The following is a 461,373-nucleotide window of genomic DNA, read 5'->3' on the forward strand; positions in this document are numbered from 1 at the left end:
TGAAGGTAATCCGCCCAATTAATTTTACTTACCTGGCGGTATAAGTCGCGTTCGTCGCGGGCTTTAAAGGTGCGGAATGGTTTTAAAATTCGAATGGCCGTGCGGCACCAGAGATTAGCCCGGTACAATAAGCTTTTATCACCCGCAAATTCAACTGCCCGGTTGCCCAGGTATATGTTCTGCGCACCTAAATCTGCCAACTCCTGCGCCAATATTTCCTCTAAACCAAATAAAGTAGTAGCAATGTAATTAGAAAAGTCTGGTGGCGGAGTAGTTGAAGCAGTCATTTAATTCCTTATAAAGTTTATCAAAAAGCAAATATACTTCTTTCTTGGGGGAACCGGAGCATTCATCCCGCCCATCAACTTATCGTTCCATTATTCTTATTTCTAAACAAACGAGCGTACGGCTCGAACGAAAACGAAGTAAGAATGAAAAGAACAACTAAAAAGAGTTACCAGTTTACTGAGTAAAAATAAAATAATGAATGCGTAAGGCCATCACGAGTATTCAACTACTAATTGCAGTGCAGTCAACTAATTATTTGATTTTTAAAATTTTAAATTATTCTGTTTAAAAATTCATTATGCCTTTTAACAGTTTGCTATTAAAATTAGCACCCAGTTTTATAAATCTTTGTCATACGCTTCTACGGCGAATACGTACTTTTGCGGTAAATTTATACTATGGAATTACAACGCGACATTTCGCTGCGGGCTTATAACACTTTTGGGATGGATGTAAAAGCCCGATTCTTTGCAACTTTCTCCAATGTAGGTGAACTGCAGGATTTGCTTCGGTTACCAGAACTGCAAAATTTACCGCACCTAATATTAGGGGGAGGCAGCAATATTTTATTTACCCAAGATTTTGAAGGCGTAGTGCTGAAGAACAATATTCTGGGAATTGAGACCACGGAACTAGATGCTGATTATTATTTGGTGAAAGCAAGTAGCGGTGTAGCCTGGCACGACCTAGTAGTGTATACTTTGGAGCAAGAACTTGGTGGATTAGAAAATTTATCTTTGATTCCGGGTACAGTAGGTGCCGCTCCTTTACAAAATATTGGCGCGTATGGCGTAGAATTAAAAGATGTCTTTGAAAGCCTAGAAGCCGTACACCTAGCATCGGGCGAATTACAAACCTTTAACGCTGAGCAATGTAAATTTGGTTACCGCGAAAGCATTTTTAAACATGAATTAAAAGGCCAGTACATCGTGGTTTCGGTTACTTTACGATTACGTAAAAAGCCTGTTTTTAACACTTCTTACGGAGCCATAACGCAAACTTTGGTTAGTATGCAAGTAGTGGAAATAAATGCCCGGGCCATTAGCGAAGCAGTTTGCCAGATTCGTCGGAGCAAGCTCCCCGACCCTACGCAAATAGGCAATGCGGGTAGTTTTTTTAAAAATCCAGAAATTTCTATCACACAATTTCAGGCTTTACAGCAAGATTACCCTACCATACCGAGTTATCCCACCGCTACGGGTCAGGTGAAAGTTCCGGCGGGTTGGTTAATTGAACAAGCCGGCTGGAAAGGCCGCCGCTTTGAGGCTTATGGCGTACATAAAGACCAGGCATTGGTGTTAGTGAATTATGGCGGGGCGCAAGGCAACCAGGTAAAAGATTTGGCTCACCAGATTATAGCTTCGGTGCAAGAAAAGTTTGGCATTCAACTTCAACCAGAAGTTAATATCATTTAATTCATCTTACTGATAAACAATATTTAAACATAAATATAGCAGCCTAAATTTTTAAAAATTCAACCAACATACTGGTATTAAAAAGCTTCTTCCAAATTACCGGAAGAAGCTTTTTTGTTCAATTTAAAAAAGGCGGTTCTTACTTCAACACCACTAAACTTACCCCATCGCCGCCACGCTCAATGTGCTCATCGCTGATGCTGGCTACTTCGCGCTGCGAACGCAGATAATCCCGGATGATTTGTTTTAATATGCCGTTACCCCGTCCGTGAATAATTCTAATCTCCGGAATTCCCAACATTACCGCATCATCCACAAAGCTCATGACCCGGGTTAAAGCGTCTTCGGCCCGTTCGCCGCGCACATCCAGCGACGTACTAAAGTCCGACATACGTTGGGTAAGATCCAGGCCGCGGGCAAAACCAGGAACCGCTACTTCTTTTTCTTTTTTCGTTTTTTTAACTGCTCCCTCTACCCGCTCCAGGTTGGCAACTTTTACAATGGTTTTTAAATCACCGAACATTACTTCGGCGGTATTGCCTTTCACCGAAACAATTTCTCCCTCGGATTCCTGGCCCACTAAAGCTACCTTATCGCCGGGGTTTAAGGTTTTGGTGCCCGCCGCGGTCCGCAGTAAACTTCTGGATTCGAGTTTCAGTTCTTTTTCTACAAATTGTTCCAGTTCCTGCCGAGCTTGCTTCGTGGGCTCTTTGTCGGCGTTCGCATCCCGGATTTGCTTAATCGTGGATTCAATTTGCTTGTTGGTATCTTTTAATAAAACTTTAGCTTTTAATTTGGCTTCCCGCAGAATGTCATTTTTGTTTTCTTCGATAAGCTTTTTTAACTCGGTGTATTCTTTGGCCGCCGCCCGTAGTTTACGCTCTTGCGTTTCCATTTCCAGGTTGCGCTTCTCGAAGGTATTTTTCTCTACCTCTAATTCTTCGAGTAAACGGTCGTACCGGATCTTATCTTTACCGACCAGCTTGCTCGCTTTCTGCACGATCTCTTTGGGTAAACCAATTTTACGGGCAATCTCGATGGCAAACGACGAACCCGGTTTACCAATATCCAGTTGGTAGAGTGGTTGCAATTCTTTCGGATCGTAGCGCATAGCGCCGTTCACAATGCCTGCTGTGTGCTCGGCGTAGTTTTTTAAATTGGTGTAGTGGGTCGTAATTACCCCGTAAGCCTGGTTCTGGTTTAATTTTTCCAACACCGCTTCGGCAATGGCACCGCCCAATTGGGGCTCGGTACCGGTACCAAATTCATCAATTAACACCAAGCTTTTTTTATCGGCAAACAACACAAATTGCTTCATGTTTTGCAGGTGCGAGCTATAGGTACTTAAATCATTCTCGATGGATTGCTCATCGCCAATGTCAATAAACAAATTTTCAAAAATACCGGCTTCCGATCCTTCCGCAACCGGAATCAGCAAACCGCATTGCACCATGTACTGCAAAGTGCCCACGGTCTTTAAAGCCACCGATTTACCACCGGCGTTCGGACCCGAAATTACTAATATCCGCTGCTCGGGGTTTAACGAAATAGTAAGCGGCACTACCCGGCGTTGCTGCGCCGATAAAGATAAAAACAAAAGTGGGTGCCGAGCTTCTTTAAAACTTGCCCGGGGCTGTTTGTGTAAACCTGGTAAGGTAGATTCGGTACGATTGGCAAAAATCGCCTTCGCCCGGATAAAATCCAGTAAGCCTAAATACTGATAAGCCTTTCGTAAATCCGGAATATAACTGCGTAGCAAAGTAGTTAACTCGGTTAAAATCCGGATTAATTCGCGGTTATAAGCATTCTCCAGTTCCTTAATGTCGTTGTTTAAGCCAAACACTACATCTGGCTCAATATAAACCGTTTGTCCCGTGGTAGACTCATCGTGAATCAAGCCTTTTACTTTGCGTTTATACTCCGCTATAACCGGAATAACAATGCGCCCGCTACGAATCGTGGGTTCGGCGTCGCCGGGCGTCCAGCCTTCGTTTTTGGCGTGTCGCAAAATACTTTGGATCTGCTTGCGTAAAATTCCTTGCTGGGCAATTAACTCGCCTTTTAAACGGCTTAAAGCGGGCGAAGCCGAATCTTTCACTGTCCCGTTATCGTCTACTACTTTATCCAGGCTGATCGTTAATTTTTTGTCTATTTCAATGTTAGCGCCCAAACTTTTCAGGTACGGGTACAACCCTTCTTCCGACTCGTAGAAAAAACCCAAAGCTTGCCGGACCGTGCGGAGCGACATTTTTATTTGAAAAAAAGCCGAAACATCTAAAAAGCTGCCTTCAATGGCGGCGCGGTTTAAGGCTTCTGTAACATCAAAGTAATACTGCGTCGGAAACTCAGCTCCCGCGGCCAGTAAACTTTTAAATTCATGGGTTTGCTCCAGCAATTTATGAATGAGGTCGTGCCGCGTTAAAAATTGCATCCGGGCCACAAACTGACGGCCTAAAGGGCTTAAGCAAGCCTCAGCCAATATTTCCCGGATCTGGGTGAAACCTATTTTCTGCTCAAAATTCTGAGGATAAATCAAAGCTATTTTAAATTTTTGTTTAGTAACCTTATGTAACGTTTGTAGTTGGGTATTATGTTCCGGCTGAGGCTTGCTTTTCTGGTAAATTCCTGCAAATATGCCGAAACAATCCTGGTTCCGGTAACAATTTTTAAGGACCTTCTACTTTTTTAAATTTTTATGATTTTCGACCATTTAGATAATGCGGCCCGTTACGCTGCTTTGCACCCCGACTTTGCGGTGGCATTTGATTTTTTAAAAGATAATCAAGTAGACCAACTACCCACGGGTAAACATAATATTCGGGGTGAGAGTATTTTTGCGATTATCTCGGATGATTTTGGTTTTGGCGGCCAAGAACAAGCTAGGTTAGAGGCACACCAAAAATACCTGGACATACAGGTAGTGCTGGCGGGTACCGATGTCATGGGTTGGCAACAACTAGGCGCCTGCCCGCAAATTCAGGAACCTTATTCTCCGGAGCGTGACGTGGTTTTTTACAGCGATCAACCCTTGGTTTGGTTTAAAGTACCGGCTCAGCATTTTGTTATTTTCTATCCCGAAGATACCCACGCACCTTTAGCCACCGCCGAAAAGATCCGGAAAATAGTCTTTAAGATTTTGCTTAAGCCGTAAAATTTTAAAAATATAAGGGATTCATCATCAGCAAAATGCTTCTGTTCATCTTTACTATTTATTTATAAATAACGCAGGCGTTTTTATGGTTACCAACTATTGGTCAGCATTCCCGATTATAGTTTTTTTAAATTATTTAGGTTAATAATTTTCACCAACTCGTACTATCTTCAGTAAGTAAGTTCTATTTAAAGTTTATGAATTACTTAGGCAAAATAGAAAAAAAACCTTTTTAATTTTATGTAGCTGCTAACTGATTATTTGTAGGTCATCGAACAGCTACCTACATCAAACTGCTTTGTTTTTACTATTTACCGGAAGTAAATGATTTAAACCTGATAAAAATTAATAAATTTAAAAGGTTAAAACGTAAATCTGATTTTTGTTTCGGATGCGTTACTAAAAATTACATTCAAAGAATTCAACTACATGCCCAAAATACTCATAATTGATGACGAACGTAGTATTCGTAGTACCCTTAAAGAAATTCTGGAATATGAAAATTATACCGTTGACGAGGCTCCGGATGGCGAGGTAGGGCTGGATCAATTACGTAAAAACAAGTACGATGTAGTGCTTTGCGATATTAAGATGCCGAAAATGGACGGATTGGAAGTGTTGCAGCGCGCCCGTATTCTAGTGCCGGATGTACCGTTTATCATGATTTCGGCCCATGGCACCATTGATACCGCGGTTGATGCTACTAAAAAAGGAGCCTACGACTTCTTGCAGAAGCCACCGGATTTAAATCGTTTATTAGTTACCGTTCGTAATGCTCTCGACAAAGCAAATTTGGTAACGGAGACTAAAGTTTTAAAGAAAAAAATTTCCAAAAACTACGAAATGGTGGGCAGTTCGCCGGCTTTGGAAAAAGTACGCCGGGCCGTTGATAAAGTAGCCCAAACCGATGCCCGTGTTTTAATTACGGGCCCGAACGGAGCCGGTAAAGAAATGGTGGCCCGCCAACTGCACGAGAAAAGTAACCGTTCCGAAGGCCCGATGGTAGAAGTGAACTGCGCGGCTATTCCCAGCGAACTAATCGAAAGCGAATTGTTTGGCCACGAAAAAGGCTCGTTTACCTCGGCGGTAAAGCAACGGATCGGTAAATTTGAACAAGCTAACGGTGGTACTTTATTTCTGGACGAAATCGGGGATATGAGTTTATCGGCGCAAGCCAAAGTACTGCGGGCTTTACAGGAAAATAAAATTACCCGGGTGGGCGGCGAAAAAGAAATTTCCGTGGACGTTCGGGTAGTAGCCGCTACCAACAAAGATTTGCTCCGGGAAATTGAGGAACGTAATTTCCGCGAAGACCTTTACCACCGCTTGGGTGTAATTCTGATTCATGTACCGCCTTTAAACGAACGCCGCGAAGATATACCGGACCTGGTGCAAAAGTTTTTAGCTGATATTGCCCGCGATTACGGTTCTAAACCCAAGCGCATCACCCCCGCGGCCCTCGCTTTTTTACAACAACTCGACTGGCGCGGCAATATCCGGGAACTCCGCAATGTAGTAGAGCGGCTAATTATTATGAGCGACGAAGAAATATCAGAAGAAGATGCCCGTTCTTTCGCCCGCCCGGCGGTTTCTTAAATATAGTTGTTCGTTGCTGGTTGTTAGTTGTTGTTCATACTAATTTTTTAAATTTTCAAACTTTAAGGAGGATTAATAAGCTTAAAAGCAAATTGATCCTCCATTTTTTTTGACAATTTTGTCTTACCTGAAGCTATGAAATACAATAGACTTCTTTCAAAAGTAATTAGATATTAAGTAAATAGCAGAACTTTGCGGTATGGTGACAAAATACGAACAAATCCGCTTTTTAAGCGAAGCTCTTTTCCGGCGCTTAACAGGGGTGCATAAAGCCACCTTTGAGCACATGAAAGCAGTTTTAAGCGAACAAATAGCCAAAAACAAGAAAGTTCTCGGTCGTCCTAGTCGCTTGTCGGAGGCCGATCAAGTATTGATGATGTTAGAATATAATCGGGAATACCGGACCTATTTTCACATCGCTCAGAGCTACCAAGTGAGTGAAGCCACGGCCTTCCGCTTGATTACACGAGCGGAAAATCTTTTACTCCAATCCGGGGAATTTAGCTTACCTGGCAAAAAAGCCCTTCTCCAAAGTTCCATCAGTTACCAAGTAGTACTGGTAGATGCTACGGAGACAAGAATCGAACGTCCCCAAAAAAACAAAGACGCTACTACTCGGCTAAAAGAAACAACATCATCTGAAAACACAAATGATAGTGGATAAGAAGAGCGGAAAAATCATTTGTACGCATTTTGCCAAAGGAGCAGTGCATGATTTCCAACTTTTTAAATGCAGCCAGCTTAAACTCCCAACTCCTATCCTGCTATTAGCGGATTCGGGTTATCAAGGAATCAAAAAGTTGATCCCGCAAGCCCATACCCCGAAGAAGGCCTCCAAACATTATCCTTTAACGCGGCAAGACCAGCAACAAAACCGAGCGTTGTCTTCCCAGCGAATCAAGATTGAAAACGTGTTTGGTTTTCTTAAACGATTCAAAATTTTTGCTACCAAGTATAGAAATCGTCGAAAGCGCTTTGGCTTACGCTTTAACCTCTTTGCTGCCATTGCTAATTACGACACTATCTAAGTACTTTTGAAAGAAGTCTAATAAATCAGTACAGCTTTAGTATACGATTGCCCGAATTTAAAAGTCACGGATGTAAATCTGCGCCATAGTTACAGTGCTTCCTAGTTTTTACAGTTATCCATCTACTAACAACTAACAACGACTTTGTTGCAACGGGACTCTTTTCTACTAGCTCGCTTATAGCGAGCAGTAGCTAAGCTACTAGGTAGGCCAGAGGCATTCCCTGGTGGCGATAGATGTTTAAGATTTTACATTTTAGTTCTACTTCTGTTTTCTGATTTTCTATTTTCCGGGTCCTCATCTGGGCGGAGAAAGTAGTTTTGTAGCGAAACATAGCTACCTCATTTAAACTTCGGCGATGATAGCCAGCTTGGATTTTCCAGGCTTTTCGATCGTGCTCTTGCCTATATTCGACTGCCTCATTGCGCTGCCGTAGGTATTCTGGTACCGGCTTCTTCTGGGTACCTTTATGTACCACTGCATCTTTGGACGGGGGTATAATTTGCTTAATGCCCCCTGCTAGGAGCTCTCGCAACTTAAAGTCATCATAAGCGCCATCCCCTATAAAACTACTCAGCTGAGCAGTCTTGCCTTGCAGCAACTTGCCCGCGACCACCGCATCATCTTCCCCATTCGTAGTCAACGCCACAAAAACGATCTCTTGGGTATCAACAGCAATACCGATGTGCAATTTGCGCCAAGTTCTATGCTTGGAAGCCCCGTGTTTTCTTACTTTCCACTCGCCTTCCCCGTATACTTTTAAACCGGTAGAATCGAGCGCAATAGCTAGCTTTCGGTTGCGGGCTAATGCTTTACTTACTTCTACTGGCAGGCAGCTTTGTCGGCGGCAAAGAGTAGTATAATCTGGTACGGCATAATCTTTATAGCCTAACATCGCCAGCAAACTAGAAACAAAGCCGGTCGTCTGCCGCAGCGGCTGATGATACACCTGGCCTAACAACAAACAGCATTGGATTACACAATCAGCATATAAGCATTCCCCTACTACTTTCTGGCTCGGATCAATCTCGCGCCACGCTCTTAACACGGAATCTTCCAGCCATAAAGTCAAACTACCTCTTTGAACTAAACTGCTAGTATAGGCTTTCCAATTTTTAACTTTATACCTATCTTTAGCCGGGATTGTAGGCGATGGTAACATCTCTTCTTTATGGTTTCGTCACTACAAAGATAGACTGCAATCCCTTTTTTACCTATCCCATTCTCAACGTTGCAACAAAGTCACTAACAACTAATAACCACTACTAACCGACCAGCAAATTACAACCCCGGATATCCGAATTATCAAAACGGCCCAGCACTTCAAAAGAACCATCCGGATGTATTTTGCCAATATCTTTGGTTTCGATAAAAGCGCAGGAGTCTACATTGGCCAGATCAATAATATTAATGCCGCCGGTTTTTAAATCCGGATTTAGGTCAAAAGGATCATTCATATCGCGCAATAAAATGCGCATGATGCTTGGTTTTTTAAAAATTCCTTGCTCTTGCGAATAAGCCTGCGACAGCAACTCCGTCATCCCGTACTCCGAATGAATAGTGGTTACCCCAAAAGCTTCCTGCAATTGGGCATGAAGTTCCGGACGAATCATTTCCCGACGCCGGCCTTTCATGCCGCCGGTTTCCATGATTATGACGTTGCGGAATAAACCGGCTAAATTATGGGCACTAACGTAATCTGCCAGATCCAGCAAAGCATAAGTAACACCAAACAAAAAAATATTTTTGTTGCTCGTTTGGGGCCGTTCCAGGATTCGAACCAGATCTTGCAGGTTGTATAGGAAAAAGCCCGGCTCATCCTGACCGGATTTTTGCATAAAATAACTGACCATTGCAACCAAAGACGAATTTCCTTGCTCTATATAGGAAGGAAGCAAAGCCAGAAAAGTATAATCCGCAAGAGGTCCGTATTGGCTCTCGAACAACAACTGGGTATTTTGCAGGTAAAATTGCAGATTGGGCAAAAAATGTTGGCTTCGTTCGGTTTGAGTAGTGCCGCTGCTTAAAAAAATGGTTTCTGCTGCATAATCATCCGTTTTAACCATTTGCGTTTTAAAAAACTCGATGGGTAAAAAAGGGATTTCGGACAATTGACTTACAGCGGCGGGCTTTACCTTTAATTGTTTTACATACGCCTGATACACCGTGTTATGGCGTACCTGGTAACGGAATAATTGCAATGCCCGCTGTTCAAAATCCTGATTGGTTTCAGGCACCTGACTATGAAGCTTTTGTTTAAATTCTTGTTTAAAATTCATCGGCGATGGACATAACATTTACCCTTTCTAATCGTTAAAATTTTAGTAAATTTAGATTTCCAGAAATAAAATCTTTGAATAAAGGTAAGCCTGTTTTTTCGGCTAAATTTAAAAAACAGATAATCTTAATAAACTTGCCAGCTATCCTATAAAACGTATTACCTATAAAATGAAAAACACCTATATCATTTTTTCTTTTCTACTCTTGCTTACTGGTTTGCTCGGGGCGTGCCATAATCCTCCTGAATTCCCCATCGAACCTAAAATTAGTTATAAAAATGTGGTACCTTATCATTTAACCGGCAGCAGAGGGGTTAGAGATTCCTTAGTAGTTATTGTTCGGTTTGAAGATGGCGACGGCGATTTAGGCTTAACCGACGCCGACAAAGATCCCCCATTTAATCCCCCGGGGCCCCAAGTACCTAATGGACCTAGTCTGCCACAAGGCGAGTTTTTTTATAATTACTTTATTAAAATGTTTGTAAAACGGAACGGGCAATTTGAAGAATATCAGTTCCCGAACGTAGGCGGTTTAAATGGGCGGTTTTTCCCGTTAGCGCCGGATGGCCGCACGGGCCCTTTGGAAGGTGATTTAAACTACAGTATTGTTATCCAGCCCCGGAGTGATTTCGCCCCTGGGGATGTGGTTAAATTTGAAGTGTACATTGTGGATAAAAAACTACACGTAAGTAACCGAATTACTACCGATGAAGTAACTCTTTTTAAGTAAACAAATACTAGCTATTTTTAAAAAACCGCTTCTACCGAGCGGTTTTTTTTTGACCGAGCTGCGACAATTTAAATTACGGCCGTGAAGTATGTAAAAATCAGGATTTTTAAAATTTTTTAATTTTCCGGCGAAAAGCAGTAGTTTCCAAAATCTGTAAAATACGGAAAAGTACTAGTTATAAAATACCGATTTTAGGAAATGAAGCAATGCTTTGTAGCCTGATAATAAAGTTTTTAGTTATTCCTAAAGATTTTGCCAGCCCGAGTAAACCTAAAAAAATCTTAAATTGATTTAGAAATTACTCTAAATAATTCGGCAGAGCTTCATCATCTTCTACAAACCATTTAGTTTTTATTACGTTTTAGGCTAATAATTCGATATACTAGATTATCAATATAGGCGTACAATATTGATAATTTTTACATTATTTTCCCCAATTTTTAAATAAATGCTCGGTAAAGCTATTTGGTTACGTTGCTTTCTTAATTTTGCCGCTACAAAATATCTATAAATTCTTCATGCGGATTAAGGTGCCCGAAGGAAGTTGTACCCGGATTAAAATTCAATACCATGATTACTTAATTTTGCTCACACTCTTTTACTTTTAAGCTTATTATACTACCTACCAAAAAACTATGAAGAAGAAAGTATTAATTACGGGCGGTGCTGGTTTTATCGGGTCGCACCTGGCCGATGAATTACTAAATTACGGTTACGATGTACGCGCCCTGGATAACCTCTCGGAACAGGTTCACGGGAAAGAATGCCAGCGTCCGGATTATTTAAACCCGCACGTAGAACTTATCGTGGGCGACGTACGGGATAAAAAAGTAGTATTAGAAGCGTTAGAAGGAGTAAGTGCGGTGTTCCATTTTGCCGCCATGGTGGGCGTAGGCCAAAGCATGTACGAAATCCGGGAATATACCGATGTTAATAATACTGGTACGGCGGTTTTATTGGAATGCCTGTCGCAAAAACCCGTGGAAAAGTTGGTGGTGGCCTCCAGCATGAGTATTTACGGCGAAGGCTTGTATAAAAATACGCAAGGCGAAGTAGTAATTGGCACCGAGCGGCCTTTAGAGCAACTAAAAGCGGGTAAATGGGAGGTATTGGATGAAAACGGCCAAGAGCTCACTCCTATTCCAACCTCTGAATCCAAAACACCTTGTTTATCATCGGTTTACGCTTTATCTAAGTTCGACCAGGAACGTATGAGTTTGCTGGTGGGCCGGGCATATAATATACCCACGGTAGCCATGCGCTTTTTTAACGTATACGGCACCCGGCAGGCTTTATCTAATCCGTATACCGGGGTATTAGCCATTTTTGCTTCTCGGTTCCTGAACGATAACCCCCCCATGATTTTTGAAGACGGTCAACAACAACGCGATTTCGTGCACGTACGCGATGTGGCCTTAGCATGCCGGTTAGCTTTAGAAGCTCCGGAAGCCAATGGCCAGGTATTTAACGTGGGCAGCGGAAATAATTATACTATTTCGGAGATAGCCGAACGGTTAGCGCAGGTACTAGGCAAAGATCAATTAAAAGCTCAGATTACGGGTAAATACCGGGTCGGTGATATTCGTCATTGTTATTCAGATATCTCTTTGGCACAGGAAGTACTAGGATTCCATCCGCAGGTAGATTTTAACAGTGGCCTACTAGAATTAGCGGAGTGGCTGGAAGGTCAGATTGCCTACGATCGGGTAAATGAAGCCAGCGCAGAATTAGCTGCTCGCGGCTTAACGGTATAAAACCGGTTACTTCTATCTCTGTTATTTAAATCTGAACAATTAATGTTAATGGATATACAATCTAATAATAATTTGGGAAATAAGAACCAGTCAGTGGTGGGGATGGTAGAATGGTTTCGGCCAGGAGAACACGAACGGGTAGAACAGGCTATGACGGCCTTAAAAGAACTTAAAATTACCGAATTGCGTACCGGAGTTTCCTGGGCCGAATACATTACGCCGGCCGGAAAAAACTGGTACAATTGGCTTATCCCGCGTTTAGCCGAGGAAGTAAACGTATTACCTTGTTTTCAGCAAACCCCTCCGACCTTGGGAGTGGTGCCGCGTACTTCTTCCCCCCTTAACAATCCGCCGGATTTTGCTGATTTTATAAAAGTTATTCTCACCGATTTAGGTCAGCATTTCGAATGGGTTGAATTATGGAATGCGCCAAATAATAAATCAGGCTACGATTACACCCGCGATAACAACTGGCACCGGTTTACCGAAATGATTACGGCCGGCGCAAAACAGGCCCACGAACAAGGTAAAAAAGTAGTTCTGGGAGGTATGAACCCCGTAGACCCAAACTGGCTGCAATTACTGTTCGACCGGGGAGTAATGACCTATATAGATGCCGTCGGCATTCAGGGCTTTCCGGAAGTATCTGATTCTGCCTGGGAAGGTTGGGAAGAAACTATTGCTCCCATAAACATAATTTTAAAAAAACAGCATTCCCCGGCGCAAATCTGGATTACCGCCGCCGGTTTTTCTACGTGGCAGCACGACGAATACCAACAGCTCCAGGAATTCCGGAATGTTTTGCAAGCGGATGTTTCCAGGGTTTACTGGAATAGCTTGCTGGATCAAAACCCAGACGCCGAACAAAATAATACGTACCTGGTAGATGAGCGGCAATTAAATTATGGTTTAATACGGCCGGATAATAGCCCCAAATTGTTATACCGGTTACTAGCCGAAAACGGGTTGGATGGCTTACAAAAACTAACCTGCATTAAAAGAGAAATCAATTTTAACTCCACCGATAAATACGCAGTAATTACCGGCGGAGCTGGTTTTGTGGGTACCAACTTAGCTAAACGTTTATTGCAGGAGGGTAAACACGTTTTAATTCTGGATAACCTGTCACGGCCCGGGGTGGAGCGTAACTTGCAATGGCTGCACGATAATTACGACCAACGCTTGCACATTTACGTAGGCGATGTCCGAAATTTAGCCACGGTTAAAAAAGTAATGCAAGGTGCCGAACAGGTATTTCATTTTGCTGCCCAGGTAGCCGTTACCACTTCGCTCGATTTCCCGATTAACGATTTTGAAATTAATGCCCGCGGCATCATTAACGTTTTAGAAGCCATCCGGGCCCAGGATAATCCGCCCCCGTTGGTGTTTACTTCTACCAACAAAGTATATGGTGGCCTGGAAGATCTACTATTTATAGCCGATGGTTCGCGTTATAATCCTTCTGATAAAACGATATTAAAGCACGGCATTGGCGAAAACCGGTCTTTAGATTTCCATAGCCCGTACGGCTGCTCCAAAGGTGCCGCCGACCAGTACGTAATTGATTACGCCCGTACCTATGGTATTCCGGCCGTTGTTTTTAGGATGAGCTGCATCTACGGCCCGCACCAGTACGGCAACGAAGACCAAGGCTGGGTAGCACATTTTGCCATCCGGGCCATCGAAAACAAAGCCATCAGTATTTACGGCGACGGCAAACAAGTACGCGACGTGTTGTTTGTTGAAGATTTAGTAGATGCTTTTCTTCTGGCTCAGGAACACATGACGGAAATTTCCGGACAAGCCTTTAACATTGGTGGCGGCCCCGAAAATACCACCAGCTTATTAGAACTGCTCGAATTAATCGGCGAATTTCAAGGTCAGAAAATTCCGTTGCAGTTTGGTAACTGGCGGCCCGGCGATCAGCATTATTACGTTTCGGATATCCGAAAATTTAAAAAAGCGACGGGTTGGTATCCTAAAAACTCGGTACCGGAAGGTGTGGCCAAGTTGTACCGCTGGTTATGCGAAACCCGGGGTATTGCGGTACCCGCTGCGTTTGCTCAGCCGGAAAAAAATAAAGTTACAAAAGTTGCTGTTGCTTCATGAATCCAGAATTAATTGCCTTACCTGAATTACGAAAAGAAAAAATAACGATGATGCGGGCAGCCGTTATCCAAAGCCCGCAAAATTTAAAAATAAAGCAAGTTGATCTGCCGGAACCTGGCCCTAACCAGGTTCGGATTAAGATGGAAGGCTGCGGGCTTTGCGCTTCTAATATTCCCGTTTGGCAAGGCCGGGAATGGTTTACCTATCCCATTGCGGCCGGCAATCCCGGCCACGAAGGCTGGGGCTTGGTTGATGCGGTGGGCGAAAATGTAACCCAGGTAAAGGTAGGCGACCGGGTGGCGGCTATCACCTACCATGCGTACGCCGAGTTTGATTTAGCCGAAGCGGATTCTTTGGTAAAATTACCCGTTACCTTTAATAACCTTCCGTTTCCGGGGGAACCCTTAGGTTGTGCCATAAATATCTTTAAACGTGCCGATATTCAGCCTGGGCAAACGGTAGCCATTTTGGGCATTGGTTTTTTAGGAGCTTTGTTAATTCAGTTAGTGAAACACGCCGGAGCCCGGGTAATTGCGCTTTCACAACGCGATTATTCTTTGAAAGTGGCCGAGGAATGCGGTGCCGATGCGGTTATTAAACTAGATGACCATTACCAAATAATCGAAAAAGTTAAAAATTTAACCAATAGTGCTTTTTGCCCGCGGGTAATTGAATGCACCGGCAAAGAATGGCCTTTGAACCTGGCGGGTGAACTTACGGCCGAAAGAGGAAAACTGATTATTGCGGGCTACCACCAAGATGGCATGCGGTCGGTGAATGTGCAGTTGTGGAATTGGCGCGGTTTAGATGTAATTAATGCCCACGAACGCGATCCGAAGATTTACCTGCAAGGCATGCTGGAAGCCGTAGAAGCGGTACTAAGCGGCCGGATCAATCCGCAACCTTTGTACACGCACACGTATCCTTTTGAAGAAATAGCCGAAGCTTTTCAAGTTCTGGAGAGCCGCCCCGATGGATTTATGAAAGCACTTATTCAGTTCTAGATTTTAGGCGCTAGATACGCGACGTTTAAGGAAAAAATTTAAATTTTTCAGCTTACAAATGCCTTTTTACCTGTAGTTTTTAGCGACCTGCTGTAGTGGAAATATTGGGGAGCCGTCATTTACTACTGCTAACTGTTTTCAGGACCGAAGTCTTTTTGCTCCGGTGTGATAAGGCGAAGCTTTTGTAAGGAATTATACGAAAACATGCAACCAGATTCTATTAGAGATAAAAGCTTAAAACCAGATGAACCGGTTACTAATCAACTTCCAAAATTAGGTTTTCTGGGAGTAGGTTGGATTGGCCGGAACCGCCTGGAAGCAATAGCGAAACACCAGGCGGGCGAAGTAGTTTACTTGTCTGATCCGGCGGCTAATAATGTGGCCGATGCTTTAAAAATGGCTACCCAAGCCCAAACAGCAGCTTCTCTGCCCGAAATGTTAGCCTCCGGAGTAGACGGGATTGTAATTGCTACACCCAGCGCTTTACACGCAGAACAAGCTATAGCGGCTTTAAACGCCGGCAAAGCCGTTTTCTGCCAAAAACCACTCGGCCGGAATCAAACCGAAACCAAAGCAGTAGTGGAAGCTGCCCGCTCGGCGGATAAACTACTGGGAGTCGATTTATCTTACCGGTATATTCTGGCCATGCAGGAAGTGTATCGGGTTATTCAATCCGGCGAGCTAGGTACTATTTACGGCGTAGAATTAATATTTCACAATGCCTACGGCCCGGATAAACCTTGGTTTTACGACCCTGCCTTATCCGGCGGAGGTTGCGTGATTGATCTGGGCGTGCACCTCGTGGATTTAGCTTTATGGTGTTTACAATTTCCAGAAGTAGAAACGGTTACCAGTAGTTTGTTTAGTAAAGGCCAGCCCTTAACCGCTACCCCAAACCAGGTAGAAGACTACGCTACCGCCAGCATTCAATTACAAACCGGTACGCACCTACAGCTTACCTGTTCCTGGAATTTACCCGCTGGTCAGGAGGCCATTATCAGTGCTGTATTTTACGGAACCAACGGCGGTGTAGCCTTTAAAAATACGAGCGGTTCTTTTTATAATTTTACAGCCGAACGGTATTACGGCACCCGTACCGAAACACTTTTTTCTTCTCCAGACGATTGGTCGGGCCGGGCGGGAGTAGTTTGGGCGAACCGGGTAGCTGCCGGCGAAAAATTTAATCCGGAAGCCGAGGAATATGTAAAAGTAGCGGCGGCGCTGGATAAAATTTACAAAAGATAATTCATGACGGAAGCCAGCAAACCGCTTAAAATTCTGCTAACTGCCGATACTTTGGGGGGAGTCTGGACGTACGCCATTGATCTCATTAAAGCACTGGCACCCTACGGCACACAAGTGGCACTGGCAACCATGGGGGCATTATTAACACCGCTGCAACACCAACAAGTAAAAGCCCTTCCTCACGTAAAGCTCTACGAAAGTAATTACAAACTCGAGTGGATGGAAAGTCCTTGGGAAGAAGTAGATGCGGCTGGCAATTGGCTGCTGCAAGTAAACCAAGATTTCGCCCCCGATCTAATTCATTTAAACAACCTGGTACACGGGAACCTGGCCTGGGGAAAACCGGTAGTGCTGGTAGTGCATTCTTGTGTGCAATCGTGGTGGCAGGGCGTTAAAAAAGAAGCCGCCCCCAACAATTGGCAAGAATACCGAAACCGGGTAACCCAAAGTTTAAGAGCCGCCCAGGTAGTAGTGGCTCCTACTCTGGCCATGCTGGAAGAAGCCGAAACCTTGTACGGTCCTTTTTACAATCACTTGGTTATTCATAATGGCCGCGATTTAAGTTCGTTCCATTATGCCTCGAAAGAACCCTTTATCTTTAGCATGGGCCGGTTATGGGACGAGGCCAAAAATGTACAACTACTCGCCGAAGTTGCCGCCGATTTAAGCTGGCCGGTATTAATTGCCGGTAATGCCCAGCACCCGGTTACCGCCGAAATTTTAAATTTTAAAAATGTTCAGTTTCTGGGGCATCTTGATCCTTTAGAAATTTCAAATTATTTGAGCCGGGCTTCCATTTTTGCCCTACCGGTCAAGTACGAGCCTTTTGGCTTGTCGGCTTTGGAAGCTGGTCTATCGGGTTGTGCTTTAGTCCTAGGCAGTATCCCCAGTCAAAAAGAAATCTGGCAACATACCGCCACTTACGTGAATCCAACGGATGCCGAACAATTAAAAACTACCCTAACGAAACTAATCAACGATGAGTTTATCCGAAATATCTTTAGCTACCGGGCATTAAACGTAGCGCAGCAATACAGCGCCGAACAAATGGCCTTGGAGTACGCGGACTTGTATCAGCAACTATTACCGGATTTTAATCTTATTTAGCGCCTTAATTAACCTAATAATGAAAATAGTTCTTTTTTATCATTCGCTTCTCTCCGACTGGAACCACGGCAATGCGCATTTTTTAAGGGGCATTGTGCAGGAACTGAAAGTAAGAAATCATGAAGTACATGTTTTTGAACCCGAAAACGCCTGGAGTTTACAAAACTTGATTAGTGAATACGGACCGGAAAAGGTAAAAGAGTTACAACAATACTATCCAGGGCTGCAAACAAACTTTTATAACCTAAGCTCACTAAATCTGGATACTGTTCTGCAGGGCGCTGATCTGGTTTTAGTGCACGAATGGAACGATCATGAATTAGTAAAACGCCTGGGCGAACATCGCTTACAAAATAACTACAAACTGCTTTTCCACGATACGCATCACCGCGCCGTAACCGAAAAAAGCAGCATGGCCACTTATGATTTAGCGCACTACGATGGCGTATTAGCCTTTGGGGAAGTGATTAAAAATATCTACCTGCAGGAAAAATGGACCCAAAAAGCCTGGACCTGGCACGAAGCCGCCGATGATTCGGTATTTTACCCGCGTACCAAAACCGAAATTGCCGGCGACTTGGTGTGGATCGGTAATTGGGGCGACGAGGAACGGACCGCGGAACTGCACGAATTTTTAATAAATCCGGTAAAAGAACTAGGTTTAAAAGCTAAAATTTACGGCGTCCGATACCCGGAGCACGCTTTAAAATCTTTGGCGGACGCTGGTATTGAATACGGCGGTTGGTTGCCCAATTACAAAGCCCCGGAAGAATTTGCTAAATACAAGGTTACCGTACACGTGCCGCGCCGGCCTTACGTGGTAGCCTTACCCGGTATACCTACCATTCGGCCTTTTGAAGCGCTCAGTTGCGGCATTCCTTTAATTACCGCCCCCTGGGAAGATGCCGAAAATTTATTTACGCCGGGTCAGGATTTTCTGGTTGCGAAAAACGGTGCCGAAATGAAGATGCATTTACAAACAGTACTTAGTAACCAAAGCAAAGTAGATGAATTAGCTGCCCATGGTTTAAAAACCATCAATCAACGGCATACCTGCGCCCACCGGGTTACGGAGTTAGAAAATATCTGCGGGGAGTTGGGCATTAATCCGGCAAAAATTTACAGGAACAAAAAAGAACAAAACTTACATGCAAAATAAAAAAAATTTAAAAATAGCGTTTTTTGGATCGAGCTTAGTATCGGCTTATTGGAACGGAGCGGCCACGTATTACCGTGGTATTGTCCGGGCGTTACACCAGCGCGGCCACCAGGTTACTTTTTATGAGCCAGATGCTTACCAACGCCAGGAAAACCGCGACATGGCCGATCCCGACTGGGCCAAAGTAGTCGTTTACCCTGCTGCCGAAGAAGCCGTTCATCAAGTACTTTTGGATGCCACCCACGCGGATATTGTGGTAAAAGCCAGTGGCGTTGGGGTTTTTGATGAACTATTGGAAGCCGAAGTTTTGAAACTGCAAACGCCCGACCGCACCATTATTTTCTGGGACGTAGATGCGCCCGCTACCCTGGATCGCGTCCAACACAATCCAGAAGATCCTTTCCGGGCGCACATTCCGCAGTACGATATGATTTTAACCTACGGCGGCGGCGAACCGGTGATCCAAGCTTACGCGGCATTGGGGGCAAAGCAGTGCGTACCCATTTATAATGCACTGGATACGGCCACGCATTTCCCGGTGGAGCCCAACCCCAAGTTTGCCTGCGATTTAGCTTTCCTGGGTAATCGTTTGCCCGACCGGGAAGCCCGGGTGGAACAATTCTTTTTAAACGTAGCCGCTAAATGTCCGGAACAAAGCTTTATGATTGGCGGCAGTGGTTGGGGCGATAAACCGATGAGTTCGAATGTAAAATACATTGGCCACGTTTTTACCCAGGACCATAACGCTTTTAACTGCACGCCCAAAGCGGTTTTAAATATTAGCCGCGAAAGTATGGCTCGTTACGGCTTCTCTCCCGCTACCCGGGTTTTTGAAGCGGCCGGAGCCGCGGCTTGCATTATTACGGATTATTGGGAAGGCATTGATTTTTTCTTTGAACCAGATACCGAAATATTAGTAGCCCAGGATGGGGACGAAGTGGCGCAAATAATGGCCGGCTTAACTCCCGAAAAAGCTCAAGTCATTGGCGAAGCTGCCTTTAAAAAAGTATTAGCGGCGCACACCTACGACCATCGGGCCGACCAGTTAGAACAGTTGCTTTTCAGCAAAATTTTAAAAAACGCCGGGGAGTTGGTATGAAGCGGGAATCGTTGAACATCGTTATTCTGGGTTTATCTATTACGTCATCGTGGGGCAACGGTCACGCCACCACTTTTCGGGGATTGGTGCGAGAATTAGCTAACCGCGGACATCAGGTATTGTTTTTAGAACGGGATGTGCCGTGGTACGCCACCAGTCGCGATTTACCTAATCCGGGCTACTGCGATACGCAATTGTATACTTCTTTATCGGATTTACAAACCCAATTTACGGAGCAGGTGCGCGAGGCTGACTTTGTAATGGTGGGCTCTTACGTTCCGGAAGGCGTAGCGGTAGGACAATGGGTAATTAAAACCGCTCAGGGCATAAAAGCTTTTTACGACATTGATACACCCGTAACTTTGGCTAAACTGGAGCGGGAAGATTACGAATACCTGCATCCCAATCTGATTCCGCAATACGATTTATACCTGTCGTTTACGGGTGGACCAACCTTAGACTTACTCGAACAAAAATACGGATCACCGAAAGCCCGGCCGTTGTATTGTTCTTTCGATCCGGAACTGTATTATCCGGAGCAACAAGAATTGAAATGGGATTTAGGCTATTTAGGAACTTACAGCGACGATCGCCAACCACCTCTCGAAAAACTCATGCTGGATGCGGCCCGCCAATGGCCGCAGGGTAAATTTGTAGTAGCCGGTCCGCAATATCCCGAATCTATTCAATGGCCCAACAACACACAGTATATTCATCATTTACCACCGGCCGAGCACCGGCAATTTTATAACAGCCAGCGGTTTACACAAAATATCACCCGCTTGGATATGATCAAAGCAGGTTATTCGCCTAGCGTTCGCTTGTTCGAAGCCGCCGCTTGCGGTACGCCTATTATCAGCGATTTTTGGGATGGTCTGGATTCTATTTTTACATTCGACTCGGAGATTTTAGTGGCTTACTCGGCTACCGATACGTTGCGGTTCTTGCAAGAAATTTCCGAAACAGAAAGACAAGCCATCAGCGAAAAAGCGCGGCAAAAAGTTTTGGTGCAACACACCGCCGCTCACCGGGCGTTGGAAGTAGAGCAATACATCCGCGAGTATAAAATTTTAGTTTAAGCAAGTAGGGGCCGGTTCGGTTTTTTTAAATTTTATTTACTTTGCCGGCTTTTAAAAATTACAATTTAGGATAATGACTGGCAAATTGTCTTGTACATGCCCGCATGTTCCTGAAAAAGCTAAAATTTAAAATTAAGGCCGTTAAGCTATTTCTAAAGTGTCAATCCATAAACTTGATTTTTACATCTTATAAATAGCGTTAGAGTCACAACATAATTTAGCGCCAGTTGGTATACCAAGGCAGAAAATTTACAATTTTATATTCATGAGCACCTTACAGCAGGAAATTGAACAACTAAGACCCTGGTTTCATAATATCCATTTACCCGATGGAACGCAAACGGCTCCCCATCATTCCCTAGGCGATTTTCCGGCTTTTAAGTGGCGCGATATAGCTCCGTCTATTCCCGAAGATTTGAGCGGTTGGAAGGTGCTGGATGTAGGTTGTAACGCTGGTTATTATACTATTGAATTAGCAAAGCGCGGTGCCCAGGTATTGGCCATTGATATTGATCCGCATTATTTAAGACAAGCCGCTTGGGTGGCCCAACAATTTAATCTGAGTCAGCAAATAGAATTCCGGCAAATGCAGGTGTATGATGTGGCTCAGTTAAATCAAAGTTTTGATTTAATCTGGTACATGGGCGTTTTGTACCATTTACGTTATCCTTTGCTTTCTCTGGATATTCTTTCCCAAAAATTAAAAAAGTTAATGATTTTTCAAACCTTAACCATGCCAGGCGAAGAAGTAGCCGAAGTACCTTTTGATTTAGATTTTAACGACCGCGAAAAAATGCAGCAAGATGGCTGGCCCAAAATGGCTTTCATCGAAAACCGGCTGGCGGGCGATGTTACGAATTGGTGGGCGCCTAACCACACCGGAATAGAAGCCATGCTGCGCTCTTGTGGTTTAAAAGTAACCCAACGACCAGCCCACGAAATTTACCTCTGCGAACCGGACACATCTAACCCTAAAAATGTTCATTCCTGGAACAGCTCCGAGTATTTATCCGCCACGGGGCAAAACTGGTCAGAAGCGGTAAAAGTAAAAATAACGCATAAAAACCGGACCCTGACCTCTTAAAAGTAAAATCCCTTTTTTTAAATTTTCAACCACTTTCCGGTTACCGAAACGGCATTTTGCCTTTCTCCGACCAGTGTATAGCGCCATAATATTTTCTAAAAAGATCAGGTAACCAGTTACCAGTTCCTGGCAATCAGATAAGCTGGTGGACTCTATTTTTACCATGTTAGATTATCAAGTAAAACGTAGCACCACAGAAAATCTGGCGACGCTACCCTGGATTCAAGTGGCTTCCGAGGCACCCTATTTTATTACGGAAGAAGGCGAAAGCTGGACCCCGATCGGTCAGAACGATGCAGTTACCTGGCCGGAGTTTGCGGGTTTGTTCCGGCGGAAAGATTATACTGGGGTGGAAAAACATCTGGCTTACCTCGTAGAAAATGGAGTAACCTGCCTCCGGTTTATGCTGGAATATGCGCAAACCGAAAACCGGTACATCGAAAAACCAGCCGGTAAATTTCAGCCCAACATGATTAAACTATGGGACGATTTATTTGCGCTCTGCGAGCAGTATGGCCTTCGTATATTGCTAACTCCTTATGATACTTTCTGGATGTGGATCCGGTGGAAACATCATCCTTATAACCGGGTAAACGGCGGACCCTGTGCCAAACGTTCCCGGTGGCTGTTGTGCCCGGATACATTACAAGCTATTAAAAACCGCTTAACCTTTGCCACCGAAAGGTGGGGCCACAGCGGTGCCCTTTTCGCCTGGGATTTGTGGAACGAAATTCATCCGGCGCACGCCGAAAATAACCCCGAAGTTTTTCATCAGTTTGTGGGCGAAATAAGCAGCCACTTGCGCGAGGTAGAAATGCGATTGTACGGCCGTACCCACCTGCAAACGGTATCTTTGTTTGGTCCGGTTTTATACGAGCACCCGGTGGTAGCCGATGTTATATTTCGCCACCCGGAACTCGATTTTGCTACTACGCATTTTTACGATGCCAAAACTATTAATCACCCGAAAGACACGGTAAATCCGGCCATTTGCACGGGTACTTTAGTGCGGGAAGCCTTGGAACATTTGCAACCGCCCAAGCCTTTTTTCGATAGTGAGCACGGTCCTATTCACAGTTTTAAAGATTTGCGTAAAACCTTACCCGATGAATTTGACGATGAATACTTCCGGCATATTCAATGGGCGCACCTAGCCTCGGGAGCCGCGGGCGGTGGCATGCGTTGGCCCAACCGGCACCCCCATGTACTCACGCCCGGTATGCGATTGGCTCAAGCCAGTTTAGCTAATTTTGTTCAAATCTTAGATTGGTCTCAATTTCAACGCATAAACCTGAACCAGGAATTAAAAATATCTTCCCCGGCTTTCGCGGGCTTTTGTTGTGCCGACGATAAACAAGCCATTGTTTGGTTATTGCGCCAGGATAAACGCGATAAAAAGAAGTTAGTAGACAAACTGGCTCCGGCTATAACCCCAACCATTATAATACCGGGCTTACAAGCGGGCCCATATCAGGTGTATTTCTGGAAAACGCTGGCAGGAGAATTATTAACTCAAAAAACGTTGCAATCCTCTTGCAATAATCAACTGCAGATAGCAGTACCGCCTATCGTGACGGATATAGCTATAGCTATTAGGAAGATAACTTAAATATCTTCTTCATAGCTAGCAAATGCAAAAAATTAAAAAAATAGGAAAGGACGTAAAAGCTTGATTGCTTTTTTAATAAATAGCCGGGTAAGTTTCCGGATCGGCTTCATGCATGATTTCGTACACGGCATCAAAAATATCTTCTACGTTGGGCTTAGAAAAATAATCCCCGTCCGAAGAGTAAGAAGGCCGGTGTTCCTGGGCCGAAATGGCCCTTGGTTGCGCATCCAGCCATTGGTAGGCGCCTTGCTCATCAATTACTTTTTGCATCATAAAAGCAGTACCTCCACCCGGAACATCTTCATCCGCAAAAATAATTTTATTGGTTTTTTTCACCGAATCCAGAATCATACTTGGAATATCGAAGGGCAGTAAAGTCTGCACATCAATCACTTCTACCGAAATATTAAACTCGGCTAACTGTTGCGCAGCTTCCATCACCAACCGGCACATAGAGCCATAAGTAACAACGGTAACGTGCTCCCCAGAACGTAAAATCTCCGGAACTCCTAAGGGAACGGTAATATCCCCAATATTAGTTGGCATTCGTTCTTTTAAACGGTAACCGTTTAAACTTTCAATAATCAGGGCAGGGTCGTCGGATTTTAATAAGGTATTATAAAAACCAGCGGCTTGGGTCATGTTGCGCGGAACCAATACGTGCATACCACGCAAAGTACTTAATACCATGCCGATGGGCGAGCCAGAATGCCATACCCCTTCCAGGCGATGACCGCGCGTCCGGATGATAACCGGGGCTTTCTGACCACCCTTGGTGCGGTAATGCAAACAAGCTAAATCGTCGGATAAAGTTTGAATGGCGTAAATCAGATAATCCAAATACTGAATTTCGGCAATTGGTCGTAGTCCCCGAAGAGCAGCTCCTATACCCTGCCCCACTATGGTACATTCCCGGATACCGGTATCGGTTACGCGCAGTTCCCCAAATTTATCTTGTAAACCCGCAAAGGCCTGATTAACATCCCCAATTTTCCCGACATCTTCGCCAATAGCAAACAAACGGGGGTCGCGGGCTAAAGCGGCCGCAAAGCAAGCCCGTAATACCTCCCGGCCATCGACTAAGGGGCTATTCTCATCAAAAATCGGCTTCACTTCTTCAACCAATAAGGGTGATTCTCTGGACTGGCTAATTAAATAAGTATTATAACGCTCCGCATTTTCGCCAATAACCCGTTCCAGCCAGCCTAATAGTTCCCGTTTACTTATAGATTTTTCGTTTCTAACGTAACGTAAAGCTCTTTTAACGCCTTTTATGGCATCATACCGATTAGGTATAGTATTTTTGCGCAGTTCTTCCGCAATGCTAGAGATTTGATTAGCGTGATCATTACCTGTTTCCAAGGCTAACCGCTCTAGCAGTTGCTGCGCTTCATTGTGGTCGGCTTTTACGCCGCCAATGTAATCATTCCAAGCCGCTAAACGCGCTTGCCGCACGGTTTCCCGACCTTCCGCTTCTAAATGGTCCAGCATTTCGGAAGTAGCGTATTCGTTCGCTAGAATCCACTCGCGCATGCATTTTAAGCAATCATGCTCTTCTTCCCAGGTTAAACGTTCTTTAGATTTATACCGCTCATGGGAGCCAGAGGTAGAATGCCCCTGCGGCTGGGTCATTTCCTGCACGTGAATTAAAACGGGCACGTGTTGCTCCCGGCACAACTCTACCGCGTAAGCATACAGATTACATAAAGCTTCGTAGTCCCAACCGTTTACCGTAAATATTTCGTAACCCGGCTCATCCGGGCTTTCCCGTTGGAAACCCGCTAATACTTTAGATATATTCCCTTTGGTAGTTTGGTATTCGTTAGGTACCGAGATGCCGTAACCATCGTCCCACACCGAAATAAGCATGGGCACTTGCAAAACGCCGGCGGCATTAAAAGCTTCGAAGAACATGCCCTCCGACGTAGAGGCATTGCCAATGGTGCCAAAGGCTACTTCGTTGCCATTTACCGAGAAGTTAGTAAACTCCTGAAGATCAGGGTTGAGCCGGTACAATTTAGAAGCGTAAGCCAACCCTAGCAACCGGGGCATTTGCGCCGCCGTGGGCGAGATATCGGCACTGGAATTTTTAATTTCCATTAAGTTTTTCCAATTTCCATCTTCATCCAGGGAGCGGGTACTAAAATGGCCGTTCATACAACGACCAGCCGTTGCTGGTTCTGCTTCAGCATCGGCGTGTGCGTAAAGTTGGGCAAAATACTGTTTTAAGGTTAACTCGCCAACAGCAAACATAAACGTTTGGTCGCGGTAATAACCCGAACGAAAATCGCCGTTCCGGAAATACTTTGCCATCGCTAACTGCGCTACTTCTTTGCCATCGCCAAAAATGCCGAATTTAGCTTTGCCCATAAAAACCTCCTTTCGGCCGGTAAGACTGGCCTGTCGGCTCTCGTAAGCCAGGCGGTAATCACGAAGGATTTCCTCTCTGCCGAGAGCTTGTTTTTGTACGAGTGCCACAGTTTGCATCATCATTTATTTTTAGAGGCAAATTTTAAATAACATCCAAAATTACAGAAAATTTACCCGTAATTCAAATGAGTTAACTGGCTCCAAAGCCAGAAGGTTCTGGTTTGACTCTAAAATGAGTAGTTCTACTTTTTAGGTAATAATGCTATATTTGTGATTATTCTTTTATTTATAAACGGTACTAAAGCGCTATAATCATGAAATTGATATACTTACTACTTCTAGGGTTTTGCTTTATATTGATATTACCGTCGGTTCGGGCGCAAGGTATTTTAAAATTTGAGACGGAAACGCACGATTTTGGTAACCTTCTCGAAGGACAACCAGCGGTTTACGAATTTAAATTTAAAAATACCGGTGATCAACCCGTTATTATCTCTAATGTGCAGCCTTCCTGCGGCTGCACTACCCCCGACTGGTCCAAAGAACCTATTTCACCGGGTAAAAACGGAATGGTAAAAGCGGTTTATAACAGCGTGGGCCGGCCCGGCGCCTTTCACAAAAGTATAACCGTAACTAGCAATGCCGCTACCACTACCCAGGCTTTGTTCATTAAAGGCACTGTTTTAGACAAAGCAAGTGTAGCAAAAACGTATTCTCCCGCGCAAAAAGCAAATTCGCCCCGGTTAACCTTAAATAAAACAAATCATGATTTTGGTAAACTAGAAGTTGGGCAGAAAGCAGTGGCTCACTTTAAAGTAAAAAATACGGGAAAACAGCCGCTTATCATTCAAGGATTAAAAGCACCTTGTAACTGTATTAATTATAGAATTGCTACAACAAAAATTGCTCCTGGAAAAGAAGAAAATTTGGAACTAACTTATACCCAGCGGGTGTTAGGAGAACAAATAGAACAAGTAAGTTTCATTTCTAACGATATTGTATCCTCCGAAGCTTCTTTGGTTTTAAAGGCAAAAGTGGTGGAGAGTTTAAATACAACCAGCATCTTAAAAGAGAACAGCTCCGCTGTTCCGTTTAAATAGTTTTTTCATAGTTTTATTTTGACTAATGGCAGTGATTTTATCACTGCCTTTTTTATTTAACACTGTCGAGGTTCGTAAAACAGTAAACGGGTACTTAAATTTAAAAAAAGAACCAATTAGCGTTTTAGGAGCTTAATTAATTAAACTGTAAACGAGTTATACGCTTCCCCGTTAAGTTTTATTAACTTTGGAACTGTATTTGAGTACTATCCTGATTGTTAAAATCTACCTACTGAAACCATGATAATAGGCGTTCCGAAAGAAATTAAAAATAACGAAAACCGGGTGGCTCTTACACCAGCCGGCGTTGCTGAGTTAAAAAAATACCAACATACTATTTACGTACAAAGTACCGCAGGCAGTGGTAGTGGTTTCACCGATGGCGAATACGAGAAAGCCGGCGCGCAGATATTGGCTTCTATCGAAGAAGTTTACGCTATTGCCGATATGATTATTAAGGTAAAAGAGCCTATTACCCGGGAATATAATTTAATTAAGGAAGGACAATTAATTTTCACTTATTTTCACTTTGCTTCCTCCGAAGAATTAACCCACGCCATGATTGCCCGAAAGGCTATTTGTTTGGCTTACGAAACGGTAGAACGCAAAGATCGCTCCTTACCTTTATTAATTCCGATGAGTGAAGTAGCCGGCAGAATGGCCCCCCAGGAAGGTGCTAAATATTTAGAAAAACCTTTAAAAGGCCGGGGTATTTTACTAGGAGGCGTACCCGGCGTAAAGCCGGCTCATGTGTTAGTATTGGGTGGTGGTGTAGTAGGTACGCAGGCAGCAAAGATTGCCGCTGGTTTGGGAGCCCAGGTAACCATTATGGATATTAACCTGACCCGTTTACGCGAGCTTTCCGATTTTATGCCGGCCAACGTGATTACCCAATACTCGAATGAATATAACATTCGCGAAGCCATTAAAACGGCCGATTTAATTATTGGCGCAGTATTAATTCCGGGCGCTAAAGCGCCGCATTTAATTACCCGCGATATGTTAAAGGAAATGAAACCGGGCACCGTACTCGTGGACGTAGCCGTGGACCAAGGTGGTTGCATTGAAACCTGCCAGCCCACTACCCACGAAAATCCCACTTATATTATTGATGATGTGGTGCATTACTGTGTGGCGAACATGCCGGGAGCCGTGCCTTATACTTCAACCCTGGCGTTAACCAATGCTACCTTGCCTTACGCCGTGCAATTAGCGAATAAAGGCTGGCAAAAAGCCTGCGCCGATAACGAAGAATTGCGATTAGGTTTAAATGTAGTTAACGGCAAAGTAGTTTATAAAGGAGTAGCTGATGCCTGGAATTTAAAATTAACCAACCCGACCGCTATTCTGGAATTAGTGCATTAAAATTTTTAAATTTTATTTATTGCGAAAGCCTTTCCAGCTCCGTTGGAAAGGCTTTATTTTGCACGCTAGTTTACTTTAAATGTTCGATCTTTTTTTAAAAATACTATTCAAACGGCTTGCCTTGTTGCTGATTATGTATCAGTTGCTGCGGTTGGCTTTTTTGCTGGCTAATTTACCCACCTTCAACCAAATACCTAATGAGGAATTGTTACTGGCCTTTTACCACGGCCTACGCTTCGATTTCTCCGCCATTTTGCTGATTAATATTCCTTTTATTTTCTTTTCGCTTGCTCCGGCCAGTATTCTTCATCAGGACAAATACCAACGATTTTTAAAAATTTTATACTTCGCGGTGAATGTACCGTTCATTTTATTAAACTTAGTGGATACCGAATATTTCAAGTTTATTGGTCGGCGTTCTACCAACGAAGTAACCACTATTACGCAGGATATCGTGGCGCAGGCGGGTCAGTTAATGCAACATTACTGGTATCTCTGGCTCATTTTAATAATCTTAATATTTGCCTTATACACGCTTTACCCCACTAAATTTCCGTACCAGCCGCAGCGTGGCCGTCGTAAATTCTGGCAAGTGGTAGTATTGGCATTGGCCACGGTTATTTTAATCCGGGGAGGCATTCAGTACAAGCCGATTCGGGTGAGCAGCGCTTTTAACTACGAACCGCCGGTAATTGGCAACCTGGTCCTGAATAGTACTTTTACTTTTATGCGCAGCCTGAATAAAAGAACCATCGATCGGGCCCGCTATTTTAAATCCCGGCAAGAACTGCTGCAAACCATACACTTTGATCCGCTAAAATCAACTAAAGCAGATAGCTTACCGGTGCGGGACAATGTAGTAATCATTATTCTGGAAAGTTTTGGTTCGGAGTACACGGGGGTGGAGAATCAGGGTAAAGGATATACGCCTTTTTTTGATTCGCTGGCCACACAAGGATTGTTTTTCCGGAACAATTACGCGAATGGCCGCCGTTCTATCGAAGCTTTGCCTTCTATTCTGTCGGGTTTGCCATCGCTGATGGATAATCCTTTTATGGCATCGGCTTACCAAGGCAATGAAATTTACGGTATTGGCACTGTATTGCAGACTCAAGGTTACTATACGTCTTTTTATCACGGCGGCGCTAATGGTACCATGAGTTTTAATGCCTTTGCCAAGCTGGCCGGTTTTGCGCATTACTACGGGTTAGATGAATATCCAGCCAATCGATTAGAAGCGGATTTTGACGGTAATTGGGGCATTTTTGATGAACCTTATTTACAATACGTCGCTCAACAATTAACCCAACAGCCGCAACCCTTTCTCACCGGGGTATTTACCTTAAGCGCGCACCATCCGTACACGCTGCCGGCTAAATACCGAAGTACTTTTCCGAAAGGCCCCTTAAAAATTCACAAAACCATTGCTTATACTGATTTTGCACTGAAACAATTTTTTAAAAAAATTGCGCAAGAACCTTGGTACTCAAACACCTTATTTGTACTTACCGCCGACCATACGCAACAAGTTTACCGCAAAGATTATAAAAACCGTTTAGGCTATCATAAAGTACCACTGCTGTTTTTTAAACCGGGTAAGCCGTTAGGGAACATTCATAATAATAAAGTTACCCAGCACGCCGATATAATGCCCACTCTGGTGGATTATTTAAAAATACCCACCAATAAATTATTACCCTTTGGCCGGTCTGTTTTAAATGCGGATAACAAAGGACAAGCTTTAATTTACAGCGACGGCATTTACACCTTGGTGCGCCCGGATTATATTACTGAGCTTCACCCAAATGGTAAAACTCAATTGCTCCGTTACAAATTACACGGGTATCGTAAATTGAAAAATGAGCCTGAAATTATTAAAAAACAATATTCCCGTGAACTGGAGGCGTATGTGCAATATTTCCGGAATGCGATGCTGGATAATAATCTTTATTTCTGGCTCCATCCGGGTAAACCAGCCATTGCTCCGTAGGAGGTGTAAAGTTAGCAGCTTGGAAAGTTAAATTTATACTGGAGAAAGGTGCTTGTTGCGAGAAGTTCTCCTGCTTAACTTCTCTTATTTTTAAAATTATAATTGCGGGTATTTGGGAATGTCGGTTAACGGAATGGTAGTTAAATTTGCAAAATCTACCTGCCAGCAAAAGTGTTCCAAACCGTTGGTAAGCACAACAAACGGAGCTTTAATTTTCTGGTTATAAGTGGTTGCTTGCTGCACCGTGTCGGCCGAAATTTTCACGGAAGATGCCTTACATTCCACGAGGAGCTGCACTTTCCCAGCAGTGTTATACACGCAAATATCGGTGCGCTTCGCCAAAGTATTATACGTGGTACCGCGTTCCGGGGCAATCAAACCTTTCGGATAGTGTAAATGCTGAATGAGGTAATTAAGGAAATGCTGCCTTACCCATTCTTCGGGAGTTAACACGAGGTATTTTTTCCGGATAGCATCAAAAATCCAGGTTTTGCCTTCCGTTTTTTTAATTTTATAGCCAAAAGCCGGTAAGTTCAACGCCTCCATTATTCCTTTACCATTTTCCATTTACCAATTCCAAGCCACCAATCTACCACTTCCACAATAATCTTCCAACCTATTAATTTTCAACTTTCCAACTTTCTAACCTTCCAACTTTTAAACTTCACAACCTTTTAACTTCTCAACGAGAATAACCTGTAACTTGCAACCTGCAACCTGCAACTAAACATATGAAATCGAAAGAAGACATTGTGCGCAACTGGCTCCCACGCTACACCGGGATGGCGCTCGACGAATTTGGCGAATATATTCTTTTAACCAACTTTATTAATTACGTATCCATGTTCTCGGAGCGGTTTAACTGCGAAATCCGGGGCATGAATAAACCCATGCAAACGGCTACCGCGCACAACATCACCATTATTAACTTCGGAATGGGCAGTCCCATGGCTGCCACTGTGATGGATTTATTATCGGCGGTTAAACCCAAAGCAGCTTTGTTTTTAGGTAAATGCGGCGGCATAAAAGAAAAAGTAAAACTAGGCGATTTAATTTTACCAATTGCCGCTATCCGCGGTGAAGGTACCTCGGATGATTATTTACCGCCCGAAATTCCGGCCCTTCCCTCTTTTCGCTTGCAACGTTCGGTATCCTCGATGATTAAAAAGCACGAAATGGATTACTGGACCGGCACGGTGTATACCACCAACCGCCGGGTATGGGAACACGACGAAGACTTTAAAGAATACCTGCGTTCGGTGCGCGTCATGGGCATTGACATGGAAACGGCCACTATTTTTGTGGTTGGCTTTATGAATGATATTCCGCATGGGGCCCTCTTGCTGGTGTCGGATAATCCCATGACTCCCGAAGGTGTGAAAACGGCGGAAAGCGATTTAAAAGTAACGACTAATTTTGTGGAAAAACACTTAAGCATCGGCATCGATGCCATGATCGAACTGCGCGACTCGGGCGAATCCGTGAAACATTTGCGTTATGAATAAGCGGTATATTGCTACTTGCCGGCAGATCTTTTTTGCGCTGATTTTTTTAAATTTTTCCGTTGCTTGTCAGTCTAAAACAGCGGTTGACCTTATCGTATATAATGCTACCGTTTATACCGTAAACAGCAAGTTTGAGAAAGCCGAAGCAATAGCGGTAAAAGCCGGCAAGTTGGTAGCGGTGGGCTCCACTAACGACATCCGCAGCCAGTATGCCGCCCAACAGGAAATGGATGCGCAGGCGCAGCCTATTTATCCGGGTTTTATTGACGCGCACGCGCATTTTTACGGCTACGCGCAAAATTTGCAACAAGCCGATTTAACCGGCACTAATTCGTTTGCCCAGATAATTTTAAAATTAGTAAAACACCGGCAAAAACATCCGCAGGCCGCCTGGTTATTAGGCCGGGGCTGGGACCAGAATGATTGGCTTGATAAAAACTTTCCCACGCAGGACACCCTGAATAAGTTGTTCCCGGACGTGCCGGTTTTTTTAGAACGGGTAGATGGCCATGCGGCATTGGTTAACCAAAAAGCTTTAGAATTAGCCGGAGTTACTACGCAAACACCCGTAACTGGCGGTTTAATAGAACAAAAAAACGGTAAACTAACCGGCATTTTAGTAGATAATGCCGTAGAATTAGTAAGTGCGAAAATTCCAGAATTAACGAACCCGGAAAAGCAGGCGGCATTATTGCAAGCGCAACAAAATTGTTTTGCCGTGGGTTTAACCACGCTCGCCGATGCAGGCTTAGAAAAATCAGTCATTGATTTATACGATAGCCTGCAGCAGCAAGGTAAACTAAAGATGCGGTTGTACGCCATGCTCAATCCATCGGCAGCGAATCAGCAGTATTATTTTAAAAACGGGCCTTACCAAACCGACCGGCTGCATGTCTGCAGCTTTAAAGTATACGCCGACGGTGCCCTGGGTTCACGCGGCGCTTGCTTACTCCAACCATACCGTGACCGCCCGCAGCAAACCGGCTTTTTACTGCGCAAACCCACTGATTACCGCCAATTGGCCGCCGCTATTTACCATAGCGGGTTTCAAATGAATACGCACGCTATTGGCGACTCGGCTAATCGTTTAATAGCTACAATATACAGCGAAGTACTCCAGAATAAAAACAACCGCCGCTGGCGCATCGAGCACGCCCAAGTAGTAAACCCAACCGACATCACCAAATTTGGCCGGTACAGCATTATTCCTTCGGTGCAACCCACGCACGCTACTTCGGATATGTACTGGGCCGGCGAGCGTTTAGGTACCGACCGTTTGCCGCACGCCTACGCGTACAAAGATTTACTAAAGCAAAACGGGACGATTGCTTTGGGCAGCGATTTTCCGGTGGAACATATCAATCCTTTGTATGGCTTTCACGCGGCCGTAGCCCGACAGGACGCTAAGAACTACCCGGCCGGTGGTTTTCAAATAAACAATGCTTTAACCCGGGAGCAAGCTTTACGCGGAACTACTATATGGGCCGCCTACGCCAATTTTGAAGAGAAAAGCCGGGGCAGCCTGGAACCCGGGAAATTCGCCGATTTTGTCATTCTGAATCAAGACATCATGACCATTCCTGTATTCGAAATTCGGAAAACGCAGGTGATGTACACTTTTTTAAATGGGGAACAGGTTTACAAGCGTTAGTAGAATTCAGCAGTTCTTCCTATTTTTTAAAAATCTCGGGAACTAAGCAACTACTGACTTTATCTGACTGCGCTTGCCTTTAATGGTAATTAAAAAAACCAGCCCTACAAAAAAGAAACCCATTAACGCCAGTACACTCGTGCGCATGGTGCCGGTAGCCTGGGCAATCGCGCCGTAAGCCAAGGTGCCAATCACGATAGCTACTTTGTCGGTAACATCATAAAACGAAAAAAAAGAAGTAGTATCCTTGGTAGTTGTGGGTATCAATTTACTATACGTGGACCGGGACAAGGATTGAATCCCCCCCATCACAATGCCCACGCAAGTAGCCAGCAGGTAAAACTGCATTTCGGTGTAGGTAAAATAAGCCCCAATACAAATGCCTACCCAAATAATTACCGCAATGATTAAAGCCATAAAATTGCCGTAAGCACGGGATAAGCGGGCAAATCCATAAGCCCCCGGGATGGCCACTAATTGTAAAATAAGCACCGTTAAAATCAACTTACTGGACTCAAGTTTCAATTCTTTGTCCCCGAAAACTGCCGCTACATACATAACCGTTTGTACGCCCATGTTAAAGAAAAAGAAAGCCAGCAAAAAACGCTTGAGTAAGTACAGATTTTTTACTTGCTGCCATACTTTTTTCAATTCTTTAAATCCGTTAAACAACCAGGAGCCTTCGCGGTTACCTTGGTGCATGCGTTTCGGTAATTTCCAGAAAGTATACTGCGCAAAGCCAAACCACCACAAACCGGTGAGTAGAAAAGAAATTCGGGGCGGCAAACTGGTATTCTGTGGGTTAATTCCGAACCAAGCCGGTTGCAATACTAAGGCTAAATTAAAAATCAGCAACAGCACACTACCAATATAACCCAAGGAAAAACCGCGGGCGCTTAATTTATCAAACTGGTCTTCGGTGGCAATATCGGGTAAATACGAATTGTAAAACACAATGCTGCCATTATAACCCATAGCGGCCAATACAAACAGAATTACCGAAATAGTAAACGTTTCCTTGGTAAAAAAGAACAACAACGCGCAGGATATCGAGCCTAGATAACAAAACAACTGCATAAACATTTTTTTGCGCCCGCTGTAATCCGCAATAGCCGTTAATATGGGGCTGGTACAAGCCACCAGTAAATACGAAAAGGAAATGCAATACGAAAACAGCACCGAAGAATCCAGTTCCCAGCTTAAAAACTGAACCAAGCTGCTACCATTATTATTTTTGGCAACTGCCCCATAATATATCGGGAAGATGGTAGAGATGATAACTAAGGAGTAAACAGAATTAGCCCAGTCGTACATACACCAGGCCCGGGTTACCGTAGGGTTATTTTTTTCCATAAGGACGTTGCAGCAAAAGCATTTTTTGGGAAGTAATATATAACAAATACTGGCAGCTCAAATTAACTCTGCCCAAAATAATATCTAATTGTATTATTCCTTACCGAGTAATTCTTTACCTTAACTCTCCCTAACCATATAAATCTTTACCATACCAATGAAAACAGATTATCCCGAAAGCCATTTTTTTAAATATGCACGTTTTTCAATGGCTGGTTTAATCTGTTTTTTTCTTTTTTACATTCCGGTGAATGCGCAACTCTTTCGCAAAAACAAACTTCGTTCGCTCCTGCATAAACATCCTGAATTTTTTAAAAATATTACGGCTAACCCGGCACCGTACCGGGTACAGATTATTTATACCCAAATAAACCGCGATGCGCAGAACAAGCCCCATTTTAAAACTTTTACTTATTGTTTAAACCCGAACAGCTATTTTTATCCGGCCAGCACCGTTAAACTACCTGCTGCCTTACTGGCGTTGGAGAAACTCAATAATTTAAAAATTTTAAATTTAAACAAAGATACCCCGCTCCGGATAGATAGTGCGTACGCCGGACAAACAGCGGTAACCATAGATTCTACGGCCCCGAACAATTTGCCCACCCTTGCGCATTACATTAAAAAAATATTTCTGGTAAGCGATAACGATGCTTATAACCGGCTCTACGAATTTTTGGGTCAGGAACAGTTAAATATTGGTTTGCAGCAGAAAGGCTACTCCCACGTACGCTTGTTGCACCGGTTAGCGGTGGGCGATGCCAGAGAAGCTACTCGTTATACCAATCCAATAACCTTTTATCAGAACCAGCAAATTATTTACCAGCAGCCGCTCGTTTACAATCCGAAAACTTACCCTAATAAATTAAAAAATACGCATTTGGGTGTGGGTTACTATAATAATCAAAATCAGTTGGTTAACCAACCGATGGATTTTGCGGACCGCAATTACATTAGCCTGGAAACGCTGCACCAAATATTAAAATCTGTTATTTTTCCGGAAGCCGTGCCCGCTCACCAGCGCTTTAACTTAACGCCCGCTGATTATGATTTTGTATTGAAATACATGTCGATGAAACCTCGGGAAAGCCGTTATCCCCAGTATGACACCACTACTTATTACGATACTTACGCTAAGTTTTTAATGTTCGGCGATCAACATAAAACCATGCCGTCTGCTGTTCGCGTATTTAACAAAGTAGGCAATGCTTACGGCTTTGTGCTGGATAATGCCTACATCGTAGATTTTGAAAATAAAGTAGAGTTTATGGTAAGCGCGGTGGTGTTGGGCAACGAAGACGGCATTTTTAACGATGATAAATACGAGTACGATACCGTTTGTTTTCCCTTTCTAACAGACCTGGGCCAGGTAATCTATCAGTACGAACGAAAACGTTTTAAAAAACATCTACCCGATTTATCGCGTTTTAAGTTTAATTACCAAGATTTTTAATGGCAATTACATGAAAATTCATCAGATAATCTTTTTGTTCGCGTTGGTTGTGTTGGCTATTCACCTGGGCTTAGCTATTAATCAGTTTACTTCCATGGGTTATGTAACTACGGCTACTCTGGTTAGTTTTATTACGTTATTGGGCTTGCTTATATTCTTTCAAAAATACTACGCTAAGAAATAATGATGCACCGGGGCGGCACTTTACGGTTACTTTCTTTTTGTATTTATCTTTTTAGCTCGTTCCTTTTTTCAACCGCACTGGTAAAAGCCCAGGAAACTGCTCCCAACAAGTACGGCCTTACCGTAATAAGCAATCCGGCAGTTTATAAAAAGCAAGTAGCCGCCGATCCGAGCCAGGCCTTAGTGGACTTAGCTACTTATATCCCGGGTATTCAGTTAGATATCCGCTATGCTACTGCCAATAACTTTTTGGGTGAACCGGTTTACACCTTAGCTAAAGCCTATTTGCGGCAACCCGTGGCACAAGCTTTAAAAAACGTACAATCTGCCTTACATCAGCAAGGTTTAGGATTAAAAATATACGATGCTTACCGGCCATACCGCGCTACGGTTTACTTCTTCGATAAATTGCGCGATACCGTTTATCTGGCCGTTCCCTGGCAAGGTTCCCGTCATAACCGGGGTTGCACCGTTGATTTAACCTTAGTAGATTTAAAAACCGGGAAAGAATTGCGTATGCCTACGCCGTACGACGATTTTACAAAAAAAGCCCACGTAAACTATACCGATTTACCAGCTGCTATTATTAAAAATCGGGAATTACTGAAAGAAGTTATGACGCGGCAAGGCTTTCAGGTATATGCCGAAGAATGGTGGCATTTCGATTATTACCATTTTAAAAAATTTGATTTACTCGATATTGCTTTTGAAGATTTACCCTGATTGATACTTCCCGAAGATTTTAAAGGTTTTACAAAGTATATAACTAATTAAAAACTGTAAATGAGGTTCTTAAAGAGTAAAACTGCTCTGGTGAACAGACCTAAAATTCTGTTCCAAAAAAAATATTTAAAAAAAATTAGATCGGAATATAATTGTTTTTAAAACAATTATTTAAAGAAGTGTTAATAACAGCACCACAGGGCAATATTTTTTATAAAATTGATTAAGGCTTAGGTACTTATAGCCAAAATATTACTCGTTGTAACTCGTAAAAGAAACAATCCGGAAATACAATTTTGAATTCTTTTCGTATATTACCTATAAAAATTATTTGAAATAATATATTAAGTATTAAATGTATGAACAGAAAGATTTACGGGACTATTTTAGGGTTACTTTTACTCCACTTATCTGCTTGCATGAATTACTATGATCATAAAGTAGAATCAGATTATAGTTATTCTGGAAATTTTAAAAAATACCGGACTTTTAATTTTATCGGAGTAAAAAATTCGGAGAACGACTCCAGCAAATTCAACCCTTTCGTTGAAAATGCCATTAAATCCCGCATGGAAGTACAAGGTTACCGGTTTAATCAAAATAGACCCGATTTACTGGTTTCTTACAAATTATTTTACGAAGATTTGCTTTTAAAAGGCTACAACCAAGCCGATATCACCGAGTTTATTGAGACCGGACGTATTTTTGACGAAAACGAAGAATACGACCCGAACATCGAAAAAAGAGAGTATGACCCGGTTAAATACAACTTAAAAAAAGGTACTTTATTTATTGTTTTAATTGATAAAAAGAAAAACCGGGCCGTTTGGCAAGGTTATGCTTCGGGCGTACTGGAGAATACCGTGAAAAACGAAGCTTATTTGAAAAGTGCTGTTCGTTCCATCTTCGATCGGTATAAAGTATTTACCGAAGGTTACCTGCAAGCTAGCCAACAAAATTAAATCTTTATTTTTCGAGTGAATCCTTAATCTGGCAGCAAGGCTCTTTCTACCGGGTTAAGGATTCGTTTTTTTCTGAACTTTCAATAGTTTCTTCAATCTTTATAAGGGTCGTATTCCTCTGCCCCAGCCATAGCTACTCCCAAGGGTTTCAGGCGGTGCAAAATCCGGATGGTGCCTGCGTGGTACGATAATACTTCTTCTAGTTTTTTATACACTTCCGGAGCTTCATCGGCGGCCCCTCCCCGTAACTCCACCCCCTGTTTTTTTAAATTTTGGCGCACTTTATCAAAATCAACCAAGCCCGGCGACACAGTTTCCTGGAAACGACGACCATCTTTGCCTTTTACCCAACGCCGCTTGCCCGCCGCCTGCCGCCGCGAAAGTACCCGCCCGGCACCATGCACCGTTGAATATAAGCCTTGCTGTGCTTTTTCGGTTTGCACCCCTTCGATAATCACAGACACATCGCCCATATTGGAACCAATAAAACCTAACTGCCCCGGAAAAGCCGGTGTACAGCCTTTGCGCACTACCCAGTATTTAGAACCTTGGTGTTCTTCGAACCAGGCAAAGTTGTGATGGTTGTGTACCTCAAAAGTTACCGTAGCTCCTAAAACTTCTAAAACTTTATTTACTACCGTATCGCGGCCAGCGTAGGCGTATTCGCCCGCTAAACTCATGGCAGCAATGTAATCTTGGCCAATTGCGGAACTAATGTCAAATAAAATGGGAGGGCCATCCAGAGGGCCTTCTTTGGCTTTATCTTCGAACGTAAAGCCTTGCGATAGGGCAATAAAGCCAGTTGCCGTTTTATGACCAAAACCCCGGGAGCCAAAATGCACGCCAATCCAAAGCCAGCCTTCTTCATCGGCAAATAAATCAATATAATGATTTCCACCGCCTACCGTACCTAATTGTTCCTGGGCTAGTTTCCGCAATTTGCGTTGCGGTTTAAATTCAGCTTTTGCAATTTGGTCAAAAACCGGGTGCTGAATGGGTTTGGGATTAGGACGGCCCACTCCAAAACCAATGCTCTGCACTATTTCATCCATGATGCGCGCTACTGGCACCTGGTTGGCCCGAATATTTGTTTTTACGGCCTTGTTGCCGCAGGCAATATCAAACCCTACGCCCGATAACGATATTTTGTCTTTATAAGCCACGGCTCCCCCAATAGGGTGCCCATAACCGTAGTGTGCATCCGCGGTAAGTACGCCAATATCTTCTGCCGCAATACAATTCTTGATTTGCCGGATAGCCCCTTCATCAATAATCTCTTGGCCAAAAATGGTTAAGTTTTCCATAATCGTTCTTCTTGGTATAAAGCATACCCCGGGAACCTCCTACGTAAAATTGCCGGGGCAGTAATAAAACGTTTCATTAATCTTTCCAAAATCTTCTTTTTAACCCATTGTTTTACTCTTAAAACCGTTGAGAATTTAAAAAATTTAAAAAACCTGGCTTTACTTACCCCAAATACTAACTTATTTACAGAATTTTCATTTTAATCTGATCAAAGCCGATCTTAAACTCGTAAACTTTTAATAATCAGAATTATTTACTACATTCAATACATTATAATACATTCTGCATCCACACAGCAAAGGTAGGACGGCTCTATATGCAGCAAGGTTATCCGCAATCTGGTTTTATCTTTCAGCTACTGAATTTCAGGCGGCCTAACTTTAAATTTCTCGCTTTATTTGCTAGCCTTTTCATATTATTACTACCCAATGTTCTAGCGCAGGGAGCATTTACACTGCAGCCACCTTACAAACGCAGCAGCATTCCCTTTGAAATGCACCGTAATCTGATTGTGGTGCCGGTATATATTAATCAAAAAGGTCCGTTTAATTTTATTTTGGATACGGGAGTGGGCGTTACGCTGATCACGGATCCTGCTTTAAAAGACAGTTTACAACTAAAAAACGGGGTTAATATTTCCGTAGCCGGCATGGGTTCGGAAGCTGATTTAAAAGCTTTTATTGCTTCGGGTATTAGCATGAAACTTGGCCAAACCACCGCAAATTTATTGCAGGTAGCTGTATTATCGGAAGATGTATTTAATTTATCGAGCTACGTCGGCGTGCCGATTTACGGGATATTAGGATACCAGTTTTTTAGCAGCTTTGTAGTACAAATTAAATACTCGGAGATGCGGATTTTAGCGCAGAACTTCGCTGATTTTAAATATCGCCGGAATTACGGCCCCTCCCTACCTATTACTATAGAAGGCCAAAAACCGTATTTAACGACGGTGGCGCAAATGCAAGATGATCGTAAAGTACAGGTAAAGCTAATTATTGATACTGGCGCCGGTCATGCGCTCTCTTTAGAGCAGGAATCCAATGCGGCTATTAAAGTGCCATCTCCTTCCATAACCGCCCAATTGGGTAAAGGCTTAAGCGGCACCATTAATGGCCAGTTAGGCCGAATTAAATCTTTTTCGCTGCATCATTATAGTTTACAAAATGTGCTTACTTCTTATCCGAATTATCAGGATGTAGGTGCTAAAGTATTCTTGGTGCCGCGTAACGGCAATATTGGTAACGAATTACTGAAGCGTTTTGATGTTGTATTTGACTACAAGCGGCGAACCATGTATATGAAGCCTAACCGCAATTTTCGGGATCCTTTTGAGCATGACATGTGTGGCTTGGATGTAATAGCCAGCGGTAAAGACTATCAGCGTTACATTGTAAACTTTGTAGAACCTGATTCTCCAGCCGAAGAAGCTGGTATTATGCCCGGGGATGAATTAGTAAGTGTTAACATGAACGAAGCCTCCGCAATGACTATTACTAAACTCGACCGCCTTTTTCATTTAAAACCAGGATATAATATTTTACTCGGTCTTAAGCGCGGCGATCAACGAATTTATACCGTTATCACCCTCAAAAGGAAAATATAGCCTGATTAAACTTATTTAATTTAAGTAGTAAGATTGTTGCTAGATTGTGCAATATACTGCTTTATCGGTTCTTGTAACTAATAGCATTAAGGCTCATATTTATAAAATTTTTAATATCTCACTTGTACTTTCCTATCTAAATTACAAATTCTTAAACGATACGATCATCTAATTCTCCATTCTTATAATACAATTTAATTACTGTTTATTGAACAATATAAATTTAGCTTTATAACAATGCTTATAATTTAAGCTCAAACCCGTGCTTACAAAAGCCTTAGAATAGTATACTGTTAAAATAATTATATATTTAAAATATTAAAACAAGTAAACTAACCTGTAAAATACTTGGTTATCAGCTAAAATATACGACATATTTGTGCATACAATCACGAGATACTTTCAACTTCATTAAAGCATAAATTATATTATAGAATAACTTTAAAATAAGAAACATATTAAAAAACTTAAACTATGAAAAGAAGCCTAACTCCTTATTTTTGCATCATATCCTTATCGTTATCAAAATCCATTACTTCAACCAAGAGAAAAACTTTATATAAAGTGGCTATTTGTTTAAACTAATCAGCCGAATAAAATTAATATTTCTGGAGGGATCCTATGTGTTGTTGGAATAAACAGCTTAGCTTTAGCCTGTATCTTATTCTGTTAAATTTTTTATTTCTTACCCGTTTAATGGCGCAGGACTGCCCCATTAAACCCGATGCTAGTTTAAAGGATATAAAAACATCAGGTCAGCCTTTTGTAAATTGTACCAATTCATCTACGGCTGGCTACACTTTACAGGTGGAGAATACCTCGCTGACTAAAACAAAAAATACTTTATACACCATTGATTGGGGCGATGGATCACCTATAGAAAACTTAGGGGATTTTAGTGCCAGAAAAGCGCATACGTATGTGCTGCGGGGAACTTACAATCTGAAGTACATTGTGGGTATAAATGGTTGCATCTCCGAAAAAATCTATACGGTATTTCATGGCAGTGTGCCGGACGTGGGTTTAAGCTATAGGAATACCGATGAGTGCGCACCCGCAAATTTTACGTTTGATGTAACGCAAACCGAATTTAATGAACCTTCTACCCGGTACACTCTAGATTTTGGCGATGGTACCAGTGTTACTTTTGACCAGGATGACTCGAAAAGATTTTACCATACTTACAATATTCCTTCTAAAGGCAAAAGCCTTGGTTATACGATTAAGGTAACTGCTTCTAACGCTTGCAAAACATCCGAGCGAACAGGTAGTGGTATTTATGTATCAAGCGGGCCTACCCCAGATTTTCGATTAGAGCCGGGGCCCGTTAGTTGTATGAACAGTCCGGTTACTTTAACCGATATCTCTGATTATGGCTATAATGCTACCGACCCAGACCAAAAGCAATTTGAACGGAAGTGGGCCATTGAACCAGCAGAAGGCTGGTCCTTTGCTCCAGGTTACGATGAAAGATCTGAAAAGCCTATCATTAACTTTACCAAAGTTGGTAATTACGCAGTTTCTATTAACCTGTCACCGCTGGAGGGTACAGATCCTAAATGTAAAGGCGGCACAATCACCAAAAATTTAAAAATTATATCTGCTCCTACCGCATCGTTTAATACTTTATTGAATCCTCCTGTCGGTTGTGCCGCAACGGTTAGTACCAGCAATACTTCGGAAGGAGAAGAGGTTTCTTATCTATGGACAGTTACTCCATCTACTGGTGTTACCGTTACAAGCGGCAACTTTACTTCTAAAGAACCAATTTTCCAGTTTGCGAATGCGGGTAATTATACCCTTAATTTAAAAATAACTAATTTTTGTGGTTCTTCTACCGCTACGCCCAGAACGGTATCGATTAAAAACATTCCAACGGTTACTTTACCGGCTGCCAGAACCTATTGTGGGCCGCAAACAATTGCTTTTACTCCCGCTAACGCGAACCATAAACCAACCTATAATTTTAATAACACCTCTCAAATAACTTATGCCTGGTTGGTTAATGGACCCGCTGGTGGTTTTAATTTTACAACTTCCGATGGTAGTTCCTTGGCAAACCCAAATATTCAGTTTATCCAGCCGGGAATTTATACAGTATCTGTTAAGGTAACTAATGAGTGCGGCACATCCACCCAAGCAAATCAATCTATAACCATTAATGCCATACCAACGGCGCCGGAGGCAGATGATGTTTCTATTTGTATCAACTCCGCTGCTACTCTAACTACCAGCACCCCCGGAACAATTGAATGGTTTTCTGCAGCTACTGGGGGTACCCGGTTACCTACTTCACCTAGTAAATCTTACACCACACCGGTACTGAATACAGCCGGTACTTTTACTTATTATGTGCAAACCACGGTAAATGGTTGTGTTAGCCCACGGCAAGCAGTAACAGTTACCGTTAATCCGGCCATTGACCCTAAAGTAATTTCGGGCACCTCAAGTATCTGCGAAAACAATGTTCCTGTCTTAATAACTGGAACTGGGGCTACAGGAGGTGGTGCCCCCATTAGCTATTTATGGGAAAGCAGTACTACTAGCCCTTCCGCTAATGATTTTACAGCGACTACGGGTTTAAACAATGGTCCCAATAACCAAATTAATTTTCAACCGGGAGTTTTAACCAGAACTACTTATTTTCGCCGGAAAGCAATTTCCTCGCTTTGCGCAACCGCAAGCAGCAATGTAGTTACCATTACGGTTAATCCTATTCCACCCATGCCTATTGTGCCACCGGTAAATCCGGTATGCGTGGGGAATTCCAGTACCCTTACTGCCAATGCCGTTGCCGGTTTAACCTACACCTGGTACGATGAACACAATAATGTTTTGCCTAGTAACGCCGCTACTAGCAATAGTTTCAACACCGCGTCTTTTGCCCGCGAAGGTACCTATACTTTTTACGTTACCAGCAAAAGCGCGCAGAATTGTATCAGTGCGAAAACATCGGTAACCGTTCAGGTTTTACCGGCTATTACTAACAACCGGATTGTTAGTGAACAACCCGCCATTTGTGCTGGAGAAATTCCGGGTTTGATTAGCAGTGCCATCCAACCTGCTGGAGGAAATGGGTACAACAACTTTACTTACTTGTGGCAAAGTAAAACCGACCGTGATCCGGAGTGGAAAACGGCAGCCTCCGGAAATGATGCTAATTACAGCAATAATCGGGAAAATTATCAATCAACGGCGATAACCCGCACCACGGCCTTCCGTCGGATGATTATTTCTGGTTTTTGCGCAGATCCCAATTATAGCAACGAAGTTATTATTGAAGTAATTCCGTCATCGCTGGCACCGGAAGTTGCCGATGTAACATCTATTTGCACCGGTGCATCTACTCAATTACGGGTTACTTCTTCCGGGGGTATTTACGAATGGTTTACTTCGTCAACTGCGGTCACTAGTGTATTTACGGGTTCGGTGTTTCAAACACCTGTCTTAAACGGTACTACTACTTACTATGTACATAACCGAACAACTAATTGTGTCAGCCCGCGCACGGCAGTAGTAGTTACCGTGGATCCCGTAATTTCTAATAACACGATTACGCCAGTTGCCACCATCTGCTTTGATGGAAAACCAAATACATTAATTGGTTCCACTCCACAAGGCGGTGCTGGTGCAGGTACTTACAGTTACCGCTGGGAAAGTCGGACGGAGTTTACTTCATTCAGTCCGGTGGATGGCGATTTAACGTATTCTAACGCTAAAAAAGACTATGCTCCGGATATATTAAACAAAACTACCTGGTTTCGGAGAATTATAAAATCAGGAACTTGCGAAGATATTTCCACAGAAATAAAAGTAGAAGTACTCGAAAGCTTACAGGGTAATGTTATTGTAGCTAATAACGGTTTAGAATTTTGCGAAGGAAATGTTACTACTACTCTATCGGGATTGAGCAATATGAGTGGTGGTACGGGTGAGTTTACTTATGTTTGGGAAAGTAGTACCGATGAGTTCCGTTCTATAAAAAATACGGTAGCACAAGGTCAGGGGACACCGTTTGTTTCTTATTCTCCGCAGAATTTAACTCAAACCACCTGGTTCAGGCGCATAGTTACTTCTGGACCTTGTTTAGCCAGTACCAGCAATCACATCAAAATAACTATCCATCCAAAACCAGCCGCACCGTTTGTTGCGCCGATAGCGGCAATTTGCACGGGTAACTCAGCCAACATTATAATTAATTTGGTAGCAGGAATCAACTATATGGTAACGGACGAAAATGGAAGATTGATCCCCAGTAACTCCCCCGCCGGTAACCAATTTACGACTCCGGTACTCCAGGAAGCTAAAAATCATATTTACTATGTAACTGCTTCAAATAATTTTGATTGTAAAAGCATTGAAACACAAATAATTGTCCCGGTTTTATCTCCTTTAGCAAAATTTAATATCACGCAACCTGTGGCTGTTTGTAAGGGAGAAAGCCCTTCCGAAATAACCGGTATAGAATATCCAACCGGGGGTAATAATGTTTATACCTATAGCTGGGAAAGTAAAGCCATTGACGAGCCAGCATTTAAAATAATAACTAGTGCCAATGGCAACCCAACTTTTAAACCAGGGCCATTAACAAAAACTACTTACTTCCGGCGACAAATTAGTTCTGGTTCGTGCACGGCCTACAGCAATGTAGTAGAAGTTAAAGTTAACGAGATAATTGTTAACGACTTAATTATTACCAATCAAGAAGTGTGTGCCGATGTGCGTCCGGCCAGAATACTGGGTCACCCGGCAACCGGAGGAGATGGGGCTAACTATACTTATCTTTGGCAAACTAGTTTCGACAACATACAATACGCAACGGCTATTTCAGTAGCCGGCGAAGTAAATACCGGCATTAACTATCAACCACCTATATTAATACCAGGTAACTGGTGGTTTCGCCGCAAAGTAATTTCTGGTACTTGCGTTTCTTACAGCCAACCCGTGCTGGTTAAAGTAAATTATGCTATTACCGAAAATACCATCCAACTAACCGGCAATGCGGCTATTTGCGTAAATACAAAGCCTGCTCCTATCCAGGGTTCTTTGCCTAGCGGGGGAAACAATACCCCAACATATACGTGGCAAATAAGTGCAGATGGAAGAACATTTATAAATGCGCCAAAACCAAATAATTTAAAAGATTTTAATCCGGGCAACCTGGCCCAAACTACCTGGTTTCGCCGCATAGTAGATGCTGCTGCTTGCTTACCCAGCATAAGCAATGTAGTAAAAATAGACGTATACCCACCTGTTACCAATAATACGATCCTGACACGCGATCAAGAAATTTGTTTAGGGAATGAAGCAACTATGCTGGAAGGTTCTACCCCCGAAAAAGGGAATGGCCAATTTGTTTATCGATGGGAAAGCCGACGCGATAACCAGACTTTTATGCTGGCTGCCGCTATTGGTGCCAGCGATCCTACAGCAAAAAACTACGTTCCCGGGACATTATCCAAAGGTATTTGGTACTTTCGGCGTTGGGTTGCCTCCGGCCCGTGTCAGGAAATAGTGAGTCAGTTCGTAAAAATTACGGTAAATGAACCTCTTTCGGGACATTTTATCACCGCCAACCAAACCATAAGAGTAGGCGATAAACCCGCCTCTTTAACAGGTTCCAAACCAAAAGGCGGGGGAAGCACCATCACCTACCGCTGGGAAAGTAAAACGGAAGAAACAGGTAGCTTCCAACCAATTGCGGGCAATACCAATTTAACTAGTTATGCTCCACCGGTTTTGAGCAAAACCACTTGGTTCCGGCGAATTGCGGTATCGGGGGGCTGTGAGTCGATTAGTAACGAAATTGAAATTACCGTGGCCCAGGCTATCGCCAATAATGTAATATCAGCTAATCAAACGATATGCTATGGTGCCGAACCTAATTTATTAATGGGATCTGCTCCTTCAGGTGGGGATGGACATTTTACTTATATCTGGGAATACAGCACCACGGGTTTAGCGGCTGATTTTGTAACCGCTCCTAATCCCTCCTTCGACCAAGATTACCCGACCGGACGATTAAAAGAAACTACCTGGTTCCGGCGCAAAGTAAGCTCAGCTGGTAATACGCACCTCTCCAATATCGTAAAGATCACGGTGGCGGCTCCTATTTCTGAAAATTCCGTAACCGGTTCCCAAACTATCTGCTACAACTCCACTCCTACTATGTTGTCCGGATCCGTAGTAGCTAGCAGCAACAGTCAACCAGATTATCTGTGGGAGAGTAGTACCGATGGCATTCACTTTTTAACGGCTCCCGGTACTAGCCATCTAGCTTCGTATACTCCTGGTGCTCTTACCCGAAGTACTTGGTACAGAAGAAATGTAAGCATTGGTGGCTGTACCAATCTGGCTAGTAACGCCGTGCTGGTTACAGTAATAGCTTTACCCACCCTGGAACCCGTTCAACCAGTAACTATTTGCCCGGGCACCAGCGCTACTTTAACTGTAAACGCCCATAATAATCAGGTGGAGTGGTTTGAAACCGTTATTAGTAATACTCCCATTCATACAGGAACCAGTTTTACTACTCCTGTTTTACGTAGCGAGCGCACTTACTATACGCAGGCAGTTACCCAAGGTTGTGCTGCCGGCGAACGCATAGCCATTCAGGTATTGCTTGAAGCTCCAGTGGCTAATGCCGGACAAGATGTTGTAATCGAAGCAGGTAAATCAGTAGAGTTAAAAGGTACCGGCGGAGTAGCTTACCAATGGTCACCGGCGGAAGGTTTAAATGACCCGAACATAGCCAATCCGATAGCCAGACCGAATGAAACAACCCGTTATACTCTTAGCATTACAACTGCCCAAGGCTGTACGGCTACTGATGAAGTGGTAGTAGCATTGTTACCGGGAATATCTGTACCAAATGGATTTACCCCGAACAACGATGGCCAGAATGATGTGTGGGAAATTGCCAATATAGAGCAATACCCTACTTGTGAAATCAAAATTTTTAACCGTTGGGGCACTCTGTTGTATTCTTCTGCCGGGTATAAACAACCTTGGAATGGCACTTATAACCAGCAAACATTACCAGTTGCTACCTATTACTATTCCATTATTTTAAAACAAGGCGAAAAACCAATTTCAGGTAGCGTAACTATTATTAAATAAAGCACTTATGAAAAAATTCTACACTTTCTGGTTGCTTCTATTACTTACCGGCAGCCTGCAGGCGCAGCAACGACCCCACTTTAGCCAGTACATGATTAATAATTATATTTTAAATCCTGCTATTTCCGGTATTGAAGATTATACCGACGTAAAATTTGGCTTTCGTCGGCAATGGATGGGAGTAGAAGGAGCACCCTCTACGTACTATACCAGTGCCCATACCCCTCTGAATAAAACAGATATCACCGTTTCTGCCATACGTAATAAAGACCGACGCATTAAAAGAATTGGTCTGCACCAAAAGGCACGCCCCCACCATGGAGTTGGTTTCATGGCTCAGGTTGATAAAACAGGCCCTTTAAAAAGTACCTCGTTTAATGGTAGCTACGCGTATCACATTCCGTTTTCCAACAAAATAAAATTATCGGCTGGTATTGCGGGTGGCATACTGAAATACCGATTGAATACTGCTGAAGTTTATTTAGCTGACCAGAACGATCCTACTTTATACGATAACGATATCAGTAGATTAAAATTTAATTTAAGTGTAGGGCTCTGGCTATATTCGCAACGTTTTTACGTAGGCTTGGCCGGAAATCAGTTACTACGGAACAATCAGGATTTTAAAAGTAATGCGAATTACAATGGCCCTGGTTTATTACAAAAACACTACATCTTTACTAGTGGCGTAAGACTAGAAGTAAATCCGGAGATTAGTCTGGTACCTTCCGTACAAATAAATATGGCCCTGCCCAGCCCTCCTTCTTACGATTTCAATTTAAAAGTTATGTACAGCGACCGCTTTTGGGTAGGAGGTTCTTACCGGCACGGCGATGCTTTAGCTGGCTTAGCCGGCGTAAACATTAGTTCTGTGTTGGATTTAGGGTATTCTTATGATGTAACCACGTCTGGTTTAAGCGGTAGCAATGCCGGAAGCCACGAAATTGTACTGGGATTTAAATTACAAAATCGAGGCAAAGTTATCTGCCCGATCTGGATGTGGTAAGTATGCCGAAAAAACTATTTCGGTTAATTACATGCATTCGGCCAGTTCCTTAAATTAATACCTATCCAAAGATAGTAAAACAGTATCTCTCACAAGTAGCAAATCCAATGGTAATCTTACCACGAAAACAGGTAATTATCTGGTTGTTTTAAGTTCGCAACCATTTTTATTGAATTTTAAAAGACTTATTAAAAGAAGTTTTAAGTAAGGTAGCAAAAGCATTTGCTGCCTTTTTTTCTAAAAAATTATTTTAAAAAAAACGTTTATTTTTTAAATTTTACCGTAGACTTGCTGCCATTCCGGTTGAATGATCCTGTAAAATCACCAAAAAGTAGATTAGAAATACACCAAAACCAGATGCAACGAAACATGCGGCATATAACCACTCTGGTGGTTTTAATCCTGTTACTTTGTGGCCATAAAGGCTTGTTGGCTCAAAAAAAACTTAAAACTGAAAACATAATTTTAATAACCCTAGATGGCTTCCGATGGCGGGAACTGTTTACCGGAGCGGATAAAGATTTAATCTCTGAAAAAGATTTCGTTAAAGATGAAGAAGCCTTAAAAAGCTTGTTTTGGCACGACGATCCCCTGGTACGGCGGCAAAAATTGTTACCTTTTATCTGGACCACCTTAGTACAGGAAGGCCAGATTTACGGCAACCGCCAACTAAATAATAAAGTAAACCTTCACAATAAACACCGTTTCTCTTATCCAGGATACAACGAAATTTTAACTGGCTTTACCGACGATCGCCGGGTAGATAGTAACGATAAAAAAGACAACCCGAATAAAACCGTGCTGGAGTTTATTAACGAGCAAAAGGGCTTTCGGAAAAAGGTAGCGGCTTTTGGGTCGTGGGATGTTTTTCCGTATATCCTGAACAAGAACCGCTCTGGTTTACTCATAAACGCCGGCTTTGATACCGCCAGTACGCCGCACCTGACTAATCACGAAAAATTTTTAAATAAAATGCAGGCCCAGGTTCCCAGCCCTTGGTTGAATGTGCGCTTAGATGCTTTTACCCATTATTTTGCGATGGAACATCTCAAGAAAGCTTCGCCCAGGGTGCTGTACGTGGCCTACGGCGAAACCGACGATTTTGCGCACGATGGTAACTACGAAGCATACTTAAAATCGGCGCACCAAACTGATGCTTTTATTAAAAATCTTTGGACTTGGGTGCAACACTCGCCCAAATACCGTAACAAAACTACCTTCATCATTACCACCGATCATGGCCGGGGAAACACCAAAAAATCCTGGCAAGACCATGGTTCTAATGTGGGGGAAGCCGATGAAACCTGGTTTATAGTAGCTGGTCCGGATACGGAAGCCTTAGGCGAATTAAAAGAGCCGGCTCAGTATCATACTGATCAGGTAGCTCAAACCATAACCACCTTACTGGGCCTTAAATATACCCCCGAAAAGGCAGCGGGTGAAGCCATTAAAACGGCCTTGCCGAATTTACCAAACAAAAATTCGGCTAAATAACCGGTTGCAATAATCAACTTTACATTGCGCGTTGTTTTTACCAGAACCATAAATTTTTTAAAATTTAAGTCCTTTTTCAAGGGAAAACCAACGGAAAACTGACCGATCTAATTGTAATAAAATCACATACTTAAATCTGCGGAGCTGCGTTAGCTTTGCATAAGAAATAATTGGGTGGGGGGATGAATGCTCCCGCTCCGTTTAAACCTTATGGCTGATTTGGAGTAAAAGGACAAAAAAGTAATATAAAGTAAATATGGCGTTATTCCTTTTGTGGAGTATTCCTTTCATTGGCTTATTAATTTTTCTTTATTTAGCAGCTTATTACAGTATCTATCTGCGCAAGGCTTATAAGAAAAAACACCTGCGCAAAAAGGCTTTTAAAAAGACCGAAGAGCCGCTGGATGCGACCTCCTACCAAGTTTCCGACCAGAATACCCAGCCCAGCTAAATTCCTGCGGATTGTGGTTGAGCATACTCATTTTAATTAGTGTATCTTTAAAATTTTTCTACCCTGCCCCTTAAGCCACAACGTTGTGTTACCAACCGCCGCTTCAAAAATTAAAGGTTGCTTTTTAGTTACTGCAGATAGTTATTGTCCGCTATTTTAAGCTATTATAAAAAGTATTAATCTGTTTGAAATCAGCAGTGTGTTCCTGTTTTTTTAAATTTACCCGAACAAGGTGTTGGTAAACCGAAGCTTAATACCCGCCTGAAAATCCTTAATGGTTTTAAAGATTTCGATGATGGTTACCTGTTCAATTTTGGTGAGGCTGCGGATATCCATGTAATTTTCGGGTTCGGTTTTATCCCGCAATATTTGGCTGGCTTGTTTTTTTAAGCGCACACTCATCAGGTAGTAATACGACTGGATCAATTCCAGGTACTGCGTCTCCGAGAACACTTTTTTTTCTTTTAAGGCGGCCAGGCGCTCACCGGTATTGGTTGCGAAAATCCGGTTTTGCAAAGCGTAAATGCGCACAATATCCACAATAGGCGTCATGGCTTTTTTAATATTAAATACTTCCTGGCTGCCTACGGTGAAGGTTTTAATGTTCCGGAAAAATGTAAGCGGGGGTTCGTATTGCAAAGCGTTGTTGGCCATGAGGTAAAACAGCCTTTGCATGGGATGCTGAAGCTCTTGGTCTAAGAAAGTCTGCAACTCGTCCATGATGGCTTTTTCGCCGTAAAGGTACCGGCAATCGAAGAAAGTAGAAACCTTCATCACGGTTTCGGGCACAATTTCCTGCATCCAGCTTTCGTAATTCCGTTTCCAGTGTGACAAAGAATGCGTCCACTTCGGATTTTTGGCCATAAAGCCGCCGGAGCAAAAACTAAAGCCAATCTGATTCAGCCGTTCCGATACCATATCGGCAAATTTTAAAAAATAGGCCCGCACCAGTTCGCGCTGTTCATTGGCTTTGTCTTCGTAAATAATGGCGTTGTCCTGGTCGGTTTTTAAAGTTTGTTCTTTGCGCCCTTCACTACCCAATACCATAAATACAAACTTGGCCGGTGGCGTACCCAATTCGTCCAGCACGCTGTTAATTACTTTTAAGGCAATGGAATCGGCGACCGTGGTAATAACCTGGTTCACAATTTCGGCGTTTACCCCCCGGCTTAATAGCTGCGCCACAATTTCGGGTACTTTTTGCCACTTGCTTTTTAATTCTTCCAGCGATAAGGCAAGTTTCACCGATTGAATAAACATAAACGGCGATTGCGCTTGCTCACTTAACAAGCGGTTACGGCTTAAATACCCTTTATAGTGGCCGTTTTCTTCCACCAGCAAATAACGGCTACTGGTTTGAAACATCAGCAGAATGGCTTCATAGATGTAGGCCTGCGAACTGATAACAACAATAGGGTTATCCTGGATGGTTATTACTGGTTGGCTAGCCTCGGCATTTTTGGCCACCACTTTGTCGCGTAATGTAATATCGGTTACGTACCCCGTAATTTGGCTCGGGGCCTCTTCCACAAAGGCACAGCTTACCTTTTGTTCGGCCATTAGGTTAGCTACCTGGTAAATGGGCGTATCGGCGGGGCACGACACTACTTCCCGGTATTCCATACTTTCTATTTTGCGGGAATACAGTTGTTCCGAAGCAATATAACTTTCTTCGAATGAGGCTGGTTGTTTAGCGAAATGCGCAAATTCATCGTTGAGCATACGCCGACCGTAATCGGTAGTAAAAAAATGAAAAAAGGCTTCGTAAGCTTGGCACAAGGCCCGGAAATCGCGCCGATGCAGAAAATACACCACGGTTCCTTTTTTGGCAATTACAGTCCGCAGCGATTTGCGGCGATTTAGCAATACCGAAATGCCTCCGTAACAATAACCGGTGCGGTGGTACTCTACTAAGCGCTTGTTTTGGGTACTATCGTAAAAAAAAGACTCGTATTCGCCCGCCGCAATAATATCCACTCCGCGCAGTTTGCTTCCCTCCTGATGATACACCGTGGTTTCTTTGGTATACTTTACTTCTTCCAACAAATCCGCTACGCCCCGTAGTACTTCGTCGGGTAGCAGGTTAAAGGGTACGGCGGTTTTCAGAAATTGAAATCGATCTATCATAGCCAATAATACAGTAAAAGGGTAAACAAAAACAGAATGAAAGCAATAACACCGTATTTTATTCTTTTGGGCGGATTTTTAATTTTTAAGATGGCCGGGGAGGGTTTTTGTTTGATTTCCTGCTGCAAAATGTGCTGCAAATTAATGTCGTGCCTTTTTACTAGTTCAAAAAAACATTCGGCGGTAGCCCGGGCATCTACTAAAGCGTTATGTTGCTGTTTTAAAGTAGTTTTAAACAGAATGGCATATAAATCGCCGAGCCGAAGATATTTTACCCGGGGGTTGCGCACATAAGCAGTGGTGGCCTCCATGGTGCAAAAGGTTGGTAATAAGGCAAGCGGGTTCTCCCATCCCATCCGGTAGTAATCTGCTCCCAGCACTAAAGCATCAAATTTCATGAAATGGCCTACTACCACGGGTTGGAATTGCGCTAAATCATTGGCTAAAAAGGTGAGTACTTTTGTACGGCTTTCGCCGTGCTGTTTTAAATATTCGGAGGTAATGCCGTGCACTTTAAAAGCCGAAGGGGTAATTTGGATATCTGCCTCGTGTATGTAGTGGTTTTCCAATTTAATCAGTTGCCCCTCCGGCGAGTAAATAATCCAGGATACCTGCACGGCGTGCGGCCAGTTTCCAGCCAACGAAAAAGGAGCATTCCAGTTTTTGGGAAGTCCGGTAGCCTCGGTATCAATAAACAATAAGTATTCTCTCACGCCGGATTATTAAACTAGACTCTCCTGATTCTTGTTTCAATATAATTTTATTAAGTCTGGTACTTGGGGAGGCTCTTAAGGGTTAAGGTAATTCTCGTTGCAAGAGTAAGGTTTCGGCAATGCATTACTAACAATTTCTTCGCTCTAAGAAAACAACGATAAAATTTTTAAAATTTACAGGTACTTGCTGATTTTACTATTATTTTTTGAGGTTGGTTCCCGCAGGCAGGCGCGGTGCTATTTACCTGACCATTGCCCGGAATGCCTCGTGGCTGCCCTCCGGTTGCACTTTGGTCCTGTTGGTTTGGTTGCTAATTGTTTGTGTTGGGATTTAAAACGGAATAATCTACTGCCTATAATTTTAAAAAAGTGGACCTTTCAGTCCACTTTTTTAAAATTTTTTGTTTTTCTATTACCAGAAACGCACGTACAACGCGGAAATTAATAACAGGGTAATTACAATTAGCGCCAAGGTAGGTTTAGAAACCCGGAACATGGTGGAATCGAGTACAAAGGCTTTGGGATTTATTTTGGGACCTGCTAAGCTTAAAGCAATCATCACGATCATGGTGAACAGGAAAGCCAGACCCATGCAAATCTGGAAGGGAATTTCGTAACCGCCTTTACCGTTGGGATAAGCCGTATACAGAAAAGTTTCGTTACCAAACCAGGCCGGAGCATAGTTATTAAAAATTACTGATAAAATAAAACCGGTTAACAAACCCGCTACGGCTGCGGTACCCGTGGTCCGTTTCCAGAACATTCCGAGTAAGAACATGGCAAATACACCCGGACTGATAAAGCCCGTATATTTTTGAATAAAAGTAAATCCTCCTTCACCGCCAATGCCCAGTAAATCGTCCCAGGTCAGGAAAATAGAAAACAAGGTGGCCACTACAATGGTGATTTTACCAATGCGGATTAAGTTTTTTTCATCGGATTTAGGATTGATATACTTCTTGTAAATATCCAGCGTAAAGATGGTGGAAATACTGTTGGCTTTACCCGCCAGTGAAGCCACAATAGCCGCCGTAAGCGCGGCCAGGGATAAGCCTTTCATACCGGTTGGCAAAAAGCCCAGAATAGCCGAATACGCGTTGTCCGCGTTAAAAGTACCACCGGGCGCCATTTCTTGCTGCAAGGAACCATTTTTGTACAATACGTAGGCTGCAATACCGGGCAACATTACAATAATGGGCATCATTAACTTAAGCAAACCCGCGAATAAAATGCCGGTCCGGGCAGTTTCGAGGTTGGCTCCTAAAGCCCGTTGCGTAATGTATTGGTTACAACCCCAGTAGTTCAGGTTAACAATCCAGATACCGGCAAAATACATGGCAATACCCGGAAGCATCAGGTATTTATTAATTTCGGCTTGCGGCGCGTTGGGTCCCGGTCGGTCAATAATCATCCGGAAGTGGTCCGGCGAATCGCGGAGCAAAGCATTAAAACCGGCAATTACATCGCTGCCTAACCCAAACTTTTCGCTCACCAAAGTTAAAGCGGTATAAGTAGTCGCCAAACCGCCCAATATAAGCACGGTAACCTGAATTACATCGGTATAGCCAATAACATTCATGCCGCCCAAAGTTATAATGATGGCGAAAATAGCTAAAGCAATTACAATCAGGTGAAAGTTAGCGCCACCCGCCAGGTTATTTATGGCCAGGGCACCCAAATACAAGATGGAAGTTAAATTAACAAACACGTACAAGAAAAGCCAGAAAATAGCCATTATAAGGGCAACGGTGTTGTTATACCGGTTCTGTAAAAACTGCGGCATGGTAAAAATTCGGTTTTTTAAATAAACGGGTATAAACCAAACAGCCACAATAATTAAAGCAATGGCGGCAATCCATTCATAAGCCGCTACCGCAATACCCACCACAAACCCGTTACCGCTCATGCCAATGAACTGCTCCGCCGAAATGTTAGAAGCAATCAGGGAAGCTCCAATGGCCCACCAGGTGAGGGTTCCTTCGGCCAGGAAGTAATCTTTACTGTCTGCGTTTACGTTGCGGTCGCGCCGGTAAACCCAATAACCATAACCGGAAACTACAATAAAGTAGACGATAAAAATAACGTAATCAATGGTAGCGAATTTGCTCATGCCGGATTATTTAGAATGGTAAGACAATACTTATTTTTCATTTGGTCAGCTATAACTGGTGCCTAACTAGTAGAAGTAAATTTCTAAAATTTTAAAAATTACCTCAGAAATGGATATTTCCTTCTCAAACAATTTTATAAGAGGTGAAAAAAGCCTAAAATGGTTAAGCTTTTAACCACTGCTTAAAAGCTTAATCAAACTAAATTAAAATTTCTTATTTACCTGGTAGTACACTTCGCTCCAGCGCAGTTCGTTGCGTAGCTGATTTAGTTTGGTATCTTTATCAATCAATACGCACTCAATACCGGCCATTTCGGCAAAGTCCTGCAGAATTTCGGCGCTTAAGTTCTGGCTGTAACACGTATGATGTGCGCCGCCCGCTAAAATCCAGGCAGCGCAACCGGTTTTCATGTCGGGGTAGGGTTTCCACAGAACCCGAGCCACCGGCAATTGGGGCAAATCGTATTGGGGGGCTACCGCTTCTACTTCATTTACAATTAACCGAAAACGATTACCCATATCAATTACCGAAGCATTTAAAGCAGAACCGCCCGCCACGTTAAACACCAAACGCACGGGGTCGGCTTTGCCGCCTATTCCGAGCGGATGCACTTGGCAGGAAGGTTTGCCGGCCGCAATCGATTCGTCTATCTCCAACATGTGCGAACCTAAAACCAAAGCATTATCCGGATTAAAGTGGTAGGTATAGTCTTCCATAAAGGCGTTGCCGCCCGGTAAACCGCTGCCCATTACTTTCATAGCCCGCACTAAAGCGGCCGTTTTCCAGTCGCCTTCACCCGCAAAACCATAACCTTCGGCCATTAACCGCTGGGCCGCAATACCCGGTAGTTGACCCATGCCGTGCAAATCCTCGAATGTATCGGAAAAGCCTTTGTAGTGGCCTTCCTGTAAAAAGGTACGCAAACCGATTTCAATTTTAGCCGCTTCTTGCAACGACGTATGCTGGGCGCTACCCTGACGTAAAGATTCGGCCAAGGTATAGCGCTCCTCGTATTCCTGAATTAACTGGCTAACTGCCGAGTCGCTTACCGCGTTTATAACTTTTACCAAATCACCGATGCCGTGGGTATTTACCGAAAAACCAAATTGCATCTCGGCTTCTACTTTATCCCCATCGGTTACGGCTACGTAGCGCATGTTATCGCCAAAACGCACGAATTTAGCCCCTTGCCAATCGTACCAACCGGCCGCCGCCCGGCTCCAGCCATTTATTTGCTCCAAAACCTCGGGGTCTTGCCAATAACCTACTACCACTTTGCGGTTAATGCGCATCCGCGACACCATAAAGCCAAATTCCCGGTCGCCATGGGCGCTTTGGTTCAGGTTCATGAAATCCATATCAATAGAGTTCCACGGAATATCGCGGTTGAATTGGGTATGCAGGTGCAGCAACGGTTTTTGTAAAATCTTTAAGCCGGTAATCCACATTTTAGCCGGCGAAAAGGTGTGCATCCAGGTAATAATTCCAACGCATTTATCGGCTACATTGGCTTCCTGGCAAATGCGATATATTTCTTCGGTGGTTTTTACGGTGGGTTTAAAAACCACCCGCACCGGGATTTGCGCGGCCTGATCTAAAGCTTGGGCTATTTGCTGGGAATGTTCTGCTACCTGGTTTAAGGTTTCTTCACCGTATAAATGCTGGCTACCCGTTATAAACCAGACTTCCAATTCTTTTAAATTTATCATTCTTATTTTCTATGGAATTTTAGTTGATGGTCCAAGGACGAAAGTCTAGGGAGGATATCAATTTTTTAATTGAATATTTTTTTTTAATAATTATCGTTTACAGTTTGTAAGGTTTGATACTAAGAACATTGCCAATCTACTCCATTGGCCAAACCAAATAGTTCAGATTGGGCTAAAGCTTTTAAACCTGTTTGCTGAATAGGCCTGATGAATTGCTGTTCCTTCTGTTCAGTAATTTTCTAAAAACTCGCTAAACCTTTCAGCTAGGTCTGTATCTTCTAATTCGAGAATTACTTCTGCTAAATCAATTTGTCTTTTTGAAGCTGCTATTGCGGACAACGCACAACTAGTGTAAGTTCTATCCCAATTGGCATTTACTTTAGCTAAATCGTCTACTTTACTTAACCATTCGAAATATTCTTTTTTATATTCTGAAGGTAATTCAGGGTTTTTATCAGAATGACGGGCGATTTCGATTGTTGAAATAAGTCCAAGAACTCTCCAAGTACCTATCTTTTTATGAATACCTATTCTAACTAAATGAGAAACCGATAAGTAAGAAGCAACGCCTACGTCTCCTTGATGGTATAATTCTTCGAATAGCTCGTCTAGAATATTTTCTTGTTCTTGCGCATTAGAACTTTGTTCCAGGCGAAGTAAAGGAACAGAAGCATCGTAAGGAATTTTGTATCCTCCTTCCAAATCCTTCCATTTTTCATCATTTAAATCTAGCATATCTCTAAATAATAATTATCCTGCCATTATCCGTAAACCATTATATTGTTAATCTTCGAATTAAACCTTATTATCTATCTTTTATAAACTATTAACCCTGGAGTACAGGCAAAATCATTGTCCATAATAGGAAAGCGGACCGTGTTTGCGTTCAAAATGTTTTTTAATCAAGGAGTTTTGCAAACGGGGAACATCCGGCCGGATCTGCTCGGTTAAGAAAGCCATACGCGCTATTTCTTCTACCACCGCGCTGTTATAAACCGCTTTATCTGCCGTTTTGCCCCAGGTAAACGGGGCATGATTTCCTACTAATATCATTTCTACTTCTTCGTAGCTCATATCTTTTGCCCGCAAATAATCCATTATTTGAAAGCCAGTCTGGTATTCGTAATCGCCCTGAATCATTTCGTCGCTCATAGGTGGCGCACAGGGAATATCTACGGTATTATGATCGGCGTGCGTGGTGCCATATATCGGAATATCGCGTTGCGCCTGGGCCCAAGCGGTGGCGTAAGTAGAATGCGTATGCACGATACCACCAATTTTATCCCAGTGTTTGTAAAGCACGGCGTGCGTTTTGGTATCGGAAGAAGGGCGCAGGTTGCCGGCAACGGTGTTCCCCTCAAAATCCACGATTACCATTTTCTCCGGCGTCAAATCTGCGTAGGGTATCCCGCTGGGCTTAATGGCAAAAACGCCCTGGCTCCGGTCGGCGGCACTTACGTTACCAAAGGTAAACAACACTAAACCCAGTTTGGGTAATTGCATATTGGCCCGGTAAGCCTCTTCCTGAAGGTGTGCGTAAGTACTCATTTTTTAAATTTTTGACTGGTTTAGGCTGTTTCCAGAGCGTCTTCTTTTTGTTTTTCATCGTTAGTGTGCGGCTCTTGCGCTTTGGTGCCGGTTTCGGGTAAATCAGACATTTGCGGCGATTGCGTCGCGTAAATCTGGCTTTCAATGAATCCACCTAATTCGGTGTATTTCACATACCGTTTCGCGTATACTTCCGCCCGTCCGGCATCCGGGGAATATTCGGTATCAAACCCTTGCCCCATGGCAGCCATGGCATCTTCCACTTTAGCATAAATACCAGCGGCGGTGGCGGCAAACATGGCGGCCCCAATGGCGCAGGTTTGTTCGGATTTATGAATCCGGATCGGCATATTCATTACGTCGGCCATCATCTGCATAATAAACGGCGATTTTTTAGCTACTCCTCCTAACCCTATCAAACCTTTCACCGGCACGCCTTGTTCGTTAAAGCGGTCTACAATCTTTTTCGCACCGAAACACGTTGCTTCTACCAAGGCCCGGAAGATGCGCGGCGCATCGCTGCCTAGTCCCAACCCCGAGATAGCGCCTTTTAACAGTTGGTTGGCATCGGGAGTACGCCGGCCATTGAGCCAATCGATGGCAAATTCTAAATTTTCCGTTATTGGTATTTTAGCTGCTTCCACGCTAAGCTCCGGAATTATCCGGGCAGAAATCTCCGCCAGCAAATTATCAGCGGTTTCGGCATTTATTAACTGAGATTGAGCAAGTAAATGCTGAAGTGGCCACAGTAAAACCTTTTTAAACCAGGCGTAGGTATCACCGAACGCCGACTGACCAGCTTCCATCCCCATCATGCCCGAAATGACTGAACCCGGCACCTGGCCGCAAATGCCATTTACCAGTTTATCTTTTACTTCGTTTAAAGGAGCTACCAGCATGTCGCAGGTGGAAGTGCCCATTACTTTGCTCAGGTGGTACGGTTCTACCTGACCACCTACGGCCCCCATGTGCGCATCAAAAGCTCCCACACCTACCACTACATCCGGAGACAAACCTAAACGTGCGGCCCATTCGGGACTTAAATTACCGGCCGGTTGGTCTGAAGGATAGGCATCCGAAAATAAGCGGGACCGGAAATCAGCCAGCAGCGGGTCCAACGAAGCAAAAAACTCTTCCGGAGGCAGCCCGTTAAATTCTGCTGCCCATAAGGATTTGTGGCCAGCAGCGCACACGCTTCGTTTCATTTGCTGCACTTCGGTGCCGCCGGTAAGCAGAAAAGGAATCCAATCGCAATGTTCTACCCAGGAATAAGCGGCCTTACGCACTGGTTCGTCGACGCGTAAAGTCCGGAGCAATTTGGCCCAGAACCACTCCGAAGAGTAAATACCGCCTACGTACTGCAAATAATTTATAGCAAAGTTTTTAGCGTGTTCGTTAATCTCCGCGGCCTCATTTACCGCGGTATGATCTTTCCAGAGCACAAACATGGCGTGCGGGTTTTCTTCAAAACCGGGTAACAAAGCCAGTGGAGTACCGGATTGATCTACTGCCACCGGCGTGGAACCAGTCGTGTCGACCGAAATGCCTTTCACTGCGGCTGCCACACTGGGGCCAGCCTGCGCCAAACAAGCTTTTACGGTATGCTCTAATCCTTCGATATAATCTAAAGGATGTTGCCGGAACTGATTTTCGGTAGGAATACAGTATAAACCTTTTTGCCACCGCGGATAGGGGTACACGGCAGCGGCTACCTCCTGCCCGGTAAGTGCATTTACTATAACCGACCGAACCGAATCAGTGCCGTAATCTATTCCAATAACGTATAATTCTTTTTCCATAATGAATTAAAATGTCAAATTAACGTTTATTCGTTTCAGAAAAAAGTTTTCCTTCTTTTTCACCAAATTTTAAAAAATAATTTTGCGGGGAATTATACTATTGGGTACTATCCGGCTGGGCACTTTGAGTTGAATCAACGGTATTTTCGGAAGCGTTAGGAGTACCGTATTCTGAATTTACCGGATTAGTAGTACTGGAATCCGGATTGGCAGTGGTGTTGGATTCGGTTGTGGTATTTTCGGTATTCGAATTTTTACCGGAACAACTCCACAGCCATACGCTTCCGATAACCCCCATAGTTAATAACATTTTCTTCATGGCTTTAATTTTGGTCTGTTAGATACGGTAGTTACAATTTTTATATTTTACTGCAGAAGTATCCACCGGTACTATTCCTTTAAATTTCCGGGTTGATTCTAAAATCTTAATCTAAGCGAAACGCCGATTGGATGAGAATCTTTCCTAGATCAAGAGATTAAATTTAAAAAAATTAATTGTCAACACAACACTTAAACTTGAAATTTAAAATTTATACCAGAAATTTATCCGGATTGGGAATAAACTTGAGAAAGGCCTGGAAGTTCTCGGAGTATTTTCTTTTGTCGAGTTTGTAGTAAAAAGCGCCTTTGCGGGAGCCTTCTTTATCTTTTTCGTTTTGCTTCACCAGTAATCCAGTAGAAAGAATTTTCCGGCTGAAGTTTCTTTTATCGAACTCGGTCTCGTATAAGCCTTCGTACAAGGCTTGGAGTTGCGGTATGGTAAATTTGTCGGGCAATAACTCAAATAATACGGGGTGCAGAGCTGCTTTATACCGCAAGCGCTTTTTAGCCAGCTCCACCATTTCCTGGTGGTCGAAAATAAGTTGGGGCATATCCTTTAATAAAAACCATTCGGCGTGGTATTCGTGGCTGATTTGCTTTTCGTACTTATGGATATCGATTAAAGCAAAATAAGCGACCGCAATGGTTCTTTCTACCGGGTCTCGGTCGGGACCGCTAAAGGATTGCAATTGCTCCAGGTAAACATCTTTTAAACCAGTTAATTGCATTAATACCCGATTAGCCGCTACCTCCAGCGTTTCTTCCGGTTGAATAAAACCGCCCATCAGACTCCACTTTTTCTTCTCCGGAGCAAAGCCGCGTTGAATGAGTAATAATTTAAAATCAAAACCATCAAACCCAAATATAATGCAATCCACCGCTACTAATATCCGGGTTTGCCCAATGTATTTAATCATTTAGCTTAAACTGTAAGGAAGTATGTACAAATTATCTCCCAACCAAAGTATTTTTAAATTTGTATACATCCGGCGCAGGATGATAAGATCTAAGGTAAACTGCGGACTAAACTTTCCTGCCCATTTTGTTAGAAATTTTTAAAGAGAATAGAATTATTATCCTGGTCCGGAATATGGTCAGATTGCATTAATTATTTTACCAACTTTTCGTTACCGGCGTACCGTTCGGGTAATTGCTTTGGCCATTGTTTTAATCAGCATTAAATCAAAGTAACCACCCTGATTAACTAGCTGTTTAAACACGAAACATTCTTAAATTTTAAAAATATCCCGTGTTTAAACAACCAAGATTACTGCTTTACCGAAAATTTATAAACCGAAGCAGTTTTATAAGTTTGTCCCGGGTTTAACACCGTGGAAGGAAAATTAGGCTGGTTAGGCGAATCGGGAAAATGTTGTGTTTCCAGGCAAAAGGCCGAGCGGTATTCGTCTTGCTTGCCGCCTTTTATTTGATTTTTACCCGCCAAAAAGTTACCACTGTAAAACTGCAGGCCTGGTTCCTGGGTAGAAACTTCCATGTAAATACCGCTTTTATCGCCCAGAACGGTGGCGGCGGGTTTTAGGGTGGCGCTTTTTTGGGTAGCTAACACGTAGTTATGATCGTATCCTTTCCCAAATTTTAATTGCTGGTGGGCATCGTTGATCCGGGCACCTATGGCGGTTGCATTTTTAAAATCGAGTGGGGTGCCAGCCAAAGCTTCTAATTTACCCGTAGGAATCAAGGTAGAATCAACAGGAGTAAACCGGTCGGCGTTTATCTGTAATTGATGGTCCAGAATAGTACCACTGCCGGCGCCGTTTAAATTAAAATAAGCGTGGTTGGTTAAGTTTAATACGGTCTTTTTATCAGTAGTAGCTTCGTAATCTATTCGGAGTTCGTTTGCACTGCTGAGGCGGTACGTAACTTTAGCCGTTAAAGTACCCGGGTAACCTTCTTCCCCATCTTTCGAAACGTAAGTTAATACCAAGGTGCTGTCATTGTTTTGCTTAGCATCCCAAATTACCCGGGAATACCCAACTTTTCCGCCGTGCAAATGGTTAGGTCCGTCGTTGGTGGCTAAGGTGTAGGTTTTACCATCTAAGGAAAATTTGCCTTTGGCAATCCGGTTACCATATCGGCCAATTAAAGCTCCAAAATAAGTGTCTCCTCCTTCGGTAAAAGGCTTTATTTGATCAAAACCCACAATAACGTCGGTTAGTTTACCTGACTTATCGGGCACCAGCAAACTTACTAACCGGCCGCCGTAGTTGGTAATAGCCGCTTGCACTTGGTTTTTATTTTTAAGTACATACAAATCTGTTTGCTTACCTGCCACAGTGCTCTGAAAATCTGCTTTAGCTGGAATGCTTGCTTCCGGCGAAGCAGTTGCGCTCGAATCCGCAGTTTGGGCCGTAGTGCTTTCACCCGCTTGATTTTGGCTATTTTTATTACAAGCACTTAACGATAATAAAAAGACTCCCAGAATGGATAAAGGTAATTTTAGGCGAAGATTCATTTCCTAGTTTTATGTATGAAAGTTGAAAATTAAATACTTGAATTAATAAACTGATGCTATTTAAAAAAAATCACATAATTCATTTACCACCGGCTTTGTTCAAAACTACGGGCCAGCCTTGTATATCCCAGGTTAAAGGTTCTATGCGCAACTTTGATTTGCCGTTGTCGGCGGCATCGTACGCGTGGAATATTAAATAATCTTTGTTGTCAAAGGTATACGTTGCACTGTGCCCTACTCCGTACCATTTAGAATCTCCTGCCAGTACCAAGCTACCACCTCCTTGCGTCATGGGCTTACCGGCTTTATCCATATAAGGACCTTGTACGTCTTTGGCGCGCCCCACCATAATTTTATAAGTACTGTTTACGCCTTTACAACAGTAATCAAAGGAAGCAAAAAGGTAATAATAATTATTTTTTTTAAAAATAAAGGGTGCTTCAATGGCATTTTCACCGGCGTTTACCGGATTGTTAGCGGCTGCGGGCATATTACCCGTGGTAGCCATACTTTTACGACTGGCAATAGTAGGTAAATTTTGCGTAGGTTGCACCGGGCTTTTCCGATCGGCAGATAATTTAATTAATTTTAATCCTTCCCAAAAAGAACCGAACGTTAAATACGGGTTGCCGGCACTATCGGTAATTACATTCGGATCAATGGCATTCCAATTAGTTTGGCCCGGTATGGATTGAATTACTTTACCATGATCTACCCATTTATAATCTTTATCGCTGGGGTTCAAGGTTTTATTGGTAACCAAGCCAATAGCCGAAGTATTTTTACCAAATGCCGATACGGAATAGTACAGGTAATACACCCCTTGGTAAAAACTAATATCGGGTGCCCAGATGTGGTTTTTAAATCCCGGTATGGCTTGTATAGCCCAGTCCGGCGCATTTTCAAAAACCGGTTTTTCGCGTTGCCATTGCTGCATGTCCTTCGACGACCACATAGCGATGCCGCGACCAGTACAAAACAGATAATACGTATCGCCCTGCTTTATCATTACTGGGTCGTGCACCGAAATATTTCTTTGTAATTGCTGGTCCTGCATGACCGAGGTGGAGGAAGGTACAACAGGAGCATCACCGAACCAAAGTCCAAGACTTAGAAAAAAACCTAGACTCATTGCGGTTAAATACATAATCAAACGTATCTAAAGATTTTCTAAAAATAAACTTTGAAATCGTAAAAACGAGATAATGCCGTTTTTTTAAATTTTTATGCCACGAAACCACCCGGTCCTACTTATTTAACCTTAGCTTTTGGGTACCGATTAAATTAGATATTGTATCGATTTAGTAAAGCACTTTCTATTTCTGAACGTGATCTTTCTTATAAAGTAGTCTTGCTTACGATACATTCCCCTTTACCCACAACCATTTTCAACCAAGTAACCATTAGCGGAGTATTTCTTACTTATTAGTGTAATTAAGGCTTTTAGCTGGTACTTTAATCAATTTCTTAGTAATTGTAAACTCATCCCTGTAATCGGGTAATGATCTACTTTTAAGAAAAAACGCTTCTCAAATTTAAAAAATAGCTTTCACGAAAATTTAAGCTTGATCAGGTTTACGGAATAAGGCTGGAGCCCTACCTTAACCGATTTCCCTTTCACATTAATGTCTTTAACAACCGGACTGATTGCCGTGGGATTTTCGAAAGAATTAACCTGGTCAAGCTTGTCGCTGCGGAGTACGGTTATAGTGCCTTTAGCCCCAACCTTGCTTAATCCATCAATTACAAAATCTGCATCCTGCATTTTATCCGAAGCATTTACCACTTTTAAGATTAACTCTTTTTTATTTTTATCCAGTACGGCCGAGGCATAATAACCTGCTTGTCCCGTTACAGACGCGTTATTGCGTAATATGGGAACCACATTCGTGCCTTTGTTCGTAGAAAATAATTTTTGCACCTGATAATTCGGTGTTCCGTAGGCTTTTAAGTTATCAACCCAAATCAGGTCGGGCGTCCATTGCCAACCTTCGGCGTGCGCAAATAAAGGAGCGTACGAAGCCATCGCTACCACATCGGCGTTGCGTTCCAACCCAGTCATGAAAGCTGCTTCCGATAAAGCACATTGCCAATTATTTTTATTATCGGGACTGGCAATGGCTACGCTTTGAGCAGCGTATTCCCCGGCGAATATTTTAGGTCCTTGGCGGTCGTAGTTGTCGTAACGTTGGGCATTGTCCAGGAACCATTGCGGTGCCCGGTAATAATGTTCATCAATAATATCCGCATTCATTTTCCGGAGCTCGCCATTGAGGTAATCAAAACGTTCCCCATTAGGATCGGTGCCGGAACTGTTCACCAACTGTATAGCGGGGTATTTAGCTTTAATGGCCTGTGTAAAAATCTTTAAACGATCAATGTATTGCGCGCCCCAATTTTCATTTCCTACGCCTAACATTTTTAAATTAAACGGAGCCGGGTGCCCCATTTCAACTCTTTTTTTGCCCCATTTACTATCCGCGGACCCATTGGCAAATTCAATTAAATCCAAGGCATCCTGCACGTAAGGGTCTAAACTTTCCAGAGGTACTACCTCGGCAGTGTTAAACTGGCAAGCCATGCCGCAATTTAAAATAGGAAGCGGTTCTGCCCCAATATCTTCGGCCAACTGAAAATACTCGTAAAAACCTAAACCAAAAGATTGGTAGTAATCGGTGGTAAGCCGGTGTTTAAATTCGGTGTTCCAACGGTTAATCAAAAAGCCCCGGTCCTCAATCGGACCAATGGTTTTTTTCCATTGAAAACGTTCCTCCAAGGTTCTGCCCTCTACAATGCATCCGCCCGGAAAGCGTAAAAAACCGGGTTTCATATCGGCCAGAAGTTGCACTAAATCGGCGCGCATGCCATTGGGCCGGTTTTTCCAAGTATCCTGCGGGAACAACGAAATCATATCCAGATCTACAACGCCCGGTCCTTTGATCGAGATATTTAAAATGGCTTTAGGTTCTGTAGCTGTAGCGGTAAAGCTGGCATTGTATTTTTTCCAGGGTTTACCTCCCGGTGTAACAATGGTTGATCCTAACTTATCGCCCTTGCCGTTAGTTAATTCAATTACGAGCGAAACATTGCCACTAAGTTGACTAGCCAGAACAAAGAAGTTGTATTGTTGGCCTTTTTTAATGCCCATGCCCCGGAAACCTTCGTTCGAAAAACCAAAATTACCGGTAGAGGTTTTAGATGTTACCCGGATGAACCGGGACTTAGCCCCGTTTAATTCGCCCCGGTTATGTACCAATAAACTGCCCGATTCTTCTCCTTTTTGTAGTAACTGCCAACCCATCAGAGGAGTATCAAACTCAAAAGATCGGTTCTTTACCAGTTCGGCGTAAATACCTCCATCGGCCCCCAAATTAATATCTTCAAAAAAATCCCCCATAAAGTAGACGGCACCTCGGCTTTGATTGCATTGGCTTTAACGGTAAACGTTTCTGTTTGGGCAGTACTATATTGAGTACTGGTTAATAAGCCAATGCCTATGGCCCAACTTAGCAGATTTTTTTGCATCATCGATCTGGTTAAATTTAAAAAACCTCTTTTGAACTCCACTTCTCCTTATTTCACTTCCAACACCACCACGGCGAATGGCGGTACTTTCACCAGTAATTTACCCGCATTTAATTTAGCATCTTTAAAAGCGGCGGGCTGAATTTTTTTAGGACTTTCGAACGAGTTGTAGTCTTGTAATTTACCGGAAGCTAAAACGCGCCCGGACACGCTTGCATTTTTGGATGTTGGCAAGTCAATGCTTATTTCCTGAGCATTTTTGCTGTCGATATTTACCAACGAAATATGCGTAAGTCCTTTGGCGTCAACGGAGGCAGAACCAGAAACCGCTGGTAATTTTTGATTACCCATTACATAATCTTTGCTTTTTAACTCCAGTGGCAGTAAGGTAGCATCCTGATGCACATTGTACATTTCCATTACGTGGTAAGTTGGTGTGAGAATCATTTTCTCCTCTTTAGTCAGAATGACCGCTTGCAGCACATTAATGGCTTGGGCCAGATTGGCCATCCGTACACGATCGCTGTGGTTATTAAAAATGTTTAAGGTAACGCCCGCAATCATGGCATCGCGCATGGTATTTTGCTGGTATAAAAATCCGGGATTGGTGCCGGGCTCCACCTCGTACCAGCCGCCCCACTCATCTACTACCAAAGCAATTTTCTTTTGCGGATCGTACTTATCCATAATGGCGGAATGTTTAGTTACCAGTTCCTCCATTTGCAAAGCCCGTTGCATGGTTGTAAAATATTGCTGCTCGTTAAAATCCGTGGAAGGGCCTTTTTTATTCCAGTCGATTACAGAATAATGGTGCAAGGCTACGCCTTCCAATAAACTACCCGGAATATTTTTCATGAGGGTTTCGGTCCAGTTATAGTCACCTGAATTAGCTCCCGAAGCAATCCGGAACAAGTCGCCGGATTTGTTCCAGTCCGATACAAAAGTGGCGTATTTGCGGTATTCGTTGGCGTAATAATCAGCCGTCATGTTGCCGCCGCAACCCCAGGCTTCGTTACCAATGCCCCAGAATTTTACTTTCCAGGGTTTATCCCGGCCGTTTTCCCGGCGCACCTTCGACATAGGGCTTTCGCCGCTAAAATTTACGTATTGCACCCAGTCAGCAAGTTCCTGCACAGTGCCGCTGCCAATGTTACCCGCCAGGTAAGGTTCGGTGCCCAGGAGTTCGCACATATTTAAAAAATCGTGGGTACCAAAGCTATTATTTTCGGTAACGCCGCCCCACCAGGTATTCACTATGGAAGGTCGTTTTTCTTTGGGTCCAATACCGTCTTTCCAGTGGTAAGTATCGGCAAAGCAACCACCCGGCCAACGCAGATTGGGAATTTTTAAATTTTTAAGCGCGGCTACTACATCGTTTCGGACGCCATTGGTATTGGGTATTTTAGAATTTTCGCCTACATAAAACCCTCCGTAGATGCAGGCACCTAAATGCTCGGCAAAATGGCCATAAATGTGTTTGCTGATCTTGACCTCGGCGCTGGCCTTTCCTGGCGGGTCTATTTTAATCGAATTCTGGGCATTAGCTGAAAAGTAGCTGAGAAGTAACAAAATACTTAATTTTAATTTATTCATTTAAATGTAGTTTAAGTGAAGTATACTGGTTTCAATGTTTTGTTTTCTAAATGCTGCTTTTAAGTGTAGTTATTACATTTATTTATATTGCCAAATGTAATCGTTGCCATGCAGCTTTGCAATACCATTTCTTAAGATCTTAATAGATATTATAATAATAGCATTAAATAGGTTTATTCAACTTTTAATAATTGAAAAATTGAGCAAAATTGGAATCTTATACTCGGATAAAGCCTATAATTTTAAAAAATCACAAATAAATCTTTTCATTTATATTAAATACCAGGGTATCCTAAAGGCGTTGTTGCTCCTAAAAATTTAGCATCTTGATCTACTTTCGGGATTATAAATAGGAGATTATGCAAAGAAGAAGTTTTGTAAAATCGGTGATGTTAGGTGCCACTGGTATTTCTCTAAATTTAAATTTTGGCGTAACTCCTGCTCCTAGATCATTAGGTGTTCAACTCTGGAACATTCGGGAATACCTGAAAAAAGATTTAACCGGCTCTTTAACTAAGCTTGCATATTTAGGCTATAATCCATTAGAGTTATTTGGCTACGATGGCACTTACTGGGGCAAAACGCCAAAGGAATTTAGCAAAACTTGTACAGATCTGGGATTTACCATTGTTAGCGCGCATTTTGAAACGGGTCGCATTGATAAAGCTAAAGGCACTTTATGGTACGGCTGAGATAAGGCGGTGGAAGATACAGCTCTGATGAACATTCCGTATATGGTTTGTGCCTGGCTGTTTAAAGAAGAGCGCACTAGCCTGGATTTATGTAAAGAACTCGCGGATAAACTAAATAAAGCGGGTGAGGCTTGTCGTCGAGCTAAAATTTAATTGGGTTATCATAGCCATAATTTTGAATTTCCACCAATCGAGGACATTGTTCCCTACGATCTTTTATTGGAGCGCACGGATAAAGAACTTTTAAAAATGGAAGCTGATCTTTTCTGGATAACAAAAGCAGGCGTTGATCCGGTAGCTTATTTCCAAAAACATCCTGGTCGTTTTCCGCTGTGGCACGTAAAGGATATGGAAAAAGGTTCTGAGCAGTTTGCCGAAGTAGGTCACGGCATAATCACTTTTGACCGGATATTCGCGGCCCGTCAATTGGCCGGATTAAAGCATTGGTTCGTAGAACAAGATCAAACCAGCCGGGAACCCTTTGAAAGTTTAGCGATGAGCCGGGATTATATATTAAAAAAGAATTACTGATTAACCAGCTAAAGCGTAGAGTAAAGCCAGCTACAGGTATGCTCTCGGCCAAATAAAATAAGCAAAGATTTAGAGTTGTATTTCTCATTAAAAACGCTGCATCAGTAATAACACAAAATAACCTAGCAAATAAGCTTAATCAAAAATAACCACTTACCAACTTTACTATGTTGCGGGCTAGCAACCCTGCTACGGTGTAGTTTTATACATTGGATACTGGATCTAATAATAATTACTTTCTTCTTCATCGTATAAATCTATATCTAAGTCTTTTGCATCCAGAATAATATTCAGATATAAAAAGGCCACCGTACCGCATAAGGCAAGGGTAATTATCAGAGCTGTTTTTTTATTCATAATCTTTCCTATATACTCCCAATATACTTCAAAAAGCAAAGCTATTCAATTTTATAATGAATTAGATTTCGCTCTATTCAGATGCCAGCAGGCGCCATACACTATGCGTTGTTCTTATAAACAAGAGTTATCTCGCTTCCAAAAATGTGATGTGTTAATAAAACATTAAGCGAATAAGTAGAATTAAATCAACGTGCATTTTCTTGCCTAATAGTAAAACAAAGCGGGAATGGCACGAGCGTATCTTGCTTATTTACGAACCTAGAATTTATCTCTAAATTCTGTGGTTGGCCCCCAAAATTATATTAAACACAAACACCTATTTTACCCATTCTTATATCACTTTTTGAATCTAAATCCACAAGCATTCTTCTTAAAGAAGTACGAACAATCTATTCTTATAAAATATTTAGTACAACTTACTCTTTTCTTTTAATCTAAAAAATACATTTATAATCTAATGTACAAATATAACTTTTACAAGATAAAAAACTTATAATTAAATTTGATAACTTTTAAGAATGATAGTTACAAAAATTATATTTTTCTTTGTATCATCAATTTAAGACAAACAAAAACAAACTTATTATAGCTTTATTTAAGTAAATTATTCAAAAAATTTCTAGTTCTAATAATTAAGTTAAAAGTTAAAAAATTAAAAATTGATGATTAGACAAGAATTTACACTATTAAAAATATAATTTTCTTAAAAATAGCTTAATACCTAATATTCAAAAATTATATACATTTTTTAAAACTGTTACTTAGAATAATATAATTTAAAATAAACAACAACAATACAAGGCTTAAAATTCAGATTAGCACTTTTACCCAATAAAACAACAGAATACCTTTCCTGAACTACACCAAGAACTACACTTTAAAATCTTTTGAAAAACTTTAATATGAAAAAAATTTTTACTCGCGCTTCTCTTATCTTTTTAGTTTCTTTCCATTTTGCCGGAAGCAGCTTTGCTCAAGAAAGCTTCTCTAAAGTTTGGGATAAAACTTACGGTGGAAGTAAAGCCGATATCCTGCAAGTGCATCAACCAACCAAAGATGGCGGCTATATTTTAGGAGGTAGCTCTGATTCTCCGGTTAGTGGCACTAAAACAGTTGATATTAAAGGAAAACAAGATTTTTGGATTATAAAAATAGATGCTGCTGGTAATAAACAATGGGACAAAACTTTTGGGGGAAGTGGCTCTGATTACTTACAAGCCATCCAGCAAACCAGTGATGGCGGCTTTATCGTGGGTGGAAGTTCCGATTCTCCCGTAAGTGGCGACAGAACCGCCGCCACCGCTGGAAAACAAGATTACTGGGTACTAAAGTTAGATGCTTCTGGCAACAAGACCTGGGATAAAGCTTATGGCAGCACGTCAAACGACTTTTTGAAATCTTTGGCGCAAACTAAAGATGGTGGTTACATTTTAGGTGGTACTTCGGATTCACCTGTTGGCGGCAAAATCGGATTTAATAAAACAGCCGCCTCCAAAGGAGAGCATGATTACTGGTTAGTTAAAATAGATGCCTTAGGAGCAAAGAAATGGGATAAGACCTTTGGGGGCAGCAGTTTCGATTATTTACAAGCAGTGCAGCAAACCACTGACGGTGGCTACATGTTAGGTGGTCATTCGTATTCTCCTGTAAGCGGTAACAAATCAACTGCTTCTAAAGGATACGGAGATTTTTGGGTACTAAAAACCGACACTGACGGAAATTTAGAATGGGATAAAACCTTAGGTGGCAACTTAGATGAAATTTTTACTGCGATGGTACCTACCAAAGATGGTGGTTACCTGGTGGGCGGAATTTCAAAATCGGCAGTGAGCGGTGATAAAACCGAAGCATCCAGAGGCTTCGGAGATTATTGGTTAGTTAAATTAGATGCTTCCGGTACTAAAAAGTGGGATAAAACAATAGGTGGCAAAAACAACGATTATTTACAAAATCTAATTGCGACTACAGATGGTGGCTTTATGCTGGGCGGAACCTCCAGCTCACCAATTAGTGGTGATAAAACCTCAGCTTCTAATGGCAATGCTGATTTTTGGATTGTTCAAACTAATGCTAATGGCGTTAAAATATGGGACAAAACACTTGGAGGCTCTGGCTACGATAATCTACAATCTTTGCAACAAACAGCTGCCGGAACTTACGTTTTAGCCGGAACTTCTAATTCTGCTACCGGAACGGACAAAACAGCTGCTTCCAAAGGAGAAACTGATTTTTGGTTAATGAACATTTCCTCTGAAGAACCAAAAGGGCCCACAATAATCAATCAAAAAGTTGAAAGTTTCACGCTGGTAAATGCCGACACGGAGCTGGATATACTTACTATCACCGATGGTATGACGCTGAATCTGGCTACTTTGCCTACCCGTAACTTAAATATTCGGACGAATACCTCCACCAATACGGTAGATAGCGTTTCGTTTCGTTTAAGTGGTCCTGAAACCAGAAATTATGCCGAAGCGGTTGCTCCTTTCGTTTTATTTGGTACAGTTGGTAAAAACTACAATGCCTGGGTACCAACCTTAGGAAATTACCAATTGGAAAGTCAAATTTATTCTGCTGCTACGGATTCGGATACGGTAGGTACTCCTTTAGCCATATCTTTCTCCGTAATTGATCAAAAAGATACTACTCAAACCCAACTGCCAGTTGCTTCGGCTGGCTCCGATATTACGATCACCCTTCCTTCTAACACGGTATCTTTAAACGGATCTGCCATTGATACCGATGGCACTATTGCGAGCTACTCCTGGTCTCAGGTAAGCGGCCCAACTACAGCCAGTTTTAACAGTAAAGTAATAGCAAAGCCAATAGTGGGCAGCTTAGTTACCGGAACTTATGTATTTAGCCTGGTAGCCATTGATGATAAAAATAACACCAGCGCCGCTGACCAAGTAACGGTTACCGTGAATGCCAATGTAGCAGGACCTATTGCGTCGGCGGGTGATGATCAAACCATTACGCTGCCTTCCAGCACGGTAAGCTTAAACGGATCAGGAACGGATGCTGCCGGTAATACGATCTCCTTGTATACCTGGAGCCAGGTAAGCGGACCATCTACTGCCAGCTTTAATAGTAAAATAATTGCTAAACCAATAGTAGGTAGTTTAATAGCCGGTACTTACGTTTTTAGCTTAGTAGTTACTAATAATCAAAGTGTAGTTAGTAAAGCTGACCAGGTAACCATTAAAGTAAATAACAGCGTTGTTACTCCTTCTTCTTTAGTATTTACTTTGGTGAATGCCGATACCGACAAAGACATCATAACGATAAAAGAAGGAACTATAGTAAACTTAGCTACTTTACCTACAAAAAATTTAAATATTCGGATTGATGCTTACCCAATGACCGTTAAAAGCATCAAACTAGCTTTATCTGGCAGATGGACCGTAAATAAGACAGAAGCTGCTCCGTACACTTTGTTCGGTGATGAAAAAAACAGTGATGGCAGCACTAACTTTGCCGGAGTAGTGTTTCCTTTAGGCGATTATACTTTAAAAGCGACTCCTTACGCTGGTACAAACGCTAGTGGTACAATGGGCACCCCACTCACTATTAACTTTAAAGTAATCAATCAAGCAACCAGCACGGTGTCTACGTTACCCACCAGTGCCACAGCCACTAATTCAAATTCTTCCGTAACCGCAAACACGGTTAGTCTAAGCAGTTATCCCAATCCATTTCAGGCTCAAACAACTATCCAGTTTACTTTTGCTCAGGAAGAAGAGTATAAGCTTGAAGTTTACGATTTAAGTGGAAATTTAGTAAGCCGCCTAAAAGCAGCTAAAGCCATTGCCGGTGAAAATGTTCAGGTAACCTGGGATGCCAGCCAAAACAAAGAAGGCATTTACGTGATACGGTTAACTACTAAAAATGCCGTTCAGCATTTACGAGTGGTGCGGGGCAAATAAAATTTAAAAATCTTTACAACAGAAAAGCCTTGGCATTAAACCAAGGCTTTTCTGTTGTAACCGGAAATTATGCTTCCTCTAAACACTACAAAGCCCGATCTAAGTGCACATACCCGCCATCTACGTGAATGAGTTGCCCCGTGGTATGGCTTGATTTGGGAGACAGCAAAAAAACTACCATGTTAGCAATCTCTTCGGCAGTAGTCATGCGTTTTTCCAAGGGAATTTTATCTGTAATTGCTTTTAATTTTTCTTCTGGGTTTGGAAATGTTTTAATCCACTCTTCGTACAGCGGTGTATAGGCTTCCGCAACAACTAATGCATTCACCCGAATACTGAAAGGTAATAGTTCCACGGCCCACTCCCGGGTTAAGGCATTTCGGCCGCCATTTGCCGCCGCATAAGCAGAGGTATTGCCCTGTCCTGTCTCCGCTGTTTTAGAACTAATATTTACAATAGCACCCTTACTTTTTTTTAAGGCCGGGAGTGCATAATGGGCCATTAGATAATAATGGACAACATTCCGGTGCAGCGATAGCATAAATTTCTCGTAGTTGCCATGTTCTAAACCAACACTATCGTTTACCCCCGCATTGTTTACTAGACCATCAATTTGTTGGTAACGCGTTATAATCGTTTCTATGGCTAATCTGCTAGCTTCCGGATCAGTTAATTCCGCTACTATTTGATCGGCTTTGCCCCCGGCATTTCTTATTTCTTGAACCATGGCCAAATTATCCGATTCATTTCTGCCAATAATAATGGGCATGGCGCCTTCCTTAGCAAGTACCTGCGCAATAGCCGCTCCAATACCTTTAGCTCCCCCGGTAACTACTATAATTCTATCTTTTAATTCCAGATTCATGCTTTTTCATTTGGGAGTAAATTAATCAGTAATAATTTATAAGTACAAAACGCTAGGGTATTTCCTGTTAATAAAATAAAATTTACTAAATGGAATTCCATAAAGGGTTGGGGTAAATTTTTTGAGCTAACAAGGCACCTAATTGCTGTTTTACAACAGCTTTATCTTCGGGGTACGTAACACCCATCCATTGCTCTGCAGCGGTAAGCACTTTTACAGTTGCCAAATTTTCAATTAGCATTTGATTAACGGCCTCAGATAAATAAAACTCGGCTTTTTCAGAGTGCCTTTGTTCTTTCAAAAACTGCTGCAAGTAACTATCCAATAGCGGAAAAATAGCCGGCGTAAAACCCCAGAAATTCATAGAAACTTTTTCCTGGCCCGTTAAGAGCAAATCATTGTCCGCCGATACGTGCGCTACAATCTGGTCATTATTTTTAAAAATTTCTTTTAATTCCCTTATTGCTTGTAGCAAATTGTTTTCATCTACTTGGCAAATAGCTCGGGAAACACTGCCGTTTACAGAGAGCGTATTCTCTAAGGGATAACCCGCTAAGCACCATGCTGGTTTGGACCCGGTAAAATGGTAAGAATTTTTTAAAAAATCGGCCATTTGCTGGAAAGACGTAAAGCCATAAAAATCATCGGCATTAATAACGGCAAACGGTTCCTGTACCTGGCTCGCCACTGACCATAAAGCATGGCCCGTTCCCCAGGGCTTTTGCCGGGTTTCCGGTACGGGTAGATTCCCAGGCACTTTACTTAATTCCTGAAATGCCAATTCTACCGGAATCTTATCCGGTATCCGGGAAAGTACGGTTGCGGTAAAATCTTTTTCCAGACTTTTTCTTATAACAAACACCATTTTGCCGAAACCAGCTTTAACGGCATCGTAAATAGAATAATCAATAATTGTTTCACCGTGGGGCCCAAAACCTTCCAGTTGCTTCAGGCTTCCAAAACGACTGCCCAGACCGGCGGCCAGTATTACTAAACTAGGTGCTGCATTCATGCATTCTATTTTTAGGTAAGAAAAAGATGTAAAGTTTTACCGGATTGCCCGGATGGATGAGATTTACTTTGCAAATGAATGGTTTATAATTTAAAAAGGTGCGGTGCTTGTAAATTAAAATTTAATTTTATACCTGCTTTCTGAAAGACATTTGCAATAATTTACCAATTTGGCAAGCCGTTCGATTTAAATTTACCGTAGTTTGTGCTAAAGCTTCTGCTAATGTTACCGGCCCGGTTCCGATCGGGAAAACAGCATCGAAATACGTAAATCGGTTTAAATCTATAGCAGCTGGAATTTGCCCGGCTAAAACAATAACCGGAATTTTTAAATTTTTAGCAAGCTTAGCCACGCCATAAGGTCCTTTGCCGGCCAGCGTTTGTTCATCCAGGCCACCTTCGGCTGTTATTAGCAAGCCAGCCTTTTGTAGTAATTCCTTAAAATGAGTCTTTTTTAAAATGTATTCGGTACCGGCTACTAATTTTGCGTTTAAGAAGGCGGCCAAGCTGGCGGCAGTTCCGCCGGCAGCTCCGCCATGCGGCAATGCTGCTATATTTTTGCTTAGTTGCAGCTGGGTCACAGCGGCCAGTTGAGCCAGTCCCGCTTCTAATATTTCTACCATAGCCGCATCCGCACCTTTCTGCGGACCAAAAACCCGGGCAGCGCCGTATTCGCCAAGCAAGGGATTGTCCACGTCGCACACTACGGTTATATTTCCGGAAATTAATTGGGGGTCTAAATCCGTTAAATCTACGCGGGCTAATTGGGCTAAAGGTGCTGCACCAACTGGCATTAATTGATCATTTTTATCGTAGAACCGGGCACCTAGAGCTTGCAGCAAACCTGTTCCGCCATCTACGGTAGCACTGTTACCCAAACCTATTAAAAATTGGGTTGCCCCACCAGCTAAGGCCGCTTTTATCACTTGCCCGGTGCCGTAAGTGGAAGCTTTTAATGGGTTCCGTTCGGTATGGGTTACATGCTTCAGGCCAGAAGCTTGAGCCAGTTCAATAATAGCGGTTTTACCTTGATTCACTAATCCAAACATTGCTTCTATGGGTCTACCCAGTGGGTCCTGTACCCAAACTGTTTGGTAAGTACCTTGCCAATAGTTTACCAGTATTTCCATCATGCCTTCTCCCCCATCGGCAATCGGAAAGAGACTATAAGTAGCTTGTAATCCGCTTTCTTCCAACCCCGTTTTAATAGCCCTTGCAACGGCCATGCCGGACAAACTGTGTTTAAATGCATTGGGTGCAATTACAATATGCATTTTTTAAATTTGTTACTTGTTTGACTAGTGTAAAGCGATAAGATAAGAAGTTTGAAGAAATTATATCTATAATCAATCTTAGCACAACACATTTGGCTGATGGAGTTAAATAAATAATGGAAGCATTAGTTACATTGTTGTAGAAAGCCTTTATGTGCTTTCAATATTATTATTTTTCCCGCTGTGAAGGCAGCAAACCCATAACCTGCTTCAAAATTTAAAAAAGTAAATACTCAAGTTTCCAAAAATACTTGGATGTTCTGAATTACTTTGTTCATTAGTAATAGGCGTGCTTCGCGGCTGGCCCAGGCTATGTGGGGCGTTAGTACCACTTTAGCAGGATTGTTCAGGTGTAATAACGGATTATCGGGTTTTACGGGCTCGGCGGAAAACACATCTAAACCTGCTCCGGCAATCAGATTTTCGTTTAAGGCTCGCGCCAAATCGGCTTCTTCTATTATGCCGCCCCGGCCAACGTTAAGCAACAAGGCCGAGGGTTTCATGTTTTGCAATTCCGGATAAGCAATCAGGTTGCGTGTTTGGTAAGTTAATGGCGCATGAATTGAAATAATGTCACAGGTGGCCAAAAATTCATTTAGTTCCAGGCGTTGGTAATCCGGGTTGTTGTTTTTACCCGACGTAGAATAGTAAACCACCCTGGCACCAAAAGCAGCAGCAATCCGGGCAACCTGCCGGCCAATAGTTCCGAAACCAATAACACCAAACTGTTTTCCGCCTAATTCCTCATAACTAGGTCCCAGGTGCGTAAAAATATCAGATTGGGAATATGCACCTGATTTAACATAATTATCAAAATAAGTAACATTGTTTATTAATTGCAGCAATATGGCAAAGGTAAGTTGCGCAACACTGCTGGTAGAGTAATCAACGGCGTTTTTAACTTGAATTTTTAAATCCTGAGCCGCGCTTAAATCAATATTATTCATGCCGGTAGCGGCCACACATATTAGTTTCAGATGCGGACATTTTTCCAGAGTGGCCTTATCCAGCACTACTTTATTTGTGATGACTATGTCCCGGTCTTGCACCCGGCTTAAAGTTTCGGATGGTAATGTCGTAGAATAATACTGTACCTCCCCAAAGTCTTGCAATTTTTCCAGGTTAGGAACATCGCCCAGTGTTTTGGTATCTAAAAAAGCAATTTTCATCTATTAAATTTTTAATATTTTGAGAGAACTGCCGCCGCAGCTAGCCACACTTAAAAAGCTGTAAGTTACTTAGCTATACTTAGTTGTTGTAACCAAGTAGCAACGGACGAAATATAGGAATTATAAGTATCTCCGATGAATTACCCTGTAAACAATTCTGTACCATGCTTTACAGATTAACTAAATAACCGGATTGCTAGGTCTGAAAAAATTAAAAAATGTACTGACAGCAGGCGTTAAGCTTGTTGAATGATTTCTTGCACTAATTGTTCATCGGAATATTCTGCGAGCCAACTTTTTGGTAATTGCAACCGAACGGTCTGGGCTCCTCCGCGGGGGGTGCAAACAACCGGCACTTCTCCTGCGGCATTTTCACTAATAACGGTTGCTTTTTCTGCTGCTTCGCTATTAACTGCGGCGTAAGCTTGTACACAGGTCCAGGTGGTATTTTGGTTATCGGTAACTTCTCTTTGCTTCATCATAAATTTAAAATTTCCTTAGAAATTAAGCATACTCCTTCAGCTGGTTTAAGTTTTGGTGCTTACGCTTAAAACAAAAAAGCAAAAACTCTTTTAAATAAATAGCCACTTTGCCCCAACTTTCTTGGAATTTTATGCTAAAATACGGCTTACGGATTCTTTGCCTGGCGGCTGTTTTTTTAAATTTTCGATGTAGCGAATAGTTCTATCAACGCGCAATTGTGGGTTTTTAACCGCAGTTATGGAATACATGAGCGTACGTTGCTTGCCGGGCGTTAATTGTTCAAAGCGAATTTTACCAACTTCGTCTTGTTCTAATAAGGCGGCAAGTTCCTCGGGCATTTCCATACCATAAGGGCTTAAATCTGGTTTTAGATTAACCGTAACTTCCTGATTAAGCTTTAATGCAGCTTCCTTCAGGCGTTTGGCGCTTAATAGTATATAGGCACAGCCATTACCCAGTGCAACCAGGCCGCACGGAAAAGTAATAATTTGATTTACCTGGCAAATCAATCGCGCTCCGGGTTTCGCGTTTAGCTGCGCCATTATAGCCGGAGTAACCTCCAAGTAATGACCACCCAAGTGCGGCAAACGATTAATGGTACTGGTATAAGAAACTGCTATTTCCGGGTTCATTCCAAAATTAGATCAATGGTTAGGAAATGTGATTTTACGACCATTACCCCGAAACAACCAGCGCTTGTGCTTGTTTTCTGTAGCAACCGGTAAATTCTGTTTTATATAAGATCTATTTTTTCTGTTTTTTAAAATAACAAGGTTATTTATGTGTCGTATGTAAATATAATTCGTAATCGGTTTTAGGAACATCTAACTAAATAAGAAAGATGGTTTTTTAATTTATCTATTTATATGACTAATAACGATAATATAACAAAAGAAAATCCGGATGTAATATTAATCGGGGCCGGAATCATGAGTGCCACCTTGGGCATGATGATTAAGGTATTGGAACCCGATGTTACCGTAGAAATTTTTGAACGCTTAGACGTAGCTGCCGCCGAGAGTTCAGATGCCTGGAATAACGCGGGCACGGGCCACTCCGCTTTCTGCGAATTAAATTACACTCCCGAAAAACCAGATGGTTCCATTGATACTTCCAAAGCCGTAGGCATAGCCGAGTCTTTTGAAATATCTAAACAATTTTGGGCTTTCCTGATTCAGAACAATTTAATAAACTTACCGGAGTCTTTTATCCGGCGTATTCCGCACATGAGCTTTGTATGGGGCGAAAAAAATGTGGAATATTTAAAAAAACGCCACGCCGCGCTTACCAAATGCCCTTTGTTTAAAGGCATGCAGTACTCCGATGAGGTGGCGCAGCTCCGCGCGTGGATGCCCGTAATTATGGAAGGCCGCGATCCGGCGCAAAAAGTAGCGGCCACCCGTATGGAAATTGGTACCGACGTAAACTTTGGGGCGCTTACCCGGTGCATGTTTGATTATCTAAAAGAACAAGACGGCGTTAAAATCCACTTTCATCACGAGGTTCGCAAACTAAAGAAAACCGAAGATGGCCGGTGGCAGATTAAAGTAAAAGATTTAGCCACCGAAGAAAAAAGAAAATTAAACGCCCGCTTTGTATTTATTGGGGCCGGTGGCGGTTCTTTGCCTTTGCTCGAAAAATCCGAAATTCCGGAAGGAAAAGGTTTTGGCGGTTTCCCGGTTAGTGGCCAGTGGTTAGTGTGTACTAACCCCGAAGTCATTAACCGGCACCAAGCCAAAGTTTACGGAAAAGCCGCGGTTGGTTCGCCGCCCATGTCGGTACCGCACCTGGATACCCGCATTATTAACGGCGAAAAAGCGTTGTTATTCGGCCCTTATGCCGGCTTTAGTACTAAATTTTTAAAACAAGGCTCTTACTTTGATTTGCCCTTATCCATTAAGGCCAATAACCTCCGCCCCATGATCATTGCGGGTTTTAAAAACATTCCGTTAACCCGCTACCTGATAAACCAGGTGCGCCAATCGCCGGAAGATCGCTTAGCTTCTTTACGGGAATTTGTGCCTCAGGCGCGCAAAGAAGACTGGAAACTCGAAACGGCCGGGCAACGGGTACAGGTAATTAAAAAAGACGCGAAACAAGGGGGCGTTCTGGAATTTGGTACCGAAGTAGTAAGTGCCGCTGATGGCTCTATAGCGGCTTTATTGGGTGCTTCGCCGGGAGCGTCAACTGCGGTCTCTATTATGTTAAGCTTATTGCAACGGTGTTTTCCGGAACGGTTTAATACCGAAAAAGCGCAAACGAAAATCAAGCAAATGATTCCTTCTTATGGCGAATCGCTGGACAAAGATGCCGCTTTATTGCAGGAAGTGCGTAACATGACCAGTGAAGTACTCGGCATTAAAGAAACCGAACCCGTACAAATCTAGATCGCGGATTTTCGCGGATGAAAAGAATGAAGAGGATTAACACGATTGGGCAGGTATTTCAAAAAAGATTAACAATGCCTAGTAATTAAAGAGTACAGAGCATATCTAAAAAAAGAAAGGCTAACTGATTAAGGTTAGCTTTTCTTTTTTTAAATACGCTTTAACTTCACCATAACCTCTATTTAAATTATAATCAGCGTAAACCGTGAAAATCCGCGATCAGTAATGAACCGGCAGCAACTTTTGGTAAGCATTTAAATCCATATGGTCGAGTTTTTCGAATGGCTTGTCGGTGGGAGTAATTTTTAAAATCCGGGAAACTTTGAAGTCGCGGTATTCTTGCCGCCAGTGGCACCAGGCAATAAGGTGCCAGCTGAAGGCGTAAAAAATTAAGCCAATGGGTTCGATGTTCCGTTTACTCACTTCGCTCTTGTTGTTTTTATAATCAACCTGTACCATTACTTTAGACGATATGGCATTTTGCAGCACCGATAAATACTCATAATCGTTTTGAATGCAAGGCGGAAATTGGAACCGGATGTTGTTATTCAGCATTTCGAGCTTTTCCTTCTGCGGCCCCCGAAGTACCGACTTAACTTTATTTAGGGCGTTGGAATAATGCGTTTGAATTGACTTATCGGCAAATCCCGCTACCAAACTTTCCATGAGCAGCAAAGCATTGGCCTCTTCGCAGGAAAAAGAAACCGGAGGCAAAAAGTACCCCAGCACAATAAAATAACCTTTGTTTTGTTCAAAGCTTACCGGAATCCCCTGTTCTCCTAAAGCTTTCACATCGCGGTAAACCGTGCGAATACTAATCCCGAACTTATCGGCTATTTTCTCGGCGGTTACATACTTTTTAGATTGCAACAATGTTAAAATTCCGAATAAGCGATCGATGCGGTTCATTGGCTGAGTTTATAGTTCCAGAAACATCCTTATCCCCGTTTTTACCACTAGTAAAAACTACCTCCGAACGGCTAGATTACAGCTCTTTTTAAGGCACGGTTCCGGAATAAATATAAAGCTTTTACCTTAACCTGTTTGCTTCCGGCTTTTAAAAATTCAACAGTTTACAAAACATTTTACTTTATTCATCAGAAACCCGGCTGCTACAAAACCCGGGTAAAACCACGCTGTAACGGGCCTCTCCCTTAGTAATATTTAAAAATAGGCAGCAGTATTTTTCTAGGCTTTAAAAATGAGCAGACCAGTGGTTTTTTAAATTTATATTTAGAAACCCGCTGATCCGCTCGTTTTTACGCGAAAGTAGTTTTGATTTTATAGTGTTCCGGAGTTTATACGGGATAACTGTTTTAATCCGCGAGTTTGCAGAACAGCCATTAACGCTACCCACAAGGCCACGCCAGTTATTAGAATATAGCCCAGGGTAGTAAAACTAAATAATTGCGGAATAAGAATAATCGCACTTTCTACTACCCACAACACATCCAGAGCAATAATAAATTTAACCCAAACTTTCTGGACAGCGGGTTTTCGGCTTTGGTTAAAAACCAGCCCGGCAAATAACAATAAAAATATCCCCACGGCTATAAACGGTACTGGGGTAGTACTACCGAAAAGGTTGGCAATGGTTCCTGGAAATACAAGCAGTAACAAGGCAGTGGCTCCGGAACTTAACGCATTAATCAGCAAAACTGGTTTTAAGGTTGTTATTGTTTTCATAATTATATTTTTTTAGTATATTCAAAACTAGCAGAAAGCGGCGGGCCTAAATTGATATATTGCGACAAAATGAAAATAGCTGCCTTGCATGTACAGCCCTTTTTGGAATACGCGCAAATACGGGGAGTATGGCTACCCCCGGAGCTTAAACCAGTATTGAAAATCACCCCCACCGACGTTTTACTAATATCGGAGCCGGAATTTTATGGTGCCTTAAAATGGATACAGCAAGAGCTGCCAGATGATTTGTGGGGCATAAAGACCGGAAATTTTGTGGCTTTAAAACTACTGGGATTGATTTATCGGATTTCGTTGCAGGTAACTACCCTCGCCGAAGCGTTCCATTATCTGCAATCCTACTTGCAAAGTACCTTGCCTCTGGTAACTACCACTACCCGCATAACTGAAGAACAGATTACCATTTCCGTGGATATTGCCAACAAGGAGAAAACAATAAACCGAATTATCCTGGAAAATGTATTAACCATTATCTCCCGCGAAATAGGAATGATGGCCACGCAGGAAGTAGCCTTTGCTTTAACCTCGCCGTTCTGGCACGCAGGGTATCCGAAAGGGTGGGAAAACGGCGAAAATTTTAGCATTGCTTTTGAACTCATCCTTTTAAAGGCCGCCATCAAACAACGCCCTGCCGAAAAGCTGGAAATCCTGGTTCCGGAATACATTAAGTTGATTGAAAAAATAAAAGCCGCGGAGGACAGTTTTGCAAACCAGGTAAAGATATTAATCTTGTCGATGTCGGACCCGCACTTACCGGATATTACGGCGGTGTCGGACGCCTTGTATTTAACGCCCCGTTCCTTGCAGCGCCGCCTGGAACGCGAAAACAGCAGTTTCCGACTGCTCCAGTTGGATTTAAAAAAACAAATCTGTTCTTTTTTATTGCAACACCAAGCGTATTCTGTAGCCAGCATGGCTTACCTCTTAGGGTACGCCGAACCCGCCGCGTTTATTCATTCTTTTAAAAAATGGTTCGGCGATTCGCCTGCCAGAATCCGGAAGAGCTACTCCAATATAAATGCATGAAACAACAGCAGACATTTGCCTAAAGCAAATGGACAAGGAAAGATACCGCCTATATGGCGCTGATTTATTTATGCTCCTACCGTCTGAAAAAGGACAATGTAGTTGTTATTTAAAAATTGCAGTTGTGTTAGACTCAGAAATAAATTCCTGCTGTCGAGAGAAGCTAATTATTGAATATACTTATTATTTTTGCTTTGAATTAGAAAGTCTGTTAGATAATTAGCTGTTTCTTCAAGGTTGCAATGAATCAATGTATTTGGAATTCTTAAAGTTAGAAATCCTTTCAGGAAAGAATAATAAGTTCTTTTTAAATCGGCAAGGGCCTGCCTTTGGTCGTAGATATGATGACCACCATCTACTTCAATATTAACTTTTGCATCTGTAACTGCAATATCAATTGTTTTATAACCATCAAATTTTTCTAATTCAGCTGGAACACCTCTTTGCTTTAAAGCAAAATATAAATCAATGGTTTCATTTGTAGTTTGACTTGACTTTGATCTTATCCAATCTTGATGATTTCGGCACAAAGGAACGCCAAAGTTCGATGTTGAGTAATTTAATACGCTAAAATGAAGTGCGCTTCCGCATTCAATGCAGTTATGAACCATTATTTCTGTTAAATATAGATTGATTAGATTTTTACGATCAAATCAATCCAAATATTTAGCCAATATATTTATAACTTGAGAGTTTATTCCGGAGCTACCATCGCCAGCATCGGGCAATACGCGTACTGGTTTACTTCCGAGGCAGGGTCGTTTTGAATAAATTCTTTGATCTGACTCTCAGCCGAAACCGCCATAATGGCCACCCCGTAAGTTGCGGCCGAGTCCAGCACGGGCCCGAATACAACTATTTGCCCATTTGTAAGGTATTGCTGACAATACTGCACGTGCTTTTGCATGATGTTTTTTTCATTATCCGTCATGGTTTGTGCAAAGTCATTTCGGCTGGGTATAAGTTTCAGAAGAAAATATTTCTTATTTATGGATTAAATAGAGACCAAGATTTATAAAAATTTAAAAAAATACCTTTACCAAGAATAAACGGACGGCGGTAAAAAGTAACCAATACTTACCATTCCAAAAAATATTTTAAGAAGGATTCAGGTTTGTAACTAATTGCCGCAAAGTTGCCACCGTGGTTTGATAGTCAGACTCCGTAATATGCTGCATACTTTGTTTCCGAAAAGCAATTTGCCGGCTTAAACAAGCTTGATGCATTTCTTTCCCGGCCCTTGTTAATCGAATTGAAAAGTCTTCTTCTGTAATACCCTTTTGATGAAACTGGAGTAATATAGCTTCTACGGTGTTGTTATCCGCGAAAGGCAGCATCAGTTTAGTTAAATCCGGTTTAGAAAGACCTGGGTTTTCGTTTATAGCGTTTAGAATCTGCCAATCAGTTCTGGAAAAATTAAACGCTGCCTGAATTTTATCAATCCCTTGCGTAAGTAAGCAATCTACTTGCTTAATCCAGTAACCAATCGGCAAATCTTTTGACTTCATCGAGAATGCTTATTTATCCTTAAATTATTTAATTTTTTAGATAGTCGGTGTTCCGACTTTTTGCTCCGGCATGTTCAGGCTTTATCTAAAATTATAAAATAACGATTTTTTTAAAGCAGTAAAGCCAGCTCAGTGCTTTTAACCGCAACGCGCTAATTTACGATTTTTTCCAAACTTTAGGAGCCACGTAAGCTTTGGCCACATCATCCAGAATTAATACCCAATCGTTATCGCGGCCCTGGCTGGGAGGAGTAAAGCTTTGCGCTCCCGAATTTTTAAATTTTCCGAAGGGAGTGGAGACGCCCGTACGTGGATCGAACCAGTGTGCGTTTACTTCGGTACCCGTAATTTTGCCCATATTTACCGTAAATGGTTTCCCGGAAGTAGAATAAACAAAAACATAATCTTTTCCGCGGGTAGCTTGTACGCGATCACCTCCTTCTAAAGCAGATGTAATTAAACTTTGGTCGGGCACCCGGTCCAGGATAGGCCTAGATTCTATCAGGGCACGAACATGGCTCATGTGGCTACTGCCGGGCAAATTTATTGCTTCAGACCAGGGCCCCAAAGGTCCGTTTATGTTTTTGCCCATTGCATCGTTCATTTGCCAGATGGCATGGCACCCGTAAGTATGGCCAAAAGCACCGGCGAATAAATCTAAATAAGCCGCTCTTCTTACATCGTAAGCTTTGGAGTAGCCATTTTCTTTCGTGTTAAAACAAACCGGATGATCTTCGTATATCGGCTCGCCGTCCATAGTTGGTTTGGTATTAGCCAGGTTGTAATCATAACTGATGTGCTCGTACACGTCCGAGAAACGGCAGTGCCCCGTTTGGAACATGTTAAAGTCAAGCCAGGCATCGTTGTGAAACCAGGTAGAAGAGCCGCCTTTTTCTTTGGGCTGCGGATGAAAGGTCATCAGGACTTTATCTTGGTTATTATTGCCGGCTCCGGCTACAATACCCTTGGCCATGGCTCGCCAAATAACAATATCCTGCTCGTTTCGAGGGTTCCGGTCGCCACCTAATATCCAGATGACCGGTTTATTTTTGTACCGGCTTCCTAAATATTTGCCGTAAGCTTCGGCATTTTGCGGATTAAATATTTCCGGTCCCTCGCCCCATTTATCTTTAAAAATTTTATCGCCCCAAGTAGGCAACATCCCAATGTATAAACCTAAAGATCCGGCCTTGTTTACAATATAATCAACGTGCTTAAAATATTCTTCGTTGGGTTTCGTAGGATCGTTGTTTACCAGCGGTAATTGCCCGTACGGATTCGGATCCCGGAGGCCATCCAGTTCGGCCAATACTACGGCTTGTATTACGGTAAAGCCTTTATCGGCGCGGTCTTGCAGGTATTTATCGGCATTTTCCCGGTCGAGACGGTGAAATAATTCCCAGGCCGTGTCGCCGAGGTAAAAAAACGGCTGATTGTTTTCTTTTAAAATAAACCGTTTGTTAGGACTTACTTTTAATTGATACTGCGCTTTTGCAGCAGGAACCTGGGTTACCAACAAAAATGCGGTAAGGGCCACGATCCAGAGCAAAGGCCGACTGGTAAATAAACGTAAGGAAAAGATTAGCGTCATTTATTTAAAATTGTTAATTAAGTAAAAGGACAAATTAAAAGATACATTCCAATATTGAAAATACAAGGTTAAATCACTGATATTTAATTTACTGTATTTTATTATGTCTTGATACTGGTGTCTTACTACTTGTGTCCATTTACTTAGAGGTCGTTACTGCTACCGGAATCATTTAATTATGGTAAATAAATCAGCCGTAATAAACACTCAAAATAATTAAATAAATAACAATATAGGTGGGTTTAACCGGAAATTTCAGGTTAATAAATGTTTAACTTTTACTTTAGAATGCTGTAAAACAAGGCAAAAATTTAAAAAATAAGGTTACAAGAGCAAACTCCGGCTAAAATTTGACAGCCTTCCTGAATACAAGATGGGGTAAAAAGTAGAAACAGCCCCGGTAATGCCCCTCAGGCACGTTCCTGAAGAAGGCCTTATGACACCACCGCAAAGCTGTTTCGTATTGTGCCGGTAATTATAAAGTAGCCGGTGTACGTGTTATTAGTTGGTTGCGTGTTTTAATCTCTTTAGGCTTATTTCTTTTATTTTTAAATTTTACTTGTTAAATGAACCGTTAAATGAATAAACAACGGCTGCTCCCAGGGTTGTCTGGTTCTTTTTTAATTTGCTTTCGCCGGAAGTAAAAAAAGGATCTTTGGTTGTATCAAACCGGATTTCTGGTTTGATATTAAAATTACCATCTGCCAGTTTTATGTTACCAGTTAGCGTAAACTCCGTAGCCTGGATTTTATCAAAATACCGTACGCCCTCTTTATCATTGAAATGCTCGGCCCGCAAACCAAGACCAAATTTATCCGACACGGTGTAGTTTAAGTACAAGGCGGCACCTCCCCAGTTAGCATCGTTCATCCAGCGGGTGCCGGGAACTTCCTGGGCCGCACCGGTTTTAAATGAACCATAAGCGGCGTTTACCCCAATTTTAAAAGCATCCGTTACCTGAAAAGCGGTGGTTAAATCGAACAAGCTGGTATAAGAACCTCTGTCGTTACCAAAGGCCGAATTGCCGTTGTATTCATCACCGCCGATCCAGTTGGCATACACGTGGAAACCTTCTACGGGCACCAAATGCACCTGAGCCGTCAGGGTTTTACCTTTATTAAAATCCTGCAAAGCATCCCAGCCATTTACTACGCCAAACATTAAACTAAACTTATCCGAAGCAACGTAGTCCAGTTTCGCTCCGGTATGGTAAAACGGGCCGTTGCCGAATAAGTAAGATAAGCTGTAATTATAGTTAAGCGGAGCATCAATCAGTTCGTATCCAATGTGGGTACCGTACTGCCCTACGGTTAAAGCTAGTTTATCGGTAAAGTTGTAAGTACCGTAAGCTTGTTTAATGGCAAAAGAAGTAGACGTTATATCCTCCCGGTTGGTGTTTAAGGAACGGTAATTTCCAAAATTACCTAAGTCAGCGTTCGGGCCATAAGTTAAATCGGCCACTACTTTCAGTTTCCCTTTGGTATAAGTTAAAGCGGTTTGTACTAAACCCAACGAAAAATTATTGTGCAGTAAGTCAAAGATCCGGCCTTGGTTTACACCGCTCGCTGGATTGTTGGTGTTGTACAAATAATAAGCATCCACGTACCCACTAATACTAAGGGAACCTGCTTCGGTAGCGGCAGTCGGGGTAGCAGTTGCAGTAGAATCTGACTGGGCATTGGCCGCAAAAGCTCCGCTAAATAAAGCAGCTATTAAGAGTAGAGCTGTTTTTTTCATAATTGCTAAATGTTTAAAGGGTTGGTGATATTTTAATGGTCTTTTACAGTAATTCGATGTAAATATAACAACCAACTCTAAATTTTAAAGCTTTTTTTAAAAAATTATACATTTATTTTTATTTACCCCCTAAATTTTAACTCTAAATAGCTATTTAATTTAAAGTTTATCCTTTATAACGATTATTTTAATGGGCTTTTCTAAATTAGTTATTTTATTAAATTTTAATGCATGTTAAAAAACATAATTTCTCTAAAAATCATGAATAAATTACAGGATACTGTATTATTTTCACCTGTTACCATCTGTATTTTTAATTATTGAAGCGATATCAGCAACAAATTTCATAGGGCTCATTATAATTAATATGTAATACACCAATTACAACCTTTATATAGAATCCATTTCTTACCTCTTCCATTATCTGTTACTATCTAAATATTCGGCCTCCAGGCATTATATTCCAGCTTGATTTCATTTTTATACATTTTTACCTAATTTCGCTTTTAAAGAAATCCTCACGTTCCATCGTTACACTATAATAAAACAGCATGTCTGATTCAGCAGAATTAATTTTAGAAGGCAAATCCTACGCTCTGCCTATAGTTGTTGGTACCGAAAATGAAAAAGCCATTGATATAAATGCCCTTCGGGCACAAACCGGGCATATCACGATCGACTCTGGTTATAAAAACACGGGTGCTACGCAAAGTGCCATTACTTACTTAGATGGGGAGTTGGGAGTGCTGCATTACCGGGGTTATTCTATAGAACAGTTAGCGGCTAAGTCGAACTTTATAGAAGTAGCTTATTTATTAATCTACGGCGAATTGCCCACGCAGCACGAGCTTACGCATTTTAACGAGCAAATTTCGAAACGCACTTTAATCCACGAAAACTTTCGCACCTTATTAAGTGCTTACCCCGCTGATGCGCACCCCATGGCTATTTTGGCTTCTATGATTTGTTCTTTAACCGCTTTTCACCCGGATAGCCTGGACCCTAACTTAACCGAGGAACAAATTGATTTAAACATTACCCGCCTGTTAGGCAAAATTACCACCATTGCGGCTTGGTCGTATAAACACGCGGTGGGTAAGCCTTTTGTTTACCCCAAAAAAAGCTTAGATTATTGCTCTAACTTTTTACAAATGATGTTTTCTAACCCCACGGAAAATTATCACGTGAACCCGGTAGTAGTGGACGCCCTAAATAAATTGTTGATTCTGCACGCCGATCACGAGCAAAACTGCTCTACCTCCACAGTACGTTTAGTGGGTTCTTCTAACGCCAGCTTATTTGGTTCTATTTCGGCGGGTGTTAATGCTTTATGGGGACCTTTGCACGGTGGCGCGAACCAGGAAGTAATTGAAATGCTGGAAGCGATTAAAGCCGATGGCGGCGATTCAAAGAAATGGATCGATAAAGCGAAAGATAAAAACGATCCGTTCCGTTTAATGGGTTTTGGTCATCGGGTATACAAAAATTTCGATCCGCGCGCTAAAATTATCAAAGCGGCGTGCGATAACATCTTGTATAATCTGGGCGTGAAAGATCCGATTCTGGAAATTGCGAAGCAGTTAGAAGAAGCTGCTTTAACCGATCCGTATTTTGTAGAGCGCAAATTATACCCGAACGTGGATTTTTATTCCGGTATTATTTACAAAGCGATTGGTTTGCCGAAAGAAATGTTTACGGTAATGTTTGCGATTGGCCGTTTACCCGGCTGGATTGCCCAATGGAAAGAAATGCGGGAAAATAAAGAGCCTATTGGCCGGCCCCGCCAGATTTATACAGGTCAAACGGCCCGCGAATACGTGGATATTAAGAACAGATAGTACACAAAAGAAAAAGCCCGCAAGATGCGGGCTTTTTCTTTATACATTTAAACAATTAATCAATCCGAGTATATATACGCTGAGGTTAGTTGTTTTGTTTTACCTTTTTAAAAAAAACTTTAATTTTCTTTTACTTTTCTTTACCCCTATAAAGTAACCTATTCATACACAATAGAATAGTTTATCTTACAACCAGTAAAAAATTTTAAAATTTCTTCCGGCTCAAGAAATTTTTTAAATTTTAAAGTACCCGGAGTTCAATGCGGCGGTTCAATTGGCGATTCTCGTCGGAGGTGTTGGGCTGCAAGGGCTTGGTTTCGCCGTAACCTACCGATAGAATGCGTTCTTTTTTTACGCCCTGCGCCAACAAATAATCATACACCGACCGCGCCCTTTTATCGGATAGTTGTTGATTAGCCGTATCGTTACCTACATCATCGGTATGGCCGGAAATTTCAATTTTTACCTGGGTGTTAGTAGCTAAAAAACTAATAATTTTGTTTAACTCTGTTTTTGATTTTTTCTCGAGTTGGTATTTACCCGTGGCAAAAAATAAATTGTTGAGCACCATCGAGGCACCTTTGGCAACCGGGTCCAGGTAGATATCCAGCGTTAAGGGGTTAAAATCTTTCTTAGAGCTATAATCAAAACTAATACTCCTCAGCAGGTATTTGTCGGCGCTTACGTACATGCCGTATTGCTTGCCTTCGTTTAAAACTACCGTATAGGTCCCGATTTCCTGATCCGATATTACTTGCTGCACCCGTTCATCGGTGTTTAAATCGTATAATTGCACGTAGGCCCCGAGCGGCTTTTTGGTTTGAGCATCAAATACCCGACCTTGGGTATAGGTACTCGTTTCTTTGCTTTTCCAGACGGCGGGCACCTCAAATTCAAACAAGCTAGCCGTTTTTTTACTTTGTTCCAGTTCTAAGCGCGAATAGTAGCCTTTGGTATTATCCGGTGTAATAAAAAACGACGCTTCGTTGGAAGCGGTATTTAATGGATAACCTAAATTTTCCGGTTCGGTCCAAGCGGTGCCCGTTAAGGTAGTTTTAAATATATCGGCACCTCCCATACCCGTATGGCCATTACTCGAAAAATATAACGTGCTGCCGCTCGCGTGTAAAAAAGGGGCGGTTTCCGAACCACTGGTATTTACGGGTTCCCCTAGGTTTTCGGGCACTGACCAAGCACCATCTTCTTGTTGGCGGCTCATCCAAATATCTTCTCTGCCTTTACTGCCCTGGCCGCGGTCCGAGGAAAAATACAAGGTTCGGCCGTCGGCAGATAAACACGGCTGCGAATCCCAGGCCGCCGAGTTCACCTGCCGGCCTAAGTTTACCGGTTTGCTCCAGGTATTGCCGTTGCGGGTGGATATATACAAATCACAATCTCCTAAAGAATTAGGCCGGTTGCACGACGAAAAAACCAAAGTTTTACCATCGCCCGAAATGCTGGCGGTTCCTTCGTTAAATTCTGAATTTATGTTGCTGGCAATAGAAACAGGCTCCGACCAGACATTATTCTGGAATACAGAAACGTATAAATTTTCGTCGGCTTGCGGCGTATCGTTGTTGCGGGCCGTAAAAACCAAATGAGTTTTAGTGGCCGTTAAAGCCGGAAAGTATTGTAATTGAAATTTATTAATCGGCGCTGGCATGCGTACCGGTTTAAAAGCCACCGGATTTTTCTGGGCCAGCACCGCAAAATCAATGTTTTTTAATTGTTGCTGTGCGTATTTAAGCGCTTTCGTATTTTTGGGATTTGATTGAATGAACAATTCGTAGTACTGTTTACCCAAAGCATAATCGCCCCTGTTTAAGGCCATGTCGGCAAAGTTGTAGTATTCGGTAGCTAAACCGGCTTGCACCGGAATCAAAGACAAGCCTTTTTTGTAGGCCTCAAAAGTAGCCGGTAAATTACCCGTCATACGGTATAAACCAGCCGCTTTCAGGTATGCTTCGCCAAAGTTAGGATCTTTCTTTACCGCTTCGTTTAAAGCCGTAAGCGCTTTATCAAAATCACGGGCCATCATGTACTTTTGTGCTTTCGTATATAAATCGGCCGCTTTGCTGGATTTGGTGGAAAGATTACTCTGCTGTGCTTCCGCAGAAAAGGTTAATAAGCAGGAGCTGGCAATTAAAAACACTAATCTTTTAATCATAACGCGGTATTACGGAATGTTCAGGTATTTGTGCGTTTGCAGCGACACCTGCCATTTCGGATTATTTTTAACGTAATCTACAATGTCGGGTACTATTTGTTGGGCTTTGCTCCACTCGGGTTGCAAGTACAAGCGGGTATGCGGTGCTACCTGTCCAGCATGTTCTTCGGCCCACGCAAAATCACTTTTATTAAATACAATAACTTTTAATTCATCGGCTTTGGCTAAGACCGAAGGCAATGGTTTTTTAAATTTTTTAGGCGAAACGCAAACCCAATCCCAGGAACCCGAAAGCGGGTAAGCCCCGGAAGTTTCCAGAAAAGTAAGAATACCGGCTTGCTGCAAAGTAAGGGTGAGTAAATCTAAATTATAAATTAATGGTTCGCCTCCAGTAACCACTACGGCTTTACCCGGGTACTGCTGCGCCTGGGCTACAATGCTGGCAACGCTGGTTAAAGGGTGGGCAGCAGCATCCCACGATTCTTTTACATCGCACCAATGGCAACCAATGTCGCAGCCGCCTAACCGAATAAAGTAAGCCGCTTTACCGGTATTATAGCCTTCTCCCTGAATGGTGTAAAAGGCTTCCATTAAGGGCAGCTCCCTCCCACTAGCGGGTACCGATAACACCGCTGGTTGTTTTATTTCTTTAGTAAGGTTCAATGGATTAAAATCAAAAATTAATACAAATAACAGTTATGGTAAATATAGTAAATTCACAATTTACTTATATTGTATTTAATCAACAAATAACAACACCCAGTGTTTTTTGATTCCGTAGATATTGCTACTACCGAAACTACTACTCCGATTAGGGTTATAAAAAAAGAGCGTAGAGGTTTACTCTACGCTTTATAAAATTTTAAAATTTAAAATTATGTCTAACTATAAACTTCTTTTTTCGCCGCTCTTAAAGTATTCATTAATAAAGAAGCAATAGTCATGGGCCCTACGCCACCGGGTACCGGTGTGATATAGCTGCATTTAGAAGCTACTTCATCGAACTTTACGTCCCCTTTTAGTTCAAAACCGGATTTTTTGGTTAAGCTTATTACCCGGGTGGTACCCACATCAATGACAACGGCACCCGGTTTTACCATATCGGCCGTTACAAACTCCGGAATGCCAATGGCCGCAATAATAATATCAGCGGTGCGGGTTATTTCGGGTAAGTTTACGGTGCGGCTGTGACATAAAGTTACCGTACAATTGCCGGGCTTCGCATTTTTAGCCATCATAATGCTCATGGGCGAACCCACGATATGACTCCGGCCAATGACTACGCAATGTTTGCCGGCGGTTTCAATATCGTAGCGCTTCAATAGTTCTAGTATTCCATTGGGCGTAGCGGGTAAATATGCGGGTAAGTTTAACACCATCCGGCCTACGTTTACCGGGTGAAACCCATCTACATCCTTCTGGGGCAGTAAAATTTCGTTTACTTTTTCGGCGGAAATATGCTTAGGCAACGGTAATTGCACAATAAAGCCATCAATATCCGCGTCGTTATTTAACTCCTGTACTTTCGCCAGCAGTTCTTCTTCGGTTACGGTTTCTTCCAGCCGGATTAAAGTAGATTGAAAACCCACTTTTTCGCAAGCCAATACTTTATTGTTCACGTAAGTAACGCTGCCCCCGTCGTTGCCGACCAGAATAGCCGCTAAATGGGGGATTTTACCGCCTTGTTCTTTGATCTGCGCCACTTCGACCGCAATTTCCTCTTTAATCGTTTCCGACGTTTTTTTACCGTCTATTAATATTACTTCCAAGTAAATTTAGTTTAAAAGTTAAAAGGTTGGAAAGTTGAATGGTTTATTTTAAGAAGATAAAACTAGGATTTTCTCTCGCTCTACTTCAATGTAAAAGGAAATAAACTTTTGATAAATATCTATCAAAAAAAGTATATGGGTATTTATAATGGTAATTATTTCGGTGGTTGAAAGATTACCCAAACAGATACGAATCAACTTTTTAGGCGAATTCTTGATGTAATAACTGTTCCTAAAATCAATATCTTTTGTAATAACAACCAAGTCATTTTTGTCAGCATATTCAGAAATCACCTTATCCGTTGTGAAATATTTATCAGGTAAATTATTAACATGCTCCGCATGTACCCCTTGTTTGTTAAAATAAGTTACAAGCCTTAAAGGAATATGCACATCACAAATTACTTTCATCCAGCTAACTCTTGGATGGATCTTCCGGAAAGAAGCAATTTTGCAAAATTGATACTGGCAATTAAATCTTCTTTTTCCAACTCAGGATGATCCGTCAGAATTTCTTCTTTCGTCATGTCAGAACTTAATAAGTCCAATACAACTTCTACTGGCCAGCGCATACCTCTAATACACGGCTTTCCATGGCAAATTTCGGGGTTTATCGTAATTCGTTCTAGAAAGTTCATAAATTGGATGACCAGTATCTAAATTTTCTTTTTATCAATTACTATTTGGTAAAAGTTAAAGTAAATTCATGAATCAATATTCAAATCTCTGGAGCATGGACCATCATCCAGGGACTAGATCTAATCCAGCTTTAATACCGCCAAAAATGCTTCCTGCGGAATTTCTACGTTACCTACCTGGCGCATGCGTTTTTTACCTTTTTTCTGCTTTTCGAGCAGTTTCCGCTTCCGGCTAATATCGCCCCCATAACACTTGGCCAATACGTTTTTTCGGAGGGCTTTTACGGTTTCACGCGAAATGATTTTCTGGCCAATGGCCGCTTGAATAGCAATTTCGAACATTTGCCGCGGCAATAACTCGCGTAGTTTTTCGCAGAGCCGTTTGCCCCAATCGTAAGCTTTTTCACGGTGCACAATAGCGCTTAAGGCATCTACTTTTTCGCCGTTCAGCATAATATCCAGCTTCACCATGTTCGATTCCCGGTAACCAATCAGTTCATAATCCAGGGAAGCATAACCGCGCGAAATAGTTTTTAATTTATCAAAAAAGTCGAATACAATTTCGGCTAAGGGCATTTCAAAATTTAATTCTACCCGATCGCTGGTTAAATAAGTTTGACTTTTTAAAATTCCGCGTTTATCCATGCAAAGCGAAATAATAGGTCCGATAAATTCCGATTTCGAAATAATCTGCGCTTTAATAAACGGTTCTTCAATGCGATCGATGTAATTAGGTTCCGGCATCTCGGACGGCGCGTTTACCGTAACCTCGCCGTCTTTGGTAGTAAAGGCTTTAAATTGCACACTGGGCACGGTAGTTATTACCGTCATATCGAACTCGCGCTCCAACCGTTCCTGCACAATTTCCATGTGGAGCATCCCCAAAAAGCCGCACCGGAAACCAAAGCCTAATGCCGCCGAAGTTTCGGGTTCCCAAACCAGGGAAGCATCATTTAGTTGCAATTTCTCCATCGAAGAACGTAATTCCTCAAATTCGCTGGTTTCTACGGGGTAAATACCGGCAAATACCATGGGTTTAACTTCTTCAAAACCTTCAATCCCGACTGTTGTCGGATTTTCGATGGTGGTAATGGTATCGCCTACTTTTACTTCTTTGGCGTTTTTAATGCCGGATATTAAATATCCTACATTACCGGCACCCATCACAGTACGCGGTTCCTGGTTGAGTTTTAATACGCCAATTTCATCAGCGTTATACACTTTACCCGTATTTAAAAATTTTACCCGTTCGCCTTTCCGCAGGGTACCGTTCATAATCCGAAAATACACCTCAATACCGCGGTACGAATTAAAAACCGAATCAAAAATCAAGGCTTGCAAAGGTGCATTCGAGTCGCCGGTTGGAGCCGGAATCCGGTCGCAAATGGCATTCAAAATAGCTTCAATGCCGATACCTTCTTTGCCCGAAGCATGAATAATATCTTCGCGGTCGCAACCAATTAAATCAATAATCTGGTCACTTACTTCCTCCGGCATGGCGTGCGGCAAGTCAATTTTATTTAAAACCGGAATAATTTCCAGGTCGTTGCCAATGGCTAAATACAAGTTAGAAATGGTTTGCGCTTCAATGCCCTGCGAGGCATCCACGATGAGCAAAGCGCCTTCGCAGGCGGCGATGGAACGCGAAACTTCGTAGGAAAAATCGACGTGGCCCGGCGTATCGATTAAATTTAATACGTATTCTTCGCCTTTATACTGGTACACCATCTGAATGGCATGGCTTTTAATGGTAATGCCCCGCTCCCGCTCTAAATCCATGTTATCGAGCAATTGGTCTTGCATTTCCCGCTCGGCTACCGTGGAAGTAAACTCCAATAATCGGTCGGCCAGGGTGCTTTTACCATGATCAATGTGGGCGATAATACAAAAATTACGGATGTTCTTCATAAATCAAATACAGAAAGGCAAAGGTAAGCATTTTTGGAGATTTAACCCGTTCTCGAAAGACCAAAACTACCCAATACTACTTGTTTCTCGCTAAAATAATGGTTCGCTTTAAAATACCATTTTAAGGAAAGTTATCTGGGCCGCTACTAGCACATGCTAATTATTACGGATGGAACCTGGAATGAAGCTCGATTTAAAATTAAAATTTTAAATTTTTGCATGGTTTACTTTTCCGACAGTAACTTCAGCAATACCCCATTGGTCCAGCCGAAACCGTCTTGTAACGGGTATTCGCCGCCACCCGCTTCCAGGTGCGTAGCTTCTACGTTATACTTTTCCACTAATTTACCGGTGCTTTTATAAACTTTGGTATTTATTTCTACCCAGTTATGTTTAACCTGCTTGGCTAATTTGTTCTGGTGATAATTGCGAAGCCCCACGATACTCATCCATTGCAAAGGGGCCCAGGCGTTGGGCGCATCCCATTGTTCGCCCGTATGGTTAGGTGTAGAGATTAACCCACCCGGTTGTAATAAATCTGATTTAATTTTTTTGGCTATCCCTTTGGCTTGTTTCCGGGTAGTCATTTTAAAAAATAACGGGTAAGCGGCGGCTAGAGATGGTACAACAGTTACTTGGCCGGCTTTAAAATCATAATCAAATAAAAACTTTTCGGCAGGGTTCCAGCAGTATTTTAACAGCGCTTTCTTTCTTTTTTCGGCTTGTTGCCGGTAATAGTGTTCTTGGGCGTTGTCGTGGTTCAAGATGGCTACTTCGGCCAGGGTCAATTCTAAATGGTACAATAAAGCATTTAAATCTACCGGAATAATATCGGTAGTATGGATGGTTTTTAAAGTTTTCCCATCGGCAAACCACCGGCTGCTGAAATCCCAACCCGACTCGGCCGCAGCCCGCAAGTGGCGGTAAACTTCTTCGGGATTGCGGCCGGTTTCCTGCGCCAGTTTTACGTCTTCTTTGTAAGCTTCGGGGCGAGGTGCCGGAAAATCATCGTAGTAGCGGTTTAAAATGCTGTTATCGGGTAAGCGCACCACGCGGCGATAAGCCGGGTTACTCCCGGACAAGTTGCCTGCGCCATCCATCCAGAATTCATACTCTTTTTGTAAGGCTGGCCCGTAATTTTTTAAAATCCGTTGGCCTTTGGCATCGCGTAATACTTTAACCATTAAAGCGTAAAAAGGTGGTTGCGAGCGGCCCGTGTAATAGCTCCGGTTGCCGTTGGGTATAAAACCTACTTTATCAATTAAAAAAGTAAAATTATCCACCATGTTCTGAATCAGCTGGGTTTGGCCGGCAGCTTGTAAACCCAACATGGTAAAATAACTATCCCAGTAATAAATCTCCCGGAAACGGCCACCCGGCACTATATACGCATGCGGCAACGGAATAAGCGAGGAAACTTCCGGTACAGGCTGCCGGGTTAAAACAGGCCAGAGCGTATTAATATGGGCTTGTACTGGTTGCGTGGTATCGGATTTAAAATTGGTAGCAGGTGCGGGTGGCAACTTAAAATGCTGCAACACAAAAGCTTTTAAATTAAAATCAGCTGTATTCTTTTCCGTTTGGTAAGCCTGCATAATAGCTTCGGGCGTATGCAGCGGAATACAATCCGGAAAAGTTTTAGAATCGGGAAAAACAGCTTGCAACTGCACTTCCTTAAATAAATCGCCAAACGCTACCTCGGGCCTTACCTGGGCATACCCGGCTAATTGGCTGAACAGCAGACAACCCGCCAGAACAATGCTGCGGCCATTAAAATACAAGCGGCCCTTTTTAAAAATAATGAATAAGAACAAATAAACAAAAATAGGCATAATTGTAAGGGGTTTGTAGCTGAATCAATCCATTGATAATAACTCGTTACCCTATATTACCGGAATTTGCCCGATACGTTTTTGTTTTTTTAAATTTTTGGTAGTCTGCCCTTCTAACAGTCCTTAGTACAACCGCTTTGTTAAAAATAGATCGTGCATTTTTTCTCTATCTTCGTATTTCAATTAATATTCATTCATGTATTACTGGTATGCTGGCAGCCTCTGTAGAAGTTTATAAACCCGTTAATCACCTCCGCATTGTAACCGCTGCTTCTTTGTTCGACGGGCACGATGCCGCCATTAATATCATGCGCCGTATTCTGCAATCCTCCGGCGCTGAAGTGATTCATTTGGGACATAATCGGTCGGTGCAGGAAATTGTGGATTGCGCCGTGCAGGAAGATGCCCAGGCCATTGCTATAACCTCGTACCAAGGCGGCCATGTCGAATATTTTAAATACATGTATGATTTATTGCGGGAACGGGGTTGTGGTCACATTAAAATTTTTGGCGGCGGCGGCGGCGTGATATTGCCCCAGGAAATAGAAGTATTACACGCTTACGGCATTACCCGTATTTACTCCCCCGACGATGGCCGGGCGATGGGTTTGCAAGGCATGATTAACGATTTATTACAACGCTGCGATTTCCCGACGGGCCAAAACCTGAACGGCGAAATAAAGCATTTGCCCGAAAAAAATGCCAAAGCCATTGCCCGCTTAATCTCCGCCGCCGAAAATTATCCCGAAGAGTTTAAAAAAGTAAAAGCGCAGTTAATCCATTCGGAAGAAAACCGAACAACGAACAACGAACAACGAACAACGCCAGTTTTGGGCATTACCGGTACGGGCGGTGCCGGAAAATCCAGTTTAGTAGATGAGTTGATGCGGCGCTTTCTCACGGATTTTCCGGAGGATAACGTAGCCATTATTTCCGTGGACCCGAGTAAACGCAAAACCGGTGGCGCCCTGCTCGGCGACCGCATCCGGATGAATGCCATTAGCAACGAGCGGGTGTACATGCGCTCCTTGGCTACCCGGCAAAGTAATTTGGCCTTGAGCAAATACGTGCAGGATGCGGTTGATATTGTAAAAGCGGCTCACTTTGATTTGATCATCCTGGAAACTTCCGGCATTGGCCAGTCCGATACCGAAATTGTGGAACATTCGGATGTTAGTTTGTACGTAATGACGCCGGAGTACGGGGCCGCTACCCAGCTAGAGAAAATTGACATGCTGGATTTTGCCGATATTATTGCCCTGAACAAATTTGATAAACGGGGTGCCCAGGATGCGTTACGCGACGTTAAAAAACAATACAAACGCAACCACCAACTTTGGGATATAAGTGATGATGAAATTCCGGTTTTTGGTACCATTGCCTCGCAGTTTAACGACCCCGGCATGAACCGGCTGTACCGGGCCGTGATGCAGAAAATAGCCGACGAAACCGGTTTAGCTTTTAACTCCCAAATAGCCGATACTCCGGAGCCATCCGAGAAAGTGTACATCATACCGCCGAGCCGCACCCGCTACTTATCCGAAATATCCGAAACCAACCGGCAGTATGATAAGTGGGTTAAGTCGCAGGCCGAAATTGCGCAGCAACTGTTTGGTTTAAAAAAATCCCTTACTGCGGTACAGGATTTGGCTCTGGAAAATAAAGAAAATTTAAAAAAACAACTAGAAACGGCTTACGCCGAATTGGAACTGCATCTGGATGGTCCAAACCGGAAATTACTGGAGAACTGGGAAACTCGTAAAAAAACCTATCGGGACGAGTACTTTGTGTTTAAAGTCCGCGATAAAGAAATTAAAATAAAAACCCATACCACCAGTTTATCGGGCCTCGAAATAGCCAAAATAGCCTTGCCGCGCTACGAAGCCTGGGGCGACTTACTGCACTGGAATTTGCAGGAAAATGTGCCCGGCGAATTTCCGTACACGGCCGGCGTGTTTCCGTTTAAACGCGAGGGCGAAGATCCTACCCGCATGTTTGCCGGCGAAGGGGGCCCGGAACGCACGAACCGCCGTTTTCATTACGTGAGTTTGGGTTTACCGGCCAAACGTTTATCTACCGCCTTTGATTCGGTTACATTATACGGCGAAGACCCGGCCCCTCGCCCCGATATATACGGCAAAATTGGCAACTCCGGCGTCAGCATCTGCTGCCTCGACGATGCTAAAAAACTATATTCCGGCTTTAACCTGGCGGATCCGCTCACTTCCGTTTCCATGACCATCAACGGCCCGGCGGCTATTTTAACGGCATTTTTCATGAATGCAGCCATCGACCAGCAATGCGAATTGTATATCCAACAAAATGGATTGGAAGAAGAAGTTAATCAAAAAATAAGCGAAATTTTCAAAAATAATGGCCAAAGCCGCCCCTACTACCAGGGCGATTTACCAACCGGCAACAATGGCTTGGGCTTACTGCTGTTAGGCGTAACCGGCGACCAGGTTCTACCGGCAGCAGTTTACCAGCAAATCAAAGCACAAACTTTATCCGCCGTGCGGGGTACGGTTCAAGCGGATATTTTAAAAGAAGACCAAGCCCAGAATACCTGCATTTTCAGCACGGAGTTTTCGTTGCGTTTAATGGGCGATGTACAGGAGTATTTTATTCAAAACCAGGTACGTAACTTTTACTCGGTATCTATTTCGGGTTACCACATTGCTGAAGCGGGGGCTAACCCTATTTCGCAGCTGGCTTTTACCCTGGCCAATGGTTTTACCTATGTGGAATATTACGCTAGCCGGGGTATGGATATTAACGCCTTTGCCCCTAATCTCAGCTTTTTCTTTTCTAACGGCATCGATCCGGAATACGCTGTTATTGGTCGGGTGGCCCGCCGCATTTGGGCCAAAGCCATGAAATTAAAATACGGGGCCAACGCCCGTTCGCAAATGCTCAAATACCACATTCAAACTTCGGGACGCTCGTTACACGCCCAGGAAATTGATTTTAACGATATCCGCACTACCCTGCAAGCGCTTTATGCCATTTACGATAACTGCAACTCGCTGCATACCAACGCCTACGACGAGGCCATCACCACCCCGACCGAGGACAGTGTGCGGCGCGCTATGGCCATTCAATTAATTATTAATCGCGAACTAGGTTTAGCAAAAAACGAAAATCCGTTGCAAGGTTCTTTCATTATTGAGGAGCTTACCGATTTGGTAGAAGAAGCGGTGTTGCTGGAGTTTGACCGGATTACCGAACGCGGCGGCGTTTTGGGTGCCATGGAAACCATGTACCAACGCGGCAAAATACAAGAAGAAAGCTTGTATTACGAAACCTTGAAACACACCGGCGAATACCCGATTATCGGCGTGAATACTTTCTTGAGCAGCAAAGGGTCCCCCACCATTATTCCATCGGAGGTCATTCGGGCTACCGAAGAAGAAAAACAATACCAGATTAATATGTTGCACTTGCTGCACCAACGCCATGCTGCCATGGCACCCGAAAAATTAAAAAAAGTACAAGACATTGCCGTGCAGCAAGAAAATATATTCGCGGAATTAATGGAAACGGTGAAGTATTGTTCTTTGGGCCAGATTACAAATGCTTTGTTTGCGGTAGGTGGGCAATACCGGCGCAATATGTAATATTAAACCTCCGTAATATTTTAGAAATTTTAAAAATTTAAGACCATAAGCAGCCGAATACTTGTTAATAATTTAATAACAAAGCGGTAAAACTAAACAAGTAACAAATACGTTAATAGATTAAGAAATATTAATGTATTCGTAAAATGAGAACGTTTGCCTTTTCCTCTTTGTTGATTATTGGAACTTTAAGTCTGTTTTTAAAATCCTGGATGGACACCGAAGAAATCCAAATTAATTTAACCGAAGAAGATATTCATCTGTATTTGTAAAATCATTTTAAATAAAAAAAGCACCTTCTTCGGAAGGAAGGATTTTGTGTCTCTTCTATTTTAAATTCTTGCTGGTATTACCAAATTATAAATAAATGTTTGAAGCCTTAAAAACAAAAAACCTCCGTTAAGGAGGTTTTTTGTTTTAGGAGAAAATGATTTACTAATCTAACTTTCTTTGGGTTCGCCGCGATTGCTTATCGGCTTTCCGTTGGGCTCTCTCGGCTTTTTTAGCGGCTCTTTCCGATTTTTTAGCAGCTCTGGCTTCTTTCTTAATCGCTTTTTCGCGCTGTTTGGCTAATTTCTCTTCCTTACGGGCCGCTTTTTCTCTTTTTTTAGCGGCTTTCGCGTCTTTCTTAGCTTGTTTGGATACCGCGGAAGCATCATCGGAATACCGGTCGGCTTCTTTGGCCTGACCTTTAGTAGCGGTACTGTAATCGCGGCTATCTCTTAAACGGTCAGAGTTTAATTGCTGAACGGCTCTTAAAGAATCTTGCGTACCTAATACCCGGCGCAAGGAATCTTCCCGGGAAACAGTTTGGGCCACAGTGGGTAAGTTTAAACCCAAGAAGGTGGCACAAAAAACGGCTATAATTATCTTAAATTTCATATACTTCATTTTATTTCTAAACCTATAACGGATTTCAAACACTTTCGGCTAACAAATCTTTTACTATTTATGCTTGAGCAAGTATTTGCCACTGTATAATCTTATTTACCGGCTTTATTATGAAGCGGTAAGAACGGTACGTTTGCATCCCGCTCCTTAACAAATTTTTCTTGTTTATATAGGTAATATTTAACACCAATTAGTATAAACTCTTCCGTAGCAGAGTAATTATTTGTAGTTTTTAGCCTTGCAAAGGCTTCAGAGGAGGAATTTTACTAATAATCAGTTAGTCTGCTTTGGAAACTACTAACTACAATTGGGTATTTTTAGTTATAATGCAGATAAATTTAACATTGTACAATTTTTAAAAATAAAAAATCGGCAGCCAGAATACCTGATTGCCGCTTTTTTTAAAAATAACACGTTAAGCTTGCCAGGCTAACATCCCACCCAATAAGTTCCGGACATTAGGGTAACCTTGCTGCAACAAATAAGCTTTGGCATTACCCGAACGGGCGCCGGAACGGCAATGCAGAATAATTTCTTCGTTCTTGTGGCTTTCTAATTCATCCAAACGCTGAGGTAAACTGCCTAGAGGTATATTGAGAGCGCCAATGTTAAACTCGTCGTATTCGTGGGGTTCCCGTACATCTACTATAAATGGTTTTTCGCCGTTGGCTAAACGCTCTTTTAATTCGTTGGTGGTAATATCTTCCATGCTCTTAATGGGTTATGCTTATTTTTTTAATAACAATACCTTTCTTGGTGTAGCAATGTATGAAATATAGGCCATTGCCTGCAAACGACAAGTCTAATTCATTTATCTCACTGCGCTGGGCTTCTTCTTTTTGGATAATCTTACCGGTAACGTCGGTTACTATCCAGTTCGTTATCGCTCCCCGGAGCTTTACTTTACCGGTGCTCGGGTTTGGGAAAGCGTTTACTAAAGATTGATTTGGAATAATATCTTTGGCTCCCGTTACTTTCGCCATGATGGGGCGTAAAAGTAGAGCACCCTGCTGCCCGGTAAAGCTAGTCCAACCGGTACCGTTGCTGTATTTAATTTTACTTGTTGCATTTTCATTCAGGTCATAGCCAATATTCACAAAATCAGCCACGTTGTTGCTCAAAGCCCATCCAATAAAGAAAGAGTTTTCCACGGGTACCGGAGCCGGAAATAAAACATCAAAGAACCGGTTGAGGGTATCTATTTTAGGAATTGCAAAACCTTGCTGCGCTTTGGCATTTACCGCGGGATTATCTTGCTCGCCCACGTCCCACACCCGAAAAGAAATAAGAAGGCCAGCCACATTGGTTTTGGTTAAATACACGCTTATTCCTTTAACCAGGTCCGGTACATTTAAATCGAAACGATAGGCACCTTGTCGGGTTCCGGATTTATCTAAACTAAAATTGGTTTCGGCGGTACCATCATCGTAGGCAAAGTAGTCGGTAAAATCCGTTACACGGGTAATGGTATCGTTCTGGCGGGTACGGGCAAATGTTTCGCGGGAATTTAAAAAAACCACACTTTTTACCGAAAAATTATTTCCCAAGCTAGCCGTATTACTAAGCGCTGGTTTACCTACTATTTGAAATTGCCTGGCCAAAGGCTCGATAGCCGCATTTCCTCGTAAAAAAGTATCGGCAGGTTGGGTTGTATTAATTACCTGGTGGTAGCCGCGCCAGGTAATAGGGGCGAAACGGTTATTTAGGTTATTAATATGGGTAAAGGCCGAATCGTTTAGTTCGGCGGTAGAGTTAGCTAAAAATTGCCAGGCCGGCATGGCGGTATACCGGTTTAGCAAAGAATTTAAACGGGTACTTACAGTTACATCTTCGAGTAAAGTTTTGGCCGGATTTATTTTTTTGTTCAGGTAAATGTAATCCAGGTGCCAGGCATCGCCAGTGCCTTTTAATTCTCCCGAATTCCGGAACCGGAACTGAAAGCCTTTGTAGAAGAAAACCGGATCAGCTACGGCAATATTCTCGCGTTTAAATTCGGTAAATTGATTTTGACCTTCCTGCCGCCACACTTCGCGCCAAACGCCGCCCGGTTCTTTAAATTCCAAAGCCAGAAATACGGGTCGGGCTGTGGAATTTAGATCCGGGGAGCCGGCCAAGCCACCCGCCTGCCAGAAAAAACTTAAGTAAACTGAATCAGTCGCCGGATTAAAGTTTTGTAAGTTTAAAGGTTTAGAAGTAAGCGTATCGGCGTAACCGTAAGCCGTTAAGTTATTATAAGGAAAACCATCTGCCCGAATACCTTCCAGAGTAGCTATGCCGAACGAGGGTGGATGAATGCCGAATTGATTGTTAATAAACGCCCCGCCGCCCACTTGCCAGTTTAGCAGGTTAGCCTCTCCATTAAATTGACTTGAAAAATCGTCGAAGAAAGGTAGATTCAGGGTATCGCCAACGGCGCTTATACGAGCTGCCTGGAGTCGCTTAGCTGGAGTTGGCACGGGATACGATTCTAGCGGCGTAATAAACTGCGCGTACCCGGATAAGAAGCTAAAACAGAAAAACAACCCGGCTAGTAAATATTTCATCATGTGGTATCTATCGCTATTCCGGTTAAATAATAAAAACTGCCGGTATAACGCTACTGGTTTCGCATTATTTTAAAAAATGAAGCCGCTTAGCCCGTCTAAAATTTATAAAAATGTTTATTCTACAGGTTGTACCGGTTCCGGACCTGCTACCCATAAATCTACCATTTCGCCCACCCGAATCCGGGCTTCAGAACCAGCATTTGGCCGTTGTCGTAACACGGTGCCATCCGCTTCGCCGTTGGTTGCGGCCTGGTAAATAATACTACCTACCTGTAAATTCTGCCCCACCAAAAGCACGGTGGCTTCATCCACGGGCATCCCTACTACGCGGGGCACCTCAAACTCATCGTTTCCTAAGCCATTACCCACCACCAGATCAATTACCGCTCCTTTAGTAATGAGCGCCCCTGGAGCTATCTCTTTGCCCTGGTACAACTGTTTCAACACGGCATTTTGCTCTAAATCGGGTACAAAGCGCACTTCTCCCACCTGCAAATCGTAACTTTTTAAAATGGTTTGCACATTCTTCACCGCCAAACCGGTAAGCTTCGGCATTTTAATCTGCGGCGGCGTTTTCATGTTGTAGGAAATATAGATTTTCCGGTCTTCTTTAACTTTCGAGCCGGGAACCGGATCCTGGGTTAATACTTCAAACGGTTTCTTACTGGTGCTATAACTGGAGTCATTCACAAAATAACGCAGGTTATTGTCCGCCAGGTAATCTTCTAATTGATCCAGACGCATGCCGGTGATCTTAGGTACCGTAATGGTTTGCCCGTGGTTAGTAGTAGCGGGCAGATACACGAAAAAGAAAATAAAAAGCATTAGGGCCACAATCAGCACAATTAATATTAGATGCTTTAATACGCCTAATGGCGAGTTCACGCGAAATAGATTACTCATGTAAAAAATTTATTTTCTTAAAAATGAAGGCCAACCCAATATTATCTTACCGGAATTTACCTCTATCAAATGCCTTTTAAACCGCAGCAGTTTGTTTCTCGTTGCGTTCCATGCCATAGGTTAAAATCCGGTCGATAAAGTCGTAAGGCTTGTAGCCATTTAAAGCTGTTTGGTGGAAAATACACGTGGCCGGCGTCATGCCGGGCAACGAATTTACCTCGATGACAATGGTTTCTACTTCGGTATTTTCTTTGATGCGTACAAAAGCATCAATGCGGGCATAACCTTCGATATTCAAAACTTTGGCTACTTTTTTTAAATCGGCCTTTACCTTATCCGAAATTTTTTGCCGTTGCTGCGGATCGGGGGCGTAACGGGCGGGCGTTATATTCTGGCCTTCGCCGGCCAAAAACTTTTCTTCCAGCGATAATACTTCGCCTACCGCTAATGCTTCCGAGGCTTCGAACACTTCGTAAGCCACCTCGCCATTAGGTAAATAGCGGGTTAACAAACCACCGGTTACTTCCAGGAAGTGCGTTCCATCTTCTTTGGAAATTAAAGTCTCCACTAAAAACGCTTCTTTCTGCGGAAATTCTTCTTTAAACCCTAATGATAATACAGCGACCGGTTCCGTCATTAAATCTTCCGTTTCCCGGAAAATAAGCTTGGAAAAAGCCGCCAATTCCCGCCTATTTTTAATTTTTTTCACTGCTGACGAACAGCCATCATCGGCTGGTTTGGCAATAATCGGGTAGTTAAAAGCCTTTTCGATATTTTGGAAAAAAGCTTCTTTACTGGTGAGCCAATCTTTTTTGTATGCCATCAAATGGTCGGCCACTTTTATATTATTTTGCCGCAAAATCTCGTTGGTCTCATATTTATTAATCGTAATCCGCGACGATTGTATGCCCGAACCATTGTACGGAATGCGGTAATTTTCTAACTCGGCTTGCAAGGCGCCATCTTCACCCGGCCGGCCGTGCAGCGCAATAAACACCGCATCTACTAAATTTTTTAAATTTTCATAGGTAATCAGTTGCGGTTCGCGTACCATTTTACCGGCATATTTCTCGGTAATAAATCCCGCTTCTTCGCGAATTTGCTCTAATACCGGGTGATGTAAATGGCCCGCCTCAGCTTGCGCAATTTTTTCTTTAATGTCGTCGGCGTTATCTTTTAACATGATATTTATCGGCATCACGTATAAGCGGTGTTCCGCTGCGGAACCCGTCAGAAAAATAGGAATAGGTTGATATTTTACCGACGAAGCTAATTTCTCGTAAATATTGCGGCCGCTTTCCACGGAGATATGCCGCTCCGAAGAATAACCGCCCATAATTACCCCTACTCTTATTTTTTCCTGGTTAGCTGTTTTTTCGTTCTGAATAGCCGCATCTAACTGGTGCAATTGTTTTAGTAAATGCGCCGTATCTTTACCTGATTTTAACCTTTCTACCAGCGAGGTGCGGATGATATACGTTAAAAACTGCGACGGATTTAAACCAATCTCGGCCGCCTGGTGAAAGAAGAACGAGGAAGGCAACATGCCCGAAGTTGTATTCGGGTCGTTTAGGAAAACCTGGCCTTCTTCCGTAATAAAGCCATCCAGGCGGGCGTACACGTTAAAGCCGCAAGCCACAAACAAGCGGCTGCACTCCTGCCGGATGTGTTGAATTTGCTCGTGCGGTAGATTAATCGGCGTAATTTTACGGCTTAAGCCGGGCAAATATTTGCTGCGGTAATCAAATACTTCGCCTCCTTTAATAATTTCAGTGGGCGGCAAGGCCAAAGGGTTGCCATTCGGGTCCTGAATAACAATACACGAAAATTCCTTGCCCTGAATAAACGACTCCAGCAACACATAAGGCTCGCTTTCTATATTTGTGAGCGTAATGGCTTCGCGCGGATCGTTCCGAAAAACCCCGTTTAGTACTTCTAATAATTGCTCCGGATGATGAATGATTACGCCATTATCGCTACGCACCGGTAAACCAATGCCTTCCCGAATGTCGGTAAGTTGTTTAACCAGGCTTAACTTTTCTTCGGGTGAATAATTTTCCCAGGCTTCCCGGTAAATGGTTTTAGCGAAAAAGCTACGCGCCATGGCTTCTTCAAAAACCTTGAAGTCTGCTGTTTTAATAATGGATACGCCAATGGAAGAACCCTGGTGCGGCGCTTTCAGGACCAGCGGCAAACCTAAATCACGGGTAAGCTGCTCGAATAATATGGGTTGTTGGCTCGTATTGGCCCATTCGGCAGCGGGCACAATGCGGTACCGGGGCACCGCAAAACCATGCTGGTGCATGTAATCTTTTTGCAAAATTTTGTCGATGCCAATGGCCGAAGGTAAAATACCCGACCCGGAATACGGCATGCGGTACCACTCCAGCAATCCCTGAATGCTGCCGTCTTCGCCGTAAGGGCCATGCAAGGCCAGAAATGCAAAATCAAAATATGCCTTAAACTGGTGGGGCAGAATACGCTTACCTACCCGGTTGATTATACTGTCCTGCTCCGCTGTGCTCAACTCCCCCAACGATTCAATGTAAATCTGGAGTTGATGTACCGATTGTGGCAACGACTCAATGGGTGGATAAAAATCGCGGATAGTGCCTTTATAAATGTAATGCCAATCGAGCAAAATAAAATTACCCAAGCTATCCACAAAAACCGGTATGGCCTCGAACAGCGATTTATCTAAATTATCGTAAACCGTACGACCGCCGGCAAAGGAAATCTCCCGTTCGCGCGAAGGTCCGCCAAATATGATTCCTATTTTCATCTCTGCAAAGATATTCTAAAATGTGGAAATTGAAGAACCACCTTTTTTTAAAATTAAGCGACTACTACGCCTGTCTGATACTAAAATTACAACGCCGGTAGTTGGCAAATCGTTTATTTTACTTGCTTATGTAAAATTACCTGCCTGGCTTAGCAACTTTAGCAGTTGGGTACTTTGGTTTTTTCGGAGCTCTTTTCTTATTCCTAAATTCATTTAACTTTACCCGGCTAATTGGTTGCAGGTTGTAAGGTAGAGGTTGCAGGTAGATTCAAATTTAAAATGGCGCAGTTTTGTAAAGTTTTAAATATTAACCATTAATCTACTCAACCATTCAACTCTCTAACAGTATAACAGCCCAACAATCCAACTCCTAAACCATTTAACAATAACACCTTTGTCTATCGACCGGGGACTATCGACTATCGACTAAATAAAATAAACTATGAAAACAGTAGATGATTATAATTTTGCCGGCAAAAAAGCGCTGGTTCGGGTAGATTTTAACGTTCCATTGAACGAAGCATTTCAAATTACCGATGATACCCGCATCCGGGCGGCGGTACCTACCATTCAAAAGATTTTAAAAGACGGTGGCTCGGCTATTTTAATGTCGCACCTGGGCCGGCCCAAAGGCGGACCTTCCGACAAGTATTCGCTCCGTCACATTGTGGACGATCTGGCGAAAGCTTTTAACACAGAAGTAAAATTTGCTCCCGATTGTATTGGTGCGGAGGCTACTGAGCTCGCCCAGAATCTGCAACCCGGTGAAATTCTTCTGCTGGAAAACTTACGTTTTTACCCCGAAGAAGAAAAAGGGGACGCGGGTTTTGCCGAAAAACTAAGTAAACTGGGCGATGTGTACGTAAATGATGCCTTTGGAACGGCGCACCGGGCTCACGCCTCTACGGCTATTATTGCCCAATATTTTCCGGGGGAGGCCAAAATGACCGGCTACGTAATGCAGGCCGAGTTGGAAAACGCGAAGAAAGTGCTCGAAAACCCGGAACGGCCATTTACCGCTATTATGGGCGGCGCTAAAATCTCTGATAAAATTTTAATCATTGAGCGGCTGCTCGACAAAGTAGATAATCTGATTATTGGCGGTGGCATGAGTTATACCTTTGCCAAAGCCCAAGGCGGCACCGTTGGTGACTCATTATTAGAAGCTGATAAACTAGATTTAGTATTGAGCTTAATGGAGAAAGCCAAGGAAAAGGGTGTAAAGTTGTATTTACCTTCCGATACTATTATTGCCGACCAATTTGCCAATGATGCGCAATCCGACACGGTAAGCAGCGGTAGCATTCCGGATAGGTGGATGGGCCTGGATATTGGCCCCGAAACCCGAGCTACTTTTGGCGAAGTAGTCCGTAATTCCCGTACCATTCTATGGAACGGCCCCATGGGTGTTTTTGAAATGCCGAACTTTGCACAAGGCACTTCTTTCATTGCCGAAGCGGTTGTAGCCGCTACCCGCAACGGCGCTTTTTCGCTCATTGGCGGGGGTGATTCCGCAGCGGCCATTAACCAGGCCGGTTACGGGAACGATGTGTCGTATGTTTCTACCGGAGGTGGCGCGTTGTTGGAGTACATGGAAGGAAAAACCTTACCCGGCGTAGCTGCTTTAGAAGCGTAATTACCTGTATTTTTAAAAAAAACACCCCGGTTGCCAGCAACTGGGGTGTTTTTATTTTAGGAGGTTTACTTTTTCCTGGTTGAAAACAAGAACCTAATCCAGGCAGAAATTATCAGAAATTACATGGCTAGTTATAATACCTTTAATATTGACCGAATGATTCAGGATTTGGAGGAGCAAGTTGTTTTTGAAAACATCCACAACGGGGAAGTAACGATGGTTTTAACCGGATTACCCGCGTTTAAACAACAAGCCGAACAAGCAAAAACGTATTTTTCCGCCAGAACCCCAACGATCAAATCTGTCAAGCATTGGGGTGAGACAACCGAGGTGGAAATTGATTATAAGGCTAATTTAAGTCAGCATTTACCGAATGGATTGAAAAAAGGACAAGAATTGCTTTTAACCGGTAAAACTGCGTTTCAATTTTCGGGAAATAGGTTAATTAAAATAACCGATATTAGTTAACTTAAGCTGCAGCTGACTACCAGCCGTTTGTATTTTATAAAAGCCCAAGTATTAGTAAATGCCTAAATTAAAATAAATACCATGAAGTATTTCTTATTATCCTGGGTCTTCTTTTTAATAAAATTGGGATGCTGCCAAGCCCAAAGTGTAGATGGCATTACCCTGAAAGATTTAGATGTGGAATATGTAGAAATTGTGGGCAAAGACAAAGTTTTATCGAACCAACAAACAATAGGGTTAGATTACGGTCAGGTAAAATCTACTTCCAGCCTTAATCCTTATCGCGATACCAAAATTAAAGACGCCAATGGCAATGAAATTAAGTTTAAGTACATGATTGAAGCGCTAAACTTTATGACAAAAAATGGTTTTGAGTTTGTTCCGGCTTACACGTCTGTAGAAGAAGATAGAAGTATCTACCATTATTTATTGAAGAAGAAAAACTAAATAAGTAATGTGTAAACTGATAGGTAAGCATATATAAGTAAATGGACACAAGTAGTAAGACACAAGTATCAAGATAAAATAAAATACAATTATTTAAATATCAGTAATTTAACCTTGTATTTTTATTGTTGGAATGCATCTTTCAATTGGTCCTTTTACTTAATAGGCCCTTGTAGCTTTAAATTTAAAAAAAACAGGTTACATCAATCTGGAAAGCATTTCGGATAGGGTTTACCTACTCGGGTTAAGTATCCACGTATATGCTACTTATTCATTAAAAAAACTTCAACTAACGTCAAAAAGCCTATTATGTCCTTTCAAGCGTACATCGACAACATTAAGACAAAAACGGGTAAAAGTCCGGAAGATTTTAAAAAGCTAGCCGAAGAAAAAGGCTTTCTTCAAAACGGGCAACTGGTAAAATCAGCAAAAGCTACCGAAATCACCAACTGGTTGAAAGAAGATTTTGATTTGGGACACGGGCATGCGATGGCCATTTATGCTACTTTTAAAGGTAAAACCGAATAAGGTAACACAAAGTTTTTAGCAAAGTCTTAACCCGGAAGCGGCGGGTTTCCTGCGCTAAATAGTTATAAATACCTTATCTATACAGTAAGTGGGTTACGTCCGGATTGTTTAACACTTAAACCTATTTTTAAAAAATAATAACTAATCTACCGGAAAGAACCCGCAAACTCCTTAACATGAAGCAGCTCTTTTTACTTCTGGTAATATATACCTTGGTTTCCGGTAAATTGCAGGAAGATCTGAACCGAACCCGGTACTTTCCTAAAGTTGCGGTGTTGGTTAAAGCATTGCCCAAAAAAGAAAATACCTGGGTTTTTATTCTGGCCGGTCAATCCAATATGGCGGGTCGCGGGCAAGTAGAACCACAAGATACTGTTCCTGATTCCAGAATACTAACCATTAATAAACAGAATCAGGTAATTTTGGCGAAAGAGCCGCTGCACTTCTACGAACCTCCCTTAACCGGATTAGATTGTGGGCTAGCTTTTGGTAAAACCTTAATCAAGCAAGTTCCCGCTAACGTAACCATTTTGTTAGTGCCCACGGCCGTGGGGGGCAGTTCTATCAGCCAGTGGCTCGGCGATTCCACGCACCGCCAGGTTCCTTTACTAACTAACTTTAAAGAAAAAGTGGCCGCAGCGCAGAAGCTCGGTACCATTCAGGGAATTTTGTGGCACCAAGGCGAAAGCGACGCCAACGCCCCGGGCATTCCGCTTTACCAAAACCGATTAAACCAGCTGTTTACGCAACTAAGGATAATTACTCAAAACAAAAACTTACCGATAGTGGCGGGCGCGTTAGGTTCTTTCTCGCGGGATCCAAAGAACTGGCAAAAAATCAACGAGCAAATTTTAAATTACACCAAAAAAGATACATATTTTCGCGTGGTTCCTACCGCCGATTTACATCATAAAGGAGATAGCATCCACTTTGATTCTGAAGGACAAAGAGCACTGGGCGAAAGATTGGCGCAAGCCTACCTGAAATTTAAAAAAACAGGTTCGGCTAAATAGCTTTGCTTTGAACCAAATCTAAAAACACTAACCATCACCAAGTAGAAACTACCTATCGGTAAGCCAAAAAGAAGCGAAGTCAGTTTAAATCAATTAGAAAAACAAAAAATAATTGCCTTGGAAAACAGCAACCATGAGGTGGAAACCAAATTAAACAATACCTGCTTAGAGAATTTGTGCCAAGAGTATTTATAAAGCTTTATACCGTATTCCCTAAAATTTTACCTAATCTAGATATCCGTTATGCGCCTTAATTTTTTAAATTTTTGTATTTGTTTGTGCTGCTTTGTTGTACTTACCCAACCATCATTCGCGCAAGCCGTCCATTCTACTACTCCTCACAAAGTGGGTAGTTATTTTACTTCTTTTGATGGCACCCAGATATATTACGAAGTACAAGGAGAAGGACAACCGGTTATTTTGTTACACGGTTTCCGGAATACTCTGGAAAACTGGAAAACCAAGCTTTTGTACCAGGATCTGATAAAAAACAATTTTAAAGTAGTGGTCTTGGATTTACGCGGCAATGGTAAATCGGATAAACCCCCAACCGTAGCGGGTTACGAAAAGGATGCAGAAGCCCGTGATGTTATGGGTTTAGCGACAGCCTTAAAATTTAAAAATTACCAGGTAGCGGGTTACTCCCGGGGCGCTATTATTACGGCCAAACTATTAACGCTGGATAAACGAATTAGTGCCGCCGTGCTGGGTGGTATGGGCGAAGCATTTACCAACCCGAACTGGCCCCGTCGGTTAGCCTTTGTGCATGCTTTAAGCGGCAAAGAAACTAGCCCGGATTTGGAAGAATTTAAAAAATCGGCCCGGGAGCAAGGCCTCGATCTGCAAACATTACTTTTTCAGCAACAAGCGCAGCCCAGCACTTCCCCAGCAGAGTTAGCTCAATTGCAAATTCCCGTGCTGGTAATTGCCGGTCAGGAAGATAACGATAACGGGTCGGCGGAAAAGTTAGGTAAATTATTTAAAACCGCCACCGTAAAGCGTGTACCGGGCGTGCATAACAACGCTTGGCAAAATGAGCAATTTGCCCAGGCGGTTTTAACTTTTTTGCAGCAAAATAAATAAGCGACGTACCTCAAGCATCTTCCCAAAAGGAACCATTACTAATATAAAGTAAATACGCCAGTGAAGTATTAAACTTACCAGAGTTATCAATAATGTAAAGACTTCTATTATAGGAGCACCAGCAAATAAAAAAGTAAAAAGCCAGCATGTAGCTGGCTTTTTACTTATCAATAGCTATTTATTTTTTAAAATCGTGTGCCCCAATTTGTCGCGTTTGGTGGCAAGGTAGCGTTGGTTGTGCTGGTTAGGTTCTATTTCGATGGGAACGTTCTCCACTACTTCTAAACCGTAACCAATTAAACCGGTGCGCTTCTTCGGGTTGTTGGTAATTAAACGCATTTTGGTAACGCCTAAATCGCGCAGGATCTGGGCCCCCACGCCGTAATCGCGCTCGTCCATGGCAAAACCTAATTCCAAGTTAGCCTCTACGGTATCCCGGCCTTGCTCCTGCAATTTGTACGCGCGTAGTTTATTCAGCAAGCCAATGCCCCGGCCTTCCTGGTTCATGTACACAATTACCCCCTGGCCGGCCTTTTCAATTATTTGCATGGCTTTGTGCAACTGCGGACCGCAATCGCAACGGCAAGAACCAAATATATCACCGGTTACGCACGACGAATGCACCCGAACCAGCACGGGCTCATCTTCAGCCCAGGTGCCTTTTACCAAAGCCAGGTGTTGAGCACCGTTGCTGCGTTGCGTAAAGGCGTACAAGTCAAATTTGCCGTATTCGGTAGGCATTTCTACGGCAATCTCCCGGGTAATCAGGCTTTCCTGTTTCAGGCGATATTTAATTAAATCTTTTATCGAGATAAGTTTTAAATTAAACCGCAAAGCTACTTTTTCTAAATCCGGGAGGCGGGCCATGGAGCCATCTTCATTCATGATTTCTACCAAAACTCCGGCAGGCTCAAAACCGGCTAAACGGGCCAAATCTACGGCCGCTTCGGTATGGCCGGCTCGCCGGATCACGCCCTCCTGCTTAGCCCGCAGCGGGAAAATATGCCCCGGTTTTCCTAAGGATTCCGGATCGGTTTTCGGGTCTACCAGGGCCAGAATGGTTTTGGCCCGGTCACTGGCGGAGATACCGGTGGTACAGCCATGGCCAATTAAATCAACCGAAACAGTAAAAGGAGTGGCGTGCAGCGCCGTGTTGCGCCCTACCATGAGTTGTAAGCCTAACGCATCGCACCGTTCTTCGGTGAGCGGTACACATATCAGGCCCCGGCCGTGGGTAGCCATAAAGTTCACAATTTCGGGGGTAATCGCGCGGGCGGCGCAGATAAAATCGCCTTCGTTTTCGCGGTCTTCATCGTCCACTACAATCACGATTTTACCTGCTTTTATATCCGCAACAGCTTCTTCAATGGTATGAAACATAGTTGAGTCCTCGTTAATAATCCGGAAATGCTCCGTATTATAAGAACAAAGTTACTCAAGAATGTTCTACGTTTTCGTATTCCGGATCAAATACTTGTTCCAGAGGGGCTACGGCTTTGCTCCAGGAATAATTTTCGTGCACAAAGTCCAAGGCTCTTTTGGTTAGCTGCTCTTTTAACGCTGGGTTAGATAGTAAGGTGCCAATGTGCCGGGCAAACTCTGCCGGAGTATTGGCAACCAGCAAATGGCAGTTGTTGGCGGCTCCCACCCCATTATTTACCAGTTGGGTGGTTACACAGGGCACTTTCATGGCCATGGCTTCCAGAACTTTGTTTTGTACGCCCGAACCAATAAACAAAGGCGCAGCAAACACGTGGGCGCTGGAATACGCTTCCCGGATATCGGGCATCCAGCCGCTCACGGTTACGTGCGCCGATTCCAGGGTTTGTACCTGGTAACTGGGATTAGCACCGGCCAATAAAATTTTAATTGCCGGAAATTGCTCTTTCACCAAGGGCAGTACTTTTTTAACCAGAAAAATTGCGGCCTCAATGTTGGGCGCATAGTTCATGTTGCCCGTAAAAACAACATCGTACTGTTTAGGTAAATCAAGCGGATGAAAATAGCTGGTTTGAATGCCGTTGGGCACAATGGTAATATCTTTATGGCGCGAATGGGCAATAAAATCCCGGTCCTGGCGCGAGATAATGGTTTTGTAGCGAAAATCCGGGAATACCGCCGCTTCGTACTTTTTTAAGCGCAAGGCTTCCAGGGCAAAAACCGGTTTTAAATAAAAAGGGGCAATTTCGGAACGGCGCTGCATGCCTTTCGAAAAAGCATCCATGTAATCCAATGTTTTCGGAATATTTTTGATGTGCCGCACGTATTCAGCCATTCGAATAAGCTGGCAATAAATATGATCAGGCTGGTGCTCGGCAATTAGTTGATTAATCTGTTTTTGCGCTTTGGCATCGTAAAAGTAATTTACCTGGATCGGCTTTTTGTTTTGGAAGGCGCCCGCCAGGTTCCGGAAAATACTGGCTTTAGGTCGGGGAAATAAGTACACCTGCCGGCAGTATTTCTGCAATTCTAAAGTTGCTTCTTCCAGCAAATCGGTTTCTTCGGCTAGGGCAAATAAAGTAATCTCGTGTTTTTCCGATAGTTTCTGTAGTTGATAGAAAGCCCGCAACTTATCTCCTTTATCCAGAAGGTAAGGTACACGCGATAACAACATCAGTATTTTCATTAATCAGTTTTGTGCTTAGTTAAATTGCATTTAATTAGGTCACTACAACTAGTTATCCTAACGAACATTATTGTAATCGGTTACCCATGCTATTGCAAATAGAACAAAATAGAGTTTAGAACTAAAACGCTGTTAGTAAAAGTTAATTGCTTTAAAGAGCCCGCCTGATTATATATAAAGGCCAATATAAAGAATTTTTTTTAAATTATGGTTGATTTTATAGTACTATATAGAGTCATGTACTTTTCTATAACTAATTTGTTATCGTATTCTTCCTGAATTAAGCTAGCCGCATGGTGCGCAATTTGCAGCACGGGCAACTTACCGGTTAAGTATTGGTGTAACATTTTCTGCCATTCGGTCGCTGTTTCGGCCATTAAAATATTTTTCCCGGGTGTAACCTGAATCCCTTCTGCGCCTACCGGAGTCGTTAAAATGCATTTTCCTAAACCCATGCCTTCTACAATTTTTACGCGCATGCCGCCGCCCGATAGTAGGGGTACCAGCATGAGTTCGTACTGCTGCATAAAAGCCGCCGCGTCGGGTACAAAGCCGTGTACCGTAACGCGGGGTATTTTTAAATTTAATAAGGATTCTGGGGGCGAAGAACCAGCAATGTGTAACTCTACTTCCGGATGTTTTTGGCTAATGTATGGCCAGACATTTTGCAGAAACCAGTTAATACCTTCCTGGTTAGGCAACCAGTTCAGGGAGCCAATAATAAACAAAGTTTGTGGCTGCGATGGTGTTGCTTTTATTTCAGAAAGCCGGCTTAGTTCTATGCCGGCCGGAATAACCTCTACGCGGGTGGCAATGCCCAGCTCCTGAATTCGCTTTTTATCATCGGGGGTAATGGCGGCGATAACATTAAATTGATTAAAATAAACTTGCTCAAAGGTGCGAACTTCCCGGGCCGTGTACCGCAGATAGATTTTTTTTAAAAAATTCTTTTCGTGGCGGGCTAAACGCTGCCAAATGGTGTATTCAACGTTGTGCGCGCGTAATACCACCGGGGCTTTAGAATATTGCCGGATAATAGGTACATACCAAGCCATCTGGCTCCCTTCTACCTGAATTACATCAAAAGTTTCGGTTTGCAATAAATGGATTAACCTAGTGGTATACGCCGGTGACACAAACCGTTCGAAAATGTAAGGAATGGAGGTAAACAAATTAAAAAAAGCCTTTACCACCGAAAGGTTAGTGTTTACAAAAACAGTTATTAAGCGAGCCCGGTCCTGGAGTACATAATCCGGTTGAAAATGCTTAGGGGTATTAATTGCCAAAACAGTAACCTCAATACCTTTGGCGTGTAAATTATTGATAACATCATAAATCAGGATGGCCCCGCCATCGTGCGGCGGAAAAGGCACCCGGTTGCAAAGGTGAAGGGTTTTCAAGGAAATAGAACTAAGGAGTTATTCGTTTTTGGTTGTTCGTGGTTTGAATGATGAATATCCAGTGACCAATTATTGGTAATAAATTAAAAATCTCTTAGACTTAACGGGCCACCACCGTACCCAATTGTTCCGAGAATTGGTCTTCGTACGTTTTCAAGGTTTTTAAAATTTCCATTTGATTTTTAATGGCCGCAAAATCCGTCAGGCTTTTGAGTTGCTCCATATTTTCTTTAATCATTTGCTGCACGTTGCACCGCTTTAACCGCAATAACGCCGTATCGGCGGCATACTGCAACTGGTCGGTTTCGCGGGGTACAAATATTTGGTGAGTTTGCCAGTTATCGCTCAGCTCATACTTCTGGCTCATCAGGTTAATGGCCGCCGTCCGGATTTCGGAGCGCGGGTGGTTAATAAAATCGTCGGATACGGGATAATGGCCCTCCGCTAATTTTTGCCGGCAAAAATCAATAATTTCCTGAAAAACCGGCGTGTGGAAAGTAGTGTCATCGAGTTGTTCGAGTAAGTAAGGCAACATAAACACTTCGGCCTCCGAAAGAGGATGCGTGGGATACGTAAGCGCCAGCCGGATTACTTCTTTTTCGTGATGATACAATATGTCCAGTTCCGGATCCGGTTCGGAAGAAGCTTCAGCTTCGACCGCGTAGGCTTCGGCTTCGGCAAGTTCTTCATCGGTAAATTCCCGGTTGGAGGTAGCGGTGGTATTTTGCTTTTGCTGCTGCTGGCGGTTTTGCTGGAAAATTTTGTTAAACTCCGCTATCAGCACATCTTCATCAATTTTAAAAATAGAACTGCATTGTTTTAGAAAAATCTGACGCTTTATGGAATCCGGAATTTTGGCAATGCTGCTCACAATCTCCCGGATGGCTTCGGCTTTTTTTACCGGATTATCTTTCGCATCGCGCGCGTACAAGTTGGTTTTAAACGAAATAAAATCCTGTGATTGGCTATCTACATATTCTTTAAAAGCCACATCGCCCACTTTCCGGATGTAGGAATCGGGGTCGTCGCCTTGCGGAAAAGTAACCACATTTACGTTTAGTCCACCTTCTAAAATTAAGTCAATGCCGCGCAGCGACGCTTTTATACCGGCCGCATCCCCGTCGTAGAGCACGGTTATGTTTTTGGTGTACCGACCAATTAATTTAATTTGCCCTTCGGTGAGCGAAGTACCCGACGAAGCTACCACATTTTCCAGGCCGCCCTGGCTCAGCGACAAAACATCCAGATATCCTTCTACCAAATAACAAACATCCTGAGCCCGAATAGCATTCTTGGCCTGAAACAAGCCATACAGCACGTCGCTTTTGTGGTAAATTTCCGACTCCGGCGAGTTTAAATATTTTGGGGTTTTATCGTTAGATTTTAAAGTTCGCGCGCCGAAGCCAATCACCCGCCCCGAAACATTGTGGATAGGAAACATCACGCGCGCCCGAAAACGATCGTACTTCTTATCTTCTTTTACAATGGTTAAACCCGTGCTTTCCAGAAAACGTTGCTGATAACCTTGCGCTAAGGCTTTACTGGTGAAACCATCCCAGGCTTCGAGGCTGTAACCCAGTTCAAATTTTTTAATAATGGGCAAACTTAAACCCCGCTCCTGCAAATACGGCAACCCAATGGTTTTACCCTGATCGTGGTTAAATAAAATTTCCTGGTAATAATTTTTGGCAAAGTCCGAGAGAATAAACTGGCTATCGCGTTCATTTTGCGCTTTGGTGGCCTCGGGAGTAGCTTCTTCGGCTATTTCGATGCCGTATTTTTTGGCCAGGTATTTCAGCGCTTCCACGTAGCTGGTGCCCTCCACATCCATAATAAACTGCACCGAGTTACCTGCCTTGCCACAGCCAAAACATTTATAAATACCTTTGGCCGGCGAAACCGAAAACGAAGGTGATTTCTCGTTGTGAAAAGGACAAGGCGCCCACATATTCTGACCTTTTTTCTTTAAAGACACAAAATCGCCTACTACCTCCACAATGTCCGCCTGAGCTAAAATCTGATCAACTGTTTCTTTTTTTATTAGGGCCATACACGCGCTAGTCTTTGCTCTTAGAACAAAGATACCTTTTTAAACTAATTTTTAAATTTCCCGAACTCGGGTACTAACCTTATTTTTTCCCAAATAAAATTTTTCACCAAATGCAACCTTAAACCTATGTTTTAGAATCTTTAAATTAAAAATTAGCAAAAAAATTGGTAAAATATTAACAAAAATTTTGATTATATAGCCTATAATAGTATAATTGCCTAATATTTACAACATTAAACTATAATTACCAGCGTACTGAGGATAAATCGACCGCTAAGATCGAAAAGTACTGGTAAACATGGTTCCTTCCGGCGTTTAACTCCTGAATGCCGGGCAATTTCTTACTTGCTGTAACGCAATTACTTGTTCCAGCTTTTTTGATTTATTTAAATGGAAGCACCAACAAACTGGGCCTCGTGAAAAAATTACGCTTCGGCCTTTATTCTGGATACCATTCAACTTCTCTCCTTAGTTAAAGTACTGATGGTTCAGCGTAAACCTGTCATCTTATTTTTATAAAAATTTTAAATAGATTTTTATTCCTGTTCTGCTTATAATCACTAACCAAATACTTATGAAAAAAACATTTACAATCCAAACAGTACTTACAAATACTGTAAGAAATAAATGGTCGGTTGTTGTGGCTCTTTGCCTCGTAGCTTGCTTGCAGAGCTATATTCCCGGATATTCTTTCCGGCAAAAACTCACCAAGAGTTTTAACACCAAAATCGCTTTTGCCGAAGCTGGCGGAGTAGCCTATTTTAACTTGATAAATGCCGATTCGGACCAACCCATTGTAACCCTTACCGATGGCGCGGTACTAAACTTAGCGACGCTGCCCACCCGTAAATTAAACATTCAGGCCGTAACCAACCCTAACGATGTAGGTAGTATGGTTTTTCAATTAACCGGCAGAATTGTTCGCAGCAAAACCGAAAATGCAGCTCCTTATGCATTATACAGCGAAACTGGGGGTAATTATAATGCCTGGATACCCCCAGTAGGTAATTACACCCTCGTTGCCACTCCCTACTCAGGCACGAAAGGCTCTGGCACAGCCGGCGGCGCCATGACGATTAATTTCAGCGTTGTGGATCAAGCGCAGTATACTTTATCCGCCACAGCTACCGATGGCGGTGCCGTTACGAAAAGCCCGGATCTGGCTACTTATAACAAAGGCGAAACCGTTCTTTTAACCGCTATTCCGGCCGCGGGCTACCAGTTTAATGGCTGGACCGGCCAAGCTTCCGGTCGCTCCAATCCGCTGACGATAACCATGAATGGCAACAAGGATATTCAAGCTAGTTTTGGACCGGAACAACCCGCCGGATCTTTAATTACCTACTTGTCTGCCCAATCAACCCGGCCTTATGCGGTCTCTAACCTGGAGGAAGGTACTAATCTCTACACTGACCGCAACTACCAGGCAACCTTTGTTCCGGATTATTTAAAAAATGCTTCCTTTATCAAAACGCCCAACGACGATAAAAGCAACCGGCTTTCCGAAGTAATTTCTTTTGAGCTGAGCCAGCCAGCAACCGTTTACGTAGCCTACGATCCACTTGCGGTGGTTTTACCGAAATGGTTAAAAGGGTTTCAAAGAATATCCGATAAAATTGGTTTAAACGACCCGCGCATCGATCACCTGGTTTTGTACCGGAAAGTATTCCCGGCGGGCCAGGTGAAAATAGGCGGCAACTTGGCCAGCCCGGCTAAGGGATCTAAAAACACGTATGTGGTGGTGGTACAACAACCCATTAACATACGTCCCTACGTAACCGAAGTCCGGCCAGCCAATGGTGCTGGGAACGTGCCACTGGACCAGTCTATATCCGTGGATTTAAAATACCCGAGTGGCCGCTCCATTAACGGCAATACGGTAAATACCAATACGGTAAAACTGTATACTGTGGATGGCAATAACCAACGAACTCTCGTGGGAGGCACTGCTGTTAACTCCACTGCGGGCGGAGACGCTATCACGCTTTCGGCTACTTTAAAGCCCAATACAACGTACGAATTTTTAATTACCAACGGCGTAGAAGATGGTTTTGGCAACGCCATCTATCCTTTTGCGTCTCGTTTTACTACCACTGGTAATGTGGGAGAAGTACCTACGGATTTAGCGGGAATTTCTTTTTCCGAACAAACCTTAGTGGATAACAGCTTTGGCCAGGATGGTTTTACCACTTTAGTAATCGGGCCAGACCGCCGCTTATATGCTGCCACTTCCGGCGGTAGAATTGAGCGCTGGGATATTAGCCCCGATGGTTCCATAAGTAATCATATCACGATTAGCCCGTTTGAGCCGGCGCGCCGCTTACTCATCGGCTTTAAATTTGATCCGGGAGCCAGCGCTGGTAACCTGGTAGCCTGGATCAGCCATTCTTCCGGAGCCTTTAATAACGTGCAGGATTGGACCGGTAAAATTTCGCAAATAAACTTAACCGATCCGGCGCATCCTCTGGTAACAGATTACATCACCAACTTGCCCCGTTCGTATAAAGATCATTCCAGCAACTCCCTGGATTTTGGGCCGGATGGAGCCTTGTATTTTCCGCAGGGTAGTCACACGGCTATGGGTTTACCGGATGCGGCCTGGGGTTATCGCCCCGAACGGTTGTTAACGGCATCTATTTTACGGTTAGATATTAATTTAGCGCGGCAACAAGCCTTACCAATTAATGTACAGACCGAAGCTGGCGGTACCTACAACCCTTATGCACCTGGTGCGCCATTAACCATTTTTGCTACCGGTGTGCGCAATGCTTATGATTTAGTTTGGCATTCAAATGGTCAATTATACGTACCCACCAACGGCTCTGCGGCCGGTGGCAATACTTTACCTTTAAAATACGGTACCGTTTGGTCGAATGGGCAGCCTTACATTGGTCCCGATATTCCGGCCATGACAGATGTACGCGATACGCAAAATGATTATTTGTTCCGGGTAGTAGCCGGTGGTTATTACGGCCATCCTAATCCGCTCCGCAACGAATTTATTTTAAACGGCGGTAATCCTACAGCCGGAGTTGACCCGGGAGAGATAACCTGGACTATAAATGGCGCCCTGTTTGGTTATCCGGTGGGTACCCCTACCGAACCGAACTACCGGGGCTATGCTTATGATTTTGGTAATAATATTTCGCCAAACGGCGTTATAGAATACAAGAGCAACGCTTTCGGCGGAAAATTAAGAGGCAAATTACTGGTTTGCCGGTTTAGTGGCGGCGACGACATTATGGTGTTGGAACCTGGCATCTACACGGGTGAAATTATTCAGGCTACCGAGGGTATTAAAATTCCGGGTTTACGCCGGCCGTTCTCTAATCCTTTGGATGTGATTGAAGATGTGCAAACGGGTAATCTATACATTTCGGAATATTACGATGGCAACGGCGACGGCAAACCCCGCCTTACTTTACTAAAAGCCAATGCTCCTGTCACTGCTTTTGCAGCCCGTATGAATGCGGTATCGGCAAATACCAGCGCCGCTAAAAGTTCCTTAGTAGTTTATCCTAACCCGAACGATGGTAATAAAGTGAACGTGGAAATGAATGGCTTTGCTCCTCAAGAAGAAGTAACCCTTACCTTACACGATGCTACTGGTTTAGAAGTGGAAAAAATAAAGCTAGCAACTAATCAACAAGGTACCGTTCACACCGAAATTGCAAAAGGAAAACGCTTGAAATCCGGATTATACATGATTAATGCCACCGCCAACTCCGGTAATCATCAAGCTAAATTGTTGGTAAAGTAGTTTGCGGGCTGTTAGCTAAAGTTTACAACCTATAACATTCATAAAAAGCACGAAGCAGCCTTAAGTTCTGCTTCGTGCTTTTTCATTTTGTAAAAAAAACTGTTTAAATACTACGTAAAAATCGGGTAAGAAACCAATACTACTCCCGGATTTAAAATATTTTTAAATTTTATATTGTTTTAAAAAATCAAAACTAGGTAAAGATCGGCCTGGTTTCTTTAAAAACAACCCTTTTTTAAATCTTTTCCGCTACTTGCGTGTTAGTTAATAAAAGGCGACGGATAGTATCTCCCGCAATTGTTCTTATCTTTGCGCCGCTTTTAACCAGGCATATAAACTATGGCAATTACCCAACAAGATGTACTAAAGGCATTGAGTTATGTAGAGGAACCAGATCTGGGCAAAGATTTGGTTACCTTAAACATGATTGAAGATATTCAGATTAACGGCAAACTAGTTTCTTTTACCGTAATTCTAACCACGCCGGCTTGCCCGTTAAAAGATTTAATTCGTAACGCCTGCGTGAACGCCATTATTTTAATGGTAGATAAAGAAGCCCAAGTTACCGTAAACATGACTTCGCGGGTTACTTCGGCGCGGGGTAATAACGAAGCCCTTTTGGGCGGTATTAAAAATATTATTGCCATTGCTTCGGGCAAAGGAGGCGTTGGTAAATCTACGGTTACTTCTAACTTGGCCATTGCGCTCGCCGAGTCCGGCGCTAAGGTTGGTTTGATTGATGCCGATATTTCCGGACCCTCTATTCCGGTAATGTTTGGCGTAGAAGACGAACGTCCGCATGTATTCCGGACGCCGGATGGCAAAAACCTGATTCAACCCATCGAAAAATTTGGCATTAAAATCATGTCGATTGGTTTTCTGGCTCCGGCCGAAAGTGCGGTTGTATGGCGCGGACCCATGGCCAGCTCGGCATTAAAGCAATTTATTACGGAAACCGACTGGGGCGAACTGGATTATTTACTCATTGATTTACCTCCGGGAACCAGCGATATTCATTTAACGTTGGTACAAACAGTACCGGTTACCGGGGCCATAATTGTTACTACGCCGCAAAAAGTGGCTTTAGCCGATGCCCAAAAAGGATTGCAGATGTTCCGGCAACCGCAAATAAACGTACCGGTTTTGGGCATTATCGAAAATATGGCTTACTTTACTCCCGCGGAACTACCTGAAAATAAATATTATATATTTGGGCAAGGTGGAGCCGCACAATTAGCTGAGCGCTGGGATGTACCGGTTCTGGGGCATATTCCCCTAGTACAAAGTATCCGGGAAAGTGGCGACCAAGGTACGCCCGAGATCATGAATACCCAATCAGCGGCGGCCGCTGTTTTTAATGAAGTGGCTCAAGCTGTAGCACAAAAAATATCGGTGCGCAACGCCGGCCTGGAAAAAACCAAGATAGTATCTATTACGCGATAAATTATGGTAACAAATCAAATTAGCAGCACTTTCCTCGACCGGATCGAGTACGCACTGAACCAGATTCGACCGTACCTGGAAGCCGACGGTGGTAACGTTAAAATTTTAGAACTTACCGATGATATGGTATTAAAACTGGAGTTTCTGGGCGCTTGCGGTTCCTGCACCATGTCCACGATGACTTTAAAGGCTGGCGTAGAACAAGCGGTAAAACGGGAAGTTCCGGAAATACGGGCCGTAGAGGCTGTAAATCTTACTTTGCCCGTTGTTTAATTTTAGATTTTAAATATTTTTAAAAATACTTGTAAACGGCTGCTATCTTCTCCGCCGGAGGGATAGCAGCCGCTTTTATTTAGTAGCGGATGAATCATCGTTTTACTTTATAAGTGTTTGGTAGCCATTTTTTAAATTTTTACTTATCAACAGATTCCACATAGTGGTTGATTGGGTTACCAATTAGATGCCGAAATTATTTACTGCTTCGGTTTTTAAATATTTTGTATTTTAGCTTATTCCCGCCATCTTTCACTGTAATTCGTTTTCAAACCAATGCTAAGAGCCAACGACCCGAACCTGCACTCCTGGATTCAAATTTCTGCTACCAGCGAGTTCCCGATTCAGAATTTACCGTTTGGGATTTTTAGTGTAGGTGATCAGGATGCCCGGGTGGGAGTGGCTATCGGGGATTATATTCTGGACTTATGCGTATTAGGGCAGGAAGGCTTATTTGAATTATTGGATATCGACCCTACCGTTTTTAACCGTTCTTTTCTGAACGACTTTATCGCTTTAGGCCAACCCATTTGGCGGGCCGTGCGGGAAAGAATTTCCGTTTTACTACGCAATGATAATTCCGAAATCCGGGATAATGATGCATTGATGCACCGGTGCCTGGTAAAACAAGTAGATGCCCACATGCATTTGCCCGTAAAAATTTCGAACTACACCGATTTTCACACCAGCTTAGAATCAGCTACCAACGTGGGTTTGCTATTCCGCGATCCGGAAAATGGCCTTACCCCGAACTGGAAACACTTACCCGTTGGTTACCACGGCCGCGCCTCGTCCATTGTGGTTTCGGGAACTCCTATTCATCGGCCCAAAGGACAGATAAAATTTAAAAATTCGCCGTTACCCACGTTTATGCCCACACAACAACTCGATTTTGAGTTAGAAATCGGCTTTATTACCGGCACCAATACCGCTTTGGGTACCAGTATTTCCACTGCCGAGGCAGAGGAGCATATTTTTGGGCTCGTGTTATTCAACGACTGGTCAGCCCGGGATATCCAGCGCTGGGAGCAATTGCCGCTGGGGCCATTTCTGGGGAAAAGCTTTGCTTCTTCTATTTCGCCGTGGGTTGTTACCCTCGATGCTCTGGACTCTTTCCGGGTAGCCGGCTCCTTGCAAACCCCGGCCGTTTTGCCTTACCTGGAATACACCGGTAATAAACACCTCGACATTAACCTCAAGGTGTACTTACAAACTTCGCCGGAACCATCTGCTTTAATCAGTCAAACTAACACGCAGTATTTATACTGGACCATGAACCAGTTATTAGCGCACCAAACCAGCAATGGCTGCAATATCGAGGTAGGCGATTTATACGCTTCCGGTACCATTAGCGGCAGCGAGCCCGACTCGTACGGCTCGTTGCTGGAATTAACCTGGAACGGCAGCAAACCCATTCTGTTACCCAACGGCACTATCCGCACTTACCTGGAAGATGGCGATACGCTGATCTTTAAAGGTTACGCCGAGCACAATAGCGTGCGAGTAGGTTTTGGTGAGCTGCGCACGAAGATTTTACCGGCTATTTAAAATTGCTTCATAAAAGAATGGCAAAGTCATCAAAAATTTAAAAATTCACTTTATCGAACAGGTTTTTAGTCCAAAACATAGGTTTCCGTCGCTTTTAAGTTGTGGTAGCGTAATAGGTTAAATATAATAAAGTAAACTACCTGAAAATATAAATTCATGAGAGCCTTACTTTTAATTGATATTCAAAACGATTTTTTACCAGGCGGTGCTTTAGCGGTACCCCACGGCCATCAGATTATTCCGGTTGTTAATCAGTTACAGCCGCATTTTGATTTGGTGGTGGCTACCCAGGATTGGCACCCCGCTCATCATAAAAGTTTTGCTTCGCAGCACCCCGGCGAGTCGGTATTTAGTAGCATAGACTTGCATGGTTTACCCCAGGTACTCTGGCCCGACCACTGCGTACAAGGCACTACGGGGGCCGATTTTTCCGAAGCTTTAGAACAGCGCCAAATAGAAGCTATTTTCCGGAAAGGCACCGACCCGGAGATTGATTCGTACAGTGGCTTTTACGATAACGGCCACCGGAAAAGCACGGGGCTGGCAGATTACCTGCGGGGCAAGCAAGTACGCCAGGTATTTGTAGCGGGCTTAGCCGCCGATTTTTGCGTTTATTTTTCGGTGCAAGATGCGTTACGAGAAGGATTTAAAACGTTTTTAATGGAAGATGCCACGCGCCCCATTAACGCCGAAGGTTTTGAAAAGGCGAAATTAGAAATACACCAACGTGGCGGTAAAATTATTCAGAGCGGCGCTATCTTTTCCTGAGCTATTACTAGCACTTCCACGAAAAAAACCGGGCTGCTCTAAGAATCAGCCCGGTTTTTTACTTAATTCCCGCGGGCAATTAGTTACTCGGTAGAACAAAAAATTTAAAAATTTTAGCTATATTTTATTGCGGGGGAGCGGGGGCTACGTCTTTTAAAATAACGGGCCAAACTCCTGGGGCCGGTACGCTTACGCCTTTGTTGTTTCCCCGCACGTTAGCATCCGGACCGAAATAATACAAAGGCCAGCCTTTATAGGTAAGCTGCTTCTTCCCGAACACGTCGGTGGTGCTGAAAAACGTTTTATCTAAGGTGGAGGGTACTACTACTTTATCGGTTTCGTAAATAGGCCATACGGAATTATTCGAAAAATCGGGCTTGGTAAATGTATTTTTATTGGCTTTATCGGGCTTAAAACCATAAAGCGTTAAGCCTTTGCCATCGGTAAAGTAAATGGTTTTGCCTTCGCCCTCGGTATAGTCTGATTTATACTTTTTGCCATCGTTGCCCAATAACTGAGCATTTACCAGCATAATGGTATAATCGGGCTTAGCCACAAACCAAACGCCACCCACTCCTTCGCCGGTAGTTTGGCCCGGCGCTTCTAAGGTATTCGTGCCGTTTACCATTGGCGCATAATAGTACAAGGGCCAAGTTTTGTACGTTAATTGCTTTTTGCCATTCGCCGCCGTAATAGTGGCAAAATCCGCTGCATCCAAGCCTTGTCCCAGCATGTCAGGTTTTAAATTATCGACGTTAAAATACGGCCACAGCGCTTCGCAGCCACCCGGGCAATTATTTTGACCATTCGCATCGTTCGAAAAGTAATACAAGGTGCGGCCATCTTTGTCGGTGAGGTAACTTCCTAAAGTGGCGCTGGTTTGTAATTTTATCTGCGTGGTATCCGCTGGTGGGTTCGGGGTATTATCGTTGTCGTCGTCGCAACTCAGGAGGAACAAGAAAAAGACAAGCAACAAGTAACGCCAGTTGTTTCGGAATAAATTTTTCATCATAGTATATGGTTTAGTTAAAAGGTTTAAAGCGGTAATTCCAAGGCAGCGGAAGGAGCTGGTCGGAATTACTTACAGGTCGGAATAAAATGCCGAATGGTTGCTTTGCTTCTTTAAAAAAATTTAAAAAACCTGACAGAAAACTTTCCCGGATGGCAGAAACCGCATAAACCAGAAGATCTTTCCGAAATCTTGTTTTTTCTGGATAAACTTGTGTTTAAAGCCAATTATCCAGAAAAATAAATGCTAATATTTTCGTAATTTGTATTTGCTATCAGCTATTTCTAAACAAAATGCTTTTAGGAGATTAATGTGCAGGGGCATAAAATTTTGATTAATCAATCAAAGAGATGGGTGCAAAAGTTTACGATTATAAAACTTCTAAATATATTTCTGGCTCGGCTTATTTTCCGGCAATTGGCTTGCTCGTTTTCGGAATGGGGTGTTTTGCCAACTCCAATTCTATTTTTTTGGGCGTAGCGGCTTTGGTGGGGCTTTTTTTAATTTTAACCACCCATTATGGCTTAGAAGTAAATGTGGGCAATAAAACTTTTAAGCAGTATTTATGGATTGTAGGCTTTAAGCAATACAAAAGTAAAGCTTACGAAATAATTGAGTATGCTTTTGTACAATCCGGTAAAGTAAGGCAAAACTTAGAGTCGGTAGCGGGTTTTAATAGCATTACCATTTCGGTGTATAATGGCTATATCAAGTTTTCGGAAAAAGATAAAATACATATTATTCAGGCGAAAGATAAAGAAACCGTTATCCGGCGGTTACAAGTGCTGGCTACTGATTTAAACCTGGAAATAGTAGATTTTACCGACGACGATTGTGTTTCTATTCTTCCTAAATCGGCGGGAGAACAACCGGATATATTTTTCAGTTTTTGAGTAAATGCAATTTTCCTTCCTTATCGTAGTGCAAATAACCTTTATCGAGCCGTTCGCGGATGAGGGTGGCGAGATCCGGGGCAAATTTAGGTTCAAACTGGCCAATTAATACTTTCGGGTGCAAGGCTTTCAGAGTTAAATGCTGCATTACTTGTTCCCATAATAGTCTTTCGTGGTTCTCCTGGCGTTTGGCTTTTTTACGGGCCATACAAAAATCACATACCCGGCAATATTCCTCGGAAATTTCGCCAAAGTATTCCAGCAACAACTGTGTCCGGCACCGGCCAACCGATTGCATATAAGCAACTACCGCCTCCGCTTTCTGCACGGCTGTTCTCCGGAATTGGATTAATTTTTTTGATCTAAGGGTAAGGTTGTCGCATCGTACCGGGCCGTGGTAAAAACAATTTGCGGAGCTTCGCGCTGGGGCTCGTATTCTATTATATTACGTTGGTGCAAGTATTCTAAAGATTTACGGACGGCAGCTTCCGGCGTCCGTAAATAATCAGCTAATTGGCGTTCGTTAATTTTTACAAAACCGGTGTACAGGTTGCCGCCATACACACGTAATAAGGCTTTGATTAAGGGGTCGAATTCTGGATGAGCTACCTGAAATTTGTAAATTTCTTCGTGGCTCACCGCAAAATACACTTTAGATGGCGCATAATAAGCTTCATTTAGTTGCAACAAGCCTTCGGTTTCGAGTTTCCGGATAGCATGGTGTACTTCTAAAGCTTTTAATTGATACGTGCGGGTAAAATCTTCTATCTGAAAATTATACGATACCAGCTCGCCGCTCCCCACCGCTATCTGGTAATAATTAGCCAACGCCTGGTACACGCGTTTTAGAGTTTCAACGGGTGGGTGGGCTTCGGCTACTTTGGATTGTAAATCAGCAGCGTCGGCGGGGCCCAGCAATACGGTGGCGTAGGCGTACCGGCCATCGCGCCCGGCCCGACCGGCTTCCTGGTAGTAAGCCTCCAGGGTTTCGGGTAAATCCAGATGAACCACTAACCGCACATCGGGTTTGTCAATACCCATCCCAAAGGCATTGGTAGCTACTATTACGCGGGTTTTGTTTTCAATCCAGCTTTGTTGGGCTTTATTCCGTTCGGCGAATGATAAACCAGCGTGGTAAATACCCGCAGCGACTCCTCGGGCGTGCAACCATTTAGCAATTTCTACGGTTTGGCGCCGGCTGCGCACGTAAACAATTGCACTACCGGCCACATTTTTTAAAATTCCGAGCAGCCGCCCGGTTTTATCTTCGGTAGGTAAACAGGAATAAGACAAGTTGGCCCGGGCAAAGCTTTGCTGAAAAACCGGGCTTTTACGAAATAATAATTTTTCCTGGATATCTTTTTTAACCAGTTCGGTGGCTGTAGCCGTGAGGGCTATGCTGGGCACGGCGGGCAGTAGCTCCCGCAAAGCCGCTATCTGCAAATAAGCCGGCCGAAAGTCGTAGCCCCAAGCTGAAATGCAATGCGCTTCGTCGATGGCCAACAAAGCTACCCGCATGCGTTTAACTCTTTCCTGGAAAATAGCGGTTTGAATTCGCTCCGGCGACAAGTACAAGAATTTTACTTTGCCGAACACACAATTATCCAAAATAATATCGATTTCGTGTTTGTTAAGCCCAGAATGAATAGCTACAGCCGCAATATGCCGTTTTTGTAATTGCTCAACCTGGTCTTTCATGAGCGCAATCAGCGGCGAAATTACCAGGCAAACTCCTTCGCGCACTAAAGCAGGCACCTGAAAACAGATAGACTTTCCGCCGCCGGTGGGTAATAAAGCTAAGGTATCTTGTCCGGCTAAAACCGACTGAATGATTTCTTCTTGTAATGGCCGGAACGCGGGGTACTGCCAATATCTCTGTAATATCTGATGAATAGTAGGCTCCAAGAATGGTTATTTATCGGCCGTCAAAAATAAGAATTATAAATTTAAAAGAAGCCTTTAAATAATAACGAAGTACTTGAAATAATAACCATTTAAATATGGAGTGAAAATAAGTTTACTAAAATTTACTATCTCCTTACTTCATCCTCCATCGCTTACAGAAATTTTAAAAATTCAACCTGCTACGCATAACAAATCTCTTTGCTTCTCTCCTTACAGCGAGTTACCTGAAATAGTAATATGGGTGCTAACCCAGCCTTTAAAATATTATTCCAAGAGATATTCGCGACTGTTTTTTACATTAACACCTTCGTTAACATGTCGATATAGGTTTAAATTTCAATCTCGAACATATAATACCGGCAAAACTTTTAGTAGATTTTTACTGATGCATCAGTATTGTGTCCTATTTGTATATTGATTATTTTAACGGGAACAATCAATCAATCTATGAAAGAAAAACACATTATTTTACGACTTGCTCGGGCTGCTTCGCGCGATCTTTTTCTGGGTAGTGGGATGGCCACCACGAGTGCCACCGAATCTTTAGCAGCTGGATTAACGGTAGAGATTGAGGAAATCGACCGAAACCGGATTTCTGCTTTATCCCGTCATTCGGATGTGATAGCAATAGCCCCTTCCATTCCCATGAAGTTAATAGAGCCGGTCGCGGTACAAGACTTGGACGAGTCTACTTCGTCGGAAGTTGCCTGGGGAGTTCGGGCCGTAGGTGCCGATACCTCCCCTTTTACCGGTAGCGGAATTGTGGTAGCGGTGCTCGATACCGGCATTGATGCTGCGCACCCGGCATTTGCGGGCGTAAGTATCATCCAGAACGATTTTACAGGCGAGGGCAGCGGCGACCAGCACGGACATGGTACCCATTGCGCCGGTACGATTTTCGGCCGAACCTCGGACAATGTGCGCATTGGGGTGGCTCCCGGTGTCGAAAAAGCTTTAATCGGCAAGGTATTAGGCTCGCAAGGTGGGTCCAGTGAACAAATTGTGAGTGCTATGCAATGGGCCGTTGATAACGGAGCAAACGTTATTTCCATGTCTTTGGGTATGGATTTCCCGGGCCTGGTAAAGCGGTTACAAGATAATGGCTTCCCCACGGAATTGGCTACCTCCCGGGCACTGGAAGGCTACCGGACTAACGTGCAGCTCTTTGAGCGCTTAGTAGCCTTGATAAACGCGAAAGCTAATTTCTTACAAACCACCCTGGTAGTAGCTGCGGCTGGTAACGAAAGCCTGCGCGATACAAATCCGGATTTTGAAATTGCCGTGAGTCCGCCGGCCGTGGCCGAGGGCATTGTTTCGGTAGCGGCGCTCGGCGAAGATCCGGATGGGCTGGTAGTGGCTAATTTTTCGAATACCGGAGCCACCGTATCCGGCCCCGGCGTGAATATTATGTCGGCTAAAATGGGCGGGGGTTTTGCGTTAATGAGTGGTACCAGTATGGCTACCCCGCACGTGGCCGGCGTAGCGGCTTTATGGGCCGAAAAAATTAAAACAACCGGCATACTTAGTCCTGCTCAACTAGCGGCTCGATTAATTGGTTCGGGTACCAGCCTGGGCTTAAAAACCGGCTTTGATCCATTTGATATAGGTTCTGGTTTGGTTCGCGCGCCGCAGATGTAGGAAAAATGGCCTTAGTTGTTGGTTTATAACCTGAAAGCAACTGCGAGTAATTCTTTAAAAACAAACTAGCAACTTAAAATTGCAGCCATTTAATAAGACATACTATTTTTTTAAATTTTTCCTGTTGGCGATAACAAGGAACTATTTATATTGAACATAACCCATCCAGATCGGTCATTCCAGAAGAATCTAACTAGCCATAAATTTAATAGGATTCTTCTGGAATAACGGTTAATAAGAGTTTAGAAGTGCTTTAGTATCTTTCCGGAGAATGCATTATAGGAGCATATTTCTTTAAATTTTAAAATTCAATCTTATTCCTTTCCTTTGCTATTGCTGCAAAAAAGCTCTATAACACAATAATTATTCCGCGGTACTTTCTTATTACTATTTCCAAAAGTATCTTTCTTACAAAATAAACGCGCATGAACAGAAGATACTTTTTAAAAAATACAGGCTTAGCGGGGCTAGTTTTGCCAACAATTTTGGTAAGTTCTTGTCAACCGGGCACCTCTCAACAAAAATCTACCAACAACGCTGCTAGCGCTGATTCTGATAATTTTGAATTAAACGAAGTTACCGTAGCAGACTTGCAACAGAAAATGGAAGACGGTACCTCTACGTCCCGGTCTATTACCCAGATGTACCTGGATCGTATTAAGGCCATTGATCAGGCTGGTCCTCACTTAAAATCCGTTATTGAAATAAATCCTGATGCACTCCGCATAGCCGATACTTTAGATCAGGAGCGTAAGGCCGGTAAAGTAAGAGGCCTTTTACACGGTGTTCCGGTATTGATTAAAGATAACATCGACTCGGCGGATAAAATGGCTACCTCGGCGGGTTCTATTGCCCTGGCAGAAAACCATGCTACCAAAGATGCTTTTGTAACAGCTCGCCTCCGCGAAGCCGGTGCCGTTATTTTGGGAAAAACCAACCTCAGCGAATGGGCTAATTTCCGGTCCACGCGGTCGGCAAGCGGCTGGAGCAGCCGGGGTGGTCAGACCAAAAACCCTTACGTGCTGGATAGAAGCCCTTGCGGCTCCAGCTCCGGTTCGGGCGTAGCCGTTGCCGCTAACTTGTGCGCCGTTGCGGTAGGTACCGAAACCGATGGTTCCGTGGTTTGTCCGGCCGCGATCAATAGTGTGGTAGGTATTAAACCTACGGTAGGTTTGGTAAGCCGTTCCGGTATAATTCCAATTTCTAAAACCCAGGACACGGCTGGCCCGCTGGCTCGCACCGTACGCGATGCTGCTATTTTATTAGGTGCTTTAACCGGCATTGATCCGGCGGATGCCGTTACCCAGGAAAGTACCGGTAAAACGCTGCGGGACTATACTCCTTTTCTGGACGTGAATGGTTTACAAGGCAAGCGCATTGGGGTAGAAAAAGCTTTTTTGGAAGGCCACGAAGATGTTACTGCTTTGCTGCAGAAAGCCTTAGCTGTACTTAAAAGTAAAGGAGCTACCATTGTGGAAGTAGAAATAATTAAAAAAATGCGGGAACTAGGGGACGATGAGTACAAAGTGCTGCAATACGAATTTAAAGACGGCTTAAACAAGTACCTGGCCCAGAGCAAGGCTCCGGTAAAATCTTTACCAGAACTGATAGCTTTTAACAAAGCCCACGAAGATCAAGCTATGCCTTTTTTTAAACAGGAAATTTTGGAAAGCTCCGAAGCACTCGGCGACCTGAACAGCCCGGAATACTTGGCGGCTCTCAAGAAAAATGTTATCACTTCGCGTAATATCATTCAAACGGCAATGCAGAAACATAACCTGCAAGCCATTTCGGGTCCTACCTACGGACCATCGTGGTGCATTGATTTAATTAACGGCGATTCTTCGGGGACTCCGGGTTATAGTTTATCATCGCCAGCGGCTATTTCGGGTTTCCCGCATATCACGGTACCTATGGGCCAGGTAGATGGTTTACCCATTGGGCTCTCCTTTTTTGGTACTGCTTACACCGAACCCGAATTAATTAAACTGGCCTACGCTTACGAACAAGCCTCCAAAACCCGGGTAGCTCCAACTTTCAAAAAAACGACCATACCCGCTTAATTTTTTTAAATTTTAGACCTAAAGGGAATTAGTCTGGAACTCCTGGGTTTGTTTAGTTTATGTATAACGGGCTAGATGATGTTGTTCCAATTTGGTAAAATTTTAAGTTAGATATTTTGATTAGTTAAACTGTTCTTTTACATTTGCACCACTAAATTTAAATGGCCCGTTCGTCTAGGGGTTAGGACCTCAGATTTTCATTCTGGTAACAGGGGTTCGATTCCCCTACGGGCTACTTACCAAAGGGATATGCTTCCGGCGTATCCCTTTTTTTATGTCTTATTTCTTTTGAAAACAGTTCTATTGGCTCGGAGAAGCTGTACGAAACTTTTCCAGGCCATTTTTAGGATTTAACGCTTGTCGGTCTTTTTCTACCGCTGGTTTCGTGACATAAAACAAGAGCCTATATATCCTCTCGGGCGCAGCAAAATCAATCCACTGCTCCCCGCGTTTACTTCCATGCCCAATCCTTTCAATCGTTTGGTTATCCTTCAAGCATCCGAAGCGTTACGGCTAAAGCACTCTCCTTAATTACTCGTAGGCAATTCCTGCTTTTTTTGTTAGCTTTCATGTACTTCAATAATTTCTAAAACTGGGGCCGATCAACGATTCTCGCGCAATAACCTTTTTTTAAAGAGAAGACTACTTCAAGGTTCTTAAACTTACAAGGCTGTTCTAAACGCGCTCCTATTAATCCCGGAGGCTACAACCTGTATCAGCTTGTTCCGGAGGCTCACGCGCGTACCTATAATGACTTTCTTTTTCACCTGGCCTCAACTTCGAGCTTGGCAAATTGGTAAAGCTTGTCCCGAATTTGTTTTATTGCTTGTTCTGAATAAGTCTTCCGGCTTTTTTGGTAACATTTAAAAAGCAACTTAGCCTAGGCCATTCTCCCGGTTAAGCGCGGGGCCTTTTGGCCTTTCTGAAAAATTTTGAGAACTTTCTGGCAATTTAGTGAGGAGTAAAGATTTCCATTTGTATAAGCACTGTTTCAGGTTAAGTTTTATTCTTTTCTTTAACAGTTCTATTTTTGAGAAAACTGACATACCCGGTAGAGTAGTAGGCTGGTAAACAAGAAGCCGATAGGTACTTGCGGCAAGTGTAAACACCTAGAGAGCAAATTACCCAAAAAACTTCGGAAAAGGTAAGCCTAAGGTTTTTCAAAAGGAAAGCCGGATAATACTAAAAATGTTTCCGGCTTTCTTCTTTCAGTAATTTAGCTCTCAAAACTAATGCTTTTTTTAAAAAACGGCTTAGTTTTACATATTCGCGATTATAAGATCATAATAGATCAATCATCCACCTTTAGTTTATTGGTACCGCGATGTTAAAAGCTCTAGGTAAGCTCCTGCTACAAAGCGGGTATGGGTCGCGGAAAGTTGCGTATCCAGTTTAAGATCTTTGTAAATGGCAGAGGCTACCCGGGCCATGGGTGTCAGGTACTCCGGTTTAAAAAGACCAATTTGCTGGTAAGGCCAAACTTTAGTTTTAGCCCCGTAGGGTAACATCCACTGTAACGCTTTTTTGAGGCTCTTGCCACTGGTTGAAGTATAGTCCCATAGATTGATCCCGGCGCTTTCGGCCACACTCGCCAGGCTAAACCAACCATCTAAATTCTTATTGCAGTACGTCCATGCATTCGTGCGGACCAACTCCAGCACTTGTTCGCCGTTTACTCCCAGCTGAGTCTCTATTCTTGGAAATGTTTGTTTTTCGATCAGAGCCTTGGCTAAGGTTTTATTACCCACAAATAAAGCGTAAGTGATTACCTGCAAGTCGTAATAAGTACCAATGTTATTGGGAGCATTACTTGCTTTTTTACCCCACTCGCTCGTCAACATCCAGGTTAAATATTCACTAAACCAGTTCTTTAAGGCTTCGTGCTTGGTAGATGTCCAGGATTTTGAACCTACCAAAAGTTGTACGCCATCGAGCAGTTCCGGTAAATGCTCGGAGTCAACGGTACAGGTTCCGTAAACTGTCAGATCTCCTCTTATCGTTTGCGCATATTTTAAATTAGGATTCATGCGGGTAGCGCTGTTGAGGAAAAACACTTCCAATAATTCGGTAGCTTTTTGGGCATATTTTTCCTCATTGGTATAAAAATAAGCCAACCCTAATAAGCGAACATCCTGACTTAGAGCCTGAAGGTACGAATTGTCTTTTACTTCATTTACCTGTGGGTTCGTCTGTCCATCCTTGCGAATGTAAGGTAAACCCGTAGCGGTATTGGGGTTAGGCCACCAGTAGGGAGCTAAACTCATGTAATCATGGGTATCGCCACTGAGCGGAGCAATAGTTTTATTGACAATAGTATAAGGTTCCCGGGTGAGAATGGGAGTAGCGGCATAGACAATTATTCGCCGCGCCGCTAAACAAGGTTCATCATTTGCGGCTATTTTCAATTTATTTTGTAGCAACAATTCCCCATTCATTAGAAAAGTGTTGGGCTTTATTTGGGCCGAAAGGGAAATGGAAAAATTAAAGGAGAAAAGAAGTAAGAAAAGTAAGGTGAATAGCGGTTTTTTCATGGTAAATACATTTCTTGTTTTACGTTACAAAGTTACAACCGAATGGGAAAGTCAAGCAAGGCGTAATGTAAATTAAAATTGTACTTTTTTGTTTTAACACCTGTATAAAAATTCTTTAAGAGGGCATTAAGGTGTTTTTACCATTTACACATTATAAACAATTTTATAAATAGAGCATCCAACAGCAATGCCGTAATACCTAATTTATTAATGAAAGGAAAGTAAGAATTGATGCAGCTATTGATAAATTGGCAGCAAAATAGTAGGCAATACCCAGGCCTTTATCTCTTAAATTAAAGTAGAAGCTTGCTGGTTAAAATGCGTCCTTAAAGCAGTTGAATAAGAGAAAACTTTGGCTAAAACCGTGGCTTTGGGTATATATTTATAACGTCGTTTTTTGAGAAATTGCCGAACCAGATAAATCTTATCAGCTACCCCAAATGGCTGGTCAACGACCAGCCTGCACCTATTTTTAAAAAATTAGTTCCCACTGCCAACCTAGACTATACCCATTAAAGAATTTTCTGGTCGGCAACTGTCGCCGCTCACAGCCGGTCTTAAGCTTACGCAGCAGCGCCGCTACAATGCTACTTTTGCTTACTTTATTACCGGTAGTTAATTAGAAGGCAATATAAGTAGTTGGTCGTTTTTAGTTGTTCGTTGTTAGATCGTTAATAAATTAATAATCAAGTACTTAAACTCAGGTTTTTATCAACTTAATTTTGTCCTGTTACTTACCTATTAATAAACACCGGCATAAGTACGTTATCAGCCAGATAGTTTTATGTTGCTTGTGTGTAGATGATAAATTTTGAAATTTAAATTAATTTTCTAACGAGGTTGGCAATAATTTTAAAAAGACGTTTTTACCACGTTGGATTTTATAACCTCATCTAGTTGTTGGCTACTTTCCAGCAACATTTGAATAATGTTTCTTAAGTTTTGATCCATATCCATTTTTTCCAGAACCATGCATAAACCTAAAATACTCGACAATGGTCCTCGCACAAGATGGGATTGGTTCCAGGCAATTTCTTTTAGAATACCTTCTTTTTGAGAAACTTGCGATTGGGCATCCCTGAGCTGTTCATACTGCGATATGTAGCTAGTAATGTCATAACCCATACAAAAAATACCGGCTGGCTGTTGATCATCATCCCATAAAGCTTTGTATTCCCACTGGGTAATAATATACCCACCATGACCATCGTGCTTGCGAATGGTAGCGGGGAATGTTCTATCGGGCTGGGCGAAACATTGAGCAGCTACTTGTTCACAAACTTTAGTATCGTCCGGATGCATTGTCATTTCGTAGCGTTCCCCCACAATCGGGCCGTAAATATGGCCAAAGGTTTCTTTATAATGATTGTTCACGTAGGAGTACCTACTATCCATGTTAGTGGTAATAATGTAATAGAAGTGCGAATTTTCAAACAATTTTTTAGTTTCTTCGAAGGTATTCATGCCATCTTAAGTTAGTGTGGTAAAGGATCAGTATTTACAACGAATGTGTATTATTATACCGTAGCAAAATTCATATTTCAAGTTAAATAATAAAACTACGTTATAGTTGCACACGCTTCTAACTAAGTAATTAATCTTGGAAAAATAACAATTTAACACTATCAAAGAGAATTTTCTGCTTAACATGGCTAATTATCAGAATTGATAACTCCCGTAAAGCATTTTCCCATGCTGATGGCCCGCCCAACCTTTTGAAAGTTTCTTAATTAGGCAGGTGTGCAAGTTAAAGGCATCGTTGTTTCCCTGTAAATTACTGTATCAAGTAGGTTTAGGTTATACTTTTTTACTTCTTTTGGGATTAAAAGATAAAAAACGCATAGAATCAGCAAAATGTAAAAACGAAGATCGCCAGATTTACTTTTTATTGCTGCTATTTTATAAATCCATTCTTAGATTTTTACTTTCTACCTTTAGCTTATGCATCAATCATCTAAATAAGCTTCTATCACTTCAATGGTTTCTATGGGAGCCCTTAAATTAGGACAATGACCGGTTGCTTGTAATTTTATGAAGGTGCTGTTTGTGATGACCTGATTCATGTATAATCCTACTTCTTCCGGCGCAATCATATCTTCCGAACATTGTAAGATATAGGTCTTTGTTTTTAGATTTAATAAGTCTAACCGATTATCGGCCAGAAATGAAACTTGAGCAAAATGTTGGGCTATTTCCGGATTAGTATTACAAAAACTATTTGCCATTTCCTCTGCATGGGAAGGATTGGGCGAACTACCTAAAATAAATTGGGCAAAAGTAATAGACCCGTTCGTATAATCTGTTTTCATAAAGTATAGCATTTCCTGCACATCTTCATAGCTAAAGCCTCCGTATTACAGTCCTTTTTGAATATAACACCGCCGTTAAATCAAAGGCGATCCGTTTTGTTATTCTTATAAAACTACGTCTCATTTAATGCCCCAGAATATGTTAGACGAGAAAAAGCAAATTTTAGAAAATTAACCGGAAGCTTTTATTTTTGTCTGGTTTATTGCTTTTGAAGATGCCTGCGAATACCCCGGATCGACCTTTACCTGTGTACCGGGATGCCTGGATTAAATATCTCGGCGTTCCGGTTATAACGGCTTTTGCGTATTACCTTACCTATGATCATGTCGAATTTAACGGTTGGTTTATTTACGAAATCCTGAGCGATGCCTTTAAGATTTTCCTGGTGTGGCACGTAGTCCGGCTGGTTATTGTGTATTTAGATAAAGTTCTTGCCTACCAAAATCATCTGACAAAAAGATTATTAGTACAAACACTGGCTACTGGTTTAGTGGGTGTCGTGGCACTTTCGGTATTAGTGTATCTGGATTATGCTTTGGTTCGCCCTTACCAAATCAATCATTATTGGAGTCTGGATGTAGTTATTGCCCTTATTTTTATTTTATTTATTAATGGAATTTACGTGGCGCTGTATTTTTATGATTCCTATGTAACCAGTGTTGCCGAAAATAAATCGATGGAGAAAAACTTAGAAGCACAAATTGAAAAAGGTCAATCCGAATATTATTTACGAGAACCTACTACTTCCCGCGAACAGTTATTGGTGAAAGTAGGCCGGAAAGATGTTGTGGTACCTTACGTCGAAATTTGCTGTATCTACTCCCGGGATAAAGAGACCTATTTACTTACCGCCGACCATAAAACCTACCTGCACGATTTTTCGCTGGATCGTCTTGAAGAGCAATTACCCACTAGTCAGTTTTTTCGGGCTAACCGAAAGTTTATTATTACGCCTGAACTGGTACGGACCATTTCTACCGAAGCGCACGGGAAACTTCAAGTTTATTTAAAACCTTATTCTTCATTACCCGCAACCGTAACTATTAGCCGCGAAAAGGCACCGCTGTTTCGTCGGTGGCTGAAACGTTAAGCTACATTTCGTCGCTTTTTTAAGGGTGGTTCAGTAACAAAAAAGCGGATTAAATGTTTCCTGGTCATTATTGCCTCTAGATTTGCCGCTGCATTTCTAATCAGTCAGCACCATGAAATCTCTACTGCATTTTACTTTTTATGCTTCTCTGCTACTACTAATGATACCCTCCCGGGTAGCAGCGCAAGCCTTATCTCCCCTGCTCCAAAGTAGCTTGGATTCTGTTTTTAAAACCTGGGATACCGCTAAAACACCGGGCGCCGTAGTGGCAGTTATAAAAGACGGGCAAATCGTTTACCAGCGAGCCTATGGGATGGCCCATGTAGCGCATCAGGAAAAACTTACCGTGAATCATGCATTTTGGGTAGCCTCTATGTCGAAGCAATTTACCGCCATGAGCATTGCCTTGTTAGCCGAAGCAGGAAAACTCCGTTTGAATGATGACATCCGGAAATACTTGCCGCAACTCCCGGATTTAGGCGATACTGTGCGCATTCATCACCTCATTCACCATACTAGTGGCCTGCGTGACGGCTTTACCTTAATTGGCTTGCGATTTAAAGGAGAAAAGCATTATACTAACGCCAAGGTAGTAGCCGCCATGGCGCAGCAAAAAAGATTAAATTTTAAACCGGGCACGCGTTACGAATATCTGGATAGTGGGTATGTTTTACTGGCTGAGATTGTGGAAAAAGTTAGCGGATTGCCTTTCGCTGCATTCACAGAAGCAACTATATTCCGCCCCCTGGGCATGACGCACACCCAATTTGCCGGTAATTTTAAAAATCCGGCTGCCCTTATAGCCACCGGATACGGCGTACAATATAAAAATAACCAGGTAAAATACCGACCGCAACGTTTTAAAGGAAACTCGGTGGGCTCTACGGGTTTAATCACCACTATCGCTGATTTAGCAAAATGGGACGCTAATTTTTACCAGAACCAGTTAGGAAAGAAATCTTTGGAACTTATCAAGCAATTAATTGCCCCAACTCCCTTAAACAATGGTACCCTAAATAAATATGGTTTTGGATTAGAAATAGGTTATTACCAGAATTATTTCGCTACCACCCACAGCGGCGCAGACCCGGGTTATAAAGCCGAAATGGTGCGCTTCCCGGACCAACGGCTAACGTTAATTTGCCTGGCTAACACTGAAAATGTATATAGCCTTACTCCTAAACTATTACACTTGGGCACCAATATTATTCAAAAAAAAATTACCACAGAGCAACCGAAAAAAATACCGGAAGATCAATCAAACTATTCTGCTTTAACTGGCTATTACCTGAACCCCGTAAATAATTATGAATTAAGTGTTATAAGCGAGGCGAAAGGAGAACTGTTTGCGGCTACTTCGCTAAACGGCTATAAATTCTCTTTGGTAAAAACCGCACCCTTGCACTATCAAAATCAAGGATTAAAGGAGAATGAATGGCAATTTTTAAAAACGGAAGACGGAGAGGTAAACCAAATTCAATTAAAAAGCTTACGGGAGAATGATTATTTTTTAAAAAAAGTGCGACCCCAAAGCTTTACTCCAGATCAATTAAAAAAATACATAGGCTGCTATTATTCACCCGAGTTAGATAAAACCTACCGATTAGGTATAAAGAAAGGAAAGTTAGGTCTTAAACTCTTCGGCCTTTTCCATATTCCTTTTCAACCTTTAGAAGGTAACCGGTTTTTAATGGATTTTATCGGCAATAACTCTATTATTTTCCAATCGGATGCTACAGGTAGAATAACGGGATTTTCCTTTAACCGTCGCGCTATTACAAACCTGGCATTTACCCGCAAAAACTGAAACTCTTTATTTCTATAGCTATTTATGGAGCCGGTTTATTTACCGGAGCCACCGCCTACACCTTATTTTTTAAAATTTTACTTTATATCACAATGAAAAATTTACCACTGGTACTAATCACCACGCTAGGTTTACAGGTTAGTACAGCACCTAATGGCCAAGCCCAGGAACGGGAAAAAGAAATTACCCTGGCCTACGGTCCATTCCAGCAAACCACCCTGGACAAACAAGCTTCGCCCCTCTTGTACAAAAGCCACCATTCCAACACCGCTACGTTTACTTTTATCAACCGAACCCCGCGTAGTCAGTTTCACATCAGATTAAATCCGGGCTGGGGCTCGTATGCTCCGGATCGTTTTAAAGCGCGTACCTACGGCGACGAAGACTACGTTTATTCCATTACGCCCACTTTGTACGTGCTTAACTTAAAAATCGGGTACCTGCGCAAATTTAACAAGCCACATAAACCAAACTTTTTAGCCGGAGCAGAACTCGCCGAAAACTTGTTTATATCGGACCAGATTGCTAATACTTACTGGGCTACCAGTATTGCTTCGCTCAATTTAATAGGTCAGCGCGCATTCAAAATTTCGAATAGGCAAAAGATTACCGCCCAGGTTAGTATGCCGGTAATAGCGGCGGTTTCCCGGTTTAACTACGCTAATTTCCCGAAATCTACTGACGGTTCTAATTTTGTAGAGTTTTTCCGGCAGGGCACCGAATTAGTTTCTATGAATAAACTGCAGCAGATCAACCTGGAAGCCCGGTACAGTTACAGTTTAAGCCAGCGCTTTCAAGTGGGATTAAATTATCAGTTTAGCTGGCTCCATTACCCGGAACCTAGAACCATCCGGACTTATTCCCAAGCGCTTTTATTCCAGACCAGTTATCGCTTCAAATTCCGGGAGGCATAATCTACTTGTAAGTTTACCCTTTATTTTTCAAATCTTTTCCTGAATAAATTAACCATCCATCAACAGCATTAATCATTTTTAAAATTATGAAATCCATTCGTTTTAACCTGTTCTTATTTTTATTCATTTTACTTTTATCAGCTTGCGAAAAAACCTTGGTGGGTCCGGTAGCACCCAATAATTCGGAAGAAAATTTTGAAAAGCTTTGGCAGGAATACGACCGGCTGTACGGTTCTTTTAGAGTTAAAAACATAAACTGGGATGCATTATACGCCCAGTACCGCCCATTGGTAAAACCAACTACTTCCGACGCCGAGCTCATGACCATCATGACGAATCTGCTCCGGCCACTGGATGATAACCACGTTTTTTTAAGGCCACTGCGCAGCACCGGGCTGAAACCATTTAATGGTGGCCTGTTGGGTCGGCAAAAGTTCGAAGATTATGATAAAGCCGTAGCTCAGGCTTATTTAACAGATAAGAAAACCTATGGTAATGCCATTATATACGGCAAACTACGGCCAGATATTGGCTACATTAACTTGCTGCACTTCGATAATAATTTTAATTTTTATACCAAAGCCCTGGATGATATTCTGAATGAGCTAGAAGCTACTAAAGGCATCGTGGTTGAAATGCGCGAAAACGACGGCGGCGAAGACCGCGTGAGCCAATATATTGCTAACCGGTTTGCTTCCGAAAAGCATTTATCGTTTACCAGCCGCTTGCGCAACGGACCTAAACACTCTGATTTTGCCGCCCCATTAAAATTTTACACAGAGCCCGCCGGCCATTATCAATTTACCAAACCGGTAGTGGTACTTACCCGTCGGGCTGTTTTTAGCGCCGGCGAAACCTTTGTGCTGGCCATGAAACAAAATAAAAATGTGACGCTGGTGGGCGATTCAACCGGCGGTGGTATCCCGGATGCCATGCGCCGCGAATTACCTAATGGCTGGGTTTTCCGAGTTCCGATTGCGGATGTACGCGGACCCAAAGGCGAGAGCTACGAAGGCATTGGCATTGCCCCGGATGTTTTGATCAAAAACAAGAAAACTGATTTAGCTGCCGGCAAAGATGAAGCCCTGGAGACCGCCATTTCCTTGATCGACTAAAATTTTTAAAATTTTCCTCTTTTTCACCCCTGCTATTAGGCGCAGGGGTTTTACTATTTCCAAGTAATGCTTTGCTCCGGAAAGTTTTAAATTAAGGTAAACGTAGAAGTTAAACCCACACAAAAATTCAGCGGTAATTGAGCGACGCCAAAAATGGCCCGGCTGTGCCTCCCTTTTTCGCCCTTTACATTTACGAATAAATCAGAAGCTCCATTTACTACCTGGGGAGCACTGTCAAAATCAGAATTAGCCTGGTAATACGCATCAAAATGGTTTAAGCCTACAACTTTATCAAAGCCTACGTATTGGTTTACCTGGGCCAACACATTTAAAGCACAAAGTTGCATCGCTTTGTATCCATTTTCCAGAGAAATTTCGTTACCTAGTTTGCCTTGATAAAGCATTTCATTATTTCGAAACGGAAACTGAATGGCTAAATAAGCTATATTCCCCCGGATATTAACGGACACATAACTACCTCCGGGTTTAGGAGGCTCGGGTAAATGCAAGCCTAATAGTTCTAATTTTTCGTGAATAATCATTTTGGAAAAAATTACCTAATGATAAACCAGGAAGTGTTGAGCTTCAAGCTTTACTAAGGTACAATGCCACAATCGTTTATTCTAAAATAATTCTTTTATTAATAATTTCCTTATCGGTAAGCAATTGGAGCAGGTAAACTCCTTTAGATTTATCTTTTAAGTTTAAAATTTGATTAAACTTTCCTGATACTAAATTAAAATTCTGTTCCAATAAGGTAACTCCTTTGGCATCTACTAGTTTTAATTGTAAAGCGGTACCAGTAGCAAAATTCATTGCTACATGAATTTTGTCTTTAGTTGGATTTGGATATAACAAGAGGCTCTTTGCCGATTCACTTTCTTTTACACCGGTGCAAGTAGATACGGTAATTACCTGAACAGCAGAAGTTGTGCAGCCATTAGCGGTATAGGTGTAAACAATAGAATGTTTGCCTGTGCCGGCTATGGTTGCATTAAAAACTCCATCTATTACACCTGGTCCGGAATATTCTCCTCTAGTAGGTTTCCCACCTGTTAATATAAAAGCATTATTACTGCTACATATAGTTTGATTAAAGGGAGACAAAGTAGTTACAGGACTTTCCATAACAGTAACAATTTTACTTCCTGAAACAGAACAGCCATTTTGAGTAAAGGAATAAATTAAGGTGTGATTTCCAATTCCTGCTTCCAGAGGAGAGAAAATTCCCGTTGAACTTACTCCCTTTCCTAACCAGGTTCCTCCGGCCGGACTAAATCCGCTTAGTTGAATTGTACCTGCACCTATACAAATTGACTGATCACTGCCGGCATTCACTTCTGGTGGGCTAGTAATTGTTACAGCAATCTTGGTTCGCTTACTTTCACACCCATTTACCATCGTGGATATATAATAATCAGTTGTTCCAACTTTGTTGGATTTAGTAAGTAAACTTATATCCAAGGCAGAACCACCTTCAGGAACAGAGTACCACCTTATATAATCCTGGGTTCCTGCTAAAAGAGTGTCCACATGGGAGTCTAGGCAATAAAACCATTTTGTAGGAACCTGTGGTGCTTGCGGCTCAGGAGTAACAATTATGTCTCTTGTGGCAGTGGTGGTACAACCATTTAGCGTATAAGAATAAGTAATAAGGTGAGTCCCTACTCCAGCTTCATGAGGGTTAAAAATTCCGTTGGAAACTCCATTGCCACTATACGTGCCGCCTTCAGGAAAACCACCCGTTAAATTAATGACGGATTGGCCAAGGCATACCGGAATTAAAGACGCAAAGGAAACATTTGGTCGGCTTTTTACCATAACATCCAGGGTTGCTATACCGGTGCATCCATTACTGTTCGTATAAGTATAGATGATGGTATTTTTACCTATTTTAGCTAGTGCCGGATTAAATATTCCCCTGGTTACACCTGGACCTGAATAATTACCTCCCGCGGGACTAGCCGCAGGTAAGTTAATGGGAGCCGCATCCTGGCATATAGGACCTAAACCGGTTAAAATTCTTACTTCTGGTGTAGGAATAACATTTATGGTATGGTTTACCTTAGTTTCACAACCAGCCGCGTTTCTGCCGGTTACAGTTATGGTAGTATCTCTTTTTACATTAGTTAAACTAAATGATGCGCCAGTTTTGCCATTGCCCCAATTGTAGGTGCTGGCTCCGGATGCAGTTAAAGTTAAATCAGTTCCCTCACAAACTATTCCAGGAGAGATTCTGATTACAGGAAAATCTTCGACCATTATTTTTTTACTATAGGTGTTTCCGGTTCCTATTGCATTAGTAGAAGTTAATGATACGGTGTAAGTTCCTGGCTTTTCAAACTTTATCTGTGGATTTCTTTCGGAAGAAGCTGCGGGAACAGCTCCCGGTATACTCCAGTTCCAGGAACTTGGATTTTCACTGGATGCATCCGAAAATTGAATAGTACCTCCTACACAAATAGAGTTTGCCGAAGTAAAATAAGAAACCGGAGGTACTGGCCGGAATAGTAAAGCCAAATCTGAGCGGAAGGAAATAATGTTACTCTGAAAACTAAAAATCGGCTTTATGTTTATTTCCTGGTTTAATATCAATCCCCTTTTTAAAGGCAAAGCAAATAAAACATTATCCTGTTTTTTTGAAAAAGAAATTAAATTGTTATGATAATTTAAATAAGAATCAACCCCATCATTAATTTTAACTAACCTCATATTTTCTGTGGCACTAGTATCCGTTAAACCAACAAAACTTCCGCCCGCAGCAAAGTTTAGGTTATCGCGGTATGTTTTATCGGGCAAGCGGTTATAGGAAATGTTGTTCCCAGCAGTTTTACCAAACAAAATTATTTTGTCATTTTTCACGTCCATGCCTTTTAAAGGTTCCTCTTCAGACGTACCAACCTGTTTCAACCAACTTAGCGAACCCGACTTATTTAACTTACCTAAAAATATATCTTTATGCCCATCCGCGGGATTATAGTTATTTGAAAGTGAATACTTATCGAGTGCAAATTCTCCTGCAAAAATACCCGATACATACAAATTATCTTGCTTGTCCAGGTTAAGGTACAAAGGTGTAATGTGCAGGGCTGCTTCTCCTATTTTCACGGGAGGATTGGATCTGAACAAAACATTTCCGGACGCATCATATTTATCTAATACTAAAGCATCAACCCGCAAACCCCAGATTTTGCTTTGACTATCTATTTTAAGATCAGAATATCCCTGAGCTTTGGTCCACAAAATTTTTCCGTTTTTATCTAACTTGCAAAGCTTCGTTTCACTACCACAATACACATTTAAATTATTGTCTAAAGCTAAAGTTGTTTTAGAAGTAGTATAGGTATCTAAGTAAGTAGCATGCCATTGAAGAATGCCATTTTTGTTGTATTTTAAAATAACTACTGCCGTGTTATTATGCCCGTCATGAGGAGGATCAAATATTACAGAACTGCCATCTGTCGAAAAGGCTTGTATACTATCCAGGTGTTCACCGTGGAAATAAGAAACGTAAACATTACCTTCTACATCCGTTTTTACATCACCTCCTTTTACCCAATTAGATGCGTGACTTAAATAAGTCGCCCATTGGACTAAACCTTTTGAATTATATTTAACAAGCGTCTGCCAGTTATCCCGGTGATTCGCAGATTGTTTCTTTACTACCAGATCATCGCCAGCCGGGCTATAATGATACGTACCATACTGCGCAAATTCGCTTTTCAAGAAAGTATAGCTATTTTCTTCTGAATCATATGTACTTCCGATAGCAGCCATTTCTCCATATACCGAACTTAACGAATAGGATTGCGGTGCTGGCGTTACCGGATTAATGACTGTTACGGTGCGGATCGTCACATCTACACAACCATCCGGACCAGTACAAGTTAATGTTATATTATAGGTACCCGGTGTAGGGTAAGTAATTGTTGCAGGATTTTTTTCGGTAGAATTAAGGATGGAAGCCCCCGGCCCAAAATTCCATTCGTATTTTCCGTTTTCATTTAAGGAAGAATTTAAAATTGTAACGGCTTCGCCTACTTCCGGATTGTAGGTATTAACTGTAAAGTAAGCCGATGGTCCGGAAACTTTCACTGTAACTGTTTGCAATAAAGTGGTGGTGCAATAACTTTTTTTGGCAGCTACGCTAAACGTAGTAGCTTTCGAGAGGGGACCGGTTTGAAATTTTAACGTGTCCCCGTTTCCCATTTGCGGAGCACCAATATCCAGAAAACCATTTTGCAACTGATACAAAACCTCTGGTTCTGATTTTACAACATAAATTACAGGAGCTTCCTTTTTACAGATAACTGGAGTATTTGTTTGTACTTTAATATGGGGATTTACAAACAAGTTAAAAAAATACTTTTTACTAAGTGTATCCGAACCACATTCGTTTAAAGCGGTTCCTTTTACCCGTATATAGGTATTTTCTTTAATTGGATTGGTAAAAAAATCAGTATAAGTATTTTCGGGATAGATGGTATCAATGAGTTGGTTACCTTGGTAGATTTCGTACTTAGCCCTAGGCACAACATTATAAAGTACTACTCTTGTATAACTGCCATAGCATAAAATATCTTGGTTAGCCTGTATGGTAAAGTCGGTAATCTTGGGTAATGGAGTAACCTGAATGGTTTTTACGGCCGATTTATTACAAAAAGTATAGGTAAGGCGATGCTCTCCTACGCCAGCCATTGCCGGATTAAACATACCGGCAGAACTAACACCCTTACCTGACCAGGTACCGCCTAATGGAGCATATCCGGTTATAAGCCGGGGTAAAGCATTTACACAAATTGTTTCGTTTAAACCTAAATCTATATTAGTGGGAGTGGCTTGAACTTCTATAACCTCTGAATAAGGGGAGTAACATCCGGCCGCATCTTTAACTCTTAACCGGTAAAAACCCGAACTGGAAACCATAATTTTTTCTGTACTCTGACCATTACTCCACTGATAACCTGCCATACCAGTTGGTCCGGAAAGTTGTACTTGCCCTCCTGCACAAAAAACGGTTGGTCCAGCGGCCTGAATAGATGGTTTAGCCAAAGTGGGTAATTGGATGTCCACCAAAGCGGTATCATTCAGAAAATAATCCGGGCAGCCTAAATTTCTTACTTTTACTTTAATTACATTTTTACCAATTGCTAAAAAATCCGGGTATAGATTAATAGTTAATGAACCTGTCTTACCATCTTTCATGTCGCTAACAGGCGTATTGCCAATATAAGCGACATAGCTTGTCCCTACTTCGGTGCGAGGTAAACTTATGGTGGCAGACTTCCCGTTACAATTAACACTCCCATTAACTGCCAACGTTTTATCCGCTGGCCGGCAAAAAGTATAACCATCCTGCAAAGCCAGAAAACAAAGGTTACTTGCCCCGTTTCCGGTTGTAAAGGACCCTCCCGCCAACAATACCGTTCCATCCGGAAGTAAATTAGCCGTAGCCAGATGCGCTCCGAAGGAACTAGTTTTATTGGCGGTCCAATTTCCACCAGGATTATACACCTGGATGGATTTAGTATCTAAAGGATTGGTAATATCGCCGAGGCTGTAAAGTAAGACCCTACCATCAGATAAAGTAACCATGGACGCCACTCCCACATTGGTTAACAAATTTCCCGTTCGGGCAAAATACTCCCCTTGCGGATTGTAAACCTCGGCACCTAACTGATCGGTAGAATTAAACTCCTGCGTTCCTACCAGCAAAAAATATCCTGAATTTAGCCGTACTATGGAATGAAAAGAGTGTTTATAAACCGTAGGTGCACTTAGTAACGCCCATTTCTGAGATACGGGATCAAAGATTTCGGCCCGATTAGGATTGTATTGACCACCGGTGGCTAATACTTTGCCATTGTCCAGCATAACCATGGCTAAACCAGCCCCATGCTCCAGTTGCATGTCCCCTGAAGCAGTCCAGGAATCCTCCGCAGGATTGTAAATTTCGGACTTAGTGCCATTAAGACCTCCTGCTACTAGAACTCTGCCATCGCGTAATTTCACCGCGGCATGATGGCTGCGTGGTGTAAGCATATTACTTACATTCCGCCAGCTTCCCGATGTGGCGTTATATACTTCACAGGATGAAATTGACTCTTCTTTTTGGTTCATTCCACCTATGGCCAACACGCTGCCATCATGCAGTATAACCGAAGGAAACTCTTCTCTTGCCTCGTGCAAACTTCCGGTTAAACTCCAAGTTTTAGTGTTAGAATCATAAACCTCAGCTGATGAGAGTATGATCTTATTTTGCATATACCCGTTATTGCCTCCAAAAATGAGTACGTTGCCATTAGAAAGTACTTGCGACTCATGGTCCCAGCGGGCTACCTTTAAAGAACCGGTCGGGGATATTGTTTGAGCGAAAGTAGGCAGGTAATAGAAAAAAATAAAAACTATTAGTAGAGGTATTCTCGATAAACGCACTTTTAAAATCTAAATGTAATACTTAATCAGTCTAAATTTTTAATTTATTTTCATTGATTTACCCGATAACTGATTCAAGGTAATCTTGAAATTGTTCCTGTACTTAGCCAATAATATTCCAAGTTAATTTATATATTTAGATGAATAATTATACCACTTGTATATTACTTAGTAAAAGCTAAGTATCGGGTTTTGTATTATCATTATATCGGAATAATGCTAATTTAAATTTTACCTGATAGCAGGTTAACAAAAATGCCTTATAGCATGTATCTCGGAAGAGCAGCAAATTCAGATTGCGTAATCCCAAAATAGACAGCAGTGATATTTCCCAGTCCGAAGTCTATACTAATTCTGAAATTGCTTTTGTGGGAATTGTAATCAATGAGCAAGAACTACGACTGCATTTCAATGAAAATGATTCAGCCAGTATAAAACGTTACAGTAGTCTTTTTTAAGGAGACTAACCCGTAACTTATTGCATTTACAACCAACCTGATTAAGTTGTATACCGAATAACAGGGTCTTTTTTTACAGTCTAATTTCTCTTTAATTTATTTTTCTTAAATTTTTCTATTGACACAGAGTTAAAGTCGGAGCATTTATTATAGAACGAATTGACATTCCAGAAAGCTTTGTTCGGTGGGTTGTAGCCCGATGAATTTTAAAGACTGTCTCCTTATAATTTTTATTTTTATCCCTTGTAAGCTATATAAATATGATGGCCAGAAATGCGCTTGATTACAAAAAGAGGCAGTTTAGATACAAAATTTGTGAAAAAGAATCAGAATTTCTACGTGAATCAAAAAGAGTTATTCTTAATCATTTTTCATTTGAGATGAAATTTGCCTTCGCATATCAATTACTCGCCGCTAACAACGCTTTCATTTTTAGTTTTCGCTGATCATAAAAAAAACCGACAGGTTAGGTCCCCGTCGGTTATTTTATTTTTATTAAAATGTAAAATTTATTTAGGAATCGTAGGCGTCGTAGCGATCCAGGTCGTCGTAGGCATTTAATTGATCATAATCGTCGTCATCTTCGTCTTTATTACTTAACAATATAACCACGCCAGCTACAACGGCGGCGGCTACGGCAAATTTGGTTATCAGGCCAATTTTGTCGTGCTTCCATTCGGCTTTGTAACCTTTTTCGGCGAAAATGTTGGGTACGTGACCGTTTTTAAAATCATCGATTACGCCTTCTACTACGTTTACCCGGTCGGCTAAAATTAAGGGTAGCCAATGCAGGTAGCTGTTTTCGCTGTAACGGAATGCAAACCGGCGAATCATGCCACTTAAACCTGATGGCGGGGAAGCGGTGCCAAACACCGCCGATATATTCGGGCGCTCGATGGAATGCAATATTTCCACATCTACGGGTTGTAACGTGGGTCGCTCCCAGCTATAGCCGGATTGTTCCGCATCGGTGCGGTGGGGCTTCATGGGGTACGTCGGATCGTTTTGCGGATCGGCATCAATGCCCCAGCCTTTGATATGCGAAAAGTCTTTTCTTAAATTTTCCATAGTTTTTATACTTTACATGCGGGCAGATGGAGGAATAAGAACCGGTTTAATACAGTTGTCCAGTTTAGCCGAAAATAAGCGGTAGCCATCAGCCACCTCTTCCAGCGGAATGCGGTGCGTAATCAACGCTTTCGGATTGATGATGCCGTTTTGTACGTGCTCAATTAAGCGGGGCAGCAAGCGTTTCACCGAGGCCTGGTTGGCCCGGATGGTTAATCCTTTGTTCAGCACATTCCCGATAGGTACCAGGTTATCGGTTGGTCCGTATACGCCCACAATCGAAACTATACCGCCTTTTTTAACCGAATTAATGGCCCAATGCAACGCAGTAGCCGAACCGGCTTGCAATAAGGTTTTCCGACCGGTTATGGTTTGCATGGTATTACCGGCGGCTTCGGCGCCAACGGCATCAATTACCACATCGGCCCCCATCCAGTCGGTTGTTTTTTTAATAAAAACCACCGGATCTTCCATGTCCCGGAAGTTATAGGCTTCGCACTGCGCGTAGTTCCGGACAAATTCTAAACGGTATTCGACGTGGTCGATGGAAATAACGCGGCCAGCGCCAAAAAGCCAGGCGCATTTCGCCGCCATAATTCCTACCGGGCCCGCGCCAAATACGACTACCGTATCACCCGGCTGAATACCGGCCATTTCGGCGGCCTGGTAGCCGGTAGGCACTACGTCGGTGAGCATTACGGCATCTTCTATATCCATGCCTTCTGGTATAACGGTGGGGCTCACGTTGGCGTAAGGTACCCGTACGTATTCGGCTTGGCCTCCGTGGAAACCACCTGCGGTGTGTGAGTAACCAAAAATTCCACCTACCGCTGTAGCCATCGGGTTCGATTCGTGGCAGTTACCAAACAAACCTTGTTTACAAAAATGACAACGGCCGCAGGCAATATTAAAAGGTACCAGCACGTGGTCGCCAACTTTTAATTTAGTTACTTCGGAGCCAACTTCTTCTACTACGCCCACAAATTCGTGGCCGAAGGTTGTGCCGACCCGGGTATCGGGTACGTTACCGTTGTATAAGTGCAAATCCGACCCACAAATGCAGGAGCGGGTAACCCGAACAATGGCATCTTCGGGATGCTTTATTTCGGGCATTGGCTTTTGTGTGACACGAACCCGTTTTGGTCCGCGATAATCCATTGCTAGCATACGCTTTTGTTTTTCAGTTTAAAATAGACCTATTGTACAAATAGAAGCATTCCGGTAATTTCCTGATTTAATTCTAGTTCCGGAACAGTGTTATACAGTACTTGTCTATTCTGGTAAAGTTACAACTGGTGCTTTAATCCGCTGCTTTTACGTATTTATACGGTAAATTTTAAATTTTACACGTACTTGTACGCCTATTTCTAACGAATTCGTGCCACGCAAGAAAAGTTTTGGAAATGGTATTGCTAGTGGCTGATTGTCGTGGGGGCATTTTTCTATTTCCAGGCCCCAAGGATCTCCTTTTTACCTCTCCCTTTTCGAAACCTCCCCTAAATACAGGAGATGGGGTTGATCTTGTTTTCTTCTTGCCTTGCTTTGGCTATGGAATGTAACTTTACACCACACCGGAAGCTTAGCTCCGCCTTGAACGAAACGGCCCTTGTTTATTCTTAGCTGATGTTTCCCTGGATAACTTATTGGTTTAATTAATCCGAATGTGTACTAATCGGGCGATGCTTTAGATTTAAAGGCGGTTTTTACTTTTTACTGATTTATTCATTAATTACCAGGGTGGTTATAGATCGGGGTGGTAAAGCAACAGGCTGCGTGACTTTACCCATTGGATAAGCTTTCAGATTTTCATCGGGAGTAGCGGTAGTAACGTAGCGTTTATAAGTAGTTCCTTTTTTTAAATTTTTAACATCCAGCTGCAAATTTTGAGCTTGCGTTTCGTAGTTGATGGCTACCACTACCAGCTTACCAGCAGCGTGGGCATACGCCGAAACCATTACTTTTTGGGCTGCTTCTACGGCCGACAAATGATCTTGACGGTTTAAGAGTAAGCGATGCATGCCGGGCCGGATAAACAAACTATAATGCCCTAAAGCCCACAGGTTTTTGGTAGGCTGGAACCCGCCATTGGTGTGGTTGGCATTGGGTTGTAAGGCAATTAAATAATAACGCGTATCAAAATCGGGTTTGCCAGGCTCAAAGCCATTCCAGAACTGCCAGGCCGAAGCATTGGCTACGGTTAAGTCTTGATGAATCATTTTGGCCAAAAACAAGCCGCAGTCCATGGCAGATCGGCGGGCTTTAGTACCTTCCCGGAAACCATCGGCCAACATGGAATACTCCGATTGCCAAAACTGCACCCCGTACTTTTGGGTAGTATCGGCTACTTGCTGGCGAATGGCCACTGTTGCTTGGTCGCCTTCGTCGGTGAAATAGCTGTGGCCCACCACCAGTTTAGGTAAGTGGTTTAGATTTCCCAGGTAATCAGAACTGTTTTTTTTAAAAAATGCCTGTACTTGTTGCGACGTTTGGGTGGTATCGCCGTACAGAAATGTAAGCTTTGCCGCTTCGGGTAAAATAATTTGGCTAATTAAACTCTTCTGTTGCAGCGCAACATCCAGGGCTTTTACCACGCGGCTGATTTCGAAATTGCGCCAAGGACTTCCCTCCTGCTTGGCCTCGCCTACTTTACCCATCCAATCCCACTGCGGTTCGTTTACCGGGCTGATATAATCAAAACCTAAACCTTGTTTTTGGTAATGCAGCAGTACTTCGGTTAAAAAATCAGCATACGCTTCGTATTTATCAGGTTTTAAGTTTGCTTTAAAATCTTTCACGGTTTTAAAGCCTAAACCGTTTTGGGTGTATTGCACGGGTGGCGTATTGGAGAATGCAATTAATTTCTCGACACCGTAACTTTTTGCTTTTTGCAAAAACCAAGTATAGCCGATTTGTTTGTTCCAGTTGTAGGTACCATCGTCTTGCAGAAAACCTTCTACCCGGCGGTTTACATCTATTATACCGCTTTTATCGCCTTGCTCGGCGGTGCCGCCGCCAATGTTAAAGCGCCAGGCCGATAACCCAATGCCCCGCGGATTGCCTTGAGCATCTAACTTTTGGCTGAATAATAATTCGGCTATTTTTTCTTTTTTGGCCGTAGGCCAATGCTTGCCAATACCTTCGGCGTACCAGCAACCCGCCGCCCCAAAATTATCCATGGTTTGCGCTTGCTTTTTCCTGTTAACGGTTATTACCAGGGGTTTTTGGTTTTGCGCCCAACTGAGCACCGGGAGTGTATTTGCCATAACTAAGGCAAGCAGAATTCTGATGGCTAGAAAGGTCATACAACTTTTTGTAAATTTTAAAAAATAAGTAGCCGGAGTACCAATTAAGTTTAAATTCCAAAATATCCTTCATCCCTGGCTTATTGGTAAACAAGCTTTTAAAGCTAAAGGGTTTTTTAAATTTTTTACTTAGAAAGAGTAGTAACCTCAACAAATGCGGAATTCAGGAATGCCAATCTTGCAATAAAATTTATTTTTGAAAATAGCTAATAGCCTAAGCCTGGTTACGGCTTGTTATTAGGGCCTTTTCAGGTCTTTACGGATAAACGGCTACTTTCAAAGTAAATCCTTCTTTATCTCACTTAGCTAGTCTACTGGCTTATTCTTGCGGTTACCGTCATCAGGCAAGCATCGGGTGCAAACAAAACAATTCAGCGGTAAAAATACCAAATGCTTCCCGCGCGGCTATCTGATTTTAGATCTTGGTTTACTACAGAAAATTACCGCAACCAGTCCGCAAAATTAAAATTCGTACTTGTCGCAGCGGTCTTCGTACCAGGATTTTAGAAAATCTTCTAATGTATCGAGATAAGAGTTAATTTCATTCGTGCCACGCACAAAATCGGCATCGTATTGTATTTGGGGTTCCTGGAGTTCTGGATTTAGTACTAACGCATAGGTAATGACCATGGTAGCCAAACGGTTTTCCCACATGGTAACTTCGGGGGTGTTTACCGGATATTGCAAAAGAAGCATGGTGGTTTATTTTTTAAATTTTTGTTTATAGGCTTGGCTAAGCGCCTGGCAAGCTTCGGCTAACACGCCTGTTACCAGGTGCGGCGGAGCAACCCAAATACTTATGTCGGGCGCAGATAACAAGGGGTACGCCGAAGAACTGCCGCCCACTTCCGGCACAGTGGTTCCTACTACTACCCGGCTGATTTTATGGTGCCGGATGACGTAGGAGCACATGATGCACGGCTCATGAGTAGAATAAAGAATACAATTTTGCAAGTCAGCTGTATTAATTGTTTGCCGGGCATCCCGGATAGCTTCCATTTCGGCGTGGCAGGTAATATCTTTTTTCAATTGGCCAGCTTCTACTCCCTGACCAATTAGCTTACCTTTTTGTACGACTACTGCGCCTACCGGAAAATCGCCTTGCTGTAAAGCTTGCTGCGCTAAATTCAGGCACCAGTGCATCCATTTTTCGTGTTCTTCCATCGGCTATTTTTGAAAAATTTTGATCGGGAGCCAGCAGTATTTTAAATTTTCAGCGGTATTGCCAAAAACTAGCCGGAGCTTTCAATAGAACCGTACAGCCTATCCTGTTTTAATCCGGCAACCTCTATCCAGGAGTTAGTCGGGGTTAAAAGGGGAGTAATCCTGAAAAGTCCAAGTAAAGTTTTTTAAATTTTCCAGTATCACCCACTCTTTTACCTTAAAAATCCAGGAAAGAACGGTGTGGTTAGTGGTTGCTATTTCTGAAGGTGCCGGCCATTGAACTTGGGCTGTGCCCGATAGTTGCAAGGTGCGTTGGGCATTAAAATCAATAAAAAGCAAACCGGCCGCCGGATAATTTAAAAAATTACCCAAGGTATTGTACATGCCGTTGCCCACGTAATCGGGAATGCGTAAAGACGTAGCATTTATAACTTCAACAAAACCCGGATTACCACCCCGGTGCGAGGTATCCATATCATGCTGGTTGTTGCTGCTGCCCACATAAAAAGTATCGGCCGCTGTTATCCAGTTTTGTAGCTCCTTGGTCAGGATGGTTCCGGTAATGGCCGCGGGTGAGTAAATACTTTTGGCCGTTTGTTCGCTAGTTCGACGCTGGATGTATTTGGGGCAGTTAACGTACGCTTGTTTTATGGTAATTAGCAATTGCGCCTGCTTTCGGAAAACCTGACCATTTACCCGGTAGCGGCGGCGCGTGCTTGGTTCGATAAAAAGCATTCCGATTGCGGCTTGCGCCTGTATATTTTTCCAAAAAATATCTGCCGGATTAGCGTGCAAATCCCTCTCATCCAACACCAGCCTTTGGTCATCGATTACTTTTATAAAACCGGCGCTCCCCGCCAGAATAGAAGTCCAAACCTGACCGCTGCCATCCTGAGTGCTCACCATTACAAAAGTTTGTTGAGCTATAAATCTATCGGCCCTAGGAGCCAAGTAAGGAACGATCAATCGGGCATTGCGGCCGGCCGGCAATGCTGCTCCTGTTTTTTGCTGCATTTCTAATTCACCGGAATGATAAGGAGAAGCTGCCATTGCTTATTAAATATTTAGTTAATTGGCCCGGAATGTGGCTATTTTTTTAATAACGATATTTCTGCTGAGTCAATTCGTGAAAGAAGTAACCACCATCCTGATGGCGGGAGTAGTACTGGCGGTGGTAGTTGGTTTTTTACCGATAATTTTCCGGTTATCACGCGCCATCTGTATTTATATGTAACAGGACAAAATTAAGTTGATAAAAACCTGAGTTTAAGTAATTGATCATTAATTCATTAACGATCGAACAACGAACAACTAAAAACGACTAACTACTTATTTTTATCCGTTACGAAAGTTCGGCTGGAAACAAAATATTGATATAAAATTTTCAGATGACCGTGGCTGGTACAAAAGCAAATGAGCCAATAGGTGATCTTTTAAAAAATTAATTCGAAAGTTGGGCTCCGTAAATCTCCCTAACTAAGCAACTTTACAAATACAGTAATTTTGATTTTTTAATATCAGATAAAATTATCTTACCAACTAATTTTTTAAAATTTTTGTCCAGCGATTACAAAGCTACTACCTGCCCCGTACGTACAGATTCGTCGCAGGCAAAAGCAATGCGCAGGCTGTTCACCGCATCGGCCACATGGTCAGTTAGATTAATATCTTCGCGGATGGCTTGCAAAAAATACAGCTGTTCGCGGTTGCATAATTCCTGGTGGTCGGGTTCGTCTTCCATACTAATCCAGGCATCCTCTAGCTTGAGTTCTTCTTTTTCGTTTAAATCGGCCCGGTGATACCGCAACCATTCGGTTTTGGTATGTGCTTCTACCGAATCGGATTTACCGGCGCCGCCGGCATCTTTCGCCACAATCGATATGGCACCTTTTGGCCCGATGACGTCCTTCACAAAAAAAGCAGTTTCGCTGATCATGGGCCCCCAACCGGCTTCGTACCAACCTACCGAGCCATCCGCGAAACGGATTTGCAGCTGACCATAGTTGTAATTACCCGCTGGTATATCCTCCGTTAGACGGGCGCCAATAGCACTCACCTGAATGGGCCGCGAACGGGTCATCTGGCACATTACATCAATGTAATGCACCCCGCAGTCCACAATCGGGCTCAAGCTTTTCATTAAATTGCGGTGCACCGCCCAGGCAGCTCCGTGGCTTTGCTGGTTTAAATTCATGCGCATGACCAAGGGTTTCCCCAACTCCCGGGATAATTCTACAAATTGGATCCAAGAAGGATGGTGGCGCAGAATATACCCGATCACCAATTTTTTACCCGTGCGTTGGGCCGTTTCGGCTACCCGCACCGCGCCGGCCACCGAATCAGCAATGGGTTTTTCCAGGAAAACGTGGCAGCCACTTTCCAAGGCTTTAATAGCATAACTTTCGTGTGTATCCGGATAAGTAGAAATGCAAACCGCGTCGGGTTGGGTAGTATGCAAAGCTTCCTCAAAATCGGTGAACAAAGGATAACTGCCGCCTAATTTTTGATTTAAAACTTCTTTACTTTTGCCGGTAGAAACAATGCCGCAAATTTGAAAACCATCCAACGTGTGGTATGCACTGGCGTGCGAGGTGCCCATATTACCGCAACCCACCACGAGTACGCGTAGAAGCTTGGTATTTTCAGTCATGATATGTTTTTTGAAGCAAATGTTAAAAATATTGGAAACAAAGCAAAAATTAAATAATAAACTATGGTGAGAATTCTTTTAAACGAAAAAGCCGCTAGGTTCTACTAGCGGCTTTTTCGTTTAAAACCCTTATGATATAAATCTTCAGTTAGAACATTATTCTGGTAAAGTAAATTTATTATAAACGGCTAATTTCATTAATATGTTTGTCTGAATAGCTAATCAAATAATCTTTCAGAACTTTGTTTTTCTTAGTCTCATTCGTAAAATCTTCTAATAACGCAGCATCTTTCGCTATAATTTCTTTTAAGGTTTTTTTACTTAAAATTGTAATTTCTCCCGTATTTATATCTAGTGCTTTCTCAGCTAAATAAGTATTTGATGCCATTCCATTACCAGTTGGAACTGATTTATACATCAAATCTTCAAAATAACAGTAACGTCCGAGATAATCTAGTTTACTAAACTTCATGTTGGGCCGGAACACAGAAATCTCCGGGTTAAGGTAAATACTTTTCCCATCGCAAAATCCGTAAACGTTACCTATTTTCCTTGCCAAACTTTTTTCCATGCTCACCCGATAATAAACAACTTCGCCGGTAGCATTTAAAAAACCATATCCTTTAGTAACAGTAGTTAAAGGAGAATTATTGAAGGCAACAGAAGGACTATTTGTTTTAAACTCCTGAAAATCCCGGTAGAATCCAGGTTTTAAAACAACCTCTTTGTCCACGATATATTCCTGTTTATCGGACTTTAAAAAAAAGAAAGAGGCAATAAAAAGCAGTAAAATTTTCATTACAAATGTTCTTGGCTTAAATAAATTTAATAAGTGATTGGATGTAAATTTATAAATAAGACACAAGTATAATGCTAAAAGAAGCTACTACATTGCCTTGCTAATTAGGCTATTATAATTTATTTTAAAAGTAGACAAACTCTTTCTAAAATTACATTTCCTTCTTTTCAGGTTTATATAATCCGAACATATGGAAGGTAAAATAAAACGATCGGGATGTAATTTTTTAAATTTTAAAAATCTTAAGCGGCCACTAATTCCCGGTTGTATTTACTGCGGTATTGCACGGGCGAAAGGCCGGTGATTTTTTTAAAGGTGTCCCGGAAAGCTTTCGGGTCGGAGTAGCCTACTTGGTACATGACTTCGTTTACGTTTTCGCGGGAAGTTTCCAGGCTCATTTTGGCGGCTTCTATTTTCACCCGTTGAATGTATTCGACTACCGTATTGGCGGTGGCTTTTTTAAACCGGCGTTCCAGGTTACGGCGACTCAGCGCTAAAGTGTCGGCCAGTTGATCTACGTTTATTTTCTCGGTGACGCTTTTTTCAATGATTTCCTGCGCTTTTTTAATAGCCTCGTCTTCGTGGTCTTTTTGGCCGGCAAATATTACAAACGGCGACTGGCTCCGGCGCTCAATATCTATCTGGAAAGCCTTGGACATAAAGACAGCAATGTCGCGGCCCACGTATTTTTCGATGAGGTACAAAATTAAATTAAGATAGGAAAATGCGCCCCCGCTGGAATAAATCCCTTGTTCATCGGTGATAATTTTATCTTCTACCAGGTTTACTTCCGGGAACATCTTCCGGAAATCTTTAGCCGCCATCCAGTGGGTTGCGCATTTTTTGCCGGTTACCAGGCCCGTAGCCGCTAACAAAAATGCCCCCACGCATAAACTACCCACTTCGGCTCCTGCTTGGTGTTGCTGCACAATCCAGGGAATAAAGTCTTGGTTGCTTTCAATCGTTTTCACCATATCGCCATCCAGGGCCGGAATGATAATTAAATCGGTTTTGGCTATTTCGGGCGCTATTACATCCGTAAACACCTTGTAAATCCCCCCGGCGGCCGGTACTTCTTTCGTCAGACCTACCAACTGTACTTGAAATAAAGCCGGTTTGCCCATGCTTTTTAAAAGTTTATTAACTTCGGTTAATACTTGCCGCGGACCTTCGATACTGCCCAGAACTGCTCCTTTCGGAACCAGGATAGATATATGTTTCATGGATGTTAAATAAATTTGAAAGAGTAGCCAAAAACAAACTAGAACGGTTACAAGGTAAACAGAATTGTTGTCGCAATCAACCCCTTAGATTGCCGGAAATATACCCCTTTGTTGCCAATAATTACTAATATATTTGTCTTAATCTAAATGGTTTAGCAACCCAGATCTCTGCCGGAAGGCTCTGCAGCTCCTGTTTGCCTAGATTACGAAACCTAAATTTTTAACTATAAACCTGATACCATGGAAACTCAAATTATTAAAAAATCAATCGAGATTAACGCTCCCGCCGCTAAAATCTGGGATGTATTGCTCCTGGACCAGTATAACCGCATCTGGTTCGCCGAGTTCAGTCCGGGTACATTTGCTGATACCGATTGGCAAGAAGGTAGCAAAGTAGTTTTTAAAGACGACAGTGGTAGTGGTATTATTGGTACCATCGTTGCCAACCAATTTGGCAAATTACTATCTGTTGAATACACCGGGATTTTAAAAGCCGATGCCGAAGATTACGCAAGTAAAGAAGCCCAGCAAGTAAAAGGCGGTCGCGAAATTTACCGGGTCGCGGAGAATAATGGCGCTACGCAACTAGAAATTGAAGCCGACATGGGCGCAGAAATGTACGAGATGATGGCCGGCGCCTGGGACCAAGCTTTGCTAAAAATTAAAGATTTGGCCGAGGCGTAAGCAGCACAGATTCGTAAACCGGGTGCGCTCGGGCCAACCGGTTATGGGGAGTACTGCATTTGCTACAAGTGGATAATAAATTTAAAAAATTCTGCCATTAGTAATCATAAAATTCTAAATTACCATGCCCATGAAACCGAAATCAATTAAAATTACTTACTGGATTATTACAGGTCTTTTTGCTCTTTTTATGCTTTTCGCTGGCATCACCGAAGCCATGCAGCACGAATCGGGCCGGCAGATTATGCAACACCTGGGCTACCCGGCGCACGTGTTACTGGTGCTGGGCGCAGGCAAGATTTTAGCCGCTTTGGCGCTCATCCAAAATAAATTTAAAATTATAAAAGAATGGGCCTACGCGGGTCTTACCTTTAACTTTATCGGGGCTTGTGTGGCCCGGGCTTACGGTCAGGATAGTCTTGGCTTAATTCTTTCGCCACTTCTTTTTATGGCGGCAATGTTTGCTTCTTATTATTTATGGAAGAAAATAACGCATCCTCCCGTTAAACAACTCCGCCTGGTGCCTTCCCCGGAGCCGATGGCTCAAATAGCTTAATAAGTGGCATTTCTCGCATTACGCTATTGCTTATTTTAAATAATTTATCACTCTAAAACTTAAATAAAATGCTGGTAAACATCTTAATGGGCGCAGGTGCTCTTATTACCTTGTTGTTAATCGTAGCCTTGTTTGTGAAAAAACATTATGCCATCGAACGCGAAATAACGATTAACAAGTCTAAAGCAGAAGTTTTCGGCTTTATCAAACATCTTAAAAACCAGGATAAATACAGCAAATGGGTACAAACAGACCCGGACATGGAAAAAGATTATCGCGGCATTGATGGCACCGTTGGCTTTGTATACGCCTGGAACGGGAATAAGAAAGCCGGCCAGGGCGAACAAGAAATTAAAGCTATTAACGAAGGCGAAAAGTTAGAAGTAGAAGTTAGGTTTATCCGGCCATTTGCCGGAGTAGCACAAACCCCTTTTTTCACCGAAGCAATTGCGCCTAATCAAACCAAAGTGAAATGGGGCATGCGCGGTGCGAATCCGTATCCTCTTAATTTAATGAATTTGTTTATGACTGGCATGCTCGGCAAAGATTTAGAAATAAGTTTAACTAACCTGAAAACCATTCTGGAAAAATCTCCTGTTTCTAAAAATTAACTTTTTTGGTTAAAATCTGAATTAAACACGATTAAAAATTTAAAAATTAGTTTCTTTTCCCGCTGCGGTTTTATATGTTTTGAGTAAGAACATCCTCTTCCTATCCCCAGGGTTTAGGTAAATTTAAAAAATTAAAATTATTGCCTGATCAACGAAAAACGCTTTTTCTAAAACTTTAAATTTATGGTACAAGTAAATCCTTATTTAAATTTTAACGGTACTACCGAAGCCGCTTTCACTTTTTACCAATCCATTTTCGGGGGCGCATTTGTAAACGTTACGCGCTTTAAAGACACGCCGGCCGGTGATAAACTTTCTGCCACCGACCGGGAAAAAATAATGCACATGGCTTTACCCATTGGCCAAGGCACGATCTTAATGGCCACCGACGCCCTCGAGGCCATGGGCCACCATGTAAATCCAGGCAATAATTTTCATTTAACGGTAAGTCCAGGTAGCGAAGCAGAGGCAGATCAGTTGTTTCGGGCCCTTTCGGAAAATGGCCAGGTAAATCTGCCGTTACGAAAAGAATTTTGGGGAGCTTATTTTGGCATGCTTACCGACCAGTTTGGCATACAATGGATGGTTAGCTACGACCCGAATTTATCCGCCTGATTTTACCAACCGTTTGTGTCTGACAAAAACAATTTAATTTTTGCTTTTAGATATTAGCTACTTACTTCTACCTGATGCTGAACCGCTTTAGTTCAGGTTGCCCCCGCCCGTAAGTTCTACTTTGTTACGATAATAGCTTAAACGCAATCTGATAATTATTAATTAAGGCAGAAACTTTACCTGAAAATCAGTAATCCCGTTCAGCCTTTTTCTGTTTATAAAAACAAATCTCGATTGTCGTAAATTCACCTAGATCTGTCGTGTTCACCCCCATGCCACCAAAAGGTTTCCTTTATCTTTGGTACATAAAGAAAGATACATGAGACGAGATGTATTTCGGGCCATTGCCGACCCAACCCGAAGAGAAATCATTCATTTGGTAGCTGAGCAACCCCTAAACATGGAAGCAATTGCCGGGAATTTTAAAAAAAGCCGGTCGGCCATTTACAAACACATTAAAATACTAACCGAATGCGGCCTGCTAGTTATTCGCACAAAAGGCCGCGAAAGGTATTGCGAGGTCAAACTGGAAAAGTTAGGCGACCTGGTGGTTTGGGTAGAACCATATCGCCACAGCTGGCAAAGCCGCCTGATTTCTTTAGAAAGGTTAATCACCCAATCCAAGGCTGCTTATTTGCCCGAAAGCGGGGCTCCCTAGCTTCGCGATAGACGCGCAAACAGGGGGCAGAAAGCACCATTTAATTACCGAAAAAATAAAATTTTAAAAAATTAGCGTTAAACAAAAAACAAACCTAAACAATGGCCACTCAGATTTTCGTGAATTTACCCGTGAAAGATTTAGATAGATCCGTCGCGTTTTTTACGCAACTTGGTTACACTTTTAACCCGCAGTTTACCGACGAGAACGCTACCTGCATGATTGTGAGCGACAATATTTATGTAATGCTGCTGGTAGAAGAGTTTTTTAAATCTTTTACCAAAAAAGATATTCCGGATACAGCTGCCAACGCGCAAGTAATTATTGCTTTATCTTCCGAAAGCCGGGAGCAAGTAGATGCGTGGGTAAACAAAGCCGTAGCGGCGGGCGCCACCACTCCCAACGAAAAACAAGACCAAGGTTTTATGTACGGCTGGGGATTTCAGGATTTAGATGGCCACCTCTGGGAAACCATGTACATGGACCCGCACGCGCTGCACCAAGGATAAATACCTGCTTCACTAAGTTTAGGAATGCCCTTTTCCCAACCCAAATTTTCTTTGCTATTACTACCAACTTTTGCTCTTATTTTCTCAATCACAATTATTTTTAAAACTACTATCATGAAAAAGACAAAAATTATTTACTGGATTTTTACCGGGTTAATCACTGCTATGTTGGGCATAGGCTCGGTTTATGATGCCATTTCGGCACCCGAGGCCATGGAGTACGTAATGCGTTTAGGGTATCCGGGCTATTTGGTTCCTTTTTTAGGAGTGGCCAAGTTGTTGGGCTTAATCGCTATTTTAGTACCAGGCTATCCACGGGTAAAAGAATGGGCCTACGCCGGTTTAATGTTTGATTTAATTGGCGCCATGTATTCGCATATATCCCGGGGCGATGCTCCCCAAAACTGGGCCCCTATTTTATTACCCATCTTGCTGGTAGCGGGCTCGTACATCTATTACCACAAACTGCAAAAAACCACCGAAACCAACAACCTGTCCCGGGTTAGCTTATCGGGCAATTAAACCACCTGGGTGTAATTTATTAAAAAATACCTGAACAGCTGAAAAGGCCAAGAGCGCATGGTAGAAGTATTTCGTACAAACGTAAAAGACCAGGACCACGCTGTTATCCTGCTCGACCACATTCACCAAACCTTCCGGGGCTACCACGCGAACTTCGACCTGGAAGATTGTGATAATATTTTGCGGGTGGCCAGTAATCAGGAATTTATCCGGGCCACCTGCCTCATTAAACTTTTAAGCGAGTTTGGTTACGAAGCCGAGATTTTACCGGACGATTTTTAAATAAGGGTAATCAAGTTTTGTTTCAGTCTAAATTTAAACCTTAACTATAGCCAATATTATGTTCAAAAATAGCCATGCATTTAGTGGTTTTTCGGTCGATGATCTGGAAAAAGCCAAACAATTTTACAGCCAGGTGCTGGAACAGGAAGTTACAGAAGATAACACCATGGGCTTGCTGCAATTGCACTTGGCCGGCCATACCCAGGTGTTAATTTACCCCAAGCCTAACCACGAACCGGCTACTTTTACCATTCTTAACTTTCCGGTTGATAACATTGACGAAGCCGTGCAGGAATTAAAAAAACGGGGTGTTGTTTTTGAAACCTACCAGGAAGAATACTTACAAACGGACGAAAATAATATTTCCAGGAGCAGCCTGGTAGATGTGGCCTGGTTTAAAGATCCGGCCGGTAATATCTTGTCGGTTTTGCAGACAAAAGAAGCTTGAAATTTAAAAAAATCCGGTTACCAGGCTTGGTTCTAAAATAGCTGACGCGTAATAATAGATTCCAGGCCATCCTGTTTATACGCGTAACAAAAAAGATGTTAGCAGGTCAGTTTTAACTTCTCAGATTATTATCTATTACAAAATTAATAAACAGTTAGTTGAAATTTTCACACGCTTCGACAATAGACAGAAGCCATCTAAATTGAAAGTGTAAAAGGAAACACGTTGCCTAATGGGTATAGAAATCCTTGCTTCGCTCCAGTTTTTGCATATACTACCCGTTAACGATCATTGTAACGAGATAATAACAAACCATAGATAATAATTAAAAAATAGAACTATATGCGAAAAATAATTTCCTTCATGCACGTATCGCTCGACGGTTTTGTAGCCGGACTGAACGGAGAAATGGACTGGATTAAAGTAGATGAAGAAATATTTGATTATGTCGGTAAGCGGATAAGCGAAGGCGACACGGCCTTGTATGGACGGATGACTTATCAAATGATGGAGAATTACTGGCCTACTGCAGGAACCGAGCCGAACGCGTCCAAGCACGATCTGGAACATTCCAGGTGGTATAACCAGGTTCACAAAGTGGTCTTATCCCAAACCATGAAAGACGCAGGTTCAACCAACACTACCATTATTAGCGATAATCTTGCGGATAACATAATTAAGATAAAACAACAGGGCGATAAAGACATCTTGCTTTTCGGTAGCCCCACCGCCACCCATTCCTTAATTCAACTAAACTTAATTGACGGCTACTGGCTGTTTGTTAATCCAATTGTTCTTGGGCGAGGCATTCCATTGTTCACCGGTATCAAAGAACAGATAAAACTAAAATTATTGACTACTCGACCATTTACTGGCGGGGTAACGGAACTAAATTACACCGTAGACAGGCCATAACCACCAATGGCGCGCCCGGATTTTGCTTCAGGGGCTGCCGTGCAACCTGGAAGCGCGGTGCCCCGAAACCGTTAGCGTTGGTTGTATTGGAACACTCTGCGCTCGGACATTCAGAATACTAATTAAAAAAAACTTAAAATAAAAATTATGGCACTTATCAACCCTCACATTAACTTCAACGGAAATGCCGAAGAAGCATTCACTTTTTACAAATCAGTATTTGGCGGAGAGTTCGCCACTATTATGCGTTTCCAGGACATAGCCAGCCCGGAACAGCCCATAGCAGAACATGAAGCCAACAAGATCATGCACATTGCTTTGCCCATTGGTAAAAATGTTTTAATGGCCAATGATGTGCCGGAAAGTATGGGCCGGGTAAATGAAAACGAAAACAGATCCAAGATATCCGTTAGCGCCGAAAGTCGGGAAGAAGCCGACAAGTTATTTAACGGCCTTTCCGCCGGCGGAAACACGGAAGTACCTATTGGCGACAGTCCCTGGGGCTCTTATTTTGGAATGTTTCGAGATAAATTCGGCATTGAATGGATGGTAGATTTTGACCCAAAATACAAGGGAAAAATATAGGCCGAAAACAAAAAACAGCTTATTCTACTGCCCGGAAGTAAATATGCTCCGGAAATTTACCAAGGGCAAATAAGGTAACATCGCAGAGCCAAACCGATTGAATCGCATGATTTTCCGGTTTGTAATAAGCGCCGCCCCCGGGCTCCCCTACTTTCACCCGGTTTAAAGCTAAGGCACCGGTAAATGGTTGTTCGCTCATTGCCACTACCACCCGGTTTTTGCCTTTTGCCAGAAAATCCAACATATCGTCGGCACCGGCCACCATGGCCAGGTTGCCTTTTGGCCCCGGATAATCGGGTAAGTCGATGTACCAGGTACCGTGCGGTTCTTTGTAAAAGGCAAATTGTATGGGCTCAAATGCAGTTCTGGCCCAACCAACCAGCAGTGCAGCGCCCATCAATAATGGCATCCATCCGATCATAGCTGGTAAACAAAGCCTTATTTTTGAAAGTTTCGCGCAGAATGAAACGGACTTATTTAAATTAAAATAGTCTATTTAAAAAAATTAAATAGACTATTTTTAAAATTTGCTGCTATTCTAATCTTCTTCTTCGGCCATTTCCAGTAATAAATTGGCGATTAAAGCCGTCCAGCCGGTTTGGTGCGAGGCACCTAAGCCCTGGCCGGTATCGCCGTTAAAAAATTCGTAAAATAAATGTTGATCTTTAAAATGCGGGTCCGCTTGGTAGGGCTCATGGTGAGAATGGTAATGCACTTTACCCGTTTCGTCTTTCTCGAAAAGGTGCAGCAAGCGCCGGGTTAATTCGCGGGCAATTTGTTTTAAATTTAATTTGTTGCCGGAGCCAGTCGGGAACTCGTAAATGTATTCTTTACCGTAGTATTTATAATATTTCCGGAGAGATTGAATAATTAAATAATTTAACGGAAACCAAATAGGGCCCCGCCAGTTAGAATTACCCCCGAACATCGAACTGGAGCTTTCGCCGGGCTCGTATTGAATCGAATGCTGACGGCCCTGGTAGGTAAACAAGTAAGGATTTTGCTCGTGGTATTTCGATAAAGACCGGATGCCGTAGTTCGATAAAAACTCGGCTTCATCGAGTAAGCGCTTCAGTACGTTCTCTAACCGGAAACCCCGCATGATCGAAAATAAATGATAACCATTACCATTTTGCGCTTCGATGTGCGAAATGAGTTGCGCTAAATCGGGGCGGGTCCGGATAATGCCTACAGCGCGCCGCTTAAACTCGGTCATCTGGTTAAAGATTTTGCTATTAATTACCTCCACGGCCAACAACGGAATAACGCCTACCAAAGAACGAATTCTTAAACGCTGGCTCTTGCCATTATCTAATTGTACAGCATCGTAATAAAAATTATCTTCATCGTCCCAGAGCGAGATATTTCGTTCGCCAATATTATCCATGGCCCAGCCAATATTTAAAAAATGCCGGAAAAACTTGGCCGCTGACTCTTCGTAAGCCGGGTTTCGTTTGGCTAACTCCAACGAAATCCGGAGCATGTTTAACGAGAACATGGCCATCCAACTAGTGGCATCGGCTTGCTGCAAACTTTTAATACCCGGTGGCAAACTGTTGCGGTCGAATACCCCAATATTATCTAAACCCAGGAAGCCACCTTCAAAAATATCGTTGCCGTTGACGTCTTTCCGGTTGACCCACCAGGTAAAGTTCATGAGCAATTTTTGAAAAGCCCGCTCCAGAAAATCCAAGTCCGAAACCCCGGTTTTTTTCTGGTCAATATCGTACACCTGCCACACCCCCCAGGCATGTACCGGCGGATTGACATCGCTGAAATTCCATTCGTAAGAAGGGATTTGCCCGTTGGGGTGCATGTAATATTCCCGGAGCATGAGTAATAATTGCTGCTTGGCAAAATTTGGATCGATGTGGGCGAAGGTGGTGGCATGAAATGCTAAATCCCAGGCGGCATACCACGGGTATTCCCATTTATCAGGCATGGAAATAATGTTACGATTGGTGAGGTGCACCCAGCCTACGTTTCGTTTATCCAGGCGATAAGGTGCTTTTTCCTTTAATTCCCCGTAGAGCCAACGGTGTACATCAAAATAATAAAATTGCTTCGTCCAGAGTAGTCCGCCAAAGGCTTTCCGAATTAAATCCTGTTGGGCGGGTTCCATTTTTTCCGGCAGAATAAATTCCCGGTAAAAAGTATCGGTTTCGGCCCGGCGGCGTTCAAATACGCGGTTAAAGTTAGCCCAGGGTTCAATAATCCGGTTACGCACCAAACGCACTTTAAAAATTACCGAAGATTTTCCGGGCACAACGGCTTGCAGCCAAACAGCTGCTTTGGTGCCTTGTTTTTCCGGGTTAACAGTTTCTTTTTGGTTGATGATGTAATCGTTGATACCATCCTTCACAAACGGAGTTAAGTTAGCCGACTTGTAAATGCGTTCGTTGTTGGTTTCGTTTTCGCAAAATAACTGTTCTCCGGCCTGATCGTGGTACAAGAAAAACGCGCCATTACGGGAGGAAGTAGCTTTTAAACAATCCGGGCTTAAAGCTGTTATTAGCGGCCGGGGGTATTCGGGGCTGTGTTTCCAGTAATTTCTAAACCACAAATGGGGCAATACGTGAATAGGAGCCGCTTCCCCGCCGCGATTATGCACGGTTACCTGCATTAAAATATCGTGCGTGTCAGCTTTGGCGTATTCAATTACAATATCAAAGTAGCGGCCATCTTTAAATATATCGGTATCCAGCAGTTCAAATTCGGGTTGCCAACGGTCGCGCTTGTTTTTTTCTACTAAATCCGCATAAGGGAAAGTAGTTTGTGGGTATTTGTACAAATACTTGCAATACGAATGGGTAGGCGACGAATCCAGATGAAAGTACAGCTCTTTTACGTCTTCGCCGTGGTTGCCCTGGCCATTGGTAAGGCCAAATAATCGTTCTTTTAAAATAGGATCTTGTCCGTTCCAGAAAGCCGGCGCCAAGCACAAAATCTGCTGGTAATCGCAAAAACCCGCAATGCCTTCTTCGCCCCAACGGTAGGCATTGCTGCGGGCTAAATCGTGGGTCACAAAATTCCAGGCATCCCCGTTGGGGCTATAATCCTCGCGGACGGTTCCCCATTGACGTTCGGCCAAGTAGGGTCCCCAGCTTTTCCAGTTTCTGTTATTAGGCGATTGTTCTAACCGTTCGTATTCGTTGGTATCCATGCGGGTGTGGTAAGCGTTGCGTTAAATTAAATAAAATTATTAGGTTAATGGTTAAGGTAAGTAAAGCGGGGCCGGATAAATTGTGCGTCAAGAAAATCAGGCCATGTTTAAATTTAATTAAGTAGATGTTTACAAGCTTGTTCCTATTTACCAATCCAGTTATTATCTTTTTAAAATCTGAATAGTACGGATGATCCATTTACCTATTATAAATGATTCTTTTATTTACGCAATGACCTCTGACCAGTAATCCGAGAAAATGCAGTAGCTTTTCGGTGATTTTTATTAGTTTAACTATTGCGCGGAATGAAAAAGTTATTTACTGCTTTTTTTAAATTTTTGATCATGGTTAACCTGGTTTGCCTGGTGCTGCTTTTAAGGGTGAGCCCTGCTTCCGGATTGCCGAAAAATTTAAAAATCTCTTCTCTGGAAGTTAATAAAAACAAGGTTTTTAGCTTGGATTCTACTAATGAGTCTCCGGTTGTTCTTCAAAGGCCCGCAAACCAAACCTTAATGCTCAACACCAGCTTTTACTTTGCGGCCGGCGCGTTTACCGACTCTAATAGCTCCGGCCAGCTTACTTATACCGCGAGCCGAACCGACGGCACTGCCTTACCGACGTGGTTAAAGTTTAATCGCCGTCACCTGAGTTTCCGGGGCATTGCGCCTGCAACAGCTATTACCGTAAATGTCCGGATTACGGCTACGGACCCTCATCAAGCTACGGCAAGTACTACTTTTCGCGTGCGGGTTCAGCCGGCCGAACCCGTTGAAATAACCGGCGAGTTGCGAAAGTGGCACAAAATAACGTTTACCTTTGCCGGCCCTTTAACCAGCGAGTTAGATTCTATAAATCCGTTTTTAGATTATCGCTTAAACGTAATTTTTAAAAAAGGGACCCGCCAGGTAATCGTGCCGGGCTATTATACCGCCGATGGTAAATCTTCCGGCACCGGGGCAAATTATGGCAACAAGTGGCGAGCGCATTTTACCCCCGACGAAACCGGAGAATGGACCTACCAGGTGTCGTTCCGGACCGGTTCCGAACTAGCGATAAGCACCTTTGCGTACCAAGGCCAGCCGGTTAGTTTTGATAATTTAAGCGGAAGCTTTACCGTAGAAAACTCCGATAAAACCGGTCGGGATTTCCGGGCGCAGGGTCGTTTGCAATACACCGGTAAACATTACCTGCAATTTGCCGAATCGAAAAAGTATTTTTTAAAAGGCGGTGCCGGCAGCCCGGAGAATTTTTTAGCTTACCGCGATTTTGATAATACCTACAGCCAGAAATCAACCGCAGATTACACCAAGACCTACGCCGCCCACATCCGCGATTGGAAACCCGGTGACCCGGTTTGGCGGGGTAACAAGGGTAAAGGCATTATTGGGGCCATAAATTATTTGGCCAGTAAAGGCATGAACTCGGTTTATTTCTTAACGCTAAACGTAAACGGCGACGGCCAAGACGTGTGGCCCTGGATTTCGCCGACGGAAAAGTTGCGCTACGATGTTTCTAAACTAGCACAATGGGAAACCGTTTTTTCACACATGGATGAGCTAGGCCTGATGTTGCACGTAATTACGCAGGAACAGGAAAACGACCAATTACTGGATGGTGGCAATTTAAAAACCCAACGGAAATTGTATTACCGCGAATTGATAGCCCGCTTTGGCCACCATTTGGGCATCACCTGGAACTTGGGCGAAGAAAACACTAATACCAATCAACAGCGCAAAGCGTTCAGTTATTATCTCCGGTTCCTTGATCCTTACAAAAGTCCGATTGACGTACACAGTTTTCCAGAAGCTAAAAACTCGGTTTTCACCCCTTTACTGGGATACAAAAATATGGAAGGCGCCTCGCTCCAAATCGCTAAAATCGCCGAGGCGCACCAACAAACCCAGAATTGGGTAAATCAATCAGCCAATAGCGGGCGCAACTGGGTCGTAACTTTAGATGAAATTGGTCCTTCTTACCGCGGTGTTTTGCCCGACTCCCAGGATTACGCGCACGACCTGGTGCGAAAACAAGCTTTATGGGGACATTTAATGGCCGGGGGTGGCGGCGTAGAATGGTATTTTGGGTACCGCTATGCCCACTCCGATTTAACCGCCGAAGATTGGCGCTCCCGCAAACACCTATGGGAATTAACGAACAATGCCCTGTGGTTTTTTAACCAATACCTGCCGTTCTGGGATATGAAAAGCGCCGATACGTTAACCACCGCAACTACGGATTATTGTTTGGCCGCGGCCAATAACGTTTATGCTATTTATCTACCAACGGGCGGAACCACCGACTTAAACGTAGGCAGTAGTTTCGGGAATTATCAGGTACATTGGTTTAATCCCCGCACCCGAAAAGAGTTGCAAAAAGGTTCGGTGTTACAGATTCAGGGCACGGGTTGGCAATCTATTGGGGTGCCGCCCCAAAACGACGGCCAAGATTGGGTTTGTTTAGTAACCCAAACACCGGTTGATTTTTCGAGAAATGAAACAGGTACTACTAATGCTACATTAACCCAAAGCCCCGCAAACAGTTTTTCGCTGGCAGTTTACCCCAACCCTGTGCAGGATTACCTTACTATTCAAACTAACGCCACCCAAAACTCTCCCCTGGAAATTACCCTGCTGGATGTAACCGGAAAACAGATATTAAATCAAACGGCTTTACCAACGTTGAATAAGCCTACCTTACTAAATATCCGTTCCTTAATGCCTGGTGTTTATTTTTTGCGGGTAAAACAAGGAGCCGCTTTTCTGAATCAGAAAATAGTGAAATATTAACCAGCCTACACCTGTTTTTTTAAATTTTTCGGCAGCGATGCTTTGGTGATGAAGAGTTGTGCGGAGATAAAGCCCAGTTCGTACCGGTTACTGCCTGTAATTAGGTTTATTCTGGGGTTTAAAATTTAAAATTAGGCGCGAATGAATCTTTATTACTAATTTATAGCCCGCTTCTGAGCTAAGATTTACTCCGTGATTAAAAGCCTACTATGACGAACTCCAGAACAGGAAATTACCGCTGGGTGGTATGCGCCCTTTTATTCTTTGCCACTACTATTAATTACATCGACCGGCAAGTTATTGGTTTGCTTAAACCTACCCTGGAAAAAGCGTTCAGCTGGACCGAATCGGATTACGGCAATATTGTAATGGTTTTTGCGTCTTGTTATGCCTTGGGCTACATAATCTTTGGCAATTTTATAGACAAAATTGGTACTAAACTCGGCTACACCATTTCTATCATTATCTGGAGCGTGGCGGCCATGTTGCACGCTTTGGTAAAAAGCACCTTTGGTTTTAGCGTAGTACGCGGCTTATTAGGTTTAGGCGAAGCGGGTAACTTCCCGGCGGCCGTAAAAGCCGTAGCCGAATGGTTTCCGAAAAAAGAACGCGCCCTGGCTACGGGTATTTTTAACTCTGGCACCAGCATTGGCGCAGTGGTAGCACCTATTCTGGTACCCTGGATTCTAGGAGCATACGGCTGGCAGGAAGCTTTTTTAATTACCGGCGCCATTGGCTTTATCTGGCTAATATTCTGGTGGATCTTTTACGAAATACCTTCCCGGCACAAAAAAATCACACCCGAGGAGTTTACCTACATCCACAGCGATAACGAGGCGGCACCTGCCGAAAATTCGAACCCAATAAAATGGAGCCGCTTGCTGGGCCTTAAACAAACCTGGGTATTTATTCTGGGCAAAGTGCTCACCGATCCGGTTTGGTGGTTTTTTCTGTTTTGGTTGCCTTCTTATTTTGCTACTACTTTTAATCTGGACTTAAAAAAGCCCAGCTTGCATTTAGCTATTGTGTATACCGCTACAACATTTGGCAGCATCGGCGGCGGTTATTTATCTTCTTACTTAATTAAACGCGGTTGGCCGGTCTTAAAAGCCCGCAAAGCAACTTTACTCCTCGTGGCTTTTGCGGTGTTACCGATTATTGGGGCCCGCTACGCGCCTAATATTTGGGTGGCCGTAGGCATTATTAGTCTGGCCGCGGCCGCGCACCAGGCCTGGAGCGCCAATATTTTTACCATTGTATCGGATATTGTACCCAAAAAAGCGGTGAGCTCGGTGGTGGGTATTGGCGGCATGGCGGGGTCAATCGCTTCCGCGTTATTTCCGTTGTTAGTAGGTTCGCTCCTGGATTCGTATAAAGCCGTGGGTAACATTAGTGCGGGCTATAATATTCTGTTTATTATTTGCGGTTTGGCTTACTTTGTCGCCTGGTTTATTGTTCATTATCTGACTTCCCGCCTGAAACCGGTAGATTTGTAATTTGCTGGTGGCAAACCTTGGCCCGGAACTAACTGTACTGGATAACAGTTAAATAATTGTAAATTAATTTATTAGCGCGTAGCTAAACATTTTTTTAAATTTTTACCCGGTTTAACCGTGCACTGCGCTTAAACCTGAAGTCCGAGATTAGTATGATTAAATTTAAGCCGTTTCTTTTAGTTTTTCTTACTTGTTTTTTAGTTTACTGCCACACCAACAAGCCGCTTCAGGTAACGGGTACCGCCGCTCCGGTTGCCAATCCCCTACTCGAAACCGAAAAAGTAGATTTAAGTGCTTCCCCTGTTTTACCGGCCCAAGAAGCCATTAGTAAAATGCAGGTAGAACCCGGTTTTGAAGTAAAGTTAGTGGCGGCCGAACCTTTAGTAAGTACCCCGGTAGCCGTTACTTTTGATAATAAAGCGCGCCTGTGGGTAGTAGAAATGGACAACTACATGCCCGATACTATAGGTACCGGTGAAGACATTCCTACCGGGAAGATTGTGATTCTGGAAGACACCGACAATGATGGCATCGCCAATACGCGTCAGGTTTTTCTGGATTCGCTGGTGTTGCCCCGGGCCATTTGCCTCATTGAAAACGGCATTCTGGTGGCCGAACCGCCGAGCTTATATTATTACGAAATTAAAAACAGTAAACCCGGTAAAAAAACCCTGGTGGATGCTGCATACGCCGAAGGCGGTAACGTAGAACACCAACCTAATGGTTTATACCGGGCTTTAGATAACTGGATTTATAACGCTAAATTGAGTAAACGCTACCGCAAAAACGGCAGTAACTGGCTGGTGGAACGCACGCATTTCCGGGGGCAATGGGGCATTAGCCAGGATAATTATGGCCGCTTGTATTACAACACCAACTCCGAAAATTTACTCGGCGACTATTTTTCGCCGGGTTTGGGCGCTACTAATAAAAACCAACGACGTGTGGCCGGGTATGTGCAAAAAGTGGTGGCCGATAATAAAGTATATCCGAGCCGGCCTACTCCCGGGGTAAACCGGGGCTACATGAAAGGTGTTTTAAATGCCGATCAGCGTTTAGTAGATTTTACCGCGGCTTGCGGGCCTTTGGTTTACCGCGGTGACTTGTTTGATGAAACATATGCCTCCAATGTTTTTGTGGCCGAACCTTCGGCTAATTTAATCAAAAGAAACATCATCAAAGATCAGGAATTGATTAGTACCGGAAAACAGGCTTATCCAGGACGAGAATTTTTAAGCAGCACCGACGAACGTTTCCGGCCGGTAAACTTGTATGATGGTCCGGATGGCGCCATGTACGTGGTGGATATGTACCGCGGCATCATTCAGCACAAAACTTACCTGACCACTTACCTGAAAAAAGAAATCGGAAAACGGGAGTTAACTCAACCTTTAAACTGCGGCCGGATTTACAAAATTGTACCGACTGGCAAAAATGCAAAAGCAGTAACTTTACCGGATGATGCGGCCCAACTCGTAACTTTACTGGGTCACCGCAACGGTTGGGTACGCGATAAAGCCCAGCAAATGCTGATTGACGGAAAATACACCTCGGCCGTTCCGGCTTTAAAGCAAGCTTTAAAGGATAAAAACAATCCCTTATTAGTAATGCATGCCCTCTGGACCCTGGAAGGTTTAGGCAGTTTGCAAACGAATGAGGTAACCACTTTATTAAAGCAACCTACCTGGCAAATGCGTACGCAGGCCTTAAGCGTTTTGCCTTCGGTTTTAACTAAAACTTCTTATAAGAGTTATTTGCCCGTATTGCAGCAATTAGTGGCCAGCAAAGATTCTTTAGCGGCTCCTTACGTAGCTTTCCTGTTACCTACTTTGCAGCCTCTGGACCAGAAAGCTACTAAAAATTTACGGCAGCAATTAGTTAAAAATTTCTCCAACAACCCTTACGTAACCGATGCCATTATCAGCACCTTGCAGGACCACGAAGAAACGTTTCAGAAAGAATTGCTGGCCTTGGCCCCTGATAGCAGTTTAGTCATTAACCAGCACTTGCAGGGAGTAATTGCCAATATTAAAAGCGCCCGCGCCAACAAAGATCCAAAGGTGTTATTGAAAGAATTTCCGAAAGGAGCCGCTATGTTTGCCACCAGCTGCCAAACCTGCCACGGCCCCGATGGCAACGGTGTTGCTGGTTTAGCGCCGCCTTTAAATGGCTCGGAGTGGGTAACCGGCGATAAGAACAAGCTAATTTCGATTGTGTTGTTTGGCTTAACCGGCCCGGTACAAGTAAAAGGCCATTTGTACAAAGCGCCCGAAATTAACGGCGACATGCCCGGCATTGGCTACGACAAAGATTTGCCCAACGAAGACGTGGCCCAGGTACTCAGCTTTATCCGGCGGTCCTGGCAAAACAACGCCGATAAGGTTAGCGCCGAAGAAGTAGGCAAAGTACGCCAGGAACTGAAAACCCGCCAGAAAGCCTTTACCACCGAAGAATTAAGTAAATTATAATGGTATGCAAGCGGAGCCTAGCCCGGAAATAACGTTCCTCTTAAAACCAAGCCCAAAAACTAATGCGAGCTTGCCTCTTAAAAAAACATCCGAATAGTAGCGAACCTGCTAGAGCTTACCTTCCGGATTTACCTTCCTTTGTTGAATCTGAAAATAATAATAACTTAAATCAATCCTGCTTTACTCGTATTTAATCTAAACTGCTGTGATTCTTCCCCTAAATGAAAAAATAGCAATAATCTTAAAAATAAGCATTGAAACGGTTTTTAGTCCTAAAAAAAGCTTTTTGGAGCGCAATATTATATTGAGCCTGTTGCGTGTTTTAGTATTTAATTTTAAAAATAAACTAACCCGAGAAAGCTAAAAGGGAAGGACCAGTTGAAGCTCTGTTTTGATATTTAAGTAGATGAGCAAAGTTTTAAAAATTTAACGGGCATACGCTTGTTCCATAACCTTTCTTTTTTTAAATAATTCGCTCTAAGGATTAACATAATCCTGGTTAGTTGCCCCATCTTAAATATTTACGCCTTATCGGACTGAAAACTTCGTCGATTCTTCCTTTTTAATTCTGCTTAGCCGTGTAATAAACGGCTATAAACGCTTTTTTATGCGTCTATGTCTCTTGGAAAATTAGTTTTAGCCCATTTAGGTTATCTGTTTTTAAATTAAACAACTGGCCAAAAACAAAGAAAAGCGAAATAAAAGGCAACGTTAAAACTTAAAGATAATTTGTTTCGGTAAAAGTGTATTTTAAAAGAACTACTATTCATAAAATGTTGGGCATATTTTCTATATATTACTTCTAGTATAAAACAAGTAGCTTCAACCCGTTTAAAAGCCATTACAAGCCTAATGAAAGCAAGTGTGTTTACTCCGCACATTATGCAGATAACCGGAACTACTCCGTATATCCGTAGTTACCTGCAATTTAAATGAAGAACAGGAAAGCCACATATTTAATTTCAGGCCTAATTTATTTCATAGCTATATGTTCAATTTCTCCATTGCTAGGAAAGAAAGATCAGGTTGATTGGTTTGGTACATCAATTTATCAGGTGCTTTTACTAATTGGTTGGATTTCCTTTTTCCTAATTTTTCTTTTCATAGGCTTTATTTTAAATAAAAGCAGATGGAAAACTTCTTGGAGTAAAATACTTTCAGTATTTAAGATTTCTATTTTGGGAACAATTCTCATTGTTGGATTAGGGAGTATAAATTACTCAATTGATTTCAATAATTGGCAAGAAAAATCAATGGCTGAAAGAGAGGAATTTGAGAAAGGAGAAGAATTAAAATTTATTTCTACAGTTGATAGTTTACGAAGTATTATTGATTCTGATTCATCTAATTCAAATGCTTTTTTTGTATTAGGATTAACATATAGACATAATGGTGAATGGGAACGTTCAGTTAAAAATTATAAGAAAGCAATCGAAGTTGACTCAACAAAAAGTAAATATCATTCAGAATTAGCATATAGTCTTAGTATTTTAGAAAGATTTGAAGAAGCAATCAAGCATTATGAAATAGCCTATTCATTGGACACAACACGCAAATGGATACAATCAGATATTGACAGGTGTAAAAAAATGAAAGAAAAAAAGCAGGTAACACAAGCTAAAAATCATTAAAACGCTTTTTAGCCCAACCGTTAGCTGAAATAGTATCTTTAGAATGAAAAATCTATTTTTAAAGATTGAAAAAGCAAGAACATCTGATTATTTAGATATTTTAATTGAATCATATCCAAAGGTTTTTTCAGTGGTGAAGGACTTTGAATTAAAATACCCACGACTTCCCTTCAATTTCACTCTAAATGATCTACAAAAATTGAAGAGTAAAGGAATTATAACAGATGAGAATCTTTTGGATCTGCAGGTTGATTTACAGTTTACTGAACTTAAGCGATTACTTCTTGCTGTCTTATGGAAAAATGGCCACATTACTCGAATACAATCTGTTTTGGATGGTATTGGAGGCACAATAAAGTCAAAAACTGATTATGGGGTTATTTTTCGCCAGTTTGGAAAAAGCTTGGCTGAACCAAATGAACCTATTGTTGATCAGCATGTCCTTCGAGCATATTGTGAATACGGAAATTTAAAAGATGTTATTGGTAGAAATAAAGTACCACGTAAATCTGTTTTCAAATCCTCGGATCAATCATTAATTGATAGTTATAGAAAGTGGCTAGCCAATATTCTTGCAAATGTTAAACCTGAAGAAAGGAATTCTTTTAAGTACAAGATTGATAAGATCATGTTTGCAATTGGAAAGCTGCTCGATTGATAACCCGCACTTCAGCCAATAATGGCTTGGCAATATGGCTGATTGTCTGCTTTTAGATAAAGAGATTTTGGTTCAGGAATATTTCAACTTTAATCAAGCTGTGCAGTTAATATTCCGCCACATCACTAAATCTAAACGTTGGATACAATTTTAAAAATGAAATATTTGTTTTATATTCTTAATAATAACCATTTGCCTATAACAGCAGATTCAACTAAAACAAAGATAGATTTGGCTACAGATATTTTTTAATTGCTCCGGACATTTGTAAAGCAATGCCGCAACAATTAAAAAATTAAAAAAATGAATAAAATATTAATAACCGGTGCCACCGGGCAAATGGGCCGCACCGTTCTGCAAACTTTATTAAAAAAAATGCCGGCTTCGAACATCCATGTTCTATCCCGTAAAGCAGAAAAACTAACAGAACTACAATCAATCGGCTTAAACACATTTGTGGGTAGTTATGAAGATGTAACTTCCCTGGCAAAAGCAATGGAAGGCGTAGATACCGTACTTTTAATCTCGGCCGGCGACCAAGGCGACCGGATGCAAGAACATCGGAATGTGGTGGACATGGCTAAACAATGCGGCGTACAAAACCTGGCCTATACCAGTAGAGCCCTCCGGGACAGAACAACGCTGCACAATCAACTCATGCACGACCATTTTAACACCGAAGACTATATCCAGGAAAGTGGCTTGAATTATACTATATTTCAAAATGCTTTGTATACGGAGTTTCTGCAATTTGTTATTCATAAAGATCATCTGGAAAAAGGCATTTTGCTGCCCACCGGCGAAGGCAGAGTAGCCTTTACCTTGCGGGCGGACCAGGCCGAAGCAATTGCCCAGGTATTACTGAACGAGCCATTTTTAAACAAAACGTATTTATTTACCGGCAACAAAACGTATTCTTTTTTCGAAGTAGCCCAGAGCTTATCTTTACTTGCGGGTAAAGAAATAAAATATACCCCGGTAGAATTACCTGCCTTTGTAAAAACCATGCAACAACGCGGTTTACCCGATGCGGTTATTACCAAAATCAGCAGCTTTTTATTAGATATAAAAAATAATCAGGAAACAGTAATAACCCATGATTTGGAAAATAAACTGGGTCGTAAGCCAGCAACGTTGCCGGAAGGATTAAAAATGGTGTTTAACTTTTAACAAATTTAAAATAAGTACGGCAACCAAGTTTGTTGGGCGTAGGATTCAGGAGAACCTACCAGCTAAATAAGGTATATGTAACAACGAACAAACCACCAATAACCCCATTTTACCGATGGCTACCCAAGCACCGCATAAATTTAAAACTATTAGCGAATACCATCAATTCATGGATTTACCCAAGCCCCAACACCCTTTGGTAAGTGTGGTGAAATTTGAAGATATAAAACGGCAGCCCCGTAATAACGCAATAAGTATTATCAACAGTTTTTATTCTATTGCTTTAAAAAAAACCTTTAATGCCAAATTAAAATACGGGCAGCAAGAATATGATTTTAAAGAAGGAATCCTGGCGTTTATTGCACCTAACCAAGTCATTAGTGTTATTCCAGAAGAAGATACGCCTTTGCAGCACACGGGTTGGTTACTGCTTTTCCACCCGGATTTTCTCTGGAACACGGCGTTAGCTTCTAAAATAAAGCTGTACGATTTTTTTGGTTACCACTTGCACGAAGCCTTACATCTTTCGGAAAAAGAAGAACTGATGCTCGTAAACATAATCGAAAGTATGAACCACGAATACCATTCCAACCTGGATAAATTTAGTCAGGAGGTCTTGAGCGTTCAATTAGAATTATTGCTTACCTACGCCGATCGGTTTTACCAAAGGCAGTTTTTTACCCGAAAAATAAATAACCATACCATCCTTATGCAACTGGAAAACTTATTAGCCGAGTATTTTAAAAAAGACAACCTGACTCTAATCGGTTTACCAACCGTGCAATATATTTCCGACGCTTTGCACGTATCACCTAATTATTTAAGCCGGCTACTCAAAACATTATCCGGACAAAGTACCCAGCACTTTATACACGATAAACTGATCGCGTGCGCCAAAGAAAAATTATCGACTACCGATTTATCCGTTAATGAAATTGCTTACACCTTAGGTTTTGAACATCCGCAATCTTTCAGTAAATTATTTAAAATTAAAACCAACACTACCCCTTTGGAATTTAGACAAACCTTTAACTAACCAAATAAAACTAATTAAAACTTCCGTTTGGTAGTTTAATTTGCTTGAAAAAATAGTAGATATTTTAATTGCGGTACTGGTGATTGATAAATTATTGACCATTAACCGAGCAGCTGTTTATTTTAATTATTCGGGTAATCATACGGACGAGCTTTGTTTCTATTATTGTTCCTGGAGAAATGAAAAAATTTAAAAAATCAAGCTAAACTGCCAAGATAATCCTAGCTTATCATTGCTCATTACTGATAAAATCTAGTAAAACTAGTTTAACCAGAGATTACCGGAACGCTAAATATAAAAAAGGAGAGCAGGTAATCTGGCGGTTATAAACAACATAAAGAATGCACCCAATCAGATTATTATGCCAAGCCGCTCCGTTGCGCAGGGTGCAAAAATCATTTACAAAATACCTCGAAGTTAAAACAAATATTTCACCTGTAATGGGTTAGCTTTGCGATTCGTAAAGGCCAGCGTTAACAATGCGGCCTGGCCCGTTGCTTACACGAGAGCATTTAAACCAGAAATTTAAAAAAACATTCGCCAGACACAGTAAACTAAACTTAACAAAGTAACAGAACTATGGAGCAAACAAAAATTAAGATCGAAGCAACTATTGCCGCTGAAACAAGCAAAGTTTGGGAATACTATACTAACCCCGCACATATTACGCAATGGAACTTTGCCACCAATGATTGGCTATGCCCAACCGCAGAAAATGATTTGAAACCGGGTGGGAAATATAACGCCCGCATGGAAGCAAAAGACGGCAGTTTTGGTTTCGACTTTGAAGCTACTTATAACGAAGTAATGGACCAGAAGAAGTTGACCTTCACCATGGCTGACGGCAGACAAGTAACTTCTGATTTCGAAAACCTGGACGGTACCACTAAAATTACGACCACTTTCGATCCTGAAAATACCAACGATGTAGAAATGCAACGGTCTGGATGGCAGGCCATATTGGATAATTTTAAAAAATATACCGAAAACAATTAAAGGCTTTAGAAAACCACAACTGTGACCAGGGGGTATGCGTTCGTAGCAGTATCAAAACTCACAATATATTAAAGTTCAAAGCATTGCAATTTTAAGCTAAGCTGATTGACTTTTATTGCTTCTACGAATGCATAGCCCCTTTTAGCGGTATTTGGAACAGTATAAAAGAATAACACTACTGCTACAGCCCGCTTGAAAATGCGGTAAGCTTTCAAAATTTAAAAGGTAGAATTAAATATGAAAAGCAGGGCAAAACAACAATTTTTTAAAATTTTGTTATGTTCCCGATGCATTTGCTACTAGCCTAGCCCTATTATAATAAAAGCTTTGTACTTAGGAGGCCGATAAAACTTTCGATTCTTTTTCCTCTAGTTTAGAAGTAGCCTGTTCGATGTTGCCCACCAGAAACAAATAGGAACAAGCACCAATTAAACCCAAGGCCCCGATAAAAACCAGGGCGGGTTTAAAGTCACCGTCTTTGGCCAGGTAACCAATTACAATAGGAACAATAATGGAGGCTAGGTTGCCCATAAAGTTAAAAACCCCGCCGGTTAAACCAATTAAATGCTTCGGCGACAAAATAGACACGAACACCCAGGAAATTAAGGCCATGCCAGCCCCAAAAAAGGCTAGCGCCATAAAAAATATGATAGCCGCCGTTTCGGTGCTATAATTAGCTCCCACAATGCTAGCCGAAACAATTAAACCAATTATAATGGGGGTTTTCCGGGCCATCGCCATAGATTTGCCTTGCCGGATTAAATAATCCGACACAAAGCCCGACAAAAGCAAACCGGCGCAGGCGGCCAGAAAAGGAATAGAAGCCAGGTAACCCGATTTTATAAAACTTAAGCCCCGGTATTGCACCAGGTACGTCGGAAACCAAGTTAGAAAAAACCAGAGCATGGCATTCATAGCAAATTGGCCTATGTACACGCCCCATAAATTTCGACTGGCAATTACTTGTTTTAAGTTGGCCCAGTTCCAGATAGAAGGTTGGTTTTTATCAATTTTCTTGCCTTCAATTAAGCCGCCACCTTTTTGAATGTAACTGAGTTCCTCGGTATTTACTCGCGGATGGTCCATTGGGTCGCGGTAAAAAAAATACCAGATTAAGCCCCAAGCTAGGCCCACTAATCCGGTGGTAACAAATAAACCTTTCCAGCCAGCATAATACTGAATGGTAACCAACACCGGGGTAAAAAAAGCTAGCCCAATAAACTGCCCCGATACGTACAAGGCAATGGCGGAAGCCCGTTCATGGTTCGGGAACCAGCTGGTTACAATACGGTTATTAATGGGGTAAGAAGGCGCTTCGAAGGCCCCGGTGGCAAGCCGTAAGCCAAATAAACTCACAAAACCGCGGGCAAACCCCTGGCATACCGTAGCTACAGACCAGGTTACTAAACAAAGGGCGTATAATACCCGCGGACCAACCCGGTCCGCCAATAGTCCCCCCGGAATTTGCAGAATGGCGTAAGTCCAGCCAAAAGCCGAAAAAATTAAACCCATTTGTACCGTAGATAAACTTAAATCTTTGCTCAGGGCCGCCGCTGCTACCGCTAAATTGCTCCGGTCCAGATAATTAATCATCACGTTTACGAAAACGAGCGCCAGCATGGCGTAACGAATGTTGGTTTTTCGGATGGGGCCACTCTGTTTTTCCATGGATACCGGTTTGCTTGAGGTAAGTAAGGCGGTTAATTTTAAAAATAAGTAGATTTTTAAATTTGTGATCAGAAGCTAGCGCGCGGTCCAGCCGCCATCAACGGTGAGCATGGAACCGACCATATAACTACCCGCCTCACTGGCCAGGAAGATAGCCGCTCCTTGAATTTCGCGCATTTCGCCCCAACGACCCAAAGCCGTGGCACCCACTACAAACTTTTTACCTTCCTCGGTATCCGCAATGGGTAAATTCATTTCGGTTAAAAATGGACCGGGACAAATGGCATTTACGTTAATATTAAAAGGGGCTAACTCCAGCGCCAGCGCCCGGGTCATTTGTACTACGGCGCCTTTACTGGAGGCATACGGTGTGCGATTCGATAAGCCTACTAAACCCAGCGTACTGGCCAGATTAATGATACTACCCCGGCCGTTTTGTTTTAAATAAGGGGTTATGGCCCGGCAGCACAGCCAGGTTCCGTTTACGTTCACTTCCATTACTTTATTAAAGTCAGCGGGTGTTACTTCGTCAATAGCGCCCCGGATGTTGATTCCGGCGCTATTAATTAAAATATCAATCCGGCCAAAGGTGTCCATAGCCGTGGTGGCCATGGCTTCGGTTTGTTCCTGGTTCGTAATATCGGCGCTATAAGCAATGGCCTGAATGCCAAATTCCTGACTTAGCTCCTGTGCAGCTTGGGTACCTTCTGCGGCATTCCGGTTTACCAACATAATATTTGCTCCGGCCGAAGCCAGACCAGCAGCCATCGCTAAACCTAAGCCTTTAGAGCCGCCCGTTACAACCGCCACTTTACCACTTAAATCAAATTGTTTAATACCAGGAAGTGTTTCTTTATTCATGAAGAGAATCAGGCTTGTTAAATAAGTTTAAATTTTAGTAAAAAGTAATAATTTTTAAATATTTTATTCGTGTCATCCTAAGTATACCATCAGGATTTTAAGGTATTCTTACTATAGTTCAGGCAAGCCAGAATGTTGTTTTCTTCGGCGGCTAAGCGGCCTTCCGGATCTAGTTGCGAAACACGTGGCAGCCCCGAGGCATATTTGTGCTGCCGAACCAAGCGTAGCGTACGGGCTAAATCAGTGGCGGGAACGCCCGAAAAAGTTGCCCAATATTCGTCTTTTAAACAAGGAATTTCCAAAGGATCGCGGGTAATCATTTCCAGGTTAAAAGTTACGTTGGGGTTTTGTTGGCGGCACAAAGCAAACATTTTGGGCAAATCCAAGATACCTTTGCCCAGCGGTACCTCCGAGAGCAAAAACCCGTCAGCGTATTCATCTAAGCCCATATCTTTCACGTGAGTAGTAAATACGTAAGGCACCAAGGTCTGAATGACTTCCATAGGTTCTTCCAAGAGGGCGATGCTATTGCCAAAGTCCAGAGTTACGCCGATCCATTCGCTGTTAAGTTGTTTCATTAAATCTACCAACTCCGGGGCCCGCCAATCTTTATGGTTTTCTACGGCTAGCTTCATTTTGTACTTGCGTAAGATCGGTTCTGCCAGTTTTAAAGAAGCTACCGCCTTGTTTTGCAGTTCGGTAAAAGCTTCGGCTGAATGATAGGCGTCGTAACGGCGGCCGCTGGAGCAAACCGTACGCAGCACCTGCATACCGGCTTCTTTGGCGCTTTTTACTTCTTGCTCGAACCGGGCTACGTCTTCTGGTTTACCGGGTACGCCAATAGAACCTTCCACGTAAAGTCCTAGCTTTTCGCGCCGGTCGCGTACTTTCTTAATTAAATCCGCAGACCAGTCTTTCACTACTACCTGCATGCCCCCCGCTCCTATTTTATAGCAGTGCTCTAACAAATCTACTGCATTGGCAAACCCCGGGTACTTATTGCTGGCTACTTTAGAATTCCAGCGACTACCGTACGAATGCACCACAATGCCCATGGGCGCTTCTTTGGTAAAAGCGGGCAAGTTACCCGGAAAGGATAGCGCTAAGGCTCCCACTGTAGCTTTTTGGATAAAATCTCGTCTGTCCATTATAACTATTTATTTAAAAAAGACTATTGTGAAAAGTGTAATAAGAAAACCATACTACTACTGGAACTTAAATTTTAAATAAAGAGAAAAATAAGGGTAGAGTAAATTTGTAATTTCTAAAAATGTCTTTCCGAAGGAAACAATTCTACAACGTAGCTAAATAGGTTTCCTAGGAATGACAAAAGAATATTATTAATTATTACTCAACCACTTATCTTCAGATGCATTATGTTTCTTATTATTTAATGAGCATAGCGTTTTACCAAAACTACTTATTTCGCTTCCGGCACTTTCGTCTCCAACACGTATTTTTTTAATTCTTCGGCTTTCCAGGGTACTACCCGGCCTTGGGAAGTTAAGCGCGTAGAACCAACGGTGCGTTTTCCGATGGGGCCGGCGTTGTTTCCCCATTCGTTGCGGATGTAGGTTAAAATAGCCGTAATGGACGCATCGTCCATAGTAATATGAGCCGGCATCACGGGTAAAATTTCGGGCTTATCATACACTTTACCGGCTACTTCCACGGGGCCTTCCATGCCGTGCAACACAATTAAAGCCAATCGTTTTTCGTCGCCCAGCACCCAATCGGAGCCGGCCAAAGGTGGGGCAAACCGGCTCATGCCGGCCCCATCGGTACCGTGGCACCCGGCGCAGGTAGTCAGGTAATGCTGGCGCCCTAGGGCATATAGCTGTTGTTGCTCTTCGGTGAGCACACTTTTTTGCGTTGTACTTATCTTATTTGATTGGGCACTATGGCCGGGCCACTGGAACAAGGCGGCGAAGGCTTCTAAACGTGGTGCGTCTACTTTACCCGCTGCTTTCTGCATAATACCGGGAGCTTTGGGGAGGTTAATTGGGGCCATTTTACCAGCTCCTCCTCCGATGGATAATCCGGTAATAATGGCTTTTTGCCGCCAGCCAAAATCCTGATCTTTTTGATCCAACAAAGCCAGCAGGCTGGTGAGTTCTCCTGGTTCTCTTTTCCGGATAACGGCGGTAGCTAGCATTTCCAGGAATATTTCTTTGGCAGGCGAGGCTTTTTGCCAATTCGGCGCGTTCCAGAGGGTTTGTAAAAAAGCAAATTCCTGGTTAGCCAAACTGCTTAAAACAGCATCCCGGATTAAGGCTGACTCGCCGTAACGATCGCTGATTGTGGCTAATAAAGGATGCGCCGTTGCCCCATTCAGCGATGAGGCGGATAGACTTATTTGTAAAATTTGTTCTGCGGGAGCATCTGCCACTATTTGTCGCAATTTTTGTTCAAAGCGAGCTTGTACGGCGGGATCAGCTTTAGCTAAAGGTTCCAATAACCGGACGGCTGTGGTACGGACTAAGGCATTATGATCGGAAAGTAAGCTTAGTAATACTTCGGGTTGACTTAGTTTTAAGCCATCTAAGGTCCACAGGGCATGAAATCGCCCTAGCGGATTACTACCAGTAGTAGCTAAACTTGTTAAAGCTGGTTCGATACCTTTATCGTTACGCTCTACCAGTAAGCGTTGCGCCATATCCCGGTACCAACCATTGCTATGGGATAAATAAGGAATTAACGCGGCAGTAGACTTCTCGGAAAGTTTAACAGGTTTGAAAGGACGCCAGTTTTCCGGTACTATGCGCCAGATGCGCCCGCGATGCACCGGCTGTACTAATTTGCGTGTAATAGTTTGCTCCCGCAAGTACGGGGTAATGTACGCACTGTGTTGTACTAAGCCGCGGTACATGTCGGCTATGTATAAAGCTCCATCAGGCCCGTTGGCCAGGTGCACTGGCCGGAACCGCTCATCGGAGGAAGCTAAAAACTCTTTGCCTGGGTGCGGATCATGAGCGGTGAGCAGCAGACCATTTTCTTCTACCACGTTGCGCTTGATTAAATTACCCGAAGGTTCGCACACAAAAACATTGCTATAGAACTCCTGGGGCAAAGCATGACCCCGGTAAACCAGCGGCGAGCAGGCGGCCGTAAATTCTAACAGTTTTCCTTCTTTATCCAGGGTGCCGGGTATGTAGCCCCGGTTAACGGCCGGGTTGGGCCGGATGGGATAAATGCGCCGGTCCACGGTTAAGCCGTGATCGATGCCGGTGGTAGGTTTATGGTTTTTATTCCGACCGAGATAATTTGGCGGAACCAGATCGGCGTGCAGCTGCGACCAGTTATAGTTGTAATATAATCGCCCTTTATCGTCGTGGCTAATGCCCCACTGGCCTCTGAATTCGGTACTATCGCGCTCCCATTTTCCGTTTAGTAAACGGTAACGAAACCGGGATTTGGCATTGTAATACCAATTATCCGGATCGCGCCATAAACCGTTTCCGGAATGCTCGGGCAAAGGGCTGCCGGCGTAAACCGAATCCAGCAATGTTTTAGAATCGGCTTTCAGATCGTTATTCTGATCCTGGGTCAGCCATAAAGCACCATTTTCGGCTACTAAAGCGCCGCCCGGTACTAAAGCTAAAGCTCGGGGCATCACTAGGCTATCGAGGTAAATGGTACTTTTATCCATCTTGCCATCGTAGTTGGTATCTTCGAGCACCGATACGCGGCCAATAGGATCTTGTTCGCCGGTTCCGTCGATGGTGGGCATAAAACCGCGCATTTCCACGGTCCAGAGCCGGCCATCCGGATCAAAGGTTATAATTACCGGGTCCTGCACCAAGGGTTCCGCAGCAACCAACTGAATCTTTAAACCAGGTTCTACTTGAAAGGTCGCTAATTCCTCGGTGGGCGTATGAGGGGGTGAGGGACCTTCTTCCGGCTTGTTGGTAATTTTAGGATGGGCGCAGCTAATTAGCCCACTCAGGCCGGCACTAAACCAGCAAAATTTAAAAAAAGGCTTCCACATACTACCTGGTCGGGCTAATCTTGCATTCGGATACGCTGGTAATAAATTGTATACTCTGCCTGTCTACATTACACAGGCTAAAAAGCGAGAACCCCTGATTCCCCATCCGGATGAAAGAGAAAAAATTAATAGCCAAAAGGCGGTTCAGGATCATGAATTATAAATGATATAAAATTTACTCCCCGATTCTTTTGCAAGAACCGGGGAGTAAATTTTTAAATTTTTTAAACCCGTACGGGGTCCGGATGAACATAGGGGGCCCGGTACTCGCGTTTAAGCAAAGCGGTTGCTTCGGCATCGCCCACTACTTCTCGCTTTTTCGGATCATACACCACCGGTCGGCCTACTTTCATGGAAATATTAGCCAGAATACAACTAGCCGTAGAAATATGACCTTCTTCAATATCCGCTACGGGACGGCCATTTTTTTCAATAGCCGCTAGAAAATCCTGCATGTGTAAGCGGGTAGCTGGCGCCGCATTTAATTCGATTTTAGGTTCGGTGGGTTCGGTTAAATCTTCGGGATATTTCTCTTTCTCGTAAACTACATCTTTATGGATTTTTCTTCCCTCCGCTCCTTCGCCTAAAGGTACAAAATCGTACTGCATGGTAGAGGCAAACAAGGTTCCTTTGTCGCCGTAAATGGTTAAGGCCCACGGGTACTGCGGATTGGCCGGCGTGCCCCAGCTGCGGTGCTGCCACACACAATTCAGGCCGTCGTATTCAAACAGAGCCATTTGGGTATCCGAAATATTAGATTTTCCTTCTTTCTGCACGTAAATGCCTCCCGTCGAACTAATGCGTTTCGGCCAGCCTAGTTTTAGCATCCAACGGGCTGTGTCTAACATGTGTACGCACATATCCCCAACAATGCCATTGCCGTATTCCATAAAGGTACGCCACCAACGCACGTGCGGCAAACCATCGTAGGGCCGCAGGGGCGCCGGACCGGTCCACATTTCGTAATCCAGGAACGCTGGCACGGGTTGTTCGGGCGGGTTGCCGTTATTACGCATATGAAAATAACAGCACATTTCTACGTGCGATATTTTGCCCAGAAGCCCAGCATCTACAATATTTTTTTTCGCTTCGATTAAATGGGGGGTGCTTTTCCGCTGGGTACCCACCTGTACTACTTTATTATACTTGCGAGCCGCCGCTATCATGGCTTCGCCTTCCATCACATCTACGCTAATGGGTTTTTGCACGTATACGTGCGCCCCGGCTTTTATAGCGTCTATGGTTTGCAAGGCGTGCCAATGATCGGGGGTGCCGATTACCACAATATCTAATTTGTTCTCGGCCAGCATTTTCTTGTAATCGCCGTAGAGCTTCGGTTTCTTTTTTGATTGCTGACGCTGGCTTACCAGTTCGGCGGCGGCTTCCAGCATGTTTTTATCTACGTCACACAGCGCTACTACATTTACCGGTTCTACCTGAATCAGGCGCAGCAAATCGCTTTTACCGTACCAGCCCGTGCCAATTAGCGCTACCCGTAATGGTTTTTTAGGTGCATTGGTAAAACTCAGGCCTTGAGCCCCCAAAGCCGTGAGAGCCAGCGACGCCGAGGCTCCCTTCAGAAAGCGACGTCGATTTAATGTAAAATCACTCATGTAAATAGATATATTTAAGGTTAGTAGATCCTACGTTTTAGTAAAGCAGTGGAGAAAGGCACTCAGAATAGATTTTTTAAAATTTCCATGCTTCCAATCAGCAATATACAAATTATCTGGATTGTACAAACAGAATTAAGAAGTTTATGAGTAGAAGGGAAAAGAGGTATAACCAGGAGCTTATTTTCACTACCAGCTAAGGTTTGATATATGCTATATTAAAAAACGTATTTGCGACACTCACGGGTTCTTAGCATGCGCAAACGCCCAGCGGGTAGGTAAAAACAAGCCATTTCTGAATTGCAGACCAGATAAAAGATTAATTTCAGATTTATACTTTACCTGATCGCAACCATTTACCTTCCCTTTAGAATAAAGTAACCTTTTGTAATTTGATTCTTGGATCACCTTTGCAAATTAATAAAGGACTTGGCAACGACGTACCCCAGGCAAGTATTTTAAATTTTATTGATTCACCTTAACTCCTGGGCTACATAACCGTTATCTTTCCAACTTTACGATTCCAGATACCAAACTGCTTCTGGGGGGATGGTAATAGAAACCAGATCGCCTTTTTTATAATTACCATTTTCAGTTCTTACTTTTAATTTTATTTTAGATAGTCTTACTTCTATTTCGTAATAGGCGCCAAAAAAAGAAACTTGTTCTACTTTTCCCGGTAGTTCAGGAGCAAGGGCGGGTGTTATTTTTAAATTTTCGGGCCGTGTGAGTAAGCTTTTTTTCAAATAAAGCGGAGTGCCCATCATGTGAGAAAAAGATTTTGCCCGGGCAGCGGGTATTAGATTATAGTTGCCGAAAAGCCCGGCGGCGTAGGCATTTACCGGTTGGTGGTAAATTTGCGTGGGCGTACCTTGCTGAATAATTTTCCCGGCTTGCATCACAATAATTTCGTCGGCCCAGGGCAGTGTATCCAGTGGATCGTGAGAAATCAGAATGCAGGTAATTCCTAACAACGCCCTTACATCTTCAATTACCGTTTTTAAAATATTTTTATGAATACTGTCTAGGTTCGAGAACGGCTCGTCGAGTAATAACAAACGCGGGGAAGAAAGCACCAGGCGCGCTAAAGCAATGCGTTGTCGTTCCCCGCCCGATAAATGATCGGTGCGCCGGGAAAGTAAATGCGAAATTCGGCAAACTTCGTATAGATTTTCGGCGGTGGCAGGTTCTAATTTATTGGCGTACTGTAATATTTGCTCGACCCGTAAAAACGGGGGCAACTCAAATTGTTGCGACAAATACACAATACCTGGGTGGCCCGGTATTAAATGTTCCTGCGGACCTTTAACGCGTTTCTGATCCAACCGAACTTCCCCGGAGCTGGGCTGCACCAAACCCGCAATGGTTTGCAACAAAGTACTTTTACCCGAGCCTGTTTCGCCCGCAATGGCTAATTTACTAAATTCTGGCTGGGTAAAACTTATATCCTGCAGCACTTGGTTACCGGCTTCCCGCAAATAGATGCGGGAAACTTGTAAAAAATTAGCAAGAGTTGGCGTTGCTTTGGTGGGCATAGTCAAATTATTAAATCTTATGAAATAGTTGGTTTAGCCCGAAAGTATACTGTGCGTGTGAGAAAAAAAGCACCAAACTATATTTTAATGGCAAACACTACAGAAACTTGTCTTTACGAATGGAAGCTGGCTTTGCTGTGTTTATTATAAAATAGCCATGGATGAGGAATAATCAAACTTCTACCATATACGCTGCCTTGTAAAACAGAGATTCGGTATCTCGGGGGTGGTGGCTTTAATAAACTTTTCTGGCCTGGGGCATCTTTGTTTTTTAAATTTTTTATTTAAAATCTTCTTTATTTTAAGCTATAAATTTATGAGTAAGGCTGGCATTAGTCCGGAATGCTGTTAATCTTGCGGCTTAAATAACTACTCTTTTCTGATATGATTTCTAAATACTTCCGTTTGGCCATAATCTACTGCCTGGTTTGCTTTAGTTGTGTCCCCACCAAGGTAAAAACCGAAACCTCCAACAACTTAGCTGCCACGGCTTTAAAACCTTTCGGCCGTTTTTTTATAAATCCATCGCAGCAACTCGAATTAATAAGCTCAGCGGCTCATTTTGGTTTTAGTTTTGAGGGATCAGGCTGCGCTCTTTTTGCTTCTATCCCAAATAGCGAGGGGCACAATTATTTGCAATACGAACTCGACGGAGTTTACCAAAAAAGAATTAAAGTACACGGCAATGCCAAAGAACCCCTTGTCATCAGTGCTCCTGGCCCGGGTAAACATACCGTTTGGATTTACAAAGCTACCGAGGCGCACACTGGCCCCATTATAATCAAACAAATTAATGGTACTAACTTAACCCCGCTTTCCCGGCCGGCCGCACCCATTATTGAGTTTATTGGCAACAGCATTACCTGCGGCGCCGCCGCTGACCCGTCGGAGGTACCCTGCGGCACAGGCGTGTACCACGATCAGCACAATGCGTATCAGGCTTACGGTCCGCGGGTAGCCCGGGCTTTGCAGGTTAATTATGTTTTAAGCAGCGTCAGCGGCATTGGCGTGTACCGCAACTGGAACAGCGATGGGCCTACTATGCCGCAGGTTTATGAAAAAATAGATTTCCAGAGCGGCAACCCGCAGTTGTGGGATTTTAAAACTTTTACGCCGCAAATCGTGAGCATTGCTTTGGGCACCAACGATTTTAGTAATGGCGATGGTAAAAAACCCCGGTTGCCCTTTGATAGCGTTAATTTTGTAACCAATTACGTGCGTTTTGTGCAAACAGTAAAAAGTAAATACCCCACCGCCCGTATTGCTTTATTAAGTAGCCCCATGATTAACGGCGCTAACCGCACGCTTTTACAAAATTGCCTGAAAGGAGTTAAAAATAGCGTAGACGTTTTAAACCCAGCGGCTAAACCGGTCGAATTATTTTTCTTTCAGCCAATGCAAGCCCGCGGTTGCTCGGGCCACCCCAATGTGGAGGATCACGCCCTATTAGCGAAGGAATTAGAACCTTTTTTTAAAAAATTACTGCGTTAGCAGATTGAAATTACTGCTTTAATGTGCGTTCGAGCTAAGCAAAGCCTACCTGAAATATAAACTAATCTTCTTTATCACGGTCATTCTGGAAGAATCTAACCGGTTACTTACTGGTTAGATTCTTCCAGAATGACCGTAATAGACGGGAAACACGATCGTTTTATCATTTTGACTAATACAGGGATGTTCTTTTGTTGGTAAGGGCTTAGCTCGAACGCACACTGCTTTACCCCTAAAAAATAAGCAAGCCCCGGATTTACATTCCGGGGCTTGCTTATTTTTTACAGATTCTTATTTTTTGGATTCCCGCAGGGCCTGGTACAAAACAGGGCTAAAAAAAGCTAAGTTTTCGAGCATACACACTACACTGTAAAATTTGTCGGGTGCCACTTCCGGGTGCTCGGCTAGTTGAGATAATACCAAATCAATGGTTTCCTGAAAATTTTGTTCAAATTCTTCTTTACTTATATGCATGTACCGGGAAGGCTATTTTTGTAACCAGCTAACCATTTCTAAATCCTTTTAATTTCCGGAAAGGCCATGAATTTAGTAAAGCTCTGATTTTTTTAAATTTTTACGTACTTAGCTGTTTTTAAGAGCTTAGCTTTTTTTGCCATTATCCACTACACCGGCGGCTAATAGCTTAGATTCTTCTTTATCGGCTGGATGCACGGATTCCATTCGCTGCACGAACAAGTCTTTAATTGCCATAAAGGCCATTTTGTTTTTGCGGGTTATAGGCTCAGCTAAAGGAAGTTTTACGCGTAAAGCATCCACCTGGCGGCCATTTTGCCAAAGACGGTAGCACAGGTGCGGCCCCGTGGAAAGTCCGGTGCTACCTACATAACCAATGGTTTGCCCTTGTACCACCACTCTGCCCCGGCGAATGCCCTTGGCGAAACGCGATAAGTGCAGGTACTGCGTAGCAAACGTTTTGTTATGCTGAATTTTTACGAAATAGCCATTTCCCCGGTTATAAGCGGCTTCCAATATAGTGCCCTCCCCTACGCTTCGGATAGGCGTGCCCCGGGGGGCGGCAAAATCGGTGCCCAGGTGGGCCTTGTAGCGTTTCTGGACCGGGTGAAAGCGATTTTTGTTATAACGAGAACTAATACGGGTGTACTCCAGGGGTTCTTTCAGAAAAGCTTTTTTAAAACTATTACCATCTTGGTCGTAATAAGTCATTCCTTTTCCCTGATCATACCCGATGGCGTAGAGTGGTTTGCCGCTGCATTCAAAAAATGCCGCTTTTAACTCGCCATAATCAATAGCCACGCCATTTAGTTGTCTTTCTTCATAAATTAATTTAAACTGGTCGCCGGGTTGCAAACGGTTCAAATTTAAGCGCCAAGCGTAAATATCGGCTAACTTATTTACTAGCTGCGCCGTACCCCCGGCCGCAATTATGGATTCGTACAAAGACCCTTTAATTATCCCGGAAAGCTCCCGTTCTACCAGCTGTATTTCCCGTAAGTGGCGGGTGACTTGCAAAGTATTGCGCAAATCGTAAATAACATACTGGGTTTCGTTGGGTTCGTAGATAAAATACTGGGCGGTTTGCGCAGAGTCCCGGGTATGCAGCAACACATAACTTCGTTCCGATTGAATCCGCTTTACATTAAACACAGACTTAGCTTTTTGAGCTAGGTTATGGATCGTAGTGGCCGAAATGTTGTATGCATTTAAAATATCCGAAATACTTTCGCCTCTTTCCACAATTCCGTTTACCACCTCTAAAGAATCAGTGCCAATGCCGTATACCAGCGGAGCAGGCTTTTTTATTTCTTTTACTAAAGTAGGCTTATTTACGGGAGCCTGCGTGGGCGTAGCCATTTTTAAAATCCGGTCAACATCTAGTTCAAGAGATTGGGCAGCCGAAAAGAAAATGAGTAAAGATAAGGCAAACAAAATAACTAAACCTTTATTTCGCTGAAACATAAGCTATACACCTGGGTTTATTTATAAAGAAGGCGCAAAACTAGGTCGTAGGTTTTAGAAAAAAAAATCTAATTTTATACAATAAAACAAGATAACCGAATAATACTATCCCGAAATAAACTAAATCAAACTTCCGCAAGAGCCAAATTGCGGAATTATTAAAAGTAAAATAATCCAAAATTACTAAGCCTTACTGGTTAGTTCACCGTTAATAATGGAGGCAAAATTTAAAATTTACACCGGTTAATAGCTCCGGTAAATTGTAAACCCGGAGTAGGATAGTAAGAAAGTAAAAAATTTAAAAAAAGCCATTCTTCTGCATTTGAAGAATGGCTTTTTTTAAATTTTTTACTCCAAAGGTAAGTACTGATTTTGACTCCGATTAAAACGTAATTAAAGGTAATTGCTCTTTTTTACTTTTATGTTCTGATATTGCCGTACTCTTGCAAAAATCATGGATATGCCCTTTCATTTTAAAAGTTTACAAACGAACAGCCAGTAATAAATATCTACTTAATTACCACCGGCCCGGTTTAATTCTTCCAGGTTGGTGTTGCGTTTTTTCGCTTCAAATTTTTCTCCTTTGTTAAAGTTATAACGCAAATTCAGGCGCACACTTCTTTGGGCAAAATACTGGTTTATTTTATTTACATTGTTGTCTACGTTTGCCGTACCCGCAAAGCGACGGGTCCGGAAAATGTCGGTAACGTTAGCCGAAACTTCCAGCTGTTTGTTCCAGAACGCTCTTTTTAAGCCAGCATCAACCGCCCAATTTTGCTTTATCTGATAGGCCGCGTATACCCGGGGACCTTGATAATCTACGTTTACTTCTAACCGGATAGCGCGGGGTAATTGAATGTTGTTGGAAGACCGGGCGTAAGTAAAAAGCTGATTATTGTTTATAACCTGGTTTTGCTCCGGTATCGCGATTCGGTACGTTTGGTAACCCACGGTAAAGTTATTGTTCATGTCCCATTTAGGCGTAATTTTAATAGGTGCTACTAAACCTGCGTTTACATCGTTAAATTTATCGCCGTTGCGCTGCTGAAACACCATGGTGTTATTTTGATTATTCTGCACCGGTACTTCGGCCATTACATCTTGCGTAGTAGAATAACCAATGGTTAAAATATAGGTGTCTTTCAGGGATTGCGTCATTTGAAACGAATGCGTGTATTGCGGGCGTAAATACGGATTACCTTGGGCCGACGTATACGGATCGATGTAGAAGATGAACGGATTTAAATTACCGTAGTAAGGGCGGTTAATGCGTCGGCTATAATTATAAGTAATTTTATAATTTTTATTTACCTGCTGCATCACAAACAAACTCGGAAACAGGTTTAGGTAGTTGCGGGTATTTACCGAATCCTTGGTTACAGATTTACCTTCGGCAATTGTTTTTTCGGCGCGCAAACCTCCCTGTATTTTCCATTTTTCGCCCAAACTGGTACTAAAATTTGTATAAGCGGCGTAAATATTTTCGCGGTACAAAAAATGGTTGCTGCGTTTTTCATCTACAATTTGTTGATTATCGGCTACTTTAAAAAATGCCAGCTCGTTATCCGACACTACATGGCTGGCTTTCGCCCCAACTTCCAGTTTGGTATTTTTAGAAAAAGGTTTGGTATAATCTACCTTGGCCGAGTAAATGCTAAAGCTGCTAGGGTTATTGCTAGCTAAATCTACCAAGCTGTCGGGCCGGGTTGGCGTTAAATACCGGAATTGATTGGCGTAAGTGGCCTCATCGTGGTCGTATAACCGAACATAATCCAGGTCCGCGGATAAGGCAGTTCCCAGCGTGTCCAGTTTACCTACATAGTGGGCGTTTAAGGTGCCGTTCGCAAAAGTACCTTTAAGCAAATTATTATTGCGTACCCATTTGTTATTGGCCGCTTCAGTATGGTATTCGAGCAAGGTTGAGTTAAAATCACTGGTCATATCCTGGTACACCAGGTTAGCCATTACTCCCACACTGTGTTTCGGAGAAAAATCGTAATCGGTTCCTAAGCGGAGCGATGGCGCGATCCGAATGGCTTTTTCTTTGGCCGATTGCGTTAATTGCGTGCTGCTTTCGGGCGAGTTAAACTCGCGGTATAACCGGGCATCCCGGATAAAAATCCGACGCGCTACATCGGCATTTACAAAAGAATTCCATTTGCCTTTTTTAACATTAACGTTACCACCGGCGGAGTAAGCGTGCCAGTTGTTGTACTGATAACCGCCGTACAAACTACCGTTTACGCCACTCAAGGTGTTCTTTTTTAAATTTATGTTTATAATACCGGCGGTACCTTCCGCATCGTATTTAGCCGATGGATTGGTGATTAATTCCAGATCTTTTAAGTTTTCGGCGGCCATGCCTTGCAACATGGTTTGCAATTCTTTACCGGATAAGTAAGTTAGTTTTCCGTCAATCATAATCCGGACCCCCGATTTACCATTAAGTTGAATATTACCATCCTGGTCCACAAAAACGCCCGGCGATTTAAGCAAAACCTCGTACGCCGTATTACCCGTCGACAGGGCGGTACCCTCCACGCTTACTACTATTTTATCCGGATGATTGACGATGGTAGGACGTAATGCCTGTATATTTACTTCTTTTAACAGCTTGGTGTCTGCTTGTAAAACAATTACGCCAAAATCTTTACTGGCATTGGCTATCAGGTCAAAAGCTGGCGTTTCCAGCGTTATAAATCCTAGCGCACTAATACGCAACCGGTAAGTTCCGGCTGCGGCCACTTTAATTTTAAAAAATCCTTCCGCCTCGGAAGCGGTGCCCGTAACAACGGTACCATTGGCGGCTTGTACGACCGCTACCGTAGCATAACCAATAGCGGTTCCTTTTTCATCTTTTAAAATTCCGGTTAATCCATGGTCAGATTGAGCTACTACGGGAGGTTGGCCCACAATTATGATTAAGGCCATTAGTAAAAGTTTAAATACATTTTTCATGGTTTTAGAGAAGTAAAGCTTAGTCATCGATAATCTGTCTGATTTTCAGTTAATTTTTCTGATACCCGCCAGTTGGGTTTAGCGAGCTCAGGTGGAAGAACAACACAAATATAACATAAGGTACTATGCAAAGCAAGGTACTAAGTAACAAATAGTATTATATACTTGATAAAACCCAATTTAAATCAAATAGAGGGAGTTTTTAATTAAAAATATTTTTAAAAAGATTAATTGATCCGGAATAATACTTGGCATCAACCAAAATTAAAGAGTACCAAATGACGAATTGTTCCGCTGTAACAGAGCTGTGAGTTGTTAGCTGGCAATAAGAATGGATAAAATTAGAACCCGAAATTATAGCTAAGGGCTATAATTTATACTAAATAAAAATTCATCCTAATTACATGAACTTGGCATTTAAAAACCTATTCTCTTTAATTATCTTATTAATACAATTTTAAATTAAATAGATTCAATTTTTAAAATTTAAAAAATCTAATATTACTTTTCAAAAACATGATGCAGCTTTATCTAATCTAATTATTTGCCTCTTCATTTTGTAATTTAATCCATTATCTATAAATTACTTACTTAAATAACTTCTTAAGTTTTTCATATTTAAATAAAGAAATAAATTATCTATGTCGGAACTGTACCCTACTTCCAGTACTCCTTTTACCATGGATCAGGAATCTAAAAGATTAGAAGCCTTACACGCTTACCATATTTTAGATACTCCCGAAGAAGAACAATACAATAATTTAGTAATTTTAGCATCTTACATTTGCGGAACACCCATTTCTTTAATTAGCTTAATCACTCAAAACCGGCAATGGTTTAAAGCTAAAGTAGGTATTTCCAGTACCGAAACGCTCCGGACAGATTCTTTTTGCCAGTATGCCATTGAAAGCGATGATGTTCTGGAAATACCCGATACTTTAGAAGATATTCGTTTTTACAATAATCCGTACGTTACCGGCGATCCTAATATCCGTTTTTACGCCGGTGCTCCTTTAGTTACAAACGCGGGTTACCGTTTAGGCACTTTATGTGTAATCGATAATCAGCCGCGGGAACTTACCGAAGCTCAGAAAATGGCTTTAGCTACGCTTTCGGAGCAAGTAGTAGCTCATTTAGAGTTAAGGCAAAAAAAAGAAGAGCTGGAACAGGAAAAATACCAAATAAAGACCTTAAACAAAAAGTTGCATCAGGTTATGATGTTCGTGAATCAGCAATTACCAAACGCTATTAAAGAGTTAGAATTGGCCGAAAAACAACTAGTGCAAGATGCTACTCGAAAGGATTTTTTGGAGGTGGAAAGTATTCGGGCATTGCAGAAAAATCTCGCCCAATTAAAAAATATTCATTCGGTATTAAGTAAAAATCAGTAAGCCTAAATCATTCGAAAAACAATCTTAAGGCCATTGGTTTTCATAATTGATACGAATAAGGCAATGCGTCTGAGGCCAACATCTTAACAGCTAAAAATAAAGTTGGAAAGAGTAAATTATTAGCAAGAAGAATAAAATTTAAAAAAAGGCAACTTTTCTCTTAAATTCAGGCTAAAAGCTTCGGTAGATTGTCACAAAGCTTTTTCTCATGAATCATTTATTTAGCCCGCTCACCGTAAAGTCTATTACTTTTAAAAACCGGATAGTTGTTTCGCCGATGTGCCAGTATTCCAGCACCGATGGCTTTGCGAACGACTGGCATTTGGTGCATCTGGGTAGTCGGGCAGTAGGCGGCGCCGCCTTAGTAATTGCCGAAGCCACAGCCGTTAACCCGGAAGGCCGGATTACACCCCACGACTTAGGCCTTTGGCAAGATGAGCATATTCCTTTTTTGCAACGCATCACTACTTTTATACAACAACAAGGCGCGGTACCGGGAGTTCAACTGGCTCATGCCGGTCGCAAAGCCAGTAAAAGCTCGCCTTGGACCGGCAGCTTGCATCTATCGCCCACCGAAGGGGGTTGGGAAAACGTAATGGCGCCCAGTCCGGTGCCCATCAATCAGGAAACCCCACCACCGCAGGAATTGACCTTAGAACAAATTGCAAACGTAATAGCCGATTTTAAAGCGGCCGCTGCCCGGGCTTTAACGGCCGGATTTAAGGTAATTGAAATTCACGGCGCCCATGGTTATTTATTGCACGAATTTTTGTCGCCGCTTACCAACCAACGAACCGATGCCTACGGGGGGTCTTTCGAAAACCGAACCCGGCTTGTTTTAGAAGTAGTGCAAGCCATAATGGAAGTATGGCCCGCCGATTTACCGTTATTCGTTCGCTTATCGGCCACCGATTGGGTTCCCGACCAAAACTCCTGGAAGCTAGAAGACTCGGTAGAACTTGCCCGTCAGTTAAAATCTTTAGGAGTTGATTTAATTGATTGCTCTTCGGGCGGAAACGTACCAGTGCAACAAATAAAACCCGGCCCCGGCTACCAAACCCCTTTTGCCCAAGCTATCCGGAAAGAAGCCGCTGTTTTAACCGGTGCCGTTGGTTTAATTACTTCTTCCCTGCAGGCCGATCACATCATCCGCTCGGAGCAAGCCGATATGGTATTTATTGCCCGGGAATTTCTCCGCGATCCGTATTTTGGCTTAACCGCCGCTTCGGAACTGCACCAACCGCAAAGCTGGCCCGTGCAATACGAACGGGCCAAACCCCGGTAAATAGGCAGCGCTACGTTGCCAAAATTTAAAAAAACAGCTGTTTTCGCGAAGAGAAGGGCTTAGATGGTGTTTACTCCAGTAAGCGAAAAGATAGATCCTGTAAAAAACCAGGATAAGAATTAGATTGCTGGTGGTGTAGATTATTTACGGCTAAAGCGGGCAAAGTATGCTGGAGCGTTAACTCTAAGTTGCGATGCTCTTGCTGGGTTTTGCTGAACGCCTCTAAACCAAACGTATAGAATATTTGCCGATGAACTCTAATCCGGGTTAACTCTACGCCACAACCTTCTTCGGGCCACGAATTTGCCGCGACTTGCTTGAGGCTATTGTCTGGATTTATCCCCATTTTAATAAGTAATCGTTCCTTATCCACCCGCACCCAGAGCTGCTCATTTGAATTTAACGGCTGTTCACTGAACTGCTGGAGCAAGTTTAGGTTTTCTGCGTCTGATTCTAGTAGCCCAAAGCTGTACTTTACCCAATCATTAGCTAACCCAGAATTAGCGTTCATTAAAGGCACTACTCCCCGCTCTGCTAATAAAATCTTTACTTCAACCTTTCCTTCCCGAATCTTTACGCCAATCTTACTTAAACCGGGTTGCCATAAGTAAATATCCGCGCGATCCCATTTGTCCGTAAAAAACTGCTGGTGAGCATTAAACCAATGTTCTATTGATTCGGTTTCGGTCCGATTTTTAAAAAACCATCGTATCTCGGCACTGTAAACCATATTATACGGCTAACTTAAAAAGAATGGCATGGCCGCCATTAATTACCAGTAGACTGGCGCCCGACAAGTACCTTAATACAAAATCCGGGTCAGCTAATAGCTTAATCATCGTCGCGCTCGCCGCGGCGGAGTTCGTCTACGGAACGCATTACTTTTTCCCGGAGCGAGTTGCGGTATTTTTCTAAACGGTCGGCGATAGCCGCATTAAATGTACCCAGAATTTGCGCGGCCAGTAAACCGGCATTTTGGGCGCCGTTTAAAGCTACCGTAGCCACTGGTATGCCACCCGGCATTTGCAAAATAGATAACACCGAGTCCCACCCATCAATAGAGTTACTGGATTTCACCGGTACGCCAATTACGGGCAAAGTAGTCAGGGAGGCCACCATACCGGGTAAATGAGCTGCCCCTCCGGCACCGGCAATAATTACCCGCAACCCGCGCTTGCGGGCATTTTCGGCGTATTCTACCATGCGGTGCGGCGTTCGGTGCGCCGACACAATAGTTAACTCAAACGGAATATTCATTACCTCTAAGATTTCGGCGGCGGGCTCCATTACTTTTAAATCAGATTGGCTGCCCATAATAATCCCGATTAATGGAGTGGATTGATTACTAGCGGATGTTTCGGTCATGCTTTTACTTTAATTACTTCTTTTACCTTATTTGCTTTTTGCGTGGCTTCGGCTACCGTAGCCGCCGTAATAATTACGTGTCCCATTTTCCGGGCCGGCCGGGTAAATTTCTTACCGTATAAATGAATACTGACTCCCGGAATAGCCAAAGCTTCCGGCAAACCTTCGTATTGCGCCAGGCCCGAAAAACCCGGTTCTCCGAGTAAGTTGAGCATTACGGCGGCGCTATGGCCCTGGGTATTTCCTAAAGGTAAATTTAAAATAGCCCGTAAGTGCTGTTCAAACTGCGACGTAAGATTAGCTTTATACGTATGGTGCCCGCTGTTATGCGGCCGAGGGGCCACCTCGTTTACTAATATTTCACCTTCTTTGGTCAGGAACATTTCTACGGCGAGTAAACCTACCATGTTTAAGGCCTGAATAACTTGTTTAGCAATTTCCTGGGCTTGTGCGGCTATTTCCGGCGAAATAGCCGCCGGCGAAAATAAATAATCTACCAGGTTGTGCACCGGATGAAATACCAGTTCCACTGCCGGAAAACAGCTTACCTCCCCGTTCGGATTACGGGCTACCAACACGGCCAGTTCTTTATCGTAATCCACTAATTTCTCCAGTACCGTGGGCGCTTCAAATCCCTTCTCGAAATCAGTGGGACTCGTCAGGCGAGTTACTCCGCGGCCGTCGTAGCCCAAGGTGCGTAATTTTTGAAAGGCTGGCAAAAAATCAGCTTGTTCTAATAATTCTGTTTTGTTCTGGAGCAACCGAAAATCGGCGGTGGGTATTGCGTTATTTTTATAAAATTCTTTTTGTAAGCCTTTGTCCTGAATGATTTTTATTACTTCAGGCTCCGGAAACACGTGTACGCCTTCTTGTTTTAATTGCAACAGAGCCGCGGTATTTACGTGTTCAATCTCGATGGTTACTACGTTACACTTTTTTCCGAAAGCATAAACGGTATCGTAATCGGCAAAGCTACCCACCACGAATTCGTTACATAATGATTGGCAGGGGGCTTCCGGGTCCGGATCCAGAATTAACGTGTATAAATTTAAATCAATCCCGGCTTGCAGCAGCATCCGGCCCAATTGGCCGCCCCCTAAAATACCGAGTTTAATTTCTCCTTGCATGGTTGTTTTTTATTTAACGGATGAAGCCCAAAAGTAAGCAATTTATTTATTTGCCAAAGTATCAGCCAGCAGCCGTGCCATAAACTAACTAACTGTTCACTATTATTTATTTGTTCGTTGTTGGTATAAATAATTTTAAATAATTAAAACGCAAAATAGCCTGTTCGCTGCAAAGATTTCGGTGAAATATTGATTACTTACTTTCATTATTAAACACGTGCGGGCTTTCTCCATTTTACGTTCTTACCATTTATAACACGCTTTTAAAACAACCGTATGGGCCAGTTATAAACTATTACTACCTTTACTTTTATTTTTTAAATTTTAATCAGGCTCCGGTTCATGGAAATTTTGCTGGCTACCTTTTCGGCGCTTTTCTCGGTGGTAAATCCTTTTGGAGCTATGCCGGTATTTTTAACGCTTACCCAAGACGACACCCCGGAACGCCGGCGGCAACAGGCCTTAAGGGCCTGCTTATACATGATCGGCATTTTAGCGGTATTTTTCTTAGCCGGCCAGTATATTTTAAATTTTTTCGGTTTACGCATTCACGATTTACGCATTGCCGGCGGAATCATGATTTTAAAAGCCGGAATAGATTTACTCAACACCAAGTCTGACGCGGGCCGTAAAGTATCGAAAGATGCCGTGGAGGAAAGCATAAGCAAGCCCGATATTTCTTTTACGCCGCTCGCCATGCCCATGCTATCTGGCCCTGGTGCTATTGCCGTAAGTATTGGTTTGTTTACCCAATCTTTGTCGTACACCGATATGGCTTTAATTATTCTGGCCATTGTGCTGTTGGCCATTCCCACGTATTATATTTTAATTTTTTCGCCGAAACTTATCCGGGTAATGGGCAAAGCCGGTTTAGAGGCCTTATCTAAAATCATGGGTTTTATCGTGCTTTCGCTGGGGGTGAATTTCATTACCTCAGCTTTAATTGCGTTGTTTAAGTAGTCCACAGTCCACAGGTTAAAGTTTTTAGTTGGTAGTTGTTGGTTGATGGTTTAACACCTCCGTTTTTAAATTATTTGTGCTCCACAAGCCATAATTTAATTTTTTAAATTTTCGGCGCGTCAGGTGAGTTTTTGATATACTAAAATTTAAAAATAAAGGAATCTTCAACTTTAGACTTTTAATTAGTGCCTACAGCCCATAGTTTTAAAACCAGAAACCAGAGACCATACACAATCAACCGCAGACTATGTACCATCCGACTGTGTACTACGACCCCTCAACTGTGGACTGTGGACCATGGACTATCGACTAAAACTATTACCTTTGCCGCATGGAGTTAAAGAATGATTTAATATTACGAGCCGCCGCCGGCGAACCAACGGAACGGACTCCCGTCTGGCTCATGCGGCAAGCGGGCCGGATTTTACCGGAATACCGGGCAGTGCGGAGCAGCGTAAGTGGCTTTAAAGAATTAGTAGAAACCCCCGAGCTCGCCTCCGAAGTAACCATTCAGCCGGTAGATATTTTGGGCGTAGATGCCGCCATAATTTTTTCGGACATTTTGGTGGTACCGGAAGCCATGGGCTGCACCTACGAGATGATCGAACAACGTGGGCCCATTTTTCCGCAAACCATTCAAACTCCCGATGATGTTAAAAACTTACGCGTAGAAGAAGCCCATTTTCAACTGCACTACGTGTACGAAGCTATCCGGATAACTAAACGCGCCTTAAACGGCCGGGTACCTTTAATTGGGTTTGCTGGCGCTCCCTGGACTATTCTGGCTTACATGGTGGAAGGCAGCGGTTCTAAAACATTTTCCAAAGCCCGTAAACTTCTTTACACTTCGCCGGAATTAGCGCATACACTACTCGATAAAATTACCACGGTTACCATTAATTACCTGCAAGCCCAGGTGGATGCCGGAGCCGCGATGTTACAAATTTTTGACTCTTGGGCAGGCATTTTGCCGCCGGCGCACTACCACGAATTTTCTACCCGGTATATTGCCCGCATCTGCGATGCCATTACAACGGTGCCCGTTACTGTTTTTGCCAAAGGCGCTTTTTTTGCCTTGTCTGAATTTGCCCAATTAGATTGTCAAACCATTGGTTTGGACTGGAACATGAATATAGCCGATTCCCGGGCCGCGATTGGCTTTAACAAAACTTTACAAGGTAATTTAGATCCCTGCGCTTTATACGGTTCTTTCGATAATATCCGGCAAGAAACCATCGCCATGCTGCAAGCTTTCGGGCCTACCCGGCACATCGCTAATTTAGGTCACGGCGTTTACCCCGATACCGACCCCGATAAGGTGAAATGTTTTGTAGATACTATAAAAGAATACAGCAGCAAAATAAACGAGCCACAATCTGTAACGTAGCGCTTATTTTGGCGATTTCGGATTAAGCCTACTTGTTAGCGCCTAGATAAATGGAACTCATAACATTTGTTTTAATTCACCTGATAACTCCAGCGTTTGGCTTAGCAAGCTATCTTTTTTAAAAAAAGGAAAATTTTAAAAGAATTAGTTGAAAACCCTCCTCTAATCGACTTTTTTTTATTTTTAGTATTTACGGCGGAATACTGCTAATTATTTTAACCGAAATATTTTGGAAATGGTCCGCTATGGCTTCTTTAGGTGCATTTTTCCTGATAGTTCCGGGTATGCTTATGATGGGCTTAATTGCTTACAGAAACTATAAACTCAGGTATATTTCTGTTTACCATAACTTCGCCTTTAAAAGCGGATTATTTTATTGTTTTATGATGGCGGGTATTTTTTTGGTTGGTAACCTTTTATATAAAGGTTAAATACTCGTGCAGTTATTTGATAAACCAAACCTTTAATTTACGGCGGATTTTGTATTAACTCCATCATGCGCAAAGTAAATCTTATCAAAATTTAAAAAAGCCGCTTTTTAAAGCGGCTTTTTTAAATTTTGATAATCTATCGCTATTCTAATGGCTCGTCGTCTTCGTTGTTTTCCGGGTTGCTTTCGTTCTCTTCTTCGCCGGCATCTTGCCGAAGTACCGTATCTGAATCATCCGTAAGCGCATCTAATAACTTATTTACTTCCGTAGCTTTTTCTGTTTCGTTTAATTTCTCGAACGATACCGCTAAGTTGCGCAACGCTCGTTTAATAATGTCCGGATTAGAGCAAGGCTCATAAAAGATATCGACCGGGTGCAAGTTTAGCTGCAAAATATACGAATCAATATCGGCTTTCGATAAGATTAAGCCTCGGTTATACACATTAATATAAAACTGGTAGCCGTCCTTTTTGTAAGTCAGAATAAATAAGTTCGGCAGATTAACCCCGTAAACCGGCAAGCCTAGCTTTTGCGCCACGGTCAGGTAAATAACGCATAAAGTTAACGGATTGCCTCTTTGCGTTTCTAGTGCCAGGTGCAGCATGGAATTAGCCGGCGAATGAAAATTTTTAGTGTTAGCCGAAAACTTATAAATGCGGAATAAAACGTGATTTAAGGCTTTGATTTGGTCGTAAGGATGCATATCTGGTTTAATGTGCAACCAGGCTTCGTAATAAATCTGGTCCAGCGTTTTATTAATTACCGCTAAATCAGCATCTGGGTATTGGTAAGTATTCACTAACCACATGCCCTCGATTAAACTCTGTCCTCCTGTTTTTCGCCAAGTGGCTAATCTACTTAATAAAGATTCATACTGTAGTTTATGAATCAGATCTTCGATTTTTTTCTGTACCTCGGGGTTAATGCTTTCTTCCCAGTGTTCTTCTAAAAAAGGAATTACCGGCTCACCCAGCGATACAATTTTATCTTCTACGTGTACGGATATTTCCTGGTCCTCGTCGTCGAGTAAAGATATTAAAGCTTTTATTTCTTGATTTGTCACTCTTTAATAATTAGAAATTAAAAATTAGAAATCCATTCCATATTGTTTTCTTATTTCTGATTAACACTAACAAAATTACCTGATCCCTGCGTTTCCTTTTTGCCGCGCTACTTAAAAAGAATTTTCGCTTCTTTCAAACGAAGGAAGGCGTACAAATTTCTAATTTTAAATTTTTAATTTCTAATTTATTTTCTTCAGGTTTGAATAACACCCACATTAAATGGTTTTTCGATGGGGGCATGGTTGGCCGCCGCAATGCCTAAAGATATTACCTGGCGCGTTTCTAATGGATCAATTATCCCGTCTACCCACAGACGGGCTGCCGCGTAATACGGCGAGAGTTGTTCGTTGTAGCTAGTAGTAATTTTATCTAATAATTCTTTTTCGGCCGTGGGCGTAATGGTTTCGCCTTTACTTTTTAATGAAGCTACCTGAATTTGCAATAAAGTATTCGCGGCGGCCGCTCCACTCATTACGGCCATTTGCGCGGTGGGCCAGGCGAAAATCAATCGCGGATCGTAGGCTTTGCCGCACATGGCGTAGTTGCCAGCCCCGTATGAGTTACCAATGATAATCGTAAACTTAGGTACTACCGAGTTTGCCATGGCATTTACCATTTTAGCCCCGTCTTTTATAATGCCGCCTTGTTCGGCTTTGCTACCTACCATAAATCCCGATACATCCTGCAGAAAAATCAAAGGTATTTTTTTCTGATTACAGTTCATGATAAACCGGGCCGCCTTATCGGCCGAGTCCGAATAAATGACCCCACCCATTTGCAGCTCGCCTTTTTTGGTTTTTACCATTTTCCGCTGATTAGCCACAATGCCCACGGCCCAACCGTCAACGCGGGCCAGGCCACAAATTAAAGTTTGCCCGTATAATTCTTTATAAGGTTCAAACTCCGAATGATCTACCAGCCGCCGGATGATTTCCAGCATATCGTAGGGCTTCACGCGGTCTGCGGGCAAGTAGCCGTAAATTTCAGCTGGCTTTAATTGCGGCGGTGCCGGAGTTGTGCGGTTGAAACCGGCTTTTTGGGGCTCGCCTATTTTATCGAAAATATTGCGAATGGCATCTAGACATTCCTGGTCATTTTTAAATTTATAATCGGTAACCCCCGAAATTTCGGTGTGGGTAGTGGCACCACCGAGCGTTTCGTTGTCCACCGATTCCCCGATGGCGGCTTTTACCAGGTAAGAACCGGCCAGAAAAATAGAACCGGTTTGGTCCACAATCATGGCTTCATCGGACATGATGGGCAAGTAAGCGCCACCCGCCACGCAGCTCCCCATAATCGCCGAAATTTGAATAATACCCATGGCCGACATTACGGCATTATTCCGGAAAATGCGGCCAAAGTGTTCTTTATCCGGAAATATTTCGTCTTGCAAAGGCAGGTAAACCCCGGCACTATCTACCAGGTAAATAATAGGCAGTTTGTTTTCCAGAGCAATTTCCTGGGCGCGTAAGTTTTTCTTAGCCGTAATCGGGAACCAGGCGCCGGCTTTCACGGTAGCATCGTTAGCCACTACCACGCATAAGCGGCCTTTTACGTAGCCCAGCATCACTACTACGCCCCCGCTGGGGCAGCCGCCGTGCTCCGGGTACATGTTTTCGCCGGCCAAAGCGCCAATTTCTACATATTCGGCACTTTCGTCTAACAAGTATTTAATTCGTTCCCGGGCCGTTAATTTTCCTTTTGCGCGCTGGGCTTCCAGCCGTTTCGTACCCCCTCCCACATACACGTTTTTCAACTTACTTTTTAGTTGATAGATCTGCTGTTTTAGTACATCTTCATTTTTATGAAAATCGGTAGTTTGTTCCATCGTAAACGGCTATAGCATAAAAAATCCGCCTGGAAGCGGATTTTTAAATTTAAGTTTATATTGGAGCAGTATATGAGCGGGTAGGTAGATAAAAATTTAAAAAAATGCTCCTGATTAGTTCTTTAGTACATGATTTACTCCTACCTGATGGGCGAAATGGAAAAATTATTTATTTTGTACTTCACCCACTACTCCCGTATTTTCAACAGTATTCGCATTCCGCACCTTATCCGCCGATTTTACATTATCTGCTTGCTTCACTTTTGTACCACCCCCAATTAACGAGAAGTGAACGTAGCGTTTGGGATTAGCTTTTAAATCCTGCAGCAAAGCATTTAAACTTTCGGTAGACGCGTTCATGTTCCGGTACAAAGAGTCGTCGTTCATAATTTTACCTAAAGTACCGCTATCCTGGTTAAATTTCTTAATCATAGATTGGGCTTCGGCTATGGTGGTGTTTAATTGCCGCACTGTGGTATTAATAGGAGCTCTTTTTAAAGTATCGGTTATTTGACTCAAATTAGTAGCTAACTGACTAAATTTTTGTTCTGTATTTTTTAAAGAAGAAGTAAGATCAGCCACGTTAGTAGTAATGCGGTTAATGTTGCGTTGGTTAGCTACCATTAAATTTTTTACGGCCTCGGTGGTAGCCTGCGTATTTAAGATAGTAGCTTGAATGCTGCGCTTCGCATCTTCGCCGAAAAAAGCATTTAATTTTAACAAGGTAGAGTCAATAGTACCTAATACCGGCATGGCTTTAGCCGTGAGCATATCCGTTATACTTTTTTCAACAAAAGGTGTTAAGGTTTCGCCGCCGGTAAACTGTTTAGTATTAGGCCGTAAGAAAAAGGTGATTGCTTTACCGCCTAATAAATCACTGTTCGATAAACTGGCAATCGTAGAGTCGCCAACGGCTATATCTTTATCCACGGAAAGCGTTACCCGGATTTTATTATTCTTATCTTTCAGAATATACATATCCTTTACGGTACCTATTTTCACCCCATTTAATACAATAGGAGCAGAAATATTCAATCCATCTACGCTTTCATACTCCACGTAGAAAGTATTACTAGAAGAGAATAAATCGCTTCCCCGAAGAAAGGTATAACCAAAATACAGCATTACTATAGCTACAATGCCCAGTAAAGCAACTTTTATTTCTTTAGAAAATTTCACGTAGGTTGTTTTAAGTTGAATTAGTTTGTGGCTTCGAGTTCTTGTTTATACTCTTTAAATGCCCGGTATATGCCTGAAGCAATATACGATTGTCCCGATTTATCGTTGAGATATTTTTCTTCTTCTGGATTTGTTAAAAAACCTGTTTCAATTAACACACTGGGCATGGCTGATTTCCAGAGTACTATTAAGCCGGCTTGCTTTACGCCGCGGCTTTTGCGGCTCACTTTATTTTCGAACTGGTTTTCGACCATCGAAGCAAAACGCAAGCTATTATCCATGTAAGCGCTTTGCCGGAGGGATAGTAATATATGACTCTGTGGCGAGTTGGGATCAAAGCCATCGTAGTTTTCTTTATACCCTTCTTCTTTTAAAATTACGGAATTTTCACGTTTGGCTACTTTCAAGTTTCCTTCGGAAGTATGCAACCCCATCGTGAAAGTTTCGGTGCCAAATGCCCCTGTTGGACCCGAATTACAGTGGATAGAGATAAATAGGTCCGCGTTATTTTTGTTAGCAATCCCAGCCCGGTCAATTAGTTCTACGAACACATTAGACTTCCGGGTATAAATTACTTTAACTTCCGGCAAATTTTCTTCGATTAAGTTACCTACTTGCAGGGCTACTTTTAAAGCTACATCTTTTTCTTTCGAAAACCGACCGCTGCACCCATTATCGTGGGCTCCGTGCCCAGCATCAATCACTACGGTTCGCACCCGGTTATCCCGGCGAATTAAGTTGGTACTAAATCCAGAAAAAACAAAAATCAGGGCCGGCAACAAAAATAAAACAATATTTCTCACGACTTTCGTTACATTAAAACTAATGATCTTACCTTTGCAAAAATATATAAAAAGCTAATTAATTCTGAAACGTTTACCACACATTTTGAGGATATTCCTAGCTATCGTATTTGCTTTGTCAGGAGTGATAAATGCCTGGGCGCAACAAACGCCCAACCGGACAACTACACCCCAAACGCCGGAAATTTTGGTGGATACCGCAAAAGTAAAACAAGATTCGATCCAAGGTGATATCACAACCACCATTAAATATACCGCTAAGGATTCTATTGTTTTAAACGTACAAAACCGGTTGGTTAATATGTACAACGACGCCAGTATTGATTATGGCACCATGTCGTTAAAAGCGCATACTACCCAATTAGATTATAAAACCAACCTGGTGAATGCGATTGGCTCCAAAGATTCGACGGGAAAAGCCTTAGGTACACCGCTGTTTAAAGACGACCAGCAAACGTATGAAGCCGAACAGATTAGCTATAATTTCAAAACCAAAAAAGGAAAGATCCGGGAGGTGGTAACTAAGCAGGGCGAAGGTTTTCTGCACGCCGAAGTAGTTAAAAAGACCGAAGGCGATGCCATGTACGGGATTCATTCGAAGTATACGACCTGCGATTTACCGCACCCGCATTTTTACATTAACTCGAGTAAAATGAAGGCGATACCGGGTAAAAAGATTTTTACCGGGCCATTTAATTTAGTTTTTGGCGATATTCCCACTCCCCTGGGTTTTCTGTTTGGTTATTTCCCGACGCCGAAAAAGCGCAGCTCCGGCTTAATTATACCAACTTTTGGGGAATCGCGGCAACGTGGTTTTTACTTACGCAACGGCGGATATTATTTTGTATTAAACGAGAATATTGATATGCGCTTAACCGGCGATATTTACTCGCTTGGCAGCTACGGCCTGCAGTTACAGTCGATGTACATTAAACGGTACCGGTACCGGGGTAATATCAGTATGAGTTATAGTTCTAATAAAACGCCGGTAACATCCGCCAGCGAGGCCACTATTGGGCCGGGCAACTTTAATCGCATAGAGCCTAAATCTTTTTGGATTAGTGCCAGCCATACGCCTACTACTTTACGCCCGGGCGGTAAATGGTCGGCCAGTGTAAATGCCGGTACGCAGTTTTATAACCGTCAGAACCGCTTCGATAGCCCAGCCTTGGCGCTTAATAATACGTTTAATTCCAGCGTACAGTATCAGTTTGCCAAACCTACCTCACCGTTTACCTTAACGGCCTCGGCTTTGCACAACATGAATACTACCACGGGTGTTCATAATTTCACTTTACCCGAAGCCACTTTTGCCGTAAACCGCCAAACACCGTTAAAATGGTTTCAGAAAAAAAGCAGCGGCAGCTGGTTCGAAGATATTGCTTTGAGCTATAATGTAAGTGCGCGTAACTTAATATCTACCCAAATTAACAGCAGCACTTTAAGTGGTGTCCCCAATTTAGTGGGAGGTAGTGCTGTGGATACGGTTTTAAAATTAAATGGTAAAAACTTCCGGCGTATTCTGGCTAATGCTGATTATGGCATTCAGCACTCTTTACCCATTACGATGAACAGCATTCGGCTGTTTAAGTTTTTTCAGTTATCGCCTGGTTTAAGTTACAACGAGACTTGGTTTTTTAAAAAATTCGATTACAATTATCTGAACAACTTAAACGCTGTGCGGATAGATACTACTAACGGGTTTTACCGGGCATATACCTACGCAGCCAATGCCAGTTTAAGTACCCGGGTATACGGTACCTATATTATCAAAGGCAAAAAAATAGAGGCCATTCGCCACTTGATGACGCCTAATATCAGTTACTCCTATAATCCGGATTTTTCAAAAAAATACACCCGCCAAGTGCAAGTGGGCCGGCGAGATATTGAAGATAATATTCCGATTCAATATTTACCAATTTACCGGAGTTTATACGGAGTTCCCACTTCTTTCCGGCAGAGCAACATGAACTTTAGCTTAACGAATAACGTGGAGATGAAAGTAAGAGCTAAATCGGATACCGCTAGTACCTTCGAGAAAGTGAGTTTGATTGATAACCTGGGGATTACTTCGGGGTACAACTTTGCCGCCGATTCGTTTCAGTTGCAAAATTTTAATATTCAGTTCCGGACTCTTTTGTTTAAAAAATTAAATTTATTCTCGAATGCCGTTTTTGATCCATACAAAATAACTAAGGAAGGTCGCCGGTTAAACGAGTATAGTTTAAGTAGCGGCCAATTAGCCCGTTTAGTTAATGCCAACCTGAATATGTCGATGGAATTGAACCCGGAGGCTTTGAAGAAGGGATCGCAAACCGCACAAGAACAAGCGCCGCGCACCAATCGGCCTTCGCTGGAAACCAATCAGAATCTAGTAGCCGAGTACGTTGATTTTAAAATTCCGTGGACTTTAAGTTTAAATTTTACGGCTTCCTATTTTAAAAGTACCTCGTTGCGTGCGGAGGATCAAATATCCAAATCGTTGGGGGTAGATGGTTCGGTAAACCTTACCGAGAAATGGAAAGTTACTTACAGCACCGGTTATGATTTTCAGTTTAAGCAAATGACGTATACCAGCTTAAACATTTACCGCGATTTGCACTGCTGGGAAATGAGTATTTCGTGGGTGCCGTTTGGGGAATATCAATCCTACTCCATTAATATTAATGCGCGATCTTCTATCCTGCGCGATTTAAAACTTTCGCGTAACCGGGGCATTAACTGGCGCTAGGCCTATTTAAATTAGAAATTATGAATTAGAAATTAAAAATTAAACTTAATATTACGCCTCTTCTGCTATCCGCGAAAGAGGTTTTTTTTAAGGATAGATTTTTATCAATTAAGAAAGAAGCCCGTATGGCAACTAGCATCTTACGTGATTTATAATTCATAATTTTCCCTTATGTCCGTTCATCGAAAAGATATAAAACTTATTACTACGCATCAGTTACAGGCCATGAAAGAACGGGGTGAGAAAATTTCGATGCTTACGGCCTACGATTTTTCAATGGCCTCCATTCTGGATGGAGCTGGTATTGATGTGTTACTCGTGGGTGATTCCGCCTCGAATGTTATGGCCGGGCATACCACTACCCTACCCATTACCTTAGATCAAATGATCTACCACGCTTCCTCGGTGATTAGAGCGGTAAAACGAGCTTTTGTAGTGGTCGACCTTCCTTTTGGCTCCTACCAAGGTAACTCATCGGAGGCATTACGTTCCGCTATTCGGATTATGAAAGAATCCGGTGCCCACGGTATTAAACTGGAAGGTGGCAGTGAGATTAAAGATTCTGTAATCCGGATTTTAAGCGCGGGCGTGCCGGTAATGGGCCATTTAGGGTTAACGCCGCAATCTATTTATAAGTTTGGTACCTATACGGTACGTGCCAAAGAAGAACAAGAAGCTAAAAAGTTACTGGAAGATGCTTTACTGCTCGAAGAAATAGGGTGTTTTGCCTTAGTACTCGAAAAAATACCTTCCGAATTGGCTCGCCAGGTAGCCGAAGGTTTGCGTATCCCGGTAATTGGCATTGGTGCCGGTCCGGCCGTAGATGGTCAGGTCTTGGTTACGCACGATTTATTAGGCATAACCAAAGAATTTAAGCCCCGGTTTTTGCGACGTTACGCCGATTTAAATGACACCATGACAAAAGCCGTTAGCGAATACATAACGGACGTAAAATCACGCGATTTCCCTAGTCTGGAAGAAGCTTACTAGTAGCAGGTTATAAGTTGTAAGTGGCAGGTTGAATTGGTTTAAGGTTAAGAATTTTAAAAATTTAACCAGTTAAACAAGGTACATGGTTGAATATAAGAAATTTAAAATTCCCAAATACTTAAAACAGCTAAACAGTCATGTATTGCCAGTGGAAAGATTTTTTAATATTCGCAACATTACCACCCGTATATTTTTAAGCAATCAAATTACTCTGATCAGGTTAAAATTCTGCATTTTTATTTTACATTAAAAAGTGGTTGATATTGGGCAATTTATAATTTACGAAGATAACCATTTGATTGTAGTTAATAAACCCGCCGGCTTATTAGTACAAGGCGATGAAACTGGTGATGTACCTTTATCCGAATTAGTAAAACTGTATTTAAAAGAAAAATACCAAAAGCCGGGCAATGTATTCACCGGCGTCGTGCATCGCCTCGACCGGCCGGTTAGTGGCCTTGTTTTACTGGCCAAAACTTCCAAAGCTTTAGCGCGCATGAATGAGCAGTTTCGAAACAATACTGTTCAAAAAACCTATCTGGCTATAACTAATCATCCGCCCATTCATACCCAGGCGCGCTTAATTCATTGGCTCGTTAAAGACGAAAAACGCAATACAACGCAAGCACACGTAAAAGAAGTACCTAACAGTTTGCGGGCTGAGTTAAGTTATCAGTTCATCCGTCAGGAAGCAGAATTTAGCTTATTACAAGTAAATCCTGTAACCGGCCGGCCCCACCAAATACGGGTGCAGTTAGCCAGCCAAAAAAGTACTATTGTGGGCGATGTAAAATATGGCGCTCCGGCCTTATTACCAAATAAAAGTATTTGCCTGCATGCCTTTTTTTTAAAATTTCTGCATCCCGTACGCCACGAACCGGTTTTTGTATCGGCGCTGCCACCTGCTACTTATCCCTGGAATTTGTTCCAACAACAAATAAACCTCCTTGTTTCCAAACCATGAATTTTAGCAATTTTACGTGAAAAACTTTACTATAATTTCAGAAGTTTAGGCTTGGTGTTGTAGCTTTGTGAACTTAATAGGAACAAAACTGTTTTACACTAAACTCCATTATTGTAGTTTTCACCTTCAAATATTATTTTATTAAAGATGCCCATCCTTATATTTTTCGTTGCGCACTGGTACTTATCTTTATTTGTTCAAACATTTTACCTGCACCGGTATGCGGCTCATAAAATGTTCACTATGAATTCTTTCTGGGAAAAATTCTTTTTTTTGCTAACGTATATTGCCCAGGGTTCTTCGTTTTTATCGCCGCGGGCTTACGCTATTTTGCATCGCATGCACCATGCATTTTCCGATACCGACAAAGATCCGCACTCCCCGCATTTCTCCAATAATGCTTTTACCATGATGTGGAAAACCAAAAACATTTACAACAATGTGTTGCATAAACGTGTAGAAGCCGAAGAGCGTTTTGAAGGTAGTTATCCCTTATGGAATGCGATTGAAAAAGTTGGTGACACTTACTTATCCCGGATTGGCTGGGGCACTTTATACGTGTTATTTTACATTTCTTTTGCCACCCAATGGTGGATGTACTTGCTGTTGCCGCTTCACTTTTTAATGGGGCCGATACATGGAGCTATTGTTAATTGGAGTGGTCATAAATACGGTTATCAAAACTTCGACAATAACGATAAATCCCGCAATTCCCTGTTTTTTGATTTTTTAACCGGCGGGGAGTTATTTCAGAACAATCACCACAAATTACCTAACCGGGTTAATTTTGGCGTAAAATGGTGGGAAGTAGATCCTACTTATCCGGTAATTTGGGCACTGGATAAATTAAGAATTATTCGCTTAAAAAAAGTACGGGCTTAACTTTCCGTATTAACTTTATATGCAAAGTCTCTTTATGCTGTATAAAGAGACTTTTTTTATTTTTACTCTTTAGCAAAATAAAAACAAGCTTACCTTTAACTATTTAACTATAAAATAAGGAGTGCCTAAAAATCATCCCCTTTCTCTTGTAGGTTACATTGCAGCCGGTGTCCTTATTTTCACAATACAAACACATTTAATCGGGCAAGCAGGTTTTTTTGATTACGATTCGGCCCGCAACTGGCAGATTGTGCAGGAAATTGGGAATGGTCATTTTGAACATTTATTTCAACACGCCAGTCCTACTTTTTTTCTGTTTTATGCTTGCTTTACGTTTTTTGCGTTAAATTTTCAGTTTTATATTCTGGTTAACTGCTTGTTTAATGTGCTGGCCATTTTGCTCATTGGCCGATTTGTAGCTCTCCAGGTTAATTTAACAGCCTTCTTTACTTTCCTTCTATTAATATTTACCGGTTTATCGGGCTACTTAGCCATCAATGGCCGCTATTTTACCATAGAAGCACCTAGTTTATTCTTGTTTGCTTTTCTTTTACCCCAATATTACAAACGCTTTCGGGAACACAGTTATAGCGCTTTTCTCCAGGTAGCTGGACTTTTAGCAATAGGGCTGACAATTAATTATAAGTTTTTGCTGCTGTTGCCAATTGCCCTGGTTTTAGAATATATTTATTTCGACCGAGCTCTGCAGAAAAAACATTTAATTTACAGCGGGCTGATTCTATTATTGCCGTTTGTTTTTTATGCTGGGATTGCCGCGCTGGTAAACTTACCTTTTTACCGTTTTCCGGCGGTTTACTATACGCTTATTCATAATTACCAAGTTCCGAATCCAAGTGCCCGAGTTGGTTTTTTAAATGTAGACTTATCCTTTTATTTGCAATACTTCTTACGGTTTGAATCCCCTTTAGTGGTGGCAGGCCTATTTCTTTTTCCGCTATTATTTCGGCGGCAAATTTTTATACCGTGGCGCAAAACGACCATTCACGTTTGGGGATACTTATTCTGGATTATCCTGTTATACGTTGCCGGCATGCATTTGCTCCAAAAAGCTCCACGGGGTTTATTTCTGGTATACAGTTTATTATACGCTATTACCTTCGTGAGCAGCTTGCACTTAATCAGGAATAGAATATTGCTGGTTGGTTTAATTTCAACCAGTATTATTTACCAAGGTTTTGTATTGCAAAAAGAAGTTTTCGCCTATGCGAACACTAGTTATCCGTTGGTAGTAAATTATTTACAGCACCGCCACATTACTAAATTAGCCAGCGCCGTTGGTTTAGGAATAACACCCTTTGCCCAAAAGGCTAACCTCGAAGTAACTTTGGTTTTTAATGAAGCGCAATTGCCTGCTTTAAAAGCACAAGGTTACCGTTATGTGTTGCTCGATGATTATTATCTGGCCGCTAACATCCTAAATTTTAAAAAAATAGAAAAAATTACTCCGGTTGCAACCTGGTCAGAATCTAGTTTAATGGTGCCCTATTTATACCTAGATCAAAGTGAATTTACCGGCTTTTCTTACGAGCAAGCTTTACAAGCCAGACAACATGCTGTCCAGGACTCCATTCAATTACGATTAATTCTGATTCCATAATTGTTTAAATTTAGTTTCAGCATCTGTTCTAAAACAATTAAATAGCTTAAGCAGAGTTTGGTTACTTGGGCTTTACAGTTCAGCAAAAAGTATTGGTTTGCACTTTCTCGTCCCCTGATAAAACCAAGGATTACAATTCAGCTGGTTATTCAAAATGTAACTATCCTATTGATCGTAAGGCAACTAAAATTTAAAAAATAGTAGATAAGTAACAGGACAAAATTAAGTTGATAAAAACCTGAGTTTAAGTATTTGATTATTAATCTATTAACGATCTTACAACGAACAACTAAAAACGACCAACTACTTAGTATTACAATTATAGGAATTGATGATCTTTAACTACAGCATTATTTACTGGATGTAATACAATTTTTAAAAAAGTTTCTTATCTTTGCAACCTCAAAAAGACGGACGGGTTCCGTCGCTTAACAAAACGTTAGTTTATTATGCCTGTTAAAATCAGACTGGCCCGCAGAGGCCGTAAAAAAGCTGCCATGTACGACATTGTGGTGGCAGACTCCAGATCCCCACGTGATGGAAAATTTATCGAAAAATTAGGTACTTACAATCCCAACACCAATCCGGCTTCCATTAATTTCAACCAGGATAAGGCTTTTACCTGGGTAATGAACGGTGCGCAACCTACCGATACTGTAAAAGCCATGCTTTCGTATACGGGAATATTGTTTAAAAAGCACTTACAGATTGGAGTAGCTAAAGGCGCTTTAACGCAAGAGCAAGCCGATTCGAAATTCCAGACCTGGAAAGATGAGAAAGAAGCTAAAATTCAGGGCAAGCGCGAAACCTTAAACTTGAAAAAATCCGATGCCGCTAAAGCTGCTTTAGACAACGAACGTAAAATTAACGAAGCTCGCGCCGAGGCGCTCCGGAAACGGGCCGCAGATGCTGCCAAAGCTGCTGAACCGGCAGCTCCAGCGGAAGACGCTGCCGAAGCACCGGCCGCCGAAGAACAAGCTTAATTTTAATTATCTACCATGAATATTGATGCCTGTTACCAATTAGGTTACATCGTCCGGACGCATGGTATTAAGGGCCAGGTAATTGCTTTTTTTGATGTAGATTACCCGGAAGATTACGAAGAATTGGAATCAGTTTTCCTGCTTATTAGCGGAAAGCTGGTTCCTTTTTTTATTCAAACCATTGACTCGCAAGCTAAAAACCGGTTTCTAGTTAAATTTGAAGATACCGATACTATTGAGCAAGCCGAAAGGTTAAAAGGTATCTCCTTGTACCTGCCCCTAGAATCCTTACCTGACCTGGAAGCAGACCAATTTTATTATCATGACTTAATTGGTTATACTATTGTGGATGAAAACTTAGGTAAACTGGGAGTAGTAAAAGAGTTGTTTGAACTTCCGCACCAAGATTTAATGGCTATGGATTACCAGGGCGCCGAAGTTTTAATACCCATGCAGGATGAAATCATACTTCGAGCGGAAAAAGATACGCAAACCTTATACGTGAACCTGCCCGAAGGCTTGGTAGAGGTGTACACTCAGGCTGGTAACAGCAGGGAGGAAGAACCCGACGACGATGCGGTTTGATATTATTAGTTGCCAGCCCGACTTACTCGATAGCCCTTTCGGCCATTCTATTTTAAAACGCGCGCAACAAAAAGGCCTGGTAGAAATTTACGTGAATGACTTGCGTAAATATGCCATCAATAAATACGGCCAGATTGATGATTACGCTTTTGGTGGGGGCGCTGGCATGGTAATGATGATTGAGCCCATTGCCAAATGCTTAGCCGAATTACAAGCACAGCGCGAATACAATGCCGTTATTTACATGACTCCCGACGGAGAAACCTTAACCCAGAATACCGTGAACCGGTTCTCTCTTTTACAAAATATTATAATACTATGCGGGCATTACAAAGGAGTAGACGAACGGGTTCGCCAGCATTTTATCACGCATGAAATTAGTATTGGTGATTATGTATTATCGGGAGGTGAACTGGGTGCAGCCGTTTTAACCGATGCTATAATCCGAATTTTACCGGGCGTTTTAAATGATGAATCATCGGCTTTAACCGATTCGTTTCAGGATGGTTTACTGGCCCCGCCGGTTTACACCCGACCGGCTGATTACAATGGCTGGTCGGTACCTGCCGTTCTGCTTTCCGGTGATACTCCTAAAATAGAACAATGGCGCTTTGAGCAAGCAGTTGCCCGCACCGAACAACGCCGTCCGGATTTACTGCATTAATCTATAGTCTACGGTCCACAATCCCTTAAAATATTATTAAACGGCCGAGTTTTCAAAAGTATTTCTGCTATTCATTTTCTGATTTTTTAACTTAAAACAGGAACGATTACTGAGTAATACAGTCTACTAACTATCAACTAATTTTTTGTTTTTACAAAAAATTTTCTATCTTTGCAGTCCGAATTTTGAAGATACGTTATAATCCATTATAAGAGCCATGAGCCAATTATTAGATCTCATTCAACAAGAATACAATGAAAAGCGCGCCGGTATTCCTGATTTCGCTGCTGGTGATACCATTAACATTCACGTAAAAATACGGGAAGGTAACAAAGAACGGATTCAGCAGTTTCAAGGAGTTGTGATTCAGCGTAAGAACCCGAATAGCAATGGTGAAACTTTCACGGTACGTAAAGTATCTAACCAAATTGGTCTGGAACGTATTTTCCCTTTATTATCACCAAACATTGAGAAAATTGAAGTTATCCGTCGTGGTAAAGTAAGAAGAGCCCGTTTGTATTATCTCCGTGGTCTTTCCGGTAAAGCTTCTAGAATTAAAGAACGTCGTTTTAAAACGGCTTAATTCTAATTATTTAAAAAATAGCCTTTCATATATTAAAAACAGAAGGCGCTGACCAGAAACTGGTTAGCGCCTTCTGTTTTTAATTAGATTCTCTCCAATCTTCTTTTAACTTCTATCTTGAAACGTATTTTAAATATTTTATAATTTGATTAATGTTTACGTACATACAATTAACACAATTTTTCTTTGCAGTTAGCTACCCACTACAAATTGTAAATAGCAAGTATTTCTTTATACAAAGGGGCTGCTATTTACTATTACGATCATCCATTCCGCAGAAAGAAACAAACACAACAAAAACTGGTATATTGGTAATTTAATAGAAAAGTAAAATTATGTCTAACGAAACAGAAATACGGGAAGCTGTAAAATCAGGTGATATTGCGCAGGTAAAAGCCTTATTATCGAATGAACCAGATTTAATTCATGCAAAAACTGATGACCAGATTTCAGTAGTCTTGTTAGCCACTTACCAGCGGAATCCGCGCTTATTAGAAGTGTTACTGGCTCATGACAATTATAAGCTCAGTATATTTGAAGCAGCTGCTTTAGGAGAAAACGACCGGGTTCAGGAATTGCTGAACGAACAACCGGAATTACTGCATGCCACTTCCCCGGATGGGTTTAGTCCTTTAGGTTTAGCAAGCTTTTTTGGCCATCTGGATACCGTAAAGTTATTACTAGTAAAAGGAGCCGCGGTAAATGAACCTTCTAAAAATGCCTGGCAAGTGCATCCATTACACTCCGCAGTAGCATCTCGTAGCCTCGAAACCGTTACTTACTTATTGCAGCAAGGCGCGGCTATTAACGGCCAGCAACAACACGGTTTTACGCCGCTGCACACCGCTGCCCAACACGGCGATGCGGATATGATTAAATTACTACTGGAACATGGGGCTGATATTAATGCAGTAACGACTGCAGGCGAAACAGCTATGGACATTGCTCTTAAATGCAAGCACACGGAAGCAGTGCAAATGTTTGTAGCCGGTTAATTTTTTAAATTTTTTAAGGTACTAATTACTTCTTGCTAAAAACATTGCCATAGTATTTCTAAGATACAGCAGTTAAGTTACTAAATTTTAATGGAAACCATAGCGTACCTGTACGCGAACATCTTCCCGCTGGCTCCCCTGCATTTCCTCCAAACCTGAACCTAGGGTTTTCTGGTGGCGGTAATCTGTAGCCGAATACTTTAGCCAGAAATTAAGTTTGGCACTGGCTTTAAATTGTACCAGAAGGTAATAATGCGCTCCTACTCCGCTCAAAGCAGGCACGGAGAATGCATACAACACATCCCGCTCTATGGTATACTGGCGGTTATCGTAATTATCAGTGTCGAACAAGCCATAACGGGTACTAAACTGCCATTTTTTTAAATTTAGATTAATATCCTGCGCCATAAAATAACCTTGGGTAGTACTGCCTTCAACGATAAAAGAGCTCTGCTGTATCCGCGAACGTAAGTTTAGCTTAGGCGTAGGTGTATAATCTAGATATACCAAAAAGCTATGACGAAGGGTTGGGCTCACAAAATCAATCTGTTGATTTACCACTGGTGTATTTCGCCCCTTATTCTCCGTCCGGAATTGCGCGTATAGTAGAGCTGTTTTAGTTGGTTGGTATTGCAAACGTACTAAACTCTCGGATCCATGAGAAGGAGCATCTACCCGGTATTTTAGCCAAGGAAAGGTAAAAAGATCGTGATAGGCTGTAATTTCCCAGTGGGAAGCCGGTTTTATCTTTAAACCAAAGTACCAACCTTGCTCATTGTTATTGCGGGTGCTTTCGCCAAAGGCGTTCCCGTACGCAGAATGAAACTGACGACCGTAATTACGGTAAAGTACGGATGCTTCTACCTGCGCCGACAAACTCGCCAGTATCCCATTTACAGTTCCCCAGCCTCCGGTAGAAGAGCGGGCCGTTTCTCCGAAAAAATTTAAATTTTGCCAGCTATAGGCATAGTGCGTTCCGACACTTACAAGCTGCCGGCCAGTAAACTCAAATTGGTTATACGAGCGTGAGACGGGTTGCCGGGCTGCGCTGTATGTGGTGCGCAGAGCAGTTAAGCCAATTGTAAATGGAGCGTGTTTAGCCCGGTACAAAAAATTTCCGCCGGTTACGTGTTCCTCTATTCGGTGCTTCGCATTAATTTCGGAAAGGGTCCGGTGAAAGCCTGTGGCTTGAATAGAAGAAAAAGAATCGTCGGTAGCTCCATCTTCCGTTGCTAAAGTATCCGTGCTACTTTGCAGATTACCATCCAGGTTTTTCTGTGAGTAAAACAACGTTGATTCCCAGGAACCCCAGGTATAAGTAACAGCGGCTCCCCGAAAAAAAGCTGCCTCCAACACTGATGAATAAGGTCTGATACCTAAGTTGCTCCGGCGGAGGGTAGTAATTGTTTCGGCGCCTTTGCCCACGGCGAAACCGCCCGCCAGCAGTAATCCTTGGCCAAACTGCATCTGATAATCGCCTATTGCTAAGGTTTTAAACCTACCTTGATTATACAATTGCAGATGCGCGGAGTAAAAATCTAAGCCGTAACGCCGGGTATCCTTATCCCAAATCAACTGTTCACCGGCATCTTTTTCCGCGGTAAAGCCCACACTAAAATCACGGGCATGGCTGTTACGGTACCGAATGAGGTATTTGTTGGGGGAGCCCTGGTAACGGCTGGCAATTCTACCGGTGCTACTGGTATCAGCCAAAGTGTATCCCTTTCGTTGCTGCAGCGAACGGTCGTATCGAACTAAGAAATATTGGTTTTCTTCTTGTTGCATGCGGAGCCATAAAGGCTGTAATTGCGTGAGCAGGTTTCCTGCGGGTATAACCACAAAGGGCAGTAATTTGTAAATAGTAGCTAAATCAAATCCCGGAATAGCTTGTAATTCATAAGAACTTAACAAGGGACTGTTTAACCGCATATACTCCAGAAAGTTATTTACCTGCATCGGCGACAAAATAAATAATGATTCTAATTCTTCGCGATTGGTTTTGTTCAGGTTAATTGGTTGCTGATAGTATTGAAGAAGATTTTCGTAAACATCTTCGTATACCAGGTTGGCATTATCCGGTTGAGTGACAAGTTCCTGAGCTAATAATTCTAAATTTATAGCAGCACGCGGTACTTCCTGGGCCCATGTAAAAGTACTTGCCAGCCATAAAAAGCTGCCTAATATCAGCCTTAGCCACTTGTTGCTGCTTAATTCCATTTAAAAGATATGGCTAATTGATGGAGATTTCCTAAAACAGATTGGCGGCCAAAACCATAATCCAATTGCAACTGCTTGGCCTGGAAGCCAGTACCAAACGAAAATTGCTCCGTAGCAGTGGCTACACCGGTCCGTAAGGTGAGTTTTTCAATTAACTTGTACTCCAAGGCTACTTTTAAATTAACCGGGTATTCTAAATGCTTTTCGGCTTCGGTTATTACCTGCACTTGCTTAATAGGCTGGTACGATAAGCCGGCCCGCATCACTGTAGGCAGGCGTTCGTCCTGGTAATCACCGAGTTTTGCTTGATTGATGTTAAAAATGGATGCGCCAAAAACTAAATGCGGAACAACTTCAGACTGACCACCGAATGAAATAGCAATAACTTTTTTGCTACCTAATTCTTCCAAATGCGTTTGCAACAAATCGGCTTTAATACCTAAATTTACGGTACCCAGGCGGTGAGCAAAACCAATACCTAAGCGTTGTTCGTTGTACCATTGATCGCCGAATCTGGAACAATCTACCCCAAACGCTCCTGCTTTTTTGGTAGGAAATACGGCTTGCAGACCAACTGTAGAAAAGGCGGTAATGTTAAACCGGTTCTCAGCGAACACACCTAACTCCAATGCCTTTAATGAGGCAATGCCGGCTACATTGTTACGGACAGCCCAAACATCGGTTAAAGTTACGGACGCGCCCGATAATCCAGCGGCACGGGCACCGATAGGAAAAGGTTCATGAGCCGCATAAGTATTAGAAACCCAAAAGAATAAAATGAAACAAAAAGTTAACCGGGTAAAAACAACCATACTGTATTTTTAAATTTTCGCGCAATAGCATACTAATAAGCTTGTTTTTAAACCAGATTAATCTTAAATAACACCAACTCCATTGGTGCTAAACATCTGAAGCTGTTTAGACCGCGGTTTTCTTTTATCTGATAAAAAGAGTTGTAATCCAAGAAATACTAATTTTACACAAGCTTTAATCGCACGGAGCTGCTTAATTTTTGGTTGTAGAGTTACCAGTTAGATGGGTGAGTTATGAAATTCATGCAGTATTTCTTATTAAGCTTAGTGTGGGTTTATCAAAAAGTGCTTTCGCCTTTAAAAACACCCAGTTGCCGGTTTACGCCTACTTGTTCCGAGTACGCCGGACTAGCTTTACGCAAACATGGCTCTATTGTGGGAACTAAATTAGCGGTAAAGCGACTGGTAAAATGCCACCCTTGGGGAGGAAGCGGCTATGACCCTGTTCCGTAACTAAACCTTTGAATCAAATTTTAAAATACTACCTGAAATAACCCTAATGTAAATCTAACCCATTCAAAACTAAATATAAACTACCTACCATTTTTTGAAAAAGCAGTTATGCTTCTGACCTAACAAAAAGTGGTTAATTGGAAGTTTAAACCAGTTCAAAGGTATTTTATCTTATTGCTAGATTCTAGGAATTACAAATTTACTTCCTATCTAAAACTTCGAAATGTTCAATTCTTTAAAAAGCATAAACCTCATAATTTATCTAATTACAGGTTTATAACAAACAGCAGTCCATTAATTATTTTACCGGATTTACATACGTGGGTTTGGTAATAGCCCGGAACAGAATATAAATACCTACGAGAATTAATGGAACGCTTAGAAGTTGTCCGATATTCATGCCAATGGCATTGAGCAAGTAATCTTCTTTATCTACTTGGTTCTCTTTTAAAAACTCATAAACAAAGCGCAATGAAAATAAGATTACCACAAATAATCCGAACAATAAACCCCGCGGAGTAAACGACTTTCGACGGTTCCAGAGATAGTATAAAAACAAGAATAATAAGAAGCTGGAAATAGATTCGTATAATTGAGCTGGGTGACGGGGTTGCAAAGAAGCTTGCACCCCATTGATAATCTCGTGATTTTTTTCAAATTTAAAGGCCCAAGGCAAGGTAGTAGGTTTACCGATAATCTCGGAATTAAACAAATTACCTAACCGGATCAAGGCTCCTCCTAAGGCCACAACAATTACAATGCGGTCTAACACCCATAGATAATCAAATTTATATTTTCGGCTGAATAGGTACAATGCTAGCAAAATACCAATGGTAGCCCCGTGACTGGCTAAACCGCCTTCCCAAATTTTTAAAATTCGGATCGGATCTCTTAGGTATACTTCGGGCTCATAGAACAAGCAGTGCCCAAGTCGGGCTCCTAGCACCGTACCCACAATCATGTACAAGGTAATAATATCCACATCTTGCTCGGTACGGCCTTCAGCTTTATAAATGTGGGTTAAAATACGTTGTCCGAACACAAAACCCAGCGCAAACAACAATCCGTACCAGCGTAAAGCAAAAAATCCAAAATCAAATATTTCCGGCGATACATTCCAGACGATCGGATTCCAAAGGAAGAGGTTCATGAAAGTCATAGTAAACAGGTAAGCGCCAAAATTACACAAATTAAGATAATCTTAGCGCTATCTTTTAAATAAACCGTTATGGTAAAACCAGGTTAAAAATCAAGTTCTTCCTGATAACTGCCACTTAAAATTGGAAAGCGCAGCCAACTTCGAGGATCCAGGTTGTAATCGTCGAGGTGGAAAGAAGGAGCATATCGCTCGCGTTTCCATTGATTACGGGTCCAGAGAGTAAAGAACCGTTTAATGTGCATTTTTAATAAATCATCGGGTTCTACGCCGCGCATTTTTTCAAATACTTGCTTAGGCGACAGACGTTCATAAAAGCCCAGCCGCTCAATCTGATTTAGAATTTTGTAGGGCATTAAATCTTTTTCGTCGGTTTGGGTTTGTTCCGCGGGGCGTAACTCGGCGGTGGGTTGCAGCGCATTCACAAAACGTAAACCAGTATACCCTAACTCCCGTTCGGCCCACACCAGCCATTGTCGCAAAAAATCTTTATCGATGCCGGCTAAAGGCGAAATACTACCAGCCGTATCGCCATCCATGGTGGCATAGCCCACGGCAGCTTCGCTTCGGTTAGAAGTAGCCATTAAGAGCGCATTATTTAAATTGGCCAGCATCCAGATAACCGGGGCCCGTACCCGAGCCTGAATATTTTGCAACGTAATATCGTCGTGTTCCCAGGTCAGTTTCCGTCCGATAGATTTTTCTACTTTTTCAGTATATCCGGCTACTTCGTCGTCAATGAACCAATGGTAAAAAGTGGCCCCAATAGAGTCAGCTAATCCTTTAGCCGAGTTAAAGGTATCCTCCGAAGAGTTACGCGAGGCTTGATAAGCGGTAACTAATAATCTTTTAGTGGCTGCTTTTACTTGCTCTATTTCCGACAAATTTTTTAAATTATTAATTTCTTCGGAAGAAAATATATTGAGTTTAGCCGCAAACTCATCCAGCCCAATTTCCAGTACTGCCCTACGGATCATTTCGGCTACGGCAATAGCGCAAGCGCAGGAATCGGCTCCTCCACTTAACGACAAAACAAAACCTTTGCTCCGGCTTTTGCGCAGGTAATCAAATAAAGCTAAAGTAATAGCGGAAATAAATTCTTTAATTTCGTCAATCGGGCCTAATTCGGCGATTGTTTCGGCCGGTACTAATGGTTGCGCAAAATTAACCTCGGCTGATTCTACGTCTACACTTTTAAAACTGAGCAATACGTTTCGGGTAATCAGGTTTCCGTTCTGGGCAATTAAAATCTCGCCGTCGTAAATCATGCGGCCCGCTTCGTTACCTAATAAGTTTACGTACAAATACGTGCAATTAAACTTTTTAGAAGCATTAAGGACCAGCTTATAGCGCAAATCGGTTTTGCTCATGGCAAAATGGCTCGCACTGGGGTTGATAATCAAATGTACGCCTTTCGCCAAATGCCGGCTGGCGGGCCGATCGTTATCGGAACGCCAGGCATCCTCGCAAATTTCAAAGGCAAAGCGTACGCCTTGCTCTTCGTAGATAATATCGCCTATTTGGTATGGATGGCCGTTCTTTTCAAAAGTACGAATCTCGTTGGCCGGCCACGAAGTAAACCAACGGGGTTCGTAATGCACGCCGTCGTTCGCCAAAAATTGTTTTGCCGTAAAACCGATAATTTCCTGATTCTTAATGACGCAGGTAGTATTGTAAATGCGATTATGCAAAGGCAATGGTAAGCCCACACAAACAATAATATCGGTGCACCATTCTTTTACCTCTAGCAACTTTTCGAACGCCACTTCGGGTAACCACGAACTCAGAAACATATCTTCACAGCCGTAGCCCGTTATGGCTAACTCGGGTAAGCACAGAATCTCTACATGTTGGGCTTGCGCTTCATTAATGGCATTTTTAATGTTCGTCAGATTATTTTTCCAGTCGAGCGGAGTTTGGTTTAACGCGGCTCCCGCAATTTTGAGGCTAGTCTTCATGTGGTCTTTCAACGAAATATGCACTTAGCAAGTTAGCAGCTGATCTGCTTTAGATTTTTTAAATTTTATAGTGGATTCCATCCCATAAACCCCAAACTTGGAATTTTGTTAAAGTATCCAGGTTCTTCAACTAAAATTTAAAAAACGAAACAAATAACTACCCTGTTTTTAAATTTTTAAAGTTACCGTAGCTGCAACTTAAGCCAAAATAATAAAACTTATACTACTTATATGCAATTCTATCAACTAATTAAAAGCAGCTACATTTCGGAACTTTAGATAAGGTATTCTGGGTAAGAGTCTCTAATCTGCTGTTTTTTAAAAATTAGCAAAATTACACGAACAGAATGAGGAAACAGAAAGGAAATTTTTTGATTCTACTAGAAAAGCGCGGTAATTTTTAAAACTGAAAGAATGATGGTATTGAACCTCAGCCAATAGGCGCTTTTATAAGACCTGGAGAGCAGCTAAACCTTTTTCGGCAGCGGCTTGTTCGGCTTTTTTCTTGGAGTAACCGGTACCTGTAGCAACAGGATTTCCATCAATGGTAACTTCCGACGTAAACTCGGTGGTGCTGCCGGATTGTTTTTGATGGATAATATCGAACCGAACTGTTTTATTCTGCGATTGCGCCCATTCGATTAACTTGGATTTAAAATTTTTGGTGGTGGAAACTAATTCATTTAAATCAAAATGTGGTTTAATTAATTTATCCAGAATAAAACGCTTGGTTTCTTTGTACCCTTTATCTAAATAAATTGCTCCAACTAAGGCCTCCAGAGCATTGCCGTTAATGGATTTGTACCGCGCCGAATGACTAGCCTGATCTACTTTTACCAAGGTATTAATGCCAATCCGCAGCGCAATGTGGTTCAGCGATTCGCGGTTAACAATGCGGGAGCGGATTTCGGTTAAAAAACCCTCGTCTTTGTAAGGAAACTTTTTGTAGAGAAATTCTGCAATAACGGCTCCCAGGATAGAATCACCCAAGAATTCGAGGCGTTCGTTGGTTTGATGCCTTTCGCTGCCCTGCGGTTTACCAAATGAAGTGTGGGTTAAAGCTAAATGGTACAAGCGCATGTTGCCCGGCGTAACCCCCGTTACGTTGGTAATGGACTTTTCTAAGTCCCGGTCTTGTCTGAATATTTTGCGAAATAAACCTAACACCAATTTAATCAAACACCTGTTATTGTACCTTCCGGAAAATGACAGAAGTGTTGTGCCCGCCAAACCCAAACGTGTTACTTATTGCCACATTTACCGCACGGGCTTGTGCCGTATTAAAAGTAAAATTTAATTTTGGATCAATGGTTTCGTCGTCAGTAAAGTGGTTAATGGTAGGTGGTACCATTCCGTGTTGAATGGCCAAAATAGCGGCTACGGCTTCTATGCCCCCCGCGCCACCGAGTAAATGGCCCGTCATGCTTTTAGTGGAACTAATATTTAAATTATACGCATGTTCTCCAAACACTTTTTGAATAGCCGTAACTTCGGCGCCATCGCCTAAAGGCGTACTGGTGCCGTGCGTATTGATATAATCTACCTCTTCGGGGCTAATGTTAGCATCGCGCAAAGCGTTTTGCATCACAAGCACAACCCCTTCTCCATTCGGGTCGGGGGCGGTTATATGGTAAGCATCCGAAGATAAACCACCACCAATTACTTCGGCGTATATTTTAGCTCCCCGGGCTTTAGCATGCTCGTAACTTTCGAGTATTAAAGCACCTGAACCTTCGCCCAGTACAAAACCATCCCGATCTTTATCGTAGGGCCGAGAAGCCGTTAAAGGATCGTCGTTTCGTTCGCTCATGGCTTTTAAGGCGTTAAAGCCCCCAATACCCGATTCGGTAATGGCCGCTTCGGACCCACCCGTAACAATCACGTCGGCCATGCCCAAACGGATATAATTTAAAGCCGTAACAATCGAATCGGAAGAAGAAGCACAAGCCGAAGTAGTAACAAAATTAGGCCCCCGGAAACCGTTTTTAATAGAAATATTACCCGAAGAACTATCGGCAATCATTTTGGGGATAAAGAAGGGATTAAAGCGAGGGCTACCATCGCCACGACCAAACTGAATGGACTCTTCCTGGAAAGTTTTTAAGCCGCCAATACCAGAGCCCCAAATTACCCCCACCCGGTCGCGGTTTACATTATCCAGAATCCCTGAATCCGCGATGGCTTCGTTGCTGGCAATAAGAGCAAATTGGGTAAACATATCCATTTTTCGTCCTTCTTTTCGCTCGAAGTAATCATCTGGATTGTAGCCTTTCAGCTCGCAAGCGAATTGCGTTTTAAACTTGCTGGCATCAAAGCGGGTAATAGGCGCAGCGCCACTCACGCCAGTAGACAAACCATTCCAGTATTCCGAAACAGTATTGCCAATTGGGGTGAGTGCACCGAGTCCTGTTACTACAACTCTCTTAAGCTCCATAAGCGAATGTAGAGGGAGGTAAAAATGGGGAAAATTGAAAAATTTTAATTTAGATCAAAAAGAAAGGAATTATTTGGCGTGCTCTTCCAGGTAGCTGATAGCCTGGCCTACCGTAGCAATGTTTTCAGCCTGATCGTCCGGAATAGAAACATTGAATTCTTTTTCAAATTCCATAATAAGTTCTACCGTATCTAAAGAGTCAGCACCTAAATCATTGGTGAAACTTGCTTCGGGGGTAACTTCCGACTCTTCTACTCCTAATTTATCAATGATTATTGCTTTTACTTTTTCTGCGATTTCTGACATTTTCTTAGCTTTTTTTGAAATACTGTGCAAATTAATAGATTTAAATAGACAATTTCAAAAAAAATAATCTTAATAACTTGTGGAAAAAAGTTTTTCCATTTTTCTGGTAAACTATTGTTCTGACTTTTTAATTTTAGTGCCCCGATTATTTGTTTACCTTGCGCAAAATTACTCATGAAAACACTCTGCCTCGACTTAGACTACGATTACGATTTTGAGCTGTTCGGCCTGGTTTCATCGAGCAGAGAGCATAAATTAGCCTGGGCGTTAAACAAATACTTACGAATCAGACTAGTGAAACAAAAAGATCTTTATTTTGATTTTTTGAATAAAGGCCGTCTGGTAATTTCTAATTACCTGCATTGCACCGAATACAGCACTTTCCGGTTATTACGCAATAAATCGGCAGATTTAAGCACTTTAAAAAAACCTTTTTTAGCTCCTGATATAAAAGAGTATGATTACTTGCTGCAAATTAACGGCGAAGTACAAGATAACTGGCAGCAGGAATTAAATTCTGTTTTTAAATTGGTGCCGTTAATACAATACGTAAAAAAATTTGATCCGAATACGCTTAAGTTCAAGGAAAACCTGATGTTTTAATATGGAAATAACCTTTAATAAGACCAGAATTATCGCCACCGTTGGCCCCGCCAGTAACCAGTACGACATGTTAAAAGCGCTCGTTATGGAAGGAGTTGACGTTTTTCGTTTGAATTTTTCGCACGGCAAACACAGCGATCATCAACACGTGGTGAGTACGGTCCGTCAGATCAACCAGGAACTGGGCACAAATGTTTGTTTGATGCAGGACTTGCAAGGTCCGAAAATTCGCTTGGGCGACGTAGAAAACGGCATGGTTACGATCCACGCCGGCGATAAAATAAAGTTAGTTTGCGATTATTCCGTGAGTACTGCTACCCGGCTTTCAACCATTTATTTAGAATTAGCCAGGGACGTAAAACCCGGTGATGCCATTTTAATTGATGATGGTAAGATTGAATTAAAAGTACTGGCTACCGATAACGACAAAGAAGTGGATGTGGAAGTTAAATACGGGGGGCCGGTAAAACCCCGTAAAGGCATTAACTTACCGGACACTGCCGTATCAGCCCCTTCGCTTACCGACAAGGACGTAGAGGATTTACATTTTGGCCTGGATAACGATGTGGAATGGGTAGCGCTGTCGTTTGTGCGCCGGGCCGAAGATATTCACGAAATTAAGCGAATTATCTCGGAACGCGGTAAAAAAACCATGGTGATCGCTAAAATTGAAAAACCGGAAGCTATCCGGAATATTGATGAGATTATTGCGGTAACCGACGGTATTATGGTGGCTAGAGGCGACCTGGGCGTAGAAATTGCGGCTGAAGAAGTACCCATGCTGCAAAAAATGATGATTGATAAGTGTAACAAAGCGGGTAAACCGGTAATAGTAGCTACCCAAATGATGGAAAGCATGATTACCAACGCCCGACCTACGCGCGCCGAAACCAACGATGTTGCCAATGCCGTTTTGGACGGAGCGGATGCCGTAATGTTGAGTGCAGAGACTGCTGCCGGTTCTTACCCCTTAGAAACTGTTCGGAGCATGAGCCGCACACTAGCTTCGGTAGAAGCACAGCCCGGGGTATTTAACAAGGTAATAACCTTGGCACCCAATGTACAATCATTTTACAGTAAAATGGTAGTAGCAAATGCCTGCGCACTTGCCCGCGATACCAATGCCAAAGCTATTATTTGCATGACGCGTTCGGGATATACGGCTTTTCATATTGCCAAGCACCGGCCTAAAGCAAATATTTTTATTTTTACCGATAACCGGCAACTGCTGCATCAACTAAATTTAGTTTGGGGCATTCGAGGGTTCTATTACGAAGGTGAACCAGCTTCGACGGATGAATTAATCACAGATTTCCGCACAGCCTTAACCCAAAACAATTATCTGCAAACTGGTGACGTTTACATAAATGTTACGAGTATTCCCGTGCGGGAACGCCGGAGCGCTAACACGATTAAATTAAGCATTGCTTAACGCTGGTATAAAATTTAAAAATAAAGCCCGAACACTCTTGTTCGGGCTTTATTTTTTAAATTTTTGTTTTGCTATTGGGCTTGATTTTGAAAATCACTCTACTAAAACCCAGAATCTACAACATAAAAAAAGCCTTACTGGTAGTAAGACTTTCTAAATATGTAAAGCTAAATATAAGCGCTTCCGAAATTATGCGGCAGCTAAGGCGTTAATATGTCTGGCTAATTTAGACTTGTTATTTGCGGCTTTATTTTTATGAATAATGTTACGCTTCGCTAATTTATCCAGCATCGAAGATACTTTTTTAAACAGCTCTTGAGCTTCGGCCTGATCCGTAGTTCCTTTTAATTTTTTAATAAAAGTACGGGTAGTTTTTGCCTGATATCTGTTTAATACACGCTTCGCTTCGTTTGATCTTATTCTTTTTAATGCCGACTTATGGTTAGCCATGGTATATTGTTATTATATTATTTCTATTGCCTTTTCTAAATGAGTGGGCAAAGATAAAACGATTTTATGTTTATTCCAAACGTAGAAAAGATTTTTATCACGGACAAGAAGAGGCAAAATTTAAAAATTAATGATTGACAAAACATAGAAATCTAGGTTTTCCCGTTTCAACGAGAAAGAGTAAATGATAATTGAAGAGGTGGTATGAAACGCTAAAGTTTATTAGTACACCATATACTTTGTGTTATACGTTTTATTGGTATTATATGCCTGTAATTAAAAGCCTTTACCGGGCACCGCTTTATTTTTTTAATGGCCATTTACAAACGATTATGCCGGGTTTATTTCGCGAAGTATCCGAAGTGTATTACCAGCGCGAACGCATATTTACACCCGATGGTGATTTCCTGGACTTAGACTGGAGTAAGAGTAAAACAGCTACTAAGATATTAGTGATTTTATCGCATGGATTGGAAGGTGACGCCGGCCGGCCGTATATAAAAGGAATGGTAAAGGCCATGAACCAGGCTGGGTTTGATGCTTTAGCCTGGAACTTTAGAAGTTGTAGCGGCGAACCTAATAAATTGCTTCGCTCCTACCACATGGGCGCTACCGAGGATTTACAACTAGTGGTGGAGTATACGCTTGGCACCGGTAACTACCAAGAGTTATATTTAGTTGGGTTTAGCATGGGTGGCAACATTACTTTAAATTATTTAGGTAAACGCCCGGACCAACTACCCATCGAAATTAAAAAAGCAGCGGTTTTTTCCGTACCATGCCACATCAACAGTGCTTCCCGCAAAATGGCGCAACTCGAAAACCGGATTTACATGCAGCGTTTCCTGAAATCCTTACGATTAAAGCTGGCGGCAAAAGAACCTTTAATGCCCGTTACTATGACCCTGGATAATTATCACAAACTCCGCACCTTCCCGGAATTTGACGAACGGTATACCGCCCCCATTCACGGTTTCAAAGATGCGCACGAGTATTATACGCAGTGTAGCTCTAAGCAATATTTAAAAAATATTAAAATTCCGACCTTACTCGTAAATGCTCAGAACGACCCGTTTTTATCGCCGGAGTGCTTTCCAATAGCCGAAGCGGAGGCCAATCCTTATTTTTATTTAGAGATGCCGAAAGATGGTGGACACGTAGGCTTTGTCGAAAATTATTCAAAAAATCAATATTATTCCGATCGAAGAGCCGTAGAGTTTTTTACCAAAGGAAACATGGTATAATTGTTCTTGTTGGTCTTTCAAAAGAAATTTTTTTAAATTTTTTAATTTAAAGACTCAACAGAGAGCTGTTTAACTGGGATTAAGGGCAGCCTGAGCAGGTTTATCCGTTAATGACTGTTCAGCTGTGCGGCTTACATTTATTTCGGGCAAGTAATCTTGGGCAATGGTCAGAGTAGAATAGAAGGATCTTTTCAGCAAATCCGGACGCGTTTATTCCCCTATTACCGCCGCTTAAACTAAATGCAAGGCTAAATCTACGAGCCGCAACCGACGTTAGTTTAACCACTCGGGAGTGCCTTTAACGGCCGGCTCTTGCAAATACAATTTTTCTACTAAACCATGTGCCTTGTTTATCAAGGCTGGAACTTTATTTTTATCACCGGTTTCCATTTTTTAAATTTCTTTAACGGGTAATCTTTACTTTACTATCGTGCACGTACAAAACAGAAATGGCAGCGCAAAGCATAAAAATACCAGCCAGTACAATGGCATATATGGCTTGGCCATGGTATAATTCTTTTACAATTATGCCACTGAAAAGGCCGTTTACAATTTGCGGGAAAGTGATAAAAAAATTAAAAATACCCATGTACACACCCATCTTTTTGGCCGGAATAGAACTGGATAAAATCGCGTAGGGCATAGCCAGAATACTGCCCCAAGCTAATCCCACGCCGATCATGGATAAAATCAAATAATCCGGATTTTGAATAAAGAAGATCGATAAAAGACCAATGCCACCGGCAGTTAACGAGATAGCATGCGCCATTTTACGACTGGTTACCCGGGCAATAGCCGGCAAAAATAAAGCATAAATGGCCGATACACCGTTGTAAATACCAAATAAAAATCCTACCCAGTTACCAGCATCCGCAAATTTAGCCGAAGAAGTGTCGCCGGGTGCAACGTGATAGATGTGGTTAGCAATAGCCGGTAATGAATAAACCCACATTGAAAACAAGGCAAACCAGGAAAAAAACTGCACCAAACCTAATTGCCGCATGGTAATGGGCATTTTTGAAAAATCCGTAAAAATGGTCAATAAACCTTTCTGCTCCTCTTCTCCTTGCTCATCCGGATGGTATTTAGCGTATTCAGCGGGAGAGTATTCTTTGGTGGTAATTACTGTCCATATGATTGTTCCGATCAAGAATACTGCCCCGGTGTAAAAAGAATAAAGTACATTATCCGGTATCTGCCCCGGTGCTGCTGTTTTAGAAATCCCTAAATATTCAGCCATTATATATGGAAGTAAGGAACCTACAACAGCCCCTACGCCTATCAAAAAAGTTTGCACCGAAAACCCATCGCTCCGTTGGGCATCCGGTAAGTTATCGGCTACCAAAGCCCGGAAAGGCTCCATGGCCACGTTAAAAGAAGCATCCATAATCATCAGCATGCCGGCTCCGATTAAAATGGGCGGCAATAAGTTAGCCAATACGGCGGAATTCGGCATGATGATTAACGCTAAGGCCGATAAAATGGCACCCGATAAGAAGTACGGGCGACGCCGGCCCAAGCGGTTCCAGGTACGGTCGCTGTAATGGCCGATGATGGGTTGTACAATCATACCGGTAATAGGGGCCGCCAGCCAGAATAACGATAAATGTTCTACATCGGCTCCGAAGGTTTGCAGAATGCGGGAGGCGTTCCCATTTTGTAAGGCAAACCCAAACTGAATGCCTAGAAATCCAAAGCTCATGTTAAAGATTTGCCAGAAAGACAAGCGCGGTTTTTCGAGGGCTGATTGGGAAGAAGCGGATTGAAATACTTGTGCCATATTTTTTATTTAAGCTAATTCTTTTACCTGAAAATGAGGCATTTATTCAGCAGAACCTGTTACAAGTAGAACCCATATTTACTGAATTTTTTAAATTTTATATGCCTACGACAATCTTTACAAGGAAGCAGAGAATCATAGACAACAACCAGTCTCGGAATGAAGTAACATTAAACAGCAATCCGTTAATCGGGATATTGGCTCCTGTACTTAGGCCCCAGTACCCTTTTTTAACTCTAGCCCTTATTTGCAAAATCAACAATAACTTCCTATAAATTTACCACTAACTTCAGCTAGTAATTAAAACTCCAACAACCAGGCATCAGAAGGTAACACATGTACCGGAATACCCGCTTGAATATCCGTGATAAAGAAAGAACCCCCGGTAAGTAGATTTTTAAAAATTACGCTTTTTTTATCGGAAACTTGGAGAGTTTGCAATAATTCCTGGGGCAAATGAATCCTAGTATTCAAGTCCTGATTCCGGTCGAAATTAGCTATTACCAATACTCGTTGTTTGTCGGTAAAGCGGAGATAAGCGTATTGTTTGTGCGAGAATTCGGGCAGATGAGCTAATTCGTAAAATTTACCTTCCCGGATAACTCTATTACTAGCAACGGTAGTAAGCAATTTCTGGTAAAAAGCTCGCAGATTCTGCTGGTTTTCGCTTAATCCTCCCCCATCAAACCGACCGTTATTCATCCATTTCTGATGCTCGGGTACGCCCCAGTAATCAAAGATAGTGGTGCGGTTGTCTTCGCCCCCGAAACCTTCGTTACCTTTACCGGGTTCCCCTACCTCCTGCCCAAAATAAATCATGACGGGTCCGGAAGACAGGGTAGCCGCAACAACCATAGCGGGTTTAGCTAACCATGGATTACCGGCAAAACCAGCCGAGGCAATGCGTTCTTCGTCGTGGTTTTCTAAAAAACGTACCATGCGAGAAGAAAAGCCTCGGCTTTCCTGGCTCCATACATAAGTAATGTCTTTCACATGACCGTTTGGTTCATCCCGGATTAAGCGTTTCAGACCATCGTATAGACCCACTTTATCGTAAAGAAAATCAAATTGGCCGGTAGTAAAGTATTTTTGGTATTCTTGCGGATTATAGGCTTCGGCAATAAAAATTATGTTTGGGTTTACTTTTTTAACGGCTGGTATAACCCAGTTCCAGAATTCTACCGGCACCATTTCGGCCATATCGCAGCGGAAGCCATCTACATCCTTTTTTGCCCAAAACACCAGAATATCCCGCATTTTTTCCCAAACCGGCGGAACCGGGTCGAAATAAGTTTTGCGGTGATCCTGGTAATCTACCCCGTAATTAAGTTTTATTGTTTCGGACCAATCGTTTAAACTAGGAGTAGCCGAGAACACGTCGTTGCCGGTAGCTTTAGCCGGATTTTCGTCGAACCGGTTGTCTTTTAATGGGCTGGTAAACGCTTCTCCTCCGGCATTGGTACCCGCCGGCACTACAAACGGCTGACCCGGAATATAATAAAAATCGTTTTGCGGACTAAAAGCTTTTGTTTTATCATCGTTGGTTCCGAAATCAACTACTCCGGTTGGTTTAGCATCTGAATTATAAGTACGGGCTACGTGGTTGGGCACAAAGTCAATAATTACTTTTAATTGATGCTGATGCGTGCGCCGGATTAAGGCTACAAACTCCGTCATCCGGTTTTTAACATCAACGGCTAAATCCGGATCTACATCGTAATAATCTTTTATGGCATAAGGGGAACCAGCTATGCCTTTTACTATATCCGGGTCGTCGGGTTTAATGTTGTAAGCCGAATAATCGGTCATGGTGGCGTGTTCGATAACGCCCGTATACCACACGTGAGAGGTACCCAAAGCTTTTATTTCGCTTAAGGCTTTATCGGTGATATCATTAAATTTTCCTACGCCGTTTTCATCCCGGGTACCATAGTGTTTATTAGTGGTATTTTGATTACCAAACAAACGAACCATTATCTGATAGATGATGAATTTATTGTCTTTAACCGGTTCTTCGGTGGTGTATTGCGTATTCATATTTGTTTTCAGCACAACTTTAGGAGTACATTCTGCCAGAAGCAGAACAACAACCATTAAACTGCCAATCTGCTTTTTAGTTATCATTCCTGGAAGAAATCCTTCTGTTAAGCAACATATTCGTGTTCGGCTAAAATTTGCGTTTTTGCCTTTATTTCGTAAACCTTATCATAAACAACTACCGAGATATTTTTATCTGATTGATTTACTAGCTGTACACCTCCCTTACTTACTTTTATATTTAACAAAACACCTCGGAACCCAATCTTAAAAGAAAAAGAATGCCATTTGGTAGGCAGAAAAGGATTAAAATGCAGTTGATTATGGCGCACGCGCATCCCACCAAAACCTTCCACCACGCTCATCCAAGTACCAGCCATGGAAGTGATATGGCAACCGTCTTCGGTATCGTTGTTATAATCATCCAGGTCAAGGCGAGAGGTGCGTAGGTAAAATTGGTAAGCCCGTTCTTCGTCGCCGAGTTTAGCCGCCAAAATGGCGTGTACGCACGGCGATAATGAACTTTCGTGCACAGTACGCGGTTCGTAAAAATCAAAATTGCGGCGAATGGTTTCCAAATCAAACCGATCTTCCAGAAAATATAATCCTTGCAAAACATCGGCTTGTTTAATAAATGGCGAACGCAGAATGCGATCCCAACTCCATTTTTGATTGAGTGGCCGATCAGCAGGTTTTAAGTCTTTTACCAGGATATTTTCTTTATCCAGGTAACCTTCCTGCTGCAAGAATATGCCTTTCTCTTCATCTACGGGCAGATACATATTTTGTAAAATATGCTGCCAATTTAGAGGCTCGTCAATCGTTAGAAAATTTGTTTTTTCCACAACAGCTTCATAATCTCCAATATTATTGTTTCTTACCAAAGCTAATGCCGAGAGGGTATACTCCAGGCACCATAGGGCCATGGTGCTGGTGTACCAGTTGTTATTTACGTTGTTTTCGTACTCGTTCGGGCCGGTTACGCCCAGCATAACGTATTGTTGCTTGGCTTCGCTCCAGTTTACTCGTTGGGCCCAAAACCGGGCAATACCAATTAAAACTTCCAGGCCGTATTCGTTTAAATAAGCAGCATCGCCGGTGTAACGCACGTAATTATAGATGGCAAAGGCGATGGCGGCATTTCGGTGAATTTCTTCGAAGGTTATTTCCCACTCGTTATGGCACTCTTCGCCGTTAATAGTTACCATTGGGTATAAAGCCGCACCGTTGGTAAAACCTAATTTTTCGGCGTTTTCAATGGCTTTTTGCAGGTGCTTGTACCGGTAAATAAGCAAATTGCGGGTAACCTGCGAATCGGCCGTAGCCAGGTAAAACGGTACGCAATAAGCTTCGGTATCCCAGTAAGTAGTGCCGCCGTATTTTTCACCGGTAAAACCTTTCGGGCCAATGTTTAACCGGGCATCTTCGCCGGTGTAGGTTTGGTTCAGTTGAAAAATATTAAACCGAATGGCTTGCTGGGCCGCCGCATCGCCTTCAATTACAATATCACTTTCTTCCCATTTCGCAATCCAGGCCTGCGCTTGTTCCTGCAACATTTGGTCGAAGCCTTTTTTAAATATTTTTTGAATTACTTCTTGGCAATGCTGTAATAGTTTGTCTTTAGGATAATTCTCAGAAGATAAATTAGCCGCAAATTTAAAAATAGTTATTTCTTCGTGCTGTAGAGCGGCAACGTTAAATTGGCAGGCAACATATTTGTCATTTTGGATAGGTTCCGGTTTTAACTCTACTGGCTGACCATTGTGGTAAACAACAAATTGCATCCCGGTACACACTTCAAAAGCTGTTTTTTTGGTACGCAAGGTTAGGAAAGCCGAACTGCTGTTTACTTCTTTCGTAACTTCATCCCAGAATTTTTCGTCGTAGTTGGCATCCTGATTTTTAATATCCCCGTCAATATAAGGAGTAATAGTGAAGTTACCGGAAAAGTTAAGCGGTGTAATGCGGTAACAAATGGCGCCGGCCTCGTCGTCGACGATGCTGCAAAACCGTTTGGCCATTACTTTTACTTGTTTACCGCTGGGTAACTCGGCGGTAAAGGATCGCTGCAAATAGCCTTCGCGCATGTTTAATACCCGACGAAAATCGGAAACTTTAGCTGTATGTAAATCTAGCGTTTCGCCGTCAATTTTTACGTCAATGCCGATCCAGTTGGCAGCATTAAGCACTTTGGCAAAATACTCCGGGTAGCCGTTTTTCCACCAGCCCACGCGGGTTTTATCGGGGTAATAAACCCCGGCTACGTAATTACCCGGCAACGTTTCGCCGGAGTATGCTTCTTCGAAATTCGCCCGCTGGCCCATGCGGCCGTTACCCAAACTAAAAATACTTTCAGATATTTTGTTCCGGTGCGGATCAAAACCTTCTTCAATAATATTCCACTCGTTTACCTTAATGTAATTTTTCATAACGATGAATTGCTTGCCATAAGACGATTAGATTTTTTAAATTTTATTATATCTAATGGTCTTTAATTGTATATTTTTTAAATTTTTCGCTTAAAACAGGGCTTACTGCTTTTGGTATTCTGATGGAAGTTAATTAGCTATGGAACTATCAACCACCCCCAACTCCTCCTTATCCAAGGCGGGGAGCTTTTTTACATTTGCCAGTTACTAAGTACCATTTAGTATTTTTGTACAGAGTTCAATGCCTGCAATTTCTCCAGGGTCATTTCGTGTAATCCGGGAATTACCAGATCGGCTGCTGTTAATACATCCGGCGAACCAATGCCTACTACTTTCATACCGCCCGCTTTAGCGGCCTGCACTCCGGCAATAGCATCTTCAAAAACAACGCACTCCACCGGGTTTAAACCTAGCGCTTCGGCGCCTTTCAAAAACACTTCGGGGTCAGGTTTCGAAGCGGTTACGTGATTTCCGTCTACGATGGCGTTAAATAAAGGCAGCAGGCCCACCCGCTCCAGAATAGTAGCTGAATTTTTACTGGCGGAACCAAGCGCGGTTTTTAAGCCGGCAGCTCTGGCTACTTGCAAAAACTCTTTGGCACCGGGCAAAATCTCCGAAGGCTGCATGCGGTTAATCATTTCCACGTACCATTTGTTTTTGCGGGTAGCTAATTCGGTTTGCTCAGCGGTAGTTTTAGTTACGTTGCCCCAGCCCAGAATTAACTCTAGCGAGCGTACCCGGCTCACTCCTTTTAACTGTTCGTTTTGGTGCTCGGTAAAATCAAACCCCAACTCATTGGCCAGCCGCTTCCAGGCTTGGTAATGATATACCGCCGTATCTACTATTACCCCATCTAAGTCAAAAATACAGGCTTTAATCATGCTTTTTAGTCGATAGTCCATGGTCTACAGTCCACGGCCGGATTTTTTAAATTTTTGCTTTGTTTCGCTTTTAGTTATAAGCGGCAGTAATATATTAAATAATTTAATTATTACTATATTAATTAACAGCTTTACTAGCTTTTAGCGCCAATATTAAAGTTGTTTTGGCGGGTACTTTTAAATTATCTTTTAAGGATAAGAGTTCGTCGGTTATAATATTCTGCCCTTGGGTGAAATTGTTTATTTGTTCCTTAAACCTATTTAAAGATAGTGTTTCTTCTTTTTCATTCGTGTTCATGGCTACCATTACTGTTTTATCGGCGTTATACCGGAAGTACACGTACATTCCGTTTTCGGGCACGTATTGCATGAGTTTGCCGGTTTGAAGCACTTCATTCTGCTTGCGGTAGTTCGCTAATTTACGTACGTAATTGAAAACGTCGTTTTCCGGAGCGGTACGGCCAGCGGCGGTAAACTTATTTATTTTATCGCCGGGCCAGCCGCCTTTAAAATCTTCCCGTACTTTCCCATCCGGATTAGCCAAGTTTTTCATGAGCACTTCGGCACCGTAGTACAATTGCGGAATGCCGCGGGTAGTAAGCAACCAGGCAATGGCTGATTTGTATTTGGCTATATCTTCGTTCACGAGCGAATAAAATCGGCTTAAATCGTGATTATCTAAAAAAACCACATTACGGCTAGCATCCTGATATTGGTAATCGCTAGCTAAGGTGGTATATAATTTAGTTACGCCATCGTTCCAGCCAAATTTACCGTTCATAGCCTCTATTATGGCCCAATAGGTTTGAAAATCGGTAACACCGGGTAATTGGGTATCAAAACCGCGGTTAACGGTGTTGCCCTGGGTAAAATAAACCTGATTAGGCACCCCTTGCACCCAGGTTTCGCCAAAAAAAGTAAACTGCGGATACTCTGCTTTAATGGCTTTCCCCCACTCGGCCATAAAATCAGCATCGTTATACGCATAAGTATCTAACCGGAAGCCATCCAGACCCGCGTACTCAATCCACCAGATATGGCTTTGAGTAATGTAGTTGCGGACAAATGGATTGTTCTGGTTTATATCGGGCATGTGCGTATCGAACCAACCATCGGTCATGCGCTTTTTGTCTTCCGGCGCAGCATAGGGATCAAACAATACCTGATCTTTATAGGAAGTACGGGTAAACTGCGGCCATTCGTGCACCCAATCGGCCGCTGGCATATCTTTTATGGCCCAGTGCTGGTTGCCAAAGTGGTTATGCACTAAATCTTTAATTACCTTCATGCCGCGTTTATGACACGCTTCTACCAGCTTTTTATAGAGTTCGTTGGTACCAAAACGCCGGTCAATTTTATAATTTTCGGTGTTGGCGTAGCCGTGGTAAGAATATTTAGGTTGGTCGTTTTCCAATACCGGGTTAATCCACAAAGCCGTTACCCCTAAATCCTGCAAATAATCTAAATGGTTGATAATGCCTTGCAAATCGCCGCCGTGCCGGGTAATTAAAGTATCGCGGTTAAGCGTGGTTTCCTGCATTTCTTTTACCACATCATTGGTTTTATCGCCGTTAGCGAAACGATCCGGCATAATCAGGTACACCAGATCTTTACTGGTTACCCCTTGAATGCGGTTAGGCGAAGTATCCCGCTGTTTTAATTCGTAGGTGTAAGTAAGCTTTTTAGCACCAACTTTTTCAAAATTTATTAAAAATTTACCGGGTGTAGCGGTAGTGGCAATGGTAAGATCAACAAATAAATAATTGGGATTTTGTACTTTGTGCACCTGGGTAAGTTGCACGCCCGGATAGGCTATGGTTACGGTGCGTTCCGCAATGTTCTTGCCGTGTACGATTAATTGCAATTTAGGATTCTGCATACCGGTCCACCAAAAAGCCGGTTCAATGCGTTCTAAAGCGGGAATTTGAGCATAACCGTTTACACCCAAAATCAGCAGGGTAATTGTAAAAAGAACTCGTTTCATTAGCATCCTTTAAATTATTATATAAACCTGTTCTATGTTTTGTTTAAGCTACCACTTTACCAGCTTCTTTACCGCCTGGCTTTTATCTTGCGTGATTTTTAAAAAAAATACTCCGGCGCGAACCTGTTGCAAAGGAATAATTTGTGACAATAACTGACTTTTTTTAAAAAATACCTGCTCTTGTAGCAAACGACCACTTAAATCGTGCAACGAAATAATTACCGGGCCTCGGTAATTATTTTTTAAATTTATAACAGTGGTGGCCTCCGTTGGATTCGGGTATACTTGTAAGCTTTCGTTTAACAGTTCATCAACTACTGCGGTAACCACCCCCGGCGTACCGCTCCAGGGCACTAAATCAGGTTCGGGCGTGGGTAGTTTAACGGTGGTATAAAGATGGAATTCGCCGGGCTGTAAACTAATCCGGGCGGTTGGGCTACTTACTTCCAATTCGGCACCGGTAAAGTAATCGTACCATTTACCCTGTATTGGGAAATTAAAGGCAGTAATCTGCGGATGCACATCAAAATTACCAATGATATGCACGTTCATGGTAGTATGTTTCAGCGTAATGTACTTAACGAGGCCACTTACGTTTAAAGTAAAATCTTCGGTTTGGAAAGCTGGTTGGGTCAATTTTAACTTGTTGAGTTCGGCGTATACCCGGTATAATTTCTGGCGATTAGCTTCTTGCTGGTATTCCCACCGGATTGGTTTGGCTCCCGTACGACCATTTTCGTTAATGGAAACATCGTAACCCAATTCGCCAAATTGCCAGATCAGTTTAGGACCGGGAACGGGCAAGAAGAAAGCTGCGGCTAGTTTGGCTCTTTCCAAAGCCGTAGATAGTTCCCGGGTATTATAACTGCCCTGGGCCTTGCCATCTTGGCGGACATCGTATACCAGCCGTTCTTCGTCGTGGCTTTCCAGGTAACCTACTACGTTGGGTTGCTGCCAGCTGCGTTTTTTATACGAAATCCAATCCGGGTTGGCAATATTGCCTTTGGCGGCATCGCGGTAATCGTGGTTACTATTTCCCCAAAACAACATCCCGTAATCGGCTAATTCTTTTTCTTCGGGGTTAACGGCAAAATGTTCCAGCAGCACGTAAGCGGTAGAGTCGTAACTTCGGATTTGGTCGTAAATGCGCTTCCAGATGGCAACGCGGCTGGCATCATAGTTACCCCAGGCACTTACGTTATCGCCGGAATTCTTTTGCGTAAATCCTTTGGATAAATCGAAGCGGTAACCATCGAATTTGTATTCTTCGAGCCAGTATCGGTTTATGCACTCTACCAAGGTTTTGGTGGCCTCGGCTTCGTGATTAAAATCAAAAAATACACTAAATGGATGGGTAGCTTGCTGGTTAAAGAACGGATTATCGGCACTGGGTTTGCTGCCGTCCCAGTACATTTTTACGTACGGGAACTCGTAATCGGCCTGGTTCAGAACCATATCCAGAATTACGGCAATTCCATTTTCGTGGCATTTATCAATAAAAGCTTTCAGGTCGTTTTTGGTGCCGTAGGCTTTGTCCGGTGCAAAGTAAAAAATAGGATTATAGCCCCAGGAATCGTTCCCCGAAAACTCCATTATGGGCATGAGCTCAATGGCATTTACGCCCAAACGCTTCAGGTAAATCAATGTATCGGCGAGGGTTTTATAATTATGGGTAGCCACAAAATCGCGTACCAGGAGTTCGTACACTACTAAGTTTTTGGAGTTGGGCCGTTGAAAGTTGGCTACTTTCCAGTTGTAAACCGGCTGGTTAGTTTGTAGAACCGAAACAATACCCGTAGCGCCGGCTGGATAGATTTTCAGGTCCGGGTAATTAGCCGAAGTTAAAAATTTATCATTATTCGGGTCCAGAATTTTATCGGTGTAAGGGTCCGCCACAGCTTGAGTACCGTTTACCAAATATTGATAGGCTGTTTCTTTACCAGATTCTAAACCATTTAACTCCAGCCAATACCGGTTACCATCAGGCGTGCGATTTAAAAGGTAGGACGGAGAAGCGGTCCAGTTGTTGAACTCCCCAATGACGTACACAAAATCTTTAGCCGGTGCAAAAAACGAAAGTATTACCCGATCCGGCCCCAAGTAGTTAATGCCATCTTTTATGTTGCTTGGCAATTCGGCAATTTTAGGTCGGGGTTTGACGGTGTAATAGAAAGTATCAGCAGCGGTTTCGGTAGCAGTGGTAGCTTTAAAAATGACTTCCTGGCGTACACCCGGCTGATTGCCACTGTCTAAAGCATATACCAGCGAATCCTGGTTAGTGGAAGATTGTAAGACTTGATTGTTTTGCTGGAGCGTTAGGGTAGCTTTAGCCGAGGAATAGCCTTTGATGATAAGGTTCGTATTCGCATTCAGAAAAATTTCGCGTTGTTCTGGTAACCGGAAAGCAGCGTTTAATTTATTTGCATACACCGGAATAACAAAGTCTTCGGTTTGGGCACTACCTGCCCCGTTTTTTAAAAGTAAGCCTAATTGCACGGCATTTTTACCAGCCGAAATATTATAATACGCGCGGGGACTAATGGTAATTTGCCAGCGGTTACTTCCCAAAAAAGTCATTTTACCGGGAGCAAAGGGTTGGGCAAAATCTGTCTGGCCGGTTGGTTGCAGTTCAAAGGCATTAGTTGAAGTAGTTCCGGCTCCGGACCATAAGTATACATCATCGGTTTTGCCTATTAAACCGGCCGCCCGGGTGTCTTTGGCCTGACTCACATCAAATGTTATGTTTACCGGTTGGTCGGTAGTCGGGAAAAGAGGATTAGTAGTTACTGCCTGTCCCAGGAGCATAAAAGCCTGGCTAAGGCATACCAATAGCATAAAGGTAAATCTTTGCATCATGCAGGCAGATTTTTTAAAAATTTTACAATGGAAGGAGCTACTTTGGCTTCGGCTAAGTATAAACCAGAAAAATACCAGGCGCCTTTCAGACTTTAAAGAATGTAAATACTAATTCACCCTTCAGGACTGGTGTCGGATTTAAAAACAAGGGAGTCCAGGCCGGGTAGCAGTGTACGTAAACATAACCTGCCGCCCGTCTGAAGCTCGGCTTAGTAGTAATATTTTAAAAACTTAGGGTTGCTTCACTAACAGGTAGTATCCCGTGAGGTCGTTGAAATAGATTTGGTATTTACCGGCTAATACCGCAATGTTTGGGCCATCTCGTTTCCCTTTATCATAAGTGCGCGCTTTGGTGGCGTCCGAGTCAGCTCCCCAGTTTACGCTCCAGCCTTCGGCAATCCGGAATTTCATTTCGGTATCTTCGGCAAAAGTGTATTCCGTTGTCCAGATATGGGGATTTAAGGTAGACTTGGTCATGGGAGCAATGTTTTCCCAATTAGTAAACGGTCCGATAATCCCAACAGAGGCGTACATATCGCCAGTAGCTTCGAAAGGGTCTATGGTAATAGTATTGCTGCGTAAATTTAATTTTACGGTGTAATAGCCGTTGGCCGGAATACTAAAAGAAGATGGATCTGGGTCGGAATCGGTAGCCCTAAAAACCAAATCGCCGGTGCTGCTGGCTCCCCACTGCGGCGCCCATTTACCTAAATAACCCAAAATTTTAAAAGGGCCAGCTTTAAAGTTACCGGTATAGGTATACACAAACGGGTCGGCTTCGTCGCGGAACATGGCCGAAGCCTTGGCATTGTCCCAGCCGTTTTCGGTAGCATCGCCTACTAAGAATACCGTTGGATACTCCGGCTCGGATAAAAAAGGTGTAATGGCCAGAGTAATTATATTAGAAGAAGATGCCGCATATTGGTCAGATATCCGGGCGGTAACCCGTACTTCTACCTCGCTTACCGCAAATCCGGGTAATTCCATTTCCGTGGCAATGTTGTTTAACGCGCTAACGGTATAGGTTTTTGAAAAAGCATTCCCAATTTCTTCGGTTTTAGCGGTAGCAAAGTTATCGCCTTTCTTACCGAATTGCAGGGAATATTTTACCGCGGCATCGTAGCCGTAATCAGCTGCCTTCCACGAGAATGTAACTGCATCTTTGCTTTTATCTTCTTCGGATAATACAATGTTGGATTGAGAAGCAGAAAGGGAGGCCGTTGCTCCCGGAGAAACAATCACTTTGTCCTCGTCTTTTTCGCAACCAAACGCTATAAAGGCTAAGGTGCAAAGAGTAATATATTTTTTAAAGATTGATTTCATACAATACATATTATAAGTTATACTGAATAAAAGAAGGAGCGCCCTGCTTAACAGAAGCTTGTCTCTTTTTTGTTTAGTAGCCGGTATTTTGTACCAGGTTGGGGTTAGCCGTTAAATCAGAGGTAGGTAGCGGATACAATACGCGAAATGCATCTACGGCCCGGCCTTCTTTCACGCCGCCTTTCCACGGCCATACATAATTACCGCTCACAAATTGGCCATAACGTATCAAATCGGTTCTCCGGTGACCTTCCCACTTTAATTCGCGAGCCCGTTCATCCAGTATAAAATCGAGGTTTAAGTTAGCCGCTGTAATGTTACCGGAAGTATTACCATAAGCTCTTTGACGTAATTGGTTTATGTATTGCAAGGCGGTTGCCGCATCGCCGCCGGTACCGCCGCGCAACACCGCTTCCGCGTACATCAAGTACACATCAGCTAACCGGAACATGGGGTAGTCGTTATCGGTGTGGGTACCGGATGGGTCGGAACCGGCCTGACCCGCGGCGTTTACATTCCGGTATTTGGTAATAGAATAACCTTCGGTGAAAGTAGCAATATCGTTAATTTCTAAATTCTGTCCATTGCTGTAGAACATGGCACGCTTATCTTGAGTACCCGTAGCATCCGGGAACAGGGTTACAATGTTTTTGGTAGTGCGTAAACCGCCCCAGCCGCCATTCACGCCAAATTCGGCCGCATTCATATTACCCCCAATCGGAGCGTGCACCAGAAAGGTAGTTCCCCCCCAGGTTTTCGTTTTCTGGCCATCAAAAGCCACCCGGAATATAATTTCGTTGGAAGTATTATTATCGGCTAAAAATAACTTGCGGTATTCCGAATCGAGGGTGTAACCAGCTCCAATTATTTTATTAGCGTAAGTAATGGCATCGGTATAACGTTGTTGTCCGGTATATACTTCCGCGTTTAAGTACAATTTGGTTAACACCATCCAGGCCGTAGCTTGGTCCGCGCGGGCAAATTCGTTCTGACGAGCCGGTACTAATTCGGTTTCCAGAGCCTTCAGTTCTGATTCAACGTAAGCAAATAAATCTTTGCGGCTCATTTGCGGCGGAAAAAAAGCACCTACTTTATCGATTTCGGTTACAAAAGGAACGTTGCCAAACAAATCCAGGGCGTGCCAGTAACTCATGGCTCGTAATAACCGCACTTCGGCCCGGTAATTTTTAGCTTCTTGTAAATTATTGCCGGTGATGTTCCGTCCGCTGAGTTTTTCATCGGACGTTTCGCGGATAAATTCATTACAAATAGAGATTTGGTAATAAATCCGGTCGTACATCATCCGGATGTATTCGTTATTCGAAGTCCAGTCCATGTCGTGAATATCGAAGATGGTGCCGTCGTTCCAGGCGATTACGGCCTCATCGGTTGATAATTCCTGCAACTGCCAGTAAGCACGAATGTAGTTGGATTTACCTTCGTCAAAACCACTCACGTCCGCTAATCCATCCGGCCCTTTTTGGCCGGTTACCGCGTAGCCCGCGTATAATTTGGCTAAAACCGATTTGTAGTTCGTAAAATCATTGTACAGGCTGGCCGAAGTAAGTTCATACTTAGGGGTTAGCTCCAGGTCGTTGGTGCAGGCGGGCAAGGTGCAGGCCAGTATGCCGGTAAACAGGATGCTTTTTATATAATTTGTTTTCATTTTTTTTGCTTATTCTAAATTAAAAATCAAGGTTTAGGCCTAGCGAGAAAGTGCGGGGCCGCGGGTAATAATTATTATCAATACCGCCACCAATGTTGTTGTTATTAAACTGCGATTCCGGATCTAAACCCGAATAATTGGTAATAACAAACACATTTTGCGCCGTAGCTGATACCCGCAGATTTACTTTCTGCTGGATGATTTTACCAAAATTATAGCTCACGTTAATGTTATCCAGGCGCAGGAAAGAAGCATTCTCGATGTAATAATCCGAGAAGAACTGGTTGTTGGTGAAATTGGTCTGCAACACATCCGTAACCATATTGGATAAATAAGTACTGTTGGCGATGCTCCGGTAAGTACCATTATTCGACCGCACGTTGTTGTACATGTAGTTGCCTAAATTGGCCCGTAGAACTACCCCGGCGGTCCAATTTTTTACGGTTACGTTGGAATTAAAGCCTAAGAAAACTTTGGGTTGCGGCGATTTGTAGCGATATAAATCTTGTTCGTTAATTATACCGTCCTCGTTTAAATCCACGTAAGCACCTTCGATGGGCTTGTTGTTTTGATCGTAAACCTGCTTGTAGGTGTAAAAAGTATAAGGTGCATACCCTACCGAGTGGATTTGTAGCATATTACCGGTACCTCCGGCGATAGCTCCCCGCGCCAGACCGGGTGAAGAAGGATTGCTAACGTTACTAAGTTTCGTAATTTTGCTCTGGTTGTAAGTACCATTTACCCCGAAAGTCCAGGTAAAATTATCTTTGGTTATTGGAGAAAAGTTTAAGGCAATTTCTACTCCTTCGTTTTGCAGGTTACCCACGTTGGTGAATATCTGGTTGGTCAAATTAGTACCCGCGGCCGGGGCAATCTGCGAAATTAAATCTTCCGTTTTCTTAAAATAATAATCGACAGTACCCGCTACTTTGCCTCGGAATAAACCAAAATCTAAGCCGGCATTGTACGCTTTGGTTTCTTCCCACTTAATGTTCTCGTCGTAACCGGCGGGGCGTAAGGTTAAATAATACTGGTCTCCGAAAGGATAGGTAGCCGTGCCTTCGCTGTAGCGATAACGCGCCAAGTAAGGATAATTATCATCCAATAATTCTTGCTGACCGGTAATACCGTAGCCCAAGCGTACTTTTAAATCGGTAAAGAAATTACTGCCTTGCAAAAAGGGTTCTTCAACCAAACGCCAGGCTAAAGCTACCGACGGGAAAGTACCCCATTTGTTATTCGGTCCGAAAGCCGAAGAAGCATCGCGGCGCAAATTGGCAGTTACTAAATACCGGTCTTTAAAGGAGTAGTTTAATCGGCCGAAGAAGGCCAGTAAGGTTTTTTCGGTTTCGAAAGGAAAAGCCGCAGCGGGCGTTAAGGTATCACCGGCGGCATTTAAACCCGCATAGCTGGGTTCGTGACGCAGGAAATTCTGGTAGGAATAACCGCCCATTACTTCTATTCTACTTTGAATAGCCGTTAACTCTTTCGTATAATTCAGGTAAAAATCCAGCAACCTGTTATCTTTTTCCTGCGAGTATTGGGTACGGTTACCGCCTTGGTTAAAAACGCCGGCTAAGGTGATGGGCTCCGAAGTAGAACCTTCGCCCCGCACAATATCATAACCTAAATTTAAGTTAGCCCGCAACTCCGGTAAAAAATGGAAACGGTAATCGAACTGGAGGTTACCAATGCTTCTTTTCACCTCCCCTACATCTTGTCTTTGTTCCAGGGTACTCAATGGGTTGCGGGGAGCCACGGTATTAGGCCGGCCGGAAGCATCGAGCCATTCGAAATACCCCCCGTATTTGGTTTCGCTCACGTTAACAGGTTGGGTAGGATCAAAGGCTACCGCTGAGCCAATAGCGCCTTCGCTGGAAAAGCGGCTTTTAGAAATAGTACCTTTTACGTTTAAGTTAACGGTCAGGTGTTCGTCCAGGAAAGTAGGGTTTAAACTTAAAGCTATTGAATTGCGCTTTAAATTAGACGTTCTAATAATTCCATCTTGATCTAAATGCCCCAGGGATAAGCGATAAGGAAGGGATTTGTAAGAACCGGTGAAACTCAGGTTATTATCGGTGCTAAACGCTTTTTGAAAAATCTGGTCTTGCCAGTTGGTATTAGCGTTACCCAGTAAAGCTTTCTGCGCTTCGGTACCTCTTTCGTTTACTACTGCCCGGAACTGATCGGCTGATAATACATCGATAGTATTCCGGACCTGCGAATAAGAACCTAAGGAACTAAAGCCGATGGTTAATTTATCGCCGGCTTTGCCTTTTTTGGTAGTAATGATAATTACCCCGTTCGAAGCCCGCGAACCGTAAATGGCCGTAGCCGAGGCATCTTTTAAAATATTAAAAGAGGCGATATCGTTCGGATTTACCAAACTGAGTGGGTTGGGCGCTCCGGAAATTTTATCGTTATCTACCGGTACCCCGTCGATTACAATCAGCGGGTCGTTATTGGCGTTGAGCGAAGCCCCACCCCGAATCCGGATTTGCGAACCGGAACCGGGCGCTCCCCCGTTGGTAGTGATTTGTACGCCGGGTACTTTACCCACGATTAACTGCTCGGGCGTATTTACGTTACCCGGATTAAAATCTTTCGCCGATACGGCCGCAACCGAACCGGTTAAATCGCTTTTCTTCTGGGTACCGTAACCCACCACTACTACTTCTTCTAAAGCTTTAGCATCGTCGGTGAGAGTAATGTTTAGGTTGCCTGGCCCCGTATAGGCTTTTTCCTGAGTAGTATAACCAATAAAAGAAAAAACCAGCGAACCACCTGCTTCCGGAACAGAGATAGAATAGGAACCATCTACGTCAGTAGCGGTACCATTAGAAGTACCTTTTTGCAGCACCGTTACTCCCGGTATAGCTTCGCCGGCGGGCGTCACTACTTTTCCGGTAATGGTCCAGGCTATAGGGCGGACTACCGCAGGTTTGGAGGTAAAATGGGGGGCACTGAAAGCAGGCTGGCCTAAGGCCAGCAACATGAATAAAAAGCAACTTTTACGCTGCCACTGAAAGATAAAGTTCTTCATACATGATCTGAAATTTGGTAGAAAATTAGAAATAGAAATAAATTAAAGTTTACTGACCAGTAAAGGCTCACCGATACCCAAAAACGGGCTAAAAAAAGACCAGGTGCATTGGCTAGAATGTGTGTGAAAGCAATAACTCTGGCTAACCTCATTAAAAATTTAAAAAATTGGTCTAATCCGGCAACTCCGTTCTAAAAATAAGCTTTTTCAAAGCATTAATTTTACTACTAAAAGGAATGTAAAGCCGCAACTTTTGGGAGAAATCATCCTTTTAAAAAAACAAACACATATAAAACCTTTTAAAATATAATCATTCTAATAAATCAAACTTTAAATAAGCTCCTAATAACCTTGTTTTTACATCAATTTCAAGAGGCTTTCTCACATTTCCAAATTCAAGCTTAAAATTTTTAAAAAATACCACTGTTACCAAAGTAGAATTACCTTTATTAACCACTATTTATTTTAAAATACTTGGCGTAATTTAATCTTATTTATTTCATTTTTAACTACTTACCTTAAATAATACGAGGTTAAAATTAAATTTTTCCTTCTCGAAAATAATTTAAATGATTTATGGGAACGTTCCCGAAATGATACGTTAAATACCTTATTTAAACCAAAACCAATATGTTCCGGGAACGATGCCAGGACTTGAATTTTTCCAGGTTTGGCATCGTTCCCGGAACATATTGTAACTAAAACAATATTTAGGATTATTTTTATTTTATCTGTTTTAATCCTTTTTATTAAAATAAGAATTTCTATATAAATTTTTTAAATTTTCAAGAGATTCATTGCGCCATTTTTAATAAAACAGATCAATTTATGAATTTGATTTTTAGCTACTTAAAAGGTTTGGAATAAAGCTTTTCAATAAGCAACTTGTTCAAAAAATTATTAAAGATGATTTTAAACCTTTATTCTTAAAATAGGAAGCTAGCTGCAGATTGTTATAGCAACACACAACAGGAAGCCATAGCCTGTACTGCGAGGGTGGTTAATGGATTAAATTAATAGAAACGTTTACTTGGCGGTAGACTGGCGTTTAATTAACTTAGATTGCAACACAATATGTTCCATGGGCGCTTGCTCTATACCATTTTCAATCGATTGAAACAACAACGTAGCGGCTTGGTAGCCCATAGCAAAGGCTGGTTGCGAAATAGTGGATAAGGAAGGATTCAGGAGAGGAGCAATTTCTAAGCTAGAAAAACTGATTATTTTTAAATCTTGGGGTATGGCAATACCGGCATCGTGGCAAACGTAATAACTGGCAATAGCCAGGCGCTCTACGGCGGCAAAAGCCCCATTAGGCTTCCATTTTTTAAAAGCTTGGTTTAAAATCCGGTAGTTTTTTTGGGGATCGTTGCTGCAATCTATTACGAGTTCGTCGCGGTACGGCAGGCGGTGTTTCTGCAAAGCATCTTGGTAACCCTGCATGCGCATTTTACCAATCGATAAGTTTTTGTGAATCACTAAAAAAGCAATCCGGTCGCAGCCACTTTTAATTAGGTGCTCGGTAGCGGCAAAACTGCTTTCGTAATCGTTGCTGGTTACCCGGGGCGCTTCAATATCTTCGTAAATGCGATCGAAGAAAACCAAGGGGATATTTTTGCTTTTAAGCCGGTGCAAATAACGGTGCTCACTCGCCGATTCGCCGGAAACCGACATAATAATGCCATCGGCCCGGCCGTTGTGCAAATCGTTAATAAAGGCTACTTCTTTCTCGTATTTATCGTAAGTAAGGTAAATTAAAATATGATAGCCTTTTTCGCTGGCTACCTGCTCTAAACCGTTTATAGCCTGCAGAAAAAAATTATTGGCTAACTCCGGTACAATAACCGCAATGGTTTTACTTTTCCGTTCGCGTAAATTGCTGGCGTAATGGTTGGGCTGGTAATTAAGCTCCCGGGCCATAGCCAAAATCCGTTCCTTGGTTTCTTTATTAATATCGCTGTTGTTCCGGAAGGCCCGCGAAACGGTAGAAGTAGATAAATTAAGAGCTTTGGCTAATTGCTTGATATTAATGGATTCCATGTACATTTTCCGGCTGCCGGTAAAAATACCGGAAGAAATGTTTTTCGCAAATTAAACTTTATCAACGCGGGCAATTTAAGTTTGCCAAGCAGGTAAACTCGCAGGAAATCCGGGCATTTTTAAATTTCGGAAGCTTCAGGAAAAATAATCAGCTGGTTATTTGCAGCCGCGGTCTTGAAATTTCAAAAAAACTTTTTCCCGGAGGATTGTTGCTGAATAATCAGTACAAGGTTCTTCAGGTTCCTACCCCTTATAACCATATTCTAACACCGGAAATAATCTTTAGTGTAAAGATGCGGTTGAGTTACTGGCTACCCGGACGTACTTTTCAATGTTTTCGCGGTTTATGCCGGAACTTTCAATTTTCTCGATACCCCGTTGGGTAAGCGTGTCGTTTTTAATGGTGATCGCAAACGGAAAATCGTGTCCTTCCCAGGCCCGGTCGGAGCAGTACTCCAGGTGTTCGGTGTAGGTATCACCGGCAAAGGTGTAACTCCCCCCTCCTGCTGCAAAAACCGCCGCAGAATCCTTGCCTTTTTTTAAATCGTGCTGCAAGAATGAAAAATGGGTATCGTTGATTATTTTAATAAAAGCAATATTCTTGGTGTAATCGGTTACCGTAGTATCACCTTTTTCGATCAGAGTTCCGGTTACGAGTTGCCAGGTTCCTACCATAGGCTTAGAAGCTGGGAGTGTTTTAAGTTCAGCGGTATTTTTGGCGCAAGAAATAAGCAACGGACATACGAGCAAGCACAAGTTTTTTAACAGCATGAGTGGGTAGTAAGCAGAAGATGAATAATGGATATTTTGGCGTAAAATAAGGGAATTAACGCAAACATTCAACCGGTTCTTTTATTATAAAACCAGCTCTGTTTTAATTTAAAATTTAATGGCGAACCAACAATAATTCTATTGTTTGCAGAGCTTCGATTAAATAACATCCGGATTGCAGCGAAAGCAAGCCCTGGTACTGCTTAAGGTGAACCACGTACCGGTAATCCCACTTGTTATTCTAAAAATCAGGCAAATGCTAAGGCAACAATGAGGGAACTCTTTGCTTAGATAGTGTTTACAAGTAATTTTCGGCATAGCCATTGGTACGTATAGCCATACATGCACTAGTCGAAAGATTTAGCCGCAAGGTGAAATAACAGTTTCCTCCATCAAACACCTAAATTATTATTTTTTCTCCAGTCCGTCCCAAAACTATTACAGTATCCATTCATCTAAATTTCTTTTTGCCTTTATCATTTAGATAAAGAACGCATTGAATTTTATACTTTCTAAATTCTTTAAATTGATTTATATTCATCTAAAGCAATCTCCTGCTTTTCCATAAAATCTAGAAATCTTATTCGTTCTTGTTCACTTTTGTTTTGAACGGCTGTTTTTAAAATTTTGCTCATTTAGTTTGGATTGGGGTAGCACTTTCAAAATAAACAGACCTACTTTTTTATCTTTGCCCCTTTGTTGAACAATAACCTGGCTGCTTAGGCATTTAGCTGTACAACAGAAATTATGTTTTCATTACTACTGCCGTAAGAAAATGAGGCTGTCTATTAAGATCTAATCTTGTTAAGACTTAACTAATTTTTCCTTTTTGATAGTAATCAGCAAAATGCCGCTTAATACCACGCCGGTTCCGATTAATTGTACCAATGAAACGGTTTCGCCTAAAAACAAAAAAGCCAGCAAAATAGTGGATATCGGACCCACGCTACCAATAATGGCGGCGTTTCCCGCTCCAACCAGCCGGATTCCTTCGGCAATTAGGTACGACGGAACCACTGTAGCCACAATGGCCATTAAGACGCTATAACCGTATACCGCCGGTGCGTAATTTAATAACTGGGCTCCACCGTGATTAATCAGGTAGTGGCTAAATACCCCAAGCGCCGCCACCGACATAGCATACGAATTAAACCGCACCGACCCAAATCGGGGAATAAGAATGCCGCTTCCCATTAAATAAAGGGCATACGTAACCGCACTGGCAAAAACCAACAAACCGCCTTTTAACAAATGTTTACTATTTTGTACTTCTACATCGCCGAGAAGCACCAGCAATACGCCGGAGTACGTGAGGGCTAAAGCAAGGTATTGACTTTGCGTGATTTTTTTACCTAAAAACACCCGGGAGAACACAACCACCAAAGTTGGGTAAACAAATAAAATCAGGCGTTCCAAACCAGCCGTAATGTATTGCAGACCCATAAAATCGAATAAACTGGCCAGATAGTAGCCCATTAATCCGTAAAACGCTAATAAGAGGTAATTTTTAACACTAACCGGCACCGCCGGCACTTCTTTATGGCGCGAAAAAAAAGCAATTAACAGAAAAAATGGCAGTGAAAACAACATACGTAAAGCCAACAACGAAACCGAATCGATGTGGTACTGGTAAGCTAATTTCACAATTACGGCTTTCGAAGAAAAACAAACTGCTCCTAATAAAACAATGAGCGCCCCGGCTAACTGCTTGCTATCAAGCTTGGTCTTAACGGGTTTATTTAACGTCAGGGGAGTTTTCATCGTATTACAAAAAGAGTAAAGAATTTAAAAAATCGGGGTGTGTAAATGTAAGCAGCCGGGCTGGTAACTCCAACCTCGCCCTCCAGGCAACCATCCGGTGGAAGCCTAAGCTGGTGCGTATCAATTTAAGTGGCTGAACTTTGTAATGGCAGAATGAAAACTTTGCTAACCTGCCTTTCCCGAAAAAGAAAACGAATTAATAACCTTCCGGAGCCGGAAGAGTTAAATGAAAAGATATACGACCTTTATCTACTAAAAACCCTAAGTCAGTTATAATATATGAAAAAAATGAATAAGCTTTTATTGGTTAGTTTACTACTGATGTTTGGTTTTCTGGCCATTTTGGAAGCCCGCCAGAATAAGCAAAGTGCCTCCGGGGCTTTGTTCCGGGTAAAAAACCCCGGTAATGCTATTCCTAAAGATAAAGCCGCGGCTAATGTGCAATTAAAAGTAGCATTTCCAAATCTTACTTTTGAGATGCCGGTGGAGTTTGTGAGTCCTGACGATGGTACCAATCGGAACTTTGTGATTGCCCAGGAAGGGGTGATTCACGTGTTTCCGAATAACCCCGGCGTAAAAACCACTCAGAAATTTTTAGATATCACGAGCAAAGTGGTAAGTGGCGGCGAACGCGGTTTGCTGGGCCTAGCTTTTCATCCGGAATTTAAAAAAAATGGTTATTTCTACGTGAACTACACCCGGGGTAAAGATTTAGAAACGGCCATTTCCCGGTTTCAGGTAAGTAAAAGTAACCCTAACCAGGCCGACCCAGCTTCGGAAGTGGTATTGCTGACTTATGAGCAACCATTTAGTAATCACAACGGCGGCAAAGTAGCTTTCGGCAACGATGGTTATTTGTACATTGCGGCCGGCGATGGCGGCAGCGGCGGCGACCCGCACAACAACGGCCAGAATAAAGCCAGCTTACTGGGTAAAATTTTGCGGATAGACGTGAACAAACCCGCGGGTAATTTAAAATATTCCATTCCGGCTGATAATCCGTTTAAAGGCAATAAAGAAGGCTTCCGGGAAGAAATTTACGCCTACGGCTTGCGCAACCCCTGGCGGTTTAGCTTTGATAAAACTACCGGTAATTTATGGGCCGGCGATGTTGGTCAGAATAAAATTGAAGAAGTAGATATTGTAAAAAACGGTCAGAATTACGGCTGGCGCGTAATGGAAGCCAACGAGTGTTTCAAACCCGAAGACTGCGACAAAACGGGTTACGCCTTACCGGTGCATTCGTATCAGCAGGGCATGGACACGGGTAAATCTATAACCGGCGGGCACGTATACCGCGGCAAAAAACTAGCGGCTCTCAAAGGCAAATACATTTACGGCGATTACGTAACCGGCAACATCTGGACGTTAACTCCCCAGGCGAATGGAAAATACGAAAATGCGGCTTTAATGAAATTAGACGGTAACATTTCTTCGTTCGGCGAAGATGCCAATAATGAATTATACGTGTGCTCGTACGGTGATGGTAAAATTTACACCTTTACCGCAGTTAATGCCCAAGCTGCTAAATAAAATGGGCAAATACCCCCTTAAACACAGGAGTCGCCGATCAGCGACTCCTTTTTTATGACGTTACAGTAAGTTTTTTAAATTTCAAGGCCTTTACCGAATTATCCTATCTAATCAGATGAGATGGTTTTCCTTATTACTTCAGGCGATAACGTCTTGTCAGTACCAGTTCTAATAACTTTATTACTTGATTTTCACCCGCATTAAATACATGTGCGCCGTGATGTACAACACACTTTGGTCGGGGTTAAAGGCGCAGTTTGCGGTGGATTGCCCGGTTTTGATAGTACCGAGATGTTTGCCTTCCGGCGAAAAAATTAAAACACCGCCGGGACCGGTGGCAAACAAAACGCCGTTCTGGGCAACTTTTAAGCCATCCGGATTGCCCGGTTCTTTTTGCAGCATGGCGGTAGCGTCGAAAAATACCCGGCCGTTGGCGATACTGCCATCGGGCTGCACATCATAAGCCATCCAAATAGCGCGCTTCGGATCGGAATTAGCGATATACAACGTTTTTTCGTCCGGCGAAAAAGCCAGTCCGTTGGGGCGGCTCAGTTCTTTGGTTAATAAATGCACGGTTCCGTCAGGAGTTACCCGGTAAACGCCTTGGTACGGCAGTTCTTTGGCCGGATCGTCCATGTTTTTTTCTAAGCCGTACGGCGGATCGGTAAAGTATAAATCCCCGTTACTTTTGTAAACCGCATCATTCGGACTATTCAGTTTTTTTCCTTCGTAGCGGTCAGCAATAGTGAAAAACTTGGGAACCGGAGCATCTAACGGGGCATCCAGGCGGGCCATGCGCCGGTCGCCGTGCTGGCAAAGCACCAGGCGGCCTTCTTTATCTAAAATTAAACCATTGGAGCCCACTTCGCCCCCGCGCGGAATGGTGCCGGTATAACCCGATGGTTTTAGATACACTTCTAAGCCGGATTTTTCGGTCCACTGGTAGATCGTGTTGGGCGGTATGTCACAAAATATTAGCTTATTCTCCTGAGGTAACCATAACGGACCTTCCGACCAGGTAAATCCTTTGGCCAGAATTTCAATTTTGGCACCCGGTTTAATTATCTGGTCCAGAGCATTATCAAACTTTTCAATGGTTCCGGTGGTGGTAATTGGTGTTTGCGACATAGGGGTAGCACTGGTTGGAGGGATAGTGGCGGCTTTCTCGCGTTGTTGGCACGAGAAGGTTAAACCCGTGAATAAGAATACTACTACAATATAAGTTACAGTTCGCAAGGTGTTAGCTATTTAGGGTAGAGCGATAGATCGTTTTTTAAAATTTCACTTTCTACTAAGCCGTTGCCAAAGCAAGGGCAGCGCCGGGTAGAACAAGCGCTACTTTCATTTTCTACTTGCCATCACTTTCTAAAATAAAAACAAGCAAAGTATTCTATAAAACAATAACCGGATAAGAAAGCTGAGTAATAATAAGGATTTCTGGATTAACATGCTGTGCTAAGTTTCCGGAAGACCTGAAAAATAACGTGTTGCCATGTATTCTGGGTTATGATTAATTTCATTAAAGTACCAACCTGATTTCTCTGGCTTGCATTTAGGAAGCTTTCAAAACCGAGATTTAAAATTTAAATTCTGAAAATTAAAAAAATTGGTTTATCGAATGAGAACCAGCAAAACTAGGGAGTACTACGTATTTCATCACCGCTAATTGCCTACTAACTTTACAGAACAAAAGGTTTAGTTACAAAATGAAATTGGAATAATAGCAATAGTAATTAATTATATAGAATTATTAAAAGAAAAAATAGTTTTATAACGGCAACCTATTTTTATATTTCTTATATTTGATTTTGTAGTGACAATCCTAAGACTGGGTGTCCTTGATTATTCTAGTTGCAAATCCTTTTTTATTACAAGTTATTCCTAATACTTTTTAGACCTATAAGCCCGGTCTATTAGGTTAATACATACTTGTTGCATCCCGTATTTGGTTGTTGTACTCCGTTATTTAAATGCTTTTCCAGGAGTATTTATTAGGTGATATAGCTTTTTACAATAAAATACATGCTGCGCTGAGTGCCATTCTACCCGCTTGCCCGGACTTCTTTGCCGGGAGTTGGTTGTTACAACATTTCACTTTTACTAACTAAACCCAATCTATGCAGACACATTTAAACAAACCCATTTTTTTAAATTTTACGACCCGGTACGCCGTACCCCGACTGGTTTTTACTAATCGTTATAGCCAAAAATCCCGGCTAACAGCTGTGGCTATTCTTAGCTTGTACTGGCTGTTGGCCGCTTTTGGGCCCGCTTACGCCCAGGAAGAATTAGTAGGACTTACCTCCAACGGCGGCCCCCAGGGAAAAGGCACTTTATTTTCAATGAAAACTACCGGCGCTAATTACTCCATTATTAAAGGCTTTGCCGACTGGGGTAAAAATCCGGAAGGAAGTTTAACCAAAGGCAGCGATGGTAATTTTTACGGCCTTACTTCGCTCGGCGGCACGTATAATTACGGAACCGTTTTTAAAATTACGCCGTCCGGGGCCGTTACGGTTTTGCATCAATTTGATCTTAATACCACCGGTGGGTATCCCAAGGGCAGTTTAGTAAAGGGTGCCGATGGCAACCTTTACGGCATGACCAGTTCGGGTAGCCCCAATAGTTACGGCAACATTTTTAAAATTTCGCCGGCGGGTGTTTTCACCATCATCAAAAACTTTAACAGTCCTACTGACGGTGGCCGGCCCAACGGTCATTTGATCATTGCGAAAGATGGCAATTTTTACGGTACCACTTACAGCGGCGGAGCGTATGGCTACGGCACTATTTTTAAGTTAACCCCGGGCGGTACTTTCACCGTGTTAAAATCTTTTGATTACACCAACGATGGTGGTAATTCTTACGGGAGCCTGGTACAAGGAAAAGACGATAGTTTTTACGGCATGACGTACTGGGGTGGAACCTACAAATTCGGCACTATCTATAAAATAACGCCGGCCGGTAAATTTACGGTGCTACGGCATTTACAGACCGAAGACGGCATTTATCCGCAAGGCAACAACTTAGTATCGGCCACCGATGGCCATTTGTATGGCACGCTGCCCCGCGGAGGAGCTAATTACGTAGGCACAATTTTTAAAATTACCACCAGCGGTTCTTTTAACGTCATTCATCATTTAGAGAATAAACAAGGCAGCAACCCTATTGGTAGTTTAGTACAAGGCCCTGATGGCGCTTTATACGGTATGGGCTATTACGGCGGCGCTAACGGCGATGGCTCGGTTTTTAAAATTACAACCAAAGGCACGCTTTCTGTTTTATATTCTTTTACCAAAATCAATGACGGCGCCCATCCGAACGGCACTTTGTTTCGCCACAACGACGGTAATTTTTACGGGATGACCTTTGAAGGTGGTAAAAACTTGTTCGGTACTATCTTTAAAATAACCCCCACTGGCACCTTTACGGTACTCAACAGTTTGAACGGCGGCTCTACGGGCAACGCACCCCAGGAAAGTGTTATTCTGGCGAAAGATGGAGCATACTATGGTACTACCCGCGAAGGAGGCATCTATAATCAAGGGACCATTTTTAAAGTATGCGGCGGCATTTACACGGTACTCCGGTCATTAAATAAAAACACCGACGGCAGTGAACCGCTGGGCAGCCTGGTGCAGGGTACCGATGGTAATTTTTACGGAACAACCTCTCAAGGGGGTGCCACCGGAGCAGGTACTATTTTTAAAATTACTCCCGGCGGATCCTATACCGTATTACGTCATTTAAAAACCGCCGAGGGCAGCAATCCGCAAGGTGGTTTAACCCAAGGCAAAGACGGTAACTTTTACGGCCTGGCTCAATATGGCGGAGCTCAGAACGGCGGCACTATTTTTAAAATAACACCTGCTGGTGCATTTACTATTCTGTGGAATTTAGAAGCCACCGCCGATGGTCGCTACCCGGCCGGTAATTTAGTGCAAGGCGCCGATGGCCACTTTTATGGCACCACCAGTACCAGCGGCATGTATAATTACGGCACTATTTTTAAAATTTCGCCCACCGGAGCCTTTAAAGTATTACGCCATTTGCAGATTATTGCCGACGGAAGTTCCCCGCTGGGTAGCCTTACTTTGGGCAAAGACGGTAACCTCTACGGTACCACTAGTTCCGGGGCAGCAGTTCTTACGACGGCGCCATTTTTAAAATTACACCAACCGGCAGTTATTCCGTATTAAAACGTTTATCGGGTGATATTGATGGCCAAACCCCCACCGGCAATCTGGTTCAAGCTTCCGATGGGAATTTTTACGGAATGACCAGCAAGGGTGGTAAAAACAGAGCAGGTACTTTGTTCCGGATTACCACGGGAGGTAAGTTTAGTGTGCTGCGTCATTTTAATTTAATTACGGATGGAGGTACGCCGCTGGGCAGCTTAATCGTGCAAAAGGCTAATCCGTTGGTGGCTAATCCTCAAAACCTGACTACCGTTGAAGATAATCCGAAAACATTAACTCTAACGGGCTCCGGCGGCGAGCCACTTACCTTTACCATAAAAACACAACCTAAAAACGGTACCATAACCGGTTCCGGAGCTACCCGCACCTACAAGCCTAAAGCTAATTTTACCGGCAAAGATACCTTTACGTTTACCGTAAGTGTTGGCTGCCTCGTTTCGGCACCCGCTACGGTAACCGTTACTGTTAGTCCGGTAAACGATGCCCCGGTTTTAGCCACCATCAGCAATAAAACCGTAGTGCTGGGTTCCACTGTAAATTTCACGGCTACGGCTACCGATCCGGATGCCGGCCAGACCAAAACCTTTTCATTAGTAGGCGCTCCGGCGGGGGCCCGCATTAATGCTACCACGGGTGTTTTCAACTGGAAGCCGGCGGCTGTTGGCAGTACTGCTTTTAAAATTAAAGTTACCGATAACGGCTCGCCGGCTTTGTCCGATGAACAAGCGCTTATGGTTACTGTTACGAATACCGAGAATATGGTGCGCTTAAATACCGGTGGAGCCGCCGTAGCCACCTCGCTCGGCCATTTTGCGGCCGATGCTTATTTCAGCGGGGTTACGGGTATCTCAACCACTACTTCCGCCATTGAGGGTACTACTGACGATGCCTTGTACCAGGACAATCGGCGGGCTGCTACGAACGGCGGCAGCTTTAGCTATCATATTCCGGTTACCAACGGCAACTACCAGGTAAAGCTGCACTTTGCCGAAACCTTCTATACCACGGCTGGTTTGCGTAAATTTAACGTCAGCGGCGAAGGTACCGCCTGGTTAACAAACTACGACATTGTAGCGGTGGCCGGTAGTTCTAAAAAAGCCGTGATCGCCAGTAAAAACATTCTGGTAACGGATGGAGAATTAAACCTGATTTTTGTATCGGTGGTCGATAAAGCTTGTGTATCGGCGATTGAAGTAGTGCCCGCGGGAGCTGCCGATGCTTTTGCCACCGGCTCCAAAGTTGAAACTAAAGCTTTGATAGTTAGCAAAATATACCCGAATCCGGCGGTAAATTCGTTGCACCTAACTTTGAGCGAATCAGCGGCGGTATTTACCGGCACCATCACCGACAGCAAAGGCTACACCGTTAAAACCTTGCACGAACCGGTGCAAGCCAGTCAGGTAGAAGTAAATGTGGAATCGTTGCAGCCCGGCTTATATCAACTTCACGTCCAAACTTCGGCTGGCATCCAGATTTACCGATTTGTAAAACGCTAAGCTAATCCTTAACAAAAGCGGAACATCGGGTTTGATGTTTCGCTTTTGTTAAGGCTTTTAGCATCTTATTTTACGCACGAGGGCACCATCCATGGCTATTGAAATGCGGTAGTCTTTATACTTATATTTAGCCATCCAATATTTTTTATAATTTCCCATAGCCAGGTTAGGGTTACTAGTCAAGGCAATTAAGCACGAGCTATAAAGCCTCCTGTAATTAGTAGTGTTCAGCCAGCCTACTAAAATTTTAAAAAAGAAACAACCGCTACGATTGTTTAAGTAACCCCGTTACCTAAATTCTTAAAAAGCGATGTATGATTACGCATCCGGGCTAATCTCTATGGCAACTAACTAATGGCAAATTTTTCGGTTAATAATTGGTTTACCTTATCGGCGGTTAAAGGCTTTACGATATAAGGTGCCGCAAACGCTGCCGCCCGAATGGTATCCTGCGGATGCGAGGATGTGGATAGCATGGCGACAACCGTACCTTGCTTTAAGTCGTGGCTGAGTTCCTGGTGGTAAATTTCCAGAAATTCAAAACCATCCAACATGGGCATGTTTACGTCTAGCAATATCAGATCGGGTTTAAAGTACGTTGGATCTGCCTGATCATAGTCCTCTCGATTAAGTTTATGAAGGTAATCCAAGGCGTATTGTCCATTCGAAAAAACCCGGATATTTTCGGTTATCTCCATCCGGTTTAATAAACGATGATTCAGGAAATTGCTGGTTTCGTTATCATCAATCAATAAAACGCCTTTTAGTTTTCGCATATGTTTACTTTCTATGACTTATTCGGGAAGTAAGCCCGGAAGGTAGAGCCTTCTCCGGGGGTGCTGCCCACTTCTATCTTACCTTGGTTGAAATCCATAATTCTTTTCACGATAAATAAACCTACTCCGCTGCCCTCCACATCGTCGCGTAACCGTTTAAATAAAGAAAATATTTTTTTTTCGTGTTTAGGCAAGTCTATACCTATACCGTTGTCGGTTACCGTTACTACCACATAATTATTAACGGCAGCACTGGTTACGCTAACCACGGGCAATCGATCCGGCGACCGGTACTTAATCGCGTTACTTACCAAATTGTACAGCACGCTTTTTAAATTTTTACGCGAAAACCAAACTTTAGGGTTGGCGGTAAAATCGGTATGAACTACTGCGCCGGATTGTTGGATGACTTCGGCCAGACTAGCAGTGACTTCATCTAAAATAGTGGCGAAAGAAATAAACTCGTGCTCTTCTTCCGTGTCTTTTTGAATTTTACTTACCTGAGTTAAGTCGTTGATGGTGCGGTGCATCTGGTGGATAGAATACTCCAACTTGCCAAAAACCTGGGAAATATCAGGATCTACACCCGGTAATTCTTCTTTTAAAACAGTTATTAAACCTTCGGCGTTGATAACCGGCGATTTTAAATCGTGCGAGGCGCAATAAACAAAATTATCCAGGTCGGCATTAATGCGTATTAACTCCCCGTTTTTAACAATCAGGTTTTTTTCCACTTTTTTTCTAAATTCTACTTCTTTTTCTAATTCCCGGTTAACCCGAATTAATTGAGCAGTGCGTTGGTTTACGCGGTTTTCCAATTCATCATTTGCCTGCCGCAACGCCGCCTCGGCTTTATGTCTTTCTTTCATTTGCAACAGCAACTCCGAGTTGGCCATGGCCAGCGTATCGGCACTAGGAATAAGCAGTATTTTGGGCAATGACCGCAGTAAAATAAACGCTGTGCCTAAAGACAAAAGTCCGGTTACTACCTTTACTAAACTAGCTATATCATAAACCGGGTCCCAAACCGTCCAGATATCCAGTAAATGCGTAGTGCCACAAGCCAGTATAAACATCCCGAATAAAATGAATACGTGCTTTTGCACTAAATATTTCCGCTTTTGAGCCAGGTAAAAAAGCATAAACGGGATTGAAAAATAAGCTATTCCCGTTAAAGCATCGCCCACCACGGTTGGCCACAATATAGCTTTATTCCATTGGTAACAATGGCCATGCGGCATAAAAGTACTGGTATCAACCAAATTGAATAATTGTTTCATAGAGTGTTTTAGATTTCAAAAAAGATAATGTACCCTCTTGCGTATTCTTTTCCGATCAGGTAAACACCAGCTGTAAAAGTTAATATAACTTTAATGATACGTAATGCATTATTGGTAATTGGCTCTGATGGCACTTAAGTGTTTTTTTTACTGGTTAACTTAACAAAATCTTAAATTGGGTAATTAATTATGCAATTTTGCATAGTCACCAGATATTGTTAACGCTCACCGCAAAAGAAGCGCAACTTAAAATCACTATTAGTAAACAAGATCTGAATTATGCTTTTATAAATTCAAAATTCCAGTATTTATTAAAATGGATAATGCTTTACAGAATTGTTTTAAACAAAAAAGCACTCCCGTACTAACCCAGAAGTGCTTTTACTTAACGTGTTTGCCGATTTCTAATCTAAGTATCCTTGCTCGCGCATCCATTCGTCATTATATATTTTAGCTAAGTATCGAGTGCCGTGGTCCGGTAAAATCACGACTAAAATATCCGCTTCGGTTAAGTTTTCGCGGGCGTATTCCAAAGCGCCATACACCGCCGAACCGCACGACCAACCCACGAACAAACCTTCTTCTTTGGCTAAACGCCGGGTCATTACGGCACCGTCTTTATCGGTAACTTTTATAAACTGGTCGATTAAATTAAAATCAACGTTTTTAGGTAAAATATCTTCGCCAATTCCTTCGGTTTTGTAGGGATAAATTTCGTTTTCGTCGAAGATACCGGTTTCCTTGTATTTTTTAAAAACAGAGCCGTACGTATCAATACCAATTGATTTTACTGCCGGATTTTGCTCTTTTAAGTATTTGGCAATGCCGCAAATAGTACCCCCGGTACCTACACCGGTAGCCAAACACGTTATTTTACCATTGGTTTGTTCCCAGATCTCCGGTCCGGTCGTTTCGTAATGCGCCGCCGTGTTTGATAAATTATCGTATTGGTTTGGGTAAAAAGAATTAGGAATTTCGCGGTTTAAACGCTTGGCTACCGAGTAGTACGAACGCTCGTCTTCGGGGGCTACGTTGGTGGGACAAACAATAACCTCGGCGCCAACGGCCCGTAAAATATCCATTTTTTCTTTGCTCTGCTTATCGGTGAGCGTAAAAATGCATTTATAACCCCGACCGATAGCGGCCAAAGCCAATCCCATACCGGTATTGCCCGAGGTACCTTCAATAATGGTTCCGCCGGGTTGCAGCAGACCAGCTTTTTCCGCATCCTCAATCATTTTAAGAGCCATGCGGTCTTTAACCGAATTACCCGGATTAAAATATTCTACTTTAGCCAGCACGGTAGCCTGAATACCTGCGGTTACTTTATTTAGCTTTACTAAGGGTGTCCGGCCAATTGCTTCAGAAATATGATTTAAATACATGAAATGCTTTTTATCAGAATGAAAATCAGGTAATACCTGGTTTATAATTTTTTATTACTTTACAAAAGTAAGCTAATTATTTAAGAATTAATGAACAGCAAGCAAGGTTAGTTCTTTTACTTCTTACGGACCTCGTCTAATAAAATTTAAAATTTTACCGATAGGTTGAGTTCCTGATGCGGCAGGGAATCTTTCATTTTAATTTTTATTTGATATTGCGCTTTCCTTCGAGCCGGTTAAATTTATCCGGTAAAAACTTATTTCTGTTTGGAGCAGACTTAAAAAAAACTATTTTTGCAGCACCTATTGCAGCACACCCCATACCTTTTAATATTAAACTTACTAACATGAGTGTTTTAGTAAATAAAGATTCAAGAGTAATTGTCCAGGGCTTTACCGGCTCCGAAGGTTCGTTTCATGCCCAGCAAATGATTGAATACGGCACGAACGTAGTAGGCGGGGTAACCCCGGGGAAAGGCGGCAGCACCCACCTGGATCGGCCTGTTTTTAATACGGTGGTTGATGCCGTGCGCGAAACCGGGGCCAACGTAACCATTATTTTTGTACCCCCGGCGTTTGCCGCTGATGCGATTATGGAAGCCGCCGATGCCGGCATTAGCGTGATTGTTACCATCACCGAAGGTATTCCAACCAAAGACATGATATTTGTGAAGGAGTATATCAGCCATAAACCTTTAACCTTAATTGGTCCGAATTGCCCCGGCGTAATTACTCCCGGCGAAGCCAAAGTGGGCATTATGCCGGGCTTTGTTTTTGCTCCCGGTCGCATTGGTATAGTGTCTAAATCAGGTACGTTAACGTACGAAGCCGCCGACCAGATTGTAAAAGCGGGTTTAGGTATTTCCACGGCAATTGGCATTGGCGGTGACCCCATTATTGGTACGCCTACCAAAAACGCGGTAGAACTATTAATGAACGACCCCGATACCGACGCCATTGTCATGATTGGCGAAATTGGCGGCAACTACGAAGCCATGGCCTCGCAGTATATCAAAGAAACCGGTAACAAAAAACCAGTGGTAGGCTTTATCGCGGGTCAAACGGCCCCGAAAGGTCGCCGGATGGGCCACGCGGGCGCTATTATTGGCGGAGCAGACGACACAGCCGAAGCGAAAATGCGGATTATGCAGGAGTGCGGCATTCACGTGGTAAAATCGCCGGCCAACATTGGGGAAACCATGGCCAAAGTTTTAAAAGGCGAAACAATTGAAGCGTAAATCAGATAATTAACGTGCGTTCGAGAAAAGCCCTTAACAACATAAAAACATCCCTGAATTAGCCAAAAAGATAAAACGACTGTGTTTCCCGTCTATTAGAGTCATTCTGGAAGAATCTAACCCGTAAGTAACCGGTTAGATTCTTCCAGAATGACTCTAATACAGAAGATTAGCTAATATTTCAGGTAGGGTTTGCTTATCTCAAACGCACGTTATTTAGTATCTAGATTTTAGACGCTAGACTTACTTTTTTAAAAAAGAGATGCTTTAGGGCATCTCTTTTTTTGTGTTTTGCTCCGCTAAGAAAATTTTTCGGAAAAGTTTTCTTAAACCTTAAAGGGTATTTGCAGGTTTAAAACGTACGTAAGAAAGAACAACTAAGTAATTCTATAAAACTATGCAAGACTTAACCGTAACCGGCCTGGAGAAAAAGAGCAATCAGGAACTGGCTACCAAGCTAAACGAACTCCTGGCCAACTATCATATTTATTACCAAAATGTACGTGGCTTTCACTGGAACATTAAAGGCAGTAATTTTTTTCAGTTGCACGCCAAGTTTGAGGAATTGTATACCAATGCCCTCACCCGCATTGATGAAATAGCCGAACGCATCTTAACTCTGGGTTATACACCCTTACACAGCTTTTCAGAATTTATCGGTAATTCCTCCATTAAAGAAACGCATAATCTGACTTCCGACCGCGAAACCGTAGGAACTACTATTGAAAATATTACTTTATTAATTAAACTGGAGCGGGAAATTCTAAAATTGGCGGACGAAAGTGGTGATGAAGGTACCGAGGATCTTTTAAGCACGGACCTGAACGAAAACGAAAAAACCCTATGGATGCTCAATGCTTTTCTGAACGGGTAAGAACTTGAAAAATTTAAAAAAAGCAAAAGCAGGAAGGAATCTTCCCGCTTTTGCTTTTTTTAAATTTTGCTTGTGATACTTCGCTGTGTTTAGCAGTAGTGGTGGCAGTCTCTACCCATAATCTCTTCTAAGGATAAAATGTTTTTAGATCATTATCTGCCAGCATTCACTTTTAAATCTTGTATCTGGGTTACTCCTATCTGTTCACTTATTTCACTACCACTTTCTTGCTAAAAAAATGGCCGTTGCCCGTTACGGATAGAAGAAATACGCCGGGCGGGAAGTGCTGCGTTTTAGTTAATTGCAGGGTTTGCCCGGCTTTTCCGGTAATTACTTTGCCCATGTAATAACGCTGCCCAACTAAATCGGTTAATACCACCAGATATTCCTGATTATTGGTGCCCGAAATAGAAATATTTAAAATTTCTTCGGTTGGGTTAGGGTATACTTGCACAGCAAATACCGTTTTCTCGGCTACATTTACTGCTACTACTTCGGAATAAGTACTTTTCTGGTTAGCCTTGGTTTGCTTTAGACGGTAGTACGATAAACCACCGTGCGGTTTTTTATCCTGCACTTTATACAAATTTGCCGGTTGAATATTGCCTGAACCTTTCACAGCAGCTACTGATTCGTAATGCACCAGATCGCGGGTTCTTTCAATGGCAAAAATAGAACCTGCTGTTTCGGCCGCAGTTTGCCAGTGCAAGTCTACCCACGATTGATTTACTGCCGCGGAAAAATGAACAAGTTCTGCGGGCAAAGGCGAGTTATTACCAGATAAAGTCCAGGGCGAAAAGTTGGTAACGCCCGGCACCATAGCGGTATTTGCCGTATTGCTTTGCCCGGGTAAAGGAATGTCCCAAAGCTGCCGGGCACTGTTCCAGCGTTGCGCCCGTAGTAAAGTTACGGCACCTACTTCGGCCGTTGTAGCGGTAAAAGTAAGCGTAGCGGTGCCGCTAATTCCGTCTTTATCAATTTGCCAGAACCGGTCTACGGTATTGGCACTATTATCTTTACCATCCCAGCCATTTACATTGGTAACGGCGTTAGGCGTAACGGGATAAGGTTGATTAGCGGCATTGCTCGGGTAGGTGGCCACCGTTACATTGCCGATGGTACCGGCCGTTAAATTAAATGTAAAAGGAATATAACTACCCGCAACGGTACCAAATGGAAAAATATGCGCTCCGGTAGTACTGCCCATATTCCAGATTACTTTGCCCGAATTATTGGTTTGCTCACTCACCACATAACCTGCCGTACGGCTCACCGCTGCCGGATTATTGTTGGTTATAGTTAAAGAGCGCCCGTTTAACAATAAAGGTCCTTGCGTTAACGAAAGCGCATTAGTAACGGTGTTCTGTTGCAACGTAAGCCCTGCGGCGTTATTTACAATAAAGCGCTCAAATACCGTAAGAGCCGACCCTGCAACGGCTTGCCCGGTAGTACCGGTAAAAACCACATCGCCTATGCCGTTTGGGTTAATAAATACATTATTACCCGCGTTATTCGTTAAAGTACCCGCCAAGGTAATAGCACCGTTATTATCGATGCTACCATTTGTGCCCGCTGCTGTGGTATTGGTGAGATTGGCATTGTTGCCCGCAATAGTGAGATAAGCGCCTGTACCTACTACTATTTTACCGCCGTTGTTTGCTATACCTTGTGCTACACTCATGAAAGGCATTATACAAAGCAAACCCAGTATTAAAACCTGTCCAGAAGAGTTTAACATAAACCGCATATCCTTTTTCCGCATAATTTTAAATTTTAAGGCCCCCATTAACTACCAATTCTTCTCCAGTTAGTACCATCCGAAATGATTTCAATGGCGTTACCAGCGGCTACAGAGTTAGTAGAGGTGTTGACAGCTGTTATAACGTTTGCGGATAAGGTAACAGTGGTACTTCCATGATTTACAACCCGGTAGATTCTGCCGCGGCAGGTATTAGCCGCCGGTAAAGTAAAAGTAGCGCCAAACATAATGCCCGTGTGAATTACTACATGGTCAGCTGCGGTAAGCGTATAGTTACCCGTTTCTGTAGTAACGGCCATACTTAAAGATCCATCAACAGATAATGTAGAATTAGGAGTGGTGGTTTCAATACCTACATTACCGGCAGGAGTAATAATCATGCGGGTATTTAAACCAGCAGGTTGCGACTCGGCGTTGGCTAGCGTACTATTCGCATCGGAGTTAAAGTTCTGAAAGCGAATTTCTTCCGCTACCATCCGGATCCGATCGGGCCCAAAAGCATTAGCCGGATCATTTCCTACGTAAAAAAGCATTTCTTGCTGCTCCGTAGCTCCTCCGGGCCTGACTTCAATAACAGCATCCGGATCGGCACCAGTATTGGCAAATACCAATCTTCGGGGTGTAGTAGCAGCTGCGGCGTTAATTTTTAAATTTCCATTTATTTCTAATTTTTCGGTAGGCGTGGCCGTGTTGATACCCACATTACCAGTAGACAAAATACGCATCTTTTCGGTATTGCTGGTGATGAAAGGTAAATCAAAAGCCGTAGTGGTTCCTAAGGTGTTTAGGGCAGCTACACTGTTGCCCCCAAGCGCCCACCCCGAAAAAGCACCTGCTGCTACCCAAACCGGCGACGCATTAACACCAGCTGATTGCAAAACTTGCCCGGCCGTACCGGCATTCCCATTCGGCATAAAAGCGCCGGTTAATCTAAAATTACCAGCTACATCTAACTTTTGCGATGGAGCGGTTACGCCAAGTCCTAAATTTCTGGCCGCGGTTAACCGCATGGCTTCATTAACCGCGGCAGTTCCTCCGGTTGTAAAAATCATATCCCGGGTAGCGTTACTATTAACAATATGAAAATTATTACCCGCCGACAGCAAATAGCCATCGTTGGCCCCACCCGTTTCAATTAAATTGTTTGCCGGATCATACACAAAGCCACTTCCATTAATACCTAAATTCACAAAAAAAGTGGTTTCGGTTCCGTTATTGGCCGTAGCCACTATATCGGAACTAGCCTGGTTGCCAGTTGATAGATTTTGAATGTTAGTTTGAAAATATTTATTGATATTACCCCGGGACACAAAGGCATTCACGGAGGTAGTAGTACCGGCGTTTACTAAAAACTTCTCCGGGTTGGTAGCATCAAAAGTAGTAGCACCCACGCCAATGTTCCCAGTTGCCGAAATCCGCATTTTTTCAGTATTGTTTGTAATAAGAGGCAAATCAAAATTGGTGGTTGTGCCTAAATTACGAATACCAGAAAGGTTATTACCTCCGAGAGTCCAACTAAGAGCGCTAGTTGCCACACTCAAATCGGCCCACACGGGAGCAGCATTTGCACCGGCTGATTGCAAAACATAACCGGTGGTACCGGGCTGATCATTCGGCATAAAGGCCCCGGTTAACTTAAAATTGCCGGCAACATCCAGTTTTTGCGTTGGTGCGATTACTCCCAGCCCCAAGTTGCCTGCATTATTTACCACGTTGATGGCTGTGCCAGCCGAATTTAACCACTCGGTGAGATTGGCCGTTTGACTAGCCGAAGCGCCCTGAATAGAAAGTGGGATACTAGCAATCCGGGAGCTACTAATTACAACCGATCGATTAGGATAAGTGGTGCTCGGTATAAAACCAGGAAAGCCACCCGCCTGGCGGTCACCGTAAATAACAGTAGCATGAAAAGATCCCATTTGCAAGCTGCGGCTACCCCCACCCTGCCAGAAAAAATCGCCACCATCGCTGCCAATCCGGAAATCACCCGAACCGGAGGTATTTGTAAAAAGTAACTGCGAAACCGCCCCGGTTACGGTGGGCCGGCGAATTTCTAATGTACTGTTAACTACAAACTGATTACCCGGATTCGTAACCCCAACGCCTACAAACCCCGATGCATAATAGATGTCAGTGGTATTGGGCACCAAGCTCCAGCGGCTGCCGCTACCCGAGGCAATGGGAGTCCAGGTGGTGCCGGTATAATAATAAAAGCCCGGAGTGGTACCATTGGTTTGGTAAACGAGTAAACCTAAGGCTGGAGTCGCAATCGCCGTTCGTTGCGCTTCCGTTACCCGGGGTACTAACAGGCCTTTAGAAGTAGAGTACACATCCAACACCGCCGATGCATCCGGCGTACGGGCTTCATCGCTCACCCCGGTGTTTTGGGCCAATAACAATTTACTACTCAGGAGGAATACTAAAACAATTCCAAATTTTACTTTTGAAAAATTCATAACAACCAGGTTTTAAAGTATATAAGTATGTAGAGCGGTTTGCCTTGCTATTACAATTAAGAATGACAAGGCGGGAGCAGAAGAAACAAAAAACAGCTTGTAGCAGCATAGAACTAAAATAGTCAATTAATTAGAAAAATGTTAGCCTTAGCACTAGAAATGAAAAACAAATAAAATGAATTTACAACTCTAATTCTGGTTTACCAAGAATTTCTAAATTCTTTGTTGTGCCATTTCTTTTCTATTTGGTATGGTACAATCATTAACCAGGGCCAGATCTAAAATTAGAAGAGTTTGTTCAAAAGCCCAGATGATACCGGCCTCCTGCTGGGTTAAAACTTAAATCAAACAAACGGGTTGGTAAATGAAAGAGCAGGAGAAATTTTAAATTTAGAAAGAATTGCTTCCAATAAAATTACAGGGTTTTTTAACAACCAGGTGAGTTCCCTTTAAAAATTTGCCTTCGTATACGTTTTAGCTTTCTACTACCTGCTGCTTGTTAATAATAAGACATAAACCGCTTTAAAATTAATTTTTAAATTTTACCTGGGTTGCTGCTTTATTTTCCGCTATCCCGATCGTTTTCGGTTAGTTTTAAATCTTATTCCGAATTAGTAGTTATTAAGTTCAACTTATAAATAAATTAAAAGTAAGACAATAGTAGCTTTGCCTTGTAAATGCCTGTTACTTGTTGTTAAACCTTATTTATTTAAAACTATTATGTCACATTTTTACCTGGTTAAAAACCAGAAGCTGGTTCGTAACTTGCCATTTTTTTACCGCTTTCTTTTTTTATTGCTGTTACTGCTGCAGGCGCCGTATTCTTTCGCCCAATGGACCCGGCAGCAAAATGCGTATAAACCACGCGCCGAAATGGTGAATGTATTGTACCAAGATAAAATGTATTCTTTTGGGGGAATTGGTACCTGGCCTTTGGTAGAACCTGTGCCGGAGGTGTACGATCCAGTTCAAAATAAATGGCAATTATTGGCACCGATGCCCACCGGAAAAACCGTTACGCACCAGGGCATTGTGGTTGTGGATGATAAAATCTGGCACATTGGCGGCCGTTTAGATAGCACCTTGGGGCCCCTCACCAGCGAAGTCTGGATTTATAATGTAACTCAGAATAACTGGACAAAAGGCCCCGAGCTAAAGCATCCGGTAACCGGCAAACCAATTCCGTGGGGAGGTGGCGGCGCAGCCCTCATCGGGCGCACCATTCACGTTGTAGGTGGTTTTATTTATACTACCTGCAAAAGCGACCAAGATCAGTATCATCTAACGCTGGACGTAGATAAATGGCTGGCTAACCCGCAGCGTACCACCTGGGAAAGCAAGTTGGCCCCAATGCCTATCAAACGGAATCATTTTAGTACCATTGTATTTAATGGCAGGATGTACGTGCTCGGCGGGCAGTTCGGGCACGATTGCGGGGGCGGTCAGGACCAGAAATATTCGCACGTATACAATCCGCTTACGGATAAATGGACCCAATTAGCCGATTTACCGACGGTTCGGTCGCATTGTGAAGCGAGTACTTTTGCAGCCGACGGAAAAATTTACCTGGTTTCTGGTGATGGAGGTCCTAAAAACTTTACCCGTTTTAACCCGGAGGCGAATAATGGCCGGGGTTCCTGGACCGATCTGCCGTCCTTTACTTTACCGCGGGCGTTTACGGCCGTATCGGCCAAAGTAATAGGTAAACAATTAATTTTGGCGGGCGGCCGGCCTTATAATAAGCACCTTCCGCTTATCGAAACGTATAGTGCGCCATTTGGCCGGCATAATGCTTTAAAATTAGGCTTTCTGGAAAATTGCTTTACCCGGCAGGTAGAAAGTAAGGAGGAAATAAAAGTCAAGAATCTACTGTTTACCCTGGAAGGCGAAAAACAATACCGCTTATCATCGAGCGCCTCGTGGCTTAAAATTACGAAAAACGCCGCTGGAACCGCTTTGCCCTCGGGTACTTACGTAGAAGCAACCATCGCGGCGGCCGGTTTAGCTCCCGGCTCGTATCAGGCTGTTATTACGGCCAAAGGATTTGGCAGCGGCAAGGCCTATGCCGACGCGCAGTTTTGCGTAAATTTAAAAATTACCAAAGGATCTTCGCTTTTAGCTGTAACCAAAACCGGCAACGGCTCCGTTACGACATCGCCAAGTAAAAAAATTTATGACTATGGCGAAAAAGTAAAGCTAACGGCCAAAGCCGCCAACGGTTACACTTTTGTTAATTGGTCCGGTGATGCCTCAGGTAGTCAAAACCCTTTAACTATTTTTTTAAAAGGAGATCGTAAAATAACCGCCCATTTCCGGCAAAAAGAGCCGGAATTAACTACCGTCCGGATTAATGCGGGCGGCTATACCCAAACAATAAAAGGAATAATCTGGGGGGCTGCCCTACTGGTAGTAATTGCAAAAACTACGTGGAGAGAGGTTCTGCCGGCAGTCAGAATTCAAATTTAAAGGTAACGGGGGCTGAATATAATTATTTAAATCAAGCTATCTACCAAACCGAATGGACTACTACTGGAACCGGGCCAGGCCCTAATAATTATTTTACATACCGGGTTCCTGTTACAAACGGTAAATACCTGGTGCAGTTGTATTTTGTGGAATCCAGTAAAACCCGGCCTAATACGCGGGAATTTGATGTGAAACTAGAAGGCCAAATTGTATTGCCCAACTTTGATATTTACGCAGCGGCCAACGGTAAAAACAAAACCATTGTCCGGAGTTTTCCGGTAACCATTACGGATGGTTCCGTTCAGTTAGATTTTATAAACCAGATTGATAAAGCCAAAATAAATGCTATTGCCATTATACCCTACAAAAACGCTACTCTAAATAAAGAACCTGTAGCCAAGATTGGCGGCTCCCGGGTAGTAACGGCAAACGCCGCGGGTGAAGCGGAAGTTACCTTAAACGGCACGCCTTCTTATGATAAAGATGGATACCTGGTGTTACACCAATGGTACGTAAATAACCGGTATCTGGCAAATGGAATGACCCATCCGGTAAGCCTGAAAGTAGGTACGCATCAAATTAAACTGCTGGTAAAAGATAATGCCCGCGCCATTCATACGGTTACCACTACCATTACGGTTAAAGCGGGCTTGTTACCCGTAAAACCTGATACCATAACCACTACTACTTACGAAGCTGTAGCGAAAGCAGAAGCCATGGCTCCCGTAAATCTGGATTCAGCCATTACCCAGCAGGAACCCATTGGAAAAAAAGCCTTGACTATACAGGTATTTCCAAATCCAAGCTCTGTCGGCGATAAAACTATTTTAGAGCTTACCAACGCCGCGCAGCAGCAGGAAATTAACGTAACTATTTACGATATGGCCGGGCAGCTTATGCATACCACCATTTTAAAGCCCGATGAATTTGGCACTGCCCGTACGGAGTACCAGCTTACCGGTAAACTTAGTGCCGGTACTTATTTGATTCGGGCCTTTAACCAAACAGGTTCCGCCCAAACCAAGTTGCTGATACGGTAATTTTTAAAAATTCGGCCTAACTCACCGGAATAAAAACAACCCTTGCTTTTAAAAAAGCAGCAAGGGTTGTTTTTTGTTTATCACAGCATTAACAATTAAAAATTTTTAAATTTTATATCTGGTAACAGCCAAACCCACTTGGTGTAATCAGAAACTACCCTTGCGGGAATATGTTGGCCGGAAGCAAAAACTGATTAGAGAAATTTATATATTAGTTTTGAAATTAGAATATTATGAAACCACTTTACTCTTATTTAATAGTGATTGTTTTTTTAAATTTTATGGTTGATAGCGGTTGTGTCAGTCAAAAGGCCCGAACGGCTTCGGCAACAAACCAAGCGGAGGCTCCCGGCTCCGGAAACAGCCAACCCGCCGAACACGCTGAGTTGAGCGGCACGTGGGAATACACCATGACCAACGAGCAGCAAGAGCCGGTAACGGGCTTGTTAACCATTCAGCGAGGCGGCAATGCCGGTTACACCGGTTCCATTACTTTAAACGGCATGCGCTCCGAAAATGAAATGGCCATTAAAAAAGCCCAACTTAATGGCTCTAATTTTATTTACGAAGGAGAAGTAATTACGCCCGAAGGCAATATTCCTTTTACTTTAATCGGTACCATTCAGGGCCGCAACATGACCGGACAGAATACGGTGGTTTACCGAAGCCAACCTGTTTTGTGGCAAGTAAAAGCTACCCGTAAGTAGTATTAGACACTAGACACTAGATGCTAGAATTATTGTTTAAATACTTATAAATTACATTAAAATAATAAGTAGCCGTTTTGAAGTAAGCCATGCACAGATGCCTAAAGTTTTTAAATCCAGGGTCTAGCATCTAAAAGCAAGCATCTAACATTAAAGCCATTTTTTGCGCCTGAAATACCATAAAAACGCTAGCGACGAGAGCACCATTAAGGCTAAAGCGTAGGGATAGCCGGCTTGCCAGGCTAGTTCGGGCATGTGCTGAAAGTTCATGCCGTAAATACTGGCAATCAGCGTAGGCGGCATAAATATAACGGTAACTACCGTAAAAATTTTAATTACCTGGTTTTGTTCTATATTCACCAAACCCAGAAAAGTATTCTGCAAGTACTCCAGTCGTTCAAAACTAAATTGCGTGTGCTGCAACAAAGAGTTTATATCTTTTATAACAATGCGCAGCCTTTCTTTTTCCGGTTCTTCCACCTGAAAGCTTTTGATCATCGACGAAACCAGGCGTTGTTTATCCACGATACTTTCCCGAATCAGAATGGTGTTTTCCTGCAGTTCCGTAATGCGCAATAGGTTTTCTTCCTGCACCGATTTTTCTTTTACCAATTTTCTACTAACTGTATTGGTGGTGCGGGTCAGGTATTCAATAAAATCGGCATCGTAATCTATTTGGGTTTCCAGGAGCAGTAACCAGATTTGAATGGCTTTGGTAGTGGTACCTTTTTTAAAAGTTTTAATTTTCCGGACGGTTTCGGCAAACGATTTTAAATCAGCCCGGCGCAACGTAAACAGTAAATCGTCTTTTAAAATAAAAGAAACCTGCCGGGTAGTATACGATGCGCCTTCGTACACCACAAAAGCACTGTTGGCTTCAAAACCGCTGCTGTCTTCAAAATAACGCGAGCTACTTTCAATTTCGGCGGCTTCCTGAGCCGTAAAAAACTCAATGCCAAAATGTTTCTCCACTTGCTTCATTTCTTCCGCCGAAGGAGACTGCAAATCTACCCAAACAATTTCTTTATCACCGTCGGGGAAAAATTTAGTTGGATTTTTCTCCCAGTGCAATTCGTTATCCTGTATGTAAAAGCTTCTGATCATGACATACGTCTGATTGTAAAAAGGCCATTATTAGGGTAGACTTTAGATTACCTCCTTTCTAAGAAAGGTATATTGGAAAGGCTGTCAAGCAGTAAATTTCCAATAAACTTAAATGCCAAAAATCTGCCGCAAACTTATTCATTTTTGAGTTAAGTTTGCCAAATTACTCTGGAAATTCCCAAAGTACTGGATATTTTTAACAACCGGAATGGCCCTTTATGTTGTCTTAAATTTAACTTTACAAATTAACCGGGCGGTTTAAATATCCCCAGTAAATTATGGCAGCTGTTTGTTCGAGTATTTTTACCGAAATAAATGGAATAAACCTTATTGTATTATTTCAAACTAGTCTTCCGAAAAGAGCTAATTGCCCGTATTTAAAACTTATTCTGTACACTTTAACGAGCAAAGCATTTTTTTAAATTTTTAAAGGTCAACCTATTTCCACCCTGGTATAACCTGTTTTTCCTTCCGGAAAATCGCAGTATCTTTCCTTTATCAAATTAGCATTTAGTCGTAAGCGCATCTATATGGCAGAAAATTCCCCTGGTTTTAAACGAGAAATTAAATTATTCGACGCAGTAATGATTGTTACCGGTGGCATGATTGGCTCCGGTATTTTTATTGTGAGCGCCGATATTGCCCGTCTGGTAGGCTCGGCGGGTTGGCTGCTGGTGGTCTGGTTGCTGGCCGGTTTTATTACCATCATTGCGGCGCTTAGCTACGGCGAGCTTTCATCCATGTTTCCGAATGTGGGCGGACAGTACGTGTACCTGCGCGAGGCTTATAATAAAATGGTGGCCTTTTTGTACGGCTGGACCCTTTTTCTGGTAATTCAAACCGGCGTTATTGCGGCAGTTGCCATGGCCTTTGCCCGTTTTACCGGCGTTTTTTTGCCTTGGTTTTCCGAAACCAACGTTTTGTTTACGGTTGGCGAGTTTCCGTTTACTACCGTGCAGTTGTTAGCGGTTGGCGTATTGCTGTTGCTTAACTTTATTAACGCGCGTGGGGTAAAAAGCGGAAAATGGATTGCAAACATATTTAGTAGTACCAAAATTCTGGCTTTGCTGGCCTTAATAGTGCTGGGTATTGCCTTCGGGATGGATGCCAATGTTGTACAGACAAATTTTGCGAATTTGTGGCAAGCCAATCAGGTAACCAATGCGGCTCCTACCCCACTGCCTTTGGCTGGTTCGGGATTGTTAATTGCCATTGGCCTGGCCATGATTGGTTCTATGTTTTCGAGCGATTGCTGGAACGTCATCGGGTTTTCGGGCGATGAAATTGTCAATCCCAAACGTACCATTGTTTTAAGCATGGTGATCGGTACCATTGTGGTTACGGTACTTTACGTATTGGTAAATGTGGTTTACTTGCTGGTGCTGCCTTTGCAGGGTTCGCCCGAAGGAACTACCGTAATGAGCCGCGGCATTCAGTTTGCCGCCGACGACCGCGTGGGAACAGCCGTAGCCGAAGCGGTGGGTGGCCCCAAAGCTACCTTGTTTATTGCATTTTTAATTATGGTGTCCACGTTTGGTTGCATTAATACCGTTATGCTTTCCGGGGCGCGCGTATACTACACCATTGCCCGCGATGGTTTATTTTTCCCGCAGTTGGCGCGTTTAAATAAAAATGGCGTACCCGCCGTAGCTTTGTATTGCCAAACCGCCTGGGCTTGTTTACTCTGCGTTTCGGGTAAGTACGGCGACATGTTAAACTACGTGATGTTTGCCGTATTGCTTTTTTACATAATCACCATTATCGGGATTTTTGTTTTACGCCGCACCCAACCCGACCGGCCCCGCCCTTACAAAGCCTTAGGTTACCCCGTATTACCGGCTTTATACGTAGTGCTTACCTCTGGTATTTGCTTGGTTTTATTGCTATTTCAACCAGCTTACGCGGGCGCAGGGCTAATTCTGGTAGCTTTAGGCGTGCCGGTTTATTACATTTTCCGGAAGCAATTTAAAGAAGTGCCGGTAGTTAATTAAATTGGCCAAATTATAGCCAATAACAAAAAGGCCCGCTACTAAACAGTAGCGGGCCTTTTTGTTATGTATTTTTAAATTTATAGCGGCAATAATTACTAGAACTCACAAACGTAGTTAGTTTAAGCAATTAACCTTGGCTAATTTTTTATCCGCAACAGTAGAAGATACTTCCGAAAAGTAAAGAAACTTATTGGCGGGTTGATAATCTTCGTTCCAGCCAGATCCCGAAACCGGTACGGCGTTTATTTCCTGCACAAACAACCAATTTTTAGTAATGGTTTTAGTAAGGTTTTTCGAGTCGGAGTCCAAAAGACTAGTCATAATTTTCCTGTTTTTAGAGAAATATTCTTATTCTGGATTATACTTTATTTTTCTGACTTGGTTTTACAAAGATACAAACTATTCCAAAGAATTTTATAATATATCTAAGTATTCCCTAATAAACCTATATTTTTTATAATTAATTCCATTTACCTAAATAAAATTTCGAATAAATAGAGCAGCTTAGTAAAAAAAATATAAACGCGTATTTAGCCCTATTCTACTTTGCAAAAAATAAATAGTTAATTTTGCCCGAAACAGACGAAAGCAAATGGGGAAGACTCGATTTTTTAAATGGCTGCTAATAGCCTGCTTTATTCCGATGTATACGGCTTCGGGCCAAACAATAACGCAGTTAGAAAAGAAAAATGGTTTCCGGGATGCTCGATTTGGAGCCTCGGTAAAGTCGTTCCGGAACCTGGTGCTTACCGAACAAGAAGGGAATACCAAATACTACCGGCGCAAAACCGATGTAATGACCATGAAAGGCGTGGAGTTTGCCGACATAACTTACGCCTTTTACAAAGACCGGCTGAGTCACGTTTTTATCACTTTAAACGGCGTGGAAAACAGCCGCGAGTTTGTAACCTTACTCGAATCTTTATACGGCGAAGGAGAACGCCTTTACCCTTGGGTAGAATCTTTTGATAATGTACTGGAATGGAACGGCGAAAACATTACGCTTACCTACGGCGAAATTGCCAATACCAAAGAAGGCATTGTGCATTATTACAGCAATACTACTAAATTTAATTAGCCCGCGGTAACCGACAATATTTTAAAGCATTCGCCTTGGCTACCACAAAATTTACTTAAATTGCCAACTTTCCGAATGGCAGCCAGAGTTTTATGGTGTTTAAATAATGCCTCCGTTGGGCCATTTTTTTAAATTTTTAAGCAGTTTAACACTAGTAATCAGCTCTTAATTTATTTTTCCGGATAATAATTATGTCTTCAGAAGTAAAAAAGGAAAAAGACGAAGTCTTTAAAGACGAAATCAATAAAGTATCGGATTTTAAATTTAGCGCCAAGGTAGCCGGCGTTTTCGACGATATGGTAAACCGGTCGGTGCCTTTTTACGGCGAAATGCAGCGCATGACGGCCGAACTGGCCGCTGATTTTGTGCAACCCGGCACCAACGTATACGACCTGGGCTGCTCCACTGGTACCACCATGATTGGCATGAATACCCTGATACCACCGGATATAAAATTTATTGGCGTAGACGATGCCGTAGAAATGCTGGAGAAGTGTGATTCTAAGCTAAAAGAAGCCGGTTTTGAAAGACCTTACGATTTGCAAGTAGCGGATTTAAACGTAAACGTAGATATCCAAAAGGCGTCGGTAGTCGTGCTTTGCTTAACCTTGCAGTTTGTGCGGCCGATATTCCGCGAAAAATTAGTAAAAACCATTTTAAACGGTTTAGTGCCCGGCGGGGCGTTAATTCTGGTGGAGAAAATTCTGGCCGAGGACAGCGTGTTTAACCGGGAGTTTATTAAGTATTATTACAACCACAAACGCCGTAACCAATACAGCGAACTGGAAATTTCGCAGAAACGCGAAGCGCTCGAAAACGTGCTTATTCCTTATAAGTTATCCGAAAACATACACATGCTGCGCGATGCTGGCTTTGCGCACTGCGAAGTTTTTTTTAAATGGTATAATTTCTCGGGCCTGATTGCGGTAAAAAAATAACATCTGAACATGGTAACCATAGGTAATTTCTTTTTTAAATACCGCAACCTGCTTTTTATATTTTTATATCTGGCTTTGTTTATTCCGTCGCCGGATATTTTTACCCCCGATATGTTCGGGGACAATTATTATTGGTGGCCGATTATTCTGGGATTAACCGTAACCATTGCGGGCCAGGCGATCCGGGGTGCCACCATTGGTCTAGCTTATATAATCCGGGGCGGAAAAGATAAAAAAGTATACGCCGAAGAATTAGTTACCCAAGGCATTTTTAATCATTGCCGCAATCCATTGTACGTGGGTAATATTTTAATGCTCTTGGGAGTCGGGATCTTATCTAATTCTCTCATTTATGTAGGCATCCTGATTCCGCTTTTCCTGTTTATTTACCAGGCGATTGTGCTGGCCGAGGAAAACTTTTTGCGGAATAAATTTGGATCTCAGTTTGATGCGTATTGCCGCCGCGTAAACCGTTGGATACCGAACTTTAAAGGAATAAGCAAAACTTTTGAGGGCATGCACTTTAACGCGAATCGCTGGATTTTAAAAGAATACAATACGCAATTTGTGTGGTTGGTTGGTATTACGTTAATCTTACTATTTAAGTACCCACAATTAACCGACTTCAGCACCGATACGCGTAATGGTTTGCTTTACATTATTTTACCGGTATTATTAGTTGTTTACTTGTTTGTGAAATACCTGAAGAAAACCGGGAAAATGGTTGCCTGATAACTTCCGGTTTAGTTAAGCTTTTTTTAAATTTCAGATATTTTTACCCAGGTTTAACAAACAATTTAAGCCGAAGCATTTTTACATTTCTGGAAAGTGTTTCGGCTTACTTTTTTAATATTTTTTAAATTTTTGCACTTTTAATTCGCTAGAACTTGTAAAAGCCAGTGGTATAAAGATCAGGATTAATGAAATTTCGTATTTCGCCCATTTAATTTTTCCGTGGTTAATACGTTCCTTCTCATGTCTTACTGGCGTATACCCACCTATTTAAGTTTTAGTTTTCTGCTTTTGATTCTTGAATTAAATTACCGGAAAGCAAAAATAAGAGCAACAACGCACATGAGAAAAGTTTGGCAAATACTGGGGTTTGTACTGGTACTGGTTATACTAACTGGTTTAGGTACTTACGCCTTTATGCCCCGAACACAATTGCTCAGTTACTTTGCGCCGGAAATAAGTTTTGTAAGAATAAGCAACCTGCTGGTTAAAGATAACCAAGCATCGTGGCAACTACATTTAAGCGCCAATGCGCCCTTATTGCCGGTACAGATCAATTCGCTGCAATACACTTTAAGTTTGTACAACAAACGCTTGGCCCAGGGAAATCAACCGGTTACAACCCAACCGCGTAACAAAATGCAGCCCATAATTTTAACCGGTAACTTAAACTATACCCAGGCGCTTCCCGCGATCCAACACCAATTACAAGACAATCAACCGGTAAATGCTGGTTTTAAAATGCAGTGTCAGATTCCGTTTATTGGTAAATGTTCAATCAATACGCAGGAAGTTTTACCATTTTCCATTCCGGTGCTGGTAGCCCCCCAAATTACAAACCTGGCTACCGAAGAAATTGGCTTTCAGCATTTGCAAGTTGTGTTCACGGTGCAAGTAGCCAATCCGAATAAATTTGATTGTTACCTCCGCCATTTATCCGTAAAGGCGCAATTTCCCGAGTACCTGGCGGTAGCAAATAATATCCGGGAAGATTATTTGATTAAAGCGAACCAGGTAATACCAATTAAAATCTACTCCGCAAAAGCTATTACTAAAACCAATAAAGATATTCTGTTCCAGGTAAGCAGCACCTTAACTTATAACCTACAAACCGCCATGCTCCTGGAACCCGTGAACGCTCCAGTAGACCAAATAAATTTCCAGGCCACCCGCGCTGGTTCGGTTACCGTAGCTCAGAAAATTTAAAATAACACTTCCATATTTTTTAATTACTAAACCCACTCAACTCTGTTTTACCATTACAGTACACTGTTAAGGTAGACAAATTAAAACCTACGTTCGCCCGCATGTTAAAACAAGCCATTGGCGGCATTAAAGGAGAACTCCGCGTTAGTTTATTTACGGTACTTGTTTCAAGCCTGGGGAACCGGAGGCCCGGTAAAATACCGCGACATGCTCCTGGAAACCAGTCCCGCAGAAATTGGGCACATTAAAATGCTGGCTACCGCCGTGGCTCTAAACCTGGAAGGTGCACCCATGAGTTTAAAAATTGAAATGGCAAAAGACAGTGTTATCGTTTGTTCTAAAAAGTAACCTGTAAAAATAAACTAAGCAAGAACTCAGATCCACCAAGATTAAGAATTTAAGTAACAGGACAAAATTAAGTTGATAAAAACCTAAGTTTAAGCATTTAATAATCAACTTCTTAACGATCGAACAACGAACAACTAAAAACGAACAACTACTTATTTATTCAGGTATTTTTAAAATTTAGCAAATTTCCGTTAAAAAAACACCTCTTCTAAAATTACCATAGAGGTGCTTTTTTAACGGAAATTTGCGGTAAATAATAATATAGCGATTTTAAAACTTACATCCCGTTTATATCGCATATTATTCTTTTAAAAGTACTATTCTGGAACTAGCAAAACCCGGATAACCGCTAAACTTTTTAGGTTTATATCACAAATCAGCACCTTTCTTTAAATTTTTGCGTAGAAAGCTTGATTTCTTCCAGCTAATTTAAACATTTAAACCTATTTCACCTTTAAGTAAAACTCCGCGACGGCTTTTAAAAGCCCTACTATGGGTAATCAGTGTACCTTTGGTGCTGGTTATCCTGTTGGTTATTGCCCTACAAATTCCGGGGGTACAACGGTTTGCGGCTCAAAAAGGAGCCAATTATCTCGCTAAAACCTTAAACACGAAAGTTACTATTGGCGGTTTTACCACCGACTGGCGCAATAGTTTGGTGCTAAAAGAATTTTACCTCGAAGATCAAAAACGCGATACTTTGGTGTATGCCGGTCGGTTGGGCGTTGATATCAACATCTTCGGGTTGTTAAAAAATCAAATTACGGTAAGTTCGGTTAAACTCGATGATGCTACGGTGCACATTAGTTCCACCATGCCGGACAGCGTAAATAATTACGATTTTATTATTGCGGCTTTTGCCGGTGATACTACCGCCGCCCCGGTAGATACTACCGCCAGTACTCCCTTTGCCTACAAAGTTGGTACGCTGCAGTTGAACAACATTTTCTTTACCATGGCCGACGAGGTAGGTGGTAACGATATTCGCACCCGAATTGGTTTTGCTTCGGCCAACATGGACGAATTTAATCCGACCAAATCGTTGTACCACATCGGGGAAGTGAACCTCCGGAACAGCTATGCTACTATTACGCAAAGCAAAGTAGTAACCGATACTACCACCACCGACTCTACTGCTTTAGACCTGGGCTTGCGCAAAGTTAACTTAGAAAACGTTAAAGTTAATTTCAACAACAAGGTAGCCGCGCAGCGCATTATTGTAGATGTAAAAAAATCAGAGTTGGGTGCAAATAAAATTGACTTGAAAAACGCCCGCATCGATCTGAAAAACTTTGATTTAAACAACGCTTACTTTGCTTATTTTCAAGATAAAAACACTTCTCCCGATTCGCTGGCCATAAACCCTGCTGAAACAGCGGCGAAGATTGACAGTGCCGCGGAAGCAGAAGCAGGCCAGCCGGTAAATTGGGTGGTTACACTCGGTAACTTAAACGTGGGTAACCTGAACGTAGATTTTGGTAATTACAACACGCCGGAACAAAAAACCGGGATGGACTTCAACCACTTATCTTTTAAAAACATTAACCTGGATTTAAATGATCTGTATTATAGTTCCGATAAAATAACCGCCGACTTAAATCAATTAACCTTACAGGAAAAAAGCGGATTTCGGGTAAATAATTTTGCGGCTAATATCAACGTAGATTCCACCCGGGCCTCCCTAACCGATTTAGATTTACAAACCGGCGAAAGCCATTTGCGGCCCAGCTTTGCTTTGGGTTATCCTTCGTTAGCTACCATTGGCGAAGACATTAACCAGTTACGCCTGGATGCCGATCTAGAAAATTCAAAAATCGGCTTGCAGGATGTTTTGTATTTTGCTCCTACCCTGGCCGAAAATCCTTCATTCCGAAAAATCACCAATCGGTTTATAACCCTGGATGGTCGTTTATTTGGCCGTATGGATAATTTAAATGCCGAAAGCCTGCGTTTACAAGGTTTGGCGGGCACCTCTATTAACCTGACCGGTAATTTAAAGCAAATGCTGGATTTTGTAAACAAAGGTGCCTTGGATTTGCGCGTGAACGAATTTACCACTACCCGCACCGATATCTTGGCTTTAGTGCCGGCAGGTACCATTCCCAAAACAATCTCTTTACCAGCGCGAATTTCGCTATCGGGCGGCGTACGGGGTACCCTGAAAAATTTAAATTTAAATAATTTTCGGGCTAATGCTTCGGGCGGTACGGCTTTGGCCATGAGTGGTTCCATTATAAACGCGACTGACCCGGACCGGCTACGCATGAATTTGCATATTAACAACTTTGCCACTACCCGCAGCGCACTTGAAAATTTATTACCTAAAGGCACTTTACCTACCGCCATCCGGATTCCCGAAAACTTACGTCTGGCTGGTAGCTTTAATGGCTCCCTGGAAAACTTTATTACCAATGCCAACATTAATACATCCTTTGGAGATGGCCGCGTAGAAGCGCAATTACAACCCGGTGAGCGGTTTAATGCTACTGCGCGATTAATTAAGTTTAACGTGGGCCGCTTGTTAAAACAAGAACCAACTTTAGGTACGGTTACCGCGTCGGCTACTGCTGCTGGTAGCGGCTTTAGCCCCGAGGTGATGCGGGCTGATTTTACGGCTACGGTACAGGAAGCTTTTTACAACAAGTACCGGTACAACAATGTAAACCTGAAAGGCAACATCGACCGGAATATCTATGCCGTAACGGGCAACATGAAGGATACTAATCTGGCTTTTAACCTAGATGGAAATTTTAATTTACGCGATGAAAAAGTACCTGTTTACCGGGCCAACCTGGATATTGCTAACGCTAACTTAAAAGCTTTACATTTTTATCCTACCGATTTTCAACTACGCGGCGTAATTAACGCGGATTTAAGCGGCGCATCGCCCGACGAAATGAAAGGCACCTTAGGCATCAGCAACTTATTAATGCGCCAGAACAAACGTAACTACCCGATTGATACCCTGCAATTACAACTAAATAATGCCATTGGCCGCACCGATATCCGCTTACAATCCAATATCTTATCGGGCTTTTTCCGGGGCAATAACAGCGTGTCGGATTTACCGGTAGCTTTGCAGAAATTTATCGATAGTTATTTTGATATTCAGGAGGCGCCTTTTACCACGGCCGTTAATTTACAGGATTTCGAATTTAATTTTAAATTATTACGCTCCCGCGCTATTCGGGCTTTTGTACCGGATTTAAAAAGGCTGCGTCCCAGTTCCTTTGCCGGTTCCTACACTGCCGCTAACCAAAACCTGCGGGTAAACGCTAATGTACCCGGCATGAAATACCTGAGTTACAACATTGATACCGCTCGGGTAAACATTAACAGCGACCGCGAAAAAATTGCCTTTGCCTTGAACGTAATGGAACTGGCCGATTCATCGATGCAGGTTCGTAACATTGCTTTAACAACCGATTTGCAAAACAATACCTTACGCACACGGGCCCAAGTTTTAAATAATAATGGTCAGCCTCGGTTTGGTTTAGGCGGCTTATTAAGTACTATCTCCAAAGGGTATCGCTTTAGCTTTGCCCCCAATGAACTCATCATTAATGGCGAACAGTGGACCGTTACCCCGGACAACTACATCCAGTACCAGGACAATAATATTTTTGCCCGCAACGTGCGTTTAGCTTACGGTAATAGCTCTTTGGCCATCAACAGCCAAGGTACCAACCCGGTGAATGCTCCCTTGGAGGTAACTTTTGGTAATTTCGATCTAGGTTACATTTCGCGTTCTATCCAGCAAAATCCGGATACTTTGCTGGTTGCCGGCGTACTTAATGGCAACGTGGTTTTACGCGATATTATGAAGGCACTGCGCTTTACTTCGGATGCTTCGGTTACCAACCTGGCCTACATGGGCACGCCCATTGGTAACATCGCCGTACAAGCCAGTAATCCCGAAACTACCCGGTACAACGTTAACGCCAACTTAAGCGGTAACGGCAATAATGCTTCAGTTACGGGCTACTATCTGGCCCAGGATACCACCAACGCTTTAAATTTAACGGCCACTATTGGCAGTATAAATATGGCCATGGTCCAAGGCTTTAGCGCCGGCATGCTCAAACGGGTATCGGGCAATGTAGGCGGTAACTTTACCATTAACGGCAGTACTTCTAAACCCATCATCCGGGGAGCGGCTACGTTTACCAATGCCGGATTTACCGTGGCTATGTATAATTCGGCTTACCGGTTAGTTAACGAAACCATTTCTTTAAACGAACAGGGTATTAATTTTAATAATTTTACCATTCTGGATTCTTTAAATAACAAGGCTGTCATTACTGGTTCGGTATTTACGACCGATTACACGTATTACCGTTTTGATTTAACCGCCACTACCGATGATTTTCTGGCCATTAATTCTTCGGCTAGAGATTATGATTTGTACTATGGCAAACTTATTCTGGATAGCCGCACCCGCATCCAGGGCGATATTGTTACCCCTATCATTAACTCGGATGTTACCGTGGTAAATGGCTCCCGTTTAACCATGGTTTTACCTAACGAAGCCACGGAGCAAAGCCAAGAAGGTATTGTACAGTTTGTAAATATGCGTCGCCGGGGAAATCAATTAGTGGAAGCCGAAGAAGACACGCTGCAAGATGCCGCCATGAGTGGTTTTGAATTAACCGCCAATATAAACTTAACCGACGAAACCTTATTTACGGTAATTATAGACCCTATCACCGGCGACTTTTTGGATGTGCGGGGTAATACCCGCCTTAGCTTTGGCATGGACCCAGGCGGCAGCATGGATTTAACCGGAACCTACACCGTAAAAGAAGGAAAATACCGCTTAAGCTTCCTGAACGTAAAACGCGAATTGGAATTTGCCGAAGGTGGCACTATTACCTGGCTGGGTGACCCCTTAGAAGCAAATGCTGATTTACGCGCCATTTATCGCATAGAAGCACCCGTGCGGGAATTAGTAGCTACCCAAATACCCAACAGCTCTAACGACCCGACCTTAAAGCAAAAGGTACCCTTTTTGGTTTATGTTAACGTAAAAAATGCCTTACTCAAACCCGATATAACTTTTGATATTGATATTCCGGAAGAAGATAAAGGATCGAATGCGGCGGCAACTACCGCTAATACTGCCATACAACAATTGCGGAGTGAACCATCCGAGATGAACAAGCAAGTGTTTGCTTTATTGGTACTGGGTCGGTTCTTAGCTCCGGATCCGCTGCAATCGTCGGGGGGCGGTGGCTTGGAAGGTACCATCCGCAACAGTTTAAGCGACGTGTTGAACGACCAACTCGATAACTTAACCAACCGTTATGCGGGCGGCTTAGGGCTGGAATTAGGGTTAAATACCTACGAAGATTACTCCCAAGGTTCGGCCCAAAACCGGACTGATTTAAACGTAGCGGTTCGCCAGCAATTCCTAAACGACCGGTTACAGTTTCGGGTAGGTACCAACGTGGGAGTAGAAGGCGGCGGCAGTCCTAATAGCGAAGGTAATAGTAAGAGTGGTTTTGCGGGCAACTTTTCGGTGGAGTATTTAGTATTACCCGACGGACGTTTGCGGGTGCGGGGATTTAAACAAGAAGCCTACGAATCTTTCACCGAAACCCAGGTGCAGGAAACCGGAGCGGCTGTGGTATACCAACGGGATTATAATAGCTTTGCTGAGCTTTTCCGGCGAATATCGAAGGCGCAACGACGCACCAAACAGCAAGTTCCGGACGTGAGCGCTCAGAAATAATTTTAAAAAACTAGTTCGTTCGAGAATCAAAATAAAGATATTGGCAAGTAGACAGGAATTTAATTCCAGGCTTTCATCAACATCTTAAACCCAGATAAACCGAATTTTTAATTTAATTAATGATACGACTCTATTTTCTGCGCTTAGTAGTTCTTCGCCGTTTAATACTGGTAGCAATTGGGCTGTTGTTGCTGCTATTAGCAAGTTGCAGCAGCACCAAAACGTTGCCGCCCGGCCGGAAATTATACATTGGCCATAAACTGGAACTGCAATCCGATACCCTTATTCCGACCAAAAAAACGCTGGAACCCGAATTAGAAAGTGTTATTACACCTAAACCAAATACTTCTTTTTTGGTATCCGGCCAACTTTGTGGATTAATAACATTGGCAATCCCAATAAGAAGAAAGGTTTAGCGGCCTGGATCCGGCGTAAATTTGGCCAGGAGCCCGTTTTACTGGATTCTGTGAAAACAAAGAATGTAGTAAGTTTACTAAGTAACCGTTTAAGTAATAATGGATATTTTGGTTCGCGGGTGACCTACGAAGTGAAAGAAGAAAAAGAGCGCATGGTTCGGGTTATTTACCGGGCTCAGGTGAGCGCTCCTTATCGCATAAAAGAAATTATCTGGCCCTCCGGCGATTCCATCAGTGAGGCTTCCAAAGCCATGGCCGCTACTCAAAAAACTTCCCTTATTAAAGTTGGTCAGGTTTATAATTTAGACAATTTAATTGCGGAGCGCACCCGCATCGATGGAGAATTAAAAAATCAAGGCTTTTTCTACTTCGGTCCCGATGTAATTATTTTTAAAGCCGACAGCATGCGCCACGATCGTACCATTAATTTGTACGTGCAATTAAAACCCGAAACACCGGCCCGGGCTAAACGCGCTTATCGCTTAAACGATATTTCTATTTTCACCGATTACCAGGTAGGTTACGAAAATCCTCCCAAAACGCCACCAGTAGAAATACAAGGTTATAAATATTTCCCCAACGAGTTAACTTTAAAAGCCAAGCGCATGTTGCCTTCGGTTTTCTTAATGCCGGATTCGTTGTACACCCGCCGCGATCATGCCCTAACCTTAAGCCGGTTAATGGGCTTAGGCACTTTTCAGTACGTGGATTTAAAGTTTTTTGAAGTAGATGCCGAGCCTAATTTATTAAACGCCGAAATGCGCTTAACGCCGGTAGTAAACCAAAGTTTGCGAGCCGAAGCCGAATTTACCAGTAATAATAACAGCTTTGTGGGGCCAGGCATTAATTTAAACTACCGGCACCGGAACTTAGGACGCGGCGCCGAACTTTTTGTGCTGAGTTTAAGTGCGAACCAATTAACGCAGGTAGGTGGCAATAAAAAAGACGAACAAAAAGCGGGTACCGAAACGAATACCGCAAACTCGGCACTTAACTCTTTTTCCGTGGGGCTAACTGCCGATTTATACGTGCCTCGTATTATTTCGCCTATTAAAGGTTTGCGCAACGTACGCAGTGAATTTGTACCGAAAACCCGTTTCCGGCTGGGAGCTAATTACATGAACCGGGTTGGTTTTTTCCAGATGACTGGCTACAATGCCAGTTACAGTTATATCTGGAAACCCAAAGCAACCATTACCCACGAACTCACACCAATTAATTTGCAATACACGAACCTGGCCAATGTATCCACAGAATTCCAAACCCGGTTAGATACCAGCGCTTACTTACGACAAAGTTTCCAGAGCCAGTTTATTTTGGGTGGAATTTATAATTTTAATTACAACGACCAGGCCCGTTCTGATTTGCGTAATCACTTTTACTTTAACGCTAACCTGGATGCCTCGGGTAATTTATTTAGCTTAGTAAATAAAAGCGGTACTATTTTTAACCAGGCTTATTCGCAATATACCCGGGTAGACTTAGATACGCGCTATTATTTAAAATTAACGAAAGGCAGCATGGTGGCTATGCGTTTGCTCACAGGTGTGGGCTTTACGTATGGCAATTCGCAAACCTTACCGTATGTGAAACAATTTTTTATTGGTGGCCCCAACAGTTTGCGGGCTTTCCGGTCGCGGGCCGTGGGCCCGGGTAATTACCAGGATACTAGTGCTACCAGCTTCTTCGACCAAACCGGCGATATTCGCTTTGAAGCCAACGTGGAATACCGCGTTGATTTGTTCCCGTACGTAAAAGGCGCTTTATTTGTGGATGCCGGTAATATTTGGCTATCGCGCGAAATAAAAGATGAAAAAACAGGGCGACCCGAAAAGCCAGGGGGGAAATTTGCCGCCAATCGGTTTTTCGAGCAATTAGCCGTAGGTGCCGGCCCCGGAATCCGGATTGATGCCCAGGTAATTGTATTGCGGTTTGATGTAGGTTTTCCGTTACGGATACCGGCGCTCCAACCCGAAGACTTATTACCTAACCAAGAACCGTTTCCGAAACCCAGCCGAAAACCCATCTTGAATATTGCTATCGGCTACCCGTTCTAAACTACGGGTAACCGATAGCCATCTTGGTCTAATTTTTAAATTTTTTATTCGGTTGCAACCGGGTTTAGCCAAAGATCGATGGGTTTTTTAACCTGCGGTGCAAAAGGCAAGGTTACTTTTTTACCAGAACCGGCTGAGGCATAAGCCGCATAAATAATTTCCAGCACCGCCCGGCCATCTTCTCCGGTAACTACAGGCGTTTTATCTTCGCGCACGCATTCGATAAAATGTTTTAACTCGTGCGGATAGCCCTGGTTAAATACTTCTTCGAAAACGGTGAAGCTCCAGCCTTGGGTAGTATCGGCTTTTTCCATGGCGTAGCCATACCCATTTTTGCTGTAAGTTACGGCCGAATTGCCCATAAATAAATCGGCGTAAATAACTCCACCCGTACCGTAAATTTCGCTGCGATCGTCCATGCCACCGTGCTTGGCCCAGCTATCTTCGGCAATGCAGGTCACCTTATTTTCAAATTCTACAATCACCACCGAGTTATCTTCGCCTAGCGTACGGCCTTGGTGCAATACGGTATTCATGGTGGCATAAACGCTGCTTACCCGGGCGTTCCCCAACATCCACCGAAACCAACCTAAGGCGTGGCAGCCCATATCCATCAGTACTCCCCCACCCGACAAGTTCACGTCGTAAAACCAATCGGAATGTGGACCGGAATGTTTCTCCGAATTTTTCAGCATGTAAATCTCTCCCACGGCTCCCTCCTGCACTAAACGGCGAGCCCGTTCGTATTTGGGCGCAAAACATAGTTCTTCGGCGTACATCAGCTTAACGTTATTCTGCTGGCAGGCCGCAATCATGGCGTCCGCTTCTTCTAAGGTTATGGCCAATGGTTTTTCAATAATCACGTGTTTACCCGCTGCCGCGGCTAGTAAAGTAGCTTTGGCGTGTAAAAAATTAGGCAGGCAAATATCCACTACATCACAGCCTGATTCCACAATCGCTTTTTCGAAATTATCATAATGCTGGGCAATGTGGTGTTTCTCGGCAAAAGCCTGGGCTTTGTTGCGGTTGCGGGCATAAACCGCCACTACTTCGGCTTCCGGTATAAATCGATGGTAACACTCTAAATGAATATCCGAAATAAACCCGGCTCCCAAAATTGCTACTTTGGTTTTGTTCATAGTTTTAAGAAGTAGATTTTTTTAAATTTTTAAAATTCAGGTGGCTTTTGCCTTAACCATAAATAATTGGAGCTGGCAAAAAGCTATTCTATTTAACATAATATTAAAACTTTTTACATCGCCCACGCTTTCGTACCACTTTCGTAAGGCATACAGCCAATGTAACGGCCAGGCACTGGTAAGTAGCGCAGCGCTTTGGTGGCGCCAGGCTCCGAGGTAAAATAGCCCAAAAGCGTGAGTTGTTTTAAATTGGTAAAGTAATGATTAGGTTGGCCTTCGGCTTTTTCTTTTTGGTACTTTTTAGCTTCTTGGTCCAGGTTTACTATAAAATCATGCTTTTGGGCTGGCTCTAAATCCAGAAAGCTTTGGTTAAATTTGGCCTGACTGGCTTCCTGCAACTGCGTTAAGCCATCGGTAAAGGTTTTCTGGTCAGTGGGTTCGTAACAATCCGTTACCATTGTTTTTATAAAATCGCCCAGATTCGCTTCTTTAGCGCCCGGTGAATTAGCCGTACCTGGTAAAATAGTTTCGGCGACCTCATTTAATAAGGCAATAGCCTTAGGCGAAAACAAGGCTTCGGTGGAAGACGAAGATTGCTGACAACCTATTAAAAAGGCTTGGGCTCCTACTACGGCACCCCCCATTAAAAAAGCAACGGCCGATAAAGCTTCTCTGCGGTTCATACACAGTAGTGGTTAATTATTAGTTGTTCGTTATTAGGATTGTAAAAATTCCCTATCTAGTAAATAAACATTCAGTAAACGCTAACAGTATTTTGTGGAAGTAATTAGCTGATTTTTTTAAATTTTTTTGTTTCTGGGAGCCAGTTACTGCTTATAAATTGCCTTTCTTCATTTCGGCAGCAGCGTGGCTCGCCGCGCGAGCCGTAAGCGCCATGTACAGAATAGACGGACTTTGGTTACCAGTACTCGTCATGCAGGCGCCATCCGTTACAAAAACATTCGGGCAGTGGTGCAATTGGTTGTATTTGTTTAGCAACGAAGTTTTAGGGTCGTGGCCCATGCGCACTCCACCCATTTCGTGAATATCTAATCCGGGAGGTTGCTTGCTATCGTTTGGTTTAATGTTGGTACAACCCGCTTTTTCGAGCATGGCGGTACTCTGGGTTAAAAAGTCTTTAATCATTTTCTCGTCGTTATCGTCGTAGGCCACCGAAGTAATCAGCAGCGGTATGCCCCATTGGTCTTTTTCGGTGGTACTTAAACGCACGTGGTTGCTTTCTTTCGGAATGGTTTCGCCTTGCATGTACATGTACACGCGCCAATTACCCGGTTGGGTAAGGGCATCTTGGTAGGCAGCCCCAATTTCTTCGGTTAAACCGGCGGTATTGCCGCGCGGCCGGAAAGCGCCCATAAAAGTAGTGTAGCCACCTACGTAGTCCGTGTCTTGTTGGTGTAAATTGCGGTAATTAGCAATAATGGGTTCGGTAGGGTTGCGGCCATAATAATACTGGTCTTCAAACCCCGCAATATCGGCATTAACATTGGCGCGGTAGTTATGGAAAGCCACGAATTTCCCCATTAAGTTATTGTCGTTTCCTAAACCATTCGGAAAGCGATTAGACGTAGAATTGAGCAAAACCAGGTTGGTATTTAAGGCCGAAGCATTTACAAAAATTACGCGGGCAAAGTAATCCTGGGTAGTTTTGGTTTGCGCGTCTATAATTCTTACTCCTGTTGCTTTGTTTTTCTGCTCATCGTAAATAACGGAATGCACCACCGAAAAAGGACGTACCGTTAAGTTACCCGTGCGGGCCGCCCAGGGCAAGGTAGCTGAAACCGAACTAAAATAAGCCCCGTACGGACAACCCCGCATGCACAAATTACGCGCCTGGCATTTACCCCGGCCCAGTTTTAAATGGGTTTCGGTGGGTTGCGTAATGTGGGCCCAGCGGGCTTGTACCAAGTGCCGGTCCGGGAAATAGTCTTTTATCTTTTTTTGAACGTGCGCTTCTACACAATTTAAATCAAAGGGGGGCAGAAACTCCCCGTCCGGCATGGCTTCAATGCCATCTTTATGGCCGCACACGCCAGCGAATTTTTCAACGTGCGAGTACCAGGGAGCCACATCATCGTAACGAATGGGCCAGTCCAGACCATAACCGTACTTGGCGGGGGCAGTAAATTCAAAATTACTCCACCGCTGGCAGGCCCGGCCCCAGGTCAACGATTTGCCGCCCACCTGGTATCCTCGGATCCAGTCGAAGGGCTTTTCCTGCACGTACGGGTGGTCTTTATCTTTAATAAAAAAATGAGCGGTATCTTCCCCAAATCCGGCGGCTTTGCTGATAATGGGATTGTCTTTTAAAAATTGCCGCGTCATGCCCCCCCGGTGCGGGAATTCCCACAAATCCAGGTTGGCGGTAGGATAATCTTTATTATGTTCCACGTTGCGGCCCCGTTCCAGCACCAAGGTTTTTAATCCTTTGTCGCATAGTTCCTTAGCGGCCCAGCCGCCACTAATCCCGGACCCGATGACAATTACATCGTAGGTATTTTGGGCTCGGCCCTTGGTATTTAAATTAGGTGCTGTTACCGCCATGTTTTATACTTTAACCCGCTGGATGGATCTACTGGAATATAAAAAATTTAAAAATTTGATGAATAGCTACCGCTCGTGGCTTTTTGCAATGAGTAATGTAAGTTATTTTTAATAATAAAACTTGGCCGGGATAAAAAATAATTCATTGTTCAAACCAGAATTTAAATCATTCCAATCTAGTCGTAGGGCTTGTTGATATAATTAAAAAAAAGTTTATGCCAGCGCATTCATCCGAGCAAGAGGGGAGTCAACCTTGACTGAATTGAACAACTCTTATCATTTTTTAAAAATTTTTGATTGCGGCCGCTCTTTTCCAAGTAAATATCTTCCAAAATGACTGGGTGGGGCTTTCTAACTTCTTTTATCTATTTTCTAGCGCAAGCCGAATCAGTAGCCACCCTTGCCTGTCCGGTAACTAACCCGGCAGGGTAGCTTGCACCCTCTGGCTACTTGGGTTAATATTGACGGAATTAAAATTTAGGAAGAGTAAAACTAAAATTTTTGATTTAAAGACCGAGTATTACTTTATATCAAATTGTTTCCCGATATAATAAAACTATTTACCGCAAGGATGATGGGCGGGAAGTAATTGATAAAAAATCTTGGTAGAACCAGGAGTTTTCGAGTATTATTTTCCGCGGTTTTAACTGACAAGGTTGCTAACTTATCAAAAATTTAAAAAAAGCCAGCCAGATTGTATCGGACTGGCTTTTACGGACAAAAATTTAATTTATAATTATTTAATTAATAGTAGTTTTTGTTGTTGCTTTCCAGTAGGCGTTTGTAGTTGCAGAATATACAAGCCTGCTGCCTGGTTGTAAGCTTTCCACTCAACCTCGTACGGCTGATTGGCTTTCACCTCGCCATTAAATAAAGTAGCTACTTCACGGCCTTGACTGTCGTATACTTTTAGGCTGGCTGCTTGCATGTGCGGTAAAGTAAAGCGGATAGTAGCTTTCTGCTGAAAGGGATTTGGATAAGCTTGTACCTGTACCGCTTGTACCTGGCTTCCGGTTTCGGGCTGCAAAGCTACCCGGGCCGCTACAGGATTACTACTTTCCGGGTTTACCTTAATCAACCAGTAATCGGTACTTCCTTGGCTCAGCTGAGTTCTATCGCCACTTACCCCCGAATCAGATTTACCTCCCAGTACAAAACCACCATCTTCAGTCAATACCATTGCCCGTAACTCTTCTGGGCCACTGCCGCCAAATGTACGACCGTACTGTTGGGTGCCAACAGCATTAATGCGCACTGCCCAATACTCGCTGCCATTCGGTCCGTCTGCCACAGCACCGCTATGTACGTTTAAGGTGCCCGCCAATAGATAATCTCCTTGCTTAGTTTGTACTACCGACTGCAGCTCATCTTTGCCCCCAAAACCGTAGCTATTTTCCCGTACCAGGTTGCCATTGCTTTTTATTTGTAAAAACCAGTAGTCGCTTCCACCTTTATTCGCCTGTTTTTTGTCGCCGCTTACCTGCGAACTGCTGTAACCACCCACGTAGTAATCGCCGTCTTCGTTGGTTTGCGGGCTATATTCCCGGTTCATGCCTACTGTGGTCAGCACATCTGCGTAATTACCTCCGTAGCGTTTATCCCAAATCTTATTGCCTTGGGCATCAACCCGTATCAGCCAGAAGTCTTCTTCGCCCCAGCTGGCCTGTGTTTTGTCGCCGCTGATGCCCGAAGAAGAAGTACCACCCAGAATAAAACCGTTGGTAGCCGTTAAGGTAAAACTGGCTAGGTTATCGTTTGCACTACCGCCATAGCGCTTATCCCAAACTTTATTTCCCTGGGCACTTATTTTTACCAGCCAGTAATCGTTACGTCCTTGGCTGGGTTGGCTCTTGTCGCCGCTTACCGGCGAGTCACTGTATCCCGCTAATACGTATTCGCCGCTGGCTAGTCGGAGCACTTGCTTGAGTTCATCATTACCGCTCCCCCCAAAACGCTTATCCCATTGTTTGTTACCCAAAGCATCAATTTTAACGACCCAGTAGTCGCGCCCACCCCGGCTAGCCTGGCTCTTGTCGCCACTATTATTTGAAAAAGAGGAACCGGCCAGTAAATAACCGCCATCCTGGGTGGAGATTACCTGATTAAGAAAGTCGTCCTGGGAGCCGCCAAAGGATTTGTCCCATAATTTTTTGCCATTCTTATCGGATTTTACGATCCAGTAATCGTTTTTACCCTGGCCGCGCTGGCCTTTGTCGCCACTAATGCCCGAGTTGGTGTAACCCCCGCTTAGGTAGCCCCCATCGGTAGTCTTTATCAAGGTAGTAAAATTATCCCGACCGGAGCCGCCGTAACGCATGTCCCAGGCAGTGGCCCCCGGTTCATTGGGCCGGCTCTCCGCATTTGCTTGTACTTGTACTACCCAGTAATTGGTGCCCCCCTCGCTGGCGGTACTCTTATCCAAACCGATTTTTGAAACAGAGGTGCCACCCAGTAAATAACTGCCATCCGGGGCTGGTACCAACGCCGACAGATAATCATTAGCGGTGCCTCCTATAATTTTATCACCTATCTTCTTGCCTTGTTCATTGATTTTTACCAGCCAGTAGTTGTTCCCGGCCTGGTATGCTTCGCTGATATCCCCGCCACTACCATCGGTAGAACCACCCAGCAAATAGCCGCCTTCGGGTAGCGCGGCCACCCTACTTAAAGTGGAAAATCCCCCACCGTAAAAATAGTCAGCTTCGATACTGCCGTAAAAATTATCCCATGCTTTCGTGCCTTGTCCATCTATTTTGACGACCCAGTAGTCGGAAATATAATGGGTCTCATAATCATCTTCTTCAGAAGCACCTTGCCGGCCTTCGCTGCGTTCTCCTCCTTTTGAGGCGTTTGAGGTGCCGGCCAATAAAAAGCCTCCATCGGGGGTTGCTACCAAGCCCTGGAGCAAGGATATTCCCTTGCCAAAACTAGCACTGTTGTTTTTTAAACCACCATAAGTTTTCTCCCAGATTTTAGTGCCGTCTTTCCGGATGCGCAGCACCCAGTAATCTTTGCTCCCTCGCTGGGCCTGGCCTTTATCCCCGGAAATGCCCGAGGCAGAACTACCGCCCACTAAGTACCCATCCGGAGTGGCTAATAGTGCGGCTAAGTGGTCGCTGCCGCTACCGCCAAAAGTTTTGTCCCAGAGTTTATTACCATTCCCATCTATTTCCAAGATCCAGTAATCGGTGGCACCTTTACCAGCTTGGCTTTTATCACCCGAAACCCCGGAAGCCGAGGTACCGCCCAGCAGATAACCCTTCGGGGTAGTTATGATGGTCGCCAGGCTATCCTTTTCCGGACCGCCAAAAGATTTATCCCATTGCTTGGTACCTTTGGCATCTATTTTTATTAGCCAATAATCTTCTTTGCCTTTTCCAGTTTGGCTCTTATCCCCGGAAATACCCGTAGTAGAAGTACCCCCCAGCAGGTAACCGCCATCGGGAGTAGCCACCATAGTGGTAAGGCGATCCGACTGATTACCGCCAAAGGCTTTATCCCATACTTTCTTACCGGTATTATCGGTTTTTACCACCCAGTAATCGTACTTGCCTTTACCGGCCTGGCTTTTCGTACCGGTAGCTTCCGAATCTGACATTCCGCCCGCCAGATACCCACCATCCGGGGTGGCCAGCAACGCGGTTAACGTTTCGGACTGGCTGCCCCCAAAACTTTGGTCTTGTTGCTTACTGACTAGGGTTGCCACAAAGCTCTGCGCCACCTCTATGGCATTATAGGTCGCATTGCCGGTTTGCCGCGCTTTTATTACTACTTCGCCCGGTCCGGTTAAGGTAAGTTTATTGCCCTTCACGGTGGCGGCGCCAGAGATTACCTGATAAGATACCGGTAAACCGGAACCGGCCTGGGCCTGCAACGTTAGAGGCTGTTGGGTGTAGGGTTGCGTTTTAAGGGGCGCAAAACTAAGCGTTTGGTTTTGGCGGATATTGTTATCCAGCTTTACTAGCCAGTAATCATCATCATAGCCCGCAAAATATTTTGCCTGGTGCGAATTTTCTGTTTTCTCAAACCCAATGTTGGACCCGGAAGTACCAGCTAAGAGGTAATTGCCGTCTTTGGTTTGATAGGCAGCAATCAGGTTGTCCCCGTTCAGGCTGCCAATGGTTTTGTCCCAAAGCTGCGTACCATCGGCCTTTAACTTTATCAGCCAGTAATCCGCGTAACCTCTATTGGCCTCCGACTTTATACCACCGATCTCGGCGGAAGAAGTGAGACCAAGCAAATAACCCCTGTCGGTAGTTGCCTGGATCGTGCGGAGCCCGCTGTGGTTGCCATCACCCAAATCATTCGGAATGGTTTTATCCCATACCTTGTTGCCGGCTGCGTTTAACTTTACCAACCAAGTTCCGGTTATGTAAGCTGATTTATCACCGGTTTTTCTCGATAAAGAAGAACCACCCAGAATAAAGCTTCCATCATTGGATTGTTTTACCGCAATAAGCTCATCCGTAAAGTCCCCACCCAAGGTTTTATCCCAGGCCGGGGTACCATCCGCCTTTAGTTTAAGTATCCAGTAATCATAATCGCCTTTAGAAGACTGGGTTTTAGCACCGCTCACCCCAGACTTAGAGCTACCCCCTAAAATATAGCCGCCATCTGTCGTTTGCTGAATAGACTCTAATTTATCATCATTCGAACCGCCAAAGGTTTTATCCCATACTTTGTTGCCGCTAGCGTCGAGTTTTACCGCCCAGTAATCATTAACTGGATAGCCGTAGTTATCCTTGCCAACAATTGCGGAACCTCCCAAGATAAAGCCGCCATCTTGAGTCTGAAGAATGGCGCTCAGATCATCGTCATATTTCCGGCCAAAAGTTTTAACCCAGACTTGGGTGCCATCCTCCTGCAGCTTGATGATCCGGCAATCATACTTGCCTTGGGTATAAACATTACCCCCCACCAGGTAACCCCCTTCGGCTACTTCCTGGATAGCGGTAACGTGAAAAGAAGGATCATCCAGACCTTTACTCCAGATTTTACTGCCATCAGCGCCTACCTTGATTATCTCTTCTTTATAGGTAAGTTCATAGCTTCCCATACGAATAGTGCCCGCTAAAAGAGACCCTCCATCCCGGGTGGGAATAGCTGCATTTAAAGATTCAGAATTGTTGCTGCCAATGGTTTTATCCCAGATTTTAGATTGGGCTGCGGCCAATTGAGTCAGGCTAAAGCAAAAAAGAAAAGCTGCTCCCAAGCGACGCCACTTTGGGTTCAGACCTGGCGCTAGGGTCTGAGGCTCGGACAAAAAAGAGTAAGTTTTTTTCATTAGTTAGTATTGGTTGTAAGAAAACTCCAGGATTAGCCATCTTAGCAAATCAAAGTGAATCCATTTTTTTGGAGTATAGGTATAGATCAACGAAAGATACGGGTTCAAATAACTTGGTACAATACCTAAACTTAGGTATTTTATTATATATAAGAGTAATAGTATTGTTACCAATTAAGATTTTATATAAACCTGCTCCTATAATCTTTCTAAAAACAGGAAGCCGAGCAGAAGTACTCTGACCGGCTTCGGGAAATAAAAAAATTTAAAAAATCACTTGGTTAAGAGTAGTTTTTGGGTGTATTGGTGGGTAGGAGTTTGTAACTGTAACAAGTACATCCCGGCTTCTTGCTTACTAGCTTGCCATTCCAGCTCGTAGGGCTGATTGGCTTGTGCTTCCTCTTGCCCTAAGGTGGTGATGACGCGCCCTTGGCTATCAAGTACCCGCAAGATAACCGCTTGTGTTTCCGGTAAAGTAAAGCGCACGGTTACTTTTTTCTGGAACGGATTCGGGTAGGCTAGCAAGGTTGTTAATTCTGCAGGAGTAACCGAGGCTTCTGGTTCAAAAGCCGTTCTGTTCGCAATTACCCTATCAGCTTCTCTGCTACCTTTCACCAGCCAGTAATCTTTTACGCCTTGGCTCGGTTGCGTTCTATCGCCACTTACCGCCGAAATGGAGCGACCAGCCAACAGGTAGCCGCCATCATTAGTGAGGACCATGGCCCGGAGTTCCTCGTCTTGGCTCCCGCCATAACGTTTATCCTGAACTACCCCGGAACGATTGGCTTCCACTACCCAGTAATCACTGCCCCCTTGACTATCTTGCGTTTTATCCAGCCACTTACCCGAGCGGGAAGTACCGGCCAGTAAATAGTTACCGTCGTTGGTTACCTGCACCGCTCGTAGTTCCTCTTCTAAGTTGCCTCCGAATAGCCGATCCCACACTTTGGTGCCCGTACTGGTAATTTCTAGCAGCCAGTAGTCGGTTAAACCTCTACTGCGGTAAGTCAAATCCCCTCCAGACTGGGAAGCCGTGGTACCCGCTAAATACAGGTTGCCGGTAGGCGTTGTACCCAAGGCCATCAGCTTATCATCCCGGGAACCGCCAAAGCGCCGGTCCCAGATTTTCTCTCCGTTGCCTCCCAGGCGTACCACCCAGAAATCACTCATACCCCGGTTACCTTGCGTGCGATCCCCTCCGGAACTAGACTGCGAGCTGCCGCCCACCAGCAAGTTACCATCCGGAGCTAAAGCTAAGTCTTCCAGAATGTCATCGGCACTACCGCCGTAACTCCGATCCCAGACTTTCTGGCCATCGGGGTTGATTTTGAGTACCCAGTAATCCTGACCACCTTTACCCGCCTGGCTCTTGTCGCCACTTTGGGGCGAGTTGCTGCTGCCGGCTAACAGGTAGCGCCCCGAGGCCAGTTGAATCACTTTCTTTAATTCATCGTCACCGGTACCGCCGTAACGTTGGTCCCAAAGCTTATTACCTTGGGCGTCCGTTTTCACGATCCAGTAATCCCGGCCACCTCTACTTACCTGGCTTTTATCCCCGCTCTGCTGCGAATAAGAAGAACCAGCCAGTAAGTAACCACCATCCTGCGTCTGGATGACAGTATTGAGGTAATCATCCGAGTAACCACCAAAGCGTTTATCCCACTGTTTCTTACCGTTCTTGTCCGATTTCACAATCCAGTAGTCGTTTTTACCCTGGCTAATTTGGGTTTTATCACCGATTGCTCCCGAGTTGGTGTAACCACCAGATAAATAGCCGCCATCCTGCGTTTTGATCACCGAGGTTAGATTATCCGTGCCAGATCCCCCGTACCGCATATTCCAGGTGCTGGCAACTAGCGGAGTTTTATCTTTTATTTTGATGATCCAATAATCCTTGAGGCCTTTTAACTCTTCGGCCCGGTCAACGCCAGCGGGGGAATCCGTAACGCCGCCAATTAAGTAGCTATTATCCGGGTTAGCGATTAAGGCTTTAAATTCTTCTTCGTGGCCTGTTCCGCCAAAAGTTTTGTCCCACAGTTTCTGACCAGCACCATCCAACTTTACTACCCAGTAATCTTCCTCATACTTGCCTCCCCGATTGGCTTCACTCTTATCACCGTAAATGCCGGAACGGGAATTACCACCTAGTAAGTAACCGCCATCTGCGGTAGCCGCTATTTTAACCAAAATATCCCAACTGTTTCCCCCAATGGTTTTATCCCATTGTTTTTTACCCGTGGCATCTACTTTCAATACCCAATAGTCCCCAGTAACAAAATTTCCTTCCGGCAGCCCTTTATTGCCTTCACTTTTATCGCCACCGGCCCCGGATTGGGAAGTCCAACCGAGCAAGTACCCGCCATCTAACGTAGAAATTACCTGTACCAAGGATTCTACACCGCCACCTTTGTAGATTTTATTCCAAAGCTTATGGCCATTCGCATCGATCTTCATAATACCTTGTCCGAGGTATTTAGGCTCCTTAGTACCAGAGTTAGTTTCCTGGAATGCCCCGCCTAGTATGTATCCTCCATCGGCCGTAGCTAATAAAGAGCTAAATACGGTAGAAAACTTTATTCCCCAGACTTGCTTACCCGCTGCATCCAGCTTTAACACCAAATTCGTATTTCTTCCTAAATCTCCATCCTCAAAATTCAGCAAGAAGCCGCCGTCCGGGCCAATTATCAGGTTCTTCAACCGGTCTCGTCCAAACTGTCTGCGCAGGCTTTTATCCCATAACTTATTTCCCTGGGCATCAATCCGGACTATCCAGTAATCAAAACAGCTGTTGGCACTCGCACAAGCTTCGCTTTTATCGCCAGTTTTGCCGGAGTTTGAGTTACCAGCTAGTAAAAAGCCGCCGTCAGGCGTAGCTACCATGGCGGCTAGTTCCTCCCAGCCATCTCCTCCGAAGGTTTTATCCCATAACCGATGACCATTGGCATCTACTTTTACTACCCAATAATCTAAGTATCCTTCGTTAGGATACGGATAAGCACAAAATCTTTCTGGTCCCCGCAGATTTTCACTTTTATCGCCACCTTTCTTTGAATCAGAACTACCCCCCAGCAGGTAACCACCATCCGCCGAAGCAACCATGGTAGTAAAGATAGATGTGCCAAAATCATTACAATCCGACTCGGGAGCTTGCGGAGTTATTGTTACCACTCCGCCGTATGTTTTATTCCAAACTTGGGTAATGGGTAAATTATATACTTCAAATTTTTCAATTATTTCCCGTGCCGCATCGTAAGTAGCATTGCCCGCTTGGCTAGCTTTCACGGTTACCAGACCCAGGCCAGTAAAGGTAAGCTGATTGTTTTTAATCTTAGCCGGACCAGAAACTACGGTAAAGCTAACGGGTAAACCAGAAGTAGAAGTAGCTTGCAAGGTAATAGAAGCAGTTGCTATATCCTGATTCGGGATGTTTTTAAAGGTAATCGCTTGTTCTTTACCCGTGTTGATGTTATTATCCAGTTTAACGATCCAATAGTCTAACGAACCTCTGGAGGTTTCTGATTTATCACCTTTTACTCCAGAGTTAGAAGCGCCGGCGAGTACGTAATGACCATCCCGAAGTTGGATAGCGGCGGCCATTTTATCATCATATTCACTGCCAATGGTTTTGTCCCAGGCTTTGCTGCCGTTAGCATTTAGTTTTACAATCCAATAATCATAGATGGGCGATTCATCCGTGTAATAATTTAAACCCTGATTGCCTTCTCTTTTGTCACCCGAAGCATCGGAATTAGAAGAACCCCCAATCAGATAACCTCCATCTGTGGTTTGCAGGACAGTGGTTAAGCCTTCATAAGCATTTCCGCCTAAAGTCTTATCCCACACTTTGGTACCATCGGCTTTGAGCTTAATAACCCAATAGTCCATATAACCATTTTTTGCTTCCGACTTGTCGCCGCTAATATCTGAGTAAGAAGTACCACCTAAAATATACCCTCCGTCCTGGGTTTGCACCAAAGAAAATAGCGTATCAGAACTGTTACCACCAAAAGTTTTATCCCATTCTTTATTTCCATCAGCATTTATTTTTATTACCCAGTAGTCCTCATCACCTTTACTGGCTTGTGTTTTATCTCCGCTAATGCCGGAATAAGATTCTCCCCCTAAAATATAGCCGCCATCGCTGGTTTTTTGCAGCGAAAGTAAGCCATCATAACTATTGCCGCCAAAGGTTTTGTCCCAAGCTTTACTGCCATCGGCATTTACTTTTACGATCCAGAAATCATAAGAAGCCACCTTGCCTCCTTTATCCGGATCTGACTTTGAACCGGATACGGGCGAATTAGAGGTGCCTCCCAGTAGAAAGCCGCCATCGTTGGTTAGCACTAAACTCGAAAAACGATCTATATCGCTGCCACCAAAAGTTCGGTCCCACATTTTTACCCCATTGGCATTGAGCTTAACCAGCCAATAATCATTGGGGCCAAACGAAGCCTGGCTTTTTACGCCGCTAATCGGCGATGCTGAAGTGCCCCCCAGAATATAACCGCCATCGGGTGTTTGCTGTACAGTTTTCAACTCATCGCGTTCTTTACCGCCAAAAGCATTATCCCAGGCTTTTGTGCCATCGGCATTTAATTTTACGACCCAATAATCGACATCCCCGCGGCTGATGCTGGTTCTATCGCCTCCTTTTCCGGAGCGAGAAGTACCTCCCAAAATAAAACCACCATCGCGGGTTTGTTCAATCGAACTGATCTCGTCTTCTTCGGAACCACCGTAGGTTTTATCCCAAACTTTATGTTGAGCCGAAGCAAAATTTAAAAAATTAAAGTAAATAAGTAAAAACACTCCGAAAGAACGCCACCACGGCTTCGTATCTCGAGTGGTTAGCAGTCGGTGCACTAGGGTAATTTTTGTTTTCATTGTTAGGTTTTAAGAAGTAGCAAGTAAATACAGCGAAACTTATCAATAGCTTAATAAATAAAGTTCGGCTTTTTACGAATCGAATAAATCAGCAAAAGGTAGGGCTTCCGCAATCATAACACAATACCTAAACTTAGGTATTTAGTGGTGTATTGAGTTAGATTTTGGTTATTAAGCCTGACTGGGAGGTACTAAATTTACAATTTTTGTTTGTCATTCATCAGTTTTCAAAATGGGAAAATAGACTAGATTTTCTGAAGATAAGCAGGTTAGTTACAATTGTAAATCGTTTTTAGCTAAAAATACAGGTAATTAAACTTATTCGGATGCAACTAAATTGTTTTGGCTGGAATCTTAATGATAACTACCAACCTAAAAAAGCTATGAAAAAGATACTTGTATTTGTAACCGCCTTATTTTGGATTACTGCCTGTGAACAAGAAGAAATTTTAAATAACTCTGGAAAAGAGCAAGAAGCTTCTACTAAATCTATAATTGGTAAATGGAATTGGATTCGTACGGATGGCGGCTTAGCTTTTCACATTCATGAAACGCCCAAAACTACCGGCAAAGAAATTACATTAGAATTTAAAGCAAATAATCAGTTTCGGAAGTATGTGAATGGCGTTCTCGAATCTCAAGGAACTTATTCGCTTAGTAGCCGGACCTGTATTCATACCCACGAGGAAAAACAAGTGATTAGCATTCCATCCGAAATGGACATGATGATTGAAAGTATGGATGCTAACAACTTACAATTATCCGACGAAAACTTTGATGGATTAGGTAGTCAATACCAGAGAAAGTAGAACGTAACTAACAGATATTTACTATGCGTAAAAAGTAATACCTTTGCTTTACTCCTAGCGTTTTAGCGGTGCCAATTGCTACGGACATCAAACAAAGAAACAGACTAAGCCTAGCCAAACAGTGCTTGGTTGGCTAGGCCTCCATCGCTTTCAGACTGCTACTTTAACCCGATCAAAGCCCGGAGCATGCCAAAAATTTAAAAAATTTGGGTGAGTGCTGCTCTTTTTATTCCACTATAACCGGATCTATCGGATCGTTTTTACCCTCCGAAAGTAGTTTTAACAATACGCCATTGGTCCAGCCAAAGCCATCCTGTAAAGGATACTCCCCTCCTCCGGCCTCCGATTCGCTATTTTCAACATTATATTTTTCTACGAGCTTGCCCGTGGTTTTAAATACTTCAATGTTTAACTGAATCCAGCTTTGTTTTATTTTTTCGGCTAAGTCGTGGTGGCCGTAGTTCCGGAGAGCCACGATGCTGATGTATTGCAAAGGGGCCCAGGCATTGGGAGCATCCCATTGCTCGTGGGTGTAGTTCAGCGTAGTAATTAATCCGCCGGGTTTTAAGAAATCTGTCTCCAGTTTCTCGGCTACGCAATTAGCTTGTTTGGGCAGCACCATATTAAAAAAAAGCGGAAAACAGGCAGCCAAAGTAAAGGCCGGGGTATTTTGCCGGGCTACAAAATCGTAGTCCATAAAAAAGTTTTCTTTTGTATTCCAGCAGTAGCGCAACAAGGTTTTCTTTCTTTTTTGGGCCAATTCTTTATAATGGTCGGCCTGCTCAATGTTTTGTTCCAGTTGGGCAATATGGGCTAAAGTTACCTCTACATTATAAAGCAAAGCGTTTAAATCTACCGGAATAATATCGGTGGTATGAATGGTTTTCATGGTTTGGCCATCGGCAAACCACCGGCTGCTGAAATCCCAGCCCGACTCGGCGGCAGCCCGGATGTGGCGGTATAAATCTTCTGGTTGCTGCGCGCTTAACTTAGCCAGATCTACGTCTTCGATGTACGACTCGGGCCGCGGATCGGGGCAATCGTCCCAGTACCGGTTGAGCATGCAGCCATCGGGCATACGCACCACGCGGCGGTAAGTAGGCTTTTCCTCCGACAAACTTAAAGCTCCATCCATCCAGTAATGATATTCTTTTTTTAAAGCGGGCGCGTACGCAGGCCATATTTCGTCGCCTTTAATTTCGCTGAGTAATTGCAGCATTAAGGCGTAAAAAGGCGGCTGAGACCGGGTGGTGTAATAGCTGCGGTTCCCGTTGGGGATATGGCCCACCGATTCGATGAGAAAAGTAAAGTTATTTACCATTTCTTCTATTAACTGGTAAGAGCCGTTTTCTTTTAAGCCCAACATACTAAAATAGCTATCCCAGTAATAAATTTCGCGGAAACGGCCACCCGGCACCAAGTACGGATTTGGTAAGTCAATGCGGGAACTAAAATCATTAATTGCCTGCCGGGTGAGCAAGGGCCATAATTTATTAATATGTTCCGTAACCGGTAAAGTAGTATCGGAGGTAAAATTAGCGGCCGGAGTGGCCGGTAATTTAAAATTTTGCAGCACAAAAGCTTTTAAGTCAAAATCGGGTTTGTCTTTTTCGCTGTTATAAGCTTCCCGAATAAGTTCTGGCGCCAGTACCGGAATACAATCCGGAAAAGTTTTAGAATCCGGGAAAATACCCTGGCTTTGTACTGCCTTAAAAAGTTCGGGGTATTGTTCCTGGGGTTTTAATTGTTCGTCCTGAGCCAGGTAGCCCCACAAAAACAAAGAACTACTGGTAAAAGCTACAAGCAGCGTATAAAGAATGTTTATTTTTTCAAAATCAAGCAGTGTTAATGCGTGGAGCCAGGTCATAATTCAAATAAATATTATTTTGGGATGTTTTACGAAGTAAGTACCCGGAAACAAAAAAATTAGTTCGGTTTTTTAAGAAGCTCTGTTTAAAGTTTAAATATTAATAAAGTTATTGCAATTACACATATGAGCTAAGGCGCCATACCGGATAAGGAGGCATGGGTTGGTAGAAATTACCCTAGAATATGGCTTATTGTTAGTAGAAAAAATTAGTAACGGCCAAGAGGGCTTTTTGAAAAATACTGGAGCTATACCGGGTAAGATGTAAGGTGATTTTTTAATTTTTTTCGGCCTTTAAGCCCGAAATTTTTATGGTATACTGAGAATTATTAACTAGAAGCTGTTATTTATTGTTTGTTTGCTTATACCCTACGGATATTAACTCTTCCATTAAAAATTAAAAAAATGAAAAAGATTCTCACCGTATTCTTTACATTAATGGTTACCTGGGCTTATGGGCAAACCCAAGCCCAAATGAGCAATAAGGCTTATGCCAGTTACCAGAAAGCCGACCTGGAATTAAATAAAGTTTATAAAAGTATTTTGGTAAAGTATAAAGCCGATGTCGAATTTTTAAAAAATTTAAAAGCGTCGCAACGTATTTGGGTGAGTTTTCGGGATGCAGAATTAAAAATGAAATATCCCAACCGGGAGCCCGGATATTACGGCTCTATCCATCCGGTTTGCCGAGCCAGTTACCTCGAAAACTTAACCCTGGAAAGAACCCGAAAGCTCCGGGAATGGCTGAAAGAGGTAAACGAAGGTGATGCTTGTACGGGATCTGTTCAAGCCAAATAATGCCGCATTTCTCCTGCACAAAATCAAAAAAAAGGGCTACCAATGGTAGCCCTTTTTCTAATTTTTTAAAATTATTACCGGACAACAAGTCGGGTACTTACTTTATTTGATCTGGAAATTGCCGTGATCATGTAAACTCCGGAGCTTAAGCGTTTCGTAAACACCAGGTTGGTTCTTAAATCACCGTCGGCATTAGTCGTTGCTTTCTCTTTTTGAATTACACTACCCTGGGCATCGTACAACAGAATGGTTACTTCTTCATTCGCCATAAAATTGCTTCCTTCCACATTGGTCTGATCTCCCGGATTTGGGTTTGGATATACCGTTAGCACAGAAGTAACAAGTTCACCAACACCACTTTCCCGAACAGATCCGGCCACCGTAGTTGCCAATCGGGTGGTAGTTTGTGGCAGTACTTCAATGGCTGATATGGTTGGCATATCGACGGAACCACTCATAAAGTTGATATTCAAAACCCCGTCGGTGATAGTTACCGGAATGGTTTCCTGAACTAAACGCATGCCACCACCGGCTTTCGCATATACATCGTAGTTAGTAAACTTGCGGCTGCCTTCTACATCTACGTTAAATTGGCGGCGACCAGCGGCAGTGTGATAAATTTCCACAAAGTGCAGCATCACATTATAGGTGCCGTTGCTTACCGGTATGTTGTAGTTAAACGAAGCCGCAGAACGCTCATTGCGGTACATCACGTCATCGGTGGTATTTAAAATATCGCCGCTGGCAATGGAGAAGGTCCGGTTCATGCCCCCAAAATACTGGTCAGCAATAAACTGACGGTTTCCGGAAGCTAAATAGGCGGTACCACCGGCATTGATGCGAATAGCGTTAGCGGCTACCACGTTGTTTACCGTTACCGTAATTTGCTCGTCATCCATCATGGCGGGTGTTCCATTATCGGTTACCCGAACCGTAAAGGTATACGTTCCGGCTGTAGCTGGTGTCCAGGTGAAGGCGCCCGTGGAAGCGTTGATGGTGGCTCCGGTAGGTTGACCTACTAAAGAGAATGCTCGTGTTTGGTTCGCATTGGCGTCGGTAGCGGTAGCCGTGAAAGTCAAGGCTTGGTTTACGTTTACCGTTTTGTTGCCAATGGCGGCTAATACCGGAGCTACGTTGGTTGTTGTAATTGGCAGTACTTCAATAGCCGAAACTTTAGGTAAGTTGGCCGCTCCTGAAGTAAAGTTAATATTCAACACTCCGTCGGTGATAGTTACCGGAATGGTTTCCTGAATAGCCCGTAACGAACCACCAGCTTTAGCAAACACATCGTAATTGGTAAGTTTACGACTGCCTTCCACGTCTACGTTAAACTGTCGGCTTCCTACTCCACCCGCTCCCCGGCCCGAAACGCCGAACCAGATTTCCGCAAAGTGTAGTACCACATTTACCTGGCCATTTTGTACCGGAATGCTGTAGGTAAAGGCGGCCGATGAACGTTCCGTACGATATAATACATCATCCGTTGTGTTCAAAATATCTCCACTAGCTATGGATGAAGTACCGGCGGTACCCCCGAAGTACTGATCAGCAATAAACTGGCGGTTGTTCGTAGCTAAATAAGCCGCTCCGCCCGCGTTGATCCGAATACCATTTCCGGCTACCACGTTGTTTACCGTTACGGTAATTTGCTCGTCGTCCATCATGGCGGGTGTTCCATTGTCGGTTACCCGTACCGTAAAGGTATACGTTCCGGCTGTAGCTGGTGTCCAGGTGAAGGCGCCCGTGGAAGCGTTGATGGTGGCTCCGGTAGGTTGACCTACTAAAGAGAATGCTCGTGTTTGGTTCGCATTGGCGTCGGTAGCGGTAGCCGTGAAAGTCAAGGCTTGGTTTACGTTTACCGTTTTGTTGCCAATGGCGGCTAATACCGGGGCTACGTTGGTTGGGGTTACCGATAATACTTCAATGGCCGAGATTGTTGGCTGATTCGCCGTTCCCGTCGTGAAGTTAATATTCAATATTCCATCCGTAACGGTTACCGGAATAGTTTCCTGTACCGCGCGCATACCACCACCTGCTTTGGCGAAGATGTCGTAGTTGGTCAGCTTGCGGCTGCCTTCCACATCCACGTTAAACATCCGGTTACCATTTCCGGCCGGGCCGCGACCCGCTGCACCCGTAAACCAGATCTCGGCAAAGTGTAACACTACGTTTACTGGTCCGTTGGTTACCGGAATGCTGTAGGTAAAGGCGGCGGCTGACCGCTCATTGCGATACAGTTCATCATCGGTAGTGTTCAAAATATCGCCGCTGGCAATAGAAGATACAGTGTTGGTACCTCCAAAATACTGATCGGCAATAAACTGGCGGTTGTTAGATGCCAGGAAGGCACCTCCTGCCGCATTTATCCGGATGCCGCTGGCCACTGGGCAGTTTTGTTCGCGGGTTACCGTTACTTGCTGCGTTCTGCTGCATCCCGAAACATCCAACACAGTTACCGTGTAAACGCCCGGTTGCAAATTAGTAGCCGTAGCGCCGGTTTGAGCTGGGGTAGTACTCCAGGTTATGGTGTAGTTACCAGTTCCACCGGTAATGTTACTTACGGTAGCGGTGCCCGAGGCGGCCGTACACGTCATAACCGGTGCATTTACGATAAAGGCCAAATTGTTACGCTCCGGAATGGTAAATACTTTCGCAGTTTCGCAACCATTGCTTACATTTTCTTTCACGTAGAAAGTAAACGAACCGGCGGTTAAATTAGTAAATACCGGCGAAGTTTGGTAAGTACCGTTTGGTCCTAATTTGTACAAGTAAGAACCAACTGTAGAGTTGCTTACTCCGAAGGTAATGGATCCGTTAGCTACTCCGCATTCCGCACCTACTACTGTTTGCTGCGTCAGCGTAACTGCGTTTGGATTGGCTGAGGCCGCAAATACTTCCATACCCGCTAGAGCTACCCGGTTCACACTCGGATTAAAGGTCACGTCGAGTTTGCCATCGGTTATATTTACCACAAAATCTTTCACCAGGGCTGCTTTATAACCAGCCTCCCGGAAGATATCCAGGTTTGACTGCCGGGTTTGATTTTCCAGTTTAATACCGAATACGCGGGATCCTTCTGCCGTAAAGAAGTTTTCTACAAAGTGCATGCGTACCATGTAATTACCATTTGCTAAAGGTACCGAGTAGCGGGTTTCGCCTAAATCAGCGGCCGCTGACAAGTAAGTCTGATACAGCGCATCTTCATCGGTGCCGGCAATTGGGGTAACAGCTGGCCGGTCTAGTTGCACTGATCCGGCGCGGTAAGTACGGTCTGCTTCCCATACTTTACCGTTTATGGTTACGTTTGCGTCCGCGCCGCCTTTAATGCGTTTTACAGCGGTAATCAGGTTGCAATTATCATCGGCAATGCCGTACAGCGGAATCCGGAGTGGTGATAAGCCATTGTTGTAATGCACCAACAGGGCAGCATTTTTAATTCCCTGGCTGTTCGACCGGAAAGTAACCGTAAGGTTAGTGGTAGCCTGCGGAGCTAGCGTTGTTACTGCCGGAGCAGCTACGGCAAACTCATTCAGGTTGGCCCCCACTATTTCTACACTCTTAATAGTAACAACCGGATCGGTGGTACCATTGGCATACGTTTGTCCCAGGTTTTTCAGTTCTACGGTGCGGGTTAAAGCCGCGCCAATTTGCCGCGAACCAAAATCAACCGCCGAAGGAGTTGCCGCCAGTTCGGAGTAATTCAATGAACCGGTTTCGGGTTTAATGTTACTCACGTAGAAAACATTATCCTGGTAGTCGTAATTGGTTACGTCGGGGTTACCAATGTAATCGTGGCCAATGATGTACGCGTTCGGAATTATGTTTCCGTTGGCGTCAATGGCTTTCCAAACCCGCATACCTATTTTGCCTTCGGAGTTACGGGTCCGGTCGGAGTAAGAGCCACTAATTTTAAATCCAAAGCTACCGGTTGGGTTAAAATTACCTTCGGCAATGGTGCCGGCAGTGCCATTCCGTAAAGGCAGCAACGATTGGCCGTCCAGTGGATGATGGGTAAACACGGTTGCATTGCTGGTAGAACCTTTCGTGTAGTACTGGAAGGATTCGGTAGCGGCGCAGCAGCCATGGTAAGCACCCATCTGCACTACATAAACCGGCTTGCTGGCATCGGCCCGGGTAAAGAACGAAGAAAGTATTTCATCGGTGTTCAATACCAAAGTGTTACCGGTGTTCGTGCCGTCGTTGGTGTTAAAGCCTACGGTAGATTTAAAGCCGAATGCCCGGATTATTTCCTGTGCATGGGGTTCATTACTACCTTCCCCGCGGGCTTGCCACATACCATGCAGTACAATTTTCTTTTTCGGAGATAAATCGTCGTTGGTTGCAATTTGCAAGGTATCGTTCAGAATCCGGATTCTTCCGGAAGTAAACTGCGCGATAAACTGCACACTTACTTCTACCGAACTACCTGCATTTACCGTGATTGGAGCAGCCGTAATGGGGTCATAATCTACATTATTTACTTTTGCTACTTTCCAGCCGGTAGGGTTAGAAAGCGTTAAGCCGTTAATGGTTAAGGCACCGGTTCCTTTATTGCTAATCCGCATTTTAACAACGTCGTGATTGCGGTTAAAAGGAGTAAAAGTACCGTCCTCATTTTCTCGCCGCCATGGCGTTTGAATCAGGGAAGCTACCAACCGGTCGTTGGCCGGGAATTTATCCAGATTCTCCACTAACATATTAGCATTGCTAGGCTCTGGCTGCACAACGGTAAAAGTAATGGCATTGGTGATAGTTTCATTTTTGTTGCCATCAATTGCCTTACCTCGTAAGGTATAGCTGCCCGGCGTATTTACTAATATTGGGGCATAGTATTCCTTATACGGTTCGTTGTTCAGGCTGTACTGCACTTGCGCCAGATTTGATCCACCAGCATCCGTAGCGTTTACCGTAGCAATTACCTGATTGCGGTACACACCCGTTGCTTGTAAAGTGCCTTTTAACTGCACGGTAGCCATTGGTGGCAAGAAGTCACTCTCTGCCGTAGCCGGATCCACAATTACAAAGGTGATCTTCGTGTTGGTACCGCCATTAGCGTCAATGGTTAGTTTGCCATCCGTAACCGTAACCGTGGTCGTAACAATCTGATGCGGCACTTGCGCCGTTGGCACAAAGTTGTTAATAGCCGTTACACCTTCCACGTTAATCCGGTGATTACTATCAAAGAAATCATTATCACCAGCCCCAACCGTTACGTTGTATTGACCATTAGTTACTTTTAATTCCCAGGCACCCGGAGTTTGCGGCGCTGTTCCTTGCATTAAGGCCAAGGTTTTTAACCGCAGATCGGCATTAGCGGAAGTCCGTTCGCGCATACTGGCGGTGTGATCCTTGGGTTCTTTGGTTGTTGGATTTATCCAGCCATAACCCCGGGTATCGTTGTAAAGCAAACCGGCATCTACGGCATAACCAGCCGGAGTAGTTGCCGTAGCAGTAGTAGCTACCTGGAAGTTAATTTTAATTGCATTGGCACTGGCATCGCCTATGCGCAGGTTAACCGTCATTACAGAATTAGTAAAGCCACTGGCACTAGCCGTTACCGTAGTGGTATATACTCCAGCCGTTAAGCCAGCAGTGTTGATGCCAAATGATAAGTTACCTACCGCCGCAGTTGGTAAAATCAGCCAATTGCTGTTAGCTGATTTTGTTAAGGTAATTACAGTTGGTGTGCCATTTAAAGCTTCCAGGGTTATTGTTTTAGCTGCTGCAGTGCCATTTACCGGGGCGGTATAATTAAGCGTGCTAGTGTTAAAAGCTAAAGTTTTACGCGTTCCGGCGGCCACCACGTTTCTTAATACAAACATGTAATCCTGATAATCGCCGTTAGAAGCATCCTCGAAGCAGACCAGGTAGCTGTTCGGTACCAGTTCGCCCTTCCGGTTTTTCAACGGGTATGTCCGAACCGCGTGTACTGCTGGCGCACCGGCGTTCAACAAGTCTTCGGTATAAGATATCCGGTTTTCTAAGCCCACTACGTAAATACCAAACGCAGCGGTTGCAGGATTAAATTGGTCGGAGCCAGCTACAATCTGCGGGTATAAAGCATTATGCTGGCCAAACACTCCCGAAAGAGTTCCCACGGAGGAGCGTACCGGGGTGTTATTAGTTTTAGTATAATACCCGAATGGTAACTCTTGATTCGGTGAATAGCGGGCAACCGGTGTAATTGTTACCGCCCCATCGCCGGCTTTTTCAAAAAATTGTACCGCCACTTCTTCTCCCTTCAGCGTGGATTGAATGCCGCCGGCTAAACCAGTCCATCCTACATTAATGTTATAACCTAAGGTATTAACCACGGTTTGCAACGGTGGCTCGTTATTGCCTTCATACGCGTTTAAGGACATAGCATATAAACCAACTGAAAGCGCCGGTGTATTTACAGCGTTGCTGTTGATGGTTAATGCAGCATTAAAAGTACTCACAACACTTAAATTGCCAGGAGCAAAAGTTACCTGCAAAGTTTTTGTTTCCTCTGGCGCTAAAGAATTACCAATTGGTTCTCCTTCCACGGTTATTGCCTGTACACTAAAGTTGGAAGCATTTGCTCCACTTATGGCAAGGTTACCTAAATTTAAGGCACTGGTACCAGTATTGGTTATGGTCAGACGTTTGGTAACTGTGGTATTTTTAAGACCATCAAACACTAGCTCTTCGCTGCTGGCAGCAATGGTAGCAGCCGATACCGGATTATTTACGGTAAGACTTACCGGCAGCGTGGCGCTGGTGTAACCATCGGCTGATACCGTAACAGTAGCATTATAGGTGCCTGGTAATAAACCGGCTTCGTTGATACTAAATGTTAAGGAACCAAGCGCAGCCGTTGGCAAGGTTAGCCAGTTGCTGCTTGCCGATTTCGTGATAGTTAAGGCCGGAGTTCCGGTGCTGGCCGAAAGAATTACCGTCTGCGGAGCCGTAGTAGTGCCGGGAGTAAAAGCGAATGCCAAAGAAGGACTGGCAAAGGTTAATTGTTTGGCTACCACTTGGCCGAAAGGTTTCACATTCCGGACAATCACGGCAATGTCCTGGTAGTCGTAGCCACTGATATGTTCTTCCGTAGCAATTACATAAGAGTTTTCTATTACGGTTCCTTCGGCATCTTTTAACGGATATACCCGAACATGATGCGGTACGGCGCCAGTAAAGTTATTCAGGGCATCTTCGCTGTATAAATGACGGTTCGCAAAGAACGGCCAACGCGAGTAGAAACCAAACGACGTAATACCTGGGTCAAAAGAAAGCGACCCGGCTGTTTGCACATCTACGGTTTGATAATTACTATTATCCACTGTGAACAACTCATTTTTATCATTGGCATTTCCGGTAGTATACCAGCCAAAGGCAGTAACAATACCAGATGGATCCTGCGGACCAAATACCGATAGAGGCTCAATGAGCACTAAACCATCAGTAGCCCGTTGGAAGGCCTGAATAGATACTTCTTCTCCTAAAAGAGCGGCTTTAAAATTAGTGCTATGGATGATATTTGTAGATCTATTATCATCGCCAACGTTCACATTAATGCCGTGTACGTCCAGAACAGCTTGTAGCGAAGGTTCATTTGTGCCCGACAAGCCAATGGTCCCTAAACCGTTCAGTTTTACTTCTTTTACCGGATTGTTGGTGCTGCTTACTAATAAGCTAGCTGTTTTTACTCCGGTAGTAGTAGGATTAAATGCTACGTTAAAGGTAATAGCACTACCCCGAGCTACAGTAACTGGAGCAGCAACACTTGGTGTAGGTGCTCCTACCACCTGGAACTGAGCTTTATCTACACCATCAAGGGTAATGCCTGTTACTGTTAAGTTACTATTACCTGTATTGGCAATTGTAATGGTATGGTTTTTACCAGCCGAGCCGCCAACTACATCATTGTCCACTATTTCGCTTGGGCTCACACTTGCAATACCAACTTGCGCGGATGGAGCTGTTGCTTTCAGTAATACAATCTGGGCGGTTTTACCAGCGGTGTTATTCCAGTTATATTCAATTACGTACAAGTTACCAGTTTCTACGTCTTCGGTTATATCCAAGGGGTTAGTAAATCCGGAAAGTCCTGTAATTCCATTTGTACCAGAACCCGTTTGAGCTCCAATAATGTCGTAAATTTTGTCATCACTATCGGCTGAGTTTACAGCTGGATCTTTTGCCATTGAACCTGGTTCTAACACAATAATGTCACTTCCACCACTAAAGCGGCAAACGAGGATTCTACCTTTTAAAGCACCGCCAAAAGCGTTACTCTTATACTCAATGGCTCCGTTTGGCGATTTGTTTAGTTCAAAATTGTAAGCGGCGCCCCGGTAATTCGCATCCGGTCCTTGCGTAGTTGCATACTTCGGATTATCTAAATATCCCCGATTTGCAACATACTCACCCCGAAGCGGGTTTGGATGACCATAGTAGCCTACTGGTTTTAACGGATTAATCCGGAATAACCAATCGTTCTGTACTTTCACGCCGGTGGTGGCAGGTACTACTGGTCCGTTATAGAAGGTTCCATTTGGCCGGCGAGTGCCTGCTATAGAAGCAGGAGAATTTCCGCCGGCAGCCGAACCATTGGCAGGTACATATAACTGACCGTTTGAATGCCATACCAAATCAACGGCATTCCGGACACCTGAAGCATAAATAGTTAAAGGCGAGTTAGTGGCATATGGGTTATATGTGCCGTCAGATAAACGAATATTATCCGTAGGTGCATTGTTAATTAAAGCCTGGTTGGCTGTAGTCCGAACATCTAATGGCAATGTTAGTCCAGAAAGCTTACTTAAATCCAAACGTAACACGGTAGCGGCTAATAAACTTTCATCGCGTTGCCAAGTACCGTCGTAGCTACCCATAGAACTCAAACTTCCTTGATTGAAATACAAGGCACCGTCTGGTCCAAAAGCTATACTGTTTACCAGGTGATCTGCTTTAGAACGCGGCAACTTGGTCAGTATTAGTTCTTCTGTGGCTAAGTCCGGGCCACTAAGCCGGGATATGTTCCCATCAAACTCAGGTGCATTGGTAAGACCAGCACTGCAATGCGATACATAAGCAATCAGGTTAGTAGCCGTGGCATTAGGAGCAAAAGTTAAACCTACTGAAGAACGCAAGCCGTATTTGTTAGTTAAGGATTTAATTTCTACCACTCCGGACAGCATACCGGTTGTCCGGTCTATGTTAAAGCGTTCGATTACTCCATCTAAACGTAAGGCATAGAATTTACCATCTGGCCCAAAAGTTAAGCAGGTGTATTTCTTACCCACTGTTCCCGGGATAACCTGCTTTGGTGCAAACTCAGCCGCAACCGGGTTTGGTGTTCCGGCAGTAGTACCACCGGTAGTAAACGTAGCTTCGTATGGCAAGAAGGCCGCACCGCTGTGCGATTTAACTTGGTTGGTGATAACAAACCGGTACTTGGTATTAGGTTCCAGAGCAAACGCCGGTGAGAAACTAATAGCATCACCACCGCCAGTTCCTTGTACCACTCCTTGAATTTCTGTGGTAGTAGTACCGCTTATTTTTAAAACTTTTACGGTATTTACGGTCAGCGTAGAATTATCAACCCCACCTTTAAAACCAGCTACCTCTGGTACGTAAAGGCTATTTGCAGCAATGCTGGAGGTATTTACACTAACATTAACAGCTCCGTTGGCGGGAGTAGAAGATATTACATAGGGCTGGTTACTGCCGGGAGCTAATACTGTAATTTGAATTAAAGTACTGGCCGGAGTATAACCTGTAGCAGCCGCCGTAATAGTAGCAGTGTAAGTGCCTACCGCTAAAGCTTTAGCAGTAGTATAATCAAAAGTTACGTTTGGTTCACTGCTGTTGTGCGTGGCATCAAAGCTTAACCAATTAGTTGCTCCGGCCCCATAAGTAGCAGTTAAAGCAATTGGTAAATTATCCAGATCAGCAGAGTTGCCTAAATCCAGCGAGAAGGTTTTATTTGTCTCGGTAGTTCCTCTTTCAATTACCAGGCTGTGGTCACTAGCCGACCAGATCAGGTAAGGTGCTACACTAATTGGTGTAATAAGTGCCGAGTTGATTTTGGTGTTAATACCGCCATCTGCGTTAATGGTTAGGAACCCATCGGCTACGGTTACCCGTACTTTAGCCGATTTAAAACGAGTAGCTGTTCCGGCTGTTCCAGTAGGCACAAAGTTCGAGAATGCATTTACGCCTTCTACGTTTAAGGTATGACTTTCCGGTACGGTTCCCGGATCAGAATCGCCGGCAGAAACAGTAACGTCGTACGAACCATTTGGCACTTTAATTTCCCAATAGCCTTCGATTTTGGTACCATTAAAAGTACCATCAATGGTATTTGCCTGCATATGCATTAGGGTAGCCTGCAACACATCGGCTGGAGTGGTACGTTTACGACCATTGCCCGGCGTAGTACCTCCCACGGATAAATCCAACAAAGAACCATCGGAACGTCTTCTCCAACCATATTCTAAGTTAGTTCCTTGATTAGTGCCGGTTTTTAAACCAAATGGTTGCCCGTAATCTTTTATCCAACCAGTGGGTGGTACCGTTACCGGATCCTGGAAGTTTACTTTGATTTCCTGCGCTGCAACTGGCGAATTAATAGTTAAATTAATTAACAAGGTTGCTGGCTCATATCCTTGGGCCGTAGCCGTAACAGTGGCTTCGTAAATACCAGGAGCTAAAGTCGAACTAAAATTATTGGCACCAAAGGCCACATTACCTAAAGTAGCAGCTGGTAAGGTGAGCCAGCTAGCCGGTGTACTGGTAAAAGTAACAGCAGGTGATCCTTCACTGGCGGCTAAAACCGCGAGTTTAGTGGCAACAGCCTGACCTTGTATCGCTGTAAAATCAAGAGCATTTGGCGCAAAAGCCAACATTTTACCAGTTGCATTCTCCTTTGTTAAAGCAAAATTTTCGAAGGTGAAGGTTACCGGGTTGGCGGCATTCCGGTACGTAGCAAAAATACCAGCGTACGCTACTTTTCCGGCCAAAGTTAAATTAGCAATGTCCAAAGAAGGTGTAGCATATCGGGCTCCAACATTTAAATAGGTAATACCATCGGTAGAGTAGAAACCTTCTAATTTATTGTTTACCAAGTCAACTACTAAACGTAGGCGTACTGTTTGGCTGTTCAACCCAGAAATTGCCGTTAATAAAATTCGTTGATCGGGGTTGTTTAAACCATTGTTGGTGGCATCGGTAGAAGAAACATCATTTAATTCCCGACGCATTTCAATCTTATTACCTGAAACATCCAGTTTTACAAATGTTTTATCGTTTAAACCTAACCATAAACCTGCTTGTTCAGAGTTTGATCCATTAAAAGGATTAACGATCGTTGTTTCCAGGGTAAGTTTACCATTAGCCAGAACTCCCACTCCTAAAGTATTGACCTGGTTATTGTTAGCCAGGAAGGAGATACCTTTGTTAGTTTGAACGCTCAACCTACCATTAGCTACTGTTAACCGAGATGGTTCATAACCGGTTACAGCGGTAGATGAGGTTCCATCAACTGCCAGGCGGGTACCCGAATATGCTTCTACCATAGTAAAGCCTGTTTGAGCGCTATTTTTGTCGATCAAACCACCTTCCGTACCATCAAAGTTGAGTACAAACGGTAAAGGCACATTAATTTGCTCGCAAGGTAAAGTGCTTATAGGTGAACAAGGGACCACCACGGGGGCAGCTTCAACATTAATAGTGAAAGAAGCATTAGCAGCAGCCAGAGCTTTATCAGTAGCCGTAATGCGTACCACGATACTTGTGGCAATAACCGGAGCTGTGCCACTAAAAGTCTGGGTATTGGCATCAAACTGTAACCAAGTAGGCAAATCGCTGTTGTTAGCTAGTGAAGCGCTATACGTCAACACATCTCCTGCATTCGGATCTGAGAAAGAGCCGGTAAGAAAGGAGAAAGGCTGGCCAGCCGTGATCGTTTGGGTTTCTGGAGCTGACACCACTCTAGGCGCTTCGTTGGCCGCTTGTACCGTAAGCGTAAATTCGGTACTCACGGTTGCCTGGCCATCTGAGGCAGTAACCTTAATCGGATAAATTGCTGTACTTACCGGGGTACCATTAAACGTATTTGTAGTAGCGTTAAAAGATAACCAGGCAGGCAAAACATTGCCATTCGTTAAAGTTGCGATTAAAGTCAACGGATTATTATCAGCATCGGAGAAAGTATTAGCAGGCACTGCAAAATTAAAAATCGAGCCAGTGGTTGTCGTTTTATCGCTAATAACTGTGGCTACTACCGGAGCCTCATTGGTCGGAGTAGTTTGAGGAGCAATGCTAAAATTTTCAAAGTTATAAGTTACCGGACTAGTTCCGTTACGTAGTGTGCCAAAAATGCCAGCATACACTTTGTTTCCGGTAAGCCCCATTCCTGCAATGCTTAGGCCTTTTTCTGGATAACCTTCGCCCACATTTATGTAGGTTGTTCCGTTTACTGAATAAAATCCTTCAACTGTATTTGCTGTAGGATCTACAACTAAACGTAAACGTACAATTTCTTTATCCAGATTACTGATGGCCGAAGTATTACGACGACTAGGATCAGTAAGGTCTGCAGTTATAGGTGATTGATCATTTAATTCCTTCCGTAATACAACCCGGTTGTTATTGATAGCCAACCTTACAAAGGATTTATCATTTAACCCGTACCATAAACCACCTTGCTCATCGTTACTGCCCCGGAAAGGATTAACAAGGGTAGTTTCGATCATAAAATGGTTAGTGCCAGTACTAAATTCAACACCTAAGCCATTAATCTGATTGTTGTTGCCTACAATAGAAATACCTTTGTTGGTAGCAATAGCTAATTTACCATTAGCTATAGATAATTTTGAAGGTTCATATCCTCTGATTTCGGAAGAAGCCACCCCATCAGCAATTACCCGGGTGCCAGTGAAAGCATCGGCCATCGTAAATCCGGTTCCTTTACCGTCTTTATCAACCAAGCCACCTTCTGCACCGTTAAAAGTTATACTAAATGGCAAAACAACGGCAAGTTGATTACAAGGTAAGGTACTGTTAGGTGGACATCCAGCTACCGGAGTCGCTTCTATGGATAAGTTAAAAACAGTACTTACGGAAGCTTTACCGTCGCTGGCAATTAGTTTAATAGAATAATTGGAGGCACTTACGGGTGTACCGCTGAATAAGCTACCATTAAAGTTTAACCAGGTAGGCAGGGCACTACCATTAGCTAAAGTAGCGGTTAAAGTTAAAGGATCATTATCCGCATCTGAGAAAGCAGTGGCAGGTATTTCAAACGAGAAAGCTGAACCTACAGTAATTGTTTTGGCGCTAATCACATGGGCAACCACCGGAACCGTATTAGCGGGTACCAAGTCGTTCACCGAAATACTAACCTGGGTTGTAGCAGATTGCACCGGAGTACCGTTGTCAGTAGCTTGTACGGTTAAGGTATAGGATGATGCCACGGCATAGTCTAAAGCACTAACCAAAGTAATCACGCCTGAACCCGGGTTAATGGCAAATTTACCAGCTTCATTGCCGGCCGTAATGCTGTAAGCTATAGCATTATTTTCGGCATCGGTAGCCGAAACTGTGCCGATCTCTACCCCAACACTGGCATTCTCATCTTTACTGAAGCTATAAGCAGAACTGGCAAAAACCGGAGTTTGATTAACAGGAACTACAGCTTCTACCGTTAGATTGAATTCAGTAGTAACAGATGCTTGACCATCATTCGCAGTAACTTTAATAGAATAAGTAGTTGCGCTTTCGGGAATACCGCTAAAATTGCTTCCGTCAAAGTTTAACCAGGTTGGTAAGGGATTGCCATTAGTTAATGTCGCAGTTAGTGTTAGTGCATCATTGTTTGAATCAGTAAAGGTGTTAGCGGGTACTTTAAAAGAAAAAGCCGTACCTACAATACCGGTTTTGTTGCTAATAAGGTTTGCTACCACTGGTACAGTATTACCAGGCACTTGCTCGGTTATATTAATGGTAACCTGCGTAGTTGCAGAAAGAATAGGCGAACCATTATCAATAGCTTGTACCGTTAAATTGTAGGCAGTAGTAGAAGCATCCTGTAAACCAGCGATAAGTTTTATTTCTCCTGAAACAGCATCAATCGCAAATTTAGCGGCCTCATTGCCAGCGTTAATACTGTATACAATGGTTTGATCCACCGCATCGGTAGCTTTAACACTACCAATAATGGCATTTACTGGAGCACTTTTATCTTGATTGAAAGTATAAGCAGAACTGGCAAATACGGGTGCCTGGTTTATTGGAGCAGCTGCCTCTACAGATAAATTAAAGACGGTACTTATCGAAGCATTTCCGTCGTTGGCTGTTACTTTAATAGCATAATTTGCTGCACTTTCGGGAGTACCGCTGAATATGCTACCATTAAAGCTTAACCAAGTTGGCAACGCATCCCCATTGGCCAGTGTTGCAGTTAATGCTAGCGGATCATTATCTAAGTCGGAGAAGGTAGCAGCCGGCACTTCAAAAGTGAAAGCCGTACCAACAGTAGCTATTTTGCTGCTGATCACATTCGCCACTACCGGCGCATTGTTCGCTGGTACTACATCATTCACCGAAATAGTTACCTGCGCCGTAGCTGCTTGTACCGGATTACCATTATCCGTTGCTTGAACCGTTAAGGTGTAAGTAGATGCAACAGCATAGTCCAGCGCACCAGCCACGGTAATAAGTCCAGAACCAGCGTTAATAGCAAATTTACCAGCTTCGTTGCCGGCCGTAAAGGTGTAGGTTAAAGTATTATTCTCCCCATCTGTAGCTGATACGGTACCAATCTCAGTACCAATGCTGGCATTCTCGTCTTTACTGAAAGTGTAGCTCGAACTGGCAAATACCGGCGCTGTGTTTACTATTGCTGGTAAAATTTCGATCGCGTTGATTATTGCTTTATCCTTAGAAGCGGCAAAATCAATATTCAATGCGTCATCCGTAATCTCCACATCAAAACTCCGAGTAACAACAACTTTGTTTTTATTGCCACCAGCTACGTACAAGTCCAAATCATCAAGAACTGTACTTCCTTCTAAGGCTACGTCAAAAAGTCTACTATTGGCGGCTGAATGAAAATTCTCCACCATGTGAAGTTTTACAATGTATTTACCTGTGGCAATCGGAATTTTATATCCAATATTAACACCAAAACGCCGCTCATAATACAATTCCGGAACGGACACACCCGTCATGCTGTAGTTAGTAGCACTAACTTCACCGGGTATTAAGGCATAGTAGGTGTCAGCACTATAAACATCGCCAGAAACGCTGCGCTGGATACCGCCAGCATTTATTCGGTAGGGGGCAGTTACTAACGGCAGCAGAATGGCTTCTCGGCTAACAGAAAAATTATCGAAGGTAAAAGTAGGCGGAACGGCAGGAGCAGTAATGGTTGCATTCCGGTAAGTACTATAAATTCCACCATAGGTAGCCTTACCGGCAAACTCCATGCTGGCAATATTTATGTACGAAGGATTAGTAGTAGTGGTATAGCGCGCTCCTGCATTCAGATAGGTGACCCCATCCGTAGAATAAAAACCTTCTAATTTACCATTCAGTAAATCTACAACCATCCGGAGCCGAACAGTTTGCGTGTTTAATCCGGATATAACAGTAGTCACCCGCAAATCCGGGTTCGTTAAATCAGAGCTTGCTGCGGTATTGGAAACATCTGCGACTTCCCGCCGCATTTCTATTTTGTTTCCGGTAATTGACAATTTAAAATAATTTTTGTCATTTAATCCGAACCACAAACCTCCTTGTTCTGAGTTTGCCCCATTGTAAGGATTAATCAGCGTTGTTTCTAAGGTAAGCTTGCCCATTGCGGGGATAGCTACTCCCAAAGCGTTAATTTGATTATTGTTGGTATTAAAAGCAATCCCTTTATTGGAAACAATACTCAATTTGCCATCCGCAACGGTTAACTTGGAAGGCTCATAACTTGGCCGGCTAGGATCAGTAGCCGTACCATCAGCAATACTACGGGTGCCGGAATAAGGATCAACCATTGTAAATCCCGTTCCAGCTACCCCGGTTTTATCGGCTAAGCCTCCTTCTGTACCATCAAAAGTCAGGTTAAAAGGTAAAGCCACTTCATTAGCCAGTGCTGCTTCCTGACCATATAAAGGTATTAAATTGTTGTTCCTGCTCCGTTTCCGGACCGGCTTAACCTGAAGCTTGGAATCTTTTTCTGCCTGTTTTAAAGCAACAGGTAAAATCTCAGCGGAAGGTACCGTTAAGTTCCACAATTTATTATTCGTGAAAGCTTGCTGGATGTTCCAGGCTAGAATACTAATATCCCGGGTATATTCGAGGGCATAAACTTGCCAACTCAAAAATAATCCCAGGATAGTCATTAGTGGCCAAGACCGAGCAAATACGCGCGGGGGACCAAAAAGAGATTTGCGGTTTTTCTCCATTTAATTTAAAAAGTAATGTAAGTTGGTTAGGGTAGATTTTTTAATGATTGGGTTGGAATAAAATGTTACTAATAATTTAATTATCTATATATATTTATTTTTTAATTAATTTGGATATGACTTTATAGCTGATTAATCCAAACAGCTATGATTTTTCAAATTTTAGTAATGCTGATTTATTAAAAGAACCCTCAGCAAAGGTCTTAATCAACTAGGCAACCGTTTTGTATAACTTTTTACTTGGGTTGTTATATTGTAGATTTATGCTGAATGGATTTACTTCTAAACTGTACTTACTTATATTAATTTTTTAAAAAATTTTTAAAATTTTAATCAAACTTGTTTATATCAATAATTTAAACTTCATAAACCTTTATTCGATTTTTCAGAAATACTCAGTTTTTAATAGCAATAAAATTCATAATCAAACAAAATTGATTCTTTTAACCTAAAAAAGTAAAACATTATGAAGGCTAAATACCATTTCTGGTTGATTGTGTAAATATAATAAAAGGTTTATATATTAAACAAATGTTATATATTAATATTTAATATTATTTTTTTTGGCTTCCGTAATTAGTTACCCGTTCTTTTAAATGTTGAGTATGCCTTTTATAATGCTTTAATCAGGACTGACTCTATTTTAAATTTAATTATTAGGCGAGCTTTTCTGGTATTTTAAATTTTTAATGGTTTTAAAACTATATAGAACCATAGCAAGGCATTTGGAGTAAAGTTTACATCAATAAACAATAGTGTTATTTCTTATTCTATGGCTATCCAATCGATTAATCCGGCTACAAAGGAAGTATTGAAAACTTTTAACCCACACTCACCCGCGGAATTAGAGACACTTTTAAAAAATGCCGACCATGTTTTTGAAAAATGGCGAGCTACCTTGTTTACAGAGCGGGCCGAGCTGATGCGGAAAGCAGCTCAAGAGTTGCGGGAGAATGTTTCGTATTATGCCGAAATAATAACTTTAGAGATGGGAAAACCCATCCGAGAAGCTAAAGCCGAAATAAATAAATGCGCTCTTTGCTGTGATTTCTATGCCGAAAACGCGGAAACCTACTTACAAAACGAAGAAATCACTTCGGATGCTTCTATTAGCTACATTACCTACGAACCACTCGGAATTATTCTGGCCGTTATGCCTTGGAACTTTCCCTTTTGGCAAGTTTTCCGGTTTGCAGCCCCCAGCTTAATGGCCGGAAATGTTGGTTTGCTTAAACATGCCTCTAATGTTCCGCAATGCGCTTTGGCTATAGAAGATGTATTTCGAAAAGCTGGTTTTCCGGAAGGCGTATTTACCAGCACCCTACTCGAATCGGCCGCCGTGGAAAATTTAATAAAAGACGACCGCATTAAAGCAATTACCCTCACGGGGAGCGAAGGAGCAGGAGCAAGCGTAGCGGCCGTAGCGGGTAGTCAAATTAAAAAAACGGTGTTGGAGTTAGGTGGCAGTGATGCGTTTATAGTACTAAGCGATGCTGATGTAGAAGAAACCGCAAAAATGGCGGCTAAAGCCCGCATGATTAATACCGGCCAAAGCTGCATTGCAGCGAAACGTTTTATTGTGGTCGAAGCCATTGCATCTCCTTTTACTGATCGCATGAAGTTCTACCTGGAACAGTTAAAGACTGGAAACACGCTGGAAGATAGCACTGATTATGGACCACTTGCCCGTCAGGATTTAGCCGTTAGCGTACAAAAGCAGGTGAATGAATCGGTGGCTAAAGGAGCGCGAATAATTTTAGCAGGTGGCCAACCTGATCCCCAGAGTGCCTATTTTCACCCCATGATGCTAACCGATATACCGCCGGACACTCCTGCGCACGATGAGGAAATATTTGGGCCAGTTGCCTGTATTTTTGTCGTGCAGGATGCTGCAGAAGCTATTCGGGTAGCAAACAATTGCCGCTACGGTTTAGGCGCGTCCATCTGGTCGAGTAACGTACCGGAAGCCCGGCGATTGGCCCGGCAAATTGAATCTGGGGCTGTATTTATCAACGGCATCGTGCAATCGCACCCCGCCCTACCTTTTGGTGGTATCAAGAAATCGGGTTATGGCCGGGAATTATCTTATGTGGGTATCCGCGAGTTTGTGAATCAAAAAACCATTTGGGTAGCGTAATTTTTAAATTTAAAAATAAAAAAGCGGGATGAAAGCAACCTCCATCCCGCTTTTTGAAAACAAGCTTTCTTACTGTTTTACAATTTTACTAAAGTTAACTTGGTTGCCTGTTTGTAAGCGGTAGATATACACTCCTTTCGCTAACGAAGAACCATTTAAAGGTACGGCATGTACCCCAGCGGATTGTTTCTCATCAACTAATACTTTTAACTGCTGACCTTGTAAAGAATAAAGAGCCAACTTTACGGGTACCTCTTCGGCTAGCGTATACGAAATGGTAGTAAAGTCGGCAAAAGGGTTCGGATAGGCTATATGCTCTTTCACGGAGTTAACTGCTTTTTCCTGATGGTTAGCAAAAGCACCCGCCGTTCCAGTTCTGGCAAGTAAAGGTTCCGGAGCCGCGGAGAGGTAACTAAGCGATAGATAATCCACGTTAGGACCACTTTGTCCTATGGCAGTTGCCCGGATTAAATGGGTACCCGGCGTAAGAAAAACCTTTGCGCCCCCAAAAAACGACCACAATTCCCAAGTGCCACTGGGAGTAAATGAATGCGTGGCAACGCCTACTCCATCTACAGTAATATGCAAAGCTCGATTAGACTCGACACCTAACGAATAAACTAATCCTAAGCTGTATGAACCAGGGGTTTGAATTTTCACCGTCCATTCAATGTAATCACCGGAAGGATTGATAAAATCTACAAAACCAGCGCCGCTATACCCCATATGATTAATAGCAACCTGAGCTCCTTTTAAAGTAGCATATTCGGCTTCGTACCTAGCGGGGGCTGGTACCTCTACGGCAGCAATGAGATAATTGGAACGAGCACCCATTGCCGGAATGGCCATATTACCACCTATCTGAAAAGGTTCTGGATAGATATAAGGATCTTCAACTAATTTACTGTAAACATTTAAATAGCTGTTGGCCGGATCGTTGGTTTCAATAATGTCACCGGTTTTTTTCCAGTCGCTGAGCCATGCTGGTAAACTAGTAGCTTTGGGATCATAAGCTACATAAACCACAACTGCTTTTTTCTTCAAAAACATGGTAAGAAAAGTGCGGCTGGTATCTAATCTGTCTTCGGCCGCGGTTTGGATAAAAGAAGCTCCTTTTAAATAATCCGGTACCGACGTAATGGTATAAAGCTGATCGGCGTACGACTTCTCACCAACTTGTAACTTGGCAACCGTGTAAGAACGGTTACTGGCCGCTGCTACTTGCGTTATTATATCATCCGGGATAGGCTTCTCCCGCTCGGCTGGTTTTTCCATATCGGGTTTCCGGACTTCGATCCAATCCACGAAAAAGTCTTCGGGGCTGGTTTGGGTATCAATTTGCCAACCAAAATAACTAAGCGTTTTGTACGTGTCATCGATGGCTTCCAAAACAGGTACGCTGGGGTAGCCTCTACCCCGGTCTAAGTAAACCTGTATCAGACCACTTTTATAACGGGCAATCTTAAAACGAGACCACCGGTTAGTTTCTAAATCTGGGTAAATGCTTACCTCATCTAAAACTTCCGGGTAAAAAATGTTATCGGTAGCTTTTGATAATGTTAACTGGCCTCCCGCGTACGGCGTGTAACTTAATACGTAAGCACTGTCGGTGCCATTGCCTAGAGTCTGGTCTTTTTGCCCAAAAATAATCCGGAATTCGCGCTGGTAACTAGAAGTAAATCCCCGAGCAGGGGTTTCCAGGATATACGAAGTCGCGGAATAATTCCGAGACGTTATTAAAGCACCGTTACTGCCTTCAACAGCATTATAAGCATAGCCGGATTGAATAGACCAGCCATCAGCCTGACCCCAATCATTGCCCAATTCAGATCTATCAAAATCGTCTCTAAAAATTATGGGGTTGGTTTGCGCTGAAACCGTAGCAACCTGAATAGAAGTAAATAAGAATAAACAAACTCCTAATACTTTAGCTTTAAGTTTATGCTTAAAAAAAGTGAGTCTAGTTAATTTCATAAAAAATGTAAGTTTAATTAGTAGGCATTTAAAAAGAGCGGTCAAAAGATTTTATACATCGTTCAGAAATAAAACAGGGCATCTAAATTAATTACAATTGAGGTTAATATATTTTAGTTCGTTGCTAGTACGCGGAGATGATAAATCTTTAAAAAAAAACAGTTTTATTCCAGGAGTTCAATTGCTAAATTAATAATAATATAACAAATAAGCTTTACTTTCTAGTTCTTTATTTATTTAAATACAAGATTAAATTAATAAAATTAAACAAGTATATCTATAATTATAAAATTTATATGCATTAAATTACATATATAACTTAACCAATAACGTCATTTATCGTTACCTTTTTATTTTTTAAATTAATAATAGGTTTTAGATCGAGGTTAAAGCCAAAATTTAACAGTAGCCTAAAACTTTATATGTTATAAAGCCTAGAATCTCGTGTAAAAGCAGGTGCCAGTTAGCAAAAGCTTTGGCGGAGGGCACAATCAGGTTTAAAGGCATATACGCGCGATCAGTAGAATAGAAATCAGCGGGAAAAATTACGGGGTTTTCACCAACTACCCGAAAACAAGCTGCTGCCCGCCGCATGTGAAAAGCGGAAGTAATGAGTACCAGCGATTTAATTTCGGGATGTTTTTGCAGCAGCTGCGCCGTAAATAGCGCATTTTCGTGCGTGTTATGACTTTTATTTTCTAATAAAATACGATCCTCCGGAACACCAGCTTGCAGTAGTATTCTTTTAAGTTCGGCCGCCTCGGTGGAGTACACTGCTTTTATACTACCCGAACCACCCGAAATAATAATTAAACGAATCCTTTTATTCCGAAATAACCAAAGCGTGTGCAAAATCCGGTCTGCCCCACGCTCCAGATATACCCGGTCGTGGGGCGACTTTTCGAGGGAAGTAATACCGGTAAGTATTATTCCAGCATCCGAAACCGGAACCTGGGCCAGCGTTCTTGGAGGAATCTCCCAAGCCAATAAAGCTTCGTTTATGAGAAAAGGATTGGTAAGTACCACTATTAAAATAGTGGCAACCTGTAAAACTAGCTTTCGCCAACGCTTTCTTTTAGTAAAAACAGCATAAAGTAAGAGCCCAACCAACCAAACTACCGGCAAGGCAATGTAAAACAAAATTTTAGATAATATAAAAAACATGTTGAAGAAAAGCCGTAAGGCTAAACAGATACCACAGCAATACCGCTGAAGTGCTGGCGAAATTTATTTTTTTAAATTTAATCAGGTTTTATGACACAAATTTGCTAAAAATCTTGATTTCAAAAATATTTAAAACCAAGTATGAAAAGGAATACCCCCGTATTTTACCAATGTTACGGTTGCAGCATTAATGCTCGAATATAGCGTACGGGCGCACTGCCAAAACTTAAAAATTTTTCATGAAAGGGCCTTAGCTGAAATTTCTGGCCTTGTTTTTTCCGGAATTCCTCTCGTAGATCGTATATCTCGGTATAACCGGTAAAATAGCTTGACAGTTGTACTTGTGAGAGCGTAGCACGTTTCCACTTTTCACGCGCTTCAGTTTCTTCCTGAAAGCCTTCTTGGGTTAATAACGCAATAGCTTCTTTTTCTTTCATGCCCAGCACATGTACACTATAATCCAGGATAGCATTTAACGTTACTCTTAAATTCCATTTGTACCAGGTAAGCCACATTTCCGGAGCGTTATTGCCATAGCCTTGCTCCAGCATCATTCGTTCGGCGTAAACGGCCCAGCCTTCTACCATGGCGCCATTACCTAAAATGGCTTTTACCAGAGAAGGTGATTTGTTGGAGTATATTAATTGGGTATAATGCCCCGGAATAGCTTCGTGAATATTTAAAATCTGTAACTGGTATTTATTGTATTCCCGTAAATAACTCTCGGCTTCGGCGGTGGAGTACTTAGTTAAAGGAGTAACATTGTAATACGTGTTGGCAGTTTGGTCGTACGGACCAGGTGCCGAAACGGAAGCACCAGCCACTCCTCGCATGTATTCCGGAGTAGGCCGCACCACTAAGGGTTTAGAGGCATCCTGGGTTAGTAGTTTTTTGCTATTTACAAAAGCTACTAACTGCGGAATTTGGGCGCGAATGGCCGTCAGAAAAGAATCGCGCGGTACGTGTTCCTCCGCTAATTTGCCTAGTAACTGTTTTACACCGGGTAAACCAGTAAGTAAGGGTTTTTCGGGAAAATATACCGGCCAAAGCTTTTGGGTCAAAGCCAGCATTTGCTGGTGCAGTTCTTCTTTGTGTTTCAAGGCTTTTTGGTAAACTTGTTCCGCCGTATAACCAGATTGAATATCGTGTTTAAACTTTTGCGTAAAAAGCTCTTTACCAATCCGAAAACTACGGGCTTTTCCTTTGCGCAAAACGGGCAATTGTTCTTCCTGTAAGAAAGTTATATAACTGTTAATCTCGTTTTTAGCGGCCGCAATCCGAAAATTTAAAAAATCCTTTTCAAAAGGCTTTAATGGTGCTTTTTTTACGGAATCGGCTAAATCATTAATTACAGTTAAAGCGCCTTTATTTTGCAAAATGGCTAATTGCGTATGCTCCAGGGTAGGTTTTTTAATATTATTTTTAGCGGCTTCGTAGTAAGGCACTACTTGCTCTATTTTTAACGAAATACTTCGTAATCGATTGGTTAGGCTATCGTAACGACCATTTAGTATTTCGGCTACCCCACTGCCAATGTTATATTCGGCAGGGTTCCATTCGGCGGTTTTTAGAACTGTAAGATACCAGATACGACCATTAAAAAAATCTTCGAGCATCCGGTAGTCGGTTTGGTTGTTCAGCGATAAAGTAGTCTGTTTTAACACGTGCAGATCATGCAGCATGGAGCGGTAAGAGTTTACCTCATCGGTTAGGCGTTCGGGAGTGGGAATTACCAGTTGATTATCGTATTTATGATAACCCACGGAAGTAGCCCATTCCGGATTGAGTCGCCAGATTTTTTCCAATAATACGGGCTTTAGATCGTCAAATTGCTGATCCGATGTCATGACATCACCCGATTCTTTAACTTTTTGCCGATCGCAGGCAACCAATAACACGGTAATTAGCAATACCAGAAACAGGCGAATACCACCTAACATCATATACGTTTATGAAAGTAGAAATTGAATTTATAAGAAAGTTATTGATTTTAACGTGCTGCCGACATTTCTAAATGAATGTAATATCTGCCTTGTTTTTACTTAACCAGTTAAGATAAAATTTAAAAAAAACGCCGCACAAGCCACATAATAAAACTAAATAAAATACTTATCAGGAGCATACTGGTAAGTGGGGCATAAAATTTAAAATTTGGCTTTTCAATACGTATATCTCCCGGTAAATGCCCAAACCAATTAAAACGATTACCGGCCAGCCAAAAAAGTAAGCCCACCCCCACCAGAATTAAACCTAAAAAAACAAGGTATTTACCTACGGGCTGCATGGAACAGAAAACTTTATCAATTTAAGTTAAAAATCATTTTTTTTGACATACGCTAAACTTTCCCAAATAGCTGTTCAGCAATATAAATATTTAAAACATAAATTTAGAACCAACTGCAAACGAAACTATGTCCCAGGGATTGAGGGCTTTATTTGTTACAATACTTAAAACGGCTAAATCGTGAGTCCCGACTTCCAGGTATGCTTTAACCCTTTTAATGCCAGTTTCTGCTAACTTCCCACTGGTGGTTTTACCAAGAGCGGTACTCATAAAAGGAACTAACCGAAAACTGGTCGTCCAGAAATAATAACCATCCGGATAGTGTTTAGGCAAAGCCGTATAAAACTGCGGCCCAAAAGAATAACTGATGCTGCTTCCAAATTGCAGGATTTCCCAATTGTAACCAGAGGTATACTGCTTGTTCCAGGCAGTATAAGTAAATTTTCCGGTTAAGGTATGAATGCTCGTTTGGGCTTCAAAGCCGGGAGTAAACCCGTACAAAAAGTCGAGGTTTATTTTATCTTGCCGAAGTGAATAGCCCAAACCAGCAGATACGAAACCTATATTACCGGCAAATTGAAGGGTTGCTTGGTTGGGTATGTACCATTTTCTTTTTACAGCAATGAGTTGCGTATCTTGGGCCCAGGCGGTACCATTAATGCTTACCAGCAAAGTAAACCAAGTCCAGATCAGATAAATTATCTTCATTTTTAAAATTTAATCCGTTCAAAACTTACCTGCTTGCCTATTACCGTAACCACAATAAAACTGCGGTTTTGAATGGTATCTACTACTAAATAATTTTGCCCATCGTTAAATGGCTGACCATAACGAAAGCTATGCTGGTGCCCGTGAATAGAATAAGTAACTTTATTGGAATGAATAATTTGCGCATACTCCGGTGTTAAATTTTTGTCGAAGTCTGTATCAAACGGGGGCACGTGGCTGATTACAAAAGTATTTTGATATTCCGAGTTACCGCTAATAGCCTCTCGCAGATAATTCATGTCCGGCACAGGGTAATCAAACTCTAATGCATTCGTATTTAAAAAAATAAACTTATTACCAGCTACTACAAAAGAAAAATCCATTGGCCCGTACATGGCTTCGTAAATTTTTACCCCATTGGCTACACAATCATGATTGCCGATTACGGGCAAGTAAGGCATTTTAAGCTTTTGAGTTCGGTTTAACTGCCAAACATATTCTTCTTGTAAACCAAAATCTGTTAAATCGCCGCAGTTAAAAGCAAAACTAATCGGGTTAACTTGGTCGGAGTAAGTATTAATTGCTTTTACAACATCTTCCAGCTCGTCGTAAAAGCGTTGATTATCCGAAATAAGAGCAAACCGTAGAGTATCTTCAGGTTGCAGTTTTAAAGCGGCAATGCGGTCTAAATTCTTTTTATTTAAATTTCGTTGCTCTTCTTTTAAATTAACCTGGTAGGGACTAAAATCAAAATAATCGCAGCTAGTGAGTAGCAGGCAGCAGAAACTTAGCAAAAAAATCCTGCGCCAATAAGAAATCAAACGGCTCATAATAGTAGTAGCAAAAAAGCCAGAGCAATAAGGTTATTACAACCTCTTATAAGCAAACCATTATTTAATTTTTTGTTATTAAATATAATCTTAGAAAATTAATCTTATTTAATCAAATTGAAAAATAACTTTTCCTTCTTCGTTTACTTTTAAGATTGCTTCGAATTTATTGCCCGTTTTTGCAGATACAAAGCCTTTCATCTTTGGCGTTTTGCCCTTCGTTAAAAGATCGGTAATATTCTTTTCTGTTAATGTTTTGCTCGCAATAACAAAGGGTAATAAAAAAGAGCACCCATCCCGAAAACGGCTACAACCATAAGCTGAGTTACCTTTTAAAATTTCCCCTTGTTTGCACTTGGGGCATTGTGCAAACGGATCTGCTAAGGGCTTTTTGTCAGCGAGCTGGGGTTGCAAAGTTAAATTTTCATCCAGCGTTAATATAGCATCGGTTTTATCGGAGTTACCTGGCAAGTGCAACCCTTTAATTACCGGTGTTTTACCTTTTTTAAATAAAGCTAATACTGCCTTTTGCGGAATTGTTTTTCCTCCGTAATGCACGGGTAAGCGAAAGCCACAACCTTCTTTCCAACGCGAACAGCCGTAAGCCTGCGAACCTTTTAGAATATGCCCGCTTTTACATGCCGGACAAGTTCCATAAGAAGAATGTGGCTCCGGATCAGGTTTACTTTTATTTTTTTTCTCTTCTTTTTTAGCTGGTTTTGTAATGGCCGCAGTTGGTTTAGGTTCCAGGGTAAGTACCGTTCGATCGCTTTTTACCTCTTGCACCATGTCCAGCACCAGGTGCTTTAACTCCGCTAAAAAAGCATCCGGCGAAAAACTGCCGCTTTCAATCTGGCGTAATTTCTTTTCCCACTGTCCGGTTAGTTCCGGCGATTTTAGGGTTGGGGTTTTAATTAAATTAATTAAGTCAATTCCCATGGGCGTGGGCACAATTTTTTTCTTTTCCTTCCGGATGTATTCTCTTTTGTATAATGTTTCGATAATTGCGGCTCGGGTAGAAGGCCGACCAATGCCGTTTTCTTTTAAAGCTTCTTTTAATTCTTCATCTTCAATTTGCCGACCAGCCGTTTCCATAGTGCGCAGCAATGTAGCTTCGGTATAGTCTTTGGGTGGACTGGTCATTTTTTTATCTAGCAGCGGTTGGTGCGGCCCATGCTCGCCTTTCACAAAAACCGGTAAGATGGCATTTTCCTCTTCTTTGTCGTCGGTGTTGTTTTCTGAACTATTTTTTTTTAAATTTTCTTCTTTTTCGTAAATAACGCGCCAGCCTGGCTCCAGTATTTGCCGGCCTTTTGCCCGAAACGTATGCCCCGCGATTTCGGCGGTTACAGTCGTATTACTTACAATGCAATCTGGGTAAAAAGCGGCCAGAAAACGCCGCACAATAAGATCGTAAACGCTGGCTTCCGGGCCGTACAAACTGCCGGAGCTTGCACCCGTGGGAATAATGGCGTGGTGGTCGGTAACTTTATTATTATTAAAATTTTTACTGCTTTTGCGTATTTTAGACTGCAATAAAGGCGCGGTTAACGCTTGATAAGCGGTTAAGCCTTTTAAAATGCCGGGTATTTTGGGATACATGTCGTCCGGTAAAAAAGTAGTATCCACGCGCGGGTAGGTAACTACTTTTTTCTCGTATAAGCTTTGTACGGTTTTTAAGGTTTCATCGGCGGATAAGCCTATTTTGTTATTACACTCAATTTGCAGCGAGGTTAAATCAAACAAACGCGGCGGACTTTCTACTCCTTTCTTCGTTTCAATATCCGTAATAGTCAGCTCTTCTGGTAGAATAGCTTCCAGAATAATTCTTCCTTTGGCTTCCTCTAAAAACTTACCGTTGGTACTGGAAAAAGTAGTGTCGCGGTAAATAGTTTTTAATTCCCAGAAAGGCTCGGGCTTAAAATTTTGAATTTCGTGGTAGCGGTTTACAATCATGGCCAAAGTAGGCGTTTGCACTCTACCCAAAGATAAGAGTTGCCGACCCTGCGCATATTTTATGGTAAACAACCGAGTGGCATTAATACCCAGTAACCAATCGCCAATGGCGCGGCTTTTACCCGCCTGGTACAATAAATCAAACTCGGAGCCTTCTTTTAAATTCTGAAAACCTTGCCGGATGGCTTCCTCGGTTAACGAAGAAATCCAAAGACGTTTAAAAGGTTTTCGAAATTTAGCTTCGGTTAGCACCCAGCGTTGAATAACTTCTCCCTCCTGCCCGGCATCGCCGCAATTAATTACCAAGGTGGCGTGTTCCAGTAATTTTTTGATTACTTTAAACTGTTGCTCCACGCCTTTGTTCTGCAATAACTTAATGCCAAAGGTATCGGGCACCATCGGCAGCTCGTGAATACTCCAGCGTTTCCATTCGGGCCGGTAATCTTCGGGTTCGCGCAACTGGCAAAAATGACCAAAAGTCCAGGTTACCTGGTACCCGTTGCCTTCGTAATAACCGTCTTTTTTACTTTTAGCGCCAATTACCTGCGCAATTTCGCGGGCAACACTGGGCTTTTCTGCAATACAAACTTTCAATTTCTAGCGGGTTCGTCTAAGGCAATGAGCCACTACCTTTTTTCAAAATTACGCTTTCTATTACTAATAACAGTATGTCATTGAAGAATATCTACTTTGGCAGTAAATACAAAAAGGGCATCTGCGCTAGATGCCCCTTTAATATGTCTACGAGAAAAATAAATATTTAAAATTTAAACTTATTTTAATCAGCTATAAACTTTTAGCACATTATAGCAATATGTATTAACTCTATTTATAGACTAATTTACCTTCCTTAAAAAAGTTAATCCACTTTTCTTTTAAATCGTCTGGAATACTAGATTGCTTTACAGCTCTAAAATTGGTGTAAAGTGATGTTTCGCCTTGAACAACGTACCAGAGCTGTGATTCTGGCTTTTTATCATTTTTAAAGTTAGGAGCTTCAATCATAAATAGAATCCAAGGATTTTTGACAGCTTCATTCTTTTCTATGAAAGTTAATTTTGCCTTAGAAGAATTTTGCTTCGTTTGTTGAAACATCAGGTTCATGGCTTTATCCATAGGAACATTAGTGACTCCTTTTATGGAACTCATGTATCCAAATTCAGTCCAGTTATCTAGCTTTTCGTTAGTATGTATAAGTTCGATGACTGCCATTTCCTCATTTTCCTGACTGTTTCCAATCTTCCAGTTTTCCTTTTCCGGCCAGTTCAGTACAAGAGATTCACCAGTTAATTGCTCATTACCACAAAACTGATTTAAATACTTACTCGCCTGAGGATCACCATTAGTTTTTGCCTTGGTAAAATCCTCGCATGCTCCAGACTTATTTCCTGACTGGGCTCGAATTTGTCCTCTTAGAGTTAAAGCATTGGGAAAATTAGTATCGAGTTCAATTACTTTATCTAGATCAGGTAAAGATTCCAGGTACTTTTCCTGACTCGCGTAAACAGTAGCTCGGCTATAATATGCCTTTATATACTTAGGATCAAGTTCAATGGCTTTAGTAAAATCTTGAAGGGCAGAATTATAATTCTTTATGGCTAACTCACATGTTCCCCGGTTGAAGTAAGCATCTTTTAAGTCTCTATCAGTTTTTAGGGCTTTGTCATATTCTTTTATCGCACCTTTAAAATCTTGTTGTTTATGTTTAACAATACCATTTTGTAAATGTTCTTGAGCCGTCTGACCGAATACTGCTAATGCAAAAAAAGTTAAAACGACAGTAAATATGTTCTTCATTATTGTTAAGTTGGTTGTTACCGGATTAAAAAATGTACTTCTTTCACCTGGGCATTGGTGCGGGTATCCACCAGGTTAAAGCGAACCATGTAATGCCCCGAGGTTAGCCCAGTGGTATTCATGCTGGTATCCACAATTACCGGGTTAGTAGTTGGAAATTTTTTGTACCCCCAAATAGCTTCGGAAGTACTACCTTGGATAACCTTAACGACCTGCACTTCCATTTCTTTAATCCGGTCTTTGTCGCTAATTGTTGATTTAATGGATATAGTGTTGCCCGAAGTAAATATACTGTTATCCGTAGGAGCTTGTAATTGGATAACCGGCAGCGAGCCATCCGGAGCAGTTTCGGAATCTTTGTTTAATTCAGCGCATCCACTTAAAACACCTACCCAAACTAAAGTAATAAAACTTGCAAGTACATTTTTGTAAAGCATAGTAAGTTATTTTTAGGTTTAAAATTTAAAAAATTGCATTTAAAAAGTTAAGAAAGTCTGTTTTCCAAAATCACCTATATAGAACTATTAGTAGTTTCAGTTAAGAGCCGAGTCATTTGTATTGTTAATTCTAAATACTACTTGACTTGGTAAAAAAATAAATAATATTAATAATCGTGCAAAAAACGCCATAATTAGGATTAATCTCTTTAATCAGGCTCTTAATACTTTGCAAATTATTTTTGATTATACCGTTTTCTTTAGATATTCCTATAAACCTTCGTTTTAAGTTAGTTGAACATTTCTAATTTTCTTGTCGTACAAAGTAATCTAATTAGGGTACTACTGATTCATTAATTAATTGAACTATCAACTAAATACATGTCAATTATGAGAACTTACGAAGATTCTGATCCATCCTCCTTTAATAGTTTCCGTACCGGGAATGAGAACCCTAGACGTGATTTTTCATCCCGCAATGAATTTAACTCCAATGAGAATGTTATGCGGCCTGGTTCTAACGAAGGCACTGCCGATCACCGTTCTAATTCTGGTCCGAACCAATATTCGGCTTACCAGCCTTTTAATCGCCAAAATGATCAGCACCATGACCATTGGTCGCAAAATAATCAGGGGCGAAACAATGATCAGTTCCACAATAACCGATCATTTAACCAAGGCCGTTTCTCTAATTTTAACGATCAGTCGTTTGACCACCGGAACAATAATCGGTTTAACCAACATAATAATGAACAGCATGACTGGCAACGGTCCCAAAACAACCGCCCTAACGATGACCGCAATTTTGTAGAAAGAGCCGGTGATCGGGTTCAGGATACCTGGAACCGCTGGACCCACGATGATGATAACGGTAACTTTAATCGCGGTTCGCAGCAGTTTAGAAATCAAAACCAATTTAATCAATCGCGGAACAATAATTTTGATCAGCAAAATAATCGCTTTCACTCGGATTATAGTAATCAAAACAACTTTAACCAAGGCCGGAACTTTGATTCAGACCGGTTTCAAAATCGGCGGAACCAACACGAAGACGAAGGTTTTTTCGACCGAATGGGTAACAAGATAAGCCAGGCTTGGAACCAATTTACCGGCGATGATGAAGAACGACGCTATCAGGAAAGAGGCAAAATGAACAGCCAGCACCGTTGGGATAATTCGTTTAACGAAAACCGCGGACACCAGGAAGACAATCCGCGCCGAAATTTTAACCGGAACGATGGACCTCCCTATAACTACGGTTCCTCCTCGGAACGTGATTATGAGTGGTAAAATTTAAAAATAAAAAGCCTTGCATTAACCATGCAAGGCTTTTTTGTTTACTTCCACAAGAGTGGAAACAACTAATGGGAAAGTGCTTTGATCAGTAAAGAATTTATTTTAAGTTTTTTAGATATTAAGATTGTTCTACTTCGGTACCAATCGGTAAATGGTAACTAGCCGCGTATTGCTTAAAATCTTCGGTAGACCATTTTACGTCTTTTAAAACACCATTGGCAATATCGTACACCAAACCATGCAGGCGAAGCGGTTTACCAGCATTTAAAGCATTTTGTACAATAGTAGTTTTATATAAATTATTTACTTGCTCAATTACATTTAACTCTACCGTACGTCGGAACCGGGTTTCTAAGTCGGTAATCGAATTTAACTCGTCTTGGTGCAGGCTGATTACATCTTTAATGTTTCGCAACCAATTATCAATTAATCCGAATTGCTGATCGCCCATGGCGGCATGTACTCCACCGCAACCATAATGACCGCAAACAATTACATCCTGTACGCCCAAAACTTCTACGGCGTATTGTAGCACCGAAAGCAAGTTTAAATCCGTATGCACTACCACATTCGCGATGTTGCGGTGCACAAACATTTCGCCGGGTTGGGTACCCGAAATTCCGCTTGCCGGAACCCGGCTATCGGAGCAACCAATAAATAAATAACGCGGTTTTTGGCCAAGTGCTAGTTTTTTAAAATAATCGGGGTCTTGCTTTACTTTTTCCGCCACCCAGGCGCGGTTATTTTTAAATATGTCTTCCATTTTATAATTTTATTGAGGTGTGTTTTTAATGAGCATTTGTAGAAATTACTTCCGGTATATCTTGTAAATGCACGCGAATGTTACGCTCTTTAGCATTTACTTTAAAACTTTGAATAGCATCCAGCACATCGTAATCGATAAAGGTAGATTTTGAGCCATCCACGATTACTTCGGTATTATCAGGTAAATGGTGCAGCGTTAGTAAAATACTGGCTTTATTTAAAAAGGTAACGTTTTCACTTAATTGCAACCGAATTACCTCGCCTTGCTTGTGCTTTTCGGTATGAAAAAAATAAGGTGTTTTATAGTTTGCTTTTAATATAAAGAATACGCCAATCGCCAAGCCAATTGAAATACCCACCAGTAAATCGGTGAACAAGATAGCCACTACAGTTACAAAAAAAGGTATAAATTGCTCCCACCCTAGTTTAAATTGATTTAAGTATAAACTTGGTTTAGTCAATTTAAAACCAACTACTAATAATATGGCGGCTAAGGCCGAAAGGGGTATTTGATTCAGGAAAGGCGACAAAAATAAAACACTAAACAGCAGTAACACACCGTGCGTAAAAGCCGAAGCCTTGGTTTTGCCACCCGCATTTATATTGGCCGAACTGCGCACAATTACCGCCGTCATGGGTAATCCGCCCAGCATGCCACTTATGAAATTTCCTACTCCTTGTGCCTTAAGCTCCCGGTTAGTGGGAGTTACCCGTTTTAAAGGATCGATCCGGTCTACGGCTTCTACGCTTAACAAGGTTTCCAGGGAGGCAATAATGGCAATGGTAACCGCTAAAATATAAACATCCGGATTTTGCAAGGCCCGCCAATCTGGTAAACTCAGCTGATTTACTAATTTTTGCCAGGTATCCATTTGGGGCAATTGTACTAAATGTTCTTGGCCTACGGTAAGAGCAGGTAAGTTAAGTTTAAAAAAATAATTTAATCCTAACGCTACCAACACGGCAATCAAGGCCGATGGTACAAATTTAAAAAAAGCAAATCTTTTCAGACGAGGATTATCCCACCCCATAATAAGGAGCAAAGACAAAACGCCAATTATTAAAGCTCCCTTTTCAATATGTTGAAAGGCATACGCCATTTCGGAAAAAGTATTACGGCCATCAAACTGAAAAAACTCCATTTCTCCGAAAAAATCTTTATCGGCACCGAGAAAGTGCGGTATTTGTTTTAGAATTAACGTTAAACCAATGGCCGCTAACATCCCTTTAATTACGCCCGACGGAAAGTAGTGCCCGATAATGCCCGCTTTTAAAAAACCTAAAACTAATTGCAAAATTCCCGCTAGAACTACGGCTAACTGAAAAGCCTGGAAAGTTTCTACTTTGGCAATCCCGTTTAAAACAATAACCGTTAAACCAGCCGCCGGCCCACTTACACTTAATTGCGAACCACTTAACACCGATACAACCAGACCACCCACTACGCCGGCAATAATGCCGGCTAATAAAGGAGCTCCGGAAGCTAGGGAAATACCTAAACACAAAGGCAAAGCCACTAAAAATACCACGAGCCCCGAGGGAAGGTCACTGGAGAGATTTTTAAAAACAGGAGCGCTTTCGGGCTTCATACTGTATTTATGCGTCTGCTTTTGGTCAAGAACTGACATCGTACGATTAAGGTTTATATTTTACGGCTACAAACGTACGGATGCCACATTAACCTGGAATTAAAAGCAGATTAAAATAAGATTAAAAAATTGTGGGTAAAGAGATAAAAACTTCGGTACCTACATGCAGCGACGAATAAACTTTAATGGATCCTTGGTGCAATTTAATTATTTTTTCGGCGAGGGGCAGACCAATGCCGTGCCCGGAAATATCGCGCACGTTATCGGCCCGGAAAAACGGAACAAATACATGCTTAATATCTTCTTCTTTAATGCCTACTCCCCGATCGATTACCCGTAATTGCAGCTCTCTGTTAGTAATATTAATAATAGCCGAAATTAAACCTTGATCCGGCGAAAACTTGCAGGCGTTTTCAAAAACATTAATAAAAGCAATGAGCAACAGCGATTCGTTAGCTAAACAAAAAAGCTTGTTCTCATCTTCGGGTAAATTTTCAAAATTAATTTCCAAGTTAGCCTGAGGATGCCTTTTCCGCATTTCTTCGCTGGCCTGATAAACTATTTCGTCGAAGCGAACCTTGTTTAACCTAATTTTGGAGATGTCGAAACTAGCCTGCGCAATTTGCAGCAAGCCATTCGATAGTTGCGTTAACAGCTTGGCTTCCCGGAGAGTGGCCTGCAATACCCGCTCGTATTCGTGAGTAGTACGGGGTTTCATTAAAGCTACTTCCAACTCCCCAATAATAGCGGTTAGTGGTGTCCGGAGTTCGTGCGACGCATTCGAAATAAAGGTTTTCTGCATTTCGAAGGCTTGCTCCAGCCGGTCCAGCATTTTATTAAAAGTATGCGCCAAATGCGACAGTTCGTCTTTGCCGTTGGCATCGGTTAAGCGCAAGTGCAAATCGGAGGCGCTGATATTTTCAACTTCCTGCACTACTTTAGTAATAGGGCGCAAAGCTTGCTGGGCAAATAACCAACCCGCCGCCAAAACGATAAAGGCCGCTACTAAACAGCCAATAAACAAGATCAGGCGTAGCTCGTGCAGTTGTTGCCGGCTATTTACATCAATGGAAGAAGCAATTACTAAATATAATTTTTGATTTTTATTATCGCGGTATTGAATGCCGACAAGTTGCCGCCCATGTTTTAGTTGCATGACCTCCCGCCCCTGCTGCAAGTTAGTTAGTAAGGTTTTTTCGACGGTTAAATCTTTTTCGCCTTCTTTAAATACCAGCTTCCCGGTTGCATCGAACACGTGCACAATTTCGTGCGGTAAAGTTTGATTGTATTGCCGTAATATGCGCCGGTACGTATCCTGACTCACGCGATTGGCATCGAGGTACACGTGGGCAACAATATTAGCGCGGTTTTTTAAATTTTGCCGGAAATCCTTTTCCTGATACAGCGCTACGAACACGTAAATAAAGATGGAGAAAAGTACCAGTATAAAAGAAAAAATACCCGCAAACTGAAGCGTTAATTTCGTACGGATAGTCATTTCGTTCAGGCTTCTTTTATAACATACCCCATTCCTACCAGCGTATGAATAAGCTTGGTAGCGTAGTCTTTATCAATTTTCTTGCGTAAAAAATTAATGTATACGTCAATTACATTGCTGCCGGTATCAAAAGAGGTTTCCCAAACGTGTTCAATAATATCTACCCGCGAAACCACACGCCCTTTGTTGCGCAATAAGTACGAGAGCAAAGCAAATTCGCGGGCGGTTAAAGTAATGGGTTGGCCATGGCGCGTAACGGTTTTTCGGGCACTATCTAACTCCAGATCCGCAATGCGCAACACTTCGGCCATTGGATAGTCGCTTTTACGCCGACTTAGCGCCCGAATCCGGGCTAATAGCTCCTGGAATTCAAACGGTTTTACCAAATAATCATCGGCACCGGCATCCAGGCCTTCTATTTTATCCGTGGTATTGCCTAGGGCCGTTAACATTAAAATAGATACCGAGGAATTATGCTGCCGGATAGCTTTACATACTTCCAAACCGTTTAATTGCGGTAAGATAATGTCCAGAATAATTAAATCGTAAGGTTTTTCGAGAGCTAGCCGCTTGCCTAAGAAACCATCGTAAGCCTGGTCTACGTCGTAAGATTGCTCTTCTAAACCTTTTTTTATAAAAGAAGCTACTTTGGGTTCATCTTCGATCAAGAGTATTTTCATCGGCTGGGACTTTGCTGCGTTACAATAAAATTAAAAATTTAATTTTAGGTAAAGAAACCGCCAATGTACCGGAAATGTTGCCAGTTTATTTATAATCGATCATTCGCAAAGCTTATTCAAATAGATTACTCGGCATCCGAATACATGCACAAAGCTGAATACGATTGCTAGGCATCGAGCATTTTTATATGAATTTCACGTTTTTAGCAAACGACAAAGCCATCGAACTAAATTCTACAGCTCAAAAGTAAAGCCTTTTTCTTTTAATTTCTGGTAAATATTCGGGTTAAAGCGATACAAGCGGGCGGCCCGGTGCGCTACCCCAATTTGCGTTTCGTCGAGTTGTTCGAGCAGGTTCATCTTCAGCAGCTTTTTCCGGAAATTGCGGGTGTCGAAAGTAGTGCGCAATACGGCTTCGTAAAGCTCCTGGAGTTGGGTTAAGGTAAATTTAGGCGGCAATAATTCAAAACCGATGGGTTCACTGCGTACTTTATTTTGTAAATGCTGTAAGGTAACCGTTAAAATGTGCTTATGATCGAACACCAGTTCGGGCAAATCCGCCATTTCGAACCAATTAATTTCGCTGGCATCGGGACCGGCTCTTAAATCATCGGTGCGGTATTTTATTAAGGCATAATAAACCACCGTAATTACCCGTCGCCACGGGAAGCGATGCACCTGCCCAAAGGCCTGCACTTGCTCCATAAAAACGTTCGACATACCCGTAGTATCGTGCAAAGTGCGCATTGCCGACATTTCTAATTCCTCAAAATCCAATACAAATCCGCCGGGTAAGGCCCATAATCCCCGGGAAGGCTCAATATCCCGTTTGAGTAGTAATACTTTCAGTTTGCCATTATCTAAACCAAAAATAACGCAATCCGTGGAAACAGAAGGTAAAATATCTTCGGGTTTAAAGTGCAGATTAGAGCCGGCAAATTTGGTTTGTACCATAGTTCTGTTTGGAGATTAATAGCCTAAACACCATTAAGCCAGTTTTGTTTATTCTGACATAACAGCCAAAAAACGAAGCTTGTAAATTATTATATTTTTAAAACAATCACGCATGAACGGCCTAAAATAAATACTTTTATATTGGAATGTTTCGGAATTAATTTTAATATTGTACTTTTTACAATAAGTATCAGGCTTTAAATAGGCCTCTCTTATTTCTTTTAGACTGCTATTACCGTTATTTTTAAAAATTTGCCACTTTCCCGGCGAGAACTTAACCCTAATGGTGGGTAAGCTTAAACTTAGGGCAAGTAAATATTAGCTTAATTCTCCGGACCTCTTAAATTGCAAGCCGGTTTTTACAAATGATATTTGATTAAACAAGCACCATGTATTTACTAGGATATGATATTGGCTCTTCTTCGGTAAAAGCAACTTTAATAGATGCCGCTACCGGGGTAGTTTTAGTTTCGGCTTTTGCGCCGGCCCAGGAAATGGGGATGATTGTAAAACAAGAAGGCTGGGCCGAACAAGATCCGGAGCGCTGGTGGTATTATTTGCGCGAAGTGACCCATCGCGTAATCCAGGATAGTCGCATTCAGGCACCGGATATTAAGGCCGTTGGCATTGCTTACCAAATGCACGGCTTGGTAGTAGTAGATAAAAAGCAACAAGTACTCCGGCCGTCCATTATTTGGTGCGACAGCCGGGCGGTACGTTACGGAGATAAAGCTTTTCAGGAAATGGGTGCAGAAACCTGTTTATCCTGTTATTTAAATTCGCCGGGTAATTTTACAGCTTCCAAGCTTAAATGGGTAAAAGAAAACGAACCTGATATTTTCCAGCAAATCGATAAATTTATGCTGCCCGGCGACTATATCGCGATGAAGTTATCGGGCAAAGTGCAAACCACCGCCTCGGGTTTATCGGAAGGAATTTTGTGGGATTTTCAAAAAAATGCACCCGCTTACGATTTATTAGACTATTACGGCATTCCGGCCGAGCTGATTCCGGAGATTGTGCCCAGCTTTGGTATCCAGTCGGAAGTTTCCGCCGAAGCTGCTGCTGAACTAGGTTTAGCGACCGGTACCCCCATTGCTTACCGCGCCGGCGACCAGCCCAACAACGCTTTTTCTTTAAATGTACTGCACCCCGGTGAAATTGCCGCTACGGCGGGTACTTCCGGCGTAATTTATGGCGTAAACAACCAATTTACCTACGACCCGGAATCGCGGGTGAATACTTTTTTGCACGTAAACCATACCCCCGAACAAACTTCAACGGGTACTTTACTTTGCGTAAACGGCACCGGCATTCTAAATTCCTGGCTGCGCAAAACCTTATTTACCTCCGAAAAAGCCAATGCCAGTTATACCTACGAAGAAATAAACGACTTAGCCCAAGCTGTACCGGCCGGGGCAGAAGGTTTACTGATTTTGCCTTTTGGGAACGGTGCCGAACGTTTTTTAAAAAATAAACAAGTAGGAGCCCACATTGCCGGCTTATCTTTTAACCAGCATACGCCGGCGCATTTAGCCCGCGCCGCCCAGGAAGGAATTATTTTCGCATTGCGTTATGGGTTCGATATCATGAAAAACATGCAAATTAATGCCCGCACCGTTAAAGCCGGCGATGCTAATATGTTTTTGAGTCCTTTGTTCGCGCAAACTTTTGCCACTGTTACCAACACCACTGTAGAACTATACAATACCGATGGGTCGCAGGGAGCCGCCCGGGGAGCCGGCGTGGGAGCCGGTATTTACCCGGATTATACGCAAGCCTTTACGGGATTGCGCCGTACCCGGGCCGTAGAACCCGAAACTGCTTTACAAGACCAGTACGAAACCATCTACCAAAGCTGGCTCGCAGAATTACAGGTACAGTTAAACCGGAAAGAAATTTAAAATTTTCGTTCGTTAAGTAACAGTTTAGCGTAGAAGAATACGGCTAGTGCTTAGGAGAATTATAAATAGATGAAAAATAGAAGACGACTACTTTTTGCACGGCTTCATCCCGAAAACTTGTTCTAATTTTTGCTTTGATTGAACCTTAGGCCTTATAATTTGAAGATAGTAATCTGTTTCCTGATACGCTAACCAAGAGCAAAAAATTTAAAAATACAGTATTCCGGAGTGTTTAGTTTCAACTATCATTTCAAATTATTTACCTCGTACCAAAGTTTTTTAAATCGAACAACGAGCAACCAATTACGAACCAGGAACAACTATTTTCTTCAAGCAAATTCAATATAAATAAATATAAAACTTAACCCCAGCAAAAAACATGGCAGTTAAAGTAGTTACAGGAGCGAAAGAATACTTCCCGAATATTTCGCAGATTGCTTACGAAGGTAAAGAATCGACCAACCCTTTTGCGTTTAAATACTACGACGAAAACAAAGTAGTGGCGGGTAAACCCATGAAAGACCATTTTAAGTTTTCGGTAGCTTATTGGCATTCTTTTACCGGTACCGGCGGCGATCCGTTTGGGCCGGGTACCCGCGAATTTCCGTGGTCTACCAGTTCGGATGCGATTACCTGCGCCAAAGAAAAAATGGATGCGGCGTTTGAATTTACTTCCAAGTTAGGTCTTGGCTATTACTGCTTCCACGATTTTGATGTGGTAGCCGAAGGTAAATCGATAATCGAATCGGAACGCAACCTGCAAACCATGGTGGATTATGCCAAACAAAAGCAACAGGAATCTGGCGTGGGCTTACTGTGGGGAACGGCTAACTTGTTTTCGCACCCGCGTTACATGAACGGAGCGGCTACTAACCCTGATTTTAACGTTTTACCGTATGCGGCGGCACAGGTAAAAGCGGCTATAGATGCCACAATTGCTTTAGGCGGACAAAATTACGTATTCTGGGGTGGTCGCGAAGGTTATATGTCGTTGCTCAACACCAACACCAAGCGCGAAATTGAACACATGGGTCGCTTTTTAGCCATGGCCCGCGATTACGGCCGCAAAGCTGGTTTTACCGGTACGTTCCTCATCGAGCCAAAGCCCATGGAACCAACCAAGCACCAGTATGATTTTGATGCCGCTACCGTAATCGGATTTTTAAATAAATTTAATTTACAGGAGGATTTTAAGCTAAACCTGGAAACCAACCACGCTACTTTGGCGCAGCACACTTTTGCCCACGAGTTGCAAATTGCCGCCGATGCTGGTTTATTAGGCAGCATTGATGCCAACCGCGGCGATTACCAAAACGGCTGGGATACCGACCAGTTCCCGGTTGATTTATACGAGCTAACCGAAGCCATGCTGGTAATTTTGGAAGCAGGTGGTTTAGGATCCGGTGGCGTAAACTTCGATGCCAAGCTGCGTCGTAATTCTACCGACCTGGAAGATTTATTCTTAGCGCATATTGGCGGAATCGATGCCTTTGCCCGGGGTTTATTAATTGCCGATAATATCCTACAGAAATCAGATTATAAGAAACTGCGCCAGAACCGCTATGCCTCTTTCGACAGCGGCGAAGGGCAGCGTTTTGAACAAGGCGCCTTGTCGTTGGAAGATTTGCGGGAACTAGCCCTGAAAAACGGGGAACCGCAGCAAATAAGCGGCAAACAAGAGCTGTTCGAAAACTTAATTAACCAATATATTTAACGCCAATACTACCTTAAACGGTAATTGATTACTTCATAACGGAAAGCTCCGCTTGGTAAAATCCAGCCGGAGCTTTTTTTTTTAAATATTTAAGCAAGTTCCCGGTCTTCACGGGAAGGTCCAGTCTATTCTTGCTAAATTTTTAAAAAACTTCCTGTCAGCGGCAAAATTATCTATTGCAAAATAGGCTTAGTTTTAATTAAAACATATCTTTAACCCACAACGAAATTTACTCCTGAACCAATCATCTATGAAATCAATTGACTACATCGTTTTCCTGGTGTACTTTATAATTGTATCTGGCTACGGCTACTGGATTTACCGAAAAAACAAAACTGTCACGGCCGATTCCAAAGATTACTTCTTGGCCGAAGGCTCTTTAACCTGGTGGGCCATAGGCTCTTCCCTGATTGCCTCTAACATTTCGGCGGAACAATTTATTGGCATGTCGGGTTCGGGTTTTGCCATGGGTTTGGCTATTTCTACTTACGAATGGATGGCGGCGGCCACCTTAATGGTAGTAGCTGTTTTCTTTATACCCATTTATCTTAAAAATAAGATTTACACCATGCCGCAGTTTTTATCGCAGCGTTACAACGATGCGGTAAGTACCATTATGGCTATATTCTGGTTGCTGGTTTACGTATTTGTGAACTTGTCTTCGATCCTTTATCTGGGTGCCTTGGCGGTGCAAACGGTATCGGGCCTCGACTTTTTCTACTGCATGTACGGTCTGGCTATTTTCGCCATTTTCATTACCCTGGGCGGCATGAAAGTAATTGGGTATACCGATGTTATTCAGGTGTTTGTACTGGTGCTGGGCGGTTTAGCGACTACTTACTTAGCCTTGGATTTAGTGGCCACTACTTTGGGCGATGGTGGTGCCTGGGAAGGCTTAGGCTATTTGCGCAAAGAAGCCGCCGACCACTTTAGTATGATTTTAGACAAAGGTGAGATCCTGATTCCGAACGGAGAAGGCGGTACCCGCGATGCATACATGGATTTACCGGGCCTTTCGGTATTAATTGGCGGTATGTGGATTATTAACTTAAACTACTGGGGTTGTAATCAATATATTACCCAACGGGCTTTAGGGGCCGATTTAAAAACTGCCCGCAGTGGTTTGTTGTTTGCTGCTTTTTTAAAATTAATGATGCCGATTATCGTGGTATTGCCGGGTATTGCGGCTTACGTGCTTTTCAAAAACGGCCAGTTCCAGACCGAAATGGCTAATGAGGCCGGTAATGTAATTCCGGATCATGCTTACCCCGTTTTGTTAAATTTACTACCAGCGGGTTTAAAAGGTTTATCGTTTGCGGCGCTTACGGCGGCTATTGTGGCTTCGCTGGCCGGTAAAGCCAACAGCATTTCTACCATTTTTACCCTGGATATTTATCGTAAATTCTTTAACCGTAATGCTTCCGAGCAACGTTTGGTTACCTTTGGCAAACTAGTAGTGGTAGTAGCTTTTATCATTGCTTTGTTTGTAGCTCCTGTTTTACGTAATCTCGACCAGGCATTTCAATATATTCAGGAATATACCGGCTTTATTTCGCCGGGAGTATTTGCCATTTTTGCGCTGGGATTTTTCTGGAAACGTACTACCGCTCCGGCGGCTTTAGTAGCCGCCGTTTTAACCATTCCGTTGTCTACTTATTTAAAATTTCAATTCCCCGAAATTCCTTTTATCGACCGGATGGGCATTGTGTTTGTGATTTTAGTGGCCTTAATGGTTATTATTACTTTATTTGATCCAAAAAGCAAGAACAATCCCAAAGGCTTGGAAATTGATGCTTCCATGTTTAAAACCTCTACTTCGTTTGCCGTAGGAGCGGTGATCATTTGCGGTGTAATTGCGGCTTTGTACACCATATTCTGGTAAAAATTTAAAAAATTCTTTAACAGCAAAAGAGCGCGGCTACCATTAGCCGCGCTCTTTTGCTGTTTGTACTTGGATATTAATAAATTAATGGCTTATAGCTATTTGGTGCTTACTAACTTTTCCATTCTTATCTGTAATATGTAAGTAGTATAAACCATTTTTTAGAGCTTTCGTGTTTAAAGTAGATTTTTGTTTTTTACCTTTCTGTGATAGAACAACTTCATTTAATTGATTATAGATTTTTATATTAACTTCTTCTTTTGCGTTTGTCTCGGATTCTTCTGTGCTTTCAATTGTTAATTGCTCGTCAGCAGGGTTAGGATAAACGGCAAACGTAGAACCACAAGAAGAATTATAGGCATAGCCTCTGTAAATGGCTGTTCCGCAAGCAGTAGTTACCCGTAGCTGGTATTTTATATTGGAGCAGGGTGCGATAGGTAACTTATTTAAAGTTAAACCAGTTGTAATAACGCTTCCAGGATTACCATTCGCATCTTCATAATACCAAGTATAGGCGCTAGGGCTAGTACCTGGAACTTGCTGTGCAGTAGCAGTGTGATATTGATAACCCGATGATTGTGGTGTTCGGTCGTCGGATGTTGTTACTGTTAAAGATGGAATTCAAACCGACACCTTTTTAGCTGCTATCTGTTGGGTACCACAAGTTGCTGTTACCACATTTAAATTAACGTATTGATCTCCGTTGCCTATTACCTTAATAGAAACAGAATTACCGGTAGTAGCACCTACTATCTGAAGACCACTGGTAACCGACCAGCTATAACTTAAGCCCGCTACGGGCGCGCCAACCAGAAAAGTTTGCGTACTACCAGAACAGCTAAGAGCAGGAAAATCTCCAGTGATAGATTCGGTAGGATAAGCAGCACCTACTCCAACTGCAAACCAAGCATTTGTTACGGCTCTTTCTTCTAAACTACCGGTACAATATAGTTCTCTGGTAGATAAGATAGATTGGGTCCGTGTAGTCGAAAAATTACTTGTAGGAGTTAATTTAGTAGTTAAAGTACGATAGGCAATCGCAGCGGCTCTGTCAATAGTTATTGCCGAAACATTATAGTTTGAACCAATGTCGTTCCTACCCGAACCTCCATAAGTTAAGAGATAAAACCAATAATTTGATACACCATTATTCGAATGAGTTCCGCCTCTATCATTATTTAAATCAGCAGGGTTAATCTAAAAGGTTCCGCCATAAGTATCTGGATGACTATAAGCATTTGGGTTTGATAGAGAGCGAAATATTAATCCTGTATTCTCACCTACTGTCCAGTTAAAATTATAACCTTTAGCATAATTTTCAATCGCAGTACCAAATATATCACTGAAGCTTTCGTTTAATACTCCTGCTTCACCACTATTACCTAAAGCTGCTGTAAATTGAGTAAGCCCATGCGTAATTTCATGCCCTACAATATCTACTGCAGTTAAAGGCCTTACTTGTACGTTGTTTTGGGTTCCACCATCACCATATAACATTTTGTCTGTATCCCAAAATGCGTTCACATTATTAGGTATACCATACATGGACACTAAATTTGCATGTACATAACCACGTAAAAGATAACCTTGGTTATTTATACTATTTCGATTAAAGCGATTTCTGTAATAATCATATGTCTTCTCTTGTCCCCAATAAGCATCAGTAGCAAATTGATCCAAATTTGTATTAACATTGTTCCAATTGTTGTCTATATCGGTAAAGTCAGAGGCTGAACCTAAATTACCAACAGTAGTTATTCCTCTAGCATTAAGAACTTGAATGCCTTGGCCTCTGCCAGTTTGCCTCAATCTAAACTAATTGAGAGCAGTATTATCGGTAGTGGATACTTTGTGCACCACTATAAACAGTTGTAGCCGTTCCGACAGCATCTATTGTATGAAGCAGGTTCTCGCTATCTAATATATTTCCATTTATCACATCTACAAATATTAAATTCCTACTACCAGGGTCATGCGCATATATATTAAATTTATATGCCAGTCGTAAATTAGCTGGAATAAGTTCTGATCTACCTCCAAAATAAACCAGTTCTCCTTTTGGATAATAAGTAGCATTGTCATCATTCTTTATTTCTTGAAGAACTTTTTCTTCTTCGGGTATTTCCCATTTGTATTTTTTAGCATTTACAAAATTTAATGCCTTTTGTAAAGCGTTGGCCGCCGATAATGCGGCGGTTTTTGGAATAGCTGGTATATCTTTGATCCATAGACCATTTTGGCTTAGAACTTTCCCATTCTTTGTATGTTGTATATAAATCGCACCTTCAACCGGTATCCCATTAATAGTTTGCTGCCATTTATAATGCTTATAACCTATTTCATCTTTCTCTTGAGATTTAAGTAAATTAGGTTTAACAATAATGGAATGGACACTATCTGAATAGAATTGAATTTGGCCTCTAATAAAAGCAGGAGCCTGATCCGGTACATTCATAAAATCCACATGATTCGCAAATAAACTTTTTTTCTCTTTTTCGATATTAATTCTTCCATTCTGGGCCCATAATAAACCAGGGGTCAGAAAAAATAATAAAAGAAAAGTTCGGTAAAAATTTTTAGTAAAGTTTTTCATAAGTATACATCTGTTTAAGGTTAAATATGTTATTTTCTTTTTAATAGTAATCCATCTCTCCCCACCGCAAAAATTTTATTATCAGGCGTGCTGTACAGTTTCAATATATCTTGTTGCTCATTATAATAATCTTTTTTTAGTGTTTTTCCCCCATCTTCGGTTCGAAAGATAGTTTTACCCGATCTTAAAAAGCCGGTATCTTTATTAATAAAAAGGGGAATGGCATACGAATCAACAAAGTCTTTATCATTATTAATGATCTCCCAGGTACTGCCACCATCAGTAGTTCTTAAAAGTTCATTCTCAATGGTGGATAAATAGCCATAGTTTGTATCAATAAATTGCATGCCCGTTATTTTTTTTAAATTTTGGGTTTTGGTGCTCCAGTCTCCTTTATCTAAATTTATCCACGTTTCGCCTCCGTCTTTGGTTCTGGCTAGAAATCCGTAAGTAGCTATTATCTTACTAGCATTGTATTCTACTAAACCCCCACCGCTGATAAAACCATTCTGTGCATCCAGAAATTGAATAGCATCGTAGGCAAGGCTTTTCTGTTTCACTAGGCGCCAACTGTTGCCGGTATCAGTTGTTTTATACACACCATTACCGGTACAGGCATAGCCTACAGTAGCACTAGTAAACTCAAACTGCCGGATGCTTGTACTATCAAGGGCAGAAAGCTTCGTCCAGGTACGGCCTCCATCCATAGAACGGTAGGGTATATAGCGTCCTGCCAGAATAATTTTGCTAGTTATTGGATAAAAACTTGTAAACATATCTGAAGCAGAAGATGGAAAAGGTAATGCTTCCCAAGAATTGCCACCATCAGTTGTTTTCAATAGAATATTAGGGTCATTTCCAAAAGTGTATCCCGTATCGACTGACACGAATTTTATATCAGTCAATGTTCCTTGGTAATTAATATTAACTGTTTGCCAATTGTTATTATTCACTAGAGGATCAACATTCTGCTGATTACAAGAGAAAAGAAAGCATATAATAAATAAATAAAACATCTTTGAATTGTTCATATAAGTATTATTTTAAAGGTAACCTACCCAATAGCAAGAGCCATAAAATGCACTATTGGTTGCTTACCTTATGCAATACTAATCGAAATAAAAGGAGCTATTTTAATTAGAAGTATTATTGAAAAGAGAATAAAATTTATTAAATAATTCTCCTTACACAAACGAAACTATTAGTATAAAAGTAACATAGTTTTTTTACATAAAAGAGATGAAATGTTGCGAATCTAAGTAACCAATAGACATTATTTATCAGAAAGCAGAAAGAAATTGTTTGATAAGTAACACTACTAAAATATTTTAGGCCTTTATTTCTTATTACCAACTAAATACTTATTTTGGTTAAAGTTGTAATTAAACCCTAACACCAGTTGGCTCGCGTTGGCTGGGTGGCCGGTATCTTTTTCATGAGTAGATGATTAAAAAGCCAGATTTATTCCAGTGCTTTCATAACAAGTATTCAAACCTAAACGAAGCAAAGCATTGTTCATCCGGTTTTGCTTTTAGTTTATTCGTAAAAGCACTGCATTAAATAATTTAAACTGTAGTTCTTATTGACGTTATAGCTACACAGCAGCACAAGAGCGCGGTTACTACTAGCCGCGCTCTTTTACTTTTATCTGATACACAATCTTATCTACTAGTGGTTATGTGCGGCACAAGCGTCGAGCAGAGCAGAAACCTCCGGTATCGTAAATCTTTCGTTATTATTACCAAAGTTGGTTTGCACAAAATTTAGAAGATTCGTAATTTGATCCGGAGTTAAATCTTCGGCCCCCGGCATTTTTTGCTGGTAGTGCAGTCCATTTACCGTTATGTTTCCCTCCTGGCCGTGCTTCATGATACAAGCTAAATCCTGACGGTGTTTTACTAGATAATCGGCGTTGGCCAGCGGCGGAATTAGCCGCTTTAAACCACGGCCATCCTCCATGTGGCAACTGGCGCAATGCTGCACGTACAATTGTTCTCCGCTATCGTTTACCGCCGGCGAACAACGGAGCCAGGAAAATACAACCAGTGGTATTAAAAGCAAGAGCGAATTTTTATTTTTGAGCATGTTGTTGCTTCTCGGCCAACAAAAGCAAAATGTCATTCATTAACTGATCTACTTGTTCCGGAACAGTGCCGTCGTAAATGCCCCGTACATGCCGGTTAGTGTCTGTTAAAATAAAAGCGCCACTGTGCACAAAGCCGCCCGGTTCCTTTTCATCTTCCGCCGCCGAAACCATGTATTGAGCCGCGATAGCATAAATACTGTCTTTGGCCCCGGTCACAAATTGCCATTTACTGCTGCTTACGCCTAAACGCCCCGCATAGTCCCGGAGAACTGCTACTGAATCGTGCTGCGGGTCAATGGTATGCGACAACAATACCACCTGGTCATTATTTTTAAATTTTTCGTAAACGCGCAGCAGTTGGCTCTTCATCTTTGGGCATATGGTAGGGCAAGTGGTAAAAAAGAAGTCCGTTACGTAGATTTTACCGGCTAAAGTTTGACTGGTTACCCGCTGACTATCCTGGTTTATGAAACTAAAATCCGGAATCTGGTGATAGATTGTATCGGTTATGGTTTGGCCGTTAACTATGCGTTGTTCCGTTTCTCTTTCTCCCAAAATGGGCAAACGGTTTGAGGTAGTATGTGTTTGGGAACAGCTGAAAAGTAGCCCAGCCCAAAGCAAAAAGCAGGCTGGGTTCCTCAAAAATTTTAATTTATGTTTTACGTGTTGTTGCATTACTTGAATGTATTTTTTTCCGTGTTGGCCAAGGCGCTGGTTACTTGTTTTTTTACTTGGTTAATTTTAAATAATTGATCCTCTAAATAAATACTGGCATTTTCAGGTGATAAATCCGCCGGATTTTTATACTGATGCATCCAATTCATCATGGCTGCATCGGCCTTCCTTAAATCGGTAATTTGATTTTGAATAAGCTTTGTATCCATGTGCGTAGAATCAGCTTTTTGGAGATAAGCTTTTAATTTACGCTGCCTTTGGTTTATTTTATCCATTTGGCTCATGACTGCATCGTGCTGGGTGAGAACTTGTTCTTCCAGTTGTTTGAGTTTTTCTTTTTCAGATAAGGAGCAAGAAAAAAAACTTATCAGGAATATTAAACTAAAGGCGTAATGCTTCATAACCATTACTTACTTTTAATTAAATACTTGGTCTGGTTAAAGTTATAACTAAACCCAAGTACTAAACGGCCGGCACTAGCCGGATGACCTGTATCTTCTTCGTAAATCGGAAGCTGAAAAGCTAGATTTACGCCAGCGTTTTTGTAATAAATATCCAGGCCCGGACCCAGTAAAGCATTATTCATTTTGTGTTCGCCAGTGAGTTCGCCGTTAAATTTTTCCCCTTGGGTATACTCGTAAAAAAATTGCACCGAAGGATTCATGTTCCAGTTTGGGTTGACATTGTAGCGGTAAAATAAATTGGCAAAGTGAGCCGAACTGTTGGCAATACTTTCCTTATAATAATTTTGGCCGTTTAGTTTATAACTGGAGTTAATGCTTAAGCCAAATTTCTTGTAGCCGGCAATGTAGTTCACATACCCAAAATAATCGACGCTACCCGTACCGGTTTGGTACAACAAAGGTTGCCGGGAACCTTCGGCGTTGGTACGGTAATAATGGCCGGTGGGTAGTTTTAAACCACCCCCGAGTACTAAACGCTGCTGCACGCCGGCTACTTCAATTTTACGTAACACATGCACGCCCGCAAATAAATTAATATCGCCTAAACCAGCCAAAGTAGTGCGGCTTTGGTTGTACTGCGTAGTATTCTGCACGTATGGCACAAAGGCATTTAACTCTACTCGCTGATGAATAAAATATTTCGCCCGGATTTCCGTAGCCCGGTACACTTCAAAATCCGTTGGATTGCCATTGTGGCTGTGCGAGCCAGAACCACTATCCGGTCCGCCAGTTAAAATACCAGCGCCTTTCGGAAAAAAGTGGGAGCTCTGATTAGCGCTTTGGTACCCATTAAAGCTTCGGTAGCGGTGCAATACGCCCAGGCTGCTTTGATTATCGTAAGGCGTGATGCCCATAAAACAACCGCATATATCGCAAGCCCAACTGACCGAATTTTTTAAAATTAAAAGGAGGAACAGGTAAATAATTTTCTTCATAATCAACTTAAAAAGGATCCGTAAAACGGGAATCAGTGATAAACTTTTTATCGGTTAACGCTTCCAGAAAGCTTAGCAACGCCTGCTTTTCTGCCTCCGAAAGCGAGATACCTGGTTGCGCCTTTGCCAGAACCGGATCCAGAGTAGCCGATTTTTTTACGCCTTGCCGGTAATGATCTAATACCTGACTTAAAGTTCGGAACCGGCCATCGTGCATGTAGGGCGCACTTAGGGCAACGTTGCGTAAACTGGGTACTTTAAACTTACCCGCATCCGCCGCCTCTTGGGTAATCATTTGCCGGCCCGCATCTTTCTTAAAATCTGTATCTAACCCGTTGTTGCGGAACGAGAGGTCGGTAAATAAACCAGGAGTATGGCAGGTAGCGCATTTATTTTGAAAAACGACTAAACCTTGTACCTGTAAAGTTGAAAGCACATCGGTTTTACCTTGCACGTAATAATCGTAAGGCGCGGAAACGGAAACAAACTGCCCCATAAACTGCGCCATAGCCCGGAATAATTGCTGACTGTTAATGCTATCCTGGTGAAAAACCTTGTTAAAAGCGGTTACATATTGCGGATTACGGTTTAGTTTCCGGATAACGTTACTTAAACTTTCGCCCATTTCAATTGGGTTCGTTATAGGAGATAGCGGTACCAGTTCCAGGTGCGTAACTCCCCCATCCCAGAAAAAAGATTTATCCCACCGCAGATTAGTTAAACTCGGGGTGTTGCGCGTCCCCAATTGGTCCTGAATGCCGTGGCTTACGGTATGATCCAAGTCGGCAAAGCCGGCAAATTGCTTATGGCAGCTCCCACACGAAACAGTTCCATCGCGGGAAAGCAAGGGATCATAAAATAACTGTCGTCCCAACTCAAATCCAGCTTGCGTCGGTTCGTTCTCGGTAAACAAGTAAACCGGCGGTGGAAAATGAACTGGGTTTTTCTGCAAGTCAACGGCAGTGGGCACCTCCGGATCGGGGTAGCAACCCGCTAAAAAATTTAAAAAAATAGCCAGCAGAACAATGCAGCGCTTTTTGTTAAGTCCTAAAATTTCCGGCATGGTTAATTATGGATATGATCCACCCGGAACATGTCGCGGTAATTATCGGCAACCGTTACCGAAGCCGGGCCACCCATAGTTGTGCTTAAATCGGCAAACTTAATCAGCCGCGGCGATTGAAACATTTCCAGCACATTTACTTTTAAATGCACCTGCGGTGCTTTCCCGGCCGCTACCAGCATTTTATTGCCATTTAAATCAGGCGAAACCGTGCGAATGGTGTTATTAGGAGCTTTAAAACCACCAATGTGAAAAGTTAAGCCGCCTTTTTCGGATTGGGGCGAGTAACCTTCGAGTTTCAGGAAAATATAACCGGTGTTCCAGCTCCAGAACATGCCCTGGGCCGGATCTAAGGCACCAGTTTGAGCTCCGGATACATTCCGGACACTATCTACACCTACCGTAAAGGTTAAACCCGTGTACTCGCCCGAAGGCACGTTGTTAAGGGTAAGTAATTTGGAATCCGGCTTTTCCTGGTCAATCAAATAATAACTATCGGGTTGTTTGTAAGTAGAGCCATCGGCTTTAATTAAAACAATATTGCTGATGTAGTATTTAAAAGTAGTAATCTGAAATTGATCGCCGTTGGCATTGGTGTATTGCTGGGGGTTTAAAGCCAGTTCTTCGTTGCCCACCACGTGTTCGAACTCCAGATTTACCTGCCCCATAGTAATAGCTTCGGTTTCGGGATCTTTTTTACAAGCGGTAAATAAGGTAGTAACAGTAAAAAGAACGAAGGTATATTTTAAGAATAAAGATTTCATGAGCTCGTTTTAAAAGTAAATACAAAAGATTGTTCGCCAAGCTTACAGCCTTACTTTGGCTTAAACCAGGACGCCCCTTTAATCAGAAAATTTAAAAAATTTTATTACAGACTAGCCTCTTACGACTTTTACGCCCCAGAAATGACGCTTAAACGCAAGAAGTTTAAGAATGCAGCGAAGCTATTTAGGAATTAGCTCCTGGATTTAAACTTGCGGTGGATGAAAAATGAAAGAAAGATTAGCTACCGTTACTCCCGGCAGGTAATTAAAACAATGTTGCAAGAATGCATTGCGGGCAGTAAATGGAAGCACAAGAAGAGTCTGGCAAAACAAGGTAATTTCCGGAACCAGTTTAGACTTTGGGGTTGAAGATTGATTTTCTGGCTGCTCGGCTTTTTGCAATTGTTTTTTTAAGTAGCAATGGCCATTACAATGCATTTCCGGCTTTTTCTTGTTCACGCACAAATATTCGGCAATGTAATTTTTATTGGCTTGATAATCGAGAACAATAAATACCTTGCTGAAGCTTTGCACCAGCATTACCAATAAGAGCACTATGGTAACGGCACTTTTCAAGTTGTTTTCGTTGCGGAGTAAAAGTAGAACCAGAATTTTTTGAAAAAAAGCATTCTTTCTGTTTTTACCAAGCTTATTTTAAGGAGTTGTAATTTCCGAAAAACGCTCGTCTTGCAAAAACGTCTCATCCGTAAGCGTTTTTAGAAACGTGATAATCTTGGTTTTTTCTTGGGGCGTAAGTTCCAGCGATTTGCCTTTTACCTGGTTCGACGCCTCTAAAATCAAAGGGTCCAGATTAGGGCTGGCATAGTTGATGTGGTCGTTGTAATGATCCAGCACTTCTTCCAGGGATTTAAAACGGCCGTCGTGCATGTAAGGGGCCGTAACGGCAATATTCCGTAAAGAAGGCGCTTTAAACTTACCATCGTCGGTGGCTTTGCCGGTAACGGCTCCGCGACCTTTATCGGCAAAAGTGGCATCTAAGCCATTGTTATGAAATTGTTGCAAAGTAAAAAAATCACTGCCGTGGCAATCGCCGCAATTGCCGCCCCGCAGGTTTCGGCCGGGGTCGGGATGCGTGATAAACAACTGCATGCCTTCCAGTTCTTCTACCGTTAAATTAGCCTGTCCCGCCCGAAATTTATCATAAGGCGAGTTCGTAGAAACCAAGGTGCGGGTAAACTGGGCCAAGGCTTTCAGCATTAAATCCGCAGTTATAGTACTGGTGCCAAAGGTTTTTTTAAAAAGATCTGGGTACGTTCCGGTGTTTTGGAGTTCACGAACGGCTTCGTCCAGGTTCTGGTGCATTTCCAGGGGTTCTCTATTGGAATACGCGCTTGCGCTTCTAAAGAATTTGCTTCGCCGGCCCAGTTGAATGTTTTGTTCCAGGCCAGATTCACCAGACTCATGGAGCTGCGGTTAGTACTTTGCCCGTTAATGCCGGTACTCAGGGCTTTGCCGTCGGTAAAAGCCAATTTTTGCTGATGACAACTGCCGCAGGAAATAGTATTATCGCCGGATAATTTTTTTTCATAAAACAAGCGCCGGCCCAACAAAACGCCTTCTTCGGTTAAAGGATTATCGGCCGGAATGGTAGGTGGTTGAAATCGTTCGGAGAATGAAAGGGTATAAGGTGTTGGTTGAGGTACCGGTATTTCTTCTTGCTTATCCTCATCATCCGTAGAGGAGCAAGAAAAGGCTAGTAAACAACAAAATAAAGCAAAAGAGTAAAGTGGTTTCACTGATTTTTTAAATTACTGATAACAAACAAGTATCGCTAAACACACATTAACCAGAACGCACCCCCCGACCCAATAATCATGCAAATTGCTAATTAGCTAACGCAAGCAAATCCTTTAATATTTCAATACAGGATAAGTTAAGTCATAAACATCTGAAACTAGAAACCAGTTCTTTGCTGCACATATAAACTCCAACAATTTTTATAATTGGTATTAATGCCGCTAGTAGGAGCTTGTAGTTCGTATTTTGGTTTACTTTATTTATAGTACGAGCGGCAAGCTTGCCTTGGCGATTACCTGTTTTAAGAGGTGCTTACCGAGTTAATAGCGGTGGTACTTACTTTTCTGTTTTGATTTTGCTGCTTTAGCACGCGGTAATAAAATAAAAAAAGCAACTTTATTGTTTCTTGCTACCGGCTGAATAAAGAACTACCGCCAAGAACCTGTTACAAAGCTTAACAAGTTTCTGGCGGTAAGTCCGTTTAAAATTTTATCTACAACGAGCTACTAAAAACCATTTATAAAAGCGGCATTTTTTTAAATTTTACTTTTTCTTCCGAGCCAATTCCAAAGCTTTGGTAGTGGTGTAATATTTAGCCAGCATATTCGGCACTTCCCATTCCGGCATTTTACCCGATGCTAAAAACTCCAGGTATTTTTCGGTAACCTGGCCAAAGTGGGCTTCGTGGCCGTTGTGGTATTTTTCAGGAGCTGTTACGGTCCAGATTTTGCCGGTTTTCTCAACAGTTACACCCGGGAAAATAGCTTGCACAGTAGCTAAACCAGTTTTTAAAGTTTCTTCGAAAGCGTTTAAATCCGTACCCGCAGCCGGCTCGATGTACAAAACCGGTTTGTAGTTTTGCTCCTTGCCCTGCCGGATAATCAAATTAGCTTTGGTGCCTTTCATAATAGAGAAATGCGTATCGCCAGCACCTTCGGGGGCTTCAAAATTCCAGATTACCGACACCTTGGCATGCGTGCCTTTTAACTGGTAATTAATTTCGCCGTTCGAGTAAACGCCTAATAACGAATCACTAACCACGTCTTTTTTTAAAAAATCCGGGTAAGAATCTAGCTGAGTAACGGTTTTAAACTGCGTTGGGGTAAGTTTGGTTTGCCAATGGCGGGCACTGGTTAATTTTACATCTTTGGTATAGTCAATGGTTTGTTCCGGATACGCTTCCCATTGCACTAAATCTACGAGGTGCGTAGTTACATCCACAATGCCTTCACCTTGTTGGCGCACATCAAAAAACCAGGCAGGGCGTTTTAACGGCGAACCGGATACATATTTAAAAAAATGATGGACGCTTTCTTTGGTAATGGCCGGGTCAGCGGCAGTTCCTTTTTGCAAAGTGCCAAACACGTCGGGCAATCTAGAAAACTCGCGTTGCAACATGGTGGTTATCTCGTAACGCTCCGTCATGATATCGTACAACATCACCTTATTTTTTTCCGCGGAGGCAAAAGCTTCTTTTAGCAAATCAAAATTCTGGGTGGTAATGGCCATGGGTTTGTCGGCCAACACGTTTAAGCCGGCATCTACAGCGGCTTTCATGTACTCGGTTTTTTTCTGGTTATTGCCCGACATTACGACCATATTGCCGGGTTTGGTCTGGAGCATTTTTTCAAGGAAATCCGGTCCGGTATACACATCTTCCTGCCATTGCGTTGGATTTTCGGCGCGGGAGTTATACTGGCTGATTCTTTTTAAATGCTCGTCTATGTCCTGGCCGGCGGGAGCATACACGTGCACCAAGGGATCTACGTTGGGGTACATGGATTTCTGCACCAAAGCCGCATGAAAATGGCCCGGATCAAGCGTCATTAATTTAATTTTACCATTAGTAGCAGCTGCTGCAGAATTGGCTTCGGTTTTATTTTCCGTGGTAATTTCTTTTTTATTATTAGAACAGCTTAAAAAAGTGCTGATGAGTAAAACAGGTAAAGCGGGGAAAAACAGTTTTTTCATAGGTTGGAGTTTATTGCCAGAATACGAACGGGTAAATAAAAAACTTAAACTGGAGCAAATCAAATTTAGCTAAAATTTAAATTCCGGGAACGTAGCCGAAGCAAAGTATACCGGAATCTTCTTTTCTTCATTATATTTTTACTGTCTTTTTTTGGGTGTAGTTTCTTGATTACATCTTACTATATTCTTAATTACTTGTAATCTGTTTTAAGTGATAAATAAAAGGTGTAGTTTAAAAACTACACCTAGATTTTAGAACTGGTTTTGCGTGTATCAGTTCTTCAACAAAATTAATTTAAAACAGCATTTGCTAGAAACCCATAAACATCACTTAGAAACTGAACATATTAATAACTAATCGTTCCTTTAATTAACCTACCAGGTACGGGTATCGTTGCGATCGCGACAACATGCTATTGGCTTCGTCGTCGTTTTTAAATTTTCCTTAGCCGGATCCCAGTAAACCTTCCGTTTCAGCTTCATGGCAATCTGGTGAATCAGGCAGGTAGAGCAGGAACGGTGGCCCACTTCCACGGGCGCAATCGGTGGCTGGCGCGATTTTACGGATTCCAGCCAATTGCCGTGATGGTCCTGGCTTTCGTACAAATGAATTTCTTCGGGGCCAATTTTTGAAATTAATATTTTGGGGTTACTCGCTTCTAAAGCTTTAGTACCGGTTTTTTTAGCTACCGGGTCACTGGCTGTTACCGAATAATCGCCGCGGGTTACAAAAATCCATCCCTCGGTACCTTCAAACCGGATGCCATTGGGCAAATCATTGCTCACGATCATTTTAACGCCGTTGGCATAAAGCGCTTCGGTGCGAAACTTACCGTGCACATCCCACAAACCTTTGGCCGGATATTCGGCCTGTCCCCACACTTCAATGGGTCCGGTATATTCGGTATCCATAGCCCAATGCGCACAATCTACGTGGTGTGAGCCCCAACCCGTGATCATGCCGGCACCAAACTGCTCGCAACGCAGCCAGCCCGGCCGGCTGTAATCATTTTGCGGATGTACCCGCTTTTCGGTGTAATACACGTAAGGCGTAGACCCTAGCCAGGCATCGTAGTTTAAATTTTTCGGAATGGGCATTTCCGGTTCTTCTTCGCCGGCCGGATCGCCGGGCAAACCTACTTGTACCGTTTTTAGTTGGCCAATCCGGCCGTTGCGCACCAATTCGGCGGCGTATCTAAACTGGGCCGACGAGCGCTGCTGGCTGCCAATTTGCAAAATCCGGCCCGTCCGGTGAACGGCATTACTCAAGGCCCGACCTTCGGCAATGGTGAGAGAAGCTGGTTTTTGCAGGTACACATCTTTACCGGCTTCTACCGCGTGAATGCCAATGTAAGAGTGCTGATGATCCGGGGTACTAATCACAACTGCGTCGATATCTTTATTAGCCAGTAATTCCTGATGGTCGAAGTACACTTTAATGCCATCGTAAGGCTGGTTATTTTTCTTGCTGTAATAGGCATTCACCAATTGCTTGGCTTCGTTGGCGCGCTTTTGATCCAGGTCGCAGACGGCCATGATACGAGCCTGGTTATGCTTCCAGATGCCGGGCAGGTCGTGGTCGCGCGAAATGCGGCCGGTACCAATGGCACCTACGTTAATTTGATTGCTGGGCGCATTTTTGCCAAAAACCGAGGCTGGTACAATGGTCGGAAAGCCAATACTAGCCAATGAAGTAGCTACCGTTCCGGTTATTGCTTTCTTAAGAAAGCCGCGCCGCGATAATTCAGAAAAGTCGTTCGTTGCCATAAGCGATTTCGTTAATTTATCAAATTACTAAACCAGCCGGAAAATGGCAGCATTTAGTTGATAAATTTTTAAAATTTTGTCGTGAACCGACTATTAATTTTTAGCTAAATTAACATTTATAAAAGTAAAATGAGAAACTACCTGAACTTGAACTATGAGTGTTACCCCTTCCCCTCCGGGACCTCCCCTAAAAACAGGGAAGAAATTGCCGATATTATTTCTTCTTATTTAAGTGCAAGGGTTAATATTACACTGTTTTATAAGTCAGAGCGTTTTAGCTCGCTTGATATTCTTTGATTTTAGGAGTAGCCGCCTCTCCTTCCCTGTTTTCAGGAAAGGTTTCCGCAGAGCGGAAGGGTTAAATACACCACCGATGAAACAGCTTAATTAGCAGCCTATACGAACACCTCAGTTATGCAAACGTTGACCATATAAATATAAGCAAACCTCTATACAGTAGTAAATTTTAAAAAACCGGCCATTAAGCAAACTTTTGGTTAGCAGTATTTAAATAAGGTACTAGTAAAAATTAAAACAAATAAATATATTTCTATGCTAAAGAATGCAAGGTAGCTTAAACCTGAAGGATATTTTATTAGCTAAAGCTACCTTACTCCAAATGTGCTTGTTGTTTTAAATCACTTACCCATGGCTAAACAAACCTACGATGCAATTGTAATTGGCTCCGGCGTGAGCGGTGGCTGGGCCGCCAAGGAATTAACCGAAAAAGGCCTGAAAGTTTTAATGCTGGAACGCGGCCACAATGTGGTGCACGTAAAAGATTATGTAAACGCCACCCGAGCCCCCTGGGATAACAAGTACCGGGGTTATCAACCTCAGCAAGCCATTATGGAAGCCGCCATTGCCGCGAACGATAAATCGGTCTACTCGCCGGGTAAGTTTACGGTTTCTACCGAAATTAAGGAAGCCCCTTATACCCAAACCAAACCCTTTAACTGGTACCGGAGCTATAATGTAGGGGGCAAATCGCTGATGTGGGGCCGCCAGAGTTACCGGTTCAGCGAAATGGATTTTGAAGCCAACGCGAAAGAAGGTATTGCCATTGATTGGCCCATCCGGTACAAAGACCTGGCTCCGTGGTACAGTTACGTCGAAAAATTTGCCGGAATCAGCGGCAACCGCGATGGTTTAGCCCAATTACCCGACGGCGAGTTTATGCCTCCTATTAAATTAAACTGCGTAGAGCAGGACATCTCTACCAAAATGACGGCGCATTTCAAAGGAAAGCGCACCATGATCAGTGGCCGTACCGCCAACTTAACCCAACCCTTAGGCGACCGCAATTGCTTAAGCCGCAGTAAATGCGCTTTGGGTTGCCCGTACGGGGGTTATTTCAGCACCCAGTCTTCTACTCTGCCCGCCGCCATGAAAACCGGCCGTTTAACTTTACGGCCACTTTCTATTGTAACCCGCCTTTTGTACGACCGCGATAAAAAGAAAGCCACGGGCGTAGAAATCATCGATGCCGAAAATAACCAGACTTACCAGTTTTATTCTAAAATTGTTTTTGTCTGCGCCTCTACTTTAAATTCTACCTGGGTGTTAATGAATTCGGCCACGGATGTTTGGCCCGATGGTTTGGGCAGCAGCAGCGGCGAGCTAGGATATAACTTAATGGATCACCACCTGGGGGTAAATGTAAGTGGTTTGGCCGAAGGCTTTGATGATAAGTATGTATATGGCCGCAATCCGTCGGGTATTTACGTGCCGCGCTTCCGGAATATCAATGGCGAAAAAAGTGATTTTTTGCGCGGTTACGGATACCAAGGCTCCGCCAATCGGGGCAATTGGGCGCGTAACGTAGCCGAATACAGCATCGGGGTTGATTTAATGGAAGCTATTACCGAACCGGGTAAATGGTACTTTGGCATGGGCGCTTTCGGCGAAATGCTGCCTTACCACGAAAACAAGGTTACCCTAAATAAAAAAGACCTGGATAAATGGGGGCTGCCCACCTTATCCATTGATTGCGAATTAAAAGAAAACGAGAAAAAAATGCGCCTCGATATGCTGGAGGCGGGTAAAGAAATACTGGAGGCGGGCGGTTTAAAAAACGTAAACGGTAACGATCCGGGTTACAAACCCGGGGGCGCCATTCACGAAGTGGGTACGGCCCGCATGGGCCACGACCCTAAAACTTCCGTGTTGAATAAATACAACCAGGTTTGGGATGCCAAAAATGTTTTCGTAACCGATGGTTCTTGTTTTACTTCTTCGGCCTGCCAGAATCCTTCGCTAACGTTTATGGCCATGACCGCCCGGGCCGCCGATTTTGCCGTGAGCGAGTTAAAAAAACAAAATATTTAAAAAACACTTAGATAAACGGCACCAACATGAACAGAAGAGAAGCAATTGCTAGAGTAGCCTTGTTACTGGGCGGCACCGTAGTAGGCGGCGAGGCATTTGCCGCCGGATTTCAACTTAATTCCAACAACCAGGCTAGTACCCTTTTTTCCGCCGAAGACATCAAGCTGCTCCACGAAATTGGGGGTATTATATTACCGGGCCTTAATGGGAAACCGGGCGCCAAAGATGCCGATATTGGCGCTTTTATGGCTATGATGGTATCGGATTGTTATAATCCCGAACAGCAAAAAGTATTTACCACCGGCCTGCAAAAAATTAAAACCGACTTTAAAGCCACTTACGGCAAAGATTTTCCGCAAGGAAATGCCCCCGACCAATTGGAATTTTTAAAAAAATTAGATGCCGGGCAGCGGGCAACTCCCGTACCCGTAAAAACCGGTCGCCGGGATTACTTAAATACAGACGGACCGCCTGTGCATTATTTTTTAATGATGCGCCAGTTAACCATACTCGGGTTTTGTACTTCCGAAATTGGGGCCACCAAAGCCTTGCGCTACGTAGAAGCACCCGGCCGTTACGACGGCAACGTGCCTTATAAAAAAGGAGAAGGTGCCTGGGCTATTTAGTTTTAAATACGTAACATAAGACGCTAGCAGTTAGTCTACAGATAAACTGTAGCGTACCATTGTAGACGTTATTTTTCTTACGGGGAATGTAAGTAACTTTTTAATTATTTACTTTCCTCCGCAACACCCATCACTATCCTGCCAATTTTGTTTCTCCTGAATTTATTATAAAACTAATCTGTTTACCTTATGTAATGGTTAACAAGCCTCGCTTTCAGGTTGCTGAGTAAGAAACAAGCTTTAAATTTTCTGGTGATTGTACTGTTGCTAGAATCAAAAGCGTGAATTTTTGCGCAGAAATTCTGATTGCTTCTGACTTCTGACTGTTAAGATATATTTTAAGAAGAGAATAAAAGAACAGTTTATTTTCTATCTTTACTCATAATCTCCGCCGGCCGTATGATGCACATATGGCCTAAGCACAAAACCTAATCCGCAACAGCATGGGCAGATCACAAGAAACTTTCAATAAAAAAGAAAACGAAAAGAAAAAACAAAAAAAACGGCAGGATAAAGAAGAAAAAAAAGAAGAGCGAAAAGCGAATGCCAATAAAGGCCAAAGTTTAGACTCCATGCTCGCCTACGTGGATGAGTTTGGTAATTTTTCTTCTACCCCACCAGATCCTAAACAAAGAGTAGAAATTCCTTTAGAAAACATTCGGATAGGTATTGCTAAACAAGAAGATATTCCGGCAGAAACTACCCGTACCGGCATTGTTGCTTTCTTTAACGAATCCAAGGGCTACGGATTTATCAAAGATCAGCAATCGCAGGAAAGCATATTTGTGCACGTGAACGGACTAGTTGATCCGATCAAAGAAAATAATTTGGTAACTTTTGAAGTAGAAAGTACTCCCAAAGGGTTAACCGCCGTAAACGTTAAAAAATCGACGAAGTAAATACCGGAGCCTGTTGTAAAAACCCGCTAAGCTAAAGTTTACACCAGGCATTTTCTTCTTTTAAGCTTTATTCCGGATTAAACGCGTAATCCGGATTCCTAATACTACTACCGCTGCTGGTAATGCCAAAGCGGTTATTATTTTCATTGGATCCATTTTCTTATTCTTTTTAAATTCTCCTACGGTAAAACTTCTGTATTAGGTTCGTTTTTTGAAGCGATTATAGTTTTGCTTTAGCCTGAATTTTTACGTAAATTTTTAAATTTTATTAAATTTTCAATCCTTTTCCGGAAAGCTGCTTGCTTCCTGTTTTTTTTGAGAGCAGTTTTTTATGTCTGTGTCTGAAAGATTTTAGAACTTGACCGAACCCCAAACACCAGCCTTTCCTACCGCAACAAAGTCCAATAGTTTCTTTTTAGAGGCTTTACCATTTAAAAAGCTGAAGTTAAAATATGAATGGCAAAGCCGGGTTATATTCTTTGATCCGAGCTTGATTTATTCTCGCCTTTCGATTAATTGTTACCGAAGAAATCAAAGGCATTTAACTTTCAAGGACTTGTTCCCGGACTACCAAAACGGTATTTGTTCCTGTGGCTGCGGGCAAGCTCTTTGGGGAAGGCGAAAACGCTGGGCTTCAGATGATTGCACGGCGTTTGCGCTCGCTATTTGGGCCATTATTGATGGACAAGTAGGTAAATTTGAGTACTTCGTGACCAAATACAATAGTAAAAAATGCGCTGTTTGCGGATCCAGGCGCCATTTAAAAGTAGATCATATTGTGCCCGTAAAACACGGTGGCGGTGGTTGCTGGCTCTCTAACTACCAATTGCTCTGCCATAGCTGCCACGTTATTAAAACCAACAAAGATTTTGGCTGGAAACAGCAATCCGCTGACACCTTAACTACTTAAATTAAGCCAAAAACTTAGCTAAATTTAAAAATTCGAGCTGGGCTGGTACTACCTAGCTGTTTGAAGTAATAGTCCTAGTCTAGCTTAGTGGGTACCAAGGCTTTGATCATTAAAATAAAGGCCCAGGCTAATAAATAATTTAAAATTTAAAAAAATCCGGTAAGATGCCTTGTGTAAGCATCTTACCGGAAAATTAGATTCTATCTTTTATACTCCTAGGCCCCCAATGGGAAATTAAACACGAAACCAGTACCATCGGGAGTAACACCATCTAAGCGCACCGTGCTACTCCGGGAAGATTGCAGGGCTTCGTCTAAGTCGGCTACGTTGTTAACCGGGCGGCCATTTACGTTCGTAATAATAGTACCCCGCGGAATACCGGCACTTTCAAAAAAGCCACCTTCCTGCAATTCGGTAATCATTACCCCGGAGCGTAAGCGATACTGTTGTTTCACCCGGTCGGGTACCGGCGCAAAGGAAGCCCCAAATTTACTGTTCAGACCCCGTCCGGAATTAGTACCGGCTACTGCTCCCGCCGATTCAGCACCTTTTAGGGTTACCGAGGCATTAGTCGATTTTTTGCCGCGCATGTACACCAGTTCTACTTTATCGCCCGGCCGGTGACGCGCAATTCTTTCGGAAAACTCCGCCGAGGAACCTACTTTTACCCCGTCGATACTCGTAATGATATCGCCTTCTTTTAAGCCAGCGGCCGCCGCGCCACTACCGGCTTGTACACCGGTAATGTACACCCCTTTCACCGAGGCCGGATTAATGCCTTGTTCGCGTAGCATTTGATCCTCAACGGATGGTGCCGGGAAGCTTACGCCCAGGTAACCGCGCCGTACTTCGCCGTATTTGCGAAAATCACTCACTACTTTCTTAACTAAGTTCACCGGAATGGCAAAACCGTAGCCCGCGTAACTCCCTGTTTGCGAAGCAATAGCGGCATTAATACCGATGAGCTGTCCGGAGGCACTTACCAAAGCTCCGCCACTGTTACCGGGGTTAATAGCCGCATCGGTTTGAATAAACGACTCAATGGCCGAACCAGCCGCCCGTGATCGGCCCTGGTAATTTTCCCGGCTGGGCTGGTCCAGTATCCCGATACTCCGGCCCTTCGCGCTCACAATTCCGGCGGTAACCGTAGAATTTAAAGAAAGCGGATAACCTACTGCCAGTACCCATTCGCCTACCTGCACGTTATCGGAATTTCCTAACTCCACAATGGGCAGATTGGTACCCTCTACTTTTACCAAAGCTAAGTCGGTGCTCGGGTCGCGGCCCACTAATTTCGCTTTAAACGATCGTTTATCCGGCAGAATAACTTCTATTTGGGAGGCATTTTCGATCACGTGGTTATTGGTAACAATAAACCCATCGGGCGTAATTAAAACGCCGGACCCGGAAGCCATGGCTTGTTCCCCAGACTGCGGAGAGCCAAAAAAATCATCGAGAGAACTGCTGGCTCCGCCGCCGGAATAAGTAGTTTTTATGTGCACCACCGCCGGCGAGACCAGACTGGCGGCTGGCACAAAATCGGGGTTATTGGCCGAAGAATTAGGCGCAGCCCGTTCACTCACTAAATTTATAGGAGGCGTCTCGGCTTGGTAGTAGTAGGCACTTTCCCGGTTATCGAAACGCTTATCAAAAAATCGATAACCAGCTATAGCCATAACTGCTGAAATCAGGGCAATTAATACAACGGAGAATCCTTTTTTCATAGCGGTTTAATATTTTTAAATAATAGTGATGCCGGTTACTTTACCGAACAATTAATAATGTTATCCCTGCAAAAATAATAACTGCTTCAACAATTTTAAATCTGTTAGCATTTATTCACGCCTTGGTTTTAAGGAGAGTTGGCTATTTTGGATCTATTTGAAGGAGCTTAGCCGGTGATACCGGGTAAAGAAAAAAACTTTGAAAATTCATTCAGACAGGTAACAAGCCTAAAAAATTGCGGCGTTCGCATTCTGAACCGCCGGGAAAGGCTTTGCTTGAACTGGAGTAATGCTTTTTTAAATATTTTATTTACCAGTACTTTTATCCTTATTCGCTTTTTCTGTTTTCCTGAACCAGGCAAATAGTTTTTACTTACCTATTAGGGTACTACGTTGGGGCAAAAAAGTTTATCTAACAAGAGGATATTTTAAGGTATCCGGTAGTTCCGGGGCTATTTTAAATTCTGCCTGTAGCCACCCGCAAAAAAAAGCAATGGCATTATTATAAAGCAAAAAAGCCAACGGAATTACTTTTCGGGATCCTTGCGGACTAAACTTGCGGAATTAATGCAATAACGCAATCCGGTTGGCTCCGGCCCATCCGGAAATACATGGCCCAAATGGCCATCACAAACATTACAACGTACTTCGATGCGTTGCAGGTGGTAGCTATCGTCGAATAAATAGCGTAAGGCACTTTTGCTAACAGGTTGTTTAAAACTGGGCCAGCCCGAAATAGCGTGGTATTTTTCTCCTGAATCAAATAAACGGCTGCGGCAACCAGCGCATACGTACGCACCGGGTTCATACGAGCGGCAATAAGCGTTGCGGTAAGGAGGTTCGGTGGCGTGTTGCCGTAAAACTTGGAATTGAGCTGGCGTTAACTGCTGGCGCCATGCATCCTCTGTTTTTTCTACCCGTTGGGGCGGCTCCGGATTACTGTATTTGGCATATTTGAGTACATCTATCCAACGCAACATAAGCAAGCACTTTTTTTAAAAAAACAGAGTGGTTTCCAGCAGTTTCCTTAGTTTATTAGTAATAACAAGTATCTGGGAGCGGGCAAAAACATCCCACCTTGTTTTGCGTTTAGTTTTTTTTATAGATGGATACGAAACAAATAAATTTAGGTCGGCTTAATAAAATACTACTCGCGGTATTCCTGGTATCGTTGATGCTTTATTTAGGGAAAACTTTTTTCATTCCGCTGGCTATAGCGGCTTTTTTTGCCATGCTGTTGTATCCGGTTGTTTTAAAGCTACAACAATACGGTTTTAAAAAGGCCATGGCGGCTACGTTAGCTATCTTGCTATTATTAGCCTCGCTCAGTCTGTTGAGTACCCTGCTGTATTTTACTATTTCGGATTTACAAAAGGATTTACCCCAAATGGAGGAAAAAATAAAGGAAAAAACCGACCGGCTGCAATGGTTACTTTCCCGAACCACCGATATTTCGGAATATGAACAAGAAGCCATTCTTAAAAAAGAAAAGCCGAGCATTATAAAAGCCATTGGTAAATCCATTAAAAACTTTCTGATTAATAGCCTGTATCTGTTGCTGGCCGTTTTCATTGTATTAACTTATACTTTCTTTTTGTTAGTGTACCGGCATAGAATTCACCATTTTTTCATTAAGATAAATCTGTTTCATAATCGCGAAGAATCCCAGGAAGTACTTTACCGGATTACGCATGTGGTGCATGATTACCTCAAAGGCACCTTTCTGGTGATCTCGGTCTTAGCGGTAGTTTACGCGTTAGGTTTTTGGGCCATTGGCCTGGAACACGTTATCCTTTTCGCGTTAATTACGGCTTTGCTGCGTTTGGTCCCTTATTTTGGTTCGTTTTTAGGCATTGCTTTCCCGATTGGGTTTGCTTTTCTCACCCAAGAATCTGTTTGGCCTCCCGTACTGGTACTCTTGTTTTTTATGGTAACCCAACTCCTCGAAGCCAACTTGCTAACACCTTACATTACCGGCTCGCGGGTAAAACTAAATCCCTTGGCAACCATTGTAGCTATTTTATTCGGTAACTTAATTTGGGGAGTGCCCGGCATGATCTTGTTCGTGCCTTTTTTGGCCATTTTAAAAATTATCTGCAACGAAATAACGGCCTTACAACCCTACGGCTACATTCTGGGAACGGAAGAGGAGAAAATAACATGAACCGGTATTTATCCCAAGCTACTACCCGGGCAGTCGTAAAACAAATCCAGCAAGGTGCTTATCTTTACCAATACGATCACGAAAAACACCGGATTATTCTTCTGGATTCTTTTCAAAACGAATTGGTTTACTTGCGGCTCCCGATAGTAGTTCCGCCGCCCCAGGAGTTAGTAGCTGAAGCAGAAAAGCCGGTAAACTACATAATGTTGCTCATCCAATCCGGCAATTGCGCCATGGGTTATTTCGAAAACGGGCAAAATATAAATCATAAGGTTTTCCGGTCGTACATGGTCCGGAAAAAGCAAGGCACCAGCCAGATTAAATATTTAAAAACCAAAGGCAAATCGCGGGCGGGTTCGCGGGTACGGTTAGCCGAAACCAACGAGTTTTTTGAAAATATTAACGAACGGTTGCAAGAATACTTTGCGGCGCACCCAATACACCGCATTGCGCTGAGCTGCTCTAAAATTCTAATTCCGTATTTATTTAATTCTAAAGTAACTACACCTTTTGATAAACGCGACGAACGGATATATAAAATACCTAAACACGTTCCAACTCCTATTTACGAAGTAATGATGGATACGCACCAGTTTTTACTAAAAGGCGAACTTATTTACGAAGAAATCTACCAGCCCTTGGTGGATGAATTGCTAGGCTCCGCAACAGCCGAAACAACAGAGTAATTAAAATTTCGCAAAAATTGCCTACGCGGACACGGTACCTGGGCGGTGCCGTTGTTTGTAACTGCACAAACGACCGTAAGTGTTTTTCTTGCGAAAGTTTTACTAAGTTAATTGCAAACAACTCTACTCCGACAAATTTCCCCTTAGTCAAATTCTGCTCCTTCGAGCAATTAAAGCAACTAGTCGCCCTTATAGAAACTTTTTTAAATTTTTGGCGGTAAGCCAACTCGTTCTAGAAGATACGAAGCTGATTATAGCCCAGGAGAGTTGTGCTATAACCGGACAATACCGGAACCGCGATGTTCATTAACGAACAATTTTATCTACATAATCCCTTTAAAACGACTGTTCTGGGCCTTTTTTAGGTGTTTATTCGGGTTGGCACGCGCGTTGCAAATTTATTTAACAGAATCAGTAATCAAAACTTCAAATTCTGTTAATACAAGCTATCTAAAAAACTAAAAATTTAAAAAACTATGAAAAAGCTCCTTCTTTCTTTCGCCTTATTAGTACAAGTAGGTTTCGCTATGGCCGCGGATAAAAATCCGTATATGGTGGTTCAGGTACGAAACGATCAGGTTAAAATGTTTCAGCAACCAGGTACATCTACGCCTATTGTTGAAACGCTTACTACCGCCGACCGGGTAGAATTAGTTCGTAAATGGAATGCCCATTGGGCCTTAGTAAAAGTAAACGCTAAAGTAGGCTACATTTTATTTTCTGAATTAACTTACCTCCAAAATGCACCACAGGAGAAAACGTTAGCCAAACGCTAACCCTACTTTTTAATTACCATTGATAAAAAGGGAAACGAACGGGTTTCCCTTTTTTATGTTAATACCAGTTGCAACGGAAAACCGTAATTCGAGTAATATTCCGTTACTTTTTTAAAAATTTTGTATTCCCGCTCTAAAAGCCGGCCTTACCTTTCTGCCGATAAAAGGTTAGTGCTAAAAATATTTGTTTACTTATTAGCAATTACGGCTTTCCAAGGGGCTTCCATTTGGCCCGGCTACCATCCATGGCGCATTGGTAATGCAGCGGTTCAATTAATTGCACTTCCGAGCCATCGGCTTTCATGAGCCAAACCGGACGTTTGTCACTGGCTTTTCCTCGTACGTTTTAGCGCGTTTGGCAGCATCGCGCCAGTAAGCTTCGTTGGTTACCCAGAAAGTGATATATTGGTTATCCTGAAAAAAAGCCGGCGAACTGCTTATTTGCTTTAATTGGGTAACCAGGCCGGGTATTGTTCTTCGGAGAACGGCGCATGGGTTAGATTAATACTGGTACCAATAACCGGGTCCGTGGCGAATATCTCGGCATCGCCGGTTTTTACCGAAGTTATCAGTACAGTATAACCCGCCGGCAGCGATATTTATTGAGCCCAGGCCGGCACACTCCACATCATAATTAGCACTAAGAATACATTATTTTTCATAAGCAACAATACGAGGTGTTTAACTTTTATTATCGGAAATTAAGCAGATACGCTAAAAATACGCATTTAAATAGTTGAATTTCACCGCTTAGAATGCTGCGCATTTTTCTTAAAATTGGGAGCTAATGATCAGGTACAATCAACAGCCTCTCCTGAATAGCTATTTTCAATTTCGAATTTTAAAAATTGCAGCCTGCCGGAAAAAATTGGCTAAAACTAAACGCAAGCGCTTATCTTTATAAAATAAGCAAATGAGCTAAAAGTACACGCCCTTGTTCCGTAATTGGTCTTTCATAGAAAACTGGTTAACTGGCTAGTCATTTGCTTTCATTCTCGAAGACAAAATAATTGAGCCTATTTTGTTCAGATATTTGTCCTTTGGTTTATTAAATTAATTACTGCTAAGTACTTCATTTAAATTAGCTTAGAGCCTAAATCATTTACTTTTCATTATTTATTTTCTGAACAACGCACAACTAGTTATGATGCCCGAGAACCAATCCCGCCCTTCCCAAGTAAAAACCATCGAAGAATTTCTCTGGGGCAAGTCGGCCCACACCACGGACTTGTTTCATTATTTCGTAACGCAGTACCAATTATTAGCCGATATTACCGTGCGCCCGGCCAAAACCATGATTGGTATTGCTACGCCCCGCAAACGCATTGCGTATATAACCCAATTAGGCCGCAACTTTATACACGTGTATTTCCCCTTTGAAAAGCCGTACCCCGATAATTTGTGTTTTCAGAAAATTGCCCAAGTGCCCGGCGATAGTCGTCAATTTAACCACCATCTGCGCTTGTTTTTTAAAGAAGACTTAAACGAAGAAGTGCAACAATTTATGTTACTGGCTTACCAATTAGGTTGTTGAATGCTACCAACCCCTATTTTTAAATTTTTACTTCTCTACCAGCTTCTGTTTATTTAAATTTAAAAATTTTTGTAGTCTGTAATCCGAACAACAGCTCACCGAAATAATCCGGAACTATTTAGTATTACCTAAAAAATTATCTTTATTATTATCCTGGATTAATGACGTCTTTATTTTATAACCTTTTATTTTTCTTCTTTATGCGCGTAGTAAACAGATTATTCTGGGCCGGCATTCTGACAGTCGCTTTTCTGTCGGTGAGCCTGGCTCAAACAAAACAAACGAGTAAAGCAACCTTAAACCAAGTTAAAACAGCCAATGGCTTACTCGCAGGCATTACCGAAAAAAGCGGTATACAAGCCTTTAAGGGAATACCGTTTGCTGCTCCGCCCGTTGGGGACTTGCGCTGGCGGGAACCGCAACCCGTCAAAAATTGGTCAGGCGTACGTTCGGCAAAACAGTTTGGCCCTAGAGCCATGCAATTACCCATTTTTGGCGACATGAACTTTCGCTCCGATGGAGTAAGTGAAGATTGTTTGTATTTAAACGTGTGGACGCCTGCTAAAACCGGCAAAGAGCGCCTGCCGGTGTTGGTTTACTTCTACGGCGGCGGCTTTGTGGCCGGCGATGGCTCGGAACCCCGCTACGATGGCGAACGCATGGCCCAACGGGGTATGGTGGCCATCACCGTAAATTACCGGTTGGGGGTTTTTGGCTTTATGGCGCATCCGGAACTAACCAAAGAGTCACCGCATCAAGCTTCCGGCAATTACGGCCTCCTGGATCAAAGTGCCGCTTTGCAATGGGTTAAAAAGAACATTGCGGCCTTTGGCGGCGACCCGAACAAAGTAACGATTGCCGGTGAATCGGCCGGTTCATATTCGGTTAGTGCCCAAATGGCTAGTCCTTTATCTAAAAACCTGATAGCCGGCGCCATTGGCGAAAGTGGCTCTTTGCTATCCTTGCGGCCTACTTCTACCTTAGCCGAGGTTGAAAATAATGGGGTAAGTTTTGCCACTAGCCTGGGAGCTAATTCTCTGGCAGCTTTGCGGGCTATGCCGGCACAACAACTGCTGGAAGCCAGCGGTAAACCCGGAGTTCCCCGCTTTTCGGTAACGGTAGATGGTTATTTCTTCCCGAAAGCTCCGAACGAAATTTTTGCGGCCGGCGAGCAAGCGCATGTTCCCTTACTGGCTGGCTGGAACTCCGAAGAATCCGGCTACCAAAGCATAGTGGGGCAGGAAGCGCCCACTCCGGAAAATTACACTAAAGCCGTACAAAAACTATATCCAGAGCAAGCCGGTGAAATTTTAAAATTATACCCCGCCACTACCGAAGAAGAAGTTATACAAGCCGCTACCGCCTTAGGCAGCGACCGATTTATTGGTTATAGCACCTGGAAGTGGATTGACATGCACGCGCAAACCGGAGGCAAACCCGTATACCGTTATTTTTATTTACGTCCACGGCCCGAAATGACGCCCGAAATGGGTAATGCCGTAGCCGGTTTAGCCGGTGGAGTTATTAAAAATCCGGATGCGGCTACTAAAAAAGCGCCACCGGCCCGGGGTGCTTCCCATTCTGCGGAAATTGAATATGCCATGGGTAATCTGGCTACCAACAAAGTGTACGCCTGGAAACCCGAGGATTATAAAGTATCTGAGATCATGCAAACCTATTTTGCTAATTTTATTAAAACCGGTAACCCCAATGGCAAGAATTTACCGAACTGGCCAGCTCTTACCGCGGGTAAAGCCGCTCCGGTAATGCATATTGATGTAAATACCCGCCTGGAAACCGATAAAACGCGCGAACGTTACTTACTGCTGGAAAAAATCCCAGCGAAATAATTTTACGCTGCTTTCTTCTCTAAAATTTAAAAAGAGGGCCGCTTACAATGTAAGCGGCCCTTTTTTTTACAAATTGCTTTTATTTAGTATCTCCCGCAACTTCATAAAACTGTTGTAAGGTCCGGTAGCAATGGTAGCGTTTACCAGCCACGCCGGAATAGCTCCTCCCGGATCTACCCGGAAAATATACGTGATTTTTGTTTTATTATTAGGCAAAGGTAAAATATCCCAACTCGCTTCGGAGTAAGGCACCCGCACATAACCTTGTTTTTCCGGCAGGTAATCTTTCAGGCTATGAACTTCAATCGTTACTTGGCCATTTTCCGCCACTGAATGAATTTTATTCTCGGCTACCAAGTCCCGATCGGTTACGGGCCAAGGCATATCGGATTCGGTATGATAGATAAAATTAGTATCTGATTTCTTTTTTAATACCGTCGCTTTTTTAACCCCATAAACCCAATCCGGATGGTGGGCTACATCTTTTATAATCCGAACGAGCTGGGCGGGAGTACCACGCAACTCACATTCTACCTTTATTTCTTTAAAAGAAACATTGGTCACTTTCCGGCTGTAGACGGCTATTTCGTTTTCGTTGCGCCGCAGCTCCCAATTATTCTGAGGAAAGGTAGAGGCTATTTTAATGATATAAACAAAGATAAAAATCAGAAATGGCATGAAGTAAACTTGCTTAAATAATACCGCGTTGGTAAGCAAAAGCTACTACAAAAGATTCTTAATCGCAAAAACCAAGTAATTCTTAGGTTAACGCGGCTTGCTTATTTAAAAAATTTAAAAATTTTCTGGTTTAGGTGCGGCACAATTTAAAAAAGCGGAGCAAGCTTCATGCTTTGTTATGCCTAAAATTGTGACAGATTATTAACCACTTCAACTTTGCCCGGCGATCCGGCTGAGAAAAAAACCGGAAATCGACTTTATCTTTTGCCACTTTTTTAAATTTTAAATGCCCTTGTTGTTATGGAACCAAGATGCACCAACGCAGGAGCATTAAGCAGGAAAATAACAAAAATAAAAAAGCCTTCTTCTTTAGGAAAAAGGCTCTGTTGGGTAAATATTTTGTTATTAAGCCGAAATAGATTCGGCCAATACGATAATCCGATTGTTTAGCACTTCCACTACGCCGCCATCTACCTGAAAAAATTGGGCCCCGGTCGCGGTGGTTATGCGAATCTCGCCATTTTCCAGGGTGCTGATAATAGGAGCATGGTTATTTAGTACTTCGAAAGAGCCGAGGGTACCCGGAAATTTAGCGCCGGCAACTTCTCCTTCAAATACTTTTTTGTCAGGGGTAATAATTTCTAAATGCATTCCTTTTTAGTTATTCGTTGTTCGTTATTCGTTGCTAGTTATTTGTTGCTTAATCGAACAACGAATAACTAACAACAAACAACTAAATTACTTGGCTTCGGCAATAAGTTTTTCACCTTTAGCAATAGCATCTTCAATGCTACCTACTAAGTTAAAGGCTACTTCCGGCAGGTGATCTAACTCGCCATCCATAATCATATTAAAACCTCTAATAGTATCTTTAATATCAACCAAAACACCTTTTAAGCCAGTAAACTGTTCCGCTACGAAGAAAGGTTGTGATAAGAAACGCTGCACCCGCCGCGCCCGGTGAACCACCAGTTTATCTTCTTCGGATAGTTCATCAATACCCAGGATGGCAATAATATCTTGTAATTCGTTGTAACGTTGTAAAATCTCTTTTACCCTTTGCGCGGTATTATAATGTTCATCCCCCAAAAGATCTGCTGATAGGATCCGAGATACGGAGTCCAATGGGTCCACTGCTGGATAAATTCCTAAAGAAGAAATTTTCCGGGATAATACGGTGGTAGCATCTAAGTGAGCAAAAGTTGTAGCCGGAGCCGGGTCCGTTAAGTCATCCGCGGGTACGTATACCGCTTGTACGGAGGTAATTGAACCCCGCTTGGTAGAAGTAATCCGTTCCTGCATAGCTCCCATTTCGGTGGCTAAGGTTGGTTGGTAACCTACCGCCGAGGGCATCCGGCCCAGAAGAGCCGATACTTCGGCACCTGCTTGCGTAAACCGGAAAATATTATCGATAAAGAAAAGAATATCGCGGCCTTGACCGGTGCCATCCCCATCGCGGAAGCTTTCGGCTACCGTTAAGCCCGATAAAGCAACGCGGGCACGAGCTCCCGGCGGCTCGTTCATCTGACCGAATATCAGAGTAGCTTTAGAATCTTTCAGCGCTTCCTGATCTACTTTCGATAAATCCCAGCCACCACTTTCCATAGAATGCTTAAATTCTTCCCCGTAAGAAATAACATCCGATTCCAAGAATTCGCGTAATAAGTCGTTTCCTTCGCGGGTACGCTCACCCACGCCGGCAAATACCGATAAACCACCGTAAGCTTTTGCGATGTTGTTTACCAGTTCCATAATTAATACGGTTTTACCTACCCCGGCGCCACCGAACAAACCAATTTTACCACCTTTAACATAAGGTGCTAATAAATCAATAACTTTAATACCGGTATATAATACTTCCGAAGAAGTAGCTAAATCTTCAAAACGAGGTGCATTCCGGTGAATGGATAAACCACCGGCATTAACGGGCTGCGCAATACCATCAATAGCCTCGCCTACCACGTTAAACAACCGGCCTTTAATACCGTCACCAGTTGGCATTTTAATGGGTGATCCCATATCTATTACTTCGGCTCCGCGGGTTAAACCTTCGGTAGAATCCATGGCAATCGTCCGGATCCGGTCTTCGCCTAAGTGCTGTTGTACTTCCAGTATAATTTTCTGGCCGTTGGCTTTTGTTACCTCCAGCGCGTCCAGGATATTTGGTAATTTAGAGTTTTCACCCGAAAAGCTAACGTCCACCACCGGACCAATAACCTGGGTAATTCTGCCAATATTTGCCATTTAGTTTATATTAAGATAGATAGAATCAGATAGATCTGTTTTCAAGCCGCAAAACTAACGCTTATTTCTCTTAATTCAAATTACTGTATTCTAAAAGTTTTGCCATTCAAAACAGAACTGCTGAATATCGGATTTTATTTTAAATTAGCCCGGTAAAGGCATTAGTATTATGATGAACTACTCCGGCACCTTCCGAATCAGGGAATAGCCGGAACCTCCCAACACCTGGTACTTAACCAAAGTATTTTTTAAATTTTATTGCAACTTAGTAAAAACTTTAGATCAGATTAGCCGATTTTATTGCAGCCCAAAACTAAATTTTCGCAGAAGCCTGCATTTTTTTCAGTTATTCCTATTTTTGCACCGCAACAGCATTACTCGCCATTTTTAATTAATCCTATGAAAAAAATTCTTATTCTGGTTATTGTTTTGTTTTCTTTTTTAGAAGTACAAGCGCAAAGTATTCGGGCCGGTTTTAAAATTGGCGGTAACCTGGCTTCTCTCCGCAAAACCGGCACCAACAACGATTTTTCGTATAAACTAAAGTTTCACGGGGGTTTAATTTTTAACTACGGCTTATCCGACCTGCTTTCGCTGCAGCCGGAAGTGGTTTATTCGCAGAAAGGCTTTGAGTACAAAAACGCCAGCGTAAGTGCCGAAGGCAAGGTTAATTACATTGATGTGCCATTTCTATTAAAAATTGATACTGGTACCTTATTTTTTGAAGGGGGCCCGCAGATTTCTTTTTTAACGGCTTCTAAATTAAAAAGCGGCAGCACCGAAACCGACACGAAGAACTGGACCAAAAGTACCGCTTTTGGCTTAGCCGTTGGCGTGGGAGCCCATGTGGGTACCGGCACGTTCGTGAGTTTGCGGTATCAAACAGATATATCGGAGCCTTATGCCCGCGTATTAAACCAACCTACCGAAGCCCGCAACGTGGTTTTTCAATTGTCGTTAGGTTATCTGTTGAACCGGTAATTACAGGTAAAATCTAAAATTTTTAAATTTTCCAGGATAACGGGCAATAGGCAACCTCCTTTACGGTTCGCGTAAATTATTACGTTTTATAGAGTCCGTGAAAGAGAATTTCCTAATTTTGCGGCAAATCAAAACCGCAACCCGTGGAACAATCGCTCCCAACATTCGAGACGGCCAAAAAGCTTGGTCTGCTAGAAGAAGAATTTGAAAAAATTAAATCTATCCTGGGCCGCACGCCCAACTTTACGGAATTAAGTATTTTTTCGGTCATGTGGTCGGAGCATTGCTCTTATAAAAACTCCATTGTTTGGCTGAAAACTTTACCCAAAAGCTCCCCTCGCATGCTGGCCGAAGCCGGTGAAGAAAACGCGGGTTTGGTAGATATTGGCAACGGGCTGGCCTGTTCTTTTAAAATTGAGTCCCACAATCACCCGTCGGCCATTGAGCCTTACCAAGGCGCTGCTACCGGCGTAGGTGGTATTAACCGCGATATTTTTACCATGGGCGCCCGCCCCATTGCGCAATTAAACTCCTTGCGCTTTGGTAATTTAAACAGTGATAAAACCAAAAGACTTTTGCGCGGAGTAGTAAAAGGCATTGGCGACTACGGCAATGCTTTTGGTATTCCAACGGTAGGCGGCGAATTGTATTTTGATGATTGCTATAACGTTAATCCGCTGGTAAATGCATTTTCGGCGGGCATAGTGGAAGTAGGCAAAACCGCTTCGGCCACCGCCCACGGTGTAGGTAATCCGGTATTTATTATTGGTTCGGCTACGGGTAAAGACGGTATCCACGGAGCGACTTTTGCTTCCGAAGATATCAGTGAAGCTTCCGCCGAAAAACTGCCATCGGTGCAGGTGGGTGATCCTTTCCAGGAAAAACTATTATTAGAAGCTACCCTGGAAGTATTAGCTACCGGTAAAGTAATAGGCATGCAGGATATGGGAGCGGCCGGTATTACCTGTTCTACTTCCGAAATGAGCGCGAAAGGCGAAAGTGGCATGGACGTATGGCTCGACAAAGTACCTACCCGCCAGGCCAATATGCAGCCTTTCGAGATTTTACTGTCCGAAAGCCAGGAACGCATGCTGGTGGTAATGGAAAAAGGTTCGGAAGATTTAATTTACCAGATCTGCGATAAGTGGGACTTGTATTGCGCGCAAATTGCCAAAGTTACCGACACCAAGCGTTTACGCTATTACCTCAACGGTGAACTGGTGGCCGATGTACCCGCCGACGATTTAGTGCTGGGTGGTGGCGCTCCCGTGTATCACCGCGAATACCGCGAACCGGCTTATTTCCAGGAAACTTTAAAATTTAACATTGATCAGGTAGCCGAACCCACTTCTTTTGAGGAATTAAAGCAGATTGCCGAACACCTGGTACAACACCCTAATATTTGTTCCCGCCGCTGGGTGTCGCAGCAGTACGATTCCATGGTTGGCACGGCCACCATGACCACCAATGCGCCCAGCGATGCGGCGTTAGTAAAAGTAAAAGGATCCGATAAGGCCATTGCCATTACCGTAGATTGTAATAGCCGCTACGTAAACGCCAACCCCGAAGAAGGCTGTGCCATTGCCGTAGCCGAAGCGGCTCGTAATATTGTGTGCTCCGGCGGCGAACCATTGGCCATAACTAATTGCTTGAATTTTGGCAACCCCTACGTGCCGGAAGTTTACTGGCAATTTGTGGGTGCCATTAAAGGCATGAAAAAAGCCTGTGAAAAATTCGGCACGCCGGTTACGGGCGGTAACGTGAGTTTCTATAACCAATCCTCCGACGAAGGACCGGTATTCCCTACTCCTACCATTGGTATGTTAGGTTTACTGGAACAAAAAGAAAATGCCACTACCCTGGCGTTCCAAAAAGCGGGCGATTTAATTTATCTAGTTGGTCCGTCTAAAAACGACATTAATTCTTCGGAATATCTGTATTCGTTCCGTAACGTAAAACTCTCCCCTACGCCCGCTTTTGACCTGGATGAGGAATATCAAGTACAAGCAACCGTAAAATCGCTGATTCAACAAAATTTGATTAAATCGGCGCACGACTTAGCCGACGGGGGTTTGTACATTGCCTTGGTAGAATCGGCGATGCCGAACGAATTAGGCTTTAGTATTCACACGAATGGCGATTTCCGGAAAGACGCGTATTTATTTGGTGAAAGCCAGAGCCGGGTACTTGTTTCCGTGGATCCAAATCAAAAGGAAGATTTTGAAGCATTATTGGCCGCTCAAAGCACTTCTTTCGAACACCTCGGTACGGTTCATGCACAACTGTGCCGCATCGATGGCGAAACCTTTCATGCTATTACGGAAGTTAAAAACCTGTTCGATACCGCCTTAGAAAAAATCATGCAGTAAGATTTAAAAATTTTATTCAGAAGTTTTGAATCTTAAATCTTCACCGTATATTTGTGCTCCCAAACGGTAAAAGGGTGGGAAATTGTCCGATGGTGTAACTGGCAACACGTCTGATTTTGGTTCAGAAGAGTCCAGGTTCGAAACCTGGTCGGACAACGAAAATAGAAATTAACAATGTGCCAATTTGGTTTTTCCGAACGACGCGCATTGTTAATTTTGTTAATAGCCGGGTTGTAATTAAATAAAAATAGTGCGTACACGATTGTGGTTTATCCTGTACTTTTGTCGCTCCATCGTACATCTTAATTATAATCCTTAGTTTTTAAAAATGGCGCAGGTCAAAATTTTTTCAGGTTCGCAATCGGTCCAACTGGCCGAAAAAATTGCCGCCGCCTACGGCACTACGCTGGGAGACATCAGCTTACAAAAATTTAGCGACGGAGAAATCTCGGCCAGCTTCAACGAATCGGTGCGCGGTTGCCACGTTTTCCTGATTCAGTCTACTTTTCCGCCTTCCGATAATCTAATGGAATTAATGCTGATGGTAGACGCTGCTAAGCGGGCATCGGCCACGCAGGTAGCGGTAGTGGTGCCTTATTACGGCTACGCCCGCCAGGACCGGAAAGATAAACCCCGGGTAGCCATTGGGGCTAAAGTAGTAGCCGATGCGATACAAGCCGCCGGTGCCGATCGGTTAATGACCTGCGATTTACACGCTGGCCAAATTCAAGGCTTCTTCGATATTCCCGTAGATCACCTGGATGGTTCCGCTATTTTTGTGCCCTACATTAAAAACCTGAATCTGGATAATTTAATTTTTGCTTCCCCAGATGTGGGCGGTTTAGTGCGCGCCCGTACCTTTGCGAAGCGTTTTGGAGCCGAATTGGTCGTGTGCGACAAACACCGCGCCCGCGCCAACGAAGTAGCCAGCATGCAGGTAATCGGGAATGTGGAAGGCATGGACGTTATTCTGGTGGATGATATGGTAGATACTGCCGGTACGATTACGTTGGCCGCTAATTTATTAAAAGAGAAAGGAGCCAAAAGCGTACGGGCCATCGCTACGCATGCCGTTTTATCGGGTCCGGCTTACGAGCGCGTCGAAAACTCCGTATTAGAGGAATTAGTAGTTTCCAACACGATTCCTTTACGCCAGGAGTCGTCGAAAATTAAAGTTTTATCGTTCGCCGATTTATTTGCCCGGGCTATTAGCAACGTGGTCACCCACGAATCTATCAGTTCACTGTTTTTGTAAATGGTTGCTGCAGGTTGCAGGTTGCAAGTTATAGGTTACAAGTTGGAAGCTTGAAAAGTTAGAAGGTTGGAAAATTAATTATCTGAGATTTTTTAGCCATTTAACAATAAAACAATTTAACTGTGGTCTATTTGCTGTGGACTATGGACTAAAAATAAACATGGAAAGTCGACCATGATTTTTCGACTACATACAAACAAATAATTTATTTATTAATGAAAACTTTAGAGATTATAGGGTTTAAAAGAGCAAATCTCGGTAAAAAAGATTCCAAGGATCTGCGCGCCGAAGCAAATGTACCGTGTGTATTGTACGGGGGTTCGGAGCAAGTTACTTTTTATTCACCGGCTATTTTATTTCGCGATTTAGTGTATTCTCCGGAAGTACACATCGTGGATTTAAATATAGAAGGCGCGCATTACCGGGCCGTGATGCAAGACCTTCAGTTTCATCCAGTAAACGAAATGTTGCTACACGTAGATTTTCTGGAACTGAACGACGAAAAAGAAGTGAAAATTGATGTTCCGGTTCGTTTTACCGGCGTTTCGCCAGGTGTATTAGCCGGGGGTAAACTGGTTACTAAACTGCGGAAGCTTAAAATTAAAGCTTTACCGGCTAACTTGCCCGATTATATTGACGTGGATATTTCGGATTTAGAATTAGGTCGTTCGGTAAAGGTTAACAAAATTCAGCCGGCGAACTATACGATTTTATCTAACCCGGCTTCCCCGGTAGCTACCGTAGCCATTCCACGGGCGCTCAAGCAACAGGTAAACGAGAAATAATTTATTATTCATCTGTTTTTTTAAATCCCATCTGTGTTCTGCCGATGGGATTTTTGCTTTAATATTTGTTGGTAAAGGGCCGGTAATACTTTTTTACATTATAAGCATTTTCTAATTCGTATTCCAAAAATAGCATTTGCACTTTTGATTAATTTTTTAAAAAATTTACTACATCTGTTGGCTGGCTCCTCAACCAAGCCTTTTGTTGGTAATGAAGTAACCTTAGATATGAAATACTTACTCGTTGGCTTAGGTAATATTGGCCCCGAATACGCCAACACGCGCCACAACATTGGTTTTATGGTACTGGATTACCTGGCAAAAAAAAACGAGGCTACCTTTGATACCGGACGGCACTCCTTTGTGACGGAAATAAAAACGAAAGGCCGCTCTTTTACCTTAGTAAAACCCACTACTTACATGAATTTAAGCGGCAAAGCCGTAAGTCATTGGTTGAATATTTTAAAAATTCCAGCTAACCAGATGCTCGTTATCACCGATGATTTGGCTTTACCATTTGGCAAATTGCGTATGCGGGCCAAAGGATCCGCCGGTGGGCATAACGGTCTGAAACACATTGAGGAAACGCTCGGCAGTAATGAATACCCGCGGTTGCGTTTTGGCGTGGATGCCCAATTCGCCAAAGGCCGGCAGGTAGATTATGTTTTAAGTCCGTTTACCGCGGATGAACAAGTGGAATTGTCTCTCTTAATAGAAAAAGCGGCCGACATGAGTATCTCTTTTGGCACGATTGGTCTGGAACGCACCATGAACTTCTATAATACGAAGTAATTGAACAATTCTTCGGCTGGCGATTTAATTAAACCGGAATTTTTAAATTTTTACGTTTCTGCTCTAGGCAAAAGGAAAGCAGGAACCAGTAAGTCTGGTTCGGAAGAGAGCTAAAGTGTTAATAGTCTTATATTCAAAACAGACCAGCTTTTAAAAATCAGGAATTTCTAAAATTGCCTCCTGAAGCCGTTTGTAAAGACACAAACGTTGGCATGGTCGGCACCAATCATTACCATTGCCATTCTAAAAGTTTAAAATTTTAAAAATTTCGGTGTTTCTACTGTTTTCCAATTGCTAGTATTGCTTGGTAAATCTGGTTAGTCAGAAAGAATTATTTTTTTTAAATTTCCTGATTAAAATCAAAGCAAGATAGAATAATTCCAAAGTTTACTTGGGCGGAATGGCTTGCATGTCGCAGTTTTCGCGGCGCATGTTATAAGCCAGATTCACAATTTTCCACCCTTGGGAGGAGCGGTACAACTGAAACACGTCTACGCCGCAATGGCTGAATTTACCGGCATTAAAGAAAGCATACTCGCACCAGAACGAAGCCAGATCGCCGTTAATTTGCACCTGGCTATCCCAGTAACGTTCATCCATGGTTTGGGCCGGTTGGGAAGCCAGCGTAGCTAAAAACTGCTTGCCGGTAGTTTCGCGGGTAGTTACGGCTCCTTCCGGACTTTTCCCAATAACAATTATGCGCAAATTAGGAGCCATCACGGACCTAGCTTTAACGGTATCGCTGGCCAGCATGCTATCAAATAAAGTTTTGACCGCTGCCTCTATAGCTTTTTTATCGACAGCTATATTCGGGGCTGTTTTCGTTTGGGCGCTTGCTTGCCAGAAAGTCAATAAGGCTAAGAAGAACAAAGTAAATTTCTTCATTGGTTAGAACAGTAAAATAGCAAGTTGTGGTGGTTTAACCACTTTAAGATTAAATATAAACAAACGCCCTTGATTTAAAATACTTTCCTGTTTCGCGTAAAAAGTGCTTACAAAAGATGCAGCAAGCTTAAAATTTAAAAAAAGAACTAAAAATCTACAACCTGGCAAATTTATCCTGCCATCTTTAAAAGTTTTAACCGGGTAAAATCCACTAGATACTAAGCCGGATTCTGGTGAAATATGGTACACAGGTATTGATACAGCTCCGGATGCGCCGCTTCCATTTTCTCGGGATTATCAAAAAAGTATTCGCTTACTACCGCCAAAAACTCGGCGTTGTTGGTTAAGCCATAAGGGTTAATATCCGATTTACCTTTCCGGATTTTTCTAACTTCCGCTTGTATTACCTGAAGCCAGGGAACCGCGTAACTATGCGCTAAAAATATCTCCGGCAAACCATCTACGGCGCCATCGGCCATATCCAATAAATGCACAAACTCGTGAATGCCTACATTATGCAGGTTCTTGCCTTTAAACCCCGCTACTAAATCGGGCTTCGATAAAAGCAGAGTGCCATTCAGGAAACCATTGCCAACCATACCCGCGATGTTCCGGTTTTCTCCGGCGGCGTTTTCTGTATCAAAACTTTGATTGAAAGAATTTGAATAAAGGAGCACTTGCCGGAGGTTAGAATAATCGTAAAACGGAAAAGCAAACGTGGGTATAATAGCACTAGCCGCCACGAGCAACCGGATTTCGTCGTTTATACTGGTTTCAATGCCTTCTATCTTTTTCTCCGCCAAGAAAAACTGTACCCTCGTTTGAAATTGTTGCTTTTGAACTTGGTTTAATTGCGCGTAAAAAGTTGCGTTGCTTTCTAAATATTGATGCCAATTGTCCGGAAAAGATTTACCGATTAAAGCCAATCGCCGGAAATACTTTCGGGTATAATGCCGGTACACCATAAAAATTAACAGCAAACCAATGGCTCCCAAGATAAAAGCCGGTAAGGCTTTACTAAAAATTCCTATGCTCAGCATAAAAAGCATTAATCCGCCCGCCAATAACAAAGCAGTTTTTTGCTGTTGTTTTATTACCTGTTGGTAGTAAGACGTAAAATCTGCTTGTTTATCTGAATGCATTATAGCCATTAATGTCTGAGGTGGGTAGCTAAATAATTTTAATTCTAAAAAATTTAAATTTCCGGTAAGCCGAACATTTTAATAAATTACAAAACATTCCGGCGTACTGTCGAAACTTATTTACAGCTTTAACGAAATATAAAAACAGGCTTTTAATCAGCGGCTTACCTCTACAGTTTCGTAAAAATTTAAAAATGTACCGCCATGAAAAACAAAGAACTTTTTGACCACACTGTTAAGATACTGGTGAATGCGTATCTAGATAATTCGCTGGTACAAGGAAACTGCCACGCTTGTGCGGTTGGCAACATAATAGCCGCCAATATGCACCTAAAATACGATAAAAATTTAAAATGGATCGGCAAGCAAGTGGCCTGGCCCCAGGTATTTGTGACGGTAAGCTTTGAAATTGCCCAGGTAAGACGTCCCTGGAACTACAGTGGTCCGGCTAAAGAACAGATAAATGCCACCGGCTATACTTGGCAAGAACTGGCCCGGATCGAATATGCTTTTGAAAGAGCCAGGTTTGCCAAAACCCAAGAGGAACGCATGTTTAACGGATTAATGGCGGTCATAGAAGTACTTAGCCAGATCCACGAAATGGACGAAACTACCAAAATCGCAACGCAAGGATTGTTTACCAAAGATTAAAAAAATACGGCTACTTGGCAGTTATTTAAACCCGGTTTCCCGTTTATCGTCTTCAAAAACCTGAAAGATGCTATTCCCAAGTACGAATTTTTAAATTTTTAAGAGTATTCGCTTTACTAATTACCCGGAAAATAAACGTGGCAGTTGACTCCAAAAAACGTGTCCGCTCATCCAGGCCATTATTAGAACCACGGCTACGCCAAAAATAGTGAGCCAGGTGGGATGGCGGTAATTACCCACTACGCTGCTGCGGTATGCGGCTACTAATATAATCCCTAAAGTTATAGGTAAAATAAACCCATTAAGCGCCCCGGCCAAAATAAGCAACATAACCGGTTTACCTACCGAAATAAATATAAGTGTAGAAACCAGAATAAACCCAATAATAACTTTATTCTCATGTTGGGGAATAGCGGGATGAAAAAATTTTATAAAAGATACGGAAGTATAAGCTGAGCCAACAACGGAGGTAATAGCCGCTGCAAACATGACTATCCCGAACAGTTTATAGCCGATTTGGCCGGCGGCTAAAGCAAAAACCGAGGCCGGCGGATTAGCCGCATCTATCACTAAACCTTGCGCCACTACTCCTAGCGAAGCTAAAAATAACAATATACGAATGAACGAAGCAACGGCAATTCCCGAAATAGCACTGGTTATAACCTGGGGCAACGCCTGGCTGCCCTTTACGCCGGCATCCAGTAAACGATGGCCGCCGGCAAAGGTAATATAGCCACCCACTGTACCTCCTACCAAGGTAATAATGGTTATTACCTCTACTTTATCGGGCAATAAGGTTTTAACCACAGCTTCCTGTAGCGGGGGCTTGGCGGTAAAAACCACGTACAAGATCAACAGGATCATGAGCAAACCTAAAAGTTGGGCGAGTCTATCCATGGCTTTGCCGGCTTCTTTCACCATAAAAATACCAATGGCTGCCCCGGCCGATACAACAGCTCCCAACTCCGGCGAGATGCCCGTTAAAACCTGCAAACCTAATCCGGCCCCCGCCACATTGCCAATGTTGAAAGCCAATCCACCGGTTACAATTAAAATGGAAATAAAAACACCTAAACCCGGCAACACGGCATTAGCAATTTCCGGGGCCCTCTGCTGGGCCACCGCTATTACACGCCAAATGTTGAGCTGCACTCCCACATCAATGATAACCGAAACCAGAATTACGAAGCCAAAGCTGGCCCCCAAAGACTGCGTAAAAACGGTAGTTTGCGTTAAAAAGCCGGGGCCAACCGCCGAAGTAGCCATTAAAAACGCGGCTCCCAGCAACACCTCCCCCTTTAATTTTGTTTTCATGAGGACTTACCGCTGGCCCGGATGCCGATATTTTCCTGCAGCAAGGCTTTTTTAATTTTCTGAGCAAAAGCCACGGCGTGTGGGCCATCGCCGTGGATACATACCGTGTCGGCCTGGATCGGAATAAAATTGCCTGTTAAGGTTTTAACGGAATTTGTTTTCACCATTTGCAGCACTTGGCTGATAGCTTCTTTCTCATCGGTGATCAGGGCTTGGGGGTGCCGCCGAGGGATTAACGTACCATCTGGTTGATAGGTGCGGTCGGCGAAAACTTCACTGGCTACCAGCAAGCCGACTTCTTTCCCGGCCTTTATGAAAGCACTGTTGGCCAAACCGTACAAAATAACTTCCGGATGGGTGTGGTATACAGCTTCGGCAATGGCTTGCGCGAGCCATGGGTTTACAGCAGCCATGTTGTAAAGGGCCCCGTGGGGTTTCACGTGGTGCAAGGTAGCACCCGCTGCTTTTACAAAACCCGCCAAAGCCCCCACCTGGTACACCACCATATCGTAAGCTTCTTCGGGAGAAATAGCTAATGCGCGCCGGCCAAAACCTACCAGATCGGGCAGACCCGGATGCGCCCCAATGGCAATGCCATGCTGTAAAGCTAGGTGTACGGTTTTTTTCATAACCGTCGGATCGCCGGCATGAAAGCCGCACGCAATATTTACCGAGCTAATGTAAGGTAAAATGGCTTCGTCGTTGCCGAGCTGGTAGGCACCAAAACTTTCTCCTAAATCACAGTTTAAATCAACCTCTCGTGTTTTATTCATGTCGGGCGTTTGAAAATTGTTTTTTTTAAATTTTTTACTTGAAAGCTCCTGATTTTTACCGGAACAAGATAAAAAGTTACGCTTAAAAAAGGCTCCTGACCTAATAAAAGTTGATTATGGTGGAAAGGTTGTTTTTTAGGTGGGCCGGTTTCCAACCGGCGGTGCTTGCCGCTAGTGCTATCACCCAGCTCGGGATGACCATGCACTCCACTTTTATTCTGAATTTATGCTATGCTTTATTCGATTCCAATCAACTTTTTACCTTTCAGAACGAAGGTAATATATTTTAAAATTACCATAACCCAAGATTAACTTATAACCAACTGCAAAAAGCAAACAACCTCCGTTTGGCTCAAAAAGCTCTTCAAAGGTGCGTTGTGGCGTGGAACCACATTCCGCAGCGAAGCGAAGAAAGAAGAAAATAGGATTAGCTGCCTTCCCGTCCTTGTTTTTGGCTTGCCCGGAGGGTAGAAGGGTTTAGAAAACCCGCTGGTTATGGAGTAAACAGTTAATTTTTAAACAAGATAGCAATGCAGGATGGAGGCCAGCTCTTACTTTAAAAATGCCACTCCAAGCTCGCAGTAAAAGTTGCGTTAGAATCGAACTTTGTAACCAATAGCCTGTTTGATCGCCTGCATTTGTTGTTCTTGCTGAATATAAAGAAAGTGGGCTTCCGGCAACGTTACTTCCCGGAAACAGATTTTTTGCCCCATGGGCACTTGGGCCAACGTGGAGAAATCCGCGGTAATAACCTGGCCAATGCGGGGGTAACCGCCGGTGGTTTGGTGGTCGGCGAGTAAGGCAATGGGGTGCCCTTCGGGCGGCACCTGGATGGTACCAAAAGCAACCGCGCTGGAGATCATTTCTTGGGGCTCCTGCAGGCGCAAAGGCTCGCCTTGTAAGCGATAACCCATGCGGTCGGAATCGGTGGTAACGATAAATTCCTGATTCCAGAATGCCTCTTGGCTCGCCTGCGTGAACCAAGCATATTCCGGTCCCTTAAGTACCCGCACCGTAGAGCGGGTTTGCAGAGCCGGTAGCAGCCGGGGCGGAATGGTCCAGGAGGTTTGCCCGAAACCACCTATTGACGGTTTATAGGCAAGATTTTGGAGCATTTGCTCTCCCACGGAAGTAGCACCCGGACAAATTAATTCATCTCCCACCTGCAAAGCCCGTCCTTGAAAACCACCTATGTTGGCTCTTAAAAAAGTGGCATAACTCCCTAGTACTTTTGGTAAAGTAAAGCTTCCGGATATGGCTACGTAAGCCCGGCTCCCCTGCTTCGGAGCGCTAAATTGCAGCAAACTACCCGCCGACACGCGTATGGGGCGCCACATTTTTACTTTTTCGCCGTTGAGCATAGGGGTTAAGTCGCCACCGGTTATCGCCAGTAAATGATCTGCCTCAAAGTATATTTTAGGACCCAGGAAGGTAGTTTCAAGAGCAGCAGCCCTTTCTTCGTTGCCCACTAATAAATTGGCAATCCGCAAGGCAACAGCATCCATCGGGCCGCTTACTATTATTCCTTCTTTCCGGTAGCCAAACCGGCCCGCATCCTGGATGGTAGTCAGCAAGCCCGAACCCATAATTTTAATGCTCATGGGTAGCCTCCTTCTTTTTTGTAAACTGTTTTTCGGTAATGGCCACAAACTGTACTTGGTCGCCGGGTTGCAATAAACTTGGCCGGTCGCGGTGCGGATTAAACAACAATAAGGGCGTTTGGCCGATTAGTTGCCAACCACCCGGCGTTTGAATGGGGTACACGCCGGTTTGTTTACCGGCAATACCCACCGAACCAGCGGGCACCCGGGGCCGGGGTTTGTCTTTGCGCGGGGCCGCAATGGCGGGGTTCATTCCTCCTAAAAACGGAAAGCCCGGGGCAAAACCAATCATATATACCAGGTAAGTGGTTTGGGTATGTAACTTTATAATGTCTTTTGGCTTTAAGCCGTGTAAATTGGCTACGTAGAGCAAGTCCGGGCCAAATTTACCGCCGTAACATACGGGAATTTCTATTGCTTTTAATTCGGATTTTTCCGGGCTGGATTCTTCAAAATAAGGCATTTCGGCGAGATAAGCCATTACCGCATCATAAGGATTCCGTGATCCTCGCTGGCTTACAATCCAGGGATCGTAAAAAATGGTTAAAGTAGTAAAAGCGGGAACGTATTCCACCAAACCCGGAAACGGATGCTGATCCAGGAACTCCGTAGTTGCTTGAATATGCTGATGCGTCAGGCGGTTAATATGGTCGCCGAACTCCAAGATTATGGCGGCATCGCCTAAGGGGTAAAAGTTTACGGCCGGTATATTCCCGGGTTCCAATGAGTTTCCCATACGGCAGGTAGAATAGCCTACCTATTTACGGATTTTTTTAAAATTTTACCTGTGCTTGCAATATTTTATCGCTGCAATAAATTAGAACGAAGCTGGTTTGCTCCATAATAGGGAAAAAGCAATTTTAAAAGAGCCGCAGAAAATCATTTATCTATTTATTCCCAACAGCCATCGTAAAAATAGATTTAAAAAATTAAAAACGGTCTGTGTACTTTTAAGGCTGTATGAGAAGAGATTGGATGCACCTATGGAGCGTAAGCCTCCTGAGCCTGGTAGTATTGGCCGGAATGGCTTGCAGTAAAAAAACGATGGTTACGCAAAGTATACCCCTGGAAAACGGCGTAAGCAAACCTTTAGCGGATTACCGGAAAGCTGTGATTAGGCAGCTGGGTTATATCTTGCATTTTACTATTCGGGATGGGAAAAACGCTCCTGTTGCGGGCCAGGAAACCATTACCTTTTGTCTGAAAAAAACGGGCGCGCCGCTGCAAATTGATTTTAAAGAAAAACCCGATCACCTGCAAACAGTACGGGTAAACGACCAAGCTATTCCCATTCAGCATCAAAATGAACACTTGGTTATTCCGGCTAAAAATTTAAAAAAAGGACTGAATACAATAAATATAGCTTTTAGCGCCGGCAATTTATCGTTAAACCGCAACGAAGATTACTTGTACACCTTGTTGGTACCCGACCGGGCGCGTACCGTTTTCCCCGTGTTTGATCAACCTAACCTGAAAGCCAGTTTTACTTTAACCTTAACGGTTCCGCCAGGTTGGCAAGCCGTAACCAACGCGCCTCTGCTGGATTCTACTGCCGGAGAAAACAGCAAAACTTTTCGCTTTGCACCTTCCGATACCATGAGCACCTATTTGTTTTCGTTTGCGGCGGGTAAATTTAAACAAGTAAGCCAAATGGTGTACGGGCGGCCCATGCAGCTCTTGCACCGCGAAACGGATCCGGATAAGCTCCAACTAAGTCTAAACCCTATTTTCCAGATTCACGGCGCTGCGCTGCAGTTTATGCAGGATTATACGCAAATCTCCTACCCTTTCCAAAAGTTTGATTTTGTGGCCATCCCGGACTTTCAGTACGGCGGCATGGAACACGTGGGCGCAATCGATTACAAAGCTGCGGCCTTGTTTTTAGACGAAGGCGCAACCCAGGACCAGAAACTAGCCCGTTCCAGCGTAATCTCGCACGAAACCGCGCACATGTGGTTCGGCGACTTGGTAACCATGCAATGGTTCAACGATGTGTGGATGAAAGAAGTGTTCGCCAATTTTATGGCCGATAAAATTACCCAGGTAGCCGAAGCCAATACCAATTACGACTTAAAATTTCTGGTGGACCATTTGCCGGCCGCTTATGCCGTAGACCGCACCGTCGGGGCAAACCCCATCCGGCAGCAGCTCGATAATTTGCAGGATGCCGGCACCCTATACGGTAATATTATTTACCACAAAGCTCCCGTAATGATGCGGCAACTGGAACGGCTCATGGGCGAAGCTGCTTTTAAAGCCGGGCTGCAGGAATATTTAAAAAAATACGCTTTCGGTAACGCTACCTGGCCCGATCTAATTCAAATTCTGGATGCCCATACGCCTACCGACCTACAGGCCTGGAATCAGGTTTGGGTAAATGAAGCCGGCCGGCCGGTGTTTAATTACGATTTGCAAACCGACGGCTCCAAAATAAAACAGTTGAAAATAACCCAAAAAGCCGAAGACAACTCCGATCGCCTCTGGCCCCAACTATTTGAAATTACCCTGGTGTACCCCGACCGGCTGCAGGAACTCACTGTGAACATGAATGCCCGCGAAGTAAGTGTACCACAGGCCACAGGGGCTGCCACTCCTAGTTTCATTTTGTTTAATAGCTCCGGTACCGGTTACGGCGTATTCCCTGTTGCTGATGCAGGGGCCCAGGATCTCACAAATTTAAAAAACCCGGTAAGCCGGGCTTCCGGCTATATTAGTTTGTACGAGAACATGCTCCATGGCCACGGCCTTACGCCTTATAGATTATTGGGTTTTTACCGCACCGCCCTGCTCCACGAAACCGAAGAGTTAAATTTAAAACTAGTAACCAGTAACCTGACCGACATTTTCTGGCGACTAGTAAAACCTCTCGATCGGCTCGCCCTGGCCGAAGAGTTGGAAAAGGAATTAGGGCAAGCGATGGAAAAGGCTTCGGCCTCGAATAATAAAAAGTTATTATTTAAAACGTACCAGAGTATCGCCCTCACCGCTGCGGCGCAAAAGCAATTATACCGTATCTGGGAGCAAGAGCAGCCTCCCGCAGGCGTAAAACTCACCGAAGATGATTACACCTCCTTGGCGCAAGCGCTTGCTCTTCGCGATTATACGGATAGTCCGCAAATTTTAAAAAAACAACTTGCCCGCATCAAAAACCCCGACCGCCAACAGCGCTTGCAATTTTTAATGCCGGCTTTAGCTTCTGAGGCAAGCGAGCGCGATGCTTTTTTTGCGTCGCTGCAGCAAGAGACCAACCGCGAAAAAGAAGCCTGGGTAGTTACAGCCCTCAGTTACCTGCACCACCCCTTGCGCCAGCAAACTTCCGAAAAATACCTGGCTACCAGCTTAGATTTATTGCAAGAAATTCAAAAAACCGGCGATATTTTCTTTCCGTACGCCTGGCTGCAGGGCACCTTCGGTGCGTACCAAACGCCCGCAGCCGCGAACACCGTCCGGACTTTCCTGCAACAACATCCAAATTATAATCCCAAATTAAAAGCCAAGATTTTACAAGCCGCTGATGATTTGTTTCGGGCAGAGCGGTTAGTTGGGAAATAGCTTGTCTTTTTTTGGTTGTGGGATGTCCCCCTTTGGAGGCAGGGCCGTTAAGTTCTAAATTACGTAAACTAAAGGGACTAGCAAAAAAGCAAAAAGATGGAGACCAGTAGCATTAGTTTACTAGCGTGTTTACGGGAAGTACCCGATTTCCGGCGGGCCCAAGGGCGGCGCTACCCTTTAGCGGAGACCTTAAGTATGATTGTAATGAGCATCATGAGCGGCTATTGCGCTTACCGGGAGATCGGTAGGTTCCTGCAAAACAACCGGGAAGTACTGGCCTCTTGCCTGGAACTGAACCGAAAACAAGTGCCCAGTTATATAACGATTCGTCAATTGCTGATGCACGTTGATTTTAAAGCATTAGCTCAGGCTTTCCGCCGCTGGGTAGGAGTCCCAGATCAGGGTGGGCGTTGGCTCAGTATCGATGGCAAGAGCCTCAAGTCGACGGTTCGGGAACATGACAACGAACAGCAGAACTTTGTGGTGTTGGTGAGCGCTTTCTGCCAGCAAACAGGACTGGTGGAGGAAGTAGAACGGTTCGACAATGGGCAGCAAAGTGAGATCAGCAGCGTACGGGCGTTGTTAAGCCGCTTGCAGCAACGTGGCTTGCTGCTGACGTTAGATGCGTTGCATTGCCAAAAAAAACAGTAGCCCTCATTGTTTCTAATCGGCAGCACTACCTCATTAAGGTCAAAAGTAACCAGCCAAAGTTGCTGATAGCTATGCAACAGGTAGCGAACTGTACGCCGGCGATGGGACAGTGGCAAGAAAGTGAGCGCAGCCGGGGACGGTTCGTGCAACGGGTAGTAGCCGTCTACCCGGCCAGTGCCGAAGCAAAAGCCGATTGGCCGGGGCTGGCGTGGTTTATTCGCTTGGTGCGGAAAGGACAACGGCAGCATCAAGCTTTTGAACGGACGAGTTATTACATTTGCAGCGATCAAAAAGCACCGGCGGCGATGCTGGCTAAAGCTATTCGGGGACATTGGGGAATTGAAAACCGCCTGCATTGGGAGAAAGATGTGACTTTGAAAGAAGACAAGAATAGAATTAGTTGCGGACAAGCACCGGAAAACCTGTCTTTATTGAAGAACATGGCTTTAAACTTAGCGCGTAAAAACGGCTTCAGTTCCATGAAACAAGCTATTATGAATTTTGCTAATAAAGTTATAAACATGGCTAAGCTCTTTAGAACTTAACGGCCCTACCCTTTGGAGGGGGTTGGGGGAGGAATTTCTACTGCTCTTCTTTGGAAAGATTGCATCTTTCCAGGCATTGGTGCTATCTAGCTTGACACGGCTGAGTTGGCTCCGGGGGCTTGTTTAACCCCTCCCCCCTCCTGGGACCTCCCCTAAAAACAGGGAAGGAGATGCGGCTACTACTTCTTTCGTCCTTTCCTCGTTCCGCTTCGGAATTCTGCTGCGCAGAACCTGCTTCTTGTGGTAAAAATATAATCCGATAATAATCCGTGTAATCAGCTATTATCGGTACGTTTCGCTATTACAGATTACTTAGTACCTCCAGATCTTCGGAGCTTAGCTGAATGGAAGCGGCGCGGTAGTTTTCTTCGAGGTGTTTTACCTTGGAGGTTCCCGGAATCAATAAAATGTTGGGCGAGTGGTGTAACAACCAGCTCAAGGCAATTTGGTTGGGGCTGGCGTCGTACTTCTGGGCTACTTGGCCGATAATTTCGGTAGCCCGCAAGTTACCGGCACTCAAAGGGTACCACGGAATAAAGGCCATGTTCTGCTCCTGGCAATATTCCAGTTCGGCTTCCCATTTGCGGTTATCTAGGCTGTACATGTTTTGCACCGACACTACGGTTACGTATTCCTGAGCTTTTTTAATTTGCTCTACCGTTACTTCGGAGAGGCCAATGTGTTTTACCAGGCCTTGTTCCTGTACTTGCTGCAAAAATTCCAAAGTTTGCTCGAAAGGCACATTGGGGTCTACGCGGTGCAGTTGGTACAGATCAATCTGGTCTAGCTTTAGGCGTTGCAAGCTGCCTTCCAGGGCTTCGCGTAAATGGTCGGGGTGCGCGTTAATGGGCCACTGGTTGGGACCGGTCCGGAGTAAGCCGCCTTTAGTGGCAATTACCAGTCCGGCCGGGTACGGGTGCAGGGCCTCAGCAATGAGTTCTTCCGACACGTGCGGACCGTAGCTATCGGCGGTATCAATAAAGTTAATACCCAGTTCTACTGCTTTTTGCAAAACCCGGATGCTCTCATCGTGGTCTTTCGGTGGGCCCCAGATGCCGTCGCCGGTGATCCGCATGGCGCCGTAGCCCATCCGGTTAATAGTTAAATCGCCGCCAATGGTAAAGGTAGGCGAAAACGAGGATGCTGTTTCGTTGGCCATAATCATCAAAATTTAAAAAATTTAAGAAAATACCTGGGTAATACTGCTGTTTACGCTGAATTGTTTACGATTACCGCGAATTATTAAATTTTTAAATTTTCCTAAAGTCTACTAACCAATCCGGGGAATGAAGCGAGAACAAGCATAAACTTATCTGCAGCATTTATCTTTAACGCCCCTGTTCTATCAGATTCTTAAACTTTGTGCGCTTTTAATTGGTAAATGGTAACTGCTACATGGTAAATGTTACAAGCATGAAATACAGAAAATTAGGAAAAACCAACATTAACGTATCCGAAATAAGTTTAGGCACCTGGCAGGTAGGTGGCAAATGGGGCGAACCCTTTAGCCACGACACGGCCGACCAGATTTTAAATGCCGCCCTGGATGCCGGGGTTAACTTTATTGATACCGCCGACGTGTACGGCGACGGCGAAAGTGAAAAAGCCGTGGGCCGGGTGGTAAAATCCCGCTCCGAATGGATATACGTGGCTACCAAATGCGGTCGCCGCCTGAACCCGCACGTGAACGAAGCCTATACGCCCGAGGCGTTGCGCGCTTTCGTGGAAGCTAGCCTGCGCAACACGGGCCTCGACACCCTGGACCTGATCCAACTGCACTGCCCGCCCACCGAGGTGTATTACCGACCCGAAATATTTGAGCTGTTCGACCGGCTCAAAGAAGAAGGTAAAATCCAAAACATGGGCGTGAGCGTAGAAAAAGTAGAAGAAGCCCTAAAAGCCATTGAATTCCTGAATGTAACCACGGTACAGATTATTTTTAACATGTTCCGGCAACGGCCCGCCGAGTTATTTTTCCGGGAAGCTCAGCGCCGCGACATTGGCGTAATTGTGCGGGTGCCCCTGGCCAGCGGCCTGCTTACCGGTAAGTTCCGCCCCGAAACCAACTTTGCCCCCGACGATCACCGCAATTTTAACCGCAACGGCGAAGCTTTCGACAAAGGCGAAACGTTCTCGGGCCTCGATTATAATACCGGCCTGGAAGCGGTAGAAGAAATTAAAAAACTGTTCCCGTATCAACAAAATTTCGCCCCCGTAGCCCTGCGTTGGATATTAATGCACGAGGCCGTCAGCTGCATTATACCAGGCGCTTCAAAACCCAGTCAGCTCTACTCTAACCTGCAAGCTCTGGAAGTACCCGACCTCACGCCGGAGCAACGGGAAGGCGTAAAAGCCATTTACGAGGCGAAGATTAAGCCGCTGGTGCATTATAATTGGTAGGAAAGCTTTCTACAAAAAGTTAATATAGGCCGAATAAGAAATAAAGTTGACAGAGCGGCAACTTACATGCTAAAAAGTTGTTTTTACGTCAACTTAAATTTATCTTTATGGTATAAAGGCCGATTATGCATGTTATTACCACCAAAACCATAAGAGAGTATGCTGTTAAATACCCGGATGCAGCCGATGCTCTTTTTACTTGGGTAAAGGTGGTAGAAAAAGCTAATTGGGCTAATATAAATGAATTGAGGCTAACTTACCCGAGTGCTGACTTAGTAGGTGATAACCGGTTTGTTTTTAATTTAAAAGGCAATCATTATCGCTTAATTGTAAGAATCAGTTTCACGCACAAAAATTTAATGGTAAAATGGTTTGGACCGCATAAAAAATACGACCGAATAGATGCCAAAACTATTTAATAGGTACGATCTGGGTTGAACAAAAACTAACTCCCGTAAACTGTAAGCTTTTAAATCATGAATATGTATAAAATTATTGAGAACGATGCGGAATACGAAGCTGCTCTCGCCAGAATAGATGTTATTTTTGACGCCCATACCAGCACCGACGAAGAGAAAGAATTAAAACTATTGGTGCTGCTGGTGCGCGAATACGAATCGGAAAAGTATCCTATCCCAAATCCCGACCCTATAAAAGCAATTAAAATAAGAATGGCCGACCTGGGATTAAAAGACAAAGATTTAATCCCGTTTATAGGCGATAAAACGGCCGTATCCCGCATCCTAAATCGGCACCGCGAGTTAACCATAGAAATGGCTCGGAAATTACACCGAGGCCTGGGCATTCCCGCCGAAATCTTGTTAGCAGAACCCGTCCATTAGAAATTAGAGCCTGTAAGCTATTTCGGAAATCAAAAATTTGTTCTCGGACCAGGAAAATTTAGCTCACGTAGCCCTGCGCTGGATATTAATGCACGCGGCCGTCAGCGGCATTATTCCGGGCGCCTCCAAACCCAGCCAGCTGATCTCTAACCTGCAAGCCCTGGAAGTACCCGACCTCACGCCGGAGCAATTGGGAGGAGTAAAAGCCATTTACGAGGCGAATATTAAGCCCTTAGTGTATTATAGTTGGTAGGTGAGTTAAATTAGTAAGCTTCTCATTAAGGCTTATTAGTTCATTTCTAAATTAACCATACTTAAATTAAGAATATTTAAATTTCCTAAGTACTTTGGAAGGACACCGTAGGAATGGAAGAACAATATATCCTAGAGCAGTTTCAAAAAATTAAAACCTGGCAAAGTAAGGGGACCCGTGCGCCGCATAAACCACTTTTGATGCTTCTGGCTTTAGGAGAGATCCAAAGTGGAAACACCGGCTTTATTTCTTATGCTTCTATCGAGCCGAGGTTAAATAATTTGCTGGCAGATTTTGGACCTCCCCGGAAAACAATTTATACTACTTTCCCATTTATTAGACTGGCAAATGATCACCTTTGGCAGTTTAACAAACCAGAATTACTAAATACGAAGCAAGACTACCCGGCTAAGTATCTTCTCACCAATAATTTGGAGGGAAAGTTTCCGGATGAGGTTATTCAGCAACTGAAAGCAAATCCATTTCTAATAACGGAAATTGCCAGACTCCTATTAGATCAAAATTTTCCTAAAACGCTTCACCAGGATATTTTGGATGCAGTTGGCCTAAATGTTACCATCAATCCTATTGGTATAAACCAACTTCGTAAACGCGACCCAATGTTTCGGGAGAGCATCTTGAAAGCATATGAATACCAATGTGCCGTTTGTGGCTTTAGTGTTAGGCTGAAAAATAAAATACTGGCTTTAGAAGCAGCCCATATTAAATGGCACCAGGCCGGAGGCCCCGATGAAGAAGTAAACGGTTTAGCCTTATGCGCCACCCACCATAAGCTTTTCGACTTAGGAGCTTTTACGGTAAGTCACGAATTAAAAATGCTGGTTTCAGATGAGGTAAACGGACAAGGTGCCGATTTGTGGCTAATTCAGCATCACGGTAAATCCATTAAACCACCCCAGAAAAAAGCCTTTTACCCCAATCCTGATTTTACGGCTTGGCATGTGAATGAGGTTTTTAAGGGAGGGTATCGGGAGTAGTAAATATTATTTTTTATTTTATCTTATTAATCAAGGAGGTCAAGAGTAAATGAATCACTATAAAGTTAATCTAAGCCAAGATTATTAAAGTGTTTACTTTAATTTCGTCTTATTCCACTTAATAATAATATCTTGAAAATAGCAAAACAATTTCGTTGGGAAGGTGCTCATCGACTTCCCAACCATAAAGGAAACTGCAAGAATTTACATGGGCACTCCTATGCAATGATTATTCAAATAGAAGGAACGCCTAATGCGGAAGGTATTTTAGTCGATTTTGCAGATATAAAAAGAATTTTAACTCCACTTATTGATGCTTGGGATCATGCTACACTAGTTGAGATGCTCTACTAAATACGGACAGTTGATTTGCTTAACTTAGCAAATCCAGATGAAAGAAAAAAAGACTCCAGAAAAGCGTCGCAAGTACGATGCTGATTTCAAGCAGCAAGTACTGCAGATGGTTTCTAATGGTCGGCCGGTAAAAGAAGTGGCCGAGTCATTGGGCATTGGCGAGAACCTCATCTATCGGTGGCGGAGTCGTCAAGAAGACAAAGGAGCAGTTGGGAGAGAAAATGCATCCGCCACTACTGACCAGCAGGTTTTGCTGCGACGCATCCGGGAACTAGAGCTGGAGCGGGACATTTTAAAAAAAGCGTTAGCCATTTTCAGCCGACAGACTTAAAAGAACGGTATCGTTTTGTGCAGCAGCATACCCAAAAATGGCCGGTACAGGTAGTATGCCAGGTGCTTCAGCTAAGCCGCAGTGCGTATTATAGCTGGTTATCAGTAAAATCAAAGCGCAATAATCAAACAGAAAACCAGATGCAAACTTCTATCATCGATACTTTTCAGAAACACCGCCGTCGTTATGGCGTTAGACGCCTGCTAGCTGAACTGAAAGAAAAGGGAGTAAACGCTGGCTCTTACCGGATTCGTCAGGTGATGCAAAAGCACGGACTCCGGGCCATCCAGCCGCGCAGCTTTGTTCCTCGCACGACGGATAGCCGGCACCCTTACCCGATAAGTCCTAACCTGTTGTTAGAGCAGCCTTTCCCTGAGGCTCCGAATCAGGTCTGGGTGGGAGATATCACTTATATTGCTATGGCTACTGGTAGTTTTCTGTATCTGGCGGTATGGCTGGACTTATTCTCCCGCCGAATAGTCGGCTGGCAGTTGGGGGATAATATGAAAGAAGAACTGGTAATAGCCGCTTTTAGAAAAGCCTATCAGAGCCGGTCGGTGAAGGAAGGCTTGATTATCCACTCCGACCGAGGTGGGCAATATGCCAGCAATGCCTTCCGGAAATTGATGGGTGATAAGAAGGCTAGCCAGAGTATGAGCCGGGCTAGTAATGCTTATGATAACGCTTTTATGGAGTCCTGTTTTAGTCGCTTTAAGGCGGAATTGATGCAGGAGGGGGCTTTTGATAATAAAGAAGATGCCCAAACCGAAATCTTTGAGTATATTGAAATGTATTACAATCCAATACGAAGACACTCCAGCTTAAATTACCTAAGTCCAGTTAAATTTGAACAATTATATTCTAACAACTAAGCAAATTAACTGTCCGTCTTTTTCAACACACCTCATTGAAGGTTTAAGAATGAATGGTTTAACAGGATTCATGAATAGAGCAACTCATAATTTGTGGGTACTGTTAGAAGAAGATCGTTTAATTAAATATCACCTTCTTAACAACTCTTACTCTGACTGGTATCCTTCTCACGTTAGTAATTCAACTTACAAACCATTAATTGATTATTTGGTTAAAGAACAACAAGTACATACTTTGTTTAATAAACCGTTGTAGCTACTATTTTCCAACTAATCCCCAAACAAGTCTATATCATAAGACAATTAAAATCTGCTTATCATATCAAAGCTGCCAGTACTCTCCTGGCTTTTATATGATAGTTTCTTAATCTTACCGGCCAAATTCTTACCATGATTATAAAAGAAAAAAGTAACTGGTTCCGGATGCTTTTTGTGTGGCACGGGTCTGTGTTGCCGGAAATTCTACCGCGCTTGGTGGCTTTGTTGCTGCTTTCGTCTTTAATTGTGTACTTACGGGGCAGCTTTTTGAATATAAGATTCTGCTGAATACCACACCTTTTACTTTAATTGGTTTGGCCTTGGCTATTTTCCTGGGTTTCCGGAACAATGCCAGCTACGACCGGTTTTGGTAAGGACGTAAACTCTGGGGTGCCTTGCTCATCGATTCCCGGTCACTCACCCGTTTGTTTATAAAGGCACATTTTTATATAAATTGCTTTATTTACTCACTCGCCAGGTTGAGCCAGAATTAAGCAGAGAATAGGTATAGCCTGTTTTCGTTATTTTACGTAAATTGAGTTATGAAAACGAAAACGGCCACCACTAAGGACCAGGATAAAGCTTTACAAAGACAGCAGATTTTACAATCGATGCTGGCATCTTTTAAAATAGAGGGCATCCATATCTCACCCGAGGTAGCACAAGTTACTTTAAAAAAAATAGAAGCTAGTCTGGGAAAATAGCCTTTATAAAGGCTATCATCGGGCTATAATCTTTCTCGGCTGCTTTTTGAACGGCAGCTATATAAAATTCAAATTCTTCTTCCCCTACTTTCTCAAATTCTAAAGCCGGGTAGCCTTGCTTTCGGGTCATAAGGTTGGCCAGAATTCGGGCAGTACGGCCGTTCCCTTCCCGGAAAGGATGAATAACCAATATTTCCCCATGTACCACTGCTATATCCCGTATTAATACTTCTTTGCTTTCGTAGGTGTTCGGCAGCTTACGCAAAACTTCTTCTTCAAAGTCCTGCATGGTTTGCGCTAAAAACCGGGCTGCCGCAAATGGAAAACCGCCTTTTGAAATATTTACATCGCGGTATTTACCTGCAAAGCTATATAGATGTCCTAACGCTAACCTATGTATTTTAAGAATGTAGGCGATGTTAAACTTGGTCCGTTTCGTTAAGGCTTCGGTTAAGAGGATTTCGGCTTTTAAAAATCCTTCGAACTCGGCTAAGGCAACTTCATCTCCGGTTTTTAAGCCAAGTAGATTAGGCAATATTTCTCCTTGCGAACCGGGCAATTCATACTTCATAAGGTAACAACGGCTGCATTAATCACAATACTCAAGTTAAGATTTATACTTAAATAAAATTGCCTGACGAGCCCACTTTACTTAGTCCATTGTTTCAGCATTTCTTTGGCTTCTTCCGTAGAAAACACTTCTTTCTTTATAGATTGCTCCAAGCGGGTTTCTATTTTCTGCAAAAGAATTAATTTATCTACTAATTCATCCATTGAAAATTTATCCGGCATATCTTGTATACTCCTAATTACTTTTTCCTTAGTCAGCATGGTTTTATAATTTATTAAGTTACGGAATTTTTTTCAGTTAGTCTACCTTAAAAGTATTGTTCATCCGGCATCCTAAACACTGGCAAAAAAACAATAAACCGCTTACCGCTTCGGACGGCGGTTGTTTCGTAGGTTTTTCAAAACACACTCTCTACATTTGGCCGCTTAATTTCTACCATGATTATAAAAGAAAAAAGAAATTGGTTCCGGATGCTGTTTGTGTGGCATGGGTCGGTGCTGCCGGAAATTTTACCGCGCTTAGTGGCCTTGTTGCTGCTTTCCTCATTCATTGTGTATTTCCGGGGGCAGTTCTTCGCGTATAAAATTCCACTGAATCCCACGCCTTTTACTTTAATCGGTTTAGCCCTGGCTATTTTCTTAGGTTTCCGGAACAGCGCCAGCTATGATCGGTTCTGGGAAGGCCATAAACTCTGGGGCGCCTTGCTCATTGATGCCCGGTCGCTTACCCGGCAGGCTATTACCTTAACCCATTTACCCGCCCATTCCGAGCCGGTACACTATTTTACCCGTTTGCTCCTAGCTTTTACCTACGCCTTAAAACACCAGCTACGCTACACCGATGCTACCCCGGATTTGCAACGGCTGCTCCCACCCGACCTAGCCCAAGCTTTGCAAAATGTTACCTTTAAACCCATCCGGTTATTACAAGAAATGGGCTTGTGGGTACAGCAACTAAAACAAGAAGGCCAGATTGATTCCATTATCCAGGCTGCCATCGACCAAAACCTGAACCAACTATCCGGAATTGTGGGTGGTTGCGAACGGATTGCCAGCACCCCTATCCCCTACACCTACAGCGTGCTGCTGCACCGCACCGTGTACATTTATTCCTTTTTGCTGCCATTTGGTTTAGTAGATAGCATTGGTTGGATGACCCCGATAATGACCGTTTTTGTGGGTTATACGTTTATTGCCCTGGATGCCATTGTTACCGAAATTGAAGAACCTTTTGGCGTAGAGCCCAACGATTTGCCCCTGAATACCATTTGCCAAACCATAGAAACCTCGCTCCTGGAAATGATCGGTCAGGAAGCCCCGGTTTACCCAAAAAGGAAAAAGCCCTATTTTGCCGATTAGTTTTCAACTCTGTTTCCTGGTAGCAGGTTTTAGGTAGCAAGTATCAGGTAGCACTTAGCAGGTAATAAGTACAAAGACAAAATTAGATTAAAGTAGATTCGCCTTATTGATGAATCTCATACCGGAGGAAATTATTCTGACTCTTGTAGTTCGTTGTAGCTACTGCAAATAAATTAAGTACTTTACCTTTAAACCAGTTGCGCCCGAAAAGCCGCAGCTAAACGCAGCTGACACCAGTTTGGCTGTGGAGCACCTGCTAGGATTCCGGTGCTGCAAAGCAGCATTCCGCAGACGGAGTCGAGGAAAGGAAGGCTAGCGAGGGCGGAAGAGCCAAACGAGGCCCGCCGGCCACGAGGCAAACGGGTTACTGATCAACCTAGATAGCACCCGAGCCTGGAGACTTGCAAAGGCTCCAAAAGAACTATCTTACAGTCTACAATGGAAACTACTAACTTCAATTTGATCATTATCAATAAAAAAACAGCTGTTCCGAGGCAACCCTAACTGGCCACTCAGAATAGCTATACTTTTATAAAACTTTAAAAAAATTTTAAAATAATTACACCTCTTTTCCTATCCGCTCTAATTCTGCTGATTGTACAAACGTAAACGCTTTTTGCAAAGCCAGCATAAGCTCATCCAGGTCAATTGGCTTGCTGATGTACGCGTTCATGCCCGCCTGTTTACAAGCTTGTTCGTCTTCGGAGAGCGCACTAGCGGTAGTAGCAATAATATACGGCTGATGACTGCTTTCCTGAGCGCGAAGCACCCGCGTAGCTTCCAGCCCATCCATCTCGGGCATCTGCACGTCCATTAATATTACATCGTAATGCGTATGGTTACAGGCGGTCAAGGCTTGTACGCCATTCTCGGCCATTACAACCTGGTAACCCAATCGCTCGAGCACCAGTTGCGCGAACATCTGGTTAATTGGATAATCTTCGGCAACCAGAATCCGTAAAGGATAATTATCGGCAAATCTCGACGAAAGCTTCTGCTCAGCCGGCATTAGTTCTTGTTCAAAAGGTTGATGTAGCAAACTGTTGGCTAACGCTCCTTGCAAGGTTTGGTATTTGGTGGGTTTGCTTACAACAGCGGTAAAAAGACCTCGGGATTCCGAATTCAGGTCATTACCCAGGCTGCATAATAAAACCAACGGTAAATGAGGTTGATCTTCCCGCAAAGCCAGTGCCAGCGAAATACCGTCCATACCGGGTAAATAGCGATCCGTGAGCACTAAATCAAAGTCTTGTTCTTTTATTACGGCCAATGCCTCGCGGGCCGCAGGAACCGCTACCGAATGGTAGTGCCAGTGGCGAAGTTGCTTTTGCAACAGTTCGCGGTAAGTGGCGTTAGCGGTTACCACCAAAATAGCTTTTCCTTGTAAATCACCGGTTGGTTCTTCTTCAGTGGTCGCTTTGGTTTCCGGAGCTAGCTGCGCCTGAATGGTAAAGTAAAAATTGGTTCCCTGACCCGGTTGGCTATTGGCGCTTATTTGTCCACCCATCAGATCTACCAGCCTTTTGCAAATAGCCAGCCCCAGGCCGGTACCCCCGTATTTGCGGGTAGTAGAAGAATCGAGTTGCGAGAAGGCCTGAAACAAATTGGCTGCTTTTTCCGGAGAAAAGCCGATGCCTGTATCGCGCACGCTAAAGCTTAATTCCAGCTGATGGTGTTCGCGCACCTCACCCGATTTTACCTCAACTACAATCTCCCCTTGTGAAGTAAATTTCAGGGCATTTCCGACCAAGTTGATTAAAATTTGCTGCAGAAGGCCGCAATCACCCACAATCGATAATGGTACGTTTTCGTCCAGGTCGTATAATAATTCGAGCTGCTGCTGGGCTGCTTTATCGGCAAATAATTCCAGCACTTCTTCCAGGCACACCCGCAGATCAAAAGGTTGAGGATCCAGCTCCATTTTACCGGATTCGATTTTTGAAAAATCCAGCACATCGTTTATGACGGAAAGCAAGCTCTGGCCCGACCGGCGAATAATGTCGGCAAAGTGGCGCTGCTCCGGATCTAGATGAGTTTCCGTCAGCAAAGAGGTCATCCCAATTACCCCGTTCAGGGGTGTCCGGATTTCGTGGCTCATGGTAGCCAGAAATATACTCTTAGCCTGGTTCGCTTTTTCCGCTTCCTGGCGGGCCTGCTCTGCCTCTTCTTTCGCCTGCTTTTCGTATTGCTGCTGGCTCTGCAATTGTTTATTTAATTGTAACAAATTAGTAGCCTGGGTTTCCAGTTCTTCTTTTTGCCGGCTTACCTGGGCGGTACGTTCCTGCACCTGCTGTTCCAGCATAATCTGTTGTTGCCGGATAATTTGCATTCGGTGGTGATAATATCCCCATGCTCCACCCACTAAAACACCGGCTATCAGTAACCGGAACCACCAGGTCATGTAATAAGGCGGAGTAATTATTATTTTCAGGGTAGCTCCTTGTTCATTCCATACGCCATCGTTATTAGCCGCTTTTACTTTAAAAGTATATTCGCCGGGGTTTAAATTGGTATAGGTAGCTTTTCGTTCCGTTCCCACATAACTCCATTGCTTATCAAAATTTTCCAAAATGTAAGCGTATTGATTATGTTCCGGTACGGTATAATTCAGGGCGGCATATTCCAGCGCAAAAACGGCTTGATCGTAGGGTAAGGTTAGCGTTTTGGTTTGACTGATATGCTGTTTTAAAGGAGAGTTTTTTCCGATAGATACGGACTTATTAAATAAATGAAAATCGGTAAGAATAACCGGGGGTATATTTTGATTTTCCGACAAATTACGCGGATCCAGTACGTTAAATCCTTCTATACCGCCAAAATATATTTCTCCGGTGCTAGACTTCAGACCCGAAGCTGCCGAAAATTCATAATTTTGCAACCCATTGGACAAACTATAATTTTTAAATGTTTTATTGTTCGGATTAAATCGGCTAATACCATTATTGGTGCTTAACCATAAAAAATCATTATCATCTTCAATAATACTGTTGATTACATTGTTAGGTAAACCGTCGTGCTGGGTAAAAACAGTAAACGTTTTAGTTTTAGGGTTAAATAAATTAAGTCCTCCCCCGATGGTCCCTACCCATATATTATCTTTACTATCTTTAAAAAGAGTGTTAATAATAACGTTGCTAATATTGCTATTTTGCCGGTTATATTGGGTAAACTGCTGGGTTACCGGATCAAATACATTTAAGCTACCAGAATAGGTACCAACCCAAATAGCCCCGGTGTTATCTTCGAGTAAGCTGGTAATGTAATTTTCGCTTAAACTGTTGCTATTAAGCGGGTCGTGTTGGTACTTAATAAAGCGTTGCGTTTTAACATTAAAAACATTTAAGCCACCTCCGTTGGTACCTATGTAAATATTGCCGTGCCTATCTTCCAGAAGCGCAAAAACAGAATTGTTGTTCAGGTGATAAGAATCATTCTCTTCTGTATAGTGGGTAAATTTATTTTTAATAAAGTCATATTTGTCTAGTCCTCCCTCATAGGTTCCAATCCATAAATCAGTACTTTTTTTGCTTTGCAGCAGAGCTTGTATCGAATTATTGCTTAAGGAATTTAAATTATTGGGCTGGGATAAATAGCGGGTAAATTTCTTAGTCTTTATATTAAATAAGTTCAGCCCCCCGCCATCTGTACCAACCCAAATATTACCAGAAGGAGCTTCGGCAAAGGAAGTTACTAAGTTGGAGCTTAGGGTATTTTTATCCGGATCGTGGTTTTTGTATATTTCAAACTGATACAAATTAGGATCATATTTATTCATACCTCCGGAATAAGTGCCAACCCACAAGATGCCCTGCCTATCCAATAAAATCGATAAAATGGAATTGCTGCTTAAACTGGTAGTGTTGTACAGTTCTTTCGTATAATGGGTAAAAGTGCCAGTGTGTGTATCAAATACTTCCAGGGCAGCTTCAGTGCCCACGTAAAGTTTTCCGGAGCCAGCGTTAACTATAGAAAGCACAATATTGCTTCGTATACTAGCCGGATCTTTCGGATTATGCATAAAGTAGGAGAACCCCTCGGTAGCCGGATGAAATAAATTTAAACCGCCTCCTTTCGTACCAATCCACAAATTTCCCCGGCTGTCTTCGTTTATATATTTAATGTAATTGTGACTTATACTTGCCGGTTTATGGGCACTACTAAGAAAATGTTTGAAAGCCCCAGTTTTATAATTAAACTGATTGAGCCCCTTAGTGGTACCAACCCATAAGTTTCCCTTTCTATCTTCAAAAATTGATTGAATTTCGGAATTAGTTAAGGTGGAAGGATCTTGGGGATTGCTTGTATACCGGGTAAACTTTTTGGTTTTGCGGTTAAATAAATTTAAGCCGTTGTAAGTTCCCACCCAGAAGTTGCCTTTACTATCTTCCAGAATAGACATTACCGATTTATCGCTTAGCGCCTGTTGGTCTTTAGGGTTCTCGATAAAATGAATAAAAGAATCTGTTTGCCGGTTGTAAAGGCTTAAACCACCTCCATTAGATCCAATCCATAAATTACCTTGCTTATCTTCATACAGCGCTCCAATATCATTGGCACGTAAACTTTTAGGATCTTTAGGATCGTTTCTGTAAACTGTAAAGGTATACCCGTCATACTTATTCAAACCGTCCTGGGTTCCAAACCATATAATACCTTCTTTATCTTTGATAATGCAAGCTATCGAGTTCTGCGATAATCCATCTAAGGTTGATAAATGAGTAAATTTAATGGCAGGTTGTTGGGCGAAAACCGCCAGACTGACAAAATTAAAAACTACATAAAAAAGAAATCGTTTCATTATAAACAAGGTCGGGCACTAATTATAAAAGCAAAGGAAATTCTTAAAGAGTTAATGCTTGAATTTCGATGAAAGTAATTGCAGCAATTATTAATATAATCAGGCCTTTTGTGAATTTATGTCATTCTGAGACCTTCTTTTCCGAAAGCAGGAAAAAATTAAAATAAATATTTATACTAAAAACTTATGATTTAGAATTGAATATTTTACAATAAATTTATAATTAATATTTATAAAATGGAATTATAATCGCTGGCTCATTCCTTGTAAAGTACAAGTTTTATCCAATAATCTAATTTAGCTAAAACTAGTGAATTACAACATTGTGGTTTTAAAAAATTTAAAATTAATTATAATAGCCATAAATAATACAAGCATTTAAATACTAATATTTTAAAAGGCAATAAATTTCAATTTAATATATCCTATAAGTTGCAGACATATCATGAAAAAATTATTTATCAGACTACTGCACTTTTGCTTCAGCTAGTCATTACTGTTTTAAATCGCTGTTTAAGAACTCATATATTAAAAAGAGTATAATTTTATCAAAATCTTTTGGATAAACGTATCAGGCACTTTGTCCTTCTTTGCTTTCTTCCCGCTGTCGTACAATAGCGGCCGCTTTCCGCAAGGCCTTCATGAGTTCGTCTACGTCAATGGGTTTACTAATATAGGCGTTCATACCTGCGTGTAAACAAGCTTGCTCGTCTTCTTTCATGGCGTTCGCCGTAGTAGCAATAATGTAAGGCTGCTCCCAGGCGCTCTCACCTTTAGAGCGGATTATCCGGGTGGCTTCCAAACCGTCCATTTCCGGCATCTGTATATCCATTAGAATAGTATTATAAGAGGTGGTCTGTAAGGCTGCTAAAACCAAGCGGCCATTTTCAGCCAGTTCAGGCTGGTAGCCTAACCGCTCTAAAGCCATTTGCGCAAACATCTGATTAATCGGATTATCCTCAGCAATCAAAATCCGAAGCGGATGCTGATCAGCAAAATTGCTGACCAGTTTATTTTCAGTTTTTTGTGATTTTTCCTCTTTTTGCTCTGGTTGCAGGCTATTTGTAATTTCCTGCCGCAATTGTCGCTGTCTTACCGGTTTAGTTAGTACGCTTCGGAAAAGCCCGGTGGCTTTTGCTTCACTATCATTTCCAATAGAACTTAACAACATTAGCGGCATATGGGGGTACTGTTTTTTTATTAACTGAGCCAGTTCCAGTCCATCCATGCCGGGCATATGCATATCGGTAATTACTAAATCAAATAACTGCGTACGGAGTTGTTCCAAAGCCTCCTCCCCCGATTCGGTAAGCACGGGAACAAACTGCCAATAACTTAGTTGTTTTTGCAGAATACTCCGGTTAGTCGCATTATCATCTACAATCAGGATACGACGCCCTTGCAGGTCCACGCTGTTATGCCCCGTATACGGTTGATTCACGCGGTGACTTTCTTTAGTTAAAATTGTAAACCGGAAAGTGGCCCCCTGTCCAGGCTGGCTAATGGCAGATATAGCACCTCCCATAAGTCTTGCTAACCGGGTGCAAATAGCTAAGCCAAGGCCGGTTCCGCCGTATTTGCGGGTAGTAGACGAATCGAGTTGCGTAAATGCTTTAAATAAATGAGTTGCTTGCTCTGGTGAAAAACCAATTCCGGTATCCCGTACTTCAAAAGCTAGCTCTAATTGACCATTATTCCGCTGACCTAAATGTTGGAGGCTGACAACTATTTCGCCTTCGGTAGTAAATTTAAAAGCATTTCCAACCAGGTTGATCAGAATTTGTTTCAGCCGGGTACTGTCACCGGTTATCTGCGGGGGTATCTGGCAATCAAACTGGTACATTAAGTCAATACGTTGCTGAGCAGCTTTACCGGCAAACATGTCTAATACCTCTTCAATGCAATCACGTAGATCAAAGGATTCCTCTTCCAGCACCATATTACCCGATTCTATTTTAGAAAAATCGAGAATATCGTTAATTACGGAAAGCAGGTTATTACCCGAACTACAGATAATTTCAGTAAAGTTACGTTGTTCGGCATCCAGATTGGTTTCGGCCAGCAGCGAGGTCATGCCAATTACCCCGTTTAATGGCGTTCGAATTTCGTGGCTCATAGTTGCTAAAAAAACACTCTTGGCTTGATTTGCTTTTTCAGCTTCCCGGCGAGCCCCTTCTGCTTGCTGCAAGGCTTGTTCGGCTTTGTTTTTTTCATTTAATAAAGTTGCATAATATTTATTTTCGTTGTAGAGCAGCAGTATACAAGAAGAAGTACACATCAGAACTACCAACGTATTGTTCACTCGTGAAATAAAGTGGTAAGAAGCTTCACTGATAAACTGGATATTGCTTCGTTCTTCTACAAAATAGATGCATACGCAGTAACACACCACAAATAATACGAAGTAGAGTATATTTTCTTTGTTATACAGATTATTATTTTCACCTATAAGCGGCACTATAAATATCAGGGTAAGTAAATACAAATGAGCAGAGGCCTGTAAACCCTCTACATAAGCAACAAGTACCAGAAAAATGCTGATCGTAATAAAGCTACTCGCCCGGATAAGCCTTAAATAACCAAAATTACTAATCACCAGCAAACCCAGGAAAATACTAAACATAATTCCCATAAGAACTGCCGATACCGGCAGACCAAAAAATAATTTAACAAGACAGTTTCCAGCTAAAATAAATAAAACGATGATAATCATTTGTCGGCTTCGTACTACAGTTTCCTTATAATCACCAGCTGGGTTGTTTTGCATTAATTTTGTGTGCTTCATGCTAATGGGGTAATTTTTTGTTCTCGGGGCTAAGCTGAAGTCTATTAATTAAATGATATTAGTAGTTAGCGTAGCAGGTAGGATAAAAGTTGTTTCCGGGGCTAAAAAACAATATTTTACTCCTGGTTGATTTTACGGGTTTAGTTTAAGTACCGTAGCTTTGTTATTTTTTAATCCGACTTCCAGGCCCCTTGCTGGAAGTATATAAATTTCAAATTTTTATCCAACTTTTGCATAGGTTCGGATAGTTCTAAAAAACACTATGTTCATAAATCTTACTGGTAACTTCCCGGTGTTTAGCAGCAGACGAAGCCTTTGCTAGGGCCCGCATAAGCTCATCCAGATCGATAGGTTTGCTGATGTAATCATTCATACCAGCTTGCAAACAAACCTGTTCGTCTTCCTTCATAGCGCTGGCCGTGGTAGCAATAATGTAAGGCTGGTATTTATCTGTTTGCGCCCGAATAGTTTGGGTAGCTTCCAAACCATCCATTTCGGGCATTTGCACATCCATCAAAATCACATCGTAGCACTTCGTTCGTAAAGCTTCCAATACCAATTGGCCATTTTCAACGATTTCAAACGTGTAACCCAACCGTTCTAAGGCCATTTGGGCAAATACCTGATTAATCGGGTAATCTTCAGCTACCAGAATTTGCAGTGGATGTTCTTCCGCAAAATTGGTAAATAGCTTTCTTTCCGACGGTTCACTTGTAATCAATTGAGGCAGGTGCTGCAGGCTGTTAATAATAGCTTGTAGCAGTTGCTGTTGTTTAATAGGTTTCGTAAGAATCCGGCAGAATTCTTCTTTTGGAGTAGCTGTAGAGCAATTAATAGAATCCAGTAAAATTAATGGCACTGCCGGGTATTGCTGCCGAATACGCTGAACTAGTTCCCAACTATCTAAAGCAGCCAAAGTATGGTCCAGGAGCACTAAATCAATTGCCTGAGTAGCGAGCATGTCCCAGGACTGCGATCCGGAATTAGCCAGTAAGGTATTAAATTGCCACTGAGTAAGTTGTTGATTTAATATCTGACGAAGGGACGCGTTAGCTTCCACGATCAAAATATTTTTTCCAGCCAATTCCATTGCTTGTTTCACCTCCCGGATTTTTGCGGCGCTGGCAGTGGTGAGGAAGGTAAAGCGGAAGGTGGTACCCTGGCCAGGTTTGCTCGAAACAGCTATTTCGCCACCCATTAATTCTACTAACTTTTTGCTGATAGCCAATCCCAGACCAGTACCACCGTATTTGCGGGTAGTCGAAGAGTCTCCTTGTGAAAAAGCTTTAAACAACAGATTTGCTTTATCAGGTGTAATGCCTATGCCGGTATCACGTACCTCAAAAGCTATCTCTATGGTGCCCTCCGGAGTCAAGCGAAGTTGCCGCCCGCTTACCACTACTTCGCCGTATTCTGTAAATTTTATGGCGTTGCCTATTAAATTAATTAAAATTTGTTTTAAGCGGCCGCTGTCACCAACAATTTCTACCGGTAAGCACTCGTCTAACTCATACATGATGTTCAAATGCTGTTCAGCCGCCTTGCCGGCAAACATGTCCATCACTTCTTCCACGCAATCGCGTAAAGAAAATGCTTCCTGATAAAGTTCCATATTACCGGATTCTATCTTCGAAAAATCAAGAACATCGTTTATAACAGAAAGCAGGTTTTTACCCGAACGCCGGATAATGTGGGTAAAGTTTTGCTGCTCTGGATTCAAATCAGTTTCGGCCAGTAGTGAGGTCATGCCAATTACTCCGTTTAATGGGGTTCGAATTTCGTGGCTCATAGTAGCCAGAAACACACTTTTGGCTTGATTGGCTTTCTCGGCTTCAATCCGGGCTTGCTCCGCCTCTTGGCGCGCCTGTTGTTCGTACGTTTTTTGTTGCTGTAAAGCTTTGTTTAATGTTTGTAAATCCTGAGCCTGCAGTAGTAATTCTTCTTTTTGCATCATTACCTCCGACGTGCGCTCCTGCACTTGTTTTTCTAATTTTTCTTGCTGCGCTCGAATAGTTTGTGCTCTGCGCCGGTAAACATATATAATGGCCAGAGTTATACTAACGGAAACGCAAACCCGAAACCACCAAGTCTGCCAGAAAGGAGGAGTTACTCGTAATCGCACCCTACCCGTACTGGTCGACCACTTACCATTCACATCTATCGTTTTAACTTTAAACAGGTAATTACCCGGAGGCAGATTGGTATAGGTAGCGGTGCGTTTGGTACCGATTACGTTCCAACTTTTGTCAAAATTTTCCAGTTGATAGGCGTATTGGAACGATTGTTTATCGGAATAATCAAGAGAAGCAAACTCAAAGGTGAGCATTGATTGGCGGTAATGTACCGTTAACTCCTGCGTAACCGAAATATCTTTTTGTAGCGGTGAATGGGGATGCTGCGGAGAAGCAATTGGAACTTCCCGATTAAAAATTAAAAAATCAGTTAGGTAGATAGGAGCAAAAGGCTCCTGCTCTCTTATTTTTAACGGGTCAAATTCGTTGAGACCATTATCCCCGCCAAAATACAAAGTTCCGTTACGGCTTTTATAAGCGGCTGTTTTAAATAAATTGCCCTGCAATCCGTCAGCGACGGTATACAATGAGAAACCTTGCATTTTACTATCGAGCCGGACAATGCCTCTGTTCGTACCCATCCACACATTTCCGCAGTTATCTTCCAGAATGCTATTGATCGTTTCGGTGGCAAATTGCTGAAAAGAAGGAAAAGCAGTAAATTGATGCGATTCCGGATTGAGAAGATTCAAGCCGGCCGTGGTGCCAATTAAAATTTGGTGGCTCTTATTTTCGGCAATGGCTAAAACACTATTATGGGTGAGGCTATTTTTGGCAGACTGATGGGCATAATGCCGGAAAGAGTTAGTTTCCGGAATGTACTGGCTTAAGCCACTCCCATAAGTACCGACCCAAATACGCCCCTGGCTATCTTCAAAAAGCACATTAATATCGTCTTCCGATAGACTAGAAGAATCGTTTGGGTTATGGCGCAAATAAGAAAATTGCTTGGTACGGGGATCATAAATGGTAATACCGCTACCCAGAGAGCCTATCCAAACCCGGTTATCCCGGGCTACTAATAGCGACCAAACACTATTGCTGCTTAACCCGCTTTTTTTAAGAGGGTTATGTTTTAAATGCCGGATTACTTTACCATTGGGGCTTAATATAGTAATTCCATCATCCCACATGCCAACCCAAAGATTACCTTCGTGGTCTTCGGCAGTTGCCAGCACATAGTTGCCAGCAAGGCCAGTGGTATCATTTGGGTGATGGCGCCAGTGCGAAAACTGACCCGTTTTACGATTAAAAAGGTTTAAACCGCCGCCGTCCGTGCTAATCCAAAGGTTGTCTCGGGAATCTTCATTTATATGTAATACGTGATTATTGCTGAGGCTGGTTGGGGAGGAGTTATGGTTATAGTGGTTAAATCGATTACCTTTTTTGGTACACACGTTTAAACCACTATTAAATGTGCCAAGCCACATATTACCAGCTATGTCTTGATAAATGGCATAAACGGAGTTACTGCTCAGGCTATTTCTATCAATTTCGTCGTTTTGATAAATTGCAAAGCGCTTTTTTTCCGGATCAAATATACGTACGCCACTGTTTTCTATACTGATCCAGATTTTACCATTTTCATCTTCCGTCAGGGCTGATATGGTTGCATCGGGTAAGATATTTTTAGCAATAGTAATATGCTGAAAGGAGCGGTTTCTTTGATCATATATATGTAATCCGCCTCCATGAGTGCCAACCCACAAGCGACCTTGGCGGTCGTGAAGCAGACGGTTTACATGATTAAAACTTAACGAAGTAACACTATTTTTTTTAAGAGTGAAATTGGTAAAGGTTTTTTTGGTTGTATTAAAATAATACAAGCCGGCGTTAGTTGTACCCAGCCATAAATTGTGTTTCTCATCTTCGGTAATATCATTTACCTCAAATTGTGCTGTGTTGCTAAGATAAAAAGAAATAAACTGTTTTGTTTGCGGATCGAACCGCTCCAATCCCACGAACGAACCTACCCAAATATTTCCTTTGCTGTCGATGAATACCTTTCGAATATCGTCTTTAGAAATTTCATCATCCCGTTGCTTGCCATGCGTAAATCGCGTGAACTGGTTGGTCTCTGGATTTAATTTATTTAATCCGCTGGAAGTTCCTACCCAAATGTTGCCTTCAGCATCTTTCGTTAGCGATTCTACGGTATTGTTACTAATGCTGGAAGGATCTTGGGGGTTATTTTTAAAAGATTTAAAGGTATAACCGTCGTACCGGTTTAGTCCATCGCTGGTACCCACCCACATGTACCCGCGCTGGTCTTGTACTACAGCCATAATTTGTAATGGTGGTAAACCTTGCTCTCCTGCAATATGACGAAACTTTAACGGAGCCTGTACCTGCGCCACAACCGGAAAGAAAAACAACAGTAACAAAAACCCGGCTACAGCATGAACTGTTTTCCAGTAAAATTTATTAAATAAAAACAATAACATATAGAAACAAACCAGCATAAAGAATTTTTCTCTTTATTGATAAATTAAAGGTTACTTGGGTGTATAGGTGCTTTTAAACACTATTCTTCGTAGGTATAACATTTTGCTCGCTCAAAGATGTTTGAATTGGTGCCTATATTCAGTCTATTAACCTTACTTGCACTAGTTAAAAAATTATATATAATAAAACTCCAGCGCAAACTCTCTTACGTGGCAGTATATGTGATTATTTTTATTTGTTTATATGCATCCCATACGGTGTAATATTTCAAACTTTAAAAACTTAAAATTAGATAAACAAAAGGATTGTCTCCTGTATATGCTTTTAAATAGCAAATTATACAAAAAAAATTATACATAATTCTCCAAAAAGTTTAAGACGCAATATTTTGTACAATACCGATCTGATTATCTATTTAATGCAAGGTAAAATAATCATGGAGAAAAGAATATTACTAATTTATAACCCTTGTACTCGGGCCTAAGCTTTTGTTTACAGTTGCGTTTTTTTTAAAAATTTCAATTAGCTAACTTACCGGTATACAGCAGTTTTCGTCTATTATTTATTCCTCGATAGCCAGCCTTAAACTTTTTGCTTTTATCTATTAATTTCGGTAAAATAGCACTGATTGCTCCTAGGTTATTTTAGCCATTAATTATGATGCAAGCCGTTATTATTACCCAACCGGGTCCCCCCAGTGTTTTACAAATTCAGCAGAGACCAACACCAGTTCCGGCAGTAAACGAAGTTTTAATCCAGGTGAAAGCTGCCGGGGTAAACCGGCCGGATGTTTTCCAGCGTAAAGGGAATTATCCACCTCCCCCGGAGCACCAGTAGATATACCAGGCTTGGAAATAGCCGGAATTATTTCGGCCTGCGGAGCCGAGGTAAAGCAATGGCAAATTGGACAATCAGTTTGTGCTTTACTGGTAGGTGGCGGTTACGCTGAATACGCAATAGCAGATGCCCGACACTGTTTGCCCCTACCGGATAATTATTCTTTTGTGGAAGCAGCTTCGCTGCCCGAGACTGTTTTTACGGTATGGCACAATGTTTTTGAACGGGGACAATTACAAGCCGGCGAAACCTTGCTGGTACACGGAGGTACCAGCGGCATTGGCATTACCGCTATTCAATTGGCCAAAGCCATGGGCGCTCGGGTATTTGCTACAGCGGGCAGCCCGGAAAAATGTGAAGCGTGCGAAGCCTTGGGTGCCGAAAAAGCCATCAACTACAAAACCGAAGATTTTGCCGAAGTTTTAGCTCAGGTAGGAGTAGATGTTGTATTGGATATGATTGGTGGCGAGTACACTCCTAAAAATTTAAAAATTTTAAATTTGGATGGGCGTTTAGTGTTTATCAATGCCATGCTGGGCGCTCAAAGTAATTTTAATATTTCGGAGGTCATGCGCCGGCGTTTAACTATTACGGGTAGTACCCTGCGACCGCGCGATGCTGTTTTTAAAGCAAACCTGACGGCAGCTGTTCTGGAACAGGTTTGGCCTTTGCTGGCGCAAAGAAGATTTCAACCACTTATTTACCGGGTGTTTCCGTTAGCTCAGGCAGCTCAAGCGCACGCCCTCCTGGAAAGCAGCACCCACATTGGCAAGCTCGTTTTAGAAGTGTCGTAACCAGAAGCACCTGGCTTTATTACTACTTACACTTATAACCTCAGTTAGTTAAAGCAATAAACTGTACCTAAAATGGCAATTTGTTCTTGTAAATTTTAAATAAGTAAATGGACACAAGTAGTAAGCCACCAGTATCAAGACAAAATAAAATATAATAAATTAAATATCAGTGAATTAACCTTGTATTTTCAATATTGGAATGTATCTTTTAATTGGTCCTTTTACTTACAATACATGCTCTTACTCCAAAACCAGTATTTTTTAAAATTAATTTTATCCGGAACACCAAGATTTGTAAATTATTCTAAGCCCGTAACTGATTTAGGCCGGATGATTTACGAACCAGTGTGCATTGTTTTGTTTTCAAAAAATAAGAAGAAAGCTGTTTAGCAGAAATCTCTTGCGGAGAAAACGCCGGAACTGTTTTTACTTATAACCAGTTCTTTAATCGAAATTTAAATTTTTTTTACTTTTACACCATGCTGGTTCTGGCAAGATGCTGTATAATTGCTCCTGATTAAATTTGGTGATAACGGTAATTTTAAGTAATTACACGGGTCAAATCAGGCTACTTTCTATGAGTTTATTTACTACATCGCGTCGTAACTTTATTAAAAATACCGGCTTGGGGTTGGCTGGATTGCCGTGGTTTTTACAGGCTTGTGCCAGCGGAAAAGCCGGACAGAAAATGGCCGGTTCGTATTTTGTATATGTGGGTACCTACGCCAAACCCGAGCAGGATAGTATTTTTGGTTACCGGCTCAACCCCGCTACCGGTGAATTATCTTCGCAATTAGCGTTTAAAGGCGGTGAAAATCCTTCTTTTTTAACTTTAAACGCTAAAAAAACGCACTTGTACGCCGTAAACGAAATTGGCAATTTCAACAATGCCAAGAGCGGTGCCGTAAGTTCTTTTGCCGTTGATGCTAAAACCGGCCAACTCCGTCTTTTAAATCAGCAAGCTACCGAAGGAGCTTCGCCTTGTTATGTATCACTGGATAAAACCGAAAAAGTGGCTTTAGTCGCTAATTACAGCGGGGGCAATGTATTAAGTTATCCCGTTCAGGAGAATGGCAGCTTACGCAAAGCAGTGAGCAACGAACAGCACCAGGGCAGCAGCATCTCTAATCGCCAAAGCGGGCCGCACGCGCACTGCATTTTACCTGATCCCAAAAACAATTTTATATTTGCGGTTGACCTGGGCCTGGATCAGGTATTGGGTTACCGCCTCGACTCTAAAAATGGTAAACTTACCCGGGCAGCCCAACCGGCTTTTCAAACCAAACCCGGAGCCGGACCGCGCCACCTTACTTTTCACCCGAACGGCAAACTGGCTTTTTTAATTTGTGAGCTCAACTCTACCATGACAGCCCTGGATTACAACGAGGCCCAAGGCACTTTTACCGAAATTCAAACGCTTTCGACGCTACCTTCTGACTTTACGGGCGAAAGTTACTGCGCCGACGTGCACGTTTCGCCGAACGGTAAATTTTTATATGGCTCTAACCGCGGCCACAACAGTGTAGTGGTGTATAGTATTAACGAGGCTACCGGCCAGCTGACGTTGGTACAGCACGTGAGCACCCAGGGAAATTGGCCCCGTAATTTTGCCATTGATCCATCGGGTAGAATTTTGTTAGTAGCCAACGAACGCTCGAACGATATATTTACATTTCGCATCGACCCCAATACCGGTCAGTTAACCAGTACCGGCTTTTCTGCTCAGGTTTCCAAGCCCGTGTGTTTGCGGATTGTGTCGGATTTTGGTTAAATTCTGGAAGATTTCTTTCTGCTTAAATAAAATTTAAAAAATCGCTTTCCCAGATCTTGGCAGCTATCTAGAAAAAGAGGAATGATGTCTTCTCAACACAAGATTTATTCATCCAGCCTTCCGAAAGATTTTACGGAATTAGAATGTATAAAACTAATCTTTACCCTCTTTTTCTAATTGCTTATAAATAGCTCCGGATTTGCGCAAATGAATAAAAAGCTGCTTCCCGGTTGCTGTGTTTTTCTAAATCTATTTTCATCATTCATCTTTAACGCTTGTACTGGCTAAGATTATTTGTTTATTTTAAACTTTATCCAACAGTTATCCCTAATAGCTTACCCGGTATAAAGATTTTTCAAATTATTCTGATTTCCGGCGCATTTGCGCTAGAGCATCCCAAAGCTCACTCGGAATAGTGTCGAAATGATTAAATTCGCCGGCGCCGTAAAGCCACTCGCCCCCATCGATGGTAACTACCTCGCCATTGATAAATCCGGCGTAATCGGAAATTAAGTAAGCGGCCAAATTGGCTAATTCCCGGTGGTCGCCTAAGCGTTTCAGCGGAATCCGTTTTACCGGATCCAGGGTTTCGGCTAGTTGCGGTGGAAACAAGCGGCTCATAGCACCCTCCGTGGGGAAAGGTCCCGGCGCAATGGCGTTCGACCGGATGCCGTACTTAGCCCACTCGGCGGCCAAGGAGCGGGTAAGCGCCAGCACACCAGCTTTCGCACACGCCGAAGGAACCACGTATCCCGAACCGGTCCAGGCGTAAGTAGTTACAATATTTAAAATAGTACCGGGTTGTTGGGCGGCAATCCAGCGTTTACCTTGAGCCAGCGTAGTATTGTAACTGCCTTTTAACACAATATCGGTTACTACATCAAAAGCTTTGGCGCTGAGGCGCTCCGTCGGGCTCACAAAATTACCGGCCGCATTATTAATCAATACATCTACTTTGTTAAATCGCTCTACCGCCGCTTGCAGCATGTTTTCCACGGCGCTGTAATCCCGTACGTCGCAAGCTAGCGGTAAAATCTCGCCACCGGTAAGTTGGTGCAGTTCGGCAGCAGTTTGCTCCAACACCGGCACCTTACGACTGGTAATAACTACCTGGGCGCCTAATTGCAGAAAAACCTGTGTCATGGATTTACCTAAACCAGTGCCGCCGCCCGTTACAATAATGGTTTTACCTTGTAAAGCATTGTCTTTTAACATAGTATCTGTTTGCATTATGCTGAATTTTGCGGATATACTTCAGGAAGGTTGATTATTTTAAAATTTAAAAAATTTGCAGAATTTTAAATAAACCGCTTGTGTCCAAAATAGTTAGGCTGTAGCTCTTCCGCCTCATTACGAAATATCAAACAGATCAGCTATATTTAATCAGTAAAGCAAATCACAATTTTTTAAAATTTAAGCCGGCTTGCACCCAGATTTCCAAATTAAGGCAGGCATTTTTGCGACAACGGTGGCAGCTCGGTACCGGCCTTATATTACTTGTAACCAAATTTATATGAATCACCCGAATTATCTGTCTTGTATTATACTGGCTGTAAGCTCCTTCCTTCTGGACAATTGCACCCAAAAAACAAAAGATAACACGCAAACTACCGATTTAGTAAGCAGTTACCGCGATACCACCGTGTTGCCTGGCAACGATTTTTTCCAATACGCCAACGGTGCCTGGATTAAAAAACACCCGATTCCGGTCTCGGAAAGTAACTGGAGCATTGGCCGGGAAGTGCAAGATGAAATTTACACTCGTCTGCGCAAAGTTAATGAGGATGCAGCTCAGGCAAACGCCCAACCAGGAAGTAATGATCAGAAAATCGGGGATTTCTACGGAATGGGCATGGACACTGTTACCTTGGAAAAAAAAGGGTTATCCCCGTTACAACCAGAACTAGACCGCATAGCCGCCATTAAGTCGAATGCCGATGTACCCGCGGTAGTCGCCCACCTGCAAGTAATGGGGGTAAATGCCCTGATTGGTCCTTCGGTGGACCAGGATGCTAAAAACAGCGAACAAATAGCCTTGTACCTGTGGCAATCGGGGTTGGGTTTACCCAACCGGGACTATTATTTTATACAGGACAAACGTACCCAGAACATCCGGCAGGAATACCGCCAGCATTTAATTAAAATGTTTACTTTGCTGGGTCAGCACCAGACTACGGCTACCCAAAACAGCGACCGGGTAATTAAGTTGGAAACCGCTCTAGCCAAGGCTTCTAGGAAGCTGGAAGATTTGCGCGACCCTTACGCTAATTACAATAAAATGGCCGTAGCCGACGTAAACAAACTGACACCGGGCGTAGACTGGCAAACCTGGCTCTCCCAGATGCAGGTAAAAAAACAAGACAGCGTAATTGTGGGGCAGCCGGAATTTTACCGGACGGTGGGGCAACAATTAAAAACAGCTCCGGTGGCCGATTGGCAGGCGTATTTGCAATGGCATTTGGTACATACGTTTGCGGAACAATTACCCAAAGCTTTCGACGACGAACATTTCCGGTTTTATGGCACTGTGATGCAAGGCCGTAAAGCCCAGCGGGCCCGTTGGAAGCGCGTACTCGACGAAGAAGAAAACGCCATGGGCGAAGTATTGGGCAAATTGTTCGTTTCCGACTATTTCTCGCCTGTGACCAAAAAACGCTACGAAACCATGGTGGATAACGTAGTATTGGCCTTCCGGGAGCACATTGAGAAACTGGACTGGATGACTCCACCCACGAAAGAAAAAGCGTTAACCAAGCTACACCAGATTAAGAAAAAAGTAGGTTACCCGGATAAGTGGAAAGATTTTTCGGATTTAAAAATAGACCGCTCGTCGTACGTGCAAAATGTGATGCGGGCCAACGAATGGTGGCACCGCTACCAGTTAAATAAACTGGGTAAACCCGTGGACCGCACGGAGTGGAGCATGACGCCCCAAACCTACAACGCGTATTATAACCCCAGCAATAACGAAATTGTGCTACCGGCGGCCATTTTTGCCATTCCGGGTTTGCGCGACGAAGAGGCCGATGACGCCATTATTTACGGTTACGCCGGCGCTTCTACCATTGGGCACGAACTTACCCACGGCTTCGACGACCAAGGCAGCCAGTTTGATGCGCGGGGAAATTTAAAAAACTGGTGGGCACCCACCGATGAAGCTTTATTCAAGAAAAAAGTAAAAGGCATCGTAAAACAGTTTAACCAATACGTGGTACTCGACAGTCTGCACGTAAACGGCAAAGCTACCGCCGGCGAAAACATTGCCGATTTAGGCGGTATTGTCATTGCGCTGGATGCTTTTAAGAAGACTCCCCAATATAAAAGTAACGAAACAATTGGGGGATTAACCCCGGTACAGCGGTATTTTATAGGTTACGCGCTGGGTTGGCAAGGGCACCAGCGCGGCGAACGCCTGGCTCAGCAAATACTAACCGATGTGCATTCGCCGGCCCATTTACGGGTAAACGGCCCCATGTCGGATATTCCGGAATTCTATGCGGCGTTTGGGGTTAAGCCCGGCCAGAAACTGTACCTGCCGGATTCGCTCCGGGTTAAAATCTGGTAATTGCGCGTCCGTAATCTGGAAATATTTTTTGGGGTGAAGTAACCACTCGCCCGACTAAAATTTTAAAATTTTTATTCGTAGCATGGCTCTATCCACAGAAACGCTTCGGTTAGCTCAACTCATTTGGGATTATCATCACGTAAATCATACGGTTCAACCTGCCGACTGCATTATGGTGCTGGGGAGCCACGACTTGCGGGTAGCCGAACGAGGCGCAGAACTGTGGCTGCAGGGTTACGCTCCCTGGCTGCTCCTGGCCGGCGGTTTGGGCCGGTTAACTCTGGGTTTATGGCAGGAAACAGAAGCTGATAAATTTGCCAGCGTGGCCCGGCAAATGGGCGTACCGGCGGAGCATATTCTAATCGAAAACCGATCTACCAATACCGGCGAAAACGTAGCTTTAGCGTACCAGCTATTACAAGCGCGCCAAATACAGGTAAACCGTTTTATTCTGGTACAGAAACCCTACATGGAACGGCGCACCCTGGCTACTTTCGAAAAACAATGGCCCGGTAAACAAACCGAGATTTTAGTAACTTCGCCGCAGATAAGTTTTGCCGATTACCCCAACCCAGAAGTATCCCCGGAAGAAGTAATAGCCATTATGCTGGGCGACCTGCAACGTATTAAGGTTTATCCCGAAAAAGGCTATCAAACCTATCAACCTATTCCGGCCGAAGTGTGGAGCGCTTACGAACAATTAATTGCTCAGGGCTTTACCAATCATCTGATAGCGGAATAAAGGTATTTCGTCAACGGTAAGAGATAAATTTAAAAAATACGATTTACCGGCTAGTCTGGCAGTTCTGAGAAGAATTTGAGATCGCTTACTTTTTTAAATTTATATCTATTGGATACCGGCTAGTAGGCAATAGCGGCATTATTCGTTAAAATACTTTTTAAATTTAACTCGCGGTACAGCGGTTAGTTTTCCGGATTTCTATTTACCTTGAAAGAAGGTTCCTGATTTATTGTTTAATCTAAATAACCATGTTATTCCTGCATTTTCTTTTGGCACTATGGCTGGCGGTTACTTCCTGGTTAAATCCTGTAGTTATTAAAAAACGCAAGTTAGTGTGGCGCGAAGAATTTAATGCCACGGGGCAGCCTAATTTCCAGGATTGGGTTTACGAAACCGGCTATATCCGCAACAAAGAAATGCAGTATTACACCAACCGGCCGGAGAATGTTAGGTTGGAAAACGGAAATTTGGTAATAGAAGCGCGGCTGGATTCTCTCCGTACCAACGGCCAGGTAGCACCCATCACTTCGGCCAGTTTAACTACCGAGGGAAAACACGAGTGGCAATACGGGCGCATCGAAGTGCGGGCCAAAATACCTTCGGCGCGGGGAACCTGGCCGGCCATCTGGTTTTTAGGTAAAAATCATGACCAGGTAGGCTGGCCCGCCTGCGGCGAGTTAGACTTAATGGAACACGTGGGCTACGATCCGGATACGTTACATTTTAACATTCACACCAAAGCGTATAACCACGCCCAAAAAACCAATAAAGGCCAGAAAGTAGGCCTGAAAAATCCGGAGGCAGATTACCATATTTATACCCTCGATTGGACCAAAGAAAAAGTAGATTTTCTGCTGGATGGCAAAACCGCATTTAGCTTCCGCAACGAAGGTACCGGGCCCGATGTCTGGCCCTACGATCAACCCTTTTACTTAATTTTAAATTTAGCCTTTGGCGGTGCCTGGGGTGGACAAAAAGGAATAGATAGGACGGCCTTACCACAAAAATTTTACATTGATTACGTACGGGTTTACCAATAATTCAACACTAATTTCGGGTTGCTATCTTTGGTTTGGTACGCCTGCTTGCCAGCGATTAACATCAATTACCTGATCTGGTTGAATAAGCATTAAGTGTTTAAAACGTGGTAAAATTAGAATGTAAATTTTTCTAAAGCTTAAATTAACGGTTTGGTTGCGACAAACTCGTAAAACTAGGTGTATCCACAAAGAAATTTAAAAAACCCTAAATTTTTACCTTGTCCTTTTACCTTTATTGTCGCCTTCATAAAACATAAGTGTACTTGCATTACCTATGGCTTAACTAGTTATGAACCGGATTTTTTCTGTTTACCGGAATGCCTTTAGTGGTTTATCGCCGGCCGCCTGGATGCTGGCTTTGGTGATGCTTATTAACCGTACCGGTGCCATGGTATTGCCTTTCTTAAGCATTTATCTTACCGAGGTTTTGCACTTCACGGTGCAACAGGTGGGTTTCACTTTAAGCTTATTTGGATTGGGTTCGATGTGCGGCTCTTTTCTGGGAGGTTGGCTCACCGATAAGTTCGGCCATTTTAGCGTACAGGTAATGAGTTTAATAGGCAGTGGTCTTTTTTTCTTTTTGCTGCTGCCTTTAAAAACGTTTCTTACTTTTGCGCCTGGCTTATTTATGCTGAGTTTAATTGCGGAATGCCTGCGTCCTGCCAATGCGGCCTCAGTTAGTTTTTACACCCGGGGTGCGAATATTACCCGGGCCTTTTCCCTGAACCGGATGGCTATAAACCTGGGGTTTTCGATTGGACCGGTGCTGGGTGGCATTTTAGCTACTTTTTCGTACCATTGGCTGTTTCTGGCCGACGGATTTACCAGCCTGGCGGCCGGCTTATTTTTTTATTTGTACTTCCGCCGGCGGCAAGGCCACGCGCCGGCTCCCCAACCAAACCAGGCAGCCACCAGCCAAAACAACTCGCCTTACCGCGACCGCAAGTATGTATGGTATGCCGTGTTAAGTGGTTGTTTCGGAATTATATTTTTTCAGTTTTTCTCTAATCTACCGTTGTATTACCGGCAAGTTTATGCGCTCCCCCGTACCGACATTGGTTTGCTGTTTGCCCTAAATGGCTTTGTGGTATTTTCGATGGAGATGATCCTGGTTTATTTACTAGGCACCCGCTTTAAGCTCGCGTATTTAGTAAGTGCCGGCACTTTACTGGTAGGATTTTCTTTTGTAACCCTAAACTGGTTTCAAGGCGTCTGGATCCTTTACCTATCCATGTTTTTATTAAGTCTGGCCGAGATTTTAGCCATGCCTTTTATGGCTACAGTGCCCGTACAACGCTCCGGACCTGGTAATCGGGGCGCCTACATGGGTTTATTTAATTTGTCTTATTCGGTGGCGTTTGTAGTGGGACCTTATTTAGGTTCCAGTATTATTACGCACTTCGGGTTTCCAATTTTGTGGGGATTTACCGCTACACTGGCCACCCTTACTGCTTTGGGCTTTTGGTTTTTAATACCAAAAATGGAAAAACAAGCTGAATCTAAAAGTGTGGCCGGGTAGCTTTAGCTTTAAAAACCATTCATCTGCGCTAAAGATTATTTTTTAAATTTTTAAAATTTTTTACTGCATCCACTAACCTGACGACTATATTCAATCGCATTGATCAACCGCCAATAGTAGCTGGTAATTAAAAAATCGGATTTTTAAAAGGTTGATTGGCGCACCACTAAAGAACCGCTTTAATTGCCAATTTACTCCTATTTAAAATTCAGCTTTTCGGCAAGGCATCGTTCAGGTTAAAAATTTTTGTTGGTTACATACGTAAAATAGACAACTTTCTCGGGATTGCCGCCGGTAGCGTGGTAAAAATCTAAAGCGTGCGTATCTTCTTCGTTAGCCGGAACAAACACATTAATAAACCCATTTTGCTGGCTGTAGTGTAACAAGGTATCCAGGAGCTGCCGCCCGATTCCTTTTCTTTGAAACGCTGGTTTTACCGCAATATCGTACAAAATATTTCGGCGCTGGTTACCCGGTACATCGGTAAAATATAAGCCGTTAAGCCACCCAAAATCTCCTTATCTTGCAGAGCTGCGTAAACAATAAACGAAGTATTCTGCAATAAATGTTGTAAATAAGGCAACGGCGGAGAAGTAGGATTTTCTACTTCAAAAACGTTTTGCAGCAGCATAAACAAGGCTTCAGCCAACGGCGCATCATTTTCGCCCAAGCGTTTTATTTCAACTAATTTGTTTTTATCCGACATGGTAATTTTTTTTAAATTTTACTATTACCAGAACCTCCAGTATAGTTCTCTCTGGAAAGACAGGTGCTTTAATTTTAAATTTCGTAATTAAGTAACAGGACAAAATTAAGTTGCTGAAATCCTGAGTTTAAGCAATTGATGGTTAAAGGTATAACGATTGAATAACGAACAACTAAAAACGACCAACTACTTAGTTAAAAATCATAAATGCAAAATAATCAGAATAAGCGGCGTTATTTTTTAAAAAAGTGTAGCACCCTAAGCGCTCTGGCCTCCATTGCTCCTGGTTTAGCCCCTGCCATGTCTTTGCTGGAAACTACTACTATGGCCGGCGATGATTTTACTTTTTTGTTTCAGGGCGATTCCATCACTGAAGGCAACCGCACGCGCAATACCGATTGGAACCACGTAATGGGTCATGGCTATGCCTATATTATCGCCGGCAAATTAGGGTACGCGTATCCGGCCAAAAACTTTCATTTTATCAACCGGGGCATCAGCGGTAACAAGATTACTGATTTAGCGGCTCGTTGGCAAACCGATACCCTTGATTTAAAACCGAACCTTTTAAGTATGCTCATTGGCATTAACGATGTTTCAACTTTTTGGGGAGGCAATTAAGATTTTACCGCTGAGCAGTACAAAAAGAGTTACCGCAATTTATTACAGCAAACGAAACAACAATTACCCCATGTACAACTGGTACTTTGCGAGCCGTTTTTCCTTCCGGTGGGGAAAGTGAAAGAACGGTGGGCCGAATACAACCGCGAAGTACAAAAGCGCCGCGAAATCGTTAAAAAGCTAAGCACGGAACACCAGGCCATTTTGGTGGAGTTTCAGGAGGCATTTAACCGGGCATTGGCCAAAACGCCGGCAGAAAATTGGATTTGGGATGGCATTTACCCGATGCCGGCAGGTCATGAGTTAATGGCGCGGGAATGGCTCCAGCAAGTCAGCAGAAAATTAAAATTTATGAAAGGTTAAGTAAAAAAGCCCTTTACGTAAGCCTGAAAATTAGCTGGAGTAGATCAAGGTAAGTGCTTTGCTTAGCAACACATAGTAACAATAAACTAAATTAATCCTAAAGGCATATTCTCCATTAAGTACTTGGACAAAATCAAATAGATGGATAGGTTCTGATAAGTAGTTGATTTTAAAAATACTACCAGTCGAACAACGAACAACTATTAACGACCAACTACTTAATATACTACAACCAAAAAGCAGGTTTCAAGTAAACTGCTTTTTGGTTGTACGTGTTTTTTTAAATTTTTACTGCCCCACCAAAAACAGCGCATTGCCAAATAATAATTTGCCGCTGTGCCAAAAAGCCCGGAATAAGGGATTGTTGGTTAAATATACCACCTGACCCCGGCCCAGATCCTGAGCACCAAAAACCAGAGAATCCTGAAGGCGTTTTTTAACTTTACTGCCGGCAAAGCCGCTGGCGTAAATATCTTTTTTAAGTACGCCCACGTTCCATCCCCGCTGCATAAATTGGTAATCGTTCACTTCCTGTATTAAGGCAAAATGTGTGGTGCCGTAGCCAAAAGCCAGCGGGTGCGTGTTATCCATCGTTACCCGGTAAATACCGCCCTGAATTAACTCCGATAAAGCACTGCGTTCGGCATCGCCGTACAACCGGAGAGCTTTGTAAGGCTCTTTTTTTAAATCCACACTGTCCTGCACTTTCTTTTTAACTAAATTAAAATCGCGTTTGCCCGCTAGGTGCGCGGCCGCTCCCTCCATGGCAATTACTTTTCCGCCGGCTCGTATCCAATCTTTTAATTGATTTAAGTTTTTTTCGTCCAGTAACTCGTTGTACCGGCCATCGGGTAAAATCATAACGTCCAATTGCTGCCAGGCTACGCGGTTAAAGTCGCGGGTATCGATTACGGTAATGGGGTATTGAATTTGCTGCTCGAAAAAGTGCCACACTTCCCCAAAAGCACTAAACGAAATAGCATCGCCGGCCAACACCCCAATTTTCGGCTTTCGCACCGACCGGACACTGGAAGAGCCAAAATCAACCCCACTCGTAACAAATCCGGTTTGCGTAGGCATTAAACTTACCCCAAAAGAATCGGCCTGGGCTTTTAGGAGCGCGTCAAATTTGGTATGCAACCGTTCGTTACCGGCGCGGGTAATAATTAAGGTTCCCGGGGCGTACTTTTGACCATCGGCCTCAAAGGCTTTCTCCGAAAAACGAACTTTTATATTTTTATTTACCAAAGAAGCTAGAAATTGTAAATCGGGCAAACTATTGTAGCGGGCCAGGTAGGCGTAGGGCTGCTCTACCATTTTCGCAGGGTTTGTACCCACTGGTGGCTGTGGTTTATCGCTAACCTCACCCACCCGGGCTTTTAAGCCATAAGCCGGCAAACCGTAGGCGTACGGAATGGCCCAGGACGTAATATCGTAGGTTAAAGAATCTTCCAGCTTAGCATTGGGATCAAATAAAACTTTAATTAACGTTGATTTGGGCTGGTAAAGGCTAATCACCAGATCGTTGGGCTCAATGCGTACTGGTTCCGACTTACCGGTAGTATAATTAAAACCAAAGCCCGTGCTTTTTTTGGTAGCGTAACCGTAGCTAATCTGTTGCCGGTCGAGGTAAGTGGTTAATTGGTTTATTTTGCCCGGCTGATTATTAGCTTTTAAAACGTAGGCTTGGTAAGCCCCGGTAGGTTTGGTACGGGCTTGCTCGTAGTATTTTTGATATTCTTGCAAAACCTGGTCTTTGCGGTCGGAAGTAGCTTCGATGGTAGCTAAACTGGCGGCGTAATGGTGCGCAATTCGCTGCGCCAAAGTTAAAGTATCGCCGTCGGTTTTCGTGATAGCGCGCCCGGCCCGGGGTCCACCGCCTTGCTCGTAGGTCATGGCAATGGCACCGTTAAAGGTTGGCCAGGTATCGCCGTAGCTGGGGTAAAATAAATCAAAGACCTCGCGGGTAAAGTACAACCAGTTATTTTTATCGAAGTATTTGCGGTTATTCTGCCCGATAATTTGCTGAAACTGGCGTTGCCAGGGAGTAATGGCTTCGTGGTAAGGTTTGGCAGCCGGCGAAAAATAATACGGCGACTCCACCCCCATTTCGTGAAAATCGGCGTGTACTTGCGGCATCCATTGATTATAAACCTTAATGCGCTGTTGCGATTCTAATTGAGTTTGCCAAGCCCAGTCGCGGTTCAAATCAAATAAATAATGGTTTACGCGTCCGCCCGGCCAAGGCTCCTGGTGTTCGCGGGCGGCGGGCGAAGGATTTGGTTCGCGGTTGGCCACCTGGTTATACCACGAGGCATAGCGGTCTCTTCCATCGGGGTTAACGCAGGGATCGACCAGCACTACGGTATTTTGCAGCCATTTGGCTATATCGGGGTTTTGCGCGGTTACTAAATTATATAGTACCAGCATAACTGACTCCGACGATACCGCCTCGTTGCCGTGTACGTTGTAGCTGAGCCACACAATGGCGGGCTGGGTACCGGTGGCCTGACCCGGCGCTAAACCAATGCGCTTTAAATTATCGGTCCGGATTTTTTCCAGGTTGTTCATGTTCGTTTCGGCCGATAGCGTAGCCAGTAAAAGCGGGCGCCCTTCGTAGGTACGGCCGTAAGTTTGCAATTGCATCCGCTTCGGCGCCTGGCTCGCCAGGTATTCCACGTATCTAACAATCTGGGAATGGGGGGTAAAACGTTCGCCTAGGTTATAACCTAAAAATTGAGCGGGCGTTTGTATGGTTTGTGCCGATAAGTAGGTAATACCGCTAAAAAAAACAAAAACGAAAAATAAAAATCGGAGTAAAAGAAGCCGCATAGAATATTTTAAATTTTAGGCCAAGTTCGGTAATTAAAATGTTCGGCACAAAACCTTTTTGCGCTTTACTACCGCATGTTTTTAGGCTATCAAAAATCAAGAGGCTGCTTTTTTTTTAAATTTTCCTTTAATTTTACAAGCGTAACTCCGGAAACAAAGCGCTATTCTGGTTTAACTATTTCACTTAAATTAACGCTATGCTGGCTTCAGATTTTGAGTTATTGCTGCAGCGCGCGCTGCATACCCCGCAACCCGATTTGTTTGACAAACCATTACCCCAAATTTTTAAAAATTTTGATCAGGCGGAAAGTCGTGTCCGGCAAGGTGGCCCGGTAAATAACGAATTGCATTTTGCTTTTGAAAAAATTAGGTTAGGGGTAGCCACCGCATTAATGCAAATTTTTACTGATTTAGGCGGTGGTGAAGTGAGTGAGAAAGTACTAGAGGTTTTAAAAAGAGCTGCCAAAGCTACTTCTATTAATCAAATTGATGCGATTATTCAAAAGGAAAATAAAGTATTTGAAAAGCTTTTTCAAGATTTATACACCAACACCGAAGGTGAATTAATCTTGGATTTATTTGCCCGAACCTTAGAAGCAGATTCTCGCCGCGAAATGGAACAGATTGTCAAAGAAATCTTACAAGCTTTACAAAATCTCGAGTTTCCGGACGAAGAAGATGACTTGTAAACCAGGTAAAGTGCAGGCAGCAGTTATTCCATTTGCATCTGAATTTTATTTTTACGATTTCGAACAAACTAAGTAAAAGGACCAATTGAAAGTTACATTCCAATATTGAAAATACAAGGTTAAATCGCTGATATTTAATTTATTATATTTCATTTTGTCTTGATACTGGTGTCTTACTACTTGTGTCCATTTACTTAACAAATACTCCTGATTACGCTACACTATGATTTTTTTTCGTAACTATTATCCCACCCGCCACTTCGGTTTACTATTATTGCGGGTTGGCATTGGTTGGGCTTTTATGCTGCACGGGTATCCGAAAGTAAAAGGCGGGCCCGAATACTGGGAACAAGTGGGCGGGGCGATGGCCAATGTGGGTATCACGTTTGCTCCTGTTTTCTGGGGATTTATGGGCGGCTTTACCGAGTTTGCCGGTGGCTTTTTGTTGCTGCTAGGCTTGTTTTTCCGGCCAGTTACGCTTCTGCTTTTTATGGCGATGTGCGTAGCCACTACCATGCACCTGCGGCAAGGCGATGATTTTAATACGTATTCGCACGCCTTAGAAGCAGCCATTTTATTTATCAGCTTATATTTTATTGGCCCCGGAAAAATTAGTTTAGATCAAAAATGGTTTGCCCCACCGCCGGCCTCCCCTACTCGGTAAACATTTTTTAAATTTTTGCCAACAAGTAAACTTTAAATTAACACGCTGCACAAAGCTTTCCGGAAAAGCTTTGTGCAGCGTGTTAATTTAAATAGAAGTAAAAGTTAATCAAACAGAAACCTGCCAGATAAATGCGATAACCAGACTCCTCTTTTTATATAGAATATTTAAGTAAAATACTTATCCTCAGGTAACTACTGGCAAAATACTGAAAAATCAGTATTGCGATTCCTTTTTGGGGGTTAGATATTTACCACGGTATTGGGGTCGTTTTATTTAATCTAACCCAAAAGCAGGTCGCTCATTTAAAAGGTTTTTTGTATGCAGATTAAAGTGGTTCGTTCGGTTTATACGCCTACTTCTACGTTAGGTAAAATGTTTATTAACAATAGTTTCTTTGCGTATACTTTAGAGGATACTGATCGGAATTTAAAAGGTGATTGCCAGAAAAAGCAAAAAAGTAAAACGGCCATTGATAGCGGTAACTACCAAGTGGTGCTTAATTTTAGTAATAATTTTAAAAAATATTTACCGCTTTTGCTCAACGTGCCGTGCTTTGAAGGCATCCGAATCCACGGTGGCAATACCTGCGAAGATTCGCTAGGTTGCATTTTAATTGGCGAACATAGCAACATGCAGGATAAAATCTGGAATTGTGCCAGTAAGGTAAATAGTTTAGTGGCTTTGTTAAAGTCTGTAGAAAAGAAAGAAAAAATCTGGATTGAGATTGCGAAGGACACGGCTGCCGTAGCCTGAAACCCGACGCCAGCCTTAACGCTGACTGCCAGAATCCTTCCATCATTTTAATTTTTTAAATTTTTCTTTAGCAAGCGCCTTTCAAAGCTACTGTAACAAGGCATCCCATAATATTTCAACGGGGTGTAAGGCTTGCCGCGAAGTGCCGTCTTTAATTTGGTGGCGACAAGAAGTTCCGGGAGCGGCAATCAGTTCTTGCGGACCGGCGGCCCGTACCGCCGGAAATAAAACCAGTTCGCCAATTTGCATGGACACGTCGTAATGCTCGGCTTCGTAACCAAACGAACCCGCCATGCCGCAGCAACCCGACGGAATAATACTCACTTCGTAATTTTGGGGTAAAGCCAGTAAGCTGGCCGTGGTTGTTTGCGACGATAAAGCTTTTTGATGGCAATGCCCGTGCAATTTAATGTGCCGGGCCGCGGTAGTAAATTGCTCCGACCGAATAAAACCTTGCGCTACTTCAGCCGCCAGAAAATCGTCGAGGTAAAAACTACGGCGGGCCAAAGCGGTAGCTGGTGTTAATAGCGGGTCGGGTACCAGGTCTAGGTATTCATCTTTTAAAGTCAGGATAGCCGAAGGCTCCAGGCCTACAATTGGCGCCTCTTTGGTTACCACATTCCCGAGCAGTTCCACATTACGGATGGCAATTTTCTGGGCTTCCCGCACTAATCCTTTAGACAAATAGGTACGGCCACTTTCTACGTGCTCCGGAATAATAACGTCATATCCCAAAGCGGTAAGCAGTTTGATAGCTTTAATACCTATTTCCGCATCGTTGTAATTCGTAAACTCATCCGCGAAAAAAAACAATTTGCGACCTGGGGTGTTGGCGGCGGATTTTTTCCGCCATTGCCGGTACCAGCTTTGTAAAGTAGTTTTGGCCAGCGGCGGCAAAGAACGCTGCGGCGCAAAGCCCATTACTTGTTTAGCAAATTTACCGGTAAATCCATTATTCATTACCTGGTTATAAGCCCAAGGCACTTTCGAGGCTAAGGCATTTAAACGGGTAAAATTCCCAATCAGGCGCGTACGCAGGGGCGTACCGTTCGCATCGTAATAATGCTGTAAAAACTCGGCTTTCATTTTGGCAATATCCACCCCCGACGGACACTCGGACTTGCAGCCTTTGCAGCTAAGGCACAGATCCATTACTTCTTTAATCTCGTGGTGGTTAAAGCCGTTTACGCTGCCATCCTGGGTGAGAAACTGGCGCAGGATATTGGCGCGCGCGCGGGTGGTATCTTTTTCCTGGCGGGTGGCCATGTAACTGGGGCACATCGTACCGCCGGTAAGCTGGGTCTTACGGCAATCGCCGGAGCCGGAGCATTTTTCGGCTAAACGTAAAATATTGCCCTGGCCCGCAAAACTAAAAACCGTGTTAATCTGGGGAGTAGCTTGTTCCGGCACGTACCGCAGAAATTCGTCCATGGGGGGCGTATCTACAATTTTACCCGCGTTAAAAATAAAGTGAGGATCAAAGATCTGTTTTACTTCCCGGAACAAATCGTACACTTCCGGTCCCATAATCTGCGGAATAAACTCCCCGCGCAAGCGCCCGTCGCCGTGCTCGCCGCTTAACGAACCATTGTATTTCTTCACTAAATCTACTGTTTCGGCCAATACCTGCCGGAACAAGGTTTTACCCGCCGTGGTTTTCAAATTCAGCATGGGTTCTACGTGCAGTTCCCCGGCACCGGCGTGGGCGTAATACGAAGCTACTAAACCGTGGCGTTGTAAGAGCTGGTCTAAATCGGTTACGTATTGGGGCAAGTCCTCGATGGCAACCGCACAATCTTCGATTAAATTTACGGGTTGTTCGTCGCCGGGCATATTGCGCAGTAAACCTAAGCCTCCTTTGCGTACGTCCCAGGCTTTAGCCGCATCGGCTCCAAATAATATGGGGTAAGCGTAGCCCAAAGCAGCTTCTTTTAACTCCTGCACCAAGGCTTCGGCCATCAATAAACATTGTTCGCGGTTATCGGCAAAAAATTCGACCATTAAGATAGCCTGCGGATCGCCTTGAATGAAAAAACGATTAGGCTGTTGGCTCAAATTATTTCGGGTAAAATCCAGAATGCGTTTATCTACTAACTCCGAGGCGTACACATCGTGGCGCATGGCCACCAGATTAGCTTCCAACGATTCGCCCACACTGCGGCAATGAATGCATAATAAGGCATTTTCGGGCGGGGGCAGCTCCATTAATTGCAGTTTAAGTTCGGTCAAAAAGCACAGCGTGCCTTCGGAGCCAGCAATTAAGGAGCACAAGTTAAACGATTTCTGGTTCGTTGAAAAAGGAGCAGTTTCCAGCAAGGCATCCAGGGCGTAACCCGAATTGCGACGGGTGATATTTTTATGCGGAAAATTAGCTTGTATGAAAGCTTGATTTTCAGAGTTTTGGAGCAACCGAAACATTTTTTTAAAAATTTCTCCGGTTAGGCTATCTTCTTGTTGTATTTGATTTAGTTCAGGCTCACTCAGCGCCTGAAAAGTAGTTTCTTCGCCGTTGCTCAACACTACGGCAGCTTCCAGCAAGTGGTCGCGGGTAGCGCCCCACCGGATGCTGTGCAATCCGCATGAATTATTACCCACCATCCCCCCGATCATGGCCCGGCTCGCGGTAGAAGTCTCCGGCCCGAACATTAAACCAAAAGGTTTCAACTTTTTATTCAAGTCATCGCGAATAACGCCGGGCTGCACCCGCACCCATTTTTCCGTAGGATTGATTTCCAGTATCTGATCAAAATACTTCGAAATATCTACCACAATGCCCTTACCTACTACCTGGCCCGCCAAAGAAGTACCCGCCGCCCGCGGTATAAGGGTAACCTGCTTAGATGCCGCAAATTGAATAAGCGTTTTAAGATCCGCTACGTCTTTGGGTAAAGCCACCGCCAAAGGTTTTTCCTGGTAGATAGATGCATCGGAGGCATACACCAGCCGCATGGCGTTATCCAGGCCGGTCTCCTGATAGTAAAATTCCCCTTGTAAAGTTTTTTGTAATTCCGAAAGACTAGCTGGCGCCATGTTTAATTATTCTGAAGTGGTGGATTAGCTCCCGGGAGCCGACCGACAACTTACAAAAATACACATAATCTATTAGCCCCTGCTACGGCTCCGCATAATTATAAAATCGGCTTTACCGGAATCTAGGCTTATCTCTTTTTTAAATTTAGGTGGCTGATTATCGAGCTTTGTTCTTCTGGCAGAAGGTTTTTCACCAATGGAAAAATAAATTTTTAAAAAATTTGGTAAAACCAGATCTTTGAATACATTTGTAGTGTACTATTTAACTAATACACTAAACCAATCCTATCATGATTCAAATCAACAGTTTAAGTTTTGGCTATTCGCGCCAGTCGCTGCTCTTCGAGAATCTGCATTTAACCTTGTATCCGGGGCATATTTACGGCTTGCTCGGGAAAAACGGAGCGGGTAAATCTACGCTGTTGAAGAACATGATTGGGCTGGCTTTTCCGAAATCCGGTACTTGCCTGATTAACGGGCAACCGGCCGCCAAGCGCCTACCCACCGTACTGGAAGATTTGTATTTTATTCCGGAAGAAATTTACGTACCCGCCTTAACTGCCGAACAGTTTCTGGCTCGCACGGCGGGTTTTTATCCTCAATTTAAACTTACGGAATTTTATAGATACCTGCAGGAATTTGATGTACCCACCAACAGCGTCCTGGACCGGCTTTCGTTTGGGCAACAGAAAAAATTTATGATTGCTTTTGGCTTAGCTTCTAATACCCGCTACCTGATCATGGACGAACCCACCAACGGCTTGGATATACCTTCGAAAGTGCAGTTTCGCAAAATTATGGCCTCAGCCTTAACCGAAGACCGATGCCTGGTTATTTCTACCCACCAGGTACGCGACCTGGATAGCCTGATTGATACGGTGCTGATTCTGCACAACCGGGAAATTGTGGTAAACCAGGAACTAGATAAAATTGCCGAGCAGCTCACCTTTACTACTATGCCCGCCACGCTGGGAGTAGAAGCCCTGTACGCCGAAGATTCGGTACGCGGCAAACAGGTTATTGTACCTAATAAAGGCGGCACCTACGGTAAAGTAGACATGGAATTATTATTTAACGCTGTTATCAGCGGCAACCCAAAAATCACGAAACTATTAAACCAGCCCGTTTATGAACAATCATTTTAGTTTTACTCGTTTTAGCCGGGTACTGGCCAAACACACCGCCGAATATCTGAAATGGTACCTGATGGCAGCCGCGGTGCTCACCGGCGCCATGACTTTAATTCTGGGTTTTGTGGCTTACATGCAAAGCTACCCGGTGGATGAAGAAGAGCAAACCTTACTGTTTATTTTTAGTCTGCTGGGGGCCGGCAGTGTTTTTACCAGCACCGTTTTTGCGCACCTGGGCGATAAGAAAAAAGCCATGGCCGCGCTTACTTTACCCGCCAGCCATTTCGAAAAATATTTAGTGGCCTGGTTGTATTCTTTTTTAATTTTTAGTGTGGTTTTTACGCTTAGTTTTTACCTGGTTGTAGGGTTAGTATTAAACCTGGATAATCCGGGCGCTGAACCCGTAAAATACCTGAATATATTTTCTACGGAAAATGAAGTTTACTTAGTTTTTTTAATTTTTGCTTTTATCCATGGTATCGCGCTCTGGGGATCGGTGTTTTTTCAAAAACTGCACTTTATAAAAACGGCTTTTGCATTTTTTTTGGGGCTCATGCTCCTGGTCTTTCTGAATTACCACGGGCTGGAAATGCTTTTAAATCGCGACTTAATGGTAGCAATGCCTTTTAACAACATCGGCTTTCAAGATAAGGATCAGTATTATTATTTAGACTTACCGGAAATCAAACCATATTTTACCAAGCTGCTGCCAGTGGTACTGGGCCTGATTTTCTGGCTGGCTGCTTATTTCGGATTAAAAGAAAAGCAAGTTTAAGAAGGAGAAAGAAGTATGGAATTTAGAGAAAACGAAGCGATTTACCTGCAAATAGCCGCTTACGTGAGCGAAAATATATTACTGGGCAAATGGCTATCCGAAGATAAGATCCCCTCGGTGCGGGATTTAGCCGGCGAGTTGCAAGTAAATCCCAACACGGTTATGCGTACCTACGAATTTTTACAAAACCAAGAAGTAATTTACAACAAACGCGGACTTGGCTTTTTTGTAGCACCGGCCGGTGAAAAAAAAATTAAAAACTACCGCAAAGAACGCTTTCTGCAGCAAGATTTACCGGAGTTCTTTCGCACGATATTTTTACTCGACATTAGCCTGGAAGAAATAGGAAAGCGCTACGAACAGTTTAAAACAGACCATTTTGATACTGGCAATGGCAATGGGGCAACTAAAAATTAGCCAAACTTAAAGCAAGAAAATGTGCGACTTTCTGCTGGGTCCTGGCTCTATTTTAAGTAAATGGCACGGAGTAAATTCAAGTATCAGTTAATTATTTTAAAATTTAGGGGCTCCACCTTTTCTCAAATAACCATACAGAAGCGATTTAAGCCCAATTAGTACTCTAATCAAAAGCAATTTATAAAACCGAAAAAACTGATAAAATTATGTTACAGCATTTAAAAACAAGTACCATTCTATTGCTTACGGCAGCCTTTATTTTGCTGGGTTCGTTGGTAGCTTACAACATGGCTTTAAAAACGGAATACAACAAAGGAACCTACAAAGACCCTTACCGCAATTTTGTTACTTTAAACTACCGCGACTTTGATCAGATTATAATTAATCCGGCCACCGAGATAAATGTAAAGATATTGTCCGGCGACTACAAGGTACAGGTTCACCCATTCGTTACCGATTTTGTTCAAATTAAGAAAAACGGCCAGCATCTACAGGTAGACTTGGTTTACCCCAAAGAGGAAAAACGACAGCCGTACGGTGATTTAGTAGTTATTACCTGCCCTAAGTTAGATAATTTAAAAACCAACGCCTTCTATAGCATCCAAGGTAAAAAAATAACGTCAACCAAATCCTGGGATGATAATACCGTAACGGTCCAAGGATTTCAGCAATCCGCATTCAGTTTGCAGCAAGACAAAGCCACGGCGGTAAAATTATCGGGCAATAAAATAACCCGCTTAGAGGCAGTAGTGGGCGTAAGTACCGGCAGTTCGGCCCGCTTAAACTTAGATAAAACCAACCATATTCAGGAAGCCCACCTGGATATCCGGAACAAAAGCGAATTGGTAATTGAAAACTTAAACATTCCTAAACGGCAGTACCAATTTTCGGACAGTGCCCGGGCTACTTTCACCGGCTCAGCCCTAGGTATATTGGCGCAGTAAAAGCAATTTTTTAAATTTTAAGCAGTAAGCAGCATCTACTTGCGGGAGTGGACTTCGGGAATCTGCAGGTGCTGCACCGTATCTCCCTGAAAATCAAACTCGATTAGTACAGCCGGCTCCTCGCCTATTACCCAACCATCGTGGCCGGGTTCAATAGATACCACCTGCGGGGCAATAAAGTCTTCGGTAAAGCCATCGGCGTATTGAATACGTAATTGCCCTTTGGCTAAGAAACCGGCGTGGGCGTGCATGCATAATTCGGTACCAATAATCGGCTTCATATCCGTAGACCACCGGAAGCCTACCGGATAAATAACCCGTTTTACCCGAGCAGCCCCCGTTTGCATGTAATCAAGATGTACCCCGCCGACTAAGCGGTGTTCGGCACCATTCATGGGAGCCAAAAGAGGATCGGTGCTATTCATGGTCTTTGAATTTGGTTGGTATTAGTTTTATTTAAAAATATTCTAGTTTGTAATTCTAAATAGGCAAGAAAATCTACAACTAATTGCCTTATTTACACAACTGTGCTCCCATCTGAATTACAGGAAATATAACTATTTATAATATAATAGCAAGCCGCTTTATAAACTATGTTACCCTACCAGGCAGAAACCGGTTAGTTGTTAAAAATAACTCTTGCTTCGCGGTAGAATTAGCTAAATAAAAAAAGTTTGATTTTTTAAATATAAGTAAAACATACTTCCACAAAAACGAATTAAGAAGTAATTTCAAAGCAATTTGTCTCTTGGCTTCATACACTTCCCAAAAAAAAGTACTAAATACAAGTTTTTCAATCTATTTACGTTAAAATAAAATTACAATTACCGGCACTTTTGCCGCTTTAGTAGAAAGCTTTAGCTCCTTGCTTATTTATTGTTTATTGCTGTTACAAGTTATAAAGAGTTATCCCGGTAGAACTTATTCCAAGTATTATGCGGCCCGCTTTTAAGCCTTCACCACCTTATTGAAATTGGCCGAAACAATATAATCTCCAATTAATTACATAACTTTTTTACCCCAACCAAGTATACAAAATAGTAAAATTACAAGAAGTTGGTAAGCTTCGGCTTTTAGCGGACATGAAACGTTTGAATTACTTGAAGTTAGAACGATATAGCTTAATCTGTCAAGCGCGGAAAATTTTTAGCCGAGCTTACGAGGATATTACAATGGTTATCTTTTATGATGCGCAGGAAAATTACCGCTTAGTAATAGCGGATAATAACGAATACATTATTTCTGAACGGGAAGTTTCGCGTGCTGAAGCCTTTAGAATCATTAATACCCGCCCTTGAGCAAAGCCTACCATCGTTTTTTTAAATTTAAAGGTTGTTGCTAGGGGCCATATAGTTTATGAAAAGCTAACGTTTTTTTACTTCTCAGTAGAAGACACCATCCGGCTATTTTAGGTTAGATATACCTGATTTTGGGCTTTTGATCTTGCAGCCACTCACTTTTATGTTTCAAAATAAAATCATCAGTCAGGTAATATTCCGCTAAATGATATACGTGCTCGGGATTAACGAAATGGATGTAATCCTTTAAAAAGTTATTAAACAACTCTTCGATAAAGGGTGAGTTTGGTACTGCTTGCAGCAAGCCCATTACTATTTCCAACAAATACTCGGTTCGTTCCTCTTGGGAGTTGCCCCGCGGCCTTATTTGCAAACCAGCCTGCTCACAAGCTGCTATTTCAGGTATATAATTATATTTCTTGAAAGTAGCTCGTAGTTTTTCCAGTATATCCCGGTAAATTTTATCGGAACCAGAAAATTTATTATCCTTAGATTTTTCCAACTCGCTCATGCCAGCGTGTACGAAAAAAAAGAAAAAATTGATGTGCTATTGGGCTAAATTAGGTTAAAAAGGCGTATCCACGCACAAAACTTTTATTAAACTTATCTACCGTGTAATGGAAATATACTATTGCTAAAAACGTATTGCGATTCGATTCCAATACAAAGAAGTAGCAATCCCATACTTTTTTTAAATTTTTTAAAATTTATCAAGATTTTTCTTGTTTTAGGTGCAAAAAAGTAAAGGCACTTCCCCATAATAAATATTCTTGGGGAAGTGCCTTTATTATTATATCCGCATGCATTAACTGCTGCTGGTCGGATCGGGACCCGTACCTCCAGCCGACGGATCGTTGGAACGGGTATTATAACCCGGAGGAGCATCGGGGCGCGCGGAAGTAGCCGGCGAGTTAGGATCTTTTTTAGATTTATTCCTGACGCTTAAAAAGCCTATGATTAAGGCAATAATAATGGCAATAATAACAACGGTAGTTAGCATATCTTGATTTAGATTATCGTACAAATAAATTATAGCTACTACTACCTACGTACGCTGTAAAAGATAGGATACTACCATACCCTAAATTGGTTAAATAAACAGCAAAGCCGCCGCGATTGATTTGCTGTTCTGCATTCCGAAATATAAGTTTAAGTAATAGCGGGCCGTTTAAAATTTAAAAATAACCCGTATCAATTATTGACTTCCCTCCTGAATACTCCTGATGGTTTAGTTACTACCTAAAGCTTTTTCCTTTGTCTTATTTTTCTCAGCGGCTTCGATGGCATCGTAAATTACTTGTTGCACTTCGGTGCGGGTATTTAAATCACTTAGTTTGCTGTTATTACGCGTCGGGTTTACCCGGTTTGATAAAAAAACATACACCAAATCATACTTCGGATCAATCCAGGTGAAAGTACCGGTAAAGCCACTGTGGCCAAAGCTTTCCGGACTGGCTCCTTTGGCCGCATTGCCGTGCTCAATGTAAGGCGAATTAATCCGATCGAAACCTAAAGCCCGGCGGTTGGTAGGGCAAAACTGGCAACTGGTGTAGGTATTCAGGGTAGCTTCGGAAATATACCGCCGGTTTCCTGACTGGCCTTTTCGCAAATACATGTGCATTAACTTCGCCAAATCGTTGGCGTTGCCAAATAACCCCGCGTGTCCGGATACCCCCCCCAGCATGGCCGCCCCTTCGTCGTGCACGGTGCCGTGCAGCAATTGCTTCCGGAACAGCGAATCGTACTCAGTGGGTACAATCCGGCTTTTCGGAAAATACTTTTCCGGATTAAAAGTTAAAGAAGTAGCCCCAAGTGGCCGGTAAAAATTTTCTTTTAAATACGTCTCGAACTTCATACCCGTCAGGCGTTCTACAATTAAAGGGTACAGAATAAAAGATAAATCGGAATAAACGTAACCGGGCTTTTCGTTTAAAGGGGAATTCCGGATTTTTTTGTATAGCTTTTTAGGATAGCGCCGGTGCATGTACAAATTTTGGGCAACTTTAGACGGGAAGCGAGCAGAAGAATCGGCTTTAAAAGTATACCACTTAAATTTACCATTTTTCTTCATGGTATCTTTCCAGAAAGGAATAAAAGGCGTGAGCCGGGCCTGGTGCGTGAGAATATCTTTAAAACTTAAATTTTCTTTGTTGGAGCCTTTAAAACCGGGCAAATAATCGCCTACTTTTTTGTTAAAATCAAATTTACCTTCGTCCTGCAGTTTCATTAAAGCCGCCAGCGACGTAGAAATTTTCGTCAGCGAAGCCAGATCGTACAAGTCCGTGTTGCTAACAGGCGTTTTGTTTTCGTACGTATGGTACCCAAAAGCTTTTTGATATATAACATTGCCGCCTTGGGCCACCAGCACCTGCGCTCCCGGAATTGCTTTGGCCTGAATAGCGGCATTTACCAGAGAATCAATGCGGCTAAAAATTTTAGAACTTAAGCCTACGTCTTCGGGCGAGGAATATTTAAAACGCAACCCGCCGTGTGTAGCCAAACCGTAAGTAGCTTTAAAGGTACGCGTAACCGTAACCGGCAACTTGCCGTCCGCACTTAAACCGCCAAATATAACTTCGGCCGCTACCTCCTGGGCATTCGGTGATTCTTGGTAACTCATTATAACGGCGTTCAGTTTTTCTAAATCCTGGAACTTAGCTAAAGAGTAGGCATTACCAAATACACTTAAAATAGTTTTCTGCCCTTTTGCTAATTCTTTTATAAACACTACCGTTTCGGCGGAAACTCCGTAATTATTGACTGGCCGCACGCCTAAATCATGGGCTCCGGCAACTATTACATTGTAGTTTTTAAGTTTATTTTTTAAATCCTGCAGGTAATCGATGCTGGCATTAGGTGGCAGATAAAGGTTTTGCACCGGAGCGTACCGTGCCAGCATGCGCTGAAAAGGAGTTTCGGTGTTTACCCCAATAGCTAAAGCCGCAATTTTTAAAGTATCCAAACTACGGAGAGGCAACGTGTTATGCACGTTGCGCACCACCGTAACCGAAAGTTCCGAAAGTTTGCGGTTCACATAATCGGCATTAGCGTTATTTAAATCTGCGTACAAATTTTTTAAATTTACGGGCTTATACTGGTGTAAACCTGCCCAGTATTTTAACGCTAAGATCTTTCGTACCCGGGCATCAATTTCTTCTTGCGTAATTTGCTTTTGCACAATGGCTTCTTTTACTAACCGGATGGCCAAACCTATATTCTCGGAGAACTCAATGATATCGTTCCCAGCTAAAACTGCCCGTAAGTCGGCTTGCCCGTCCGGAAAATTCCGGGTAACGCCTTTCATGTTCATGGCATCGGTAAAAACCAGCCCTTTAAAATTCAGCTCTTCTTTTAATAACCCGGTAACAATGGGTTTAGATAAAGTAGAAGGCAGATTACTCGTGGTATCCAGGGCCGGAATATTTAAGTGGGCCACCATTACCGAGCCCAGCCCTTCTTTCATCAGCTCCCGGAAAGGATACAATTCCAAAGAATCTAAGCGCCGGCGGTTATAATAAATCTGCGGCAAAGCCAAATGCGAGTCTACGTCGGTATCGCCGTGACCCGGGAAATGCTTGGCGCAGGCCAGAATGCCATTATCCTGCAAGCCTTTCATGTAAGCAATGCCTTTGCGGGTTACGTTTTTCTTGTTTTCGCCGAACGACCGGAAATTAATGACCGGATTATCGGCATTGTTGTTTACATCAATTACGGGAGCAAAATTTACGTGCATGCCCAACCGCTTAAACTGGCCGGCTACTTCTTTTCCCATTTCGTAAATGAGTTTCTCATCTTCCAGGCCCCCGATGCTCATTTGGTAAGGAAAACGGGTAGTACTATCCAGGCGCATGCCTACCCCGTACTCCGCGTCCATGGCAATGAGCAGGGGCACTTTGGCTAAGCTTTGGTAGCGGTTGGTGAGTTTGGCCTGCCGCACGGGGCCACCCTGAAAAAAGATTAAACCGCCTACTTTGTACTGCGCAACCACCTGCGCGATAGAATCTTCGAAAGCCCGGTTCCGGTTAGAGTAGGCCGCAATCATGAACATCTGGGCAATGCGTTCTTCGGGGCTTAAAGTAGCAAAAACCGAATCGACCCATTTTTGGTTGGTTTGCAGAAAAGCCGGGGGCACCACTATCTCGGGCTTAATCGGAACCGGGATTTTGCTTTTTTTGGCTTGTTGCGCAAGCGTAGTAATAGCAAACAGAATAAAAATCAGGGTGATCTTACAAACTCTCAAGTCGGATAGTCATTTAATCTACTTACAAGAATTATTTTAACATAAGGCTGGTTGATTTCCTAGCAATTTGCTCCGAAATACAATAATAAGCCTGTATTCCAAAGGTAATAGATAAAACTGGCACCTGAAATCTTCTGTTTGAATTGTTGCGGAAGAATAGCTGCAGCTTACGCTTTTCGGTTATATTATGGTAGATAAACCAGTCAGAAGCCGATTTTTAAAAAATACGTATAAGGAGGTTAATATTTAGACTTCTGAAATTTAAGTTGGCTCATATAATGATACAGCTACGAAAAGTCCGAAATCAGTCGGAAATTTCTCGCAATTTCGATTAACGCTTGTTCAGCTTTACCTTAGCTTAAGGCGAAAAATTTAAAAAATCGGCCCAGCTAAATATTCTTCCGGCCATTTGTTCAAGTATTATAATGCTATCAGCCGGATTTTGCCGGATTTAGAATAAATAACAAGAATTTTTAAATAATTAATACTTTAGCAAGATTGTTATTAGATTTATCGTAACTTTGCGCTGCAAATAGGAACCCTAACGTATTTGCAATGCTTACCTACCAATCCAAAGTACTTTTTGAAGCCCTCACCTACGACGACGTGCTTCTGCTGCCTGATTATTCAGAAGTTTTACCTAAAAATTGCAATACTGCTACCCTGCTTACCCGCAACATTCGGTTGAACATCCCGTTTGTATCGGCCGCGATGGATACGGTAACGGAAGCTGACCTGGCGATTGCTATGGCCCAGGAAGGAGGCATCGGCATTATTCATAAAAATATGTCGGTTAAAAAACAAGCCGAACAGGTTCGCAAAGTCAAGCGCTCCGAAAGCGGTATGATCATGGATCCGGTTACCCTCACCGACGATTCTACGCTGGCCGATGCGTTCCGGATCATGAAAGAATTTAAAATTGGCGGCATACCGGTTACTAACGCCGACGGTAAGTTAACTGGCATTATCACTAACCGCGACCTGCGCTTCCAGAAAGATACCACCCTGAAGGTATCGGAGGTAATGACCAAAGAAAACCTGATTACCGCGGTTAAAGGAGTTGATTTAGCCAAAGCCGAGGATATCTTACAACAATACCGCATCGAGAAATTACCGGTAGTGGATAAAGATGGCAAACTGATTGGTTTAATAACCTATAAAGATATTCTGAAAAAGAAAAACCGCCCTAACGCCTGCAAAGACGAATTTGGCCGGTTACGGGTAGGCGCTGCGGTAGGTGTTACGCCCGATGTATTAACCCGCGTAGCGGCCTTGGTTGAAGCCGGCGTAGATGTGATTAGTGTAGATACCGCCCATGGTCACTCCAAAGGCGTTCTGGATGCGGTAAAAGAAATAAAACAGCATTTCCCGAATTTAGATTTAATCGCCGGCAATGTAGCCACCGCCGAAGGTGCCAAAGCCTTGGCCAAGGCCGGTGCCGATGCCGTAAAAGTAGGCGTTGGCCCCGGCAGCATTTGTACTACCCGCATTATTGCCGGTATTGGGGTACCGCAACTCTCGGCCGTTATGGAAGCAGTACGGGGCTTGGAAGGCACGGGCGTTCCGGTAATTGCCGATGGTGGTATTAAATTTTCGGGTGATGTGGTAAAAGCTATTGCGGGTGGCGCCAGCACCGTAATGGTGGGTTCTTTATTGGCCGGTACCGACGAAGCTCCCGGCGAAATGGTGATCTACGAAGGCCGTAAATTTAAAACTTACCGGGGCATGGGCTCCATCGAAGCCATGGAAGAAGGCTCGAAAGACCGTTACTTTCAGGATGCCGAAGACGATGTAAAAAAATTGGTACCCGAAGGGATTGTGGGTCGGGTGCCGTTTAAAGGCTTAGTGGCCGAGGTTATTTACCAGATGGTGGGTGGTTTACGGGCCGGTATGGGATACTGCGGTGCCCCGGATATTGACCGTTTAAAAGAAGCCCGTATGGTAAAAATATCGGCCGCCGGTTTGCGCGAGAGCCACCCGCACGATGTACAAATAACCAAAGAAGCGCCCAACTACACCCGTTAGGTAATTTTTAATTTTTATTTCATAAAATTCACCAGTACGTATCGGCTTAAGCAAGTTCATTTTTTTGTGTAACACCAAGTAGTACAGCAGTAATTTTTTAAAAATCTGTACTGCTTGGTGTTTTCTTTTGTTCTATTTGCAGCCATAACTGATTCGGGAAGTGCATTCCTGTTTTTACCAGTAAGCTTTTTTTCGCTAACATTTTTAGAAGTTTGATACTTATTGTAGTAAAACTTATATTTGGACCTTTTGCCAGACTCCCTTACCGATAAGGCAAAATTCAGGAACTTCCCATATGCCTTATACCATCAACTACAAAAGGTTATACACTTTTGCCGCAACGGTAAGCTGGCTTTTGTTAGTAATTAATTCATTATTCGTTAACCAGGAGTCTTACCCCGAAACTTTTCAGGAAAATTCAAACTTTCTGGGCCGGCTCTTTAAGGTAAGCTTTATTGCCTTTGTGTTTCTTACCCAGCGCGCTTCCGTAGAAGCTTATAGAGGTTCGGATTTCATCGGGTATCTTTGGAAACTGTTTATCCGGGCCGGCAGCACGGCCTATATCTGCGGTTTGTTCTTTTTTGGCGATCAACGATTAAGCAAGTTTTTTACTCCTTTTCAGGGCCTGCTCGAGGTAATTTATTTTATTAGTTTTGCCTTTCTCACTTACTTTCTGGGTAAAGCCTTTTACATCTGGCGCAACATGATCTTGTTTCAGAAAACCCGGGCCTTGCAGTACGAGTGGGATTGGTTTGAATTTCTGATTTATGCTTCTTTGCTGGGAAGCTTGCTGGGCCTTCGGTTGCTCAATTATATTCCACTGTTATGTTTAATGGTGTTGTATATGCTTTTTCTCAGTATTCATTTACGGTGGGTCGCCTATTTAACCGCTACTAAAAAATGGCGGTCGGTATTTCTGCTCACGGGTATTTTAGTAGGTTTAATTATTTTTTATGAATATTTTGAATACATGCTGGCCCAGCACCAGCTTATTATCGATTTCTTCTACGATCCTTTTCTTGGATTAACCTGCCTTTTTGTGGCTATTTATACCTTAATTTCTTTATTGGTAGCTATTTTTAACTTACCTACTTCTTCGGTGTTTGAACAAAAACGCGAAGATTTATTGAATTTTCAGCGCTTGAGCCAATCCATTCAACAAGGCGAAGACGAACCCCAGGTTTACAATTTAATGTTTCATAGTGCCATGAATGCCTCCGGAGCTGATGCCGCCTGGTTAGAAATAATAAACGAGGCCAGTCAATCCAGTATTATAGAGGCAGAGAATGTAGATGAAACAGTAGTTACCCAAATCCGGCAAGTGCTCGATAAGTATCAGGTAAGCAGTGTGGAGTATGTTAATAATAACCTGGATCACAACGCAGGATTTAAAGCGCTGCAATTGCCTTGGCGCTCGTTAAACGTGATACCTTTAAAATCACAAAAACGCACTTACGGCACTTTATACTTACTCAAAGACATTGAACAAGGCTTCGACCGGGAAAGCATTAACGTTATTCGCACGTTTACTAGTCAAACCATTCTTACCATCGAAAACCTACGGCTAGTGGCGGAGTCACTGCAAAATGAACGCTACAAAGAAGAACTGAAGATTGCCTCATCGGTGCAGGAAAGTTTAATTCCTAAAACCTTCCCGAGTGATAGTTGGTTCGAGATTAGTTGTTACAGTCAAGCGGCCCGAGAGGTAGGTGGCGATTTTTACGATTTCCTGCAGCTGAATGAAGACCGGATTGCTATTATTATTGGCGATGTATCAGGTAAAGGTATTTCGGCTGCTTTTCACATGGCCCAGATGAAAGGTATTTTCCATGGGCTGATGCAAGACGATTTGCAGCCCGTGGAATTTATGGTGAAAGCCAACAATGCCCTGACCCATTGTTTAGAACGCACTTCGTTTATTACCGCGGCTTTATACATTATTGATTATAAGTTAAAAGGTTTTTTCTTCGCCCGGGCTGGTCATTGCCACACCTTGTATTATAACTCCATGACCGAAGAAACGTTTTATTTTAATACCGAAGGGTTAGGGTTAGGCATTATCCGCGACAAGTCGTACAGCAAACGCATTCATAACATGCACTACGATTATAATCCCGGTGATGTCATGGTTATTTATACCGATGGCATTGTGGAAGCCCGCAGTGCTAACCAAGACGAATACGGCGAAGAACGTTTACGCGAGATGCTCAGTAAACACTACCATTTAGAAGCCAACGATATTAAAGACGCTATTATAAACGATTTAAATAACTTCAGCAGCGAAATAATCCACGACGACCAAACGCTAATCGTGATTAAATTTAGAAATGATCAACCAAATTTAGCCTTGTGACGTAATAAATGGCAATGAAAATAACACACGAAATCAAAGACCAAACGATCACCATCCGCCTGAATGGTGAACTGGATGCCAGCTCCTCTGTCTTGCTGGATGAAGAATTATCTAAACCAGAAATCATGTTATTTAAAAAAATTCTGGTAGACTGCGATCGACTCAATTATATCTCCTCGGCAGGTTTAGGTGTATTTATTTCGCACCTCCAACGTTTTGAAGACGCCCAGATTAAATTAATCTTTTTTAACATGCAGGATAAAGTTAAAAACGTATTCGAAATACTGGGTCTGGACTTGCTCATGACGATAGTCTCTTCTTACGACGAAGCTATGACGATTGCTAATGAATAACTCCATTCGGATTAGCTGCGACCTCACCAATTTAATTGAAGTTAGAAATTTCGTTCGGGAATTTCTAATGCCGTATGCCCTTACGGAAAATGAAGTTAACCTGATTGTGTTTGCCGTGGATGAGATAAGTGCGAACTTAATTATCCACGCTAACCAAAAGGATAATAGTAAATACATTTATTTAACCATTACTAAAGAGCAAAACAGTTTTATCTTTGAACTTTCTGACCAAGGCGTATTTTTTGATGGCAATACCCTGGATGATCCCAACTTGAAGCATATTATTCAGATTGGGCAAAAAGGAGGCATTGGATTAGCTATGGTAAAACGTATCGTGGATAAATTGGAATTTACTACCAACGATAAAGGCATGAATATCTGTCGCATCCAAGTAACTATTTAATTGAATCTAACACTAAAATAGTTATAAATTCCTTGCATAAGTTTGCGCACGTGTTTCTCCAGCTACCTTTACCGGATAACTTTTTGCCTGCACAAAAATCTTTCTTACGGTAACCTGCACTTTAATCAGTACTTCTTATCATTGTCCATATACCAAAAATTGATACAACCTCGTTTTTGCTAAAAAACCAGGTAATAAGATTATTGCTTGCAAATCTGCGAGTAAAAATTTGTAAATTGCTTGGCGAAAGTCCTATGATAGCAGCACAGTTGCACTAGCCGTTTGTTTGAATTTTTTATGCACAGAAACCTTTTTCTTATTGGTGGTACTCTTTTATTCCTTTTTGGATGCAACGCTTCCAAAACCCCGGATAACCAAGAACCAGTACTTTTTACGGTAGCAGGCAAGCCGGTAACTACCACCGAATTTAACTATGTTTACAATAAGAATAACAGTCAACCGGATAATGGAGCCGCTAAAGGCAGTGTACAGGAGTACCTGGAACTGTACACCAATTTTAAATTAAAAGTTACTGAAGCCGAGAAACGCGGGTTAGATACAACCGCGGCTTTCCGGAAAGAATTAGAAGGCTATAAAGAGCAGCTTGCCCAACCCTACCTAACCGAAAAAAATGTAACCGACCAGCTCATAAAAGAAGCTTACGAACGCATGAAAAAAGAGGTGAATGCCTCGCACATTCTCGTAAACGTAGCGGCTGATGCGGAACCCAAAGATACCTTAGCTGCCTACAATAAAGTAGTAGCCCTGCGGCGTCGGGTAGAGGCCGGCGAAAATTTTAACGAGTTAGCCCGCGCGGAATCGGACGATCCATCGGCTAAAGAAAATAGTGGTAATTTAGGTTTTTTCACGGCATTGCAAATGTTATATCCATTTGAAAAAGCAGCCTACAATACCGAAGCCGGCCAATTATCTAATCCTGTCCGGACCCGCTTTGGGTACCATTTAATCAAGATAAATGAAGTACGGCCGGCTCAGGGCGAAATTAAAGTAGCGCATATTATGGTACGCGCTACTCCTGGTATTCCCAAAGCGGACTCGGTAGTAGCCAAGAAGAAAATAGACGCTATTTACAATCGGCTTACCCGAAAAGAAAACTGGGATAAACTTACCGCGCAATTCTCAGAAGATGCTAGTTCTTCCACGAAAGGCGGTGAATTACCCTGGTTTGGCACGGGTCGCATGCTGCCTTCTTTTGAGGAAGCCGCTTTTAAATTAACTAATGTTGGCGATGTATCTAAGCCAGTGCAAACTCCTTACGGTTGGCATATCATAAAATTAATTGAGCGCCGCGGCTTGCCGGCTTACGAAGAAATGGAGCCTTACCTGCGCAGTAAAGTAGCTAAAGACTCCC

General features: G+C 42.9%; 338 protein-coding genes, 2 tRNA genes and 9 pseudogenes (2 of these 349 only partly in view). 171 read left to right on the forward strand and 178 right to left on the reverse strand.

The window, feature by feature from the left end:
- Positions 1 to 287, reverse strand: the beginning of a protein-coding gene (locus AHMF7616_RS11025; protein WP_115372934.1) for a THUMP domain-containing class I SAM-dependent RNA methyltransferase. It extends 913 nt beyond the left edge of the window; only the first 287 of its 1,200 coding nucleotides appear in the window; its start codon is at positions 285 to 287; the stop codon falls past the left edge of the window.
- A gap of 399 nt (positions 288 to 686) precedes the next feature.
- Here AHMF7616_RS11025 and murB point away from each other — a divergent pair, with 399 nt between their 5' ends.
- Positions 687 to 1,703, forward strand: a complete 1,017-nt coding sequence (gene murB, locus AHMF7616_RS11030) for a UDP-N-acetylmuramate dehydrogenase (protein WP_115372935.1) — start codon at positions 687 to 689, stop codon at positions 1,701 to 1,703.
- Between the two features lie 139 nt (positions 1,704 to 1,842).
- On the opposite strand, the gene AHMF7616_RS11035 is transcribed toward murB, so the two are convergent.
- Positions 1,843 to 4,239, reverse strand: a complete 2,397-nt coding sequence (locus tag AHMF7616_RS11035) for an endonuclease MutS2 (protein ID WP_115372936.1) — start codon at positions 4,237 to 4,239, stop codon at positions 1,843 to 1,845.
- Positions 4,240 to 4,398: 159 nt separating this feature from the next.
- Between AHMF7616_RS11035 and AHMF7616_RS11040 the strand changes: the two genes are divergently transcribed.
- From AHMF7616_RS11040 to AHMF7616_RS11050, 3 genes and pseudogenes are all read left to right on the forward strand, one after another.
- Entirely contained in the window at positions 4,399 to 4,854 is a 456-nt protein-coding gene (locus AHMF7616_RS11040; protein WP_115372937.1) for a NanQ anomerase/TabA/YiaL family protein, read from the forward strand.
- A gap of 429 nt (positions 4,855 to 5,283) precedes the next feature.
- Positions 5,284 to 6,450, forward strand: a complete 1,167-nt coding sequence (locus tag AHMF7616_RS11045; protein ID WP_115372938.1) for a sigma-54-dependent transcriptional regulator — start codon at positions 5,284 to 5,286, stop codon at positions 6,448 to 6,450.
- 199 nt (positions 6,451 to 6,649) lie between these two features.
- Positions 6,650 to 7,478: pseudogene (locus AHMF7616_RS11050) on the forward strand (IS5 family transposase).
- A 193-nt stretch (positions 7,479 to 7,671) separates the two neighbouring features.
- Here the strand turns inward: AHMF7616_RS11050 and AHMF7616_RS11055 are convergent.
- Positions 7,672 to 8,640, reverse strand: coding sequence for an IS5 family transposase (locus AHMF7616_RS11055; protein ID WP_115372075.1), 969 nt, complete (start codon positions 8,638 to 8,640; stop codon positions 7,672 to 7,674).
- A gap of 103 nt (positions 8,641 to 8,743) precedes the next feature.
- Positions 8,744 to 9,757, reverse strand: a complete 1,014-nt coding sequence (locus AHMF7616_RS11060) for a long-chain-fatty-acid--protein ligase (RefSeq protein ID WP_115372939.1) — start codon at positions 9,755 to 9,757, stop codon at positions 8,744 to 8,746.
- A gap of 169 nt (positions 9,758 to 9,926) precedes the next feature.
- Between AHMF7616_RS11060 and AHMF7616_RS11065 the strand changes: the two genes are divergently transcribed.
- The 11 genes from AHMF7616_RS11065 to AHMF7616_RS11115 all read left to right on the forward strand — a co-directional run bounded on the left by AHMF7616_RS11065 (position 9,927) and on the right by AHMF7616_RS11115 (position 23,736).
- Positions 9,927 to 10,487, forward strand: a complete 561-nt coding sequence (locus AHMF7616_RS11065) for a hypothetical protein (RefSeq protein WP_115372940.1) — start codon at positions 9,927 to 9,929, stop codon at positions 10,485 to 10,487.
- A gap of 635 nt (positions 10,488 to 11,122) precedes the next feature.
- Positions 11,123 to 12,241, forward strand: coding sequence for an NAD-dependent epimerase/dehydratase family protein (locus tag AHMF7616_RS11070; protein ID WP_115372941.1), 1,119 nt, complete (start codon positions 11,123 to 11,125; stop codon positions 12,239 to 12,241).
- 48 nt (positions 12,242 to 12,289) lie between these two features.
- Complete coding sequence (locus AHMF7616_RS11075; RefSeq protein WP_115375562.1) at positions 12,290 to 14,350, forward strand: SDR family NAD(P)-dependent oxidoreductase; 2,061 nt, start codon at positions 12,290 to 12,292, stop codon at positions 14,348 to 14,350.
- Positions 14,347 to 15,354: an MDR/zinc-dependent alcohol dehydrogenase-like family protein gene (locus AHMF7616_RS11080; protein ID WP_199474179.1), complete on the forward strand. Its 1,008-nt coding sequence runs from the start codon at positions 14,347 to 14,349 to the stop codon at positions 15,352 to 15,354. The genes AHMF7616_RS11075 and AHMF7616_RS11080 overlap by 4 nt, the downstream gene beginning before the upstream one ends.
- 204 nt (positions 15,355 to 15,558) lie before the next feature.
- Positions 15,559 to 16,599 (forward strand): Gfo/Idh/MocA family protein, encoded by a 1,041-nt coding sequence (locus tag AHMF7616_RS11085; RefSeq protein WP_115372942.1) that lies wholly within the window; start codon positions 15,559 to 15,561, stop codon positions 16,597 to 16,599.
- Between the two features lie 3 nt (positions 16,600 to 16,602).
- Positions 16,603 to 17,706 carry a glycosyltransferase family 4 protein gene (locus tag AHMF7616_RS11090; protein ID WP_115372943.1) on the forward strand — a complete coding sequence of 368 codons (1,104 nt, stop codon included), beginning with the start codon at positions 16,603 to 16,605 and terminating at the stop codon, positions 17,704 to 17,706.
- Positions 17,707 to 17,725: 19 nt separating this feature from the next.
- The gene (locus AHMF7616_RS11095; RefSeq protein WP_115372944.1) at positions 17,726 to 18,865 is read left to right on the forward strand and encodes a CgeB family protein; all 1,140 of its coding nucleotides are present in this window, start codon (positions 17,726 to 17,728) and stop codon (positions 18,863 to 18,865) included.
- Positions 18,855 to 19,964, forward strand: coding sequence for a CgeB family protein (locus tag AHMF7616_RS11100; RefSeq protein ID WP_115372945.1), 1,110 nt, complete (start codon positions 18,855 to 18,857; stop codon positions 19,962 to 19,964). The genes AHMF7616_RS11095 and AHMF7616_RS11100 overlap by 11 nt, the downstream gene beginning before the upstream one ends.
- Positions 19,961 to 21,043 (forward strand): CgeB family protein, encoded by a 1,083-nt coding sequence (locus tag AHMF7616_RS11105; RefSeq protein WP_233507485.1) that lies wholly within the window; start codon positions 19,961 to 19,963, stop codon positions 21,041 to 21,043. Before AHMF7616_RS11100 ends, AHMF7616_RS11105 begins: the two co-directional genes overlap by 4 nt.
- A gap of 265 nt (positions 21,044 to 21,308) precedes the next feature.
- The gene (locus AHMF7616_RS11110) at positions 21,309 to 22,127 is read left to right on the forward strand and encodes a TIGR04290 family methyltransferase (RefSeq protein WP_115372946.1); all 819 of its coding nucleotides are present in this window, start codon (positions 21,309 to 21,311) and stop codon (positions 22,125 to 22,127) included.
- Between the two features lie 163 nt (positions 22,128 to 22,290).
- Complete coding sequence (locus AHMF7616_RS11115; RefSeq protein ID WP_199474180.1) at positions 22,291 to 23,736, forward strand: glycoside hydrolase 5 family protein; 1,446 nt, start codon at positions 22,291 to 22,293, stop codon at positions 23,734 to 23,736.
- 72 nt (positions 23,737 to 23,808) lie between these two features.
- On the opposite strand, the gene AHMF7616_RS11120 is transcribed toward AHMF7616_RS11115, so the two are convergent.
- Positions 23,809 to 26,223, reverse strand: a complete 2,415-nt coding sequence (locus AHMF7616_RS11120; RefSeq protein WP_115375565.1) for an alpha-ketoacid dehydrogenase subunit alpha/beta — start codon at positions 26,221 to 26,223, stop codon at positions 23,809 to 23,811.
- A 197-nt stretch (positions 26,224 to 26,420) separates the two neighbouring features.
- On the opposite strand from AHMF7616_RS11120, the gene AHMF7616_RS11125 reads away from it, so the two are divergent.
- The 3 genes from AHMF7616_RS11125 (at position 26,421) to AHMF7616_RS11135 (ending at position 30,561) form a co-directional block, all read left to right on the forward strand.
- Positions 26,421 to 27,206 (forward strand): DUF1573 domain-containing protein, encoded by a 786-nt coding sequence (locus tag AHMF7616_RS11125; protein WP_115372947.1) that lies wholly within the window; start codon positions 26,421 to 26,423, stop codon positions 27,204 to 27,206.
- 240 nt (positions 27,207 to 27,446) lie between these two features.
- On the forward strand, positions 27,447 to 28,571 hold the full coding sequence (gene ald, locus AHMF7616_RS11130) for an alanine dehydrogenase (protein ID WP_115372948.1): 1,125 nt from the start codon (positions 27,447 to 27,449) through the stop codon (positions 28,569 to 28,571).
- Positions 28,572 to 28,650: 79 nt separating this feature from the next.
- The gene (locus AHMF7616_RS11135) at positions 28,651 to 30,561 is read left to right on the forward strand and encodes an LTA synthase family protein (protein WP_115372949.1); all 1,911 of its coding nucleotides are present in this window, start codon (positions 28,651 to 28,653) and stop codon (positions 30,559 to 30,561) included.
- Between the two features lie 96 nt (positions 30,562 to 30,657).
- Here AHMF7616_RS11135 and AHMF7616_RS11140 read toward each other — a convergent pair whose 3' ends face one another.
- On the reverse strand, positions 30,658 to 31,128 hold the full coding sequence (locus tag AHMF7616_RS11140; RefSeq protein ID WP_233507491.1) for a type I restriction enzyme HsdR N-terminal domain-containing protein: 471 nt from the start codon (positions 31,126 to 31,128) through the stop codon (positions 30,658 to 30,660).
- A gap of 164 nt (positions 31,129 to 31,292) precedes the next feature.
- On the opposite strand from AHMF7616_RS11140, the gene AHMF7616_RS11145 reads away from it, so the two are divergent.
- Together AHMF7616_RS11145 and AHMF7616_RS11150 are read left to right on the forward strand one after the other, a co-directional pair.
- Positions 31,293 to 32,066, forward strand: coding sequence for an AMP nucleosidase (locus AHMF7616_RS11145; RefSeq protein WP_115372950.1), 774 nt, complete (start codon positions 31,293 to 31,295; stop codon positions 32,064 to 32,066).
- A complete protein-coding gene (locus AHMF7616_RS11150; RefSeq protein ID WP_115372951.1) occupies positions 32,059 to 33,717 on the forward strand; it encodes an amidohydrolase in 1,659 nt (552 codons plus the stop codon). Before AHMF7616_RS11145 ends, AHMF7616_RS11150 begins: the two co-directional genes overlap by 8 nt.
- A 42-nt stretch (positions 33,718 to 33,759) precedes the next feature.
- Here the strand turns inward: AHMF7616_RS11150 and AHMF7616_RS11155 are convergent, their stop codons facing one another.
- Positions 33,760 to 35,070: an MFS transporter gene (locus AHMF7616_RS11155; RefSeq protein WP_115372952.1), complete on the reverse strand. Its 1,311-nt coding sequence runs from the start codon at positions 35,068 to 35,070 to the stop codon at positions 33,760 to 33,762.
- Between the two features lie 157 nt (positions 35,071 to 35,227).
- On the opposite strand from AHMF7616_RS11155, the gene AHMF7616_RS11160 reads away from it, so the two are divergent.
- The 4 genes from AHMF7616_RS11160 (at position 35,228) to AHMF7616_RS11170 (ending at position 38,391) form a co-directional block, all read left to right on the forward strand.
- The gene (locus AHMF7616_RS11160; RefSeq protein WP_233507493.1) at positions 35,228 to 36,523 is read left to right on the forward strand and encodes a serine hydrolase; all 1,296 of its coding nucleotides are present in this window, start codon (positions 35,228 to 35,230) and stop codon (positions 36,521 to 36,523) included.
- 10 nt (positions 36,524 to 36,533) lie between these two features.
- Positions 36,534 to 36,707: a hypothetical protein gene (locus AHMF7616_RS26385; protein WP_158546146.1), complete on the forward strand. Its 174-nt coding sequence runs from the start codon at positions 36,534 to 36,536 to the stop codon at positions 36,705 to 36,707.
- Positions 36,707 to 37,429 carry a M15 family metallopeptidase gene (locus AHMF7616_RS11165; protein ID WP_199474181.1) on the forward strand — a complete coding sequence of 241 codons (723 nt, stop codon included), beginning with the start codon at positions 36,707 to 36,709 and terminating at the stop codon, positions 37,427 to 37,429. The genes AHMF7616_RS26385 and AHMF7616_RS11165 overlap by 1 nt, the downstream gene beginning before the upstream one ends.
- Positions 37,430 to 37,848: 419 nt before the next feature.
- Entirely contained in the window at positions 37,849 to 38,391 is a 543-nt protein-coding gene (locus tag AHMF7616_RS11170) for a DUF4136 domain-containing protein (protein WP_158546147.1), read from the forward strand.
- A gap of 92 nt (positions 38,392 to 38,483) precedes the next feature.
- Here AHMF7616_RS11170 and AHMF7616_RS11175 read toward each other — a convergent pair whose 3' ends face one another.
- A complete protein-coding gene (locus AHMF7616_RS11175) occupies positions 38,484 to 39,695 on the reverse strand; it encodes an RtcB family protein (RefSeq protein WP_115372955.1) in 1,212 nt (403 codons plus the stop codon).
- Positions 39,696 to 40,189: 494 nt separating this feature from the next.
- On the opposite strand from AHMF7616_RS11175, the gene AHMF7616_RS11180 reads away from it, so the two are divergent.
- From AHMF7616_RS11180 to AHMF7616_RS11200, 5 genes are all read left to right on the forward strand, one after another.
- The gene (locus AHMF7616_RS11180; RefSeq protein ID WP_158546148.1) at positions 40,190 to 41,302 is read left to right on the forward strand and encodes an aspartyl protease family protein; all 1,113 of its coding nucleotides are present in this window, start codon (positions 40,190 to 40,192) and stop codon (positions 41,300 to 41,302) included.
- 696 nt (positions 41,303 to 41,998) lie between these two features.
- A complete protein-coding gene (locus AHMF7616_RS11185; protein ID WP_158546149.1) occupies positions 41,999 to 48,421 on the forward strand; it encodes a T9SS type B sorting domain-containing protein in 6,423 nt (2,140 codons plus the stop codon).
- A 7-nt stretch (positions 48,422 to 48,428) separates the two neighbouring features.
- On the forward strand, positions 48,429 to 49,427 hold the full coding sequence (locus tag AHMF7616_RS11190; protein ID WP_115372958.1) for a PorP/SprF family type IX secretion system membrane protein: 999 nt from the start codon (positions 48,429 to 48,431) through the stop codon (positions 49,425 to 49,427).
- 369 nt (positions 49,428 to 49,796) lie between these two features.
- On the forward strand, positions 49,797 to 50,921 hold the full coding sequence (locus tag AHMF7616_RS11195; protein WP_115375568.1) for a sulfatase-like hydrolase/transferase: 1,125 nt from the start codon (positions 49,797 to 49,799) through the stop codon (positions 50,919 to 50,921).
- A gap of 256 nt (positions 50,922 to 51,177) precedes the next feature.
- Positions 51,178 to 51,372, forward strand: a complete 195-nt coding sequence (locus tag AHMF7616_RS11200; protein ID WP_115372959.1) for a hypothetical protein — start codon at positions 51,178 to 51,180, stop codon at positions 51,370 to 51,372.
- Between the two features lie 219 nt (positions 51,373 to 51,591).
- Here the strand turns inward: AHMF7616_RS11200 and AHMF7616_RS11205 are convergent, their stop codons facing one another.
- From AHMF7616_RS11205 to AHMF7616_RS11270, 13 genes are all read right to left on the reverse strand, one after another.
- Complete coding sequence (locus tag AHMF7616_RS11205; RefSeq protein WP_115372960.1) at positions 51,592 to 53,499, reverse strand: DUF294 nucleotidyltransferase-like domain-containing protein; 1,908 nt, start codon at positions 53,497 to 53,499, stop codon at positions 51,592 to 51,594.
- Positions 53,496 to 54,212 (reverse strand): 3'-5' exonuclease, encoded by a 717-nt coding sequence (locus tag AHMF7616_RS11210; RefSeq protein WP_115372961.1) that lies wholly within the window; start codon positions 54,210 to 54,212, stop codon positions 53,496 to 53,498. Before AHMF7616_RS11210 ends, AHMF7616_RS11205 begins: the two co-directional genes overlap by 4 nt.
- Positions 54,213 to 54,624: 412 nt before the next feature.
- Positions 54,625 to 56,322 carry a sodium:solute symporter family transporter gene (locus tag AHMF7616_RS11220; RefSeq protein ID WP_115372963.1) on the reverse strand — a complete coding sequence of 566 codons (1,698 nt, stop codon included), beginning with the start codon at positions 56,320 to 56,322 and terminating at the stop codon, positions 54,625 to 54,627.
- A gap of 204 nt (positions 56,323 to 56,526) precedes the next feature.
- Entirely contained in the window at positions 56,527 to 58,032 is a 1,506-nt protein-coding gene (gene araA, locus AHMF7616_RS11225; protein WP_115372964.1) for an L-arabinose isomerase, read from the reverse strand.
- 228 nt (positions 58,033 to 58,260) lie between these two features.
- Positions 58,261 to 58,767, reverse strand: coding sequence for a hypothetical protein (locus AHMF7616_RS11230; protein ID WP_115372965.1), 507 nt, complete (start codon positions 58,765 to 58,767; stop codon positions 58,261 to 58,263).
- Positions 58,768 to 58,881: 114 nt separating this feature from the next.
- Entirely contained in the window at positions 58,882 to 59,580 is a 699-nt protein-coding gene (locus AHMF7616_RS11235; protein ID WP_115372966.1) for an L-ribulose-5-phosphate 4-epimerase, read from the reverse strand.
- Between the two features lie 20 nt (positions 59,581 to 59,600).
- Positions 59,601 to 61,379, reverse strand: a complete 1,779-nt coding sequence (locus AHMF7616_RS11240) for a ribulokinase (protein WP_115372967.1) — start codon at positions 61,377 to 61,379, stop codon at positions 59,601 to 59,603.
- A 97-nt stretch (positions 61,380 to 61,476) separates the two neighbouring features.
- Positions 61,477 to 61,698, reverse strand: a complete 222-nt coding sequence (locus tag AHMF7616_RS11245; protein WP_115372968.1) for a hypothetical protein — start codon at positions 61,696 to 61,698, stop codon at positions 61,477 to 61,479.
- Positions 61,699 to 61,909: 211 nt separating this feature from the next.
- Positions 61,910 to 62,617 carry an NUDIX hydrolase gene (locus AHMF7616_RS11250; protein ID WP_115372969.1) on the reverse strand — a complete coding sequence of 236 codons (708 nt, stop codon included), beginning with the start codon at positions 62,615 to 62,617 and terminating at the stop codon, positions 61,910 to 61,912.
- A 350-nt stretch (positions 62,618 to 62,967) separates the two neighbouring features.
- Positions 62,968 to 64,173 carry an aldose epimerase family protein gene (locus AHMF7616_RS11255; protein ID WP_115372970.1) on the reverse strand — a complete coding sequence of 402 codons (1,206 nt, stop codon included), beginning with the start codon at positions 64,171 to 64,173 and terminating at the stop codon, positions 62,968 to 62,970.
- A 79-nt stretch (positions 64,174 to 64,252) separates the two neighbouring features.
- Positions 64,253 to 65,305 carry an arabinan endo-1,5-alpha-L-arabinosidase gene (locus AHMF7616_RS11260; RefSeq protein ID WP_233507497.1) on the reverse strand — a complete coding sequence of 351 codons (1,053 nt, stop codon included), beginning with the start codon at positions 65,303 to 65,305 and terminating at the stop codon, positions 64,253 to 64,255.
- 417 nt (positions 65,306 to 65,722) lie between these two features.
- A complete protein-coding gene (locus AHMF7616_RS11265; RefSeq protein WP_199474182.1) occupies positions 65,723 to 67,570 on the reverse strand; it encodes an alpha-L-arabinofuranosidase C-terminal domain-containing protein in 1,848 nt (615 codons plus the stop codon).
- Positions 67,571 to 67,746: 176 nt separating this feature from the next.
- A complete protein-coding gene (locus AHMF7616_RS11270) occupies positions 67,747 to 69,291 on the reverse strand; it encodes an alpha-N-arabinofuranosidase (protein ID WP_115372972.1) in 1,545 nt (514 codons plus the stop codon).
- A gap of 359 nt (positions 69,292 to 69,650) precedes the next feature.
- Here AHMF7616_RS11270 and AHMF7616_RS11280 point away from each other — a divergent pair, with 359 nt between their 5' ends.
- From AHMF7616_RS11280 to AHMF7616_RS11285, 3 genes are read left to right on the forward strand one after another with little or no spacing between them, the layout of a single operon-like run.
- Complete coding sequence (locus tag AHMF7616_RS11280; RefSeq protein ID WP_115372974.1) at positions 69,651 to 69,983, forward strand: hypothetical protein; 333 nt, start codon at positions 69,651 to 69,653, stop codon at positions 69,981 to 69,983.
- 27 nt (positions 69,984 to 70,010) lie between these two features.
- Positions 70,011 to 70,136 carry a hypothetical protein gene (locus AHMF7616_RS27485; RefSeq protein WP_262511721.1) on the forward strand — a complete coding sequence of 42 codons (126 nt, stop codon included), beginning with the start codon at positions 70,011 to 70,013 and terminating at the stop codon, positions 70,134 to 70,136.
- Positions 70,137 to 70,514, forward strand: coding sequence for a sugar phosphate isomerase/epimerase family protein (locus AHMF7616_RS11285; RefSeq protein ID WP_115372975.1), 378 nt, complete (start codon positions 70,137 to 70,139; stop codon positions 70,512 to 70,514).
- 222 nt (positions 70,515 to 70,736) lie between these two features.
- Here the strand turns inward: AHMF7616_RS11285 and AHMF7616_RS27490 are convergent, their stop codons facing one another.
- Complete coding sequence (locus AHMF7616_RS27490; protein WP_262511722.1) at positions 70,737 to 70,871, reverse strand: hypothetical protein; 135 nt, start codon at positions 70,869 to 70,871, stop codon at positions 70,737 to 70,739.
- Positions 70,872 to 71,776: 905 nt separating this feature from the next.
- On the opposite strand from AHMF7616_RS27490, the gene AHMF7616_RS11290 reads away from it, so the two are divergent.
- The gene (locus AHMF7616_RS11290) at positions 71,777 to 74,800 is read left to right on the forward strand and encodes a T9SS type A sorting domain-containing protein (RefSeq protein ID WP_115372976.1); all 3,024 of its coding nucleotides are present in this window, start codon (positions 71,777 to 71,779) and stop codon (positions 74,798 to 74,800) included.
- Positions 74,801 to 74,885: 85 nt separating this feature from the next.
- On the opposite strand, the gene AHMF7616_RS11295 is transcribed toward AHMF7616_RS11290, so the two are convergent.
- From AHMF7616_RS11295 to AHMF7616_RS11320, 6 genes are all read right to left on the reverse strand, one after another.
- Positions 74,886 to 75,665, reverse strand: coding sequence for an L-fucose dehydrogenase (locus tag AHMF7616_RS11295; protein ID WP_115372977.1), 780 nt, complete (start codon positions 75,663 to 75,665; stop codon positions 74,886 to 74,888).
- An 85-nt stretch (positions 75,666 to 75,750) separates the two neighbouring features.
- Positions 75,751 to 76,677 (reverse strand): nucleotidyltransferase family protein, encoded by a 927-nt coding sequence (locus tag AHMF7616_RS11300; protein WP_115372978.1) that lies wholly within the window; start codon positions 76,675 to 76,677, stop codon positions 75,751 to 75,753.
- A 127-nt stretch (positions 76,678 to 76,804) separates the two neighbouring features.
- Entirely contained in the window at positions 76,805 to 77,950 is a 1,146-nt protein-coding gene (locus AHMF7616_RS11305; RefSeq protein ID WP_115372979.1) for a glycerate kinase family protein, read from the reverse strand.
- 233 nt (positions 77,951 to 78,183) lie between these two features.
- Positions 78,184 to 79,119, reverse strand: a complete 936-nt coding sequence (locus AHMF7616_RS11310) for a D-2-hydroxyacid dehydrogenase (protein WP_115372980.1) — start codon at positions 79,117 to 79,119, stop codon at positions 78,184 to 78,186.
- A gap of 236 nt (positions 79,120 to 79,355) precedes the next feature.
- The gene (locus tag AHMF7616_RS11315) at positions 79,356 to 79,601 is read right to left on the reverse strand and encodes a hypothetical protein (protein ID WP_233507499.1); all 246 of its coding nucleotides are present in this window, start codon (positions 79,599 to 79,601) and stop codon (positions 79,356 to 79,358) included.
- Positions 79,602 to 79,730: 129 nt separating this feature from the next.
- On the reverse strand, positions 79,731 to 80,234 hold the full coding sequence (locus tag AHMF7616_RS11320) for a YdeI/OmpD-associated family protein (RefSeq protein WP_115372981.1): 504 nt from the start codon (positions 80,232 to 80,234) through the stop codon (positions 79,731 to 79,733).
- 234 nt (positions 80,235 to 80,468) lie between these two features.
- Here AHMF7616_RS11320 and AHMF7616_RS11325 point away from each other — a divergent pair, with 234 nt between their 5' ends.
- A complete protein-coding gene (locus AHMF7616_RS11325; protein ID WP_115372982.1) occupies positions 80,469 to 81,989 on the forward strand; it encodes a malate:quinone oxidoreductase in 1,521 nt (506 codons plus the stop codon).
- A gap of 219 nt (positions 81,990 to 82,208) precedes the next feature.
- On the opposite strand, the gene AHMF7616_RS11330 is transcribed toward AHMF7616_RS11325, so the two are convergent.
- Positions 82,209 to 82,898: a helix-turn-helix transcriptional regulator gene (locus AHMF7616_RS11330; protein WP_115372983.1), complete on the reverse strand. Its 690-nt coding sequence runs from the start codon at positions 82,896 to 82,898 to the stop codon at positions 82,209 to 82,211.
- Positions 82,899 to 83,270: 372 nt separating this feature from the next.
- Positions 83,271 to 83,675, reverse strand: a complete 405-nt coding sequence (locus AHMF7616_RS11335; protein WP_115372984.1) for a hypothetical protein — start codon at positions 83,673 to 83,675, stop codon at positions 83,271 to 83,273.
- Between the two features lie 69 nt (positions 83,676 to 83,744).
- Here AHMF7616_RS11335 and AHMF7616_RS11340 point away from each other — a divergent pair, with 69 nt between their 5' ends.
- A complete protein-coding gene (locus tag AHMF7616_RS11340) occupies positions 83,745 to 84,719 on the forward strand; it encodes a helix-turn-helix transcriptional regulator (RefSeq protein ID WP_115372985.1) in 975 nt (324 codons plus the stop codon).
- Between the two features lie 167 nt (positions 84,720 to 84,886).
- Here the strand turns inward: AHMF7616_RS11340 and AHMF7616_RS11345 are convergent, their stop codons facing one another.
- The 5 genes from AHMF7616_RS11345 to AHMF7616_RS11365 all read right to left on the reverse strand — a co-directional run bounded on the left by AHMF7616_RS11345 (position 84,887) and on the right by AHMF7616_RS11365 (position 89,555).
- Positions 84,887 to 85,330 (reverse strand): DUF559 domain-containing protein, encoded by a 444-nt coding sequence (locus AHMF7616_RS11345; protein ID WP_115372986.1) that lies wholly within the window; start codon positions 85,328 to 85,330, stop codon positions 84,887 to 84,889.
- An 83-nt stretch (positions 85,331 to 85,413) separates the two neighbouring features.
- Positions 85,414 to 85,650 carry a YciI family protein gene (locus tag AHMF7616_RS11350; RefSeq protein WP_199474183.1) on the reverse strand — a complete coding sequence of 79 codons (237 nt, stop codon included), beginning with the start codon at positions 85,648 to 85,650 and terminating at the stop codon, positions 85,414 to 85,416.
- Between the two features lie 166 nt (positions 85,651 to 85,816).
- A complete protein-coding gene (locus AHMF7616_RS11355) occupies positions 85,817 to 86,227 on the reverse strand; it encodes a MarR family winged helix-turn-helix transcriptional regulator (protein WP_115372988.1) in 411 nt (136 codons plus the stop codon).
- A 157-nt stretch (positions 86,228 to 86,384) separates the two neighbouring features.
- Positions 86,385 to 87,818: a glycoside hydrolase family 140 protein gene (locus AHMF7616_RS11360; RefSeq protein ID WP_115372989.1), complete on the reverse strand. Its 1,434-nt coding sequence runs from the start codon at positions 87,816 to 87,818 to the stop codon at positions 86,385 to 86,387.
- Between the two features lie 555 nt (positions 87,819 to 88,373).
- The gene (locus tag AHMF7616_RS11365; protein ID WP_115372990.1) at positions 88,374 to 89,555 is read right to left on the reverse strand and encodes a porin; all 1,182 of its coding nucleotides are present in this window, start codon (positions 89,553 to 89,555) and stop codon (positions 88,374 to 88,376) included.
- 551 nt (positions 89,556 to 90,106) lie between these two features.
- Here AHMF7616_RS11365 and AHMF7616_RS11370 point away from each other — a divergent pair.
- Complete coding sequence (locus AHMF7616_RS11370) at positions 90,107 to 91,393, forward strand: citrate synthase (protein WP_115372991.1); 1,287 nt, start codon at positions 90,107 to 90,109, stop codon at positions 91,391 to 91,393.
- A gap of 241 nt (positions 91,394 to 91,634) precedes the next feature.
- Here the strand turns inward: AHMF7616_RS11370 and AHMF7616_RS11375 are convergent, their stop codons facing one another.
- From AHMF7616_RS11375 to treF (AHMF7616_RS11405), 7 genes are all read right to left on the reverse strand, one after another.
- Positions 91,635 to 93,560, reverse strand: coding sequence for an OmpA family protein (locus AHMF7616_RS11375; RefSeq protein WP_115372992.1), 1,926 nt, complete (start codon positions 93,558 to 93,560; stop codon positions 91,635 to 91,637).
- Positions 93,561 to 93,569: 9 nt separating this feature from the next.
- Positions 93,570 to 94,223, reverse strand: a complete 654-nt coding sequence (locus AHMF7616_RS11380; protein WP_394335765.1) for a 7-carboxy-7-deazaguanine synthase QueE — start codon at positions 94,221 to 94,223, stop codon at positions 93,570 to 93,572.
- A gap of 218 nt (positions 94,224 to 94,441) precedes the next feature.
- Positions 94,442 to 95,320, reverse strand: a complete 879-nt coding sequence (locus AHMF7616_RS11385) for a tetrahydrofolate dehydrogenase/cyclohydrolase catalytic domain-containing protein (protein ID WP_394335782.1) — start codon at positions 95,318 to 95,320, stop codon at positions 94,442 to 94,444.
- 57 nt (positions 95,321 to 95,377) lie between these two features.
- Positions 95,378 to 95,740, reverse strand: coding sequence for a DUF5615 family PIN-like protein (locus AHMF7616_RS11390; protein ID WP_115372994.1), 363 nt, complete (start codon positions 95,738 to 95,740; stop codon positions 95,378 to 95,380).
- Positions 95,737 to 95,967, reverse strand: coding sequence for a DUF433 domain-containing protein (locus tag AHMF7616_RS11395; RefSeq protein ID WP_115372995.1), 231 nt, complete (start codon positions 95,965 to 95,967; stop codon positions 95,737 to 95,739). Before AHMF7616_RS11395 ends, AHMF7616_RS11390 begins: the two co-directional genes overlap by 4 nt.
- A gap of 120 nt (positions 95,968 to 96,087) precedes the next feature.
- The gene (gene lepA, locus AHMF7616_RS11400) at positions 96,088 to 97,875 is read right to left on the reverse strand and encodes a translation elongation factor 4 (RefSeq protein WP_115372996.1); all 1,788 of its coding nucleotides are present in this window, start codon (positions 97,873 to 97,875) and stop codon (positions 96,088 to 96,090) included.
- Positions 97,876 to 98,099: 224 nt separating this feature from the next.
- Entirely contained in the window at positions 98,100 to 99,707 is a 1,608-nt protein-coding gene (treF, locus tag AHMF7616_RS11405; protein ID WP_115372997.1) for an alpha,alpha-trehalase TreF, read from the reverse strand.
- 209 nt (positions 99,708 to 99,916) lie between these two features.
- Here treF (AHMF7616_RS11405) and AHMF7616_RS11410 point away from each other — a divergent pair, with 209 nt between their 5' ends.
- Both AHMF7616_RS11410 and AHMF7616_RS27495 read left to right on the forward strand, forming a co-directional pair.
- Positions 99,917 to 103,324 (forward strand): methylmalonyl-CoA mutase family protein, encoded by a 3,408-nt coding sequence (locus tag AHMF7616_RS11410; protein WP_199474185.1) that lies wholly within the window; start codon positions 99,917 to 99,919, stop codon positions 103,322 to 103,324.
- A 146-nt stretch (positions 103,325 to 103,470) separates the two neighbouring features.
- Positions 103,471 to 103,596 (forward strand): hypothetical protein, encoded by a 126-nt coding sequence (locus AHMF7616_RS27495; RefSeq protein ID WP_262511723.1) that lies wholly within the window; start codon positions 103,471 to 103,473, stop codon positions 103,594 to 103,596.
- 163 nt (positions 103,597 to 103,759) lie between these two features.
- On the opposite strand, the gene AHMF7616_RS11415 is transcribed toward AHMF7616_RS27495, so the two are convergent.
- The 5 genes from AHMF7616_RS11415 to AHMF7616_RS11435 all read right to left on the reverse strand — a co-directional run bounded on the left by AHMF7616_RS11415 (position 103,760) and on the right by AHMF7616_RS11435 (position 110,446).
- Positions 103,760 to 104,206: a hypothetical protein gene (locus AHMF7616_RS11415; RefSeq protein WP_115372998.1), complete on the reverse strand. Its 447-nt coding sequence runs from the start codon at positions 104,204 to 104,206 to the stop codon at positions 103,760 to 103,762.
- 424 nt (positions 104,207 to 104,630) lie between these two features.
- Entirely contained in the window at positions 104,631 to 104,924 is a 294-nt protein-coding gene (locus AHMF7616_RS11420) for a rhodanese-like domain-containing protein (protein WP_115372999.1), read from the reverse strand.
- A gap of 4 nt (positions 104,925 to 104,928) precedes the next feature.
- A complete protein-coding gene (locus tag AHMF7616_RS11425; RefSeq protein ID WP_115373000.1) occupies positions 104,929 to 106,761 on the reverse strand; it encodes a T9SS type A sorting domain-containing protein in 1,833 nt (610 codons plus the stop codon).
- A 114-nt stretch (positions 106,762 to 106,875) separates the two neighbouring features.
- Entirely contained in the window at positions 106,876 to 107,664 is a 789-nt protein-coding gene (locus tag AHMF7616_RS11430; protein WP_115373001.1) for a PASTA domain-containing protein, read from the reverse strand.
- Positions 107,665 to 107,740: 76 nt separating this feature from the next.
- A complete protein-coding gene (locus AHMF7616_RS11435; RefSeq protein ID WP_115373002.1) occupies positions 107,741 to 110,446 on the reverse strand; it encodes a D-alanine--D-alanine ligase in 2,706 nt (901 codons plus the stop codon).
- A 442-nt stretch (positions 110,447 to 110,888) separates the two neighbouring features.
- On the opposite strand from AHMF7616_RS11435, the gene AHMF7616_RS11445 reads away from it, so the two are divergent.
- The 6 genes from AHMF7616_RS11445 to AHMF7616_RS11470 all read left to right on the forward strand — a co-directional run bounded on the left by AHMF7616_RS11445 (position 110,889) and on the right by AHMF7616_RS11470 (position 115,621).
- Positions 110,889 to 112,082 (forward strand): phosphoglycerate kinase, encoded by a 1,194-nt coding sequence (locus tag AHMF7616_RS11445; protein ID WP_115373004.1) that lies wholly within the window; start codon positions 110,889 to 110,891, stop codon positions 112,080 to 112,082.
- A 123-nt stretch (positions 112,083 to 112,205) separates the two neighbouring features.
- Positions 112,206 to 112,550, forward strand: coding sequence for a nuclear transport factor 2 family protein (locus AHMF7616_RS11450; protein ID WP_115373005.1), 345 nt, complete (start codon positions 112,206 to 112,208; stop codon positions 112,548 to 112,550).
- 81 nt (positions 112,551 to 112,631) lie between these two features.
- Entirely contained in the window at positions 112,632 to 112,997 is a 366-nt protein-coding gene (locus AHMF7616_RS11455; RefSeq protein WP_147275666.1) for a hypothetical protein, read from the forward strand.
- Between the two features lie 309 nt (positions 112,998 to 113,306).
- Positions 113,307 to 113,525: a DUF4287 domain-containing protein gene (locus AHMF7616_RS11460; RefSeq protein ID WP_115373007.1), complete on the forward strand. Its 219-nt coding sequence runs from the start codon at positions 113,307 to 113,309 to the stop codon at positions 113,523 to 113,525.
- 176 nt (positions 113,526 to 113,701) lie between these two features.
- Entirely contained in the window at positions 113,702 to 114,538 is an 837-nt protein-coding gene (locus AHMF7616_RS11465) for a sialate O-acetylesterase (RefSeq protein ID WP_115373008.1), read from the forward strand.
- A gap of 243 nt (positions 114,539 to 114,781) precedes the next feature.
- Entirely contained in the window at positions 114,782 to 115,621 is an 840-nt protein-coding gene (locus AHMF7616_RS11470) for an alpha/beta fold hydrolase (protein ID WP_115373009.1), read from the forward strand.
- Positions 115,622 to 115,795: 174 nt separating this feature from the next.
- Here the strand turns inward: AHMF7616_RS11470 and AHMF7616_RS11475 are convergent, their stop codons facing one another.
- The 4 genes from AHMF7616_RS11475 to dnaG form a co-directional block, all read right to left on the reverse strand.
- The gene (locus tag AHMF7616_RS11475) at positions 115,796 to 117,001 is read right to left on the reverse strand and encodes a bifunctional 3,4-dihydroxy-2-butanone-4-phosphate synthase/GTP cyclohydrolase II (RefSeq protein WP_115373010.1); all 1,206 of its coding nucleotides are present in this window, start codon (positions 116,999 to 117,001) and stop codon (positions 115,796 to 115,798) included.
- 55 nt (positions 117,002 to 117,056) lie between these two features.
- Positions 117,057 to 118,247 (reverse strand): glycosyltransferase, encoded by a 1,191-nt coding sequence (locus AHMF7616_RS11480; protein ID WP_115373011.1) that lies wholly within the window; start codon positions 118,245 to 118,247, stop codon positions 117,057 to 117,059.
- 200 nt (positions 118,248 to 118,447) lie between these two features.
- Positions 118,448 to 119,647, reverse strand: a complete 1,200-nt coding sequence (locus tag AHMF7616_RS11485) for a glycosyltransferase family 4 protein (protein WP_115373012.1) — start codon at positions 119,645 to 119,647, stop codon at positions 118,448 to 118,450.
- Between the two features lie 100 nt (positions 119,648 to 119,747).
- Positions 119,748 to 121,697, reverse strand: a complete 1,950-nt coding sequence (gene dnaG / locus AHMF7616_RS11490; RefSeq protein ID WP_115373013.1) for a DNA primase — start codon at positions 121,695 to 121,697, stop codon at positions 119,748 to 119,750.
- A gap of 574 nt (positions 121,698 to 122,271) precedes the next feature.
- On the opposite strand from dnaG, the gene AHMF7616_RS11495 reads away from it, so the two are divergent.
- From AHMF7616_RS11495 to pncA, 5 genes are all read left to right on the forward strand, one after another.
- Positions 122,272 to 125,457, forward strand: coding sequence for an InlB B-repeat-containing protein (locus AHMF7616_RS11495; RefSeq protein ID WP_115373014.1), 3,186 nt, complete (start codon positions 122,272 to 122,274; stop codon positions 125,455 to 125,457).
- Positions 125,458 to 125,796: 339 nt separating this feature from the next.
- Positions 125,797 to 126,900 (forward strand): Mrp/NBP35 family ATP-binding protein, encoded by a 1,104-nt coding sequence (locus AHMF7616_RS11500; RefSeq protein ID WP_115373015.1) that lies wholly within the window; start codon positions 125,797 to 125,799, stop codon positions 126,898 to 126,900.
- Between the two features lie 3 nt (positions 126,901 to 126,903).
- Positions 126,904 to 127,173 carry a NifU family protein gene (locus AHMF7616_RS11505; protein ID WP_115373016.1) on the forward strand — a complete coding sequence of 90 codons (270 nt, stop codon included), beginning with the start codon at positions 126,904 to 126,906 and terminating at the stop codon, positions 127,171 to 127,173.
- Positions 127,174 to 127,449: 276 nt separating this feature from the next.
- The gene (fahA, locus tag AHMF7616_RS11510; protein ID WP_115373017.1) at positions 127,450 to 128,721 is read left to right on the forward strand and encodes a fumarylacetoacetase; all 1,272 of its coding nucleotides are present in this window, start codon (positions 127,450 to 127,452) and stop codon (positions 128,719 to 128,721) included.
- Between the two features lie 156 nt (positions 128,722 to 128,877).
- Complete coding sequence (gene pncA, locus AHMF7616_RS11515) at positions 128,878 to 129,489, forward strand: bifunctional nicotinamidase/pyrazinamidase (protein WP_115373018.1); 612 nt, start codon at positions 128,878 to 128,880, stop codon at positions 129,487 to 129,489.
- A gap of 124 nt (positions 129,490 to 129,613) precedes the next feature.
- Here pncA and AHMF7616_RS11520 read toward each other — a convergent pair whose 3' ends face one another.
- Positions 129,614 to 130,501: a hypothetical protein gene (locus AHMF7616_RS11520; protein ID WP_199474192.1), complete on the reverse strand. Its 888-nt coding sequence runs from the start codon at positions 130,499 to 130,501 to the stop codon at positions 129,614 to 129,616.
- Between the two features lie 347 nt (positions 130,502 to 130,848).
- On the opposite strand from AHMF7616_RS11520, the gene AHMF7616_RS11525 reads away from it, so the two are divergent.
- Entirely contained in the window at positions 130,849 to 131,391 is a 543-nt protein-coding gene (locus AHMF7616_RS11525; RefSeq protein WP_115373020.1) for a hypothetical protein, read from the forward strand.
- Here AHMF7616_RS11525 and AHMF7616_RS27735 read toward each other — a convergent pair.
- The gene (locus AHMF7616_RS27735) at positions 131,381 to 131,719 is read right to left on the reverse strand and encodes a RecQ family zinc-binding domain-containing protein (RefSeq protein ID WP_317047599.1); all 339 of its coding nucleotides are present in this window, start codon (positions 131,717 to 131,719) and stop codon (positions 131,381 to 131,383) included. The genes AHMF7616_RS11525 and AHMF7616_RS27735 overlap by 11 nt on opposite strands.
- Before the next feature lie 20 nt (positions 131,720 to 131,739).
- Positions 131,740 to 133,296, reverse strand: coding sequence for a RecQ family ATP-dependent DNA helicase (locus tag AHMF7616_RS11530; protein WP_317047600.1), 1,557 nt, complete (start codon positions 133,294 to 133,296; stop codon positions 131,740 to 131,742).
- Positions 133,297 to 133,743: 447 nt separating this feature from the next.
- Between AHMF7616_RS11530 and AHMF7616_RS11535 the strand changes: the two genes are divergently transcribed.
- The 3 genes from AHMF7616_RS11535 (at position 133,744) to AHMF7616_RS11545 (ending at position 137,232) form a co-directional block, all read left to right on the forward strand.
- A complete protein-coding gene (locus AHMF7616_RS11535) occupies positions 133,744 to 134,934 on the forward strand; it encodes a S8 family peptidase (protein WP_115373021.1) in 1,191 nt (396 codons plus the stop codon).
- A 425-nt stretch (positions 134,935 to 135,359) separates the two neighbouring features.
- Positions 135,360 to 136,997, forward strand: coding sequence for an amidase (locus AHMF7616_RS11540; RefSeq protein ID WP_115373022.1), 1,638 nt, complete (start codon positions 135,360 to 135,362; stop codon positions 136,995 to 136,997).
- A gap of 163 nt (positions 136,998 to 137,160) precedes the next feature.
- Positions 137,161 to 137,232, forward strand: a tRNA-Glu gene (locus AHMF7616_RS11545).
- Between the two features lie 1,075 nt (positions 137,233 to 138,307).
- On the opposite strand, the gene AHMF7616_RS11555 is transcribed toward AHMF7616_RS11545, so the two are convergent.
- The 3 genes from AHMF7616_RS11555 to AHMF7616_RS11565 form a co-directional block, all read right to left on the reverse strand.
- Positions 138,308 to 139,528, reverse strand: a complete 1,221-nt coding sequence (locus AHMF7616_RS11555; protein WP_115373024.1) for an alginate lyase family protein — start codon at positions 139,526 to 139,528, stop codon at positions 138,308 to 138,310.
- Between the two features lie 852 nt (positions 139,529 to 140,380).
- Complete coding sequence (locus tag AHMF7616_RS11560; protein WP_115373025.1) at positions 140,381 to 140,992, reverse strand: PAS domain-containing protein; 612 nt, start codon at positions 140,990 to 140,992, stop codon at positions 140,381 to 140,383.
- 482 nt (positions 140,993 to 141,474) lie between these two features.
- Positions 141,475 to 141,837: an alpha/beta fold hydrolase gene (locus AHMF7616_RS11565; RefSeq protein WP_115373026.1), complete on the reverse strand. Its 363-nt coding sequence runs from the start codon at positions 141,835 to 141,837 to the stop codon at positions 141,475 to 141,477.
- Positions 141,838 to 142,052: 215 nt separating this feature from the next.
- Here AHMF7616_RS11565 and AHMF7616_RS11570 point away from each other — a divergent pair, with 215 nt between their 5' ends.
- The 4 genes from AHMF7616_RS11570 to AHMF7616_RS11585 all read left to right on the forward strand — a co-directional run bounded on the left by AHMF7616_RS11570 (position 142,053) and on the right by AHMF7616_RS11585 (position 146,764).
- Positions 142,053 to 142,928 (forward strand): LytR/AlgR family response regulator transcription factor, encoded by an 876-nt coding sequence (locus AHMF7616_RS11570; protein WP_115373027.1) that lies wholly within the window; start codon positions 142,053 to 142,055, stop codon positions 142,926 to 142,928.
- A 112-nt stretch (positions 142,929 to 143,040) separates the two neighbouring features.
- Positions 143,041 to 144,735: a serine hydrolase domain-containing protein gene (locus AHMF7616_RS11575; RefSeq protein ID WP_115373028.1), complete on the forward strand. Its 1,695-nt coding sequence runs from the start codon at positions 143,041 to 143,043 to the stop codon at positions 144,733 to 144,735.
- Between the two features lie 92 nt (positions 144,736 to 144,827).
- A complete protein-coding gene (locus AHMF7616_RS11580) occupies positions 144,828 to 145,649 on the forward strand; it encodes a hypothetical protein (RefSeq protein WP_115373029.1) in 822 nt (273 codons plus the stop codon).
- 86 nt (positions 145,650 to 145,735) lie between these two features.
- Complete coding sequence (locus tag AHMF7616_RS11585; protein WP_115373030.1) at positions 145,736 to 146,764, forward strand: S41 family peptidase; 1,029 nt, start codon at positions 145,736 to 145,738, stop codon at positions 146,762 to 146,764.
- Between the two features lie 86 nt (positions 146,765 to 146,850).
- Here the strand turns inward: AHMF7616_RS11585 and AHMF7616_RS11590 are convergent, their stop codons facing one another.
- From AHMF7616_RS11590 to AHMF7616_RS11645, 12 genes and pseudogenes are all read right to left on the reverse strand, one after another.
- The gene (locus AHMF7616_RS11590) at positions 146,851 to 147,306 is read right to left on the reverse strand and encodes a RidA family protein (RefSeq protein ID WP_115373031.1); all 456 of its coding nucleotides are present in this window, start codon (positions 147,304 to 147,306) and stop codon (positions 146,851 to 146,853) included.
- A gap of 76 nt (positions 147,307 to 147,382) precedes the next feature.
- Entirely contained in the window at positions 147,383 to 152,083 is a 4,701-nt protein-coding gene (locus AHMF7616_RS11595) for a PKD domain-containing protein (RefSeq protein ID WP_233507501.1), read from the reverse strand.
- A gap of 732 nt (positions 152,084 to 152,815) precedes the next feature.
- Positions 152,816 to 153,199, reverse strand: a pseudogene (locus tag AHMF7616_RS27930) (kelch repeat-containing protein); the annotation flags it as partial.
- Positions 153,200 to 154,170: 971 nt separating this feature from the next.
- On the reverse strand, positions 154,171 to 154,725 hold the full coding sequence (locus AHMF7616_RS11605; protein WP_115373034.1) for a hypothetical protein: 555 nt from the start codon (positions 154,723 to 154,725) through the stop codon (positions 154,171 to 154,173).
- A gap of 12 nt (positions 154,726 to 154,737) precedes the next feature.
- Positions 154,738 to 155,892, reverse strand: coding sequence for a zinc-dependent alcohol dehydrogenase (locus AHMF7616_RS11610; RefSeq protein ID WP_115373035.1), 1,155 nt, complete (start codon positions 155,890 to 155,892; stop codon positions 154,738 to 154,740).
- 551 nt (positions 155,893 to 156,443) lie between these two features.
- On the reverse strand, positions 156,444 to 157,988 hold the full coding sequence (locus AHMF7616_RS11615; protein WP_115375572.1) for a glycoside hydrolase: 1,545 nt from the start codon (positions 157,986 to 157,988) through the stop codon (positions 156,444 to 156,446).
- Positions 157,989 to 158,489: 501 nt separating this feature from the next.
- Complete coding sequence (locus tag AHMF7616_RS11620; protein WP_115373036.1) at positions 158,490 to 158,723, reverse strand: hypothetical protein; 234 nt, start codon at positions 158,721 to 158,723, stop codon at positions 158,490 to 158,492.
- Positions 158,724 to 158,729: 6 nt separating this feature from the next.
- Positions 158,730 to 159,191 (reverse strand): nucleoside deaminase, encoded by a 462-nt coding sequence (locus tag AHMF7616_RS11625; RefSeq protein WP_115373037.1) that lies wholly within the window; start codon positions 159,189 to 159,191, stop codon positions 158,730 to 158,732.
- A 135-nt stretch (positions 159,192 to 159,326) separates the two neighbouring features.
- Positions 159,327 to 160,241, reverse strand: a complete 915-nt coding sequence (locus tag AHMF7616_RS11630; protein ID WP_115373038.1) for a PNPOx family protein — start codon at positions 160,239 to 160,241, stop codon at positions 159,327 to 159,329.
- A gap of 517 nt (positions 160,242 to 160,758) precedes the next feature.
- Positions 160,759 to 161,841, reverse strand: coding sequence for a Gfo/Idh/MocA family protein (locus AHMF7616_RS11635; protein ID WP_115373039.1), 1,083 nt, complete (start codon positions 161,839 to 161,841; stop codon positions 160,759 to 160,761).
- Positions 161,842 to 162,019: 178 nt separating this feature from the next.
- Positions 162,020 to 162,640, reverse strand: coding sequence for a hypothetical protein (locus AHMF7616_RS11640; protein WP_115373040.1), 621 nt, complete (start codon positions 162,638 to 162,640; stop codon positions 162,020 to 162,022).
- Between the two features lie 242 nt (positions 162,641 to 162,882).
- Positions 162,883 to 163,863 carry a GlxA family transcriptional regulator gene (locus AHMF7616_RS11645; protein WP_115373041.1) on the reverse strand — a complete coding sequence of 327 codons (981 nt, stop codon included), beginning with the start codon at positions 163,861 to 163,863 and terminating at the stop codon, positions 162,883 to 162,885.
- A gap of 240 nt (positions 163,864 to 164,103) precedes the next feature.
- On the opposite strand from AHMF7616_RS11645, the gene AHMF7616_RS11650 reads away from it, so the two are divergent.
- The 11 genes from AHMF7616_RS11650 to AHMF7616_RS11700 all read left to right on the forward strand — a co-directional run bounded on the left by AHMF7616_RS11650 (position 164,104) and on the right by AHMF7616_RS11700 (position 170,248).
- Positions 164,104 to 164,547: an SRPBCC family protein gene (locus AHMF7616_RS11650; RefSeq protein ID WP_115373042.1), complete on the forward strand. Its 444-nt coding sequence runs from the start codon at positions 164,104 to 164,106 to the stop codon at positions 164,545 to 164,547.
- A gap of 130 nt (positions 164,548 to 164,677) precedes the next feature.
- A complete protein-coding gene (locus tag AHMF7616_RS11655; RefSeq protein ID WP_158546150.1) occupies positions 164,678 to 165,103 on the forward strand; it encodes a DoxX family protein in 426 nt (141 codons plus the stop codon).
- Positions 165,104 to 165,171: 68 nt separating this feature from the next.
- Positions 165,172 to 165,714, forward strand: a complete 543-nt coding sequence (locus AHMF7616_RS11660) for an SRPBCC family protein (RefSeq protein ID WP_115373044.1) — start codon at positions 165,172 to 165,174, stop codon at positions 165,712 to 165,714.
- A 183-nt stretch (positions 165,715 to 165,897) separates the two neighbouring features.
- A complete protein-coding gene (locus AHMF7616_RS11665) occupies positions 165,898 to 166,329 on the forward strand; it encodes a VOC family protein (protein WP_115373045.1) in 432 nt (143 codons plus the stop codon).
- A 319-nt stretch (positions 166,330 to 166,648) separates the two neighbouring features.
- A complete protein-coding gene (locus AHMF7616_RS11670; RefSeq protein ID WP_115373046.1) occupies positions 166,649 to 166,987 on the forward strand; it encodes an ArsR/SmtB family transcription factor in 339 nt (112 codons plus the stop codon).
- 101 nt (positions 166,988 to 167,088) lie between these two features.
- Positions 167,089 to 167,496 carry a VOC family protein gene (locus AHMF7616_RS11675; protein WP_115373047.1) on the forward strand — a complete coding sequence of 136 codons (408 nt, stop codon included), beginning with the start codon at positions 167,089 to 167,091 and terminating at the stop codon, positions 167,494 to 167,496.
- Positions 167,497 to 167,610: 114 nt separating this feature from the next.
- Entirely contained in the window at positions 167,611 to 168,018 is a 408-nt protein-coding gene (locus tag AHMF7616_RS11680) for a DoxX family protein (RefSeq protein WP_115373048.1), read from the forward strand.
- Positions 168,019 to 168,075: 57 nt separating this feature from the next.
- Positions 168,076 to 168,300 (forward strand): hypothetical protein, encoded by a 225-nt coding sequence (locus tag AHMF7616_RS11685; protein WP_115373049.1) that lies wholly within the window; start codon positions 168,076 to 168,078, stop codon positions 168,298 to 168,300.
- A gap of 58 nt (positions 168,301 to 168,358) precedes the next feature.
- The gene (locus tag AHMF7616_RS11690) at positions 168,359 to 168,748 is read left to right on the forward strand and encodes a VOC family protein (RefSeq protein ID WP_115373050.1); all 390 of its coding nucleotides are present in this window, start codon (positions 168,359 to 168,361) and stop codon (positions 168,746 to 168,748) included.
- A gap of 342 nt (positions 168,749 to 169,090) precedes the next feature.
- The gene (locus tag AHMF7616_RS11695) at positions 169,091 to 169,663 is read left to right on the forward strand and encodes a dihydrofolate reductase family protein (protein ID WP_115373051.1); all 573 of its coding nucleotides are present in this window, start codon (positions 169,091 to 169,093) and stop codon (positions 169,661 to 169,663) included.
- Between the two features lie 147 nt (positions 169,664 to 169,810).
- Complete coding sequence (locus tag AHMF7616_RS11700) at positions 169,811 to 170,248, forward strand: VOC family protein (protein ID WP_115373052.1); 438 nt, start codon at positions 169,811 to 169,813, stop codon at positions 170,246 to 170,248.
- A 19-nt stretch (positions 170,249 to 170,267) separates the two neighbouring features.
- Here the strand turns inward: AHMF7616_RS11700 and AHMF7616_RS11705 are convergent, their stop codons facing one another.
- Both AHMF7616_RS11705 and AHMF7616_RS11710 read right to left on the reverse strand, forming a co-directional pair.
- On the reverse strand, positions 170,268 to 170,669 hold the full coding sequence (locus tag AHMF7616_RS11705; RefSeq protein ID WP_147275668.1) for a DUF6717 family protein: 402 nt from the start codon (positions 170,667 to 170,669) through the stop codon (positions 170,268 to 170,270).
- Between the two features lie 117 nt (positions 170,670 to 170,786).
- Positions 170,787 to 173,411, reverse strand: a complete 2,625-nt coding sequence (locus AHMF7616_RS11710) for an MGH1-like glycoside hydrolase domain-containing protein (RefSeq protein ID WP_115373054.1) — start codon at positions 173,409 to 173,411, stop codon at positions 170,787 to 170,789.
- Positions 173,412 to 173,717: 306 nt separating this feature from the next.
- Between AHMF7616_RS11710 and AHMF7616_RS11715 the strand changes: the two genes are divergently transcribed.
- The 8 genes from AHMF7616_RS11715 to AHMF7616_RS11750 all read left to right on the forward strand — a co-directional run bounded on the left by AHMF7616_RS11715 (position 173,718) and on the right by AHMF7616_RS11750 (position 185,653).
- Complete coding sequence (locus tag AHMF7616_RS11715; RefSeq protein WP_115373055.1) at positions 173,718 to 176,198, forward strand: DUF5060 domain-containing protein; 2,481 nt, start codon at positions 173,718 to 173,720, stop codon at positions 176,196 to 176,198.
- A gap of 209 nt (positions 176,199 to 176,407) precedes the next feature.
- Positions 176,408 to 177,694, forward strand: coding sequence for an MFS transporter (locus tag AHMF7616_RS11720; RefSeq protein WP_115373056.1), 1,287 nt, complete (start codon positions 176,408 to 176,410; stop codon positions 177,692 to 177,694).
- A gap of 152 nt (positions 177,695 to 177,846) precedes the next feature.
- Positions 177,847 to 180,162, forward strand: a complete 2,316-nt coding sequence (locus AHMF7616_RS11725) for a DUF7133 domain-containing protein (RefSeq protein ID WP_115373057.1) — start codon at positions 177,847 to 177,849, stop codon at positions 180,160 to 180,162.
- 932 nt (positions 180,163 to 181,094) lie between these two features.
- Positions 181,095 to 181,793 (forward strand): tetratricopeptide repeat protein, encoded by a 699-nt coding sequence (locus AHMF7616_RS11730; protein ID WP_115373058.1) that lies wholly within the window; start codon positions 181,095 to 181,097, stop codon positions 181,791 to 181,793.
- A 43-nt stretch (positions 181,794 to 181,836) separates the two neighbouring features.
- Positions 181,837 to 182,451 carry a hypothetical protein gene (locus AHMF7616_RS11735; RefSeq protein WP_115373059.1) on the forward strand — a complete coding sequence of 205 codons (615 nt, stop codon included), beginning with the start codon at positions 181,837 to 181,839 and terminating at the stop codon, positions 182,449 to 182,451.
- A 303-nt stretch (positions 182,452 to 182,754) separates the two neighbouring features.
- A complete protein-coding gene (locus AHMF7616_RS11740) occupies positions 182,755 to 183,621 on the forward strand; it encodes an SDR family oxidoreductase (RefSeq protein ID WP_115373060.1) in 867 nt (288 codons plus the stop codon).
- Between the two features lie 115 nt (positions 183,622 to 183,736).
- Complete coding sequence (locus AHMF7616_RS11745) at positions 183,737 to 184,657, forward strand: helix-turn-helix domain-containing protein (RefSeq protein WP_115373061.1); 921 nt, start codon at positions 183,737 to 183,739, stop codon at positions 184,655 to 184,657.
- 579 nt (positions 184,658 to 185,236) lie between these two features.
- Positions 185,237 to 185,653, forward strand: coding sequence for an SRPBCC family protein (locus tag AHMF7616_RS11750; RefSeq protein WP_115373062.1), 417 nt, complete (start codon positions 185,237 to 185,239; stop codon positions 185,651 to 185,653).
- 333 nt (positions 185,654 to 185,986) lie between these two features.
- On the opposite strand, the gene AHMF7616_RS11755 is transcribed toward AHMF7616_RS11750, so the two are convergent.
- From AHMF7616_RS11755 to AHMF7616_RS11780, 6 genes are all read right to left on the reverse strand, one after another.
- Positions 185,987 to 187,321: an MFS transporter gene (locus AHMF7616_RS11755; RefSeq protein ID WP_115373063.1), complete on the reverse strand. Its 1,335-nt coding sequence runs from the start codon at positions 187,319 to 187,321 to the stop codon at positions 185,987 to 185,989.
- Between the two features lie 75 nt (positions 187,322 to 187,396).
- On the reverse strand, positions 187,397 to 188,182 hold the full coding sequence (locus AHMF7616_RS11760) for an SDR family NAD(P)-dependent oxidoreductase (protein ID WP_115373064.1): 786 nt from the start codon (positions 188,180 to 188,182) through the stop codon (positions 187,397 to 187,399).
- 89 nt (positions 188,183 to 188,271) lie between these two features.
- The gene (locus tag AHMF7616_RS11765; RefSeq protein ID WP_115373065.1) at positions 188,272 to 189,330 is read right to left on the reverse strand and encodes a sugar phosphate isomerase/epimerase family protein; all 1,059 of its coding nucleotides are present in this window, start codon (positions 189,328 to 189,330) and stop codon (positions 188,272 to 188,274) included.
- Between the two features lie 272 nt (positions 189,331 to 189,602).
- Positions 189,603 to 192,170, reverse strand: coding sequence for a DUF7133 domain-containing protein (locus AHMF7616_RS11770; protein ID WP_115373066.1), 2,568 nt, complete (start codon positions 192,168 to 192,170; stop codon positions 189,603 to 189,605).
- Positions 192,171 to 192,394: 224 nt separating this feature from the next.
- On the reverse strand, positions 192,395 to 193,783 hold the full coding sequence (locus AHMF7616_RS11775; protein ID WP_115373067.1) for a Gfo/Idh/MocA family oxidoreductase: 1,389 nt from the start codon (positions 193,781 to 193,783) through the stop codon (positions 192,395 to 192,397).
- Positions 193,784 to 194,298: 515 nt separating this feature from the next.
- Positions 194,299 to 195,318, reverse strand: coding sequence for an ABC transporter ATP-binding protein (locus AHMF7616_RS11780; RefSeq protein WP_115373068.1), 1,020 nt, complete (start codon positions 195,316 to 195,318; stop codon positions 194,299 to 194,301).
- Positions 195,319 to 195,723: 405 nt separating this feature from the next.
- Between AHMF7616_RS11780 and AHMF7616_RS11785 the strand changes: the two genes are divergently transcribed.
- Positions 195,724 to 196,809, forward strand: a complete 1,086-nt coding sequence (locus AHMF7616_RS11785) for an SGNH/GDSL hydrolase family protein (protein WP_158546151.1) — start codon at positions 195,724 to 195,726, stop codon at positions 196,807 to 196,809.
- Positions 196,810 to 197,100: 291 nt separating this feature from the next.
- Here the strand turns inward: AHMF7616_RS11785 and AHMF7616_RS11790 are convergent, their stop codons facing one another.
- From AHMF7616_RS11790 to AHMF7616_RS11800, 3 genes are all read right to left on the reverse strand, one after another.
- Positions 197,101 to 197,283, reverse strand: coding sequence for a hypothetical protein (locus AHMF7616_RS11790; RefSeq protein ID WP_115373070.1), 183 nt, complete (start codon positions 197,281 to 197,283; stop codon positions 197,101 to 197,103).
- 126 nt (positions 197,284 to 197,409) lie between these two features.
- Complete coding sequence (locus tag AHMF7616_RS11795; RefSeq protein WP_115373071.1) at positions 197,410 to 198,747, reverse strand: peptidoglycan DD-metalloendopeptidase family protein; 1,338 nt, start codon at positions 198,745 to 198,747, stop codon at positions 197,410 to 197,412.
- A 513-nt stretch (positions 198,748 to 199,260) separates the two neighbouring features.
- On the reverse strand, positions 199,261 to 201,705 hold the full coding sequence (locus AHMF7616_RS11800; RefSeq protein WP_115373072.1) for an outer membrane beta-barrel family protein: 2,445 nt from the start codon (positions 201,703 to 201,705) through the stop codon (positions 199,261 to 199,263).
- A gap of 641 nt (positions 201,706 to 202,346) precedes the next feature.
- Here AHMF7616_RS11800 and AHMF7616_RS11805 point away from each other — a divergent pair.
- Positions 202,347 to 203,096, forward strand: a complete 750-nt coding sequence (locus AHMF7616_RS11805) for a GAF domain-containing protein (RefSeq protein WP_115373073.1) — start codon at positions 202,347 to 202,349, stop codon at positions 203,094 to 203,096.
- A gap of 208 nt (positions 203,097 to 203,304) precedes the next feature.
- Positions 203,305 to 204,381, forward strand: coding sequence for an NADH:flavin oxidoreductase/NADH oxidase (locus AHMF7616_RS11810; RefSeq protein WP_115373074.1), 1,077 nt, complete (start codon positions 203,305 to 203,307; stop codon positions 204,379 to 204,381).
- A gap of 70 nt (positions 204,382 to 204,451) precedes the next feature.
- On the opposite strand, the gene AHMF7616_RS11815 is transcribed toward AHMF7616_RS11810, so the two are convergent.
- The 3 genes from AHMF7616_RS11815 to AHMF7616_RS11825 form a co-directional block, all read right to left on the reverse strand.
- Entirely contained in the window at positions 204,452 to 205,111 is a 660-nt protein-coding gene (locus AHMF7616_RS11815) for a hypothetical protein (protein ID WP_115373075.1), read from the reverse strand.
- A gap of 101 nt (positions 205,112 to 205,212) precedes the next feature.
- Positions 205,213 to 205,746: a 5-(carboxyamino)imidazole ribonucleotide mutase gene (purE, locus tag AHMF7616_RS11820; protein WP_115373076.1), complete on the reverse strand. Its 534-nt coding sequence runs from the start codon at positions 205,744 to 205,746 to the stop codon at positions 205,213 to 205,215.
- Positions 205,743 to 206,873: a 5-(carboxyamino)imidazole ribonucleotide synthase gene (locus AHMF7616_RS11825; protein WP_115373077.1), complete on the reverse strand. Its 1,131-nt coding sequence runs from the start codon at positions 206,871 to 206,873 to the stop codon at positions 205,743 to 205,745. Before AHMF7616_RS11825 ends, purE begins: the two co-directional genes overlap by 4 nt.
- A gap of 342 nt (positions 206,874 to 207,215) precedes the next feature.
- Here AHMF7616_RS11825 and AHMF7616_RS11830 point away from each other — a divergent pair, with 342 nt between their 5' ends.
- Entirely contained in the window at positions 207,216 to 207,833 is a 618-nt protein-coding gene (locus tag AHMF7616_RS11830) for a MarC family protein (protein WP_115373078.1), read from the forward strand.
- 331 nt (positions 207,834 to 208,164) lie between these two features.
- Complete coding sequence (hemE, locus tag AHMF7616_RS11835) at positions 208,165 to 209,220, forward strand: uroporphyrinogen decarboxylase (protein ID WP_115373079.1); 1,056 nt, start codon at positions 208,165 to 208,167, stop codon at positions 209,218 to 209,220.
- Between the two features lie 573 nt (positions 209,221 to 209,793).
- Here the strand turns inward: hemE and AHMF7616_RS11845 are convergent.
- The 4 genes from AHMF7616_RS11845 to AHMF7616_RS11860 all read right to left on the reverse strand — a co-directional run bounded on the left by AHMF7616_RS11845 (position 209,794) and on the right by AHMF7616_RS11860 (position 214,525).
- Positions 209,794 to 210,714 carry a transglutaminase-like domain-containing protein gene (locus AHMF7616_RS11845; protein ID WP_115373081.1) on the reverse strand — a complete coding sequence of 307 codons (921 nt, stop codon included), beginning with the start codon at positions 210,712 to 210,714 and terminating at the stop codon, positions 209,794 to 209,796.
- A 194-nt stretch (positions 210,715 to 210,908) separates the two neighbouring features.
- Positions 210,909 to 212,543, reverse strand: a complete 1,635-nt coding sequence (locus tag AHMF7616_RS11850; protein ID WP_115373082.1) for an acyl-CoA carboxylase subunit beta — start codon at positions 212,541 to 212,543, stop codon at positions 210,909 to 210,911.
- A 165-nt stretch (positions 212,544 to 212,708) separates the two neighbouring features.
- The gene (locus AHMF7616_RS11855) at positions 212,709 to 213,722 is read right to left on the reverse strand and encodes an MlaD family protein (protein WP_115373083.1); all 1,014 of its coding nucleotides are present in this window, start codon (positions 213,720 to 213,722) and stop codon (positions 212,709 to 212,711) included.
- Between the two features lie 20 nt (positions 213,723 to 213,742).
- Positions 213,743 to 214,525: an N-acetylmuramoyl-L-alanine amidase family protein gene (locus tag AHMF7616_RS11860; protein WP_115373084.1), complete on the reverse strand. Its 783-nt coding sequence runs from the start codon at positions 214,523 to 214,525 to the stop codon at positions 213,743 to 213,745.
- Positions 214,526 to 214,610: 85 nt separating this feature from the next.
- On the opposite strand from AHMF7616_RS11860, the gene AHMF7616_RS11865 reads away from it, so the two are divergent.
- The 10 genes from AHMF7616_RS11865 to AHMF7616_RS27500 all read left to right on the forward strand — a co-directional run bounded on the left by AHMF7616_RS11865 (position 214,611) and on the right by AHMF7616_RS27500 (position 225,520).
- The gene (locus AHMF7616_RS11865; protein ID WP_147275669.1) at positions 214,611 to 217,256 is read left to right on the forward strand and encodes a putative LPS assembly protein LptD; all 2,646 of its coding nucleotides are present in this window, start codon (positions 214,611 to 214,613) and stop codon (positions 217,254 to 217,256) included.
- A gap of 171 nt (positions 217,257 to 217,427) precedes the next feature.
- Entirely contained in the window at positions 217,428 to 218,246 is an 819-nt protein-coding gene (panB, locus tag AHMF7616_RS11870) for a 3-methyl-2-oxobutanoate hydroxymethyltransferase (RefSeq protein ID WP_115373086.1), read from the forward strand.
- 253 nt (positions 218,247 to 218,499) lie between these two features.
- Positions 218,500 to 219,210, forward strand: coding sequence for an RluA family pseudouridine synthase (locus tag AHMF7616_RS11875; protein WP_233507503.1), 711 nt, complete (start codon positions 218,500 to 218,502; stop codon positions 219,208 to 219,210).
- Positions 219,211 to 219,357: 147 nt separating this feature from the next.
- A complete protein-coding gene (locus AHMF7616_RS11880) occupies positions 219,358 to 220,092 on the forward strand; it encodes an acyl-CoA desaturase (RefSeq protein WP_115373087.1) in 735 nt (244 codons plus the stop codon).
- A 121-nt stretch (positions 220,093 to 220,213) separates the two neighbouring features.
- Positions 220,214 to 221,710, forward strand: a complete 1,497-nt coding sequence (locus AHMF7616_RS11885) for a hypothetical protein (RefSeq protein ID WP_115373088.1) — start codon at positions 220,214 to 220,216, stop codon at positions 221,708 to 221,710.
- A gap of 449 nt (positions 221,711 to 222,159) precedes the next feature.
- Positions 222,160 to 222,693: a 30S ribosomal protein S16 gene (locus AHMF7616_RS11890; RefSeq protein WP_115373089.1), complete on the forward strand. Its 534-nt coding sequence runs from the start codon at positions 222,160 to 222,162 to the stop codon at positions 222,691 to 222,693.
- A 15-nt stretch (positions 222,694 to 222,708) separates the two neighbouring features.
- Complete coding sequence (rimM, locus tag AHMF7616_RS11895) at positions 222,709 to 223,278, forward strand: ribosome maturation factor RimM (RefSeq protein WP_115373090.1); 570 nt, start codon at positions 222,709 to 222,711, stop codon at positions 223,276 to 223,278.
- Positions 223,268 to 223,942 carry a tRNA (guanosine(37)-N1)-methyltransferase TrmD gene (gene trmD, locus AHMF7616_RS11900; protein ID WP_115373091.1) on the forward strand — a complete coding sequence of 225 codons (675 nt, stop codon included), beginning with the start codon at positions 223,268 to 223,270 and terminating at the stop codon, positions 223,940 to 223,942. Before rimM ends, trmD begins: the two co-directional genes overlap by 11 nt.
- A 217-nt stretch (positions 223,943 to 224,159) precedes the next feature.
- Positions 224,160 to 224,525 (forward strand): 50S ribosomal protein L19, encoded by a 366-nt coding sequence (rplS, locus tag AHMF7616_RS11905; protein WP_115373092.1) that lies wholly within the window; start codon positions 224,160 to 224,162, stop codon positions 224,523 to 224,525.
- A gap of 335 nt (positions 224,526 to 224,860) precedes the next feature.
- The gene (locus tag AHMF7616_RS27500) at positions 224,861 to 225,520 is read left to right on the forward strand and encodes an ankyrin repeat domain-containing protein (protein WP_115373093.1); all 660 of its coding nucleotides are present in this window, start codon (positions 224,861 to 224,863) and stop codon (positions 225,518 to 225,520) included.
- Between the two features lie 87 nt (positions 225,521 to 225,607).
- Here AHMF7616_RS27500 and AHMF7616_RS11915 read toward each other — a convergent pair whose 3' ends face one another.
- Both AHMF7616_RS11915 and AHMF7616_RS11920 read right to left on the reverse strand, forming a co-directional pair.
- Positions 225,608 to 227,737 carry a ComEA family DNA-binding protein gene (locus AHMF7616_RS11915; RefSeq protein WP_233507505.1) on the reverse strand — a complete coding sequence of 710 codons (2,130 nt, stop codon included), beginning with the start codon at positions 227,735 to 227,737 and terminating at the stop codon, positions 225,608 to 225,610.
- Positions 227,728 to 228,549 carry a PorV/PorQ family protein gene (locus AHMF7616_RS11920; protein ID WP_115373094.1) on the reverse strand — a complete coding sequence of 274 codons (822 nt, stop codon included), beginning with the start codon at positions 228,547 to 228,549 and terminating at the stop codon, positions 227,728 to 227,730. Before AHMF7616_RS11920 ends, AHMF7616_RS11915 begins: the two co-directional genes overlap by 10 nt.
- Before the next feature lie 234 nt (positions 228,550 to 228,783).
- Here AHMF7616_RS11920 and yidD point away from each other — a divergent pair, with 234 nt between their 5' ends.
- Positions 228,784 to 229,002 (forward strand): membrane protein insertion efficiency factor YidD, encoded by a 219-nt coding sequence (gene yidD, locus AHMF7616_RS11925; protein WP_317047601.1) that lies wholly within the window; start codon positions 228,784 to 228,786, stop codon positions 229,000 to 229,002.
- A gap of 298 nt (positions 229,003 to 229,300) precedes the next feature.
- Here the strand turns inward: yidD and lgt are convergent, their stop codons facing one another.
- From lgt to AHMF7616_RS11950, 5 genes are all read right to left on the reverse strand, one after another.
- The gene (lgt, locus tag AHMF7616_RS11930) at positions 229,301 to 230,152 is read right to left on the reverse strand and encodes a prolipoprotein diacylglyceryl transferase (protein ID WP_115373095.1); all 852 of its coding nucleotides are present in this window, start codon (positions 230,150 to 230,152) and stop codon (positions 229,301 to 229,303) included.
- 92 nt (positions 230,153 to 230,244) lie between these two features.
- Positions 230,245 to 232,116 (reverse strand): NAD(+) synthase, encoded by a 1,872-nt coding sequence (gene nadE / locus AHMF7616_RS11935; RefSeq protein ID WP_115375576.1) that lies wholly within the window; start codon positions 232,114 to 232,116, stop codon positions 230,245 to 230,247.
- A gap of 447 nt (positions 232,117 to 232,563) precedes the next feature.
- Complete coding sequence (gene rnc / locus AHMF7616_RS11940) at positions 232,564 to 233,295, reverse strand: ribonuclease III (RefSeq protein ID WP_115373096.1); 732 nt, start codon at positions 233,293 to 233,295, stop codon at positions 232,564 to 232,566.
- A gap of 7 nt (positions 233,296 to 233,302) precedes the next feature.
- Entirely contained in the window at positions 233,303 to 234,550 is a 1,248-nt protein-coding gene (fabF, locus tag AHMF7616_RS11945; RefSeq protein WP_115373097.1) for a beta-ketoacyl-ACP synthase II, read from the reverse strand.
- A gap of 69 nt (positions 234,551 to 234,619) precedes the next feature.
- Positions 234,620 to 234,856: an acyl carrier protein gene (locus tag AHMF7616_RS11950; protein ID WP_007659745.1), complete on the reverse strand. Its 237-nt coding sequence runs from the start codon at positions 234,854 to 234,856 to the stop codon at positions 234,620 to 234,622.
- Between the two features lie 174 nt (positions 234,857 to 235,030).
- Here AHMF7616_RS11950 and AHMF7616_RS11960 point away from each other — a divergent pair, with 174 nt between their 5' ends.
- A complete protein-coding gene (locus AHMF7616_RS11960; RefSeq protein WP_115373099.1) occupies positions 235,031 to 235,459 on the forward strand; it encodes an IPExxxVDY family protein in 429 nt (142 codons plus the stop codon).
- Position 235,460: 1 nt separating this feature from the next.
- The gene (pyk, locus tag AHMF7616_RS11965; protein WP_199474197.1) at positions 235,461 to 236,891 is read left to right on the forward strand and encodes a pyruvate kinase; all 1,431 of its coding nucleotides are present in this window, start codon (positions 235,461 to 235,463) and stop codon (positions 236,889 to 236,891) included.
- A 189-nt stretch (positions 236,892 to 237,080) separates the two neighbouring features.
- Here pyk and rpsT read toward each other — a convergent pair whose 3' ends face one another.
- Entirely contained in the window at positions 237,081 to 237,341 is a 261-nt protein-coding gene (rpsT, locus tag AHMF7616_RS11970) for a 30S ribosomal protein S20 (RefSeq protein WP_115373100.1), read from the reverse strand.
- A 332-nt stretch (positions 237,342 to 237,673) separates the two neighbouring features.
- Here rpsT and AHMF7616_RS11975 point away from each other — a divergent pair, with 332 nt between their 5' ends.
- Complete coding sequence (locus tag AHMF7616_RS11975; protein ID WP_317047602.1) at positions 237,674 to 238,585, forward strand: YheT family hydrolase; 912 nt, start codon at positions 237,674 to 237,676, stop codon at positions 238,583 to 238,585.
- A 69-nt stretch (positions 238,586 to 238,654) separates the two neighbouring features.
- Here the strand turns inward: AHMF7616_RS11975 and AHMF7616_RS27505 are convergent, their stop codons facing one another.
- The 13 genes from AHMF7616_RS27505 to AHMF7616_RS12035 form a co-directional block, all read right to left on the reverse strand.
- A complete protein-coding gene (locus tag AHMF7616_RS27505) occupies positions 238,655 to 238,783 on the reverse strand; it encodes a hypothetical protein (RefSeq protein ID WP_262511724.1) in 129 nt (42 codons plus the stop codon).
- Between the two features lie 205 nt (positions 238,784 to 238,988).
- Positions 238,989 to 240,365, reverse strand: coding sequence for an MFS transporter (locus AHMF7616_RS11980; protein WP_233507506.1), 1,377 nt, complete (start codon positions 240,363 to 240,365; stop codon positions 238,989 to 238,991).
- A 300-nt stretch (positions 240,366 to 240,665) separates the two neighbouring features.
- Positions 240,666 to 242,402: an alpha-amylase family protein gene (locus AHMF7616_RS11985; RefSeq protein WP_233507508.1), complete on the reverse strand. Its 1,737-nt coding sequence runs from the start codon at positions 242,400 to 242,402 to the stop codon at positions 240,666 to 240,668.
- A 107-nt stretch (positions 242,403 to 242,509) separates the two neighbouring features.
- Positions 242,510 to 244,831 (reverse strand): glycoside hydrolase family 65 protein, encoded by a 2,322-nt coding sequence (locus AHMF7616_RS11990; RefSeq protein ID WP_115373102.1) that lies wholly within the window; start codon positions 244,829 to 244,831, stop codon positions 242,510 to 242,512.
- A gap of 218 nt (positions 244,832 to 245,049) precedes the next feature.
- Entirely contained in the window at positions 245,050 to 245,712 is a 663-nt protein-coding gene (pgmB, locus tag AHMF7616_RS11995) for a beta-phosphoglucomutase (protein ID WP_115375580.1), read from the reverse strand.
- Between the two features lie 118 nt (positions 245,713 to 245,830).
- Positions 245,831 to 247,696 (reverse strand): glycoside hydrolase family 13 protein, encoded by a 1,866-nt coding sequence (locus AHMF7616_RS12000; protein WP_115373103.1) that lies wholly within the window; start codon positions 247,694 to 247,696, stop codon positions 245,831 to 245,833.
- Between the two features lie 48 nt (positions 247,697 to 247,744).
- Positions 247,745 to 250,552, reverse strand: a complete 2,808-nt coding sequence (locus tag AHMF7616_RS12005) for an alpha-amylase family glycosyl hydrolase (RefSeq protein ID WP_317047603.1) — start codon at positions 250,550 to 250,552, stop codon at positions 247,745 to 247,747.
- A gap of 231 nt (positions 250,553 to 250,783) precedes the next feature.
- On the reverse strand, positions 250,784 to 251,875 hold the full coding sequence (locus AHMF7616_RS12010; RefSeq protein ID WP_158546152.1) for a SusE domain-containing protein: 1,092 nt from the start codon (positions 251,873 to 251,875) through the stop codon (positions 250,784 to 250,786).
- Positions 251,876 to 251,948: 73 nt separating this feature from the next.
- Positions 251,949 to 253,541, reverse strand: a complete 1,593-nt coding sequence (locus AHMF7616_RS12015) for a RagB/SusD family nutrient uptake outer membrane protein (RefSeq protein WP_115373105.1) — start codon at positions 253,539 to 253,541, stop codon at positions 251,949 to 251,951.
- A gap of 19 nt (positions 253,542 to 253,560) precedes the next feature.
- Complete coding sequence (locus tag AHMF7616_RS12020) at positions 253,561 to 256,584, reverse strand: SusC/RagA family TonB-linked outer membrane protein (RefSeq protein WP_115373106.1); 3,024 nt, start codon at positions 256,582 to 256,584, stop codon at positions 253,561 to 253,563.
- 1,026 nt (positions 256,585 to 257,610) lie between these two features.
- A complete protein-coding gene (locus AHMF7616_RS12025; RefSeq protein WP_199474199.1) occupies positions 257,611 to 258,630 on the reverse strand; it encodes a LacI family DNA-binding transcriptional regulator in 1,020 nt (339 codons plus the stop codon).
- Positions 258,631 to 258,906: 276 nt separating this feature from the next.
- On the reverse strand, positions 258,907 to 259,395 hold the full coding sequence (locus AHMF7616_RS12030; RefSeq protein WP_115373107.1) for a hypothetical protein: 489 nt from the start codon (positions 259,393 to 259,395) through the stop codon (positions 258,907 to 258,909).
- 804 nt (positions 259,396 to 260,199) lie between these two features.
- The gene (locus AHMF7616_RS12035) at positions 260,200 to 261,156 is read right to left on the reverse strand and encodes a DMT family transporter (protein ID WP_115373108.1); all 957 of its coding nucleotides are present in this window, start codon (positions 261,154 to 261,156) and stop codon (positions 260,200 to 260,202) included.
- Between the two features lie 288 nt (positions 261,157 to 261,444).
- On the opposite strand from AHMF7616_RS12035, the gene AHMF7616_RS12040 reads away from it, so the two are divergent.
- On the forward strand, positions 261,445 to 262,689 hold the full coding sequence (locus tag AHMF7616_RS12040; protein WP_199474200.1) for a PQQ-dependent sugar dehydrogenase: 1,245 nt from the start codon (positions 261,445 to 261,447) through the stop codon (positions 262,687 to 262,689).
- A gap of 180 nt (positions 262,690 to 262,869) precedes the next feature.
- Here the strand turns inward: AHMF7616_RS12040 and AHMF7616_RS12045 are convergent, their stop codons facing one another.
- Complete coding sequence (locus AHMF7616_RS12045; protein ID WP_233507511.1) at positions 262,870 to 263,925, reverse strand: SMP-30/gluconolactonase/LRE family protein; 1,056 nt, start codon at positions 263,923 to 263,925, stop codon at positions 262,870 to 262,872.
- 881 nt (positions 263,926 to 264,806) lie between these two features.
- Here AHMF7616_RS12045 and AHMF7616_RS12050 point away from each other — a divergent pair.
- Together AHMF7616_RS12050 and AHMF7616_RS12055 are read left to right on the forward strand one after the other, a co-directional pair.
- Positions 264,807 to 266,888, forward strand: a complete 2,082-nt coding sequence (locus AHMF7616_RS12050; RefSeq protein ID WP_115373109.1) for a choice-of-anchor tandem repeat GloVer-containing protein — start codon at positions 264,807 to 264,809, stop codon at positions 266,886 to 266,888.
- A gap of 17 nt (positions 266,889 to 266,905) precedes the next feature.
- Positions 266,906 to 268,384 carry a malectin domain-containing carbohydrate-binding protein gene (locus AHMF7616_RS12055; protein ID WP_394335783.1) on the forward strand — a complete coding sequence of 493 codons (1,479 nt, stop codon included), beginning with the start codon at positions 266,906 to 266,908 and terminating at the stop codon, positions 268,382 to 268,384.
- 347 nt (positions 268,385 to 268,731) lie between these two features.
- Here the strand turns inward: AHMF7616_RS12055 and AHMF7616_RS12060 are convergent, their stop codons facing one another.
- The 3 genes and pseudogenes from AHMF7616_RS12060 to AHMF7616_RS12070 all read right to left on the reverse strand — a co-directional run.
- A complete protein-coding gene (locus tag AHMF7616_RS12060; RefSeq protein ID WP_115373111.1) occupies positions 268,732 to 269,160 on the reverse strand; it encodes a response regulator in 429 nt (142 codons plus the stop codon).
- An 11-nt stretch (positions 269,161 to 269,171) separates the two neighbouring features.
- Positions 269,172 to 270,440, reverse strand: a complete 1,269-nt coding sequence (locus AHMF7616_RS12065; protein ID WP_115373112.1) for a sensor histidine kinase — start codon at positions 270,438 to 270,440, stop codon at positions 269,172 to 269,174.
- Between the two features lie 407 nt (positions 270,441 to 270,847).
- A pseudogene (locus tag AHMF7616_RS12070) lies at positions 270,848 to 271,825 on the reverse strand (PLP-dependent cysteine synthase family protein); the annotation flags it as partial.
- A gap of 347 nt (positions 271,826 to 272,172) precedes the next feature.
- On the opposite strand from AHMF7616_RS12070, the gene sucD reads away from it, so the two are divergent.
- Positions 272,173 to 273,063, forward strand: coding sequence for a succinate--CoA ligase subunit alpha (gene sucD, locus AHMF7616_RS12075; protein ID WP_115375585.1), 891 nt, complete (start codon positions 272,173 to 272,175; stop codon positions 273,061 to 273,063).
- A 397-nt stretch (positions 273,064 to 273,460) separates the two neighbouring features.
- Positions 273,461 to 273,937, forward strand: a complete 477-nt coding sequence (locus AHMF7616_RS12080; protein WP_115373114.1) for a Dps family protein — start codon at positions 273,461 to 273,463, stop codon at positions 273,935 to 273,937.
- 208 nt (positions 273,938 to 274,145) lie between these two features.
- On the opposite strand, the gene AHMF7616_RS12085 is transcribed toward AHMF7616_RS12080, so the two are convergent.
- Positions 274,146 to 275,618, reverse strand: coding sequence for a T9SS type A sorting domain-containing protein (locus AHMF7616_RS12085; RefSeq protein WP_158546153.1), 1,473 nt, complete (start codon positions 275,616 to 275,618; stop codon positions 274,146 to 274,148).
- A 104-nt stretch (positions 275,619 to 275,722) separates the two neighbouring features.
- A complete protein-coding gene (locus tag AHMF7616_RS12090; protein ID WP_115373116.1) occupies positions 275,723 to 278,152 on the reverse strand; it encodes an autotransporter outer membrane beta-barrel domain-containing protein in 2,430 nt (809 codons plus the stop codon).
- A 720-nt stretch (positions 278,153 to 278,872) separates the two neighbouring features.
- On the opposite strand from AHMF7616_RS12090, the gene AHMF7616_RS12095 reads away from it, so the two are divergent.
- The 3 genes from AHMF7616_RS12095 (at position 278,873) to AHMF7616_RS12105 (ending at position 282,365) form a co-directional block, all read left to right on the forward strand.
- Complete coding sequence (locus AHMF7616_RS12095) at positions 278,873 to 280,618, forward strand: Kelch repeat-containing protein (protein ID WP_115373117.1); 1,746 nt, start codon at positions 278,873 to 278,875, stop codon at positions 280,616 to 280,618.
- Entirely contained in the window at positions 280,579 to 281,658 is a 1,080-nt protein-coding gene (locus tag AHMF7616_RS12100; protein ID WP_115373118.1) for a malectin domain-containing carbohydrate-binding protein, read from the forward strand. Before AHMF7616_RS12095 ends, AHMF7616_RS12100 begins: the two co-directional genes overlap by 40 nt.
- 233 nt (positions 281,659 to 281,891) lie before the next feature.
- Positions 281,892 to 282,365, forward strand: a complete 474-nt coding sequence (locus tag AHMF7616_RS12105) for a hypothetical protein (RefSeq protein ID WP_115373119.1) — start codon at positions 281,892 to 281,894, stop codon at positions 282,363 to 282,365.
- 150 nt (positions 282,366 to 282,515) lie between these two features.
- Here AHMF7616_RS12105 and corA read toward each other — a convergent pair whose 3' ends face one another.
- Positions 282,516 to 283,469 carry a magnesium/cobalt transporter CorA gene (gene corA, locus AHMF7616_RS12110; RefSeq protein ID WP_115373120.1) on the reverse strand — a complete coding sequence of 318 codons (954 nt, stop codon included), beginning with the start codon at positions 283,467 to 283,469 and terminating at the stop codon, positions 282,516 to 282,518.
- A 530-nt stretch (positions 283,470 to 283,999) separates the two neighbouring features.
- Here corA and AHMF7616_RS12115 point away from each other — a divergent pair.
- Entirely contained in the window at positions 284,000 to 285,460 is a 1,461-nt protein-coding gene (locus AHMF7616_RS12115; protein WP_115373121.1) for an APC family permease, read from the forward strand.
- 114 nt (positions 285,461 to 285,574) lie between these two features.
- Here AHMF7616_RS12115 and AHMF7616_RS12120 read toward each other — a convergent pair whose 3' ends face one another.
- A complete protein-coding gene (locus tag AHMF7616_RS12120; protein WP_115373122.1) occupies positions 285,575 to 285,781 on the reverse strand; it encodes a hypothetical protein in 207 nt (68 codons plus the stop codon).
- 271 nt (positions 285,782 to 286,052) lie between these two features.
- Between AHMF7616_RS12120 and AHMF7616_RS12125 the strand changes: the two genes are divergently transcribed.
- The 8 genes and pseudogenes from AHMF7616_RS12125 (at position 286,053) to tamL (ending at position 297,966) form a co-directional block, all read left to right on the forward strand.
- Positions 286,053 to 286,538, forward strand: coding sequence for a hypothetical protein (locus tag AHMF7616_RS12125; protein WP_147275670.1), 486 nt, complete (start codon positions 286,053 to 286,055; stop codon positions 286,536 to 286,538).
- 191 nt (positions 286,539 to 286,729) lie between these two features.
- Positions 286,730 to 287,476 carry a carboxy-S-adenosyl-L-methionine synthase CmoA gene (gene cmoA / locus AHMF7616_RS12130; protein ID WP_115373124.1) on the forward strand — a complete coding sequence of 249 codons (747 nt, stop codon included), beginning with the start codon at positions 286,730 to 286,732 and terminating at the stop codon, positions 287,474 to 287,476.
- Between the two features lie 9 nt (positions 287,477 to 287,485).
- Positions 287,486 to 288,208 (forward strand): methyltransferase family protein, encoded by a 723-nt coding sequence (locus tag AHMF7616_RS12135; protein ID WP_115373125.1) that lies wholly within the window; start codon positions 287,486 to 287,488, stop codon positions 288,206 to 288,208.
- 342 nt (positions 288,209 to 288,550) lie between these two features.
- Positions 288,551 to 289,414, forward strand: a complete 864-nt coding sequence (locus AHMF7616_RS12140; RefSeq protein ID WP_147275671.1) for a hypothetical protein — start codon at positions 288,551 to 288,553, stop codon at positions 289,412 to 289,414.
- A 101-nt stretch (positions 289,415 to 289,515) separates the two neighbouring features.
- Positions 289,516 to 289,744, forward strand: a pseudogene (locus AHMF7616_RS12145) (manganese catalase family protein); the annotation flags it as partial.
- Positions 289,745 to 290,276: 532 nt separating this feature from the next.
- Positions 290,277 to 295,493, forward strand: coding sequence for a translocation/assembly module TamB domain-containing protein (locus AHMF7616_RS12150; RefSeq protein WP_233507767.1), 5,217 nt, complete (start codon positions 290,277 to 290,279; stop codon positions 295,491 to 295,493).
- A gap of 119 nt (positions 295,494 to 295,612) precedes the next feature.
- On the forward strand, positions 295,613 to 295,909 hold the full coding sequence (locus AHMF7616_RS12155) for a hypothetical protein (protein ID WP_115373128.1): 297 nt from the start codon (positions 295,613 to 295,615) through the stop codon (positions 295,907 to 295,909).
- Positions 295,864 to 297,966 carry a translocation and assembly module lipoprotein TamL gene (tamL, locus tag AHMF7616_RS12160; RefSeq protein WP_115373129.1) on the forward strand — a complete coding sequence of 701 codons (2,103 nt, stop codon included), beginning with the start codon at positions 295,864 to 295,866 and terminating at the stop codon, positions 297,964 to 297,966. The genes AHMF7616_RS12155 and tamL overlap by 46 nt, the downstream gene beginning before the upstream one ends.
- A 44-nt stretch (positions 297,967 to 298,010) precedes the next feature.
- On the opposite strand, the gene AHMF7616_RS12165 is transcribed toward tamL, so the two are convergent.
- The 5 genes from AHMF7616_RS12165 to AHMF7616_RS12185 form a co-directional block, all read right to left on the reverse strand.
- Positions 298,011 to 299,105: a Gfo/Idh/MocA family protein gene (locus AHMF7616_RS12165; protein ID WP_115373130.1), complete on the reverse strand. Its 1,095-nt coding sequence runs from the start codon at positions 299,103 to 299,105 to the stop codon at positions 298,011 to 298,013.
- 113 nt (positions 299,106 to 299,218) lie between these two features.
- Positions 299,219 to 299,788 carry a gluconate 2-dehydrogenase subunit 3 family protein gene (locus AHMF7616_RS12170; RefSeq protein ID WP_115373131.1) on the reverse strand — a complete coding sequence of 190 codons (570 nt, stop codon included), beginning with the start codon at positions 299,786 to 299,788 and terminating at the stop codon, positions 299,219 to 299,221.
- 151 nt (positions 299,789 to 299,939) lie between these two features.
- A complete protein-coding gene (locus AHMF7616_RS12175; RefSeq protein ID WP_115373132.1) occupies positions 299,940 to 301,667 on the reverse strand; it encodes a GMC oxidoreductase in 1,728 nt (575 codons plus the stop codon).
- A gap of 736 nt (positions 301,668 to 302,403) precedes the next feature.
- Entirely contained in the window at positions 302,404 to 306,951 is a 4,548-nt protein-coding gene (locus AHMF7616_RS12180) for a T9SS type A sorting domain-containing protein (RefSeq protein WP_115373133.1), read from the reverse strand.
- A 273-nt stretch (positions 306,952 to 307,224) separates the two neighbouring features.
- Positions 307,225 to 311,835, reverse strand: a complete 4,611-nt coding sequence (locus AHMF7616_RS12185) for a T9SS type A sorting domain-containing protein (RefSeq protein ID WP_115373134.1) — start codon at positions 311,833 to 311,835, stop codon at positions 307,225 to 307,227.
- Between the two features lie 383 nt (positions 311,836 to 312,218).
- Here AHMF7616_RS12185 and AHMF7616_RS12190 point away from each other — a divergent pair, with 383 nt between their 5' ends.
- Complete coding sequence (locus AHMF7616_RS12190; RefSeq protein WP_147275672.1) at positions 312,219 to 312,644, forward strand: hypothetical protein; 426 nt, start codon at positions 312,219 to 312,221, stop codon at positions 312,642 to 312,644.
- 226 nt (positions 312,645 to 312,870) lie between these two features.
- Here the strand turns inward: AHMF7616_RS12190 and treF (AHMF7616_RS12195) are convergent, their stop codons facing one another.
- Complete coding sequence (gene treF, locus AHMF7616_RS12195; protein WP_115373136.1) at positions 312,871 to 314,511, reverse strand: alpha,alpha-trehalase TreF; 1,641 nt, start codon at positions 314,509 to 314,511, stop codon at positions 312,871 to 312,873.
- Between the two features lie 405 nt (positions 314,512 to 314,916).
- Here treF (AHMF7616_RS12195) and AHMF7616_RS12200 point away from each other — a divergent pair, with 405 nt between their 5' ends.
- Positions 314,917 to 315,309: a lysozyme inhibitor LprI family protein gene (locus AHMF7616_RS12200; protein WP_115375586.1), complete on the forward strand. Its 393-nt coding sequence runs from the start codon at positions 314,917 to 314,919 to the stop codon at positions 315,307 to 315,309.
- A 74-nt stretch (positions 315,310 to 315,383) separates the two neighbouring features.
- Here AHMF7616_RS12200 and AHMF7616_RS12205 read toward each other — a convergent pair whose 3' ends face one another.
- Positions 315,384 to 331,649, reverse strand: coding sequence for a malectin domain-containing carbohydrate-binding protein (locus AHMF7616_RS12205; RefSeq protein WP_233507514.1), 16,266 nt, complete (start codon positions 331,647 to 331,649; stop codon positions 315,384 to 315,386).
- Between the two features lie 856 nt (positions 331,650 to 332,505).
- Between AHMF7616_RS12205 and AHMF7616_RS12210 the strand changes: the two genes are divergently transcribed.
- Positions 332,506 to 333,870 (forward strand): NAD-dependent succinate-semialdehyde dehydrogenase, encoded by a 1,365-nt coding sequence (locus tag AHMF7616_RS12210; protein WP_199474201.1) that lies wholly within the window; start codon positions 332,506 to 332,508, stop codon positions 333,868 to 333,870.
- 69 nt (positions 333,871 to 333,939) lie between these two features.
- On the opposite strand, the gene AHMF7616_RS12215 is transcribed toward AHMF7616_RS12210, so the two are convergent.
- The 9 genes from AHMF7616_RS12215 to AHMF7616_RS12255 form a co-directional block, all read right to left on the reverse strand.
- Positions 333,940 to 335,844 carry a T9SS type A sorting domain-containing protein gene (locus AHMF7616_RS12215; RefSeq protein ID WP_115373138.1) on the reverse strand — a complete coding sequence of 635 codons (1,905 nt, stop codon included), beginning with the start codon at positions 335,842 to 335,844 and terminating at the stop codon, positions 333,940 to 333,942.
- Between the two features lie 399 nt (positions 335,845 to 336,243).
- On the reverse strand, positions 336,244 to 337,008 hold the full coding sequence (locus AHMF7616_RS12220; protein ID WP_115373139.1) for a YdcF family protein: 765 nt from the start codon (positions 337,006 to 337,008) through the stop codon (positions 336,244 to 336,246).
- Between the two features lie 173 nt (positions 337,009 to 337,181).
- Entirely contained in the window at positions 337,182 to 338,951 is a 1,770-nt protein-coding gene (locus AHMF7616_RS12225; RefSeq protein ID WP_199474202.1) for a DUF885 domain-containing protein, read from the reverse strand.
- 119 nt (positions 338,952 to 339,070) lie between these two features.
- The gene (locus tag AHMF7616_RS12230) at positions 339,071 to 339,292 is read right to left on the reverse strand and encodes a DUF2905 domain-containing protein (protein ID WP_115373141.1); all 222 of its coding nucleotides are present in this window, start codon (positions 339,290 to 339,292) and stop codon (positions 339,071 to 339,073) included.
- A 90-nt stretch (positions 339,293 to 339,382) separates the two neighbouring features.
- Positions 339,383 to 340,000 carry a hypothetical protein gene (locus tag AHMF7616_RS12235; RefSeq protein WP_115373142.1) on the reverse strand — a complete coding sequence of 206 codons (618 nt, stop codon included), beginning with the start codon at positions 339,998 to 340,000 and terminating at the stop codon, positions 339,383 to 339,385.
- Positions 340,001 to 340,002: 2 nt separating this feature from the next.
- Complete coding sequence (locus tag AHMF7616_RS12240; RefSeq protein ID WP_115373143.1) at positions 340,003 to 340,830, reverse strand: metallophosphoesterase family protein; 828 nt, start codon at positions 340,828 to 340,830, stop codon at positions 340,003 to 340,005.
- 108 nt (positions 340,831 to 340,938) lie between these two features.
- Positions 340,939 to 343,380, reverse strand: coding sequence for a type IA DNA topoisomerase (locus AHMF7616_RS12245; protein WP_115373144.1), 2,442 nt, complete (start codon positions 343,378 to 343,380; stop codon positions 340,939 to 340,941).
- A 231-nt stretch (positions 343,381 to 343,611) separates the two neighbouring features.
- The gene (locus tag AHMF7616_RS12250) at positions 343,612 to 344,583 is read right to left on the reverse strand and encodes a tetratricopeptide repeat protein (RefSeq protein WP_115373145.1); all 972 of its coding nucleotides are present in this window, start codon (positions 344,581 to 344,583) and stop codon (positions 343,612 to 343,614) included.
- Positions 344,584 to 344,600: 17 nt separating this feature from the next.
- Positions 344,601 to 345,020: an Ig-like domain-containing protein gene (locus AHMF7616_RS12255; protein WP_115373146.1), complete on the reverse strand. Its 420-nt coding sequence runs from the start codon at positions 345,018 to 345,020 to the stop codon at positions 344,601 to 344,603.
- Positions 345,021 to 345,401: 381 nt separating this feature from the next.
- On the opposite strand from AHMF7616_RS12255, the gene AHMF7616_RS12260 reads away from it, so the two are divergent.
- A complete protein-coding gene (locus AHMF7616_RS12260) occupies positions 345,402 to 346,310 on the forward strand; it encodes a hypothetical protein (protein ID WP_147275673.1) in 909 nt (302 codons plus the stop codon).
- Positions 346,311 to 346,434: 124 nt separating this feature from the next.
- On the opposite strand, the gene AHMF7616_RS12265 is transcribed toward AHMF7616_RS12260, so the two are convergent.
- From AHMF7616_RS12265 to AHMF7616_RS12285, 5 genes are all read right to left on the reverse strand, one after another.
- Entirely contained in the window at positions 346,435 to 347,079 is a 645-nt protein-coding gene (locus AHMF7616_RS12265) for a carbonic anhydrase (RefSeq protein WP_115373148.1), read from the reverse strand.
- 25 nt (positions 347,080 to 347,104) lie between these two features.
- Entirely contained in the window at positions 347,105 to 348,709 is a 1,605-nt protein-coding gene (locus AHMF7616_RS12270; protein ID WP_317047604.1) for a SulP family inorganic anion transporter, read from the reverse strand.
- A gap of 82 nt (positions 348,710 to 348,791) precedes the next feature.
- Positions 348,792 to 350,168, reverse strand: coding sequence for a HAMP domain-containing sensor histidine kinase (locus tag AHMF7616_RS12275; RefSeq protein ID WP_115373150.1), 1,377 nt, complete (start codon positions 350,166 to 350,168; stop codon positions 348,792 to 348,794).
- 5 nt (positions 350,169 to 350,173) lie between these two features.
- Positions 350,174 to 350,848 carry a response regulator transcription factor gene (locus AHMF7616_RS12280; RefSeq protein ID WP_115373151.1) on the reverse strand — a complete coding sequence of 225 codons (675 nt, stop codon included), beginning with the start codon at positions 350,846 to 350,848 and terminating at the stop codon, positions 350,174 to 350,176.
- A 234-nt stretch (positions 350,849 to 351,082) separates the two neighbouring features.
- Positions 351,083 to 351,802: an NUDIX hydrolase gene (locus AHMF7616_RS12285; RefSeq protein ID WP_115373152.1), complete on the reverse strand. Its 720-nt coding sequence runs from the start codon at positions 351,800 to 351,802 to the stop codon at positions 351,083 to 351,085.
- A gap of 389 nt (positions 351,803 to 352,191) precedes the next feature.
- Between AHMF7616_RS12285 and AHMF7616_RS12290 the strand changes: the two genes are divergently transcribed.
- From AHMF7616_RS12290 to AHMF7616_RS12300, 3 genes are all read left to right on the forward strand, one after another.
- Positions 352,192 to 353,706: a xylulokinase gene (locus tag AHMF7616_RS12290; protein ID WP_115373153.1), complete on the forward strand. Its 1,515-nt coding sequence runs from the start codon at positions 352,192 to 352,194 to the stop codon at positions 353,704 to 353,706.
- A 379-nt stretch (positions 353,707 to 354,085) separates the two neighbouring features.
- The gene (gene xylA / locus AHMF7616_RS12295; RefSeq protein WP_115373154.1) at positions 354,086 to 355,420 is read left to right on the forward strand and encodes a xylose isomerase; all 1,335 of its coding nucleotides are present in this window, start codon (positions 354,086 to 354,088) and stop codon (positions 355,418 to 355,420) included.
- A gap of 250 nt (positions 355,421 to 355,670) precedes the next feature.
- On the forward strand, positions 355,671 to 357,302 hold the full coding sequence (locus tag AHMF7616_RS12300; protein WP_115373155.1) for a sodium/sugar symporter: 1,632 nt from the start codon (positions 355,671 to 355,673) through the stop codon (positions 357,300 to 357,302).
- Between the two features lie 84 nt (positions 357,303 to 357,386).
- On the opposite strand, the gene AHMF7616_RS27935 is transcribed toward AHMF7616_RS12300, so the two are convergent.
- The 15 genes and pseudogenes from AHMF7616_RS27935 to AHMF7616_RS12375 form a co-directional block, all read right to left on the reverse strand.
- Positions 357,387 to 357,923 carry a T9SS type A sorting domain-containing protein gene (locus tag AHMF7616_RS27935; protein WP_115375588.1) on the reverse strand — a complete coding sequence of 179 codons (537 nt, stop codon included), beginning with the start codon at positions 357,921 to 357,923 and terminating at the stop codon, positions 357,387 to 357,389.
- Positions 357,924 to 358,166 carry a hypothetical protein gene (locus AHMF7616_RS27940; RefSeq protein WP_394335784.1) on the reverse strand — a complete coding sequence of 81 codons (243 nt, stop codon included), beginning with the start codon at positions 358,164 to 358,166 and terminating at the stop codon, positions 357,924 to 357,926.
- A gap of 36 nt (positions 358,167 to 358,202) precedes the next feature.
- A pseudogene (locus AHMF7616_RS27120) lies at positions 358,203 to 359,111 on the reverse strand (M4 family metallopeptidase); the annotation flags it as partial.
- A 22-nt stretch (positions 359,112 to 359,133) separates the two neighbouring features.
- Positions 359,134 to 359,895, reverse strand: coding sequence for a PepSY domain-containing protein (locus AHMF7616_RS12320; protein WP_115373157.1), 762 nt, complete (start codon positions 359,893 to 359,895; stop codon positions 359,134 to 359,136).
- Positions 359,896 to 359,924: 29 nt separating this feature from the next.
- Positions 359,925 to 360,926: a WD40/YVTN/BNR-like repeat-containing protein gene (locus AHMF7616_RS12325; protein ID WP_115373158.1), complete on the reverse strand. Its 1,002-nt coding sequence runs from the start codon at positions 360,924 to 360,926 to the stop codon at positions 359,925 to 359,927.
- A gap of 637 nt (positions 360,927 to 361,563) precedes the next feature.
- Positions 361,564 to 361,980: a c-type cytochrome gene (locus AHMF7616_RS12330; protein ID WP_115373159.1), complete on the reverse strand. Its 417-nt coding sequence runs from the start codon at positions 361,978 to 361,980 to the stop codon at positions 361,564 to 361,566.
- Positions 361,967 to 362,536 carry an SCO family protein gene (locus AHMF7616_RS12335; RefSeq protein WP_317047605.1) on the reverse strand — a complete coding sequence of 190 codons (570 nt, stop codon included), beginning with the start codon at positions 362,534 to 362,536 and terminating at the stop codon, positions 361,967 to 361,969. The genes AHMF7616_RS12330 and AHMF7616_RS12335 overlap by 14 nt, the downstream gene beginning before the upstream one ends.
- 119 nt (positions 362,537 to 362,655) lie before the next feature.
- The gene (locus AHMF7616_RS12340) at positions 362,656 to 363,057 is read right to left on the reverse strand and encodes a hypothetical protein (RefSeq protein WP_147275674.1); all 402 of its coding nucleotides are present in this window, start codon (positions 363,055 to 363,057) and stop codon (positions 362,656 to 362,658) included.
- 5 nt (positions 363,058 to 363,062) lie between these two features.
- Positions 363,063 to 364,055, reverse strand: a complete 993-nt coding sequence (locus AHMF7616_RS12345) for a hypothetical protein (protein ID WP_115373162.1) — start codon at positions 364,053 to 364,055, stop codon at positions 363,063 to 363,065.
- Between the two features lie 7 nt (positions 364,056 to 364,062).
- Positions 364,063 to 365,118: a cytochrome-c peroxidase gene (locus AHMF7616_RS12350; RefSeq protein WP_115373163.1), complete on the reverse strand. Its 1,056-nt coding sequence runs from the start codon at positions 365,116 to 365,118 to the stop codon at positions 364,063 to 364,065.
- Between the two features lie 2 nt (positions 365,119 to 365,120).
- Positions 365,121 to 365,882: an MbnP family protein gene (locus tag AHMF7616_RS12355; protein ID WP_115373164.1), complete on the reverse strand. Its 762-nt coding sequence runs from the start codon at positions 365,880 to 365,882 to the stop codon at positions 365,121 to 365,123.
- A 204-nt stretch (positions 365,883 to 366,086) separates the two neighbouring features.
- Positions 366,087 to 366,458: a hypothetical protein gene (locus tag AHMF7616_RS12360; RefSeq protein ID WP_115373165.1), complete on the reverse strand. Its 372-nt coding sequence runs from the start codon at positions 366,456 to 366,458 to the stop codon at positions 366,087 to 366,089.
- Positions 366,459 to 366,536: 78 nt separating this feature from the next.
- A pseudogene (locus AHMF7616_RS27945) lies at positions 366,537 to 367,639 on the reverse strand (cytochrome-c peroxidase).
- Positions 367,640 to 368,183: 544 nt separating this feature from the next.
- Positions 368,184 to 369,611: a putative oxidoreductase C-terminal domain-containing protein gene (locus AHMF7616_RS12370; RefSeq protein ID WP_115375590.1), complete on the reverse strand. Its 1,428-nt coding sequence runs from the start codon at positions 369,609 to 369,611 to the stop codon at positions 368,184 to 368,186.
- Positions 369,612 to 369,981: 370 nt separating this feature from the next.
- Positions 369,982 to 371,378 (reverse strand): annotated as a pseudogene (locus AHMF7616_RS12375) (Gfo/Idh/MocA family protein).
- 648 nt (positions 371,379 to 372,026) lie between these two features.
- On the opposite strand from AHMF7616_RS12375, the gene AHMF7616_RS12380 reads away from it, so the two are divergent.
- From AHMF7616_RS12380 to AHMF7616_RS26390, 4 genes are all read left to right on the forward strand, one after another.
- The gene (locus AHMF7616_RS12380; RefSeq protein ID WP_115373166.1) at positions 372,027 to 373,706 is read left to right on the forward strand and encodes a GMC oxidoreductase; all 1,680 of its coding nucleotides are present in this window, start codon (positions 372,027 to 372,029) and stop codon (positions 373,704 to 373,706) included.
- A gap of 26 nt (positions 373,707 to 373,732) precedes the next feature.
- Positions 373,733 to 374,332, forward strand: a complete 600-nt coding sequence (locus AHMF7616_RS12385) for a gluconate 2-dehydrogenase subunit 3 family protein (RefSeq protein WP_115373167.1) — start codon at positions 373,733 to 373,735, stop codon at positions 374,330 to 374,332.
- Positions 374,333 to 374,775: 443 nt separating this feature from the next.
- Positions 374,776 to 375,231 (forward strand): cold-shock protein, encoded by a 456-nt coding sequence (locus AHMF7616_RS12390; RefSeq protein ID WP_115373168.1) that lies wholly within the window; start codon positions 374,776 to 374,778, stop codon positions 375,229 to 375,231.
- A gap of 556 nt (positions 375,232 to 375,787) precedes the next feature.
- On the forward strand, positions 375,788 to 376,141 hold the full coding sequence (locus AHMF7616_RS26390; protein WP_158546154.1) for an HNH endonuclease: 354 nt from the start codon (positions 375,788 to 375,790) through the stop codon (positions 376,139 to 376,141).
- Between the two features lie 215 nt (positions 376,142 to 376,356).
- Here the strand turns inward: AHMF7616_RS26390 and AHMF7616_RS12400 are convergent, their stop codons facing one another.
- Both AHMF7616_RS12400 and msrB read right to left on the reverse strand, forming a co-directional pair.
- Positions 376,357 to 377,865, reverse strand: coding sequence for a trypsin-like peptidase domain-containing protein (locus AHMF7616_RS12400; RefSeq protein WP_115373170.1), 1,509 nt, complete (start codon positions 377,863 to 377,865; stop codon positions 376,357 to 376,359).
- Positions 377,866 to 378,392: 527 nt separating this feature from the next.
- Complete coding sequence (msrB, locus tag AHMF7616_RS12410; protein ID WP_115373172.1) at positions 378,393 to 378,845, reverse strand: peptide-methionine (R)-S-oxide reductase MsrB; 453 nt, start codon at positions 378,843 to 378,845, stop codon at positions 378,393 to 378,395.
- A gap of 125 nt (positions 378,846 to 378,970) precedes the next feature.
- Here msrB and AHMF7616_RS12415 point away from each other — a divergent pair, with 125 nt between their 5' ends.
- From AHMF7616_RS12415 to AHMF7616_RS12435, 5 genes are all read left to right on the forward strand, one after another.
- Entirely contained in the window at positions 378,971 to 380,029 is a 1,059-nt protein-coding gene (locus tag AHMF7616_RS12415; RefSeq protein ID WP_115373173.1) for an AI-2E family transporter, read from the forward strand.
- Positions 380,026 to 380,715, forward strand: a complete 690-nt coding sequence (locus AHMF7616_RS12420) for a hypothetical protein (RefSeq protein ID WP_115373174.1) — start codon at positions 380,026 to 380,028, stop codon at positions 380,713 to 380,715. The genes AHMF7616_RS12415 and AHMF7616_RS12420 overlap by 4 nt, the downstream gene beginning before the upstream one ends.
- Before the next feature lie 476 nt (positions 380,716 to 381,191).
- Positions 381,192 to 381,491 (forward strand): SH3 domain-containing protein, encoded by a 300-nt coding sequence (locus tag AHMF7616_RS12425; RefSeq protein ID WP_115373175.1) that lies wholly within the window; start codon positions 381,192 to 381,194, stop codon positions 381,489 to 381,491.
- A gap of 1,144 nt (positions 381,492 to 382,635) precedes the next feature.
- On the forward strand, positions 382,636 to 383,025 hold the full coding sequence (locus tag AHMF7616_RS12430) for a hypothetical protein (RefSeq protein ID WP_233507517.1): 390 nt from the start codon (positions 382,636 to 382,638) through the stop codon (positions 383,023 to 383,025).
- Positions 383,026 to 383,225: 200 nt separating this feature from the next.
- On the forward strand, positions 383,226 to 384,875 hold the full coding sequence (locus tag AHMF7616_RS12435; RefSeq protein WP_115373176.1) for a carboxylesterase/lipase family protein: 1,650 nt from the start codon (positions 383,226 to 383,228) through the stop codon (positions 384,873 to 384,875).
- 66 nt (positions 384,876 to 384,941) lie between these two features.
- Here the strand turns inward: AHMF7616_RS12435 and AHMF7616_RS12440 are convergent, their stop codons facing one another.
- The 3 genes from AHMF7616_RS12440 to atpD all read right to left on the reverse strand — a co-directional run bounded on the left by AHMF7616_RS12440 (position 384,942) and on the right by atpD (position 387,797).
- Positions 384,942 to 385,553, reverse strand: a complete 612-nt coding sequence (locus AHMF7616_RS12440) for an START domain-containing protein (RefSeq protein ID WP_147275676.1) — start codon at positions 385,551 to 385,553, stop codon at positions 384,942 to 384,944.
- A 405-nt stretch (positions 385,554 to 385,958) separates the two neighbouring features.
- Positions 385,959 to 386,204 carry an ATP synthase F1 subunit epsilon gene (atpC, locus tag AHMF7616_RS12445; RefSeq protein ID WP_115373178.1) on the reverse strand — a complete coding sequence of 82 codons (246 nt, stop codon included), beginning with the start codon at positions 386,202 to 386,204 and terminating at the stop codon, positions 385,959 to 385,961.
- 87 nt (positions 386,205 to 386,291) lie between these two features.
- Positions 386,292 to 387,797: a F0F1 ATP synthase subunit beta gene (gene atpD / locus AHMF7616_RS12450; RefSeq protein WP_115373179.1), complete on the reverse strand. Its 1,506-nt coding sequence runs from the start codon at positions 387,795 to 387,797 to the stop codon at positions 386,292 to 386,294.
- A gap of 399 nt (positions 387,798 to 388,196) precedes the next feature.
- Here atpD and AHMF7616_RS12455 point away from each other — a divergent pair, with 399 nt between their 5' ends.
- The 6 genes from AHMF7616_RS12455 (at position 388,197) to pth (ending at position 393,979) form a co-directional block, all read left to right on the forward strand.
- A complete protein-coding gene (locus AHMF7616_RS12455; RefSeq protein ID WP_147275677.1) occupies positions 388,197 to 388,778 on the forward strand; it encodes a porin family protein in 582 nt (193 codons plus the stop codon).
- Positions 388,779 to 388,921: 143 nt separating this feature from the next.
- Positions 388,922 to 391,147, forward strand: coding sequence for a phosphoribosylformylglycinamidine synthase subunit PurL (purL, locus tag AHMF7616_RS12460; RefSeq protein WP_115373181.1), 2,226 nt, complete (start codon positions 388,922 to 388,924; stop codon positions 391,145 to 391,147).
- An 83-nt stretch (positions 391,148 to 391,230) separates the two neighbouring features.
- A tRNA-Gln gene (locus AHMF7616_RS12465) sits at positions 391,231 to 391,303 on the forward strand.
- Positions 391,304 to 391,475: 172 nt separating this feature from the next.
- Positions 391,476 to 392,402, forward strand: a complete 927-nt coding sequence (locus AHMF7616_RS12470; RefSeq protein ID WP_115373182.1) for a ribose-phosphate pyrophosphokinase — start codon at positions 391,476 to 391,478, stop codon at positions 392,400 to 392,402.
- A 215-nt stretch (positions 392,403 to 392,617) separates the two neighbouring features.
- Complete coding sequence (locus AHMF7616_RS12475; RefSeq protein ID WP_115373183.1) at positions 392,618 to 393,187, forward strand: 50S ribosomal protein L25/general stress protein Ctc; 570 nt, start codon at positions 392,618 to 392,620, stop codon at positions 393,185 to 393,187.
- A gap of 228 nt (positions 393,188 to 393,415) precedes the next feature.
- Positions 393,416 to 393,979, forward strand: coding sequence for an aminoacyl-tRNA hydrolase (pth, locus tag AHMF7616_RS12480; protein ID WP_115375592.1), 564 nt, complete (start codon positions 393,416 to 393,418; stop codon positions 393,977 to 393,979).
- A 387-nt stretch (positions 393,980 to 394,366) separates the two neighbouring features.
- On the opposite strand, the gene AHMF7616_RS12485 is transcribed toward pth, so the two are convergent.
- Together AHMF7616_RS12485 and AHMF7616_RS12490 are read right to left on the reverse strand one after the other, a co-directional pair.
- Positions 394,367 to 394,864 (reverse strand): nuclear transport factor 2 family protein, encoded by a 498-nt coding sequence (locus tag AHMF7616_RS12485; protein WP_115373184.1) that lies wholly within the window; start codon positions 394,862 to 394,864, stop codon positions 394,367 to 394,369.
- Positions 394,865 to 395,082: 218 nt separating this feature from the next.
- On the reverse strand, positions 395,083 to 396,006 hold the full coding sequence (locus tag AHMF7616_RS12490; RefSeq protein WP_199474203.1) for a M90 family metallopeptidase: 924 nt from the start codon (positions 396,004 to 396,006) through the stop codon (positions 395,083 to 395,085).
- Positions 396,007 to 396,210: 204 nt separating this feature from the next.
- Between AHMF7616_RS12490 and AHMF7616_RS12495 the strand changes: the two genes are divergently transcribed.
- Positions 396,211 to 396,657: a hypothetical protein gene (locus tag AHMF7616_RS12495; protein WP_115373185.1), complete on the forward strand. Its 447-nt coding sequence runs from the start codon at positions 396,211 to 396,213 to the stop codon at positions 396,655 to 396,657.
- A 120-nt stretch (positions 396,658 to 396,777) separates the two neighbouring features.
- Here the strand turns inward: AHMF7616_RS12495 and AHMF7616_RS12500 are convergent, their stop codons facing one another.
- From AHMF7616_RS12500 to pxpB, 4 genes are all read right to left on the reverse strand, one after another.
- Complete coding sequence (locus AHMF7616_RS12500) at positions 396,778 to 397,971, reverse strand: NRAMP family divalent metal transporter (protein WP_115373186.1); 1,194 nt, start codon at positions 397,969 to 397,971, stop codon at positions 396,778 to 396,780.
- A complete protein-coding gene (gene pxpA / locus AHMF7616_RS12505) occupies positions 397,968 to 398,744 on the reverse strand; it encodes a 5-oxoprolinase subunit PxpA (RefSeq protein ID WP_115373187.1) in 777 nt (258 codons plus the stop codon). The genes AHMF7616_RS12500 and pxpA overlap by 4 nt, the downstream gene beginning before the upstream one ends.
- Positions 398,745 to 399,337: 593 nt before the next feature.
- On the reverse strand, positions 399,338 to 400,345 hold the full coding sequence (locus tag AHMF7616_RS12515) for a 5-oxoprolinase subunit C family protein (protein WP_115373189.1): 1,008 nt from the start codon (positions 400,343 to 400,345) through the stop codon (positions 399,338 to 399,340).
- Positions 400,335 to 401,081: a 5-oxoprolinase subunit PxpB gene (gene pxpB, locus AHMF7616_RS12520; protein WP_115373190.1), complete on the reverse strand. Its 747-nt coding sequence runs from the start codon at positions 401,079 to 401,081 to the stop codon at positions 400,335 to 400,337. The genes AHMF7616_RS12515 and pxpB overlap by 11 nt, the downstream gene beginning before the upstream one ends.
- A gap of 224 nt (positions 401,082 to 401,305) precedes the next feature.
- Here pxpB and AHMF7616_RS12525 point away from each other — a divergent pair, with 224 nt between their 5' ends.
- Both AHMF7616_RS12525 and AHMF7616_RS27135 read left to right on the forward strand, forming a co-directional pair.
- Positions 401,306 to 403,897, forward strand: coding sequence for a M1 family metallopeptidase (locus AHMF7616_RS12525; protein WP_199474204.1), 2,592 nt, complete (start codon positions 401,306 to 401,308; stop codon positions 403,895 to 403,897).
- Positions 403,898 to 404,022: 125 nt separating this feature from the next.
- Positions 404,023 to 405,090 (forward strand): annotated as a pseudogene (locus AHMF7616_RS27135) (ISAs1 family transposase); the annotation flags it as partial.
- Positions 405,091 to 405,394: 304 nt separating this feature from the next.
- On the opposite strand, the gene AHMF7616_RS12540 reads toward AHMF7616_RS27135, so the two are convergent.
- Positions 405,395 to 406,252, reverse strand: a complete 858-nt coding sequence (locus AHMF7616_RS12540; RefSeq protein WP_115375594.1) for an aldo/keto reductase — start codon at positions 406,250 to 406,252, stop codon at positions 405,395 to 405,397.
- A 254-nt stretch (positions 406,253 to 406,506) separates the two neighbouring features.
- On the opposite strand from AHMF7616_RS12540, the gene AHMF7616_RS12545 reads away from it, so the two are divergent.
- From AHMF7616_RS12545 to AHMF7616_RS26400, 11 genes and pseudogenes are all read left to right on the forward strand, one after another.
- On the forward strand, positions 406,507 to 407,493 hold the full coding sequence (locus AHMF7616_RS12545; protein ID WP_115375595.1) for an aldo/keto reductase: 987 nt from the start codon (positions 406,507 to 406,509) through the stop codon (positions 407,491 to 407,493).
- 125 nt (positions 407,494 to 407,618) lie between these two features.
- Positions 407,619 to 407,912 (forward strand): type II toxin-antitoxin system HigB family toxin, encoded by a 294-nt coding sequence (locus AHMF7616_RS12550; protein ID WP_115373194.1) that lies wholly within the window; start codon positions 407,619 to 407,621, stop codon positions 407,910 to 407,912.
- A 57-nt stretch (positions 407,913 to 407,969) separates the two neighbouring features.
- Positions 407,970 to 408,335, forward strand: coding sequence for a helix-turn-helix domain-containing protein (locus tag AHMF7616_RS12555; RefSeq protein ID WP_115373195.1), 366 nt, complete (start codon positions 407,970 to 407,972; stop codon positions 408,333 to 408,335).
- 37 nt (positions 408,336 to 408,372) lie between these two features.
- Positions 408,373 to 408,588: an aldo/keto reductase gene (locus AHMF7616_RS12560; RefSeq protein WP_115373196.1), complete on the forward strand. Its 216-nt coding sequence runs from the start codon at positions 408,373 to 408,375 to the stop codon at positions 408,586 to 408,588.
- 113 nt (positions 408,589 to 408,701) lie between these two features.
- On the forward strand, positions 408,702 to 409,586 hold the full coding sequence (locus tag AHMF7616_RS12565) for a phosphorothioated DNA-binding restriction endonuclease (RefSeq protein ID WP_115373197.1): 885 nt from the start codon (positions 408,702 to 408,704) through the stop codon (positions 409,584 to 409,586).
- A gap of 132 nt (positions 409,587 to 409,718) precedes the next feature.
- On the forward strand, positions 409,719 to 409,940 hold the full coding sequence (locus AHMF7616_RS12570) for a 6-pyruvoyl trahydropterin synthase family protein (protein ID WP_115373198.1): 222 nt from the start codon (positions 409,719 to 409,721) through the stop codon (positions 409,938 to 409,940).
- A gap of 37 nt (positions 409,941 to 409,977) precedes the next feature.
- The gene (locus AHMF7616_RS12575) at positions 409,978 to 410,271 is read left to right on the forward strand and encodes a transposase (RefSeq protein WP_115373199.1); all 294 of its coding nucleotides are present in this window, start codon (positions 409,978 to 409,980) and stop codon (positions 410,269 to 410,271) included.
- A gap of 17 nt (positions 410,272 to 410,288) precedes the next feature.
- Positions 410,289 to 411,143 (forward strand): IS3 family transposase, encoded by an 855-nt coding sequence (locus AHMF7616_RS12580; protein ID WP_115373200.1) that lies wholly within the window; start codon positions 410,289 to 410,291, stop codon positions 411,141 to 411,143.
- A gap of 390 nt (positions 411,144 to 411,533) precedes the next feature.
- Positions 411,534 to 411,587 (forward strand): annotated as a pseudogene (locus AHMF7616_RS28025) (hypothetical protein); the annotation flags it as partial.
- Entirely contained in the window at positions 411,578 to 411,775 is a 198-nt protein-coding gene (locus AHMF7616_RS27140; RefSeq protein ID WP_317047606.1) for a bestrophin family ion channel, read from the forward strand. The pseudogene AHMF7616_RS28025 and the gene AHMF7616_RS27140, both read left to right, overlap by 10 nt.
- Positions 411,776 to 411,943: 168 nt before the next feature.
- Positions 411,944 to 412,105 carry a hypothetical protein gene (locus tag AHMF7616_RS26400; RefSeq protein ID WP_158546156.1) on the forward strand — a complete coding sequence of 54 codons (162 nt, stop codon included), beginning with the start codon at positions 411,944 to 411,946 and terminating at the stop codon, positions 412,103 to 412,105.
- Here the strand turns inward: AHMF7616_RS26400 and AHMF7616_RS12590 are convergent.
- Together AHMF7616_RS12590 and AHMF7616_RS12595 are read right to left on the reverse strand one after the other, a co-directional pair.
- Entirely contained in the window at positions 412,089 to 412,676 is a 588-nt protein-coding gene (locus tag AHMF7616_RS12590; protein WP_115373201.1) for a Fic/DOC family protein, read from the reverse strand. The two genes, AHMF7616_RS26400 and AHMF7616_RS12590, sit on opposite strands and share 17 nt — an antisense overlap.
- A gap of 77 nt (positions 412,677 to 412,753) precedes the next feature.
- Entirely contained in the window at positions 412,754 to 412,936 is a 183-nt protein-coding gene (locus tag AHMF7616_RS12595) for a hypothetical protein (RefSeq protein ID WP_115373202.1), read from the reverse strand.
- 177 nt (positions 412,937 to 413,113) lie between these two features.
- Here AHMF7616_RS12595 and AHMF7616_RS12600 point away from each other — a divergent pair, with 177 nt between their 5' ends.
- Entirely contained in the window at positions 413,114 to 414,034 is a 921-nt protein-coding gene (locus AHMF7616_RS12600) for a bestrophin family protein (protein WP_115373203.1), read from the forward strand.
- A 559-nt stretch (positions 414,035 to 414,593) separates the two neighbouring features.
- Here the strand turns inward: AHMF7616_RS12600 and AHMF7616_RS12605 are convergent.
- From AHMF7616_RS12605 to AHMF7616_RS12615, 3 genes are all read right to left on the reverse strand, one after another.
- Positions 414,594 to 418,832, reverse strand: coding sequence for a hybrid sensor histidine kinase/response regulator (locus AHMF7616_RS12605; RefSeq protein ID WP_115373204.1), 4,239 nt, complete (start codon positions 418,830 to 418,832; stop codon positions 414,594 to 414,596).
- Positions 418,833 to 419,403: 571 nt separating this feature from the next.
- The gene (locus tag AHMF7616_RS12610; RefSeq protein WP_115373205.1) at positions 419,404 to 421,617 is read right to left on the reverse strand and encodes a response regulator; all 2,214 of its coding nucleotides are present in this window, start codon (positions 421,615 to 421,617) and stop codon (positions 419,404 to 419,406) included.
- A gap of 250 nt (positions 421,618 to 421,867) precedes the next feature.
- Positions 421,868 to 426,151: a hybrid sensor histidine kinase/response regulator gene (locus AHMF7616_RS12615; RefSeq protein WP_115373206.1), complete on the reverse strand. Its 4,284-nt coding sequence runs from the start codon at positions 426,149 to 426,151 to the stop codon at positions 421,868 to 421,870.
- Between the two features lie 640 nt (positions 426,152 to 426,791).
- Between AHMF7616_RS12615 and AHMF7616_RS27740 the strand changes: the two genes are divergently transcribed.
- The 3 genes from AHMF7616_RS27740 (at position 426,792) to AHMF7616_RS12625 (ending at position 429,536) form a co-directional block, all read left to right on the forward strand.
- Entirely contained in the window at positions 426,792 to 426,971 is a 180-nt protein-coding gene (locus tag AHMF7616_RS27740; RefSeq protein WP_317047607.1) for a hypothetical protein, read from the forward strand.
- Positions 426,972 to 426,982: 11 nt separating this feature from the next.
- Complete coding sequence (locus AHMF7616_RS12620; protein WP_317047608.1) at positions 426,983 to 427,765, forward strand: NAD(P)H-quinone oxidoreductase; 783 nt, start codon at positions 426,983 to 426,985, stop codon at positions 427,763 to 427,765.
- A gap of 577 nt (positions 427,766 to 428,342) precedes the next feature.
- On the forward strand, positions 428,343 to 429,536 hold the full coding sequence (locus AHMF7616_RS12625) for a lactonase family protein (protein WP_115373207.1): 1,194 nt from the start codon (positions 428,343 to 428,345) through the stop codon (positions 429,534 to 429,536).
- A 360-nt stretch (positions 429,537 to 429,896) separates the two neighbouring features.
- On the opposite strand, the gene AHMF7616_RS12630 is transcribed toward AHMF7616_RS12625, so the two are convergent.
- The gene (locus AHMF7616_RS12630; RefSeq protein ID WP_199474208.1) at positions 429,897 to 430,766 is read right to left on the reverse strand and encodes an SDR family oxidoreductase; all 870 of its coding nucleotides are present in this window, start codon (positions 430,764 to 430,766) and stop codon (positions 429,897 to 429,899) included.
- 283 nt (positions 430,767 to 431,049) lie between these two features.
- On the opposite strand from AHMF7616_RS12630, the gene AHMF7616_RS12635 reads away from it, so the two are divergent.
- The 4 genes from AHMF7616_RS12635 to AHMF7616_RS12650 all read left to right on the forward strand — a co-directional run bounded on the left by AHMF7616_RS12635 (position 431,050) and on the right by AHMF7616_RS12650 (position 436,402).
- A complete protein-coding gene (locus AHMF7616_RS12635) occupies positions 431,050 to 433,101 on the forward strand; it encodes a M13 family metallopeptidase (RefSeq protein WP_115375596.1) in 2,052 nt (683 codons plus the stop codon).
- Between the two features lie 82 nt (positions 433,102 to 433,183).
- A complete protein-coding gene (locus AHMF7616_RS12640; protein WP_115373209.1) occupies positions 433,184 to 433,843 on the forward strand; it encodes a YdcF family protein in 660 nt (219 codons plus the stop codon).
- 248 nt (positions 433,844 to 434,091) lie between these two features.
- Positions 434,092 to 434,883 carry a glycoside hydrolase family 16 protein gene (locus AHMF7616_RS12645; protein ID WP_115373210.1) on the forward strand — a complete coding sequence of 264 codons (792 nt, stop codon included), beginning with the start codon at positions 434,092 to 434,094 and terminating at the stop codon, positions 434,881 to 434,883.
- Between the two features lie 289 nt (positions 434,884 to 435,172).
- Entirely contained in the window at positions 435,173 to 436,402 is a 1,230-nt protein-coding gene (locus AHMF7616_RS12650; protein WP_115373211.1) for an MFS transporter, read from the forward strand.
- Between the two features lie 236 nt (positions 436,403 to 436,638).
- On the opposite strand, the gene AHMF7616_RS12655 is transcribed toward AHMF7616_RS12650, so the two are convergent.
- Positions 436,639 to 436,854, reverse strand: a complete 216-nt coding sequence (locus AHMF7616_RS12655; protein WP_158546158.1) for a GNAT family N-acetyltransferase — start codon at positions 436,852 to 436,854, stop codon at positions 436,639 to 436,641.
- Positions 436,836 to 437,108 carry a hypothetical protein gene (locus AHMF7616_RS12660; protein ID WP_115373213.1) on the reverse strand — a complete coding sequence of 91 codons (273 nt, stop codon included), beginning with the start codon at positions 437,106 to 437,108 and terminating at the stop codon, positions 436,836 to 436,838. The genes AHMF7616_RS12655 and AHMF7616_RS12660 overlap by 19 nt, the downstream gene beginning before the upstream one ends.
- Before the next feature lie 207 nt (positions 437,109 to 437,315).
- On the opposite strand from AHMF7616_RS12660, the gene AHMF7616_RS12665 reads away from it, so the two are divergent.
- Both AHMF7616_RS12665 and AHMF7616_RS12670 read left to right on the forward strand, forming a co-directional pair.
- Complete coding sequence (locus AHMF7616_RS12665) at positions 437,316 to 437,729, forward strand: GDSL-type esterase/lipase family protein (RefSeq protein ID WP_115373214.1); 414 nt, start codon at positions 437,316 to 437,318, stop codon at positions 437,727 to 437,729.
- Positions 437,730 to 437,846: 117 nt separating this feature from the next.
- The gene (locus AHMF7616_RS12670) at positions 437,847 to 438,092 is read left to right on the forward strand and encodes an SGNH/GDSL hydrolase family protein (protein WP_158546159.1); all 246 of its coding nucleotides are present in this window, start codon (positions 437,847 to 437,849) and stop codon (positions 438,090 to 438,092) included.
- 288 nt (positions 438,093 to 438,380) lie between these two features.
- Here AHMF7616_RS12670 and AHMF7616_RS12675 read toward each other — a convergent pair whose 3' ends face one another.
- On the reverse strand, positions 438,381 to 440,924 hold the full coding sequence (locus AHMF7616_RS12675; RefSeq protein ID WP_115373216.1) for a M14 metallopeptidase family protein: 2,544 nt from the start codon (positions 440,922 to 440,924) through the stop codon (positions 438,381 to 438,383).
- A gap of 197 nt (positions 440,925 to 441,121) precedes the next feature.
- Between AHMF7616_RS12675 and AHMF7616_RS12680 the strand changes: the two genes are divergently transcribed.
- The 3 genes from AHMF7616_RS12680 (at position 441,122) to AHMF7616_RS12690 (ending at position 443,033) form a co-directional block, all read left to right on the forward strand.
- Complete coding sequence (locus AHMF7616_RS12680) at positions 441,122 to 441,613, forward strand: hypothetical protein (protein WP_115373217.1); 492 nt, start codon at positions 441,122 to 441,124, stop codon at positions 441,611 to 441,613.
- A gap of 223 nt (positions 441,614 to 441,836) precedes the next feature.
- Positions 441,837 to 442,277, forward strand: coding sequence for a DoxX family protein (locus tag AHMF7616_RS12685; protein WP_115373218.1), 441 nt, complete (start codon positions 441,837 to 441,839; stop codon positions 442,275 to 442,277).
- 321 nt (positions 442,278 to 442,598) lie between these two features.
- Positions 442,599 to 443,033 carry a DUF5675 family protein gene (locus tag AHMF7616_RS12690; RefSeq protein WP_115373219.1) on the forward strand — a complete coding sequence of 145 codons (435 nt, stop codon included), beginning with the start codon at positions 442,599 to 442,601 and terminating at the stop codon, positions 443,031 to 443,033.
- Between the two features lie 87 nt (positions 443,034 to 443,120).
- Here AHMF7616_RS12690 and AHMF7616_RS12695 read toward each other — a convergent pair whose 3' ends face one another.
- Positions 443,121 to 446,063, reverse strand: coding sequence for an FAD-binding and (Fe-S)-binding domain-containing protein (locus AHMF7616_RS12695; protein WP_115373220.1), 2,943 nt, complete (start codon positions 446,061 to 446,063; stop codon positions 443,121 to 443,123).
- A 290-nt stretch (positions 446,064 to 446,353) separates the two neighbouring features.
- On the opposite strand from AHMF7616_RS12695, the gene AHMF7616_RS12700 reads away from it, so the two are divergent.
- From AHMF7616_RS12700 to AHMF7616_RS12715, 4 genes are all read left to right on the forward strand, one after another.
- The gene (locus tag AHMF7616_RS12700; protein WP_115373221.1) at positions 446,354 to 447,208 is read left to right on the forward strand and encodes an ABC transporter ATP-binding protein; all 855 of its coding nucleotides are present in this window, start codon (positions 446,354 to 446,356) and stop codon (positions 447,206 to 447,208) included.
- Positions 447,192 to 447,968: a hypothetical protein gene (locus tag AHMF7616_RS12705; protein ID WP_115373222.1), complete on the forward strand. Its 777-nt coding sequence runs from the start codon at positions 447,192 to 447,194 to the stop codon at positions 447,966 to 447,968. Before AHMF7616_RS12700 ends, AHMF7616_RS12705 begins: the two co-directional genes overlap by 17 nt.
- 15 nt (positions 447,969 to 447,983) lie before the next feature.
- Positions 447,984 to 448,385, forward strand: coding sequence for a GntR family transcriptional regulator (locus AHMF7616_RS12710; protein WP_115373223.1), 402 nt, complete (start codon positions 447,984 to 447,986; stop codon positions 448,383 to 448,385).
- 206 nt (positions 448,386 to 448,591) lie between these two features.
- Positions 448,592 to 449,329 (forward strand): hypothetical protein, encoded by a 738-nt coding sequence (locus AHMF7616_RS12715; RefSeq protein WP_115373224.1) that lies wholly within the window; start codon positions 448,592 to 448,594, stop codon positions 449,327 to 449,329.
- Between the two features lie 35 nt (positions 449,330 to 449,364).
- On the opposite strand, the gene AHMF7616_RS12720 is transcribed toward AHMF7616_RS12715, so the two are convergent.
- Positions 449,365 to 449,754 (reverse strand): cupin domain-containing protein, encoded by a 390-nt coding sequence (locus AHMF7616_RS12720; RefSeq protein ID WP_115373225.1) that lies wholly within the window; start codon positions 449,752 to 449,754, stop codon positions 449,365 to 449,367.
- A 747-nt stretch (positions 449,755 to 450,501) separates the two neighbouring features.
- Between AHMF7616_RS12720 and AHMF7616_RS27510 the strand changes: the two genes are divergently transcribed.
- Positions 450,502 to 450,627, forward strand: a complete 126-nt coding sequence (locus AHMF7616_RS27510; RefSeq protein WP_262511725.1) for a hypothetical protein — start codon at positions 450,502 to 450,504, stop codon at positions 450,625 to 450,627.
- 115 nt (positions 450,628 to 450,742) lie between these two features.
- On the opposite strand, the gene AHMF7616_RS12730 is transcribed toward AHMF7616_RS27510, so the two are convergent.
- The 3 genes from AHMF7616_RS12730 to AHMF7616_RS12740 all read right to left on the reverse strand — a co-directional run bounded on the left by AHMF7616_RS12730 (position 450,743) and on the right by AHMF7616_RS12740 (position 454,867).
- A complete protein-coding gene (locus AHMF7616_RS12730) occupies positions 450,743 to 451,138 on the reverse strand; it encodes a hypothetical protein (protein ID WP_115373227.1) in 396 nt (131 codons plus the stop codon).
- 294 nt (positions 451,139 to 451,432) lie between these two features.
- Positions 451,433 to 451,627, reverse strand: a complete 195-nt coding sequence (locus AHMF7616_RS12735; protein ID WP_147275678.1) for a hypothetical protein — start codon at positions 451,625 to 451,627, stop codon at positions 451,433 to 451,435.
- A gap of 228 nt (positions 451,628 to 451,855) precedes the next feature.
- On the reverse strand, positions 451,856 to 454,867 hold the full coding sequence (locus AHMF7616_RS12740) for a serine hydrolase domain-containing protein (protein ID WP_115373229.1): 3,012 nt from the start codon (positions 454,865 to 454,867) through the stop codon (positions 451,856 to 451,858).
- A gap of 555 nt (positions 454,868 to 455,422) precedes the next feature.
- On the opposite strand from AHMF7616_RS12740, the gene guaB reads away from it, so the two are divergent.
- The 5 genes from guaB to AHMF7616_RS12765 form a co-directional block, all read left to right on the forward strand.
- Positions 455,423 to 456,892, forward strand: coding sequence for an IMP dehydrogenase (guaB, locus tag AHMF7616_RS12745; RefSeq protein ID WP_115373230.1), 1,470 nt, complete (start codon positions 455,423 to 455,425; stop codon positions 456,890 to 456,892).
- Between the two features lie 295 nt (positions 456,893 to 457,187).
- Entirely contained in the window at positions 457,188 to 459,245 is a 2,058-nt protein-coding gene (locus AHMF7616_RS12750; protein WP_115373231.1) for a GAF domain-containing SpoIIE family protein phosphatase, read from the forward strand.
- 14 nt (positions 459,246 to 459,259) lie between these two features.
- Positions 459,260 to 459,598: an STAS domain-containing protein gene (locus AHMF7616_RS12755; protein WP_115375597.1), complete on the forward strand. Its 339-nt coding sequence runs from the start codon at positions 459,260 to 459,262 to the stop codon at positions 459,596 to 459,598.
- The gene (locus tag AHMF7616_RS12760) at positions 459,591 to 460,001 is read left to right on the forward strand and encodes an ATP-binding protein (protein WP_115373232.1); all 411 of its coding nucleotides are present in this window, start codon (positions 459,591 to 459,593) and stop codon (positions 459,999 to 460,001) included. The genes AHMF7616_RS12755 and AHMF7616_RS12760 overlap by 8 nt, the downstream gene beginning before the upstream one ends.
- Before the next feature lie 297 nt (positions 460,002 to 460,298).
- On the forward strand, positions 460,299 to 461,373 hold the 5' end (the start) of the coding sequence (locus tag AHMF7616_RS12765) for a peptidylprolyl isomerase (RefSeq protein WP_115373233.1). It continues 1,214 nt past the right edge of the window; the window shows 1,075 of its 2,289 coding nt (coding positions 1–1,075); its start codon is at positions 460,299 to 460,301; the stop codon falls past the right edge of the window.

The organism is Adhaeribacter pallidiroseus, from assembly GCF_003340495.1.
Taxonomy (GTDB): domain Bacteria; phylum Bacteroidota; class Bacteroidia; order Cytophagales; family Hymenobacteraceae; genus Adhaeribacter; species Adhaeribacter pallidiroseus.

Excerpts from the sequence above, each read along its gene's own strand:
- panB (WP_115373086.1), top strand. The coding sequence starts at position 217,428 with ATGTCCGTTCATCGAAAAGATATAAAACTTATTACTACGCATCAGTTA.
- AHMF7616_RS11810 (WP_115373074.1), top strand. The coding sequence starts at position 203,305 with ATGAATCATTTATTTAGCCCGCTCACCGTAAAGTCTATTACTTTTAAA.
- AHMF7616_RS12090 (WP_115373116.1), bottom strand. The coding sequence starts at position 278,152 with ATGAATTTTTCAAAAGTAAAATTTGGAATTGTTTTAGTATTCCTCCTG.
- AHMF7616_RS12435 (WP_115373176.1), top strand. The coding sequence starts at position 383,226 with ATGCGCGTAGTAAACAGATTATTCTGGGCCGGCATTCTGACAGTCGCT.
- AHMF7616_RS11075 (WP_115375562.1), top strand. The coding sequence starts at position 12,290 with ATGGATATACAATCTAATAATAATTTGGGAAATAAGAACCAGTCAGTG.
- AHMF7616_RS11480 (WP_115373011.1), bottom strand. The coding sequence starts at position 118,247 with ATGAAAATACTGATGTTGTTATCGCGTGTACCTTACCTTCTGGATAAA.
- AHMF7616_RS11135 (WP_115372949.1), top strand. The coding sequence starts at position 28,651 with ATGTTCGATCTTTTTTTAAAAATACTATTCAAACGGCTTGCCTTGTTG.
- AHMF7616_RS12285 (WP_115373152.1), bottom strand. The coding sequence starts at position 351,802 with ATGGTACAAACCAAATTTGCCGGCTCTAATCTGCACTTTAAACCCGAA.
- AHMF7616_RS12345 (WP_115373162.1), bottom strand. The coding sequence starts at position 364,055 with ATGAAGAAAATTATTTACCTGTTCCTCCTTTTAATTTTAAAAAATTCG.
- AHMF7616_RS11310 (WP_115372980.1), bottom strand. The coding sequence starts at position 79,119 with ATGAAAATTGCTTTTTTAGATACCAAAACACTGGGCGATGTTCCTAAC.
- cmoA (WP_115373124.1), top strand. The coding sequence starts at position 286,730 with ATGTCTTCAGAAGTAAAAAAGGAAAAAGACGAAGTCTTTAAAGACGAA.
- AHMF7616_RS12675 (WP_115373216.1), bottom strand. The coding sequence starts at position 440,924 with ATGCGGCTTCTTTTACTCCGATTTTTATTTTTCGTTTTTGTTTTTTTT.
- AHMF7616_RS27510 (WP_262511725.1), top strand. The coding sequence starts at position 450,502 with ATGGTTATCTTTTATGATGCGCAGGAAAATTACCGCTTAGTAATAGCG.
- AHMF7616_RS11950 (WP_007659745.1), bottom strand. The coding sequence starts at position 234,856 with ATGTCAGAAATCGCAGAAAAAGTAAAAGCAATAATCATTGATAAATTA.
- treF (WP_115373136.1), bottom strand. The coding sequence starts at position 314,511 with ATGACCTGGCTCCACGCATTAACACTGCTTGATTTTGAAAAAATAAAC.
- AHMF7616_RS11320 (WP_115372981.1), bottom strand. The coding sequence starts at position 80,234 with ATGAACCCGGAAATAGCAGTTTCTTATACCAGTACCATTAATCGTTTG.
- AHMF7616_RS12250 (WP_115373145.1), bottom strand. The coding sequence starts at position 344,583 with ATGAAGAACATATTTACTGTCGTTTTAACTTTTTTTGCATTAGCAGTA.
- AHMF7616_RS11850 (WP_115373082.1), bottom strand. The coding sequence starts at position 212,543 with ATGGAACAAACTACCGATTTTCATAAAAATGAAGATGTACTAAAACAG.
- AHMF7616_RS11425 (WP_115373000.1), bottom strand. The coding sequence starts at position 106,761 with ATGATGAAATATTTACTAGCCGGGTTGTTTTTCTGTTTTAGCTTCTTA.
- treF (WP_115372997.1), bottom strand. The coding sequence starts at position 99,707 with ATGCCTATTTTTGTTTATTTGTTCTTATTCATTATTTTTAAAAAGGGC.
- AHMF7616_RS11800 (WP_115373072.1), bottom strand. The coding sequence starts at position 201,705 with ATGAAAAATGTATTTAAACTTTTACTAATGGCCTTAATCATAATTGTG.
- atpC (WP_115373178.1), bottom strand. The coding sequence starts at position 386,204 with ATGCATTTAGAAATTATTACCCCTGACAAAAAAGTATTTGAAGGAGAA.
- AHMF7616_RS11175 (WP_115372955.1), bottom strand. The coding sequence starts at position 39,695 with ATGGAAAACTTAACCATTTTTGGCCAAGAGATTATTGATGAAGGGGCT.
- AHMF7616_RS11540 (WP_115373022.1), top strand. The coding sequence starts at position 135,360 with ATGAACAGAAGATACTTTTTAAAAAATACAGGCTTAGCGGGGCTAGTT.
- AHMF7616_RS11660 (WP_115373044.1), top strand. The coding sequence starts at position 165,172 with ATGCTGGTAAACATCTTAATGGGCGCAGGTGCTCTTATTACCTTGTTG.
- AHMF7616_RS11695 (WP_115373051.1), top strand. The coding sequence starts at position 169,091 with ATGCGAAAAATAATTTCCTTCATGCACGTATCGCTCGACGGTTTTGTA.
- AHMF7616_RS12400 (WP_115373170.1), bottom strand. The coding sequence starts at position 377,865 with ATGAAAAAAGGATTCTCCGTTGTATTAATTGCCCTGATTTCAGCAGTT.
- AHMF7616_RS12290 (WP_115373153.1), top strand. The coding sequence starts at position 352,192 with ATGTATTTACTAGGATATGATATTGGCTCTTCTTCGGTAAAAGCAACT.
- AHMF7616_RS12700 (WP_115373221.1), top strand. The coding sequence starts at position 446,354 with ATGATTCAAATCAACAGTTTAAGTTTTGGCTATTCGCGCCAGTCGCTG.
- AHMF7616_RS12430 (WP_233507517.1), top strand. The coding sequence starts at position 382,636 with ATGATGCCCGAGAACCAATCCCGCCCTTCCCAAGTAAAAACCATCGAA.
- AHMF7616_RS12085 (WP_158546153.1), bottom strand. The coding sequence starts at position 275,618 with ATGAGTGTAGCACAAGGTATAGCAAACAACGGCGGTAAAATAGTAGTA.
- AHMF7616_RS11755 (WP_115373063.1), bottom strand. The coding sequence starts at position 187,321 with ATGGAAAAACAGAGTGGCCCCATCCGAAAAACCAACATTCGTTACGCC.
- AHMF7616_RS11740 (WP_115373060.1), top strand. The coding sequence starts at position 182,755 with ATGAATAAAATATTAATAACCGGTGCCACCGGGCAAATGGGCCGCACC.
- AHMF7616_RS12040 (WP_199474200.1), top strand. The coding sequence starts at position 261,445 with ATGAATAAGCTTTTATTGGTTAGTTTACTACTGATGTTTGGTTTTCTG.
- AHMF7616_RS11880 (WP_115373087.1), top strand. The coding sequence starts at position 219,358 with ATGCCCATCCTTATATTTTTCGTTGCGCACTGGTACTTATCTTTATTT.
- AHMF7616_RS11455 (WP_147275666.1), top strand. The coding sequence starts at position 112,632 with ATGAAGTATTTCTTATTATCCTGGGTCTTCTTTTTAATAAAATTGGGA.
- AHMF7616_RS12635 (WP_115375596.1), top strand. The coding sequence starts at position 431,050 with ATGAATCACCCGAATTATCTGTCTTGTATTATACTGGCTGTAAGCTCC.
- AHMF7616_RS12440 (WP_147275676.1), bottom strand. The coding sequence starts at position 385,553 with ATGCCATTTCTGATTTTTATCTTTGTTTATATCATTAAAATAGCCTCT.
- AHMF7616_RS12015 (WP_115373105.1), bottom strand. The coding sequence starts at position 253,541 with ATGAAAACAAATTATATAAAAAGCATCCTGTTTACCGGCATACTGGCC.
- AHMF7616_RS11985 (WP_233507508.1), bottom strand. The coding sequence starts at position 242,402 with ATGAATACGCAATACACCACCGAAGAACCGGTTAAAGACAATAAATTC.
- AHMF7616_RS11270 (WP_115372972.1), bottom strand. The coding sequence starts at position 69,291 with ATGAATAAATTAAAATTAAGTATTTTGTTACTTCTCAGCTACTTTTCA.
- guaB (WP_115373230.1), top strand. The coding sequence starts at position 455,423 with ATGCTTACCTACCAATCCAAAGTACTTTTTGAAGCCCTCACCTACGAC.
- AHMF7616_RS11305 (WP_115372979.1), bottom strand. The coding sequence starts at position 77,950 with ATGCATATTGTAATTGCACCCAATGCATTTAAACACAGTTTGTCCGGC.
- AHMF7616_RS11565 (WP_115373026.1), bottom strand. The coding sequence starts at position 141,837 with ATGAAAACAGATTATACGAACGGGTCTATTACTTTTGCCCAATTTATT.
- AHMF7616_RS11240 (WP_115372967.1), bottom strand. The coding sequence starts at position 61,379 with ATGGAAAAAGAATTATACGTTATTGGAATAGATTACGGCACTGATTCG.
- AHMF7616_RS12660 (WP_115373213.1), bottom strand. The coding sequence starts at position 437,108 with ATGTCGGATAAAAACAAATTAGTTGAAATAAAACGCTTGGGCGAAAAT.
- AHMF7616_RS11090 (WP_115372943.1), top strand. The coding sequence starts at position 16,603 with ATGACGGAAGCCAGCAAACCGCTTAAAATTCTGCTAACTGCCGATACT.
- AHMF7616_RS11795 (WP_115373071.1), bottom strand. The coding sequence starts at position 198,747 with ATGTTTCAGCGAAATAAAGGTTTAGTTATTTTGTTTGCCTTATCTTTA.
- AHMF7616_RS11990 (WP_115373102.1), bottom strand. The coding sequence starts at position 244,831 with ATGAAAAATTACATTAAGGTAAACGAGTGGAATATTATTGAAGAAGGT.
- AHMF7616_RS11060 (WP_115372939.1), bottom strand. The coding sequence starts at position 9,757 with ATGAATTTTAAACAAGAATTTAAACAAAAGCTTCATAGTCAGGTGCCT.
- AHMF7616_RS11585 (WP_115373030.1), top strand. The coding sequence starts at position 145,736 with ATGAAATCCATTCGTTTTAACCTGTTCTTATTTTTATTCATTTTACTT.
- AHMF7616_RS11770 (WP_115373066.1), bottom strand. The coding sequence starts at position 192,170 with ATGTGGAAGCCTTTTTTTAAATTTTGCTGGTTTAGTGCCGGCCTGAGT.
- AHMF7616_RS12550 (WP_115373194.1), top strand. The coding sequence starts at position 407,619 with ATGCATGTTATTACCACCAAAACCATAAGAGAGTATGCTGTTAAATAC.
- xylA (WP_115373154.1), top strand. The coding sequence starts at position 354,086 with ATGGCAGTTAAAGTAGTTACAGGAGCGAAAGAATACTTCCCGAATATT.
- pxpB (WP_115373190.1), bottom strand. The coding sequence starts at position 401,081 with ATGGGAAACTCATTGGAACCCGGGAATATACCGGCCGTAAACTTTTAC.
- AHMF7616_RS12230 (WP_115373141.1), bottom strand. The coding sequence starts at position 339,292 with ATGCAGCCCGTAGGTAAATACCTTGTTTTTTTAGGTTTAATTCTGGTG.
- purE (WP_115373076.1), bottom strand. The coding sequence starts at position 205,746 with ATGACCGAAACATCCGCTAGTAATCAATCCACTCCATTAATCGGGATT.
- AHMF7616_RS11715 (WP_115373055.1), top strand. The coding sequence starts at position 173,718 with ATGAAAAAGTTATTTACTGCTTTTTTTAAATTTTTGATCATGGTTAAC.
- pxpA (WP_115373187.1), bottom strand. The coding sequence starts at position 398,744 with ATGAATAAAACACGAGAGGTTGATTTAAACTGTGATTTAGGAGAAAGT.
- AHMF7616_RS27485 (WP_262511721.1), top strand. The coding sequence starts at position 70,011 with ATGAACATTCCGTATATGGTTTGTGCCTGGCTGTTTAAAGAAGAGCGC.
- AHMF7616_RS11220 (WP_115372963.1), bottom strand. The coding sequence starts at position 56,322 with ATGAGCAAATTCGCTACCATTGATTACGTTATTTTTATCGTCTACTTT.
- AHMF7616_RS12275 (WP_115373150.1), bottom strand. The coding sequence starts at position 350,168 with ATGACTATCCGTACGAAATTAACGCTTCAGTTTGCGGGTATTTTTTCT.
- AHMF7616_RS12180 (WP_115373133.1), bottom strand. The coding sequence starts at position 306,951 with ATGAAAAAAACTTACTCTTTTTTGTCCGAGCCTCAGACCCTAGCGCCA.
- AHMF7616_RS11250 (WP_115372969.1), bottom strand. The coding sequence starts at position 62,617 with ATGATTAAATACATTGGGCAAACCCGGATATTAGTAGCGGTGGATTGC.
- AHMF7616_RS11580 (WP_115373029.1), top strand. The coding sequence starts at position 144,828 with ATGAAAAATTTACCACTGGTACTAATCACCACGCTAGGTTTACAGGTT.
- AHMF7616_RS12715 (WP_115373224.1), top strand. The coding sequence starts at position 448,592 with ATGTTACAGCATTTAAAAACAAGTACCATTCTATTGCTTACGGCAGCC.
- AHMF7616_RS11650 (WP_115373042.1), top strand. The coding sequence starts at position 164,104 with ATGGAAACTCAAATTATTAAAAAATCAATCGAGATTAACGCTCCCGCC.
- fabF (WP_115373097.1), bottom strand. The coding sequence starts at position 234,550 with ATGGAGCTTAAGAGAGTTGTAGTAACAGGACTCGGTGCACTCACCCCA.
- AHMF7616_RS11775 (WP_115373067.1), bottom strand. The coding sequence starts at position 193,783 with ATGAGTGATTTTACATTAAATCGACGTCGCTTTCTGAAGGGAGCCTCG.
- AHMF7616_RS11360 (WP_115372989.1), bottom strand. The coding sequence starts at position 87,818 with ATGACGCTAATCTTTTCCTTACGTTTATTTACCAGTCGGCCTTTGCTC.
- AHMF7616_RS11615 (WP_115375572.1), bottom strand. The coding sequence starts at position 157,988 with ATGGCAAATACACTCCCGGTGCTCAGTTGGGCGCAAAACCAAAAACCC.
- sucD (WP_115375585.1), top strand. The coding sequence starts at position 272,173 with ATGAGTGTTTTAGTAAATAAAGATTCAAGAGTAATTGTCCAGGGCTTT.
- AHMF7616_RS12455 (WP_147275677.1), top strand. The coding sequence starts at position 388,197 with ATGAAAAAAATTCTTATTCTGGTTATTGTTTTGTTTTCTTTTTTAGAA.
- AHMF7616_RS11830 (WP_115373078.1), top strand. The coding sequence starts at position 207,216 with ATGGAAATTTTGCTGGCTACCTTTTCGGCGCTTTTCTCGGTGGTAAAT.
- AHMF7616_RS12370 (WP_115375590.1), bottom strand. The coding sequence starts at position 369,611 with ATGAAAAAACTGTTTTTCCCCGCTTTACCTGTTTTACTCATCAGCACT.
- yidD (WP_317047601.1), top strand. The coding sequence starts at position 228,784 with ATGAAATTCATGCAGTATTTCTTATTAAGCTTAGTGTGGGTTTATCAA.
- AHMF7616_RS11195 (WP_115375568.1), top strand. The coding sequence starts at position 49,797 with ATGCGGCATATAACCACTCTGGTGGTTTTAATCCTGTTACTTTGTGGC.
- AHMF7616_RS12010 (WP_158546152.1), bottom strand. The coding sequence starts at position 251,875 with ATGAAATCAATCTTTAAAAAATATATTACTCTTTGCACCTTAGCCTTT.
- AHMF7616_RS26400 (WP_158546156.1), top strand. The coding sequence starts at position 411,944 with ATGAAAACGAAAACGGCCACCACTAAGGACCAGGATAAAGCTTTACAA.
- AHMF7616_RS11670 (WP_115373046.1), top strand. The coding sequence starts at position 166,649 with ATGAGACGAGATGTATTTCGGGCCATTGCCGACCCAACCCGAAGAGAA.
- AHMF7616_RS12750 (WP_115373231.1), top strand. The coding sequence starts at position 457,188 with ATGCCTTATACCATCAACTACAAAAGGTTATACACTTTTGCCGCAACG.
- AHMF7616_RS12415 (WP_115373173.1), top strand. The coding sequence starts at position 378,971 with ATGGATACGAAACAAATAAATTTAGGTCGGCTTAATAAAATACTACTC.
- AHMF7616_RS11265 (WP_199474182.1), bottom strand. The coding sequence starts at position 67,570 with ATGGGGGATTTTTTTGAAGATATTAATTTGGGGGCCGATGGAGGTATT.
- AHMF7616_RS12170 (WP_115373131.1), bottom strand. The coding sequence starts at position 299,788 with ATGAACCGCAGAGAAGCTTTATCGGCCGTTGCTTTTTTAATGGGGGGT.
- AHMF7616_RS11040 (WP_115372937.1), top strand. The coding sequence starts at position 4,399 with ATGATTTTCGACCATTTAGATAATGCGGCCCGTTACGCTGCTTTGCAC.
- AHMF7616_RS11370 (WP_115372991.1), top strand. The coding sequence starts at position 90,107 with ATGTCTGATTCAGCAGAATTAATTTTAGAAGGCAAATCCTACGCTCTG.
- AHMF7616_RS11315 (WP_233507499.1), bottom strand. The coding sequence starts at position 79,601 with ATGATGAAGCAAAGAGAAGTTACCGATAACCAAAATACCACCTGGACC.
- AHMF7616_RS11975 (WP_317047602.1), top strand. The coding sequence starts at position 237,674 with ATGCCGGGTTTATTTCGCGAAGTATCCGAAGTGTATTACCAGCGCGAA.
- AHMF7616_RS11155 (WP_115372952.1), bottom strand. The coding sequence starts at position 35,070 with ATGGAAAAAAATAACCCTACGGTAACCCGGGCCTGGTGTATGTACGAC.
- AHMF7616_RS11350 (WP_199474183.1), bottom strand. The coding sequence starts at position 85,650 with ATGACGGATAATGAAAAAAACATCATGCAAAAGCACGTGCAGTATTGT.
- AHMF7616_RS11920 (WP_115373094.1), bottom strand. The coding sequence starts at position 228,549 with ATGGTTGTTTTTACCCGGTTAACTTTTTGTTTCATTTTATTCTTTTGG.
- AHMF7616_RS12730 (WP_115373227.1), bottom strand. The coding sequence starts at position 451,138 with ATGAGCGAGTTGGAAAAATCTAAGGATAATAAATTTTCTGGTTCCGAT.
- AHMF7616_RS12615 (WP_115373206.1), bottom strand. The coding sequence starts at position 426,151 with ATGCTGGTTTGTTTCTATATGTTATTGTTTTTATTTAATAAATTTTAC.
- AHMF7616_RS11260 (WP_233507497.1), bottom strand. The coding sequence starts at position 65,305 with ATGAGTCTAGGTTTTTTTCTAAGTCTTGGACTTTGGTTCGGTGATGCT.
- AHMF7616_RS12690 (WP_115373219.1), top strand. The coding sequence starts at position 442,599 with ATGCAGATTAAAGTGGTTCGTTCGGTTTATACGCCTACTTCTACGTTA.
- AHMF7616_RS11410 (WP_199474185.1), top strand. The coding sequence starts at position 99,917 with ATGCTGGCAGCCTCTGTAGAAGTTTATAAACCCGTTAATCACCTCCGC.
- AHMF7616_RS12490 (WP_199474203.1), bottom strand. The coding sequence starts at position 396,006 with ATGCATTCAGATAAACAAGCAGATTTTACGTCTTACTACCAACAGGTA.
- AHMF7616_RS12595 (WP_115373202.1), bottom strand. The coding sequence starts at position 412,936 with ATGCTGACTAAGGAAAAAGTAATTAGGAGTATACAAGATATGCCGGAT.
- AHMF7616_RS12330 (WP_115373159.1), bottom strand. The coding sequence starts at position 361,980 with ATGCTCAAAAATAAAAATTCGCTCTTGCTTTTAATACCACTGGTTGTA.
- AHMF7616_RS11630 (WP_115373038.1), bottom strand. The coding sequence starts at position 160,241 with ATGGCAGCTTCTCCTTATCATTCCGGTGAATTAGAAATGCAGCAAAAA.
- AHMF7616_RS11085 (WP_115372942.1), top strand. The coding sequence starts at position 15,559 with ATGCAACCAGATTCTATTAGAGATAAAAGCTTAAAACCAGATGAACCG.
- AHMF7616_RS27490 (WP_262511722.1), bottom strand. The coding sequence starts at position 70,871 with ATGAATAAAAAAACAGCTCTGATAATTACCCTTGCCTTATGCGGTACG.
- AHMF7616_RS12225 (WP_199474202.1), bottom strand. The coding sequence starts at position 338,951 with ATGATGTTAGGTGGTATTCGCCTGTTTCTGGTATTGCTAATTACCGTG.
- AHMF7616_RS11535 (WP_115373021.1), top strand. The coding sequence starts at position 133,744 with ATGAAAGAAAAACACATTATTTTACGACTTGCTCGGGCTGCTTCGCGC.
- AHMF7616_RS11055 (WP_115372075.1), bottom strand. The coding sequence starts at position 8,640 with ATGTTACCATCGCCTACAATCCCGGCTAAAGATAGGTATAAAGTTAAA.
- AHMF7616_RS12175 (WP_115373132.1), bottom strand. The coding sequence starts at position 301,667 with ATGGCGGTAACAGCACCTAATTTAAATACCAAGGGCCGAGCCCAAAAT.
- AHMF7616_RS11355 (WP_115372988.1), bottom strand. The coding sequence starts at position 86,227 with ATGAAGTCAAAAGATTTGCCGATTGGTTACTGGATTAAGCAAGTAGAT.
- AHMF7616_RS12470 (WP_115373182.1), top strand. The coding sequence starts at position 391,476 with ATGGCGCAGGTCAAAATTTTTTCAGGTTCGCAATCGGTCCAACTGGCC.
- AHMF7616_RS12325 (WP_115373158.1), bottom strand. The coding sequence starts at position 360,926 with ATGAACAATTCAAAGATGTTTTATTTATTTATTATATGCTTTCTTTTC.
- AHMF7616_RS11825 (WP_115373077.1), bottom strand. The coding sequence starts at position 206,873 with ATGCAAGGAGAAATTAAACTCGGTATTTTAGGGGGCGGCCAATTGGGC.
- murB (WP_115372935.1), top strand. The coding sequence starts at position 687 with ATGGAATTACAACGCGACATTTCGCTGCGGGCTTATAACACTTTTGGG.
- AHMF7616_RS11280 (WP_115372974.1), top strand. The coding sequence starts at position 69,651 with ATGCAAAGAAGAAGTTTTGTAAAATCGGTGATGTTAGGTGCCACTGGT.
- rplS (WP_115373092.1), top strand. The coding sequence starts at position 224,160 with ATGAGCCAATTATTAGATCTCATTCAACAAGAATACAATGAAAAGCGC.
- AHMF7616_RS11815 (WP_115373075.1), bottom strand. The coding sequence starts at position 205,111 with ATGGTTTACAGTGCCGAGATACGATGGTTTTTTAAAAATCGGACCGAA.
- AHMF7616_RS11690 (WP_115373050.1), top strand. The coding sequence starts at position 168,359 with ATGTTCAAAAATAGCCATGCATTTAGTGGTTTTTCGGTCGATGATCTG.
- AHMF7616_RS12355 (WP_115373164.1), bottom strand. The coding sequence starts at position 365,882 with ATGAAATCTTTATTCTTAAAATATACCTTCGTTCTTTTTACTGTTACT.
- AHMF7616_RS27495 (WP_262511723.1), top strand. The coding sequence starts at position 103,471 with ATGAGAACGTTTGCCTTTTCCTCTTTGTTGATTATTGGAACTTTAAGT.
- AHMF7616_RS11685 (WP_115373049.1), top strand. The coding sequence starts at position 168,076 with ATGGTAGAAGTATTTCGTACAAACGTAAAAGACCAGGACCACGCTGTT.
- AHMF7616_RS12270 (WP_317047604.1), bottom strand. The coding sequence starts at position 348,709 with ATGTCAGTTCTTGACCAAAAGCAGACGCATAAATACAGTATGAAGCCC.
- AHMF7616_RS11395 (WP_115372995.1), bottom strand. The coding sequence starts at position 95,967 with ATGAACTTTCTAGAACGAATTACGATAAACCCCGAAATTTGCCATGGA.
- AHMF7616_RS11655 (WP_158546150.1), top strand. The coding sequence starts at position 164,678 with ATGAAACCGAAATCAATTAAAATTACTTACTGGATTATTACAGGTCTT.
- AHMF7616_RS11575 (WP_115373028.1), top strand. The coding sequence starts at position 143,041 with ATGAAATCTCTACTGCATTTTACTTTTTATGCTTCTCTGCTACTACTA.
- AHMF7616_RS12735 (WP_147275678.1), bottom strand. The coding sequence starts at position 451,627 with ATGCTAACTACCGTTGTTATTATTGCCATTATTATTGCCTTAATCATA.
- AHMF7616_RS11960 (WP_115373099.1), top strand. The coding sequence starts at position 235,031 with ATGAAAACACTCTGCCTCGACTTAGACTACGATTACGATTTTGAGCTG.
- AHMF7616_RS11145 (WP_115372950.1), top strand. The coding sequence starts at position 31,293 with ATGAAATCGAAAGAAGACATTGTGCGCAACTGGCTCCCACGCTACACC.
- AHMF7616_RS11045 (WP_115372938.1), top strand. The coding sequence starts at position 5,284 with ATGCCCAAAATACTCATAATTGATGACGAACGTAGTATTCGTAGTACC.
- AHMF7616_RS11415 (WP_115372998.1), bottom strand. The coding sequence starts at position 104,206 with ATGAAATTTAAGATAATTATAGCCGTTTTTTGTGCCACCTTCTTGGGT.
- AHMF7616_RS11080 (WP_199474179.1), top strand. The coding sequence starts at position 14,347 with ATGAATCCAGAATTAATTGCCTTACCTGAATTACGAAAAGAAAAAATA.
- AHMF7616_RS11140 (WP_233507491.1), bottom strand. The coding sequence starts at position 31,128 with ATGGAAAATGGTAAAGGAATAATGGAGGCGTTGAACTTACCGGCTTTT.
- AHMF7616_RS12050 (WP_115373109.1), top strand. The coding sequence starts at position 264,807 with ATGCAGACACATTTAAACAAACCCATTTTTTTAAATTTTACGACCCGG.
- AHMF7616_RS11460 (WP_115373007.1), top strand. The coding sequence starts at position 113,307 with ATGTCCTTTCAAGCGTACATCGACAACATTAAGACAAAAACGGGTAAA.
- AHMF7616_RS12680 (WP_115373217.1), top strand. The coding sequence starts at position 441,122 with ATGCTGGCTTCAGATTTTGAGTTATTGCTGCAGCGCGCGCTGCATACC.
- AHMF7616_RS11185 (WP_158546149.1), top strand. The coding sequence starts at position 41,999 with ATGGCGCAGGACTGCCCCATTAAACCCGATGCTAGTTTAAAGGATATA.
- AHMF7616_RS12140 (WP_147275671.1), top strand. The coding sequence starts at position 288,551 with ATGAGAAAAGTTTGGCAAATACTGGGGTTTGTACTGGTACTGGTTATA.
- AHMF7616_RS11780 (WP_115373068.1), bottom strand. The coding sequence starts at position 195,318 with ATGCCCACCAAAGCAACGCCAACTCTTGCTAATTTTTTACAAGTTTCC.
- AHMF7616_RS11325 (WP_115372982.1), top strand. The coding sequence starts at position 80,469 with ATGACTAATAACGATAATATAACAAAAGAAAATCCGGATGTAATATTA.
- hemE (WP_115373079.1), top strand. The coding sequence starts at position 208,165 with ATGGAGTTAAAGAATGATTTAATATTACGAGCCGCCGCCGGCGAACCA.
- AHMF7616_RS11420 (WP_115372999.1), bottom strand. The coding sequence starts at position 104,924 with ATGGAAGATATTACCACCAACGAATTAAAAGAGCGTTTAGCCAACGGC.
- AHMF7616_RS12500 (WP_115373186.1), bottom strand. The coding sequence starts at position 397,971 with ATGAAAACAAAATTAAAGGGGGAGGTGTTGCTGGGAGCCGCGTTTTTA.
- AHMF7616_RS11160 (WP_233507493.1), top strand. The coding sequence starts at position 35,228 with ATGAAAACAGATTATCCCGAAAGCCATTTTTTTAAATATGCACGTTTT.
- AHMF7616_RS11390 (WP_115372994.1), bottom strand. The coding sequence starts at position 95,740 with ATGAAAGTAATTTGTGATGTGCATATTCCTTTAAGGCTTGTAACTTAT.
- AHMF7616_RS12265 (WP_115373148.1), bottom strand. The coding sequence starts at position 347,079 with ATGGAAGACATATTTAAAAATAACCGCGCCTGGGTGGCGGAAAAAGTA.
- pyk (WP_199474197.1), top strand. The coding sequence starts at position 235,461 with ATGGAAATAACCTTTAATAAGACCAGAATTATCGCCACCGTTGGCCCC.
- araA (WP_115372964.1), bottom strand. The coding sequence starts at position 58,032 with ATGATAAATTTAAAAGAATTGGAAGTCTGGTTTATAACGGGTAGCCAG.
- AHMF7616_RS11495 (WP_115373014.1), top strand. The coding sequence starts at position 122,272 with ATGAAAAAAACATTTACAATCCAAACAGTACTTACAAATACTGTAAGA.
- AHMF7616_RS11730 (WP_115373058.1), top strand. The coding sequence starts at position 181,095 with ATGAAGAACAGGAAAGCCACATATTTAATTTCAGGCCTAATTTATTTC.
- AHMF7616_RS12590 (WP_115373201.1), bottom strand. The coding sequence starts at position 412,676 with ATGAAGTATGAATTGCCCGGTTCGCAAGGAGAAATATTGCCTAATCTA.
- AHMF7616_RS12065 (WP_115373112.1), bottom strand. The coding sequence starts at position 270,440 with ATGAAACAATTATTCAATTTGGTTGATACCAGTACTTTTATGCCGCAT.
- AHMF7616_RS12185 (WP_115373134.1), bottom strand. The coding sequence starts at position 311,835 with ATGAAAACAAAAATTACCCTAGTGCACCGACTGCTAACCACTCGAGAT.
- AHMF7616_RS12105 (WP_115373119.1), top strand. The coding sequence starts at position 281,892 with ATGAAACCACTTTACTCTTATTTAATAGTGATTGTTTTTTTAAATTTT.
- AHMF7616_RS12060 (WP_115373111.1), bottom strand. The coding sequence starts at position 269,160 with ATGCGAAAACTAAAAGGCGTTTTATTGATTGATGATAACGAAACCAGC.
- AHMF7616_RS12710 (WP_115373223.1), top strand. The coding sequence starts at position 447,984 with ATGGAATTTAGAGAAAACGAAGCGATTTACCTGCAAATAGCCGCTTAC.
- AHMF7616_RS12200 (WP_115375586.1), top strand. The coding sequence starts at position 314,917 with ATGAAAAAGATTCTCACCGTATTCTTTACATTAATGGTTACCTGGGCT.
- AHMF7616_RS12260 (WP_147275673.1), top strand. The coding sequence starts at position 345,402 with ATGTCAATTATGAGAACTTACGAAGATTCTGATCCATCCTCCTTTAAT.
- AHMF7616_RS11095 (WP_115372944.1), top strand. The coding sequence starts at position 17,726 with ATGAAAATAGTTCTTTTTTATCATTCGCTTCTCTCCGACTGGAACCAC.
- AHMF7616_RS26385 (WP_158546146.1), top strand. The coding sequence starts at position 36,534 with ATGAAAATTCATCAGATAATCTTTTTGTTCGCGTTGGTTGTGTTGGCT.
- AHMF7616_RS11435 (WP_115373002.1), bottom strand. The coding sequence starts at position 110,446 with ATGAAAATAGGAATCATATTTGGCGGACCTTCGCGCGAACGGGAGATT.
- AHMF7616_RS11430 (WP_115373001.1), bottom strand. The coding sequence starts at position 107,664 with ATGAGTAATCTATTTCGCGTGAACTCGCCATTAGGCGTATTAAAGCAT.
- AHMF7616_RS11190 (WP_115372958.1), top strand. The coding sequence starts at position 48,429 with ATGAAAAAATTCTACACTTTCTGGTTGCTTCTATTACTTACCGGCAGC.
- AHMF7616_RS11255 (WP_115372970.1), bottom strand. The coding sequence starts at position 64,173 with ATGAATCTTCGCCTAAAATTACCTTTATCCATTCTGGGAGTCTTTTTA.
- AHMF7616_RS11610 (WP_115373035.1), bottom strand. The coding sequence starts at position 155,892 with ATGCTAGCAATGGATTATCGCGGACCAAAACGGGTTCGTGTCACACAA.
- AHMF7616_RS11625 (WP_115373037.1), bottom strand. The coding sequence starts at position 159,191 with ATGGAAGAACACGAAAAATGGATGCACTGGTGCCTGAATTTAGCGCAG.
- AHMF7616_RS12485 (WP_115373184.1), bottom strand. The coding sequence starts at position 394,864 with ATGAAGAAATTTACTTTGTTCTTCTTAGCCTTATTGACTTTCTGGCAA.
- AHMF7616_RS12380 (WP_115373166.1), top strand. The coding sequence starts at position 372,027 with ATGGCTAAACAAACCTACGATGCAATTGTAATTGGCTCCGGCGTGAGC.
- AHMF7616_RS12135 (WP_115373125.1), top strand. The coding sequence starts at position 287,486 with ATGGTAACCATAGGTAATTTCTTTTTTAAATACCGCAACCTGCTTTTT.
- AHMF7616_RS11365 (WP_115372990.1), bottom strand. The coding sequence starts at position 89,555 with ATGAAAAAAACAGCTCTACTCTTAATAGCTGCTTTATTTAGCGGAGCT.
- AHMF7616_RS12640 (WP_115373209.1), top strand. The coding sequence starts at position 433,184 with ATGGCTCTATCCACAGAAACGCTTCGGTTAGCTCAACTCATTTGGGAT.
- AHMF7616_RS12665 (WP_115373214.1), top strand. The coding sequence starts at position 437,316 with ATGCAAAATAATCAGAATAAGCGGCGTTATTTTTTAAAAAAGTGTAGC.
- lepA (WP_115372996.1), bottom strand. The coding sequence starts at position 97,875 with ATGAAGAACATCCGTAATTTTTGTATTATCGCCCACATTGATCATGGT.
- AHMF7616_RS11330 (WP_115372983.1), bottom strand. The coding sequence starts at position 82,898 with ATGAACCGCATCGATCGCTTATTCGGAATTTTAACATTGTTGCAATCT.
- AHMF7616_RS12695 (WP_115373220.1), bottom strand. The coding sequence starts at position 446,063 with ATGGCGCCAGCTAGTCTTTCGGAATTACAAAAAACTTTACAAGGGGAA.
- AHMF7616_RS12025 (WP_199474199.1), bottom strand. The coding sequence starts at position 258,630 with ATGTACATGGAATCCATTAATATCAAGCAATTAGCCAAAGCTCTTAAT.
- AHMF7616_RS12515 (WP_115373189.1), bottom strand. The coding sequence starts at position 400,345 with ATGAGCATTAAAATTATGGGTTCGGGCTTGCTGACTACCATCCAGGAT.
- AHMF7616_RS11465 (WP_115373008.1), top strand. The coding sequence starts at position 113,702 with ATGAAGCAGCTCTTTTTACTTCTGGTAATATATACCTTGGTTTCCGGT.
- AHMF7616_RS11505 (WP_115373016.1), top strand. The coding sequence starts at position 126,904 with ATGGTAACAAATCAAATTAGCAGCACTTTCCTCGACCGGATCGAGTAC.
- AHMF7616_RS11170 (WP_158546147.1), top strand. The coding sequence starts at position 37,849 with ATGAATTACTATGATCATAAAGTAGAATCAGATTATAGTTATTCTGGA.
- AHMF7616_RS12475 (WP_115373183.1), top strand. The coding sequence starts at position 392,618 with ATGAAAACTTTAGAGATTATAGGGTTTAAAAGAGCAAATCTCGGTAAA.
- AHMF7616_RS11120 (WP_115375565.1), bottom strand. The coding sequence starts at position 26,223 with ATGCAAACTGTGGCACTCGTACAAAAACAAGCTCTCGGCAGAGAGGAA.
- AHMF7616_RS12650 (WP_115373211.1), top strand. The coding sequence starts at position 435,173 with ATGAACCGGATTTTTTCTGTTTACCGGAATGCCTTTAGTGGTTTATCG.
- AHMF7616_RS11760 (WP_115373064.1), bottom strand. The coding sequence starts at position 188,182 with ATGAATAAAGAAACACTTCCTGGTATTAAACAATTTGATTTAAGTGGT.
- AHMF7616_RS11245 (WP_115372968.1), bottom strand. The coding sequence starts at position 61,698 with ATGAAGAAAATGTTATTAACTATGGGGGTTATCGGAAGCGTATGGCTG.
- lgt (WP_115373095.1), bottom strand. The coding sequence starts at position 230,152 with ATGAACCTCTTCCTTTGGAATCCGATCGTCTGGAATGTATCGCCGGAA.
- AHMF7616_RS12120 (WP_115373122.1), bottom strand. The coding sequence starts at position 285,781 with ATGACTAGTCTTTTGGACTCCGACTCGAAAAACCTTACTAAAACCATT.
- AHMF7616_RS11605 (WP_115373034.1), bottom strand. The coding sequence starts at position 154,725 with ATGGAAAATTTAAGAAAAGACTTTTCGCATATCAAAGGCTGGGGCATT.
- AHMF7616_RS11375 (WP_115372992.1), bottom strand. The coding sequence starts at position 93,560 with ATGATTAAAAGATTAGTGTTTTTAATTGCCAGCTCCTGCTTATTAACC.
- AHMF7616_RS11665 (WP_115373045.1), top strand. The coding sequence starts at position 165,898 with ATGGTACAAGTAAATCCTTATTTAAATTTTAACGGTACTACCGAAGCC.
- AHMF7616_RS12155 (WP_115373128.1), top strand. The coding sequence starts at position 295,613 with ATGATACGACTCTATTTTCTGCGCTTAGTAGTTCTTCGCCGTTTAATA.
- AHMF7616_RS11635 (WP_115373039.1), bottom strand. The coding sequence starts at position 161,841 with ATGACTGAAAATACCAAGCTTCTACGCGTACTCGTGGTGGGTTGCGGT.
- AHMF7616_RS12340 (WP_147275674.1), bottom strand. The coding sequence starts at position 363,057 with ATGAAGCATTACGCCTTTAGTTTAATATTCCTGATAAGTTTTTTTTCT.
- AHMF7616_RS11295 (WP_115372977.1), bottom strand. The coding sequence starts at position 75,665 with ATGAATCTGGAATTAAAAGATAGAATTATAGTAGTTACCGGGGGAGCT.
- AHMF7616_RS12190 (WP_147275672.1), top strand. The coding sequence starts at position 312,219 with ATGAAAAAGATACTTGTATTTGTAACCGCCTTATTTTGGATTACTGCC.
- AHMF7616_RS11165 (WP_199474181.1), top strand. The coding sequence starts at position 36,707 with ATGATGCACCGGGGCGGCACTTTACGGTTACTTTCTTTTTGTATTTAT.
- ald (WP_115372948.1), top strand. The coding sequence starts at position 27,447 with ATGATAATAGGCGTTCCGAAAGAAATTAAAAATAACGAAAACCGGGTG.
- AHMF7616_RS11345 (WP_115372986.1), bottom strand. The coding sequence starts at position 85,330 with ATGGTTCATAACTGCATTGAATGCGGAAGCGCACTTCATTTTAGCGTA.
- dnaG (WP_115373013.1), bottom strand. The coding sequence starts at position 121,697 with ATGGCCCTAATAAAAAAAGAAACAGTTGATCAGATTTTAGCTCAGGCG.
- AHMF7616_RS12760 (WP_115373232.1), top strand. The coding sequence starts at position 459,591 with ATGAATAACTCCATTCGGATTAGCTGCGACCTCACCAATTTAATTGAA.
- AHMF7616_RS11150 (WP_115372951.1), top strand. The coding sequence starts at position 32,059 with ATGAATAAGCGGTATATTGCTACTTGCCGGCAGATCTTTTTTGCGCTG.
- AHMF7616_RS11915 (WP_233507505.1), bottom strand. The coding sequence starts at position 227,737 with ATGGAATTAAGCAGCAACAAGTGGCTAAGGCTGATATTAGGCAGCTTT.
- AHMF7616_RS12540 (WP_115375594.1), bottom strand. The coding sequence starts at position 406,252 with ATGGCCAACGAAACAGCATCCTCGTTTTCGCCTACCTTTACCATTGGC.
- AHMF7616_RS12320 (WP_115373157.1), bottom strand. The coding sequence starts at position 359,895 with ATGAAAAACTTTACTAAAAATTTTTACCGAACTTTTCTTTTATTATTT.
- AHMF7616_RS11520 (WP_199474192.1), bottom strand. The coding sequence starts at position 130,501 with ATGATGAAAAATTTATTCCGAAACAACTGGCGTTACTTGTTGCTTGTC.
- AHMF7616_RS12350 (WP_115373163.1), bottom strand. The coding sequence starts at position 365,118 with ATGCCGGAAATTTTAGGACTTAACAAAAAGCGCTGCATTGTTCTGCTG.
- AHMF7616_RS12210 (WP_199474201.1), top strand. The coding sequence starts at position 332,506 with ATGGCTATCCAATCGATTAATCCGGCTACAAAGGAAGTATTGAAAACT.
- AHMF7616_RS12720 (WP_115373225.1), bottom strand. The coding sequence starts at position 449,754 with ATGAATAGCACCGATCCTCTTTTGGCTCCCATGAATGGTGCCGAACAC.
- AHMF7616_RS11720 (WP_115373056.1), top strand. The coding sequence starts at position 176,408 with ATGACGAACTCCAGAACAGGAAATTACCGCTGGGTGGTATGCGCCCTT.
- AHMF7616_RS11705 (WP_147275668.1), bottom strand. The coding sequence starts at position 170,669 with ATGATCGGATGGATGCCATTATTGATGGGCGCTGCACTGCTGGTTGGT.
- AHMF7616_RS11335 (WP_115372984.1), bottom strand. The coding sequence starts at position 83,675 with ATGAAAACAATAACAACCTTAAAACCAGTTTTGCTGATTAATGCGTTA.
- AHMF7616_RS11445 (WP_115373004.1), top strand. The coding sequence starts at position 110,889 with ATGAAAACAGTAGATGATTATAATTTTGCCGGCAAAAAAGCGCTGGTT.
- AHMF7616_RS11980 (WP_233507506.1), bottom strand. The coding sequence starts at position 240,365 with ATGGCACAAGTATTTCAATCCGCTTCTTCCCAATCAGCCCTCGAAAAA.
- AHMF7616_RS12095 (WP_115373117.1), top strand. The coding sequence starts at position 278,873 with ATGTCACATTTTTACCTGGTTAAAAACCAGAAGCTGGTTCGTAACTTG.
- AHMF7616_RS11620 (WP_115373036.1), bottom strand. The coding sequence starts at position 158,723 with ATGCTTCTTTTGCAATATCCGGTAAACACCCCCGAAGTTACCATGTGG.
- AHMF7616_RS11805 (WP_115373073.1), top strand. The coding sequence starts at position 202,347 with ATGTCGGAACTGTACCCTACTTCCAGTACTCCTTTTACCATGGATCAG.
- pth (WP_115375592.1), top strand. The coding sequence starts at position 393,416 with ATGAAATACTTACTCGTTGGCTTAGGTAATATTGGCCCCGAATACGCC.
- AHMF7616_RS11525 (WP_115373020.1), top strand. The coding sequence starts at position 130,849 with ATGGGTGCAAAAGTTTACGATTATAAAACTTCTAAATATATTTCTGGC.
- AHMF7616_RS11725 (WP_115373057.1), top strand. The coding sequence starts at position 177,847 with ATGATTAAATTTAAGCCGTTTCTTTTAGTTTTTCTTACTTGTTTTTTA.
- AHMF7616_RS11475 (WP_115373010.1), bottom strand. The coding sequence starts at position 117,001 with ATGTTTCATACCATTGAAGAAGCTGTTGCGGATATAAAAGCAGGTAAA.
- AHMF7616_RS11645 (WP_115373041.1), bottom strand. The coding sequence starts at position 163,863 with ATGAAACATATATCTATCCTGGTTCCGAAAGGAGCAGTTCTGGGCAGT.
- AHMF7616_RS11450 (WP_115373005.1), top strand. The coding sequence starts at position 112,206 with ATGGCTAGTTATAATACCTTTAATATTGACCGAATGATTCAGGATTTG.
- AHMF7616_RS11590 (WP_115373031.1), bottom strand. The coding sequence starts at position 147,306 with ATGATTATTCACGAAAAATTAGAACTATTAGGCTTGCATTTACCCGAG.
- AHMF7616_RS12220 (WP_115373139.1), bottom strand. The coding sequence starts at position 337,008 with ATGTTTTTTATATTATCTAAAATTTTGTTTTACATTGCCTTGCCGGTA.
- AHMF7616_RS12610 (WP_115373205.1), bottom strand. The coding sequence starts at position 421,617 with ATGAAGCACACAAAATTAATGCAAAACAACCCAGCTGGTGATTATAAG.
- AHMF7616_RS12555 (WP_115373195.1), top strand. The coding sequence starts at position 407,970 with ATGAATATGTATAAAATTATTGAGAACGATGCGGAATACGAAGCTGCT.
- AHMF7616_RS12705 (WP_115373222.1), top strand. The coding sequence starts at position 447,192 with ATGAACAATCATTTTAGTTTTACTCGTTTTAGCCGGGTACTGGCCAAA.
- AHMF7616_RS11065 (WP_115372940.1), top strand. The coding sequence starts at position 9,927 with ATGAAAAACACCTATATCATTTTTTCTTTTCTACTCTTGCTTACTGGT.
- AHMF7616_RS12235 (WP_115373142.1), bottom strand. The coding sequence starts at position 340,000 with ATGAAGATAATTTATCTGATCTGGACTTGGTTTACTTTGCTGGTAAGC.
- AHMF7616_RS12035 (WP_115373108.1), bottom strand. The coding sequence starts at position 261,156 with ATGAAAACTCCCCTGACGTTAAATAAACCCGTTAAGACCAAGCTTGAT.
- AHMF7616_RS12495 (WP_115373185.1), top strand. The coding sequence starts at position 396,211 with ATGAAAAACAAAGAACTTTTTGACCACACTGTTAAGATACTGGTGAAT.
- AHMF7616_RS11290 (WP_115372976.1), top strand. The coding sequence starts at position 71,777 with ATGAAAAAAATTTTTACTCGCGCTTCTCTTATCTTTTTAGTTTCTTTC.
- AHMF7616_RS11115 (WP_199474180.1), top strand. The coding sequence starts at position 22,291 with ATGTTAGATTATCAAGTAAAACGTAGCACCACAGAAAATCTGGCGACG.
- AHMF7616_RS12625 (WP_115373207.1), top strand. The coding sequence starts at position 428,343 with ATGAGTTTATTTACTACATCGCGTCGTAACTTTATTAAAAATACCGGC.
- AHMF7616_RS12080 (WP_115373114.1), top strand. The coding sequence starts at position 273,461 with ATGCAAGACTTAACCGTAACCGGCCTGGAGAAAAAGAGCAATCAGGAA.
- atpD (WP_115373179.1), bottom strand. The coding sequence starts at position 387,797 with ATGGCAAATATTGGCAGAATTACCCAGGTTATTGGTCCGGTGGTGGAC.
- AHMF7616_RS12645 (WP_115373210.1), top strand. The coding sequence starts at position 434,092 with ATGTTATTCCTGCATTTTCTTTTGGCACTATGGCTGGCGGTTACTTCC.
- AHMF7616_RS11300 (WP_115372978.1), bottom strand. The coding sequence starts at position 76,677 with ATGAATGCAGCACCTAGTTTAGTAATACTGGCCGCCGGTCTGGGCAGT.
- AHMF7616_RS11470 (WP_115373009.1), top strand. The coding sequence starts at position 114,782 with ATGCGCCTTAATTTTTTAAATTTTTGTATTTGTTTGTGCTGCTTTGTT.
- AHMF7616_RS11675 (WP_115373047.1), top strand. The coding sequence starts at position 167,089 with ATGGCCACTCAGATTTTCGTGAATTTACCCGTGAAAGATTTAGATAGA.
- AHMF7616_RS12605 (WP_115373204.1), bottom strand. The coding sequence starts at position 418,832 with ATGAAACGATTTCTTTTTTATGTAGTTTTTAATTTTGTCAGTCTGGCG.
- AHMF7616_RS11070 (WP_115372941.1), top strand. The coding sequence starts at position 11,123 with ATGAAGAAGAAAGTATTAATTACGGGCGGTGCTGGTTTTATCGGGTCG.
- AHMF7616_RS11110 (WP_115372946.1), top strand. The coding sequence starts at position 21,309 with ATGAGCACCTTACAGCAGGAAATTGAACAACTAAGACCCTGGTTTCAT.
- AHMF7616_RS12425 (WP_115373175.1), top strand. The coding sequence starts at position 381,192 with ATGAAAAAGCTCCTTCTTTCTTTCGCCTTATTAGTACAAGTAGGTTTC.
- AHMF7616_RS12755 (WP_115375597.1), top strand. The coding sequence starts at position 459,260 with ATGAAAATAACACACGAAATCAAAGACCAAACGATCACCATCCGCCTG.
- AHMF7616_RS12630 (WP_199474208.1), bottom strand. The coding sequence starts at position 430,766 with ATGCAAACAGATACTATGTTAAAAGACAATGCTTTACAAGGTAAAACC.
- AHMF7616_RS12280 (WP_115373151.1), bottom strand. The coding sequence starts at position 350,848 with ATGAAAATACTCTTGATCGAAGATGAACCCAAAGTAGCTTCTTTTATA.
- AHMF7616_RS12385 (WP_115373167.1), top strand. The coding sequence starts at position 373,733 with ATGAACAGAAGAGAAGCAATTGCTAGAGTAGCCTTGTTACTGGGCGGC.
- AHMF7616_RS12005 (WP_317047603.1), bottom strand. The coding sequence starts at position 250,552 with ATGATGCAAAGATTTACCTTTATGCTATTGGTATGCCTTAGCCAGGCT.
- AHMF7616_RS12165 (WP_115373130.1), bottom strand. The coding sequence starts at position 299,105 with ATGAACAAAACCAAAGTAGCAATTTTGGGAGCCGGGTTTATTTCGGAT.
- AHMF7616_RS12565 (WP_115373197.1), top strand. The coding sequence starts at position 408,702 with ATGGAAGAACAATATATCCTAGAGCAGTTTCAAAAAATTAAAACCTGG.
- AHMF7616_RS12240 (WP_115373143.1), bottom strand. The coding sequence starts at position 340,830 with ATGAGCCGTTTGATTTCTTATTGGCGCAGGATTTTTTTGCTAAGTTTC.
- AHMF7616_RS11105 (WP_233507485.1), top strand. The coding sequence starts at position 19,961 with ATGAAGCGGGAATCGTTGAACATCGTTATTCTGGGTTTATCTATTACG.
- nadE (WP_115375576.1), bottom strand. The coding sequence starts at position 232,116 with ATGAAGACTAGCCTCAAAATTGCGGGAGCCGCGTTAAACCAAACTCCG.
- AHMF7616_RS11235 (WP_115372966.1), bottom strand. The coding sequence starts at position 59,580 with ATGAGTACTTACGCACACCTTCAGGAAGAGGCTTACCGGGCCAATATG.
- AHMF7616_RS12125 (WP_147275670.1), top strand. The coding sequence starts at position 286,053 with ATGGGGAAGACTCGATTTTTTAAATGGCTGCTAATAGCCTGCTTTATT.
- fahA (WP_115373017.1), top strand. The coding sequence starts at position 127,450 with ATGCTAAGAGCCAACGACCCGAACCTGCACTCCTGGATTCAAATTTCT.
- msrB (WP_115373172.1), bottom strand. The coding sequence starts at position 378,845 with ATGTTGCGTTGGATAGATGTACTCAAATATGCCAAATACAGTAATCCG.
- AHMF7616_RS11180 (WP_158546148.1), top strand. The coding sequence starts at position 40,190 with ATGCACCGTAATCTGATTGTGGTGCCGGTATATATTAATCAAAAAGGT.
- AHMF7616_RS11790 (WP_115373070.1), bottom strand. The coding sequence starts at position 197,283 with ATGCATATAAGTAAAGAAGAATTTGAACAAAATTTTCAGGAAACCATT.
- AHMF7616_RS11500 (WP_115373015.1), top strand. The coding sequence starts at position 125,797 with ATGGCAATTACCCAACAAGATGTACTAAAGGCATTGAGTTATGTAGAG.
- AHMF7616_RS11710 (WP_115373054.1), bottom strand. The coding sequence starts at position 173,411 with ATGGATACCAACGAATACGAACGGTTAGAACAATCGCCTAATAACAGA.
- AHMF7616_RS12020 (WP_115373106.1), bottom strand. The coding sequence starts at position 256,584 with ATGAAGAACTTTATCTTTCAGTGGCAGCGTAAAAGTTGCTTTTTATTC.
- AHMF7616_RS11680 (WP_115373048.1), top strand. The coding sequence starts at position 167,611 with ATGAAAAAGACAAAAATTATTTACTGGATTTTTACCGGGTTAATCACT.
- AHMF7616_RS12685 (WP_115373218.1), top strand. The coding sequence starts at position 441,837 with ATGATTTTTTTTCGTAACTATTATCCCACCCGCCACTTCGGTTTACTA.
- trmD (WP_115373091.1), top strand. The coding sequence starts at position 223,268 with ATGCGGTTTGATATTATTAGTTGCCAGCCCGACTTACTCGATAGCCCT.
- rimM (WP_115373090.1), top strand. The coding sequence starts at position 222,709 with ATGAATATTGATGCCTGTTACCAATTAGGTTACATCGTCCGGACGCAT.
- AHMF7616_RS11555 (WP_115373024.1), bottom strand. The coding sequence starts at position 139,528 with ATGAAAAAACCGCTATTCACCTTACTTTTCTTACTTCTTTTCTCCTTT.
- AHMF7616_RS11100 (WP_115372945.1), top strand. The coding sequence starts at position 18,855 with ATGCAAAATAAAAAAAATTTAAAAATAGCGTTTTTTGGATCGAGCTTA.
- AHMF7616_RS11640 (WP_115373040.1), bottom strand. The coding sequence starts at position 162,640 with ATGAAAATTTTACTGCTTTTTATTGCCTCTTTCTTTTTTTTAAAGTCC.
- AHMF7616_RS11700 (WP_115373052.1), top strand. The coding sequence starts at position 169,811 with ATGGCACTTATCAACCCTCACATTAACTTCAACGGAAATGCCGAAGAA.
- AHMF7616_RS12115 (WP_115373121.1), top strand. The coding sequence starts at position 284,000 with ATGGCAGAAAATTCCCCTGGTTTTAAACGAGAAATTAAATTATTCGAC.
- AHMF7616_RS12525 (WP_199474204.1), top strand. The coding sequence starts at position 401,306 with ATGAGAAGAGATTGGATGCACCTATGGAGCGTAAGCCTCCTGAGCCTG.
- AHMF7616_RS11890 (WP_115373089.1), top strand. The coding sequence starts at position 222,160 with ATGCCTGTTAAAATCAGACTGGCCCGCAGAGGCCGTAAAAAAGCTGCC.
- AHMF7616_RS11750 (WP_115373062.1), top strand. The coding sequence starts at position 185,237 with ATGGAGCAAACAAAAATTAAGATCGAAGCAACTATTGCCGCTGAAACA.
- AHMF7616_RS12390 (WP_115373168.1), top strand. The coding sequence starts at position 374,776 with ATGGGCAGATCACAAGAAACTTTCAATAAAAAAGAAAACGAAAAGAAA.
- AHMF7616_RS11125 (WP_115372947.1), top strand. The coding sequence starts at position 26,421 with ATGAAATTGATATACTTACTACTTCTAGGGTTTTGCTTTATATTGATA.
- AHMF7616_RS11765 (WP_115373065.1), bottom strand. The coding sequence starts at position 189,330 with ATGGACAGACGAGATTTTATCCAAAAAGCTACAGTGGGAGCCTTAGCG.
- AHMF7616_RS12030 (WP_115373107.1), bottom strand. The coding sequence starts at position 259,395 with ATGCTGTTAAAAAACTTGTGCTTGCTCGTATGTCCGTTGCTTATTTCT.
- AHMF7616_RS11560 (WP_115373025.1), bottom strand. The coding sequence starts at position 140,992 with ATGAATACCTTCGAAGAAACTAAAAAATTGTTTGAAAATTCGCACTTC.
- rpsT (WP_115373100.1), bottom strand. The coding sequence starts at position 237,341 with ATGGCTAACCATAAGTCGGCATTAAAAAGAATAAGATCAAACGAAGCG.
- AHMF7616_RS11735 (WP_115373059.1), top strand. The coding sequence starts at position 181,837 with ATGAAAAATCTATTTTTAAAGATTGAAAAAGCAAGAACATCTGATTAT.
- AHMF7616_RS12215 (WP_115373138.1), bottom strand. The coding sequence starts at position 335,844 with ATGAAATTAACTAGACTCACTTTTTTTAAGCATAAACTTAAAGCTAAA.
- AHMF7616_RS12300 (WP_115373155.1), top strand. The coding sequence starts at position 355,671 with ATGAAATCAATTGACTACATCGTTTTCCTGGTGTACTTTATAATTGTA.
- AHMF7616_RS11205 (WP_115372960.1), bottom strand. The coding sequence starts at position 53,499 with ATGATAGATCGATTTCAATTTCTGAAAACCGCCGTACCCTTTAACCTG.
- AHMF7616_RS27740 (WP_317047607.1), top strand. The coding sequence starts at position 426,792 with ATGATGCAAGCCGTTATTATTACCCAACCGGGTCCCCCCAGTGTTTTA.
- AHMF7616_RS11570 (WP_115373027.1), top strand. The coding sequence starts at position 142,053 with ATGCCTGCGAATACCCCGGATCGACCTTTACCTGTGTACCGGGATGCC.
- AHMF7616_RS11340 (WP_115372985.1), top strand. The coding sequence starts at position 83,745 with ATGAAAATAGCTGCCTTGCATGTACAGCCCTTTTTGGAATACGCGCAA.
- AHMF7616_RS12545 (WP_115375595.1), top strand. The coding sequence starts at position 406,507 with ATGAAATACAGAAAATTAGGAAAAACCAACATTAACGTATCCGAAATA.
- AHMF7616_RS11230 (WP_115372965.1), bottom strand. The coding sequence starts at position 58,767 with ATGCTAGATTTAAATGATGAAAAATGGAAGGATTTGGAAGGAGGATAC.
- AHMF7616_RS12420 (WP_115373174.1), top strand. The coding sequence starts at position 380,026 with ATGAACCGGTATTTATCCCAAGCTACTACCCGGGCAGTCGTAAAACAA.
- corA (WP_115373120.1), bottom strand. The coding sequence starts at position 283,469 with ATGATCAGAAGCTTTTACATACAGGATAACGAATTGCACTGGGAGAAA.
- AHMF7616_RS12000 (WP_115373103.1), bottom strand. The coding sequence starts at position 247,696 with ATGAAACGAGTTCTTTTTACAATTACCCTGCTGATTTTGGGTGTAAAC.
- pgmB (WP_115375580.1), bottom strand. The coding sequence starts at position 245,712 with ATGATTAAAGCCTGTATTTTTGACTTAGATGGGGTAATAGTAGATACG.
- pncA (WP_115373018.1), top strand. The coding sequence starts at position 128,878 with ATGAGAGCCTTACTTTTAATTGATATTCAAAACGATTTTTTACCAGGC.
- AHMF7616_RS11200 (WP_115372959.1), top strand. The coding sequence starts at position 51,178 with ATGGCGTTATTCCTTTTGTGGAGTATTCCTTTCATTGGCTTATTAATT.
- AHMF7616_RS12575 (WP_115373199.1), top strand. The coding sequence starts at position 409,978 with ATGAAAGAAAAAAAGACTCCAGAAAAGCGTCGCAAGTACGATGCTGAT.
- AHMF7616_RS27500 (WP_115373093.1), top strand. The coding sequence starts at position 224,861 with ATGTCTAACGAAACAGAAATACGGGAAGCTGTAAAATCAGGTGATATT.
- AHMF7616_RS11745 (WP_115373061.1), top strand. The coding sequence starts at position 183,737 with ATGGCTACCCAAGCACCGCATAAATTTAAAACTATTAGCGAATACCAT.
- AHMF7616_RS12600 (WP_115373203.1), top strand. The coding sequence starts at position 413,114 with ATGATTATAAAAGAAAAAAGAAATTGGTTCCGGATGCTGTTTGTGTGG.
- AHMF7616_RS12255 (WP_115373146.1), bottom strand. The coding sequence starts at position 345,020 with ATGCTTTACAAAAATGTACTTGCAAGTTTTATTACTTTAGTTTGGGTA.